Annotated in this window: 434 protein-coding genes, 10 tRNA genes, 3 pseudogenes and 2 riboswitches (2 of these 449 cut by a window edge); of the genes and pseudogenes, 265 read left to right on the top strand and 182 right to left on the bottom strand. The window is 68.2% G+C overall.

Annotation, left to right across the window (positions count from 1 at the left end; all coding sequences use genetic code 11):
* Positions 1-420 carry the 3' portion of a cytochrome b/b6 domain-containing protein gene (locus tag GBB76_RS05445; RefSeq protein WP_246669049.1) on the top strand. The gene continues 321 nt to the left of window position 1, outside the view, so the window shows 420 of its 741 coding nt (coding positions 322-741); its start codon lies off the left edge, out of view; its stop codon occupies positions 418-420.
* A gap of 66 nt (positions 421-486) precedes the next feature.
* Positions 487-1,425, top strand: a complete 939-nt coding sequence (locus tag GBB76_RS05440; RefSeq protein ID WP_246669048.1) for a DMT family transporter — start codon at positions 487-489, stop codon at positions 1,423-1,425.
* A 3-nt stretch (positions 1,426-1,428) separates the two neighbouring features.
* On the opposite strand, the gene GBB76_RS05435 is transcribed toward GBB76_RS05440, so the two are convergent.
* Positions 1,429-1,665, bottom strand: coding sequence for an Lrp/AsnC ligand binding domain-containing protein (locus GBB76_RS05435; protein WP_152302354.1), 237 nt, complete (start codon positions 1,663-1,665; stop codon positions 1,429-1,431).
* A gap of 127 nt (positions 1,666-1,792) precedes the next feature.
* A riboswitch (TPP riboswitch) is annotated at positions 1,793-1,924 on the top strand.
* A gap of 55 nt (positions 1,925-1,979) precedes the next feature.
* Here GBB76_RS05435 and thiD point away from each other — a divergent pair.
* Together thiD and GBB76_RS05425 are read left to right on the top strand one after the other, a co-directional pair.
* Complete coding sequence (gene thiD, locus GBB76_RS05430; protein WP_152302353.1) at positions 1,980-2,786, top strand: bifunctional hydroxymethylpyrimidine kinase/phosphomethylpyrimidine kinase; 807 nt, start codon at positions 1,980-1,982, stop codon at positions 2,784-2,786.
* A gap of 81 nt (positions 2,787-2,867) precedes the next feature.
* Positions 2,868-4,061 (top strand): MFS transporter, encoded by a 1,194-nt coding sequence (locus tag GBB76_RS05425; protein ID WP_152302352.1) that lies wholly within the window; start codon positions 2,868-2,870, stop codon positions 4,059-4,061.
* Here GBB76_RS05425 and dgcA read toward each other — a convergent pair.
* On the bottom strand, positions 4,031-5,008 hold the full coding sequence (dgcA, locus tag GBB76_RS05420; RefSeq protein WP_152302351.1) for an N-acetyl-D-Glu racemase DgcA: 978 nt from the start codon (positions 5,006-5,008) through the stop codon (positions 4,031-4,033). The genes GBB76_RS05425 and dgcA overlap by 31 nt on opposite strands.
* Positions 5,009-5,232: 224 nt before the next feature.
* On the opposite strand from dgcA, the gene GBB76_RS05415 reads away from it, so the two are divergent.
* Genes GBB76_RS05415 through GBB76_RS05400 form a run of 4 tightly spaced genes read left to right on the top strand, consistent with a single transcriptional unit; the run spans position 5,233 to position 8,933 of the window.
* Positions 5,233-6,381, top strand: a complete 1,149-nt coding sequence (locus GBB76_RS05415; protein WP_152302350.1) for an ABC transporter permease — start codon at positions 5,233-5,235, stop codon at positions 6,379-6,381.
* Between the two features lie 38 nt (positions 6,382-6,419).
* Positions 6,420-7,217: an ABC transporter ATP-binding protein gene (locus GBB76_RS05410; protein ID WP_152302349.1), complete on the top strand. Its 798-nt coding sequence runs from the start codon at positions 6,420-6,422 to the stop codon at positions 7,215-7,217.
* Between the two features lie 6 nt (positions 7,218-7,223).
* Entirely contained in the window at positions 7,224-8,270 is a 1,047-nt protein-coding gene (locus GBB76_RS05405) for an MlaD family protein (RefSeq protein ID WP_152302348.1), read from the top strand.
* Positions 8,271-8,312: 42 nt separating this feature from the next.
* Positions 8,313-8,933: an ABC-type transport auxiliary lipoprotein family protein gene (locus GBB76_RS05400; protein WP_246669047.1), complete on the top strand. Its 621-nt coding sequence runs from the start codon at positions 8,313-8,315 to the stop codon at positions 8,931-8,933.
* A 97-nt stretch (positions 8,934-9,030) separates the two neighbouring features.
* On the opposite strand, the gene GBB76_RS05395 is transcribed toward GBB76_RS05400, so the two are convergent.
* The 3 genes from GBB76_RS05395 to groES all read right to left on the bottom strand — a co-directional run bounded on the left by GBB76_RS05395 (position 9,031) and on the right by groES (position 12,312).
* The gene (locus GBB76_RS05395; protein ID WP_152302346.1) at positions 9,031-9,822 is read right to left on the bottom strand and encodes an outer membrane protein; all 792 of its coding nucleotides are present in this window, start codon (positions 9,820-9,822) and stop codon (positions 9,031-9,033) included.
* A 457-nt stretch (positions 9,823-10,279) separates the two neighbouring features.
* Positions 10,280-11,920: a chaperonin GroEL gene (groL, locus tag GBB76_RS05390; RefSeq protein ID WP_152302345.1), complete on the bottom strand. Its 1,641-nt coding sequence runs from the start codon at positions 11,918-11,920 to the stop codon at positions 10,280-10,282.
* Positions 11,921-11,997: 77 nt separating this feature from the next.
* On the bottom strand, positions 11,998-12,312 hold the full coding sequence (gene groES, locus GBB76_RS05385; RefSeq protein WP_152302344.1) for a co-chaperone GroES: 315 nt from the start codon (positions 12,310-12,312) through the stop codon (positions 11,998-12,000).
* Positions 12,313-12,618: 306 nt separating this feature from the next.
* On the opposite strand from groES, the gene GBB76_RS05380 reads away from it, so the two are divergent.
* The gene (locus GBB76_RS05380; RefSeq protein ID WP_152302343.1) at positions 12,619-12,933 is read left to right on the top strand and encodes an usg protein; all 315 of its coding nucleotides are present in this window, start codon (positions 12,619-12,621) and stop codon (positions 12,931-12,933) included.
* A gap of 157 nt (positions 12,934-13,090) precedes the next feature.
* Entirely contained in the window at positions 13,091-13,693 is a 603-nt protein-coding gene (locus GBB76_RS05375; protein WP_246669046.1) for an exopolysaccharide biosynthesis protein, read from the top strand.
* 42 nt (positions 13,694-13,735) lie between these two features.
* Here the strand turns inward: GBB76_RS05375 and GBB76_RS05370 are convergent, their stop codons facing one another.
* From GBB76_RS05370 to GBB76_RS05345, 6 genes are all read right to left on the bottom strand, one after another.
* Positions 13,736-14,482, bottom strand: a complete 747-nt coding sequence (locus GBB76_RS05370; RefSeq protein ID WP_152302342.1) for an SDR family oxidoreductase — start codon at positions 14,480-14,482, stop codon at positions 13,736-13,738.
* A gap of 344 nt (positions 14,483-14,826) precedes the next feature.
* Positions 14,827-15,573, bottom strand: a complete 747-nt coding sequence (locus GBB76_RS05365) for a peptidase (RefSeq protein ID WP_152302341.1) — start codon at positions 15,571-15,573, stop codon at positions 14,827-14,829.
* A gap of 105 nt (positions 15,574-15,678) precedes the next feature.
* Positions 15,679-16,515 (bottom strand): transglutaminase family protein, encoded by an 837-nt coding sequence (locus GBB76_RS05360; protein ID WP_152302340.1) that lies wholly within the window; start codon positions 16,513-16,515, stop codon positions 15,679-15,681.
* Between the two features lie 14 nt (positions 16,516-16,529).
* Entirely contained in the window at positions 16,530-17,474 is a 945-nt protein-coding gene (locus tag GBB76_RS05355; protein ID WP_152302339.1) for an alpha-E domain-containing protein, read from the bottom strand.
* 12 nt (positions 17,475-17,486) lie between these two features.
* The gene (locus GBB76_RS05350) at positions 17,487-18,110 is read right to left on the bottom strand and encodes a LysE family translocator (RefSeq protein ID WP_152302338.1); all 624 of its coding nucleotides are present in this window, start codon (positions 18,108-18,110) and stop codon (positions 17,487-17,489) included.
* Between the two features lie 130 nt (positions 18,111-18,240).
* Positions 18,241-19,662, bottom strand: a complete 1,422-nt coding sequence (locus GBB76_RS05345) for a circularly permuted type 2 ATP-grasp protein (RefSeq protein WP_152302337.1) — start codon at positions 19,660-19,662, stop codon at positions 18,241-18,243.
* 202 nt (positions 19,663-19,864) lie between these two features.
* Here GBB76_RS05345 and GBB76_RS05340 point away from each other — a divergent pair, with 202 nt between their 5' ends.
* From GBB76_RS05340 to GBB76_RS05305, 9 genes are all read left to right on the top strand, one after another.
* Entirely contained in the window at positions 19,865-20,608 is a 744-nt protein-coding gene (locus GBB76_RS05340) for a molybdopterin-binding protein (RefSeq protein WP_152302336.1), read from the top strand.
* Between the two features lie 154 nt (positions 20,609-20,762).
* Positions 20,763-21,269 carry a xanthine phosphoribosyltransferase gene (gene gpt, locus GBB76_RS05335; protein WP_152302335.1) on the top strand — a complete coding sequence of 169 codons (507 nt, stop codon included), beginning with the start codon at positions 20,763-20,765 and terminating at the stop codon, positions 21,267-21,269.
* A gap of 8 nt (positions 21,270-21,277) precedes the next feature.
* Positions 21,278-21,709: a hypothetical protein gene (locus GBB76_RS05330; protein WP_152302334.1), complete on the top strand. Its 432-nt coding sequence runs from the start codon at positions 21,278-21,280 to the stop codon at positions 21,707-21,709.
* Positions 21,710-21,808: 99 nt separating this feature from the next.
* A complete protein-coding gene (locus GBB76_RS05325; RefSeq protein ID WP_152302333.1) occupies positions 21,809-22,219 on the top strand; it encodes a DoxX family protein in 411 nt (136 codons plus the stop codon).
* Between the two features lie 27 nt (positions 22,220-22,246).
* On the top strand, positions 22,247-23,941 hold the full coding sequence (locus GBB76_RS05320; RefSeq protein WP_152302332.1) for a formate--tetrahydrofolate ligase: 1,695 nt from the start codon (positions 22,247-22,249) through the stop codon (positions 23,939-23,941).
* Between the two features lie 107 nt (positions 23,942-24,048).
* Positions 24,049-24,134: transfer RNA gene (locus GBB76_RS05315), tRNA-Leu, on the top strand.
* Positions 24,135-24,280: 146 nt separating this feature from the next.
* A complete protein-coding gene (locus GBB76_RS05310) occupies positions 24,281-24,502 on the top strand; it encodes a hypothetical protein (protein ID WP_246669045.1) in 222 nt (73 codons plus the stop codon).
* 100 nt (positions 24,503-24,602) lie between these two features.
* Complete coding sequence (locus tag GBB76_RS19020; RefSeq protein WP_371717099.1) at positions 24,603-25,124, top strand: hypothetical protein; 522 nt, start codon at positions 24,603-24,605, stop codon at positions 25,122-25,124.
* On the top strand, positions 25,099-26,076 hold the full coding sequence (locus GBB76_RS05305; protein ID WP_152302331.1) for a hypothetical protein: 978 nt from the start codon (positions 25,099-25,101) through the stop codon (positions 26,074-26,076). Before GBB76_RS19020 ends, GBB76_RS05305 begins: the two co-directional genes overlap by 26 nt.
* 53 nt (positions 26,077-26,129) lie before the next feature.
* Here the strand turns inward: GBB76_RS05305 and GBB76_RS05300 are convergent, their stop codons facing one another.
* The gene (locus GBB76_RS05300) at positions 26,130-26,654 is read right to left on the bottom strand and encodes a hypothetical protein (protein WP_152302330.1); all 525 of its coding nucleotides are present in this window, start codon (positions 26,652-26,654) and stop codon (positions 26,130-26,132) included.
* 87 nt (positions 26,655-26,741) lie between these two features.
* Positions 26,742-27,686 carry a LysR family transcriptional regulator gene (locus GBB76_RS05295; RefSeq protein WP_152302329.1) on the bottom strand — a complete coding sequence of 315 codons (945 nt, stop codon included), beginning with the start codon at positions 27,684-27,686 and terminating at the stop codon, positions 26,742-26,744.
* A gap of 113 nt (positions 27,687-27,799) precedes the next feature.
* Here GBB76_RS05295 and GBB76_RS05290 point away from each other — a divergent pair, with 113 nt between their 5' ends.
* Both GBB76_RS05290 and GBB76_RS05285 read left to right on the top strand, forming a co-directional pair.
* Positions 27,800-28,354 carry a carboxymuconolactone decarboxylase family protein gene (locus tag GBB76_RS05290; protein ID WP_152302328.1) on the top strand — a complete coding sequence of 185 codons (555 nt, stop codon included), beginning with the start codon at positions 27,800-27,802 and terminating at the stop codon, positions 28,352-28,354.
* 89 nt (positions 28,355-28,443) lie between these two features.
* The gene (locus GBB76_RS05285) at positions 28,444-29,304 is read left to right on the top strand and encodes an alpha/beta fold hydrolase (protein WP_152302327.1); all 861 of its coding nucleotides are present in this window, start codon (positions 28,444-28,446) and stop codon (positions 29,302-29,304) included.
* A gap of 428 nt (positions 29,305-29,732) precedes the next feature.
* On the opposite strand, the gene GBB76_RS05280 is transcribed toward GBB76_RS05285, so the two are convergent.
* Together GBB76_RS05280 and GBB76_RS05275 are read right to left on the bottom strand one after the other, a co-directional pair.
* Positions 29,733-31,055: a sorbosone dehydrogenase family protein gene (locus GBB76_RS05280; protein WP_152302326.1), complete on the bottom strand. Its 1,323-nt coding sequence runs from the start codon at positions 31,053-31,055 to the stop codon at positions 29,733-29,735.
* A 132-nt stretch (positions 31,056-31,187) separates the two neighbouring features.
* On the bottom strand, positions 31,188-32,300 hold the full coding sequence (locus GBB76_RS05275) for a linear amide C-N hydrolase (RefSeq protein WP_152302325.1): 1,113 nt from the start codon (positions 32,298-32,300) through the stop codon (positions 31,188-31,190).
* 438 nt (positions 32,301-32,738) lie between these two features.
* Here GBB76_RS05275 and GBB76_RS05270 point away from each other — a divergent pair, with 438 nt between their 5' ends.
* From GBB76_RS05270 to GBB76_RS05255, 4 genes are all read left to right on the top strand, one after another.
* Positions 32,739-32,999 carry a YtcA family lipoprotein gene (locus GBB76_RS05270; protein WP_152302324.1) on the top strand — a complete coding sequence of 87 codons (261 nt, stop codon included), beginning with the start codon at positions 32,739-32,741 and terminating at the stop codon, positions 32,997-32,999.
* Between the two features lie 3 nt (positions 33,000-33,002).
* A complete protein-coding gene (gene mdtN, locus GBB76_RS05265; protein WP_152302323.1) occupies positions 33,003-34,052 on the top strand; it encodes a multidrug transporter subunit MdtN in 1,050 nt (349 codons plus the stop codon).
* Complete coding sequence (locus GBB76_RS05260) at positions 34,036-35,925, top strand: FUSC family protein (RefSeq protein ID WP_152302322.1); 1,890 nt, start codon at positions 34,036-34,038, stop codon at positions 35,923-35,925. The genes mdtN and GBB76_RS05260 overlap by 17 nt, the downstream gene beginning before the upstream one ends.
* A gap of 77 nt (positions 35,926-36,002) precedes the next feature.
* Entirely contained in the window at positions 36,003-37,541 is a 1,539-nt protein-coding gene (locus tag GBB76_RS05255; protein ID WP_202911172.1) for a TolC family protein, read from the top strand.
* A gap of 22 nt (positions 37,542-37,563) precedes the next feature.
* Here the strand turns inward: GBB76_RS05255 and putA are convergent, their stop codons facing one another.
* The gene (putA, locus tag GBB76_RS05250) at positions 37,564-41,388 is read right to left on the bottom strand and encodes a trifunctional transcriptional regulator/proline dehydrogenase/L-glutamate gamma-semialdehyde dehydrogenase (protein WP_152302321.1); all 3,825 of its coding nucleotides are present in this window, start codon (positions 41,386-41,388) and stop codon (positions 37,564-37,566) included.
* 177 nt (positions 41,389-41,565) lie between these two features.
* On the opposite strand from putA, the gene GBB76_RS05245 reads away from it, so the two are divergent.
* Positions 41,566-42,594 carry an LLM class flavin-dependent oxidoreductase gene (locus tag GBB76_RS05245; RefSeq protein ID WP_152302320.1) on the top strand — a complete coding sequence of 343 codons (1,029 nt, stop codon included), beginning with the start codon at positions 41,566-41,568 and terminating at the stop codon, positions 42,592-42,594.
* A gap of 170 nt (positions 42,595-42,764) precedes the next feature.
* On the opposite strand, the gene GBB76_RS05240 is transcribed toward GBB76_RS05245, so the two are convergent.
* From GBB76_RS05240 to GBB76_RS05230, 3 genes are all read right to left on the bottom strand, one after another.
* Positions 42,765-43,694, bottom strand: a complete 930-nt coding sequence (locus GBB76_RS05240; RefSeq protein ID WP_152302319.1) for a DMT family transporter — start codon at positions 43,692-43,694, stop codon at positions 42,765-42,767.
* Positions 43,695-43,811: 117 nt separating this feature from the next.
* Positions 43,812-44,984 carry an FAD-dependent monooxygenase gene (locus GBB76_RS05235; RefSeq protein ID WP_152302318.1) on the bottom strand — a complete coding sequence of 391 codons (1,173 nt, stop codon included), beginning with the start codon at positions 44,982-44,984 and terminating at the stop codon, positions 43,812-43,814.
* A gap of 14 nt (positions 44,985-44,998) precedes the next feature.
* Positions 44,999-45,247, bottom strand: a complete 249-nt coding sequence (locus GBB76_RS05230; protein WP_152302317.1) for a zinc-finger domain-containing protein — start codon at positions 45,245-45,247, stop codon at positions 44,999-45,001.
* A 200-nt stretch (positions 45,248-45,447) separates the two neighbouring features.
* Between GBB76_RS05230 and GBB76_RS05225 the strand changes: the two genes are divergently transcribed.
* The 6 genes from GBB76_RS05225 (at position 45,448) to GBB76_RS05200 (ending at position 49,760) form a co-directional block, all read left to right on the top strand.
* Positions 45,448-46,452, top strand: coding sequence for a hypothetical protein (locus GBB76_RS05225; protein WP_246669044.1), 1,005 nt, complete (start codon positions 45,448-45,450; stop codon positions 46,450-46,452).
* A gap of 18 nt (positions 46,453-46,470) precedes the next feature.
* Entirely contained in the window at positions 46,471-46,836 is a 366-nt protein-coding gene (locus GBB76_RS05220) for a DUF4087 domain-containing protein (RefSeq protein WP_152302316.1), read from the top strand.
* 176 nt (positions 46,837-47,012) lie between these two features.
* Positions 47,013-47,765 carry an alpha/beta fold hydrolase gene (locus GBB76_RS05215; protein ID WP_152302315.1) on the top strand — a complete coding sequence of 251 codons (753 nt, stop codon included), beginning with the start codon at positions 47,013-47,015 and terminating at the stop codon, positions 47,763-47,765.
* 277 nt (positions 47,766-48,042) lie between these two features.
* Positions 48,043-48,891, top strand: a complete 849-nt coding sequence (gene cysE, locus GBB76_RS05210; RefSeq protein WP_152302314.1) for a serine O-acetyltransferase — start codon at positions 48,043-48,045, stop codon at positions 48,889-48,891.
* Positions 48,892-48,998: 107 nt separating this feature from the next.
* Positions 48,999-49,211, top strand: a complete 213-nt coding sequence (locus GBB76_RS05205; RefSeq protein ID WP_152302313.1) for a DUF3126 family protein — start codon at positions 48,999-49,001, stop codon at positions 49,209-49,211.
* A gap of 18 nt (positions 49,212-49,229) precedes the next feature.
* Positions 49,230-49,760 carry a gamma carbonic anhydrase family protein gene (locus tag GBB76_RS05200; protein ID WP_152302312.1) on the top strand — a complete coding sequence of 177 codons (531 nt, stop codon included), beginning with the start codon at positions 49,230-49,232 and terminating at the stop codon, positions 49,758-49,760.
* Positions 49,761-49,913: 153 nt separating this feature from the next.
* Here the strand turns inward: GBB76_RS05200 and GBB76_RS05195 are convergent, their stop codons facing one another.
* Positions 49,914-50,579, bottom strand: coding sequence for a transglutaminase-like cysteine peptidase (locus tag GBB76_RS05195; protein WP_152302311.1), 666 nt, complete (start codon positions 50,577-50,579; stop codon positions 49,914-49,916).
* Between the two features lie 252 nt (positions 50,580-50,831).
* Here GBB76_RS05195 and GBB76_RS05190 point away from each other — a divergent pair, with 252 nt between their 5' ends.
* Positions 50,832-51,605: a rhomboid family intramembrane serine protease gene (locus GBB76_RS05190; RefSeq protein WP_202911206.1), complete on the top strand. Its 774-nt coding sequence runs from the start codon at positions 50,832-50,834 to the stop codon at positions 51,603-51,605.
* Positions 51,606-51,765: 160 nt separating this feature from the next.
* Complete coding sequence (locus GBB76_RS05185; RefSeq protein ID WP_152302309.1) at positions 51,766-52,197, top strand: CBS domain-containing protein; 432 nt, start codon at positions 51,766-51,768, stop codon at positions 52,195-52,197.
* Positions 52,198-52,264: 67 nt separating this feature from the next.
* Here the strand turns inward: GBB76_RS05185 and hisI are convergent, their stop codons facing one another.
* Both hisI and folE read right to left on the bottom strand, forming a co-directional pair.
* A complete protein-coding gene (gene hisI, locus GBB76_RS05180) occupies positions 52,265-52,765 on the bottom strand; it encodes a phosphoribosyl-AMP cyclohydrolase (RefSeq protein WP_152302308.1) in 501 nt (166 codons plus the stop codon).
* A gap of 4 nt (positions 52,766-52,769) precedes the next feature.
* Positions 52,770-53,408, bottom strand: a complete 639-nt coding sequence (gene folE / locus GBB76_RS05175; RefSeq protein WP_152302307.1) for a GTP cyclohydrolase I FolE — start codon at positions 53,406-53,408, stop codon at positions 52,770-52,772.
* Between the two features lie 242 nt (positions 53,409-53,650).
* Between folE and GBB76_RS05170 the strand changes: the two genes are divergently transcribed.
* Positions 53,651-54,097: an iron-sulfur cluster assembly scaffold protein gene (locus GBB76_RS05170; RefSeq protein ID WP_152302306.1), complete on the top strand. Its 447-nt coding sequence runs from the start codon at positions 53,651-53,653 to the stop codon at positions 54,095-54,097.
* Between the two features lie 107 nt (positions 54,098-54,204).
* Here the strand turns inward: GBB76_RS05170 and GBB76_RS05165 are convergent, their stop codons facing one another.
* Positions 54,205-54,642 carry a hypothetical protein gene (locus GBB76_RS05165; RefSeq protein WP_246669043.1) on the bottom strand — a complete coding sequence of 146 codons (438 nt, stop codon included), beginning with the start codon at positions 54,640-54,642 and terminating at the stop codon, positions 54,205-54,207.
* A 92-nt stretch (positions 54,643-54,734) separates the two neighbouring features.
* Here GBB76_RS05165 and yidD point away from each other — a divergent pair, with 92 nt between their 5' ends.
* Positions 54,735-55,076 carry a membrane protein insertion efficiency factor YidD gene (yidD, locus tag GBB76_RS05160; RefSeq protein ID WP_152302305.1) on the top strand — a complete coding sequence of 114 codons (342 nt, stop codon included), beginning with the start codon at positions 54,735-54,737 and terminating at the stop codon, positions 55,074-55,076.
* Between the two features lie 49 nt (positions 55,077-55,125).
* Entirely contained in the window at positions 55,126-57,126 is a 2,001-nt protein-coding gene (gene thrS / locus GBB76_RS05155; RefSeq protein WP_152302304.1) for a threonine--tRNA ligase, read from the top strand.
* A 149-nt stretch (positions 57,127-57,275) separates the two neighbouring features.
* On the opposite strand, the gene GBB76_RS05150 is transcribed toward thrS, so the two are convergent.
* The gene (locus GBB76_RS05150; RefSeq protein ID WP_152302303.1) at positions 57,276-57,575 is read right to left on the bottom strand and encodes a hypothetical protein; all 300 of its coding nucleotides are present in this window, start codon (positions 57,573-57,575) and stop codon (positions 57,276-57,278) included.
* A gap of 196 nt (positions 57,576-57,771) precedes the next feature.
* On the opposite strand from GBB76_RS05150, the gene GBB76_RS05145 reads away from it, so the two are divergent.
* The 4 genes from GBB76_RS05145 (at position 57,772) to GBB76_RS05130 (ending at position 63,065) form a co-directional block, all read left to right on the top strand.
* On the top strand, positions 57,772-58,953 hold the full coding sequence (locus tag GBB76_RS05145; RefSeq protein WP_152302302.1) for a PP2C family protein-serine/threonine phosphatase: 1,182 nt from the start codon (positions 57,772-57,774) through the stop codon (positions 58,951-58,953).
* A 19-nt stretch (positions 58,954-58,972) separates the two neighbouring features.
* Complete coding sequence (locus GBB76_RS05140; RefSeq protein ID WP_152302301.1) at positions 58,973-60,916, top strand: response regulator; 1,944 nt, start codon at positions 58,973-58,975, stop codon at positions 60,914-60,916.
* Between the two features lie 10 nt (positions 60,917-60,926).
* Entirely contained in the window at positions 60,927-61,298 is a 372-nt protein-coding gene (locus tag GBB76_RS05135; protein ID WP_152302300.1) for a response regulator, read from the top strand.
* Between the two features lie 171 nt (positions 61,299-61,469).
* Positions 61,470-63,065 (top strand): Na+/Picotransporter, encoded by a 1,596-nt coding sequence (locus GBB76_RS05130; protein WP_152302299.1) that lies wholly within the window; start codon positions 61,470-61,472, stop codon positions 63,063-63,065.
* Here GBB76_RS05130 and GBB76_RS05125 read toward each other — a convergent pair whose 3' ends face one another.
* The 6 genes from GBB76_RS05125 to GBB76_RS05100 form a co-directional block, all read right to left on the bottom strand.
* Positions 63,066-63,497 carry an ATP-binding protein gene (locus GBB76_RS05125; protein WP_152302298.1) on the bottom strand — a complete coding sequence of 144 codons (432 nt, stop codon included), beginning with the start codon at positions 63,495-63,497 and terminating at the stop codon, positions 63,066-63,068.
* Positions 63,498-63,530: 33 nt separating this feature from the next.
* Positions 63,531-63,866 (bottom strand): STAS domain-containing protein, encoded by a 336-nt coding sequence (locus GBB76_RS05120; RefSeq protein ID WP_152302297.1) that lies wholly within the window; start codon positions 63,864-63,866, stop codon positions 63,531-63,533.
* A 195-nt stretch (positions 63,867-64,061) separates the two neighbouring features.
* The gene (locus tag GBB76_RS05115; protein ID WP_152302296.1) at positions 64,062-65,768 is read right to left on the bottom strand and encodes a uracil-xanthine permease family protein; all 1,707 of its coding nucleotides are present in this window, start codon (positions 65,766-65,768) and stop codon (positions 64,062-64,064) included.
* Positions 65,769-66,025: 257 nt separating this feature from the next.
* Positions 66,026-66,101, bottom strand: a tRNA-Asn gene (locus GBB76_RS05110).
* An 88-nt stretch (positions 66,102-66,189) separates the two neighbouring features.
* Complete coding sequence (locus GBB76_RS05105; RefSeq protein WP_152302295.1) at positions 66,190-67,989, bottom strand: ABC transporter ATP-binding protein; 1,800 nt, start codon at positions 67,987-67,989, stop codon at positions 66,190-66,192.
* Between the two features lie 242 nt (positions 67,990-68,231).
* Positions 68,232-68,305 (bottom strand) — tRNA-Cys (locus tag GBB76_RS05100).
* A 343-nt stretch (positions 68,306-68,648) separates the two neighbouring features.
* On the opposite strand from GBB76_RS05100, the gene GBB76_RS05095 reads away from it, so the two are divergent.
* The 5 genes from GBB76_RS05095 to GBB76_RS05075 all read left to right on the top strand — a co-directional run bounded on the left by GBB76_RS05095 (position 68,649) and on the right by GBB76_RS05075 (position 76,429).
* The gene (locus GBB76_RS05095; RefSeq protein WP_152302294.1) at positions 68,649-69,311 is read left to right on the top strand and encodes a protein-L-isoaspartate O-methyltransferase; all 663 of its coding nucleotides are present in this window, start codon (positions 68,649-68,651) and stop codon (positions 69,309-69,311) included.
* Between the two features lie 175 nt (positions 69,312-69,486).
* A complete protein-coding gene (locus GBB76_RS05090) occupies positions 69,487-70,896 on the top strand; it encodes a TolC family outer membrane protein (protein WP_152302293.1) in 1,410 nt (469 codons plus the stop codon).
* A 211-nt stretch (positions 70,897-71,107) separates the two neighbouring features.
* Complete coding sequence (locus GBB76_RS05085) at positions 71,108-72,640, top strand: DUF2497 domain-containing protein (protein ID WP_152302292.1); 1,533 nt, start codon at positions 71,108-71,110, stop codon at positions 72,638-72,640.
* A gap of 166 nt (positions 72,641-72,806) precedes the next feature.
* On the top strand, positions 72,807-75,641 hold the full coding sequence (locus GBB76_RS05080) for a valine--tRNA ligase (RefSeq protein ID WP_152302291.1): 2,835 nt from the start codon (positions 72,807-72,809) through the stop codon (positions 75,639-75,641).
* Between the two features lie 71 nt (positions 75,642-75,712).
* Positions 75,713-76,429, top strand: coding sequence for an MgtC/SapB family protein (locus GBB76_RS05075; RefSeq protein ID WP_152302290.1), 717 nt, complete (start codon positions 75,713-75,715; stop codon positions 76,427-76,429).
* A gap of 11 nt (positions 76,430-76,440) precedes the next feature.
* Here the strand turns inward: GBB76_RS05075 and GBB76_RS05070 are convergent, their stop codons facing one another.
* The gene (locus GBB76_RS05070; protein ID WP_152302289.1) at positions 76,441-76,626 is read right to left on the bottom strand and encodes a hypothetical protein; all 186 of its coding nucleotides are present in this window, start codon (positions 76,624-76,626) and stop codon (positions 76,441-76,443) included.
* Between the two features lie 337 nt (positions 76,627-76,963).
* On the opposite strand from GBB76_RS05070, the gene ilvD reads away from it, so the two are divergent.
* Together ilvD and GBB76_RS05060 are read left to right on the top strand one after the other, a co-directional pair.
* Positions 76,964-78,691 (top strand): dihydroxy-acid dehydratase, encoded by a 1,728-nt coding sequence (gene ilvD, locus GBB76_RS05065; RefSeq protein WP_152302288.1) that lies wholly within the window; start codon positions 76,964-76,966, stop codon positions 78,689-78,691.
* Complete coding sequence (locus GBB76_RS05060; RefSeq protein ID WP_202911171.1) at positions 78,678-79,523, top strand: tetratricopeptide repeat protein; 846 nt, start codon at positions 78,678-78,680, stop codon at positions 79,521-79,523. Before ilvD ends, GBB76_RS05060 begins: the two co-directional genes overlap by 14 nt.
* Before the next feature lie 27 nt (positions 79,524-79,550).
* Here the strand turns inward: GBB76_RS05060 and xth are convergent, their stop codons facing one another.
* The 4 genes from xth to erpA form a co-directional block, all read right to left on the bottom strand.
* Positions 79,551-80,339: an exodeoxyribonuclease III gene (xth, locus tag GBB76_RS05055; protein ID WP_152302287.1), complete on the bottom strand. Its 789-nt coding sequence runs from the start codon at positions 80,337-80,339 to the stop codon at positions 79,551-79,553.
* An 82-nt stretch (positions 80,340-80,421) separates the two neighbouring features.
* Positions 80,422-80,556, bottom strand: coding sequence for a hypothetical protein (locus GBB76_RS18905; RefSeq protein WP_256366649.1), 135 nt, complete (start codon positions 80,554-80,556; stop codon positions 80,422-80,424).
* 120 nt (positions 80,557-80,676) lie between these two features.
* Positions 80,677-81,423: a 5'-methylthioadenosine/adenosylhomocysteine nucleosidase gene (locus GBB76_RS05050; protein ID WP_152304751.1), complete on the bottom strand. Its 747-nt coding sequence runs from the start codon at positions 81,421-81,423 to the stop codon at positions 80,677-80,679.
* A complete protein-coding gene (gene erpA / locus GBB76_RS05045) occupies positions 81,423-81,761 on the bottom strand; it encodes an iron-sulfur cluster insertion protein ErpA (RefSeq protein WP_152302286.1) in 339 nt (112 codons plus the stop codon). Before erpA ends, GBB76_RS05050 begins: the two co-directional genes overlap by 1 nt.
* A gap of 123 nt (positions 81,762-81,884) precedes the next feature.
* Between erpA and GBB76_RS05040 the strand changes: the two genes are divergently transcribed.
* The 14 genes from GBB76_RS05040 to GBB76_RS04975 all read left to right on the top strand — a co-directional run bounded on the left by GBB76_RS05040 (position 81,885) and on the right by GBB76_RS04975 (position 97,264).
* Positions 81,885-83,057 (top strand): deoxyguanosinetriphosphate triphosphohydrolase, encoded by a 1,173-nt coding sequence (locus tag GBB76_RS05040; RefSeq protein WP_152302285.1) that lies wholly within the window; start codon positions 81,885-81,887, stop codon positions 83,055-83,057.
* A 46-nt stretch (positions 83,058-83,103) separates the two neighbouring features.
* Positions 83,104-84,870, top strand: a complete 1,767-nt coding sequence (gene argS / locus GBB76_RS05035; RefSeq protein WP_152302284.1) for an arginine--tRNA ligase — start codon at positions 83,104-83,106, stop codon at positions 84,868-84,870.
* A 93-nt stretch (positions 84,871-84,963) separates the two neighbouring features.
* Positions 84,964-86,943 carry an SPOR domain-containing protein gene (locus GBB76_RS05030; protein ID WP_152302283.1) on the top strand — a complete coding sequence of 660 codons (1,980 nt, stop codon included), beginning with the start codon at positions 84,964-84,966 and terminating at the stop codon, positions 86,941-86,943.
* 17 nt (positions 86,944-86,960) lie between these two features.
* Positions 86,961-87,989, top strand: coding sequence for a beta-N-acetylhexosaminidase (gene nagZ / locus GBB76_RS05025; protein ID WP_152302282.1), 1,029 nt, complete (start codon positions 86,961-86,963; stop codon positions 87,987-87,989).
* Positions 87,990-88,008: 19 nt separating this feature from the next.
* The gene (locus tag GBB76_RS05020) at positions 88,009-88,815 is read left to right on the top strand and encodes a ScpA family protein (protein ID WP_152302281.1); all 807 of its coding nucleotides are present in this window, start codon (positions 88,009-88,011) and stop codon (positions 88,813-88,815) included.
* Entirely contained in the window at positions 88,812-89,573 is a 762-nt protein-coding gene (gene scpB, locus GBB76_RS05015; RefSeq protein ID WP_152302280.1) for an SMC-Scp complex subunit ScpB, read from the top strand. Before GBB76_RS05020 ends, scpB begins: the two co-directional genes overlap by 4 nt.
* A gap of 34 nt (positions 89,574-89,607) precedes the next feature.
* Positions 89,608-90,687 (top strand): ABC transporter ATP-binding protein, encoded by a 1,080-nt coding sequence (locus tag GBB76_RS05010; RefSeq protein ID WP_152302279.1) that lies wholly within the window; start codon positions 89,608-89,610, stop codon positions 90,685-90,687.
* A gap of 67 nt (positions 90,688-90,754) precedes the next feature.
* Positions 90,755-90,976 (top strand): twin-arginine translocase TatA/TatE family subunit, encoded by a 222-nt coding sequence (locus GBB76_RS05005; RefSeq protein ID WP_152302278.1) that lies wholly within the window; start codon positions 90,755-90,757, stop codon positions 90,974-90,976.
* A gap of 61 nt (positions 90,977-91,037) precedes the next feature.
* Positions 91,038-91,838 (top strand): Sec-independent protein translocase protein TatB, encoded by an 801-nt coding sequence (gene tatB / locus GBB76_RS05000; protein ID WP_152302277.1) that lies wholly within the window; start codon positions 91,038-91,040, stop codon positions 91,836-91,838.
* The gene (tatC, locus tag GBB76_RS04995; protein WP_152302276.1) at positions 91,835-92,626 is read left to right on the top strand and encodes a twin-arginine translocase subunit TatC; all 792 of its coding nucleotides are present in this window, start codon (positions 91,835-91,837) and stop codon (positions 92,624-92,626) included. Before tatB ends, tatC begins: the two co-directional genes overlap by 4 nt.
* Positions 92,627-92,860: 234 nt before the next feature.
* A complete protein-coding gene (serS, locus tag GBB76_RS04990) occupies positions 92,861-94,381 on the top strand; it encodes a serine--tRNA ligase (RefSeq protein WP_152302275.1) in 1,521 nt (506 codons plus the stop codon).
* Between the two features lie 136 nt (positions 94,382-94,517).
* A complete protein-coding gene (gene surE / locus GBB76_RS04985) occupies positions 94,518-95,282 on the top strand; it encodes a 5'/3'-nucleotidase SurE (RefSeq protein WP_152304750.1) in 765 nt (254 codons plus the stop codon).
* A 22-nt stretch (positions 95,283-95,304) separates the two neighbouring features.
* Complete coding sequence (locus GBB76_RS04980; RefSeq protein ID WP_152302274.1) at positions 95,305-95,961, top strand: protein-L-isoaspartate(D-aspartate) O-methyltransferase; 657 nt, start codon at positions 95,305-95,307, stop codon at positions 95,959-95,961.
* A 106-nt stretch (positions 95,962-96,067) separates the two neighbouring features.
* A complete protein-coding gene (locus tag GBB76_RS04975) occupies positions 96,068-97,264 on the top strand; it encodes a M23 family metallopeptidase (RefSeq protein WP_152302273.1) in 1,197 nt (398 codons plus the stop codon).
* A 43-nt stretch (positions 97,265-97,307) separates the two neighbouring features.
* On the opposite strand, the gene GBB76_RS04970 is transcribed toward GBB76_RS04975, so the two are convergent.
* Complete coding sequence (locus tag GBB76_RS04970; RefSeq protein ID WP_152302272.1) at positions 97,308-98,204, bottom strand: ATP-binding protein; 897 nt, start codon at positions 98,202-98,204, stop codon at positions 97,308-97,310.
* 196 nt (positions 98,205-98,400) lie between these two features.
* Here GBB76_RS04970 and yajC point away from each other — a divergent pair, with 196 nt between their 5' ends.
* The 5 genes from yajC to GBB76_RS04945 are packed head-to-tail and all read left to right on the top strand — an operon-like array spanning position 98,401 to position 102,652.
* Positions 98,401-98,739, top strand: coding sequence for a preprotein translocase subunit YajC (gene yajC / locus GBB76_RS04965; protein WP_152302271.1), 339 nt, complete (start codon positions 98,401-98,403; stop codon positions 98,737-98,739).
* A 48-nt stretch (positions 98,740-98,787) separates the two neighbouring features.
* The gene (gene secD / locus GBB76_RS04960; protein ID WP_152302270.1) at positions 98,788-100,386 is read left to right on the top strand and encodes a protein translocase subunit SecD; all 1,599 of its coding nucleotides are present in this window, start codon (positions 98,788-98,790) and stop codon (positions 100,384-100,386) included.
* Between the two features lie 17 nt (positions 100,387-100,403).
* The gene (secF, locus tag GBB76_RS04955) at positions 100,404-101,360 is read left to right on the top strand and encodes a protein translocase subunit SecF (protein ID WP_152302269.1); all 957 of its coding nucleotides are present in this window, start codon (positions 100,404-100,406) and stop codon (positions 101,358-101,360) included.
* Positions 101,361-101,405: 45 nt separating this feature from the next.
* Complete coding sequence (locus GBB76_RS04950) at positions 101,406-101,783, top strand: Mth938-like domain-containing protein (RefSeq protein ID WP_152302268.1); 378 nt, start codon at positions 101,406-101,408, stop codon at positions 101,781-101,783.
* Positions 101,780-102,652 carry a phytoene/squalene synthase family protein gene (locus GBB76_RS04945; protein ID WP_152302267.1) on the top strand — a complete coding sequence of 291 codons (873 nt, stop codon included), beginning with the start codon at positions 101,780-101,782 and terminating at the stop codon, positions 102,650-102,652. Before GBB76_RS04950 ends, GBB76_RS04945 begins: the two co-directional genes overlap by 4 nt.
* 21 nt (positions 102,653-102,673) lie before the next feature.
* On the opposite strand, the gene kdsA is transcribed toward GBB76_RS04945, so the two are convergent.
* Positions 102,674-103,522, bottom strand: coding sequence for a 3-deoxy-8-phosphooctulonate synthase (gene kdsA, locus GBB76_RS04940; protein WP_152302266.1), 849 nt, complete (start codon positions 103,520-103,522; stop codon positions 102,674-102,676).
* A 28-nt stretch (positions 103,523-103,550) separates the two neighbouring features.
* The gene (locus tag GBB76_RS04935) at positions 103,551-104,561 is read right to left on the bottom strand and encodes an SIS domain-containing protein (RefSeq protein WP_246669097.1); all 1,011 of its coding nucleotides are present in this window, start codon (positions 104,559-104,561) and stop codon (positions 103,551-103,553) included.
* Positions 104,562-104,786: 225 nt separating this feature from the next.
* On the opposite strand from GBB76_RS04935, the gene GBB76_RS04930 reads away from it, so the two are divergent.
* The 40 genes from GBB76_RS04930 to lpxB all read left to right on the top strand — a co-directional run bounded on the left by GBB76_RS04930 (position 104,787) and on the right by lpxB (position 148,344).
* Complete coding sequence (locus GBB76_RS04930) at positions 104,787-105,896, top strand: AI-2E family transporter (protein ID WP_152302264.1); 1,110 nt, start codon at positions 104,787-104,789, stop codon at positions 105,894-105,896.
* A gap of 96 nt (positions 105,897-105,992) precedes the next feature.
* Positions 105,993-106,069: transfer RNA gene (locus GBB76_RS04925), tRNA-Asp, on the top strand.
* A gap of 241 nt (positions 106,070-106,310) precedes the next feature.
* Positions 106,311-107,729, top strand: coding sequence for a sodium:alanine symporter family protein (locus tag GBB76_RS04920; protein WP_162375481.1), 1,419 nt, complete (start codon positions 106,311-106,313; stop codon positions 107,727-107,729).
* Between the two features lie 432 nt (positions 107,730-108,161).
* A complete protein-coding gene (locus GBB76_RS04915) occupies positions 108,162-108,527 on the top strand; it encodes an NADH-quinone oxidoreductase subunit A (RefSeq protein ID WP_152302262.1) in 366 nt (121 codons plus the stop codon).
* Positions 108,518-109,096 (top strand): NADH-quinone oxidoreductase subunit B family protein, encoded by a 579-nt coding sequence (locus GBB76_RS04910; protein WP_152302261.1) that lies wholly within the window; start codon positions 108,518-108,520, stop codon positions 109,094-109,096. The genes GBB76_RS04915 and GBB76_RS04910 overlap by 10 nt, the downstream gene beginning before the upstream one ends.
* A 14-nt stretch (positions 109,097-109,110) precedes the next feature.
* Complete coding sequence (locus GBB76_RS04905; protein ID WP_152302260.1) at positions 109,111-109,725, top strand: NADH-quinone oxidoreductase subunit C; 615 nt, start codon at positions 109,111-109,113, stop codon at positions 109,723-109,725.
* A gap of 15 nt (positions 109,726-109,740) precedes the next feature.
* Positions 109,741-110,940, top strand: coding sequence for an NADH-quinone oxidoreductase subunit D (locus GBB76_RS04900; RefSeq protein WP_152302259.1), 1,200 nt, complete (start codon positions 109,741-109,743; stop codon positions 110,938-110,940).
* A 39-nt stretch (positions 110,941-110,979) separates the two neighbouring features.
* On the top strand, positions 110,980-111,846 hold the full coding sequence (gene nuoE, locus GBB76_RS04895) for an NADH-quinone oxidoreductase subunit NuoE (RefSeq protein ID WP_152302258.1): 867 nt from the start codon (positions 110,980-110,982) through the stop codon (positions 111,844-111,846).
* Positions 111,847-111,856: 10 nt separating this feature from the next.
* A complete protein-coding gene (gene nuoF, locus GBB76_RS04890; RefSeq protein WP_152302257.1) occupies positions 111,857-113,164 on the top strand; it encodes an NADH-quinone oxidoreductase subunit NuoF in 1,308 nt (435 codons plus the stop codon).
* Between the two features lie 8 nt (positions 113,165-113,172).
* A complete protein-coding gene (gene nuoG / locus GBB76_RS04885) occupies positions 113,173-115,251 on the top strand; it encodes an NADH-quinone oxidoreductase subunit NuoG (protein ID WP_152302256.1) in 2,079 nt (692 codons plus the stop codon).
* Positions 115,252-115,273: 22 nt separating this feature from the next.
* Positions 115,274-116,299 (top strand): NADH-quinone oxidoreductase subunit NuoH, encoded by a 1,026-nt coding sequence (gene nuoH, locus GBB76_RS04880; RefSeq protein WP_202911205.1) that lies wholly within the window; start codon positions 115,274-115,276, stop codon positions 116,297-116,299.
* A 1-nt stretch (position 116,300) separates the two neighbouring features.
* Positions 116,301-116,564 carry a hypothetical protein gene (locus GBB76_RS04875; RefSeq protein ID WP_152302254.1) on the top strand — a complete coding sequence of 88 codons (264 nt, stop codon included), beginning with the start codon at positions 116,301-116,303 and terminating at the stop codon, positions 116,562-116,564.
* Between the two features lie 10 nt (positions 116,565-116,574).
* Positions 116,575-117,063: an NADH-quinone oxidoreductase subunit NuoI gene (gene nuoI, locus GBB76_RS04870; protein ID WP_152302253.1), complete on the top strand. Its 489-nt coding sequence runs from the start codon at positions 116,575-116,577 to the stop codon at positions 117,061-117,063.
* A gap of 109 nt (positions 117,064-117,172) precedes the next feature.
* Positions 117,173-117,778, top strand: a complete 606-nt coding sequence (locus GBB76_RS04865) for an NADH-quinone oxidoreductase subunit J (RefSeq protein ID WP_152302252.1) — start codon at positions 117,173-117,175, stop codon at positions 117,776-117,778.
* A 1-nt stretch (position 117,779) separates the two neighbouring features.
* A complete protein-coding gene (gene nuoK, locus GBB76_RS04860) occupies positions 117,780-118,088 on the top strand; it encodes an NADH-quinone oxidoreductase subunit NuoK (protein WP_152302251.1) in 309 nt (102 codons plus the stop codon).
* 10 nt (positions 118,089-118,098) lie between these two features.
* The gene (gene nuoL / locus GBB76_RS04855; RefSeq protein ID WP_152302250.1) at positions 118,099-120,030 is read left to right on the top strand and encodes an NADH-quinone oxidoreductase subunit L; all 1,932 of its coding nucleotides are present in this window, start codon (positions 118,099-118,101) and stop codon (positions 120,028-120,030) included.
* Positions 120,030-121,544 (top strand): NADH-quinone oxidoreductase subunit M, encoded by a 1,515-nt coding sequence (locus tag GBB76_RS04850; protein WP_152302249.1) that lies wholly within the window; start codon positions 120,030-120,032, stop codon positions 121,542-121,544. The genes nuoL and GBB76_RS04850 overlap by 1 nt, the downstream gene beginning before the upstream one ends.
* A gap of 31 nt (positions 121,545-121,575) precedes the next feature.
* On the top strand, positions 121,576-123,003 hold the full coding sequence (nuoN, locus tag GBB76_RS04845; protein WP_152302248.1) for an NADH-quinone oxidoreductase subunit NuoN: 1,428 nt from the start codon (positions 121,576-121,578) through the stop codon (positions 123,001-123,003).
* Between the two features lie 2 nt (positions 123,004-123,005).
* Complete coding sequence (locus tag GBB76_RS04840) at positions 123,006-123,761, top strand: biotin--[acetyl-CoA-carboxylase] ligase (RefSeq protein ID WP_152302247.1); 756 nt, start codon at positions 123,006-123,008, stop codon at positions 123,759-123,761.
* Between the two features lie 71 nt (positions 123,762-123,832).
* Positions 123,833-125,461 carry a ribonuclease J gene (locus tag GBB76_RS04835; protein ID WP_371717111.1) on the top strand — a complete coding sequence of 543 codons (1,629 nt, stop codon included), beginning with the start codon at positions 123,833-123,835 and terminating at the stop codon, positions 125,459-125,461.
* A 100-nt stretch (positions 125,462-125,561) separates the two neighbouring features.
* Positions 125,562-125,966, top strand: a complete 405-nt coding sequence (mce, locus tag GBB76_RS04830; RefSeq protein ID WP_152302245.1) for a methylmalonyl-CoA epimerase — start codon at positions 125,562-125,564, stop codon at positions 125,964-125,966.
* Positions 125,967-125,975: 9 nt separating this feature from the next.
* Positions 125,976-126,251, top strand: coding sequence for a DUF1467 family protein (locus tag GBB76_RS04825; RefSeq protein ID WP_152302244.1), 276 nt, complete (start codon positions 125,976-125,978; stop codon positions 126,249-126,251).
* Between the two features lie 420 nt (positions 126,252-126,671).
* The gene (proS, locus tag GBB76_RS04820) at positions 126,672-127,994 is read left to right on the top strand and encodes a proline--tRNA ligase (protein WP_152302243.1); all 1,323 of its coding nucleotides are present in this window, start codon (positions 126,672-126,674) and stop codon (positions 127,992-127,994) included.
* 226 nt (positions 127,995-128,220) lie between these two features.
* Positions 128,221-129,444 carry a lipoprotein-releasing ABC transporter permease subunit gene (locus tag GBB76_RS04815; RefSeq protein WP_202911204.1) on the top strand — a complete coding sequence of 408 codons (1,224 nt, stop codon included), beginning with the start codon at positions 128,221-128,223 and terminating at the stop codon, positions 129,442-129,444.
* A gap of 10 nt (positions 129,445-129,454) precedes the next feature.
* Positions 129,455-130,150, top strand: a complete 696-nt coding sequence (locus tag GBB76_RS04810; RefSeq protein WP_152302241.1) for an ABC transporter ATP-binding protein — start codon at positions 129,455-129,457, stop codon at positions 130,148-130,150.
* A gap of 99 nt (positions 130,151-130,249) precedes the next feature.
* A complete protein-coding gene (locus GBB76_RS04805; RefSeq protein WP_152302240.1) occupies positions 130,250-130,705 on the top strand; it encodes a hypothetical protein in 456 nt (151 codons plus the stop codon).
* A gap of 352 nt (positions 130,706-131,057) precedes the next feature.
* Positions 131,058-134,492, top strand: a complete 3,435-nt coding sequence (gene dnaE, locus GBB76_RS04800; RefSeq protein ID WP_152302239.1) for a DNA polymerase III subunit alpha — start codon at positions 131,058-131,060, stop codon at positions 134,490-134,492.
* A gap of 207 nt (positions 134,493-134,699) precedes the next feature.
* The gene (locus tag GBB76_RS04795; RefSeq protein WP_152302238.1) at positions 134,700-135,698 is read left to right on the top strand and encodes a 30S ribosomal protein S2; all 999 of its coding nucleotides are present in this window, start codon (positions 134,700-134,702) and stop codon (positions 135,696-135,698) included.
* Positions 135,699-135,818: 120 nt separating this feature from the next.
* Positions 135,819-136,742 (top strand): translation elongation factor Ts, encoded by a 924-nt coding sequence (gene tsf, locus GBB76_RS04790; protein ID WP_152302237.1) that lies wholly within the window; start codon positions 135,819-135,821, stop codon positions 136,740-136,742.
* 100 nt (positions 136,743-136,842) lie between these two features.
* Complete coding sequence (gene pyrH / locus GBB76_RS04785; RefSeq protein WP_152302236.1) at positions 136,843-137,577, top strand: UMP kinase; 735 nt, start codon at positions 136,843-136,845, stop codon at positions 137,575-137,577.
* Between the two features lie 116 nt (positions 137,578-137,693).
* Positions 137,694-138,257, top strand: coding sequence for a ribosome recycling factor (gene frr, locus GBB76_RS04780; protein ID WP_152302235.1), 564 nt, complete (start codon positions 137,694-137,696; stop codon positions 138,255-138,257).
* A gap of 46 nt (positions 138,258-138,303) precedes the next feature.
* Positions 138,304-139,068, top strand: a complete 765-nt coding sequence (locus tag GBB76_RS04775) for an isoprenyl transferase (protein ID WP_152304749.1) — start codon at positions 138,304-138,306, stop codon at positions 139,066-139,068.
* Between the two features lie 4 nt (positions 139,069-139,072).
* Positions 139,073-139,894: a phosphatidate cytidylyltransferase gene (locus GBB76_RS04770; protein ID WP_152302234.1), complete on the top strand. Its 822-nt coding sequence runs from the start codon at positions 139,073-139,075 to the stop codon at positions 139,892-139,894.
* A 145-nt stretch (positions 139,895-140,039) separates the two neighbouring features.
* Positions 140,040-141,185: an RIP metalloprotease RseP gene (rseP, locus tag GBB76_RS04765; protein ID WP_152302233.1), complete on the top strand. Its 1,146-nt coding sequence runs from the start codon at positions 140,040-140,042 to the stop codon at positions 141,183-141,185.
* Positions 141,186-141,430: 245 nt separating this feature from the next.
* Complete coding sequence (bamA, locus tag GBB76_RS04760) at positions 141,431-143,779, top strand: outer membrane protein assembly factor BamA (protein WP_246669041.1); 2,349 nt, start codon at positions 141,431-141,433, stop codon at positions 143,777-143,779.
* A gap of 88 nt (positions 143,780-143,867) precedes the next feature.
* Complete coding sequence (gene lpxD / locus GBB76_RS04755) at positions 143,868-144,932, top strand: UDP-3-O-(3-hydroxymyristoyl)glucosamine N-acyltransferase (RefSeq protein WP_152302232.1); 1,065 nt, start codon at positions 143,868-143,870, stop codon at positions 144,930-144,932.
* Positions 144,933-144,937: 5 nt separating this feature from the next.
* Positions 144,938-145,429 carry a 3-hydroxyacyl-ACP dehydratase FabZ gene (gene fabZ / locus GBB76_RS04750; RefSeq protein WP_152304747.1) on the top strand — a complete coding sequence of 164 codons (492 nt, stop codon included), beginning with the start codon at positions 144,938-144,940 and terminating at the stop codon, positions 145,427-145,429.
* A complete protein-coding gene (gene lpxA / locus GBB76_RS04745; protein ID WP_152302231.1) occupies positions 145,426-146,256 on the top strand; it encodes an acyl-ACP--UDP-N-acetylglucosamine O-acyltransferase in 831 nt (276 codons plus the stop codon). The genes fabZ and lpxA overlap by 4 nt, the downstream gene beginning before the upstream one ends.
* Positions 146,231-147,139 (top strand): LpxI family protein, encoded by a 909-nt coding sequence (locus GBB76_RS04740; RefSeq protein WP_152302230.1) that lies wholly within the window; start codon positions 146,231-146,233, stop codon positions 147,137-147,139. The genes lpxA and GBB76_RS04740 overlap by 26 nt, the downstream gene beginning before the upstream one ends.
* Positions 147,136-148,344, top strand: coding sequence for a lipid-A-disaccharide synthase (gene lpxB / locus GBB76_RS04735; RefSeq protein WP_152302229.1), 1,209 nt, complete (start codon positions 147,136-147,138; stop codon positions 148,342-148,344). The genes GBB76_RS04740 and lpxB overlap by 4 nt, the downstream gene beginning before the upstream one ends.
* 200 nt (positions 148,345-148,544) lie before the next feature.
* Here the strand turns inward: lpxB and gltA are convergent, their stop codons facing one another.
* The gene (gltA, locus tag GBB76_RS04730; RefSeq protein WP_152302228.1) at positions 148,545-149,855 is read right to left on the bottom strand and encodes a citrate synthase; all 1,311 of its coding nucleotides are present in this window, start codon (positions 149,853-149,855) and stop codon (positions 148,545-148,547) included.
* 233 nt (positions 149,856-150,088) lie between these two features.
* Entirely contained in the window at positions 150,089-151,525 is a 1,437-nt protein-coding gene (gene gltX, locus GBB76_RS04725; RefSeq protein ID WP_152302227.1) for a glutamate--tRNA ligase, read from the bottom strand.
* Positions 151,526-151,742: 217 nt separating this feature from the next.
* Here gltX and GBB76_RS04720 point away from each other — a divergent pair, with 217 nt between their 5' ends.
* Complete coding sequence (locus tag GBB76_RS04720; protein WP_152302226.1) at positions 151,743-154,094, top strand: ComEC/Rec2 family competence protein; 2,352 nt, start codon at positions 151,743-151,745, stop codon at positions 154,092-154,094.
* On the opposite strand, the gene lexA is transcribed toward GBB76_RS04720, so the two are convergent.
* From lexA to GBB76_RS04670, 10 genes are all read right to left on the bottom strand, one after another.
* Positions 154,088-154,786, bottom strand: a complete 699-nt coding sequence (gene lexA, locus GBB76_RS04715; protein WP_152302225.1) for a transcriptional repressor LexA — start codon at positions 154,784-154,786, stop codon at positions 154,088-154,090. The two genes, GBB76_RS04720 and lexA, sit on opposite strands and share 7 nt — an antisense overlap.
* A 226-nt stretch (positions 154,787-155,012) precedes the next feature.
* Positions 155,013-155,711 carry a GntR family transcriptional regulator gene (locus tag GBB76_RS04710; RefSeq protein ID WP_152302224.1) on the bottom strand — a complete coding sequence of 233 codons (699 nt, stop codon included), beginning with the start codon at positions 155,709-155,711 and terminating at the stop codon, positions 155,013-155,015.
* A gap of 107 nt (positions 155,712-155,818) precedes the next feature.
* A complete protein-coding gene (gene hpxZ, locus GBB76_RS04705; protein ID WP_152302223.1) occupies positions 155,819-156,202 on the bottom strand; it encodes an oxalurate catabolism protein HpxZ in 384 nt (127 codons plus the stop codon).
* 62 nt (positions 156,203-156,264) lie between these two features.
* Complete coding sequence (gene glp / locus GBB76_RS04700) at positions 156,265-157,491, bottom strand: gephyrin-like molybdotransferase Glp (protein WP_152302222.1); 1,227 nt, start codon at positions 157,489-157,491, stop codon at positions 156,265-156,267.
* 11 nt (positions 157,492-157,502) lie between these two features.
* The gene (gene moaC / locus GBB76_RS04695) at positions 157,503-157,988 is read right to left on the bottom strand and encodes a cyclic pyranopterin monophosphate synthase MoaC (protein WP_152302221.1); all 486 of its coding nucleotides are present in this window, start codon (positions 157,986-157,988) and stop codon (positions 157,503-157,505) included.
* A gap of 11 nt (positions 157,989-157,999) precedes the next feature.
* The gene (gene trpC / locus GBB76_RS04690; RefSeq protein ID WP_152302220.1) at positions 158,000-158,815 is read right to left on the bottom strand and encodes an indole-3-glycerol phosphate synthase TrpC; all 816 of its coding nucleotides are present in this window, start codon (positions 158,813-158,815) and stop codon (positions 158,000-158,002) included.
* 14 nt (positions 158,816-158,829) lie between these two features.
* Positions 158,830-159,855, bottom strand: a complete 1,026-nt coding sequence (gene trpD, locus GBB76_RS04685; RefSeq protein WP_152302219.1) for an anthranilate phosphoribosyltransferase — start codon at positions 159,853-159,855, stop codon at positions 158,830-158,832.
* A gap of 44 nt (positions 159,856-159,899) precedes the next feature.
* A complete protein-coding gene (locus tag GBB76_RS04680; RefSeq protein WP_152302218.1) occupies positions 159,900-160,508 on the bottom strand; it encodes an aminodeoxychorismate/anthranilate synthase component II in 609 nt (202 codons plus the stop codon).
* A gap of 140 nt (positions 160,509-160,648) precedes the next feature.
* Positions 160,649-162,163 carry an anthranilate synthase component I gene (gene trpE, locus GBB76_RS04675; protein WP_152302217.1) on the bottom strand — a complete coding sequence of 505 codons (1,515 nt, stop codon included), beginning with the start codon at positions 162,161-162,163 and terminating at the stop codon, positions 160,649-160,651.
* 15 nt (positions 162,164-162,178) lie between these two features.
* Positions 162,179-164,080, bottom strand: coding sequence for a peptidylprolyl isomerase (locus GBB76_RS04670; RefSeq protein ID WP_152302216.1), 1,902 nt, complete (start codon positions 164,078-164,080; stop codon positions 162,179-162,181).
* 188 nt (positions 164,081-164,268) lie between these two features.
* Here GBB76_RS04670 and tpiA point away from each other — a divergent pair, with 188 nt between their 5' ends.
* The 4 genes from tpiA to GBB76_RS04650 all read left to right on the top strand — a co-directional run bounded on the left by tpiA (position 164,269) and on the right by GBB76_RS04650 (position 168,367).
* The gene (gene tpiA / locus GBB76_RS04665) at positions 164,269-165,024 is read left to right on the top strand and encodes a triose-phosphate isomerase (protein WP_152302215.1); all 756 of its coding nucleotides are present in this window, start codon (positions 164,269-164,271) and stop codon (positions 165,022-165,024) included.
* Positions 165,025-165,166: 142 nt separating this feature from the next.
* Complete coding sequence (secG, locus tag GBB76_RS04660; RefSeq protein WP_152302214.1) at positions 165,167-165,553, top strand: preprotein translocase subunit SecG; 387 nt, start codon at positions 165,167-165,169, stop codon at positions 165,551-165,553.
* A 122-nt stretch (positions 165,554-165,675) separates the two neighbouring features.
* The gene (locus GBB76_RS04655; RefSeq protein WP_152302213.1) at positions 165,676-167,304 is read left to right on the top strand and encodes a CTP synthase; all 1,629 of its coding nucleotides are present in this window, start codon (positions 165,676-165,678) and stop codon (positions 167,302-167,304) included.
* A gap of 193 nt (positions 167,305-167,497) precedes the next feature.
* Positions 167,498-168,367 carry a VOC family protein gene (locus GBB76_RS04650; protein WP_246669040.1) on the top strand — a complete coding sequence of 290 codons (870 nt, stop codon included), beginning with the start codon at positions 167,498-167,500 and terminating at the stop codon, positions 168,365-168,367.
* 135 nt (positions 168,368-168,502) lie between these two features.
* On the opposite strand, the gene GBB76_RS04645 is transcribed toward GBB76_RS04650, so the two are convergent.
* Both GBB76_RS04645 and GBB76_RS04640 read right to left on the bottom strand, forming a co-directional pair.
* Entirely contained in the window at positions 168,503-171,028 is a 2,526-nt protein-coding gene (locus tag GBB76_RS04645; RefSeq protein ID WP_152302211.1) for a glycosyltransferase, read from the bottom strand.
* Positions 171,029-171,398: 370 nt separating this feature from the next.
* The gene (locus tag GBB76_RS04640; RefSeq protein WP_152302210.1) at positions 171,399-171,878 is read right to left on the bottom strand and encodes a hypothetical protein; all 480 of its coding nucleotides are present in this window, start codon (positions 171,876-171,878) and stop codon (positions 171,399-171,401) included.
* 203 nt (positions 171,879-172,081) lie between these two features.
* Here GBB76_RS04640 and GBB76_RS04635 point away from each other — a divergent pair, with 203 nt between their 5' ends.
* Positions 172,082-173,707 (top strand): beta-1,6-glucan synthase, encoded by a 1,626-nt coding sequence (locus GBB76_RS04635; RefSeq protein ID WP_152302209.1) that lies wholly within the window; start codon positions 172,082-172,084, stop codon positions 173,705-173,707.
* Here the strand turns inward: GBB76_RS04635 and GBB76_RS04630 are convergent.
* Entirely contained in the window at positions 173,667-174,047 is a 381-nt protein-coding gene (locus GBB76_RS04630) for a hypothetical protein (RefSeq protein ID WP_152302208.1), read from the bottom strand. The genes GBB76_RS04635 and GBB76_RS04630 overlap by 41 nt on opposite strands.
* Before the next feature lie 73 nt (positions 174,048-174,120).
* Positions 174,121-175,074: a DMT family transporter gene (locus GBB76_RS04625; protein ID WP_162375479.1), complete on the bottom strand. Its 954-nt coding sequence runs from the start codon at positions 175,072-175,074 to the stop codon at positions 174,121-174,123.
* Positions 175,075-175,260: 186 nt separating this feature from the next.
* On the opposite strand from GBB76_RS04625, the gene glmU reads away from it, so the two are divergent.
* The 12 genes from glmU to GBB76_RS04565 all read left to right on the top strand — a co-directional run bounded on the left by glmU (position 175,261) and on the right by GBB76_RS04565 (position 188,387).
* Positions 175,261-176,610, top strand: coding sequence for a bifunctional UDP-N-acetylglucosamine diphosphorylase/glucosamine-1-phosphate N-acetyltransferase GlmU (gene glmU / locus GBB76_RS04620; RefSeq protein WP_152302206.1), 1,350 nt, complete (start codon positions 175,261-175,263; stop codon positions 176,608-176,610).
* A gap of 131 nt (positions 176,611-176,741) precedes the next feature.
* Positions 176,742-178,565, top strand: a complete 1,824-nt coding sequence (gene glmS, locus GBB76_RS04615) for a glutamine--fructose-6-phosphate transaminase (isomerizing) (RefSeq protein WP_152302205.1) — start codon at positions 176,742-176,744, stop codon at positions 178,563-178,565.
* A 151-nt stretch (positions 178,566-178,716) separates the two neighbouring features.
* A complete protein-coding gene (gene eno / locus GBB76_RS04610) occupies positions 178,717-180,000 on the top strand; it encodes a phosphopyruvate hydratase (RefSeq protein WP_152302204.1) in 1,284 nt (427 codons plus the stop codon).
* 200 nt (positions 180,001-180,200) lie between these two features.
* A complete protein-coding gene (locus tag GBB76_RS04605) occupies positions 180,201-180,533 on the top strand; it encodes a septum formation initiator family protein (RefSeq protein ID WP_152302203.1) in 333 nt (110 codons plus the stop codon).
* 303 nt (positions 180,534-180,836) lie between these two features.
* A complete protein-coding gene (gene pdhA, locus GBB76_RS04600; protein ID WP_152302202.1) occupies positions 180,837-181,853 on the top strand; it encodes a pyruvate dehydrogenase (acetyl-transferring) E1 component subunit alpha in 1,017 nt (338 codons plus the stop codon).
* 17 nt (positions 181,854-181,870) lie between these two features.
* Positions 181,871-182,167: a hypothetical protein gene (locus GBB76_RS04595; protein ID WP_152302201.1), complete on the top strand. Its 297-nt coding sequence runs from the start codon at positions 181,871-181,873 to the stop codon at positions 182,165-182,167.
* Between the two features lie 40 nt (positions 182,168-182,207).
* On the top strand, positions 182,208-183,608 hold the full coding sequence (locus GBB76_RS04590) for a pyruvate dehydrogenase complex E1 component subunit beta (RefSeq protein ID WP_152302200.1): 1,401 nt from the start codon (positions 182,208-182,210) through the stop codon (positions 183,606-183,608).
* A 15-nt stretch (positions 183,609-183,623) separates the two neighbouring features.
* A complete protein-coding gene (locus tag GBB76_RS04585; RefSeq protein ID WP_152302199.1) occupies positions 183,624-184,991 on the top strand; it encodes a pyruvate dehydrogenase complex dihydrolipoamide acetyltransferase in 1,368 nt (455 codons plus the stop codon).
* Between the two features lie 9 nt (positions 184,992-185,000).
* Entirely contained in the window at positions 185,001-186,416 is a 1,416-nt protein-coding gene (gene lpdA / locus GBB76_RS04580; protein ID WP_152302198.1) for a dihydrolipoyl dehydrogenase, read from the top strand.
* A gap of 94 nt (positions 186,417-186,510) precedes the next feature.
* Positions 186,511-186,789: a GlsB/YeaQ/YmgE family stress response membrane protein gene (locus tag GBB76_RS04575; protein ID WP_152302197.1), complete on the top strand. Its 279-nt coding sequence runs from the start codon at positions 186,511-186,513 to the stop codon at positions 186,787-186,789.
* A 134-nt stretch (positions 186,790-186,923) separates the two neighbouring features.
* Positions 186,924-187,904: a lipoyl synthase gene (lipA, locus tag GBB76_RS04570; protein WP_152302196.1), complete on the top strand. Its 981-nt coding sequence runs from the start codon at positions 186,924-186,926 to the stop codon at positions 187,902-187,904.
* A 3-nt stretch (positions 187,905-187,907) separates the two neighbouring features.
* Positions 187,908-188,387, top strand: coding sequence for a type II toxin-antitoxin system RatA family toxin (locus GBB76_RS04565; RefSeq protein ID WP_152302195.1), 480 nt, complete (start codon positions 187,908-187,910; stop codon positions 188,385-188,387).
* A gap of 117 nt (positions 188,388-188,504) precedes the next feature.
* Here the strand turns inward: GBB76_RS04565 and GBB76_RS04560 are convergent, their stop codons facing one another.
* On the bottom strand, positions 188,505-189,005 hold the full coding sequence (locus tag GBB76_RS04560; RefSeq protein WP_152302194.1) for a CinA family protein: 501 nt from the start codon (positions 189,003-189,005) through the stop codon (positions 188,505-188,507).
* Between the two features lie 24 nt (positions 189,006-189,029).
* The gene (locus GBB76_RS04555) at positions 189,030-190,208 is read right to left on the bottom strand and encodes a bifunctional 2-C-methyl-D-erythritol 4-phosphate cytidylyltransferase/2-C-methyl-D-erythritol 2,4-cyclodiphosphate synthase (RefSeq protein ID WP_152302193.1); all 1,179 of its coding nucleotides are present in this window, start codon (positions 190,206-190,208) and stop codon (positions 189,030-189,032) included.
* Between the two features lie 188 nt (positions 190,209-190,396).
* On the opposite strand from GBB76_RS04555, the gene dusB reads away from it, so the two are divergent.
* The 11 genes from dusB (at position 190,397) to GBB76_RS04500 (ending at position 204,735) form a co-directional block, all read left to right on the top strand.
* On the top strand, positions 190,397-191,428 hold the full coding sequence (gene dusB / locus GBB76_RS04550) for a tRNA dihydrouridine synthase DusB (RefSeq protein WP_152302192.1): 1,032 nt from the start codon (positions 190,397-190,399) through the stop codon (positions 191,426-191,428).
* Positions 191,425-192,555, top strand: coding sequence for a nitrogen regulation protein NR(II) (locus tag GBB76_RS04545; protein WP_152302191.1), 1,131 nt, complete (start codon positions 191,425-191,427; stop codon positions 192,553-192,555). The genes dusB and GBB76_RS04545 overlap by 4 nt, the downstream gene beginning before the upstream one ends.
* Before the next feature lie 8 nt (positions 192,556-192,563).
* Positions 192,564-194,009, top strand: a complete 1,446-nt coding sequence (ntrC, locus tag GBB76_RS04540) for a nitrogen regulation protein NR(I) (RefSeq protein WP_152302190.1) — start codon at positions 192,564-192,566, stop codon at positions 194,007-194,009.
* Positions 194,010-194,149: 140 nt separating this feature from the next.
* Positions 194,150-196,414, top strand: a complete 2,265-nt coding sequence (locus GBB76_RS04535; RefSeq protein ID WP_152302189.1) for a PAS domain-containing sensor histidine kinase — start codon at positions 194,150-194,152, stop codon at positions 196,412-196,414.
* A 14-nt stretch (positions 196,415-196,428) separates the two neighbouring features.
* Positions 196,429-197,799 (top strand): sigma-54 dependent transcriptional regulator, encoded by a 1,371-nt coding sequence (locus GBB76_RS04530; protein WP_152302188.1) that lies wholly within the window; start codon positions 196,429-196,431, stop codon positions 197,797-197,799.
* Between the two features lie 137 nt (positions 197,800-197,936).
* Positions 197,937-199,313, top strand: a complete 1,377-nt coding sequence (gene trkA / locus GBB76_RS04525) for a Trk system potassium transporter TrkA (protein ID WP_152302187.1) — start codon at positions 197,937-197,939, stop codon at positions 199,311-199,313.
* Positions 199,314-199,326: 13 nt separating this feature from the next.
* Positions 199,327-200,775, top strand: coding sequence for a TrkH family potassium uptake protein (locus GBB76_RS04520; protein ID WP_152302186.1), 1,449 nt, complete (start codon positions 199,327-199,329; stop codon positions 200,773-200,775).
* Between the two features lie 21 nt (positions 200,776-200,796).
* Positions 200,797-201,657: a D-amino-acid transaminase gene (locus GBB76_RS04515; protein ID WP_152302185.1), complete on the top strand. Its 861-nt coding sequence runs from the start codon at positions 200,797-200,799 to the stop codon at positions 201,655-201,657.
* A gap of 221 nt (positions 201,658-201,878) precedes the next feature.
* Positions 201,879-202,130: an RNA chaperone Hfq gene (gene hfq / locus GBB76_RS04510; protein WP_013166585.1), complete on the top strand. Its 252-nt coding sequence runs from the start codon at positions 201,879-201,881 to the stop codon at positions 202,128-202,130.
* Between the two features lie 24 nt (positions 202,131-202,154).
* Positions 202,155-203,495, top strand: a complete 1,341-nt coding sequence (hflX, locus tag GBB76_RS04505; RefSeq protein WP_152302184.1) for a GTPase HflX — start codon at positions 202,155-202,157, stop codon at positions 203,493-203,495.
* Positions 203,496-203,520: 25 nt separating this feature from the next.
* Positions 203,521-204,735: a glycosyl transferase gene (locus tag GBB76_RS04500; RefSeq protein ID WP_152302183.1), complete on the top strand. Its 1,215-nt coding sequence runs from the start codon at positions 203,521-203,523 to the stop codon at positions 204,733-204,735.
* A gap of 8 nt (positions 204,736-204,743) precedes the next feature.
* Here GBB76_RS04500 and mazG read toward each other — a convergent pair whose 3' ends face one another.
* The 9 genes from mazG to GBB76_RS04455 form a co-directional block, all read right to left on the bottom strand.
* On the bottom strand, positions 204,744-205,586 hold the full coding sequence (mazG, locus tag GBB76_RS04495) for a nucleoside triphosphate pyrophosphohydrolase (RefSeq protein WP_152302182.1): 843 nt from the start codon (positions 205,584-205,586) through the stop codon (positions 204,744-204,746).
* A 95-nt stretch (positions 205,587-205,681) separates the two neighbouring features.
* Complete coding sequence (locus GBB76_RS04490) at positions 205,682-206,482, bottom strand: MBL fold metallo-hydrolase (protein ID WP_152302181.1); 801 nt, start codon at positions 206,480-206,482, stop codon at positions 205,682-205,684.
* A 17-nt stretch (positions 206,483-206,499) separates the two neighbouring features.
* Positions 206,500-207,273 (bottom strand): TatD family hydrolase, encoded by a 774-nt coding sequence (locus GBB76_RS04485; protein ID WP_152302180.1) that lies wholly within the window; start codon positions 207,271-207,273, stop codon positions 206,500-206,502.
* Complete coding sequence (gene metG, locus GBB76_RS04480; protein ID WP_152302179.1) at positions 207,270-208,826, bottom strand: methionine--tRNA ligase; 1,557 nt, start codon at positions 208,824-208,826, stop codon at positions 207,270-207,272. Before metG ends, GBB76_RS04485 begins: the two co-directional genes overlap by 4 nt.
* Before the next feature lie 36 nt (positions 208,827-208,862).
* Entirely contained in the window at positions 208,863-209,897 is a 1,035-nt protein-coding gene (locus GBB76_RS04475; protein ID WP_152302178.1) for a DNA polymerase III subunit delta', read from the bottom strand.
* Complete coding sequence (gene tmk / locus GBB76_RS04470) at positions 209,894-210,571, bottom strand: dTMP kinase (protein ID WP_246669039.1); 678 nt, start codon at positions 210,569-210,571, stop codon at positions 209,894-209,896. Before tmk ends, GBB76_RS04475 begins: the two co-directional genes overlap by 4 nt.
* A 53-nt stretch (positions 210,572-210,624) precedes the next feature.
* Positions 210,625-211,869, bottom strand: a complete 1,245-nt coding sequence (locus tag GBB76_RS04465; protein ID WP_152302176.1) for a D-alanyl-D-alanine carboxypeptidase family protein — start codon at positions 211,867-211,869, stop codon at positions 210,625-210,627.
* A 125-nt stretch (positions 211,870-211,994) separates the two neighbouring features.
* Entirely contained in the window at positions 211,995-213,062 is a 1,068-nt protein-coding gene (locus tag GBB76_RS04460; protein ID WP_152302175.1) for a septal ring lytic transglycosylase RlpA family protein, read from the bottom strand.
* Between the two features lie 307 nt (positions 213,063-213,369).
* Complete coding sequence (locus tag GBB76_RS04455; protein ID WP_152302174.1) at positions 213,370-214,047, bottom strand: energy-coupling factor ABC transporter permease; 678 nt, start codon at positions 214,045-214,047, stop codon at positions 213,370-213,372.
* Between the two features lie 35 nt (positions 214,048-214,082).
* Positions 214,083-214,318, bottom strand: a riboswitch (cobalamin riboswitch).
* 215 nt (positions 214,319-214,533) lie between these two features.
* Between GBB76_RS04455 and GBB76_RS04450 the strand changes: the two genes are divergently transcribed.
* Positions 214,534-214,623, top strand: a tRNA-Ser gene (locus GBB76_RS04450).
* A gap of 270 nt (positions 214,624-214,893) precedes the next feature.
* On the opposite strand, the gene GBB76_RS04445 is transcribed toward GBB76_RS04450, so the two are convergent.
* Entirely contained in the window at positions 214,894-215,415 is a 522-nt protein-coding gene (locus GBB76_RS04445) for a hypothetical protein (RefSeq protein ID WP_152302173.1), read from the bottom strand.
* A gap of 84 nt (positions 215,416-215,499) precedes the next feature.
* A complete protein-coding gene (locus GBB76_RS04440) occupies positions 215,500-216,000 on the bottom strand; it encodes a helix-turn-helix domain-containing protein (protein WP_152302172.1) in 501 nt (166 codons plus the stop codon).
* Positions 216,001-216,239: 239 nt separating this feature from the next.
* On the opposite strand from GBB76_RS04440, the gene GBB76_RS19015 reads away from it, so the two are divergent.
* The 4 genes from GBB76_RS19015 to GBB76_RS04425 are packed head-to-tail and all read left to right on the top strand — an operon-like array spanning position 216,240 to position 217,288.
* The gene (locus GBB76_RS19015) at positions 216,240-216,542 is read left to right on the top strand and encodes a helix-turn-helix transcriptional regulator (protein ID WP_152302171.1); all 303 of its coding nucleotides are present in this window, start codon (positions 216,240-216,242) and stop codon (positions 216,540-216,542) included.
* A complete protein-coding gene (locus tag GBB76_RS18620) occupies positions 216,526-216,669 on the top strand; it encodes a hypothetical protein (RefSeq protein ID WP_162375477.1) in 144 nt (47 codons plus the stop codon). The genes GBB76_RS19015 and GBB76_RS18620 overlap by 17 nt, the downstream gene beginning before the upstream one ends.
* Positions 216,670-216,677: 8 nt before the next feature.
* Positions 216,678-217,019 carry a DDE-type integrase/transposase/recombinase gene (locus GBB76_RS04430; RefSeq protein WP_152302170.1) on the top strand — a complete coding sequence of 114 codons (342 nt, stop codon included), beginning with the start codon at positions 216,678-216,680 and terminating at the stop codon, positions 217,017-217,019.
* Positions 217,016-217,288, top strand: coding sequence for a hypothetical protein (locus tag GBB76_RS04425; protein ID WP_152302169.1), 273 nt, complete (start codon positions 217,016-217,018; stop codon positions 217,286-217,288). Before GBB76_RS04430 ends, GBB76_RS04425 begins: the two co-directional genes overlap by 4 nt.
* Positions 217,289-217,360: 72 nt before the next feature.
* Here the strand turns inward: GBB76_RS04425 and GBB76_RS04420 are convergent, their stop codons facing one another.
* Positions 217,361-217,756 carry a hypothetical protein gene (locus GBB76_RS04420; protein ID WP_152302168.1) on the bottom strand — a complete coding sequence of 132 codons (396 nt, stop codon included), beginning with the start codon at positions 217,754-217,756 and terminating at the stop codon, positions 217,361-217,363.
* Between the two features lie 178 nt (positions 217,757-217,934).
* Between GBB76_RS04420 and GBB76_RS04415 the strand changes: the two genes are divergently transcribed.
* From GBB76_RS04415 to GBB76_RS04125, 60 genes and pseudogenes are all read left to right on the top strand, one after another.
* Positions 217,935-218,141 (top strand): hypothetical protein, encoded by a 207-nt coding sequence (locus tag GBB76_RS04415; RefSeq protein WP_152302167.1) that lies wholly within the window; start codon positions 217,935-217,937, stop codon positions 218,139-218,141.
* A gap of 2 nt (positions 218,142-218,143) precedes the next feature.
* Complete coding sequence (locus GBB76_RS04410; protein WP_152302166.1) at positions 218,144-218,632, top strand: hypothetical protein; 489 nt, start codon at positions 218,144-218,146, stop codon at positions 218,630-218,632.
* A pseudogene (locus GBB76_RS19010) lies at positions 218,629-218,928 on the top strand (DNA-binding protein); the annotation flags it as partial. The gene GBB76_RS04410 and the pseudogene GBB76_RS19010, both read left to right, overlap by 4 nt.
* The gene (locus GBB76_RS04405) at positions 218,929-220,770 is read left to right on the top strand and encodes a DDE-type integrase/transposase/recombinase (RefSeq protein WP_246669038.1); all 1,842 of its coding nucleotides are present in this window, start codon (positions 218,929-218,931) and stop codon (positions 220,768-220,770) included.
* A 22-nt stretch (positions 220,771-220,792) separates the two neighbouring features.
* A complete protein-coding gene (locus GBB76_RS04400; RefSeq protein WP_152302164.1) occupies positions 220,793-221,551 on the top strand; it encodes an AAA family ATPase in 759 nt (252 codons plus the stop codon).
* Positions 221,552-221,583: 32 nt separating this feature from the next.
* The gene (locus tag GBB76_RS04395; RefSeq protein ID WP_152302163.1) at positions 221,584-222,180 is read left to right on the top strand and encodes a hypothetical protein; all 597 of its coding nucleotides are present in this window, start codon (positions 221,584-221,586) and stop codon (positions 222,178-222,180) included.
* Positions 222,180-222,560, top strand: coding sequence for a helix-turn-helix transcriptional regulator (locus tag GBB76_RS04390; protein ID WP_152302162.1), 381 nt, complete (start codon positions 222,180-222,182; stop codon positions 222,558-222,560). The genes GBB76_RS04395 and GBB76_RS04390 overlap by 1 nt, the downstream gene beginning before the upstream one ends.
* A complete protein-coding gene (locus GBB76_RS04385; RefSeq protein ID WP_152302161.1) occupies positions 222,557-222,886 on the top strand; it encodes a hypothetical protein in 330 nt (109 codons plus the stop codon). Before GBB76_RS04390 ends, GBB76_RS04385 begins: the two co-directional genes overlap by 4 nt.
* Positions 222,883-223,554 carry a DUF3164 family protein gene (locus GBB76_RS04380; protein WP_152302160.1) on the top strand — a complete coding sequence of 224 codons (672 nt, stop codon included), beginning with the start codon at positions 222,883-222,885 and terminating at the stop codon, positions 223,552-223,554. The genes GBB76_RS04385 and GBB76_RS04380 overlap by 4 nt, the downstream gene beginning before the upstream one ends.
* Positions 223,555-223,561: 7 nt before the next feature.
* Complete coding sequence (locus GBB76_RS04375) at positions 223,562-223,855, top strand: hypothetical protein (protein WP_152302159.1); 294 nt, start codon at positions 223,562-223,564, stop codon at positions 223,853-223,855.
* Positions 223,852-224,130, top strand: a complete 279-nt coding sequence (locus tag GBB76_RS04370) for a hypothetical protein (RefSeq protein WP_152302158.1) — start codon at positions 223,852-223,854, stop codon at positions 224,128-224,130. Before GBB76_RS04375 ends, GBB76_RS04370 begins: the two co-directional genes overlap by 4 nt.
* The gene (locus tag GBB76_RS04365; protein WP_152302157.1) at positions 224,127-224,450 is read left to right on the top strand and encodes a hypothetical protein; all 324 of its coding nucleotides are present in this window, start codon (positions 224,127-224,129) and stop codon (positions 224,448-224,450) included. Before GBB76_RS04370 ends, GBB76_RS04365 begins: the two co-directional genes overlap by 4 nt.
* Positions 224,447-225,193: a hypothetical protein gene (locus tag GBB76_RS04360; RefSeq protein WP_152302156.1), complete on the top strand. Its 747-nt coding sequence runs from the start codon at positions 224,447-224,449 to the stop codon at positions 225,191-225,193. The genes GBB76_RS04365 and GBB76_RS04360 overlap by 4 nt, the downstream gene beginning before the upstream one ends.
* Positions 225,190-225,384 carry a hypothetical protein gene (locus tag GBB76_RS04355; protein ID WP_152302155.1) on the top strand — a complete coding sequence of 65 codons (195 nt, stop codon included), beginning with the start codon at positions 225,190-225,192 and terminating at the stop codon, positions 225,382-225,384. The genes GBB76_RS04360 and GBB76_RS04355 overlap by 4 nt, the downstream gene beginning before the upstream one ends.
* A complete protein-coding gene (locus GBB76_RS04350; RefSeq protein WP_152302154.1) occupies positions 225,381-225,575 on the top strand; it encodes a hypothetical protein in 195 nt (64 codons plus the stop codon). The genes GBB76_RS04355 and GBB76_RS04350 overlap by 4 nt, the downstream gene beginning before the upstream one ends.
* Positions 225,572-226,243: an SAM-dependent DNA methyltransferase gene (locus GBB76_RS04345; protein ID WP_152302153.1), complete on the top strand. Its 672-nt coding sequence runs from the start codon at positions 225,572-225,574 to the stop codon at positions 226,241-226,243. Before GBB76_RS04350 ends, GBB76_RS04345 begins: the two co-directional genes overlap by 4 nt.
* A gap of 3 nt (positions 226,244-226,246) precedes the next feature.
* Positions 226,247-226,471 (top strand): hypothetical protein, encoded by a 225-nt coding sequence (locus GBB76_RS04340; RefSeq protein ID WP_152302152.1) that lies wholly within the window; start codon positions 226,247-226,249, stop codon positions 226,469-226,471.
* On the top strand, positions 226,468-227,103 hold the full coding sequence (locus GBB76_RS04335; protein WP_152302151.1) for a regulatory protein GemA: 636 nt from the start codon (positions 226,468-226,470) through the stop codon (positions 227,101-227,103). The genes GBB76_RS04340 and GBB76_RS04335 overlap by 4 nt, the downstream gene beginning before the upstream one ends.
* Positions 227,100-227,471, top strand: a complete 372-nt coding sequence (locus tag GBB76_RS04330) for a hypothetical protein (protein WP_152302150.1) — start codon at positions 227,100-227,102, stop codon at positions 227,469-227,471. The genes GBB76_RS04335 and GBB76_RS04330 overlap by 4 nt, the downstream gene beginning before the upstream one ends.
* Positions 227,468-227,695: a hypothetical protein gene (locus GBB76_RS04325; RefSeq protein ID WP_152302149.1), complete on the top strand. Its 228-nt coding sequence runs from the start codon at positions 227,468-227,470 to the stop codon at positions 227,693-227,695. Before GBB76_RS04330 ends, GBB76_RS04325 begins: the two co-directional genes overlap by 4 nt.
* Positions 227,692-228,096, top strand: coding sequence for a hypothetical protein (locus GBB76_RS04320; RefSeq protein ID WP_152302148.1), 405 nt, complete (start codon positions 227,692-227,694; stop codon positions 228,094-228,096). The genes GBB76_RS04325 and GBB76_RS04320 overlap by 4 nt, the downstream gene beginning before the upstream one ends.
* A gap of 85 nt (positions 228,097-228,181) precedes the next feature.
* Positions 228,182-228,559, top strand: a complete 378-nt coding sequence (locus GBB76_RS04315; RefSeq protein ID WP_152302147.1) for a hypothetical protein — start codon at positions 228,182-228,184, stop codon at positions 228,557-228,559.
* Between the two features lie 4 nt (positions 228,560-228,563).
* Positions 228,564-229,679 (top strand): peptidoglycan-binding protein, encoded by a 1,116-nt coding sequence (locus GBB76_RS04310; RefSeq protein WP_152302146.1) that lies wholly within the window; start codon positions 228,564-228,566, stop codon positions 229,677-229,679.
* Positions 229,676-230,011: a hypothetical protein gene (locus GBB76_RS04305; protein ID WP_152302145.1), complete on the top strand. Its 336-nt coding sequence runs from the start codon at positions 229,676-229,678 to the stop codon at positions 230,009-230,011. The genes GBB76_RS04310 and GBB76_RS04305 overlap by 4 nt, the downstream gene beginning before the upstream one ends.
* Entirely contained in the window at positions 229,965-230,159 is a 195-nt protein-coding gene (locus GBB76_RS04300) for a hypothetical protein (protein WP_152302144.1), read from the top strand. The genes GBB76_RS04305 and GBB76_RS04300 overlap by 47 nt, the downstream gene beginning before the upstream one ends.
* Complete coding sequence (locus GBB76_RS04295; RefSeq protein ID WP_152302143.1) at positions 230,159-230,527, top strand: DUF2730 family protein; 369 nt, start codon at positions 230,159-230,161, stop codon at positions 230,525-230,527. The genes GBB76_RS04300 and GBB76_RS04295 overlap by 1 nt, the downstream gene beginning before the upstream one ends.
* The gene (locus tag GBB76_RS04290; RefSeq protein ID WP_246669037.1) at positions 230,524-230,850 is read left to right on the top strand and encodes a hypothetical protein; all 327 of its coding nucleotides are present in this window, start codon (positions 230,524-230,526) and stop codon (positions 230,848-230,850) included. The genes GBB76_RS04295 and GBB76_RS04290 overlap by 4 nt, the downstream gene beginning before the upstream one ends.
* 2 nt (positions 230,851-230,852) lie before the next feature.
* On the top strand, positions 230,853-231,458 hold the full coding sequence (locus GBB76_RS04285) for a phage protein Gp27 family protein (protein ID WP_152302142.1): 606 nt from the start codon (positions 230,853-230,855) through the stop codon (positions 231,456-231,458).
* Complete coding sequence (locus GBB76_RS04280; RefSeq protein ID WP_152302141.1) at positions 231,458-233,044, top strand: terminase large subunit domain-containing protein; 1,587 nt, start codon at positions 231,458-231,460, stop codon at positions 233,042-233,044. Before GBB76_RS04285 ends, GBB76_RS04280 begins: the two co-directional genes overlap by 1 nt.
* Positions 233,038-234,678 carry a DUF935 domain-containing protein gene (locus tag GBB76_RS04275; RefSeq protein WP_152302140.1) on the top strand — a complete coding sequence of 547 codons (1,641 nt, stop codon included), beginning with the start codon at positions 233,038-233,040 and terminating at the stop codon, positions 234,676-234,678. Before GBB76_RS04280 ends, GBB76_RS04275 begins: the two co-directional genes overlap by 7 nt.
* Positions 234,665-236,032 carry a phage minor head protein gene (locus GBB76_RS04270; protein ID WP_152302139.1) on the top strand — a complete coding sequence of 456 codons (1,368 nt, stop codon included), beginning with the start codon at positions 234,665-234,667 and terminating at the stop codon, positions 236,030-236,032. The genes GBB76_RS04275 and GBB76_RS04270 overlap by 14 nt, the downstream gene beginning before the upstream one ends.
* A 357-nt stretch (positions 236,033-236,389) precedes the next feature.
* Complete coding sequence (locus GBB76_RS04265; protein WP_152302138.1) at positions 236,390-237,418, top strand: phage protease; 1,029 nt, start codon at positions 236,390-236,392, stop codon at positions 237,416-237,418.
* Positions 237,415-237,801, top strand: a complete 387-nt coding sequence (locus GBB76_RS04260) for a hypothetical protein (RefSeq protein WP_152302137.1) — start codon at positions 237,415-237,417, stop codon at positions 237,799-237,801. Before GBB76_RS04265 ends, GBB76_RS04260 begins: the two co-directional genes overlap by 4 nt.
* Before the next feature lie 52 nt (positions 237,802-237,853).
* Complete coding sequence (locus tag GBB76_RS04255) at positions 237,854-238,813, top strand: capsid protein (protein ID WP_152302136.1); 960 nt, start codon at positions 237,854-237,856, stop codon at positions 238,811-238,813.
* A 2-nt stretch (positions 238,814-238,815) separates the two neighbouring features.
* Complete coding sequence (locus tag GBB76_RS04250) at positions 238,816-239,505, top strand: hypothetical protein (protein ID WP_152302135.1); 690 nt, start codon at positions 238,816-238,818, stop codon at positions 239,503-239,505.
* A gap of 112 nt (positions 239,506-239,617) precedes the next feature.
* Positions 239,618-239,893: a cyclic nucleotide-binding protein gene (locus tag GBB76_RS04245; RefSeq protein ID WP_152302134.1), complete on the top strand. Its 276-nt coding sequence runs from the start codon at positions 239,618-239,620 to the stop codon at positions 239,891-239,893.
* 10 nt (positions 239,894-239,903) lie between these two features.
* Positions 239,904-240,194, top strand: coding sequence for a DUF2312 domain-containing protein (locus GBB76_RS04240; RefSeq protein WP_152302133.1), 291 nt, complete (start codon positions 239,904-239,906; stop codon positions 240,192-240,194).
* Positions 240,194-240,673 carry a phage protein Gp36 family protein gene (locus tag GBB76_RS04235; protein WP_152302132.1) on the top strand — a complete coding sequence of 160 codons (480 nt, stop codon included), beginning with the start codon at positions 240,194-240,196 and terminating at the stop codon, positions 240,671-240,673. The genes GBB76_RS04240 and GBB76_RS04235 overlap by 1 nt, the downstream gene beginning before the upstream one ends.
* Positions 240,673-241,176, top strand: coding sequence for a phage virion morphogenesis protein (locus tag GBB76_RS04230; RefSeq protein ID WP_152302131.1), 504 nt, complete (start codon positions 240,673-240,675; stop codon positions 241,174-241,176). The genes GBB76_RS04235 and GBB76_RS04230 overlap by 1 nt, the downstream gene beginning before the upstream one ends.
* Positions 241,173-241,763 carry a hypothetical protein gene (locus GBB76_RS04225; protein WP_152302130.1) on the top strand — a complete coding sequence of 197 codons (591 nt, stop codon included), beginning with the start codon at positions 241,173-241,175 and terminating at the stop codon, positions 241,761-241,763. Before GBB76_RS04230 ends, GBB76_RS04225 begins: the two co-directional genes overlap by 4 nt.
* A complete protein-coding gene (locus GBB76_RS04220) occupies positions 241,760-242,380 on the top strand; it encodes a hypothetical protein (protein WP_152302129.1) in 621 nt (206 codons plus the stop codon). The genes GBB76_RS04225 and GBB76_RS04220 overlap by 4 nt, the downstream gene beginning before the upstream one ends.
* Positions 242,381-242,397: 17 nt before the next feature.
* Positions 242,398-242,589 (top strand): hypothetical protein, encoded by a 192-nt coding sequence (locus GBB76_RS04215; protein ID WP_152302128.1) that lies wholly within the window; start codon positions 242,398-242,400, stop codon positions 242,587-242,589.
* Positions 242,590-242,612: 23 nt separating this feature from the next.
* Positions 242,613-243,020, top strand: a complete 408-nt coding sequence (locus tag GBB76_RS04210; protein WP_152302127.1) for an integrase — start codon at positions 242,613-242,615, stop codon at positions 243,018-243,020.
* Complete coding sequence (locus GBB76_RS04205; protein ID WP_152302126.1) at positions 243,017-243,898, top strand: baseplate J/gp47 family protein; 882 nt, start codon at positions 243,017-243,019, stop codon at positions 243,896-243,898. The genes GBB76_RS04210 and GBB76_RS04205 overlap by 4 nt, the downstream gene beginning before the upstream one ends.
* A complete protein-coding gene (locus GBB76_RS04200) occupies positions 243,895-245,007 on the top strand; it encodes a phage tail protein (protein ID WP_162375475.1) in 1,113 nt (370 codons plus the stop codon). Before GBB76_RS04205 ends, GBB76_RS04200 begins: the two co-directional genes overlap by 4 nt.
* A gap of 3 nt (positions 245,008-245,010) precedes the next feature.
* Positions 245,011-248,208, top strand: a complete 3,198-nt coding sequence (locus tag GBB76_RS04195) for a DUF4815 domain-containing protein (RefSeq protein ID WP_152302124.1) — start codon at positions 245,011-245,013, stop codon at positions 248,206-248,208.
* A gap of 10 nt (positions 248,209-248,218) precedes the next feature.
* Complete coding sequence (locus tag GBB76_RS18730) at positions 248,219-249,277, top strand: hypothetical protein (RefSeq protein ID WP_202911169.1); 1,059 nt, start codon at positions 248,219-248,221, stop codon at positions 249,275-249,277.
* A gap of 4 nt (positions 249,278-249,281) precedes the next feature.
* On the top strand, positions 249,282-249,689 hold the full coding sequence (locus tag GBB76_RS04185) for a hypothetical protein (RefSeq protein WP_152302123.1): 408 nt from the start codon (positions 249,282-249,284) through the stop codon (positions 249,687-249,689).
* Between the two features lie 11 nt (positions 249,690-249,700).
* The gene (locus GBB76_RS04180) at positions 249,701-249,952 is read left to right on the top strand and encodes a hypothetical protein (RefSeq protein WP_152302122.1); all 252 of its coding nucleotides are present in this window, start codon (positions 249,701-249,703) and stop codon (positions 249,950-249,952) included.
* Positions 249,952-251,250, top strand: a complete 1,299-nt coding sequence (locus tag GBB76_RS04175) for a hypothetical protein (protein WP_152302121.1) — start codon at positions 249,952-249,954, stop codon at positions 251,248-251,250. Before GBB76_RS04180 ends, GBB76_RS04175 begins: the two co-directional genes overlap by 1 nt.
* Positions 251,250-251,573: a hypothetical protein gene (locus GBB76_RS04170; protein WP_152302120.1), complete on the top strand. Its 324-nt coding sequence runs from the start codon at positions 251,250-251,252 to the stop codon at positions 251,571-251,573. Before GBB76_RS04175 ends, GBB76_RS04170 begins: the two co-directional genes overlap by 1 nt.
* Before the next feature lie 95 nt (positions 251,574-251,668).
* Entirely contained in the window at positions 251,669-253,138 is a 1,470-nt protein-coding gene (locus GBB76_RS04165; protein WP_152302119.1) for a phage tail sheath family protein, read from the top strand.
* A gap of 11 nt (positions 253,139-253,149) precedes the next feature.
* Entirely contained in the window at positions 253,150-253,677 is a 528-nt protein-coding gene (locus GBB76_RS04160; RefSeq protein ID WP_152302118.1) for a phage major tail tube protein, read from the top strand.
* 52 nt (positions 253,678-253,729) lie between these two features.
* Positions 253,730-254,185 (top strand): phage tail assembly protein, encoded by a 456-nt coding sequence (locus GBB76_RS04155; protein WP_152302117.1) that lies wholly within the window; start codon positions 253,730-253,732, stop codon positions 254,183-254,185.
* On the top strand, positions 254,182-254,370 hold the full coding sequence (locus tag GBB76_RS04150; protein WP_152302116.1) for a hypothetical protein: 189 nt from the start codon (positions 254,182-254,184) through the stop codon (positions 254,368-254,370). The genes GBB76_RS04155 and GBB76_RS04150 overlap by 4 nt, the downstream gene beginning before the upstream one ends.
* On the top strand, positions 254,367-256,445 hold the full coding sequence (locus GBB76_RS04145; protein WP_152302115.1) for a phage tail tape measure protein: 2,079 nt from the start codon (positions 254,367-254,369) through the stop codon (positions 256,443-256,445). The genes GBB76_RS04150 and GBB76_RS04145 overlap by 4 nt, the downstream gene beginning before the upstream one ends.
* Positions 256,446-256,448: 3 nt before the next feature.
* Positions 256,449-256,820: a phage tail protein gene (locus GBB76_RS04140; RefSeq protein ID WP_152302114.1), complete on the top strand. Its 372-nt coding sequence runs from the start codon at positions 256,449-256,451 to the stop codon at positions 256,818-256,820.
* Complete coding sequence (locus GBB76_RS04135; protein WP_152302113.1) at positions 256,817-257,047, top strand: tail protein X; 231 nt, start codon at positions 256,817-256,819, stop codon at positions 257,045-257,047. Before GBB76_RS04140 ends, GBB76_RS04135 begins: the two co-directional genes overlap by 4 nt.
* The gene (locus GBB76_RS04130; RefSeq protein ID WP_152302112.1) at positions 257,047-258,060 is read left to right on the top strand and encodes a phage late control D family protein; all 1,014 of its coding nucleotides are present in this window, start codon (positions 257,047-257,049) and stop codon (positions 258,058-258,060) included. Before GBB76_RS04135 ends, GBB76_RS04130 begins: the two co-directional genes overlap by 1 nt.
* Entirely contained in the window at positions 258,053-258,451 is a 399-nt protein-coding gene (locus GBB76_RS04125; RefSeq protein ID WP_152302111.1) for a DNA methyltransferase, read from the top strand. Before GBB76_RS04130 ends, GBB76_RS04125 begins: the two co-directional genes overlap by 8 nt.
* A gap of 285 nt (positions 258,452-258,736) precedes the next feature.
* Here the strand turns inward: GBB76_RS04125 and copD are convergent, their stop codons facing one another.
* The 3 genes from copD to GBB76_RS04110 all read right to left on the bottom strand — a co-directional run bounded on the left by copD (position 258,737) and on the right by GBB76_RS04110 (position 260,549).
* Positions 258,737-259,624 (bottom strand): copper homeostasis membrane protein CopD, encoded by an 888-nt coding sequence (gene copD / locus GBB76_RS04120; protein ID WP_162375472.1) that lies wholly within the window; start codon positions 259,622-259,624, stop codon positions 258,737-258,739.
* Complete coding sequence (copC, locus tag GBB76_RS04115) at positions 259,621-259,989, bottom strand: copper homeostasis periplasmic binding protein CopC (RefSeq protein ID WP_152302109.1); 369 nt, start codon at positions 259,987-259,989, stop codon at positions 259,621-259,623. Before copC ends, copD begins: the two co-directional genes overlap by 4 nt.
* A gap of 134 nt (positions 259,990-260,123) precedes the next feature.
* Positions 260,124-260,549 (bottom strand): nuclear transport factor 2 family protein, encoded by a 426-nt coding sequence (locus tag GBB76_RS04110; RefSeq protein WP_152302108.1) that lies wholly within the window; start codon positions 260,547-260,549, stop codon positions 260,124-260,126.
* Positions 260,550-260,758: 209 nt separating this feature from the next.
* On the opposite strand from GBB76_RS04110, the gene GBB76_RS04105 reads away from it, so the two are divergent.
* The 4 genes from GBB76_RS04105 (at position 260,759) to GBB76_RS04090 (ending at position 264,125) form a co-directional block, all read left to right on the top strand.
* Positions 260,759-261,271, top strand: a complete 513-nt coding sequence (locus tag GBB76_RS04105; protein WP_152302107.1) for a DUF305 domain-containing protein — start codon at positions 260,759-260,761, stop codon at positions 261,269-261,271.
* Between the two features lie 12 nt (positions 261,272-261,283).
* On the top strand, positions 261,284-262,741 hold the full coding sequence (locus GBB76_RS04100) for a YncE family protein (RefSeq protein ID WP_152302106.1): 1,458 nt from the start codon (positions 261,284-261,286) through the stop codon (positions 262,739-262,741).
* A 77-nt stretch (positions 262,742-262,818) separates the two neighbouring features.
* Positions 262,819-263,349, top strand: coding sequence for an RNA polymerase sigma factor (locus GBB76_RS04095; protein WP_246669036.1), 531 nt, complete (start codon positions 262,819-262,821; stop codon positions 263,347-263,349).
* Entirely contained in the window at positions 263,346-264,125 is a 780-nt protein-coding gene (locus GBB76_RS04090) for an anti-sigma factor (RefSeq protein ID WP_152302105.1), read from the top strand. The genes GBB76_RS04095 and GBB76_RS04090 overlap by 4 nt, the downstream gene beginning before the upstream one ends.
* Here GBB76_RS04090 and GBB76_RS04085 read toward each other — a convergent pair.
* From GBB76_RS04085 to GBB76_RS04075, 3 genes are read right to left on the bottom strand one after another with little or no spacing between them, the layout of a single operon-like run.
* Entirely contained in the window at positions 264,122-264,952 is an 831-nt protein-coding gene (locus tag GBB76_RS04085; protein ID WP_152302104.1) for an aldo/keto reductase, read from the bottom strand. The genes GBB76_RS04090 and GBB76_RS04085 overlap by 4 nt on opposite strands.
* 35 nt (positions 264,953-264,987) lie before the next feature.
* Positions 264,988-265,869, bottom strand: a complete 882-nt coding sequence (locus GBB76_RS04080; protein WP_152302103.1) for an NmrA family NAD(P)-binding protein — start codon at positions 265,867-265,869, stop codon at positions 264,988-264,990.
* 34 nt (positions 265,870-265,903) lie between these two features.
* Complete coding sequence (locus GBB76_RS04075; RefSeq protein ID WP_202911168.1) at positions 265,904-267,175, bottom strand: serine hydrolase; 1,272 nt, start codon at positions 267,173-267,175, stop codon at positions 265,904-265,906.
* 170 nt (positions 267,176-267,345) lie between these two features.
* On the opposite strand from GBB76_RS04075, the gene GBB76_RS04070 reads away from it, so the two are divergent.
* A complete protein-coding gene (locus tag GBB76_RS04070; protein WP_152302101.1) occupies positions 267,346-268,257 on the top strand; it encodes a LysR family transcriptional regulator in 912 nt (303 codons plus the stop codon).
* Positions 268,258-268,269: 12 nt separating this feature from the next.
* Here the strand turns inward: GBB76_RS04070 and GBB76_RS04065 are convergent, their stop codons facing one another.
* Positions 268,270-268,701 carry a helix-turn-helix domain-containing protein gene (locus GBB76_RS04065; RefSeq protein WP_152302100.1) on the bottom strand — a complete coding sequence of 144 codons (432 nt, stop codon included), beginning with the start codon at positions 268,699-268,701 and terminating at the stop codon, positions 268,270-268,272.
* Positions 268,702-268,770: 69 nt separating this feature from the next.
* On the opposite strand from GBB76_RS04065, the gene GBB76_RS04060 reads away from it, so the two are divergent.
* On the top strand, positions 268,771-270,027 hold the full coding sequence (locus GBB76_RS04060; RefSeq protein ID WP_152302099.1) for an MFS transporter: 1,257 nt from the start codon (positions 268,771-268,773) through the stop codon (positions 270,025-270,027).
* Here the strand turns inward: GBB76_RS04060 and GBB76_RS04055 are convergent.
* The 6 genes from GBB76_RS04055 to GBB76_RS04030 form a co-directional block, all read right to left on the bottom strand.
* Positions 269,982-270,749, bottom strand: coding sequence for an endonuclease/exonuclease/phosphatase family protein (locus GBB76_RS04055; protein WP_152302098.1), 768 nt, complete (start codon positions 270,747-270,749; stop codon positions 269,982-269,984). The genes GBB76_RS04060 and GBB76_RS04055 overlap by 46 nt on opposite strands.
* Entirely contained in the window at positions 270,746-272,842 is a 2,097-nt protein-coding gene (locus GBB76_RS04050; RefSeq protein ID WP_246669035.1) for a VTT domain-containing protein, read from the bottom strand. The genes GBB76_RS04055 and GBB76_RS04050 overlap by 4 nt, the downstream gene beginning before the upstream one ends.
* 182 nt (positions 272,843-273,024) lie before the next feature.
* Positions 273,025-274,713, bottom strand: a complete 1,689-nt coding sequence (gene cydC / locus GBB76_RS04045; protein WP_152302096.1) for a thiol reductant ABC exporter subunit CydC — start codon at positions 274,711-274,713, stop codon at positions 273,025-273,027.
* Positions 274,710-276,434, bottom strand: a complete 1,725-nt coding sequence (gene cydD / locus GBB76_RS04040; protein ID WP_152302095.1) for a thiol reductant ABC exporter subunit CydD — start codon at positions 276,432-276,434, stop codon at positions 274,710-274,712. The genes cydC and cydD overlap by 4 nt, the downstream gene beginning before the upstream one ends.
* Positions 276,435-276,636: 202 nt before the next feature.
* Entirely contained in the window at positions 276,637-277,440 is an 804-nt protein-coding gene (locus GBB76_RS04035) for a hypothetical protein (RefSeq protein ID WP_246669034.1), read from the bottom strand.
* A 126-nt stretch (positions 277,441-277,566) separates the two neighbouring features.
* Entirely contained in the window at positions 277,567-277,842 is a 276-nt protein-coding gene (locus GBB76_RS04030) for a hypothetical protein (protein WP_152302094.1), read from the bottom strand.
* Between the two features lie 564 nt (positions 277,843-278,406).
* Between GBB76_RS04030 and GBB76_RS04025 the strand changes: the two genes are divergently transcribed.
* The 3 genes from GBB76_RS04025 (at position 278,407) to rimO (ending at position 280,924) form a co-directional block, all read left to right on the top strand.
* Positions 278,407-278,976 (top strand): hypothetical protein, encoded by a 570-nt coding sequence (locus GBB76_RS04025; RefSeq protein WP_152302093.1) that lies wholly within the window; start codon positions 278,407-278,409, stop codon positions 278,974-278,976.
* A 147-nt stretch (positions 278,977-279,123) separates the two neighbouring features.
* Positions 279,124-279,453: an antibiotic biosynthesis monooxygenase gene (locus GBB76_RS04020; protein ID WP_152302092.1), complete on the top strand. Its 330-nt coding sequence runs from the start codon at positions 279,124-279,126 to the stop codon at positions 279,451-279,453.
* Between the two features lie 112 nt (positions 279,454-279,565).
* Entirely contained in the window at positions 279,566-280,924 is a 1,359-nt protein-coding gene (gene rimO, locus GBB76_RS04015) for a 30S ribosomal protein S12 methylthiotransferase RimO (protein WP_152302091.1), read from the top strand.
* Between the two features lie 86 nt (positions 280,925-281,010).
* On the opposite strand, the gene GBB76_RS04010 is transcribed toward rimO, so the two are convergent.
* The 8 genes from GBB76_RS04010 to GBB76_RS03975 form a co-directional block, all read right to left on the bottom strand.
* Positions 281,011-282,231 carry an ArgE/DapE family deacylase gene (locus tag GBB76_RS04010; RefSeq protein ID WP_152302090.1) on the bottom strand — a complete coding sequence of 407 codons (1,221 nt, stop codon included), beginning with the start codon at positions 282,229-282,231 and terminating at the stop codon, positions 281,011-281,013.
* Positions 282,228-283,508: an allantoate amidohydrolase gene (locus GBB76_RS04005; protein ID WP_152302089.1), complete on the bottom strand. Its 1,281-nt coding sequence runs from the start codon at positions 283,506-283,508 to the stop codon at positions 282,228-282,230. The genes GBB76_RS04010 and GBB76_RS04005 overlap by 4 nt, the downstream gene beginning before the upstream one ends.
* Positions 283,509-283,656: 148 nt before the next feature.
* Positions 283,657-284,739 (bottom strand): BMP family ABC transporter substrate-binding protein, encoded by a 1,083-nt coding sequence (locus GBB76_RS04000; RefSeq protein WP_152302088.1) that lies wholly within the window; start codon positions 284,737-284,739, stop codon positions 283,657-283,659.
* 101 nt (positions 284,740-284,840) lie between these two features.
* Positions 284,841-285,764, bottom strand: coding sequence for an ABC transporter permease (locus GBB76_RS03995; RefSeq protein WP_152302087.1), 924 nt, complete (start codon positions 285,762-285,764; stop codon positions 284,841-284,843).
* A complete protein-coding gene (locus GBB76_RS03990) occupies positions 285,757-286,833 on the bottom strand; it encodes an ABC transporter permease (protein ID WP_152302086.1) in 1,077 nt (358 codons plus the stop codon). The genes GBB76_RS03995 and GBB76_RS03990 overlap by 8 nt, the downstream gene beginning before the upstream one ends.
* Entirely contained in the window at positions 286,823-288,409 is a 1,587-nt protein-coding gene (locus GBB76_RS03985) for an ABC transporter ATP-binding protein (protein ID WP_152302085.1), read from the bottom strand. The genes GBB76_RS03990 and GBB76_RS03985 overlap by 11 nt, the downstream gene beginning before the upstream one ends.
* A 217-nt stretch (positions 288,410-288,626) precedes the next feature.
* Entirely contained in the window at positions 288,627-289,604 is a 978-nt protein-coding gene (locus GBB76_RS03980; RefSeq protein ID WP_152302084.1) for a quinone oxidoreductase, read from the bottom strand.
* Between the two features lie 23 nt (positions 289,605-289,627).
* Positions 289,628-290,362 (bottom strand): phosphatidylcholine/phosphatidylserine synthase, encoded by a 735-nt coding sequence (locus GBB76_RS03975; RefSeq protein WP_152302083.1) that lies wholly within the window; start codon positions 290,360-290,362, stop codon positions 289,628-289,630.
* Between the two features lie 164 nt (positions 290,363-290,526).
* Between GBB76_RS03975 and GBB76_RS03970 the strand changes: the two genes are divergently transcribed.
* Entirely contained in the window at positions 290,527-291,741 is a 1,215-nt protein-coding gene (locus GBB76_RS03970; protein WP_152302082.1) for a UbiH/UbiF family hydroxylase, read from the top strand.
* 4 nt (positions 291,742-291,745) lie between these two features.
* Here GBB76_RS03970 and GBB76_RS03965 read toward each other — a convergent pair whose 3' ends face one another.
* The gene (locus GBB76_RS03965; RefSeq protein ID WP_152302081.1) at positions 291,746-292,708 is read right to left on the bottom strand and encodes an AEC family transporter; all 963 of its coding nucleotides are present in this window, start codon (positions 292,706-292,708) and stop codon (positions 291,746-291,748) included.
* A 161-nt stretch (positions 292,709-292,869) separates the two neighbouring features.
* On the opposite strand from GBB76_RS03965, the gene hspQ reads away from it, so the two are divergent.
* Positions 292,870-293,202 carry a heat shock protein HspQ gene (gene hspQ, locus GBB76_RS03960; protein WP_152302080.1) on the top strand — a complete coding sequence of 111 codons (333 nt, stop codon included), beginning with the start codon at positions 292,870-292,872 and terminating at the stop codon, positions 293,200-293,202.
* A gap of 94 nt (positions 293,203-293,296) precedes the next feature.
* On the opposite strand, the gene GBB76_RS03955 is transcribed toward hspQ, so the two are convergent.
* Entirely contained in the window at positions 293,297-294,040 is a 744-nt protein-coding gene (locus GBB76_RS03955; RefSeq protein WP_152302079.1) for an invasion associated locus B family protein, read from the bottom strand.
* A 337-nt stretch (positions 294,041-294,377) separates the two neighbouring features.
* Here GBB76_RS03955 and GBB76_RS03950 point away from each other — a divergent pair, with 337 nt between their 5' ends.
* On the top strand, positions 294,378-296,078 hold the full coding sequence (locus GBB76_RS03950; RefSeq protein WP_152304743.1) for an extracellular solute-binding protein: 1,701 nt from the start codon (positions 294,378-294,380) through the stop codon (positions 296,076-296,078).
* A gap of 156 nt (positions 296,079-296,234) precedes the next feature.
* Positions 296,235-296,543: a hypothetical protein gene (locus GBB76_RS03945; protein ID WP_152302078.1), complete on the top strand. Its 309-nt coding sequence runs from the start codon at positions 296,235-296,237 to the stop codon at positions 296,541-296,543.
* 33 nt (positions 296,544-296,576) lie between these two features.
* Here GBB76_RS03945 and mfd read toward each other — a convergent pair whose 3' ends face one another.
* Positions 296,577-300,089 (bottom strand): transcription-repair coupling factor, encoded by a 3,513-nt coding sequence (gene mfd / locus GBB76_RS03940; RefSeq protein WP_152302077.1) that lies wholly within the window; start codon positions 300,087-300,089, stop codon positions 296,577-296,579.
* On the bottom strand, positions 300,086-300,382 hold the full coding sequence (locus GBB76_RS03935; RefSeq protein WP_152302076.1) for a succinate dehydrogenase assembly factor 2: 297 nt from the start codon (positions 300,380-300,382) through the stop codon (positions 300,086-300,088). Before GBB76_RS03935 ends, mfd begins: the two co-directional genes overlap by 4 nt.
* A gap of 276 nt (positions 300,383-300,658) precedes the next feature.
* Between GBB76_RS03935 and recG the strand changes: the two genes are divergently transcribed.
* The 3 genes from recG to mobA all read left to right on the top strand — a co-directional run bounded on the left by recG (position 300,659) and on the right by mobA (position 303,808).
* On the top strand, positions 300,659-302,740 hold the full coding sequence (recG, locus tag GBB76_RS03930; RefSeq protein WP_152304742.1) for an ATP-dependent DNA helicase RecG: 2,082 nt from the start codon (positions 300,659-300,661) through the stop codon (positions 302,738-302,740).
* A 103-nt stretch (positions 302,741-302,843) separates the two neighbouring features.
* On the top strand, positions 302,844-303,188 hold the full coding sequence (locus GBB76_RS03925; RefSeq protein WP_246669032.1) for a YbaN family protein: 345 nt from the start codon (positions 302,844-302,846) through the stop codon (positions 303,186-303,188).
* Positions 303,188-303,808 (top strand): molybdenum cofactor guanylyltransferase MobA, encoded by a 621-nt coding sequence (mobA, locus tag GBB76_RS03920; RefSeq protein WP_152302074.1) that lies wholly within the window; start codon positions 303,188-303,190, stop codon positions 303,806-303,808. The genes GBB76_RS03925 and mobA overlap by 1 nt, the downstream gene beginning before the upstream one ends.
* Here the strand turns inward: mobA and mobB are convergent.
* On the bottom strand, positions 303,793-304,332 hold the full coding sequence (gene mobB, locus GBB76_RS03915; RefSeq protein WP_152302073.1) for a molybdopterin-guanine dinucleotide biosynthesis protein B: 540 nt from the start codon (positions 304,330-304,332) through the stop codon (positions 303,793-303,795). The genes mobA and mobB overlap by 16 nt on opposite strands.
* Before the next feature lie 139 nt (positions 304,333-304,471).
* Here mobB and GBB76_RS18725 point away from each other — a divergent pair, with 139 nt between their 5' ends.
* Positions 304,472-304,711 (top strand): sulfurtransferase TusA family protein, encoded by a 240-nt coding sequence (locus GBB76_RS18725; protein WP_202911167.1) that lies wholly within the window; start codon positions 304,472-304,474, stop codon positions 304,709-304,711.
* 22 nt (positions 304,712-304,733) lie between these two features.
* Here the strand turns inward: GBB76_RS18725 and GBB76_RS18720 are convergent, their stop codons facing one another.
* Positions 304,734-305,024, bottom strand: coding sequence for a DUF2218 domain-containing protein (locus GBB76_RS18720; protein ID WP_202911166.1), 291 nt, complete (start codon positions 305,022-305,024; stop codon positions 304,734-304,736).
* A gap of 125 nt (positions 305,025-305,149) precedes the next feature.
* Here GBB76_RS18720 and GBB76_RS03905 point away from each other — a divergent pair, with 125 nt between their 5' ends.
* Complete coding sequence (locus tag GBB76_RS03905) at positions 305,150-305,797, top strand: alpha/beta hydrolase (protein ID WP_152302072.1); 648 nt, start codon at positions 305,150-305,152, stop codon at positions 305,795-305,797.
* Between the two features lie 210 nt (positions 305,798-306,007).
* Here the strand turns inward: GBB76_RS03905 and GBB76_RS03900 are convergent, their stop codons facing one another.
* Both GBB76_RS03900 and GBB76_RS03895 read right to left on the bottom strand, forming a co-directional pair.
* The gene (locus GBB76_RS03900) at positions 306,008-306,790 is read right to left on the bottom strand and encodes a class I SAM-dependent methyltransferase (protein ID WP_152302071.1); all 783 of its coding nucleotides are present in this window, start codon (positions 306,788-306,790) and stop codon (positions 306,008-306,010) included.
* A 44-nt stretch (positions 306,791-306,834) separates the two neighbouring features.
* A complete protein-coding gene (locus tag GBB76_RS03895) occupies positions 306,835-309,024 on the bottom strand; it encodes a bifunctional diguanylate cyclase/phosphodiesterase (RefSeq protein WP_162375470.1) in 2,190 nt (729 codons plus the stop codon).
* A gap of 295 nt (positions 309,025-309,319) precedes the next feature.
* On the opposite strand from GBB76_RS03895, the gene GBB76_RS03890 reads away from it, so the two are divergent.
* Positions 309,320-309,395 (top strand) — tRNA-Lys (locus GBB76_RS03890).
* Between the two features lie 37 nt (positions 309,396-309,432).
* On the opposite strand, the gene GBB76_RS03885 is transcribed toward GBB76_RS03890, so the two are convergent.
* Complete coding sequence (locus GBB76_RS03885; RefSeq protein ID WP_152302069.1) at positions 309,433-309,837, bottom strand: VOC family protein; 405 nt, start codon at positions 309,835-309,837, stop codon at positions 309,433-309,435.
* A gap of 272 nt (positions 309,838-310,109) precedes the next feature.
* Here GBB76_RS03885 and wrbA point away from each other — a divergent pair, with 272 nt between their 5' ends.
* A complete protein-coding gene (gene wrbA, locus GBB76_RS03880) occupies positions 310,110-310,709 on the top strand; it encodes an NAD(P)H:quinone oxidoreductase (protein WP_152302068.1) in 600 nt (199 codons plus the stop codon).
* 164 nt (positions 310,710-310,873) lie between these two features.
* On the opposite strand, the gene tgt is transcribed toward wrbA, so the two are convergent.
* The 7 genes from tgt to gyrA form a co-directional block, all read right to left on the bottom strand.
* The gene (gene tgt / locus GBB76_RS03875) at positions 310,874-312,022 is read right to left on the bottom strand and encodes a tRNA guanosine(34) transglycosylase Tgt (RefSeq protein WP_152302067.1); all 1,149 of its coding nucleotides are present in this window, start codon (positions 312,020-312,022) and stop codon (positions 310,874-310,876) included.
* Positions 312,019-313,107: a tRNA preQ1(34) S-adenosylmethionine ribosyltransferase-isomerase QueA gene (gene queA, locus GBB76_RS03870; protein ID WP_152302066.1), complete on the bottom strand. Its 1,089-nt coding sequence runs from the start codon at positions 313,105-313,107 to the stop codon at positions 312,019-312,021. The genes tgt and queA overlap by 4 nt, the downstream gene beginning before the upstream one ends.
* 125 nt (positions 313,108-313,232) lie before the next feature.
* Positions 313,233-313,694: a peptidylprolyl isomerase gene (locus GBB76_RS03865; protein WP_152302065.1), complete on the bottom strand. Its 462-nt coding sequence runs from the start codon at positions 313,692-313,694 to the stop codon at positions 313,233-313,235.
* Between the two features lie 45 nt (positions 313,695-313,739).
* Entirely contained in the window at positions 313,740-314,297 is a 558-nt protein-coding gene (locus tag GBB76_RS03860) for a peptidylprolyl isomerase (protein WP_152302064.1), read from the bottom strand.
* A gap of 42 nt (positions 314,298-314,339) precedes the next feature.
* Entirely contained in the window at positions 314,340-314,849 is a 510-nt protein-coding gene (coaD, locus tag GBB76_RS03855; protein ID WP_152302063.1) for a pantetheine-phosphate adenylyltransferase, read from the bottom strand.
* Between the two features lie 91 nt (positions 314,850-314,940).
* Positions 314,941-315,522: a TIGR00730 family Rossman fold protein gene (locus GBB76_RS03850; RefSeq protein WP_152302062.1), complete on the bottom strand. Its 582-nt coding sequence runs from the start codon at positions 315,520-315,522 to the stop codon at positions 314,941-314,943.
* A gap of 83 nt (positions 315,523-315,605) precedes the next feature.
* Positions 315,606-318,362: a DNA gyrase subunit A gene (gene gyrA / locus GBB76_RS03845; RefSeq protein WP_152302061.1), complete on the bottom strand. Its 2,757-nt coding sequence runs from the start codon at positions 318,360-318,362 to the stop codon at positions 315,606-315,608.
* Between the two features lie 377 nt (positions 318,363-318,739).
* On the opposite strand from gyrA, the gene GBB76_RS03840 reads away from it, so the two are divergent.
* Positions 318,740-319,366: a MarC family protein gene (locus GBB76_RS03840; RefSeq protein WP_152302060.1), complete on the top strand. Its 627-nt coding sequence runs from the start codon at positions 318,740-318,742 to the stop codon at positions 319,364-319,366.
* Between the two features lie 21 nt (positions 319,367-319,387).
* Here GBB76_RS03840 and GBB76_RS03835 read toward each other — a convergent pair whose 3' ends face one another.
* Both GBB76_RS03835 and ssb read right to left on the bottom strand, forming a co-directional pair.
* The gene (locus GBB76_RS03835; RefSeq protein ID WP_152302059.1) at positions 319,388-319,786 is read right to left on the bottom strand and encodes a DUF2306 domain-containing protein; all 399 of its coding nucleotides are present in this window, start codon (positions 319,784-319,786) and stop codon (positions 319,388-319,390) included.
* Between the two features lie 331 nt (positions 319,787-320,117).
* Positions 320,118-320,666, bottom strand: coding sequence for a single-stranded DNA-binding protein (gene ssb, locus GBB76_RS03830; RefSeq protein WP_152302058.1), 549 nt, complete (start codon positions 320,664-320,666; stop codon positions 320,118-320,120).
* Positions 320,667-320,927: 261 nt separating this feature from the next.
* Here ssb and GBB76_RS18715 point away from each other — a divergent pair, with 261 nt between their 5' ends.
* Both GBB76_RS18715 and uvrA read left to right on the top strand, forming a co-directional pair.
* Entirely contained in the window at positions 320,928-321,092 is a 165-nt protein-coding gene (locus GBB76_RS18715; protein ID WP_202911164.1) for a hypothetical protein, read from the top strand.
* Between the two features lie 67 nt (positions 321,093-321,159).
* On the top strand, positions 321,160-324,063 hold the full coding sequence (uvrA, locus tag GBB76_RS03825) for an excinuclease ABC subunit UvrA (RefSeq protein WP_152302057.1): 2,904 nt from the start codon (positions 321,160-321,162) through the stop codon (positions 324,061-324,063).
* 94 nt (positions 324,064-324,157) lie between these two features.
* Here the strand turns inward: uvrA and GBB76_RS03820 are convergent, their stop codons facing one another.
* Entirely contained in the window at positions 324,158-325,225 is a 1,068-nt protein-coding gene (locus GBB76_RS03820) for a COX15/CtaA family protein (protein ID WP_152302056.1), read from the bottom strand.
* A gap of 155 nt (positions 325,226-325,380) precedes the next feature.
* On the opposite strand from GBB76_RS03820, the gene GBB76_RS03815 reads away from it, so the two are divergent.
* Positions 325,381-325,623 carry a DUF2842 domain-containing protein gene (locus GBB76_RS03815; RefSeq protein WP_152302055.1) on the top strand — a complete coding sequence of 81 codons (243 nt, stop codon included), beginning with the start codon at positions 325,381-325,383 and terminating at the stop codon, positions 325,621-325,623.
* A gap of 18 nt (positions 325,624-325,641) precedes the next feature.
* On the opposite strand, the gene GBB76_RS03810 is transcribed toward GBB76_RS03815, so the two are convergent.
* The 3 genes from GBB76_RS03810 to GBB76_RS03800 all read right to left on the bottom strand — a co-directional run bounded on the left by GBB76_RS03810 (position 325,642) and on the right by GBB76_RS03800 (position 327,863).
* On the bottom strand, positions 325,642-327,129 hold the full coding sequence (locus GBB76_RS03810; protein WP_246669031.1) for a lipopolysaccharide biosynthesis protein: 1,488 nt from the start codon (positions 327,127-327,129) through the stop codon (positions 325,642-325,644).
* 107 nt (positions 327,130-327,236) lie between these two features.
* Positions 327,237-327,314: transfer RNA gene (locus GBB76_RS03805), tRNA-Pro, on the bottom strand.
* A 21-nt stretch (positions 327,315-327,335) separates the two neighbouring features.
* Positions 327,336-327,863: a GNAT family acetyltransferase gene (locus GBB76_RS03800; RefSeq protein ID WP_152302054.1), complete on the bottom strand. Its 528-nt coding sequence runs from the start codon at positions 327,861-327,863 to the stop codon at positions 327,336-327,338.
* A 149-nt stretch (positions 327,864-328,012) separates the two neighbouring features.
* Between GBB76_RS03800 and GBB76_RS03795 the strand changes: the two genes are divergently transcribed.
* Positions 328,013-328,696 (top strand): nitroreductase, encoded by a 684-nt coding sequence (locus tag GBB76_RS03795; RefSeq protein WP_371717079.1) that lies wholly within the window; start codon positions 328,013-328,015, stop codon positions 328,694-328,696.
* Here GBB76_RS03795 and GBB76_RS03790 read toward each other — a convergent pair.
* Positions 328,669-330,213 carry an aldehyde dehydrogenase family protein gene (locus tag GBB76_RS03790; RefSeq protein WP_152302053.1) on the bottom strand — a complete coding sequence of 515 codons (1,545 nt, stop codon included), beginning with the start codon at positions 330,211-330,213 and terminating at the stop codon, positions 328,669-328,671. The genes GBB76_RS03795 and GBB76_RS03790 overlap by 28 nt on opposite strands.
* A 342-nt stretch (positions 330,214-330,555) precedes the next feature.
* Here GBB76_RS03790 and GBB76_RS03785 point away from each other — a divergent pair, with 342 nt between their 5' ends.
* The gene (locus GBB76_RS03785) at positions 330,556-330,978 is read left to right on the top strand and encodes a septal ring lytic transglycosylase RlpA family protein (RefSeq protein ID WP_152302052.1); all 423 of its coding nucleotides are present in this window, start codon (positions 330,556-330,558) and stop codon (positions 330,976-330,978) included.
* An 850-nt stretch (positions 330,979-331,828) separates the two neighbouring features.
* Here the strand turns inward: GBB76_RS03785 and GBB76_RS18810 are convergent.
* The 6 genes and pseudogenes from GBB76_RS18810 to GBB76_RS03755 form a co-directional block, all read right to left on the bottom strand.
* Positions 331,829-332,069: pseudogene (locus tag GBB76_RS18810) on the bottom strand (MerR family transcriptional regulator); the annotation flags it as partial.
* A gap of 23 nt (positions 332,070-332,092) precedes the next feature.
* Positions 332,093-332,398, bottom strand: a complete 306-nt coding sequence (locus tag GBB76_RS03775) for an integration host factor subunit alpha (protein ID WP_152302050.1) — start codon at positions 332,396-332,398, stop codon at positions 332,093-332,095.
* 99 nt (positions 332,399-332,497) lie between these two features.
* Positions 332,498-333,469 (bottom strand): beta-ketoacyl-ACP synthase III, encoded by a 972-nt coding sequence (locus GBB76_RS03770; protein WP_152302049.1) that lies wholly within the window; start codon positions 333,467-333,469, stop codon positions 332,498-332,500.
* Complete coding sequence (plsX, locus tag GBB76_RS03765; RefSeq protein ID WP_152302048.1) at positions 333,466-334,545, bottom strand: phosphate acyltransferase PlsX; 1,080 nt, start codon at positions 334,543-334,545, stop codon at positions 333,466-333,468. Before plsX ends, GBB76_RS03770 begins: the two co-directional genes overlap by 4 nt.
* Positions 334,546-334,665: 120 nt before the next feature.
* Complete coding sequence (locus tag GBB76_RS03760; RefSeq protein ID WP_152302047.1) at positions 334,666-335,199, bottom strand: DUF177 domain-containing protein; 534 nt, start codon at positions 335,197-335,199, stop codon at positions 334,666-334,668.
* Positions 335,196-335,759 (bottom strand): ubiquinol-cytochrome C chaperone family protein, encoded by a 564-nt coding sequence (locus GBB76_RS03755; protein ID WP_152302046.1) that lies wholly within the window; start codon positions 335,757-335,759, stop codon positions 335,196-335,198. The genes GBB76_RS03760 and GBB76_RS03755 overlap by 4 nt, the downstream gene beginning before the upstream one ends.
* A 215-nt stretch (positions 335,760-335,974) precedes the next feature.
* Between GBB76_RS03755 and GBB76_RS03750 the strand changes: the two genes are divergently transcribed.
* Positions 335,975-336,514, top strand: a complete 540-nt coding sequence (locus GBB76_RS03750) for an outer membrane protein assembly factor BamE (protein WP_152302045.1) — start codon at positions 335,975-335,977, stop codon at positions 336,512-336,514.
* Positions 336,515-336,521: 7 nt separating this feature from the next.
* Here the strand turns inward: GBB76_RS03750 and GBB76_RS03745 are convergent, their stop codons facing one another.
* The 9 genes from GBB76_RS03745 to glyA all read right to left on the bottom strand — a co-directional run bounded on the left by GBB76_RS03745 (position 336,522) and on the right by glyA (position 344,287).
* The gene (locus GBB76_RS03745) at positions 336,522-337,760 is read right to left on the bottom strand and encodes an FAD-binding oxidoreductase (protein ID WP_152302044.1); all 1,239 of its coding nucleotides are present in this window, start codon (positions 337,758-337,760) and stop codon (positions 336,522-336,524) included.
* Between the two features lie 58 nt (positions 337,761-337,818).
* Positions 337,819-338,586 (bottom strand): ABC transporter substrate-binding protein, encoded by a 768-nt coding sequence (locus tag GBB76_RS03740; protein ID WP_152302043.1) that lies wholly within the window; start codon positions 338,584-338,586, stop codon positions 337,819-337,821.
* Positions 338,587-338,691: 105 nt separating this feature from the next.
* The gene (thiL, locus tag GBB76_RS03735) at positions 338,692-339,687 is read right to left on the bottom strand and encodes a thiamine-phosphate kinase (protein WP_152302042.1); all 996 of its coding nucleotides are present in this window, start codon (positions 339,685-339,687) and stop codon (positions 338,692-338,694) included.
* 8 nt (positions 339,688-339,695) lie between these two features.
* Complete coding sequence (nusB, locus tag GBB76_RS03730; protein ID WP_152302041.1) at positions 339,696-340,175, bottom strand: transcription antitermination factor NusB; 480 nt, start codon at positions 340,173-340,175, stop codon at positions 339,696-339,698.
* Between the two features lie 6 nt (positions 340,176-340,181).
* Complete coding sequence (ribH, locus tag GBB76_RS03725; protein WP_152302040.1) at positions 340,182-340,676, bottom strand: 6,7-dimethyl-8-ribityllumazine synthase; 495 nt, start codon at positions 340,674-340,676, stop codon at positions 340,182-340,184.
* A gap of 43 nt (positions 340,677-340,719) precedes the next feature.
* On the bottom strand, positions 340,720-341,310 hold the full coding sequence (locus GBB76_RS03720) for a riboflavin synthase (RefSeq protein WP_152302039.1): 591 nt from the start codon (positions 341,308-341,310) through the stop codon (positions 340,720-340,722).
* The gene (ribD, locus tag GBB76_RS03715; RefSeq protein ID WP_152302038.1) at positions 341,311-342,423 is read right to left on the bottom strand and encodes a bifunctional diaminohydroxyphosphoribosylaminopyrimidine deaminase/5-amino-6-(5-phosphoribosylamino)uracil reductase RibD; all 1,113 of its coding nucleotides are present in this window, start codon (positions 342,421-342,423) and stop codon (positions 341,311-341,313) included. It lies immediately after the preceding gene.
* Positions 342,424-342,455: 32 nt separating this feature from the next.
* The gene (nrdR, locus tag GBB76_RS03710; RefSeq protein WP_246669028.1) at positions 342,456-342,980 is read right to left on the bottom strand and encodes a transcriptional regulator NrdR; all 525 of its coding nucleotides are present in this window, start codon (positions 342,978-342,980) and stop codon (positions 342,456-342,458) included.
* Positions 342,981-342,988: 8 nt separating this feature from the next.
* Complete coding sequence (gene glyA, locus GBB76_RS03705) at positions 342,989-344,287, bottom strand: serine hydroxymethyltransferase (RefSeq protein WP_152302037.1); 1,299 nt, start codon at positions 344,285-344,287, stop codon at positions 342,989-342,991.
* A gap of 230 nt (positions 344,288-344,517) precedes the next feature.
* Between glyA and GBB76_RS03700 the strand changes: the two genes are divergently transcribed.
* The gene (locus GBB76_RS03700) at positions 344,518-345,546 is read left to right on the top strand and encodes a histone deacetylase family protein (protein ID WP_152302036.1); all 1,029 of its coding nucleotides are present in this window, start codon (positions 344,518-344,520) and stop codon (positions 345,544-345,546) included.
* 13 nt (positions 345,547-345,559) lie between these two features.
* Here GBB76_RS03700 and ldtR read toward each other — a convergent pair whose 3' ends face one another.
* The 4 genes from ldtR to GBB76_RS03680 all read right to left on the bottom strand — a co-directional run bounded on the left by ldtR (position 345,560) and on the right by GBB76_RS03680 (position 348,059).
* Positions 345,560-346,081: a transcriptional regulator LdtR gene (ldtR, locus tag GBB76_RS03695; protein ID WP_152302035.1), complete on the bottom strand. Its 522-nt coding sequence runs from the start codon at positions 346,079-346,081 to the stop codon at positions 345,560-345,562.
* Between the two features lie 131 nt (positions 346,082-346,212).
* Positions 346,213-346,644 carry a DUF6163 family protein gene (locus GBB76_RS03690; RefSeq protein WP_152302034.1) on the bottom strand — a complete coding sequence of 144 codons (432 nt, stop codon included), beginning with the start codon at positions 346,642-346,644 and terminating at the stop codon, positions 346,213-346,215.
* Positions 346,645-346,669: 25 nt separating this feature from the next.
* Positions 346,670-347,731 carry an enoyl-CoA hydratase/isomerase family protein gene (locus GBB76_RS03685; RefSeq protein ID WP_152302033.1) on the bottom strand — a complete coding sequence of 354 codons (1,062 nt, stop codon included), beginning with the start codon at positions 347,729-347,731 and terminating at the stop codon, positions 346,670-346,672.
* Positions 347,732-347,747: 16 nt separating this feature from the next.
* Positions 347,748-348,059 (bottom strand): antibiotic biosynthesis monooxygenase, encoded by a 312-nt coding sequence (locus GBB76_RS03680; protein WP_152302032.1) that lies wholly within the window; start codon positions 348,057-348,059, stop codon positions 347,748-347,750.
* A gap of 216 nt (positions 348,060-348,275) precedes the next feature.
* Between GBB76_RS03680 and hemB the strand changes: the two genes are divergently transcribed.
* The 6 genes from hemB to GBB76_RS03650 all read left to right on the top strand — a co-directional run bounded on the left by hemB (position 348,276) and on the right by GBB76_RS03650 (position 355,430).
* Positions 348,276-349,337, top strand: coding sequence for a porphobilinogen synthase (gene hemB, locus GBB76_RS03675; protein ID WP_152302031.1), 1,062 nt, complete (start codon positions 348,276-348,278; stop codon positions 349,335-349,337).
* A gap of 19 nt (positions 349,338-349,356) precedes the next feature.
* Positions 349,357-350,700 carry a branched-chain amino acid ABC transporter permease gene (locus GBB76_RS03670; protein WP_152302030.1) on the top strand — a complete coding sequence of 448 codons (1,344 nt, stop codon included), beginning with the start codon at positions 349,357-349,359 and terminating at the stop codon, positions 350,698-350,700.
* Positions 350,701-350,708: 8 nt separating this feature from the next.
* On the top strand, positions 350,709-351,935 hold the full coding sequence (locus tag GBB76_RS03665) for a threonine ammonia-lyase (RefSeq protein WP_152302029.1): 1,227 nt from the start codon (positions 350,709-350,711) through the stop codon (positions 351,933-351,935).
* A gap of 36 nt (positions 351,936-351,971) precedes the next feature.
* Positions 351,972-352,487 carry an RDD family protein gene (locus tag GBB76_RS03660; RefSeq protein WP_152302028.1) on the top strand — a complete coding sequence of 172 codons (516 nt, stop codon included), beginning with the start codon at positions 351,972-351,974 and terminating at the stop codon, positions 352,485-352,487.
* 85 nt (positions 352,488-352,572) lie between these two features.
* Positions 352,573-353,322: an arginyltransferase gene (locus GBB76_RS03655; protein ID WP_152302027.1), complete on the top strand. Its 750-nt coding sequence runs from the start codon at positions 352,573-352,575 to the stop codon at positions 353,320-353,322.
* Positions 353,323-353,414: 92 nt separating this feature from the next.
* Positions 353,415-355,430 carry a PhoX family phosphatase gene (locus GBB76_RS03650; protein ID WP_152302026.1) on the top strand — a complete coding sequence of 672 codons (2,016 nt, stop codon included), beginning with the start codon at positions 353,415-353,417 and terminating at the stop codon, positions 355,428-355,430.
* A 134-nt stretch (positions 355,431-355,564) separates the two neighbouring features.
* On the opposite strand, the gene parC is transcribed toward GBB76_RS03650, so the two are convergent.
* On the bottom strand, positions 355,565-357,799 hold the full coding sequence (parC, locus tag GBB76_RS03645) for a DNA topoisomerase IV subunit A (RefSeq protein ID WP_152302025.1): 2,235 nt from the start codon (positions 357,797-357,799) through the stop codon (positions 355,565-355,567).
* A 250-nt stretch (positions 357,800-358,049) separates the two neighbouring features.
* Between parC and GBB76_RS03640 the strand changes: the two genes are divergently transcribed.
* Complete coding sequence (locus tag GBB76_RS03640) at positions 358,050-358,352, top strand: hypothetical protein (RefSeq protein ID WP_152302024.1); 303 nt, start codon at positions 358,050-358,052, stop codon at positions 358,350-358,352.
* Here GBB76_RS03640 and recO read toward each other — a convergent pair.
* The 10 genes from recO to rpoZ form a co-directional block, all read right to left on the bottom strand.
* Positions 358,345-359,073 carry a DNA repair protein RecO gene (gene recO, locus GBB76_RS03635; protein ID WP_152302023.1) on the bottom strand — a complete coding sequence of 243 codons (729 nt, stop codon included), beginning with the start codon at positions 359,071-359,073 and terminating at the stop codon, positions 358,345-358,347. The two genes, GBB76_RS03640 and recO, sit on opposite strands and share 8 nt — an antisense overlap.
* A gap of 9 nt (positions 359,074-359,082) precedes the next feature.
* The gene (era, locus tag GBB76_RS03630; RefSeq protein WP_152302022.1) at positions 359,083-359,994 is read right to left on the bottom strand and encodes a GTPase Era; all 912 of its coding nucleotides are present in this window, start codon (positions 359,992-359,994) and stop codon (positions 359,083-359,085) included.
* On the bottom strand, positions 359,991-360,710 hold the full coding sequence (rnc, locus tag GBB76_RS03625; protein ID WP_152302021.1) for a ribonuclease III: 720 nt from the start codon (positions 360,708-360,710) through the stop codon (positions 359,991-359,993). The genes era and rnc overlap by 4 nt, the downstream gene beginning before the upstream one ends.
* Positions 360,707-361,462 (bottom strand): signal peptidase I, encoded by a 756-nt coding sequence (gene lepB, locus GBB76_RS03620; protein WP_152302020.1) that lies wholly within the window; start codon positions 361,460-361,462, stop codon positions 360,707-360,709. Before lepB ends, rnc begins: the two co-directional genes overlap by 4 nt.
* Positions 361,463-361,584: 122 nt before the next feature.
* Complete coding sequence (acpS, locus tag GBB76_RS03615; protein WP_152302019.1) at positions 361,585-361,995, bottom strand: holo-ACP synthase; 411 nt, start codon at positions 361,993-361,995, stop codon at positions 361,585-361,587.
* Between the two features lie 16 nt (positions 361,996-362,011).
* Positions 362,012-362,788: a pyridoxine 5'-phosphate synthase gene (locus tag GBB76_RS03610; protein ID WP_152302018.1), complete on the bottom strand. Its 777-nt coding sequence runs from the start codon at positions 362,786-362,788 to the stop codon at positions 362,012-362,014.
* 4 nt (positions 362,789-362,792) lie between these two features.
* Entirely contained in the window at positions 362,793-363,386 is a 594-nt protein-coding gene (gene pyrE / locus GBB76_RS03605) for an orotate phosphoribosyltransferase (protein ID WP_152302017.1), read from the bottom strand.
* A gap of 78 nt (positions 363,387-363,464) precedes the next feature.
* Positions 363,465-363,659: a CsbD family protein gene (locus GBB76_RS03600; RefSeq protein ID WP_152302016.1), complete on the bottom strand. Its 195-nt coding sequence runs from the start codon at positions 363,657-363,659 to the stop codon at positions 363,465-363,467.
* A 66-nt stretch (positions 363,660-363,725) separates the two neighbouring features.
* Positions 363,726-365,927, bottom strand: coding sequence for a bifunctional (p)ppGpp synthetase/guanosine-3',5'-bis(diphosphate) 3'-pyrophosphohydrolase (locus tag GBB76_RS03595; RefSeq protein WP_152302015.1), 2,202 nt, complete (start codon positions 365,925-365,927; stop codon positions 363,726-363,728).
* Positions 365,928-366,084: 157 nt separating this feature from the next.
* Complete coding sequence (rpoZ, locus tag GBB76_RS03590) at positions 366,085-366,474, bottom strand: DNA-directed RNA polymerase subunit omega (protein ID WP_152302014.1); 390 nt, start codon at positions 366,472-366,474, stop codon at positions 366,085-366,087.
* Positions 366,475-366,739: 265 nt separating this feature from the next.
* Here rpoZ and GBB76_RS03585 point away from each other — a divergent pair, with 265 nt between their 5' ends.
* Together GBB76_RS03585 and GBB76_RS03580 are read left to right on the top strand one after the other, a co-directional pair.
* The gene (locus GBB76_RS03585; protein ID WP_152302013.1) at positions 366,740-367,363 is read left to right on the top strand and encodes an NYN domain-containing protein; all 624 of its coding nucleotides are present in this window, start codon (positions 366,740-366,742) and stop codon (positions 367,361-367,363) included.
* 11 nt (positions 367,364-367,374) lie between these two features.
* Complete coding sequence (locus GBB76_RS03580) at positions 367,375-368,055, top strand: uracil-DNA glycosylase (protein ID WP_152302012.1); 681 nt, start codon at positions 367,375-367,377, stop codon at positions 368,053-368,055.
* Here GBB76_RS03580 and epmA read toward each other — a convergent pair.
* Complete coding sequence (gene epmA, locus GBB76_RS03575; protein WP_152302011.1) at positions 368,052-369,095, bottom strand: EF-P lysine aminoacylase EpmA; 1,044 nt, start codon at positions 369,093-369,095, stop codon at positions 368,052-368,054. The two genes, GBB76_RS03580 and epmA, sit on opposite strands and share 4 nt — an antisense overlap.
* 125 nt (positions 369,096-369,220) lie before the next feature.
* Between epmA and efp the strand changes: the two genes are divergently transcribed.
* On the top strand, positions 369,221-369,790 hold the full coding sequence (efp, locus tag GBB76_RS03570) for an elongation factor P (protein ID WP_152302010.1): 570 nt from the start codon (positions 369,221-369,223) through the stop codon (positions 369,788-369,790).
* 207 nt (positions 369,791-369,997) lie between these two features.
* On the opposite strand, the gene smpB is transcribed toward efp, so the two are convergent.
* Both smpB and dapA read right to left on the bottom strand, forming a co-directional pair.
* Entirely contained in the window at positions 369,998-370,471 is a 474-nt protein-coding gene (gene smpB / locus GBB76_RS03565; protein ID WP_152302009.1) for an SsrA-binding protein SmpB, read from the bottom strand.
* A gap of 40 nt (positions 370,472-370,511) precedes the next feature.
* On the bottom strand, positions 370,512-371,402 hold the full coding sequence (gene dapA, locus GBB76_RS03560) for a 4-hydroxy-tetrahydrodipicolinate synthase (protein ID WP_152302008.1): 891 nt from the start codon (positions 371,400-371,402) through the stop codon (positions 370,512-370,514).
* Between the two features lie 352 nt (positions 371,403-371,754).
* Here dapA and GBB76_RS03555 point away from each other — a divergent pair, with 352 nt between their 5' ends.
* Complete coding sequence (locus tag GBB76_RS03555) at positions 371,755-374,007, top strand: lytic transglycosylase domain-containing protein (protein WP_152302007.1); 2,253 nt, start codon at positions 371,755-371,757, stop codon at positions 374,005-374,007.
* Positions 374,008-374,166: 159 nt separating this feature from the next.
* Here the strand turns inward: GBB76_RS03555 and GBB76_RS18710 are convergent, their stop codons facing one another.
* From GBB76_RS18710 to GBB76_RS03510, 10 genes are all read right to left on the bottom strand, one after another.
* Positions 374,167-374,307, bottom strand: a complete 141-nt coding sequence (locus GBB76_RS18710) for a hypothetical protein (RefSeq protein WP_202911163.1) — start codon at positions 374,305-374,307, stop codon at positions 374,167-374,169.
* 5 nt (positions 374,308-374,312) lie between these two features.
* On the bottom strand, positions 374,313-376,418 hold the full coding sequence (locus GBB76_RS03550) for an OmpA family protein (RefSeq protein ID WP_152302006.1): 2,106 nt from the start codon (positions 376,416-376,418) through the stop codon (positions 374,313-374,315).
* Between the two features lie 106 nt (positions 376,419-376,524).
* The gene (locus GBB76_RS03545; RefSeq protein WP_152302005.1) at positions 376,525-377,784 is read right to left on the bottom strand and encodes an aminopeptidase; all 1,260 of its coding nucleotides are present in this window, start codon (positions 377,782-377,784) and stop codon (positions 376,525-376,527) included.
* 178 nt (positions 377,785-377,962) lie between these two features.
* A complete protein-coding gene (locus GBB76_RS03540) occupies positions 377,963-378,256 on the bottom strand; it encodes a hypothetical protein (protein ID WP_152302004.1) in 294 nt (97 codons plus the stop codon).
* Between the two features lie 120 nt (positions 378,257-378,376).
* A complete protein-coding gene (locus GBB76_RS03535; RefSeq protein ID WP_152302003.1) occupies positions 378,377-378,961 on the bottom strand; it encodes a nucleoside 2-deoxyribosyltransferase in 585 nt (194 codons plus the stop codon).
* A gap of 82 nt (positions 378,962-379,043) precedes the next feature.
* Entirely contained in the window at positions 379,044-380,537 is a 1,494-nt protein-coding gene (locus GBB76_RS03530; RefSeq protein ID WP_152302002.1) for an acetyl-CoA hydrolase/transferase family protein, read from the bottom strand.
* 114 nt (positions 380,538-380,651) lie between these two features.
* Positions 380,652-381,374 (bottom strand): hypothetical protein, encoded by a 723-nt coding sequence (locus GBB76_RS03525; RefSeq protein WP_152302001.1) that lies wholly within the window; start codon positions 381,372-381,374, stop codon positions 380,652-380,654.
* A 127-nt stretch (positions 381,375-381,501) separates the two neighbouring features.
* A tRNA-Arg gene (locus GBB76_RS03520) sits at positions 381,502-381,578 on the bottom strand.
* Between the two features lie 27 nt (positions 381,579-381,605).
* Entirely contained in the window at positions 381,606-381,911 is a 306-nt protein-coding gene (locus tag GBB76_RS03515) for an ETC complex I subunit (RefSeq protein ID WP_152302000.1), read from the bottom strand.
* Between the two features lie 46 nt (positions 381,912-381,957).
* Positions 381,958-382,034, bottom strand: a tRNA-Pro gene (locus GBB76_RS03510).
* A 200-nt stretch (positions 382,035-382,234) separates the two neighbouring features.
* On the opposite strand from GBB76_RS03510, the gene GBB76_RS03505 reads away from it, so the two are divergent.
* Positions 382,235-382,621 (top strand): hypothetical protein, encoded by a 387-nt coding sequence (locus GBB76_RS03505; protein ID WP_152301999.1) that lies wholly within the window; start codon positions 382,235-382,237, stop codon positions 382,619-382,621.
* A 19-nt stretch (positions 382,622-382,640) separates the two neighbouring features.
* Here the strand turns inward: GBB76_RS03505 and GBB76_RS03500 are convergent, their stop codons facing one another.
* The 3 genes from GBB76_RS03500 to GBB76_RS03490 form a co-directional block, all read right to left on the bottom strand.
* Positions 382,641-383,126 carry a DUF192 domain-containing protein gene (locus tag GBB76_RS03500; RefSeq protein WP_152301998.1) on the bottom strand — a complete coding sequence of 162 codons (486 nt, stop codon included), beginning with the start codon at positions 383,124-383,126 and terminating at the stop codon, positions 382,641-382,643.
* 49 nt (positions 383,127-383,175) lie between these two features.
* Positions 383,176-383,778: a cold-shock protein gene (locus GBB76_RS03495; RefSeq protein WP_152301997.1), complete on the bottom strand. Its 603-nt coding sequence runs from the start codon at positions 383,776-383,778 to the stop codon at positions 383,176-383,178.
* A 146-nt stretch (positions 383,779-383,924) separates the two neighbouring features.
* On the bottom strand, positions 383,925-384,692 hold the full coding sequence (locus tag GBB76_RS03490) for a Sir2 family NAD-dependent protein deacetylase (protein ID WP_152301996.1): 768 nt from the start codon (positions 384,690-384,692) through the stop codon (positions 383,925-383,927).
* Between the two features lie 54 nt (positions 384,693-384,746).
* Here GBB76_RS03490 and GBB76_RS03485 point away from each other — a divergent pair, with 54 nt between their 5' ends.
* Both GBB76_RS03485 and GBB76_RS03480 read left to right on the top strand, forming a co-directional pair.
* Positions 384,747-385,169: a VOC family protein gene (locus GBB76_RS03485; RefSeq protein WP_246669026.1), complete on the top strand. Its 423-nt coding sequence runs from the start codon at positions 384,747-384,749 to the stop codon at positions 385,167-385,169.
* A 235-nt stretch (positions 385,170-385,404) separates the two neighbouring features.
* Positions 385,405-385,479: transfer RNA gene (locus GBB76_RS03480), tRNA-Glu, on the top strand.
* A 558-nt stretch (positions 385,480-386,037) separates the two neighbouring features.
* Here the strand turns inward: GBB76_RS03480 and GBB76_RS19005 are convergent.
* Positions 386,038-387,087 (bottom strand): annotated as a pseudogene (locus tag GBB76_RS19005) (recombinase family protein); the annotation flags it as partial.
* Positions 387,088-388,071: 984 nt separating this feature from the next.
* Here GBB76_RS19005 and GBB76_RS03470 point away from each other — a divergent pair.
* Both GBB76_RS03470 and GBB76_RS03465 read left to right on the top strand, forming a co-directional pair.
* Positions 388,072-388,854, top strand: coding sequence for a hypothetical protein (locus GBB76_RS03470; RefSeq protein WP_152301994.1), 783 nt, complete (start codon positions 388,072-388,074; stop codon positions 388,852-388,854).
* Positions 388,847-390,958 (top strand): UvrD-helicase domain-containing protein, encoded by a 2,112-nt coding sequence (locus tag GBB76_RS03465; RefSeq protein ID WP_152301993.1) that lies wholly within the window; start codon positions 388,847-388,849, stop codon positions 390,956-390,958. Before GBB76_RS03470 ends, GBB76_RS03465 begins: the two co-directional genes overlap by 8 nt.
* Before the next feature lie 558 nt (positions 390,959-391,516).
* On the opposite strand, the gene GBB76_RS03460 is transcribed toward GBB76_RS03465, so the two are convergent.
* The 3 genes from GBB76_RS03460 to GBB76_RS03450 form a co-directional block, all read right to left on the bottom strand.
* Complete coding sequence (locus GBB76_RS03460; RefSeq protein WP_152301992.1) at positions 391,517-392,362, bottom strand: hypothetical protein; 846 nt, start codon at positions 392,360-392,362, stop codon at positions 391,517-391,519.
* 389 nt (positions 392,363-392,751) lie between these two features.
* Positions 392,752-395,013, bottom strand: coding sequence for a hypothetical protein (locus GBB76_RS03455; protein ID WP_152301991.1), 2,262 nt, complete (start codon positions 395,011-395,013; stop codon positions 392,752-392,754).
* A gap of 644 nt (positions 395,014-395,657) precedes the next feature.
* Positions 395,658-395,873, bottom strand: coding sequence for a helix-turn-helix transcriptional regulator (locus GBB76_RS03450; RefSeq protein WP_152301990.1), 216 nt, complete (start codon positions 395,871-395,873; stop codon positions 395,658-395,660).
* A 226-nt stretch (positions 395,874-396,099) separates the two neighbouring features.
* On the opposite strand from GBB76_RS03450, the gene GBB76_RS03445 reads away from it, so the two are divergent.
* On the top strand, positions 396,100-396,825 hold the full coding sequence (locus GBB76_RS03445) for a hypothetical protein (RefSeq protein WP_246669025.1): 726 nt from the start codon (positions 396,100-396,102) through the stop codon (positions 396,823-396,825).
* 72 nt (positions 396,826-396,897) lie between these two features.
* On the opposite strand, the gene GBB76_RS03440 is transcribed toward GBB76_RS03445, so the two are convergent.
* From GBB76_RS03440 to GBB76_RS03430, 4 genes are read right to left on the bottom strand one after another with little or no spacing between them, the layout of a single operon-like run.
* Positions 396,898-397,284 (bottom strand): very short patch repair endonuclease, encoded by a 387-nt coding sequence (locus tag GBB76_RS03440; RefSeq protein ID WP_256366648.1) that lies wholly within the window; start codon positions 397,282-397,284, stop codon positions 396,898-396,900.
* The gene (locus GBB76_RS19000) at positions 397,244-397,333 is read right to left on the bottom strand and encodes a hypothetical protein (RefSeq protein WP_371717066.1); all 90 of its coding nucleotides are present in this window, start codon (positions 397,331-397,333) and stop codon (positions 397,244-397,246) included. Before GBB76_RS19000 ends, GBB76_RS03440 begins: the two co-directional genes overlap by 41 nt.
* A 55-nt stretch (positions 397,334-397,388) precedes the next feature.
* Positions 397,389-398,618 carry a hypothetical protein gene (locus GBB76_RS03435; RefSeq protein ID WP_152301989.1) on the bottom strand — a complete coding sequence of 410 codons (1,230 nt, stop codon included), beginning with the start codon at positions 398,616-398,618 and terminating at the stop codon, positions 397,389-397,391.
* Between the two features lies 1 nt (position 398,619).
* Positions 398,620-398,865, bottom strand: coding sequence for a helix-turn-helix domain-containing protein (locus tag GBB76_RS03430; protein ID WP_152301988.1), 246 nt, complete (start codon positions 398,863-398,865; stop codon positions 398,620-398,622).
* Positions 398,866-399,008: 143 nt separating this feature from the next.
* Here GBB76_RS03430 and GBB76_RS03425 point away from each other — a divergent pair, with 143 nt between their 5' ends.
* Positions 399,009-401,402 (top strand): DNA cytosine methyltransferase, encoded by a 2,394-nt coding sequence (locus GBB76_RS03425; protein WP_152301987.1) that lies wholly within the window; start codon positions 399,009-399,011, stop codon positions 401,400-401,402.
* On the opposite strand, the gene GBB76_RS03420 is transcribed toward GBB76_RS03425, so the two are convergent.
* Positions 401,403-402,740: an McrC family protein gene (locus GBB76_RS03420; RefSeq protein WP_152301986.1), complete on the bottom strand. Its 1,338-nt coding sequence runs from the start codon at positions 402,738-402,740 to the stop codon at positions 401,403-401,405.
* Positions 402,688-404,040 carry an McrB family protein gene (locus GBB76_RS03415; protein ID WP_152301985.1) on the bottom strand — a complete coding sequence of 451 codons (1,353 nt, stop codon included), beginning with the start codon at positions 404,038-404,040 and terminating at the stop codon, positions 402,688-402,690. The genes GBB76_RS03420 and GBB76_RS03415 overlap by 53 nt, the downstream gene beginning before the upstream one ends.
* A gap of 842 nt (positions 404,041-404,882) precedes the next feature.
* Here GBB76_RS03415 and GBB76_RS03410 point away from each other — a divergent pair.
* The gene (locus tag GBB76_RS03410) at positions 404,883-405,527 is read left to right on the top strand and encodes a hypothetical protein (protein WP_152301984.1); all 645 of its coding nucleotides are present in this window, start codon (positions 404,883-404,885) and stop codon (positions 405,525-405,527) included.
* Between the two features lie 188 nt (positions 405,528-405,715).
* Here GBB76_RS03410 and ybaK read toward each other — a convergent pair whose 3' ends face one another.
* Positions 405,716-406,189 (bottom strand): Cys-tRNA(Pro) deacylase, encoded by a 474-nt coding sequence (gene ybaK / locus GBB76_RS03405; protein WP_152301983.1) that lies wholly within the window; start codon positions 406,187-406,189, stop codon positions 405,716-405,718.
* Between the two features lie 210 nt (positions 406,190-406,399).
* On the opposite strand from ybaK, the gene GBB76_RS03400 reads away from it, so the two are divergent.
* Positions 406,400-407,419, top strand: coding sequence for a murein L,D-transpeptidase family protein (locus GBB76_RS03400; protein WP_152301982.1), 1,020 nt, complete (start codon positions 406,400-406,402; stop codon positions 407,417-407,419).
* Between the two features lie 81 nt (positions 407,420-407,500).
* A complete protein-coding gene (locus GBB76_RS03395; RefSeq protein ID WP_202911160.1) occupies positions 407,501-407,887 on the top strand; it encodes a hypothetical protein in 387 nt (128 codons plus the stop codon).
* A 14-nt stretch (positions 407,888-407,901) separates the two neighbouring features.
* On the opposite strand, the gene eutC is transcribed toward GBB76_RS03395, so the two are convergent.
* Both eutC and GBB76_RS03385 read right to left on the bottom strand, forming a co-directional pair.
* Positions 407,902-408,735: an ethanolamine ammonia-lyase subunit EutC gene (gene eutC, locus GBB76_RS03390; protein WP_152301981.1), complete on the bottom strand. Its 834-nt coding sequence runs from the start codon at positions 408,733-408,735 to the stop codon at positions 407,902-407,904.
* Complete coding sequence (locus GBB76_RS03385) at positions 408,732-410,120, bottom strand: ethanolamine ammonia-lyase subunit EutB (RefSeq protein ID WP_152301980.1); 1,389 nt, start codon at positions 410,118-410,120, stop codon at positions 408,732-408,734. Before GBB76_RS03385 ends, eutC begins: the two co-directional genes overlap by 4 nt.
* Positions 410,121-410,289: 169 nt before the next feature.
* On the opposite strand from GBB76_RS03385, the gene GBB76_RS03380 reads away from it, so the two are divergent.
* From GBB76_RS03380 to GBB76_RS03370, 3 genes are all read left to right on the top strand, one after another.
* Positions 410,290-411,033, top strand: coding sequence for an alpha/beta fold hydrolase (locus tag GBB76_RS03380; protein WP_152301979.1), 744 nt, complete (start codon positions 410,290-410,292; stop codon positions 411,031-411,033).
* Between the two features lie 121 nt (positions 411,034-411,154).
* Positions 411,155-412,210 carry an agmatinase gene (gene speB, locus GBB76_RS03375; RefSeq protein WP_152301978.1) on the top strand — a complete coding sequence of 352 codons (1,056 nt, stop codon included), beginning with the start codon at positions 411,155-411,157 and terminating at the stop codon, positions 412,208-412,210.
* Complete coding sequence (locus GBB76_RS03370) at positions 412,210-413,010, top strand: carbon-nitrogen hydrolase family protein (protein WP_152301977.1); 801 nt, start codon at positions 412,210-412,212, stop codon at positions 413,008-413,010. Before speB ends, GBB76_RS03370 begins: the two co-directional genes overlap by 1 nt.
* Before the next feature lie 114 nt (positions 413,011-413,124).
* Here GBB76_RS03370 and oxlT read toward each other — a convergent pair whose 3' ends face one another.
* The gene (oxlT, locus tag GBB76_RS03365) at positions 413,125-414,435 is read right to left on the bottom strand and encodes an oxalate/formate MFS antiporter (RefSeq protein ID WP_152301976.1); all 1,311 of its coding nucleotides are present in this window, start codon (positions 414,433-414,435) and stop codon (positions 413,125-413,127) included.
* Between the two features lie 636 nt (positions 414,436-415,071).
* Between oxlT and GBB76_RS18705 the strand changes: the two genes are divergently transcribed.
* Together GBB76_RS18705 and GBB76_RS03360 are read left to right on the top strand one after the other, a co-directional pair.
* A complete protein-coding gene (locus tag GBB76_RS18705; RefSeq protein ID WP_202911159.1) occupies positions 415,072-415,215 on the top strand; it encodes a hypothetical protein in 144 nt (47 codons plus the stop codon).
* A gap of 151 nt (positions 415,216-415,366) precedes the next feature.
* A complete protein-coding gene (locus GBB76_RS03360; RefSeq protein ID WP_152301975.1) occupies positions 415,367-416,716 on the top strand; it encodes an MFS transporter in 1,350 nt (449 codons plus the stop codon).
* A 64-nt stretch (positions 416,717-416,780) separates the two neighbouring features.
* Here the strand turns inward: GBB76_RS03360 and GBB76_RS03355 are convergent, their stop codons facing one another.
* From GBB76_RS03355 to GBB76_RS03325, 7 genes are all read right to left on the bottom strand, one after another.
* A complete protein-coding gene (locus GBB76_RS03355) occupies positions 416,781-417,464 on the bottom strand; it encodes a response regulator (protein WP_152301974.1) in 684 nt (227 codons plus the stop codon).
* Positions 417,461-420,154 carry a sensor histidine kinase KdpD gene (locus tag GBB76_RS03350; protein ID WP_152301973.1) on the bottom strand — a complete coding sequence of 898 codons (2,694 nt, stop codon included), beginning with the start codon at positions 420,152-420,154 and terminating at the stop codon, positions 417,461-417,463. The genes GBB76_RS03355 and GBB76_RS03350 overlap by 4 nt, the downstream gene beginning before the upstream one ends.
* 12 nt (positions 420,155-420,166) lie before the next feature.
* Complete coding sequence (gene kdpC / locus GBB76_RS03345) at positions 420,167-420,769, bottom strand: potassium-transporting ATPase subunit KdpC (protein WP_152301972.1); 603 nt, start codon at positions 420,767-420,769, stop codon at positions 420,167-420,169.
* Between the two features lie 126 nt (positions 420,770-420,895).
* Entirely contained in the window at positions 420,896-422,962 is a 2,067-nt protein-coding gene (gene kdpB / locus GBB76_RS03340) for a potassium-transporting ATPase subunit KdpB (protein WP_152301971.1), read from the bottom strand.
* A gap of 20 nt (positions 422,963-422,982) precedes the next feature.
* Positions 422,983-424,692, bottom strand: a complete 1,710-nt coding sequence (gene kdpA / locus GBB76_RS03335; RefSeq protein WP_152301970.1) for a potassium-transporting ATPase subunit KdpA — start codon at positions 424,690-424,692, stop codon at positions 422,983-422,985.
* A 36-nt stretch (positions 424,693-424,728) separates the two neighbouring features.
* Positions 424,729-424,815, bottom strand: a complete 87-nt coding sequence (gene kdpF / locus GBB76_RS03330) for a K(+)-transporting ATPase subunit F (RefSeq protein WP_152304738.1) — start codon at positions 424,813-424,815, stop codon at positions 424,729-424,731.
* 255 nt (positions 424,816-425,070) lie between these two features.
* Positions 425,071-427,410 carry an acetamidase/formamidase family protein gene (locus GBB76_RS03325; protein ID WP_152301969.1) on the bottom strand — a complete coding sequence of 780 codons (2,340 nt, stop codon included), beginning with the start codon at positions 427,408-427,410 and terminating at the stop codon, positions 425,071-425,073.
* Between the two features lie 296 nt (positions 427,411-427,706).
* Between GBB76_RS03325 and GBB76_RS03320 the strand changes: the two genes are divergently transcribed.
* From GBB76_RS03320 to GBB76_RS03305, 4 genes are read left to right on the top strand one after another with little or no spacing between them, the layout of a single operon-like run.
* On the top strand, positions 427,707-428,801 hold the full coding sequence (locus GBB76_RS03320; protein ID WP_152301968.1) for a TRAP transporter substrate-binding protein: 1,095 nt from the start codon (positions 427,707-427,709) through the stop codon (positions 428,799-428,801).
* Positions 428,798-429,346 carry a TRAP transporter small permease subunit gene (locus tag GBB76_RS03315; protein ID WP_152301967.1) on the top strand — a complete coding sequence of 183 codons (549 nt, stop codon included), beginning with the start codon at positions 428,798-428,800 and terminating at the stop codon, positions 429,344-429,346. The genes GBB76_RS03320 and GBB76_RS03315 overlap by 4 nt, the downstream gene beginning before the upstream one ends.
* Positions 429,333-430,658, top strand: coding sequence for a TRAP transporter large permease subunit (locus GBB76_RS03310; protein ID WP_152301966.1), 1,326 nt, complete (start codon positions 429,333-429,335; stop codon positions 430,656-430,658). The genes GBB76_RS03315 and GBB76_RS03310 overlap by 14 nt, the downstream gene beginning before the upstream one ends.
* 15 nt (positions 430,659-430,673) lie before the next feature.
* Positions 430,674-432,263, top strand: a complete 1,590-nt coding sequence (locus GBB76_RS03305) for a gamma-glutamyltransferase family protein (RefSeq protein ID WP_152301965.1) — start codon at positions 430,674-430,676, stop codon at positions 432,261-432,263.
* A 24-nt stretch (positions 432,264-432,287) separates the two neighbouring features.
* On the opposite strand, the gene phnX is transcribed toward GBB76_RS03305, so the two are convergent.
* The 3 genes from phnX to GBB76_RS03290 all read right to left on the bottom strand — a co-directional run bounded on the left by phnX (position 432,288) and on the right by GBB76_RS03290 (position 435,820).
* Complete coding sequence (gene phnX / locus GBB76_RS03300; protein WP_152301964.1) at positions 432,288-433,106, bottom strand: phosphonoacetaldehyde hydrolase; 819 nt, start codon at positions 433,104-433,106, stop codon at positions 432,288-432,290.
* Between the two features lie 33 nt (positions 433,107-433,139).
* Positions 433,140-434,501 (bottom strand): aspartate aminotransferase family protein, encoded by a 1,362-nt coding sequence (locus GBB76_RS03295; RefSeq protein ID WP_152301963.1) that lies wholly within the window; start codon positions 434,499-434,501, stop codon positions 433,140-433,142.
* Between the two features lie 116 nt (positions 434,502-434,617).
* A complete protein-coding gene (locus GBB76_RS03290) occupies positions 434,618-435,820 on the bottom strand; it encodes a 2-aminoethylphosphonate--pyruvate transaminase (RefSeq protein WP_246669024.1) in 1,203 nt (400 codons plus the stop codon).
* A 146-nt stretch (positions 435,821-435,966) separates the two neighbouring features.
* Between GBB76_RS03290 and GBB76_RS03285 the strand changes: the two genes are divergently transcribed.
* The 6 genes from GBB76_RS03285 to poxB form a co-directional block, all read left to right on the top strand.
* Positions 435,967-436,842 carry a LysR substrate-binding domain-containing protein gene (locus GBB76_RS03285; RefSeq protein WP_152301962.1) on the top strand — a complete coding sequence of 292 codons (876 nt, stop codon included), beginning with the start codon at positions 435,967-435,969 and terminating at the stop codon, positions 436,840-436,842.
* Positions 436,843-436,943: 101 nt separating this feature from the next.
* Positions 436,944-437,237, top strand: coding sequence for a YciI family protein (locus tag GBB76_RS03280; RefSeq protein ID WP_246669023.1), 294 nt, complete (start codon positions 436,944-436,946; stop codon positions 437,235-437,237).
* A gap of 174 nt (positions 437,238-437,411) precedes the next feature.
* Positions 437,412-438,821 (top strand): class II fumarate hydratase, encoded by a 1,410-nt coding sequence (fumC, locus tag GBB76_RS03275; protein ID WP_152301960.1) that lies wholly within the window; start codon positions 437,412-437,414, stop codon positions 438,819-438,821.
* A gap of 115 nt (positions 438,822-438,936) precedes the next feature.
* Positions 438,937-440,556, top strand: coding sequence for an NAD-dependent malic enzyme (locus GBB76_RS03270; protein ID WP_152301959.1), 1,620 nt, complete (start codon positions 438,937-438,939; stop codon positions 440,554-440,556).
* A gap of 1 nt (position 440,557) precedes the next feature.
* Positions 440,558-441,829 carry a threonine/serine exporter family protein gene (locus GBB76_RS03265; RefSeq protein WP_152301958.1) on the top strand — a complete coding sequence of 424 codons (1,272 nt, stop codon included), beginning with the start codon at positions 440,558-440,560 and terminating at the stop codon, positions 441,827-441,829.
* 127 nt (positions 441,830-441,956) lie between these two features.
* Positions 441,957-442,279, top strand: partial view of a ubiquinone-dependent pyruvate dehydrogenase gene (gene poxB / locus GBB76_RS03260; RefSeq protein ID WP_152301957.1) — the 5' end (the start) only. The gene runs 1,411 nt beyond the window's last position; the window shows 323 of its 1,734 coding nt (coding positions 1-323); the start codon lies at positions 441,957-441,959; its stop codon lies off the right edge, out of view.

Raw genomic sequence — 442,279 nt, 5'->3', positions numbered from 1 at the left:
CCGCAGCATTTTCTCGGCCACAGCCCGCCCGGCGGCTGGATGGTGATGGCGCTGCTGGTCGTGGTCGGCGCCCAGTCGCTGACCGGCCTGTTCACCAGCGACGACATCGCCGTCTACGCGCCGATGACGGCGGTGGCGAGCGACGAGACCATCCGCAGCGCCTCGGCCTGGCACCAGTGGCTCTACCCCTGGCTGCTGGCGCTGCTCGCCCTGCATGTGACGGCCAATCTGGCCCATTCGCTGTTCGGGCGGGACAATCTGATCGGCGCCATGATCGGCGGGCGCAAGCCGGCGGGCGACTTCGTGGACCGGGCGCCGGCGACGCCGGGGGCTGTGGGGCGGGCGCTCGCCTGCCTCGCGGTGGCGATCGCGGCGGTGTTCGGCGCGATCGCGCTGGCGGGCGGCGATCCCTTCCCGTGAGGCGCGCCGGGCGGGCTTGAAATATCGGGCTCCGGCCGGCTTGCGGGCCGGTCGGGAAAGTGCTCCATGGCGCCCATCATGAATGCGCTCAAGGGCATCGCGCTGCAGGTCGCCGCGACGTTCCTCTTCACCATCATGTCGGCTCTCGTCCGCATCGTCTCGGAGCGTGTTCCGACCGGCGAAGTCGTGTTCTCGCGCTCCTTTTTCGCGCTGTTTCCGCTGCTCGCGCTGCTGGCCTGGCGCGGCGAGGTGAGCGCCGCGGTGCGCACGGCGAACCCGTTCGGGCACATTTTGCGCGGCACTGTCGGCGTCATGGCGATGAGCCTCGGCTTCGCCGCGCTGGCACGCATTCCGCTGGCCGACGCCACCGCCATCGGCTTCACCGCGCCGCTGCTCACCGTGGCGCTGGCGGCGCTGCTGCTGCGCGAGCGGGTGCAGGCCTATCGCTGGACGGCGGTGGGCGTCGGGCTCGCCGGCGTGGTGGTGATGCTGTGGCCGCACATGTCGGGGTCCTTCGACAGCGCCGACCATGTGGTCGGGGCCGCCTGCGCGCTGATCGGGGCCGGCTTCACCGCCGGGGCGATGATACAGGTGCGGCGGCTTACCCAGACCGAGACGACGGCGGCCATCGTGTTCTATTTCCAGGCGCTGGCGGCGGTCGCCGGGCTGGCCACAGCGGGCTGGGGCTGGGTGCGGCCGGGTCCCGGCGAGGCGGCGCTACTGGTGGCGACCGGGCTGATCGGCGGCGTCGGGCAGATCCTGCTGACCGAGAGCTACCGCTACGCGCCCGCCTCGGTGGTGGCGCCCTTCGCCTATTCGGCCATGCTGTGGTCGCTGCTGCTCGGCTTCATCCTGTTCGCCGAGGCGCCGCCGCTGCTGGTGGTGCTCGGCGCGTCCATCGTGATCGGGGCGGGCCTCTTCGTCATCTGGCGCGAGCGGCGCCTCGGCATCGAGCGCAACCGCGAGGACGCGGCGGCGACACCGCCCTCCGGCCCGACCGCCTGAGGCTCAAAACGCCTTGAAGGTGATGATGGTGCGGGTGTCCTGTATGCCCGGGAAGAGATGCACCTTCTCATTGACGAAATGGCCGATGTCGGTGCCCTCCGGCACGTAGAACTTCACCAGCAGGTCGAACTCGCCGGCGGTCGAGTAGATCTCCGAGGCGATCTCCGCGTCGGCGATGGCGTTCGCCACCTCGTAGGAATGGCCGAGGTGACATTTGATCTGCATGAAGAAGGGAACCATCACGGCATTCCGGCTTCGGGTCGGGAGGCCGATAAGGAACAGAAGCCCGGCCCGCGCGCAACCCCTGCCGCCGGCCGGCAGCGGCGCCCGGCTTGCGCGGGCGGGCGGCTTCGCCTATCTCGCCATGACGATCTCGTTGGGGTGCCCGCAGGGGCTGAGAGGCGAGGCGGCGTTGCCCTGAAAATCCGGGCCGCAGCCGGCGCCAACCCACGAACCTGATCCGGGTCATGCCGGCGGAGGGAACGGGTCGCGCGCGCCGGCGAGGGGACTTGCCTGCGACGACGCCCCCGGACCGCGCGGCGAGGGAGGCGAAGATGGGCGGTTCCACACCGATCGCGGTGACGATTGCGGGCTCGGATTCCGGCGGCGGCGCCGGGATACAGGCCGATCTCAAGACCTTTTCGGCGCTCGGCGTCTATGGCGCCAGCGTGATCACCGCGCTCACCGCGCAGAACACGGTCGGCGTCACCGGCATCCACGACGTGCCGCCTGCCTTCATCGGCGCGCAGATCGACGCGGTGTTCTCGGACATCGCCGTCGATGCGGTGAAGATCGGCATGCTCTCGCGCCCCGAGGCCATCGAGGCGGTGGCCGCCGGGCTGGAGCGCCACCGCCAGTCCGTCGTCGTGCTCGACCCTGTGATGATCGCGGCCTCCGGCGACCGGCTGCTGGTGCCCGAGGCGATCGACACGCTGCGCGCCCGGCTGCTGCCGCGCGCCCTGCTCATCACGCCCAATCTGCCCGAGGCCGCCGCGCTGCTCGACGAGGCGCCGGCCGGCACGCTGGCAGAGGTGCGTGCGCAGGCGGAGCGGCTGCTCGCCTTCGGCCCGCGCGCGGTGCTGATCAAGGGCGGGCATGGCGAAGGGCCGGAGAGCACCGACGTGCTGCTCGACGCCGAGGGCGTTCTCGAACTCAGCGCGCCGCGCGTCGCCACCCGCAACACCCACGGCACCGGCTGCACGCTGTCCTCCGCCATCGCCGCCGGCCTCGCGCGCGGCCTGTCGCTGCGCGAGGCGGTGACGGCGGCGAAGGACTATCTCACCCGCGCGCTGGCCCGCTCCGAGGAACTGGAGATCGGGCGTGGCCACGGTCCGGTGCACCACTTCCACGCCTGGTGGTGACGTCGCGGCCGGCGCGCCGAGGGGCCTCGCACGCGCGGCCTGGGGCTGCTATCGAGGCGCGGTCCCCGCTGGTGCCCCGTTGTGCCCGTCATCGCGCCCCGCCATGCCATCGCCGCCGTCTATGCCGGGCTGTTCTTCGGCATCGGCGTCTTCGTGCCGTTCTTTCCGGTCTGGTTGCAGCATCGCGGCTTCGACGCGGCGATGATCGCGCTGGCGCTCGCCATTCCGCAGGTGGTGCGGCTGGTGACGATGCCGCTCGGCGGGCTGCTGGCCGACCATAGCGGCCGGCCGCGCGCCACGCTGATCGGCTATTCGCTGGGCACCGCCCTGTGCTTCGTCTTCATCGCCCTGGCGCCGGGAGCCACCTTCATTCTCGTCGCCCTCGGCGTCGTCGCCGCCTTCTGGCAGCCGAGCCTGCCGGTGCTGGACGCCTATGCGGTGGCGCGCCGGCGCGAGGGGCTGGTGGATTACGGCCGGGTGCGGCTGTGGGGCTCGATGGCCTTCATCGGCGGCAATCTGGTGGCGGGCGGCCTGCTCGCCGGCCTTGCCGGCCCGGTGTCGCACGACGCGGTGATCTGGCTGATCGTGGCCGGCAGCGTCGCGGCGGCCCTGGCCGCCTCGGCCCTCAGGGAAGCCTCGCCACTGCCGCGTCCCGCGAAGGCGCCGGCGGACCGTCGCCCGCGCCGCGCCTTTGGCGGTCTCGCGCCGGTGCTGCTGGTCGGCATGGTCGCCGCGGCGCTGGTGCAAAGCTCGCACGCCGCGCTCTATGCCTTCGCCTCGATCGAGTGGCATTCAAAGGGATTGTCGGACGGCACCATCGGGCTTCTGTGGTCGCTCGGGGTGCTGGCGGAGGTGGTGCTGTTCCATTTCGGCACGCGGGTAACGCACCATCTCGGCCCGGAGCGGCTGCTCCTGCTCGGCGGCCTCGCCGGATTGCTGCGTTTCGCGGCGATGGCGCTCGATCCGCCGCTGCTGCTGCTGCTTCTGTTACAGCCGCTGCACGCGCTGACCTTCGGCTGCACCTATCTCGGCACGGTGGAACTTGTCGCGCGCCACGCGCCGCCCGGTCGCGGCGCCAGCGTGCAGGGGATCGCGGCCTGCGCGACCGCGATCGCCATGGCCGGGGCGACTCTGGTTTCCGGGCCGCTCTGGCAGAGCTTCGGCGCGCAGACCTTTCTGGTCTCGGCGGGCCTGGCCACGGCTGGCGCGCTCCTCGCGCTGGCCTGCGCCTCGATGCGGGCCGATCAGCCCCACAGCGCCGGATCGGGCGGATAGACCACGCTGCCCTCGTAGCGCAGCGCCGGCGCGCGGTCCTGCGCCAGCAGCAGTGGCCCGTCGAGATCGACGAAGCGCGCCAGCGGGGCCAGCAGCATGGCCGGGGCCATGGCGAGCGAGGTGGCGACCATGCAGCCGACCATGATGTCGAGGCCGTGCGCCTGGGCGGCGCGGGCCAGTTCGATGGCTTCGGTGAGGCCGCCGGTCTTGTCCAGCTTGATGTTGAGCGCGTCGTAGCGGCCGATGAGGTCGGGCAGGCCGTCCAGCCCATGCGCGCTTTCATCGGCGCAGATCGGCACCGGATGGGGGATGTCGGCCAGCGCGGCGTCCCGCGCCGCCGGCAGCGGCTGCTCGACCAGCTCGACACCGGCCCGCGCGCAGGCGGCGAGGTTCTCGGCGATGTTCTCGACCGTCCAGCCCTCATTGGCGTCGACGATCAGCCGGGTGCCTGGCACGGCGTCGCGCACCGCGCGCAGGCGCGCCCTGTCGCCCTCAGTGCCCAGCTTGAGCTTGAGAAGGTCATGGCCGCTGGCGCGGGCGGCCTCGGCCATGGCCTGCGGCGTGTCGAGGCTGATCGTGAAGGCGGTGAGCGCCGGCCCGGGCGCGGGGAGCCCGGCAAGCTCATGGGCGCGCACGCCGGCGCGTTTCGCGTCGAGGTCCCAGAAGGCGCAATCGAGCGCGTTGCGCGCCGCGCCGGGCGGCAGGGTGAGCTGAAGCTCGTCGCGGCGCAGGCCGGCCTCGATGCGGCCGGCGAGGGCGATGAGCGTCTCGACGACTCCGGCGACGCTCTCGCCATAGCGCGCATAGGGCACGCATTCGCCCTGGCCGACATGGGCGCCGTCGCGCAGTTCGACCCGCACCACGACGGCCTCGCTCTTCGAGCCGCGGGCGATGGTGAAGCTGCCGCGAATCGGGAAGCTCTCGGCAAGGACCTTGATGCGGGTCATGATTGGCAGACCACGGGGGCGACCGAATCGTCGACCATGGGACAGCATAGCGTTCCGGCTGCCGGCGGTGGCGTCGCCGCGAAACCACACTGGCCGCGATTAAGTGCCGATCGGGCAGCCTGGGGCGCCCATGAGGGTCCGGCTCCCTCGACGGCGCGGAGGCTTACGGCTAAGAAATACATCGCGAATTCGGCGATTGGGGAGCCACTTTTTGGGAGCCACTCTTGGGAGCCGCTGAAGCGCCGCTTCTGGCCACGGCCCGAAATGGCCGCGAACTCGTGTTCGTGGGCAATGGCAGCTGGCTGGCCGTGCAGGGGCGGGCGCTCGAGGGTAGCGTGGACGCCGCCCTGGCCGAACTCGCTGCCGCTCCTACGGAAAGCGCCCGCTTCGACCTGTCCGGCGTGCGCGGCTTCGACACGCTCGGCGCGGTGGTGCTCGACCGGATCATCCAGGCGCTCGAAAAGGATGGCGTGCGCTTCCAGATCGTCGGGCTGGAGCGCCGGTTCCGCCCGCTGCTCGACGATATCGTCAAGGGCAGCCACGAGAATCCCCCGCGTACGCGGCATGTGAACGCCGTCATCGGCAGCATCCAGCTGGTCGGCCGCACGACGGTCGCGATGGCGCAGGACGGCCTGGCGCTGCTGTCCTTCATCGGCACGGCGATGTCGGCCCTTCTGCGCGTTCTGGTCCGGCCGCACACATTCCGCTTCACCTCGATGATCTATCATCTGGAGCGCACCGGCCTGCGCGCCGTGCCGATCGTCGCGCTGATCACCTTCCTCATCGGCTGCATCATCGCGCAGCAGGGCATCTTCCATTTCCGCAAGTTCGGCGCCACGACCTATGTCGTCGACATGGTGGGCATCCTCACCCTGCGCGAACTCGGCGTGCTGATCGTCTCCATCATGGTCGCCGGCCGCTCGGGCAGCGCCTTCACCGCCGAACTCGGCTCGATGCGGATGCGCGAGGAGGTCGACGCGCTGCGCGTGATGGGCTTCGATCCCAACGAGGTGCTGGTGCTGCCGCGCCTTGTCGCGCTGATCATCGCGGTGCCGCTGCTGACCTTCATCGGCAATATGTGCGCGCTGTCCGGCGGCGGGCTGGTGGCCTGGCTCTATGGCGGCATCTCGCCGGAGATCTTCATCGCCCGGCTGAAGGAGGCCATCGCCCTCAACACTTTCGAGGTCGGCATGATCAAGGCGCCCTTCATGGCCGCCATCATCGGCCTGATCGCCTGCATGGAGGGCATGCGGGTGGGCGGCAGCGCCGAGTCGCTCGGCGCGCACACCACCGCCGCGGTGGTGAAGGCAATCTTCCTGGTGATCGTGGTGGACGGGCTGTTTGCCATGTTCTTCGCCGCGATCGACATGTGAGGCGCGCGGTGCAGGCTCAGGGCGACACTCTCCCGGACATGGCGACGCTGGATGTGGCACCCGGCGAGCCGATCATCCGCGTGCGCGACATCGTGGTCGGGTTCGGCGAGCGCGTCGTGCTCAACGGGCTGTCGCTGGACGTGATGCGCGGCGAGATCCTCGGCTTCGTCGGCGCTTCGGGCGGCGGCAAATCGGTGCTCACGCGCGCCATTCTCGGGCTGGTTCACAAGCGCTCGGGCACGGTGGAGGTGTTCGGGCAGAACATCGACACGCTCAGCTACGCGGAGCGCCGGCTGCTGGAGCGGCGCTGGGGCGTGCTGTTCCAGCAGGGCGCCCTGTTCTCCTCGCTGACCGTGCGCCAGAACATCCAGTTCCCGATGCGCGAATATCTCGACCTGTCGCCCGGCCTGATGGACGAGCTGACCATCGCCAAGCTGGAAATGGTGGGGCTGGCGCCCGACGTGGCGGAGAAGGCGCCGTCCGAGCTTTCCGGCGGCATGATCAAGCGCGTGGCGCTGGCGCGGGCGCTGGCGCTCGATCCGGAGATCCTGTTCCTCGACGAGCCGACATCGGGTCTCGACCCGATCGGCGCGGGCGAGTTCGACGAGCTTATCGCCACCTTGCAGCAGACTTTGGGGCTGACCGTATTCATGGTAACCCACGATCTGGACAGCCTTCATACGGTATGCGACCGCATCGCGGCGCTGGGGGAGGGCAAGGTAATCGCAGTCGGGCCGATCGAGACCATGCTGGCGTCGAAACATCCCTGGGTCTCCGCCTATTTCCACGGCAAGCGGGCGCGCGCCGCCGGCTTCGCGAGCGCGGAGGCGCGCTGAGGACCCATGGAAACACGCGCCAACTACACCATCATCGGCCTGTTCACCCTCGCCATCGTCGCGGCGGGCTTCGTCTTCGTCTGGTGGTTCACCGGATCGAACAGCCGCGGGCCGCGCACCTCCTATGACGTGGTGTTCTCCGGCGTCGTCAGCGGCCTGCAGACCGGCTCGTCGGTGACGTTCAACGGCATCCCGGTCGGCGAGGTGACGGGGCTGCGCCTCGACACGCAGGACCCGCGCAAGGTGGTCGCCACCATCGCCGTGCAGCCGGGCACTCCGATCAAGTCCGACACGCGGGCAACGCTCGACTCGCAGATCCTGACCGGCCTGTCGTCGGTCGGCCTCGTCGGCGGCTCGAACGAGGCAACGCCGCTGCCGGCCCCGCCCGAGGGCGAATTGCCGCGCATCGACGCCAACACCTCGGCGGTGCAGGACCTCGTGCGGACCGCCCGCGAGGTGCTGGGCCGCGTCAACGACATCGCCACGCGCGTCGACGACCTCGTGCGCGCCAACGACACCAAGATCGCCTCGGTGATCGACAATGTGGACAAGTTCACCGCCGCGCTCGGCCAGAATGCCGGCAACATCGACACTTTCCTGAAGGAGACGGGCGGGGCGGCGCAGCGCATCAGCACGCTGGCCGACAATCTCAACAAGGTCGTCGTCTCGCTCGATCCGACCAAGGTCGGCAGCACGGTGGACGACGTGGCGAAATTCTCCGCCCAGCTCGACGGCATGGCGCTGAAGTTCAACTCTATCCTCGACAATGTGGCGGCGATGACCACGAGCGAGGAAGGCAAGGGCATGTTCAACGAGATCACCAGCGCGGCGGCGGAGATCCGCAAGCTGGCGGTCAATCTCGACACCCGCACCGCCGAACTTTCCGTCAACCTGAACAAGTTCACCGGGCCCGGCCTGCGGCAATACGAGGCGCTGGCGGTCGACGGCCGGCGCACGCTTGGCGAGATCGAGCGCGTTTTCCGTAATTTCGAGCGTAATCCCCGCCAGTTCATCTTTGGCGGGTCGAACGTTCCCAACTACACTGGGCGCTAGCCGATGGGGGGTCTGGGACGTCATGGGGGCAGGGGCGAGGGCGTGAGCTTCAGCAACACCTATCGCAGGCTGGCCGGCTGCGCGGCCGCAATGGCGCTCGCCCTTGCGCTGGGCGGCTGCGGCTCGATTCTGTCGGGTGGCGACAAGGCGGTGCCGACCTTCGACCTGAGCGCGCCGGCGGATTTCAACGCGCCGCGCCGTGGCGCCGGCCTGCTCGTCATCGGCCCGCCGACCGCGCTGCAGGTGCTCGACACCGCGCGCATCGTCGTCGAGCCGGCGCCGGGCCAGATCACCTATCTCGACAATGCGCAGTGGAGCGACCGGCTGCCGGCGCTGTTCCAGGCGCGGCTGATCGAAGCTTTCGAGAACGGCAACCGGGGGCGTTCGGTTGGCCGGGCGGGCGAGGGGCTGAGCCCCGACTACATCCTGCTGTCGGACCTGCGCGCCTTCGGCCTGCGCACCTTCGACGGCGGCACCCAGGCGGTGGTCGAGGTATCGGTGAAGATCGTCGGCAACAGCTCGGGCCGCATCGTCGCGGCGCAGGTGTTCCGCGCCAGCGTGCCCGCCGCCTCGACCAGCGGCACCAATGCCACCCAGGCGCTCGACATGGCTTCCGACGAGGTGTTCGTGCAGATCGTGCGCTGGGCGTCGAGCCGGTTCTGAGCGCCGCGCCGGCGCGCCAGGGTATCGAAAACGCGAAAGCCCGGCTCGACGCCGGGCTTTGTTGTTTCTGGCGGGGTGTCGGGCGTGGCGGGAGCGCTCAGAACTTGTAGCTGATCGCCGCGCGCACGATGTTCTGCGTCACCGAGGCATCGGTGTTGATGTAGCTGCCGCCGGTGCCGGCCAGCGGCAGGGTCAGGCTGCTCGAACCGAGGTCGACATAGAGATACTCGCCGCGCAGGATCCAGTTGTCGGTCAGCGCATATTCGAGGCCGCCGCCGATGGTCCAGCCGGTCAGCACCGAGTCGTCCGAGCCCGACGTCGCGGTTTCCCAGAGCGGAATGCCGCCGGGGGCCGCCGCCACCGTGCTGCTCGCCGAGACCTTGCCATAGGCGAAGCCGCCGGTACCGTAGACCAGCAGGCGATCGAAGGCATAGCCGAGGCGGGCGCGCACCGTGCCGAACCATTCGAGCTCGCCGCTGTTCTGGAAATAGGGGCCGTTGACGGATGAGAGCAGGTCGCTGTCGTTCTCAGCGCCGGTCCACTGGAAGTCCGCCTCGACGCCGACCACCCAGTTGTTTTCAAGCTGGTAGTTGTAGCCGATCTGGCCGCCGGCCACCCAGCCGTTGAGGTCCATGCTCTGGTTCGCGCCGGGATAGAACCCGACGCCGGGCGTGTAGTCCGGGCCGGCATCGAACAGCGCGTTGTTGTCGGAGTCGGTCGTGCCCCAGCCATAGCCGGCATTGCCGCCGAGATAGAGGCCGGTCCACGAGAAGGCGGGGACCATGGCCACCATGTCGGGCGCCTTGGTGGGATAGGGCATGTCTGCGGCGTAGGTGCCGGCCGTGGTGGCGAGCAGGGCAGCGGCGCCGAGAAGCAGCGAGCGTTTCATGTGGCCTCCTGTATGTTCGTTGCAGACGTTATGACACCGATGTCACCAACTAGTTCGGTTGGAATGTACCGATTACATTGGGTCAGTCGGTGTGTTCGACGTGCAACAATTCGCAGGAGTTGGATCATCCAAGGGTAATATGATGGTCCTCGCGCGGTATTTTGTTCCGTGTCGCGAAACTCTGCTCTGCCTCAGGCGGAGGGCGCGGGCGACGACTTCACTCACGCGTGATTGAGCGGAAATGAAAAGGGCGCGGCTTGCGCCACGCCCTTCTATTCATTCTCGTTGCTTGGGTGGATTTCCCAGAAGTCCATGCCGCCGCACAAGCCGGCCTCGGCCGGCTTGTGCACTCAGCTCACCGCAGGGGCGGATGGACGTTCTCAGAAGTCCATGCCGCAACCGAAGCCGGGCTTGCCCGGCTTCGGCACCAACCAACCGCAGGGGCGGATGGACTTCCTCAGAAGTCCATGCCGCCCATGCCGCCGCCGCCCGGCATTGCCGGGGCGGCAGAGGCCTTCTTCGGCAGCTCGGCGATCATCGCCTCGGTGGTGATCAGCAGCGAGGCGACCGAGGCCGCGTTCTGCAGCGAGGAGCGCAGAACCTTGGCCGGGTCGATGACGCCCGCCTTGAACATGTCGACATACTCGCCCGACTGCGCGTTGAAGCCGAACGAATAGCTGTCCTGCTCAAGGATCTTGCCGACGATGAGCGAACCGTCCTCGCCCGCATTGGCGGCGATCTGACGGGCCGGGGCCTGAACGGCGCGGCGCACGATGTCGACGCCGGTCTTCTGGTCGGCATTGGCGGTCTTGATGCCGTCGAGCGCCTTGATGGAGCGCAGCAGGGCGACGCCGCCACCCGGCAGGATGCCTTCCTCGACCGCCGCGCGGGTGGCGTGCAGCGCGTCGTCGACGCGGTCCTTCTTCTCCTTGACCTCGACTTCCGTCGCGCCGCCGACGCGGATCACCGCGACGCCGCCGGCCAGCTTGGCCAGACGCTCCTGCAGCTTCTCGCGGTCGTAGTCCGAGGTGGTCTCCTCGATCTGCGCCTTGATCTGGGAGATGCGGGCCTCGATGTCCTTCTTGGAGCCCACGCCATCAACGATGGTGGTGTTCTCCTTCTCGATGACGACCTTCTTGGCGCGGCCGAGCATGCCCAGCGTCACCGAGTCGAGCTTGATGCCGAGATCGTCGGAGATGGCGGTGCCGCCGGTGAGGATCGCGATGTCCTGCAGCATGGCCTTGCGGCGGTCGCCGAAGCCGGGGGCCTTCACTGCCGCGACCTTGAGGCCGCCGCGCAGCTTGTTGACGACGAGGGTGGCCAGAGCCTCGCCCTCGATGTCCTCGGCGATGATCAGCAGCGGCTTGGAGGTCTGCACCACCGCCTCGAGCACCGGGAGCAGTTCCTGCAGGCCCGAGAGCTTCTTCTCGTGGATGAGGATATAGGGGTCCTCGAACTCGACCCGCATCTTCTCGGCATTGGTGATGAAGTAGGGGGAGAGGTAGCCACGATCGAACTGCATGCCCTCGACCACGTCCAGCTCGGTCTCGGCGGTCTTGGCTTCCTCGATGGTGATCACGCCCTCATTGCCGACGCGCTGCATCGCCTCGGCGAGGAACTTGCCGATCTCGGCGTCGCCATTGGCGGAGATGGTGCCGACCTGGGCGATCTCGTCGTTGGAGGTGACCTTCTTGGCGTTCTTCTTGATGTCGGCGACGATGGCCTCGACCGCGAGGTCGATGCCGCGCTTGAGGTCCATCGGGTTGATGCCGGCGGCGACCGACTTGGCGCCTTCCTTCACGATGGCCTGGGCGAGCACGGTGGCGGTGGTGGTGCCGTCGCCGGCGAGGTCGTTGGTCTTCGAGGCCACTTCGCGCACCATCTGGGCGCCCATGTTCTCAAACTTGTCCTCGAGCTCGATCTCCTTGGCGACGGTGACGCCGTCCTTGGTGATGCGCGGGGCGCCGAAGCTCTTCTCGATGACGACGTTGCGGCCCTTGGGACCGAGCGTGACCTTCACCGCATTGGCGAGAATGTCGACGCCGCGCAGCATCTTGTCGCGCGCGTCCGTCGAAAACTTAACTTCCTTGGCAGACATGTATCTCTCTCCGGTGGAGCGTGGAGGGCCGCGGGTGAGGCGGCCTCAGGCAAGCATTGCGGACGGAAGGGGCGGTCTCACGCGGCCTTCTTGGCGGAGGCGGTGTCTTCCAGCACGCCGAGGAGGTCGGACTCCTTCATGATGAGGTAGTCGACGCCGTCGATCTTGACCTCGGTGCCCGACCACTTGCCGAACAGCACCTTGTCGCCGGCCTTCACGTCGAGCGGCACCAGCTTGCCGGCCTCGTCGCGGACACCCGGACCCGCCGCGATCACTTCGCCCTGCGAGGGCTTTTCCTTGGCGGTGTCGGGAATGATGATGCCGCCCGCGGTCTTCTCTTCCGCTTCGATACGCTTGACCACGACCCGGTCATGCAGGGGACGGAACTTCATCGGTTCTCTCCAAATTCCTGAACGATCGTTTGATCCGGCAACACAGCGGCTGTGGTGCGGATCGCCCGTGCCTGCGCTGCATTGCCGTTCGGACATCTAGGCGGCAGGCAAAAGCGGCGCAAGGTGCGAACCGGAAAAAATTGGCAGTCGCGAAAGGAGAGTGCCAAGCATGGCGGGGCCAATCTGTCAGCACTCCGTCATTGATGCTGCTAGCCTATTGAATTTGCACATCAATTATAACTTACGGGCTTGCCGGCGGGCGGGCATGGCCACACAATTCGAATCGTCCACGAAAGGAGGTTCCACATGGCAGGCCATGAGGCATCGTCGAGCGAGGCGACGGCGGGCGGGCAGGTATCGGAGGATTTCCGCCGTCAGCTTTCGGGCTATGGGCTGACAACGGCCCAGATCCTCTACCGGCTGCCGGATCACCCGGCGATCCTGCAGTCCTATCTGTGGCAGTGCTACGATCTGTGCCCGCATTTTCCCGAGCTGAACCGCTTCCTCGATTTCTGGAAGCGCGAGCTGGAAGGGCCGCTGCATTCGGTGCAGGTCGCGCATGCGCGGCTCATCCGGCCGGCGGAACTGCGGGCGGTCGGCGGGCTGTACATGCTCAACTGAGCCGCCCGCCGGAGCGTGCCGGCGTGGCTGCCGCGAGGCGATCCGGGAACGACCGCCCAACGATGCCCTCTTCTTGACGCGAGTGTCGTGCTATGAGGGCGCGGATTGGGCGCCCTGTCGGCTGCCCAGCGCATGTCAGGCACCTGAGTCACGGCACGTGGATCACCGCTCGCCCCGCACATCGGAACTGCTCTCCGCCATCGTCACCGCCCATTCGGCGGAGCGTATCGGCGTGGGCGAAATCGTGCACGCGCTGCGCAACCGCGCCTTCGGCCTGTCGATCCTGCTGCTCGGCCTGCCGAACTGCCTGCCGATGCCGCCGGGCCTGCCGGTGATCTGCGGCGTATTGCTCTGCCTCGTCGGCGCACAGATGCTGATGGGCCGCGACGAATTGTGGCTGCCGCGCTGGCTCGCCAACCGCACCGTCTCGCGCGCGCTGATCGAGAAGATCATCAACGGCTCCCTGAAATGGATCCGCCGCTTCGAGGGCTATTCGCGCCCGCGGCTGCCCTATTTCTCGTCGCCCTCGGCGCGCTTCGTGCTGGGCGGCATGGTGCTGGTGCTCGGGCTGCTGCTGCTGCTGCCGATCCCGATCTTCGGCAACCTGCCGCCGGGCATCGCGGTGGTGATCCTCGGCCTCGGCCTCGTCGAGCGCGACGGCGTGTTCATCTTCGCCGGCGTGGTCGCCACGCTGCTGAGCGTCGGCGTGATGGGCTTCCTGAGCTGGATGCTGTTCCAGGGCGCGGTCGCCTATATCTGATCCGCAGGCGCGCCCGGCCGTTTCCGGCCGGGCCTTTCGCCGTCAGCCGCGCCCGACGAAGGGCGCGTTGGTCGCCATGATGGTCATGGTCAGCACATTGGCGTCGAGCGGCAGGCTCGCCATGTAGGCGACGGCACGCCCGGCATGGGCGGGGTCGAAGGTCGGCTCGACCATGATCTGGCCGTTCGCCTGCAGAATGCCGGTCTTCATCTTCACCGCCATGTCGGTGTCGGCATTGCCGATGTCGATCTGCCCGCAGGCGATGTTATGGGCGCGGCCTTCCAGCGCGACCTGCTTGGTCAGGCCGCTCACCGCGTGCTTGGTCGCCGTATAGGGGCCGGTGAGCGGGCGCGGCGCGTGGGCGGAGATCGAGCCGTTATTGATGATGCGCCCGCCCTTGGGGTCCTGCGCCTTCATCAGCCGGATGGCGGCCTGCGTGCACAGGAACACGCCGGTCAGGTTCACATTCACCACGCGCTGCCAGTCCTCGAGCGGGATATCCTCGATCGGCGTCGCTGCCGACCAGCCGCCGGCATTGTTGAACAGCACGTCGAGCCGGCCGAAGCGCTGCGCCACGGTCTCGAACAGCGCGGCGACCGAGGCGGCGTCGGCGACATCGGACGTCACGACGTGGCCGTTGCCGCCGAGCAGGGCGGCGACCGCTTCCAGCGGCTCGGCGCGGCGCCCGGTGAGAACGACGGTGAAGCCGGCCTCGCTCAGCGCGATGGCGGCGGCCTTGCCGATGCCGGTTCCGGCGCCGGTGACGAGGGCGATGCGATTGGCGTTCATTCTGGTTCCTCCCGAGGCCGGGAAGATGGACGAGAGCCGGGCGGCGGACAAGACCGCCGCGCGGGGCGGCCGGTTACGGCCCCTGCGCCGACAGTCCGCGCACGTCGCAAGGAACCACAAGGTGGTCGACGCGTTATCAGGGCGGCAGACAAGTCAATCATACGGGAGGTGAAGGATCATGCCCGCTATTCTGATGTGGCTCATCGGTATTCCGATTCCGATCATCATTCTTCTGTACCTGATCACCTGACGGTGACGGTACGCGCCCGCGATGATCGGGACGTTCCATGCAAGCGGAAAGGTCGGTCACGTCGCGCGTGGCCGGCCTTTCTTGCGTTGCCGGATCAGCGGGAGCCGCCATAGGGCGGGCGCGGGATCGAGTTATGCGCCGCGCGCAGGGCGGCCGACCAGCGTTCGCGCAGGTCGTGGAAATAGGGCTCGCCCGGCTCGATGCGGTAGTTCAGCTCGGATTCGTTGGCGTCCCGGCGGGTGACGAGGATGTCGATCGGCATGCCGACGCCGAGATTCGAGCGCATGGTCGAATCCATCGAAATGAGGCCCGACTTCAGCGCGTCGTACAGGTCCATGTCGTAGCTGATCGAGCGGTCCAGCACCGGCTTGCCGTATTTGTGCTCGCCGATCTGCAGGAAGGGCGTGTCGTTGGTGCATTCGATGAAGTTGCCGGCGGCGTAGATCATGAACAGCCGTAGCCGCCCGCCATTGACCCGCCCGCCGAACAGGAAGGAGACGTCGAAGCGGATATCCGCCTCCTTGAGCCCGGCACCGTACAGATCGTAGACGTGGCGCACGGCGGCGCCCACGAGCTGGGTGGCGCGGAACATCGAGGTGCAGGTGGAAAGCGTGTCCTTCCGGCCGGTCTCGGGGTTCTCCAGCCCCTCCTGCAGCGTCGAGATGACCGCCTGCGAGATGGAGAGATTGCCGGCGGTCGACAGCGCCAGAACGTGGCGGCCGGGCTCCTCGAAGACATGGAGCTTGCGGAAGGTCGACACGTTGTCGAGCCCGGCATTGGTACGGGTGTCGGCGATCATGACGAGACCGTCACGCACCAAAATACCACAGCAATAGGTCATGAAAGGCGCTTCCCCTGGTCCGCCGCCCATGCACGAGGCGGGCGACTTTTCCATGCGCCCTTATAGCGGGGCGCTTTCCTGCCGGGCAACCCGAGGCTTTCCGTACTACCCCTGAATCTGGCGGCTCGACTGATCGACCTTGAGGGCGACGGTGAGGTTCTCGTCGCCGCCGCCATAGCGATTGCCGCGCACAGGCGCGGCGCCGAGATAATCGAGGCCGATGGCGACGCGCACATAGGCCTCGGTCGGGCACTGCCGGTTGGCGGCATCGAAGCCGACCCAGCCGAGGCCCTCAATATGCGCCTCGGCCCAGGCATGCCCGGCCTGGTGGCCGGCGCGCAGCTCGGCCTCGGCACCGTCGCCGACCAGATAGCCGCTCACATAGCGGGCCGGGATGCCGACATGGCGGGCGCAGGCGGTGAAGATGTGCGCGAAGTCCTGGCAGACGCCGCGCTTCAGCTTGAACGCCTCGACGGCGGTGGTCGATGAATGGGTCGGGTCCGGGTCGAAGGTCATCACGTCGGCGATGGCGTCCATCAGCGTGTGCAGACGGGTGATGCGGTCGCCCTCGCCGGCGCACGCGGTTGCCGCGAAGCCGGCCAGCTCGATGTCGGGGGTGGTCAGCTCGGAGCCACGCAGGAACAGCGAGGGCGGAAACCGCTCGGTGACGCCGCGGATGACGCCGGCGGTGTCCTGCGTCTCGATCGCACCCTCGACCAGCACGCGCAGTTCGCCGATCGGCCCCTCGGCCGCGAAGGTGTGGGTGACGTTGCCGAAGGCGTCCTCGTGCGCCCGCAGGCGGCTGCCCTCCGACACGTCGATGCGCCACGAGACGACATACTGGCCGTCATGGTTGCGGGGCGTAAGGCGCAGGGTCTGGATCGCGCCGTTGGCCGGCGGGTCGTAGGTGTAGGTGGTGGCGTGGTTCACATGGATACGCATGACACGAAGCCGGATCAGAGCAGGTACTGCTCGGTGACGGTGGAGCCGAGGCGGTTGTTCTCGATGACGAAGGAATCGATGTACTCGTGCAGGCCGGTCACGAAGATGTCGTCCATCCGGCTGTTGCCCAGCTTGGTGAGGGTCGAGCGGGCGATGCGCTGGGAGCCGCCCTGCCGGCCGTAATAGGCGGCGATGTCGTCGAGATAGCGGGTGATGTTCTGGTAGCAGCTCGTCAGCGAGCGCGGCATCTGCGCGTTGAGAATGAGCAGGTCCGCCACCAGCCAGGGCTTCACGCTCTCGCGATAGACCCAGTGGAACGAGGTGAGCGCCGACACCGAGCGCAGGATCGAGGCCCACTGGAAGTAGTCCAGCGGTCCGCCGACATGCTCGGAATCGGGCAGCAGCACGTGGTACTTCACGTCGAGGATGCGCGCGGTGTTGTCGGCGCGCTCGACATACATGCCGACCCGCGAGAACCAGAACGCATCGTTGCGCAGCATGGTGCGGTAGGCGGCGCCGTCGAAGCGCAGCGAGGTTTCCTTCACGAAGGACAGGAAGCGCGCCAGTTCCTCGCGCGTCATGTTCTTGGTGGAGTAGCGCTTCAGCTCCAGCCAGGCCGAGTTGATGGTCTCCCACATCTCGATGGTCAGCGCCGTACGCACCGAGCGGGCATTGGTGCGGGCGATCTCGAAGCAGTTGCGGATGGAGGAGGGGTTCTCCGGCGCGAAGGCCAGGAAATTGACGACGTTCTGCTCGTTGGCCTCCTCGCCATGCACCTGCTTGAACAGGTCGGCGCAGCCGGCGGTCAGCAGCGCCGAGCGCCATTCATTGGTCGAGCCGCCATAGGCCGCCGGCAACTGGGCGAGGCGCTGGGTGACGTCGAGGATGCGGGCGAGGCAGTCCGCCCGCTCCATGTAGCGGGACAGCCAGTAGAGATTGTCGGCAGTACGAGAGAGCATGGGACCCGCGTTCTATTTGGCGTTGCGCCAGGCAAGCGTTGCCACGCCCGCCGCGATCAGGAGAGAGCCGCCGACCCGGTTGATGGTGGCGAAGAGCCGGGGACTGCGCACCGCGCCGCGCAGGCGGCCGGCGAGCAGCGCGTAGCCGAAGGCATTGGCGGCGGCGAGCACGAGGAAGGTGGTCTCGAAGATCGCCATCTGGGTGAGGAGGTCGCCGGCCGGGTCGAGGAATTGCGGCAGGAACGCTACGAAGAAGGTCAGGCTCTTCGGGTTCAGCGCCGTCACCAGCCACGCATGCAGGGTCATGCGCAGGGGCGACCCCGCCGTACGGGCTTCGCCGAAACTGGCCTCGCCGCCAGCCCGCCAGAGCTTGATGCCGAGCCAGATCAGGTAGCCGGCGCCGATCCATTTCAGCACGGTGAACAGCGTCGCCGAGGTGGCGAGCAGCGCGCCGAGGCCGAGCATGGAGAGCGTCATCGCGGTGAAGTCGCCGAGCGCGACGCCGAGGGCCACCGGCAGCGCCACCTTGCGCCCCTGTCCGAGCGCATAGGAGACGACGAGCAGTATGGTCGGCCCGGGTATCACCAGCAGGACCGCCGAGGCGGCGACGAAGGCCAGCCATGTCTCAATCGGCATCTGTCTACGCGCTCCCACCCTGCGTCATCCCGGCCGCCGCGAGGCGAAGAGCCGGGATCGCTCACCAATTCCGCAGACGATCCCGGATCGGCCTGCGGCCCTCCGGGATGACGATCAGATCGCAGGCTCCTCAGCTCTCCTCCAGCACCCAGGTATCCTTGGTTCCGCCGCCCTGGCTCGAATTGACCACCAGCGAGCCGGCCTCCAGCGCCACGCGAGTCAGGCCGCCCGGCACGATGCGCACGCGGTCGGAGCCGGTGAGCACGAAGGGGCGCAGATCCACGTGGCGGGGCGCGATGCCCTCGTCGACGAAGGTCGGGCAGGTGGACAGGGCAAGCGTCGGCTGGGCGATGAAATTGTTCGGGTCCTGCTTGAGCTTGGCGCGGAACAGCTCGATCTGCGCCTTGTCGGCGCGCGGTCCGATCAGCATGCCATAGCCGCCCGAGCCGTGCACTTCCTTCACCACCAGCTCGCTCAGATGCTCGAGCACGTATTTGAGATGGTCCGGCTCGCGGCAGCGCCAGGTCGGCACGTTCTTCAGCAGCGGCTCCTCGCCGAGATAGAAGCGGATGATGTCCGGCATGTAGCTGTAGACCGCCTTGTCGTCGGCGACGCCGGTGCCGACCGCATTGGTCAGCGTGACGTTGCCGGCATTGTAGGCGCTCATCAGCCCCGGCACGCCCAGCGCGCTGTCGGGCCGGAAGGTCAGCGGATCGAGGAAGTCGTCGTCGAGGCGGCGATAGATGACGTCGACCCGGCGCGGGCCCTCGGTGGTGCGCATGTAGACGACGTCGTTGCGCACGAAGAGGTCGCGGCCCTCCACCAGTTCCACGCCGAGCTTGTCGGCCAGGAAGGAGTGCTCGTAATAGGCCGAATTGTAGATGCCGGGGGTGAGGACCACCACGGCCGGATCGCTGCTGGCGCTGTGCGGGGCCACCGATTTGAGCGTGGCGAGCAACTCGTCGGTGTAGTTCTCCACCGGCGCCACGCGGTTGTCCGCGAACAACTCGGGGAAGAGCCGCATCATGATCTCGCGGTTCTCCAGCATGTAGGAGACGCCGGAGGGCGTGCGGGCATTGTCTTCCAGCACGTAGAAGGTGTCGGCGTCGACGCGCACCACGTCGATGCCGGCGATGTGCACGTAGAGGTCGTGCGGCACCTTCTGGCCGTTCATCTCCGGCCGGAAGGCCGGGTTCTGGTACACGAGGTCCTCGGGCACCACGCCGGCCTTGAGAATCTCGCGGCGGGAATAGATGTCCTTGAGGTAGAGATTCAGCGCCTTCACGCGCTGCTCCAGCCCGCGCGACATGCGGCGCCATTCGGTGCCGGTCAGGATGCGCGGGATGATGTCGAAGGGGATCAGCCGTTCCTGCGCATCGCTGTCGCCATAGACGGCGAATGTGATGCCGATGCGCCGGAAAATGAACTCGGCTTCCTTGCGACGATAGTCGAGCACGTCCGGCGGGACGTTGCTCAACCAGCGTGACAGGGCGGCATAGGCGGGGCGGATCGAGCCGTCCCCATTGGTCATCTCGTCGAAGGCGCCGCTCATTGGTGTAAATCTACTCCCCAACTTCCCCAAGTTAGCTACAAAGCCCGTGCCAGCGGAAGGGGAGGAATATCCCGCATTGCGATATTCGCAGTATTGCGTGGGGATTGCCCATTTGTAAGGCGCTGTGCCCTTGCTTGCGGCGGGCGCTGCGCTGAATTGCGGCGAATGACAGCGGCCCGGCAGGGGCGGGGAGGAGAATCGGATGACGAGCGCGGCGGAACCGGTGACGGCGGCGATCCTGGTGATCGGCGACGAGATACTTTCGGGACGGACCAAGGATCGCAACATCGGCTACATCGCCGAGTACCTCACGGCGATCGGGGTCGACGTGCGCGAGGTGCGCGTGGTGCCGGACGTGGAGGAGGAGATCGTCGCGGCGGTCAACGCGCTACGCGCCCGCGTCACCTATCTCTTCACCACCGGCGGCATCGGGCCGACGCATGACGACATCACCGCCGATTCCGTCGCCAAGGCCTTCGGCGTGCCGATCCATGTCGACCCGCGCGCCCGCGCCATGCTGCTCGAATACATCAAGCCGGAAGACCTCAACGAGGCGCGGCTGCGCATGGCGCGCATTCCGGCCGGCGCCGCGCTGGTGCCCAATCCGGTGTCGAAGGCGCCCGGCTTCTGGATCGGCAACGTCATCGTCATGGCCGGCGTGCCGGCGATCATGCAGGCGATGCTCGACCAGGTGGCGCCGAAGCTGAAGACCGGCCGGGTCATGCTCGCCGAGACGGTGCGCGCGGATGCCCGCGAGGGCGATGTCGGCGGGCCGCTGGCCGCCATCGCCAAGGCGCATCCGGGGGTGTCGATCGGCTCCTATCCCTTCGCCGACGAGCACGGCCGCCCCAATACCAATCTCGTCGTGCGCTCGCGCGAGGCGGGGCTGCTGGCCGCCGCGGTCGCCGACGTCACGGCGATGCTGACGACGCTGCCGCGTCGCTAGGCCGGCGTCTTTCCGGGGGCGGGAGGCCCGCCCGCTATGGTTAAGGCGGGGATTTCCCGGCGCGGCACTGGAGAAGGCGCCGCGCTCCCGCTAATGATCTCGGGCAGAGGCTCCGCCCAGCCCGTCCGGCGCGGGCCGTTCGGGAAATGCGTTGATGTCCGACGACCGCCAGAAGAAGGCCTTTCCGGTCTCCTGGGACCAGTTCCACCGCGACGCCCGCGCGCTTGCCTGGCGGCTCGCAGGGGCGGGCCCGTTCGTCGGCATCGTGTGCATCACGCGCGGCGGGCTGGTGCCGGCCGCCATCGTGGCGCGCGAGCTGGGCCTGCGGCTGATCGAGACGGTGTGCATCGCCAGCTATCACGACTACACCAAGCAGGGCGCCATGGAGGTGCTCAAGCCGATTGCCGACGTGGTGACGGCGGCGGCGGGCGAGGGCGGGCGCGGCCTGCTGGTGGTCGACGATCTGGTGGATACCGGCAAGACGGCGCGGCTGGTGCGCGAGATGCTGCCGCAGGCGCATTTCGCCACCGTCTACGCCAAGCCGCTCGGCCGGCCTCTGGTCGATACCTTCATCACCGAGGTAAGCCAGGATACGTGGATCTATTTCCCGTGGGACATGGGGCTGAGTTTCCAGCCGCCGATCCGCGACGGGGTGGCGTGAGGACGAACATGACCGGCGGCTATGACGACACGGACAACGAGTCCGACGATGCCTATGAGGCGGCTTTCGAGACGCATCGCGCGGCGCTTTACGACCTTCTGGTTGCCTATGCCGACGAGCACGACCTGAGCGACGGCTTCCTGGCGCTGCTCGCCTCCGACATCGGCCTCTCGCTGCGCATGATCGCCTATGCCTCCGAGACCGAGAAGCCTTCGGTCGGCGGGCTGCGGCTCGACCTCGACCGCTTCGCCCGCGAACTGGGTGAGAGCGTGCGCGATGCCAAGAAGCACGCCGCCGACTTCATCGCCGAGGCCAAGGCCGCCCGCGAGGAAGAAGAGGGCGAGGAGGACGACGACGACGACGACGAGGATCTCGGCACCGACGAGGGTGGATCGGACGAGGGCGGACCGGACGAGACGCCCGACGACCGCCGTTCGTGAAGGGTGTGCCGCGCGCGGCCGCTCGCCTTCGCCGGCTCGCCCGGCGATGGCGTGGCGCCGCCGGCGGCCGCAGAGCGAGATAGCTAGGGAACCTTACCGATGACCCCCGCGATCATTTCCGCCATTCTTCGCTGGCCGGTCACGGCTTTCCTCGCGCGTCTCCTGCTCGTCTTCATGTTCCTCGGCAGCGCCATCGACAAGATCACCAACTTCGCCGGCGCACAGGTGGAGATGGCGCATTTCGGCCTCAGCCCGCCCTGGCTGTTCGCGGTGGCGACGATCCTGACCCAGCTCATCGGCTCGGTGCTCATCCTCGCCAACCGCGCCACCTGGCTCGGCGCCGGCGCGCTGGCCGTGTTCACGCTTCTGACCATCCCGATCGCGCATCACTTCTGGACCATGGAAGGCCAGATGGCGCTGATCGAATTCTATTTCTCCGTCGAGCATCTCTCGGTGATCGGCGGCATGATCCTTGTCGCCATACTGGCCGAGCGCACGCGCGCGGCCTGACGGCGGAATGTCGAGACGGGAGTTTCCATGACGAGCGCGGCACGTACCATCGACCCCGGCAGCGACGCGGCTATCGCCGCCTCGGTGACGCCGCGCCCCATCTCAGAGGTCGCCGCCAGGCTCGGCGTGCCGGACGCCTCGCTGTTCCGCTACGGCCACGACAAGGCGAAGATCGCTCTCGACTTCGCCCGTGGCGCCGAGGCGAAAGCGGATGGAAAGCTGATCCTCGTCACCGCGATCAACCCGACGCCGGCCGGCGAGGGCAAGACCACGACCACGATCGGCCTCGGAGACGCGCTGGCGCGCGCCGGCAAGCGCGTCGCCATCGCCCTGCGCGAGCCGAGCCTCGGCCCGGTGTTCGGCTCCAAGGGCGGGGCGACCGGCGGCGGCCATTCGCAGATCATCCCGATGCAGGACATCAACCTGCATTTCACCGGCGACTTCCACGCCATCAGCGCCGCGCACAACCTGCTCGCCGCGGCCATCGACAACCACATCTACTGGGGCAACGCGCTCGACATCGACACCCGCCGCATCAATTGGCGGCGCGTCGTCGACCTCAACGACCGCGCGCTGCGCAGCGTCATCGTCGGGCTCGGCGGTCCGGGCAACGGTTTTCCGCGCGAGGACGGCTTCGACATCACCGTCGCCAGCGAGGTGATGGCGATCTTCTGCCTCGCCCGCTCGCTCGATGACCTGGAGGAGCGGCTCGGCCGCATGGTGGTGGCGCAGAACCGCGCCCGCCAGCCGATCACCGCCAGCCAGCTCAAGGTGACGGGCGCCATGACGGCGCTGCTGCGCGACGCCTTCCAGCCCAATCTCGTGCAGACATTGGAAGCCACGCCTGCAGTTGTTCACGGTGGCCCCTTCGCCAACATCGCCCATGGCTGCAATTCGGTGATGGCGACGCGCACCGCGCTCGGCCTCGCCGACTATGTGGTGACGGAAGCCGGCTTCGGCGCCGATCTCGGGGCGGAGAAGTTCCTCGACATCAAATGCCGGCAGGCCGGACTCACGCCGTCCGCCGTCGTCATCGTGGCGACGGTGCGCGCGCTGAAGATGCATGGCGGCGTGGCGCAGAAGGACCTTGGCCCGGAGAACGTGGCGGCGGTCGCCGCCGGCACCGCCAACCTCGTCCGCCATATCGAGAACATGAAGGCCTTCGGCCTGCCGGCGGTGGTGGCCATCAACCGCTTCACCAGCGACACGGCGGGCGAGATCGCCGCCATCAAGGACGCCTGCGCGGCGGTGGGCGCCAGCGTGCATCTGTGCTCGCACTGGGCGGAGGGCTCGGCCGGCGCGGTGGATCTGGCCGCCGAGGTGGTGGAACTCGCCGCCCGGCCCTCGGCCTTCAGGCCGATCTATGAGAGCGACCTGCCGCTGGTGCAGAAGATCGAGACCATCGCCCGGCGCATCTACCGCGCCGGCGCTGTCGCCATCGAGGCCGGCGCGCTGAAGAAGCTCGCCGAGTTCGAGGCGCTCGGCTATGGCGGGCTGCCGATCTGCATGGCCAAGACGCAGTACAGCTTCACCGCCGACCCGACCCGGCGCGGGGCGCCGGAGGGCTTCACCCTGCCGGTGCGCGAGGTTCGCCTCTCGGCTGGCGCTGGATTCGTGGTGGCGCTGTGCGGCGATGTCATGACCATGCCGGGCCTGCCCTCGCACCCGGCGGCGGAGGACATCTTCGTCGACGAGACCGGCTTCATCGGTGGCGTGTTCTGACAAGGATTACCCCGCCGCGCCTCCGGGGTCGGGGCGTTGGCGGGGCGCGGGAGCGGCATTAGGGTAGTGGTGTCGGCGGCCTCTTCCGCCGCCGGCATGCCGGCCCTGCGGGCGTGGCGAAACTGGTAGACGCAACGGACTTAAAATCCGTTTCTCTCTGAGAGTGCCGGTTCGAGCCCGGCCGCCCGCACCATTTCTGTTTTTCTATTTTTTACAAGTGTTTAGCTTAGTACTTGTAGTGAAATCCGGGAGAAATTACCGGGAGAAAACGGGAGGCGAAGTGGCCTCTTGTTCTTATTTTGTTCTCGTGGAATCAATGGCGCTTCATAGGAGGTCGCCATGAACGCCACGCAGATGACCGAACCGCACGCCCCGGAAGCCGCCGAGCCCGTCATTGGCGAGGCTGATATCGACGCGGCCATAGAGACGTGCGGCGGGGACGTGCGCAACACCGTCCTCTCCTTGCTGCTGGCGCTCGACAGCGCCCGGCGCGAAGCCTCTTGGGGCTATGTGCGCGGGCGTTCGTCGCGCTTTGTTGAACTGAAGGAGCGAGAGCCGTGATGCGAGGGCAAAAAACAAAGCACAACTAACGATCCCGGCTGTATGACAACCTAGACGTGACCGTGGGTGATATGCAAGGTAGGTAAGTGCTTCCGCCTACATGGTCCAGTCAATGAGCCTTGTGTCAAAGCCCGAGTTTGCGCCGTTGTTGGCGCCCGGCCGGCACCGCATGTCTATGCGCAGACTCAGCGACATTTGCGTCTCTGCCTTTCCGACGTCGACCAATCGACAACCGCTTTTTCAAGCGCTTCTTCAGCTAATCTCCGATCTCGCAACTCTCAATATTCCTTGCGAAATCTGGATAGATGGAAGCTATTTGACCGCGAAAATAGAGCCAGATGATATCGATTTATCGGTTAGGTTTGCTGTCGAAGACTTCGATCGTCTTGATCCTATGGTTCAAAATACGATTATGTCGCGCCTATCCGGCAAGACATATCACCCGCGGCTGGATACGTATGCGTTCGTTTCTGGCCCGCGAGACCATGAATACGCCGACATTTTCGCTGAGACTGAAAATTATTGGGCTGAGTGGTGGAGCGTTGCGCGAGCTGGTTGGTTAAAGGGTGTGGCCGTCGTTCGGCTAGGTGAGACTAATGTCGGACTACGCATTCTATCTTGAGCGGGTGCGTCAGGCATCCGCTCTGACATCGAAGCTGGAGGCTGCTCTTGCGACAGCTCCTAGCAACGCCGCGTTGCGTCTAAATCTGAGCTCGGCCCACAAAATGATGGAGCGCGCTGAGGCGGAGCTGCAATCGATCGCTAAGATCGAGCAAGTGGACCTTTTCAAATACCGGATCGTGAATGCAGCAGCCGAATCATACCTACTTCAACCTGTGACTGCGTCTCTTGGGTTGTTTCAAGACGTATTTTCATACATTTATGATGCATTAATATCTGGACCGAAGCAGAGAGCGCGTCTTTCTAGAGGGGTGTCTGACGAAACGGCGATGCAGTTTGGCTATTCATTCGCTGGATCGTTGGGAGTTGTTTTAATCGCTCCATCGTCAATGTCGTTATTTGGAGGAAAATTCGAACCGTCTGTTCAGGCGTTGTTTGATTTATTTGAAGTTTCAGATGATGATGAGGTAAAAGATGCCGCTAAAATTCTTGGGCGTGCTGCAATACAAAAAATCTATCAATGGTCAGAGGTGAATTTCCGAGCAGGATATGACTTAGATCTTTCTTGGGTAGCAAGTTCTGATAGGTTTCGTGGGCGCTACATTGATGCAAATCAATTCGCTCATATTGCAGATATAATTGGAAGAACGAGTGAAATAGAGACGCGCCCGATAAATATTCGAGGGGTGCTGGTAGGCATAAATACCGTTCTGCGCTCGTTCCATTTTGTGGAGCCCGAGGGCGAATCTTTTAAAGGTATTTTAGCTGACGAATTTCCCGCCAATATTGAATGGATCGTGAACCAACGCTACATTGCCGACATCGAAGAAGAGGTCGTCATTCGCTACGCGACAGGAGACGAGACACGCCGATACCGGTTGCTGCGCCTTCAGTCGTTGAAGGAGGTGCAGCTGCCAGAACCTCCCGCGCCGCCGTCGCCGCCGCCCCCATAAACCAGAATGCAAGTGCCCGGCCTCAACTGCCGGGCACTTGGTGTAGGTTGAGGCTACGCCCTCAGCACTTCCGCCGCGAGCGTGCGCACGAGACCCTCAAGCGGCATGGCACCTAACTGCGTTACCTTCCCGACAAAGTCGTTGCCTACCTTCCGGTAGACGTAGACCCTGGGATGCGTCTCGCCGCGCACCTCATATTTGGCGCCGCCAATCTCACCGCTCGCGATCTTGCGGGACGATTCCATATGGCGCATGAACTGATCGAGGTCGGTCTTGAGCTGATCGAGGTTGGCCGTGAACTTGTCGCGCTGCGTCTTGTCCTCGTCGGTCAGGTATTCATCAGGTTCCGGCCAAAGCGTAAGCGACTTCCAGGTGTGCTGCTCCACCGCGATAATCTGAGGGATGGTGAAGACACTGGCCCGAGTGCGGACGATCAGGCACATGTCGCGCATGTTGTTCCACTCCTGCATGTGATCTGGCAGACTCTGGATATGAGCGATGCCGTAAAGCAGGGCCTGATTGACGAAATAGCCATCACGCCCGGTGATGGACTTCGCTGCATTCTTGCGGCGAGACATGGTAGGGTCAGCCTTCCGAAAGGAATGGAGCGCCAGCCCCATCTGGCACCGCCTCGGGCCTGACGCTTCTTTCTCGTGGTGGGGTGATTACGGGGTTGTCGAAGTGTCCTGCCCGGTACCGTCAATGTCATGCGATATGGCTTGGAGGCGCTGCTGCAGCCGTGGCGCGACAAAATCGAGGAAGGCGCGCAATTTCAACGGCTGTTGCTGGTGCGGCGCATGGACCAGGTGCACGGGCATGGGCGGCGGTGCCTGATCCGCCAATATCGGCAAAAGCGTCCCCGCCTTGACGCTTGCCGCCGCCTGGTAGGAAAGCACCCGGCCAATTCCGACGCCAGCGACCGCGCCGCCCACGACGCCATCTGCGGTGTTGACCGAGAAGCGCGGGTTGACCGTCACGTGCTGCGCGGCATTCCCGTCGACGAACGGCCACTCCCGATAACGTCGGAGTCCTTCGAACGCGATGCAATCATGGTTGACCAACGCTGCGGGCGTTTCCGGCACGCCCCGTCGCTTGAGATAATCAGGGCTTGCGCAGACGACCCATCGGATCTCGCCGACCCTGCGCGCGACCAGCGCGCTGTCGGGCAGTCGGCCGATCCTGACCGCCACATCGACATGGTTCTCGACGATATCGACGACGCTGTCGGACAGCACGAGCCGCACCGTCACGTCGGGATAGGCGCCGAGAAAATCATGGACGATCGGCGCGACGTTGAGCGCGCCGAACGCGATCGGCGCCGTCACCAGCAACTCGCCGCGCGGCACACGATACTCGCCCGAGGCGGCGCGCTCCGCCTCCGACAGTTCCTCAAGCACCCTTCGCGCCGAGGCGACGTAGGCCGTACCCGCCTCTGTGAGCAGGAGCTTGCGGCTTGTGCGGACGACAAGCTGCGAACCGAGAAAGGACTCAAGGTCGGAAACGCGGCGGCTGACGGTGGGAAGCGGGACGTTAAGCGACCGGGAGGCCGCGGACAGGCTCCCTCCGTCGACCGCCGCGACCAGCGTGCGCATTGCCTCGAACCTGTCCATTTCCCTCTCGTTTTATGGAAGTGAGACTTTCGAACTTAGCGCCTGCTGTGCAGTTTCGGAAGGAAGTACTCCAATTGGGCGAGAGCGAAACAACCGATCCAGGAGAAAAGACCATGTCCCGCATCCCCACCCCCGCGGTCGAGCAGGCCCCCGAAAAATCGCAGCCTCTGCTTGCTGCTGTCCAGAAGCAGCTCGGCGTGGTGCCGAACCTGTTTCGTATCGTTGGCAACAGTCCGGCGGCACTGGAGGGCTATCTCGGCCTCTCCGGCGCTCTCGGCAAAGGTGCGCTCGCCGCCCCGACTCGCGAGCGGATCGCACTGGCGATCGCCGAAGTGAACGATTGCGGCTACTGCCTGTCCGCCCACACTTACATCGCCCGCAACGTCGCCAAGTTCGATGACGCGGAGATCACCGCCAACCGAAATGGCGCCTCCAACGATGTCAAGGCGGACGCGGCCGTGCGCTTCGCCGTCAAGCTGGCCCGGGGGCGGGGGCAGGCGAGCGACGCCGATATCGGAGCGCTCAAGGACTCGGGATACTCCGATGCGGAGATCGTCGAGATCATTGCCCATGTCGCGCTCAACACCTTCACCAACTACGTCAACGAAGCGCTGAAGACCGAGATCGACTTCCCCGTCGTGACAACCCGGACGGCCGCCGCGGCCTGAGCCTTCTCGCCAGCTCAGCAAGAAACGATGCGGGCGCGAAGCCGCGCCCGCGAACCCTTCCTCACGTCCTGAAATCAGGGAGCCTTCCCATGACCGTTCGTTTCAACACCGTCGATGTCGACGGCCTGAAGCTGTTCTACCGCGAAGCCGGCGATGCGAGCCGCCCGACCGTGCTGCTGCTGCACGGCTTCCCGAGCGCGAGCCACATGTTCCGCGACCTGATCCCCGAACTCGCCGAGCGCTATCATGTCGTCGCCCCGGATCTGCCCGGCTTCGGCCTGACCGAACAGCCCGCTCGCGACCAGTTCGCTTACACGTTCGAGAACATCACCAATGTCGTCGACCGCTTCACCGAGGTGCTCGGCCTGGCCAAATTCGCCATCTACGTGTTCGACTATGGCGCTCCGGTCGGTTTCCGGCTGGCGGTCAAGCACCCCGAGCGGATCACCGCGATCGTGACCCAGAACGGCAACACCTATCTCGAAGGCGTATCGGACGCCTTCGCGCCGGTGATGGCCTACTGGAAGGAGCCCAGCCAGGCCAACCGCGACGCGCTGCGCGGCCTCCTGGCGCCCGCGACGACGCTGTTCCAGTACACGCACGGCGTCGACGATCCGACGAAGGTCTCGCCCGACGGCCGCAACCTCGACGATTTCTATCTGGCCCGTCCCGGCAATGACGAAATCCAGCTCGACCTGCTGCTCGACTACCAGACCAACGTCGCGCTCTACGACACCATTCAGGCCTATCTGCGCGAGCATCAGCCGCCGGTGCTGGCGATCTGGGGCAGGAACGACCCGTTCTTCATTCCGCCGGGTGCCGAGGCGTTCAGGCGCGACGTGCCGGCGGCGGACGTCCGCTTCGTCGACAGCGGGCACTTCGCGCTCGAAACCCATGCCGTCGAGATCGGCGCCGCGATGCGGGAGTTTCTGGCCAAGCATATCGGCTGACCCGCTTGTCTGGGCGCGCCACCTGCCGCGCCCAGACTTCTCAATCAGGAGCCGGCCTCAACGCGCCCGCCCGGCACTTGAGCGGTTGGAATTCCGCAAGGCCCGCCTGCAGCGCAAGCTCACTAGTTGGCGGAACGCCGAGAAAAACGGCGCAAAGCAAACCGGCCTTCATGCGTGTCATTGCTGTCCCTCTTCGCAACCGCGTCTATGACGGAGCGAAGGGGATGATCGGCCAGTGTCCGTCCACGCGCCTCACCCGCGCGGGTGAAGGAGAGCGTTGGAAGCGTGGCTTTCCGGTCGGTGGATCGCGCCGAGCGGTTGCCGCGCGACGTGGCCGAGCCCGTCGTCGTCTCCCGTTCGCAACGGGTGAGGACGGTGAGAGGCTGGGAAGCCTCCACCCCCAGCGGGCGGTAGCGCCGCCCGCCCGCTCAGGCCGGCGTCACGCGCCAGATGCAGTCGCCGACATCGTCGACCACCACCAGGCCGCCGCGCCGGTCGACCAGCACGCCGACCGGGCGGCCGAGCGCCTTGCCGTCCACGCGGAAGCCGCCGAGGATTTCCTCCGGCGCTCCGGCGGGTACGCCGTCCGCGAAGGGGATGAAGATCACCCGGTAGCCGGCCGGCGGGTTGCGGTTCCACGAACCGTGCTGGCCGATGAACACGCCGTTTGTGAAACGCGCGCCGAAGCGTCCGTCGTCGACGAAGGTCAGGCCGAGCGAGGCGGTGTGGCAGCCGAGCGCGTAGTCCGGCTTGAGCGCCGTCGCCACCAGATCGGGGCGCTGCGGCTTCACCCGCTCGTCGACGGTCTGGCCCCAGTAGCTGTAGGGCCAGCCATAGAAGGCGCCGTCCTTCACCGAGGTCATGTAGTCCGGCACGAGGTCGTCGCCGATCTCGTCGCGCTCGTTGACGCTGGTCCACAACTCGCCGGTGACGGGGTTCCAGTCCATGCCGACCGGGTTGCGCAGGCCGCCGGCGAAAACGCGCACCGCGCCGCTGGCGATGTCGACTTCGAGGATCGCCGCGCGGTCGATCTCCTCCTGCATGCCGAACTCGGCGACGTTGGAGTTGGAGCCGACGCCGACATAGAGCTTGGTGCCCTCCTTGTTGGCGACGAGGCTCTTGGTCCAGTGATGGTTACGACCGGACGGCAGGTCGCAGATCTTCACCGGCGGCGCGTCGATGCGGGTGGCGCCCGGCACATAGGGGAAGCGCACCAGTGCGTCGGCATTGGCGACATAGAGCTGGTCGCCGACCAGCGCCATGCCGAAGGGCGAATAGAGGTTTTCGAGGAAGGGCAGCTTCACCTCGGCCACGCCGTCGCCATCGGCGTCGCGCAGCAAAGTGATGCGGTTGGCGCTCTTCACCCCCGCTCCGGCGCGGGTCATGACGAAGCCCATCGCCCACCAGCGCAGGCTGAAGATGCCGGCCGGCCAAGCCGGACCGGCCGTCTCGGCGACGAGGATGTCGCCGTTCGGCAGTTCGTAGATCCAGCGCGGATGGTCGAGGTCGACGGCGAAGGCGCCGACCTTGAAGCCCGGCGCGGGCTTCGGCGTGGCACCCTCGGGCCAACCGATGGCGGGCGCGATCTTCATGATGGGAATGAGCGTCGGCTTCGGCTTGGGCAGGTTCGGCGCGGCGCCGTAGCCCTCGTTCTCCGCCAGCGCGGGGGATTTGCGCAGCGCGGTCAGCAGATGGACCGTTCCCGTGATGCAGGCGCCAAGGAAACCGCTGATCTTCACATAGTTGGCCATGGTCGGCTCCGGCTGTCGGGAGGCGGTATCTGATCCCGGAAAGAAGCTGCAGTGCAATAGCCCAGAAGCTGCATAGCACCATCCGCTCGCCGGCCGGTGCGCATTCGCCCGCCCGCAGGCGAGGCGACCGGCTCAGGCGGCCTTCGCCGCCAGCAGGGCCTGCGTGGCGTCCGCCATTTCGGCGAGGCGCTGCACCGGCAGCACGCGCGGCTCGTTCGCCTGCGCCAGTGCCGTCAGGTCGAAGCGGGTGAAATTCAGGCTGCTGTAGTCGCGCAGGAAGAACAGCTTGCGGTCGAGGTCCGAGAGGCTGGTCCAGGAGGTGAATTCGGTCGCGTAGGGTTCCGAGCTTGGCTGATCCAGCCCCTCGACCTCGAGATGGCCGCCGCCCTGCTCGGGGTAATCGATGCTCACGCCGCGCGGGCGGTCGAAATTGTTCATGATGTGCCCGAGCGTGCGCAGGGCGAGGTCCGGGGTCTTCGCCTTCTCGGTGAAGTGCGCGTAGAAGGCGGCGCGCACGAAGCGGCCGACCGAGGTGTTCGAGGAGGGCAGTCCCGCCGTGGCGATGCCGGAATCGGGCTGCGCCACCTTGAAGCCGCCGAAGCTGCCGGTGGAGCGGTCGACATTCACGAGGTGGGTGTAGTTGTTGAGGTTGGTCAGGTGCCAGCCGAATTCGGGGCCGTTGGTCATCACGCCGACCGGGTTGTCGTGGACGCTCATCTGGCCCCGGTTGAACTCGAGCACCAGCGACGCCCCGCTGGGGTCGTGCACCACATAGTGGAAGGGCGACACCACGCCGCCGAGAATGGCGAGCGGCACCAGTTCGATCGGCTGCTGGCCGAGAGCTTCCTTAACCTGCGCCACGCTGTCGAACTGGCCGAGGCACCAGCCGCCGAGATCGGAGGCGGAGAGCACGGCGCGCGTCACCGCGACCGATTCATGTTTGCCGGCGGCGGTGGGGTAGGAGAGCAGGCTGAAGGTCAGACCCTTGTCGTTCATGCCCTCCAGCACCTTGAGATCGGACATCTGGAGCGGCGCCTCGGCGGTGGGCACGCGCGCGGGCATGGTCACGGCGAGCACGGCATTGCGGGCGGTGTAGTCGACCGGGGGATGGCCGGGAATGTCCGAACGCGTGGCGAAGCCGACCGGCAGATAGGCCATCAGATAGGGCAGATCGACGGTCAGTTCGAGCGTGCGGCCGAAATAGACCTTGCCGGCATTGTCCCGATAGATGAGCGATGTGCACATGTCCGCATTCCCTGCGCTGGCGGCCCGTCGCGGCGCCCCGCCGGGGCCGGCACGCACGGAACCGGATTGACCGCCGGCAAGGTGCATTGCCGGCTAACGTACCCTACAATTGCCGGATCTTTCCGGCGCGAGTTTCCTGCCGGATCTAGCTTGCACACTCCGTCGCGGGCGGGAAGGCGGCAGAACGATCAATCCGGCCCTCCGGGCGTCAAGGGCCGCGATCAAGGCCAAGACGCCGGAAGCGGCGCTGGTGCGCGCGGCGCGGCCAGAGGGCGGCTCTGCACGCGCGGAAATTTGATCTTCGGTCAAGGGCTTGTTACCCATTCGAGGATGCCGATACCGACTCGCGCACGCCCTGCCGGGAGGTCGCTCTTGCAGCACAAATCGATCGTCTCCGGAGGGGCGGGCAGGTGGCGTGGCCGCCGGCGGGGAGGGGGCGTGCGTGCGTGCATCGCGCTGGCGGCGGTGCTGCCGGTTGCCGGCTGCGCGCCGCTCGGGGCGCCGACCATCGCGCTGTTCGGCGCCTATTTCCCCTCATGGCTCGCCAGCGCGCTCGCCGGCATCCTCGGCGCGGTGCTGGTGCGGCTGGTCTTCGTGCGCGCCGGCATCGACGACGCGATCCCGGTGCGTCTTCCGGTCTATGTCTGCATCGCGCTGGGCCTCGGCTTTCTCTTCTCGCACCTCGGTTTCGGGAGATAGGCCGTGGAGCCGCGAAGCAGCCCCGAGGTGAAGCGCCGGCTCGGAATCGTGGTCAGCCTGCTGGCGCTGGCGGCGGCGATGGTGTTCGGCTGGCGCTATCTGCAGACGGCCGAGCTCAACCCGCTGTCGCAGGATGCGGTGCTCACGGCGGATGTGGCGTCGGTGTCGGCAGCCGTTCCGGGGCGCATCGTCACCATCGCGGTGAAGGAGAACGACGCGGTGCGCAAGGGCGACCTGCTGTTCGCCCTCGATCCCACCACCTATCGTTTGCAGGTCGAGCAGACGAGGGCCGATCTCAAGCTCGCCGAGGCGGCGCTGGCCGATAAGCAGCGCACCGTGAGCGCCGAGCGCGCCAACGCCGTGATCGCCCGCGAGCAGGTGACGCGCGCGCGCTCCAATCTCGATCTCGCCACGCAGACGCTGGGCCGGCTCGAATCGCTTCGTCCCAAGGGCTATGTGAGCCAGCAGCAGGTCGACGATGCCGCCACGGCCAAGCGCGACGCCGAGGTGAGCCTGCGGCAGGCGGTGCAGCAGGAGGAGGCCGCGACCGTGCTGGTGAGCGACACCGCCGCCGCCGTGGCGCTGGTCGAGGCGCGCCGCGCCGCGCTCGCCATCGCCGAGCGCGCGCTGGAGGACACGCAGGTGCGCGCGCCTTTCGACGGCAAGGTGGTTGGGCTGGAATCGGCACCCGGCGGCTATGTGCTGCCCGGCCAGTCCGTCTTCGTGCTGATCGACACCGGCGCCTGGTACGCCTCGGCCTCCTATGTCGAGACCGAGCTGTCCGGCATCCGGGTGGGCAATTGCGCCACGGTCTACGCGCTGGCCGACCGCGACACGCGCATCGAGGGGCGGGTGGAGGGCATCGGCTGGGGTGTCGCCTCGCAGGAGCTGATCAACCTGCCGCGCACCATGCCGATCGTGCCCAAGACGCTCGACTGGGTGCGCGTGGCCCAGCGCTTCCCGGTCCGCATTCGCCTCGTCGACCCTCCCGGATCCCTGATGCGCGCCGGCGCGTCCGCAACAGCGATCGTGCACCATGGAACGGACTGCTGACTCGCTGAGGGCGCCCTCTCCCTGGGCCGGCATCGTCCGGCAGGTCGGCCGCGACCTGCGGCCGTTCCCCGGTCGCTTCGCCATGACCTGGCGCGTGGCGCTGCTCTGTGCGCTCGTGTCCGGCGTGGCGATGCTCTACAAGGTGCCGGAATCGGCGATCAGCTGCTACCTCATCATCTTCCTGATGCGCCCGAACGGCGCCGAATGCGTCGGGCAGGCGATCGGCCTCACCCTTCTCGTGAGCGTGGTGGTGCTGGTGATGGCGCCGGTCATCCAGGCGACAGCGGACGATCCCTTCATTCGCATCGCGGTGATCGCGGCGACTTCGTTCGGCTTCCTGTTCCTGTCGTCGGCGACGCAGCTCGGCGAGATCGGCGCCATCATCGCGCTGGTCATCGCCTTCATCCTCACACTGGTCGACGACGTGCCGGCCGGCGAGGTGGTGACGCGCGGGCTGCTCTATGCGTGGCAGATGGCGGTCATGCCGATGGCGATGATGCTCGTCTTCTGCCTCGTCTTCGGGACGTCGCCGCACCGGCTGATGCGCGAGAGCGTGGCGCGCCGGCTCGCCGCTGTGGCGGCCTTCCTTGCGGGGGAGCCCGAGGCGCGGGCTCGGCTGCGCGAGGAACTGGCGCAGGGCAACGAGGCGGCGGACAAGCAGGCCATGCTCGCCCGCATTTTCCACACCGCGCCGGGCGCGACGGTCGACTGGCTCGCCGGCGCGACGGCGACCAGCTACCGGCTGATGCTGGCGGCGGCGGCGCTTCCGGCGGACCTCGCGGCCTCGGCGCGGGCGGAGCTGGCGGCCCGCAGCCGCGCGGCGGCGGAAGCGGTCGGCGCCGGGCAGCGGCCGCAGGCGGCGACGCCGGAAGGCGAGGGGGCGCCGGCGCTTCTCGCGGCACGGGAGGCCATGGCGGCGCTGGCCCGCCCCGATGGCGGTGGCGCGGTGCTGGCGAAACCGCCCTTCCTGTCGCCCGACGCCTTCACCAATCCCGATCACCAGCGTTTCGCGCTGAAGACGACGACGGCCGCGATCAGCTGCTACCTCATCTATTCGATCATCGACTGGCAGGGCATCCACACCGCCATGGTCACCTGCTACGTGGCCGCGCTCGGCACCACCGGCGAGACGGTGCACAAGCTGGCGCTGCGCATCACCGGCTGCCTGATCGGCGCGGCGATGGGGCTCGGCTCGATCCTGTTCGTCATCCCGCACCTCAGCTCGGTCGGTGGGCTGATGGCGCTGGTGTTCTGCGCCGTGCTGGTCGCCGCGTGGGTGTCGTCGGGTCCCGAGCGGATTTCCTATGGCGGGGTGCAGATCGGCCTTGCCTTCCTGCTCACCGTCCTCGACGGCTTCGCGCCCTCGACCGACATGGGGTCGGCGCGCGACCGCGTGGTCGGCATCCTGCTCGGCAATCTCGTGGTCTATGTGGTCTTCACCCAGATCTGGCCGAAGGGCGCCGCCGTCGACGTGCGCGAGCGGGTGGCGCGCGCGCTGGAGGCGCTGGCGCGGCTCGCCGCGCTCGCTCCTTCCGCGCGTTCCGGCGCGGTGGCCGAGGCGGCGCTGGTTGAGGCCGAGGTCGAGAAGGCGGGGGCGGGGCTGGACCTGCTGCCCTTCGAGCCGGCCCATCAACGCCCCCCGGCGGCCGAGGTGCGGCGGCTGAGAGGGCTGGTCGGCGAGCTGCGCGAGGCGCTGCCCGAGCTGATGTTTGCGCGCGAGGTAGCACCTGACGTGCCGGCGCGGTTGTCCCACGCCGCGAAGTCGGTGGCGATGGAGGAAGGCGTCGGTTCGCCCGTCGCCGACGAGGGGTCTCCCGCGACGACCCGGCTTGCGACGCATCTGCGGCGCATCGAACGGCTGGCGGCGGGGTGAGGGCCATGCAATGCACCCGCTCCCCCTCACAATCCCCGCGCCTGTCGCCCTACCGAATGCGGCGATGGCGTGAGCTGATGCAGCCCGGGCTGTTGCTCGCGGCGGCCTTGCTGCTCGCCGGCTGCGCCACCAGCGCGCTGAAGACCGCACCGCAGGATCCTTCGTCGCCCTGGACACCCGCCGAGGGCGAGGTCGCCATGCTGGACGATGCCGGCACTGCCGCTCCGGCCGGGGGCTCCGGCACGACATCCACCGGCGCCAAGGATTTCGGCGTCCCGGGCAATGCGGAGGCGGCGGTGCTGGTGCCGACGCCCGGCGTCGAGACGAACCGTGTCTACGACCTGCCGCAGCTTATCGACCTCGCGCAGAGCCAGAATCCGCTCACCCGGGTCGCCTGGCAACAGGCGCGGCAGGCGGCGCTGGCGACCGGGATGGTGGAGGCGACCTATCTGCCTTTCATCTCGGCCAATGTGATCGGCGGCTGGCAGGACGTGTCGGCGCCACTGCCGGTGTCGATCGGCGACACCAGCCAGGTCTCCAGCAGGATCGAAGGCGTGTCGCCGCAGATCGCGCTGCAATGGCTGCTGTTCGATTTCGGCCAGCGCGACGCGCTGCACAAGGTGGCCAGGCACAACGCCACGGCCGCCAATGTCCTGTTCAACGGCGCGCACCAGAAGATCATCTATTCGGTCACGCGGGCCTATTTCCTCTATGGCGCGGCGCGCAGCCGGGTGAGGCTCGCCGAGCAGAACCTCATCAACAGCCGCAAGATCGCGGATGCCGCCCGCGAGCGCTCGGAGAAGGGCCTCGGCACCACGGTGGAAGTGGCGCAGGCCCGCCAGCAGGTGGCGCAGGCCCAGTTCGGGCTGGTGCAGGCGCAGGGCGGCGAGCGCGATGCCTACCAGCTTCTGCTCGGCGCCGTCGGCGTGTCGCCCATGACCGCGATCAGGGTGCGCGAGGCGAGCGGCCGGCGCCTGCCCGACAGCGTCGGCGCGCCGACCGAGGAGATGATCAAGGTGGCGCTGTCCCGCCGGCCGGACGTGCTGGCGAGCTTCTCGGCGATGAAGGCGAGCCAGTCCGCCATCACGGCGGCGCAGGCCGAATTCATGCCGAAGGTCTTCCTCGGCGCGGTCGCGGCCAGCGGCGATGCCAGCTTCAGCGCCACCGGCCTGCCGACCATCGGCCAGCAGGCCTCGGCGACGGGTGTGCTGCTCGGCGTCACCATGCCGCTCTACGATGGCGGCCTGCGCGCCGCGCAGCTCAAGAACGCGGAATCGCTGGCGGCCGCCACGCAGGCGACCTTCCAGAAGACCCGCGACGATGCCGCGCGCGAGATCGTGGTGAGCGCCGACACGCTGCGCTCGGCGCTGGCGTCCTATCGCGCGGCGACGGCGCTCGCCCAGGCGGCGGCCGTGACCTACGATGCCGCGCTCGACGCCTACACGAGCGGCGTCGGCAACATCACCGTGGCGACTGCCGCCGATAGCGGCCTGCTGACCGCCCGCCAGGCGCAGGCCGACGCTCACGCCGCCTCGCTGGTGGCGGCCGCCAACCTCGCCTTCATGCTTGGCGCCATGACGTCGAGCGACCTTCCCGCCAGCCTCGCCCGTCCCTGACAGGCGAGGCCCGCCGGCCGGCTCAGCCGATGCTCATCAGGCTGGCATTGCCGCCGGCGGCGGCGGTGTTGGTGCTGACCGAGTGTTCCAGCATCAGCAGGTCGAGCGGGTAGCCCTCGCCGCGCGCAATGGCGTCGGGGGTGAGGCCGTGGACCAGCACAATCGGCCCCTCGCGCTGTGCCACCGTCTCGTTGAGCTGGCGCAGCGCGTCGCCGTCGCCCTCGAACAGAACCGCGTCGAAAGCGGCGTCCTCGAGGCCGTCGACCATGCTCACCCGGTCCTTCACCGCGTCCGGCAGCGCCGGCAGGAAGGAGCCCTCCAGCAGCACGCGATTGCCGGTGGCGAGCGCCGCGGCGATCTGCACGGCGAGGCCCTTCTCGGTGGCGGCGAGGCACAGCACGGTGCCGCGCGGCGACAGCGCATAGAGGTTGCGCTCGCCCACGGGGCCGGCGAGTTCCGCGCGATGGCCATAGGGCGAGGCCCCGACCGCGCGGCCGGCGAGGTCGCGCGTGTCCGGATCGGACTGGAAATCGACCCACAGCCGCGCCTCGCCGGGCGGCTCCGTGCCCGTGAGCAGCGCCGCCGGTCGCATTGCCAGCAGCCGGCCGAGATAGAGCGGGCCGCCCGCCTTGGGCCCGGTGCCCGAGAGCCCGTGGCCGCCGAAGGGCTGCACGCCCACCACCGCGCCGATGACGTTGCGGTTGATATAGACGTTGCCGGCCTCGATGCGCTCGCCGACACGGGCGATGGTCTCGTCGATGCGCGTGTGCAGGCCGAAGGTGAGGCCGTAGCCGGTGGCGTTGATCGCCGCGATCAGGGCGTCGAGGTCGTCGCGGCGGTAGCGCACCACATGCAGCACCGGGCCGAAGACTTCGCGCTTCAGCTCGGCGATATCGTCGATCTCGATGAGGGTCGGCGGCACGAAGGTGCCGTGGCGTGTGTCCTCGCCCAGCGCGAGTTGCTCGACGCGGTGGCCGGCTTTGCGCAGGCGCTCGACATGCGCCTCGATGCCGGCCTTCGCCTCGGCGGTGATGACCGGGCCGATATCGGTCGACAGCCGCACCGGGTTGCCGACGGACAACTCCTTCAGCGCGCCGCGCAGCATCTCCAGCGTGCGGTCGGCGACGTCCTCCTGCAGGCACAGGATACGCAGGGCCGAGCAGCGCTGGCCGGCGGAATCGAAGGCGGAGGCGAGCACGTCGGCGACCACCTGCTCGGCCAGCGCCGAGGAATCGACGATCATGGCGTTCTGCCCGCCGGTCTCGGCGATCAGCGGAATCGCGCTGCCGTCCGGGTTCAGCCGGCCGGCGATCTGGCGCTGGATGAGCCGCGCCACCTCGGTCGAGCCGGTGAACATGATCCCGCGCGTGCGGGAATCGCCCACCAGCGCCGCGCCGACATCGCCGGCGCCGGGAAGCAGCTGCACCGCGCCCGGCGGTACGCCTGCCTCGCGCAACAGGCCAACCGCCGCGAAGGCGATCAGCGGCGTCTCCTCGGCCGGCTTGGCCAGCACGGCATTGCCGGCGGCGAGCGCGGCGGCGACCTGCCCGGTGAAGATGGCCAGCGGGAAGTTCCACGGGCTGATGCAGACCACGGGCCCCAGCGGGCGGTGGGTGTCGTTGGAGAAGCCATCGCGCACCTGCGCCCCGTAATAGCGCAGGAAGTCGACCGCCTCGCGCACCTCGCCGACGGCGTTGGGGAAGGATTTTCCGGCCTCGCGCACGATGATGCCGATGAGCTGCGGCAGGCGCGCCTCCATCAGCTCGGCGGCGCGGAACAGGCAGGCGGCGCGCTCGGCGGGGGGCGTCGACTGCCAGATCGGGGCGCTCGCCTGCGCGATCTCCATGGCGCGGGCGACGGTCTCGGGCGTCGCTTCTTCCACCGTCCCGACCTGATCACGATGGTCGGCGGGGTTGAGCACCGGGCGGGCGATGCCGGCGACCGGCCCGTCGCCGACCAGCGGGGCCGCATGCAGCGGCGCGGCGCTGCCGGCCAGCAGGGCGGCGGCGAGCGAGGCGAGGCGCTGCTCGTTGGACAGATCGAGACCCGCCGAGTTGCGGCGTTCGGTGCCGAACAGATCGGCGGGGGCGGCGATGCGCGGATGCGGCGCGCCGAGCGGCTCGATGCGCAGGGCCGCTTCCACCGGGCTCTCGACCAGTTCGTCGACCGGCACGGCGGGGTCGGCGATGCGGTTCACGAAGGAGGAGTTGGCGCCGTTCTCCAGCAGGCGCCGCACCAGATAGGCGAGCAGCGTCTCATGGGTGCCGACGGGGGCGTAGATGCGGCAGGGCCGGCCGAGCTTCTCGCGGCCGACCACTTCCTCATAGAGCGGTTCGCCCATGCCGTGCAGGCACTGGAACTCATACTGGCCCGCATAGTAGTTGGCGCCCGCCATTTCCATAACGGTAGCAAGGGTTTGCGCGTTATGGGTGGCGAATTGCGGGAACACCGCGTCGGGCGCGGCCAGCAGCTTGCGGGCGCAGGCGAGGTAAGAAAGGTCTGTGTGGATCTTGCGGGTGTAGACCGGGAAGTCCTCCAGCCCGTCCACCTGCGCGCGCTTGATCTCGCTGTCCCAGTAGGCGCCCTTCACCAGACGCACCATCAGCCGGTGGCCGGAGCGGCGGGCGAGGTCGACGAGGTAGTCGATCACATAGGGGCAGCGGCGCTGATAGGCCTGAACGACGAAACCGATGCCGTTCCAGCCGCTTAGCCCCTCTTCGAAACAAAGCGATTCCAGAAGGTCGAGCGAAATCTCCAGCCGGTCGGCTTCCTCGGCGTCGATGTTCAGCCCGATGTCATAGTGCCGCGCGAGCTTCGCCAGCGTGACAACACGCGGCAGCAACTCATTGATAACGCGTGAATATTGCGCGCGGCTGTAGCGCGGGTGCAAGGCCGAGAGCTTGATCGAGATGCCCGGCCCCTCATAGATGCCGCGTCCGGCCGAGGCCTTGCCGATGGCATGGATTGCCTGCTCGTAATCGGCGAAATAACGCTGCGCGTCGGCCTCCGTGGTGGCGGCTTCGCCCAGCATGTCGAAGGAATAGCGGAAGCCCTTCGCCTCCATGCGGCGGGAATTGGCCAGCGCCTCGGAGATGGTCTGGCCGGTCACGAACTGCTCGCCCATCATCCGCATGGCGACGTCGACGCCCTTGCGGATCAGCGGCTCGCCGCCGCGACCGATGAGTCTCGTGAGAGCGCCAGTGAGTCCGGTCTCGCTCGACGTGGCGGTCAGCTTGCCGGTGAGCACCAGCCCCCAGGTGGCGGCGTTGACGAAGAGCGAGGGGCTGTGCCCGACATGGGCCTGCCAGTCGCCATGGCCGATCTTGTCGCGGATCAGCGCGTCGCGCGTCGCCCGGTCGGGAATGCGCAGCAGCGCCTCGGCGAGGCACATCAGCGCCACGCCCTCCTGGCTGGAGAGCGAATATTCGTGGATCAGCCCCTCCACCGCGCCCTTCTGCCCCTTCTCGCGCAGAGCCTCGACCAGCGCCCGGGCGCGGGCCTTCGCCGCCTCGGCCTTCGCCGGCGGCAGCGTCGCCGGGCCGAGCAGCACGGGGACGGCCTCGGTCTCCGGCACGCGATAGGCATTGGTGATGCGGGCGCGGAGCACGCTCTGGGGCTGCACGCCGCGGGCGAAGGGCAGGAAGGGGCTCTCGATGCCGTCCAGCGACGATGCCTCGGTTGCACCGCTCTCCGGCACCGGCGGCAGGCCGCGCTCGGTGCGCTCGATGGCGGAGACGAGGGCCTGCTTGACGAGGCTGTGCGGGGAGCGCCCCTCGCGCTCGGCGGCGGCCTTGAGGCGGGCGCGCAAGGCGTCGTCGATCTTCACGCCGATGGTGGTCGCGGTCATGAGGAACTCCCGGAATCTGGAAGGCGGAACGGCGAAGGTGTAACTTCAGATCGTGAAAGGTGCAACCTGATGGATCGGGTATAATCCGGTCTCGCGGTGCTGCAGGTTGCCGCCCGCGCTTCCGGTAACATGCAGGATACTCCTTGCGGCGTGCGCGGCGATGCCTACGTGCAGGCAATGACCCGTCTCTCCCGCATTCCGCTTTCCGTTCTCGACCTGTCCTTCGTCGCCTCCAACGGCACGGGGCCGCAGGCGCTGCGCGACACCATCGAACTCGCCCGCCATGTCGACGCGCTCGGCTATGAGCGCATCTGGGTGGCGGAGCACCATAATCTGCCCTCGGTGGCCTCCGGGGCGCCGGACATCATGGCCGGGCAGATCCTCGCGGCGACGCAGCGCATCCGCGCCGGCTCGGGCGGGGTGATGCTGCCCAACCATTCGCCGCTGATGGTGGCGGAGCGGTTCAAGGTGCTGGAGGGCCTCTATCCCGGCCGCGTCGATCTCGGCCTCGGCCGGGCGCCGGGCACCGACCATCTCACCTCGCACGCGCTGCGCCGCCGGCAGGACATCGACCCCGGCGACGATTTCCTCGACCGGCTGCGCGAGCTTATGGCGTGGGACACCGGCCAGTGGCCGGCCGACCACCCCTACCGCAACATCAAGGTGATGCCAGTCGACGTGAAGCTGCCGCCGCTCTGGCTGCTCGGCTCGTCCGGCTACAGCGCGCGGCTGTCGGCGCAGATCGGCGTCGGCTTCGCCTACGCGCACCACTTCGCCCAGCACGACGTGCTCGATGCCATGCTGAGCTATCGCTCGGCCTTCCAGCCCTCGGAGCGCCTTTCCCAGCCGCACGCCATACTGGCGCTGGCGGTGGTCTGCGCGCCGACGGACGAGGAGGCGGAATGGCTGGCCGGCAGCGTCGACCTCGCCCATCTGCGGCGCGCGCGCGGCGGCCATGATCCGATCCCGACGGCGGAGGAGGCGGCGGCCTATCCCTACAGCGAGGCCGACCGGGTGTTCATCCGCCGCAACCGCGAGAAAGTGCTGGTCGGTGGGCCGGAGAAGGTCGCGCAGGGGCTGGAACGCTTCCTCGACGCGACGCTGGCGGACGAGATCATGATCACCACCGCCATTCCCGACCTCGCGGCGCGCAAGCGCTCCTTCGAGCTGGTGAAGGCGCTCCAGACGGCGCCGGTGGCGGTGTGATTTTCCACCCCTGAAACAACGTCATCCCGGACGGCCGAAGGCCGATCCGGGATCGCGTGCAGCGTCGGGGAGCGATCCCGGCTCTCGCTGCGCTCGGCCGGGATGACGGGGGGCTCCCCTGGACCCCGGATCGGCGCCGCGCTGCGCGCCGCTTGTCCGGGACATGATGGCTACGCCGTCCTCCGCGCCGGCCGTGTCACCAGCCAGATGCCGAGCGCGATCGGCGCGATGCCGAGGATGTCGAGCGGCGGCACCGCCTCGCCGAGCAGGAGCCAGCCGAAGAACAGGCCGAGCGGCGGCATCAGGAAGTGGAGGCTCGATGCCGCCGTCGCCGAGGTGCGGGTGAGCAGGTAGAACCACAGCCCGAAACCGCCAATCGAGATGGCGACGACGAGGAAGGCGAGGCCGCCGAACAGGTTGGCGGTGAAGCGTATGTCGCCGACGCTCTCGGTGGCGAGGGCCACCGGAATGAGCACGAGGCCGCCGGCGAGGCACTGGATGGCGTTGCCGCTCCAGATGCCGCCGCGCGGGACGAAATACTTGAACCCCAGCGTGCCGGCCGCCAGCGCCATGACGCCGCCGCCGATCAGCAGCGTGCCTTCCAGGCTCTCATGCGCGCCGGCAAGGCGCGAGCGCAGCACGATCACCACGCCGACCAGTCCCAGCGCGATGCCCGCCCATTTGCGCGGGCTCATCCGCTCGCCGAGCAGCGGGCCGGCGCCGAGCGCCACCAGCAGCGGCAGGCAACTGGTCAGCACCGCCGTATAGGCGGAGGAGGTAAAGGTGAGCGCGGTCCAGTTGAAGCCGAGATAGACCGCGTTGTTGAGGATGCCGATGAACACCAGCGCCGCCACGTCGCGCCGGCGCATGGCCGGGCGGCCGTCAATCAGCCACGCCAGCACCAGCATGATGGCGCCGGCAATGAGCAGCCGCGCCGCCAGCAATATCAGCGGCGGGCAGTCGGCCAGCGCCAGCTTGGCGCCGGCGAAGGCCGACGACCACAGCACGCAGAACAGCACCACCAGCAGTGGCAGCGGTAGACGCACGGCCGTGCGTGGCGCGGCGGCGTGGCACGCGCCGGTGCTCGATGCGAGGGGCATCGGTCATCTCCATCGGTTGATGGCGCACAACCTAGGCGAAGTGCGATGGATCGGAAAACGAGATGTTTTTATAGGGGGTATGAGGAAATCCGATCGAAAGACCGGGCTTGGCCGCGTTCAGGGGCGCCAGCCATAGATCCAGCGGTAGCGCTCCAGCACCGTCTCGCCGGCGCGGGCACGCATGACCAGATCGCGGGCGATCCGGGCCGGGCCGGCGAGATGATAGAGGCGATCCATGCCGCGCGCGGCGCGCTGCACGCGGGCGGTGCGCGGCCGGCGCAGCGCCTCGTAGCGGCGCAGCGCGGCGGGGATGTCGCCATCGCGGGAGAGTTCGTCCGCCAGCACCACGGCGTCCTCGATGGCCTGCGCCGCGCCCTGCGCAAGGAAGGGCGGCATGGCGTGGGCGGCGTCGCCGAGCAATGTCACCGGGCCCTCGCCCCAGGCGGGGAGCGGGTCGAGGTCGAACAGCGCCCAGCGCAGCCAGCGGTCCGGCGCGGCGAGCAGGGCGTGCGCCTCGGTGCTCCAGCCGCGATAATGGAGGAGCAGGTCGCCCGGCGCGCCTTCCTCGTTCCAGCCATGCACCTCGCGCTCGTCCGGCGTGACGGCGACGAGGTTGATCGCCTCGCCGGCCTGCACCGGATAGGAGACCAGATGCGCGCCCGGGCCGAGCCAGAGCCGCGTCACCGGCTCGGCGAGGCGGTCGGGCAGGGCGCTCGCCGGGACAGTGGCCCGCCAGGCGGCGCGGTGACGGAAGGAGGGGCGGGCGTCGGGACGCAAAGCGAGGCGGACGGCCGAGCGCAGGCCGTCGGCGCCGACCAGCGCCTGCGCGCGCAGTGGCTCGGCCGCTCCGGCGAGATGCAGCGCCACACCGTCCGGCGTGGCCTCGAAGCCGGTGAGTGTCCGTCCGAGCGTGAGGGTAATCGCCGGCGTCTCGCGCACGGCGGCCAGCAGGGCGGCCTGAAGATCGGCGCGGTGGATGACGATGAACGGCCCGCCGAACGCCGCCTCGGCGGTCTCGCCCATTGGTGCGCCGGTGAGCCGGGTGCCGCGCCGGCCGTCCATCACCTCGAAGGCGCGCGGGACGACCGCACGCGCGGCGACGCGCTCATAGACGCCGAGCGACCGCAGGCAGCGCGTGGCGTTGGCGGCAAGCTGGACCCCGGCCCCGGCCTCCTCCAGTTCGCGGGCACGCTCGACCAGCGCGACCTCGAATCCGGCCTGCGCCAGCGCGAGCGCGGCGGTGAGCCCGCCAATGCCGGCCCCGGCAATGGCGATGCGGCGAGGGGCCACGGAGGTTTGCCCGTTCAGGCGGCGACGGGCGTGTCGTAGAGGCTGTCGGGCGGAATCGATTCGGTGCCGTGCAGATGCCCGTCGAACTTGTAGAGCGTCGAGCAGTAGGGGCAGATGATCTCGTCGTCCGAACCCATGTCGAGGAAGACATGCGGATGGTCATAGGGCGGCAGGGCGCCGACGCACATGAACTTCCTGGCGCCGATCGAGATGCTCTGCACCCCCGCCGAATTGTGGAAATGGGGAACGACGTGGCCCGCCATGATGTCCGCCTGTCCGCGCTCGCGTTGAAATCGGGCCGAACATAGCCGCTGGCGACCGCGTGTCCAAGGGGCTCGGTCCGCCGAATGCCGGGGCTGTGGGTCGCAGGCGGGCCCCGGCGCAGTGCGGCGGGGGGGGGGCGGCGTCCACCCCATCGCTTCGCCACAATGGAAAGGCATGAGAGGCGGCTCACGCGCCAGCCATGTCACGCTCCCGCTCCATGTACCGTTTCGTTGCCGCCTTCGGTTTTCTCCTCGCCTTTGCCGGCGCCGCCCACTGGGTCGTGCCGGCGGGACGGGAGGCGCTCGCGCTCGTCATGGCGCGCGACGACGCGGCGCGCATCGCCGACCTGCAACTGGACAAGGTGCTGACCCCGGCGCGGGCCGACGCCGAGATCGACGCCGCGCTGGCGGAAGGCGACGGCGAGCTGGCGGCGAGCTTCATCGCGCTCGCCGAGGCGCGAGGAATCCCGGTGTCGGCGGATCGGCGCGCCCGCGTCGCCCTGGCGAACGCGCCGGGGGTGAAATTCGCGCGCGGCGCCGGGCATTTCGGGCAGGGTTTCCTGACTGGCGAGGGCGAGGACCTCGCGGGACTGGCCGGGGCGGCAGCGAGCGACCTGACGGTCTGGGGCGATGTGCGCGATCTTGGGCGCGAGGCGCTGCACTGGGCGCGCGGCGAGCCGGTCGACCGGCTGATGGTCGATCTCGCCGGCGCCGGCATCGCGGTGACGGGCGCCACCTATGCCGCCTTCGGCGCGCCATTGACGCTGCGCGCGGGACTCTCCGTCCTCAAGGGCGCGCGCCGGGCGGGGGCCGTCGGCGGGCGTTTCGCCGGCGATGTGGCGGCGGCGCTGCGCGGTGGGCGCCGTGCCGAGGTGGCGACGCTGGTCGCCGATCTCGGGGCGGCCGGCTCAAAGGCCGGCACCCGGGCGACCTTCGCCGGGCTGCGCCATGTCGACGACGCGGCCGGCGCGGCGCGGCTGCGCGGCCTTGCCCAGGCGAAGGGCGGCCAGACGCTCGCCATCGTCAAGACGCTGGGGCGGGGCGCGCTGTTCGTCACCGAGGCGATGGTGCGGCTCGGAGTGTGGATCCTCGCCGCAGTCGCCAACCTGTTCGGGCTGGTGGCCTCCTTCAACGCCGCCATGGTGGCGATGCTGCGCCCGATGTGGAAGAACAGGCGCGGCCCGGCGCTACCGCAGCCGGCCTGAACGCCCGAGGAGGCGACGATGCGCAACCTGCTGCTGACGGCCGCGCCCATCCTGATGCTCATCGCCGCCGCTCCCGCGGGCGCCGCCGAGAACCGCTGCGGCTGGTACGTCAACCCGACGCCCGGCAACTGGTACCTGTCGGACAGTGAGGGCGACTGGTGGATGCGCTCGCAGGGCGGCATGGAGGCCGAGGGCTTCGACAACGCCCCCGATTTCGACATGAAGCAATATGTGAAGCTCCAGCCCAACGGCTACGGCTATGGCTGCGCCTGCCTCAGCGTCGACACCGACAAGGCGGAGCGCAACATCACCCGGATCTATTCCGGCAAGATCCTGCCGCTGTCGCGCTGCCGGAACGACAAGGCGCTCCAGCAGCCGAAATAGCCGACGCAGCGCGCCGCTTCCGGGCGCATGACCGGCATGCCGGCGCGGCGGCTTGGCAGAGCGGCTTGGCAGAGCGGCTTGGCAGAGCGGCTTGGCAGGACGGCCCGGCCTGATTAGCTTTCGGCCGCTTTGCCAACCCTTGGCCGCCCCTTCGCCGCTCGCTGCCGGAGCCTTCCATGCCGACCTTCAGCCATGACGGAATCGAATTCGCCTATCTCGACGAGGGGGAGGGCGAACCGATCGTGCTGGTGCATGGCTTCGGCTCGACCAAGGAGATCAACTGGGTCGGCCCGGGCTGGGTGTCGACGCTGACGCGTGCCGGAAGGCGGGTGATCGCGCTCGACAATCGCGGCCATGGCGCCTCCGCCAAGCTCTACCAGCCCGAACTCTACGATCCCTGGCTGATGGCGCGCGACGTGATCGGGCTGATCGACCATCTCGGCCTGAGCCGTGTCGACCTGATGGGCTACTCGATGGGCGGGCGCGTCAGCACCTGCGCGGCGCTGCTGGCGCCGGGGCGCGTGCGCAACCTCATCCTCGGCGGCATCGGCATCCATCTCGTCGAGGGGGCAGGGCTGCCGATCACCATCGCCGACGCGCTGCGCGCCCCGAGCCTCGACGATGTGAGCGACCCGATGGGGCGCATGTTCCGCGCCTTCGCCGACCAGACGAAGAGCGACCGCGAGGCGCTGGCGGCCTGCATCGTCGGCTCGCGCCGCACGCTGAGCCGCGAGGAGGTGGCACGCATCGCCGTGCCGACGCTCATCGCGGTGGGCACGCGCGACCCCATTGCCGGGCCGGCGCGCCCGCTGGCCGAGCTGATCCCCGGCGCGCGGGTGCTCGACATCCCCGACCGCGACCACATGGTGGCGGTGGGCGACAAGGTGTTCAAGGAAGCCGTGCTCGGCTTTCTTGCCGAGCCGCGCTGAGCGGGCAGGGTGCCTGCCGGCGCGGCTGCGTTCCTTGCATTTTGATTCAGGAACCGCCGAAAGGTGAATCGTCTGAATCGGTTGCAAGCGCTTGTTCGCAGGATGAATCCGCGCGTCCTCACAAACTGATTCAACGGGACGGCGGTCGGGCCAGGGGTTCGCTTCTATGCAGAATCGCAAGGTCGGCCGCGTAGGCTCACCCTGTCGCCTGTGCTAGGCTTTTGCCAACTCGGGTCATCCGCCGGCGCCCGCGCGCGACCGGCGAAGGAATAGAACAATGGCGCAGAATACGCTTCAGCGTGTCGAGTCGGCGCGCCCGCTCGACAAGGTCGATCCCGTCTGGTCCCGCATCCGTGGCGAAGCAGAGGCCATCGTGGCCAAGGAGCCGGCGCTGGCCAGCTTCATCTTCTCCACCGTGCTGTACCATGCCTCGCTTGAAGAGGCGGTCGGGCACCGTGTCTCCCAGCGGCTCGACCATGTCGACATGCCGAGCCATCTCATCCGGCAGGCCTTCCGCGAGGCGGTGGCCGAGGATCCCGAACTCGGCCTCGCCATCCGCGCCGACGTGCTCGCCGTGTGCGACCGCGACCCGGCGACCGAGCGGGCGGTGGAGCCGCTGCTCTACTACAAGGGCTTCCACGCCATCCAGACGCACCGCCTCGCCCACTGGCTGCTGAAGAGCGGGCGCAAGGATTTCGCGCTCTATCTCCAGAGCCGCGCCTCCGTCGTGTTTCAGGTCGACATCAACCCGGCCGCCCGCTTCGGCCGCGGCATCTTCTTCGACCACGCCACCGGCATCGTCGTCGGCGAGACGGCGGTGATCGAGGACAATGTGTCGATCCTGCAGGGCGTCACGCTCGGCGGCACCGGCAAGGAGCATGGCGACCGCCACCCGAAGATCCGCAGCGGCGTGCTGCTCGGTGCCGGCGCCAAGGTGCTCGGCAATATCGAGGTGGGCCGCTGTGCCCGCGTGGCGGCCGGCTCGGTGGTGCTCAAGCCCGTGCCGCCCGCCACCACGGTGGCCGGTGTGCCGGCCAAGGTGATCGGTCTCGCCGGCTGCTCCGAGCCGTCGCGCAGCATGGACCAGATGTTCGACGACCTTCCCTTCCTCGGCGAGGCCATCTGACGGCGGACGATCCGATCCGCCGGGGGTAAAGCATGGCACGCCGGTTGCGCGGGCGCGTCCGGCGTGGCAAGCCTGCGCCCCAATCCAACATCCCGGGAGCACGGACTTTGGAAAAGAAGGATCTCGAACGCGTCCAGACCTACATGCGGCGCCTGTTCACCAACACGCAGATCCGGGTCGTGGCGCGTCCGAAGAAGAAGGACTCGGCCGAGGTCTATCTGGGCGAGGAGTTCATCGGCGTCCTGTTCGAGGACAAGGAAGACGGCGACCTCTCCTACAATTTCCAGATGGCGATCCTCGATACCGACCTCGAGGACTGAGCCGGGAGAGACGCTGAGATGGCGATCTACGCTCTCGACGGGGTGGCGCCGGAACTGCCGGCGCTCGGCCGCTACTGGATCGCGCCGAATGCCGAGGTGATCGGCAATGTCGCGCTCGGCGACGAGGCGAGCGTGTGGTTCGGCACGGTGATCCGTGGCGACAATGAGCGCATCACGCTCGGCGCGCGCGTCAATATCCAGGAACTGTGCGTCCTGCACACCGACCCCACCTTTCCGATGACCATCGGCGAGGACTGCACCATCGGCCACAAGGCGATGCTGCACGGCTGCACCATCGGCGCCAACAGCCTGATCGGCATGGGCGCGACAATCCTCAACGGCGCCAAGATCGGCCGCAACTGCCTCGTCGGCGCCGGCGCCCTCGTCACCGAGGGCAAGGAATATCCCGACAACTCGCTCATCGTCGGCGCGCCCGCGAAGGTGATCCGCACGCTGGACGAGGCGTGGGAGCAGCGCATCCACGGCACCGCCGCGCATTATGTGCGCAACTGGCGGCGCTTCGCCGAGGGGCTCAAGCGCATCGACTGAGCTTCCTTCGTCGTCCCGGACGGCCGCGGGCCGATCCGGGATCGCGCGCCGCTGGGTCGACGATCCCGGCTCTCGCTGCGCGGAGCCTGCCCTTGGGCTTGCCGCAGGCACGACCCGAGGGGCCGGGATGACGATGGTCGGTGCGGTGGAGCTTCAGTTCCGGCCGACCGAGTAGGGCGCCAGCACGTCGCCGAGCGACACCCAGCCGTCCACATTCTCCTGCGACTGGCGCTTGACGAAGCGGTAGCCGGTCTCGTGCCAGAGCACGATGGCTTCCTCCTGATTGTCGAGCACCAGATCGCCACGGTCGGTGACGACGGTGAGCACGGCGTGGCCGTCGCCCTTGTGGTCGCGCACCACGGTCACAAGCAGCGTGTCCGCCGGCCAGCCGAGGTCGATCAGCGTGCGGCGCTTGGCCAGCACGTAATCCTCGCAGTCGCCATAGCCGTCGGCCGGAAAGGTCCAGCGCTCGATCTCGCCGTAATGATCGATGTCGGTCATCGGCTGGATGCGCCGGTTCGCGTCCTCATTGACCTGGCGAAGCTGCGCATAGGTCGCCTCGGTGAGGGCGACCATGCCGCCATGCCCGCGCGGCGCGCCGCATTCGGCCGGGTTCTCGGCACAGAAGCGCGCATAGCCGAGCGGCACGGTGGTGTTGACCCCGACCGCCATATTGGCGGCGAAGTTCGAGAACATCGCCACCCGTTCCTTCGCCTCGGCCGACGCGCCCGGCAGGGTCGTCGCCAGTGTCACTGCGAAGACCGTGCCCAGTACTGCCGCCCCAGTCGCGAGGAGGGCCCGTTCGAGCCTCTTTTTCATCGCGTACCCCATCCCTGTCTATGGATGAAAGCATAGCGACGATGTTTTTATTCTCGTCTAAGCGATGTCGAAGATTCGTCACAACCTCGGACATGGAATGTTAACGTGTCTTTCTATTGGTATTAACCATTCCAATAGGCAAACTGTTCATCACGCGGATTAAGCCGCTGGCAAGCCGGCGATGCCTTGCCGCAGGCGTGGAACGCCCCCGGCCGCCTTGCCGCCGCGCGCGCGGCAGCCTATTTGATCGGTGTGCTCGAACCGCCCCGCCTTGCCGCTCAAAGACGCGAACCCATACTGAACGTCCCGCCGGTGATCACCGTGCTGGCGGCGGTGATGCTGGTCATCCAGCTGGTGCGCGACTGGGTCGACCCGGATACCGGCGTCGAGATACTGGCGCTGTTCGCTTTCATTCCCGCGCGCTTCGACCCTTCCGTGCTCGCGGAGGGGGTGCTGCCGGGCGGCACGGCGGCCGACATCTGGACCTTCGTGACCTACGCCTTCCTGCATGGCGGCTGGTCGCATGTCGGCCTGAACCTTTTGTGGATGCTGGCCTTCGGCACGCCGGTGGCGCGCCGCTTCGGGGTGCTGCGGTTTCTTGCCTTCTTCGCCGCCACGGCGGCGGCCGGGGCCGGCCTGCACCTTCTCACCCATGAGGGCGAGCTGGTGCCGATGATCGGCGCCTCGGCGGCGGTGTCGGGCTGCATGGCGGCGGCGCTGCGCTTCATGTTCGCGCATGAAGGCTATGGCGTGTGGCGGCCGGACATGGCCGAGCAGGCCGCGCATTTTCCCGCCCCGCCGCTGTTCCAGGTTCTGCGCGATCGGCGGGTGATCGGCTTCGTCGCCGTGTGGTTCATCATCAACATCGCCTTCGGCATCGGCGCGCCGGCGGGGATCGTCGACGGCAGCGTCGCCTGGCAGGCGCATATTGGCGGCTTCGTCTTCGGGCTGCTGCTGTTCCCGCTGTTCGACCCGGTCGGGCGCCAGCCGGGCGACGATCCGCGCCTGCGCCGCTACGGACGCTGAGCCGCCGGCGTCATGCCGTTGCGGGAACCTATTGCCTGACACAGCGTAAAGGCGGATCATCCCTCCACAAGGCTCGCCCGACTTTTCGGGAAGAAGCTGGGACGAGCGGGCGACGGGGCGAGAACCGGCAGCACCGCCGAGGCCGGGAAGGAGTTACGCCATGACGGTTCGTAAGATTTTGGAAGAGAAGGGTTTCGACGTTCAGACGATCGGACCCCAGGAGACGCTGCGCGCGGCGACCGAACTGCTCGCCGACAAGCGAATCGGTGCCATCGTCGTCACCGACGCCGAGCGCCGCGTGGTCGGCATACTGTCGGAGCGCGACGTGGTGCGGGTGATCGGGCTCGACGGGCCCGGACGGCTCGACGATCCGATCGCTTCGGTCATGACCTCGAAGGTCGTGACCTGCGACGGCAACGAGACCGTGCACCAGATCATGGAGCACATGACGGCGGGCCGCTTCCGCCACCTGCCGGTGGTGCAGGACGGGCGCCTCGTCGGCATCATCTCCATTGGCGATGTGGTCAAGCACCGCCTTGCCGAGATGGAGAACGAGAGCCACGCCATGCGCGAATACATCATGTCCGCGTGAGCGAAATGACGGCCCGGCCCGCAGGCCGGGCCGATCGGCGGCCCTTGCCGGGCCGTGCGAACGGCACTCAGAAGCGGGGCGTGTCGGTCTTCTTCGGCGCCGCGTAGACCGCCGCCGGGTCGAACAGCTTGCCGCCATCATTGACCGAAAGCGTCAGCTCGGGCGAGGGCGGGCTGCCGAGCGGTACGGTGCGGAAGAAGCAGGAGCGGTGCCCGGTGTGGCACGAGGCGCCCGGAATTCCCGGCCCAAGCTCCGCCATCCGCACGCGCAGCACCACGGCGTCCTGATCGCAGTCGACGCGCAGCTCGACCAGCGTCTGGAGATGGCCGCTTTCCTCGCCCTTCTTCCACAGCCGCCCGCGCGAGCGGCTGAAATAGTGGGCGATGCCGGTCTCGATGGTCAGCGCCAGCGCCTGCCGGTCCATATGCGCGACCATCAGCACCGTGCCGTCATCGGCATCGACGGTGACGGCGGTGACGAAGCCGTCGGCGTCGAATTTCGGGGAGAGGCGGTCGCCTTCCTCGATCTCGGCCTTGCTGCCGCGCGCGGAAAAGGGAGCGTCGGTCACGGGATCACGGACGCATGCCGCGCAGCAGGCTCATGAAGCGAACCTGCTCCTGCGGATCGTCGCGGAACACGCCGGTGAACTGGGAGGTGACGGTGGAAGCGCCCTGCTTGCGCACGCCGCGCATCGCCATGCACATGTGCTCGGCCTCGATCAGCACCGCGACGCCGCGCGGCTTGAGAATCTCGTCCATCGCCGTGATGATCTGCGAGGTGAGGTGCTCCTGCGTCTGCAGGCGGCGCGCGAAAATGTCGACGATGCGGGCGATCTTGGACAGGCCGACCACGCGCTCGACCGGGAAATAGGCGATGTGCGCCTTGCCGACGAACGGCACCATGTGGTGCTCGCAGTGCGAGTGGAACTCGATGTCGCGCACCATCACCATATCGTCGAAATTGCCGATCTCGCCGAAGGTGCGGTCGAGAATGGCTTCCGGATCGGCGCGGTAGCCGCTGTAGAATTCCTCATAGGCGCGCACGACGCGCTTGGGGGTGTCCAGCAGGCCCTCGCGGGCGGGGTCGTCGCCGGCCCACGCGATCAGCGTGCGAACGGCCGCTTCCGCATCCTCGCGGGAGGGGCGGCGCGCGGCGGAGGCTTCGATCTCGTTCTGGGCACTACGCATGAGCGACTTGAGCACTGCATCCATGACGGACTCCGTTCGACGGCGCGATTGCTACCGGGCGCCGAGGTGTCGCCGGTTCGACTCGCCATACGCGCCATCTCCCGCCCTGGATCAGCGACGCGTCCCGAGAATAGCTTCCCTGCGAACGCACCGGAAGAGACATCCGGTTGTTGCTTTCGCAGGGCCGCCACCGCACCTATATAGGCCAGTGCGGTCAGGCCGCAATGCAGGCCGAGGCTGGATTTGCCGAAGCGAACGGACAAGGCATGCTGAACGAAATCTACAATCGGCGCATACTTGAACTGGCTGCCGAGATACCACGTCTGGGCCGGCTTGAGGCGCCCGACGCCTCGGCAACGGCGCACTCCAAGCTTTGCGGTTCCACCGTCACGGTCGATCTCGTGCTGCGCGACGGCGTGGTGGCCGATTTCGCCCATGAGGTGCGCGCCTGCGCGCTGGGGCAGGCCTCCTCCTCGGTGATGGGCGGCCTCGTCGTCGGTTCGACCGAGGCGGAACTGCGCGAGGTGCGCGAGGCGATGCGGCGCATGCTGAAAGAGAACGGCCCGCCGCCAGGTGGCCGCTGGGCGGAACTCGCCGTGCTGGAGCCGGTGCGCGACTACAAGGCGCGCCACGCCTCGACGCTGCTGACCTTCGACGCGGTGGTCGACGCGCTCGACCAGATCGCCGCGCGCGCCGCGCAGGCGGCAGAGTAGGGATGTCGGCATCCCGGACGGCCGGCAGGCCGATCCGGGATCGCGTGACATCGGTGGGCGATCCCGGCTCTGCGCTGCGCTCCGGCCGGGATGACGGTGCGGGACAATCACCGTTCGGTGAAGAACGTAAACAGCACCTCGCCGTTCTCGCCGGTGAGGCAGAGGAAGCGGTTGGCGGTATCGGAGCGGTCGCGTTGGATATAGGCCTCGCCCATGATGACGCCTTTGACGGCCGTGTCGCCGAGCTTGGCCTCGGCCTGCGCGATGGTGAGGCCGTCGACGTCGATATAGATGTCGTTGATCGAGGGCGAACGCTCCTTCAGCTTCCGCAGCGCATCGGCCTTGCAGACCGCCACGCGCTGCATGTCGGGGTCCATCTCCGGCGACCCCGCGGTGGAAGCCTCCGGCTGGGTGCCGCCGGCGGCCGGGGCCGGTTCCGTCACGGCCGGCTGCTGGGCATGGGCGGGAGCCACGAGGAGCAGGCCCAGTATCAGGGCCAGTACCAGCGGAACGCCACAGGCGGGCCGGGCGTCGGGTGCCGTCATCGTCATCTCCCCCATTCGGGACCGGCGCCGGCGCCGGTCCTTGCAAGGGGGAACGCCCGGGACGGCGACCGGTTCCGGGATAGGGGCGGGCAATGAGCGCGCCGCGTCCGTCGACGAGCGTGGCGGCGCTGGCCGCGCGCCTGCCGCGCCTGCTGCTGCGGGCGCCGATTCTCGTCTATCGCTACACCTTCTCGGCCTTCATGGGCCGGCAGTGCCGCTATCTCCCCACCTGTTCGGAATTCGCCGAGGAAGCGATCGAACGGCACGGTGCCTGGGCGGGGGGCTGGATGGCGGCGGGGCGCGTGTGCCGCTGCAATCCCTGGGGCGGCTCCGGCTACGAGGCGGTGCCGGTCGAATTGCCGCCAAAAGCGGCGTGGTATATGCCGTGGCGCTACGCGCGGGCCCCGAAACCGGAGGGCGCGCGCGACGATTGACCAACAAGCCTACCTGCGTGGTTCGCAGGAGTGGGCAGGAGAAAATGACATGTCCGAAAATCTCGTGAGTCAGAACGTTGCCGACGGGCCGGCAACTGTGAACCTCACCTTCCCCGACGGTGCCGTCCGAGCCTTCGCCTCCGGCACCACGGGCGCCGAGGTCGCCGCCTCCATCGCCAAGTCGCTGGCCAAGAAGTCGCTGGCGATGAAGCTCGACGGCGAGCTGAGCGACCTTTCCGATCCCATCACCGCCGATGCCCGCTTCGAGCTCGTCACCCGCGAGAGCCCGGAGGCGCTCGAACTCATCCGCCACGACGCCGCCCATGTGCTGGCCGAGGCGGTGCAGGAACTGTGGCCCGGCACGCAGGTGACGATCGGCCCGGTGATCGAGAACGGCTTCTACTACGACTTCTTCCGCAACGAGCCGTTCACCCCGGACGATTTCACCGCCATCGAGAAGAAGATGCGCGAGATCATCGCCCGCGACGCGCCCTTCACCAAGGAGGTCTGGGACCGCGACGCCACCAAGCGCGTCTTCGCCGAGAAGGGCGAGGCGTTCAAGGTCGAGCTGGTGGACGCGATCCCCGCCGACCAGAAGATCAAGATCTACAGGCAGGGCGAGTGGTTCGACCTCTGCCGCGGCCCGCACATGCCCTCCGTCGGCAAGGTGGGCGATGCCTTCAAGCTGATGAAGGTGGCCGGCGCCTATTGGCGCGGCGACAGCAACAACCAGATGCTGACCCGCATCTACGGCACGGCCTGGCGCACCCGCGAGGAACTCGACGCCTACATCCTCCAGCTGGAGGAGGCCGAGAAGCGCGACCACCGCCGGCTCGGCCGCGAGATGGACCTGTTCCACTTCCAGGAGGAGGGGCCGGGCGTCGTGTTCTGGCACCCGAAGGGCTGGAACCTGTTCCAGAACCTCGTTTCCTACATGCGCCGGCGCCTGGCGGCGGACTATGCCGAGGTCAACGCGCCGCAGGTGCTCGACAAGTCGCTGTGGGAGACCTCCGGTCACTGGGGCTGGTACAAGGACAACATGTTCAAGGTGCAGCCGGCCGGCGACACCGAGGACAATGACCGCGTGTACGCGCTCAAGCCGATGAACTGCCCCGGCCATGTGCAGATCTTCAAGCACGGGCTGAAGAGCTACCGCGACCTGCCCATGCGCCTCGCCGAATTCGGCAATGTGCACCGCTACGAGCCTTCCGGCGCGCTGCACGGGCTGATGCGCGTGCGCGGCTTCACCCAGGACGACGCCCATATCTTTTGCACCGAGGAGCAGATGGCGGCCGAGTGCCTGAAGATCAACGAGCTGATCCTCTCGACCTATGCCGATTTCGGCTTCGACGAGATCGTGGTGAAGCTCTCCACCCGGCCCGACAAGCGCGTCGGCTCGGACGCGGTTTGGGACCACGCCGAGGACGTGATGGGCCGGGTGCTGACCCAGATCGAGGCGGAGTCCGGCGGCAAGATCAAGACCGGCATCCTGCCGGGCGAGGGCGCGTTCTACGGGCCGAAGTTCGAGTACACGCTGCGCGACGCCATCGGGCGCGAATGGCAGTGCGGCACCACGCAGGTCGACTTCAACCTGCCGGAACGCTTCGGCGCCTTCTATGTCGACGCGGACGGGCAGAAGAAGACGCCGGTCATGATCCACCGCGCCATCTGCGGCTCGATGGAGCGTTTCACCGGCATCCTCATCGAGCACCATGCCGGCCATTTCCCGCTCTGGCTGGCGCCGGTGCAGGCGGTGGTGGCGACGATCACCTCGGAGGGCGACGACTACGCGCAGGAGATCGTCGCGCTGGCGAAGAAGCGCGGCCTGCGGGTCGAGCTGGATATTCGCAACGAGAAGATCAACTACAAGGTGCGCGAGCACTCGCTGGCCAAGGTGCCGGCGCTGATCGTCGTCGGCCGCAAAGAAGCCGCCGAGCGCACCGTCTCAATCCGCCGGCTCGGCTCGCCCAACCAGACCGCGCTGACGCTCGACGAGGCGCTCGCCTCGCTGGTGGCGGAAGCGAGCCCGCCGGATACGCTGCGGGACTGAAGCGGCCTTCCCTCCCGCAATCGTCATCCCGGACGGCCAAAGGCCGATCCGGGATCGCGTGCCCAGTGGCGAGCGATCCCGGCTCTACCGCTTCGCCTTCGGCCGGGATGACGGGGCGAAGGGGATGACGGCGTGGTGGAAGCGAGAGTCTACTCGTCCGGCGTCTCGGCCGGGCGAACGGGCGCGGGCTGCGGCTTCGGGGCGGGCGGGGCGACCGGGGGCGGGGCGGTGTAGGGCAGGGTGTCGCGCCGCAGGCTGGGATTGGCGGTGGCGCCGGGCACGTTGAGCCGGCGCTGCTGAGCCGTCCAGTTCGACGGGCCCTGCATCAGATTCTGACTGTTCGGGCGAACCGAGCCGGGACGTTGCGGCATGTAGGGCGAGCCTGTCTGCGCGAGCGCCGCTCCGGCGCCAAGCACCAGAACCAGCGTCGCCGCTGTGAGAATCTTCATCGGCACCTGTGCGCCTCCCTGCTCCCATATCTAGGGCGCCGGGGCGCCGTTCGCCACGGTGCTTTCCCGCTGTGGTCGATGCAATAATTGTCGGGGCGAGGAATTGCGGCGGCGTTGCTATGTCGGGGCATTGCGTGGATATTCCGTTGGCCCCGCGTCGGGGGCAGCCTTCTCGGAGCTTGGTGGAAGCGGGATCATGACGGACCAGAACGCGTCGATTCTGGTGGTCGACGATGTCGCCGAGAACCGGGACCTGCTGATGCGCCGCCTGCGCCGGCTGGGCTTTTCCCGCATCGACGAGGCGGCCGATGGGGTCGAGGCGCTCGCCGCCATCGGCCAGACGTCCTACGACCTCGTGCTGCTCGACATCATGATGCCGGAACTCGACGGTTTCGGCGTGCTCGACCGCCTGCGCGCCGACGGGCGCATCAACGACCTGCCGGTTATCGTCGTCTCGGCGCTCAACGAGATCGAGCCGGTGGTGCGCTGCATCGAGCTTGGCGCCGACGACTTCATCTTCAAGCCGTTCAACCCGACGCTCCTGCGCGCCCGCGTGCTCGCCACGCTGGAAAAGAAGTTCCTGCGCGACCGCACCCGCGACGAACTCAAGCGCAAGCAGATCGAGTTGACCGAGGCGCGCACGCTGCAGCTCGCGCTGGTGCCGCCGCCTTTCGCCGGCACGGTCGGCGGCCGCGCCGTGGCGATCGAGACGTTCCTGGAGCCGGCGAAGGAAGTGGGCGGCGATCTTGTCGACTATTTCCCCATCGGCGACCGCAAGATCGTCGCGGTGATCGGTGACGTCTCCGACAAGGGGGCCGGCGCGGCGCTGATGATGGCGCGCACCCATTCGATGTTCCGCGCGCTCGGCACGCGGCCGGACGCCGCCGAACTCTTCGCCGATCCGGCCCGCGCGGCGGAGCTGGTCAACGAGACGCTGGCGCGCGGCAACGCCTCCTGCATGTTCGTGACGCTGCTGCTGGCGGTGCTCGACGTGCCCAGCGGCACGCTGGCCTTCGTGCGCGCCGGCCATGTGCCGCCTTATCTGCGCGCGGTCGACGGTACCGTCTCGCGCCTGACCGCCGCCGGCGGGCCGGCGCTCGGGGTGATGGAGGATATGCCCTATCACACCGCCTCGGTGACGCTGGCGCCGGGCGAGAGGCTGCTGGTCATCACCGACGGGTTGAGCGAAGCGCACGATCCGGCCGGCGATCTCTACGGGGAAGAGCGCGTCGGCGATTTTCTCGCGGCGCTCACCTTCGAGGAGACGCGGCCCCTGCCGCGCCTCGCCGCCGCCGTGCGCGCCTTCGAAGCTGGACTGCCGGCCTTCGACGACATGGCGGCACTGCTGCTGACGCTCGATCCGCCGGGCGTCGCCTGACCATCAGAGGAAAGCCGCCATGGCCTTGGACAACCCGAAGGGCGAGACGGATCACAGCCACGAGGCGACGCTGCTGCGCGCCACGCTGGAGAACATGTCGCAGGGCGTCGCCATGTACGATTCCGGCCATCGTCTGGTGATCTGGAACCAGCTTTTCCGCGACTATCTCGACATGCCGGAAGAGTTTCTCGGCACCGAGCACACCTTCTCCGACTACATCCGCTATCTCGGCGCGCGCGGCGAGTTCGGCGATGTCGACATCGAGACGGCGCTGGCCGAGCGTCTCAAGCAGCTGGAGACGCACCACCGGTTCGAGCGCACGCGGCCGGACGGCACGATCCTCGAGGTGCGGCGCGATCCGGTGCCGGGCGGCGGCTTCATCGCGATCTACACCGACATCACCGCGCGCAAGCAGGCTGAGATGAAGCTGCGCGAGGCCAAGGAGGCGGCGGAGTCGGCCAGCCGGGTGAAGTCCGCCTTCCTCGCCAATATGAGCCATGAGCTGCGCACGCCGCTCAACGCCATCATCGGCTACAGCGAGATTCTCTCCGAGGACGCGGCCGACGAGGGCAACACCGCCATGGTGGCCGACCTCGACAAGATCCAGGCCGCCGGCAAGCACCTGCTGGGTCTCATCAACGACATCCTCGACCTCTCCAAGATCGAGGCCGGCCGGATGGACGTCTATCTTGAGCAGGTGTTCCTCAGCCGCATGGTCGAGGACGTGAAGACCATCGTCACCCCGATGATGACCAAGAACGCCAACCAGTTCGTCATCGATTGCCCGATCGACATCGGCACGCTGCGCACCGACCTCACCAAGCTGAAGCAGAGCCTGATCAACCTGCTCAGCAACGCCGCCAAGTTCACCAAGAACGGCACGGTGACGCTGCGCATCTCGCGCGGCGCGCAGGTCGATGGCTGCGGCACGGTGCGCTTCGACGTCACCGACAGCGGCATCGGCATGAGCGAGGAGCAGATGGGGCGCCTGTTTCAGGCCTTCACCCAGGCCGATTCCTCGACCACCCGCAATTTTGGCGGCACCGGGCTCGGCCTGACCATCACCAAGCACTTCGCCGCCATGCTCGGCGGCTCCATCTCGGTGGCGAGCGAGACGGGCAAGGGCTCGACCTTCACCATCGAGCTGCCGGCGGAGACAAGGATCGCCGCCACCGACCCGGCCTCGGGCGTCCTCGTCGATCCCGGCGCGCCGGCCGAGCCGGGCGCGATCACCGTGCTGGTGGTCGATGACGACCCGGCGGTGCACGAGGTGCTGGCGGCGACGCTGGGCAAGGAGGGCTACATTCTGCGCCACGCGCGCGACGGGGTGGAGGCGCTCAACATGATGCGCCACGAGCCGCCGGACATCGTGACGCTCGACGTGATGATGCCGAAGATCGACGGCTGGTCGGTGCTCGGCATCATGAAGTCCGAGCCGGCGCTGGAACACATCCCGGTCATCATGCTCACCATCGTCGACGACCGGAACCTCGGCTATTCGCTCGGCGCGTCCGAGTACATGACCAAGCCGATCGACCGGCAGCGGTTGATCGCGCTGATCCACAAATTCGCCCCCGGCAGCGAGGAGGGCGTCGTGCTGGTCGTCGACGACGACCCGCAGGTGCGGGCGCTGGTGCGCACGACCATCGAGAGTGTCGGATTAGGTGTCGCCGAGGCCGCCAATGGCGAGGAGGCGCTGGCCTGGCTCGACGAGCACCGGCTGCCCGCGCTGGTGCTGCTCGACCTGATGATGCCGGTCATGGACGGCTTCGCCTTCCTGGCCCGGGTCCGCGCGGTGCCGAAATTCGTCGAGCTGCCCATCGTCGTGCTCACCGCCAAGGAACTCACCGAGCACGAGCGCGACTTCCTGGCGCGCAATACGCTGCTCATCCTGAACAAGAGCGCGCAGCCGATCGGCACGCTCGGCGCCGCGCTGGCCCATATCGCCAGCCACACCCACTGAGGCACGCACGATGGCGAAAATCCTTCTCGTCGAGGACAACGAGATGAACCGCGACATGCTCTCGCGGCGCCTCTCGCGCAACGGCTTCGAGATGGTGATGGCGGTGAACGGGCAGGAGGGCGTCGACCTCGCCCTGTCCGAGCAGCCGGCGCTGATCCTCATGGACATGAGCCTGCCGGTGCTCGACGGCTGGGAGGCGACGCGGCAGGTGAAGGCAAATCCCGCGACCGCCGGTATCCCGGTGATCGCGCTCACCGCCCATGCCATGGCCAAGGACCGCGAGGACGCCATGGCGGCCGGCTGCGACGATTTCGACACCAAGCCGGTCGAGCTGCCGCGGCTGCTCGGCAAGATCCGGGCGCTGCTTGGCCTTCCCGAGTGAAGCCCCGATTTCGGCGAGGGGGCGGCGCAGCGTGCTGTCATCGCTTCGTCATGTGACGGCTCCACAACGGCGCCGGCTTGCCTGTGCCGTTCCCGGAACGCAGCCGAGTCCGTGAACCCGCCCCCGGCCGCCTCTCTGCCGACCGTCCGCGAAAAAGAGTAGTCGAGCGTCATGGCGACCATTGCCCTGCTGATGAGCGGTCTCGGGCTTTTCTTCATCGGCGTAAGGGGGCTTTCGGCCAATCTCGTGCCGCTGGTCGGCCGGCGGGCGCGCGCGGCCTTCGCGCGGGCGCTGCGCGGACGGGTCAGCGCCGCGTTCAACGGCACCGTGGCGGGCATGATCACACAAAGCTCCACGGCCGTGTCGTGGATCGTCGTCGCCTTCGTGCGCGGCGGCGTGCTGAACGACGGGCGCCCGCTGCTGGCGCCGACCTGGGCCAATGTCGGCACCGCGCTGCTGCCCCTCATCGTGGCCATCGACACCTCGGTCGCCGCCGGCATCGTCATCGGCGTGGTGGGCTTCGCCACCTATTTCCGGCTGGCGCGCGGCGACCGCATGCGCAACGCGCTGGAGGCGGCGCTGGGCGCCGCGCTGCTGCTCTACGGCATGCATCTCGTCTCCATCGCCGTCGGGCCGATACGCGAGGGGCTGATGCACCATCCGTGGTGGGACGCGGCGGTGGACAATCCCTGGATCCTCGCACTTCTCGGTGCCGGCTTCTCCTTCGCCGCGCAGTCCTCCTCGGTAGCGGCGGCGATCGCGGTTGCGGCGGTGGGCGGCGGGCTGCTCTCCATCGGCGAGGCGCTGCCCCTGATCGCCGGGGCGAACGCCGCCGCGATGATCAACAATGCCATGCTGATCCCCGGCGAAACCGCGCCGGGCCGCGTGGTGTTCAGCCTCCAGGTGGTGCAGAAGGCTGGCGGCTCGCTGCTGCTGCTGATCCTTGCGATGGTGGCCGCCCTGCGCCCGGACCTCGTGGAACTCGTCTTCCAGCCGGAAGGCCACGATGTCGGCGCCGAGCTGGCGCTGGCCTTTCTCGCCGCGCAGGTCGGCGGGGCGCTCATCGCCACGCTTCTCGAAATGCCGACCCGGCGCGCCATCGCCGGGCTGATGCCGATGAATGCGGCCGATACCCTCTCGCAGCCGGCCTTCCTGCTGCGGGAATCGCTGACCGACCCGGCGGCGGCGCTCGATCTGTCGAGCCGGGAACTGGCCCGCCTGAGCGGCCGGCTGCCCCTGCTGCTGGATCATGTCCGCGAGGAGGGCAATCCGGCCTCGCCGGCGGCCCCGGTCCTGCGCACAGCCGGCGCCAGCCTCGCCGCCTCGGTGAAGGCCTATCTCGCCTCGCTGCTCGACGCCCAGCCGGCCCGGCACGAGGTGGCGGTGGCGCTGCTGCTCGACGATGGCGCGACCAATGCCGGCGCCCTGCACGAGGCGGTGGCGGAATTCGCCGAAGCGGCGGCCGTCGCGCGCGGGCTGCCGACCGCGCAGCGGCTGACCGAGGCGCTCCACCTGCTGCTGAGCGCCGTCGCCGAGCATGCCGAAAGCCTAGGGGCCGACGACGCCGACGTGGTGCTGAGCCTTCTCGGCCACCGCGACCACCTCATGAAGGATCTGCGCGAGCGCCTCTCCTCGCAGAACGAGATATCGCCCGCCGAGCAGAACGCGCTGTTCCGCATGACCGTGCTGTTCGAGCGCATCGTCTGGCTGGCGCGGCGCCTGGTGAACGACTTCGCCCAGGTGCATCGGGCGCTCGGCGGTCGCTGATCAGGAAGAGGCGGCCGCGAGGCGGAACGCCAGAGTGACGACGTTGCGTCCGTTCTCGCGCCGATAGGCGAAGCTGTCGGCGAGCGTGCGTACCAGATGCACGCCGAGCCCTCCGATGCGCCGCTGCTCGATCTGCCCGTCGAGGTCCGGTGCGGGGGCCTCGAAGGGATCGAACGGGTCGCCGTCGTCGCTGAACGTCATTTCCAGCGCCTCGCCCGCCCGGCAGACATGGATGGCGATCTCGCCGGGGCGCCCGTCGGGATAGCCGTAATCCACGGCGTTGTTGAAGAATTCGTCAGCGGCAAGCAGCAAGCGGTAGGCCGGGGTGGGCGGGATGTCCTCCGCCTCGACAAAGGCCTGGAGCCGGCCGGCCAGCGTCCCAAGCTCGCCGATCTCGTTGGCGAGGCGGATATCGAGTTCGTGGTCTGCCATCGCCCGCCCCCGCCGGCTATCTGGCCCCGGTCGTCAGGCGAGCGTCGCGAGCGCCGCCTCCCGGTTCGGGTGGATCGGAATGAGCGTGGAGAAGCCGCTCACGTCGAAGACCTCGTGGACCTGCGGGATGAGGCTGCACACCGCCAGCGTGGAGCCCGTGCTGCGTGCCAGCTTGGTGGCCTTCAGCACGACACGCAGACCCGCCGAGCTGATGTAGCTCAGATCGGCGAAATCCAGCAGGATGACCCCGCCGCCGGACGGTGCCGCGGCGAGGAATTCGTCCAGCTTGGGCGAGGAACTGCTGTCGAGACGCCCCCTCACGGTGGTGACGACCACATTGCCTTCCACGAAGCGCTCAATATGTATCAAGTTTCCGACTCCGCATCTGCCCTCGCGGCAACGCGACAAGAGGCATGTGCGCTCCACGGCGCCCCCGTCTCCCATCGCGTGAGGATGGGCTAGGACTACCGGCAATGGTGCGGGCGTGCAAGGCGCGCCGCGCCGCCGGAGCCGTCGTCCGGCTCCGCCCTTCGTCCGTCTGCTTCCGGTCGATGACGGGCGGCATCAGTGCTCGAAGCGCAGCATGAGCGCCTGCCGTTCGCCCTCGCGGTCGATCACCAGCTTGTCGGCGCGCTTGCTGAGCATGTAGCCGACGAAGCGGGCCACTGCCTGCGCGTCGCCGAGCAGGTCCTCGGGGGAGGGCCGGTGCGTCGGAATCTCGATCGGGGCGCCCTTGTAGAGCAGGCTGACGTCGAAATTGTTCTCGTCGAAATGCGCGCGCATCTCCAACCCGTCCTCGGCGACGCCGGTGTCGAGCAGCATCTCGACACCCTCGGCGACGACCGGGATGGCGGAGGCGATGACATCGCGCCGGGCGCCCCAGAGGTCGCCCTGATGTTCCAGGAAGGTCGTCGTCACGGTGAACGGGTTCTCCTCCAGCGTGACCTGACGCGAGGCGACCTGACGGATGCCGATGCGGAAGAACAGGTTCAGCGCGATGGCGACGCCGGTCGACGCCGACAGCGGCGATTCGAGGATTGGCTGCATCCAGTCCGGCGTCGCGCGGACCAACTCGGGCAGCAGCGCCACGGCAAGGCCGGTGAGCACGGCGAGGCCGACGGTGAAGATGCGCCGGTCGCTGAGGCGCCGGGACAGGATGAGTTCCATGCCGGCGACGATGAGGAAGGCGGCGGCATAGATCAGGATCGCGCCGATCACCGGGCCCGGAATGATGGTGAGCGCGCCGATGAGGCGCGGCGAGAAGGCCGCCAGAACCATGATCCCGCCGGCGATGGCACCCACGCGCCACGCGGTGGTGCCGGTTGCGAAGGCGACGCCGATGGTGGCCGAGGACGAGGCGCTGGCGAAGCCGCCGGTGACGGCCGCACCCATGTCGGCGATGGTGTTGGCGCGGATGGCGCGGCCGGCCTGGTCGAGATCGGCGCGGCGCCAGTCGGCATCGTCCATGCGCTGCATGGAGACCACGGTTCCCAGCATGTCGACCGCCGAGATGACGCCGGTCAGGATGGCGGCGGGCAGCAGCGCCCATGAGAAGAAGCTGATGCCCGGGAAGCCGATATGCGGCAGGTCGATAACGGCCAGCGTCGAGAGGGCGTGCTCCGGCTCCGGGGTTACGCCGACATAGGCGGCCAGGACCCAGCCTGTCCCGGCGCCGATGGCGACCGCGAAAAGGCGCAGCATGCCGCGCGAGAAGATCGCCAGCACGATGATGATGACCAGCGTCACGAGGCTGACCATGGGGAAGCGCAGGTCGAGCGCCGGGCCGACTTCCCCCGACAGGCCGAACACGCGGCGCAGCGCCGGCTCCGCCAGCGCGACGCCCAGCATGGTGACGGCGACGCCGCAGATCTCCGGCGGGAAGACCGCGCGCAGCGCGCTCATGAAGCGGGACAGGGTGAGCTGCGAGAGGGCGGCGACAAGGCTCATGCCGGCGTAAAGCGCCGGGCCGCCGGCGGCGAGCGACTGCACGGCCAGCGGCAGGTGCGCCATGTTGGGAATCTGCACCAGCAGCATGCCGGCGCCGGGCCGGGGCAGGCATTCGACCAGCGTGGCGAGCCCCATGAAGATGATGCAGCTAGTGATGAGGATCTGCGTGTCGTCGAAGGACAGGCCGGCCTCGGCCGCCGCGACCAGCGGATAGACGATGAAGAGCAGGGCGAGCGTGGCGTGCTGGACACCGAGGATGATGAGCGTGCCGAGCGGGGGCTTTTCGTCGACCGAATAGAGGATGTTGGTAGGTTTACGCGGCATCGGGCACAGCCAACAAGGAGGACAGGGCGACGGATGCCGCCTTCCACGCGCCGCACCCGTCGGAGGACCGGGATTCGCGCCCGGTCGCGGCGACTATGGGGCGGGGTCGGTCCGTGGGCAAGTTGATGGAAGGTAGGGTCCGCGAACCGCTCCGACATGGCCCGCGCCCGCCCGCGCAGGCGGCGCCATCCGGCCATACCGAGGCGCCCGCACGCGTTTCGGCAAGGAGGTCGGATCTGTCGGGGGGATCGAGAAAGTGGCTCCCTGAGCAGGACTCGAACCTGCGACCATTCGATTAACAGTCGAACGCTCTACCAACTGAGCTATCAGGGACCGGAGACGCCGGGGCATCTCGGAGGCCGGCGATATAGCAACGCGGGACCCGTTTGTGAAGTCGGAACCCGCAACTATGTGGATATCCTCACGCGCTGAGGCGTTCCTGCTGCCCGGCGAACTGCAGCTGATGGAAGGTGAAATACCGGCCACGCTTGGCGATCAGCTCCTCGTGACGCCCGCTTTCGACCACGCGACCCTTTTCCACAACACAGATGCGGTCGGCGTTGATCACGGTCTGCAGGCGGTGCGCGATCACCAGCGTGGTGCGGTTGCGCTGCAACTCGTAGAGGGCCTTCTGCACCTCGGCCTCGGATTCGCTGTCGAGCGCGGCGGTGGCCTCGTCGAGCAGCAGGATCGGGGCGTCCTTGAGGAAGGCGCGGGCGATGGCGATTCGCTGGCGCTGGCCGCCGGAAAGCTCGGCGCCGTGCTCGCCGACGCGGCTGTTGTAGCCGTCCTTGAAGCCGGTGATGAAGTCGTGGGCGTGGGCGGCCTTGGCGGCGGCGATGATCTCGTCCTCGGTGGCCGAGGGGCGCCCGGCGGCGATGTTGTCGCGGACCGAGCCGGAGAACAGGAACACGTCCTGGCTCACGAAGCCGATGGCCTGGCGCAGCGAGCGGCGCGTGACCTGCGTGATCTTCTGGCCGTCGATGGCGATGGTGCCCGAATCGATCTCGTAGAACCGCTCGATAAGGTTCATGACGGTGCTCTTGCCGCCGCCCGAGGGGCCGACGAGGGCCGTGGTCCTGCCCGGCTCGGCGACGAAGGTGAGGCCCCGCAGCACGGGCTCCTCGGCGCGGTAGCCGAAGAAGACGTCGTCGAACTCGATCTTGCCGCCCTCGACCTTCAGGGCCGGCGTGTCCGGCTCGTCCACCTCGATCGGCGGGCGGTCGAGAAGGTCGAACAGCATGCGCGCGCCGAGAAGGTGTGTGGTGAGGTCGATGTTGAGGCGCGCCAGCCGCTTGGCGGGCTCGTAGCTCAGCAGCAGCGCGGTGATGACCGAGAAGAACTCGCCCGGTGTGCGCCCGCCATGCAGCACGCCCCAGCCGGCATACATGACGACGAGGCCGATCGCGACGCCGCCGAGCGCCTCCATCAAGGGGCCGGACTGCGACTGGGCGCGGATCATGCGGTTGGAGGCCTTCTCCAGCCGGTCGATGCGCTCATAGATCCGCGTGCGCTGGTCGTCCTCCATGGTGAAGGACTTGATGGTGCGGATGCCCTGGAACGCCTCGATCGACTCCGTCATGATCTGGATGGCGCTGTGGAACTCGCGGCTGAAGATCTTCTGCACCTTGCGGATCAGCGAGCGCACCCCGCCGACGGCGACCGGCATCACAACGAGGCCGATGCACGCCATGAACGGGTCCTGGATGATCATGACGATGGTCAGGCCGATCACCGACAGCAGGTCGCGTCCCAGGCTGGTGATGATGAGGTTCAGCACGTTGCGCGCGGCCTGCGCGCCTGTGTTGAAGCGCAGCATGATCTCGGCGGTGTGGCTGCGCGCGAAGAAGGCGACGTCCTGCGCCAGCAGCCGGTCGAGCACCTGCTTCTGGTTATCGGCCACGATGCGGTTGCCGACCTTGGCGAGCGTCACCGCCTGCCCGTAGGCGGAAAAGCCCTTCACGAGGCTCAGCACGAGGACGGCGGCGGACAGGATCCAGATCGCGGACGAGTTCTGCTGGACGAAGATGCGGTTGATGACGTCGCCCATCAGATAGGCCAGGCCGGAAGTGGTGGCGGCCATGATGCCCATGAAAATGAAGGAGAGCGTGTAGCCCTTCCAGTGCCGCCGGCCGTCGGTCATGAACAGCCGCTTGACGGTATCGCGGGTCTCGGCGCTGATCAGGTTGCGAAGGGCGTTGGCCATCTTGGCTGGCAACATAAGGCTCTTTCCTTTGCACAGAACCCGGATTTCGGCCCGGGCGTTCGCGTCCCGGCGCGCTTCGCAAAGCGGGGGAGGGCGGCGGGATCATCAACGACGAACCCGGCGAGTTGTCAAACCGACAGGCCCGCGCAGGCCTCAAAACCGTTGATGACAATGGCTTGCGAGGGGCACGGGAATGTGTCGGTTTCCAGCGACACGCGCCGCCGGCGCGAAATCCGGCCGGCGGCGCGTGCGTGAACTGGAGGCCACGCCCGGAATCGAACCGGGGTGCACGGATTTGCAGTCCGCTGCGTAACCACTCCGCCACGTGGCCGACCGGGCGGGCGTTGCATCGCCCGATGGACCGGCGGCCTCATAACAGAGCTGATGGCGATGAGCAACGCGCTGCGGCCCCCGGCGGGCGTCGCGAGGGGCGCGCGGGCGCATCGAGCTGTGGATGGCCCGTCGCGCACCGGCCCGGCGCGCCGGGGGCTCCGGCGACGGCCGGCCGGCGCGGCGCGCGGGTTGGAAATCTTCGAGACAGGACGCTCAGAACTCTTGCATTGGGCGCGCGGGTGCCGCAATTCTGCGCTCGCGTCCCGCTGCGCTCCTGCGGCGCGGTGGCCCTTGGGCGCCCGTTGGGCGCCATGCCCGTTTCGTTTCGAGGTTGTCGCCGAATGATCGATTTCGCCGAGATGCGCCGCGCCATGGTCGATGCGCAGGTGCGCGCCAACGACGTCACCGACCTGCGGATCGTGGCCGCCATGCTGGAAACCCCGCGCGAGCGCTTCGTGCCGGCGGGGCTGCGCAACTTCGCCTATATCGACGACGACCTTCTGGTGAAGGAAGGCGCGCCCGCGCGCTACCTGATGGAGCCGATGGTGCTCGCCAAGCTGTTGCAGGCGGCCGAGATCGGCCCCGACGCGCTGGTGCTCGATGTCGGCGCCGCCAGCGGCTATTCGACCGCCGTGCTGGCGAAGCTGGCCGGGCAGGTCGTGGCCCTCGAAGAAGATGCCGAGCTTGCGGCCCAGGGTTCGACCGAACTCGTCGAGCTCGGCCTGCTCAATGCCGCTTATGTCCAGGGGCCGATGGCCGCCGGCTGGCCGGCCGAGGCGCCCTATGACGTGATCATTCTCAACGGTTCGGTCGATGCGGCGCCCGAATCGCTGCTCGCGCAGCTCAAGCCCGGCGGGCGACTCGTCGCCGTCGTCGGTCGCGGGCGCGCCGGGCGTGCCACCGTGTTCACGCACACCACCGGCGGCATCGGATCGCGGGTGGTGTTCGACGCCGCAGTGCCGACCCTGCCGGGGTTCGAGGCGCGTCCGGGCTTTGTGTTCTAAGGCTTTCCGAACACCCTGTGGCTGATCTGCCGCGTGTCCGACTAAATCGGCTGCGGGATCGAACCGAACGGTTCACAGCCCCTCTCCGAACACCTATTCTGACAGCGCGTCATCAGAGACAAGAGAGTCGCGGGCAGGCGGCTCCACCCAGTGAAGCGTTCGCAGAGGTTGGACCATGTGGCTGTCGGCTACCGGGGGCAAGGTCGTCGCATTCGCGGCGGTCGCTTTTGCCATTGGAATTTCGGTTCCTGCAAAGGCGCAGACCCTCGAACAGGCCCTCGTGGCCGCGTACCGCAATAACCCCACGCTCAATTCGCAGCGCGCCGCGACGCGCGCCACGGATGAGTATGTCCCGATCGCCCTGGCAGGCTACCGGCCGCAGATCTTCGGCAGCGCCTATGCGGGCCAGCAGTGGACGGAGACCCGCATGGATCCGGGTCAGGCGTCGTTGTCGGGCGGCGGCTCGCTGACCGTCACGAAGACGTCCCCGACCGGCTTCGGCATCACCATAAGCCAGACCATCTATGATGGCCTGAGGACCGCCAATTCGGTGCGCAGCGCGGAATCGCAGGTGCGCGGCCAGCGCGAGTTGCTGCGCAACACCGAGCAGCTCGTGCTGCTCGATGCGGCCACCGCCTATATGAACGTGCTTCAGAACGCGGCGCTGCTCGACCTGCAGAAGCAGAACCTCGAGGCCCTGAAGGAAGAACTGCGCGCCGCCCGCGACCGCTTCTCCGTCGGCGAGATCACCCGCACCGACGTCGCGCAGGCCGAGGCGAGCGTCGCCAATGCCCAGAGCGAGCTGGCGCTGGCGCAGTCGAACCTCAACACCGCCAACGCCGTGTTCTTCCAGGTCATCGGCCTCAAGCCGACGAAGCTGACCCCCGGCCGGCCGATCGACCGCCTGCTGCCGAAGACGCTCAACACCGCCGTCGACACGGGCATCAGCCGCCATCCGGCGGTGAAGGCGGCCCAGTTCGCCGTGGATGCGGGCCTCGCCAATGTGAAGGTGGCGGAGGCCGCGCTCTCGCCGACGCTGAGCCTCAACGGCACCGCCTCCTCGGACTACAACAGCACCACCAATGTCGAGCGGCAGACTTCGGCGGCGGCGACGCTGAACCTTTCCGTGCCGATCTATCAGGGTGGCTCCGAATACGCGACCATCCGCCAGAGCAAGGAAACGCTGGGTCAGCTCCGCATCGAGGTCGACATCAACCGCGAGCAGGTGCGGGCGAATGTCGTGCAGTTCTGGGGCGCCCTCGAAGCCGCCAAGGCGGCCATCGAATCGGCGCAGGCCTCGGTGGCGGCGAACGAGATCGCGCTGCGCGGCGTGCGTGAGGAATGGCGCGTCGGCCAGCGCACCACGCTCGACGTGCTGAACGCGCAGACCGCGCTGTTCGACGCCCGCGCCAGCCTCGTCATCGCGCAGCGCGACCGCGTCGTCGCGTCCTATGCGGTGCTGTCCGCTAGCGGCGACCTGAACGCCAGCCGGCTCAGCCTCAAGGTTCCGGTCTACAACCCGCAGGTTCACTACAACCAGGTGCGCGACGCGTGGATCGGCGTGCGGACCCCCGGCGGCCAGTAATCGCGCCGCCGGTTCCGCGCCGGGTTAACCATAAGCACCAATCTCTGGTGGTCATCGGGATGTTACGGCTTGGCGCGCGGCGTCGGGCAGTACACACTTTACGAAGTCTTAACGCATGATTCGCGCGGCGCGGCTGCTGGAGCGGCGCCGTGTCGGCTCGATGATCGGAATCAGCGCAATGTCGGCGAATGCGAGGGCGAACGAACCGTCCATGGAGGAGATCCTGGCCTCCATCCGGCGCATCATCTCCGATGAAGTCGCGGCCGACCCGGTTCCCCCCGCACCCGCCCGTTCCGAGCCGACCCGCTCCAGCTCCGGGCGCGACGCCTATGCCGGCGCCGGGCGCGAGCTGCCGGGTCGTGATCTTCCGGTCCGCGACGCGCATCTGCGCGACACCTATTCGCGTGAGCCGGCGACCGCCCGTCCGTCCTTCACGCGGGAGCCGCTGACCAGTGCGCCGTCGCGCCCCGCGCCTGCGGCCCCGGTTTCGCGCAGCCGCCCGGCGGATTCCTTTGTTCCGGTCGCCTCCTCGGCGACGCGGCCGGTGCCGCCTTCCGCCGGTTCCACCTATGGGGGACCCTCGGGCGCCTCGCTGCGCCCGGCTTCGGCGCCGGTCAACTATGTGCCGCCGGGCCGCGCGCCGGCCGCCGACCCCTTTGCCCCGCGCCCGCGCAGCCTTTCCTCGGCAGCGGCCGCTTACGCCATGGCGATGCCCGAGCCGGTGGACGAGGCGCCGGCCGTCGAACGCCGGGCGCCCGACTTCCGCCAGCCCGAATCCCGTCCGCCTGAATCCCGTGGCTTCGAGCCGCGTCCCACGGCGGTTCCGCCGCGCGCCGCGATGCCCGACACCAGCGGGCTCGACGCGCCGCTGGCGAGCGCCTTGCTCGATCTCGCCATGGTCGAACGGGCGGTACAGGCCGAACTGGCCAATGTGCCGCTGGCCGCCACCCGCAGCGCGGCGCCGACGCCTTCGGCGGCACCCGCCGCCCGCCCGCTGTCGGCCGAGGCCCGGCCCGCCGCCGCGACATCGGTTGAGCCCGCCGCTGCCGCCCCCGTTTCTGCCGAACTCCCGTCCGCTCCGCCGACCGCCGCTGCGGACCGCGCGGTCGAGGCCGCGCCTTCCATATCTGAGCCGTCCGCTTCCGCGCTGGCGGCCGTCGCCTCGGCCCCTCCGGCTGTCGAGCCGGCGACGGTGGAGACGTCCGCTCCGGCCGCCGAGCCCGCCGCCCCGGTGGCAGAGCCGGCGTTGACCGCCGAAGCCTCAGTCCCCGAAACCACGGCTCCCGAGATTCCGGCGCCGGAAGCCCCGGCCGCCACGGCGCCGGTGTCTGCCGCGCCGATCTCGGCTGCACCGGAGAGCGTTCCGACGTCGCGTGTCGCGGCGCCGCTGTCGCGACTGGAGGCCCGCCTCGTGGAATCGCGTCTGCCTGAAGCCCGACTGTCCGAATCGCGCTCGTCCGAATCCCGCTTCGGTGCGGCGGCCCGGCTCGCCGGCGCCGATGTCCCGGCGACGGGTGCGGAGAGCGCGCGCGAGCGCCTCGTCTCGGCGCCCGCCAGCACCGCCGTCTCGGCCGCCTTCGGCTCGCTGCAGCGCTCGGTGGCCGCGCCCGCGCGCACGGTCGACGACCTCGTGTCCGAGGCGCTCAAGCCGATGCTGAAGACCTGGCTCGACGAGAACCTGCCGGCGCTGGTCGAGCGTCTGGTCCGCGCCGAGATCGAGCGAGTCGCCCGCCAGGGCCAGTGATCCCGGCGCCCGACGGCGCTTCCCTAGCCCATTCGAGGCATGGACAGTGCCGATGCGCGCGCATCGGCATACCCGCTCGGCTGCCCCCTGAACTCCTTTGCCGTTGACTCGGGCCACCGGCTCCGCTTTGTCTCGCACCCGTTCAAGAGAAGGTGCCGGAGCCAAAATGCTCGATAACAGGTTCGATCCCGCCGCCGTCGAAGACCGCATCTACCAGGCGTGGCTGGAGGCGGGCGCGTTCAAGGCCGGGCGGCCCGAGCGGGCAGGGGCCGAGCCCTATTGCATCGTCATCCCGCCGCCGAACGTGACCGGCTCGCTCCATATGGGGCACGCGCTTAACAACACGCTGCAGGACATTCTCTGCCGCTTCGAGCGCATGCGCGGCAAGGACGTGCTGTGGCAGGTCGGCACCGACCATGCGGGCATCGCGACGCAGATGGTGGTCGAGCGCCAGCTCGCCGAGCGCCAGCTTCCCGGCCGCCGCGAGATGGGCCGCGCTGCCTTCGTCGAGCGGGTGTGGGCGTGGAAGGAAGAATCCGGCGGCACCATCATCAACCAGCTGCGCAAGCTTGGCGCCTCGGCCGACTGGTCGCGTGAGCGCTTCACCATGGACGAGGGCCTGTCCCGCGCCGTCCTCAAGGTGTTCGTGCGGCTCTACAAGGACGGGCTGATCTACAAGGACAAGCGGCTGGTCAACTGGGACCCGAAGTTCCAGTCCGCCATTTCCGACCTTGAGGTGCTGCAGGTCGAGGTGAAGGGCCATCTCTGGCACCTGCGCTACCCGCTCGCCGACGGTGTGACCTATGAGCACCCGATCGCCTTCGACGAGAACGACCAGCCCTACGAGTTCGAGACCCGCGACTACATCGTCGTCGCCACCACGCGCCCCGAGACCATGCTCGGCGACACGGCCGTCGCGGTGCATCCGGAAGACCCGCGCTATCAGGGCCTTGTCGCGGCGAAGGCGAAGGTGCGCCTGCCGCTGGTCGGACGCCTCATCCCGATCGTGCCGGACGAATATTCCGACCCGACCAAGGGCACCGGCGCGGTGAAGATCACCCCGGCGCACGATTTCAACGATTTCGAGGTCGGCCGCCGGCACAACCTGCCGATGATCAACGTGCTGGATTCCGAGGCGCGGATGGCGCTCGCCGGCAATGAGGACTTCCTCGCCGGCGCGATGCCGGGTGCCGATCTCGACGCCGCGCTGGCGCTCGACGGGCTCTCCCGCGAGGCGGCGCGCAAGGCCGTGGTCGCCTTCTTCGAGGAGGGCGGTTTCCTCGACCGGATCGAGCCGCACACCCACATGGTGCCGCATGGCGACCGCTCGAATGTCGTCATCGAGCCGTGGCTGACCGACCAGTGGTATGTCGACGCCCATACCCTCGCCCAGCCGGCGCTGGCCGCCGTGCGCGAGGGGCGCACGACCTTCGTGCCGAAGAACTGGGAGAAGACCTATTTCGAATGGCTGGAGAACATCCAGCCCTGGTGCGTCTCGCGCCAGCTCTGGTGGGGCCACCAGATTCCGGCCTGGTACGGGCCGGATGGCACCATCTTCGTCGAGGAGACGGAAGAGGAGGCGGTCGCCGCCGCGCTCGCCCATTGCGTGCAGGCCGGCATCATCACCGACGCCGAGGCCCGGGAACTCGCCGTCGACGCGGAAAAGCGCGCCGCGCTGATCACTCGCGACGAGGACGTGCTCGACACCTGGTTCTCCTCGGCGCTGTGGCCGTTCTCGACGCTCGGCTGGCCGGACGAGACGCCGGAACTGGCGCGCTTCTACCCGACCTCGGTGCTGATCACCGGCTTCGACATCATCTTCTTCTGGGTCGCCCGGATGATGATGATGGGCCTGCACTTCATGCCCGACGTGCCGTTCAGGGATGTCTACATCCACGCCCTCGTCCGCGACGAGAAGGGCGCCAAGATGTCGAAGTCCAAGGGCAACGTCATCGACCCGCTCGACCTCGTGGAGAAATACGGCGCCGATGCGCTGCGCTTCACGCTGGCGGCGATGGCGGCGCAGGGCCGCGACATCAAGCTGGCGACCTCCCGCGTCGAGGGCTACCGCAACTTCGCGACCAAGCTGTGGAACGCCGCCCGCTTCGCCGAGATGAACGGGTGCGGGCGCGACCCGGCCTTCGATCCGCGCGCGGTGACGTCGACGCTGAACCGCTGGATCCTCGCCGAGACCCAGAAGGCCGGCGCGGAAATCACCGCGGCGCTGGTCGAGTACAAGTTCAACGAGGCGGCGGGCGCGGCCTATCGCTTCGTGTGGAACATCTTCTGCGACTGGTATCTGGAACTCGCCAAGCCGGTCTTCACCGGCAGCGACGAGGCCTGGAAGGCGGAGACGCGGGCCACCGCCGCCTTCGTGCTCGACGAGATCCTCAAGCTGCTGCACCCCTTCATGCCCTTCCTCACGGAAGAGTTGTGGGCGCGCATCGCCGAGACCGGCGCGCCGCGCGGGGAACTGCTGGTGCTGTCGCAGTGGCCGGCTCTGGACGGGCTGGAAGCGCCCGACGCAGAGGCCGAGATCGGCTGGCTGATCGACCTGGTGACCGAAATCCGCTCGGTCCGCGCGGAAATGAACGTCCCGGCCGGGGCGCAGATTCCGCTCGTGCTGGTGGGGGCGAGCCCTCGCACGGTGGATCGCGCCACCTTGTGGACCGACGTGCTGGTGCGGCTCGCGCGCCTGTCGCAGCTCTCCTTCGCGGTGGAGGCGCCGGCCGGCTCGGTGCAGGTCGTGGTGCGCGGCGAGACGGCGGCGCTGCCGCTGGCCGGCATCATCGACATGGAGGCCGAGGCGGCGCGTCTGTCCAAGGAATTCGGCAAGACCGCCGACGACATCGCCAAGGTCGACGCCAAGCTCGGCAATGCCGACTTCATCAAGCGGGCGCCGGAAGAGGTGATCGAGGAGCAGCGCGAGCGCCGCGAGGCGGCGGCCGCCCGTGCGGAGAAAATCCGCGAGGCGCTGGCCCGGCTCGGCAAGGTGGGCTGATCCGGCTGGCTGTCATCGAAGCGTCACGCGATCCGGGCTAGAGCCCGTCGTTTCAGGGCGGGAGAGGGCGCGTGCCGTTTATCGAGAGCTTCCACACCGGCGACTTCCTCTCGACCATGGTCAGCCTCATCGTCGCCTTCGCGATGGGGACGCTGATCGGTGCCGAGCGGCAATACCGGCAGCGCACGGCGGGGCTGCGCACCAATGTGCTGGTGGCGATCGGTGCCTGCCAGTTCGTCGACATGGCGATGCATCTGGCCGGTCCCGAGGGGGCGGTGCGGGTGGTGGCCTATGTCGTCTCCGGCATCGGCTTTCTCGGCGCCGGCGTGATCATGAAGGAAGGCACCAACATACGCGGGCTGAACACCGCGGCGACGCTCTGGTGCTCGGCGGCGGTGGGTGCCTGCGCCGGCGCCGATCTCGTCGCCCAGTCGGTGCTGCTCACCGGCTTCGTGCTGGCCGGAAACACCATGCTGCGCCCGCTGGTGACGGCGCTGGAGCGCCTGCCGCGCGACGACGAGTCGACCGAGGCCACCTATGGCGTGAGCATCGTGACCAGCCCCGCCGCCGCCGACCGGCTGCGCGCCGAGGTGGCAAAGCTGCTGGAGGCGGCGAAGTTCCCGGTCGAGGAAGTCGAGCTTCAGGATCGAATCGACGGCTCCGCCGAGCTGCACGCGACGCTGGTGAACACGTCGGTCCGCGTCGCCGAACTCGACGCGGCGGTGCTGCGGCTGCGCCACCTGCCGGGCGTCACCGCCGCGAACTGGACCCGTTCGGCGGTCGACTGAGCGGAAGTGCCTCAGGCGGGCGGCGTCGCGGCGTCCTGCGACGCCTTCAGCAGCCCCTCCAGCCGGTCAAGCTCGGCGCGCAGCCGCTCGATGACGTCGGCGGCCTCCGACAGCTCGTCCTCCACCTTGTCGCGGCGGAAGGCGTCCAGATCGGCTGCCATGGCCCTCAGGCGCTCGACGATGTTACCGCTCGACATGCTCTGCTCCCTGCTTCCTGTCCCGGAGCCGGAATGCGTACCGGTCCGGTCCTCCCTCGCACCCGCCGAATGTGTCGGGGGTGAGATTAAATGATTGTAATTCAATACGTTACGTCAGTCCCTCACGGTGTCCGGAGCGACGGAACCGGCGGGCAGAGCTATCGCAATTTTGTGACCGGACGGCAACAGTGTCACGCATTCGCAACCATAAGCCCAGCCTCCCGGGCGGGCGCCGCGATGCCGCCACAAACCGGCACGAAATCCGACTGATAGACGGGGGATAGAGGTGTACGGGCGCGGTTGCCCGAAAAACCCCCGCGCCGGGATGCGTGCAGACATGGACGTCAGGACCATCATCGACAAGCGCAACTTGCCGAGCCGCCATGTGACGGAAGGGCCGGCGCGCGCGCCGCACCGTTCGTATCTCTATGCGATGGGCCTGACCCGCGAGCAGATCCACCAGCCGCTGGTGGGTGTCGCCTCGTGCTGGAACGAGGCCGCGCCCTGCAACATCTCGCTGATGCGCCAGGCGCAGGCGGTGAAGAAGGGCGTGGCGTCCGCCGCCGGCACGCCGCGCGAGTTCTGCACCATCACCGTCACCGACGGCATCGCCATGGGCCATGAGGGCATGAAGGCGTCGCTCGCCTCCCGCGAGGTGATTGCCGATTCCGTCGAGCTGACCATGCGCGGTCATGCCTATGATGCCCTTGTCGGCCTCGCCGGCTGCGACAAGTCGCTGCCCGGCATGATGATGGCGATGCTGCGCCTCAACGTGCCGTCGATCTTCATCTATGGCGGCTCCATCCTGCCGGGTTCGTTCCGCGGCCAGCCGGTCACGGTGCAGGACCTGTTCGAGGCGGTCGGCAAATATTCCGTCGGCGGCATGTCGCTCGACGATCTCGACGAGCTTGAGCAGGTCGCCTGTCCGTCCGCCGGCGCCTGCGGCGCGCAGTTCACCGCCAACACCATGGCGACGGTTTCCGAGGCGATCGGCCTCGCTCTGCCCTATTCGGCCGGCGCGCCGGCGCCCTACGAGATCCGCGACAAGTTCTGCATGGCCGCCGGCGAGCAGGTGATGGACCTTCTGGCCCGCAACATCCGCCCGCGCGACATCGTCACCCGCAAGGCGCTGGAGAATGCCGCGACCGTGGTCGCCGCCTCGGGCGGCTCGACCAATGCGGCGCTGCACCTGCCGGCCATGGCGCATGAAGTGGGCATCGAATTCGACCTGTTCGACGTCGCCGAGATCTTCAAGCGCACGCCCTACATCGCCGACCTCAAGCCCGGCGGGCGCTATGTCGCCAAGGACATGTTCGAGGCTGGCGGCATTCCGCTGCTGATGAAGACCCTGCTCGACCACGGCTTCCTGCACGGCGACTGCATGACCGTCACGGGCCGCACCATCGCGGAGAACCTCGCTTCGGTGAAGTGGAACCCGCATCAGGACGTGGTGCGCCCGGCCAACGATCCGATCACCGTCACCGGCGGCGTGGTCGGCCTGAAGGGCAATCTCGCGCCCGACGGCGCCATCGTGAAGGTGGCGGGGCTCAAGAACCAGAAGTTCTCCGGCCCGGCACGCTGCTTCGACGGCGAGGAAGCCTGCTTCGAGGCGGTGAGCAACCGCGACTACAAGGACGGCGACGTTCTGGTGATCCGCTACGAGGGCCCCAAGGGCGGCCCCGGCATGCGGGAAATGCTGTCCACCACCGCTGCCCTCTACGGACAGGGCGCCGGCGACAAGGTGGCGCTGATCACGGACGGGCGCTTCTCGGGCGCCACGCGCGGCTTCTGCATCGGCCATGTCGGGCCGGAGGCGGCGGTCGGCGGCCCGATCGGGCTGATCCGCGACGGCGACATCATCACCATCGACGCAATCGAGGGCACGCTGGACGTGGCGCTCTCGGACGAGGAATTCGCCGCCCGCAAGGCGGAATGGAAGCCTCGTCCCTCGCCCGTCGGCTCGGGGGCCATCTGGAAGTTCGCGCAGGCTGTGGGTCCCGCCCGTCACGGGGCGGTCACCCATCCGGGCGGCGCGGCCGAGACCACGTGCTATGCGGATATTTGAACCTTCGGCCCTGAGGCCGCTCCTCCTTCTCGCCGCCGTCGTGCTGGCGCCCGCGCTGGCCCCGACGCTGGCCGTCGCCTTCGACGGCACGCCCGGCGCGACGGGGCCGTCCGGCGCCGCCGGCAAGCCGCGCACGGTCGACGAGATCGTGCGCCTGGGCACGCAGGCGCTGCGCTCGGGCGAGACCGCCAAGGGCATCGACTCGCTGCGCTACGCCGCCGATCAGGGCCATGCCGGCGCGCAGTGGAAGCTCGGCCGCATGTATGCGGAAGGCGAGGGCGTCGAGCGCAACGACATCAAGGCGTTCGAGTATTTCAGCCAGATCGCCAACATGCATGCCGACGACAACCCGGCGGCACCCGAGGCGCGTTTCGTCGCCGACGCCTTCGTGGCGCTCGGCGCCTATTATCTGGTGGGCATTCCCAACAGCAAGGTGCGCCGCGACGCGACCCGGGCGCGCGACATGTTCGCCTATGCGGCGTCCTATTTCGGCGACCCCGACGCGCAGTACAATCTCGCCCGCCTCTATATTGACGGCGACGGCGTGAACCGCGACCCGCGCTTCGCCGCGCGCTGGCTCGGGCTCGCCGCCCACAAGGGCCAGTACCAGGCGCAGGCGGCGCTGGGCGGGCTGCTGTTCAAGGGCGACGAGGGCATTCCGCGCCAGGGCGCGCGCGGCCTAATGTGGCTGACGCTGGCGCGCGACGCCGCCGCCGGCCCCGACGACAAATGGGTGGTGGACCTCTACGAGGACGCGTTCACCAACGCCTCGTCGGACGAGCGCGCCATGGCGCTGGTCTATCTCGAACAGTACATGAAGGCCGATCGCTGAGGCATCGGCGCTGTCGGGACGGGTGTGTCACGCCCCGATGGCCAGCTCGACCCACACCGGCACGTGGTCGGACGGCTTCTCCCAGCCGCGCACATGCTTGTCGATGCCCACCGCGCGAAGCCGGTCCGTGGCCTGCGGCGAGAGCAGCAGGTGGTCGATGCGGATGCCGTTGTTCCGCTGCCAGGCGCCGGCCTGATAGTCCCAGAAGCTGTAGAGTCCGGCTTCGTCGGTAGTGGCGCGCAGCGCGTCGGTCATGCCGAGATTGAGCAGTTCGCGAAAGGCGGCCCGCGTCTGCGGCAGGAACAGCGCGTCGCCGGTCCACGCCTCCGGGTGCGCGGCATCCTCCGGGGCGGGGATGACGTTGTAGTCGCCGCAGACGACGAGCGGCTCCTCATAGGCGAGGCGGTTCGCCACATGCGCCTTCAGCCGCTGCATCCAGCCGAGCTTGTAGGGGTATTTCTCGGTGTCGACCGGATTGCCGTTCGGCAGGTAGATGCCGCACACGCGGACCACGGCGCCGGGCGTCGACACCACAACCTCGATGAAGCGCGACTGCACGTCGGCCTCGTCGCCGGGCAGGCCGGTCGTCACCTCGTCGAAAGGATGGCGCGAGAGTACGGCGACGCCGTTGAAGCCCTTCTGGCCGTGGACGGCGACATTGTAGCCGAGCGCCTCGAACGCCTCACGCGGGAACGCCTCGTCGACGCACTTGATCTCTTGAAGGCACACCACGTCGGGCTTCGTCTCGGTGAGCCACGCGAGCGCGTGCTCCTGCCGCTGCTTGATCGAATTGACGTTCCAGGTGGCGATGCGCATGCGGGCGTCCGTTGTCACGAGTCGGGCGCAGCATGCCGCCTCGACCCTCCCGGCGCAAATGGCGGGCGTTGCCGCGCCAGCTTCAGCGGCGGTCGCGCGGGCGGATCTTCAGGTCGCTGACGCAGTAGCAGCCATGGCGGTAGGTGGCGTCGGTGAACTGCCGGTCGAGCCGGCGGAACAGCGCCGCCGCGGCGGTACTCAGGGTGACCAGGATCATCTTGACCTCCATCGGCCGGGATCGGCCGTGCCCTTAATCTGGGCGGCGAGGCATCAGGCTTCGAGAGGGAATGCGGAGGTGAAACGTAAGGCCGCGATAAAGATGGCAATCACGATGCCGCTACAGCACGGGCAGCAGACGGCGCACGATGAGGGCGGAGGAGAGCGACACCTCGTCGATGAACAGGCGGAAGTCGAAATGCGACTGGCTGCCGGCAAGGTCCGACAGCGCCCGCACCACCAGCCAGGGCACGCCGAAGGCGTGGCAGGCCTGCGCCATCGCGGCGCCCTCCATCTCCACCGCGGCGCCGCCGAATTCGCGGAACAGCCGCTCGCGCAGCGTCTCCGAGTTCACGAACTGGTCGCCGGTGAGCACGCGCCCGTAATGCAGCCTCGGCGCGTCGCCGCTGCCCGCCGACAGCGGCGCGAGGGTGAGGTCGGCCAGTGCCGCCCGCACGCGCTCCATCAGCGCGCCATCGGCGGCATGGCCGAGACCCTCATACGGGCTGAAGAAGGGCAGGTGGCCGGCCTGATAGACGACGAAGCCTTCCTCGGAGGTGTAGCCGGCATCGTGCTGCACCACGTCCTCGGCGATCACCACGTCGCCGACCGCCAGCTCCGGGTCGAGCCCGCCGGCGATGCCGGAGAACAGCAGCACGCGGCAGCCGAAACGCTCGATCAGCAGCGTCGCGGCGATGGCGGCGTTGACCTTGCCCATGCCGGCGCGGGCGAGCACGACCGGGTGGCCGTCGAGCCGGCCGGCATGGAAGGTCATGCCGGCGCGCTCGCTGATCTCGGGATGGACGAGATTGTCGGCGAGAAAGGCGAATTCCTGGGGAATCGCGCAGAGGATGCCGACGGGGCCCATCACAGGGCGAAGCTGGTGCCGCAGCCGCAGGCGGCGGTGGCGTGCGGGTTCTCGATGCGGAACGAGGCGCCGATCAGGTCGTCGACGAAATCGATGTTCGAGCCGGACATGTATTCCAGCGACACCGGGTCGATCACCACGGTGGCGGCACCCTCGGCGATGACGAGATCGTCCGCCTCGCGCTCGCGGGTGACGTCGAACTTGTACTGGAAGCCGGAGCATCCGCCGCCCTCGACGCTGACGCGCAGCATGCTCTGCGGCGGCTCGGCGCTGAGGATTTCGGCGATGCGCCGGGCGGCGCTGGCGGTGACGCCCACGGGATGCGAGGTTTCGATCATCTGTCGGCCTGCCGTTGAAGGCACCTGTCGGCGCCTTCGGGTTGAATATGAGTTGCCTGAATAGTTAAGTGCTGCCGGCCGCGAGTCAAAGGGGCTCGCCGACGATTGCCAGGGGAGCCGTGCATGGCGGTGGCCGGAGCGAAGCCGCGCGCGCCATGGGCGTCGAGGGCCGAGGAAAGCCGCGGGCGGCTCCATGCCGAGCCCGGCGGCGATGCGCGCAGCGCCTTCCGCCGCGACGCCGACCGCATCATCCATTCCAGCGCCTTCCGCCGGCTCGCCTACAAGACGCAGGTCTTTTCCTATCATGAGGGCGATCACTACCGGACCCGCCTGACCCATACGCTCGAAGTGGTGCAGGTGGCGCGCTCCATCGCCCGCGCGCTGGGGCTCGACGAGGATCTGAGCGAGGCGCTGGCGCTGGCGCACGATCTCGGCCATCCCCCCTTCGCCCATGCCGGCGAGCGGGTGCTGGACGCCTGCATGAGCGCCTATGGCGGCTTCGATCACAATGCGCAGTCGCTGCGTGTCGTCACCCGGCTGGAGAATCGCTATCCCGGCTTCGACGGGCTGAACCTCAGCTGGGAGGTTCACGAGGGCATCGTGAAGCATAACGGCCCGCAGCTGGCGCCGCTGCCACACGCCATCGAGGTGCATGCGGAGCGGCAGGATCTGTGGCTGTGGAGCTGGCCCTCGGCCGAGGCGCAGGTTGCCGCCATCTCAGACGACATCGCCTATGACGTGCACGACCTCGACGACGGGCTGCGCGCGGGGCTGTTCGGCATGGACGAGCTGGCCGCGCTGCCGCTGGTCGGCCCGATCATCGCCGGGATCGAGGCGCAGTGGCCGAAGCTCGACCGCGCCCGCTTCATCCACGAACTCGGCCGGCGGATGATCACGGCGCTGATCGCCGACGTGGTCGCGGAGACCGGCCGGCGGATCGACAGCGCGCGTCCCGCCGATGCCGACGCCCTACGCCGGCTGGGCGGCGCCGTCGCCGGATTCTCCGGGGACACCGCGCGGGCAGAGAAGGCCATAAAGTCGTTCCTTTTCCCGCGCATGTACCGGCATCCGCGCGTCATGCAGGAGATGGAGGCGGCCGGCGAGGTGGTGCGCGACCTGTTCGATCGCTACATGGCTGATACGCAGGCGCTGCCGGAGGAGTGGCGCCCCGGCGTGGAAGGCCGGACCGAGGCGGCGCGGGCGCGGCGCATCGCCGATTTCCTTGCCGGGCAGACCGACCGCTACGCGCTGGCCGAACATGCCCGGCTCTTTGACAGGGCACGGGAACTGCGGTAGCGGCAGCGGCCCCTTCTGGGTCTGCCGTGCCGGGAGCTTTTTGCAGATGAATCTCTTCGCGCTCTTCGCCGACCATGTCCGCGATGCCGTGGGCCAGCTCGTCGCCGAGGGGGCGGTGCCCCCGGGCATCGACACGTCGCGCGTCGTGGTGGAGCCCCCGCGCGACCCCAGCCATGGCGACCTCGCCACCAATGCGGCGATGGTGCTGGCGAAGGATGCCGGGCTGAAGCCGCGCGACCTCGCCGAGAAGCTGGTGTCCCGGCTGGCCGCCCTTCAGGGCGTCGCCCGGGTGGACGTCGCCGGGCCCGGCTTCATCAATATCGCGCTCGACGGCTCCTACTGGCCGCGCGTCGTCGCCGCCGCGCTGGCGGCCGGGAGCGACTATGGCCGCGCCGATGTCGGCGCCGGTCAGCCGATCAATGTCGAATATGTCTCCGCCAACCCGACCGGCCCGATGCATGTCGGCCATTGCCGGGGCGCGGTGTTCGGCGACTCGCTGGCCAACCTGCTCGCCTTCGCCGGCTGGAAGGTGACGCGCGAATATTACATCAACGACGCCGGCGCGCAGGTCGACGTGCTCGCCCGCTCGGCCTTCCTGCGCTACCGCGAGGCGCTGGGCGAGACGATCACCATTCCCGAGGGGCTCTACCCCGGCGACTATCTCGTGCCGGTCGGCAGGGAGCTGGTGACGAAATACGCCAACACCCTGCTCGCCAGGCCCGAGGAGGAGTGGCTGCCGCTGGTGCGCGCCATCGCCATCGACGCGATGATGGCAATGATCCGCGCCGACCTCGCCTCGCTCAACATCCACCACGCGGTGTTCTTCTCCGAGCGCACGCTGCACGCCCGCCCGGACGGCGCACCGAGCATCATCGACCGCATGCTGGAGAGCCTGCGCGCGCGCGATCTGGTCTATGAGGGCCGGCTACCGCCGCCCAAGGGCCAGCCGATCGAGGACTGGGAGGATCGCGAGCAGACGCTGTTCCGCGCCACCGGCTTCGGCGACGACGTGGACCGGCCGCTGATGAAGTCCGACGGCGCCTACACCTATTTCGCCGCCGACATCGCCTATCACAAAGACAAGTTCGACCGCGGCTTCAAGCGCATGATCGACGTGTGGGGCGCCGACCATGGCGGCTACGTCAAGCGCATGCAGGCGGCGGTGAAGGCGGCTTCCAATGGCGAGGCCAGCCTCGACGTCGAACTGTGCCAGCTCGTGCGCCTGCTGCGCAATGGCGAGCCGGTGAAGATGTCGAAGCGGGCGGGCGACTTCGTCACGCTGCGTGACGTCGTCGAGGAGGTCGGCCGCGACGCGGTGCGGTTCATGATGATCAACCGCAAGAACGACGCCGTTCTCGACTTCGATCTCGCCAAGGTGATCGAGCAGTCGCGCGACAACCCGGTCTTCTACGTGCAGTACGCCCATGCCCGGGCCAGCTCCATTCTGCGCAATGCCCGGGAGGCGTTCGCGGAACTGCCGTCCGACGCGGCGGCCTTCGCCGATGCCGAACTGTCGCGGCTGGATGACGAAGGGGAGATCGCGCTGATCAAGCTGATCGCCAGCTATCCGCGAATCGTCGAGCAGGCCGCCATCGCGCGCGAGCCGCACAGGCTCGCCTTCTACCTCTACGATCTTGCCAGTAGCCTGCATGCGCAATGGAATCGCGGCAAGGACCTGCCTCATTTACGCTTCATTATCGAAGATGATCGAAAGTCCACTTATGCGCGGCTCGCCCTTGTGCACGCGGTCGCGCTGATCATCGCTTCAGGACTTTCCATTCTTGGAGTCGATGCGCCCGAAGAAATGCGGTGAGCGCGTCGCGCGAAGCTTCGCTCGGTCCGCTCTTCCGTGGGTGCCGTCCCTTGGGCGGTGATGTCTGGTTGTACTGCGAACGGGTTCTGTGAAATGGCCAACGAGACCATGCGCAATCGGCCGGAAGTCCCCGCCGAGGATCCGCTTGCGGAACTTGCCCGCCTGATGGGTCAGGAAGACGAGTTCGCCAATCTGCTGCGCGGGCCTGCCGGCTCTGCGGGGCAGGCGGCTTCCCGTCGCCCCGCCGCTCCCCCGCAGCCGCCCGCGCCCCGCGCTCCGCAGCCGCCCCGCCCGGCGGCGCCGCGTGCCCCGGCCGAAGGCGGCAGGCCCGCGCCGGGCTCCTTCGCCGCCCTGGCGGCCGAAGTCTACAATGAGGGCGCCCGGCAGTCGGCCGCCTCCCGCGCCTCACTCGACGATGCCGCCCGCGAGGCGACCCGCGATCTCGCCCGGACGGCGCGTCCCCCGCAGCAGCGTCCCCCCGATCCGCGCATTTCCGACCCGCGTATTCCCGAGCAGCGTCTCGCCGAGGCCCGAGCGCCGGAACCCCGTGCGCCCGAGCCTCGCGCACCGGAAGCCCGCGCTCCCGAGCCGCGTGCGCCGCAGGAGCGTGCCCCGCAGGAGCGCGTCCCGATGGAGCGCGCGCCCTTCGTTCCCCCGCGTCCGCAGCCGACCGAGCCGCCGCGCCGTGCGGCTGCCCCGGCGCCGCGCGCGCCGGAGCCCGAGCGTTCCTTCGACGGTGGCGTCGATGCGGTGTCGCGCGCTCTGGCGCAGTCTTTCGATCCGCTGCCGGAGGCCCAGCGTCCCGGTGCGGCACGCCCCGGCGCGGCCCGTGCCGAGGCGCCGGTGCGCCAGCCGCAGGCGCGCATCGCCGACGATGCCGACCTGCCGCTGACCGATTCCCCGCCGCCGGCCTGGATGCAGCGCGATGCTGCCGCCGCTCGTGCGGCCGAGGCCGCATCCGCGCCGCCGTCCGCGCGCGGACCCGGTCCGGCGCCCGGCCAGCCCTTCGATCCGGACGAGGAAAGCTACGATTACGGCCGCTCGGCCGCCGACTACAATCCTGCCGACGCTTACGACACCTACGAGGTCGAGGAAGAGGCACCGGCACGGCGCGGGCGTGGCCGTCTGCTGCTCGTCGGCGGTCTGCTGCTGGTGTTCGTGGTGGCGGCCGGCGCCGGCTACATGCTGGTCGGCGGCCCGCAGGGCGTGACACGCTCCACCGGCGAGCCTCCCGTCATCCGCGCCGAGCAGGGCCCCAACAAGGTCGTGCCCGACCAGGTGGCCAAGGAGCAGGGGGCCGACGGCCAGAAGCTGATCTATGACCGCGTCGGCGGCAACGCCACGACCGGCAACGAGCAGGTGGTTTCCAGCGAGGAACAGCCGGTCGACATGTCGCAGGCGGCGCAGCCGCAGCCGCGCGTCATCCAGACCACGCCCGCCTTCTCCAATTCGTCGTCGCCGACCACGTCGGGTGCGAACTCGGCCGAGCCGAAGCGCGTGCGCACGCTGACCGTGCGGGCAGACGGCACCATCGTCGAAGACGCCCCGCCGCCGGCCCCGGTGGCGACGGCCCCTGTGCAGTCGTCGGCGCAGCCGACCGGCTCGGCGCCGATTCCGCTCAATCCGGGCACCGGCGCGCCGGTCTCGACCAACCCGACGCCGCTGGCCGCCACCCCGTCGATCGTCGACAACGTGCCGTCCCCGGCGCGCGTCGCCGCCGCACCTGCCGCGCCGACGGCGATCCATACGCCGGCTCCCGCACCGGCTCCCGCTCCCGCCGCGGCCCCGCGCCCGGCGGCGGCGACCGGCGCCACCGCGCCCGCCGGCGCCTATGTCGTCCAGATCGCCTCGGTGCGCTCGGAGGCGGAGGCGCAGGCGACGTGGCGCAGCATGCAGTCCAAATATTCGGGCCTGCTCGCCAACCAGTCCTTCGGCGTCAAGCGCGCCGATCTCGGCGATCGCGGCATCTATTACCGCGCCCAGGTCGGTTCGTTCGGCTCGCGCGAGGAAGCGGTCGGCCTCTGCGAGGCGCTGCGCGCCCAGGGCGGCGACTGCATGGTCCAGCGTAACTGACGCGGCGATCGCTTCCCATGAGTGGCACGCCGAGCCCGCGCGCGTTCATTACCGGTTGCGCCGGTATCTCGCTGACGCCTGACGAGACCGACTTCCTGCGCGAGGCGGCGCCGTGGGGCCTGATCCTGTTCCGCCGCAATGTCGACACGCCGGAACAGGTGGCCGCTCTGGTCGCCGCCTTCCGCGCGACGGTCGGCCGGGACGACGCGCCGGTGCTGATCGATCAGGAAGGCGGGCGCGTGCAGCGGCTCGGACCGCCGCACTGGCCGGTCTACCCGCCGGCGGACGTCTTCGCGCGCCGCGCCGAGGCGGGCGACATCGACGGCGCCGCCGAGGCGGCCCGGCTCGGCGGCCGGCTGATGGCAGCGGACCTCGCCGCGCTCGGTATCAATGTCGACTGCGTGCCCTGCGCGGATCTGCGCCTGCCGGAAGGCCACGGCATCATCGGTGACCGCGCCTATGGCTCGACGCCGGCTCAGGTCGCCCGGCTCGCCCGCGCGGCGGCGCAGGGGCTGATCGAGGGCGGGGTGCTCCCGGTTCTCAAGCATATTCCCGGCCATGGCCGCGCCCGCGCCGACAGCCATCTCAGCCTGCCGGTGGTGGAGACGTCGCGCGCGGAGCTGGAGGCGACGGATTTCGAGCCGTTCCGCCTGCTCGCCGACCTGCCGCTCGGCATGACCGCCCATGTCGTCTACGCGGCCATCGACGCGGAGCGTCCGGCCACCACCTCGAAGCGGGTGATTGACGAGATCATTCGCGGCCATATCGGCTTCGACGGCGCGCTGATGAGCGACGACCTCTCCATGGGTGCGCTGGCGGGCTCGCTGGCGAGCCGGGCGGAGGCCTCCTTCGCCGCCGGCTGCGACCTGGCCCTCCACTGCAACGGCCGGCTCGACGAGATGGCCGAGGTCGCCTCGCGCTCGCCGGTTCTCGCGGGCGAGGCGGCTCGGCGCTGCGCGGCGGCGCTCGGACGGCTCGGGGCGCGCGAAGAAATCGCGCAGGACGAGGCGCGGGCGCGTTTTTCCGATATGATCGCTGCGTCCTGAACGACGTTCGCGGTCCATCATGGTGCAAAGCCAGTTCCCCTTCGAAGCCGATTCCGTGCGCCAGGCGGGCGATCCCGCGCTGGTGGTGGATGTCGACGGATTCGAGGGCCCGCTGGACCTGCTGCTGGCGCTGGCGCGAACCCAGAAGGTCGACCTTGCCCGTATCTCCATCCTCGAACTCGCCGAGCAGTATCTCGGCTTCGTCGAGGCGGCGCGGCGCATCCGGCTCGAACTCGCCGCCGACTATCTCGTCATGGCGGCGTGGCTCGCCTATCTGAAATCGCGGCTGCTGCTGCCCGATCCGCCGAAGGAGGAGGGGCCGAGCGCCTCCGAGCTGGCCGCCGATCTCGCCGAGCGCCTGCGCCGGCTGGAGCGCATCCGCGCCGCCGCCGCGCATCTGGCCACCCGCGACCGCATCGGCCACGAGGTGTTCGCGCGCGGCGCGCCGGAGGCGCTGGTGCGGCAGGGGCCGGTGGTCTACGAGGCGACGCTGTACGACCTGCTCGCCGCCTATGGTGCGCAGCGCCAGAAGATGGCGCTGTCGCAGGTGCGCTTCCCGCCCCGCAACGTCATCTCCCTCGCCGATGCCCGCGAGCGGCTGGAACGGCTGATCGGCCGGCTGGCGCTGCATGGCGAGTGGGCGCGGCTCGACGGATTCCTGCTCAACTGGATCGCCGACCCCAAGATGCGCGCCACCGCGCTCGCCTCGGGCTTCTCCGCGACGCTGGAGATGGTGCGCGAGGGCTTGGTCGACATGCAGCAGGACGACGCCTTCGCGCCGATCTGGATCCGCAGCCGCGTGGCCACGCCGGGGGAGGGCGCATGAGCGCGGAAGCCGCCCGTACCGTTCCCGTCGTGCATGACGAGGCCGGCGAGATGCCACGCGCCTCCGCCCGGGCGGCCCGCGACCCGGCGCTGCGCCTGCTCGAAGCGATGCTGTTCGCCGCCGGCGAGCCGCTCGACGAGATGATCATCGCCGCCCGGCTGCCGGAGGGCTCGGACGTGCGCGCCCTGCTGGCGGAACTCTCGGCCGATTATGCCGACCGGGGCTTCAACCTCGTGCGGGTGGCCGGCAAGTGGATGCTGCGCACCGCGCCCGATCTCGGCTTCCTGCTCTCCCGCGACAAGCCGGAGCCGCGCCGCCTCTCCCGCGCGGCGCTGGAGACGCTGGCCATCATCGCCTACCACCAGCCTGTGACCCGCGCCGAGATCGAGGAGATTCGCGGCGTCTCCACCAACAGGGGCACGCTCGACGTGCTGCTGGCGGCCGGCTGGGTGCGCCTGCGCGGAAGGCGGCGCAGCCCCGGGCGGCCGGTGACCTACGGCACCACCGAGACCTTCCTCGTGCATTTCGGCCTCGACGCCATCGGCGATCTGCCGGGGCTCGACGAACTGCGCGGTACCGGGCTCATCGACGCGCGCGTCTCGGCGGGGCTGACCGTGCCGCTGCCGAGCGACGACCCCACGCTGAAGGACGACGAGGACCCGCTGGAGCCGGAGTTCGACCTCTCCTTCTCGCCCGAGTCCGGCGAAGACGAGGACTTTACCGGCGAGGCCCATCCGGGCGAAGACGACGGGCGCTGAGCGCGCGTCCGAAGGCCGGCGACAGGAGAATCCCATGTATCACGCGCCGGCCCGCACGCCCGTCTCCCTCGCGAGCCGCCTGACCCTCGAAGAGGTTCGGCACGGCTATGGCGAGGTGGAGGCGGTGCGCGGGGTCTCGCTCACGGTCGAGCCCGGGCAGATTCTGTGCCTGCTCGGCCAGTCGGGCTGCGGCAAGACCACGCTGCTGCGCCTCATCGCCGGCATCGAGCGCCCCAGCAGCGGACGCATCCTGCTCGACAAGCAGGTGATCGCCGGGCCGGGCGCCTTCGTGCCGCCGGAGAAGCGCAATATCGGCCTGGTCTTCCAGGACTACGCGCTGTTTCCGCACCTGACCAATGTGGAGAACGTCGCCTTCGGCCTGCGCGCGCTGGCGGCCGGGGATGCCCGCGACGAGGCCCTTCGGGCCCTCCAGCGGGTGCGTCTGGAGGACCACGCGCAGGACTATCCACATGCTCTTTCGGGCGGCGAGCAGCAGCGCGTGGCGCTCGCCCGCGCGCTCGTGCCGCGCCCCGGCATTCTCCTTATGGACGAGCCGTTCTCCGGGCTCGACAGTCGGCTGCGGGGAAGTGTGCGCACCGAAACGCTCAACGTTCTGCGCGACGCCCGCGCCACCTGCATCATCGTCACCCACGATCCCGAGGAGGCGATGCGCCTCGGCGACCGCATCGCGCTGATGCGCAAGGGCGTGCTGGTGCAGGTGGGCACGCCGGAGCAGCTCTACCGCCAGCCGGCCGATCTCGACGTCGCGCGTTTCTTCTGTGAAATCAACGAGGTGCCGGGCGAGGTGCGGGGCGGCCGGGTGGTCACGGCGCTGGGCAGCTTCCCGGCGCTCGGGCTTGCCGAGGGCACGGAGGCGGTGGCGGCGATCCGCCCGCAGGGCATCGACCTGATGGCGCCGGGCTCGGGCGTGCCGGGGCGAATCGTCGCCCACCGTTTCCTCGGCGAACTCGATCTCTACGAGGTCGCGGTGGAGGGGCTGGATCGTCCTTTGGTCGCACGCCGCCGCACGCGGGCCGGCCTGCTGCGTGGGCATGACGTCGGCGTGAGCATCGAGCCGGCCGAGGTTCTTGTCTTCGCCACGGCCCGGCCCTAGTGTCCGGGTTCAATTGCGATGCGCGGCCGCGAGGGGCCGGCGGCGCTTCGATAAGGGAGTTGGTGTTATGGGTTCATTGAGCATCTGGCATTGGATCATCGTGCTGGTTGTCGTTCTGCTCCTCTTCGGCCGTGGCAAGCTCTCCGAGCTGATGGGCGATGCCGCCAAGGGGATCAAGGCGTTCAAGAAGGGCATGGCGGACGAGGACGAGACGGCGAAGCCGGCCGAGCCGGTGCGCTCGCTCGATCACCAGTCCAAGGTGGAAGCCGAGCAGACCAAGGTCAGCTGATTCCAGTCCTGCGGGTCCAACGGATCGGGGAGGGTCGCGGATCGCGACCCCAAACTAACGCATGTTCGACATCGGCTGGACCGAACTACTGGTTGTCGGCGTCGTCGCCCTCGTGGTGATCGGCCCGAAAGAGCTTCCGCGCGTGCTGCGCACCGTGGGGCAAGGCGTGAACAAGCTGCGCCGCATGGCGGGCGAGTTCCAGGGACAGTTCAACGAGGCGCTGCGCGAGGCGGAACTTACCGACCTCAAAGACAGCGTGAGCGGCCTCAAGAACGACCTTTCCGGGCTTGCCAGCGACGCGCGCAGCTCGATCTCCAACGCGCTGCCCACCAATCCGCTGCAGGACATCGCCACCGACCTGAAGGCGCCGACCGGCAGTGTCGAGCGCACGGACCTGCCCGTCGCCGACGCGCTGGCTGAGCAGCTTCCCCCGCCGGGCGACCTGGAGCCGCACCCGTTCGAGACCATCGAACAGGAAGTGCGCGCCGCCACGGCTGCCATCGAGCCTTCCGCGATCGAGCCGGCCAAGGGCGAAGCGAAGCCGGCCGCCGCTTCGGCTGTCGCCGCGCCTGTCGCTGCCGCCCCGGCGGTTGCGGCTGCGGCGCCGGAAAAGCCCAAGCGCGCCCGCTCGGCCAAGCCTGCGGTTGCAGCGGAGGAAGGCGCGGCCGCCGCGCCGAAGACGCCGGCCGCCCGTCGCGCGCCGAAGGCTCCCGCCGCCGAGCCGGAAGTCGCCGCGGCGGTTGCCGCGCTCGATGAACCTGCCGTCACCGCGCCGGCGAAGCCGAAGGTGGCTGCCAAGCCCTCTGCGAAGCCGCGCATCAAGGCCAAGCCGACCTCCGGCAATGAAGGGCCGGCCGCATGAGCCAGGACGATATCGACGCCTCCAAGGCTCCGCTGCTCGAGCATCTGATCGAGCTGCGCACCCGGCTGATCAAGTCGCTGATCGCGTTCTTCATCGCCTTCTTCGCCTGCTTCATGCTGGGCAAGTTCATCTACAACATCCTGCTGTGGCCCTATGAGTTCGCGGCCGGCGGCACCGAGCACGTGAAGCTCATCTACACGGCGCCGCAGGAGTTCCTGTTCACCCAGATCAAGCTCGGCATGTTCGGGGCGGCGTTCATCTCCTTTCCCATCGTGGCGACGCAGATCTACATGTTCGTGGCGCCGGGGCTCTATAGCCACGAGAAGAACGCCTTCCGCCCCTATCTGGTGGCGACGCCGGTGTGCTTCCTGATCGGGGCGGGCTTCGTCTATTTCGTCGCCATGCCGCTGGCGATGACCTATTTCCTCTCCATGCAGCAGATGGCCGGGCCGGATACGCCCGAGATTTCGATGCTGCCGCAGGTGAGCGAGTACCTGTCGCTGATCATGACGCTGATCTTCGCCTTCGGCATCTGCTTCCAGCTTCCGGTCATCCTGACGCTGCTGGCGCAGATCGGGCTGGTCACCTCCGACCAGCTCAGAAAGGCGCGGCGCTACGCCATTGTCGGCGTCTTCGTCGCCGCTGCCGTGCTGACGCCGCCGGATGTGGTGAGCCAGTTCGCCCTCGCCATCCCGACGCTGCTTCTCTACGAGGTGTCGGTCCTGCTGGTGCGCATGGTCGAGAAGAAGAAGCGCACGGCGGAAGCAGCGGCCGACGCCGCCGTCTGAGGCAGCGCCGCCGTCATCCCGGAACGGCCGGCAGGCCGTATCCGGGACCGTGTGACCGTATGGGCGGACGATCCCGGCTCTCGCTTTGCTCGGCCGGGATGACGCCCGGGCATGACGGCTGATCGCACGCACGCGCTTTCGCGCGGGCCGCACTTGTCCCCGCCTTCCCGATTGGCTACGTCCCTGCAGTCCCGGCGCGAGGCCGGGAGCGGCGCGTTTGAAGGCGAGACTGCCATGCACGACATCAAGTGGATCCGTGAGGAGCCGAACGGGCTCGTCAATGCGCTGGTGCGGCGCGGGACGTCGGCAGACGAGGCGCAGGCGCTGGTCGACGGGCTGATCGCCCTCGATGAGACCCGCCGCTCCGGCATCGGCAGGCTGGAGGAGCTTCAGGCCCGCCGCAACGCCGCCTCGAAGGAGATCGGCGCCGCCAAGAAGGCCGGTGAGAACGACCGGGCTGAGGCGCTGATGGCCGAGGTCGGGGCGTTGAAGACCGACATTCCCGCGCTGGAGGAAGAAGTGAAGGCCGCCGAGGGCGAGCTACACGCTCGGCTTTCCGCCATCCCCAACGTGCCGCTCGCCGAGGTGCCGCTTGGCAAGGACGAGCACGACAACGTGCCCTATGACGCGCAGCCGCACCCGGAGGTGCCGGGCAGCGCGCTGGCGATGCCGGCGATCCGCGACTACGCCTTCACGCCGAAGCAGCATTTCGAGATCGGCGAGGCGCTCGGCCAGATGGATTTCGAGGCCGCCGCCAAGCTCTCCGGCGCGCGCTTCGTGGTGCTGAAGAACCGGCTGGCGCGTCTGGAGCGCGCCATCGGCCAGTTCTTCATCGACACCCACACCGAAGAACACGGCTACATGGAAGTCGCGCCGCCGATCCTCGTCAACGACGAGGCTATGTTCGGCACCGCGCAGCTGCCGAAGTTCCGCAACGACCAGTTCCGGGCCGACGCCATCGTCGATGTGAGCTATGACTGGGATTATTTTCGCGAGAAGTATCCCGGCTTCCGCGACGCTTGGCGCGAGATTCTCAATGCGCGTCTCGGCGCGGACCAGCAGAGGCTGGACGTGCTTGTCCACGGTCTGTCCGGCCATATCGCGACTGAGGATTGGGCCGCGCTGCACGACGCCATGAGCGGCCGCAATCTCTGGCTCATCCCCACCGCCGAGGTGCCGCTGACCAATCTGGTACGGGAGAGCATCCTCTCGGAAGACGAACTGCCGATGCGCCTGACCGCGCTCACGCCTTGCTTCCGCGCCGAGGCGGGGTCGGCGGGGCGCGACACGCGCGGCATGATCCGCCAGCACCAGTTCAACAAGGTGGAGATGGTCGCCATCACCACGCCGGAGAAGGCGCTGGAGGAGCAGGAGCGCATGCTCGCCTGCGCCGTGGCGGTGCTGAAGAAGCTCGGCCTGCACCATCGCGTGGTGACGCTGTGCACCGGCGACATGGGCTTCGCCTCCGCGCGCACCTTCGACATCGAGGTGTGGCTGCCGGGGCAGGGCGCCTATCGCGAGATTTCCTCGGTCTCCACCTGCTCGGACTTCCAGGCCCGGCGCATGAATGCGCGTTACCGCCCGAAGGATTCGAAGGGGCCGCGCTTCGTCAACACGCTCAACGGTTCGGGCGTCGCGGTCGGGCGCGCCATGGTGGCGATCCTCGAGAACTACCAGAACGAGGACGGCTCGGTCACGGTGCCCGACGTGCTGGTGCCCTATATGGGCGGCGTGACGAAGATCGAGAAGAACTGAGCCGGCCGCCCGGTGGCGTCATCCCGGAATCGCCGTCAGGCGATATCAGGGATCGCGTGCGGAATTGGCGAACGATCCCGGCCCTGTGGCTTCGCCTCCGGCCGGGATGACGTTGTGTGAAAGCTGAGGGGACATGATGCGCATCCTGGTGACGAATGACGACGGCATCCATGCCCCCGGCCTCGACGTCGCCGCCCGCATCGCGCGCGCTCTGTCGGACGATGTGTGGGTGGTGGCGCCGGAGACCGACCAGTCCGGCGTGTCGCACTCGCTCTCGCTGTCCGATCCGCTGCGGCTGCGGCAGGTGGAAGAACGCCGCTTCGCGGTGAAGGGCACGCCGACCGACTGCGTGATCATGGCGGTGCGGCAAATCCTCAAGGACGCAAAGCCCGATCTCGTGCTCTCCGGCGTCAATCGCGGCCAGAACGTCGCCGAGGATGTCGGCTATTCCGGCACGGTGGCGGGCGCCATGGAGGGCACGGTGCTCGGCATCCCCTCCGTCGCGCTGTCGCAGGCCTATGGCTTCGAGACCCGCAAGGCGCCGGCCTACGACGCCGCCGAGCACTGGGGCCCGAAGGTGATCCGCACCCTGCTCGACGAGGGACTGCCCGACGGGGTGCTGGTGAATGTGAACTTCCCCAACCGCCGCCCGGAGGAGATCGCCGGCATCGCGGTGACGGCGCAGGGCCGGCGCAACCAGGACCTGCTGCGCATCGACCAGCGGGCCGACGGGCGCGGCAATCCCTATTACTGGATCGCCTTCGAGAAGCGTATCTTCGAGACGGTGAACGGCTCCGACCTGCACGCGCTCGACGGCGGCTTCATCTCGGTCACGCCGCTGCGGCTGGACATGACCGACGAGCCGATGATGACCCGGCTGGCGCAGGTCTTCCGCCGCTGATCGCGCGCGAGGGAGTGTGCCGGTGAGCGCAGGCGAGAACGAGGACGCCATCGAGCGGGCGGCACTGCTGCTGGCGCTGCGCCAGCGCGGCCTGCGCGACCCGCAGGTGATGCGCGCCTTCGAGCAGGTGCCGCGCGAACTGTTCGTCGAGCCCGCCTTCCGCCGGCAGGCCTGGCGCGACCAGGCGCTCCCGGTCGATTGCGGCCAGACCATCAGCCAGCCGACCGTCGTCGCGCTGATGACCGAGGCGCTGGAGCTGAAGCCCGCGCACAGGGTGCTGGAAGTGGGTACCGGCACCGGCTACCACGCCGCGATCCTCGGCCATATCGCCGGCCATGTGGTGACGCTGGAGCGCTTCCGCACGCTGGCGGCGGCGGCGGCGCGGAGGCTCGCGGGGCTCGGCCTCTCCAATGTCGAGGTGTTCATCGCCGACGGCCTGCTGGGCTATCCCGCCGGCGCACCCTTCGACCGCATCGTGCTCAACGCGGCGGTGGCCGAGGTGCCGCCGGCCCTGTTCGGGCAACTGGCGCCGGACGGCATTCTGGTCGCGCCGGTCGGCCCGCCCGAGGGCACGCAGGTACTCACGCGCTACCGAAGGGGAATTGAAGGGCTGGAGCGGCGGGAACTCTCGCTGGTGCGTTTCGTGCCGATGCTGCCCGGAGTCGCCGCTGTGCTCTGAAATGGCCGGGAATCCGCCATTTTTCCTCGCTGTCCGCGACGGACTTAAGCCGGTGTTTACCTGTACGCCGCATTAATCCCGATGAGTCCAGCGTTCGGGTGGTGCGATGCGTAATCTTTTGTCGACGTCCGGTTCCGGCCCATTCTTGCGGCTGTCCATCGTTGCCCTCGTCGCCGGCGGTGCGGCAGCCTGCAGCTCGGATGCGAGCCGCTTCAACGACCCGAATTCCAATCCGTTCTCGGCCCAGAGCGCACCGTCCTATACGGGCTCGGTCGCCGCTGCGCCGACCGGCGCGGTGCAGGGCGGAGCGATTTCCAGCGCCCCGATCGCGCCCCCGGCCGGGCAGGCCGTTGCCGGCGCCTATCCCGGCCCCTACGGCACACCCTCTCCCTATGGCGCCCCCGCTGCTGGCGCCGCGCCCTATGGTGCGCCCCGCCAGCTCGCCTCTGCCACCCCGACCTACACGCCGCCGGCCCCGCAGCCGAGCTATGGCGGTACCCAGCCGCTCTACGGCACGCAGCCCCAGCCGCTCGCGGCGACGGCGCCCGCCCGTCCCGCGCCGCAGGTCGCCGCCGCCTCAAGCGGCGCCCATGTGGTCGCGCCCGGCGAGACGCTGAGCTCGATCGCCCGCAATTATGGCGTGACGCGCAGTGCGCTGGCCTCCGCCAACGGTCTCGATTTCAACGCGCAGGTGCGCACCGGCCAGAAGCTCGTCATGCCGGTCGCCGGCGGTCCGGCGACGCCCGCCCCGGTCGTCGCCGCCGCTCCCAAGCCGGCTCCGGCGCCCGTCCTTGCCGCCGCCAAGCCGGTGACCGCGCCCACCCCGGTCGCTACCGCCCCGGCCGCGGCCGCCGCCAAGCCGCAGACCATCGCGGCGGTGAAGCCGTCCGAGACTCCCGACGACATCCGCGCCGAGGCTTCCGGCCCGCAGTTCCGCTGGCCGGTGCGCGGGCGCGTCATCTCCGGCTTCGGGCCGAAGCCGGGCGGCCAGCAGAACGAGGGCATCAACATCTCGGTACCGGAAGGCACTTCGGTGAAGGCCGCCGAGGACGGCGTGGTCGCCTATGCCGGCAGCGAGCTGAAGGGCTACGGCAACCTCGTCCTCATCAAGCACGCCGACGGCTGGGTCACGGCCTACGCCAACAACAGCGCGCTCGACGTGAAGAAGGGCGACACGGTCAAGCGCGGCCAGGTGATCGCCAAGGCCGGCCAGACCGGCAACGTCACCTCACCGCAGCTGCACTTCGAGATCCGCAAGGGCTCGCAGCCGGTCGACCCGTCCCAGTATCTCGCCGGCCTCTAGCGGCCGGCCTCCCTCCGGCGCGACGTTCGGACCTTGGCGCCGGTCAGCGCGGGGCGGCAGGCGGTTCCGACAAGGACACCCCCAGCCGCCCCGCGACATCCTGCACATACTGCCAGGCGGTGCGGCCCGAACGGGCGCCGCGCGTGGTCGACCATTCCAGCGCCTCGCGGCGCAGCGTTTCCGTGTCGATCGGCACGCCGAAATAGGCGACATAGCCCTCGACCATGGCGAGATATTCGTCCTGGGTGCACTTGTGGAAGCCGAGCCACAGGCCGAAGCGGTCCGACAGCGACACCTTCTCCTCCACCGCCTCGCCCGGATTGATCGCGGTCGAGCGCTCGTTCTCCACCATCTCGCGCGCGAGGATGTGGCGGCGGTTCGAGGTGGCGTAGAAGATGACGTTTTCCGGCCGCCCCTCGATGCCGCCTTCCAGCACCGCCTTGAGCGACTTGTACGACGTGTCGTCGGCGTCGAAGGACAGGTCGTCGCAGAAGATGATGAAGCGGAACGGCGCCGCGCGCATCAGCGCCATCAGTGCCGGCAGCGATTCGATGTCCTCGCGGTGGATCTCCACCAGCTTCAGCGGCGGGCGGCCCTCGCCGGCGACGTCGCGGTTGACGGAAGCGTGCGAGGCCTTCACCAGCGAGCTTTTGCCCATGCCGCGCGCGCCCCACAGAAGCGCGTTGTTGGCCGGCAGGCCGCGCGCGAAGCGCAGCGTGTTGTCGACGAGCTGGTCGCGCGTGTGGTCGATTCCCTTCAGCAGCTCCATGTCGACGCGGGCGACGCGCGGCACGGGTTCGAGCCGGCGCTCCTCGGCGTGCCAGACGAAGGCGTCGGCCGCGTTGAAGTCGGCGGCGGCGGCGCGGCTCGGGGCGATGCGCTCCAGCGCCTCGGCGATGCGGGTGAGAACGGCGCCGAGATCGTCCGGTGTATGGCTCATGTTGGGCTCCTTCGTGGGCCCGGAATAGCCATAAGCGGGCGGGGCGACAAGCAGAACCGTAACGCCTGTTACTCCCTGTCGCGCCCGTGACGTCGCGTCGTGGCGAGGGCGTTTGCAATCGGCGGGCGCGTCAGTATAGTCCGCGCCGCTTCGCCGGGCCTTTCGCCCGCCTCTGATCGACGGACAAGGAACCGACATGTTCATCACGCCCGCCTTTGCGCAGACCGGCGCCCCGGGTGGCACCGACATGCTGATGTCGCTGCTGCCCTTCGTGCTGATCTTCGTCATAATGTATTTCCTCATTCTGCGCCCGCAGCAGAAGAAGGTGAAGGCGCACCAGGAACTGGTGAAGAACGTGCGCCGCGGCGATACCGTCGTGACCACGGGTGGCCTCATCGGCAAGGTGGCGCGCGTGATCGACGATTCCGAGATCGAGCTGCAGGTCGCCGAGGGCGTGAAGATCCGCCAGATGCGCGGCCTGATTTCCGAGGTCCGCGCCAAGGGCGAGCCGGCCAAGGAAGAAGGCGAATCCTGACGCTTACCTCTTGCGGCCGATCCGCCACGGGCGGCCGGAAGGAACCCCATGCTTTACTTCTCGAAATGGAAGGCCATCGCGATCGTCGCGGTCTCGGCCATCATCTGTCTGATGGTGGTTCCGAGCCTGCTGCCGACGAAGGCCTATGACCACCTGCCGGGCTTCCTTCAGCGCAAGATCGTGCTCGGTCTCGATCTGCAGGGCGGCTCCTACATCGTCCTTCAGGTCGACTCTGCCGAGGTCCGCACGGCGCGGCTGGAGCAGCTGCGCGACGATGCGCGGCGCGTCCTGCGCGATGCCAAGGTCGGCTATACCGGCCTCAACATCCAGGGCGATGCCGTGCAGGTGCGAGTGCGCGACGGCCAGGATGTCGAGGCGGCCTACACCCAGCTTCGCACGCTGGCGCAGCCCATCGGCGGCGCGATGGCCACGACCGGCCAGCTCGACACCGATGTGACGCGCGACGGCAACCTGATCTCGCTGTCGCCGACCTCGACCGGCGTGCAGGCGCGCACGATTCAGGCGGTGTCGCAGTCCATCGAGATCATCCGCAAGCGTATCGACCAGCTCGGCACCACCGAGCCCTCGATCCAGCGCCAGGGCGCCGACCGCATCCAGGTCCAGGTGCCGGGCTTGCAGGATCCCTCGCGCCTCAAGGCGCTGCTGGGCCAGACCGCCAAGCTGACCTTCCGCCTCGTCGACAACACGATGAGCCCGCAGCAGGCGCTGCAGGGCCGTCCGCCGGCTGGCACCGACGTGCTCTATTCGGACGGCAACCCGCCGGTTCCCTACCTGATCGAGCAGCGCGTGCTGGTCGCCGGCGAGGACCTGACCGACGCCCAGCCGGGCTTCGATCCCACGACGCGCGAGCCGGTCGTCACCTTCCGTTTCAACACCAACGGCGCGCGCCGTTTCGCGGAAGCAACGCAGGCCAATGTCGGCCGGCCCTTCGCCATCATCCTCGACAACAAGGTGATCTCGGCGCCGGTGATCCGCGAGCCGATCCTCGGCGGCTCGGGCCAGATCAGCGGCAATTTCTCCGTTCAGGAAGCCAACGACCTCGCCATCCTGCTGCGCGCCGGCGCCCTGCCGGTGCCGTTGCAGGTGGTGGAGGAGCGCACGGTCGGCCCCGGCCTCGGCGCCGATTCGATCCGCGCGGGCCTGATCGCCTCCATCGTCGGCGCCGTCGCCGTCGCGCTGTTCATGATCGCCACCTACGGCATCTTCGGCGTGGTGGCGGTGCTGGCGGTCGCGGTGAACGTCGGCATGATCTTCGGCGTGCTGGCCATGCTCGGCGCCACGCTGACGCTGCCCGGCATCGCCGGCGTGGTGCTCACAGTGGGCATCGCGGTCGATTCGAACGTGCTGATCTATGAGCGCATCCGCGAAGAGGCGAGGGCGGGCCGGTCGGCCATCTCCGCCATCGACGCCGGCTTCACCCGCGCGCTGGCGACCATCCTCGATTCGAACATCACCACCTTCATCGCGGCGGCGGTGCTGTTCTATGTCGGTTCGGGCCCGGTGCGCGGCTTCGCCATCACCTTCGGCATTGGCATCATGACGACCGTCTTCACCGCCTTCACCCTGACCCGCCTGATGGTGGCGCTCTGGGTCCGCTGGCGGCGCCCCCAGCGCGTGCCGATCTGAGAAAGGCGAGCACCCCCATGCGTCTGCTCCGCATCGTACCGGACGACACGACATTCGACTTCATCCGCTTCCGGCGCATCAGCTTCCCGATCTCGGCGCTGCTGTCGATCGTGGCGCTGGCGGCCTTCCTCACGCTCGGGCTGAATTTCGGCATTGACTTCAAGGGCGGCACGCTGCTCGAGGTGCGCTACCCGAACAGCACGCTGAACATCGCCGACGTGCGCTCCAAGCTGGAGGCGCTCGATCTCGGCGAGGTGCAGATCCAGGAGATCGGCAGCGACGGCGAAGTGCTGATCCGCGTCGCCCAGCAGCCGGGCGGCGAGCAAGCGCAGCAGGCCGTGGTCGGCAGGGTCCGCGCCACGCTCGGCGAGGGGGTCGAGTACCGCCGCATCGAGGTAGTCGGCCCGCGCGTCTCGCAGGAACTGCTGAGCTACGGCATCGTCGGCCTGATGCTCGCCGTGGTCGCGATCCTCATCTATCTGTGGTTCCGCTTCGAGTGGCAGTTCGCACTCGGCGCCTCGATCGCCAACTTCCACGACATCGTGCTGACCATCGGGTTCATGGCGATCTTCCGGATCGACTTCGACCTGACCAGCGTCGCGGCCCTGCTGACCATTCTCGGCTACTCGCTGAACGACACCATCGTCATCTATGACCGCATCCGCGAGATGCTGCGTCGCTACAAGAAGATGCCGACGGACGAGCTGCTGAACGCGTCGATCAACTCCACGCTCTCGCGCTCGGTGATCACCCATGTCACCGTCACGCTGGCGCTGCTGGCACTGGTGCTGTTTGGCGGCCGGGCGATCCATTCCTTCTCGGTCACGATGATGTTCGGCGTGGTGCTGGTCGGCACCTACACCTCCATCTTCATCGCCTCGCCGCTGCTGATCTATCTCGGCGTGACCACGCGCACGCTGGCCGAGCGTGCGGAGAAGGAAGCCGCGTCCAAGGTCGAGCGTCTCGCGCCCTGACGGCAGGCGCCGCCGGACAGAGCGAGAGCGGGTGAGGGAACGCCGATGGCGACAGCAGACGCCCATCTGCCGTACCAGGTGCCGATCGACGGCTATGGCCGGGGCTCGTTCCATTTCGCCGGCATGGCCTCGGACGGCTCCGTCCTCGCTTTGCCGAGCGGGATTCACGCCTGGGCGCCGCGCGCGCCCGGCGAGATCGATGCGGCAGCGCTCGCGCCCGTGCTCGCGCAGGCGGGCGTCATCGAGCTGCTGATCATCGGCACCGGGCTGGACCCGTGGCCGATTCCGGATGCGCTGCGCTGGCGGCTGCGTGACGCCGGCATCGCGGCCGATGCGATGCCGACCCGCGCGGCGGCCTCCACCTACAACGTGCTGCTGGCGGAAGGGCGCGCCGTCGCCGCCGCCTTGCTGGCGCTGCCATGAGCGCCTCCGGCCCGATGCCGGCGGCCGACTACTGCGCCGCTCTCGTCCGCGACCTCGACCGCGACCGCTACATCGCCGACCTGTTCGCCCCGGCGGACCGGCGCGGCGCGCTGTTCGCCCTGCACGCCTTCAACATCGAGGTGTCGCGGGTGCGCGAGGCCATCACCAACCCGATGGCGGGCGAGGTGCGGCTGCAATGGTGGAGCGAGGCGCTGATCGGCAACGGGCGCGGCGACGTGCGCGCCAACCCGGTCGCCGGCGCCCTGCTCGACGCGATCGACACCTACCGCCTGCCGCGCGAGACCTTCTTCGCGCTGCTCGACGCGCGCATCTTCGATCTCTACGACGACCCGATGCCGACGGTGAACGACCTTGAGGGCTATGCCGGGGAGACGTCCTCGGCCCTGATCCGGCTGGCGACGTTGATTCTCTCAGGCAGCGCCGGGGCCGCTTCCGCCGAGGCGGCCGGCCATGCCGGCGTCGCCTATGCGGTGACGGGCATGCTGCGCAGCTTTCCCATCCATGCCCGGCGCGGCCAGTGCTATGTGCCGCTGGATGTGCTGAAGGCGCATGGGCTGACGCGGGACGATGCCGTCTCGGGGCGCACGAGCCCGGCACTGGCGGCCGCGCTCGGCGATCTGCGCGCGCTGGCGCGGCGCCATTACGAGGCGGCGCTGGAGGCACTCTCCGGCGTCGCGCCGGCCGAACTGCCGGCCTTCCTGCCCCTGATGCTGGTTCCGGGCGATCTGGCGGCGCTGGAGCGGCCGCACGACCCGTTCCGCTCCGTGCCGGCGACCTCCGCGCTCGGCCGCCTGTGGCGGCTCTGGCGCGGGGCGGGGGCCCTGCGGCGGGCGGCGAAGGGCGGCTAGGCCGCCCCGGATCAGTTCAGTTCAGTTCGACGTGCCCTTGGCGACGCGGTCGAAGGCCTGAAGCCGCGCGATCAGGTCCTCGAACTGGCTGAGCGGGACCATGTTCGGCCCGTCCGACGGGGCCTTGTCCGGGTCGGGATGGGTCTCGACGAAGACGCCGGCGACGCCGACCGCCACTGCCGCCCGCGCCAGCACCGGCACGAATTCGCGCTGGCCGCCGGAGGAGGTGCCCTGCCCGCCCGGCTGCTGCACCGAATGGGTGGCGTCGAAGATCACCGGCGCGCCGGTCGTCTCCGCCATGATCGGCAGCGCCCGCATGTCGGTGACCAGCGTGTTGTAGCCGAAGGAGACCCCGCGCTCGGTGACGAGCACGTTGGAGTTGCCGCTCTCGGTGAGCTTGGCCACCACGTTCTTCATGTCCCACGGCGCCAGGAACTGGCCCTTCTTGACGTTCACCGTCCGGCCGGTGGCGGCAGCGGCGATCAGAAGGTCGGTCTGGCGGCACAGGAAGGCGGGAATCTGGAGGATGTCGACCACCTCGCCGACGGGCGCGCACTGGTCGTTCTCGTGCACGTCGGTCAGTACCGGCATGCCGTAGCGCTCGCGGATCTCGGCGAAAACGGGCAGGGCGGCTTCCATGCCCATGCCGCGCGCGCCCTTGATCGAGGTACGGTTGGCCTTGTCGAAGGATGTCTTGAACACCACGCCGATGCCGCGCCGGACCGCGATCTCCTTGATCGCGGCGGCGCATTCGAGCGCGTGCTCGCGGCTTTCCATCTGGCAGGGGCCGGCGATCAGCGCCAGCGGCAGGTCGTTGCCGAAGCGCACATTGCCGACGGACACAACGGAATTGGCGCGCTCGCCGCTCATGGGATCGTTCCTCGGGAGGGGCGCGGCGTCAGAGCACGCCGGCGCGCAGGATGTCGTGGATATGGAGGATGCCGACCGGCGCGTCCTCGGCGACCGCGAAGACGACCGTTACCGGCCGGCGGTTCATCAGCCCCAGAGCGGCGCTGGCGAGGTCGGCCGGACGCACGACGAGCGGGGCGCGCGTCATGACGTCCTCGACCGGCAGGGCGAGCAGATCGCCGCCCATGTGCCGGCGCAGGTCGCCATCGGTGACGATGCCGGCGAGCCGGCCCGCGTCGTCGACGACGCCGCAGCAGCCGAATCGCTTGCCGGTGATCTCGATCAGCACCTCGCTCATCGGCGTGCCGATCTGCACCAACGGCATCTCGGTGTCCTGGTGCATGAGGTCGGCGACCTTGAGCAGCCGCGCCCCGAGCTTGCCGCCGGGATGGAAAATGCGGAAATCCGAGGCCGAGAAGCCGCGCCGCTCCAGCAGCGCCACCGCCAGCGCGTCGCCGAGGGCGAGCTGCATCAGGGTGGAGGTGGTGGGGGCGAGACCGTTGGGGCAGGCCTCCTCGACGCGCGGCAGCACCAGCGCGACGTCGGCGGCGCGGCCCAGCGTGCTGTCGGCATTGGAGGTGATGGCGAGCAGCGGCACGGCGAAGCGGCGGGCATAATGCACCACGTCGCCAAGCTCGGCGGTCTCGCCGGACCAGGAGATGGCGAGCAGCACGTCGTCCGGCGTTACCATGCCGAGATCGCCATGGCTCGCCTCGGCGGCGTGCAGGAACAGGGCCGGGGTGCCGGTGGAGGCGAGGGTGGCGGCGAGCTTGCGGCCGATATGGCCGCTCTTGCCCATGCCGGTGACGATGACGCGCCCGCGCGCCCCTTCGATGAGGCCGGTCGCGCGCTCGATGGCATCACCCAGCTCGCCCTCGACCGATGCGCTGAGGGCGGCGAGGCCCTTGGCCTCGATGACGAGGGTGCGGCGCACGCTCTCGCGCAGCGCCTCGTCCCGGCGGGGCGCGTCGGTGACGGAAATGTTCTGCGACTGGGCCACGCCCAAGGCCATTCTCCCTTGCTTGCGGCGACCGGCCGGCGCGAACGCCCCGGTGCGCCCGTCAGGGCCACGCCCGCCGGTCAATAAGCGCCAATCGTCCGGGATGCAATGGAGAGGGGCGGGCGAGGCGCGGGCGAGGCGTGCGCGAACGCCGCGGCGGGAACCGAACACCGCCCGGCCACGTTGTGACCGGCGGCGCATGGCGCGGTCCGTCGGGGGTGGTGAATGAACATGGTGCGGAGCGTCAGGGACGCGGCAGGCGGCGCTCCGCCTCTCGGCCCGGTGGAGGGCCGCAATGAGCGCCTGTGGCGACGGGTCACGCAGGTCGCGGTCATCGCCGCCTGCGTCGTCATTCTCGCCGCCGCCCTGGTGGTGGCGCGGGCGGTGCTGATCCCGATCGTCGCGGCGGTGATCATCGGCAGCGTCATCGGCCCGGCGATCGAGGGCATGTCGCGCCGGGGCATTCCGACCGCACTCGGCGCGACGTTCATCGTGGCGGCGATGATCGGCCTTCTCTACGGCACGGCGCTGGCGCTGGCCGGCCCGCTCGCCGACTGGATCGCGCGCGGACCGGAAATCGGCGGCATCCTTCAGGATCGCTTCGCCGCGCTGAAGCCGGGTCTTCAGACCATCTCCTCCTTCGTCGGTTCGATCCAGTCCATCGGCCGCGTCGCCGAGCCGCCGATGGTGGTGGAGGTGGCCGATTCGCAGATGCTGGAGAGCGTGGTCACGCTGGTGACGCCGCTGATCGGCGAGTTCATCCTGTTCCTCGGCTCGCTGCTGTTCTTCCTGGCCGGGCGCGTGCAGATCAAGCGCCGGGTGGTGAAGGTCATGACACCCCGCACGACCCGGCTCGCCACGCTGCGGGTGTTCCGCGAGATCGAGGGGCGGCTGGGCGCCTATCTCGTCACCGCGACCTTCATCAATATCGGCCTCGGCGTCGCCACGGGCGCGATGACCTGGGCGCTCGGCCTGCCGAATCCGCTCCTGTGGGCGGTGCTGGCCTGCGTGCTCAACTACATTCCCTATGTCGGCCCGGCGGTGATGACGGTGATTCTTGCCCTGGCGGGAATCGTGACCTTCCCCGGATTGGTGCAGGCGCTGCTGCCGGCGGTCGCCTTCCTCGTCATCACCAGCATAGAGGGGCAGTTCCTCTCGCCGCTGATCGTCGGCCGGCGCGTGTCGCTCAATCCGTTCGCGGTATTCCTCTCCATGGCGCTGTGGACCTGGCTGTGGGGCCCGGCCGGCACATTCCTCTCGGTGCCGCTGCTGATCGCGGCCATGGCGCTCGTCGACGGCATGCTCGCGCGGCGGCGTCCGCAACTGCCCGGCTGATACTAATCGTGGGAAGCCGGGTGGACACGCTTGACACCCGGCGGGGGCTGCCTTAACACCCGCCGCACTCGACGCGCGGCCCAACGGCCCGTCGTTGGGGGTGTAGCTCAGTTGGTTAGAGCGCCGGCCTGTCACGCCGGAGGTCGCGGGTTCGAGCCCCGTCACTCCCGCCATTCAATTCCCCTACCTCATCCCCGCCAGACCACCGCATCGCCTGTCGGCATGTCCGCGTGCCGCCACGTCGACGGGCGCCGCTCAGCAGGCTCGAGGCCGGCGTGGGGAGGGCAGGGCAGGGTTTGCACCTTTTTTGCCCTTCATGACGCGAAATGCCTGTGCGTCATTGGCCTGACACAGTCGCGCCGCCGGCATTTCGCCCCCTATCATCGGCGTGGGGTTACCGGCGAGGGGGCAGTCATGGACACGATCATTGATTTCCTGAACACGATCTTCTGGGGCTATGTGCTGATCTACGGCCTGCTCGCCGTGGGCATCTATTTCACGGTGCGGCTCAGGCTGGTCCAGATCATCCACTTTCCTGAGATGATCCGTTCGGTGATGGGGGCGTCCGAGAGCGACCACGCCGGCATCACGCCGTTCCAGGCGCTCTGCACCAGCCTCGCCTCGCGCGTGGGCACGGGCAACATCGCCGGCGTCGCGGTGGCGCTCTATCTCGGCGGTCCCGGGGCGATCTTCTGGATGTGGATCGTCGCCGGGCTCGGCATGGCCACCGCCTTCGCCGAGAGCACGCTGGCGCAGCTCTACAAGATCAAGGACGAGGAGGGGCACTATCGTGGCGGCCCGGCCTTCTACATCGCCCGGGGGCTGAAGGCGCCGTGGGCGGGGGCGGTGTTCTCGGTCTGCCTCATCCTGTCCTTCGGCCTCGTCTTCAACGCGGTGCAGGCCAATTCGATCGCCGACGCGATGGAGGGGGCGTTCGGCATGCCGAAGCTCACCAGCGGCATGATCCTGGCGGCAATGACCGGCGTGATCATCTTCGGCGGCATCGCCACCATCGCCCGCGTGGCGGAGATCGTGGTGCCGTTCATGGCGGTGGGCTATCTCGGCGTCGCGCTGTTCGCGGTGTTCATGAACCTCAGCGAGGTTCCCGCCGTCTTCGGGCTCATCTTCGAGAGCGCGTTCGGATTCGGCTCGGCAGCCGGCGGCGTCGCCGGATCGGTGGCGGCGGCCATGCTGAACGGCGTCAAGCGCGGCCTGTTCTCGAACGAGGCCGGGATGGGTTCGGCGCCGAACATCGCCGCCGTCGCCACGCCCGATCCGCATCACCCGGTCAGCCAGGGCTTCGTGCAGTCGCTGGGCGTGTTCATCGACACCATCCTGATCTGCACGGCGACGGCGCTGCTGATCCTGCTGTCGGGTGCGCTGGTGCCGGGCTCGGGCCTGACGGGCACGCAGCTTACCCAGGCGGCGATGAGCCATCACATCGGCTGGGTCGGGCCCTATTTCGTGGCGGTGGCGATCTTCTTCTTCGCCTTCACCTCGATCATCGGCAACTACTCCTATGCCGAGAACGCGCTGGTCTATCTCGGCGTCGGCGGCCGCTCCGGCCGGGCGGTGCTGCGGCTGGCGGTGCTCGCGATGGTGGTCTGGGGCGCCTATGAATCGGTCGCGACCGTCTTCAACGCCGCCGACGCCTCCATGGGCCTGATGGCGACGGTGAACCTGATCGCCATCGTCCTGCTCTCCGGCCTCGTGGCGCGGCTCACCCGCGACTATCTCGAGCAGCGTCGGGCCGGCAAGAAGCCGCGCTTCACCGCGAGTTCGATGCCGGACCTCGCCGGGCAGATCGACCCCGACATCTGGAGCCGGCCCTGAGATACGCCCGCCGGCGGGAGATTCGCGCCGCCGGCGGGCCCTCGGCTGAAATGTCCGCTGAGCGGCCGGGCGGCTCCCGGCCGCCGACGGGCATCGCCTGCGGGAGCGCGGCGCGGTGACGCGCCCGAGCGGGGTGCCGGTGCCGCCGCGCGCGGCGTGCCGGTTTGCCCGGGCGCGGTGACGCGCGGGGCGCCAGTTTTAAGCGACGCGTTCTGTTGATTGCCTAGAATCTACACGCGTTGACAGCGAGATGCCCTCGGCGGCGCAATGCTCGCCTGCAAGCTGTGAATTCTGTATACCAGACCGACGCGATTGGCCCCGGATGCCCTTGCCTCGGTCAGAACGGTGCGATAAGCCTGCCGCGTGCTTTGAATATTTCGCAACTGCGATAGCACCATCGATGACGTATGCTGGCACGGGAGGATCCCATCCATGAGCAGCCTGCTGCAGGATTATCTGCCCGTCGTCATCTTCATCGGCGTTTCGGCGGTCATCGGTCTCGCGCTTCTCGTCGCGCCGTTCTTGGTCGCCTTCAGCCGGCCCGATCCGGAGAAGATGTCGGCCTATGAATGCGGCTTCAATGCGTTCGACGACGCGCGCATGAAGTTCGACGTCCGGTTCTATCTGGTCTCCATCCTCTTCATCATTTTCGACCTTGAAGTCGCATTCCTGTTTCCCTGGGCGATTACGTTCCGGGAGCTGGGCGGCTTCGGCTTCTGGTCGATGATGGTGTTCCTCGGCGTGCTGACCGTCGGTTTCGTTTACGAGTGGAAGAAGGGAGCGCTCGAATGGGATTGAGCGCGAATAGCCCTCTCGTCGCCCCGGCGGCCAGGGGAATCATCGACCCCAACACGGGCAGGCCGGTCGGCGCGACCGATCCGTTCTTCGTCGAGATCAATGCGGAGCTGGCCGACAAGGGCTTCCTGGTCACCGCGACGGACGAGCTCATCAACTGGGCGCGCACCGGCTCGCTGATGTGGATGACCTTCGGTCTCGCCTGCTGCGCGGTCGAGATGATGCAGACCTCGATGCCGCGCTACGACGTGGAGAGGTTCGGCTTCGCTCCCCGCGCGTCTCCGCGCCAGTCCGACGTGATGATCGTGGCCGGCACGCTGACCAACAAGATGGCCCCGGCGCTGCGCAAGGTCTACGACCAGATGCCGGAGCCGCGCTACGTCATCTCGATGGGCAGCTGCGCCAATGGCGGCGGCTACTACCACTATTCCTATTCCGTCGTGCGCGGCTGCGACCGCATCGTGCCGGTGGACATCTACATTCCCGGCTGTCCTCCGACGGCGGAGGCGCTGCTGTACGGCGTGCTGCTGCTGCAGAAGAAGATCCGCCGCACCGGAACGATCGAGCGCTGAGGGTTCGAGGCGAAATGGACGAGACGCTGAAAGAGCTGGGCGCGCATGTGCAGGAAGCCCTCCCCGGCGCGATCGAGGAGGTCGTGTTCGCACATGGCGAGCTGACGCTGGTCGCTGACGCCGCGCAGGTGATCCGCGTGCTCACCTTCCTGCGCGACGACCCGTCCAGCCGCTTCGTCAGCTTCATCGACGTGTGCGGCGTGGACTACCCCAAGCGCGACAAGCGTTTCGACGTGGTCTACCACCTGATGTCGCCCACCTTGAATGCCCGCGTGCGCATCAAGGTCGCCACCGACGAGACGACCCCGGTCGCCTCCGCCACGGCGGTGTTCCCGGGCGCCTTCTGGTTCGAGCGCGAGGCGTTCGACATGTACGGCATCCTGTTCTCGGGCCATCCCGAGCTGCGCCGGATCCTCACCGATTACGGCTTCGACGGCTATCCGCTGCGCAAGGACTTCCCGACTACCGGCTTCGTCGAGGTGCGCTATGACGACGAGCGCAAGCGCGTGGTCTACGAGCCGGTGAAGCTCGCCCAGGAGTTCCGCAACTTCGACTTCCTGTCGCCGTGGGAGGGGCCCGAATACGTGCTCCCGGGCGACGAGAAGGCAACCGCCCCGAAGGCGGGCTGAGGCGAGGTCCGAGCGATGAACGCACCCGGCAAGATCGACCCCAACGTCCGCAACTTCCAGATCAATTTCGGTCCGCAGCATCCGGCTGCGCACGGCGTGCTGCGCCTCATCCTCGAACTCGACGGCGAGATCGTCGAGCGCGTCGACCCGCATATCGGCCTGCTCCATCGCGGCACCGAGAAGCTGATCGAGGCCAAGACCTATCTTCAGGCCGTGCCCTATTTCGACCGGCTCGACTATGTCGCGCCGATGAACCAGGAGCACGCCTTCTGCCTCGCGGTGGAACGGCTGCTGGAGATCGAGGTGCCCAGGCGCGGCCAGCTCGTGCGCGTGCTCTATTCCGAGATCGGCCGCATCCTCTCCCACATGCTGAACGTGACGACGCAGGCGCTCGACGTCGGCGCGCTCACCCCGCCGCTGTGGGGCTTCGAGGAGCGCGAGAAGCTCATGGTGTTCTATGAGCGCGCCTCCGGCTCGCGCATGCATGCGGCCTATTTCCGGCCCGGCGGCGTCCATCAGGACCTGCCGCGCCAGCTCGTCGAGGACATCCTCGCCTGGACGCACACCTTCCCGGCCTTCATGGACGACCTTGAAAGGCTGCTCACCGACAACCGCATCTTCAAGCAGCGCAATGTCGATATCGGCATCGTGTCGCTGGAGGACGCGTGGGCGTGGGGCTTCTCCGGCGTGATGGTGCGCGGCTCGGGCGCCAAGTGGGACCTGCGCCGCTCGCAGCCCTACGAGTGCTATGACGAGCTCGATTTCTCGATCCCGATCGGCAAGAACTGCGACAATTACGACCGCTACTGCATCCGCATGGAAGAGATGCGGCAGTCGGCCTACATCATGCGCCAGTGTTGCGAGCGCCTGCTGAAGGAGACCGGCCCGGTCTCGGCGGTCGACAACAAGATCGTCCCGCCCAAGCGTGGCGAGATGAAGCGCTCGATGGAATCGCTGATCCATCACTTCAAGCTCTACACCGAGGGCTTCCACGTCCCCGCCGGCGATGTCTACGCCGCGGTCGAGGCGCCCAAGGGCGAGTTCGGCGTCTATCTCGTCGCCGACGGCACCAACAAGCCCTATCGCTGCAAGATCCGCGCACCCGGCTTTGCGCATCTTCAGGCGATGGATTTCCTCTGCCGCGGCTACATGCTCGCGGACGTCTCGGCGATCCTCGGGTCGCTGGACATCGTGTTCGGAGAAGTGGACCGCTGAGTCCCGCAGGGGCTGGCGGTTCGATCGGAAGGGTACGGCATGTCTGTCCGTAGGCTTGCGCCAAAGGCGGTTCAGCCCGAGAGCTTTGCTTTCACGGCTGAGAATCTCGCCTGGGCCGAGAAGACCATCGCGAAATACCCGGCCGGCCGTCAGGCCAGCGCGGTGATCCCGCTGCTCATGCGCGCGCAGGAGCAGGCGGGCGGCTGGGTTTCCGAGCCGGCGATGCGCTATGTCGGCGACATGCTCGGCATGGCACCGATCCGCGTCTACGAGATCGCCACCTTCTACACCCAGTTCCAGCTCAACCCGGTGGGCGCCAAGGCGCATATCCAGGTCTGCGGCACCACGCCCTGCATGCTGCGCGGCGCCGGCGACCTCATCAAGGTCTGCCAGCGGCGCATCCATGAGGAGCCGTTCCACGTCTCCGAGAACGGCGCGCTGTCCTGGGAAGAGGTGGAGTGCGCGGGCACCTGCGTAAACGCGCCGATGGTGCAGGTGTGGAAGGACGTCTACGAGGACCTGACTCCTGAGGATCTGGAGAAGATTCTCGACGCCTTCGAGCGCGGCGAGCACCCGACGCCCGGCCCGCAGAACGGCCGCGTCACCTCGGCGCCGGTCACCGGCCTGCGCGTGCTGACCTCGCCGGAACTGTTCGACGGCTCCATGGTCGGGCAGGGCGCGGGTCTCGCGCTCGCCCGCGAGGCGATTGCCGCGCGCGCCAACGGGGCCGCCACGCCGCCCGCGCCGCCCCCGGCCGCGGCTGCCGCTGCGCCTCCGGCCCCGCCGAAGAGCGATCCGGCTCCTGCCGCGCCGCCACCCGCCAAGGCGGTCGAGGCCGCCGGCAATGCCGATAGCGAGAAGCCGTCCAAGCCCGTCGCGCCGCCCCCGGGCGGCAAGGTGGATTGAGGAGCGAACCATGCTTGCCGACAAGGATCGCATCTTCACCAACATCTACGGCCACCATGACTGGGGGCTGCAGGGCGCGCTGAAGCGCGGCTCGTGGGATGGCACCAAGACCATTCTCGACGCCGGGCGCGACTGGATCATCGAGCACATGAAGGCCTCGGGCCTGCGCGGGCGCGGCGGCGCCGGCTTCCCGACCGGCCTCAAGTGGTCGTTCATGCCGAAGAACAATGACGGGCGCCCGCACTACCTCGTTGTCAACGCCGACGAGTCCGAGCCGGGCACCTGCAAGGATCGCGAAATCCTGCGCCACGACCCGCACCATCTGGTCGAGGGCTGCCTGATCGCCGGCTTCGCCATGGGCGCGCATGCCGCCTACATCTATGTGCGCGGCGAGTTCATCCAGGAGCGCGAGAACCTGCAGGCGGCAGTCGACCAGGCCTATGAGGCCCGGCTGATCGGCAAGAACAACGTGCATGGCTGGGACTTCGACGTCTTCGTCCACCACGGCGCCGGCGCCTATATCTGCGGCGAGGAAACCGCGCTGCTGGAGAGCCTCGAGGGCAAGAAGGGCCAGCCGCGCCTCAAGCCGCCGTTCCCGGCCAATGTGGGCCTGTATGGCTGCCCGACGACGGTCAACAACGTCGAGTCCATCGCGGTGGCGCCGACCATCCTGCGGCGCGGCGCGGCGTGGTTCTCCTCCATCGGCCGCCCGAACAATGTCGGCACCAAGCTCTATGGCATCTCCGGCCATGTGAACACGCCCTGCGTCGTCGAGGAGGCGATGGGCATTCCGTTCAAGGAGCTGATCGAGAAGCATGGCGGCGGCGTGCGAGGCGGCTGGGACAATCTGCTGGCGATCATCCCCGGCGGCGCGTCCTGCCCGATCGTCCCGGCCGACCAGTGTGCCGACCTGATCATGGACTTCGACGGCTGCCGCGCGGTGAAGTCGAGCTTCGGCACCGCCGGCGTGCTGGTGATGGACCGCTCCACCGACGTGGTGAAGGCCATCGCCCGCATCTCCTACTTCTTCCGCCATGAGAGCTGCGGCCAGTGCACGCCGTGCCGCGAGGGCACCGGCTGGATGTGGCGCGTGCTCGACCGCATGGTCGAGGGCCGCGCGCAGAAGCGCGAGATCGACCTGCTGCTTCAGGTCACGACGCAGGTCGAGGGCCACACCATCTGCGCGCTCGGCGACGCGGCGGCGTGGCCGGTGCAGGGCCTGATCCGGCATTTCCGTTCCGAGATCGAGCGGCGGATCGACCAGTATGCGGCGAACCCGCATTCCGATCCCGTCCCGGTTCCGGTCGCGGCGGAGTAGAGAGCATCATGGCCAAGATCATCGTTGACGACATCGAGCTTGATGTTCCGCCGGAGTACACGCTGCTCCAGGCGTGCGAGGCGGCTGGCGCGGAAATTCCGCGCTTCTGCTTCCACGAGCGCCTGTCGATCGCCGGCAATTGCCGCATGTGTCTTGTCGAGGTGAAGGGCGGCCCGCCCAAGCCGACCGCGAGCTGCGCCCAGAATGTGCGCGACTTGCGCCCCGGCCCGAATGGCGAGCCGCCCGTCATCCTCACCAAGTCGCCCATGGTGAAGAAGGCGCGCGAAGGGGTGATGGAGTTCCTGCTCATCAACCACCCGCTGGACTGCCCGATCTGCGACCAGGGCGGCGAGTGCGACCTGCAGGACCAGGCCATGGCCTATGGCGTGGACACCTCCCGCTATGCCGAGAACAAGCGCGCGGTCGAGGACAAGTATATCGGCCCGTTGATCAAGACCTCCATGACCCGGTGCATCCAGTGCACCCGCTGCGTGCGCTTCACCACCGAGGTGGCGGGCGTGGCCGAACTCGGCGCCATCGGGCGCGGCGAGGACATGGAGATCACCACCTATCTCGAGGCGGCGCTCTCCTCGGAACTGCAGGGCAACGTCGCCGACCTGTGCCCGGTCGGCGCGCTCACCCAGCGCCCCTACGCCTATCACGCCCGCCCGTGGGAGCTGGTGAAGACCGAATCCGTCGACGTGATGGACGCGGTCGGCTCCAACATCCGCATCGACACGCGCGGCCGCGAGGTCATGCGCGTCCTCCCGCGTCTCAATGAGGACGTGAACGAGGAGTGGATCTCCGACAAGACTCGCTACATCTGGGACGGGCTGAAGACCCAGCGCCTCGACCGCCCCTATGTGCGCGTGGGCGGCAAGCTGAAGGCGGCGAGCTGGCCCGAGGCCTTCGCCGCCATCGCCGCGAAGGTGAAGGGCGTGCCGGGCAACCGCATCGGCGGCCTCGTCGGCGATCTCGCCTCGGTCGAGGAAGCCTTCGCGCTCAAGTCGCTGCTGGCGGCCCTCGGCTCGGCCAATATCGACGCGCGCCAGGACGGCGCCAAGCTCGATCCCTCGCTCGGGCGCGCCTCCTACCTGTTCAACGCCGGCATCGCCGGCATCGAGCAGGCCGACGCACTGCTGATCATCGGTTCCAACCCGCGCCTCGAGGCGAGCGTGCTCAACGCCCGCATCCGCAAGCGCTGGCTGCAGGGCAATTTCCCCATCGGGCTGATCGGCGAACATGTCGACCTGACCTACCCCTATGACTATCTCGGCGCCGGCTCCGACACGCTGCTGGATCTCGTGGGCAGCGGGACCTTCGCAGACACGCTCAAGGGCGCCCAGCGCCCGCTCATCCTGGTCGGGCAGGGCGCTCTCGCCCGTGCGGACGGGGCGGCGGTGCTGGCGCTGGCGGCGCGGCTCGCGGTGGCGGTCGGCGCGGTCAAGGACGGCTGGAACGGCTTCAGCGTCCTGCATACCGCTGCTTCCCGCGTGGGCGCGCTCGACATCGGCGCGGTGCCGGGCGAGGGCGGGCTCGACGCGGTGGCGATGACCAATCCGGGCGGCGTCGACGTGCTGTTCTCGCTTGGCGCGGACGAGATCGACATCGCCCCCGGCGCCTTCGTGGTCTATCTCGGCACCCATGGCGACCGCGGCGCCCATCGCGCCGACGTGATCCTTCCCGGTGCGGCCTATACCGAGAAGTCCGGCACCTATGTGAACACGGAAGGGCGGGCGCAGCTCACCAATCGCGCCGCCTTCCCGCCGGGCGAGGCCCGCGAGGACTGGGCGGTGCTGCGCGCGCTCTCCGACGCGCTCGGCCAGCGCCTGCCTTTCGACAGCCTCGGCGAACTGCGTGCCGCGCTCTACAAGGCCTATCCGCACCTCGCGCGGGTCGACCATTTCGAGCCGGCCGACGCGGCGGCGGTGATCGCCCTCGCGGGCACCACCGGCACGCCGGCCAGCGGCCCGTTCAAGGCCGCCGTCACCGATTTCTACCTCACCAATCCGATTGCCCGCGCGTCCGCCGTAATGGCCGAATGTTCCGCGCTCGCGCATAGCCGCCTCGCGGCGGCGGCCGAGTGAGGGGAGGGAGAGCATGACCGAAATGAGCTGGCTCGACACCCTCATCCAGGTGATCATCATCGTCGCCCAGAGCCTCGCGCTGCTGGTCGGCCTGCTGATCGTCGTCGCCTATGTGCTGCTGGCCGACCGCAAGATCTGGGCGGCCGTGCAGCTGCGCCGGGGCCCGAACGTGGTCGGGCCGTTCGGCCTGTTCCAGTCCTTCGCCGACCTCATCAAGTTCGTCCTCAAGGAGCCGGTCATTCCGGACGGCTCCAACAAGGGCGTGTTCCTGCTGGCCCCCTTCGTCACCTGCCTGCTGGCGCTCGCCGCCTGGGCGGTGGTGCCGATCGACGCCGGCTGGGTGGTGGCGGACATCAATGTCGGCGTGCTCTACATCTTCGCCATCTCGTCGCTCGGCGTGTATGGCGTGATCATGGGCGGCTGGGCCTCGAACTCGAAGTACCCCTTCCTGTCGGCGCTGCGCGCGGCGGCGCAGATGGTGTCCTACGAAGTCTCCATCGGCTTCGTCATCGTCACCGTGCTGCTGTGCGCCGGCTCGCTGAACCTCTCCGCCATCGTCGAGGCGCAGAATTCGGAATGGGGCGTGCTGGGCTGGTACTGGCTGCCGCTGTTCCCGATGTTCGTGATCTTCTTCATCTCGGCGCTGGCCGAGACGAACCGCCCGCCCTTCGATCTTGGCGAAGCGGAATCCGAGCTGGTGGCGGGCTTCATGGTGGAGTACGGCTCCACCCCGTACATGATGTTCATGCTCGGCGAGTACGTGGCGATCATGACCATGTGCGCGCTGACGACGATCCTCTTCCTCGGCGGCTGGCTGCCGCCGGTGCCGATGGCCCCCTTCACCTGGGTGCCGGGCATCGTCTGGTTCCTGCTCAAGGTTCTGCTGGTCTTCTTCATGTTCGCCATGGTGAAGGCAATGGTCCCGCGTTACCGCTATGACCAGCTCATGCGGCTCGGCTGGAAGGTGTTCCTGCCGATCTCGCTGGCGATGGTGGTGATCGTGGCCAGCGTGCTGCACTTCGGCGGCTTTGCGGCGGCGGGAGGCTGAGATGAGCGAGGGCACCCTCCACGCCCTTATGGAAGCCTCCGCCATCGGCTGGATGGGGGCGCTCGCCGGCGGCCTGTTCGGGCTGCTGGAATGGTTCATTCTCCCGCGCGTCGTCGAGACGTCGATCCGCGGTTCCCGCGAAGCCCGCAAGCTGAACGCCGATCAGCTCGAGGGCGTGATTTCCTGGTGGAAGACGGTCATCCGCGTCTTCGCCGTTTCGATGCCGCTGGTGGGCTTTGGCCTCGCCGTCGGCATGGCCGAGTGAGGAGAGCGACATGAGGTTGGACCTGGCCGCACGCCAGCTGCTGCTCACCGAGTTCGTCTCGGCGTTCTTCCTGGCCATGCGCTATTTCTTCAAGCCGAAGGCGACGCTGAACTACCCGTTCGAGAAGGGGCCGGTCAGCCCGCGCTTCCGTGGCGAGCACGCGCTGCGCCGCTACCCGAACGGCGAGGAACGCTGCATCGCCTGCAAGCTGTGCGAGGCGATCTGCCCGGCGCAGGCCATCACCATCGAGGCCGGCCCGCGCCGCAACGACGGCACCCGCCGCACCACGCGTTACGACATCGACATGGTGAAGTGCATCTACTGCGGCTTCTGCCAGGAAGCCTGCCCGGTGGACGCCATCGTCGAGGGGCCGAACTTCGAGTTCGCCACCGAGACGCGCGAGGAACTCTATTACGACAAGGCCAAGCTGCTCGCCAACGGCGACCGCTGGGAGCGCGAGATCGCGCGCAACATCGCGCTTGACGCGCCGTACCGTTGAGCGCGCGGGGGACTGGGGACGTGACGACCGTAACGATACGGGCCGCTAAGGCTCTTCGCGCCGCGCCCGCCAGGAAGGCGCGGCTGGGGACGATCTGGGAGTGCCGGGCATGAGCCTCGCTGCGCTGTTCTTCTACCTGTTCGCGGGTGTCGCTGTCGCCTCGGCCTTCATGGTCATCGCGTCGCGCAACCCGGTGCACTCCGTCCTGTTCCTGATCCTGACCTTCGTGAACGCCTCCGGCCTGTTCATCCTGATCGGCGCCGAGTACATCGCGATGCTGCTGATCGTGGTCTATGTCGGCGCGGTCGCGGTGCTGTTCCTGTTCGTGGTGATGATGCTCGACGTCGATTTCGTCGAGCTTCGCCAGGGCTTCCTGCAGTACCTGCCGGTCGGCGCGCTGATCGGCTTCATCTTCCTCGCCGAGCTGGTGCTGGTGGTGGGGTCGTGGAGCTTCGGCGAGGGCGTCACCGGCGCGGTCGCCGCGAAGGCGCCCGAGGTTTCCAACGCGGTGCAGATCGGCCGCGTGCTCTACACGGACTATGTCTACTTCTTCCAGGCGGCCGGCTTCATCCTGCTGGTCGCCATGATCGGTGCCATCGTGCTGACCCTCCGCCACAAGGAGAACGTCAAGCGCCAGAGCATTCCGGTCCAGAATGCGCGCACCCGGGAGATGGCGATCGACGTCGTCAAGGTGCCCTCCGGAAAGGGGCTCTGAGATGGTGATCGGCCTTTCGCACTACCTGACCGTCGCCGCCATCCTGTTCACGCTGGGGACGCTGGGCATCTTCCTCAACCGGAAGAACGTCATCGTCATCCTGATGTCGGTGGAGCTGATCCTGCTGGCGGTGAACATCAACCTCGTCTCTTTCTCGGTCTTCCTCGGCAATATCATCGGCCAGGTCTTCGCCCTGTTCGTGCTGACGGTCGCCGCCGCCGAGGCCGCCATCGGCCTTGCCATCCTCGTGGTGTTCTACCGCAATCGCGGATCGATCGCCGTCGAGGACATCAACACCATGAAGGGCTGAGCGGGCAGTCATGTATCAGGCGATCGTCTTTCTCCCCCTGATCGGCTTCGTCATCGCCGGCCTGTTCGGCCGGCTGATCGGCGCGCGCGCCTCGGAGCTGATCACGACCGGGCTGCTCTTCGTCTCGGCCTTCTTCGCGTGGATCGTGTTCTTCAAGACCACCTTCGGCGGACAGGACGGCGTGGTCGAGCTGTTCACCTGGTTCTCGTCCGGCGGCGTCGACGTGACCTGGGCGATCCGGGTCGACTCGCTCACCGCGGTCATGCTGATCCTCGTGACCACCGTGTCCTCGCTCGTGCACCTCTACTCGATGGGGTACATGCACGAGGATCCGAGCCGGCCGCGCTTCTTCGCCTATCTCTCGCTCTTCACCTTCGCCATGCTGATGCTGGTGACGAGCGACAACCTCGTGCAGCTCTTCTTCGGCTGGGAGGGCGTCGGTCTCGCCTCCTACCTGCTGATCGGCTTCTGGTACGACAAGCCCTCGGCCTGCGCCGCGGCGATGAAGGCGTTCATCGTCAACCGCATCGGCGATTTCGGCTTCGCGCTCGGCATCTTCGCCGTGTTCCTGATGACCGGCTCGGTCGCCTTCGAGCAGGTCTTCGCCGCCGCGCCCTCGCTGATGGACAAGAACATCCTGTTCCTCGGCCATGAGTGGCACGCGCCGACCGTCATCTGCCTGCTGCTGTTCATCGGCGCCATGGGCAAGTCGGCCCAGCTCGGCCTGCACACCTGGCTGCCGGACGCGATGGAAGGCCCCACCCCGGTCTCCGCGCTGATCCATGCGGCGACCATGGTGACGGCCGGCGTGTTCATGGTGGCGCGGCTGTCGCCGCTGTTCGAGCTGTCGCAGACCGCGCTCAACGTCGTGCTCTTCGTCGGCGCCTCGACCGCCTTCTTCGCGGCGACGATCGGCTGCGTGCAGAACGACATCAAGCGCGTCATCGCCTACTCGACCTGCTCGCAGCTCGGCTACATGTTCGTCGGCCTCGGCACGGGCGCCTATTCGGTCGGCGTGTTCCACCTGCTCACGCACGGCTTCTTCAAGGCGCTGCTGTTCCTCGCCGCCGGCTCGGTCATCACCGCCATGCACCATGAGCAGGACATGCGCCACATGGGCGGCCTGTGGCGGAAGATCCCGTTCACCTACGCCACCATGATGATCGGCGGCCTCGCGCTCACCGGCTTCCCCTTCACCTCGGGCTATTTCTCGAAGGACGCCATCATCGAGACCGCCTTCGTCAGCCACAGCCCATTCGCGACCTATGCGTGGGTGATGACGGTGGCGGCGGCGGCGCTCACCGCCTTCTACACCTGGCGGCAGATGTTCATGACCTTCCACGGCGAGACGCGGGCGGATCACCACACCTACGACCACGCCCATGAATCGCCGCTGACCATGCTGATCCCGCTCGGCGTGCTCTCGCTCGGCGCGCTGTTCGCCGGCGGGATCCTCTTCCCCTATTTCGTCGGCCACGACGTGGATCACTTCTTCCGCGAAGCGATCTTCATGGGGCCGGAGAACAAGATCCTCGAGGAGATGCACCACATTCCCGGCTGGGCCAAATGGGCGCCGACGGTGATGATGGCGCTGGGCTTCGCGTTCGCGTACTGGATGTACATCGCCAATACGTCGGTGCCGAAGGCGCTCGCGAAGCAGAACGACGTGCTGTACCGCTTCCTGCTCAACAAGTGGTACTTCGACGAGATCTACGACTTCCTGTTCGTGCGTCCGATCAAGTGGCTCGGCAACTTCCTCTGGAAGCAGGGCGACATCCGCTTCATCGACGGCTACGGCCCCAACGGTGTCTCGGCGCGGGTGATCGACGTCACCCACCGCGTCGTGCGGCTCCAGACCGGCTATCTCTACCACTACGCGTTCGTGATGCTGGTGGGCGTCGCGGCCCTCATCACGTGGTTCATGTTCGGGGGCGCGCACTGATGTACGACTGGCCCATTCTCTCCGTCGTCACCTTCCTGCCGCTCGTCGGCGCGCTGCTCATCGTCCTGATGATCCGTGGCGACGACGAGGTGGCGCAGCGCAACGCCCGCTGGGTGGCGCTGTGGGCGACCCTCGTCACCTTCGTCATCTCGCTGCTTCTGCTGGTCGGCTTCGATGCCTCGGGCCAGGAGTTCCAGTTCGTCGAGCACAGCCCGTGGCTCGGCGAGTTCGCCGCCTACCGCATGGGCGTCGACGGCATCTCGATGCCCTTCGTGCTGCTCACCACGCTGCTGATGCCGATGTGCATCCTCGCCAGCTGGGAGTCGATCCATGTGCGCGTCAAGGAGTACATGATCTGCTTCCTGGTGCTCGAGACGCTGATGATCGGCACCTTCTCGTCGCTGGACCTGCTGCAGTTCTACTTCTTCTTCGAAGGCGGCCTGATCCCGATGTTCCTCATCATCGGCATATGGGGCGGCAAGCGGCGCATCTACGCGACGTTCAAGTTCTTCCTCTACACGCTTGCCGGCTCGGTGCTCATGATGCTCGCCATCATGGCGATGTACTGGCAGGCCGGCACCACCGATATCGCGGCGCTGCTGAAGTTCGACTTCCCGGAGGGCATGCAGACCTGGCTATGGCTGGCCTTTTTCGCCTCCTTTGCGGTGAAGATGCCGATGTGGCCGGTGCACACCTGGCTGCCCGACGCCCATGTCGAGGCGCCCACCGCCGGCTCGGTCATCCTGGCGGGCATCCTGCTCAAGATGGGCGGCTACGGCTTCCTGCGCTTCAGCCTGCCCATGTTCCCGGACGCTTCGGCCTATTTCGCGCCGTTCGTCTTCACGCTCTCGGTGATCGCGATCGTCTACACCTCGCTGGTCGCCCTGATGCAGGAGGACATCAAGAAGCTGATCGCCTATTCGTCCATCGCCCATATGGGCTACGTGACCATGGGCATCTTCACGCTGACCCAGGAAGGCATCCAGGGCGCGGTGTTCCAGATGGTGAGCCACGGCTTCGTCTCGGGTGCGCTGTTCCTCTGCGTGGGCGTGATCTACGACCGCATGCACACCCGCGAGATCGCCGCCTATGGCGGCATCGTCCACCGCATGCCGATCTACGCCACGGTGTTCATGGTGTTCACCATGGCCAATGTCGGCCTGCCGGGCACCTCGGGCTTCATCGGCGAATTCCTGACGCTGCTGGCGGTGTTCGGGCGCAACACCTGGGTCGCCTTCTTCGCCACCACCGGCGTGATCCTCTCGGCCGCCTACGCGCTCTGGCTCTATCGCCGGGTGATCTTCGGGCCGCTGGAGAAGGACAGCCTCAAGGGGCTGCTCGACGTCACCCCGCGTGAGATGGCCTCGCTCGTCCCGCTGCTGTTCTTCACCATTCTGTTCGGTGTCTGGCCGCAGCCGATCCTCGATGCCTGCGACGTGGCGGTCAGTGCGATCGTCGCGCGCGCCGACGTCGCGGCCGGCGCCGTAAAGGCCGCCGCCCTCGTGCTGCACTGAACCGACACATGACCCTCGCGGAGCCTCTTCGATGACCCTTACCCTCGCCGCGCTCGGCCCCGCGCTGCCCGAACTGCTGTTGGCCGTTTCCGCCATCCTGCTGCTTCTGTTCGGCGCCTTCGTCGGTCCGAAGTCGACGGACACCGTGAATGGCCTCGCTCTGGCGGCGCTGTTCGCGGCGCTCGTGCTGGTCATCCTCGGGCCGGCGCATGCCAGCCTGTTCAACGGCGCGTTCCAGGTCGATGAATACAGCCGCTTCCTGAAGGTGCTGACGCTGCTCGGCGCCGGCGGCGCGCTGGCCATGTCGGTCGACTGGCTGAAGATCGAGAAGCAGAGCCGCTTCGAATACGCGATCCTTGTGCTGCTCTCGACGCTCGGCATGATGATGCTGATCTCGGCCGGCGACCTGATCGCGCTCTATATGGGCCTCGAACTGATGAGCCTGGCGCTCTATGTGATCGCGGCCAACAACCGCGACTCGGTGCGCTCGACCGAGGCGGGCCTGAAGTACTTCGTGCTCGGCGCGCTCTCCTCCGGCATGTTCCTCTACGGCGCGTCGCTCATCTACGGCTTCACCGGCTCGGTGAACTTCGCCCGGATCGCCGAGGTGGCGCGCGAGCCCTCGCTCGGCCTGATCTTCGGCATCGTGTTCACCTTCGCGGGCCTGTGCTTCAAGGTCTCGGCGGTGCCGTTCCACATGTGGACGCCTGATGTCTATGAGGGCGCCCCGGCGCCGGTGACGGCGTTCTTCGCCGCCGCCCCGAAGATTGCGGCCATGGCGGTGTTCGTGCGCTTCGCGCTGGAGGCGCTGCCCAACGTGGCGCATCAGTGGCAGCAGATCGTCGTCTTCGTCTCCATCGCCTCGATGGCGCTGGGCTCGTTCGCGGCCATCGGCCAGCGCAACCTCAAGCGCCTGATGGCCTATTCCTCGATCGGCCACATGGGCTACGCGCTGGTCGGCCTCGCCGCCGGCACCGAGCAGGGCGTGCGCGGCGTGCTGATCTACCTCACCGTCTACATGGCGATGACGCTGGGCACCTTCGCCTGCATCCTGTCGATGCGCCGCAAGGACGGCGTGGTCGAGAACTATGACGAATTGGCCGGGCTTGCCCGCACCAGCCCGGTGAAGGCGTTCTTCTTCGCCGCGCTGATGTTCTCGCTCGCCGGCATTCCCCCGCTGGCCGGCTTCCTCGCCAAGTACTACGTCTTCCTCGCGGCGATCGAGGCGGGGCTCTACACGCTCGCCGTCATCGGCGTGCTCACCAGCGTGGTCGGCGCGTTCTATTATCTGCGCATCGTCAAGGTGATGTACTTCGACGAGCCGGCGCCGGCCTTCGAGCCGATGCCGTCGGAGCTGCGGGCGGTGCTGGCGGTGTCGGGCCTGTTCACCCTGCTGTTCTTCGTCTATCCGGGCCCGATCCTGTCGGCGGCGGGTGCGGCGGCACGGGCGCTCTTCTGAGAATGGCGCCTCCCTCCGGTGCGACGCCGGTCGTCCGCTTCGAGACGGTCGGCTCCACCAATGCCGAGGCGCTGGCCCGCATGGACGGGCCGTCGCCATGCTGGTTCGTCGCCGAGCGCCAGAGCGGCGGGCGGGGCCGGCGCGGGCGCCCCTGGGCATCCGAACCCGGCAATCTCTATGCCTCCCTGCTGCTGACCGACGCCGGCCCGGCCTCGCGCCAGCCGGAGCTGTGCTTCGTGGCGGCGCTGGCCCTCTACGATGCCGTGCGGGCCGTCTCGGGCATCGACCCGCTGCGCATCGGCCTGAAATGGCCCAATGACGTGATGATCGACGGCGCCAAGCTGGCGGGCATCCTGCTGGAAGGGGCGGTACGCCCCGATGGCGGCATCGCCACGGTGATCGGCTTCGGCGTCAATTGCGCGCATCACCCGGCCGATACGCCTTATCCCACGACGGACCTCGCCGCGGCGGGCTATCCTACCGAACCGCCGGCGATGCTCGCCGCGCTCGACACCGCGATGCGCGCCCGGCTGGCCGACTGGGCCGGGCAGGGCGGTTTTGCCGGGGTGCGCGAGGCGTGGCTGCTGCGGGCGACCGGCATTGGCCGTGCTGTGACGGTGCGGCTGGCCGACCGGCAGATCGAAGGTGTATTCGAGGCGCTCGACCCGTCGGGTGCTATGGTGCTGCGCCGGGCGGACGGAACGCGCGACAAGATCAGCGCCGGCGACGTGTTCCCCTCGTCGACGGCGGCAGTGTGAAAGGCATTAATGTGAGCAAGTGGCCGGACGAGCTCGTCTTCGCCCCCCTCGGTGGGGTTGGCGAGATCGGCATGAATCTCGGGCTTTACGGTCTTGGCCCGCGCAACCGGCGCAAATGGCTGGCGGTGGATCTCGGCATTGCCTTCGCGTCGCCGGAGATTCCCGGCATCGACATCATCATGCCGGACGTGTCGTTCCTCGAGGACCAGGCGGAGGCGGGCAATCTGGTCGGCCTCGTCATCACGCACGGGCACGAGGACCATATTGGCGGGCTTGTCGACCTTTGGCCGCGTCTGGGCTGCACGGTCTACACGACGCCCTTCACCCATGCGCTCGCCGAGGTCCGGCGGCTGGGCGAGCCGGGCGCGCCGAAGATTCCCTTCCACGTCGTGCCGACCGGCGGGCGGACCAAGATCGGTCCCTTCGACGTCGAGTTCCTGCCCGTCGCCCATTCCATCCCCGACAGCCATGCGCTCGCCATCCGCACGCCGCTCGGCCTCGTGGTGCATACCGGCGACTGGAAGATCGACCCGACGCCGGTCGTGGGCAACATTACCGATCCGGCGCGCTTCTCGGCGCTGGGCGACGAGGGCGTGCGCGCGGTCGTCTGCGATTCCACCAACGCCTTCCGTGATGGCATCTCGCCGTCGGAAACGGATGTGCAGCAGGTGCTGGGCGAGATGATCGCCGCCGCCCCGAACCGGGTGGCGGTGACGACCTTCGCCTCCAACGTCGCGCGCGTGCGCTCCATCGCCGAGGCGGCGATGAAGAACGGCCGCGAGGTGGTGCTGGTCGGACGCGCCATGGAGCGCGTGGTCTCGGTGGCGCGTGAGCAGCATATGCTCGACGGCCTGCCGCCGTTCCGGCCGGCCGACGCCTATGGCTTCCTGCCGCGCGACAAGGTGGTCGCCATTCTCACCGGCAGCCAGGGCGAGCCGCGCGCGGCGCTGGCGCGCATCGCCGATGACGACCATCCCGAGATCGCGCTCTCGCCGGGCGATCATGTGATCTTCTCGTCGCGCACCATTCCGGGCAATGAGCGGGCGGTGAACCGCATCATCAACGCGTTGGTGCTTCAGGGTGTGAAGATCATCACCGACCGCGACGCGCTCGTGCACGTCTCCGGCCATCCGCGCCGGGGCGAACTGGAGCAGATGTACCAGTGGCTGCGGCCGCAGGTGGCGATCCCCGTGCATGGCGAGCCGCTGCATCTGGCCGAGCATGCCGAGCTCGCCCGCCGCATGGGCGCGCGCGAGGTCGTCCGCATCGTCGACGGCGACGTGGTGCGCCTCATCAGCGCCGATCCGTCCGCCTCCGCCGAGGTGATCGAGGAACTGCCTTACGGGCGGCTCTACAAGGACGGCAACGTGCTGATCAGCTCCGCCGAGCCGGCGGTCGCCGAGCGTCGGCGCATGTCCTTTGCCGGGCTGGTCTCGGTCGCCATCGCCATGACCGGCAAGGGCGATGTGGTGGGCGATCCGATGATCGACCTGTCCGGCCTGCCGCAGCGCGGCGTCGGCGGCAAGCCGCTCGACGAGGTGGTCGAGGATGCGGTGCTGGACTGCCTGGACAGCCTGCCCAAGCCGCGCCGGCGCGACCCGGACGCGGTCGCCGAATCCGTCACCCGCGCGGTGCGCGGCTCGGTCAACGCGGCCTGGGGCAAGAAGCCGCTCTGTCATGTGCTGGTGATCACGGTATGACGTCGGGCGCCGGGGGCGCCGGCTTCCGCGAAAGTTGAATGCCTTTCGCGCGGGGAACGTGCTCCAAGGGGCGCCGGCAACGGCAGGGGAGCGTGCATCAATGATCGGTCGTCTGAACCATGTGGCCATCGCCGTGCCCGATCTCGACGCCGCCATCGCCACCTATCGCGACACGCTGGGGGGCAAGGTGTCGGCCGTCGTTCCCCAGCCCGAGCACGGCGTGAACACCGTGTTCGTCGCGCTGCCCAACACCAAGGTGGAACTGCTCGGCGCGCTCGGCGAGAATTCGCCGATCGCCAAGTTTCTCGAGCGCAACCCCGAGGGCGGCATCCACCATGTCTGCTACGAGGTGGACGACATCCTTGCGGCGCGCGAGCGCCTGCTCGCCGCCGGCGCCCGCGTCCTCGGCTCGGGAGAGCCGCGCATCGGGGCCCATGGCAAGCCCGTGCTTTTCCTCCACCCGAAGGATTTTCTCGGCACCCTTGTCGAGCTGGAACAGGCCTGACGCGTCACCATGGGCATCACGACCTATATCGCGATCTATTTCATCGTCTGGTGGGTGGTGATCTTCGCCGTCCTGCCGTTCGGCGTGCGCTCGCAGCACGAGGACGGGGCGGTCGAGGACGGCACCGAGCCGGGCGCGCCCCAGCGTCCGCTGCTGCTGCGCAAGGCGCTCATCACCACGGTGATCGCCGCCGCCATCGTGCTGACATTCGCCTGGGCGGTCGAGACCGGCCGGCTGCACGTCGACATGTTTCCGATGCCGTTCAAGGTCTACGACCTGAAGTAGGACGCCGCGCGCCCAGCCCGCAGGCACAAGGGCAAAAAAAGAGGCGGGACCTCGGTCCCGCCTGCTTTATCTGGCCGCCCGCACCCGATTCTGTGCCGTTTCGGCATCTGTCGGGGGGCTTTCTTAGCCGTCATTCCTCCCGAGACTTGGACCGTTCATCGCGCTCCATGAGAGCGATCAGCGGGCCTCTTTCTAGAGGCGGGCACCATAGATCAAGAAATGCGGCCTTGTCATCCTTGCGTCGCAATAGATCGATGGTGCGTTGCAACAGAATTGGGCTTGAATTGTGCGCTCCCGCCTGAGTTTCGGGCAGCGCGGCGGGCGTGCGGTGCGCAAGGGCTTGTCTTTTGCCGACCGATCCGGTTTCACTCCGCCAGCACCGCCGCGCCTCCGTTCCGGCCGAATCGTGAGTTTCCGCCCATGCGTCTGTCCCGCTACTTTCTTCCCATCCTCCGCGAAGTGCCGAAGGAAGCGGAAATCGTCTCGCACCGCCTGATGCTGCGCGCCGGCATGATCCGGCAGGAGAGCGCCGGCATCTATGCGTGGCTGCCGCTCGGCAAGCGCGTGCTGGACAAGATCTGCAACGTCGTCCGCCAGGAACAGAACCGCTCCGGCGCCATCGAGATCCTGATGCCGACCATCCAGTCGGCCGAGCTCTGGCGCGAAAGCGGGCGCTACGACGACTACGGCAAGGAGATGCTGCGCATCAAGGACCGGCACGAGCGCGACATGCTCTTCGGGCCGACCAATGAGGAGATGCTGACCGAGATCGTCCGCGCCTATGTGAAGTCCTACAAGGACCTGCCGCTCAACCTCTACCATATCCAGTGGAAGTTCCGCGACGAGGTGCGCCCGCGCTTCGGAGTCATGCGCTCGCGCGAATTCCTGATGAAGGACGCCTATTCGGTCGATCTCGACTTCGAAAGCGCGGTCGTCGCCTATAATCGCATGTTCGTCGCTTATCTGCGCACCTTCGAGCGGCTCGGCCTCAAGGCGATCCCGATGGTGGCGGATACCGGCCCGATCGGCGGCAATCACAGCCACGAATTCATCATCCTCGCCTCGACCGGCGAGAGCCAGGTCTTCTGCCACGCCGACTATCTTGGCAAGGCGACGCCCGGCAGCGATGTCGATTTCCGCGATCCGGCGCAGCTCCAGTCCATCGTCGACAGCTGGACCAGCCTCTACGCCGCCACCGAGGAGAAGCACGACGAGGCCGCCTTCGCGGCGATTCCGGACGGCCAGCGCCTGTCCGCGCGCGGCATCGAAGTCGGCCACATCTTCTATTTCGGCACCAAATACTCCGAGCCGATGGGCGCCAGGGTAACGGGGCCGGACGGCGTCGAGCGTCCCGTGCATATGGGCTCCTACGGCATCGGCCCCTCGCGGCTGGCTGCCGCCATCATCGAGGCCTCGCACGACGAGAACGGCATCATCTGGCCGGAGGAGATCGCGCCGTTCCGGGTCGGCCTGCTCAACCTCAAGGCCGGCGATGCCGCGACGGACGCCGCCTGCGAGGCGATCTATGCCGAGCTTGGCGCGCGCAACATCGACGTGCTGTACGACGACACCGAGGAGCGCCCCGGCTCGAAATTCGCCACCGCCGACCTGATCGGCCTGCCCTGGCAGATCATCGTCGGGCCGAAGGGACTGGCCACTGGCTCGGTCGAGCTCAAGCGCCGGGCCGACGGTTCGCGCGAGTCGCTGCCGATCTCCGAGGCCATCGCGCGGATCACGGGTTGAACAGCGGCGGGCGAATCTGCGCTAGTGCTTCCGGCCTGCCCGACTTTCGACACGGGCGGGACTACAAGTGCAGGTCCACAGACGCAGGCCGGAAAATGACCGGCATGGCGAGGCGCGCGGCGGAGCAAGCATGGCGGGACGGACCGAGGCGCGTCGGGTGAAGGCAGCGCAGGCGCACGCCGCCGACGAGCCGTCGGGCTCACGCCCCTTCAGCGCCTTCGAGTGGATGCTGTCGCTGCGCTATCTGCGCGCCCGCCGCAAGGAAGGCTTCATCTCGGTCATCGCCGGCTTCTCCTTCCTCGGCATCATGCTGGGCGTGGCGACGCTGATCATCGTCATGGCGGTCATGAACGGCTTCCGCACCGAGCTGCTGTCGAAGATCCTCGGCCTCAACGGCCACATGCTGGTGCAGCCGATCGACGGCCCGCTGACCGACTACGAGGCGGTGGCGCAGCGCATCGCCGGCGTGCCGGGCATCAAGTTCGCCGTGCCGCTGGTGGAAGGGCAGGCGCTGGCCTCCTCCGCATTCAGTGCCGGCGGCGTGCTGGTGCGCGGCCTTTCCGAGAAGGACCTGCGGGAACTGCCGGCGATCGGCTCCAATATCCGCCAGGGCACGCTCGACGGTTTCGACGAGGGCTCGGGCGTCGCCATCGGCAAGCGGCTGGCCGACCAGCTTTCGCTCCAGGCGGGCGACAATCTCACCCTCGTCGCCCCGCGCGGCGCGGTGACGCCGATGGGCACGACGCCGCGCATCAAGGTCTACAAGATCGCGGCGGTGTTCGAGATCGGCATGTCGGAATATGACAGCGCCTTCGTCTTCATGCCGCTGGCCGAGAGCCAGGCCTATTTCAACAAGGATGGCGACGTTACCGCCATCGAGGTCTACACCGACAATCCCGACGCCATCGAGAGCTACCGCTCGGCGGTGCAGGCGGCGGCCGGGCGACCGATCTACATCGTCGACTGGCGACAGCGAAACGCGACCTTCTTCAACGCGCTGCAGGTCGAGCGCAACGTGATGTTCCTGATCCTGACGCTGATCGTCGTGGTGGCGGCGTTCAACATCGTCTCCGGCCTCAACATGCTGGTGAAGGACAAGGGCCGCGACATCGGCATCCTGCGCACCATGGGCGCGACGCGCGGGGCGATCATGCGCGTCTTCCTCGTCACCGGCGCCGCCATCGGCGTGGTCGGCACGCTCGCCGGGTTCCTGCTCGGGCTGCTGGTCTGCCTGAACGTCGAGGAAATCCGCCAGTTCATCTCCTGGCTGACGGCGACCGAGCTTTTCTCGCCGGAGCTTTATTATCTCAGCCGCCTGCCGGCCGAGATGAACGCCGGCGAGACCGCGACCGTCGTGCTGATGGCGCTCGTCCTGTCCTTCCTGGCCCCGCTCTACCCGTCCTGGCGCGCCGCGCGTCTCGATCCGGTGGAAGCGCTGCGCTACGAATAGGAGGCGAGCCGTGTCCCTTTCATCCCCGCAGGCGGCGCTTCGGCTGGAGAAGGTCGAACGCGGCTACTCCCAGGGCGAGGACAGGCTCGAAATCCTGCGCGGTGCCGACTTCACCGTCATGGAGGGGCAGTCGGTGGCGCTGGTGGCGCCGTCCGGCACCGGCAAGTCGACACTGCTGCACATTGCCGGCCTGCTGGAGCATCAGGACGCCGGCGAGGTCTATATCGGCGGCAAGGCGACCGCCGGCCTGCCGGACGCCGACCGCACCCGCATCCGCCGCGTCGATGTCGGCTTCGTCTATCAGTTCCACCACCTGCTGCCGGAATTCTCGGCGCAGGAGAACGTCATGCTGCCGCAGATGATCCGCGGCCTGTCGCGCCGCGAGGCGGCGGCCCGCGCGGCCGAACTGCTGGGCTATCTCGGCCTTGCCAAGCGGCTCGACCACCGGCCCGGCGAACTCTCCGGCGGCGAACAGCAGCGCGTCGCCATCGCCCGTGCGGTGGCCAACGCGCCGCGCGTGCTGCTCGCCGACGAGCCGACCGGCAATCTCGACCCGCATACGGCCGACCACGTCTTCCACGCGCTGTCGCAACTCGTCGAGGCGACCGGGCTTGCCGCGGTGATCGCCACCCATAATCTGGAGCTGGCGGGCCGGATGCACCGGCGCGTCACGCTGCAGGAAGGGCACGTGGTCGAGCTGCGCTGAGCGCCGGCATCGCCACGGCGGACAAGTCGCCTCGCGGGACGTTCGCAGGCGGTATTATCATGTATGTTGGTTCGGTCGCGTCACGAGCGAGTCACCGCCATGCTGGATCACCTGTTCGAGGCCGATCATATGACGCTGCTTGCGGGCGGCGTCGCCGTGGCGGTGGTGCTGATGGTGCTGATGCGCTGGGTCGGCCAGCGCGTCGCGACGCAGAGCGCCGCGCCCGCCCTGTCGGGTGACGGCTCGTTCGACTACGCCATCGCCGGCACCGACGCGCACCAGCCGGCTCTGGCGCGCATCGCCGGGCGCCGCCCTACCGAGATGGGTGAGGAGCGCGTGGCCGAATTGCAGCCTTCGCTCACGCCCGCAGGCGAGCTGGTGGCGATGCTGATCCAGATCGACAATGCCCGGATCGGCGAGATCCCCACGCGCGACCTGCCGCATTTCCACGCCGCCACGGGCGGGCGGGCGGCCCGCTGCGACGCGGTGGTGCTGAAGGAAGACGACGTGCTGGTCGTGCGGCTCGACATCGTCTGGCCGCCGCGGCTGGCCTGAGGCGCGCCTGCCGCCCGGCGATTCCCCGTCCCGGCTGCGCGTCGTGCGCGTTTTCGAATCGTCAACCATGAAACGGAACGAAAGAAGAACATTGCTGGACTCTGGGGATTGCGGGGGTAATGTTCTCTCTATGTTCCAAGGGAGGTCGCCATGATCCGCATCTTCGTACAGGAAGCCGCCGCACTCGCGTCCATCGGTCTGTTCATCGCCATGATCGGCATCTGGGCCGGCGTCATCACCGGCGTCTGAGGCTTCCGGGGCCTGAGGACAGCGGGGAGGAGTCGTCCGCGCGTCTGGACGCCCCCGCGCCGAGTGCCCACCATGGCCCGGTGTGAGTCGCGGGAGAACGGACATGGCTGAGACAGACGTCGGTTTCGTTCACCTGCACGTGCATTCCTCCTTCTCGCTGCTGGAGGGCGCGCTCTCCATCGGCAAGCTGGCCGATCTCGCCAAGAAGGACCGCCAGCCCGCCATCGCGCTCACCGACACGGGCAACCTGTTCGGCGCGCTGGAATTCTCCGAGAAGATGGCCGGCAGCGGCATACAGCCCATACTCGGCTGCTCGCTGGCGGTGGACTTTCCCGGCCCGGCCCCACGCGGCCCGGCCGGTGCCGAGCGCCCGCGCCTCGTCCTGCTCGCGGCGAACGAGGAGGGCTGGAAGAACCTGATGGAGCTCGTCTCGCGCTCCTTCCTCGACACTGCGGCGGACGGCACCCCTCACATCAAGCTCGACTGGCTGACCGGCCGCGCCGACGGGCTGATCGCGCTGACCGGGGGCCCCGGCGGCCCCATCGACAGGGCGCTCGCGGCCGGCAGCCCGGATCTGGCCGAGCAGCGCCTCGCCGCGCTCTCCGGGCTGTTCGGCGACCGGCTCTATGTCGAGATCCAGCGGCACGGCGTCGCCGAGGAGCGGCGCGTCGAGCCGGCGCTGGTCGATCTGGCCTACCGCCTCGAACTGCCGCTGGTGGCCGCCAACGAGCCGTTCTTCGCCAGCCAGGACGACTATGAGGCGCATGACGCGCTGATCTGCATCGCCGAGGGCCGGCTGGTCGCCGAGCCCGACCGCCGCCAGCTCACCCCCGAGCACCGCTTCCGCACCCGCGCCGAGATGGCGACGATCTTCGCCGACCTGCCGGAGGCGCTGGCCAACACGGTGGAGATCGCCCGACGCTGCGCCTGGCGCCCGCGCACGGTGAAGCCGATCCTGCCGCGCTTCACGCTCGACCGCGACGAGGCGGAGGAGCTCCGCCTGCAGGCGGAGGAGGGGCTGCGTCATCGCCTTTCCGTGCATGGCCCGGCGCCGGAGCTGACGGAAAAGGACTATGAGGACCGGCTCGCCTTCGAGCTGTCCATCATCGAGAAGATGAAGTTTCCCGGCTATTTCCTCATCGTTTCGGACTTCATCAAATGGGCGAAGGCGCAGGGCATTCCGGTGGGGCCGGGCCGTGGCTCGGGCGCGGGTTCGCTGGTGGCCTATTCGCTCACCATCACCGATCTCGACCCGCTGCGCTTCGGGCTGCTGTTCGAGCGCTTCCTCAACCCCGAGCGCGTGTCGATGCCCGACTTCGACATCGACTTCTGCCAGGAGCGGCGCGACGAGGTGATCCGCTACGTCCAGCAGCGCTACGGGCGCGATCAGGTGGCGCAGATCATCACCTTCGGTACGTTGCAGGCACGCGGCGTGCTGCGCGACGTCGGCCGTGTGCTGGAAATGCCCTACGGCCAGGTCGACAAGCTGTGCAAGCTGGTGCCGCAGAACCCGGCCAATCCGGTCACGCTCAAGCAGGCCATCGGCGACGAACCGCGCCTGCAGGCCGAGAGCGACGCCAACCCGGTGGTCAAGCGCGCCTTCGACATCGCGACACGGCTTGAGGGGCTGAACCGCCACGCCTCGACCCATGCCGCCGGCATCGTCATCGGCGACCGGCCGCTGGCGAGGCTCGTGCCGCTGTACCGAGACCCGCGCTCGGACATGCCGGTGACGCAGTACAACATGAAATGGGTCGAGCAGGCCGGGCTGGTGAAGTTCGACTTCCTCGGCCTCAAGACCCTGACCGTCCTGCAGACGGCGGTGCGCCTCGTCGCCCAGCGCGGCATCGCGCTCGACCTGTCGACCATCCCTCTCGACGATCCCAAGACCTACGCCATGCTGACGCGCGGCGAGACGGTCGGCGTGTTCCAGGTGGAAAGCGCGGGCATGCGGCGCGCGCTGGTCGACATGAAGCCGGACCGGCTGGAAGACATCATCGCGCTGGTGGCGCTCTACCGCCCCGGCCCCATGGCAAACATCCCGGTCTATTGCGCGGTCAAGAACGGGCAGGAGAAGGCCGCCTACGCCCACCCCGCGCTGGAAGGCAGCCTGAAGGAGACCTACGGCGTCATCATCTACCAGGAACAGGTGATGCAGATCGCGCAGACGCTGTCGGGCTATTCGCTCGGCGAAGCCGACCTGCTGCGCCGCGCCATGGGCAAGAAGATCCGCGCCGAGATGGACAAGCAGCGTGAGCGCTTCGTCACCGGCGCGGTGGAACGCGACGTGCCGAAGGCCAAGGCGTCGGAGATCTTCGACCTGCTGGCCAAGTTCGCGGACTACGGCTTCAACAAGAGCCACGCGGCCGCCTATGCGCTGGTCGCCTACCAGACCGCCTATATGAAGGCGAATTACGCGACCGAGTTCCTCGCCGCGTCGATGACGCTCGACATGGGCAACACCGACAAGCTGGCGGAATTCCGCCAGGAGGCGCAGCGCCTCGGCATCGAGGTGGTGCCGCCCTCGGTCAACCATTCCGGCCGCGAATTCGCGGTGAAGGACGGGCGCATCCTCTACGCGCTCGCCGCCATCAAGGGCGTGGGCGTGCATGCGGTCGACGCCATCGTCGAGGCGCGGGGGGACCGCCCCTTCGCCAGCCTCTCGGACTTCGCCGCCCGCATCAACGCCAAGGCGCTGAACAAGCGGACGATGGAAAGCCTCGTCAATGCCGGCGCCTTCGACGTGCTGGAGAAGAACCGCGCCCGGGCGTCGGCGGCGATCGATTCTATCCTCGCCCATGCCGCCTCGGTGGGCGCCGAGGTGGCGTCGGGCCAGTGGAACATGTTCGGCGGGCCGGCCGAGGCGGCGGATCTGCCGCTTCCCAACGCCGCGCCCTGGCTGCCGGCCGAGAAGCTCCAGCGCGAATACGACGCCATCGGCTTCTTCCTGACCGGCCACCCGCTCGACGATTACGGCAAGGCGCTGGAGCGGCTGCGCGTGCAGCGCTGGACCGACTTCACCCGCTCGGTGCGCGCCGGCTCCATCGCGGGGCGCCTCGCGGCGACGGTGGTCAGCCGGCAGGAGCGGCGCACCAAGACCGGCAACAAGATGGGCATCGTCGGATTGTCGGATCCTTCCGGCCAGTTCGAGGCGGTGCTGTTCTCCGAGGCGCTGGCGCAGTTCCGCGAGCTGCTGGAGCCGGGCACCGCGCTGCTGCTTCAGGTTTCCGCCGAGATGCAGGGCGAGGATGTGCGCGCGCGCATCCAGACGGCCGAGCCGCTCGACCAGGCCGCCTCCAAGATGCAGAAGGGCATGCGCATCTTCGTGCGTTCGCCCGATCCGCTGGAGAGCGTGGCGTCGCGGCTCGGCTCGCTGTCCGGCGGGCGCGGGGACGGCGAGGTGGCGCTGGTGCTGCTGCTCGGCGCGCGCGGGGAGACCGAGGTCGAGGTGAAGCTGCCCGGCCGCTACAGCCTGTCGCCGCAGATCGCCGGGGCCATGAAGGCGGTGCCCGGCGTCGAGATGGTGGAGATGGCCTGAGCCGCCATCGTTGCCGGGCCGTTTTCGGGCCGGGCTTGTCACCAAAGGCCGCTTCCCCTATAAGCCGCGCCATTCCGCACGCGGACTCGCGGCCGGGCTCCCTTTGTCGTTTCCATGCGAAAGGCGCCCATCGGCCGCTCCGGTGCCGTGACCGAAATCCCTCGGCACGGCCATGTCCGCGGAGGCTCAACCGGACGAGAGACGACAATGGCGCTTCCTGACTACTCCATGCGCCAGCTCCTTGAAGCTGGCGTGCACTTCGGGCATCAGTCCCACCGCTGGAACCCGAAGATGGCCCCGTTCATCTTCGGCACCCGCAACAACATCCACATTCTCGACCTGGCCCAGACCGTGCCGGCGCTGCATCGCGCCCTGCAGGCGGTGTCCGACACCGTGGCCCGCGGCGGCCGCGTGCTTTTCGTCGGCACCAAGCGTCAGGCGGCCGATGCCGTGGCGGATGCCGCCAAGCGTTCGGCCCAGTACTATGTGAACTCCCGCTGGCTCGGCGGCATGCTGACCAACTGGAAGACCATTTCCCACTCCATCGCCCGCCTGAAGAAGCTCGAAGAGCTGCTCGCGGCCGGCGAGGGTGTCGGCTACACCAAGAAGGAGCGCCTGACGCTCCAGCGCGAGAAGGAAAAGCTCGATCGCGCGCTTGGCGGCATTCGCGACATGGGCGGCATTCCCGACCTGCTGTTCGTGATCGACACCAACAAGGAAGACCTGGCCGTCGCCGAGGCCCGCCGCCTTGGCATTCCGGTCGCGGCCATCCTCGACACCAATTGCGATCCGGACGGCATCGCCTTCCCGGTTCCCGGCAATGACGACGCCGGCCGCGCCATCAACCTCTATTGCGACCTCGTCGCCCGTGCCGCCATCGACGGCATCGGCCGCGCCCAGGGCGATCTCGGCATCGACGTCGGCGCCTCCGAGGCCCCGCTGGTCGAGGAACTGCCGGCCGAGACCGTGTGGACGAGCCTCGAGCCGCTGTCGGGTCCGCGCGGCATCGCCGACGACCTGAAGAAGCTCACCGGCGTGTCGCCGGCGATTGAGAAGAAGCTGACCGATCTCGGCATCTTCCACTATTCGCAGATCGCCGGCCTGAACGCCGCCGACGCGCATCGCCTCGGCGAGGAAGTCGGCCTGCCGGGCCGCGTCGACGGCTGGGTTGCCCAGGCGAAGGAACTGACCGCCGAGGTCGAGTGATCGCTCACCTTCGCGAAGGTGTCACGATGTGACACCAAGCATGGCATCGCGCGGCCGGCCCGGAACCCTCCGGCCGGCCGTGTCTTCGAATGAACTACGGGATCTTTTGAGGGATCGAACATGGCCAACATCACCGCTGCCCTGGTGAAGGAACTGCGCGACAAGACTGGCGCCGGCATGATGGACTGCAAGGCCGCGCTTAACGAGGTCGACGGCGACATCGAGGCGGCTGTCGACTGGCTGCGCAAGAAGGGCCTTGCCAAGGCCGCCAAGAAGGCCGGCCGCGTCGCCGCCGAGGGCCTGATCGGCATCGCCGTCAGCGGCGGCAAGGGCGTCGTCGTCGAGGTGAACTCCGAGACCGACTTCGTGGCCCGCAACGAGCAGTTCCAGCAGCTCGTGCGCGACATCGCCACCGTGGCTCTGGGCGCCGCGGACGACGTCGACGCGGTCAAGGCTGCGGCCTACCCGGCCGGCGCCACCGTGACCGACGCGATCAACAGCGCGGTCGCCACCATTGGCGAGCACATGAACCTGCGCCGCTCCAAGAAGCTGGAAGTGTCGACGGGCGTCATCGGCTCCTATGTGCACGGCTCGGTGGGCGAGGGCCTCGGCAAGATCGGTGTGCTGGTCGCGCTCGAGTCGACCGGCAAGGCCGACGAACTCGCCGCGCTCGGCCGCCAGATCGCCATGCATGTGGCTGCCGCCAACCCGCAGGCGCTCGACGCCGCCGGCATTGAGCCGGACGTCGTGGCCCGCGAGCGTGCCGTGCTGTCCGAGAAGGCCAAGGCTTCCGGCAAGCCGGAGAACGTGGTCGAGAAGATCGTCGAGAGCGGCCTCAAGACCTTCTACAAGGAAGTCACGCTGGTCGAGCAGGCCTTCATCCACGACCCCTCCAAGACCGTCGCCCAGGCGGTGAAGGAGAGCGAAGGCAAGGTCGGCGCGCCGGTCAAGCTGGTCGCCTTCGTGCGCTTCGGCCTGGGTGAAGGCGTCGAGAAGCAGGAAAGCGACTTCGCCGCCGAAGTCGCCGCCGCTGCTGGCGTCTGACCTTTTCCGGCGTTGATAAATCCGCGCCGGGCCGCCCGAGGGCAGCCCGGCGTGTTTTACTGTGCGCGATTGCGAATCGCGCCAAGTTCAGAGGTGCCCCATGCCGACCGCGCCCGACCGCAATGAAGTCGCCTATGGGCGCGTGCTGGTGAAGGTCTCGGGTGAGGCATTGATGGGCACCGAGCCCTTCGGCCTGCACTGGCCGACCATCGAGCGCATCGCCCAGGACCTCGTCGAGGCCAAGTCCACCGGCGCGGAGATCGCCGTTGTGGTGGGCGGCGGCAACATCCTGCGCGGCGCCAGCGTGGCGGGGCAGGGGCTCGACCGCGCCACCGCCGACCACATGGGCATGCTGGCCACCGTGATGAACGCGCTGGCGCTGGAGAAGGCGGTCGAGCAGGCCGGCAGCCCGGCGCGCACGCTCTCCGCCATTCCGATGCCGACGATCTGCGAGCCCTATGCCCGCCAGACCGCCTCGCGCCACCTGGCGCGCGGGCGCGTCGTTCTGCTGGCCGGCGGCACCGGCAATCCCTATTTCACCACCGACACCGGCGCCGTGCTGCGCGCCGCCGAGCTGGAATGTGACGCGGTGATGAAGGCGACCAATGTCGACGGCGTCTATACCGCCGATCCCAAGCTCGACCCGACTGCGCGGCGCTATGAGCGCCTGACGCATGACGAGGCACTGGCGAAGGACCTCAAGGTGATGGACGCCGCCGCCTTCGCTCTTGCGCGTGAGGCAAAGCTGCCGATCATCGTGTTCTCGATCCGCGAGGCGGGGGCAATCGCCTCGGCCATTCGCGGCGAGGGACGGGCGACCACGGTCGCCCCGTAGCGTTCCGGCGGCGGGCGTCCGGCAGGGCGCTTGCCACGGCTGCCGTTAGGTTGGATAAGCCCGGCAACGGGCGGCTTTCGGCCTCGCGCCGGGCACATAGTTGAACGAGGTTCGTCATGAGTTCTGGTCCGATCGACATTTCCGATCTCAAGCGCCGCATGCAGGGCGCCATCGCCGTCCTCAAGCAGGAGCTTTCGGGGCTGCGCACCGGGCGCGCCTCGGCGAGCCTGCTGGAGCCGATCCAGGTCGACGCCTATGGCAGCCACATGCCGCTGAACCAGGTGGCGTCGGTCAACGTGCCGGAGCCGCGCCTTCTGTCGGTGCAGGTCTGGGACCGCGGCATGGTCTCGGCCGTCGAGAAGGCGATCCGCGACTCCAATCTCGGCCTCAACCCGCAGACCGAGGGGCAGGTGCTGCGCGTGCGGATTCCCGAGCTGACGCAGGACCGCCGCCAGGAATTGGTCAAGGTTGCCCACAAATATGCGGAAGCGGCGCGCGTCTCCGTGCGCCATGTCCGTCGCGACGGCCTCGATTCGCTCAAGAAGGCGGAGAAGGATGGGGAGATGAGCTCCGACGATCTGGATCGCCTCGCCGATCAGGTGCAGAAGGCGACGGACCAGTCGATCTCGGAAATCGATCAGGTGCTGTCCAGCAAGGAAAAGGAAATCCTTGCGGTCTGACGTTCGGGCGCCGAAGGGGGGCTCCGTGAACATTGCGAGGCTTGGCGTGCCAGCCGGTGCCGCCATAAAGACCGAAGCGCGGGGGACGGCATCGCCCCTTCCGGCGCCGCGTCACGTCGCGATCATCATGGATGGAAACGGCCGCTGGGCGCAGAGCCACGGTCTTCCCCGTTTCGAGGGCCATCGGCGCGGCGCCGAGGCGGTGCGGCGCACGGTCGCCGCAGCCCAGGAACTCGGCATTGAGGCGCTGACCCTCTACAGCTTCTCCAGCGAGAACTGGTCGCGCCCGCAGAAGGAAATCGGCGAGCTGATGGGGCTGCTCAAGCGCTTCATCCGCTCCGACCTTCAGGAACTCCACGCCAAGAATGTCCGGCTGCGCATCATCGGAGAGGGGCATCCCACCGATTCAGAAGTGCAGCGCCTGCTCGACGAGGCGCAGGCGCTCACCCGCGACAATACCGGCGTGCTGCTGACCGTGGCGTTCAACTACGGTTCGCGTAACGAGATCGTCCGCGCCGCGCAGGAACTCGCCCGGCAGGTCGCCGCCGGCCTGCTGAAGCCGGAAGACATCACGCCCGAGCGGTTCGGCGAGACGCTCGACACGGCCGGGCTGCCCCCGCTCGACCTGATGATCCGCACCAGCGGCGAGCAGCGGCTGTCGAATTTCCTGCTCTGGCAGGCGGCCTATGCCGAGCTGGTGTTCCTGCCCGTCTACTGGCCCGACTTCGACCGCTCCTGGCTGGAGCGGGCTCTGGCCGAATTTGGCGGACGGGACCGTCGCTTCGGCGGTGTCGCTCCGGGCGAAAGCTGAGCTGTTGAGGATCGGAGCCGACTTCCTGCCGCGTCTCTGCTCGGCTCTGGTGATGGCGCCCATTGCCCTGCTGGCGGTGATATGGGGCGGCTGGCCCTTTACCCTGCTGGTGGCCGCCGCCGCGCTGATTCTGCTGTGGGAGTGGCTACGCATGGTCGCGGCGAAGCCGAACGCCCTGCTGCTCGCGGTCGGGGGCGCCTCGCTGTTGTTCGCACTGGCGATGCTGGCGGTCCGGCCCGCCCCTGTCGCCATCGCGATCGTCGTCCTGGGCGCCATCGCCTCGGCGTTGATCGCGCGCGGCGGGCGGGAGCGGCGGCTGTGGTCGCCGCTCGGCGTGCTCTATGCGGGTGCGCTGGCGCTTCCGGTGGCGATTCTGCGCGACGAGGCCGAACTGGGGCTCGTCGCCCTGATCTGGCTGTTCGCCGTGGTGTGGGCGACCGACATCGCCGCCTATTTCTGCGGGCGGCTGATCGGCGGGCCGAAGCTGTGGCCGCGCGTCAGCCCGAACAAGACCTGGTCCGGCGCGGTCGGCGGCACCTTCTGCGCCACCCTCGCCGGCATGGCGACGCTCCATGTCGCCGGCGTGGACACGGCGCTTCTGGCCGCGCCGGTGGCGCTGCTGGCCAGCGTGGCGAGCCAGGGGGGCGACCTTTTCGAATCCTCCATGAAGCGGCATTTCGGCGTGAAGGATTCGAGCGCGCTCATTCCCGGCCATGGCGGCTTCATGGACCGGCTCGACGGTCTGGTCGCCGCCGCCGCGCTGGCGCTGCTGATCGGGCTCGTCCGCGACCCGGAGGCGCCGGTGCGCGGTCTCCTGCTATGGTGATGCCGCCGGACGGGCAGGGGGCTGCGACCTCTTCGCCCGGTCCTTCGCCCTTGCGCTATCGTGCCGGCTTTGCCCAAGTTCGCCTTAAAGCCTGCTTATGCATCATGGGTCGCGCCGACCGGCGCTGCCGTCTGGGAACATGCTGATGGAATTTCTCGCCTCGATGGGCGGCACTGCGAGCTGGCTGCTCGGCTATGTCGTGCCGTTCCTCTTCGTGCTGACGATCGTCGTCTTCTTCCACGAGCTCGGCCATTTCTGGGTCGCGCGCCGCGCCGGCGTGAAGGTGGTGGCCTTCTCGATCGGTTTCGGCCCCGAGCTGGCGGGCTTCAACGACCGGCACGGCACGCGGTGGCGAATCTCGGCGATTCCGCTCGGCGGCTATGTGAAGTTCCTCGGCGACGAGAACGCCGCCAGCACGCCCGACCATGGTGCGCTCGACCAGATGAGCGAGACCGACCGGCGCGAGAGCTTCTTCCACAAGCCGGTGGGCGCCCGCGCCGCCATCGTCGCGGCCGGTCCCATCGCCAATTTCATTCTGGCGATCGTGATTTTCGCCGGCCTGTTCATGACGGTCGGCCGTCAGGTGACGACGCCGCAGGTGGACGCGGTGCAGGCGGGCAGCGCGGCCGAGCGCGCCGGCTTCCAGCCCAACGACGTGATTCTGTCGATCGACGGCGAGCCGATCGGTTCCTTCGGCGACATGCAGCGCGTCGTCAGCGTCAACGCCGAGCGCAAGCTCGCCGTGGAAATCGAGCGCGGCGGACAGCGACTCACCGTCGAGGCGACGCCCGACCTGCGCGAGGTGACTGACACCTTCGGCAATGTCCATCGCATCGGCGTGCTCGGCATTTCGCGCAACACCAGCGGCGGGCAGGTGCGCACCGAGCGATTCGGCCCGGTCGAGGCCGTCGGCATGGCGACTCGCGAGGTGTGGTTCATCGTCGACCGCACCTTCAACTATCTCGGCGGCGTGGTGACGGGGCGCGAATCCGCCGATCAGCTCGGCGGGCCGATCCGCATTGCGCAGGTTTCCGGCCAGGTCGCCACCTTCGGCGTGGCCGCGCTGCTGCAACTTGCCGCGGTTCTGTCGGTGTCGATCGGACTTCTTAACCTCTTTCCGGTACCGCTACTCGACGGTGGACACCTGCTTTTCTATGCCATCGAGGCCCTGCGCGGACGCCCGCTCAGCGCCCGGGCGCAGGAGGTGGGCTTCCGCATCGGTCTGGCGCTCGTTTTGATGCTGATGTTGTTTGCAACGTGGAACGATATCCTCAATATATCAAAATCTTGATCCTGAATCGGGGTGGCGTTGCCGAGGCGCCACGCCGGCAGGAAAAGGCGTTAAGTGCGGCCCGTTCGGTTTGCAGGCTCTTCAAAAGTCTGTATCAAACGGAGTGCAGGGTGAGGATCGACTCCGCGTGCGTGTCCATTGGCACGCCTTCGGGGTCTTCCCAGAACAACGGTAAGGTTGCGCACCAAATGGCTCGTTTCCGGTTCGTGAGTAAAATGGCGTCGGTCATCGGTGTGGTTACGCTGATGGCTGTCGCGGGTGTTGCCGGATCCGTTGCCGTCTCTGGGGTTGCTGTCGCGCAGTCGGCCAGTTCCATCGTCGTCGAGGGCAACCGCCGCGTCGATGCCGAGACCATCCGCTCCTATTTCCAGACCGCCCCGGGCCAGTCCTTGACCCCGGCCAAGATCGACGAGGCGCTGAAGGCGCTCTACGCGACCGGCCTGTTTTCCGACGTGACGATCAGCAGCCGGGGTGGCCGTCTGGTCGTGAACGTCGTCGAGAACGAGGTGATCAATCGCGTCGCCTTCGAGGGCAACAAGAAGGTCAAGGACGACCAGCTCTCACTCGAGGTGCAGTCCAAGGCGCGCGCGCCGCTGTCGAAGACCACCGTCCAGGCCGACACCCAGCGCATCATCGACGTCTATCATCGCGCCGGCCGCTACGATGTGCGGGTCGTGCCGAAGACCATCGATCGTGGCCAGGGTCGCGTGGACCTCGTCTTCGAGATCACCGAGGGCGAAAAGCTCGGCGTGTCTGAGATCCGTTTCGTCGGCAACAAGGCCTTCTCGGTCTACAAGCTGAAGGACGAGATCACCACGACCGAGACCAACTGGCTCTCGTGGCTCAAGAACACCGACATCTATGACGTCGACCGCATCAACACCGACCAGGAACTGCTGCGCCGCTTCTATCTGAAGAACGGCTATGCCGATTTCCGTATCGTGTCGGTGACGGCCGATCTCGACCGCAAGACCGGCGGCTTCATCCTGACCTTCTCGATCGACGAGGGTGCGCAGTACCGCGTCGGCACCGTCGACATCGCCTCCAGCATCAAGGACGTCGATGTCGGCCGCATCCGTGACGCGCTGCGCGTGTCGCCGGGCCAGGTCTACAATGCGGAGCTGGTCGAGAAGTCGGTCGAGAACGCCACCATCGAAGTCTCGAAGAGCGGTTATGCCTTCGCGCAGGTTCGTCCGCGCGGCGACCGTAATGTCGAGAACCGCACCATCTCGCTGACCTTCGCCGTCGAGGAAGGTCCGCGCGTCTACATCGAGCGCATCGATATCCGAGGCAACACCCGCACGCGCGATTGGGTCATCCGCCGCGAGTTCGATCTCGCCGAGGGCGACGCTTATAACCGCGTGCTGGTCGACCGCGCCGAGCGCCGGTTGCGCAACCTCGGCTACTTCAAGGAAGTGAAGATCACCAACGAGCCGGGCACCGCGCCCGACCGCATCATCCTGGTGGTCACCGTTGAGGATCAGCCGACCGGCGAGTTCTCGGTCTCGGGTGGTTACTCCTCGGCTGACGGCTTCATCGGCGAAGTCTCGATCTCCGAGAAGAACTTCCTCGGTCGCGGCCAGTATGTGCGCCTCTCCGGCCAGCTCGGCGAGAACGTTCAGGGCGTGGATTTCAGCTTCACCGAGCCGTACTTCCTCGACTACCGCGTCGCGGCAGGCTTCGACCTGTTCTGGAAGTCGACCAGTGCCACGAGCTACAGCCCCTACGACACGGAGACCGCTGGCGGCACGCTGCGCGTCGCCCTGCCGCTCACCGACGAGTTGACCCTCGGCCTGCGCTACACGCTGTCGCAGAAGGAGATCACCATCTCGCTCGAGGACGAGCTCACCGACGACGTGTCCTGGGCGCTACGCGAAATTAACGGCGTTTCGGCCATCACCTCGTCGGTCGGCTATACGCTGAGCTACAACCTGCTCGACAATAACCGCGACCCGACAAACGGTTATCTGCTCGAACTGAAGCAGGACTTCGCCGGCCTCGGTGGCGACGTGAACTTCGTGCGCACGACCTTCGACGCCCGCTACTACAAGCCGCTCTTCGGCGACTTCGTCCTGATGCTGCGCGGCCAGGCCGGCAACGTGGCCTCGTGGGGCGGCGAGGATCTGCGCATTCTCGATAACTTCTTCAAGGGCCCCGATCTGGTTCGCGGCTTCGCCCCGAACGGCATCGGTCCGCGCGACCTTGCCTCCGGCGATGCGTTCGACCCGGAATATGATGCCCTGGGCGGCACGCTCTACTGGGGCACCACGGCCGAAGTTCAGTTCCCGCTCACCTTCCTGCCGAAGGACGCCGGCCTTAAGTTCGCGGTGTTCGCGGATGCCGGTTCGCTTTGGGACTATCAGGGCGCGACTGAGTTCGTTGGGGCTCCGAACATAGTCTGCCCGGCGGGATCTCAGAATGGAGTTGGCGCAGTCTGCGTCGCCGATAGCGACCTGATCCGCTCCTCGGTCGGTGTCAGTCTGATCTGGCAGTCGCCCTTCGGCCCGCTGCGCTTCGACTATGCCTGGGCGCTGTCCAAGGAATCGTACGACGAAACCCAGGCCTTCCGCTTCAGCGGCGGCACGCGTTTCTGATAGACTGCCTCCATATAGGCTGCACGGCGGTCCGGTCATCCGGACCGCTTGTGCGTTTGGGAAACAGGTCGGCGGTCGGCACGCGGCGATGAGCGATCCTTTCTTTCATCCGGCCCCCGCGCCCCTGACCGTCGGCGAGATATGCACGCTCGTCGGCGCGGCGCCGGTGGGCGATGCCGATGCGGCCCGGACGGTCGGCGCAATCGCCGCGCTCGACGATGCCGGGCCGACGGACCTGTCCTTCATGGACGGCGCCCGCCACGTGCCGGATCTGACCCGCACGCGCGCTGGTGCCTGTTTCGTCATTGAGCGATATGCCTCCCATGTGCCGGCCGGCACGGTGGCCCTCAAGGTCGCCAAACCGCACGCGGCTTTCGTCGCTGTTGCCCGCCGGCTCTACGCGACCAGCCTGCGGCCCGGTTCCGTCTTCGGTCAGACCGGCGTCGCCTCGGACGCCATCGTGCATCCGCAGGCACGCCTGGAGGCGGAGGTGACGGTCGATCCCGGCGCGGTGATCGGCCCGGGCGCCGAGGTCGGCGCGGGCACGGTGATCGGGGCCGGCGCGGTGATCGGCCCGGGCGTGCGCATCGGGCGGGACTGCTCGATCGGCGCCGGCGCCTCGCTGCTGCATGCCCTCGTCGGCGACCGGGTGATCGTCCATCCGGGCGCACGCATCGGGCAGGACGGCTTCGGCTATCTCGGCGGCGCGCGCGGCCATGCGAAGGTGCCGCAGATCGGCCGGGTCGTACTTCAGGACGACGTGGAGATCGGCGCCGGCACCGCGATAGACCGCGGGGGGCTGCGCGACACGGTGATCGGCGAGGGCACCAAGATCGACAACCTCGTGCAGATCGCCCACAACGTCGTCGTCGGCCGTCACTGCATCATCGTGTCCCAGACCGGTATCGCCGGCAGCACGACTCTCGGCGATTTCGTGATGCTGGGCGGGCAGGTCGGCGTCATCGGCCATGTGCATATCGGCGACGGGGCGCGCATCGCCGCGTCGAGCAATGTGAAGGACGACGTGCCGCCGGGCGTCGAGTGGGGCGGCTCGCCCGCCAAGCCGATGCGCGACTGGTTCCGGGAGGTCATGGCCGTGCAGCGACTGGCGCGCGGCGACCGTCCGGCCGGCGGCCGACAGGAGGGGCAGTGAAGGACATGGACGTGCAGGCCGATACCATCGCGACCGAGACCGCCGCGCTCGGCTCCGCCGACATTCTCCGCATTCTGGCCGCGCTGCCGCACCGCTACCCGTTCCTCATGGTCGACAAGATCGTCGGCATCGAGGGCGACCGGAAGGCGGTCGGTATCAAGAACGTGTCGGCCAACGAACCCCATTTCCAGGGCCATTTCCCCGACAATCCTGTCATGCCGGGCGTGCTGATCCTCGAGGGCATGGCGCAGACGGCGGGCACGATCTGCCTGCTGGAGCGCCCCGGTGACGGTGCGCCCTCGCTCGTTTATTTCATGACCATCGACAAGGCGAAATTCCGTCGGCCCGTGATACCGGGCGATGTGCTGGAGTACCACATGACGCAGATGACCAAGCGCCGCAACATGTGGTGGTTCCGAGGCGAGGCCAGAGTCGACGGCCAGCTGGTGGCCGAGGCCGAGGTGGGCGCGATGATCGCCCGGGAACCGAAGAAGTGAGCGGCGGGGCAAGGATCGATCCGGCCGCACGCATCGAGGACGGCGCCAGGCTGGGCGAGGGCGTCGAGATCGGGCCCTTCTGCACCGTCGGCGCCAATGTGGTGCTGGAGGCGGGCGTGCGCCTCGTCTCGCATGTCGCCGTCGCCGGGCACACCACGCTGGGCGAAGGCACGGTGGTGTACCCGTTCGCCTCGCTGGGTTCGCAGCCGCAGTCCTACCATTACAAGGGCGAGTCGAGCCGCCTGCTGGTCGGCCGCAACTGCATCATCCGCGAGCATGTCACCATGAACACCGGCACCGCCGGCGGCCACATGGAGACGGTGGTCGGCGAGGGCGGTATGTTCATGGTCGGCAGCCACATCGCGCATGACTGCGTGGTCGGCGCGCGCGCCGTGTTCGCCAACAATGCCACGCTGGCCGGGCACGTGACGGTCGGCGAAAATGTGTTCATCGGCGGGCTTGCTGCCGTGCACCAGTTCACGCGTATCGGCGACGGCGCCATGGTCGGCGGCATGTGCGGGGTGCACTTCGACATCATCCCTTACGGCCTGATGATGGAGGGCCATCCGGGCCTGCGCTCGCTGAACTATACCGGCCTGAAGCGCCGGGGCCTCACGCTCCAGCAGCGCCGGCAGATGCAGGCCGCCTATCGCGAGTTGTTCTACGGCGGCGGCACGCTCGCCGAGCGCGCCGACCGCGTGGCGGCCGAGTTCGGTGACAACGACCATGTCCTGCAGATCGTCGCGTTCGTGCGCAGCGCCGGCAAGCGCCGCCTGACCGTACCCGCCGACGCGGCCGATCATGTCGCCGAGCCCGAAGCCGCCTGAACCCGGCCCGGCCGGGCCGCAGACGCCGGGGGCGGGCGAGCCGCTCGCCATCATCTGCGGCGGCGGCGCCTTTCCTCTCGCGGTGGCGCAGGCCGCCCGCAAGGCCGGGCGCCGGGTCATGCTCTTTCCGGTGCGCGGCTTCGCCGATTCCACCGTCGAAGCGTGGCCGCATATGTGGGTCCATATCGGCCGCTTCGGGCTGCTGACGCGCGAACTGCGCCGCCTGGGCTGCCGCGATGTGGTGTTCATCGGCAATGTGCTGCGCCCGCGCATGCGCGACATCCGGTTGGACTGGACCACGCTGACCCTGCTGCCGCGCGTGTTCGGCATGCTGCGCGGGGGCGACGATCACCTGCTGACCAGCTTTGGCCGGCTGTTCGAGGAGGCGGGCTTTCGCCTCGTCGGCGCCCATGAAATCGCCCCCGAAATCCTGCTTCCGGCCGGCACGCTCGGCGCGGTCGCGCCCGATGCCGGGCAGATGGAGGATATCGCGCTCGGGCGCCGGGTGCTGGCCGTCACCGGCCCGCTCGACATCGGGCAGGGGCTGGTGGTGATGAACCGGCATGTGGTGGCCATGGAGGCGGCGGAGGGCACCGACCTGATGCTGGCGCGGGTCGCGGAGCTGCGCGCCAATGGCCGGATCAAGATGCCGGCGCCCTGTGGCGTGCTGGTGAAGCGCCCCAAGGAGGGGCAGGACCGGCGGCTCGACCTGCCTTCGCTCGGGGTGCGCACCGTCGAGGGCGCGGCGCGCGCCGGGCTTGCGGGTATCGCCGTCGAGGCCGGGGGCGTCATCGTTTCCGATGTCGAGGCGCTGCTGCGCGCTGCGGACGCGGCCGGGCTGTTCATCCACGCTTTCGTCCGTGACGGGGCGGATGCGCCATGAGCGCCCCTTCCGGCACGGGCGCGGACGAAGCTCGCCCGCTCGACGTCTTCATCGTCGCGGGCGAGGAATCCGGCGATGCGCTCGGCGCCGAGCTGATGGCGGAGCTCAAGGGGCTGAGCCCGTCGGGTGTGCGCTTTCGCGGCGTCGGCGGCGCGCGCATGCAGGCGCAGGGGCTGGCGAGCCTGTTCCCGATGGAGGACATCACCGCCATGGGCTTCGCGCAGGTCGTCGCCGGCCTGCCGCGCATATTGCGGCGGATGCGCGAGACCGCGCGGGCGATCATCGATGCGCCGCCCGACATTCTCGTCCTGGTCGACGCCCCGGATTTCACCCATCGCGTGGCGCGCAAGGTGAGGGCGCGCCTTCCCGGCCTGCCCATCGTCAAATATGTCGCGCCGACGGTCTGGGTCTGGCGGCCGGGCCGCGCGCGGGCGATGGCGCCGGACTTCGATAAGGTATTGGCATTGCTGCCTTTCGAACCGGAGGCGATGCATGCGCTCGGCGGGCCGCCGACCACCTATGTCGGCCACCCGCTGCTTGGCGAACTGGATCGCCTGCGGCCGAATGCCGAGGAGGCACGGCGTCGCGAAGGGATGCCGCCCGTCCTTCTGGTGCTGCCGGGAAGCCGGCGCGCCGAGCTGGCGCGGCTCGGGGCGACCTTCGGCGAGGTGCTGGAGCGGGTACGCGAACGCCTGCCGGACGTCGACGTGGTGCTGCCGACGCTGCCCCGCCGGCTCGCCCAGGTCGAGGAGGTCGTGGCCGGTTGGCCGGTCAAGCCGCGCATCGTCGTCGACGAGGAAGAGAAGCGCGCCGCGTTCCGCATCGCGCGGGCGGCGCTGGCGGCCTCGGGTACGGTGACGCTGGAACTGGCGCTCTCCGGCATTCCCACGGTCGCCGCCTATCGCGTCCCGTGGCTGGAAGGGCGCATCGCGCCGTACTTCATCAAGGTGAAGACCGCGATCCTGCCGAATCTCATCCTCGGTACGCCGACGGTGCCGGAATATCTGCAATGGCATATCGATCCGCCCGCCATGGCGGCGCAGCTCGCGCAGCTCATCGAGGGCGGAGACGAGCGCGGGGCGCAGCTCGCCGCCTTCGCCCGGCTCGACGCGATGATGGGCGAGGGCGGCGAGCCGCCGAGCCGCCGGGCGGCGCGCGCCGTTCTGGAAACGCTGGCGGACGCGCGCGCAGGCGCGAAGGGCTGAGGCCGGGCGCGTGCAGTGCAAGCGTGGATGGCCGGGTCACGCCCGGCCACGACGGCAAACACCAGCCAGAAAGCAAAATCCCCGCCCTCCGGCGGGAGGACGGGGAATTCTGAAGCTCTCGTCTCAGGCGGCGGCGCGGGCGCCGCTTGTCTCGTCCGACCGCGTCGCGCCGCTACCGGCACGCCGCCGTCAGGCGCCGCTCACTTGCGGCGGGCGATCGGGATGTAGTCGCGCCCGACGGCGCCGGTGTAGAGCTGGCGCGGGCGGCCGATGCGCTGGCCCGGATCCTCGATCATTTCCTTCCACTGGCCGATCCAGCCCACGGTGCGGGCGAGAGCGAACAGCACGGTGAACATGGAGGTCGGGAAGCCGAGGGCGCGCAGGGTGATGCCCGAATAGAAGTCGATGTTCGGGTAGAGCTTGCGCTCGACGAAGTACTCGTCCTGCAGCGCGATGCGCTCCAGCTCCACCGCGATGTCGAGCAGCGGGTCGTCCTGGATGCCGAGTTCGCCGAGCACCTCGTGGCAGGTGCGCTGCATGATCTTGGCGCGCGGGTCGTAGTTCTTGTAGACGCGATGGCCGAAGCCCATCAGGCGGAACGGATCGTTCTTGTCCTTGGCGCGCTTGATGAATTCCGGGATGCGGTCCACCGAGCCGATCTCGCCGAGCATCTTGAGCGCCGCCTCGTTGGCGCCGCCATGGGCGGGCCCCCACAGGCAGGCGATGCCGGCGGCGATGCAGGCAAAGGGGTTGGCGCCCGACGAGCCGGCGAGGCGCACGGTCGAGGTCGAGGCGTTCTGCTCGTGATCGGCGTGCAGGATGAAGATGCGGTCGATCGCGCGGGAGAGGATCGGGTTGACCTTGTACTCCTCGCACGGCACCGAGAAGCACATGCGCAGGAAGTTCGAGGCGTAGTCGAGGTCGTTCTTCGGGTAAACGAAGGGCTGGCCGATCGAGTATTTGTAGGCCATGGCCGCCAGCGTCGGGATCTTCGCGATCATGCGGATCGAGGCGATCATGCGCTGCTGCGGGTCCGAAATGTCCGTGCTGTCGTGATAAAAGGCCGACAGCGCGCCGACCGAGGCCACCAGAACCGACATGGGGTGCGCGTCGCGACGGAAGCCGTGGAAGAACCGGCTCATCTGCTCATGCACCATGGTGTGGCGCGTGACGCGGTAGTCGAAATCCGCCTTCTGGGCGGCGGTGGGCAGCTCGCCGTAGAGGAGCAGGTAGCAGGTCTCGAGGAAGTCGCCGCTCTCCGCCAGCTGCTCGATCGGGTAGCCGCGATAGAGCAGAATGCCTTCGTCGCCGTCGATATAGGTGATCTGGCTTTCGCAGGAGGCGGTCGAGGTGAAGCCGGGGTCGTAGGTGAACTTGCCGGTCTGGGCGTAGAGCTTGGCGATATCGATGACGTCGGGGCCGATGGTGCCGTTCAGTATCGGCAGCTCCCAGCTTTCATCGCCAATGGTGAGGGTGGCGGATTTCGCCGAAGTGCCGCTGCTGGCGTCCATGCGGGTTCTCCCTGAGCCTGTGGAACCGAATGAAACGGATCACGTCTTGCGGGTGCAGTGCCGGGCCCGGAGGCCATGGCCGGAGACGGGGGATGTCTCGCTGCGGCCCGAGAGGCAGTCGTAGCGGTTTCGATCCGCCCTCGCAAGCGCAGCGAAATTGGTACCGCAATGCGGCCGTGCGGTGGCGGCGAAACGAATTCACCTCCACCTGCGCGCCGTGCTAGACGGAGATCTTACGCCGCCGCGAGCGAGCCGGTCTGGTCGGCGATGCGGGCCAGCGACTCCTCCCGGCCGAGCACGGCCAGAACGTCGAAGATACCGGGAGAGGTCGTCTTTCCGGTCATCGCGGCGCGCAGCGGCTGGGCGATGGCGCCGAGCTTCACGCCGAGCTCCTCGGCCGTCGCGCGCACCGCCGCCTCGGTCTCGACGGCGTTCCACTCGGCCACGCGGGCGAGCTTCTCGGCCGCTGCGGCGAGCAGGCGCCGGGCCTCCCCGGTCAGCAGCGCCTGCGCCTTCTCCTCGATCGGCAGCGGGCGAACGTTCAGAATATATGAAGCATTATCAATGAGTTCGATGAGTGTCTTCGCACGCTCCTTCAGCCCCGGCATGGCGGCCAGAAGCTGCGCCCGCCGCTCCGGGGTGAGCGCCGCGGCGATGCTCGCGCCATTGGGGATGTGCGGCAGCAGCGTGTCGATGGCCGCCAGAAGCTCCGCGTCCGGCGTCGCCCGCATATAGAGGCCGTTGATGCTCTCCAGCTTGGCGAAATCGAAGCGCGCCGCCGAGCGTCCCACCCGGTCGAGATCGAACAGGGAGGTCATTTCCTCGGTCGAGAAGATCTCCTGGTCGCCATGGCTCCAGCCGAGGCGGACGAGGTAGTTGCGCAGCGCGGCGGGCAGGTAGCCCATGGCGCGATAGGCATCGACGCCGAGCGCGCCGTGGCGCTTGGAGAGCTTGGCACCATCCGGCCCGTGGATGAGCGGGATATGCGCCATCTTCGGCACCTCCCATCCCAGCGCATGGTAGATCTGCGTCTGACGCGCGGCATTGGTCAGGTGGTCGTCGCCGCGGATGATGTGGGTGACGTTCATGTCGTGGTCGTCGACGACCACGGAGAGCATGTAGGTCGGCGTGCCGTCGGAGCGCAGCAGCACGAGGTCGTCGAGGTCCTTGTTGGGGATCACGACGCGGCCCTGCACGAGGTCGTCGATGACCGTCTCGCCCTCGGTCGGCGCCTTGAGGCGGAAGACCGGCTTGCGGTCGGTGGGGTATTCGGACGGGTCGCGGTCGCGCCAGCGCCCGTCATAGCGGGGCGGGCGGCCCTCCTTGCGGGCGGTCTCGCGCATCTCCTCCAGCTCCGCCGCCGAGGCGTAGCAGGGATAGGCGCGGCCGGCGGCGATCATCTGCTCCACCGCCTCGCGGTGCCGCTCGGCGCGGGCGAACTGGTAGATGACGTCGCCTGACCAGTCGATGCCGAGCCAGTTCAGCCCGTCGATGATCGCGTCGATGGCTTCCGGGGTGGAGCGCTGGCGGTCGGTGTCCTCGATGCGCAGCAGCATCGTGCCGCCCTTGGCGCGGGCGTAGAGCCAGTTGAACAGCGCGGTGCGCGCCCCGCCAATGTGCAGGAAGCCGGTGGGCGAAGGGGCGAAGCGGGTGACGACGGTCTCGGACATGGCTCTTTCGTCTCGCGCCGGGGAATGTCAGCGGCGTCAAAGCGTGAAGGTTGCTGCGTGGCGGGCGCGGACGGTGCGTGTACCATAGGTGCGCGACACGGGAAAAGCGCAGGATCGCCCGAGACGCCGCCGGCCCGTCACAGGCGCGTGCGCCGGGCGTGTCCGCGACCTTCATCGGGAGTGCGCAAGGGGGCGTGCGGAAGGGGGCCGTGCGGGGATGCAGGCGCCGCCGGGAGAGGACATTCCGGGCAAGGACATGCCGCGCCGCCGGGGGGCGCGGGTGGCGGTGCTCGCGGCCGCGAGGCCCGCCCTCGGCGTCACCGGACGCTGGCCGGGACTGCCGTTCGCGGCGCTACTCGGCGGCCTTTCCGCCGCTCTGGCGCGCGAACTCGACGACCGGCGCGGCTTCCTGTTCCTGCCAGTCGCCTTCGCCTTGGGATCCGCGCTCTATTTCGCCGCGCCGCAGGAACCGCTGGCCTATGCCGGCTTCGTGCCGGCCGGCGTTTTCGCCGCGCTGGCCGCATGGCGGCGGGAGCGGCCCTTCGGCTTCCATCTCTTCGCGCTGCTTGCCGTCGTCGCGCTCGGCTTCGCGGTGGCCGGGCTGCAGGTACAGCGCATGGCGCATCCGGTGCTCGGCAGCACGCTCTACGCGGCCGAACTGACCGGTTTCGTCGAGGCGGCCGAGCAGCGCCCGCGCGGCAGCCGGATCACCCTTCTCGTCACCGGCTTCGCGCGCCCGCCGGCCGAGCCGCCGCAGCGCGTGCGGGTGACGCTGACGGGACGCGACCCTCCGGCTGTGGGTAGCCATGTGCGCCTGCGCGCCACGCTCGGCCCGCCGCCCGGGCCGGCCTATCCCGGCGGATTCGATTTCGGCCGGGCGATCTGGTTCGACGGCATCGGCGCCACCGGCTTCGCGCTGGGCCGGCCGGAGGCGGCGCCGGCGCCCGGCGCGCCGCCCTGGAGCCTCAGCCTCGCCACCTGGCTTGACGGCACCCGCCGCGCCATCGCCGCGCGGATCCGGGCGACGCTGCCGGGCGCGGATGGCGGGGTCGCGGTGGCGCTCGTCACCGGGTTGCGCGACGCGGTGGGCGAGCCGATCGAGGAGAGCATGCGGATCGCCGGCCTCTCGCACATCCTCTCGATTTCCGGTCTGCACATGGCGCTGGTGGCCAGCACGGTGTTCTTTCTCGCGCGCGCCCTGCTGGCGCTGGTGCCGGAACTCGCCCTGTCGCGGCCGATCAAGGCCTGGGCGGCGCTGCCGGCCGTGGCTTCGGCGAGCTTCTACCTGCTTCTGTCCGGCGCCGAGGTGCCGACCCAGCGCGCCTATGCGATGACGCTGCTGGTGCTCTCCGGCGTCGTTCTCGGGCGGCCGGCGCTCACCCTGCGCACGCTGGCGCTCGCGGCGCTGGCGGTGATGGCGCTGACGCCCTGGGCGGTGCTCGATCCGGGCGCGCAGATGTCGTTCGCGGCGACGCTGGCGCTGGTCGCCGCCTATGAGCGGTTCGGCCGCTTCATCGCCGCGCCGCCGGGCGTGAGCGCCCCGGTGCTCGCAGTGCCGGCGCGCTACCTCGCGGCGCTGGTGCTGGGCTCGCTGGCGGCGGGACTGGCGACGGCGCCGTTCGCGGCCTTCCACTTCCAGCGGCTGGCGCCGCTCAGCCTGCTGGCCAATCTGGCGGCGATGCCGGTGGTGTCGTTCATCGTCATGCCGATGGGCCTGGTCGGCGCCCTGCTGATGCCGTTCGGATGGGACGAGCCGATATGGCGGGTGATGGGCTGGGGCATCGGCGCAATGCTTGCCATCGCCGATGCCGTCGCCGCCCTGCCGGGGGCGGATCGCGGCGTGCGGGCGATGCCGGCCGTGAGCCTTGCCCTGTTCAGCCTCGCCCTGGTGGTGCTCTGCCTCGCGCGCTCGCGTCTGGTGCTGGTGGCGCCCGCCCTGGCCGGGCTCGCTTTGTGGGCGACCGCGAGTGCGCCGCGGCCCGACCTGCTGGTGGACGCGCAGGCGCGGACGGTGGCGGTGAGGGGCGCGGACGGTGCGCTGGCGGTGATGGGCGATCGCATGAGCGGGCTCGCCGGCCGCTTCGCGGTCGAGCAATGGCTCAACGCGGATGGCGACCGCGCGCGGGTCGGCGCGACGCAGGTCACGGCCGGCGCCGCCTGCGACATGGCCGGCTGCACGCTGCCGCTTCCCGAGGGCGGCCTTGCCGCGCTGTCGCGCCAGAGGGAGTCGCTGGAGGATGATTGCCGTCTCGCGCGCGTACTGGTGACGCCCTTCGCGCCGCCCGACGATTGCGCGGCGACCGTGGTGCGGGTCGATCCCGCCCGGCCTATCGGCGGAATCGCCGGCTATCGCAATCCTGAGGGCGGCTGGCGCCTGGTGGCGGCCCGCCCGGCGGCCGGCACGCGTCCCTGGGAGCCGAAGGCGCAGACGTTACCGCCATCAAGCGGACACACGTCAAAAGCCCCCGCATCAGCGGCACTGACATCAAAGCAACCGGCGTCAAAGGAGCCGATGCGCGACGTGGAAGACGATTCAACGCCCGCCGAAGCGCCGATGGAGGTTCAGTAGCGCCGGAACAGCCCGACCAGCTTGCCCTGAATGCGCACCCGGTCGGGACCGAAAATGCGGGTCTCATAGGCCGGGTTGGCCGCCTCCAGCGCCACCGAGGCGCCCTTGCGGCGCAGGCGCTTGAGGGTGGCTTCCTCGTCGTCGATCAGCGCCACCACGATCTCGCCGGTATTGGCCGAGTCGCATTTGCGGATGAGCGCGAGATCGCCGTCGAGAATGCCGGCCTCGACCATCGAATCCCCGCGCACTTCCAGCGCGAAATGCTCGCCGCCGGACAGCATCTCAGGGGGCATGCCGATGGTGTGGTCGCGCGACTGGATGGCGGAAATGGGCGTGCCGGCGGCGATCCGGCCCATGACCGGGATCGGCACCACGCGCCGCGTCTCGTCGTCCTCGTTCGCCGGGCGCACACGGCCGAGATTGCCCTCGATGACGTTGGGCGCGAAGGGACGGGGAGCGGGCTTGGACGGCTGCGCGTCTTCCGGCAGGCGGACCACATCGAGTGCCCTCGCGCGGTTGGGAAGGCGGCGGATGAAGCCGCGCTCCTCCAGCGCCGTGATCAGCCGGTGGATGCCCGACTTCGACCTGAGGTCGAGCGCATCCTTCATCTCCTCGAAGGAGGGCGGCACGCCGTCCTTCTGGAGGCGTTCATTGATGAAGAGAAGCAGCTCATGCTGTTTGCGGGTAAGCATCCGTAGGTCCCGTCTGACGGCTGATGCCGGACTGAAACAAATCGCGAACAAATATATCCGTTCCTATTGTGTTCCACAATGGGTAAAGGCATCGCTAAGGGCCGGAAAACGCGTGTGTTCTCAAGGCGAGGGCGCCGGCGGCGCGTGGCGGGGCCCGCGCGGGAGGTATCCAGAGGTCGTGCCGAGGGGACTTGCGGGCCCCGATTCGTCGTCCGGCCGGCTGCGGTCAGACGGTCTGCGCGTATTGCTCGTAGGCGTCGTGCACGATGGCGATATGGCTGCGCATCGCGTTCGCGGCGGCGTCGCGGTCGCCGCGCAGGATGGCCGTCGTCACCCGGTCGTGCTCGGTGTGCGAGAGAGCGAGGCGGCCCAGCGCCCGGAACTGGGCACGGCGGAAGGGCGAGAGCCGCCGGCGCGTGCCGACCGTCATCTCGATCAGATAGTCGTTGTGGCTGCCGGCATAGATCGAGGTGTGGAACTGCTCGTTCGCCTCGCGATAGGCGGTGAAGTCGCCCAGCCGCATCAGCTCGCCCATGTCGGCGTGCAGCCGTTCGAGCTGCCGGCGCTCCTGCGGCGTCATGGCGAGCGCGCTCAGCCCGGCGCACAGCGCCTCCAGCTCCGCCATCACGTCGAACATGTTCTGCAGCCGGTCGACGCTCGGCCGCGCGACCACGGCGCCGCGATGGGGGCGGGCATCGACGAGCCCGGAGGCGTTCAGCTCGCGCAGCGCCTCGCGCACCGGCGTGCGGGAGACCCCGAAACGCGCCGCCAGCGCCGTCTCGTCAAGCGCGGTGCCGGGCGGCAGCGTGCCGCGCGTGATCTCGTCGGCAAGCTGCATGCGCAGTTCCTCGGCGCGCGTCACGCGGCCCCGCCGGCCGACGCCGGCGGGCGGTTCGAGCGGGAAGCGGACAGGCAGCACCGACATGCGCGAACGACGAATCTGATGAGGCGGCGAGGGAGCGGGCCGCCATTCGCATCATTAGCCGGCGCGCCCAGCTTCACCAAGCACTTCATGCGGCCGATGCCGCTGGGTCATTTGTCGTCGATGAGGCTGACATGGGCGGCGACGACCTTCCAGCCGGCCGGCGTGCGCATCCAGGTCTGCATCTGCCGGCCGACCTTGCCGGGCGTCGAGCCGCGCCGGAACAGGGTCGAGGCGACGGCGAAGTCGCGGCCATAGGTGGTGATCTGCGTGCGGTCCAGCATGCGCTCCAGCCCGGCCGGCGAGCGGGCGGCGCGGAAGGCGCGGATCTCGCCTATGCCGTAGAGATTCTCGCCGCCGCCATAGCGGATGGTGGTGGGGTCGTCCCAGAACAGGTCGTCCAGCGCGGCGACATCGTTCGCCACCAGCGCGCGCTCATAGCGGTCGAACGCCGCGCGCACCTCATCCAGCACCTCGGCAATGTTGATGTCCATGCGCCCCGTCCCCTCGCCGGCTCTCTGCCCGAGCGCGAGCACACAGGCAGCCGGGCGCCCGGTCAATCCTCGAGAGGCAGAATCTCGCACAGTTCTCCCGCTTGCGCGGCCGGCGCGTGCGGCCGGCGCACCAGCAGAACGTCGGCGCGGGAGAGATTGCGCAGCATGGAACTGTCCTGAACCGGCAGCGGGCGCACCAGCGGCACGCCGCTCTCATACCCGACGATCTCGGCGCGCTGGAAATCCATGCGCTGCTCGTTGGCCTTCACCTCGACGGCGAGGCGGGCGGGCTGGAACTGGGGGCCGGGTGGCACGGCGAGGCCCTGTAGCGCCCGGAGCAGCGGCACCAGAAAGAGGAGGGCGCAGACATGGGCGGAAACCGGGTTGCCGGGCAGGCCGAGCACCAGCGGGCCGGTGGCGCCGTCGGTGGGGCGGCCGAACATCAGCGGCTTGCCCGGCCGAAGGGCGATCCGGTGCACCGCGAGTTCAACGCCCTCGGCGGTGAGCGCGGGGGCGATGAGGTCGTGGTCGCCGACCGAGGCGCCGCCCGTCGTCACCAGCACGTCGAGCCCGGCACGAAGCGCCGCCCGCACGCCAGCGCGCGTCGCGTCCATGTCGTCGGGCAGGATGCCGAGGTCGATCGCCTCGGCACCGGCATCGCGGGCCAGCGCCGCGACGGAGTAGAGATTGGAGACGATGACCTGGTGCGCCGCCGCGCCCATGCCCGGCCGCACCAGCTCGTCGCCGGTCGACAGCAGGCCGACGCGCGGGCGGCGGGCCACGCGCAGCTCGGCGATATCGGCGGCGGCGACCAGCGCCAGGTCGCGGGCCCGCAGCCGGTGGCCGGGCTCCAGCAGCGTCTCGCCGGTGGCGAAATCGCCGCCGGCCCTGCGGATGTGCCGGCCAATCGTCGCCGCCTCGGTGACGGTGACCGCCTCGCCCGCGCGGCGCGTATCTTCCTGGATCACCACAGCGTCGGCGCCCTCAGGAAGCACCGCGCCTGTGAAGATGCGGACGGTCGTTCCCGGCGCGACATCGCCCGGGAAGGGACGGCCGGCGGCGGATTCGCCGATCAGCGCGAGCGTCGCGGGCACGTCGGCGACGTCCTGCGCCCGCACAGCATAACCGTCCATGGCCGAGACGTCGGCGCCGGGGGTGGTGCGGCGGGAAATGACCGGCGCGGCGAGCACGCGACCCTGCGCGCCGTCGAGCGGCACGGTCTCGGACTCAAGCGGACGGGCCGCCGCGAGCAGGCGCGCCAGCGCCTCGTCGACCGGCATCAGCGCCATTGCCGCCTCCGTTACTCGCCCTGCCAGTAGCCGGAGCGGCCGCCGGATTTCTCGAGGAGCCGCACGGCCTCGATGCGCATGAAGCGGTCGACCGCCTTGGCCATGTCGTAGACGGTGAGGCAAGCCACCGAGACGGCGGTGAGCGCCTCCATCTCGACGCCGGTCTGGCCGCTGGTGCGCACGGTGGCGCGCACGATCAGGCCGGGCAGGGCCGGATCGGGCTCGATGTCGACCGCGACCTTCGAGAGCAGCAGCGCGTGGCAGAGCGGGATCAGCTCATGCGTGCGCTTGGCGGCCATGATGCCGGCGAGGCGCGCGGTGCCGATCACGTCGCCCTTCTTCGCGTTGCCGGACAGAATGAGGTCGAGCGTCGCCGCCTGCATGGCGACCCGGCCCTCGGCCACAGCCACGCGGTCGGTAACGGCCTTGTCGGCGACGTCGACCATGTTGGCGGCGCCGGCAGCGTCGAGATGGGTGAGACGGGGCGCGTCGGTCATCGCCCGCCCTCTCAACCGGCCGCGCGGGCCGGCGCGGCGGGCGCCAGCAAAGCGCGCGTCGCTGCGGCGACGTCGGCCTGCCGCATCAAGCTCTCGCCGACGAGGATGGTGTCGATCCGCACCGCCGCCAGACGGGCGATGTCCGCCGGCGTGAAGATACCGCTCTCGCCGACGATGACGCGATCGGCCGGGATGCGGGGGGCGAGGCGCTCCGAGGTCTCCAGCGTCACCTCGAAATTGCGCAGATTGCGGTTGTTGATGCCGACGAGCCGCGCCGGCAGCTCCAGCGCGCGGTCCAGTTCGGCGTCGTCGTGCACTTCGACCAGCGCGTCCATGCCGAGGCCGTGGGCGGTGTCGACGAGATCGCGCGCCAGCGCGTCGTCGACGGAGGCCATGATGACGAGGATGCAGTCGGCGCCCCAGCTGCGTGCCTCGAACACCTGATAGGTGTCGTGCATGAAGTCCTTGCGCAGCGCGGGAAGCGCGCAGGCCGCCCGTGCGGCGACGAGGAATTCCGGCGCGCCCTGGAAGGAGGGCTTGTCGGTGAGAACGGACAGGCAGGCCGCGCCGCCCGCCTCATAGGCGCTCGCCAGTGCCGGCGGGTCGAAATCGGCGCGGATCAGCCCCTTGGACGGGCTCGCCTTCTTGATCTCGGCGATCAGTGCTGTGCGCCCGGCGGCGATCTTCGCCTCGATGGCTTTGAGAAAGCCGCGCGCGGGCGGCTGCGCCTCGGCGCTAGCGCGCAACTGTTCGAGCGGGCGCGCGGCCTTGGCGCTCGCGATCTCCTCGCGCTTGTAGGCGCCGATGCGTTCGAGAATATCGCCCATGTTCCCGGTTCCCCTCACTCGACCGCCGCGAGAGCGGAGACCGCAATCAGGGTCTCCAGCGCCTTCGCCGCGTGCCCGCCCTTCAGGCTGGCGCGGGCGCGTTCGAGGCCGGCGCCAAGCTCCGGAGCCTTGCCGGCAACGACCAGCGCGGCGGCGGCGTTGAGCAGGGCGACGTCGGCATAGGCGCTCGGCTCGCCGTCGAGCACGGCGCGCAGCGCCAGTGCATTGGCGGCGCCGTCGCCGCCCTTGAGGGATTCGGGCGTCGCGCGGGCGAGGCCGTACTCCTCCGGCGCGATCTCGAAGGTGCGGATGGCGCCGTCCTTCAGCTCGGCGACGGAGGTCGGGCCGGTGGTGGTGATCTCGTCCAGCCCGTCCGAGCCGTGCACGACCCATGCATGGGCCGAGCCCAGCGTGCGCAGCACTTCGGCGATCGGCTCGACCCAGGCGCGGGCGAACACGCCGACCATCTGCCGGGTGACGCCGGCCGGGTTCGACAGCGGGCCGATGAGGTTGAAGATGGTGCGGGTGCCGAGTTCCACGCGGGTCGGCCCGACATGCTTCATCGCCGGGTGGTGCGCCGGGGCGAACATGAAGCCGATGCCGGCCTCGCTTATGCAGTGGCCGATCTGCTCCGGCGTGAGGTCGATCTTCACGCCCAGCGCCATCAGCACGTCGGCGGCGCCGGACTTCGACGACAGCGCACGGTTGCCGTGCTTGGCGACCGGCACGCCCGCGCCGGCGACGATGAAGGAAGCGCAGGTCGAGATGTTGTAGGAGCCCGAGGCGTCGCCGCCGGTGCCCACCACATCCACCGCCTCGGCCGGCGCCTCGACGCGCAGCATCTTGGCGCGCATGGTCGAGACCGCGCCTGCGATCTCCTCGACATCCTCGCCGCGCACGCGCAGCGCCATGAGGATGGCGCCGATCTGCGAGGGCGTGGCCTCGCCCGACATCATCACGTCGAAGGCGGCGGCCGCCTCCGCACGCGTCAGCGTGGTGCCGGTGGCCAGCTTGCCGATGATGGGCTTGAGGTTGTCCATGTGTCCCCGCGTTGTCCCGGCGCGTCCCCGCCTGTCGTCTTGGCTTATGCCGCCTGCTTCCGGCCCGGGCCGGCGTTCCAGTCCCGCGCCAGGTCGAGGAAGTTCTTCAGAATGGTCTTGCCGTGCTCGGAGGCGATGCTCTCGGGGTGGAACTGCACGCCGTAGACCGGCAGGTTCCGGTGCGAGAGGCCCATGATGAGCCCGTCATCGGTCTCGGCGGTGATGGCGAGTTCCGCCGGCAGGGTGTCGCGCTTGACCACCAGCGAGTGGTAGCGCGTCGCCTTGAGCGGACCGTTGATGCCGCGGAACACACCTTCGCCCCTGTGGGCGATCTGAGACAGCTTGCCGTGGATCGGCTGCGGGGCGCGCACCACGTCGCCGCCGAACACCTGCCCGATGGCCTGATGGCCGAGGCAGACGCCGAACACCGGCACGCCTTCCTTCGCCGCGCGCTCGATCAGCGCGCAGGAGATGCCGGCCTCGTTCGGCGTCGCCGGACCCGGCGAGATGACGATGGCTTCCGGCTTCATGGCCATGGCCTCGTCGACGGTGAGGGTGTCGTTGCGGCGCACCTCCACCTCGGCGCCGAGTCCGCCGATATAGTGGACGAGGTTCCAGGTGAAGCTGTCGTAATTGTCGATGAGCAGGATCATCGTGCGTCCATCCGCCGGCCGCATGCCGGCTGCAAAAGCTCTAGGGGGTCATCCGGCGCGGGGTCAAGCCGCGCCGTCCGGTGGCGTGTTCTATCGCCAGCCCCGCCATCGCTCGTGACGCATGCGTCCGCCCGCCGCCATCACTGCCCCCGGCCGGAACGGGCGGCGAAGCGCACCGCTTCCTCGGCGGCGCGGAACAGGGCACTGGCCTTGTTGACGCATTCCTGCTGCTCGCTCTCCGGCACCGAGTCGTAGACGATGCCGGCGCCGGCCTGCGCGTACATGCGCCCGTCCTTCACCACGGCGGTACGCAGCACGATGCAGGTATCCATCTCGCCGTCGGCGCCGAAATAGCCGATGGCGCCGGCATAGATGCCGCGCTTGTCGCTCTCCAGCTCGTCGATGATCTCCATGGCGCGCACCTTCGGCGCCCCCGAGACCGTGCCGGCCGGGAAGCCGGCGGTGAGCGCGTCGAGCGCATCGCGGCGCGGGTCGATCTCGCCCTCGACATTGGAGACGATGTGCATGACCTGGCTGTAGCGCTCGACGAAGAAGCTGTCGGTGACATGCACCGAGCCGATCCTCGCGACGCGGCCGACATCGTTGCGGCCGAGGTCGAGCAGCATCAGGTGCTCGGCGCGCTCCTTCGGATCGGCCAGCAGTTCCTCTTCCAGCGCCTTGTCCTCATGCGGGGTGGCACCGCGCCGGCGGGTGCCGGCGATGGGACGGATGGTGACGGTGTTGTCGCGCAGCCGGACGAGGATTTCCGGCGAGGAACACACCAGCGAGAAGCCGCCGAAGTTGAAATAGACGAGGAAGGGCGCCGGGTTGATCCGCCGCAGCGCGCGGTAGAGCGAGAACGGCGGCAGCGCGAACGGTGCCTCGAAACGCTGCGACAGCACCACCTGGAAGATGTCGCCGGCGCGGATGTATTCCTTCGCCCGCTCCACCATGTCGCGATAGGCGGTGGGGGCGGTGTTGGACTGCGCCGCCACCGGCTGATGGAAGGCGTCCTCGCTCGGCAGGTTGGGCAGCGCGCTGTCGAGCGCGGCGACGACCTTCTCCAGACGCTCGCGCGCCGTCTCATAGGCGGCGTGGGCGGGGATGCCGGCCTCCGGACGCACCGGCGTGACCACGGTGATCTCGTCGCGCACGGCGTCGAACACCACCATCACGGTCGGGCGGATGAAGATGGAATCCGGTACGTCGATGACGTCGGGCTTGGCGTCCGGCAGGCGCTCCATCTGGCGCACCATGTCGTAGCCGAGATAGCCGAACACGCCCGCCGCCATGGGCGGGGCGCCCTCGGGCAGGTGGATGCGCGATTCCTCGACCAGCTTGCGCAGCGAGACCAGCGGCTTGTCGGGGCAGGGCTCGAAGGCCTGCGCATCAAGGGCGGCGCGGCGGTTGATCTCGGCCCGGTCGCCATGGCAGCGCCAGATCACGTCCGGCTCGATGCCGATCATCGAGTAGCGCCCGCGCGTGGCGCCGCCCTCGACCGATTCGAGCAGGAAGCTGTTGGCCCGCTCGCCGGCGATCTTGAGGAAGGCCGAGACGGGGGTCTCCAGGTCGGCGATCAGCGTGGTCGTGACGACCTGCGCCTCGCCGCGCTGATAGGTGGCGGCGAAGGCGTCCGCTTCGGGAATAAGGCTCATGACCCGCGTTCCGCCTCAGTTCACCGCGTCAGTGCCGACGATCTGGTCGAGCGCGGCGCGGTTGATGCGGGCGCCGAGAATGCCCTGCAGTTCGACGAGATATTCCGTCATCAGGTCGTTCTCGAGGCTCTGGCGCACGTCGGCCATCAGCTTCTCGTCCGGCGCGCCGGCGGTGGGCACGCTGACGCGCAGCACCTGGAACAAGAGGCGGCTGTCGCCGCCTTCGGCGAGGCTGCTGCCGACGCTGCCCTCGGGCGTCTCGAACACGGCGGCCATGATGTCCTGCGGCACGCCGTCGGCGGTGCGCCCACGGCGCAGGCCGTTGGCGGCACGCAGTTCGAGACCCGCCTCGTTGACGGCCTGGTCGAAGGGCGTTCCGGCGGCCACCTTGGCCTTGATCGCCTCGACCTTGGCGTCGAGCGCCTCGGCGGTCTTGTCCTGCTTCCAGCGTTCGAGCACCTGGGCGCGGGCCTCCTCGAAGGTGCGCTCGCGCGGCGGGGTGATCGATTCCACCTCGTACCAGACATAGCCGCCGGGCTGGCCGGCGTTCTGCGGCAGCGTGACGGGGTCGTTCTCGGCGCCGACATCGGAGGCGAAGGCGCCGCGCAGCACCTCGGCGCGGCCCGGCAGGTCGGCGATGGTGCTGCCGTCCGGCGCGCGGCCCTGAAGGTCGGTGTCGACGGACTGGAGCGTCAGGCCGGCCCGGCCGGCGATCTCGGCGAGCTGGGCGCCGCTGGCGCGGTCGTCCTCGACCGCATCGTACTTGGTCAGCATGGCGCGGCGCGCCGCGTCGAGCTGAAGCTGGGTGCGGATATCCCCCGCCACATCCGCCAGCGGGCGGGTGCTGCCGGGCGTGATCGCGCCGACATGGACGATGACCGGGCCGAAGCGGCCGGTGACGACGCCGCTGGTGCCATCGGCGGGCAGCGAGAAGGCGGCGTCCGCCACGGCCTTGTCGATCATGTCGCCGCGCGTCACGTCGCCGAGGTCGACGTCCCGGGGCTCCAGCTTGCGCTCGGCCACGATGTCGGCGAAGGCCGTTCCGGCCGCGATGCGGTCGGCGGCCGCCTTGGCCTCGTCCGCATTGGGGAAGACGATCTGCTGCACCACGCGCCGTTCGGGCGTGCCGTAGGAGGCGAGGTTCGCCTGATAGGCGGCCTCGACCTCGGCATCGGTGACGCTCTCGCTGCTTGCCAGCGCCTGCGGCGTCAGCACCAGAACGGCGATCTTGCGGAATTCCGGCGCGCGGAAGGCGGCCTTGCGGGCGTCGAAGAAGGCGCGCAGCTCCTCGTCCGAAGGATCGGCCGGGGCGGTGAGGGCGGCGGCGGTCAGCATCGCGTAGTTGACCGAGCGTTCCTCGCTCTCATAGCGGGCGATGGCGTCCTTCAGCGTCTGCGGCACGTCGATGCCGCCACCCAGCGACTGGATCAGCTGCTGGCGCAGCGCCAGCGAACGCTCGGCGGCGACGAAGCGCGCTTCGGTGAAGCCGTTGGAGCGCAGGAGCTGGGCGAAGTAGTTCGGGTCGAAGCTGCCGCCGGGGCCGAAGAAGGCGGGGTTCGACTGCACGCGGCGGGCGATCTCTGCGTCGGACAGGGCGAGGCCGAGCGACTTCGCCTGATCGTTGAGGGCGGCTTCCGCGAGCTGCTCGTTGAGAAGCTGGTCGGGAATGCCGAAGGCGCGCGCCTGATCGGGCGTGATGCCGCGCTTGAGCTGCTGGCTGATCTGCTGCAGGCGCTCCTGATAGATCTGGCGGAACTCCGGCACGGTGATCTCGGTGTCGCCGATCGTCGCCAGCGTCTGGGTGCCGAAGCCGCGGAACACGTCCGCTATGCCCCACACGGCAAAGCTGACGATGAGCAGGCCCATCAGGATCTTGGCGACAATTCCGGAAGCGCTCTTGCGCAGCGTCTTAAGCATCTAGGTTCTCGTCTGGCGTCGTGCGGGCGAAAGGCCCGGGAGCGCGAAAGGCGCGCATAATAGGGAGCCGCCCGGCCCGCCGCAACGGCACCGCGCACCATTTGCCGGCGCCATGACACCCTGTTAACGCCGCGGCACTCTGCTATGAGGGGTGTTGCGTGGCGTTTTTGTGAAAGGTGAGTGACGGCATGTCGAAGCGTCGTCCGCTGGTGGCCGGCAACTGGAAGATGCACGGCCTCAAGGCATCCATTGCCGAGTTCGGCCGCATCAGCGCGGGCTACGATCCCGCGCTCCGGGCGAAGGTCGATCTGCTGGTCTGTCCGCCGGCGACGCTGATGTCGGCGCTCGCCGTCGTGGCGCTCGGCACCCGCATCGGTATTGGCGGGCAGGACTGCCACACCAAGGCCGCCGGCGCCTATACCGGCGACATTTCCGCCGAGATGATCGCCGATACCGGCGCCTCGGCCGTCATTCTCGGCCATTCCGAGCGCCGCTCCGAGCATGGCGAGACCGATGCCCTGGCGCGGGCCAAGGTCGAGGCGGCCTGGCGCGCCGGCCTCGTCGCCGTTCTGTGCGTCGGCGAGACCCATGCCGAACGCGAGTCGTTCCGCGCGCTCGACGTGGTGCGCAGCCAGCTCGCCGGCTCGGTGCCGGACGGGGCCACGGCCGCCAATCTCGTCGTCGCCTATGAGCCGGTCTGGGCCATCGGCACCGGCCTGACGCCCACCGCCGCCGACATCGCCGAGATGCACGCCCTGCTGCGCAGCGAGCTGATCGCCCGCTTCGGCCATGAGGGCAGGGGCATGCGCCTGCTCTATGGCGGATCGGTCAAACCGGAGAACGCGGCGGAGATTCTGTCCATCGCGGATGTGGACGGCGCCCTCGTCGGCGGAGCCAGCCTGAAGGCGGAGTCTTTTCTCGCCATTGCGCATGCCTATCTATAGGCGTGCCGCGCGGCGTTTCGCCGATCGGTGCGGCGTATGGCGCGGCGGCTGGAAACCCCGGACGCAATCGTGTAGGAACGCGCCCAAAGATTGCGGCGGGTGCTTTGCGCTCGCCCTCGCACGAGCATTTTGAAGGCGTCAGATGCAAACCGTAATCATCGTCATCCATCTCATGGTCGTGCTGGCCCTTATCGGCGTCGTGCTGATCCAGCGTTCGGAAGGCGGCGGCCTCGGCATTGGTGGCGGCGGCGGTGGCGGCGGTGGCGGCTTCTTCAGCGCCCGCGGCACGGCCAACGTGCTGACCCGCGCGACGGCGATCCTGGCGGGGCTGTTCTTCATCACCAGCCTGTCGCTGACGATTCTCGCCGGCTGGGGTCGCGGCCCGACCACCATCTTCACCGCGCCCGCTTCCGTTCCCGGCGCTCCCTCGGCGCCCGCGCCCGGCAGTTCGGTGCTCGACCAGCTCAACGCGGCCCAGCCGGCCCCGCCCGCCGCTCCGGCGGTTCCCTCGGCGCCGCAGTCGCAGTAATCCCGGCACGGTCCCGATTTCCCCTCCGGTCCGGGCCGCGTTTCGTTTACCCACAGGCGGGAGCCCGTTCGGCAAGACGGGCTCTCGTCGAATCGCGTTTTTGCCGTTAGAAACCGAATTCCATGGCGCGCTATATTTTCATCACCGGCGGCGTCGTGTCCTCGCTTGGCAAGGGCCTCGCCTCCGCCGCTCTCGGTGCATTGCTGCAGGCCCGTGGTTACAAGACCCGGCTGCGCAAGCTGGACCCCTACCTCAATGTCGATCCGGGCACGATGAGCCCGTATCAGCACGGCGAGGTTTTCGTCACCGATGACGGCGCCGAGACCGACCTCGACCTCGGACACTACGAGCGCTTCACCGGACGTCCGGCGACCAAGCAGGACAACATCACCACCGGCCGCATCTATCAGGACATCCTGACCAAGGAGCGCCGTGGCGACTATCTCGGCGCCACGATCCAGGTGATCCCGCACGTCACCAACGCCATCAAGGAATTCGTGCTCTCGGGCAACGAGGGCTACGACTTCGTGCTGGTGGAGATCGGCGGCACGGTCGGCGACATCGAGGCGATGCCCTTCCTCGAGGCGATCCGCCAGATCGGCAACGAGCTGCCGCGCAGGCACTGCATCTACATCCACCTTACCCTGTTGCCCTTCATCCCCTCGGCCGGCGAGCTGAAGACCAAGCCGACCCAGCATTCGGTGAAGGAGCTGCGCTCCATCGGCATCGCGCCCGACATCCTGCTCTGCCGCACCGATCGCGAGATTCCGCGCGAGGAGCGCCGCAAGCTCGGCCTGTTCTGCAATGTGCGCGAGAGCGCGGTGATCGAGGCGCGCGACGCCGACAGCATCTATGCCGTGCCGTCCGCCTATCACGAGGCGGGGCTCGACGGCGAAGTGCTGGCGGCCTTCGGCATCGAGCCGGCGCCCGAGCCCGACCTGTCGCGCTGGAAGAAGGTCGAGGCGGGCGTCCGCAACCCGGAAGGGGCGGTGACGATCGCCATCGTCGGCAAGTACACGGGCATGAAGGACGCCTACAAGTCCCTCATCGAGGCGCTGACCCATGGCGGGCTCGCCAACAATGTCCGCGTCAATCTCGACTGGATCGAGAGCGAGATCTTCGAGCGCGAGGATCCCTCGCCCTTCCTCGAGCACGTGCACGGCATCCTCGTGCCGGGCGGCTTCGGCCAGCGCGGCGCCGAGGGCAAGATCCGCGCGGCGCAGTTCGCCCGCGAGCGGCGCGTGCCCTATCTCGGCATCTGCTTCGGCATGCAGATGGCGGTGATCGAGGCGACGCGGAACCTTGCCGGCGTCGCCCAGGCCAATTCCACCGAATTCGGCCCGACGCCGGAGCCGGTGGTCGGCCTGCTCACCGAATGGCTGCGCGGCAACGAGCTGGAGAAGCGCGGCCTCGGCGGCGATCTCGGCGGCACGATGCGGCTCGGCGCCTATCCCGCCAGCCTCGCCGAGGGCAGCCGGGTGGCGGGCATCTACGGCGCCAGCGACATTTCCGAGCGCCATCGCCACCGCTACGAGGTCAACATGGCCTACCGCGAGCGGCTGGAGGCCTGCGGCATGCTTTTCTCGGGCCTGTCGCCCGACGGCCTGCTGCCGGAGATCATCGAATATCCGGACCATCCGTGGTTCGTCGGCGTGCAGTTCCACCCGGAGCTGAAGTCGCGCCCCTTCGCGCCGCATCCGCTGTTCGCCTCCTTCATCGGCGCGGCGGCGGTGCAAAGCCGGCTGTTCTAGCCCGCTACCTCCCGCCGTGGCCGGACCGGCCGCGGCAGGTCGCTTCCGGCGACCGGGAAGCCTCACCCCGACCGGGAAACACGCGGGACGGGCAATCGAGGCTGGATTCCCGCGTTCGCCGCGTGCTCCAATCGCGCATGGGATGTCGGACCGGAGGCCATGCGCGTCCGGTCGTCAGGGGAGGAGTGCGCTGGTGGCTCGCGGTCTCGATCACGTCGTCCATGTCGTCCGCGATCTTGAAGCGGCGGGCGAACTCTACGACATGCTCGGCTTCACGGTCGGCACGCGCAACCGCCATCCCTGGGGCACCGACAACCGGATCGTCCAGATGCCGGGCTTCTTCGTCGAGCTTCTGGAGATCGCCCAGCCCGAGGCCATCGTGCCGCACGGCGAATCGAGCTTCTCGTTCGGCGCCTTCAACCGCGATTTTCTCGCCGAGGTCGGGCCGGGCCTGTCGATGCTGGTGCTGGAGGGCAACGAACCCGCCGCCGACAAGCTTGAATTCGACACCGCCGGCTTTGGCGGGCTCGACCTGTTCGACTTCGCCCGCCAGGGCAAGCGGCCGGACGGCTCGGAGGTCGAGGTGGCGTTCTCGCTGGCTTTCGCCCGCGAGGCGGCCTCGCCCCATGCCGGCTTCTTCACCAGCCTGCAGCGCCGTCCCGAGAATTTCTGGGCACCGGACCTTCAGCGCCACATGAACGGCACCACCGGCATTGCCGGCGTCGTGCTGACGGCACCCGAGCCGGCCGCCCATCTCGATTTCCTGTCGGTCTTCGTCGGGGTCGATTTCCGCCGGGCGGTGGATGGCTGGTACATCGCCCGGACTCCGCGCGGCGATATCGATCTGATGAGCCCCGCGCTGTTCACCGAGCGCTTCGGGGTCGCCGCGCCGGCCGGGCCAGGGCTGCGGCTGGCGGCGCTGCGCTTCGCGGTGGGCGACATTGCGCGGCTGCGGCGTCAGGTGTCGTCCACGCGCATGGCGGCCGAGGAAATCGAGGGGCTGGTCGTGGTGGGTCCGAAGGCGGCGCTCGGGGCGACGCTGGCCTTCGAGCCAGCCGCCTGAACGCCGGCAGCCGCCTGAATAGCCGATTGAAGAAAGCGAAATAACGAAAGGCCCGGAATCGCTTCCGGGCCTTTTCTCATGTGTCGGATGTACGCTGGCCGGGCTGCCGGGCCTGGGCCCGGCGCCCGGGGGCGATCAGCTGCTGACCTTCTCCGGAACCGCTTCGACCTGCGGCACGGCGCGGCCGGGCAGCAGCGCCAGCGCCCGCGTGCGCAGCGCGCTCCAGGTGGCGAAGGCGTTCAGCGGCGAGCCTTCCAGCCAGCCGATACCGGCCGCAGCCACGAAGGGCAGGCTCTGCACGGCGAGGGCGAGGGCGAACAGGTCGACCTCCACCACCGCATGCCAGTTGGTCATGCGCAGCGCGATCGCGGCGAGCAGCAGGCCGGCGCCGATGATCGCCTCCGGCAGGGCCGGGAAGGCGCGGGCGGCATCCGCCAGCCAGGAGCCCTTGGCGGTGCGGGCGAAGGCGAGGTCCTTGTAGCGGAAGCTGTCATAGACCGCCTTGGCCACGGTGAACTGCACCGCCATGGCCGCGAAGGCCGCGCCGAGCATGCGCACCGGGGTCGTCGCCACGCGCAGCCGGTAGAGCGCGATGAAGTGCAGCACATAGATGCCGAAGCAGAACAGGATCGGCACGGTGAGGATGCGCTGCGGCACGGCGATACCGAGGCCGAGGACCAGCGGCACCCACAGCAGCGACAGGATCGCCACCAGCGCGCCCACGCTCTCCGAGCCGAGCCAGCTCACCCAGCCGATGGAGAACTCGCGGCGCTGGGCCGGGGTCAGGCGGGTGCCACCGGTCGGCAGCATGCGCCGCCAGTGCTTCTTGATGATCTGCATGCCGCCATAGGCCCAGCGGTGGCGCTGCTTCTTGAACGAGGCGAAGTCGTCCGGCAGCAGGCCCCAGCCATAGCGTTCATTGGTGTAGTGGCTCTTCCAGCCGCGCTCGACGATGGCGAGGCCGAGATCGGTGTCCTCGCAGATCGTGTCGCTCGACCAGTCGCCGGCCTCGACCATGGCGGCGCGGCGCATCAGGCACATGGTGCCGTGCACGACGATGGCGTCATGCTCGTTGCGCTGGACCATGCCGATGTCGAAGAAGCCGGCATATTCGGTGTTCATCGCCTCGTGCAGCAGGCTGCGGTTGGCGTCGCGGTGGTCCTGCGGCGCCTGCACGATGCCGACGGTCGGGTCCTCGAAGGACGGGACGAGTTCCATCAGCCAGTTGGGGTCGACCACATAGTCGGCGTCGATGATGCCGATGATCTCGGCATCCGGCGCGGTCTGCAGCATGGCGGCACGCAGCGCGCCGGCCTTGAAGCCCTCGACCTTCGGCAGGTTGATGAACTTGAAGCGGTCGCCGAGTTCGCGGCAATAGGCCTCGATCGGCTCCCAATAGGCCGGGTCCGGCGTGTTGTTGATGATGACCAGGCACTCGAAGTTCGGCCAGTTGAGCCGAGCGACGCCGTCGAGCGTCTGCTTCAGCATCTCCGGCGGCTCCTTGTAGGCCGGGATATGGATCGAGACCTTGGGCGTGCGCGAGGGGGCGACGACGTCGCTCCGGCGCAGCAGGCGGCGGGGCGAGCGGCCGAAGGCGATGGTGGCGAGTTCCTCGACCCGGTAGAGCATGACCACGACCAGGGGCACCAGCAGCACGAGACTGACGACGAAGGTCACCTTGTTGCCGCCGACCACGTAATGGGTAAGCCAGTGGTCGGTCACGGTGGCGATCCACGCGCCGACCAGGTTGGCGGCGCCGATCATCACGATCGCCTGCGTCATGGTCAGCCGCGCGAAGCGGAACACCGGCAGCGAGAAGGCGATGCCGAGCAGCAGCGCGATGGCGGCGGTCGCGGTGTAGGTCGCCGGGGTGATCGGGCCGGAAAGCGGGAACTTCAGCTCGCGGTCGGCGTCGAGGACGCCCCAGTACTGGCCGACGCTGCCCTCGAAGCTCTTCCACGGGGCGTCGAACGCCTCGATCAGGTTGTATTCGATGCCGAGCGCGTCGGCGCGGGCCGCGAAGTCGCGGATGATCTTGCCCTGCTCAAGCTCGCCGGGCATCGCGCTGTCGCGGTTGTAGCCCTGGCTCGGCCAGCCGAACTCGGCGATGACGATGCGCTTGCCGGGATAGGCGGCGCGCAGGCGGTCATAGATGGAGATGACGTGGTCGACGACCCGCTCGGACGGGATGCCCTCCCAGTAGGGGAGCATGTGGGCGGCGATGTAGTCGACGGCGGAGACCAGTTCGGGATGGTCGAGCCAGACGTCCCACGTCTCGCCGGTCGTGACCGGCACGTTGGTCTCGCGCTTGACGCGGCGGATGGTCTCGATGAGCTGCTCGGGCGTGCGCTCGGCGCGCAGGATTGACTCGTTGCCGACCACGATGCCGACGACGTTGGAATTCTTCTTCGCGGCGTCGATGGCGTTGGCGATTTCGCGCTCGTTGCGCTGCTCGTCCTCGTCCAGCCAGGCGCCGACCGTGGTCTTCAGGCCCTTCTCGGCGGCGATCTTGGCCACGAGGTCGAGATTGCCGGTCGAGGCGTAGGTGCGGACCGCGCGGGTATAGGGGGCCACCGCCGCGACATCGGCGCGGATCTGCGCCTCGGTTGTCGCTTCGCCCTTGTCGGGGTTGGTATCACGCCCATAGGGCGCGAAGGACATGCTCTGGAAGCGATCGGGAACGGACGGAGCCGTTACCTCCTCGCGCAGGGCAAGCCACACAAAGGCATTTACGCACGTGACGACCGCAAGCGCAGCGGCAGCGACACGGACAGCGGGGCGCATGAGACAAACCCACGGAACGAAGGGAGGGTGACGGACGGAATATAGTACAGTTTCGACGCAGTTGCAGCATTCTCGTCGCCGCATCGCGACAGGCGCGATTTGTCTTTCGAAAATGCCGCTTCGGTGCTGAAACGCGTCGAAACGGATAATTGTTCCGCACTATGGCAAGCCCATGTCGCGCTGATGTCGGGCGCCGGGCTGTCGCGCGAATTTATTGCGCAGGACGAAGGCCCTGCGCCGGTATCGGCTACTGCGCGGGCGCCTTGGCCGGGGCCGCCGCCGGGGCCGGCGGGGGCGCGTCCGGGTTGACCCAGCAGGCATGCACGCGCTCGGACAGGCGCTCCTGCGCCTTGCTGTCGATGTTGCCCTGCCGCACGAGGCAGCGGAACGCGATCTTGAGATGCTCGGTCGGGCAGCCGAAGCGCTCGTAAAGCTCCATGTGGCGTCGGGCGGTGTCGATGTCGTCGCGCCACAGCAGCATGGCGATGCGCCGGCCGCTCCACACGCATTCGGGCAGGCCGGCATTGCCGGGCAGCTTGGCGGCTTCGGCGAATTCCTCGACCGAGCGGCGCTGGGCCTCCTCCTTCGCCTGCTCCTCCGGCGACTTCTGCTCGGCCGGCTTCTGCTCCGGCGCGGCGCTCTGCGCGTGGCCGGCGACGGGGGCCGCGGCCATCAGGATGAAGCCGCCGAACAGGGCGGCGGCGAGGGGATGTACGGAGCACAACATGGGGGAAACGTCACACGCGAGAGAGGAAACACCGGACCGACTTGGACAGTAGGAGAACCGGTGGAATTTGTCAGCATGACGGCGCTGCGGCGAGGCGTCTGTGCGCGCAAAATTCTGCCTCTTTCCAAACGCCTCTTGCCGCGGCTCGAAACCCCCGCTACCGGGCATGACCACTGGTCGTTCGCCCTTCGGAGAAATCCCGCATGCGATTGCCTCTCGCGCTTGCCGCCGTCGTCTGCGCGGCAATCGTCGCCGTCTGGGCGTGGCTCGGGCAGCCGGTTCCGGCGCCCGCCTCGCCGCTGGCAGCGGGCGAGAAGCTGCCCTGCGTCTCCTATGCGCCATTTCGTCCCGGTCAGGACCCGTTCACCCCGGCGATCGACATCACCCCGGCGCAGGTCGACGACGACCTCGCCCGGCTGGCGAAGATCACCCATTGCGTGCGCACCTATTCCTCGACGCAGGCGAGCCTCGATTCCGTGCCCGAGCTTGCGCGCAAGCACGGCTTGACCGTGCTGCAGGGGATCTGGATTGCCCGCGATCCGGTCGCCAACCGGCGCGAGATCGACGGCGCGGTGAAGCTGGCGCAGGAGAACCCTGACGTCGTGAAGGCGGTCATCGTCGGCAACGAGGTGCTGCTGCGCGGCGAGCAGTCGGCCAACGACATCGCGGTCTTCCTCAAGGAAGTGAAGGGCAAGGTGCCGGCCGGCGTCGACGTCACCTATGCCGATGTCTGGGAGTTCTGGGAACGCAACCGGGGGCTGGCGGATTCGGTCGACTTCGTCACCGTGCACATCCTGCCGTTCTGGGAGGACCTGCCGGTGGCGGCGGACGTGTCCGTCGCCCATCTCGGCGAGATCCGCGAGCATGTCGGCGAGATCTTCGCCGGCAAGGAGATCCTGATCGGCGAGACCGGCTGGCCGAGCGAGGGGCGCATGCGCGAGGGCGCGCTGCCCTCGCCCTCCAACCAGGCGCTGGTGATCCAGCAATTGCTGGCGCTCGCCAAGGAGAAGAATTACCGCCTCAACGTCATCGAGGCTTTCGACCAGCCGTGGAAGCGCCAGCTCGAAGGCACGGTGGGCGGTCACTGGGGTTTCCTCGACGCCTATACGCGCGATTTCAAGTTCGCCTGGGGCGAGGCGGTGTCCGACCATCCGGCCTGGAAGCTACAGGCGGCCATCGGCGCGCTGTTCGCCGGCCTCGTCTTCGCCGCCGCCGGACTGGCGAACCGCCGCTCGGCGGGGGGCACGCTCGCCGCGCGCGGCTGGCTAGCTGTGGCGGGCCTCGCGCTGGCGTCCGGGCTGACTTATGGCCGCATGCTCGCCAGCGTGCCGGTCGAGAGCCTGGGCGTCGGCGGCTGGGTCCGGGGCGGCGCGCTGATCGCGCTGGCGACGCTGGTTCCGCTGGCGAGCGCGTTTGCCATCGGCGCCCGTGCGCGGCTGGTGACGCTGACGCTGGCGCTCAACCCGGCCGCGACGCCGGGGGCGACGCTGCTGGAGCGCGCGCTCGCCTTCCTGCTGGCGGCCTCGCTGGTGCTGGCGGCGCAGATCGCGCTCGGGCTGGTCTTCGATCCCCGCTACAAGGACTTCCAGTTCGCCGGGCTGACCCCGATCGTCGCCGGTTTCGCCTTCCAGTCGCTGGTGGCGGCGGCGTGGTGCGAGCGCGCCGACCGGCAGGCCGAAGCCGTCGCCGCCATGGTGTTCGTCGGCAGCGGACTCTACGTCGTCTTCAACGAGACGCTGGCGAACTGGCAGGCGCTGTGGACCGGCACGCTGTTCGTGGTGCTGGGGCTTACCCTTTGGCGCCTCGCCACGGCCGGGCGAAGGATATGAGCAGCAGCCCGCCGGCGAGCCCGGCGAGGTTGTTGTTGTAGAAAACGAGCCCCATCGCAGTCGCCATCAAAGCGAGGGTGAACATCGCCAGCGAGGGCCGCAGGAACTGGATGGCGGCCGCCACCACCGCGACGATGCCGAAGGCCGACTGGCTGAACAGGGTGATGACCAGCGCCCGCGTCTCGCAGGTCGCGGTCTCGACGCCCCGGCAGGCGAGGCCGACCGCCGACTGCTCCAGCAGCGCGTAGCGCACATAGATCGCCCAGCCGAGCGCGAAGGCGCCCAGCGCGATGATGACGTTGGTGGCGCGGGCGCCGGGCAGGAAGCTGCGATTGGCCAAGGCGGCATGTCCCCGTTCGGCGGTGGTCGCGGTGGTCGGGCGCGCCATCCATCGCATGGCCAACCCGGGTCGATCAATGCGCGGGACGCGGCCGTCGTTCCGGGCGGGTCGCCAGTATCACCCCGCCGAGGATCAGCACGAAGCCGACGAGATGGTAGAGGTGCAGTTCCTCGCCGAGCACCAGCACCGCCAGCAGCACGCCATAGACCGGCATGACATAGAGGAAGGTCGCCGTTACCGGCGCGCCCGCCACCTTCACGCAGTACTGGTAGAGGCCGAAGGCCAGCACCGAGGGCGAAATGGCGAGGAAGACGATGGCGCCCCACGCCTGCCATCCGGTCGGGAAGGGGGCGCCGGAGGCCGTCTCCCACAGGGCGAAGGGCGCCAGCAGCGCGGTGCCGGCAACCGCATTGGCGGTGAAGGTCGGCAGCGGGCCCATCTGGTTCAGCGGGCCGTTGCGCAGCATCAGCGAATAGGCGGCCCAGGAGGTGGCGGCCACCAATATGCCGAGATCGCCGCTGTTGAAGTGCAGGCCGAACAGGCGGCCGTGCTCGCCATGCACGGTGATGAGCGCGATGCCGGCGAAGCCCGCCACCGTGCCGACAAGCCGGATCGCGGAAAGCCGGCGCCGGGCCAGCAGCGCGTCCAGCACTACGATCATGATGGTGGAGGTGGTGTAGATCAGCGTCGCATTGGTGGCGGTGGTGCTCTGGAGCGCGACATAGACATTGCCGCCGCACAGCACCATGCCGAGCGTGCCGAGCAGCAGGATGCGCCGCCATTCGCTGACCAGTAGCCGGCGGAAGCGGATCAGCGTCGCTGCTGTCAGCGGCAGCAGGATCGCCACGGCGATGAACCAGCGCCAGAAGGCCAGCGACCAGGGCGGCACCGCGCCGGCCACCGCCCGCCCGATGATCAGGTTGGTCGAGAAGAACAGCGGCATCAGAAGCAGCGCCGCCAGCGCCTGCGGGTCGCGGGCGAGGGAGGGCGGCGATGCGGGGAGGGGACTCGGCGCGGGATCGTCCATGGGCCGTCCTGATACACGCTTGCCCGCCGGCCGTCGCCGGGCTTTCGACACGCACTTTCGTCGATCCGCGAGGCAGGCTAGATACCACTCAGCATGCCTTCGATCCGCGATCGGGGCCGGCCGCCCGTCCGGCCCGGTCCGCCGCGTCTTCCACCGCCACTTTCCGCACGTTCCCGGAGTTCGCCGATGCGCCAGCTTCTCGTCATCGTCCTCGCGGCCGGGGAGGGTACCCGCATGCTCTCCGATATGCCGAAGGTGCTGCATCAGGTGGCCGGCCGTCCCATGGTCTCGCATGTCCTCGATGTCGCCCTGGCGGCCGGCGCGGCGCAGGTCGCCGTCGTCGTCGGGCCCGATCATGAGCGGGTGGCGGCCGAGGTCCGGCGGGTGTCGCCTTCCGCCGAGGTCTTCGTGCAGGAGCAGCGGCGCGGCACCGCCCATGCCGTGCTGAGCGCCCGGGCGGTGCTGGAGCGCGGCTATGACGACGTGGTGGTGATGTATGGCGACACGCCGCTGGTGCGGCCGGAGACCATCGACCTGCTGCGCGCCCCGCTCGCGGAGGGCGCGGCGGTCTCGGTGCTCGGCTTCCGGCCGGAAAGCCCGGCGGGCTATGGCCGGCTGCTGGTCGCCAATGGCGAACTCGTCGCCATCCGCGAGGAGAAGGACGCCAGCGAGGCCGAGCGCGCCGTCGGCCTGTGCAATGCGGGACTGATGGCGCTCGACGGCGCGGCGGCGCTCGCGATCCTCGACCGCATCGGCGATGCCAACGCCAAGCGCGAATTCTACCTGACCGACGCGGTGGAGGTCGCCCGCGCGCTGGGGCGCGCGGCGGCCGCCTGCGAGGCGGCGGCGGAGGAGGTGGTCGGCGTCAACAGCCGCGCCCAGCTCGCCGAGGCGGAAGCGATTCTCCAGCAGCGCCTGCGCCAGCGCGCGCTCGACAGCGGCGTGACGCTTGTGGCGCCGCAGACCGTGTTCCTCTCGGCGGATACCAGCTTCGGCCGCGATGTCATTGTGGAACCGAATGTGTTCTTCGGTCCGGGGGTGCGGGTCGAGGACGGCGCCACCATCCGCGCCTTCAGCCATGTCGAGGGCGCCCATGTCGGGCAAGGGGCCATTGTCGGCCCCTTCGCCCGGCTGCGGCCGGGTGCCGAGCTGGGGCAGGGCGTGCATGTCGGCAATTTCGTGGAGATCAAGGCGTCCGAGCTGGCACCGGGGGTGAAGGTCAACCACCTGTCCTATGTCGGCGATTCCAGCGTGGGGGCGAACACCAATATCGGTGCCGGTACCATCACCTGCAATTATGACGGCTTCCGCAAGCACCGCACCACCATCGGCGCCAACGCCTTTGTCGGCACCAACAGCCTGCTGGTCGCTCCGGTGACGGTCGGCGACGGTGCCTATCTCGCCACCGGCTCGGTCATCACCGACGACGTGCCGGAAGATGCGCTGGCCATCGGCCGGGCGCGGCAGGTCAACAAGCCCGGGCTGGCCTCGCGGCTACGGGCGCGGCTATCGGCGGGCCTCGCGCCCAAGAAGTGAAGGCGCCCAAGAAATAACACTTATGACGCGATACGAAGCGACATCCGATTTGATTTCGGTACGGCGGTGACGCCCGGTTAAACCCGGCGGCATAGGCTCGCGGATCGTCGTTTCACGGAAAGGCCCGGCTCATGTGTGGAATCATCGGCATCGTCGGCACGGCTCCGGTGGCGGAGCGGCTGGTCGAGTCGCTGCGGCGGCTGGAATATCGCGGCTATGATTCCGCCGGCATCGCCACGCTGGAGGGCGGGCACCTCGCCCGCCGCCGCGCCGAGGGCAAGCTGCGCAACCTTGAGGCCGTGCTGAAGGAGGCCCCGCTCACGGGTCACAGCGGCATCGGCCATACGCGGTGGGCGACGCATGGCCGCCCCAGCGTCGCCAACGCCCATCCGCACGCCACGACCGAGGTGGCGGTGGTCCATAACGGCATCATCGAGAATTTCCGCGAACTGCGCGATGAGTTGCTGGCGGGCGGCGCCAATTTCGAGAGCGAGACCGACACCGAGGTGGTCGCCCATCTAGTGACGCGGGAGCTGCGCGGCGGCTCCAGCCCGGTCGACGCGGTGGCGACGACGCTGCCGCGCCTGCGCGGCGCCTTCGCGCTCGCCTTCCTGTTCGACGGCGAAGAGAACCTGCTGATCGGCGCCCGCAAGGGCTCACCGCTGGCCATCGGCTACGGCAATGGCGAGATGTATCTCGGCTCGGACGCCATCGCCCTTGCCCCGTTCACCGACACCATCTCCTATCTCGACGATGGCGACTGGGCGGTGCTGAACCGCGACGGCGCGCAGATCCGCAATGCGGCGAACGCGCTGGTCGAGCGGGCGGCGCAGAAGACGACGGCCTCGTCTTTCCTGGTCGAGAAGGGCAGTTTCCGCCACTTCATGGCCAAGGAGATGCACGAGCAGCCGGAGGTCGTCGCCCATACGCTGGCGAACTATCTCGACATGGCCAGCGAGACGGTGCAGTTGCCCCCGCTGCCCTTCGACTTCGCCAAGCTGGACCGCATCTCCATCGCCGCTTGCGGCACTGCCTATTATGCCGGCCTCGTCGCCAAATACTGGTTCGAGCGTTATGCCCGCCTCTCGGTTGAGATCGACGTCGCCTCCGAGTTCCGCTACCGCGAGGCGCCGATGCCGGCCAACGGGCTCGCCATTGTCATCTCGCAGTCCGGCGAGACCGCCGACACGCTGGCCTCGCTGCGTTATGCCCGGGACGAGAAGCAGCATCTGCTCGCCGTGGTGAACGTGCCGACCTCGACCATCGCCCGCGAGGCGGAGGTGGTGCTACCGACGCTCGCCGGCCCCGAGATCGGCGTCGCCTCCACCAAGGCCTTCACCTGCCAGCTCGCCACGCTCGCCGCCATCGCGGTGGCGGCCGGGCGCGCGCGCGGCGTGCTCTCGGCGGAAGAGGAGCGCACCCTCGTCCACGCGCTGGTCGAGGTGCCGCGCCTGATGAACCAGGCGCTGGCACACGGCCCGGAAATCGAGCACCTCGCCCGTTCCATCGCCAAGACGCAGGATGTGCTCTATCTCGGCCGTGGCACCTCCTATCCGCTGGCGCTGGAAGGCGCGCTCAAGCTCAAGGAAATCTCCTACATCCACGCCGAGGGCTATGCGGCCGGCGAACTCAAGCACGGGCCCATCGCGTTGATCGACGAGAAGATGCCGGTGGTGGTGATCGCTCCGCACGATGCGGTGTTCGAGAAGACCATGTCCAACATGCAGGAAGTCGCCGCGCGCGGCGGGCGCATCATCCTGCTGACCGACGAGACCGGGGCGAGGAGCGCGGCGCTGGAGACCGAGGCGACGCTGGTCATGCCGGACATGAACCCCTTCGTGGCGCCGCTCGTCTACGCGATCCCCGTCCAGCTTCTGGCCTATCATACGGCGGTGGTGATGGGCACGGATGTCGACCAGCCGCGCAATCTGGCCAAGTCCGTTACCGTCGAGTAGCCGGCGCCGCTTCCCGTCCGTCACCGCGTCCGGCCCGCCGAAACGCGGGCGGCGGGGAGGGCGATATGTCGCTGGCACCTCTTTCGCATGTCACATCCGTCGAGTAGAAGCGCGCTCGACCATCGTGGCCGAGTGAGAAGTGGGGAAACGCATGACCGCCATCGTCGACATCATTGGGCGTGAAATCCTGGACAGCCGCGGCAATCCGACCGTCGAGGTCGAAGTGGTGCTGGAAGACGGCGCCAAGGGCCGCGCGGCCGTTCCCTCCGGCGCCTCCACGGGCGCGCATGAGGCCGTCGAGCTGCGCGACGGCGACAAGAGCCGCTATCTCGGCAAGGGCGTGCTGAAGGCGGTCGACGCCGTGAACGGCGAAATCTTCGATGCCATCGGCGGCATGGACGCCGAGGATCAGGCGGCGATCGACCAGATCCTGATCGAGCTCGACGGCACCCCGAACAAGGCGCGCCTGGGCGCCAACGCCATTCTCGGCGTCTCGCTGGCGCTGGCCAAGGCCGCCGCAGCCGCGCGCGACCTGCCGCTCTACCGCTATGTCGGCGGCGTCAACGCCCGCACGCTTCCGGTGCCGATGATGAACATCATCAATGGCGGCGCCCATGCCGACAATCCGATCGACTTCCAGGAATTCATGATCCTGCCCGTCGGCGCCCCCACCTTCGCGGAAGGCCTGCGCACCGGCGCGGAGATCTTCCACACGCTGAAGAAGGCGCTGAAGGATGCCGGCCACAACACCAATGTCGGCGACGAGGGCGGCTTCGCCCCGAACCTGCCCTCCGCCGACGCCGCGCTCGCCTTCGTGGTGAAGGCCATCGAGACCGCCGGCTACAAGCCGGGCGAGGACGTGTTCATCGGCCTCGACTGCGCCGCCACCGAGTTCTTCAAGAACGGCAAGTACGACTATGAGGGCGAGGGCGCGGTGCGCGATATCGAGGCGCAGGTGAAGTACCTCGCCGACCTCGTCGGCCGCTACCCGATCTGCACCGTCGAGGACGGCATGGGCGAGGACGACTGGGAGGGCTGGAAGCTGCTCACCGACACCATCGGCTCGAAGTGCCAGCTGGTGGGCGACGATCTCTTCGTCACCAACGTCACCCGCCTGTCGGCCGGCATCAAGCAGGGCGTCGCCAACTCGATCCTGGTCAAGGTCAACCAGATCGGCTCGCTGACCGAGACGCTGAACGCGGTCGAGATGGCGCACAAGGCCGGCTACACCGCCGTCATGTCGCACCGCTCGGGCGAGACCGAGGATTCGACCATCGCCGACCTCGCGGTGGCGACCAATTGCGGGCAGATCAAGACCGGCTCGCTGGCCCGCTCGGACCGCACCGCCAAGTACAACCAGCTGCTGCGCATCGAGCAGGAACTCGGCCCGCAGGCGATCTATGCCGGCCACTCGGCGATCAAGTCGCTCGGCTGACACCCTGCTGTCTATCTCCTGCGGCGGTCTGTGCCGCCGGCGTCGATCCCCGGGCCTCGTCCCGGGGATTTTCGTTTGTGGTTCACCGCCGCGCGCGGGTTGTCCGGGGCGCTGATGCAGCGGGGGCCGGGGCGAAGAAATCCGGCGGTTCGCGAATACGGTTAACGGACGCTCAACCGAGCCTCGCTAGGCTGGGCCTCATGATCATACGCACTCGCTGGCGCTCCATCCTTCAGACCGTCACCCTGCATCTCGGGGCGGCGGCGCTGATCGGCTATTTCGCCTTCCAGGGCTATAACGGCCAGTATGGCTTGCTAGCCCGGCGCTCCTTCGAGCAGCAGCACACCGATCTCACGCAGGAACGCGACAAGCTGCGCAGCCAGCGTCTGGCGCTGGAGTCGAAGGTCAGGCTGCTCTCGCCCGACCTGATCGACGCCGACATGCTCGACGAGCAGGCGCGCGCGCTGCTGAACCTCATCAACCCCAAGGATCTTGTGCTGCTGCGCGCACCTGCAGCGCCGTCCGCGCAATAAGCCGAAAAAAGTCGGTCACCCCGTGCTTCTCTGGCATGCCAGAGCCGTGCGGATAGGAAATCACGCTATTCCAGACGCTTAACTTAAAGTGAGTTAAACGTCATATTGAACTGAAAACAAGTTCAAACGCAGAAACCATTGCGCTCACAACATGTTGTGCGCCGCAGCATTGCGTTCCGCGCGTAGCGCATTGCCCCAAGGTGCGTTATGTAGCTCGACCATAAGATCCCGAGCTGAGGATGCGCCATGGTCGTTGCCGCGAAGAAACCAGCCGTCGCAAAAGCCGCTACCCCCAAAGCTCCCATGAAGGCGGCGGCCAAGAGCCCCGCGCGCCGTTCCGAGAAGACGGGGGCGGTTGCCGAGTTCTCCAAGGAGGAGGAACTCGAGGCCTATCGCCGGATGCTGGAGATTCGTCGCTTCGAGGAAAAGGCCGGCCAGCTCTACGGCATGGGCCTGATTGGCGGCTTCTGCCATCTCTATATCGGCCAGGAAGCGGTGGTCGTCGGCATGCAGGCCGCACTCCGCGAGGGTGATCAGGTCATCACCGGCTATCGCGACCATGGCCACATGCTGGCCACCGGCATGGACCCCAAGGGCGTCATGGCCGAACTCACGGGCCGCCGCGGAGGCTACTCCAAGGGCAAGGGCGGCTCGATGCACATGTTCAGCACCGACAAGGGCTTCTATGGCGGCCACGGCATCGTCGGCGCGCAGGTCTCGCTCGGCACCGGTCTCGCCTTCGCCAACCGCTACCGTGACAACGGCAATGTCTCGCTGACCTATTTTGGCGACGGTGCGGCCAATCAGGGCCAGGTTTATGAGAGCTTCAACATGGCGGAGCTCTGGAAGCTGCCCGTCGTGTTCATCATCGAGAACAACAAGTACGCGATGGGCACCGCGGTGAACCGCGCCTCGGCCCAGACCGACTTCTCCAAGCGCGGCGCCTCGTTCAACATTCCCGGCGAGCAGGTCGATGGCATGGATGTGCGGGCGGTCAAGGCGGCCGGCGCGCGCGCCGTCGAGTTCGCCCGCTCGGGCAAGGGCCCGTACATCCTCGAAATGCTCACCTACCGCTATCGCGGTCACTCCATGTCGGACCCGGCCAAGTACCGGTCCAAGGAAGAGGTGCAGAAGATGCGCACCGAGCACGACCCGATCGAGCAGGTGCGTGCCCGCCTTCTGGAGAAGAAGTGGGCCGCCGAGGACGAGCTGAAGGCTATCGACGCCGAGATCCGCGACCGGATGAACGCGGCGGCCGATTTCGCCAGCGCCGACCCGGAGCCCGACGTCTCCGAGCTCTACACCGACGTGCTGCGCTGAGCGGCGGGGCGCCGGGGATGCTCGCCGAGCTGTTCTGGGTCGCGCTTGTCGTCGGCGTCTCGTCGGCGGCGGTGCTGTGGGTTCTCGCCGCCCGGCTCGCGCTGGGCGTCGTCCGCGACCGCAGCGGCGGCTTCGGCGACGGTGTGCTGGCCATACTGTGGCCCTTCGGGGCGCGTCAGGCCGACGCTTCCGGCGCCAGGGCGATCCTGCTCAACAAGATGATGGTCGCCTTCTTCATCGCCATTCTCGTCGCCATCGCCTCGATGGCCGTCTACAGCAACCTGACTTTCGTGCTGCCCGTACGGGTGCAGTGACGCGCGATTTTCGACGCACGTTTCTTTGGGGAACGCCGCCATGCCGACCGAAGTTCTGATGCCTGCCCTGTCTCCCACCATGGAGAAGGGCAACCTCGCCAAGTGGCTCAAGAAAGAGGGCGACCAGGTCAAGTCCGGCGACGTCATCGCCGAGATCGAGACCGACAAGGCGACGATGGAAGTCGAAGCCATCGACGAGGGCACCCTCGGCAAGATCCTGGTGCCGGAAGGCACGCAGGATGTCGCGGTGAACACGCCGATTGCCGTCATCCTCGCCGATGGCGAGGATGCGAGCGCCGCTGCCGCGCCGAGCCCGAAGGCCGCCGAATCCGCGCCGCCGGTCGCTGCCGCCCCGGTCGAACCGGCCCCGGTCGCCGCTTCCGCCCCGACCGCCCCCGCCATTGTGTCCGCGCCGCAGCCGGAAGTGCTGCCGGAAGCCGACGTTCCCGAAGGTACCGAGTTCGTCAACCAGACCATGCGCGAGGCGCTGCGCGACGCCATGGCCGAGGAGATGCGCCGCGACGGCGACGTCTTCGTCATGGGCGAGGAAGTCGCCGAGTATCAGGGCGCCTACAAGATCACCCAGGGGCTGCTGCAGGAGTTCGGCGCGCGCCGCGTGATCGACACCCCGATCACCGAGCACGGCTTCGCCGGCGTCGGCATCGGCGCGGCCTTCGCGGGCCTCAAGCCCATCGTCGAGTTCATGACCTTCAACTTCGCCATGCAGGCGATTGACCAGATCATCAACTCCGCCGCCAAGACGCTCTACATGTCCGGCGGTCAGGTGCATTCCTCCATCGTGTTCCGCGGCCCGAACGGCGCGGCGGCGCGCGTGGCGGCCCAGCACAGCCAGGATTACACCTCCTGGTACAGCCACATCCCTGGCCTCAAGGTCATCGCCCCCTATACGGCGGCCGATGCCAAGGGCCTTCTCAAGTCGGCCATCCGCGACCCGAACCCGATCATCTTCCTTGAGAACGAGATCCTGTACGGGCACGCCTCGCCGGTGCCGAAGCTCGACGACTTCACCGTCCCGATCGGCAAGGCGAAGATCGCCCGGCCGGGCAAGGACGTGACCCTCGTCGCCTGGTCGATCGGCATGAACTACGCGCTGAAGGGCGCCGAGGAACTGGCCAAGCTCGGCATCGAGGCCGAGGTGATCGACCTGCGCACCATCCGTCCGCTCGACATCGAGACCGTCATCGCCTCGGTCAGGAAGACCGGTCGGGCGGTCACAGTGGAGGAGGGCTGGAGCCAGTCCGGCGTCGGCGCCGAGATCGTCGCCCAGCTTGTCGAGAAGGCGTTCGACTATCTCGACGCGCCGGTGCTGCGTGTGACCGGCAAGGATGTGCCGATGCCCTACGCCGCCAACCTCGAGAAGCTGGCCTTGCCGTCGGTGCAGGACGTCGTCGACGCCGCACGGGCCGTGACCTATCGCTGAGGCCGGAGAAGCGCCATGTCCGTCGAAATCCTGATGCCGGCCCTGTCTCCGACCATGGAGAAGGGCAATCTGGCCAAGTGGCTGAAGAAGGAGGGAGACAAGGTCGCCCCCGGCGACGTCATCGCCGAAATCGAGACCGACAAGGCGACGATGGAGGTCGAGGCCATCGACGAGGGCACGCTGGCCAAAATCCTCGTGCCGGAAGGCACTGCGGACGTGCCGGTGAACCAGATCATCGCCGTGCTCGCCACCGATGGCGAGGACGTCAAGGCGGTCGCCTCCGGCTCCAGTGCCGCCCCCGCCAAGGCCGAGGCTCCCAAGGCTGAGGCGCCGAAGGCTGAGCCCGCAAAGGCGCCCGAGCCGGCTTCCGCTCCCGCTCCCGTCGCGGTGGCTCCCGCTCCGGCTCCTGCCGCCGCCGCTTCCGCTCATGGCGAGCGCGTCTTTTCCTCGCCGCTGGCGCGCCGCCTCGCCAGGGAGAAGGGCGTCGATCTCGCCTCGGTGAAGGGCTCCGGCCCGCATGGCCGCGTCGTCGCCGCCGATGTCGAGGCGGCTCCCGCCGGTGGCGCCGCCAAGGCGCCGGCCGCGGTTCCCGCTGCGCCGGCTGCCGCTCCCGCCTCGGTTGCCGCTCCCTCCGCCAGCGCGGTGCTGGAGCAGGCGAAGGCCTTCTATGAGCCGGGCACCTATGAGGAAGTTCCGCTCGACGGCATGCGCCGCGTCATCGCCCAGCGCATGACCGAGGCCCGGCAGACCGTGCCGACCTTCTACCTCACCGTCGACTGCGACGTGGACGCGCTGCTCAAGCTCCGCGAGGAGCTGAACAAGTCGGCGCCCGAGAAGGACGGCAAGCCCGCCTACAAGCTCTCGGTCAACGACTTCGTCATCAAGGCCTATGCGCTGGCCTTCCAGCAGGTGCCGGACGCCAACATGGTGTGGGGTGGCGACCGCTACCTCAAGCTGAAGCACTCCGACATCGGTGTCGCGGTGGCCATCGACGGCGGCAAGGGCCTGCTGACCCCGATCATCCGCAAGGCCGAGACCAAGACCCTCTCCGCCATCTCCAACGAGACCCGCGACTTCGCCGCCCGCGCCCGCAACAAGAAGCTGATGCCGCACGAATATCAGGGCGGCTCCTCGGCGATCTCGAACCTCGGCATGTTCGGCATCAAGGACTTCACGGCGATCATCAACCCGCCGCACGCCACCATCCTCGCCGTCGGCACCAGCGAACAGCGCGCCGTGGTGAAGAAGGGCGAACTGGCGGTCGCCACCGTGATGACCGTCACCATCTCCTGCGACCACCGGGTGATGGACGGCGCCATGGGCGCGCAGCTCATCGGCGCCTTCAAGGCGATCATCGAAAAGCCGATGTCGATGCTGGTCTGAGGAACGATCATGGCGAACAACTACGACGTCCTCTTCATCGGCTCCGGCCCCGGCGGCTATGTCGGGGCGATCCGCGCCGCCCAGCTCGGCCTCAAGGTCGGCGTGGTCGAGCGCTCCTATGTCGGCGGCATCTGCCCGAACTGGGGCTGCATCCCGGCCAAGGCGCTGCTGCGCTCGGCCGAGATCATCCACTACATCGAGCACGCCAAGGATTACGGCCTGATCGCCGAGAAGACCGGCGTTGACATCGCCGGCGTGGTGAAGCGCTCGCGCGGCATCGCGGCGCAGATGAGCAGCGGCGTCGGCTTCCTGCTCAAGAAGAACAAGGTTGACGTGATCTGGGGGCAGGCGACGCTCACCGCCCCCGGCAAGGTCTCTGTTGCCGCCAGCGAGGGCGCGCCCAAGGGCGCGCTGCCGGCCGGCGAGTACACCGCCAAGAACATCGTCATCGCCACCGGCGCGCGCCCGCGCGCGCTGCCCGGCATCGAGCCGGACAAGAAGCTGATCTGGACCTATTTCGAGGCGCTGGCGCCGGCCAGCGTGCCGAAGTCGCTGCTCATCATGGGCTCGGGCGCCATCGGCGTCGAATTCGCCTCCTTCTACAAGGCGATGGGCTCGGATGTGACGATCATCGAGCTGCTGCCGCAGATCCTCCCTGTCGAAGACGAGGAGATCGCCGAGCACGCCCGCAAGCGCTTCGAGAAGCAGGGCATCAAGATCCTCTCCGGTGCCAAGGTCTCCAAGGTCGTGAAGGGCGCCGACAGCGTCACCGCGACCGTCGAGACGGCGGACGGCAAGAGCCAGACCCTGACCGCCGACCGGCTGATTTCCGCCGTCGGCGTCGTCGGCAACATCGAGAATCTCGGCATCGAGAAGCTCGGCGTGAAGACCGACCGCGGCTGCGTCGTCATCGACGGGCTGTGCCGCACCAACGTGCCGGGCATCTGGGCCATCGGCGACGTCGCCGGCCCGCCGATGCTGGCGCACAAGGCCGAGCATGAGGGCGTGATCGCCGCCGAGGCCATCGCCGGCAAGTACGCCCACCCGATGGACAAGCTGATGATCCCCGGCTGCACCTACTGCATGCCGCAGGTCGCCTCCGTCGGCCTGACCGAGAAGAAGGCAAAGGAAGCCGGCTTCGAGATCAAGGTCGGCCGCTTCCCCTTCATCGGCAACGGCAAGGCGGTGGCTCTGGGCGAGTCCGAGGGGCTGGTGAAGACCATCTTCGACGCCAAGACCGGCCGCCTGCTCGGCGCGCACCTTGTCGGCGCGGAAGTCACCGAACTGATCCAGGGCTTCGTTCTGGCGATGAATCTGGAAACCACCGAGGAAGAGCTGATCAACGCGGTCTTCCCGCACCCGACGGTTTCTGAGACGATGCACGAGAGCGTGCTGGCCGCCTATGGGCGGGCCATCCACATCTAGCCTTCCCGGCCGAATGGCTTCATCCGGCCGATGAGGAAAAAGCGGTAGATCGGGGCAGGGCCGCTGTGCGGCCCGCAGGGGCAGGAGCCTGACGATGGACGGAGATGTCTATTCCGCTTTGAACCAGCCCGGTGTCGGCTGGTTCACCATGATCATCATCGGCCTGCTCGCCGGCTGGATCGCCGAGCGGGTCACCGAAAGCGATCATGGGCTCTTCACCAATCTGCTCATCGGGCTTATCGGCGCCTTCGTCGGTAAGTATCTGGCGGAATGGGCGGCCATTCCGGTTTTCGGCTTCTTCCGCACGCTGCTCGCCGCTGCCGTGGGCGCCGTCCTTGTGCTGTTCCTGTGGCGGAAGCTGCGCGGCAGGTAGTGCGCCGGCCCGTCATGCGTCCGGCACGGGGCGGATGCGTGAGGGGCGCTCTTTCGCGACGCGCGGACGAGGCTTAACTGTGGGGCAACGCAATCGGCCTGCGCCCAGGGCGCAGTAAAGCCAGCGGAAAGCGAATGGTCGTCGTTCTCAATACCCTCAACCGCGCGCTCGAAAAGCCCCGCCACCCGGAAAAGGCGAAGCGGGCGGAAACGCCGGTGCTCAAGAAGCCGGACTGGATTCGCGTGCGCGCGCCCGGCACGCCCGGCTGGCAGGAGACGGCGGATATCGTCCGTGCCAACGGCCTCGTCACCGTGTGCGAGGAAGCGAGCTGCCCGAACATCGGCGAGTGCTGGCAGAAGAAGCACGCCACCTTCATGATCATGGGCGACACCTGCACGCGCGCCTGTGCCTTCTGCAACGTGCGCACCGGCATGCCCGGTCCGCTCGACATGGACGAGCCACAGAAGGTGGCGGACGCGGTGGCGAAGCTCGGGCTGGAGCATGTCGTCGTCACCTCGGTGGACCGCGACGACCTTGCCGATGGCGGCGCCGAGCATTTCGCCCGCACCATCCGCGCGATCCGCGAAACCAGCCCGAAGACCACCATCGAGATCCTGACACCCGACTTCCTGCGCAAGGACGGCGCGCTCGAAGTGGTGGTCGCGGCGCGTCCGGACGTGTTCAATCACAACCTCGAATGCGTGCCCTCGCTGTACCTGAAGGTGCGGCCCGGCGCGCGCTACTTCCATTCGCTGCGCCTGCTCCAGCGGGTGAAGGAGATGGACCCGTCCATCTTCACCAAGTCCGGCATCATGGTCGGGCTCGGCGAGGTCAGGAACGAGGTGCTCCAGCTCATGGACGACCTGCGCTCGGCGGACATCGACTTCATGACCATCGGCCAGTACCTGCAGCCGACCCGCAAGCACCATCCGGTGATGGGCTTCGTGACGCCGGAGGACTTCAAGTCCTACGAGACCATCGCCTATGCGAAGGGCTTCCTGATGGTCTCGTCGAGCCCGCTGACGCGTTCCTCCCACCATGCCGGCGAGGATTTCGCCCGCCTCCGCGCCGCCCGCGACGCCAGGCTCGGCGCGGGCGCCTTGGCGACCGCCTGAGCCATGCCGTCCTTCCGCAGCAAGCGCCGCGTCCGCCACTCGGCGTTGGAGATGTTCGAGCTGGTGGCGGATGTCGAGCGCTACCCGGAGTTCGTGCCGCTCTGCGAGAGCCTGAGCGTGCGCCGGCGCGTCGCCAGCGGGGAGGGGGTCGACATCCTCGTCGCCGACATGAGCGTCGCCTACAAGATGTTCCGCGAGAGCTTCACCAGCCGGGTGACGCTCGACCGGCCGCGGCTGTCCATCGTGGTCGAGTATCTCGACGGCCCGTTCAGCCGGCTGGAGAACCGCTGGAGCTTCCATCCTGTCGATGAACGCTCCTGCGAGGTGGAGTTCTTCATCTCCTACGAGTTCCGCTCGCGCACGCTCGGCCTGCTGATGGGGGCGATGTTCGACGCCGCCTTCCGCCGCTTCGCCGAGGCCTTCGAGGCCCGCGCCGACAAGGTGTACGGCACGGGAGAGCGCCCACTCGCGCCGGCGGGGTAGGGGGCGCCCACGCCGTCATCCCGGACGGTCGCAGGCCGATCCGGGATCGCCGTCAGAACGGAGAACGATCCCGGCTCTGCGCTGCGCTTCGGCCGGGATGACGGTAGAATGGAATGGCTACCGCGCCGCCAGTTCGGCGAGCATGGCCAGCGCGGTCAGCACGGAGAGCCGGCGCACGCCGGCGCGATCCTGTCCGGCGAAGACCTCGCGGCGCACGATGATCTTCCCCGAGGCGGTGCCAGCGGCGAAATGCACGAGGCCGACCGGCTTTTCCGCCGACCCCCCGCCCGGCCCGGCGATGCCGGTGATCGCCACGCCCAGCGACGTGCCGGCGGTGCGCAGCAGGCCCGCCACCATCGCGCGCGCCGTTTCCTCGCTCACCGCGCCATAGGCGTCGAGCGTGGCGGCCGGCACGCCGAGCATCTCGCGCTTGGCGGCATTGGAATAGGTGACGAAGCCGCGATCCACCACGTCGGAGGACCCGGCGATATCGGTCAGCGCCCCGACGACGAGGCCGCCGGTGCAGGATTCGGCTGTCGACACGGTGAGCCCGTGCACGCGGCACAGGTCCAGCACGCGGATGGCCTGAACGTCGATGGCGTCGGTCTGTTCGCTCATGCGGGCCTCCTCGTTCGCTCTTTGTCAGTCGATCCAGGGCAGGCGGACGGTGGCGGCGGCGAGCGCCGCGATGCCCTCGCGCCGGCCGGTGAAGCCGAGCCGCTCGCTGGTGGTCGCCTTCACGCTGACGCGCGCCAGCGGCAGATCGACGATCTCCGCGATCCTCGCGCGCATCGCCTCGCGGTGCGGGCCGATCTTCGGCGCCTCGCAGACCACGGTGGCGTCGAGATGGGCGATGCGCCCGCCGGCCGCGCGCACGAGGCCCGCCGCGTGGGCGAGAAAGCGGTCGGAGGAGGCGCCCTTCCATTGCGGGTCGGAGGGCGGGAAATGGAAGCCGATATCGGCGCTGCCGATGGTGCCGAGCAGCGCATCGGTCAGCGCGTGCAGCACCACGTCGGCGTCGGAATGGCCGGCGAGGCCCTGCTCGAAGGGAATCTTCACGCCACCGAGCATCACGTGGTCGCCGGGGCCGAAGGCGTGGACGTCGTAGCCGGTAGCGGTGCGCACGTCGGCGAGTTCGGCAAGCGCATGGCGTTCGGCGGTCACGAAATCCTCCGGCGTGGTCAGCTTGATGTTGGCGGGGTCGCCGGGGAAGGTGGCAACACGGTGCCCGGCGGCCTCGGCGACGGCGGCGTCGTCGGTGAGTTCGCCGCCCTCCGCCTGCGCGCGATGCGCGGCGAGAATGAGATCGTAGCGGAAGGATTGTGGCGTCTGCACGCCGCGAACGAGGTTGCGGTCCGGTCCGGTGCCGACGAAGCCCGGCGCGGTCACGGCCTTGATCGTGTCGACCAGCGCCAGCGCCGGCACCGCGGCGCCATGGGCGGCCGCGGCGGCGATGGCGTCCGCGAGGAAGCGCTCCGAGACGAAGGGGCGGGCGGCGTCGTGGATCAGCACCAAATCGGGCGGATCGCCGGCGAGCGCCTCCAGCCCCGCCCGGACCGAGGCCTGCCGGCTCGCCCCGCCGGCGACCGGCGCCAGCACGCCGGCAAGTCCTGCCAGCGCCTCGGCGCAGAGTCCGGCATGGTCGGGCGAGATCACGGGTTGCACGAAACGGATGCCGGGCTGGCCGAGGAAGCGTTGCAAAGTACGTCGCAGAACCATCTGTCCGCCGAGCGTGCGATACTGCTTGGGCAGTCCCTCGCCGGCCCGATGGCCCCGCCCTGCCGCGACCACGATCACATCCGTGCGCATCTGCGTATGCATCCGATCCTTTTGCTGACTGCCGCTTCAGCAGCGCAGGCTTGCCCCGGGGCCTCGTTTAGCGCAAAAGCGAAGGCTCATTGCAAAAGATTTGGCATAAGCCATTCAGAAGGGTTGCTGACGGTTGCGGCGTGGCTATTATATAGGCACCGCTGGTCGGGCTCATTAAATGTGCATCGAGTGATCACCGCTTGACCCTTTCGTCCGCTTCGAACGCCAACCTCCAGATCGGCTCCGTCACGGTGCCGGGAACAGTCGTGCTCGCGCCCATGGCCGGCATTACCGATGCACCGCTTCGGCGCATGGCGCTGCGCTATGGGGCGTCGCTGGCCGTCTCGGAGATGGTGGCCTCGGACGCGCTGGCGCGCGGCCATGAGGAAACGGTGCTGCGGGCGGAAGGCGAGGGTGTCGCCATTCACGCGGTGCAGCTCGCCGGCAACGAACCCGCCTCGATGGCGCGCGCGGCCAAGATGGCTGAAGCTGCTGGCGCCCGCATCATCGACATCAACATGGGCTGTCCCGCCAAGCGCGTGACCACGGGCCTTGCCGGCTCGGCGCTGCTGCGCGACCTCGACCTCGCCACCTCGATCATCGAATCGGTGGTCGGCGCCGTCGACGTGCCGGTGACGCTGAAGACCCGGCTCGGCTGGGACGATGCGGCGACCGTGGCGCCCGAACTGGCCCGCCGCGCCGAGGCGATCGGCGTGCAGCTCGTCACCATTCACGCCCGCACGCGCTGCCAGTTCTACACCGGCCGCGCCGACTGGGCGGCAATCCGCGCCGTTCGGCAGGCCGTGCGTATCCCCGTGCTCGCCAATGGCGATCTCGTCGCCGCCGAGGATGCGCCCGCCATGCTCGCCGCCTCCGGCGCGGACGGGCTGATGATCGGACGCGGCGCGCAGGGCCGACCCTGGTTCCCCGGGCAGGTGCAGGCACGCCTCGCCGGCGGGAGCACTCCCGCCGATCCGCCGCTCGACGAACAGCGCGACGTGCTGCTCGAACTCTATGAGGGCTGGCTGTCGCATTACGGGCGCGAGCTCGGCATGCGCTGCGCCCGCAAGCACATTGGCTGGTCGCTGGCCGCTGCGGCAGTGACTGCCGGGCGTCCGCCGGAAGCCGCGAGGGGCTGGCGCCAGCGCCTGCTTACCCTCGAGGAACCCGCGCAGGTAGCGCAGGGCATCCGCGACGCATTCGACGAACTCGCATGGAGAGCCGCGGCATGAAGTCGGTCCCCCCGCACAGTACTGCTGCGCCCGAAGGCGGCGCCACCGCCGAGGCTGTGGTGAACGCGCTGCCGCATCCGGTCATCACGGTGGCGGGGGACGACCGCATGGTCGATGCCAACGTCGCCGCCGAGGCCTTCTTCGAGGCGTCGCTGGCGGTGCTGATGCGTCACCGGCTTCAGGAGTTCGTGCCGTTCGGCAGCCCGATCCTGTCGCTGGTGGAACAGGTGCGCACGCGCGGCGCGGCGGTCAACGAGTACCGCGTCGACCTCGGCACGCCACGCAATGGCGGGGAGCGCATCGTCGACATCCATGTCGCGCCGCTGCCGGAAGTACCCGGCCATGTCGTCATCATGCTCCAGGAGCGCACCATCGCCGACAAGATGGATCGCCAGCTCACCCATCGCGGCGCGGCGCGCTCGGTGACGGCGCTGGCCTCCATGCTGGCGCACGAGATCAAGAACCCGCTGTCGGGCATTCGCGGTGCGGCGCAGCTTCTCGAACTCTCCGCCAGCGACGACGACCGCTCGCTGACCCGGCTGATCACCGAGGAGGCCGACCGCATCGTCAAGCTGGTCGATCGCATGGAGGTGTTCTCCGACGAGCGTCCCATAGAGCGCGAGCCGGTCAACATCCACGCCGTGCTGGAGCATGTTCGCACGCTTGCCAGTTCCGGCTTCGCGCGCAACATCCGTTTCGTCGAGGAATACGACCCCTCGCTGCCGCCGGTGCTGGCCAATCGCGACCAGCTCGTCCAGGTGTTCCTCAATCTGGTGAAGAACGCCGCCGAGGCGATCGGCGATGCGCCGGACGGCGAGATACAGCTCACCACCGCCTTCCGTCCCGGCGTGCGCCTGATGGTGCCCGGCGCGCCCGCGCGGGTGAGCCTGCCGCTGGAATTCTGCGTGAAGGACAACGGTCCCGGCGTCCCCGAGGACCTCATGCCCCATCTGTTCGATCCCTTCGTCACCACCAAGCCGACCGGCACCGGCCTCGGTCTTGCGCTGGTGGCGAAGATCGTGGGCGACCACGGCGGCATCATCGAATGCGACAGCCAGCCGCGCCGCACGACCTTCCGTGTCCTCATGCCCATGTATCGCGCCAATCGCGGTACCGAGAAGAGTTGAGAACCGCCATGCCGACGGGAAGTATCCTGGTTGCCGATGACGACGCCGCCATCCGCACCGTGCTCAATCAGGCGCTGTCGCGGGCGGGCTACGAGGTGCGCTCCTGCGGCAATGCGGCGACGCTCTGGCGCTGGGTCAGCCAAGGCGACGGCGATCTCGTCATCACCGACGTGGTGATGCCGGACGAGAACGCCTTCGACCTGCTGCCGCGCATCAAGAAGGTGCGTCCGGACCTGCCGGTCATCGTCATGAGCGCGCAGAACACCTTCATGACGGCGATCCGGGCCTCGGAGAAGGGGGCCTACGAATATCTGCCCAAGCCCTTCGACCTGAAGGAGCTGATCTCCATCGTCGGCCGCGCGCTGTCCGAGCCGAAGAAGCCGGAGAACGCGCTCAAGACGCTGGGCGAGGACGGCGACAACATTCCCCTCGTCGGCCGCTCGCCGGCCATGCAGGACATCTACCGCGTGCTGGCGCGGCTGATGCAGACCGATCTGACGGTGATGATCGCCGGCGAGAGCGGCACCGGCAAGGAACTGGTCGCCCGCGCCCTGCACGACTACGGCAAGCGCCGCAACGGGCCCTTTGTCGCCATCAACATGGCGGCGATCCCGCGCGACCTCATCGAATCCGAGCTGTTCGGCCACGAGAAGGGCGCCTTCACCGGCGCGAATGCCCGCTCGGCCGGCCGCTTCGAGCAGGCCGAGGGCGGCACGCTGTTCCTCGACGAGATCGGCGACATGCCGATGGAGGCGCAGACCCGCCTGCTGCGCGTGCTCCAGCAGGGCGAATACACCACGGTGGGCGGGCGCACCGCCATCAAGACCGATGTGCGCATCGTCGCGGCCACCAACAAGGACCTGCGCATCCTCATCCAGCAGGGCCTGTTCCGCGAGGACCTGTTCTTCCGCCTCAACGTCGTGCCGCTGCGCCTGCCGCCGCTGCGCGAGCGCACCGAGGACGTGCCGGACCTCGCCCGGCACTTCTTCCTCCAGGCCGAGCGCGAGGGCCTGCCGCGCAAGCAGATCGACGCCGCCGCGCTCGACCGGCTCAAGCGCTACCGCTGGCCGGGCAATGTGCGCGAGCTGGAAAACCTCATCCGCCGCCTCGCCGCGCTCTACCCGCAGGAGGTGATCACCGCCTCCATCATCGAGGCCGAGCTGTCGACGCCGATCGCCACCAACGCGCCGGAGGAGACCGGCCAGGACGAGACGCTGTCCTCGTCGGTGGAACGGCACCTCAACGCCTATTTCGGCGGCTTCGGCGAGAACCTGCCGCCGCCCGGCCTGTACCACCGCATCCTGAAGGACGTGGAGTACCCGCTGCTTTCCGCCGCGCTGGCGGCGACGCGGGGCAACCAGATCAAGGCGGCGGAACTGCTCGGGCTTAACCGCAACACGCTGCGCAAGAAGATCCGGGATCTGGACATCCAGATCATCCGTACCAGCCGCTGACCGGGCGCGCCGACCGGCGGGCGAAACGACGCTCCCGCGAATAATCGCGGGGGCGGCTCGCCAATGTCACATTTTTGCACCAGTGTCATATCACTGCATCAGAAGGCGCGCCGATTCCCGGGGCGTCGACACGGTGACGGATGACCGACGCTTCCACCCCCGACAATACGCGGGACGAGACAGTCGACCTCGGCGCGATGGGCTTCCGCTTCTCGCTCTGGGGTCTGGCGCCGCTTGCGGTGCTGCTCGCGATGCTCATGGCGCTGGCGAGCTTCATCATCCTGATCGGCATCACCCCGCTGGTGCCGTCGCAGGATGTCGTCATCGTCGTGCTGTGCCTCAACGGCCTGATGTCGCTGGTGCTGGTCGGCATCATCGGCCGCGAGGTCTGGCGCATCGTCAAGGCGCGGCGGCGGGGCAGGGCGGCGGCGCGGCTGCATGTGCGCATCGTCGGGCTGTTCGGCATCGTCGCGGTGGTGCCGGCGCTGCTGGTCGCGGTGCTGGCGAGCATTACGCTCGACAAGGGTCTCGACCGCTGGTTCTCGGTGCGCACGCGCTCGATCGTCGACAACGCGGTTTCGGTCGCCCAGACCTATGTGCGCGAGCACGCCTATTCGATCCGGGGCGACATTCTCGGCATGGCGCGCGATCTCCAGCGCATCCGCCCGCTCTGGGACCAGGACCGCAGCCGCTTCCGGCAGGCGATGACCGCACAGGCCGTGGTGCGCGGCCTGCCGGCAGCGATGATCATCGACCGCGATCTCAAGATCATCGACCGCTCCACCGTGCGCGTCGGGCGCGAATTCGTGGTGCCGGCCAATCTGGCGCTCAAGGACGCGACCGAGGAACAGCCGCTCATCTATCTGCCCGGCGATGCCGATTATGTCGGCGCCGTCATCCCGCTCAAGGATTTCGGCGACCTCTATCTCTACGTCGCCCGCTCGGTCGACCCGCGCGTCATCGAGTATCTCAAGGAGACGCAGGCCGCCGTCGTCGACTACCGCAATCTGGAGCAGCAGCGCGTCGGCGTGCAGGTCGCCTTCGCGGTTCTCTACGCGGTGATCTCGCTGACCGTGCTGCTGTGCGCGGTGTGGCTGGGCATCCACTTCGCCAACCGGCTGGTGGCCCCGATCCGCCGGCTGATCGGCGCCGCCGATCTTGTCGCCGCCGGCAACCTCTTCGTCGAGGTTCCGGTGCGCCGGTCCGAGGGCGACCTGTCCAGCCTCGCCGAGACCTTCAACAAGATGACGCAGGAGTTGCGCACCCAGCGCGACGATCTCGTGCAGGCGCGCGACCAGATCGACACCCGCCGCCGCTTCACCGAGGCGGTGCTGTCGGGTGTGGGCGCCGGCGTCGTGGGTCTCGATTCGCATGGCCGCATCTCGATCATCAACCGCCCGGCCGAGCGGCTGCTCGGCGTCGCCGAGGCCGATGTGCACGGCAGCGCGTTCGGGGCCGTCGTCCCGGAGGTCGCCGCGCTGCTGGCGCAGGCGATGGAGGCCGGCGAGCGCAGCGTCCAGGGCAACACCACGCTCACCCGCAACGGCCGCGACCGGGTGATCGCGGTGCGCGTCACCACCGAGCAGTCGCGCGAGGCCGAGCATGGCTGGGTGGTGACGCTCGACGACATCACCGAGCTTGTTGTCGCCCAGCGTACCTCGGCCTGGGCCGACGTGGCGCGCCGCATCGCCCATGAGATCAAGAACCCGCTGACCCCGATCCAGCTTTCCGCCGAGCGCCTGCGCCGGCGCTACGGCAAGGTGATCGAGCACGACCGCGAGGTGTTCGACCAGTGCACGGAAACGATCATCCGGCAGGTCGGCGACATCGGCCGCATGGTGGACGAGTTCTCCTCCTTCGCGCGCATGCCCAAGCCCGTCGCCGAGGCGCAGGACGTCGGCGAGACGGTCCGGCAGGTGGTTTTCCTCATGCGGGTGGGGAACCCGGACGTGGCTATCGAGTTCGAGGTGCCGGAGGCGCCGCTCGTCGCCCTGTTCGACCGGCGCCTGATCTCGCAGGCGCTGACCAACATCATCAAGAACGCCACCGAGGCGCTGGCCGCCGTTCCGCCCGAGGAGCGCGGCGAGCCGCCACGCATCCGGGTCGCGGTGAACGCGGACGAGCGGATGGTGTCCATCGACGTCATCGACAACGGCAAGGGCCTGCCGACCGAGAACCGGGCGCGGCTGCTCGAACCCTATGTCACAACCCGCGAGAAGGGCACCGGGCTCGGTCTCGCGATCGTGGGAAAGATCATGGAAGAACATGGCGGCGGCATTGAGCTGGACGATGCGCCCGATGGGCGCGGCGCCTGGATCCGCCTGCGTTTCGCGCGTGACGGCGGCCCGACCGCTACCAATGACGGCAGGGGTGGCGGCGATGCCGCGCCCCGGCGGGTCGGCTGAAGGAGAACAGAGCAATGGCGACCGATATCCTGATCGTCGACGACGAGGCCGACATTCGCGGGCTGGTGGCGGGCATCCTGGAAGATGAGGGCTACGGCGCCCGCACCGCCAAGGACAGCGACGAGGCACGCGCCGCCATCGAGGCGCGCCGCCCGCATCTCGTCTTCCTCGACATCTGGCTGGAACGCTCCAAGCTCGACGGGCTGCAACTGCTCGAGATCATCAAGCGCGACCATCCCGACGTGCCGGTGGTGATGATCTCCGGCCACGGCACCATCGAGACCGCCGTCGCCGCCATCAAGCAGGGCGCCTACGACTTCATCGAGAAGCCGTTCAATTCCGACCGGCTGATCCTGGTCGCCGAGCGGGCGCTGGAAACGCTGCGGCTGAAGCGCGAGGTGCGCGACCTCAAGCAGCGCGCGCCGGTGGCGCAGCAGCTCGTCGGCCATTCCTCGGTGATGAACCAGCTGCGGCAGGGCATCGAGCGCGTGGCGCCGACCAACAGCCGCATCATGATCGTCGGCCCCTCCGGCTCCGGCAAGGAACTGACGGCGCGCATGATCCATGCGGCCTCGGCCCGCGCCAACGGCCCCTTCGTCGTCATCAACGCCGCCGCCATCACGCCCGAGCGCATGGAAGTCGAGCTGTTCGGCGTCGAGAGCGCGGACGGGCAGGGGGGCGGTCAGGTCGGCGCGCTGGAAGAGGCCCATGGCGGCACGCTCTTCATCGACGAGATCGCCGACATGCCGCGCGAGACCCAGAACCGCATCTTGCGCGTGCTGGTGGACCAGAACTTCCTGCGGGTCGGCGGCGCCACCCGCGTCACGGTCGACGTGCGCATCATCTCCTCCACCGCGCGCAATCTGGAGAAGGAAATCACCGAGGGCCGGTTCCGCGAGGACCTGTATCACCGCCTCGGCGTGGTGCCGATCCGCGTTCCGCCGCTCGCCGAGCGGCGCGATGACGTGCCGGAGCTGGTCGAGTTCTTCCTGGAGCAGATCTCGCAGGCGACCGGCCTGACACGCCGGCGCATTGCCGACGACGCGCTCGCCGTGCTCCAGTCGCATGACTGGCCGGGCAATGTCCGCCAGCTTCGCAACAACATCGAGCGGCTGCTGATCCTCGCCTCGGGCGATGCCGACGTGCCGGTGACGGCCGACATGCTGCCGCCCGATGTCGGCTCGCTGGTGCCGAGCCTGCCGAGCGGCAATGGCGGCGAGCATCTGATGGGGCTGCCGCTGCGCGATGCCCGCGAGGTGTTCGAGCGCGAATATCTCGTCGCCCAGATTAGCCGCTTCGGCGGCAACATCTCGCGCACCGCCGAGTTCGTCGGCATGGAACGCTCGGCGCTGCATCGCAAGCTGAAGGCCCTCGGCATCGGCTGAGGCGCCCTTGCGCAGGAAGATGTGCGGGGCTGCCGGCGGGCCGTCTTCGGACGGCCGGGAACCTGATATAGAGTGAATCGGCAATGCCGATCCGGGGACTCGCGACCCCGCTTCGGGTGGGTTCGAGCGGGGTCCTCATGAAGGTCGTCATTTGCGGGGCGGGGCAGGTGGGGTTCGGCATCGCCGAGCGGCTCGCCGCCGAGCAGAACGACGTCTCCATCATCGACACGTCCCCCCGCCTCATCCAGGCCGTGACCGACACGCTCGACGTGCGCGGCTTCGTCGGCCACGGCTCGCACCCCGACGTGCTGGCCCGGGCGGGACTGGAGGCGGCGGACATGCTGATCGCCGTCACCCTGCACGACGAAGTCAACATGATCGCCTGCCAGGTCGGCCACGCGCTGTTCGACGTGCCGACCAAGATCGCCCGCGTGCGCGCCCAGAGCTACCTGCAGGGCCACTGGCGCGACCTGTTCTCGCGCGACCACCTGCCGATCGACGTGGTGATCTCGCCCGAGATCGAGGTCGGCGAAATGGTGCTCCGCCGGCTCTCGCTGCCGGGCGCGGTGGATACGGTCAGCTTTGCCGACAGCAATGTCGTGGTGGTCGGCGTGCGGTGCCAGGAGGACTGCCCGGTCCTCGACACGCCGCTGCGCCAGCTTACCGACCTGTTCCCTGACCTTCAGGCGGTCGTCGTGGCAGTGAACCGCAACGGCAAGACCTTCGTGCCGCGCTCGACGGATTCGCTGCTGGCCGGCGACCTCGCCTATTTCGTCGCCCAGAGCGATCAGGTGAGCCGCACGCTGAGCATTTTCGGCCATGACGAGCCGCCCGCCCAGCGGATCGTCATTGGCGGCGGCGGCAATATCGGCCTTTACGTCGCCCGCGAGCTGGAACTGCGCAACCCCAAGGCGCGGGTGAAGCTGATCGAGGACAATCAGGCCCGCGCCGAGGAAATCGCGCAGGAGCTGTCGCGGACCGTGGTGCTGCGCGGCAGCGCGCTCGACCGGAACATTCTGGAGGAAGCCTCGGTCCGCGACGCGGACACGGTGATCGCCGTCACCAATGACGACCGGGTGAACATCCTGTCCTGCCTGCTGTCGCGGGAACTCGGCGCCCGCCGCATGCTGTCGCTGCTCAACGATCCGGCCTATCCCGCCTTTGCACGCGGCCTCGGCATCGACGCCTATGTGAACCCGCGCCAGATCACCGTCTCGAAGATCCTGCAATATGTCCGCAAGGGCCGCATCCGCGGCGTCCATTCGCTGCTGAACGGGGCCGGCGAGGTGATCGAGGCCGAGGCGCTGGAAACCTCGCCGCTGGTCGGCAAGCCGCTCAAGCAGCTCGACCTGTTCGACGGCATGCGTATCGGCGCGGTGATCCGGGCGGGCAGGGTGCTGCTGCCGCGCGGCGACACGGTGATCCAGGCGCGCGACCGGGTCGTGCTGTTCGCGCTCGCCGACAAGGTGAAGCGGGTCGAGCAGCTCTTCCGGGTGAGCCTCGAATTCTTCTGAGGGACGGGAACAAATGATCGCGGTCGCCCGCCACAGCGCGCTCACCGCCGGGGTCATGGCGTGGTTCCTGCTGATCGCCGCGCTGGTGGCGCTGTTCCGCAACGAGCCCGGCGCCGATGTCTTCTTCGCCACCGCGCTGCTGACGGTGTTCGGCGCCGGCGCCGTTCATCTGGCCGTGCGCAACCGTGGCGGGCGGCTCGACCGGCGCGGGGCGTATGGCCTGCTGGTCGTCATCTGGCTCGGCGTGCCGACCATTGCCGCCTTTCCCATCGCCGCCACCACCTCGCTGGGGCCGATGCATGCCTGGCTTGAGGCGGTGTCCGCCTTCACCACCACCGGCCCGGTGCAGATCCACGGGATCGCCGACGTACCGCGCGCGACCCTCGGCTGGCTGCTGACGCTGCAATGGGCGGGCGGGCTGCTGACGCTGCTGGGCTTCGTCGCCGTGCTCGGCCCCGCCGGCATCGGCGGGCTGCCGGACCGCAGCGCCCGCGCCAATCTGCGCGGCGTCACCGAGCAGACCGCGCTCGACGACGCGCTGCGGCTGGTGCTGCCGGTCTACCTCGGGGCGACCCTGCTGTGCACGGCGATGCTCTTCGCCGTCGGCGTCGGCCTGTTCGACGCGCTCGGGCTGGCGGGGGCGGCGCTGTCCACCGGCGGGATGCTGCCCGACGCAGACGGCATCGCCGCCTATGGCCATTTCGCGGTGAAGGCGGTGCTGATCGTCTTCATGCTGGTCGGCGGCACCAGCATATTGTGGCACCGCATGCTGCTCTCCCGCCGCCTGCGCATGGCGCTCGGCCAGTATGAGAACATGGCGCTGCTGGCCCTGTGCCTCGTGGTCGGCATCGCGGCGGCGGCGATCGGCTTCCGCACGCCCGGCAGCGTGCTGTCGCTGCCCCTCGCGCTGGAGGACGGCATGTTCACGGCGGTCTCGCTCGTCACCACGACGGGGATCGAGCCGCATGGCGGCGCCTTCGCCAGCCTGCCGCTGGCGCTGGTCATAACGCTCGTCTTCATCGGTGGCGCCAGTTTCTCGACGGCCGGTGGCATCAAGATCTATCGCGCCGGAACCATGGCTCTGCAGAGCTATCTGGAGCTGGAGCGCCTCGTGCATCCCCATGCCGTGCATCCGCGCCGGCTCGGCCAGCAGAGCGTGACGCTGCAAATGATGAAGGCGATCTGGATCATGTTCGGCGTCGCCTGCACCGCGATCGCCGGTCTGACCGTCGCCATCGCCCCGGCGATGCCGAGCTTCGAGTCCGCCTTCGTCGCCATCGTGTCGGCGCTGAGCAATGTCGGGCCGGTCTACGCCGTCGCCTGGCAGCCGGGCGTGGCGTGGCCGGACTGGGGAGCGCTGCCGGCCTACGCCCAGCTTATACTCGCGCTGGCCATGATTCTCGGCCGGCTGGAGATCCTCGTGGTGCTGGGTCTCGCCAATTTCGCGCTGTGGCGGCGTTAAGGCCGCGGGAACGGGACGGATATGTCGCGCATCGCCTATGTGAACGGACTTTACGTGCCGCATGCCGACGCCTTCGTGCATGTCGAGGATCGCGGCTACCAGTTTGCCGACGGCGTGTACGAGGTCTGCGAGGTGCGCGGCGGGTACATGGTGGACGAGCGCCGCCACATGGAGCGTCTCGCCCGCTCGCTCGACGCCATTCACATCGCCATGCCGATGCCGCTCGCCGCGCTCGGCGTGGTGCTGCGCGAGACGATCCGGCGCAACCGCGTGCGCGACGGCTTCGTCTATCTCCAGATCACGCGCGGCGTGGCGCGCCGCGACCATTATTTCCCCGATCCGGAGGTGCCGCCGTCCATCGTCGTCACCGCCCGAGCGGTCGATCCTGCCAAGGGCGAGACCACGGCGGGGCAGGGGATCGCCATCATCACCGTTCCCGACAATCGCTGGGAGCGGGTGGACATCAAGACCACCGGCCTGCTGCCCAATGTGCTCGCCAAGGAGGCCGCGAAGCAGGCCGGCGCGCGCGAGGCGTGGTTCGTCGATGCCGCTGGCCACGTCACCGAGGGCGGCTCGACCAATGCGTGGATCGTGACGGGCGAGGGGCGGCTGGTGACGCGCCCGGCCGAGAGCGGCATCCTGCGCGGGATCACCCGTACGGTCATGCTGGAGGTAGCCGAGCAGCTTCAGCTGCGCGTCGAGGAGCGGCCCTTCACCGTCGCCGAGGCGCTGGCCGCGCGCGAGGCCTTCGTGACCTCAGCGACCAATTTCGCGACGCCGGTGGTGCGAATCGACGGCCATTCCATCGGCGACGGCACGCCCGGTCCGGTGGCGCGCGCCCTGCGCGCGAACTACCACAGGACGGCGGAGATCGCCCGCTGAGGCCCGCCCGACGGCCGGCCGCACAGACCATATCCGGATGCCCCGATGCGCGAATGCTCTTGCCAAGCCTCGGCAAGTCCGCGAAAGCATCTTGCGCGACGGGCATGGTGTGCCATGCTTACGTTGCACGTCTTCATGGATGTCGCCTCCCGGACGGAGCGCACAGGTGAAGGCGGCCGCGCCGACTACGAGCAACAACAAACAAACGGATCAAAAAAACCATGGCCGCGGAACGTTCGCAGAACCTCCAGGACACCTTTCTCAACCACGTCCGCAAGAACAAGACGCCGCTCACCATCTTTCTGGTCAACGGTGTGAAGCTCCAGGGAGTTGTCACCTGGTTCGATAATTTCTGCGTGCTGCTGCGCCGGGACGGCCATTCGCAGCTCGTCTACAAGCATGCCATTTCGACCATCATGCCCGGCCATCCGGTTCAGCTTTTCGAACCGGACGAGACCGGCGAGAAGGGCTGAGCTTGGAGCTCAAGGGTTCCCGGCGTGCGCCGGCCGGCCGGCGATGCCACCCGCGTCGTGGTGATCGTGCCGAATCTGACACGCCGCGGAGCGGGGGACGAGGCGGTCCACCGCTCGCCCGAGGCGCGTCTGGATGAGGCGGTCGGCCTCGTGCTGGCCATCGACCTGAAGGTCGTCGGCCAGCTTCTGGTCGGTCTCAGCCAGGTAAAGCCTGCCACCTATCTCGGCAGCGGCAAGGTCGAGGAGATCGCCGGCCTCGTGAAGGCGGAGGAGGCGGGGCTGGTCTTCGTCGACGCGCCGCTCAGTCCGGTGCAGCAGCGAAACCTCGAAAAAGCGTTTGACGCCAAGGTTATAGATCGAACGGCTCTCATTCTGGAAATCTTCGGTCAGCGCGCACGGACCAAGGAAGGTGTGCTTCAGGTTGAACTCGCTCACCTGAATTATCAGCGCAGCCGGCTGGTGCGGTCCTGGACCCATCTGGAGCGCCAGCGCGGCGGCTTCGGCTTCCTCGGCGGCCCCGGCGAGACACAGATCGAGGCCGACCGGCGGCTGATCGGCGAGCGCATCGTCAAGATCGAGCGCGAGCTGGAGCAGGTAAAGCGTACCCGCGCTTTGCACCGCGCCAGCCGCAAGAAGGTGCCTTATCCCGTCGTCGCGCTGGTCGGTTACACCAATGCCGGCAAGTCGACGCTGTTCAACCGGCTGACCCGGGCGCAGGTGATGGCGCAGGATCTGCTCTTCGCCACGCTCGACCCGACGCTGCGCGCCGTGCAGCTTCCCGGCGGCGAGCGGGTGATCCTGTCCGACACGGTGGGCTTCATCTCCGACCTGCCGACCCAGCTCGTCGCGGCCTTCCGGGCGACGCTGGAGGAGGTGATCGAGGCCGACCTGATCCTGCATGTGCGCGACATGTCGCACGAGGACGCGGAGGCGCAGGCGCTCGATGTCGAGCAGGTGCTGGGCGATCTCGATATCGACCCGGACGACGATCATCGCCTGATCGAGGTGTGGAACAAGATCGACCGGCTCGACGACGAGGGCAAGGCGCGCCTGTTCAACACGGCCGCCCGACGCGAGGGCGACGCCCGGCCGATCCCGGTGTCGGCGCTGACGGGCGAGGGGATGGACGTGTTGCTGGAGGCGATCGCGCGGCGCATCGCGTCCGGCCGCATCACGCTTCAGGTGAAGCTCCCGCCGGAGGACGGCGAGGGCCTCGGCTGGCTCTATCGCCATGGCGAGGTTCTGGGGCGCGACGTCTCGGAGGACGGCGTGCAGCGCATCGCGTTCCGCATCGCGCCGGAAAGGCGCGGCCTCGTGGTCCGGCGCTTCGGCGCCGGGCGGGTGACGCAGGGCGGCAATCACTGATGAACAGCCGGCCGCGCGGCCCCTGATGTCCGTTCTGAAGCACAAGAAGCTCCTCCTGCTGTCGGACATTCCTCCCTGCACCAACTACACGGGTGGTCTGGTGGTGGCGCAGCAGTGCCGTTTCCTGCCGCCCGAGCGCCTGTGCGCCTTCGTCGTGCTGAACCCGCTCCTGACCGCTCACCCCGCCCCCGATCTCGCCGGGCTCGAGACGCTGACCGTCGAGAAGCCCCGCGAAGCGGGCACCTATCTCTACGGATCGCTGCCCATCGGGACGGCGGGCGCCGCCATCGTCGCCGCGCATATGCGCCGGACGCGCGGCGCGGAAATCCTGCGCATGGCGGAACGCTTCGCGCGCGAACAGGGCGTGGACGCGATCTGGGCCATTCTGGAAGGGCAGGTGGTCACCGGCCTCGCGGCGCCGCTGGCGCAGCGGCTCGGCGTGCCGCTCTACACCCAGGTGTGGGATCCGCTGTCCTGGTGGCTCGATGCCCACAAGGTGGATCCGGTGAGCCGCTTCATCGCCCATCGCTCCTTCGACGCCGCGATGTCGAAGAGCCGGGCCTGCGCCGCCGCCTCGTGGAACATGGCGGAGGAATACCTTGCCCGCTACGGCGTGCGCAGCGTGCCGGTGATCGCCGGGCACGACATGGCGTTGGCGCAGGCGCCGGTGCCGCGCCTGCATGGCGAGGACCTCGTCATCGGCTTCGCCGGGCAGCTCTATGCGACCGATGCGTGGGAAAGCCTGATCGCCGCCTTGCACAGGGCAGGGTGGCGGATCGGCGGCCGGAACATCCGGCTCACGGCGATCGGGCAGCATTATCCCCCGGACGACCTGCCGGCCGACCGGCTGGACTATCCGGGCTGGCTGCCGCAGGCCGACACGATACGCAGGCTCGCCGAGCAGTGCGACGTGCTCTACTGCCCCTATTCCTTCGAGAAACCGCGTGAGGACGTCGCCCGGCTGAGCTTCCCCTCGAAGCTGACAAGCTATTTCGCCGCCGGGCGCCCGGTGCTGGTGCACGCGCCAGAGTTTTCATCGCCCGCGCGCTATGCCCGCGAGCACGGGGCCGGCCATGTGTGCGGCAGTCTCGACCCCGACCGGGTGATCGCCTCGCTCCACACGATCGCGGCCGACGGCGCGCTTTTCGAGCGGCTCGCCCGCAATGGGCAGACGGCGCTGCGGCGGGATTTCACGCTGGAGCGGATGCGGGAATCGTTCCTCGACGTGCTCAACACCTGACGCCCGCGTCAGGCCTCGCGCGCCGTCTTCGCTGCCTGCCAGAGCTCTTCCATCTCGTCGAGGCTCGCCTGCGCCGGCGCGCGGCCTTGTTCGGCCAGCCGGTCCTCGATATAGGCGAAGCGGCGGACGAACTTCTCGTTGGTGCCCCGCAGCGCTGCCTCGGGGTCGACGCCGAGATGGCGCGCCAGATTGGCCATGGCGAACAGCAGATCGCCCACCTCGCCGGCAGCGGCCTCGCGATCGTCGGCGGCGATCTCGGCCTCCACCTCGTCGATCTCCTCGCGGATCTTGTCCAGCACCGGGCGCACCTCCGGCCAGTCGAAGCCGACCTTGGCCGCTTTGTTCTGCAGCTTCACGGCGCGGGTGAGGGCGGGGGCGCCGACCGGCACGCCGTCCAGCGTGCGGCCCTGCTCCGGTTCCGGTGGCAGGCCGCGCCGGGCGCGGCGCTCGGCACGCTCGGCCTTCTCCTCGGCCTTGATGGCGTCCCAGGCGGCGTTCACCGCCGTAACGTCACGCCCGCGCGCGTCGCCGAAGACGTGGGGATGCCGGCGGATCATCTTGGTGGTGACGGCGAGCACGACGTCGCCGAAATCGAAGGCGCCTTGCTCGGGCGTCATCTCCTGCGCCATGCGGGCGTGGAAGACGACCTGAAGCAGCAGGTCGCCCAGCTCGTCGCGCAGATCGTCGAGATCGCCCCGCGCGATGGCGTCCGCGACCTCATAGGCTTCCTCGACGGTGTAGGGCGCTATGGACGCGAAGTCCTGCTCCAGATCCCACGGGCAGCCCGTGCCCGGCGTGCGCAGGGCGGCCATGATCTCGAGCAGGCGGGAGATGTCGCGGGAGGCCCTCATTTTCATATTCCAATGATTCGCAGAAGACATATTATGGAAAACATAGATATTCGTCCGGTCACGAGAATGCATGAGCATGCCGGCGCAACATATTGTCAGAGCGTGAATTTTAGGCCGTCAAAGGCGGCCGTGACGCCCGCCGGCAGTTCGCGCTCCAGCGTGCGGTAGTCCAGGTCGGTGTGCAGGTTCGTCAGCACAGCGCGGCGCGGCTTCAGCCGCTCGATCCAGGCCAGCGCCTCGCTGAGCGAGAAATGCGTCGGGTGCGGCGTGATGCGCAGCGCGTCGACGATCCACACGTCGAGCCCTTCGAGGTACGGCAGGCTTTCCTCCGGCAGGTCGTGCAGGTCGCTGGAGTAAGCGAGGCCGCCGATGCGGAAGCCATAGGAGATGATGCTGCCGTGGTACTGCCGGAACGCCAGCGCCTCGATCGACCCGGCCGGCCCGTCGACGCGGACGGTGTCGCCGGCATGGAAGCGATGCTCGGTGAGAATTGGCGGGTAGTCGCTGCCGGGCGGCGTCTCGAAGCAGTAGCCGAAGCGCTGGTGCAGCATGGCCGAGGTCTCGGCGTCGACATGCACGTCGATGCGCCGACGATGCATGATGGTCAGCGGGCGCAGGTCGTCGATGCCGTGGGTGTGGTCGGCATGCTCATGGGTGTAGATCACGCCGTCGAGCCGGTCGACGCCGGCGCCGATGAGCTGTTCGCGCAGGTCCGGTGAGGTGTCGATCAGCGCCCGCGTCGGCTGTTCGACGCCCGGCTCGAACCGCTCGACCAGCATGGAGCAGCGCCGGCGGCGGTTGCGGGGCTCGTTCGGGTCGCAGGCGCCCCACCCCTGCCCGACGCGCGGCACTCCGCCGGAGGAGCCGCAGCCGAGGATGGTGAAGGTGGTCGCCATGGCGGGAAGCGGAGCCTTCAGGAAGTGCGGGAGAACAGGCGGAAGAAATTCGCGGTCGTCAGCGCGGCGATCTCGTCGGGCGAAACGCCGCGCGTCTGGCCCAGTATACGGGCGGTCTCGACCACATAGGAAGGCTCGTTGCGCTTGCCGCGCCACGGATTGGGCGCGAGATAGGGCGCGTCCGTCTCCACCAGCAGCCGGTCGGCGGGCAGTTCGCGGGCGATGTCGCGCAGCGGCGCACCGGACTTGAAGGTCAGGATTCCCGAGAACGACACATAGCCGCCCAGCGCGACGGCGCGGCGGGCGAGGTCGGGCCCAGCGGTGAAGCAGTGCAGAACGAAGCCGAAGGCGCCCTTCCCGCTCTCCTCCTCCAGTATCGCCGCCACGTCGTCGTCGGCGTCGCGTGCGTGGATGACGAGCGGCAGCCCGGTGCGCCGCGCCGCCTCAATGTGCAGGCGGAATCCGGCGTGCTGCGCCTCGCGCGGGGCGGTGTCGTAATGATAGTCGAGCCCGGCTTCGCCAATGGCGACGACCTTCGGGTGATCTGCTTCCGCCAGCAGCTCGTCGAGCGTCACGTCGGCTTCCTCACCCGCATTGTGCGGATGGGTGCCGACCGAGCAGAACACGTCGTCGAAACGCTCGGCGATCGCCCTCACCTGCCCGGCGCGCCGCACGCGGGTGCCAATGGTGACGAGCCGGCCGACGCCGGCCGCACGGGCCCTCGCGACCACGTCGTCCAACTCGGCGGCGAAGTCCGGGAAGTCGAGATGGCAGTGGCTGTCGACGATCATGCCGGTGCTGACGCCTCGGGCTCGACATAGCGCGGGAACACCGCGACCGGCGCGGGCAGCGTGGTGCCGCCCTCGAGCCGGCCGGCCGCGCCGAGGCGGGCGAAGCTACGCGCGTCGGCGTCGAGCGCCAGCAGGTCGAGCAGCTTGGCCGCGCTGACCGGGATGAAAGGCTGGGCGAGGATCGCCACCTGCCGGATCACTTCGGCCGTCGTCCACAGCACGGTGCCGAAGCGCTCGGGATCGGTCTTGCGCAGTTCCCACGGCGCACTCGCGGCGAAATAGCGGTTGGCGTCGGCCACCACCGACCAGATGGCGGCGAGCGCCTGATGGATCTGCTGGATGTCCATCGCCTCGCGCACCTTCGCGCCCATAGCGTCGGCACTGGCGAGGATCGCCGCGTCGTCGTCCGAGAGCGGGCCGGGTGCGGGCAGCGTGCCACTGAGGTTCTTGGCGATCATCGAGAGCGAGCGCTGGGCGAGGTTGCCGAGGTCGTTGGCGAGGTCCGCATTGGTGCGCGCGACGATGGCGTCATGGCTGTAGGAGCCGTCCTGGCCGAACGGGATCTCGCGCAGCAGGAAGTAGCGCAGCGCGTCGACGCCATAGGCTTTGGCGAGGTCGAACGGGTCGATGACGTTGCCGACCGACTTCGACATCTTCTCCCCGCGATTATGGATGAAGCCATGCGCGAAGACGGTCTTCGGCGGCTCCAGCCCGGCGGAGAGCAGGAAGGCCGGCCAGTAAACCGCGTGGAAGCGGATGATGTCCTTGCCGATGATGTGCAGGTCCGCCGGCCAGAAGCGCTTGAACGAGGCGCTGCCGGTGTCGGGATAGCCCACGCCGGTGATGTAGTTGGTGAGCGCGTCGACCCACACATACATCACATGCGCCGGGTCGTCCGGCACCGGGATGCCCCAGGTGAAGGTGGTGCGGCTGATCGAGAGATCCTGCAGCCCGCCCTTCACGAAGCTCGTCACCTCGTTGCGGCGCACCTCGGGGCGGATGAAGTCCGGGTGGGCGTCGTAATAGTCGAGCAGCGTCTGCTGATAGGCCGAGAGGCGGAAGAAGTAGCTCTTCTCCTCGGTCCACTCGACTGGCGTGCCCTGCGGGCCGAGGCGCACGCCGTCGGGGTTCACGGTGGTCTCGTTCTCGGCGTAATAAGCCTCGTCGCGCACCGAGTACCAGCCGGAATAGGCGCCGAGATAGATGTCGCCGCTCTCGACCATCTTCCGCCAGATCGCCTGCGAGGAGACGACGTGATCTTCGTCCGTGGTGCGGATGAAGCGGTCGTAATCGACGCCGAGAAGCGCATCCATCTCCTTGAAGCGCGTGGCGTTCTTCGTCGCCCAGTCGATCGGCGCGAGTCCCTGCTTCTCCGCCGTCTGCGCCATCTTCAGCCCGTGCTCGTCGGTGCCGGTGAGGAAGAACACGTCGTAGCCGTCGAGCTTCTTGAAGCGGGCGAGGGCGTCGGAGGCGATCTTCTCATAGGCGTGGCCGATATGGGGCGAGCCGTTGGGGTAGTCGATGGCCGTCGTGATGTAGAAGGCGGGTTTCAAGGTCGTTACCTGCGGAACGGCCGGACCCCCGCGCGGTCAGGGGCGCACGGCCTCGTTGAGCGACGCGAAGATCCTGAAAACGAGGGTCTTGCGATCGAGATTATAGACATCGGCGTCGACCGCGGCGCGGCGAACCTTGTCCCACACCTCCGGCAGGCGCGCAAGGCGCACCCCGGCCGACTGGCGCCGCCCGGTGGCGTGGTCGCTGAGCCATTCCTCCACCGTGCCGACGAAGCTGTCGAGCGCCCCTCCCCGGTCGCCCTGAAGCTTTTCCCCGAGCGCATGCAAGGCTTTGGCGTCAACCTGCGGCAGCGCGTCGAGCAGCACGGCCGTCGCGTTGCGCACCGCGAGCCCGTCGCCGGCGAGAAGCGTCAGTGCCTCGCGCACGCTGCCGCCGGACGCCTGCGCCGCCTCCTCGAAACGGGTGCGGTCCAGCTCGGGCATGGCGTCGGCGAGGCCCTCCAGAGCCTCGACCACCTGCTCGCTCGCGAGCGGGCGCAGCAGCACGCTGCGGCAGCGCGAACGGATGGTCGGCAGCAACCTGCCCGGTGCGTGGCTGACCAGCAGGAACAGCGAGCGGGCCGGCGGCTCCTCCAGCGTCTTGAGCAGCGCGTTGGCACCCTGCGCGTTCATCTCGTCCAGAGTATCGACGATGCACACGCGCCAGCCGCCAAGGGCCGCGGTCGAGCCGAAGAAGCTGCGCACACGGCGCACCGTCTCGGCCGGGATCATCGCCGGCAGCTTGCCGCTGTCGTTCGGCGTGCGGCGCAGCACCAGCAGGTCGGGATGGGACAGCGCCGTGATCTGGCGCGCCGCCGGGTGATCGGGATCGACCGCGATGGAGCGGGCGGGCGCAGCGCCGCCAGCGAGCACGAAGCGGGCGATGGCGTAGGCCAGCGTTGCCTTGCCGATGCCCTCGGTGCCTCCGATCAGCAGCGCATGCGGCAGGCGGCCGGCGTCCCACGCCGTGCGCACCATGGCCTGCGCCTCCTCATGGCCGATGAGCTGCCGGGTCGCGCGCGGTGTGGGCGCGGTGCCGAAGCGGTCGCCTTCGGGCAGGCTCTCGCTCATGTCGGGCCGATCCCGGCCGGGGCCGGCGGCTGAAGGCGGTCGGCGACGGCACGCCACACTTCTTCCGCCACCGTGTCGATGTCGGCGCGGGCGTCGATCAGCACGCAACGCTCCGGCTCGCGGGCGGCGAGGTTGCGGAAGGCGTCGCGCAGGCTGCGATGGAAGCTCAGGCTCTCGCTTTCGAAGCGGTCGGCACCGGCGCCCGAGCGCGCGGCGGCGCGGGTCAGCCCCTCCTCCGCCGGGAGGTCGAGCACCAGGGTCAGGTCGGGCCGCGTCTCGCCGACGGTGACGGCTTCCAGCTCGGCGATCAGGCGTGGGTCCACATTGCCGAGCACGCCCTGATAGACGCGGGTCGAGTCGGCGAAGCGGTCGCAGATGACCCAGCTGCCGCGCTCCAGCGCCGGCCGAATGGTGGCGTCGAGGTGGTCGGCACGGGCAGCGGCGAACAGCGCGGCCTCGGCGAGCGGGCCGAGCGGCTTGGCGGCGCCGGAAAGGATGAGGTGGCGTACGATCTCGGCGCCGGTCGAGCCGCCCGGCTCGCGCGTTGCGACAGCGTCGATGCCGAGGGCGCCGAGGCGCTCGCGCAGGCGGCGCACCTGCGTCGATTTTCCCGCGCCCTCGCCACCCTCGAAGGTGATGAAACGGCCGGGCGCCGCAGGTGCTGGCTCCCGCACGACGGGCGGGTGAACCTGAGCGATCCGGCCCCGTGACCTCGCGGCGTTCATGCTCAGCCTGTCAGCTTGGCGTAGCCCTGGCGCAGCAGGCTCACCACAAGCTCATAGGCGCCGTCCATGGCGCGGCGCCACAGCGGGCCCTCCGGCACGGAGTCCGCCGCGACCAGCGGCACTTCGAGTGCGATCTGGTCGCCCCGATAGACGAACAGGCGGGCGAGTTCGGCGCCCTTCTCCACCGGGGCGGGGATCGGGCCTTCGAAGCGGATGCGGGCGACGAGCTTGTCGTCGCCATTGCGCGAGATCAGCACGCGGATCGGGTTCGGGCTGGTCAGCGGCGCGCCGCCGCGCTCGCCGCCATACAGCGTGGCCTCGCCGATGATCTGGCCGGGCTCGAACAGAAGGCGGGATTCGAAGGAGCGGAAGCCCCATTCGAGCAGCTTGCGCGCGTCCTCCGCCCTCTCCTTCTCGCTCTTCGAGCCCATGATGACGACAATCAGCCGCTGCCCGTTCTGGATCGCCGAGCCGACGAGGTTGAAGCCGCCTTCCTTCTGGTAGCCGGTGACGAAGCCGTCGGCACCCAGGCTCATGCCGAGCAGCGGGTTGCGGTTGCTCTGGCGGATCTTGTTCCAGAGGAAGTCCGGCTCGCTGTAGATGCGGTACAGCTCGGGATAGGCGCCGATGATGTGCATGGCGGTCTTGGCCATGTCGCGCGGCGTCGACTTTTGGTCGGGATCGGCAAGGCCGCTGGCATTGACGAAGGTCGAGCCGGTGAGGCCGAGCCGCTTGGCCTCGGCGTTCATCTTCACCGTGAAGGCGAGTTCATTGCCGGAAATGCCTTCCGCCAGCACGATTGCCGCGTCATTGCCCGAGGGAATGATCGCGCCGCGCAGCAGGTCGGAAACCTTGATGTGGGTGTTGACCCCGGCGAACATGGTGGCACCGCCGGAAGGCGCGCCGCCGCGCCGCCAGGCATATTCGCTGACCTTGAATTCCTGGTCCTGCGACAGGCGGCCTTCGGCGATCTCCCGGAAGACGACCGCCATGGTCATCAGCTTGGCGATGCTGGCCGGCGGGCTGGACGTATCGGCGGCGCGCTCGAACAGCACGGAGCCGCTCTCGAAGTCCATCAATATGGCCTGAGGCGCGGCGATGTCGGGCTGGGTCTGCGCGCCGAGCGGGCCGGCGGCGGGGATGAGAGCGGCAAACGCCAGGCCGGCCGCCAGCAGCACGCCGCGCAGCCGCCGATACGGCACTGCCGCAACGTCGCAATTCCGGTCCGGGCGAATGATGCGCAACATGCTCGACAACCCCTCCCCCGTCAGAGGGCAGAGTTAGCAGCCGCTGCCGATCGCGGCAATGCGCCCGTCGTCGCGGAGGCGGCGCCGGGCGTTCATATCCGCCATGATGAGGACGTCGGCAACGCTCAGTAGAGGCCGCGACCCGCGTCGAGCGAGCCTTCGGCGCCGGTCGAGGCATAGCCCATGACCGGCTGTGCGCCGACCGTCCAGCCGGTGGGGGCGCCGCCCTTGGGGGCGGGAGCCGGAGCGGCGATACGTGCCGGCGCTTGCAGGCTGGCGACCTGAACCGGCTTGGTCGGCGCGGTGCGGGCCACCGGGGCGACGGCGACCGGCTGGCGCGGCGCAGGTGCTGCTGCGGCAATGGCGGCCGGGCGCGGCTTGGTGGCGACGCGGACCGGGGCGACGATCGCTTCGGGCGCCTGCGCCACCTGCTCGCCCGGCTCGTCGCCGAGATCGTAGGGCCGGCTCGGCGGCAGCGGGGCGGCGGCCATCGTGCCGCGAACCGGACCGGCGGACGCCACCATGACGGCGGGCATCTCGGCCGGCTTGCCGTTCTGGCGCAGCGTGGAGGCGAGCTGGATGTCGTCGGAGCCTTCCAGCGGCGCGCGGCCGACATATTCCACCCGCACGCGGGCGGTGCCCCGGTGCTTGAAGCCGAGAAGGTCGGCGGCACGCTGGGAGACGTCGATCACGCGGTTGCCGTGATAGGGCCCGCGATCATTGACGCGCACGACCATGGAGCGGCCGTTGTCCACATTGGTCACGCGCACATAGGACGGCATCGGCAGCGTCGGATGAGCCGCAGCGATGGAGTGCATGTCGAAGACTTCGCCATTGGCGGTGAGGCGGCCGTGGAAGTCGTCGCCATACCAAGAGGCGAGACCCTCGGTGCGATAGTTCTTCGGCTCGGTCGGAACATAGGTCTTGCCGGCGACCACATAGGGCTTGCCGACGCGATAGGTGCCGCCGCCCTTGGGAACAGGCTGTCCGGCCTCGACGACACGCGGGCTGGCCGCGACGCCGTAGCGGGGATCGATCTTGCTGGAGAGTTTCGAGGTGCCGTTGCAGTTCGCGACGACAAGGCCGATGCTGCACAGCAGGACGACACGCCCGAGCCGGCTGGCAAGGCCCACCGCGCCGATCTCCGCGACCCGCGCAAGACCCTCACGCGCAAGAGCTGGATTCGTCCCCATGCACCCCGACCACTTCGTGAGCGCCCTGCCCTTGCCATGCCTCGAAAGCACGAATCGGAAAGAGCGCACTTCACCCAAGATCGTCGGAAACATACCGCCGATCCCACTACATGTCGTCAAAGAGGCTGTCCGAGTGAGGCGAAAATGCGGCGCATCTCTCGGCATGGTGAACGAAGCGTAAGTGACGGTGGGGAAAAGGCAATCGGGTACGCACCCGCTTTGGCCGGCGGCAAATGGCCGCGAAATCGCCGCGAGGCGCGAATGAGGCGCCGGGAAGCGCGCGCTTCCCGGCGCCCGAGGGCGATGCTCAGGCCGCGTTGTAGAGCCGGCGCTCGAACAGCGGGCTGCCCTTCAGGCCATACAGCGCCTTGGCGGCGGCCAGAACGGCGAGATCGACCAGCGGCTCGACCAGGATGACGAGCATGTAGGCGGCGCCGAAGGAGAGGATCGAGGCGGCGTTCTCGGCGGTGAAACCGTGGCCGTAGAAGGCCCAGAAGGCCACCCACACGACGATGCCCGCCTGATAGGTGGTGGAGAGCGCGAGCGCCTGACGGTACTTGAGCTGCACATAGGGCGTGTCGGGGGCGATGACCCGGTGCGCCAGCGCGGTGAGCGCGAAGAGCGGCACGAGCAGCGTGGTGACGTTCATGCCGTATTGCGGCAGGTCGAAGGGCGCGAAGAAGATGCCCTGGATGGCGAGGCCGGCCGCCAGGCCGATGGCGGCGGGCGCCACGCCGAAGATGAGGAACAGCGTCGAGCCGAGGATGAGATGCACCTCGGAAACGCCGACCGGATGATGCGGCAGCATTTCGAAGAACGCGAAGACGAGCACCGTCGTCGCGATGCTGCGGGCGACCAGCGAGACGATGCCGCGCTCGCGCACGGCGTCGGCCGCCAGCTTGAGCGCGTAGCCGCCGGCACCTGCCGCCGTCACATAGCTCAGCCAGATCTTTCCTTCGGCCACGAGGCCGGGTTCGATATGCATGTCGTGCTCCTTTGCCGTCTCACCCGACGGCGTGCGGTTGGGCCTGTGCACATGGCCGGTCTCCTGACTCGCGGGTCACGGCAAGCCTTCCGCCTTCCCGGCACCGTCCTCGCGGACCGGCGCCAGTGGCGTCGTGGAAGGCCGCTCTCCGCTTACAGTCGCGGGGGCGGTCGGGGCTTCGGGCGATGGACCTTGCGGCCGTCGCGCCCTTCCCCGTTCCCGTTTCACCCGGACAGTGGTCTGCCCGGGCACCATGTTGCGCGGCTACCACGCCCGCTCGGGCGGGGCGTGTCAAGCGAGCTGCCATACTTATCCGCCTCGCGCGTCTCGGCGGCGCCGGAGACGGCGCTTCCGTTGACGGGCGGCCGGCCTCTCCGGCAATTCCCGAAGCCCCCGGGACCGTTCCGGCAGGGCGCCCCGCACATGACCGGACGTGATCTGCTTGCCAAACGCGCCGAGTTTCGAAAAAAGGGCGCTCAGGCATCGGGAAGGGTGGCCGAGTGGTTTAAGGCAGCGGTCTTGAAAACCGCCGTGGGTGCAAGCCCACCGTGGGTTCGAATCCCACCCCTTCCGCCATAACGCGTTATTAGTGCAGCGTTATGAGTCTACGACGGTTAGACCCTGGCGACCCGCTCGGAGAGATGTTACCCGAAGGATCGGATGAGACCGTGGGGACTAGGCGGGATTAGGCGGGAACGGCCGGGAAATGCCGACACCGTAAGGGTTTGAGCGGGCGCTACTGGGAAACTCTGCACGAAGGATCGGATGAGACCGAAAACGCCCGCCGAGGCGCCGCGAAGGATCGAATGAGATCAGCATCGATGCTATCGAAGGCGCGCCGCGCCGCTAGGGCCGGTCGACCGTCACCCACAATCCTTGCTCAGGCAGCACACGCGCCTCGAAGCGCGTGTCGTGGAGGAACTCTTCGACAGGAGCCCCTGACTGACCGGCGCGAGCCAGCGACCTAACCACAATGCCGCGCTCTGTCTTGTTGGCCTTGGGGGCGTAGATCATCATCAGAACACCCAGTCCCGTGATGTATTCCAGGGCGCCAGAGGTCTTATCGGATATCGCGGCGGCGTCCAGAAATAGATTAACGCGCCGCACCGACGTTGAGCCCGCTTCCGATGATGCGAGAATAACAAGCCCATCCCCGCTGCTGAAGGCGCAGACAAGTTTTCCTTCGTCCCGGCACTTCGATTTAGCGACCCGGAGCTTCAGGCCGGCGGATGACGCGACCTTGTTGAATTGTGCGCCAAACTCGGCAGGCGTGCCGCCAAGATCTCCCGCAAGTGCTGGGGCAGCGAAAATCCAGACCGCAATAGCGCACAAGAACCTCTGCGATGCGGAGATGCGACGGTTAACCATTACCGTATCCAATCCAAAAAAACGGCTGAAGCCATGCGGCCGACCGTGCAACCATTTGGGGTGCCGTGGCAAGCAGAAGTACTTTTACGATACGGAGGCCGAGCGTTTGCCGGAGCCGGGTTTGGCCTCCTTCAGCAGGCGCCGGAGACGATTTCCGGCCAGAAGCACCTGGGCTTCGTAATCGTCCGCATCCTCGGCATCGCGCAGGATTTCCGCATAATTCTCGATAGATAGGCGCCCAAGGTCAGCCGGCGAGATGGCTGCGCCCATGTCCTTGTAAGTGCGGGCGATCATGTCCGTGACGCGCGCCATGAGATCTCGATCGATCCGCATTCCCGGCTTACCGGGATGATCGGTGCGCATGCCGCCCTTGCCCGTAAATATCCAATCCAGACTAAAGCCGAGATCGACCAGTTTCATGAGGGTGGCCCAGCTCGGCGTCCCCCCTCCCTCTTCGTAGGTTCGCCAGGCATTTACGCCAATTCCTAGGTGTTTCGACATTGCCGTAGCGTTCGGAATGTTGAGCGCCTTTCTGATATCAGCGAATCGCGATCCGAAATCGGTGTTGCCGACCTCACTCGTCATCCCTGTGCTCCATCGGGTCTGACCGAGTGCCGGCATAGGTCTGACCTCGTCAAATTGTTAGAAATGCATTTAAATATCAATCGGTTAACCTGACATTCGATGCGTCGTGCAGCCGGCGCAGGGCTGACGCTGAAATTAGATTTGCAAATCACCAATAATGGTGACATCTTCCCTCCGAACCGAAGCAAATCACCCCCTAAAAAGCCCGGCCGGTCAGGACCGGGCTTCCAAGGCCCTCCATGCGTAAACGAAGCTCGCGCGACTGGCATCCCGAGGACATCAAGGCCGCCGTCCGGAAGACCCGGTATGGCAGCCTTGTCGCCCTATCTCTTGCCTACGGCCTGCCTGTGCATGCGTGCCGTCACGCCTGCCGCACGCCCAACTTCCACGGGGAGATGGCCATCGCCGAGGCTCTCGGCCTTTCCCCCCGGCAGATCTGGCCGAGCCGCTACGAGAGCCGCCGGCCGCGCGTCATCCGTTCACCCGTTCAATCTATCTCCCGCCCTGACGGAGGTCATTGTGAAAATGACGCTGCCGCGTAGCCCCGCCGCCGGCAAAAGCCGCCGCGCGACTGTCAGATCCCGTGACGCCGCGATCATCAACGCGCTCGTCGTCGCCACCCTCGTCATCGGCATCGCGCGCATGGTCGCGCTGGCCGGCCAGTGGTGAGCGCCGTGATGAACAAGACGCCGCGCCACCACGAATGTTGGGTTGTCGACGCCGCCCCGCTCGACGCCCTGTCCAATGGCCACCGGCCGTGGATTGCCATCATCATTGACGCGGGTTCCCGCACCCCGCGCGGCCACTCCACCCGCAGTTCGCAAGATACTGCCGTTCGCTCAGCACTTTCCCTCGCCTTCGACCTTTGGGGGGCGCCGGCCCGCCTTCGCGCCGACGCCGGCTGCAATTTGCCCGAGGATCTGCTGACCGACTTCGGCGTGACGGTTGAGCGCCTGTCCACCCAACGGACGGAGACCGCAACACCCGCTGAGCGCGCCCTGCGCAAGGTGGCGCCATGATGTACGTCATCGGCCGCCCCGAGCCCGACCACCGCTCCGGCTGCATCTATTGGAGCGGCGCCGTCACCATCGATCCCGACGCGGTCGCCGGGGCCACCATGCTGATCGGCGAGGCCGTCAACCGCCACAGCGTGCTGGTGCTGACCGACGCGGACATCGCGCGCGGACTGGCGCTCTGGCTCAACACCTCACCGGCGCTCAAGCGTCCCGCTCTCGCCCCGCTGTGGCGCGCGATGCCGATCCCGGCCGAGTTCGGGAGCGCGGCATGATCGGTGTGCTTCTCCTAGACGGCGCGTTCGTCGGCGCTGTCTCTCGCGTCACGATACTGCGCGGAGGCGTCGTCATTGACGTGCCTTCATTTGCTTCCGCGCGAGTTGAGCCGTCATCCCATCTCGTATGCGACGCAAACGACGGGTGCCCATCCGAAACGTCAGTTTCGTTCCGGTCTCTGACGCTATCTGAAACACATAAGCATCAGAATCTACCTGCTCTACTAGGTGCTCGGACACGTCCACTACGTGTTCCTCGCCCGAGCCGAAAGCTGCGTGATGGCCAGACTGGGGGCACTCGATGAGAGCGCCCGTCAGTTCGTCGGCAAACTCAGGCTTCAGCAGCACGCCGAACTCCCCGCCCTCGTGCTTGAGCACCACCAAGACGGTCCCGTCATCCTGGGGAACGACCGGACCGACTTCTGTCGCCATGATGGCGTTGATCGTGCGCTCTTCTTCCTCTGCCATTTCCTCTTCCCCCGACTCGGTTTTCGCACCTCTGAGCATCGGGGAAGCGCGCCACCTGCGCCAGTGGTGGGGCGGCGGGGCTACCCGCAACCTCCCTGAGCCAAACTGCCGGGCGGGCGTGTCTCGCGTCGCCCGCCCGGCGCCTCTTTCCGTGCCCCCCAGGGGGGGGGGTAGCGCGATGACGAAGCGTCCCGTCTGGTCCTGGAAGGATGTGCGCGCGACCGCTCCGGCGACGCGCCGTGTCGTCGTGAACCTCGATATCGAGACGTTCGATCGCCTTGCCGAGATGGCCGAGGTATCGGGCCTCGGCTGCGCCGAGTGTGCCGCCTCGATCCTGCGAGAAGTGGCCGCCGACGATGCCGTGGCGCACGGGAGGGGTCGCTGAGAATGGCCCGCCGCCCCATCCACGACCCCGCGCAGGCGAATTTCTTCGACCTGCCGCAGCCTCCGGCGAGCCTCGCCGGCTTCGGCCTGCGCCTGCGCGAGGCGTTGGTGGAGACGCTGGCCGTGGCGAGGGAGGCGAAGGGGCTCGATCGCTTCGCCGTTGCCGCCGAAATGAGCCGGCTGGATCCCGACCGCGAGATCAGTAAGGCCATGCTCGATCGCTATTGCGCGCCTAGCGCCGAGGAGTGGCGGTTTCCGCTGGAATCCCTGCCGGCCCTGATCCGCGTCACCGACGACGCTCGCCTGCTCACCGTCGTGGCAGAGGCCTGCGACCATCGCGTGGTGCCCAGCGAGGCGGCGGCACTGGGCGAACTCATGATGCTGGAGCTGAAGGAAAAGCGCATCCGCGAACGCAAAGAGGCCCTCAAACGCTCATTGCCGCAGGGTGCACTGGCGTGGGCTGAGCGCGAAGCCGCGAGGCGCGGCCGATGACCGAGGTCTGGAAGACGGCAGCGGGATGGGCAGCGGAGAATTTGCCGGGGCTGCCGGGTAGCGAAAGTGGCCTTATCCGGCGAGCGAAGACCGATAAGTGGCCGCTTCGTTCGCGCGACGCTTCCGGCGGTGGGCGAGAGTACCCACTCTCGGCGCTGCCAGAGCCGGCTCGCACCGAATTCGCCCGACGCCGGATTGCGGCTGTCAACTTGCCGCACTCGTTGGCCGCCGCTGCCGCCGCCGAGCCGGAAGCGCAGCACCTTTCGTCGACTGCCGCCGAGCAGCGGGATGCGCGGTTGGCTCTGCTCGCCGCGCTCGACCGCTTCACCGCCGACAGCGGGCTTTCGGGCCGTGAGGCGGACGCCCGGTTCTGTGCAGCATATGAGGCTTCCGAGATCAACGTGGCCCCGTGGGTGCGTGCTGCGGTGAAGTCAATCTCCCGCGCTACTCTGTGCCGGTGGCGGGCTGTCCGTAAGGCCGGTGAGACGCACCGGCTTGCGGTCGACAAGGGCGCCGCGCGGCGCAATCGCGGCGTGCTCGACGTCGCCAATGGCGGCGAGGTGCGCAACACCATCCTCGCCGCGATGGCGAAGAACCCGTATCTGTCGGCCGACCACATCCGCGTGGTCATCATCGACCGCTTCGGCGCGCGCCTCGACATGGGCGACGCGTTGGCGCCGGTTCCGTCCGTCCGCACCTTTCAAATGGCGTTGAAGGGTTGGCGAGAGACCTATTCCGCCGAGCTTCTCGCGCTCACCGACCCCGACGCGTTCAAGAACAAGCTGCGGGTTTCCGGCCGGTCGGCCCATCTCGTCAGCCGCTGCAACGAACTCTGGACCATCGACGCCTCGCCGGCCGACGTGCTGACGAAGGACGGTCGCCACAGCGTCTATGTCGCCGTCGACGTGTTCTCGCGTCGGATCATCATCCTCGTCACCAAGACGCCCCTCGCCGCCGCCGTGGGCCTGCTCATGCGTCGCGCCATCCTCGAATGGGGCGTGCCGGAGCGGGTGAAGACCGACAACGGTTCCGACTTCGTCGCGAAATACACCCAGCGGGTGATGGCCAGCCTCGGCATCGAGGTGGAGCTCTCCGCGCCCTTCTCGCCCTGGCAGAAGGGCACGGTGGAACGTGCCATCGGCACCATGCAGCGCGATCTCATGCGCACGCTGCCGGGCTTCGTCGGACACTCTGTCGCCGACCGCAAGGCCATCGAGGGCCGCAAGGCGTTCGCCCAGCGGCTCGGCGCCGACGTCGACAAGGCGTTCTCGGTCGACCTGACGCCGGCGGAATTGCAGGACTATTGCGACCGCTGGGCCTCCGGCCGTTACGCCAACCGCCCGCATGACGGACTTTCCGGCGCCACGCCGTTTCAGGTGGCCAGCGCCGACCGGACGCCGATCCGCCGCGTCGATATCCGCGCCCTCGACATGCTGCTCGCGCCGATCGCCGGCCGGGATGGCCTGCGCGTGGTGGGGAAGGAAGGCGTCGCCATCGACCGCACGCTCTACATCGCTGCCGGCGTCATGCCGGGCACCGAGGTGCTGGTGCGCATGGACCCGGCCGATATGGGCCGCGCCTATCTGTTCGACCGCGCCGGAGAGACCTTCCTCGCCGAAGCCATCGCCCCCGAGCTCGCCGGCGTCGATCCGGCCGAGGCGGTGAAGCGGGCGCAGGCGGCGCAGAAGGCGTTCATGGCCGAGCGCACGGCCGAGCTTCGCAAGGTGAAATTCAAGCCGCGCGACTTCGCGGACGCGGCAATGCGGCACGGCGAGGCACAGGCGGCAACGCTGATCGCCTTCCCGAAGCGCGACGAGGCCCACACCACGCCCGCCCTTGGAGCCGCGCTGGACGCCGCGACGCCCGCCGCACCGCAACCCGTCGCCCCCTCGGTGCTCGACATGCAGCGCCAGCTGCTCGCCGAGGAGAACGTCGCCCCGTTGCGCCGCGCCGAAACCTCGCATGACCGCTGGAAGCGCGCGGAAGCCATCGCGCGGCGGATCAAGGCCGGACAGCAGGTCAATCCCGAGGACGCGCTCTGGCTCGGCGGCTACCGCGCCGGGCCGGAATATCGCGGGTTCGCTGCCACCTGGGGCGACCCGCTGGAAGAAGAAAACCCGGCCGAAGCCGGGCTTTGAAGTCGAATTGAAGGAGACCCGAATGCCTGTCGCCATTCCGCAGGTCAATGGACCGATCGCCCTCAAGAATGTCGCCTCTTTCATGGCGCTGGCAACGCGGTTGATTGACCGCTCGCCGCACCTTCCCGGCATTGGCGTCTGCCACGGCCCCTCCGGCTATGGGAAGACCTATGCCTCCATCTTCGCGCAGAACAAGACGCGCGCCGTGCGCGTTGAGGTGGGCGAGAGTTGGACGCGGGCGACCTTCCTGCGGATGGTGCTGATCGAGCTCGGCGCCGAGCCGCGCGGCACCATCTCCACCATGGCGGAGCGCGCCAAGGCGCTGCTGGGCGATAATCCGCGCCGGCCGCTCATCGTCGATGAAGCCGACAAGATCGTCGACAAGGGCTACATCGAGCTCGTACGCGAACTTCAGGAGCATTCCGGCGCGCCGGTGCTGCTGATCGGCGAAGAGAAGCTGCCGGCCAAACTGGAGCGCATCGAGCGCGTGGCGAACCGCGTTCTCGACTGGATGCCGGCGCAGCCTTGCGACATCGAGGATGTGGAGTATCTGGCCCGAGCCTTCTGCGCCGGGCTGACCATCGCACCCGACCTGCTCGACGAAATCCGCCGGCAGAGTCAGGGCCGCGCCCGGCGCATCGTGGTCAACTTGGCGCAGGTGCAGGAGATCGCCCGCAATCGCGGCATCACCACCGTGGACCGCTCCGCATGGGGGCGCGCGGAATTCTATACCTCCAAGGCGCCGCGCGCTCGCCGTGACAGCGAATTGGCGGTGGCGTGATGGCGCGGCACTCCATTCTCGCCATGGCCGAGATGGCCATCCACGTGCCGCGCGGCTACGTCGCCTATTGGGCCATCATCCGCGATCTCGACGCCGCCGGCCCGTGGTGCGTGAGCGATGTCGACGGTCAGAGCAATGCCGGCCGACGCGAGGTCCTCGCTTATGTGGCCAGCCTCGTGCGGGCGGGCATCGCGCATGTGGTGGAGCATCGGCGCAAGTCCTCTGTCCCCGTGCCCTTCTATCGCCTGCTGGACCGCCGGACGGAGGCGCCCCGACTTCGGCGTGACGGCTCCGAATGCAAGCCCACTGCCAATGAGCAAATGTGGCGGGCCATGCGCTCGCTGGTGACGTTCGATGCCAAAGAAATCGCCTTCGCCGCGTCGACTGACGCGGTGCAGGTCAATGAGGTGGCAGCGAAAGACTACATCAAGCGCCTCGCCGGCGCCGGCTACCTCGTCGCCATACAGGAGGCGAAGCATGGCCGAACCGGCCGGCCGGCCATCTGGCGGCTGAAACCCGCCATGAACACGGGGCCGCTGCCGCCACAGATCATGCGCACGAAATTCGTGTGGGACGCCAACCGGCAGGCGGTCATGGGCCCGGCCGAGCCGGCGCAGGAGGTGGTGTGATGGCTCCCGCACCCGACTTCCCCGCCAAAGCCCGCACCGCCTGGGGCGCGCCGCCCGACTGGATCATCGCGCTGGCGGAAGCCTGCCAGCGCGAGACGCAGAGCGGCGTTGCCCGCCGCCTCGGCGTCTCCGGCTCGCAGATTTCCCATGTGCTGGCCAACAACTACGCCGGCCGGCTCGACCGCATCGAGCAGCTGGTGCGCGGCGCCTATCTCGGCGCCACCGTCAATTGCCCCGTCCTGGGTGAGATCAGCCGCGACCGTTGCCTTGACGAACAGGGGCGCCCCTTCGCCGCGACGAGCAGCCTGCGCGCTTCGCTCTACCGAGCCTGCCGCGCCGGCTGCCCGCATGCCACTCACTGCAAGGGAGCGGCGGCATGAGCGAGACCGCCCCCATCGTCGTCACGCTCGACCAGGTGCGTGAGACGGCGCGCCGGATCGTCAACCACCAGAGCTCTCGCGGCGCGATCGGCGTCTCGGTGCACCACGTGATGGCGATGGCGCAGGCGCTGTGCGCGCTCGACGACATCGCCCGTCTCGCTGCCGAGAGCGCCGCCACCCGCGCCGAGATGCACCGCGCCGGTGTCTCTGGCGACGCCGCCGGCGTGCACGCTGCCGATGACCGCCTCACCGAGATCGAGGCCGAGCTCCACGCCGAGCTGATGACGCTCGGTTTCATCCCCACCGAACAGGACCCCCTGCAATGACCACGCACAGTGAAACCGTGGCGGCCGAGCCGGCCGCTGCCCTTCCGCCCGGCGCCGTCGAGCTCAATGGCAACCATTACCTCAAGAACCACAAGGGCGAGTTCGTGCCCGTTGAGAACGTCAAGGCAGAGGACCTGATCGAAGACGAAACCGTCCGCAAGATCTTCGGCTACGCCGAGCCGCTGTCGGACGAGATTGCGCGGTTCAAGGCCCATACCTTCGACGACGTGCGCGCCTATCAGGCCATTCTCGCCCAGGAGTACGGTGCCCGCGCCGGCGGCGAGAAGGGCAACGTCACGCTCATGTCGTTCGACGGCCTGCGCAAGGTCCAGGTGGCAATCGCCGACCTGATCGAGTTCGGCGCCCAGCTCCAGACCGCGAAGGTTCTCGTCGACGAGTGCCTGCGGGAATGGTCGGCCGACAGCCGCTCCGAGATCCGCGCCATCATCACCCGTGCCTTCCAGGTCGATCAGGCCGGCAAGGTGAACCGGGCGGATCTGCTCTCCCTGCTGCGTCTCGATATCGAGGACGGCCGCTGGCAGGAGGCGATGCGCGCCATCCGCGCCAGCATGAAGCCGGTCGGCACCAAGGAATATGTCCGCTTCTACCGCCGCCCCTCTCGCGAGGCGGCGTGGGAGGCGGTCACCATCGACCTCGCGTCGGCGTGAGGTCGCGATGTCGGAGCCGCTTCCCTCCCATGGACGGGTCTTCGTGCTCGCCGCCTCCGGCGTGTGGGCCGCCGCCCTGATCGCTCCGAAGGTGCGCCACGGCCGCGGTGTCGGAACGAAAGTGCGCATCAAGGGCGCGCGCCGGCCGATCACGGTCGACAGCCGGCTTGTCTTCACCGCCCGCGCGCCTGCCACGGCGCTCCGCATCAAGGCGCGGGTGCTCGCCCGCACGGCGTCCTGGTGCCACCGGACCATCCCTCAAATCGCCGTCCATCTTCTCACCGGAGGTCGCGCTCCATGATCGCAGAAGTCACCGCAGGTACCGTTCTGAAACGGGAAGAGAAGGTCACTCCGGCACAGTGCGCAGCTCTCAAGCTCCTCGTCGCTGAAGGCCCGGCGCGCCGCGTTCGCCGCGGCTGGTGCTGGAATTCCTTCGACGGCCCGTTCGTCACGACGTCGACTATGGAGGCGCTCGAAAAGCGCGGGTTGGTGCTCAAGCGTCAGGTCGGAACCTGCGCCGTCGTCACAGTCGCCGGCCGCGCGCTGCACGATGAGCTGGTGGAGGCGCGGGCATGAGCAAGCGCGTCTCCGACAACGAGCTGCTGACGCTCGTCCACTTCGTCAAGGTCCAGGTCGCTGCCCTTCCTGACATCCCGAAAGCCAACGCGGCGGTCGCGTCCGTCTTCTTTCAGGCGGTCGATGCGCATCATGCCGCCGCTCGCGCACTCGTACAGGACTTGGTGAGAGATCATGGCGCCCGCCTGACCAATCCGCTTGGCGGGTTTCGGCTGTCCATGGCCGGCGTCAGCGCCACCAGCACCAGCGGCGAAAGCGCCCTGCTTACCAATTGGATCAACGCTGCTTATCGCGAACTGGACCGGAGGCGCGCGGCATGAGGCGCGATCTCTCCAAGCTCCGGCAGCGCCTCGCTGCTCTCCGCAACATGACGACCGCGAACGGCTGCACTGAGGCTGAGGCGCTCGCGGCAGCCGAGAAGGCCGCCGAGCTGCTCGCCTCCACCGGCATGACCGACATCGAGCTCGACGCCAGCCTGATGGAGGGGCTCCCTGTCGACATCGGCGCGCGCCGCCGCCCGATCGACAGCGTCTGGATCACCGTGGCCGTCTTCGCCGAGTGCCACGGCTATCTTGAGCGGGTCGGCAACCGCTGGCGCTGGGTCTATTTCGGCGACCCCGCCAACATCCTCGTCGCCGAATATGTGCACGAGGTCGTTCGCCGCGCCGCCCGCACGGCCGCGCGGGAGTTTCGGGCCGGCGAGGTGTATCGCCGGCGCCGGACGGCGCGGACGAAAGCCCAAGTGCTCAAGGCGCTGGAGGAAGGCTTCGCCCTCGGCATCGCCCCTAAGATCATGGCCGGCCTCTGGAGGAGGAAGGGCGTATCGGGTCAACCGGCGGCAGAACGTCAGGCTCTCGTCCAGTCGATCCGGGCGCCGATCAAGAGCGAGTTGGCGCGGCGCGGCATGTCCTTCAGCCCGACGCGAGCGCTCGCGCCGGCGGCCGGCAAGTTCCGCGATGCCGCCCATTGGGACGGCTACGCCGCCGGCCGGTCGGTCGACATCGAGGCGCCGCTCGCCGGGCCGGCCGTTGCCGGGCTTCTGACCTCGGGAGAGCGGTCATGAAGAAAGCCGCCCGCCGCCAGATCGCCGAGACCATCCGCACCGTCGCCTCGTCCGTTGAGATCATGGCCGGCATGCCGACTGGTGAGCGAGAAGACGCCCTCCAACGGCTCAAGGTCATTGAGGCCGACGCACAGCGCCTCCAGCGCCTCGCTGCCATGCTGCTCTCCGGTCGCGTCGGAGCGCCGTCATGACCGCGCGCGTCGGACAGATCACGCACCGCATGGTCAAGCACCTGCGCCAGCAGGCGAAGGACACCAATGCCATAGCGAGCGCCCTCTACGAGGACGGCTATTTCGCTGCTTCGCATGAGGCGACGCAGGCCGCGCTCTACCTCGCCAGCGCCGCCCAGGCGCTGGAAGCCAAGCTCGGGAGCGCGGGATGACCGGGTTCCTCCCCTTCGGTGCGCGCGCGATCATGGCGAGCCGGCAGGAGCCGCCGGACAGCCTCAATTTCTTTCCGACACCGCCGTGGGCAACCCGCGCTTTCGTGGAGCACGTCGCGTTGCCGGTGCTCGGCGTCCGGCGCCATGAAACTGTCTGGGAGCCTGCCTGCGGCGAAGGTCACATGGCCGAGCCGCTGGCCGAAACTTTCCGTTTTGTCGCCGCTAGCGATATCCATCCCTACGGCTACGGCAAGGTCGCGGACTTTCTCGGGCCGACCGACGACGTGTGGCCCCATTGGGTGTTCACGAACCCTCCGTTCCCCACTGGTGTCGATTTTGCGCGTCGGGCGATCCTTGTTGCCGAGCGCGGCGCCGCGCTGCTCGTGCGAACTCAATGGCTTCATACCGATGAACGGTACGAGCTCTTCACCGAGCACCCGCCCTTCCTGATCGCCTACTACACCGAGCGGGTGCCGATGCACCGCGGGCGGTGGGAGCCTGAAGGCTCGACCGCCACCGATTATTGCTGGGTCTGCTGGGTGCATGGCGCCGAGCCGCGCCCGCCGATGTGGATCCCGCCCGGCCAGCGCCAGCGCCTCACCCGCCCCGACGACGCCCGCCGCTTCGGCCGACCGGCGCCGGCGCCGCTGTTCGGCGAGGGGGGCTGATCCATGCACCGCAGCGCCACCGCCCTCACGCCTCCGCCCCCGCTCGTCGCCATCGCCGAGCGCCGGCGTATCGGCGAGATGTTGCGCGAGCGGGCACTGTTGCAAGCGGACCTGCTGCGCCTGGTGCTGCGCCGCTGCCGGCGCGTCGAGACCCAGCGCCGCATCGACCAGCTCACCCGCGAGATCCTGATGGCCGAGATCGCTCTCGGCGGAAAGCACACGTCATGAGCACCGCGCCCGCATCCCGCCAGCAGATCGGCGCCATCCATGCCGCCAAGAGCCGCGCCGGGCTCGACGACGACACCTATCGCGATGTGCTACGCCGTGAGACCGGACAGGCGTCGTCGAGGTCGCTCAGCGCCGGCGAGGCCGGCCGCGTTCTCGACTATCTGCGCGCGTTGCCGGGCCGGCCGGACGCACCGTTGAAGACGGCTTCAAAGGGACGGAAAGGCGCCATCCGCATCGATGGCGCCTATGCCGGCAAGCTCAGGGCGCTCTGGATCACCGGCTACAATCTAGCCATCGTCACCGACCGCACCGACCGTGCGCTGCTCGCCTTCTGCGAGCGCCAGACCGGCATCGCGCATCCCAACTGGTGGCGTGACGACGTGCCGGCACGGCGCGCCATCGAGGGCCTCAAGGCATGGCTCGGCCGCGAGGCCGGCATCGACTGGTCGGGAGCACGCGGCACGCGGGGCATGCAGGAACTTGCCTATCACGCCCTGCGCCGCCGTCTGGAGGAGGCTGGTGTCCGCAGCTTCATGCCGGCCGACACATCACGCTTCGAATCCGCGCAGTTCATCGAGTGGATGCGGATCAGCGGCGAGAAGCTGCGCAAGGCGATGGGGGAGCGGGCATGAAAGAGCTCACCCTCGACGACCTGTCGCGCGAAGAACTCCTTACGTTTCTCAAACGCTCCGTGCTGCCGCGGTGGCTCATCGGCAGGCTCGTGCAGCAGGCCGATCTGCTGTCGATTCGCCACGAGACCTTGCAGACGATCGCGAACGCCGCTGCGGAGCGTCGGCGGACTGCCTGGGCCGCACGGGAAGCGGCATGGGACGATCAGCACCGGGCGAAGTATGGCACCCGTCAGAAGGTTGCGGCCGACCTCGCTTTCATAAAGGCCGAGAGTGCTTACAAACGGGCGGCAAAGATCGAGGAGCGAGCAAGCGCCGACGTCGAGGCCTGCTGGGCCGCGCTTGAAGCGGAATGGGAGCGCGGCCGATGAAGCGCGCCCGCAATCTCCCGGCCGACACCGTCGCAGCCGTGCTTGCCGCCGATGCGACCCTCGCCGCCGCCGATGCCGCCTGGATCGGGCGCGGCTATGTCCGCACCTCCTGCCGGCTGTGGCGCTGCCGGGATGGATCGCTAACCGCGCGCCTGGTCTGGCGGCACCGCGACCATGTCGTCGCCACCATCACCTATGTCGCGCGGGGGCTGGTGCTCCCATGAACCGCTCGGACGTCTTCGCCGAGATCGTTGGCGTCATCGGGCTTCCCGCCGCCGTGAAGCTGGCCGACGCGCGCGGCGGGACCAAGATCACCATCCCCTCCCGCGTCTCGGCCTCGCACTGGCTCGTCGAGATCATCGGCCGGGAGGCCGCAGACCAGCTGTGCGCCCATTACCGCACCCTTGCGCCCGAGGGCTGGGAGCGTGGTACGGTGCTCGACATGCCGCGCGGCCCGACCGGCACGCTGCACCAGGCGCTCGGCCGCGCCCGTCGCCAAATGGCCGAGGCGCTGGAGGCGGGACAGACAGCGGCCGATGCCGCCCGTGTCTCTGGCATGACGCGCCGCACCGCGTTTCGGATGCGCCGGCGCGAGCGGGACCGGCGCCAGCTCAAGCTGTTCTGAGTGGTCAGGGGTGACAGCTGTCACCCCCCTTCCGGGATGACGACCGGCCACGGTGAGCTCCGCACCCTCTCGGAGCCAAATCACGATGATCCCCACGGTCCTCATTGTCGCGGCCAGCATCGCGGTCGCTGCTTTTGTCACCCTTGTCGTAGGCGGAGTGCTCCGCGGCGACCAGGCGCAGCGTGTGCTTGTCGACGCCGCGTGTCGCAGCGCCGTGCTTTTCGGCTGCTTCGTCAGCGGCTACGTGCTCGGCACTGTCGGTATCTGGTCGGTCGACAAGGTGCTGATGGGCGCGTCGGCCCTCGGCGTCATGCATCTCGCGGCCGCCACGGCGATCGGGCTGGCCGTGGTCGGTGTCTACCTGTCCATGGGGCGCACCCGCTGGCGCTCGGCGCTGTGCGGCGCCGGCACCGTCGCCTGCTTCCTGACCGTGCTGGCCCTCGTTCATGGCGCGGGGGTCTGACGCCATGGCCACGCCCGTCTCCATCCTCCGCCAGCTCGCGCCGAACGCGGCGCCGGCGCTCGTTGCCGCCTTCGGCCGCTCCAGCGACCTCAACGCGGCCGGCATCAACACGCCGCTGCGGCTGGCGCATTTCATGGCGCAGATTGCCCATGAGACGCAGAATTTCACCCGGCTGCGTGAGAGCGGGCGGTATTCGGCCAAGCGCATCGTCGAGGTGTTCGGCGTCGGCCGCCATTCCGCCGCCGTCACGCCGGCGGAGGCCGCGAAGCTCGCCGGCAATGAGCGCGACCTGTTCGACCGGGTCTACGGCATCGGCAACCCGCGCAAGGCCCGGGAACTCGGCAACCTCTATGCCGGTGACGGCTATCTCTACCGGGGCGGCGGCGCGATGCATTCCACCGGACGCACCGCCTATGCCCGTCTCGGCCTCGCCGACAATCCCGACCTGATCGAGAGAGCCGATTATTGTCTGCGCGGTGCACTCGATCACTGGACGCGCACCGGCTGCAACGCGCTGGCCGACATCAACGACATCCGCACCATCACCAAGAAGGTGAACGGCGGCTACAACGGCTATGCCGAGCGTGTCGCCTGGTTCAACAAGATCTGGCCGCTGCTCCGCGATGGAGACAAGGTGCCGGAATCGTGGCGGGCGGCGCAGCCCTCCGAGGCGACCCGGCTGCTTCAGACGCAGCTGCGTCAGCTCGGTTATGAGATCAAGGCCGATGGCCTCTATGGGCCGGCGACGGCTGACGCGGTTGCGGCCTTCCAGAAGGCCAACGGCCTGAAGGCGGACGGCATCGCCGGCAAGCTGACCCTCGAAGCCCTGACCGCGCGCATCGAGGGCACGGCACCGGCGACCGGCACGGCCGTCGTCGCCGATCCGCCGCCCGTCGCGCCGCCTGTCGCTGCCGGCGTCAGCACCATCGGGCTTGCCGAGGCGGGACAGCAGATCGCGGATAAGGCCGACGTGCTCCAGGGCTACGCTGGCCTGTCGTCGTGGATCGGCTACGGCGCCGGCGCGTTGGCGGCGATCGGCGTCACCATCATCGTGGTCGGCATCGTGCGCAGCTACGTCATCCCGGCGGTCTGGCCGGCCCGCGCGCCGGTGCCGGCATGATCGACCTGTTCCTCGTTTACGGCATCGGCTGGCGGTGGTGGGCGGGGCTAGGCCTCGTGCCAATCGTGGTCGGCGTCATCCTGCTGGTGCGCGTCGTCGGCCTGACGCGCGCGCTCCAGATCGGCGCCGGCCTGCTCGCCGCCCTCGGCGCCGCCGTCATGCTGCGGCGCGCGCGCCAGCAGGGCTGGCAGGAGCGCGAGGACAAGCTCAACCGCGATACCGCCGAGGCGGTCGACGACTACAGGAAGAAACGCGATGAAGTGGCCGACCTGCCTGGTACTGAGCTTGACCGCCGCGCTCAGCGCTGGGTGCGCGACGACGAAGCCCGCTGATCCCTCGTCCTGGTGCAAGACCAACGAGCCCTGGATCGTCAGCAATACCGAGTTCGCGGCCATGTCGCCGGCGAACAAGGTCAAGCTCGTCACCCACAATGAGTACGGCGAAAAGCACTGCGGCTGGAAGCCGGTCGGGGGCGCGTGATGGAGGAGCTGCGCAACTGGGCGCCCATCATCATCGCCGTGGGGTCGCTTTTCTCGACGTGGCTGATCGCCGGACGGACGGCGAAACGCTCGGAGATCGCCGCCGACCGTGAGGCGCAGGCGAAGCAGCATGCCGAGCTCAAGGGAGAGATGCGCGTCCTGAAGGACGATGTGGACGGGCTGGAGGAGCGCACCGCGAAAGCCGAAATGGCCATCGCTCATCTTCCTGACAAGGACACCTCGCACCGGCTGGAAATGGCTATCTCACGCCTTGAGGGCCGGATGGAGGTGATGGACGAGCGGCTCAAGCCCGTGGCGGCCATGGCTGCCCGCGCGCAGGAGCGGATGTTCCAGGAGGCGGTATCGTGAGCGAGGTTGCCGATCGTCGCGCGAAGCGTGAAGCCTGGTTGCGGGAGCAGGCCCGGCTCATCATCCTGAAGGAGCTTGCCCAGGACGTCAGCGGCTCTTCCACATCCGACTGGCTGGAGAAGGTATTGCGCGACGAGTTCGGCATCCCGCGCGACCGCCCGTGGGTGCATGCCCAGCTCGACTATCTCGCCGAGATGGGGGCGGTGAGCGTGCGCGAGGCCGGCTCGGTAAAAATCGCCGTCCTGCTGCGGATGGGCAAGCGCCACGTCGACCGTGAAATCGTCATCGAGGGCGTGCAGCGTCCGTCCCTTCCCGAGGTCTAGCCATGGTGAAGGGGCGCGGCCGGCTGTCCTTCTGGGACACCTTGCCCGAATGGGCAGACCCGGTGCGGGTGTGGGCATTCGACCAGCTGAAGGAGAGCAAGCTCACCCAGCTGGAAATCCTCGACGAGACGAATGCGCGCCTTCGGGCTGCGGCGATGGCAGAGGGTGTCTTCGCCGATATTCCCCAGGCGTCCCGCTCGTCGCTCAATCGTGTCGCCATGAAGCTCGCGGCCCTCGGCCGCCGCTTGCAGGAGACACGCGAGATCGCAGCCGTGCTCGCGCCCAAGATCGACGCAGCCGCCGACGACAGCCTTACGCTCCTCGTCTCCGAGACCATCAAGACGCTGATCTCGGAGATGCTCACCAATGCCGGCGAGCTCAAGGCCGATGGAGAGACGGCCGAGATGCTGATGTTCACCTCGCGCGCCCTGAAGCACGCCGAGGAAGCGAAGAAGATCAGCACCGACCAGCGCAAGAAGATCACGGCCGAGGTGCAGGCCACCGCCGAGAAGGCGGTGGAGACCGTGGCGAAAGCCCAGGGCGGCTCGGCCGAGCAGATCGCCGCGCTGAAAGCGGCAATCGGTGCGCAGATCCGGGACCGAGGCTGATGTTCGTCGACGAGAACGGCGCCTCAGGCCGCGGCATCTCCGAGCAGCGTTGGGCCGAGCTACGCGCCAACGCCGACCCGCACGAGGCCGACGACGTCCTGCTGCGGTACCAGTCGCGACTGTTGCAGACCACGGCCACGCATGAGGTCGTCATCTGCGAAAAGTCCCGCCGCACCGGCCTGACCTGGGCGGCCGCAGCCGACGCCGTGCTCACGGCTTCAGCATCGCGCGCCGCCGGCGGCATGGACGTCCTTTACATGGGCTACAACCTCGACATGGCGCGTGAGTTCATCGACACCTGCGCGATGTGGGCAGAGAGCTTCGGCGAGGCGTTGGCCGAGGTTGGTGTCCAGCCCTTCCTGTTCGACGATGACGGCACGCCCATTCAGGCGTTCCGTGTCGCCTTCGGCTCCGGCCTTGAGGTTGTCGCCCTGTCGTCCAAGCCCCGCTCGCTGCGTGGCCGGCAGGGATATCTCATCCTCGACGAGGCGGCCTTCCATGACAGCCTCCAGGAGGTCGTGGACGCGGCCGTCCCCTTCCTCATGTGGGGCGGCAAAATCCTCATCATCTCGACCCATTTCGGCGAGGCCAATACCTTCAATCGAATGATCGAGGACGCGAAGGCGGGGCGCAAACCTTACAAGGTGCTCACCATCTCGCTCGACGACGCCCTGATGGACGGCCTGTATCGCCGCATCTGCGCAAAGGGTGGCGACGAATGGACCGCCGCCGGCGAGGCGCGCTGGCGGCAGAAGCTGATCGCGAACGCCGGCGACGCGGCCGACGAGGAATTCTTCTGCATACCGTCGCAGGGCGGCGGCGCCGTGCTCAACGGCGCGCTGATCGAAGCGCGCATGGAGCGCGACGTCCCCATTCTCCGCCTGGAAAAGGATTCCGCCTTCCTGCTGCTGGCCGAGGAGGTGCGTCGCGCCGAAATCGACCATTGGTGCGAGACGCATCTTCGGCCGCTCCTTGAGGAGATGGACCCGCATCTGCCGACAGCCTTCGGCGGGGACTTCGGGCGCGTCTCTGATCTCACCGTGTACTGGCCGCTCCAGACCCTGCGCAACATGAAGCGCCGCACGCCCTTCGTCGTCGAGCTGCGGAACATCCCGTTCGAACAGCAGTGGCAGATCGGCATGTACATCTGCGACCGGCTGCCCCGGTTCGGCGCGGCGAAGCTCGACGCCATCGGCATAGGTGCCCAGCTCTCCGAGAATTTCGCAGTCCGCTACGGCGTGCTGCGGGCCGAACGGGTCAAGCTCTCGGCCACCTGGTACGTCGAAAACGTCCCGGCCCTGCGCGCGGCCTTCGAGGACGATGCCATCGCCGTTCCGATGGATCTCGACACCAAGAAGGATCTGCAGCTGCCGATCATGCGCGCCGGCGTGCCGACCATTCCGCCGATCCGCACGACGGGCGCAGACGGCAAGAAGCGGCACGGCGACAGCTTCGTCGCGCTGCTGTTGGCCCACGCTGCTAGCCGGGCAGAGGCCACCACCTACGATTACACCCCCGTCTCCGCCCTCGATGGCGGGTCGGACAGCATCTTTGCCGAGGACAGCGGAGGCCGCGCGCTATGGTAGGTCTTGTCCACCCCTACACCGGCCAGCCGATCTCCTCGAAACAGCTCTCCGAGGAAGTGGCGGTGCCCACGATCATGGGCGTGCGCGCCACGCACATGGACGGCGTGGCCTCCGGCCTGACACCGGAGCGGCTGGCGCACATCCTGAAACAGGCCAGCTTCGGCAATGCGCGCGACTATCTCACCCTCGCGGAGGAGATGGAGGAGCGCTACCTGCACTATGCCAGCCAGGTGCAGACCCGCCGCCTCGCCATCGAGGGCGTGGCGCCGGCGGTGGAATCGCCGAAGGGAACGCCCAAGCGCATCGTCGACGCCGTGCACGAGCTGCTCGACGATCCGAACCTCCTCGATGCCATAGGCGCTCTGACGGACGGTATCGCGAAGGGTTATTCCGTGGTCGAGCCGGTGTGGGAATATGAGCGCAAGCGGCTGCGGCCTGTGGCCTTCAAATGGCGGGACCCGCGCTATTTCCAGTTCGACCGGCTGTCGCTCACCGAGCTGCGCCTCGCCGTCGACGGCAACCTCGACGGCGTGCCGATCGACAAGCCGACCTTCATTGTGCACATGCCCCGGTCCAAGACCGGCATTCCCCTGCGCCGCGGCTTCGCGCGGGCGGCCACATGGGCCTTCATCCTGCAATCCTTCGCCCTGAAGGATTGGGCGGCCTTCGCCGAGATCTACGGCATCCCCCTGCGGGTCGGTCGGTACCATGCCGGCGCCTCGGCGACCGACAAGAAGGCGTTGCTGCGCGCGGTGGCCTCCATCGCCAACGACGCCGCGGCGATCATCCCGGCCGGCATGGAAATCGAGTTCATCGAGGCGCAGGGCTCGAAGGGCGAAGCCGTGTTCGGCGGGCTGCTCGACTATCTCGACAAGCAGGTTTCAAAATTGGTTGTGGGCCAGACCATGACGGCCGACGACGGCTCCTCGCAGGCGCAGGCCAAGATCCACGATAAGGTGCGCCTGGACATCACCCAGGCCGATTGCCGCCAGCTCGCCTCGACGCTCAACCGTGACCTGATCCCCTGGTACATCTCGCTGAACTACGGGGCACAGGACGTGTACCCGAAGGTGACGCTTCCGGTCGCCGAGCCGGAGGACGTCAAGGAGCTGACGGAAGCCGTCGCGCGGCTGGTGCCGCTCGGGCTGAAAGTCGGCCAGCGCACCATGCGCGAGCGCATCGGCATCTCCGAACCCGAGGCCGACGAGGAACTGCTGGCGCCGCTGGCGGCCGCCTCGGCGCCGCCCGACCCGCAGGCGGGAAAGGTCGATGAGGAAGGGCAACCACCGGCGGCGCAAAAGCCGGGCAAGCCGGCCGAGCTCGCCGTGCATCATGGCGGGTGCCGCTGTTCCTCCTGCCGCCCGCCGCAAACCGCGTCCCTCGCGGCCGACCCCGGCGAGCTCGACACCGAGGACGAGCTCGATGACTTCGTGGCCGAGGCGCTGGCCGACTGGCAGGAGGATGCCGATCCGCTGCTCGCGCCTCTGCGGCAGGCGGTAGAGAAGGCGAGCAGCTTTGCCGAGCTGGAGGCCATGCTGCCGCAGATCGCCGGCGCCATCGATGCCGGCAAGCTCGCGATGAAACTGGCCATTGCCATGGCCAAGGCGCGCGGGCTCGGCGATGTCCGCGACTGAGGCGCTGTCGCGGCTCGATTTCCTCGCCGGGCTCATCTCGCTCGCCGCCGGCGGCCGCGTCGAGCGCGGCTTTCCCACGCCGCCCGAGGTGCTGGACTATTTCCGTGAGCGGGATCTGGCGCCCCACTTCTCGTGGCTCGACGTGTGGGGGGAGGAGCATGCCCACGCCTTCACGGTCGCCGGCGTGCTGGAGGAGCGCATCCTTGCCGAATTCCGGGCCGCCATCGACCAGGCGCTGGCGAATGGTACCGGCTTCGACACGTTCCGGGAGGAGTTGCAGCGCCGGCTGACGCCACTCGGCTGGTGGGGGCCGCGCCGCGTCCTCGATCCGGATGGCGCGAAGGTGAAGACGGTGGACTTCACCCAGCCGAAGCGGCTGCGCACCACCTTCTGGTCGAATGTGCGCGCCGCGCGCGCCGCCGGCCAGTGGGACCGCATCCAGCGGACCAAGCGGGCGCTGCCCTACATCCTCTATGTCCGCACGACGGCCGGCGACCCTCGCCCCGAGCATCTACGCTACGCCGGCATTATCCTGCCGGTCGACCATCCGTTCTGGCGGGTCCATTTTCCGCCCAACGGATGGGGCTGCAAATGCGCGGTGCGGCAGATCTCGACCGCCCAGGCGGAACGGCTGCTCGGCCGCACGCCCGGCGAGGACGGCGACGTCATCTATCGCGACACGCCGCCCGAGGAGCGCGTCAGGGTTTTCATCAACAAGCGCACTGGCGTTCGCTCCCGTGTGCCCGAGGGAATCGACCCCGGCTGGCACACCAATCCCGGCATCGGCCGCTCGCGCACGCTCGGGCGCATCCTTCAGGAGCAGCTCGACGACACGCCGGCCGAGCTCGCGGCGATCCGCGTTCAGAAGATCATCGCCGGCGACGGCTTTCTTTCTCATGTCGTTCAGGCGAAGGCGCGGGGCGCGCGACGTAAGGCGGTAGAGACGGCGCTTAGGGCCGCCAGTCGACCGCCCGAGCTGATCGACAGCATCGAGCCATGGGCTTTTGCAACCCAACCGATCGCCATACTCAATCCGGGCCTGGTGCGGGATATTGGTGCCGCGCGGCACACCGTCGTCATCGACGATCGCGCCATCGCCCACAATATGACCCACCACCTGCCCGCCGCGATGTGGCGGATCGTACAGATTGCGCTGGACGGGAACGACATCTGGCGCCGCCCTGAGGATGGGGCAACCATCGCGTTGGCCATCGTCGACGGGAGGCTGTGGTTCACGGTCCTGCGCCCCGGCCCCGGCGGTGTGCTGGAGGTGAGCACGATGTTCCAGGCACGCGGAGGGCGAGACGGGAGCTATGCGCGAAAGCAGTTGGCGCGATGCCAGCGTTTGAGGTGAGAGGCGCGGGGGGAGGCCGTCACATCCTCCTCGCCAAGGCGTACCCAGGCCGGACGTCGATTTCCCCGCATCGTGAATCTAAGCCGACGCGACTTGGTGTTCAATAGCCCTGCGTAGACCGGAGAGGTGATCGCCATAAATCGCCCATGGCGGCGATTGCGCTACCCTTGCAATCGCCTACCGCCCGAGACAGGACGGTTCCCGCCCACGGCTTTCAAAACACCTTCAAAAACGGCCCTGATCGGATAGGGTCGTGCGCATAGGCGCAGCGCGAGCGATCCGGGGCGCAAACGCGGCACGACAGGGGTGACAGCTGTCACCCCTTTTGCGTTTCGGGGCGGGCCTAGCGTGCCCTCCATGTCGCACCGCCCCACGCCCTCCTCCCAGCCCTTCGCCACCGGCGTCATCGCCGGCGAGTTCGCCGCGCTCGATGCTGGTGGCGTCCCTCCCGCCTGGATCAAGGTCACGCCCACGGGCCGCGTCACCACGCGCGACGGGCGTTCCTACGCCTTCGACCCGGCCGCGCTCGCCGTCCGCTTCGCCGCAGAGGGCATCTCGGTGCCGGTGGATCTCGACCACAGCGTCCAGCGCAAGGCCATGTTCGGCGAGGCCGGCACCGTGGTCGGCTGGGTGGCCGAGCTTCAGGCGCGGCCGGACGGGCTGTTCGCGCGCGTCGACTGGCTCGACGCCGGCAAGGCAACTCTCGCCGCCCGCACGCATCGCTACGTCAGCCCGACCTTCAGCCACGACGACGCGGGCAACGCGACGTGGCTGCATTCGGTCGCGCTCGTGCCCGCTCCCGCCCTTGCCATGCCCGCCGTCGCTTCGGCCGGCGGTTCACCCCAAGAGGATCAGCCCATGCTGAAGAAAATCGCGGTGGCGCTCGGCCTCACCGAGACCGCCGATGAAGCCGCCTGCCTGTCCGCCCTCACGACGCTGCGGGCCGAGACGGTCGCCAAGGCAGTGCACGATCAGGCCATTGCCAATCTTTCCGCCGCAACTGCGGCGCGGGATGCGGCGGAGGCCAAGCTCGCCACCCTCGCGGCCGATGCCCGCAAGGCGGAAGTGGATGCGCTGCTCGAAGGCGCGCTCACCGAAAAGAAGATCGTGCCCGCCCAGCGCGAGCAGTACGCCGCGCTCTGCGCCACGGCCGAGGGGCTCAACCAGGTGAAGGCGCTGCTCGCTGTCACGCCGAAGGGCCTCCAGGCCAGCGCCCTCGACAATCAGAACCTGCCGGCCGGCGACGAGGACCTGACCGATCCCGCCAAGCTCTCCGGCCTCGCCGCGCAGTTCGTTCGGAGGCAGGCCGAGGCCGGCATCACGATCTCGCACGCCGACGCCGTCGTCGCGGTGCGCGACGGCAAGCACAAGGAGACGAAGAAGTGAGCCGCCCCTTCATCAAGTCCTACGTCGCCACCGCCGACATCGCCCCCTATCTCATCGCCAAGGCGGCGGTTCCCGCCACCGGCACCACCGTGAGCACCGCCGCGGCCGCCACGGATTCGCTGCTCGGCGTCACCGACAGTCTCGGCGGCGTGGCCGGCAAGGCCGTCGACATCACCCTGCAGGGTCCGGCCGAGGTGCGCCTGGGCGGCAATGTCGGCTTCAACGACCCGCTGACGGCCGACGCGAACGGCAAGGCCATCGTGGCGGTCGCCGGGGCCGGCGCCAACAAGCGGATCATCGGCTACGCGCTCGCGCCCGGTGCCCTCGACGACATCATCCCGATCCGCGTCGCCCCCGGCTATCTCGCCAATCCCGCGGCCTGACGGCGCCTGACCCCATCCGCCGCGACGCCGGCGAACATCACCGAGGAACACCATGGCCAAGCGCCCCTTCGTCGTCGATCCGGCCCTTACCGCCATCGCGATCGGCTACACCAATCCCGCCGATACCCTGATCGCCGACGAGGTGCTGCCCCGCGCCGATGTCGGCCAGGAGGAGTTCGCCTGGACGGAGTACCCGCTCGCGGACGGCTTCTCCTTCCCCGAGACGCTGGTCGGCCGGCGTGGCAAGGTCAACGAGCTCGAAGTCTCCGGCCTCGAACGGACCGCGTCCGTCGAGGACCACGGCCTGGACGCGCCCGTCGTCAACTCGGACATCGAGGCGGCGCGTCGGGCGCGTGAAGCCGGGCGCTCCCTCTACGATCCGGAGGCCCGCGCCGCCGCCTCGCTGACGGGAGCGGTGCAGCTCGCCCGCGAGGTGCGGGTTTCCAGCCTGGTCTTCAATTCGGCGACCTATGCCGCCACCCGCCGCACGGTGCTCGCCGGCACGTCGCAGTTCTCCGACTTCGCGAACTCCGATCCGATCGCCGTCATCGAGGCGGCCCTGGAAGGCACTCTGGTCTTCCGGCCGAACACGCTCGTGATGGGCAAGGCGGTCTGGTCGGTGCTGCGGCGCCATCCCGTGCTGGTCAACGCCATCCGCGGCAACCTGACCGACAAGGGCCTTATCACCCGCGCCGAGTTCGCCGAGCTTTTCGAGATCAGGAAGCTGCTCATCGGCGAGAGCTACGTCAACACGGCGAAGAAGGGTCAGGACGCCGTGCTCGCCCGGTGCTGGGGCAAGCACATCGCGGCGCTCTACATCAATCCGGCGGCGACCACGCAGGAGGGCGTCACCTTCGGCCTGACCGCCCAGCTCGGCACCAAGATCGCCGGCCGCATCGAGGATCCCGATATCGGCCTCGAAGGCGGCTACCGCATCCGCTCCGGCGAGCGGATCAAGGAACTCGTCGTGGCCAAGGATGTCGGCTACTTCGTGCAGAACGCGGTGGCCTGAAGATGGCGCCCCGCACCAAGAAGGCCGGGGCGGCCGCGGTCGCCCCCACGAATGCCCCGGAGACGAATTCCCCGGAGGGGGCGCCTGGTACGGCTCGCGAGGCCCCCAGCGCCGGTAGCGGTGACGGCGCGTTGCAGGCGCCGTCCGGGACTCAGTCCGCGCCCCCGCACGTCATTCCTGCCCCCCAGCAGCCGGAGCAGAGCTCGGGGGAAAAGGCAGAGCCGGAGCCCATCGAGGGCGCCCCGGCGTCGGACAGCGCGGCCCTTGGCCAAGCGGCGCCGGCGCCGGAAACCGGCGAGGCGACGGGGAGCGGCGCGCCGGCTGGCGCCGCCCCCGATGCCGACCTCCGTACCGATGCGGGCGATGGCGTCGAGAAGACGCCCGTCACGATGCCGGGGGACGGTGGCGAGCAGGAACTGGTCGCTGAATTCGATCCCGCCGTCTTCGTGGCAGGCCTCTCCGAGGGGCAGCGCCTTCGTCTCGCAGCGTACCTGCTGGATGACGCGCTTCCCGTGGTGCCTCCCGGAACTGCGCTGCACCTCAAGGAAGAGCAGCGCTACTCCTTCGATGTGACCAGTGTCGTGCACCTCGATGGTCGGCCCTATGCGCCCGGCTCGCTCATCTCCCTGACCCGTCGCCAGCACGCCGAGCTGAAGGCCGCGCACGCGGTCGACGGCGACTGGCCGGACTGAAATCGGCCCCGCGTCGTCGCGACAGCGCGCGGGAGCCGTGCGGCCCGGACCTCCGGGCCCCTGACGGGGGCGGCCTGCTGCCCCCGTCTTCCCCTTCGAGCTGGAGCGCATCATGTCCGACCACAAGGGCCTTCCCGTCGCCGGCTATCGCCCGCAGACCGGCGCGGCTATTGACCTCGTCAACGACAACAAGGCGATGGAGGAGCGCATCCTCCGTACGCTCGACGCCCTCGCGAACTCCCCCGACATCGACAAGCGTTGGCTGGCGGTCGGCCGCACGCATATCGAGCAGGGCTTCATGGCCGTGAACCGGGCGATCTTCCGCCCCGGCCGGCTCGCGCTGCCCGGCGACCCGCTGCCGGCGCCGATCGACAGCCTCGACGTGTGAGGCCAACGCCATGTCCGACATTCCCGCCGATCAACCCGATGGCAAGTTCTCCGCCGACGCCGCCGCCGGCTTCGCCAAGGAACAACTCATGTCCTTCGTCGAGCGCATCGAGCGCCTGGAGGAGGAAAAGAAGGCCATTGCCGACGACATCATCGATGTCTTCGCCGAGGCGAAGGGCACCGGCTTCGACGTCAAGGCGCTGCGCGAGATTCTGAAGATCCGCAAACAGGATTCCGATCAGCGCGCCGAGCGCGAGGCCATCGTCGACCTGTATCTCCAGGCGCTGGGGATGGTGGGCTGATGGCCGAGATCTTCGCCACGCTTGCCGACGTACTGGGCCGCTATCCGGCCGAGGCGACCGTGCTCGCGGCCGACGAGACCACGCGCCAGCGTGACGACGCGCGCATCGAGGCGGCGCTGGTCGACGCCAGCGCCGAGATCCGGGTCTCATTGTACGGCCGCTACACCCGCGCCGAGCTGGAGCGCATCGACGACGACAGCCGCGGCTTCCTGCGGGTCTACGCCATCGACATCGCCCTGTATCGCGTCGCCCTATCCTTCGGCCGCTCCAATGAGCGGATCAAAGAGCGCCACGACCTCGCCCTAAGCCGGCTGAAGGACATCGCGTCCGGCAAGGGCGCTCTCTCGTTCGACGGGCCGGGTGGCGGCGGCACCGGCGGAGGTACGCTGCCGGGTGAACCGAATGACGTCGGCCCGGCCGAGCCTCTCGTCGTGGCGCCCGAGCGCGTCTTCACCCGCGACCGTCTGCGGGGGCTGTGATGGACGGCGTCCGCCTCGTCATCGATGTCCAGGGCGTCCTTCCCGGCGAGGTGCTGGCGAAGCTCGCCGGTGGCCTCGACGACACGCTGGAACTCATGACCCATATCGGCGGCGTGTTGGAAAACGGGATGCTCGAACGCCTGCAAACGACGAAGACGGCGCCGGATGGCACGCCATGGGCGCCGAATCGGGCCGGCACGCCCATACTGGTCGATAGCGGCTGGCTGCTCGGAAGCGTCGGCTTCATCGCCTCTCCTAATGAAGTGCAGGCCGGCGCCTCTGCCCATTACGCCCATGTCCACCAGGACGGAGCGGTCATCAAGCCGAAGTCGGCCGCCCGCCTGCATTTCATGGTCGGCAACCGCCATGTCTTCGCGCGGCAGGTGACGATCCCCGCGCGCCCCTTCGTCGGCGTCTCGGCCGAGGATGAGCGCGAGATCGAGCGGGTGACACTCGACTGGCTCTCAGACTTCATTTCCGGCCTGCCGGGAGGGCGCCAGTGATCGCGCCGCGCACGCTCGCCCAGCGGATCGAGGAGGCGCGCGTCGCCGAGCTGGTCTCGGCCGTCGTCGCCACGCTCAAGCCGCTGTATCCCGGCGTGGACGTGCGCGATCTTCCGGGCCGCATCGACATCGCCGACATCATCGCCGGCGACGTGTTCGCCCCGCCGATGATCGGCGTGACCTTCGGCCGGGTGCGCCAGCCGATCCTTGTCGGCGGCTCCTACGATCTGCCGGTTGATATGCTGGCCTACATCGTCGTTGAGGAGACGGCGATCGGTGCGCGCTCCGTACCGCGCGAGACCGTGGCGCATGCCATCGGCGCCGGACTGTTCGAGATCCTCGCCGATCTCGATGCCCCGCGCTGGGGGCTGAACAAGATCCGGTTGCCCGAGGATGCCGAGATGCGTCCGCTGGTGACGGCCAAGGCGTATGCGCAGGGCGTGGCCTACTACGCGATGTCGTGGCGACAGGTGCTGCTCGGCATGGGCACCGACCCACTGGCACGCCCGCAGTCCGTATCTTTCGAGACCGTTCTGGACGGCGTCGTCGTGCCGGTCCCCGACGATCTGTCGGAGGAGCCGGTATGAGCCACCAGGAGGAGTTCCGCTGGCGGCAGGTCGACAAGCGGCTCTCGGCATTGGAGAGCAGCAACGCCGATGCACATCAGCGCCTCGCCCGCGTGTGGATGCCGGGCAAGGTGACACAGATCCGCGAAGCCGCCGGTGACTGGCAGGTGCGGCTCGATCTCGGCCTCAGCGCCGACGAGGGCAAGGCCGTGCTGTCGCCCTGGATCCCTGTGCAGCCGGTCGGCAGCGGCCAGCTCAAGATCAAGGTCAAGCCGTCGATCGGCGAGCGGATGGGGATGCTGTCGCCCTCCGGCACGATCGGGCCGGACAGCTGGGCGATGCGGGGGCCTTTCGACCAGGACCATCCGGCGCCGGCGGGCAGCGAGGACGTCGTGCTGGAGCGCGGCACGAGCCGCCTCACCATTGAGGACGGCCGGATCATGGCGACCACCGGCGAGGCCACCATCGAGCTCGCCGGCGGCGCCGTCCGCGTCAACGGCAAGGACGTCGCCGTGGACGGCAAGATCGCCCTGACGGGCGAGACCCTCACCCACAACGACGCGAACATTTCCGCCGACCACACCCACACCAAAGTGATGCCGGGCGGCGGTCTGTCCGGCCCGCCCGCGCCCGTCTGACGCAACAGGAGATCCGCATGAGCAACGAATACCGCATCACCTCGCCCCGCCCGATCGGCGGGCGCATGCGCAAGATCGGCGAGATCGTGACGCTCGACGAGCGCCAGCACCGCGCCGAAGCGGGATGGGGCGGCCTCGAAGAGGTCACCGCGACGCCCGCCGGCAAGACGCCCGCTAATCCCCGCAAGGGCGAGAAGCCGGCCGACTGAAGGCGGCTTGAAGGAGCCTTGAAATGGCGCTCACCACGCGAACCGGAATGGATCGGGCCACCGGCCGGCTGCTGCGCGGGCGTGCCCATGCCGAACAGTCGGAACGCGACATCCTGTCGACGCGCACGTTCCAGCGCGTGATGAACCTCGATTACGGCTCCGACCTCGCCGCCTTGCGCGGCGAGAACCTCACCGCCGTGAACGTCCTCAAGGGTTATGCGGAGATCGTCCAGGCGGTGCACCGGCAGGAGCCGGGCATCCGCATCGCCCGCATGGAGCCGACCTATCTCGACGGCCGCGCCGGCGCGGTCGGCTTCGACCTCTACCAGATCTTCTACCCCTACGGGCACCTCGGCGATTACAGCGTGGCCGAGGGCTTTACCATCACACTGCCGGCGTCGGTGCTCGTGCGCGGGAGCGCCGCGGCATGACGGACGCAGTCACGGTCAAGGCTCTCGCCGGGCTGCCGCCGGCGCAGGTCATCGAGGAGCTGTCGTGGCAGGCGATCGTTGATCGCATGGTGGCGCGCTTTCAGACGCTGTGGGAGGCGGAGCGCGTCGCCAACCCGGCGCTGGCGCCCTACGACACGCTGCTGCTGGCCAGCGACCCGGCCCGCAAACTCATCGAGCTCGCCGCCTATGTCGAGATGGCCCTGCGCGGCCGGCTCAACGATGCGGCTCGCTCGAACCTGCTTTTCTACACCGATGGCACCGATGCCGATCATCTCGTGATCTTCTACGACGTCCTGCGGATGCTCGGCGAGAGCATCGAGGCGCTCAAGTCCCGCACCATCCTCGCCATTGCCGGCCGCTCGCCGGGCGGGCCGCGAGAGCGATACGAGGCCATCGCTCGCGCCGCCGATGTGCGGGTGCGCCATGCGCACGCTTACCGCGTAGGCCGCGACCCGACCATCCACGTTGCAGTCTGGTCGGCCGACAATGCCGGCGTCGCGGACGAGGCGCTCCTCGCCACGGTGCGCGCGGCGCTTGAGGACGATGGGCACGGCTTGATCAACGACACCTTTGCCGTCCGGGCGGCGGTGTTCGCGGCGGTCGATATCACCCTCGACGTCTGGCTGCTGCCCGCCGCGATGGAGTCGATCCTTGTCGCGATACCGGGCGCCGTGACGGCGGCCTGGTCGGCCGAGACCGGCATGGGGTTCGACCTTGCCGCAGAATGGGTACAGGCGCGCGCGATGATCGCCGGTGTGCAACGGGCCCGCATGACGTCTCCCGAGCTGGCGGCCGAACCCTATCAGGCGATCTCGATCCGCTCGGTGGCCATCAATTATCGCGGGAGGGCCTATTGAGCCACGACGCCGCGGCCCTGCTGCCGACCTCTGCCCACGTCTTCGAACGCACGCTGGCGCGCGCGGTCGACCCTACCGATGTACTCGGCCCGTCGATCGACGCCCTGCACGGCCTCAAGATCAACAACCCGACCGCCTCCATGCTGCCGTATCTGGTGTACGAGTACGGGCTCGGCATGCTGTCGCCCTACCTGCCCAACCTCTACGACCTGATCGGTGAGGGCGTCGATTGGGAGCGGGTGCGAGGCACACCGGCGGCCGTGCACCAGGCGCTCGGCTGGATCGGCTATTCGGCCTCGATCGAGTACGCCCCGCCGCGCCGGCGCTACTGGAACACGGCGCAGCTCCAGCTCGGGCGGCTTCGGAACGACGAGGCGGACCTTGCCGGCATCGACGGCCTGACGTGGCTGTCCATCCCGCTGCGCTCGGACCTCTGGCGCGTGTGGCACGGCCATGATGTGCGCCCGCTCGAATATGGCTGGACCTCTTGGGGCAACGGCTATTACGGCGACGATTCCGGCGTCCGGCTTGACGGCATCCGCGCCAAATTCAGCTTCGGCCGGACGGTCTACATCGACCACGAAATGACCGGCGCCGAGCTGACGGCTCTCGGCGTCTGGATCGAGCCGACCGGGACCGAGGCGCTCACCTGGGGCGATTTCAGCTGGGGCGACTTCGCCTGGGTGGACGATGCCGCGCTCGCCCGCTCGCGCTCCATGGCGGCGGCGATGCCTACCGGCACCGCCTGGGCGGTGTTCTTCGACGCCGGCGGCGACGTCATCGGCTATCGGCGTTGCCGGGCGCGGAGCGGCGTGGCGCCTCAGCCCGGCGGCCCGTACCGCGTCGGCGCCAGCTATTTCCGGCCGGCCACACCGGCGGTGCTGCTCTTCGTCGAGGTGCTCACGGACTTCGGCGACGGCTACGGGTTCACCGCAGCGGCGGTCGGCTTCGTCTTCGGCGCCGAGCCGCTGGCGCCCCACAAGCCGGGCGCCGCGTGGCTGCCCGCCGGCGGGCTCGATCCCGATCTGCCGATCGTCGCTCTCCACGAGCACACCATCGAATTCGGCCGGACGGTGCGCGAGCGCGTCGCCGCCATACTGAGGTTCTGACCCATGGCTTACGAGCACCCCTCCGCGCTTTCCGGGGCTTATGACCGCACGCCGAGCCGGCCGGACTGGTCGGAAGTCATCGCGCGCGACAGCGCGGCCAACGAACGCGGCTACTACGCCCAGGCGTCCGACATCAACGAGGTGCAGGCAATCCTGCGTCGGCGTATCGGCCGCGTCGCCGAGCTGGTCGCCCGTGACGGCGACCGGCGCGCCGGCGCCGCCATCTCCGTCGACACCGAGACCGGCACCATCTCGCTCTCCGAGGGCCAGATCTACGCGCGCGGCGACGTGCGCCTCGTGCCGGCCCGCGTCATCACCGACGTCGCGCTTGCCGGCGACGTCCTGGTCGGCATCCGGCTGCTGACCACCTATGTCACCGAGGAGGACGATCCGGCGCTCTATGGCCTGCATCCGGGCGCGGCGGCGGAGGGCGAACCGGGCTCGGCGCGCGCCATAGAGACCGCGAGCTGGGCGCTTTCCGATGACGAGGGCTCCGGCGATTTCGTCCAGGTCTATCTGGTGAAGGGCGGCACGGTCATCGATCAGACGGCGCCGCCGGCCCTGACCGGCATCACGCAGGCCCTCGCGCAGTACGATCGTGGGTCGAACGGCGGCAACTACATCACCAGCGGCTGCCGCGTCACCGCCCTCGCCATCGCCGGCGGCCAGCAGCACTTCTCCATCGAGGAGGGCGAAGCGAACATTTGGGGGTTCAAACGCACCAGGCTCACGGCGTTGCGCCATTCGGTGCCGCTGGACTGGCAGACCGAGGTGATCGCGGCCGAGCCTCACACCTTTGCCGATGGCGGCACCGGCACGGCCGTCATCCAGCTCAATCGCGGCCCGATCGACACTGTGACCTCTGTCGTCATCACCGTCGAGGTGACGGAGACGATGACGCGCGGCTTTCCGGCCAATACCTCGGACGCGCTCGGACACTCCTCGGTCTCCGAGATCGTCGCCGTCTCGCAGGGCGCCACCACCTATGTCGCTGGCACCGACTATGTGCGCGCCGGCGACCATGTGAGCTGGGCGCCCGCCGGCGCCGAGCCCGCCGGCGGATCGAGCTACGACGTCACCTATCGCTACCTCGCCTCGGTGCCGCTGGGCTCCGTCATCGTTGGCACCGACACCATTACCGCCTCGGGTGGCGTGACCGGATCGCTGGTGACGGTCGGGTATAAGTGGCGCCTGCCGCGCATCGACCTGATGTGTCTCGACCAGTCCGGGCAGGCCGTCTATGTGCCGGGCGTGCCGGCGCGCGACCGGCCCGTGCCGCCGATCGCGCCGGCGAACCTGCTCGCCCTCGCCGCGCTGCATCAGGACTGGCGCGGCCCGGCCGTGGTGGTGAACGACGGCACCCGCAATGTGCCGTACCCGCTGATGTGGCGCTATTTCAACCGTCTGGTCGACCTGCTCGACCTGGTCGCGCTGGAACGCCTCAAGAGCGACATCGACCGGCGCGAGCCGGTGGCCAAGCGCTCAGTTTTCGTGGATCCCTGCACCTCGGACTATTACCGCGACCAGGGCGAAGAACAGACGGCGGCCGTTTTCAACGGCTCCATCCAGCTCGCCATCGACCCGGAATTCCACGTCGTGGAGATGGCCGGGCCGATCATGCTGGATTACGTGCCCGAGGTGATCATCCGTCAGGAGCGCGTGACCGGCTGTGTCAAGGTCAACCCCTACGCCTCGTTCGAGCCGCTGCCGGGCGTGCTGCTTCTGACGCCGGCGCAGGACTTCTGGGTTGAAACCCGCACCGAGTGGCTGTCGCCGCAGACGGCGCGGATATCGGGCACCAGCGCGCGCACCACGGTCAACGACGTCGTTGTCGACCAGCGCGACGAGCTGCTCGACGATCTGCGGCAGATCGAGCTGGCGTTCGTCGTGCGCGGCCTCGCGCCCGGCGAGCTGCTGACCTCGCTGGTATTCGACGGCGTGGACGTGACGCCAGACCCGGTGCTCGCCGGCGATGCCCATGGCGAGGCGGCCGGCACGTTCACGATCCCGGCCGGCATCCTCGCCGGCGCTAAGTCCGTCGAGGCCACCGGCGGATCGGGCATGAAGGCGTTCGCGACGTTTGTCGGGCAGGGCTATGTCGAAACGACCGTCATGCAGCGGCTCACCGCTGTTGGCGTGACGCCCCGGCCGATGAGCAGCTTCAGCGGCGCCAATCTCGGGCTCGGCGTGAAAGACCCCCAGGGGCAAAGTTTCGCGGCAACGGAGCCCCGCCATTTGCTCGGCGTCGACGTGCGCGCCTGTGCGCTCGGCAACCCGACCAACGGGCTGCTGATCGACCTCGTGACGATCGAGGCCGGCCAGCCGAGCACCGATGTGCGGGCCTCCGCGCTCGTTTCCGTGGCCGACGTCGAGGTCGGCGACTGGATCGAGGCGCGCTGGCCGGCGCCCGCCATCGTGCGGCCGGAGCTGATGGCATTCACGGTCGGCAGCGATGACAACGTGCACTCCATCTCCTGCGCCGATGTCGGAGGATTCGACATTGCCGGCCAGCAGTACCTGGGGGCCCAGCCCTACACGGTCGGCGATAGATTTGATGGGAGCAACGGCATCACGTGGCTGCCTCATCCCGGCTCCGATCTGACCTTCCGCGTGGTGGCGTGCCGCTTCACCGCCACTACGAAAACCGCCGTGCTCGGCGAGATCGACCTCGTCGATTGCTCCGACCTGATGATCGCCGCGACCGTCGACCTGCCGACCGCCGCCTGCAGCTTCCGCTTCGAGATCGAGCGCGCCGGCGGCGAGGTGATTGTGATGCTGCCCGGTCAGGTGCGTGAGTTCGCCGAGTACATCACCGAGACCGTCGAGCTGCGGGCGGTGCTGACCGGCACGGAAACGGTCAGCCCGACGCTGTTCCCCGGCGTCATGGTGATCGCCGGCAAGCTGCGGGCCTCCGGCACCTATGTCTCGCGGGCCTTCACCTTCGGCGCCGACATCCGGCTGCCGGTGAGGTTCAAGGGCCTGTTGCCGGCGGGCTCGGCCGTCACCGTCGAATACGACCTCGCGGACGATGACTGGACGGCCATCGCCCTGACCGAGAGCGAGACCATCGACGGCGGCTGGGCCGAGCGCACGCATGAGGTTGACCACGTGACCGGCTTCGAGGGGCGCATCCGCCTGACGCTCACCGGCACGCCGGCGGCGCGGCCGTCGCTGGCAGATATCCGCGTGCCGACGATCTGAGGAGAGCGCCATGCCAATCATCGACGATCGCACGCCCGTCCGGGACTATCCGCTCCCGGCGCAGCCGAACTGGCTCTCTGACGATGTCCTGCGCCTGCGCGAGGCGCTCGGCGCCGTCGCGGTCGATGTCGCGGCGCTGCTGGAGGCGCTCGCGGGCAAGGCCCCGCTGATCCACGGGCACGGCATCAGCGCCGTCACGGGCCTTGGCGATGCGCTCGCCGGCAAGCTGCCGATCGACTGGCGGCCGGCGCTCGACGACCTGACCGATGTCAGTGTCGCGGCCGCGACGAACCGCATGGTGCTGATGCGCATCGGTGCGTCGTGGCAGGCGGCAAAGCTCCTGCTCGCCGACATCGAGGGCTGGGAAGACACGGTTGACGGTAAGGTCAGCGCAGCCGTCGCCGGCCTGGTCGCGTCGGCGCCGGGCGCACTCGACACCTTGGCCGAGCTGGCGGCCGCGCTCGGCAACGATCCGAACTATGCGAACACCATCGCGACCGCCCTCGGCTATCGCCTGCGCTTCGACGCGGCGCAGGTGCTGACCGGGCCGCAGCGGGCGCAGGGTCTCACCAACCTCGGCATCAGCGCCGCCGCCCAGGCGTTGCTGGTGCTGGCTGACGCGCCGGCGATCTTCGGGGCGATCAAACAGGTGGCGAGCGACACGGCTACCGGCGTCGTCGAGCTGGCAACCCCGGCCGAGGCCGCCGCAGGCGTCGATACCAGCCGTGCCGTTACATCCGCCGGCGTCGCCGCCGCCATCGCGGCGCTCACCACGCCGGGGCTCGGCGTCGGGCAGGCATGGTCCAACCAGGCGCGGTCAACGGGTACGGCGTACCAGAACGCCACGGGCCGGCCGATAATGGTGGTCGTCACCATGGCCACAATTTCCGGCGGCATTTTCACTCTGCAGCTGTCGGTCAACGGCACCGCGTGGGTCGATGTAGCCGGCGGCGGTGTCGCGAGCGTCAGGGGCAACTCGGCGGCCGTCGTTCCCGATGGGCATTTTTACCGCATGACCGTCAGTCCTGCCGGCGGAGCGTCGATCACGTCGTGGTCCGAGCTGAGGTAGCATCATGATCGAGATTGGCATTCTGCGGCCGGACGGTCTCTATATTCAGGCCATCGCCGCCACCAGCGAGGCGGCGCTAGCGCTGCACCCGCCGGGCACACTTCTGGTGCCCCTGCGCCCCAGCGAGCACCACGAATGGCAGGGCGACTCGTGGGCCTATGTGCCGCCCGTGCCCGGCGTACCGGCGTCGGTCACGCGGGCACAGGCGCTTGTCGCGCTCCACGAGGCCGGACTGTTGCCGGCCGTCGAGGCGGCCGTCGAGGCGCACACCTATGAGGTGCTGCGGATCTGGTGGCGCAACGCGCTCAGTTTTGAGCGCGCCAACCCCTACCTCAACGCGCTCGCCGACGAACTGGAGCTGTCGGCCGAGGATGTTGACAGCCTGTTTCTCGCCGCCGCGACGCGGCTCTAGGAGGATCGAGCATGGTGGAATATCGCGGCTATTCGCGCAGGCCGAGCGACCCCGGCGTGCGGCATAAGGTGATGACGGCCTCGCCAGCCGAGATCCCCGCGGCGGAGCGGCCGAGCGTGCTCTACGCCATCACGGATGGCTCGGTGACGATCGAGGACGAAACGGGCGTCTCCATCACCTATCCGCTGGCGGCGGGAACCCTGCTGCCCTTCTCGCCGGTCAAGCTGACCGCCGTGGTCGGCACCATCGTCGGGTGGCGGTGATGGGTGGCCCGCTGGGCGTCGGCGTCGATCTTTTGCAGCGTCGGCGCCGGCCGCTTGCATGGCTCCCCCGCGATGGAGCCGGAGCGCCCGCCGCGATGTGGCGCGACCACATCGACGGCCGTTTCTACGCCGGCGGCTCCGTTCAGCCGGACCTCGCGGCGTTCAACGTGGCATCCGGCCGGACCTTCACGCGCTCGACGACGAAGACGCGACTTGGCCCCACGGGGCTGCTGGAGAGCGTCGCGATAAACGCGGAGGCTCTGGATTTCGCCTATGGCGGCTCGCCGCTGGGGCTCTCGCTGGAGATGCCGAGGACGAACTATTGGCCGGACTCTGAGTTCTCTGGTGGCACCTCTGGTTTGTCCGCCGTGGCGAATGTCACGCCTGTGTCTGACATGGAGGGCGGACGCACGGGCCTTGCGCTCAACAACTCCGTGAGCCACGCCTTCATCCGCAGAGTAATCGCCGGCACGTCAGGAATGTGCACGATAAGCGCCTTCATCGAGACTGAGGATGGGGCGCCGCCGGTCTTTGGTAGCTCCGGCGCCACCGGAGCGGCCAACACATGCACGCTCATGCTGCGCGGGGTAATCCTTGACCCCACGACGTACCGGGTGGAGCGATATGGCGCCCGCACATGGCGTGTCTCGGGCTCCAGCGACACCGCCGGGGACAACACTTATTTTGGCGCCTACCAGTACCAGACCAACCAGCAGAGGCGCATCCGGGTGACGGGTCTTCAGTTCGAGGCCGGCGCCTTCGTCTCTTCCTATATCCCAACTGGCGGCACCTCCCTCACGCGTGGCTCCGATCTGGACCGTTCGATTGGCGCCACGGAGCCCTTTCCGGGTTACGTCCAGGGTCAAGGCGCCATGATCTGGGAGGGAGACCTCGTCTCCGATCAGAACCATCTCCTATGCCGTCTCGACAACACCGCGTCGGGAGGGCTCGACGGTATATCAATGGGGATTATCGCTGGAAACGTGGCGTATCTGATCGTGGCGATGGGAGGTGTCACGCAGGCGGGCATTTACTCCGCAGCCGGCGCCATCGCCCCCGGAACCCGGTTCCGCATGGTCGCGGCGTGGCAGACTGACCGTTTCGAGTTTTGGCTGAACGGCGCCAAGGTCGGGGCGACCGACACGTCTGGCGTCGTGCCGACGGTGCAGCGGCTCGGCCTCGGTAGAGACGCCGGCAACCTAGGCGTTGGCTCTTTCTGCCACCTCGCGCGTTTCGGCTACCTCGCGGCGCCGCCGTGGGACCGACTGGCGGCTCTCTCGCAGATCGGAGGCGTGTGATGTTGGACATCCGCGATTACAAGCTGCGCGCCACCGACGAAACGACCATGCGGGCGGCTCTGGCAGCAGCCGGCATCACCGTGCCCGAGGATGCCGCGCCCGGCGCCATCATCGAAAGCCAGTCGCCGCAGTGGGCGGTGGCGTGGCTCGGGACGCTCTACGAGCCCCTCGTGACTGACCCGGAGAACGGCGAGGCGATCAGCGGCGGCGAGGCCCTGCCGGGCTGGCGCGCGGACCTGCGCTGGATCGGCCCCGACGCGCCGGACCTGTCCGCCACCGAGGTGATGCCGGAGCCGGCGCGACCGCTGCACGGGTGGCTGTAGGGCGTTCCGGCAAGGGTGACAGCTGTCACCCCTTTGCGTCGCGGCTCGCTGCCTAGGCTCGACGGTGCTCCTCTCACCGTCAAGGCGAAACTGGCATGGCAGCCCTCACGAAGAACCACGGCGTTCGCTTTCTCGACGCGGGCGAGGACGCGCGCACCGTTCTAACTCCGGACTTTTCCACCATCACGATCGTCGCCGAGGCGCACGAGGCGAACCCCGACATTTTTCCCCTCGAAACGAACGTGCACCTTTATGGTGACGAGGCCGACAAGATCGCCCAGCTCGGCGACGCCGGCGAGATCGGAGAGACGATCGACGATCTGCTTTCCGAAGGTATCGCTGCCTCGATCCTCGTGCGCCGCGTCGAGAAGAAGTCGACCCGCAACGAGCAGATCGGCGCCATTATCGGCGACCCCTCCGACCGCACCGGGTTGTGGGGCCTGCTCGACGCCCGCGCGCAGACCGGTGTTCGGCCGGGCATCGTTATCTCGCCGGGGAAAACCAACGACATCTTCATCGGAGCGACCGATGTCACCATGACGGCGCAGGGGGCGGGCTACAGTCAGGCCACCGCCACCTTTGCCTCGGCCGGCGCGCTCGTGGTGCCGACCGGCACCTGCGTCATCGTCGGCGGCAAGGTCACCGGCATCCAGATCACCAATGCCGGCATCGGTATCGTCGCCGGCGTCACCTGCGTCATCACCGGCGATGGCGAGGGCGCCACCTGCACCGTGGCGACGGGCGCCGTCGCCAACCCGGCCGCGCTCACCATGTCGGCCGTGTGCAAGCGCCTGCTCGCTATCGGCATCCCGGACGGGCCGAATCTCACCCGCACCGAGACCGCCGCCTGGGCCGAGAAGCTGCGTCGCGACGACGGGCGCTACCTCTACGCCATCGACCCGGCGGTGCGGCGCTTCGCCGTCCTGGACGGCTCGGACGACACCATCCTGACCCGGCCTGCCTCGGCGACGGTGGCGGCGCTGTTCGCCAAGCGCGACCGCGAGCGTGGCGGGCCCTACTGGAGCCCGGAAAACCAGACGTCGAGCGGCATCGTCGGCACGGCGCGGCCGATCTCCTATTACGACGGCGAGGTCGACCACGAGGCCAATTTCCTCGTCTCCACCTGCGGGGTGAATACCTTCATCGAGGGCAAGGAGCTGTTCGGCTCCGAGACCCTCTCGAACGACACCAACTGGCGCTTCATCAACAAGGTCCGCACCGAGAACGCCATCCGCGCCTCGCTGCCGGGCGCCCTGCGCAAGTGGCGCGGCGAACTGTTCACCGCGCACAACGCGCTCATGGTCGTGAAAACGGTCGAGCAGTATCTCGACGAGCTCGTCTCGCTCGGCGTGGTGCTCGGCTACACGCGCTATTTCGACCGCGGGCTCAACCCCAACGCCAACATGCGTCAGGGCATCCTGCGCATCGAGCTGCCGCACGAGAACACGCCGATCATCAGCGACATGCAGTTCGGCATGCGGCCCTACGCGCCGGCCTTCGACGTCCTCGCGGCCGACATCCAGCGGGCGCTGCGTGGCTATGACGCCCTGACCCTCGCCGCCTGAAGGAGGCTCCCATGAAGTTCGTCCGCAAGGCCGGCAATCTCTATGTCGAAGGCTCCAACCAGTGGATGGGGCTGAAGGATTACCAGTTGCCGACGCCGCGGGTGAAGAAGGAGACCCACTCCCCCGGCGGCGGCATCATGGATGTCGAGATCCCCATCGGGGCCATCGAGCCGCTGACGTTCGCCTTCAACACCATCAACGCCGAGCCCGAGGTGCTGGGCTCCTTCGGCATGCACCTCTCGCAGCGCCGTCTCTTCACGGTCTACGAGCTGCTCCAGGACGAGGACGAGGGCACCAAGCGCGAGCGCATCATCACCATGCGCGGCGTTCTCTCGGAGACCACGCCCGAGCAGATGGCCGGGCGCGGCGTGAAGGGCTACGGCTATCAGATCAGCTCGATCCTCGACTACGAGGACGTGATCGAGGGCTACGGCATCGTCGCCCGCTTCACCTTCAAGACGAACACGTGGCGCGGCTACGGCGTCGCCGCCGGCAGCGACGAGGACAACCGCATCCTGCGGATTTCGGCGAGCGCGTAACCCCCTTCAACACACCTTCAATTCCCCCGCCAGCTTCCAACGAGGTCGCACGATGGATGCCGTAGAGCTCACCTATCCGCCGATCGACAGCACGCCGCAGATCACCCCCGTCAAGCCACCGCCGGGCTCGCCGAACGATCCGGCGCGTGCGGGCGCGCCGATGGAGGAGGCGGCAGAGGCACCGGCCCGGCCCAAGGTGGCGGGGCCGGCTGTTGCGGTGCTGGATTTCGTCGCCGGCCGGGAACACACGGTGACGTTGCGGTGGCCCTTCGTGCTGGATGGCATCACGCACAGCGAGGTGAGGATTCGCCGCCTCACGACGGAGCAGGTCCGGCAAGTCATCGGTGTCGGCGAGCAGAGCGTCGACCTTTACTCGGCATACGCGCTTATGACCGGTCTACCGCCTCAAGTACTGCGCGGCCTCGATGCCGAAGATGGTCTGGAGGTGACGGAGGTCTGCTCGGATTTTTTGCCCCAACTGCTGCGGACGGCGTTCGGGTTCGCGTGAGCCCGGCCGACTGGCGGGCTGTCGCCGGCCGCGTCAGCGCCACCTTCAGCACGCCGCTACCCGCGGTCATGGCGATGTATTGGGACGAGGTCCTGCTGTGGTTTCACGAGGCCAGAGACATCGACCGCGAGCGGTGGGCGCCCCTGCGCCTGCTGGCGGCGCGCGCGGCGGGAGATGATGCATGAGCACGCTCGACGTTGCGCTGCGCCTGCGCCTCATCAATCAGCTGACCGGCCCGGCCAACAAGGTCGAGAAGGATCTGCGTGACGTCGATCAGGCCGTGCGCCGGCTCAATGGCGCCCGAGGTGGCCAGCGGCTGGCGGGCGATCTCAACCGCGTCGCCGGCGAGGCCAACAAGGCCGATGCCGCCATGCGCAAGTTGGACCAGAGCGCCCGGCGCCTTCGAGACACGCGCGGGCGCTTTGCCGGCGGCACCGGCCTCGGCGGTGTCAGCGGAGGCGGCGTGCGGGCCGGGGCCATGGCCGGCGCCGAGGAAGCCGCTGCGGCATCGGGAGCCTCGCCGCTTCTCTACGGTCTGGCGGGGCGCGGGCTGGGCGCGGCCGGCGGCGCCGCAGCGCTCGGAGTTGCCGGTGTAGCTGCGGCGCTGGGCGGCGCGATCAAATCCGCCATGTCCTTCGAGGACGCGATGGCCGAGGTTCGCAAGGCGGTCGATCTGTCGGACACCGAATTCGCCGGACTGGAACAGACCATCCTGCGTATCAGCCGCGAGACGCCGCTCGCCAAGGAGGAGATCGCCAAGCTGGTCGCCCAGGCGGGGTTCGCCGGCCGGCCCATTCAGGATCTCGCCCGGTTCGGCACCCACGCGGCGAAGGCCGCTGTGGCGTTCGGTCTTTCGGCCGAGGAAAGCGGCGACCGTCTGGCCAAGCTGGGCAACGTGTTCCAGTTGAGCCAGGAGCGCATCGAGGCACTGGCCGACGCCGTGAACTATCTCGGTGACAACATGGCCGCGAAGGAAGCGGACATCATGGAGTTCCTCGGCCGGGTGGGCGGGCAGGCGCGCATTTTCGGCCTGTCGGAAGCACAGACGGCGGCCTTCGGGTCCGCCATCCTTTCGCTGGGTGTCTCGTCCGAGGTGGCTTCGACGGGCTTCAACGCGTTGATGACGAAGCTTGGCACCGCCAGCAAGCAGAGCAAGGCGTTTCAGGGTGGGCTGAAGGCCCTCGGCCTCTCCAGCAAGCAGCTGTCGCGGATGATCGCCGAGGGGCCGGCCGAGGCCATCGTGGAGGTGTTCCGGCGCATCAAGAAGCTGGCGCCCGAGAAGCAGATGGCGGTTCTCACCGACATGATGGGTCTGGAATATGCGGACGATGCCGCCCGCATGGCGCAGTCGCTCGATCTGATCATTCAGGCGCTCGACATGATCAATGATCCCTCGCGCAGCAAGGGGTCGGTGGACCGGGCATTCTCCATCTTCGACGAGCTCACCTCGTCCAAGCTCACCAAGGTCGGCAACCAGTTCGCTGCGTTGGGCGTCAATATCGGCAAATGGCTGACGCCAGCGATCAGAGTAGCGGCCGACGCGGCGTCCTGGTTGCTGGAGAAGATCAATGGAGCTTTCGAACGGTCGGCGGACATCGGCGAAATCGCCGCGAAGGCGATCTCGGCGGTGCAGGGGGCGATCGACGCGGCCAGCGCCGGGGCAAAGAAAGTCGCGGAAATCGTCTCGAATCTGGGGGGCTCTCCCGCCGGCCAGAAGGATCATCCGATCCTCGGGGCGGTGCAGCGCCAGCTGGCGCTGGAACGTGAACTTGCAGCGGATGAGGCCGCGGCGGGCAAGGGCGACATCGGTGCCCAGCAGCGCGTGCTCAACCTTCGCGCCCAGCTCAACCAGATCCGCAGCGAGATCGAGGCCGCGCTAAAGGTGCCGGGCGCGGCCGAGGCGGCCTCGCAGTCGATGGAGGCCGTTGCGAAAGCTATCGGCGCCGAAGGCGAGCAGGCGGTTGAGGAGGCGCGCGCGATCTCGGAGCGCATCCGCGCCCTGTTCAACTTCACCGCCACGCCGACCATCTCGCCACAGTTTGCCCCCGCCGGCGGCGCCACCCTCAAGGATGGCTCGCCCGTGCCGCTGCCGCCGAAAAAGCCCCAGCGCACCGGCGCTATTGGAGGCGACCGCAGCTTCGCCCAGGCGAACACGTTCAACATCTACGGCGACAATCCCCAGCGCACCGCGCGGGCCATCGACCGGCGCCTCGCGCGGCTGGGCTCCGGTGCCGGCGCGCTCACCGATCGGGTGGGGTAGGCCATGGCGCTGATGTGCATCGGGTCGCACGTGTTCCAGCCGGTCGGGCTCAACGGAAAGACCATGGAGTTCACCACCGAGGCGGTGCTCGCCGAATTCCCGCGCTGGGGTGCGCAGGATGGAGCGCAATGGCACGGCATGCGCCGGGACACCTTCGTGATCGCCGGCATCCTCTTTCCCGACGCCATCGGCGGGCTGTCGGACTATCAGGCGATTCGCGCCAGCCAGAATGGCGGCCTCGCATTGCCGGTGATCCAGATGGGTGCTGGTTTCATCGGCTCTGTGCTGGGTACCTTCGTCGTCGAGCGGGTGTCGGACCTGACGGAGTATGGCGGCAAAAAGCTGGGCTTCGAGGTGGAGCTGCGCTCGGTATGACGACGGTGGACCGCATCTATCGCACCACGCGCGACGGCGAACGGCTGGACCGCATCGCGCGTGCCGAGCTCGGCAGCGAGAAGGGCGGCACCGTCGAGGCCATCCTCGATCTCAATCCCGGCCTCGCGCACCTCGGGCCGCTGTTCCCTGTCGGCACCACGATCAAGCTGCCGCCCCGCGACACCCGCACGCGCGCCGCCGACGTGCCGCGTATCTGGGGCAGCTGATGTTCAAGACGCCTGTCTTTCAGCTCTACAAGGGTGACGAGGATCTGATGGCGACCAGGGCGCCCTATTTCCTTGGCGCCAGCTTCACCGACCAGGTCGGCCGGGAGAACGACGAGCTTCAGGTGTTCCTCAATGATGAGCACCGCCAGCTGCCGCTACCACGCGAGGGCGATCTTCTGTACGCCCGTGCCGGCTATCGCGAGACGGGCGTGAAGCGGCTCGGAGCCTTCAAGGTCGAGAAATACGGGCTCGGCTGGCAGCCGGGCGGCGCCGAGGCCATGGTGATGACGGCGCGGGCCGTGGCCTTTACCGGGCCGGTGAAGGCCGGTGGCACCCGGCACTTCGACGATATGACGCTGGCCGATATCCTCGGCGAAACCGCGAAGTCGGCCGGCCTGACGCTGGCCATCGACCCGGCGCTGGCACAGATCCGCATCCCCTACGCCCTGCGCTGGGAGACGAGCCCGATAGACTTCGCGACGCGGCTGGCGGCCGAGCATGGGGGCGTGGTGAAGCCCGGCGGTGAGCGGCTTGCAATCACCCGCAAGGGCTCCGGCCGCGACGCCGGGGGCAACGAGTTGCCGCGCATCCGCGTTTCGCGCTTCGGCAGCGGCGGCTGGAACATTGAGGGCGAGCCCCGGCCGCGTCAGGGCACCGTGGCGGCGGCCTACCAGGACCCGCAGACGGGACGCCGCCAGCTTGCAAGCGAGAGCACCGGACAGGACGGGCCGGTGCACAATCTGATCCATCCCCGCGCGACGAAAGCTGAGGCGGAAGCCGCCGCGGCGGCGCAGGCGCGCGACCTCAACATGCAGACCGGCGCCGGCTTCTTCGTGGTGGAGTTCGACCCTGCCTATTCCGCCGGCGCGATGGTCGAAGCGACAGGATTCGGCGAGGGCATCGACGGCACATGGCCCAGCGAACGGATCTCCACCAGCTGGGAAAAGGGTTCGCCCGTGATGTCGACCATCGACGTGACGGCTGAGGCGGAAGGAGGACGGGAGAATGAGTGACGGGGTCCGGGTGGACCCCGGCGCGGGCTGGATCTGGCGCGGCATCGTGCCGTGGGACAAGACGGAGTCCAGCCGCCCGCAGCAGGGGCGTTACCGCATACAGGCGGAATATGTCGTGTGGGGAACAAACGGGCCGCGGCCGCTCACAGGCGGTACCGCACCGGGCGTCTTCCGCATGCCCAAGCCGCGGCTGAAGCATCACATCGCCGGCAAGCCGGTGGAGTTGATGGAGGGGTTGCTCGGGCCGGTCGATGGGCCGGTGCTCGACCCGTTCATGGGCAGCGGAACGATCGGGGTCGCCTGCGCCCGGCGCGGCATCGACTATGTCGGCATTGAGGTAGAACCGGCCTACTTCGAGATCGCCAGCAAGAGGCTCAGGGAAACGGGGTGAACGGCTCCCTTCAAGCGGCCTTCAAGGCAGGCTTAAGTGGTCTCATCCGATCCTTCGCGAAGTCTCATCCGATTTTTCGCGCTACAAGAGAACGCAACGGCAGCGTAGGGCGGGCTTGTGCGAGACTCGGTGCGGAAAGTCCCGGAAAAGTCCCGAACGGCGTTCTGAGTCCATTCCCCACCCCTACAGTACCTCGCGCCGGTAGCGCCGCCCGGAGAACGAACGGGCAAAGCGGATGGCTGATGAGCGTGAACAGGCGAACCTCCCCGTCGTCCCCCTCGCCCTTCATCCGCTTGGGTCGATGAGGCCGAAGACGGCGACAAGCGCCAGTACGCCGGCGCCGAGCGCGATCTCGACAAGGGTGCCGGTGCGAATGCCGGCAACAGCCCGCTCGTGCCAGGTTTTAAGGCGCGGCACGAAATAATACCGATTGAGAACGGCAAGACCGGTCATCGCGAGCACGAGGATGATCTTTACGTCGAGCAAGCTCTGATAGGGCGAACTCGGATCGTCCGGCCATCGACCGAGGATGAGCGCGGAGTTGACGATCCCGGTCGCAATGACCAGCGCAACGGCAACGTGGCCTGCTTGCGAAAAGCGGCGTAGCGCCGTCCTCGCCTCCCCGCCAAGCACAGGATCCCGCAATCGCGCCAGGCAGGCTGGAAGCATGATGAGCGAGCCGAGCCAGAAGCCGCCCGCGAGCAGATGCAGGCCATCATTGAGAATATGGAGGGTCCGGCGTGCACCTTCGTTCATCTCGGCATGGCCGGAGAGAGCGAGGCTTGCGAGCAGCGCGGCGGCAATCATGGCCTGTCCCCGGCCCGCGCGCGGCCGAGCGATAAAAAGGGCTGCGGCCAGCAGCGCGAGACCGACGCGAACCATCCAGGCCGTGCCGATCATCGTGTGAAAGGCGAGCGCCGACAGCGTCGGGCCGTCGATGGCTGACGGCCATCCGCCGCCGATGACGGCGGCTTCGACCGGCAACCAGGAAAGACTGGCCGCGAACGAGACGACGCCGGCAATCCTGATGCCCGCGCCCGCCGCAGCGCTGATTTCCCGGCCGAGCCGCAGCGGCGCAAGGAAGGCGAAGAAGCATCCCGCGCCATACAGGACGATCGCCGCGGCCGAGAAAAGCAGCCTGCAGAGAGCCAGTCCGGTCTCCGGTGCGATCACGGATTTACGGTGAACTCGTAGGAACCGCGGGAGGTGTGGCCGTCCTTTGAGAGCACATGCCATTCGACCGTGTATTTGCCGGCGGCGAGTGGGCCGTTAAGCGGAACACTTATCTGCTTGGTGTCGCCCGGTGCGAGTGAGACCGCGCCGGTCGGGACGGGTTGGCCACCCGCTCCCTTGAGAGTGACACCGCTGAGTCCGATCTCGAGCGCCTCCGAGAAGCTGAGCGAAAGGGCGGCCGGCGACCCGGCGACGACACCGTTGGCGGGGGGCGTCTCCGCCGCCAGATGGGCATGTGCGAACGCGCCGCTTGCCGACAGGAGGCAGATGGCGAGCGCGAGCACGGGGGTGATGGAACGTTTCATGTTCTTGGTCCTCGACGACGGCAGGCTTTTGGGCGGTACCGCGAACCTGCCGTCTCGCTTTGGCGACTTCGGAAATGGGAGGCATCCGGCCGCGACGTATCGATCGCGGCCGCAGTCCCCATTGGATCGGACGCTCAGTAGGTCGCGGCGGGATTGACCTGCCAGATCTCGTCGACCAGCTTGCCATCGCGATAGAGCAGCACGTAGCGCACCTTGACCGTGTTCTTGCCGGCGAAGGCCACGTCGACGGTCACGGTGCCGCCCTTGGGGTTGGCCGCTTCTGCGGTCGTGGCGATGGTCGCCTTCTGGGCGCCCTGGGCGGCGAAGAACTTCGACCAGATTTCCTTGATCTTGCCCGGCTGGCCATAGGTGCCGTCGAGCGGACCTCCGACCCAGTGCAGGGTTGCAGCGGGGTCATAAGCGGCCGTCACAGCGGCGAGGTCGCCGCTGGCAATGGCGTCGATGCGCGACTTGGCGAGGTCCCCGATGGGGCCCGCCAGCGCGGCCGAGCCGGAAGCGGCGACGAGGACGAGGGTAGCGGCGAGAGTTGAAAGGCGCATGTGCGTGTATCTCCAAATGTGGCCTGCACACAGGAGACTCGCGCCACACCGATTTATTCCGGCCGGCGGAATTTAGATTCCGGAATTTCTCCCGCCGCTGCGAGGCGTCGGACAGGCCGATGCGAAAAATTCGCGGCGTCCCGGAATAATCGGCGCAGGTGGGAGTCCAACCTCCCGAAGGCGCCATCGCGCCGGACGGAGAAATTCCCATGCGAAAACGACACCTCGCCTGTGTCGGCGCGCTGCTTGTGGCAGGCCTCGCCAGCGCTGCGGCCGAAGCTCATGACCATGATCACGGTGCCGGCACGGCTGTGGTCACCAGTGACGAAGCGCCCTTCCTCGCCGAGAACGCCGCCGCCATGGACAAGATGATGGCGGACATGGAGGTCAAGCCGACTGGCGATATCGAAGCCGACTTCACCGCGATGATGATCCCGCATCATCAGGGCGCCATCGACATGGCGGTGGCCTATCTGCGCTACGGCAAGAATCCTCAGCTGCGGCGCCTCGCGCAGGAGATCGTCGTCGAGCAGCAGCAGGAGATCGCCGCGATGCGGCTCGCGCTCGGCCAGCCCCTGCCGCCCTCTGCACCGGCGCCGACACAGCCGGATGCCGCTCCGGACGCGGGCCAGCCTCACCTGGCCCCACCTCACCTGGCCCAGGACAACTCCTCCATGGCGCACCACGCCTTCACGATGCCGTCTGCCGCTCCGGCGAAATAGGAAACACGAACGATGAACAAGACTCTCCTGCCTGCGCTGCTCGCGGGCACCATGCTGGCGTGCACTGTTCCGGCCTTCGCCGGTGAAGCACCGTTCGCCGCCTCCGCGCCGGAAATCGCGGTAAGCAGCCATGACCGCGTCTACGCGGCGGAACAGTTCTCCAACACCATCTCGGTCACCGATCCCGCGACCAACAAGCTCCTCGGCGTCATCCGGCTCGGCGATCCGCAGCCGATGAACTTCAGCCCGCTCTACAAGGGGCAGGTGCTGGTGCACGGCATGGGCTTCTCGCCCGACAGCAAGACCATTGCGGTCGTGTCGATCGGCTCGAACTCGGTGACCTTCATCGATACCGCGACCAATAGGGTGAAGCACACCACCTATGTCGGCCGTTCGCCGCATGAGGCGTTCTTCACGCCCGACGGCAAGGAAGTGTGGATCACGGTGCGTGGAGAGAACTATATCGCCGTGCTCGATGGCGCGACCTATGAGGAAAAGACCCGCGTCATGGTGCCGAATGGCCCGGGAATGCAGATCTTCTCGCCCGACGGGAAATACGGCTATGTCTGCTCTTCCTTCATGCCCGAGACGGTGGTGATCTCGGTTGCCGACCACCAGATCGTCGGCCATGTGAAGCAGGAGAGCCCGTTCTGCCCGAACATCGCGGCGACGCCCGATGGCAAGCAGGTGTGGTTCACGCTGAAGGACATCGGCAAGACGCAGGTTTTCAATGCGCAGCCGCCCTTCGAGGCGATCAAGACGATCGATACCGGCCCGCTCACCAACCACGTCAACTTCGCCCATAACGCCCATGGCAGCTTCGCCTATGTGACCATCGGCGGGCTGAACGAGGTGAAGGTGTTCCGCACCGACGACTTCTCGCAGGTGGCGACGATTCCCGTCGGCAAGCTCCCGCACGGCATCTGGCCGTCGGGCGATGGCTCGCGGGTCTATGTCGGGCTGGAGAACGCCGATGCGCTCGCCGCCATCGACACGCTGACCAACAAGGTGATCGCCACCATCCCGGTCGGCCAGGCGCCGCAGGCCGTGAACTACGTTCCCGGTGCGGTGCCCGAAGGCGATGGCATGCAGAACCTTCAGCCGCTCGGCGTGGCGGGTCAGGCGGCGCATCTCACACTCAGCCAGGAAGGCAAGGGAGATGGGAAGGCTCAGACCAGCGTCTCGCTGTTCGATCAGGGCCTGATCCAGATCCTGCAGGCTTCCGTCTCCGGGCTGGTGCCGAAGAAGCCCTATGTGCTGGCGCTGGCCGGTGAGCCAGACGGCAAGGGCGGGCTGGAGCCTCTCTCCGCCTTCATGACCAACCCGGCCGGTTCGGCTATCGTCAACGCCGCCGGCCCCATCCGGCAGATCGTGCAGAGCGATGTGAAGGCCCAGCGGCGCTATCTCGTCATCGCCGAAGGAACGAGCGCGCAGCCCGGCGCCGTGGTGCAGCGCCAGACGCTCGACTGACGGCATCCCGTGCGGAACGAAGGCGGCCCGTCCCGCAACTGCGGGCGGCCTGCCTTCTCGCTCGACAAGGAGACGGCATGGACCACGAGATGGTGCGCCTCATCGAACCGCTCATCCCGGCGCTGAGGCGCTATGCGCGCGCGCTGATGCGCGAGCGGGCGGCGGCGGACGATCTGGTGCAGGACTGCCTGGAGCGCGCCATCAGCCGCTGGCACCAGCGCCGTCATGAGAGCGATGCGCGGGCGTGGATATTCACCATCCTGCACAATCTCGCCATGACGCGGCTGCGCCGCTCGGCGCAGCGGCCGGTACATGTCGCCCTTGACGATGCCGATGCCGCGAACCTGTCGCTCGCTGCGACGCAGGAGGATGGGCTGCGCCATCGCGAACTGCTCGCCGCGCTGGCGCAGTTGCCGGAGGAGCAGCGCACCGTGCTGCTGCTGGTCACAGTCGAGGAACTCTCTTATGCCGAGACAGCGCGGGTGCTCGACGTGCCGATCGGCACCGTGATGTCGCGGTTGTCGCGTGCCCGCGAACGCCTTGCCAGGCTGATGTCCGCCGAGCCGCGCGCGACCCTTTCGCCGCCCTATCTCCGGAGCGTGAAATGAGCTCTCGCCCTATCACCGAAGACGACCTCAACGGTTTTACAGACCGCACGCTCGATCCCGCCCGTCATGCGGAGGTAATCTCGTGGCTCGACGCTCACCCGGATGTGGCGCAGCGCGTCGCCCTCTATGGCGAGCAGGCCGACATGCTGCGCGCGGCTTTCGCGCCGGTGATCGACGAGCCGGTGCCGACGGAACTCGACCTTTCGCGCATGATCGAGGAACGCCGCCGTCCTCGGCAGACGCCGCGCTGGGCGATGGCGGCCGCTGCGGTGCTGCTGCTGTCCGTGGGCGCCGGCGGCGGCTGGTCGCTGCGCGGCATGGCGCCTCCGACCTCCGAAGGGGTGCAGGCGATCGCCCGCGAGGCGGCCGCGAGCTATGTGACCTATGCGCCCGACCAGGTGCGGCCGGTCGAGATCCGTGCAAGCGATCGCGACGTGCTCGCAGCCTGGACCGCCAAGCGCGTCGGCCGTCCGATCGGCATTCCGGACCTGACGGCGGCGGGCTACCGGCTCATGGGCGGGCGGGTGGTGCCGACCGAGCACGGACCCGCGGCGCTGTTCATGTATGACGACGACAGCGGCGCGCGGCTGGTGATGCTGGCACGCCCGATGAAGACCGAGCCGGACATGCCGATGTCCCCCCACTCGCAAGGGGACCTCAACGGCTTCGCCTGGGCCGACAACGGCCTCGGCTACAGTCTTGTCGGAGGGGTGGCGTCCGACAGGCTGCATCCGCTGGCCAACGAAGTGCGTCGCCAGATCCGCAGCGAGGCCTAGAAAGCCGTCGCGTCCCAATCCGGCGCGAAGGGCGGGCGCACGAAGCGCTGGTCCTTCGGGAGCGCGGCGATGGCGGCCCGGTCCTCGTCGTCGAGGCGGATAGCGAGCGCATCGAGATTGGCCCTCTGGCTCTCGGGCCGGGCAGCCTTTGGGATCACCGCGACCCCCGGCTGGTCCAGCAGCCAGGCGATGGCCATCTGCGCGGCGCTGCAGCCATGCCTGGCGCCGAGCGAGGCCAGCGTCGGGTCATTCGCCGCCCGCCCCTGCGCCAGCGGCGCATAGGCGGTCAGCGGAATGCCCTTCTGCCGGAGATAGGCCAGCATCGGCGCCTGCGACAGGAAGGGGTGGTATTCGAGCTGCACGCTCGCCAGCGGCGCGCCAATCTCTTCCACGGCGCGGCGAAGCATCGGCAGGTTGAAATTGCACACGCCGATCGCCCGCGTCAGGCCGCGCTCGCGCAGCGACATCAGCGCGTCCAACGTCGCCGCCATGTCCATGTCGCGCGAGGGCCAGTGGATCATGTAGAGGTCCACATGATCGAGACCGAGCTTGCGCAGGCTGGCGTCGAAGGCGTGATGCAGCGCCTCCGGGCTGAGCTGGTCGTGCCAGACCTTGGTGGTGATGAAGAGTTCGTCCCGAGCGATACCGGAAGTCGCGAGGGCGGCGCCGACGGCGGCTTCGTTCTCATACATCGCCGCCGTGTCGATGTGCCGGTAGCCGAGCGCGAGTGCGCTCTCGACCACAGGCTGGGCGTCGGCGCCCGGCATGCGAAACGTGCCGAAGCCGAGGCGGGGGATGGCGACGCCCTGCGTGGTGATGGTTTCCATGATCTTCTCCTATGGGTGCCTGCGGAGCCGGCGGCTCATGCCGCAGACTTCCCGCGACTGGCTGCCACCATTTCGGCGATGACGCTTTCAATGGTGATGGACCCCTTCCGCGCCGCCCGGCCCTGATCGGCGAAGTCGATCCAGCCTTCATTGAAGCCGTCCATCATGCGGATGCGCGGCGTCGGGTTGCGAGTGCCCTGCGCGCGGAAGATGCCCTCCCAGGTCTCGCGCCGCACGATCTCGACCGAAACCGGGTGCGCCAGCGCGGAGGCGAAGGCACGGGCGATGTCGTTCGGCGACACGCGGGCGGGACCTTCCAGCTCAACGACACGCGTTCCGCTCCAGTCCTCACGCAGAAGCATGGCGGCTGTGCGGCCGACATCCTGCGTCGCGATCATCGGGAAGAGCTTGTCGGCCGGTTGCAGGAAGCTGCGCAGCACGCCCTCGTCGCGCGCGGCTGGGACGTCCCACTGCGCATTCTCCATGAACCAGCCGGGCCGCAGGAAGGTGACCGCCAGGCCGAGCGCACCCAGCGCCTCTTCCAGCAGCGTGCGCTGGGTCAGCAGGTTTTCATGCGGTGCGTCGGCGCCGATGGTCGAGAGGCAGACGACCTTGGCGGGACGAGCTTCGCGAAGTGCCTTCGTCACGGCATCGATGACGCGACGGGCTTCGGGAAAGCCGGGCTCCGGGTCGAATTCCGATGGCGGCAGGATGAAGACGCCCTCCGCATCCCTAAAGGCGGCGGCGAGGCTTGCCGCGTCATCCATCTCTGCGATGGCAATGTCGCAACCTCTGGCGCGCCACTCGGCCGCCTTGGCCTCGTCGCGCAGCACGGCCCGCACGGGCAGGTTTTCGGCGAGCAGGTTGCGTGCGAGCGCGCCGCCGACCTTGCCGGTGATGCCGGTGATGGCAAACATGGTGGTTCTCCTGGGGATGTGGGGACCGCGCGGCTCAGGCGAGGGCGGCATAGAGCTCGCGCTCGAAGGCGCCGTAGAGCGCGACCACGCGTTCGTCGTAGAAGGGCAGGGTCTGGGTGAAGAGTGCGCCGGTGACGTGCTTCACCGGATCGATCCAGAAATAGCAGTTGAGCAGGCCGGCCCAGGAGACGCTCCCGGCGGAGCGCCCGTTCGGCCCCGGCCGCGTGTTGATGTCGAAGGACAGGCCCCATTTGTGCGGCTGGCTCGGGAACTGGTCGAAGCTGCGGGAATAGGCCGGCTGCGCCGAGCGCATCTCGTGCACGTTCAGCTCGCCGATCTGGTTCTGCATCATCAGCGCCACCGTCTCCGGTCGCAGGATGCGCGCGCCGGCCGACGCGCCGCCGTCCAGCAGCGCCTGAAGGAAGGCCATGTAGTCGCGCGGGGTCGAGAAGGCGCCGCCGCCGCCCATGAAGAATTCGGGCCGCTGCGGCATCTCGAACGGGCCGGGCTCCAGCCCGCCATCGGCGCGGCGGCTGTGGAAGGTGGCGACACGCTTCTTCTGCGCACTGCCGATCAGGAAGCCGGAATCCTTCATGCCGAGCGGGCCGAAGATGTTCTCGCGGAAATAGACCTCCAGCGACTGTTCCGAGACCGCCTCGACCAGCTTGCCGACCCAGTCCATGCTGATTCCGTATTCCCACCGCTCGCCCGGATCGAATTCCAGCGGAGCGGCGAAGGCGGCGTTCCTGCAGGTGGCGATGTCCGGCATGCCGGTGGCCTGCTCGTAGCGGGTCAGCGCCTCGCTCCAGATCGAATAGGTGAAGCCGGACGTGTGGGTCATCAGATGGCGCACGGTGATCGCCCGCTTGGCGGAGCGAAGGCGCGGCGTGCCGTCGGCGGCATAACCCTCGAGTACCTTGGGCACGGCCAGTTCCGGCAGGTACTTCGACGCCTCGTCGTCGAGGCTGATGCGCCCCTGCTCGACCAGCTGCATGCAGGCGGTCGCGGTGAAGGCCTTGGTCATCGACAGCAGCCAGAACACGGTGTCGAGGCTCATCGGCCTGCCGGTGGCGACATCGGCGGTGCCGAAGGCGCCTTCATAGACAAGACCCTTTTGCGTGGCTGCCATGGCGACGACGCCGGCAACGTCGTTCCTGGCCACGCCGCCAAGCAGAGCCGCGTCGATCCCCCTGATACGAGCCCGCTCGGGTGTGGGCGCGGCGCCAGCGATGTCGAGTTGGAACGGCAATGCCGCCGCCAGCAGCGTTCCGCTTTGCAGTAGCGATCTGCGTGACATGGCCTTCATGGTCAACTCCGTTCCGGGTCGAAGAGATTTCGATGTGGGTCGCCTCGTTGGGCGAGCCCGTTCCGCGACGGAGATGTTGTAAGCCGCCCCATGGTGTGATTCACGCGCACTAGTATCAGTGCTATGTTGACTCAAAATCACACGTGGTCCGTACGCGGAGTGCGCGAAGCATGGTGTTCGATACGCGATTGCTGACCGGGGTTGGCGTCATGGCCGCCGTCACCGACGCGGGCAATTTCGCGCGCGCCGCCGAGATTCTGGGCCTGACGCCTTCCGGGGTGAGCCGGGCCGTCGCGCGGCTGGAGGCACGGGTCGGCGTGCGGCTGTTCGACCGCAACCCGCGCGAAGTCAGCCTGACGGAAGAGGGGCGACGCTTCCACGCGCAGGTGATGCCGTTGCTCGCCGGGTTGGACGAGGCCGCGTCCGAGGCGGCCGGTGCCGCGGCGGTCGTGCGCGGACGGCTGCGCGTGTCGGTGGATCCGTGGTTCGCGCGGATGGTGCTTGCTTCAAAGCTGCAGACGTTCCTGCAGCGCCATCCGCTGCTGTCGGTGGATGTCTCGACCAGCAACTATCGTGAGGAGATGATGGCCGGTGTCGACGTGGCGGTACGCTTCGGTCCGCCGGATGCATCCTCCCTGATCGCGCGCAAAGTGCTGGACACCCGCGTGGTGACGGTGGCCGCGCCCGCCTATCTGGAGCGGCACGGGCAGCCGCGTTCGCCGCACGACCTCGTCCACCATGAGGCACTGTTGTTCCGCGATCCGCAGACCGGTCTGCCGTTTCCCTGGGAGTTCAGCCGCGACGGCGCGTTCGTCGACGTCAAGGTCACGAGCCGGCTGGTACTGGACGATCCCTCGGTCGCAATATCGGCCTGCGTGGCGGGCCAGGGGATCTTCCAGAGCCTCGCCGTGGGTCTCGCGCCCCTTCTGTCAGGGGGCGACCTCGTGCAGATCCTGCCGGAGTGGTCGGAGGAGCTTTATCCGCTCTACGCCTATCATCCCTCGCGCCACCTGCCGCCGGCAAAGGTCCGGGCCTTTCTGGACTTCGTGCGGGAGATCGCGCTGGACACAGGCGCCGCGTGACCGAGAAGGGCGTCATCCTATGACCGCCGCACGTCTTTTCGATTTCGGGGCGCGGTACTTGCCCGCCACATTCACCAGTCGCCGGAAGGTCGGGCATTCCATATGCGAGGGCGCGGGGCAGTCGGCAACGTGGCGCAGCGTGTCCCTTAGCGCCGTCAGTTCATGGATCTGCCGGTCGATCTCGTCCGCCTTCTGATGGATGGCCGCGCGCGGCAGGTCGGGCAGTCCGCCGGCGCCGAACATTCCGGCGATCTCCTGCAGCGAGAAGCCGGCCGATTTTCCCATCGAGATCAGCTTGAGCTGCAAGAGAACCTCGGGGGGAAACTGCCGGCGCAGCCCGTGCCGGGACACCGAGGCGATCAGTCCGGCGGCCTCGTAATAGCGCAGCGCGGACGGCGGCACCCCGCTCCTGGCCGACACCTCTCCAATGTCCAGAAACTTCATGCTTGACCTCAAGTCGACTTGAAGTGGCAGCCTGCTCTCGAATGGACATTCAGGCAAGAGGGCAAGGACATGGAACACGCCGGATCGATCGCATCGGAGAAGGGCTCGACGGGCATCACGATAACCCTGACGCTGGCGATGCTGCTGGCGTCGCTCGGGACCAGCATCGCCAACATCGCGCTGCCGGCGCTGGTCGAGGCCTTCTCCGCCCCGTTCGTTCATGTACAGGCCGTTGTGGTTGCCTATCTCGCCACATTGACGATCACGGTCGTGATTGCCGGCCGGCTCGGCGACCGGCACGGGCTGAAGCCCATGCTCATCGCAGGTCTCGGATTGTTCCTGGCGGCATCGCTGCTGTGCGCCGCCGCGCCGGATCTGCCGGTGCTGATCGGCGCACGGGCGGCGCAGGGAATCGGGGCCGCCTTCCTGATGACGCTCTCCATGGCGCTGATGCGCCAGCTGGCGGGCGAGGCGCGCGTCGGGCGGGCCATGGGGCTGCTGGGCACGGCGTCGGCGCTGGGGACCGCGCTCGGTCCGTCCATCGGCGGGCTGTTGATCTCGGCGATGGGATGGCGAGGCATCTTCTGGGTGCAGGTGCCGCTGGCGGCTGGCGCGCTGTGGCTTGCCGTCGCGACGCTGCCGGGTGGCTCCCGCAGGGAGACGGTGCCGACGCCGAGCCTGCTGTCCGTCCTGGACAGGAGCCTCGTGCCCAATCTCGTCATCAACCTGCTGGTGGCCGCGGTGATGATGACGACGCTGGTGGTCGGGCCGTTCTATCTCGGCCTCGGTCTCGGCATGTCGACAACGATGGTCGGCTTCCTCATGGCAATAGGCCCTGCCCTCTCCATCCTGAGCGGCGTTCCCTCCGGGCGCCTTGTCGACGGCTGGGGCTGTCGCCGCGTGCTCGTCCTCGGCCTCACGCTGCTGACTGCGGGCGCGTTCATGCTCGCCCTGCTGCCGGCCATGATCGGAGTTGCTGGCTATGTGCTCGCGGTCGTCGTCCTGACGCCGGGATACCAGCTCTTCCAGTCGGCCAACAACACGGCCGCGCTGACGGACATATCCAGTGACCGGCGCGGCACGGTGTCGGGTCTGCTCGGCCTGTCGCGCAATATCGGGCTGATTGCGGGAGCCTCCGTCATGGGGGCCGTTTTCGCCCTTGGCGTGGGGACCGGTGATGTCGCGCAGGCCGGCCCTGCGGCGATCCTTGACGGGATGCGGCTGGCCTTTCTGTCGGCCGGGGGAATGTTGATCCTCGCAATCGGCATGACGCTTGTAGGTCAGCCCCTTGGGGAAAGCGCCGTCGCGTCCGACCCCGGAGCCTGAGCGGACGACGGCAGGCGAATATCCGCGATGATCGGCAGATGATCGGAGGCGTGGCGAGCCTCGCGATCGGTGAAACTGTCGAGCAGCATGCCCCGCGCGCCGCAATAGACCCGGTCGAGCCGCAGCGTCGGCCAGCAGGCGGGGAAGCTGCGCAGCCGCGTGCGCTCGGGCAGAGCGCGCGACAGAGTCCGCCGCACCAGCCCGAACGAGAACCAGTCGTTGAAATCGCCCATCATCACGGTTGGCGCGTGCGGGTTGGCGCGGGCGAGGCCGGCGAGCGTGATCGCCTGCCGGCGCCGCTCCAGAAGCGCGAGGCCAAGATGGGCGACGACGAGGTGCAACTCCCCCACCGGCGTCGCGATGGAGGTCTCGATGGCCATGCGCGGCTCGCGGCGGCCGACCGACAGGTCGTGCAGCACGACGTCGCGCGTCGGCCAGCGTGAGAACAGCACATGGCCATAATGGCCGTCCGGCACTGCGACGGTCCGCGCCTCGGCGAGATGGCCGATGCCGAGCCCCTCCAGCGGCGCGAGACAGCCAATTCCGCGCCCGCGCGTGTCGATCTCCTGCAAAGCGAGGATGTCCGGCCGGTGGCGCGCGATGAGGGCGGCGATGCGCCCGAGGTCGAAGCGCCCGTCCGGCCCGACGCCACCATGGATGTTCCAGGTCATCAGCCGCAACGTCGTCGCCGACCGCTGGTTCGGCAGCGGCGTACCGTTCATGCCGGCCCTCGCAGGCGCGATACCAGGATCTGGAGACCGAGCGAGCCGGCGACCCAGAGCAGGATGAAGCCGATCAGCAGCGTGATCCGCAGCAGCGATGGTTCGGCGATCAGCGCGACGATCTGGTGGCCCAGCGCGCTCAGCACGATCAGTCCCGGCAGCAGACCGAGCGCGGTTCCGACCACGAAATCGAGCAGGCGCAGGCCCGCCGCCCCGGCGACCAGATTGACGAAAGTGAAGGGCGCCGCCGGCACCATTCGCATCGTCGCCACGGTGAGCACGCCCCGTGCGGCCAGCCCGCGACGGATGCGGTTGATGCGCGGGCCGATGAAGCGGCGGATCACGCCGGCCCCGAGATGACGCCCGATGAAGAAGGTCACCACCGCGCTTGCCAGCGCACCGATCCCGGCCAGCAGCGCGCCGGTCCATCCGCCATAGACGGCAACGGTGGCGACGATCAGCACCGAGACCGGGAAGACGACCAGCCCGCCCAGCACATAGACCGCCACCACCACGGCCGCGCCCCAGGGCCGTTCGGCGAGGCCATCGAGCGCGGCGACGATCCGCGCGGGGTCGGCAAAGGGCGAGTTGGCCCAGCCCACGACCAGCGCGGCCAGCACGGCAAACCCCGCCAGCAGAAAGCCGATACGCCAGCCCCTGCCCGACACCTGCGGTGAGCGATCATCATAGATCGGCTCCAGCGGATCGGCGATGGCACTGATCTGAGGCAGCGTCCGCTCGGTGGCTTCGACGGCGGGAAGGTCGACTAGCCGCCGGCCCGCATGGCTCGCCTTCGAGGCGGCCACCAGTCCGTCGCGGGCCATGATGTCCGCTATGGCCTCGGGAGCGAGCCCGACATGTTCGCCGAGGAGGCGATCGCGAATGGCGGCGATGGCTTTCCGCTTGCCCTCCCCGAGCGCCTCGACAACGAGATCGCATTCGCTGTCGAAGCCCATCGAGCGGTTGCAGATATTGGCGGAGCCGACGCGCAGCAGCCTGTCGTCGACGATGAAGATCTTCGAATGCACGAAGACCGCCGCAGTGGACGTCGCCTCGCCCGCGTCATCGTCCGGCGGGGCCTCGCTCACCTCCGGGAAGACGAGGCGGGCGCGGGCGACGAGACCGTCTTGCGCGAGGAGCGCGCGAAGTCTTTCGCGCGGAAGGGCCATGACCTGATGTTCGATCCACGACCGGTAGGCCTTGGGCGTGACGATCACGACTTCAAGCTCCGGGCGCGCCCGCATGCGCTCGACGAGGTGCCGCGTGAACCGCTCGCAGGTGACGAACTGGTTCTCGACATAGATCGTCCGCTCGGCGGCGTCGATCATGTCGAACAGCAGTGCCTCGACCTCGCGGGTGCCGCGTTCGCCGTCATGGTCCGGCAGGGTGCGGGCGATGCCGACCTCGACGTCGCGAAAGTCAGGCGCGAGGACGGAGGGCCAGCGGGCCCGCGCCCGGCGCGCCGGTGCCAGACGCTCGGAGGCGGCGCACTTCCAGCGGTGGCGGAACAGGGCGGCTAGAGCTTCCGCCGCCTCGCCGTCGACCGCCATCTGCACGTCGTGGAAGGGTTCGTAGGCGCCTCCTTGCGGATCGCGCCTCAACGGGTCGTTCGGGCGATGGGCGGGCGTATCCCACCGCCGCCCGGTAAGGTCGAGGCCTCCTGAGAAGGCGACCGCATCGTCGATCACGACGATCTTCTGGTGATGCGAGGCGCCGAGCGGCAGTGCGTCGTCGAGGCAGAGTTCGATCTGTTTCGGGGTCGCCCAGAGGAAGGAATAGATCGGCGCCAGTTCGCGCTCCAGGGCGAACATCACCGAATAGTCCCACAATAGCAGGCGGATGCGCAGGCGCGGGTTGCGCGCGACAAGGGCGGAAAGGAAAGCCGCCAGCGTTTCGGGCAATCCGTCGTCGGCGCTGCCGGTCTCGCCCACCAGCTTCATCCGGCTGTCGAGGTCCCACCCGGCGATATGGATGGTCTCGCGCGCCTCGCGCATCGCCTCGCGCAGAGCGCCGAAATAGGCGGCGCCGTCGACGAGGACGCTGGCTCTGTCGGCACGGGCGATCCGCCAGACATTGCGTCTGGGTTTCAGCACGGCGCCCTGCCCCGACGGCGGGGACGGCGTTTCGCCGCCCGGGGCCGGTTCGGCGGCCAACGGGCTTTCGATCAGATCGTGGCTAAGGGGCATGTGCCTCGGTCATGCTGGAGCGAAGGAGCCTTCGCTAACCCCATTGCCGACCTGCGGTTCCCTCGCCTGATGATGCCACCGCCCGCCGCTCAGCGTGCCCGCAGGCCCGCCAGCACAGTCGCGAATGCCGGTTCGCCGCGCGCGACGACGCGTTCCAGCCGGCCCTGCGAGAGGAGGACAAGACGGTCGGCCCCGGCCGCCTCGCGTTCCAGATGCGTTGCGATGATCACCGTCCGATCCCCCGCCCGCGCCCACAGGCAGGCCATGACCTGATCGGCGGTTGCGGCGTCGAGACCCTCGGTCGGCTCATCGAGCAGCCAGAGCGGGGCATCGCTCAGCACCAGCCGCGCAAGGGCGAGGCGTCGCGCCTGTCCGCCGGAAAGACCAAGACCGCCCTCCCCCAGCCGGGTCGCGAGGCCATCGGGAAGCCGGGCGAGCAGGTCGCGCAGACCGGCGGCATCGAGGGCGGCGATCAGCTCTTCGTCGTCCGCATCGGGACTCGCCAGCCGCAGGTTCTCGGCGAGGCTGTCCTGAAACAGCTCGGTGCGCTGGGTGAGCTGCGTCGCCGCGAGAGCCTCCAGCCGGCCCGCCGCGACGCCGATCTCCCCGGCGAGCGCGGCGATCAGGGTCGACTTGCCGGCGCCGCTGGCACCGATCAGCGCGATCCTTTCGCCGGTTCTCACCGTGAGGACGAGGCCGATCAGTGCCGGGCGCGCCGCACGCTCCGGGCGCAGGTCAACCTGTTCGAGCCGCACCGCAATTCCCGGTGACGGCGGTTCCACAGTGATGGCGGGGCCACTAGAGGCGAGGCGCGGGGCGACGCGCCGCGCAGCAATGAGCGCACGTTCCAGTTCCACCGCTCCGCGCCGGAGCAGGCCGAACGGGTCGAGCGACGCCAGCACCACCAGAAGCACCAGCGCCGCGATCGCCGGTTCCACCGCGCGGACTTCCGAGAGAGCGGCGACCGCGATGACGGCCAGCGCGAGCACCAGCCAGCCGAGTACTGAGATTGCGGCGCCCGTGCCGGCCTCGATGCGGTTGAGCGCGTCGTCGGCCTGCGCGAGCCGGGCGTCCGCTTCCGCCAGCCCGTCGCACCGGGCGCCGAGCCGGCCCGCCATCAGCAGATCGACCTGCCCGGCGACCAGATCGACCGCCCGGCTCCGCAGTACCTCGAGCGCATGGGCGCGCCGACGCGCCGGGCGCCGCGCAGCTCGAACAGCCCAGATCGGGATGCCGAAACCACCGAGAAGCACGATCACCGCGAAGGCCAGCCCAAGCCGGGGATCGACCAGGGCCAGCGCATAGGCGGAGCCCAGGGTGACGGCGAGCGCCGCCCCGGTCGGTACCAGCACGCGCAGATAGAGCGAATCCAGCGCGTCGATGTCGAGCGTGAGGCGGAACAGCAACGCCGTGGGGCGATTGACCAGCCGTCCCGCGGCACCCGGCACCGACCAGCCCCGGAACAGCCTTTCGCGCAGCTCGGCCAGTACGGCGAGCGTCGCGTCGTGCGTCACCAGCCGTTCGGCATAGCGCGTCGCCGTGCGCGCGAGCGCGAAGAACCGTATGCCCGCCGAGGGCGCGAAAAGGTCGAAGGCAAGCGCCGTTGCCGTGCTGGCCCCGGCAATCGCCGTCGCGGTGATGAACCAGCCGGCGAGGCCGAGCAGGGCGACGCCGGAGGCGATGGCCAGTGCCGAAAGCACGATGCCGGCCAGAAGCACCCCGCGCCGGCCGTTGAAGAAGAGACGGAGCACCGCCCCGAGGGCGCGCAGATCGCTCATATGGCCGCGCCCTTCCCGTCGAGCCGCACGGTGCGATCCATTCGCGCGGCCAGAGCCGGATCGTGGGTGGCGACCACCAGCGTGCGCCCGCGCGCAAGCTCCAGCAGCGCCTGCGTCACCTCGGCGGCGGTGCCTGTGTCGAGATGGGCGGTGGGCTCGTCGGCGAGGATAAGGTCCGCACCGGGCGCAATGGCCATGCGGGCGATGGCGAGCCGCAGGGCTTCGCCGCCGGAGATGCCGCGCCCGGCCTCGCCGATGGGGGCGGACCCTCTCACCGCCGCGACAGGCTCCAGCTGCGCGAGCGCCAATGCACGGGCGGGCGCCCCGGCATCGAGCCCGGGCCGGCCGAGGGTGACATTTCCCATCAGCGTGCCGGCGAAGATATGCGGCGACTGGCCGACATAGGCCATGCGGGAGCGCAGCCGCGCCGCATTGTCGTCGGTCAGGGCCTCCCCGTCGATCAGCACCCTGCCCTGCTCCGGCGCCGAAAACCCGGCGAGGAGCGCAAGCAGCGTCGACTTGCCGGCCCCGCTCGGGGCGAAGAGCGCGACATGCTCGCCCTGCGAGACCGCGAGGGTGAACCCGTCGAACACGGTGTCAGCCGCGCCGGCATGTCGAAAGGTGATCCCGTCGAAGAGCAGGGCCGGCGGCGAGGGGGAGCGGGGCGGCGTGTCCGTCGACGGCGCGTTCCGGCCGACGATGGTCTGCCCCTCCTGCGCCAGAGCGGCCAATGCCGCGAGTGCGGCCCGCCCCGCCGCGCGGTCGTGCCAGACGGCGGCGAGCTCGCGCAGCGGTTCGTAGAAGGATGGCGCGAGGAGAAGGATGAACAGGCCGTGGCCGAGCCCGAGCGGCGTTCCCCAGCTGCCGAAATCGAGGGCGCCGAGTAGATGCAGGCCAATATAGGCGGCCACCAGCGCCACGCCTGCGGCCGAGAACAGTTCCAGCACCGCCGAGGACAGGAAGGCGATGCGCAGCACCACCATGGTGCGGCGGCGCAGGCTCTCGGCATTGGTGCGCAGGCGCCGCGCCGTGGCATCGACCGCGCGATGGGTGCGGATGGTGGCGAGGCCCCGCAGCCGGTCGAGCAGGAAGGCGTTCATGCCGCCGAGCTCGACGAGCTGCTCCTCGCTCGCCGCCTGGGCGCGCCAGCCGATCAGCGCCATGAAGAAGGGAATGAAGGGGGCTGTCAGCGCGAGCACCAGCGCCGCCGCCCAGGAGAACCACAGCACGACGCCGAGCAGGGCGAGCGGCACCGTCACCGCGCGCAGGCGCGCCGGCCCGAAGCGCGAGAGATAGGGCAGGATCGCCTCGGCCTGTTCCGCAAGCGTGCTGGCCGCCAGTCCCGAGGGCGGTCGCCGGATGTCCAGGGGCGACCCGTGGGCGAGCGCCTCGGCGGCCCTGTTCCGCAACCGGGAAAGCTCCGTCCGCGCGGCGCGAAAGGCCATCCGGCTCGCGGCGGCATCGCCGAGCGCTCTCAGAACCCCGAGCAGCACGATGCCCGCAGCCGGCAGGAGCGCGGCCTGCACGCCGCCGGTTCCGTCGACGAGCCTGGCGACCACCTCGCTCAGCAGGGCGGCCTGCCCCACCCAGAGCAGCGGCGTCACGGCATGCAGGAGCGCGGCGAGGCGCAGCGGCGGCGCCGTTGCCGGAACCTCGGCGCGCCGGCCCGGGTGGCGGGTGCGACGGATCGACGAAGCCGTCGCGGTGAATTCGCCGGCCATGTCGTGGTGCCCTGCCCTCGTTCCCTCGTCGGGAATATCCCGACGCGGCGCCGGCGGACCTTACGCCCTCATTGGGCCGCGCCGTCCGGGCAACTTAAGTCCGGCACCGACCAAGCGAAACGGGACAAGGCGTCCCGGTCCGTCGTCGGCGTGCGTAAACGACAGGGAGGTGCCGAATGGGTCGGCGATATCGAGCGGCCGATCAGCCGCCCTTGCCGGTAACGCCGGGCAAGTTCCAGCTGGGCACCGACCAGTTCGGGACGCTCCAGCCGGGCAGGCTCCAGCTTTGCGAAGAAGGCGGTGCCGACGGAGCCGGCGCCGCTCGCGCGGGAGATTGCGCGGGGGGCTGTGCCGCCGTGCGGGGTGGCTTCTTTCCGGTGGGCTTCGTGTTCGCCGCCGCAGCGGAGGCCGCAGCGGCTGCGGCAAGGGCGGCCTGCCGGGCGGCCATCCAGTCGCCGGTCTCCTTCAGGATCAATTGCCGGACGGCCGGATGGGTCGGGAGCTGGGCATGGCTGGTGAAGCGCGCGCCGGAGGCCCAGGCACTGATATTGATCGCCCCGCTCACACGGGCGAATCCCGGTCCGGCGATGTTCACGCAGCGCGGCACCTTGCAGGCCGGCGGGGCCGGCGCGGCATCGACGGTGATCACCAGCGGCGCCGGATAGCCAGCGCGTGCCACGTTGCGGGCGTAGCGCAGCGCGGTCTCGCCGCCCATGGAATGGCCGATGATGATGTCGGGCACGATTCCCTGGGTTCTGACCATCAGATGCGAATCGGTACGGGTGCGGAAGCCCTGTTCCTGCAGGGGGCGCGCCAGCGCGGATACACCGATATAGTCGTTCTCGATATAGACCCCGAGGCCATCGAGAAGCAGGACCAGCGGCGGCTGCGGGGCGGCTGCCGGCTCCTCTGCCAATGCGGGGGCGGCGGGCCCTGCGGGGGCTTGCGCAACGGCGGGAGCGATGCCCGCGAGCAGCAGAACCGCTGCGATGTGAATGGTCTTCAATGCGGTAGCTCGTCCGGCGAATAACCCTGCCCCCGGCGACAGATTTACCGCAAGGTCCGCTTGCCCGCCATGGCCTTGTAGGCGGGGAGAGCCGCTTTCCCCTCCCCGCGCCTCTCGACCCGAGGGTCAGGCCGCGTGGCTCCAATGATGCTCGTCATTGCGCAGGTGGCAGGCGTCGGCCCAGGTCTCAAAGGCGACCCACGCCTTGTTCTGCTGCTCGGGCAGACGCGCCGATTCCATCTGCGTCAGGAGCATCTCGGCGAATCGGCCGAGACGGTCGTGCCGCAGGGAGCGGATGAAATCGATGGCCCCGTCGAGCGAGGCGATCTCGATGTCCTCATACCCGACGCGGACGTGGATGGGTTGAGGTTGAAAGGTGGCGCGGTCGGTCAGGTTTGTCATCATGCACCTCCCTGTGCTCGGCTTTTGTATCGGACCGACGCGGTCAAGCCGTACCCTCGCCAGTGATGCTGCCTTATGACATGGCAATTTGGCGCCGGAATGACGCAGTCAAGGAATAATGGCGAAATCAGCTCGGAAACCGACGTGAATGACTTTCAGCATGGGACACGTTTTGGTGATGTTGATGTCTTCCATGAAGAATATGGCACATCGTACATGGAATGTGGCATCCCACGGCGAAGTGGATGTTTATCGCCTCCTATGAAGCCGCGAATCTATGCTTAGTGAGGTGCGACGGCCCCTTACCGAACCCTGCGTCATATGGAACGACCTTGTTCCGCTGCAATCGGTCGTCGTTGCCGGCGATTACGTACATCGAAAAGCTTATACTGCCTGAGCCTATATATTCGTAGTACTGATTGCCTTACAATTATTTCGCTTAAGCGAATGAACTGAATTATTTATGCTGCTATGCAGCGTCGAATACCTCTTGCGGCGCCATCATTGCATCATGCTAGGGTGACGATGGACGGCGAAAAGACCGTCCGTGAGGAGGAAACGCCAATGAACATCCGCAACAGGATCGCCATGCTCGCCGCGGCCGCGAGCATTCTCGCCGCAGCTCCCGCCTTCGCGCAGGAAGAGGCGGCGCATGTGAAGCCGGCGACGGCCTATGTGCAGAAGAACATCCAGCCCTGGCTGAGCGATCCGGTGGTCATCGCCGCCGTGATCGAATCCAACAAGGCGCACAAGCGTCTCATGCAGGAAGACATCATTGCGCTGGACAAGGCGTGGATCGCCAAGGACGCGACCGTCGTCGATCCGGTTCGCAAGAACAAGCTGTCCGAATTCCTCATCGTGAAGCGGGATGCGTCCGGCGGCACGATCACGGAAGCCTTCGTGATGGACAATCGCGGCCTCAATGTCGGCCAGACCGACGGTACCTCCGACCTGTGGCAGGGCGACGAGGCCAAGTGGCAGAAGTCCTACGGCGTCGGCCCCGGCGCGATCTTCGTCGACAAGGTCGAGGAAGAGGACGGCAAGAAGATCGCCCAGGTGAGCGTGACCATCTCCGACAAGGATGTCGCCATCGGCGCCGTCACCTTCGGCATCGACGTCAGCAAGCTGAAGTAAGTACGAGACCGGACGTCTCTCCCGGATATCGGCGGGCGGCGAGAGCCGCCCCTTTTTTTGCCGGTCGCCATCGGTCACCGCATCGCATCGACCTCGCCGCCGGGTTGGGCTAAGTCTCCTTCCGCCGGGATAACGAAGGAGTTCGCCATGTTTCTTGCAATGAACCGCTTCAAGGTGAAGCTGGGGTCGGAGGCCGATTTCGAGACCGTCTGGCGCGAGCGCGACAGCTATCTCAGGACCGTTCCGGGCTTCAAATCCTTCAACCTGCTGCGCGGTCCCACCAAGGACGACCACACGCTGTACGCCTCGCATTCGGAATGGGCGTCGCGGGCGGATTTCGAGGCGTGGACGCGCTCGGAGGCGTTCCGCAAGGCTCACAGCAGCGCGGGAAGCAACAAGCCGCTTTATGTAGGCCACCCCGAGGTCGAGCTTTTCGAGAGCGTTCTCGCGCAGCAGGCGGACGATCAGGCGGCCTGACGCCCGCTCACATGGTGGCGAGGCGTCGACGGCGCGCGATCGCCGGAGTTGACGCGGGCGGCAGCGTGCCGTAACGCCTCGCGATCCTTGACATCCGGGTGCCGCACCGATCATGGCCGCTATCGCGTCGACCGACGCCTCTTCTTCCGTGCGCGGCGACGCGCCCCGCATCTCGTTCGTCTCGCTCGGCTGCCCGAAGGCACTCGTCGACAGCGAGCGCATCATCACCAGCCTGCGCTCGGAAGGCTATGAACTGTCGCGCCACCACGAGGGCGCCGACCTTGTCATCGTCAATACCTGCGGCTTCCTCGACAGCGCCAAGGCCGAGAGCCTAGCCGCCATCGGCGACGCGCTGAAGGAGAACGGCAAGGTCATCGTTACCGGCTGCATGGGCGCCGAGCCCGAGCAGATCCGCAACGTGCATCCCGGCGTGCTCGCCGTCACCGGGCCGCAGCAATATGAGAGCGTGCTTGCGGCCGTGCATCAGGCGGTGCCGCCGACGCACGATCCCTTCGTCGATCTGGTGCCGCCGCAGGGCATCAAGCTCACCCCGCGCCACTATGCGTATCTAAAGATTTCAGAGGGTTGCAACAATCGCTGCACCTTCTGCATCATCCCGAAGCTTCGCGGGGATCTGGTCAGCCGCCCGGCGGCGGACGTGCTGCGCGAGGCGGAGCGCCTGGTCGCGGCCGGCGTGAAGGAACTGCTGGTCATCTCGCAGGACACCTCGGCCTATGGCGTCGACCTGAAATATGCCGCCAGCACGTGGAAGGATCGCGAGGTCCGCGCCCGCTTCCTCGACCTGTCGCGGGAGCTCGGCTCCCTCGGGGTCTGGGTGCGGATGCACTATGTCTATCCCTACCCACATGTCGACGAGGTGATCGGGCTGATGGCCGATGGCGTCATCCTTCCCTATCTCGACATCCCGTTCCAGCACGCCTCGCCCAGCGTGCTCAAGCGCATGAAGCGCCCGGCGGCGCAGGAGAAGACCCTCGCCCGCATCCAGGCATGGCGCGCCGCCTGCCCCGATCTCACCCTGCGCTCGACCTTCATTGTCGGCTTCCCCGGCGAGACCGAGGCCGAGTTCGAGGAACTGATCGACTTCCTCGACGAAGCCGAGCTGGACCGCGTCGGCTGCTTCAAATACGAGCCGGTGGCCGGTGCCCCGGCCAACGAACTCGGCGCGGCGATTGCGGAAGAGGTCAAGGAGGAGCGCTGGAAGCGCTTCATGGAGGTGCAGCAGCGCGTCTCCGCCCGGCGCCTCAAGCGCAAGGTCGGCACCCGACAGCAGGTCATCATCGATTCCGTCGGCCCGACCGTGGCGATCGGCCGTTCCAAGGCCGATGCGCCGGAAATCGACGGCAACGTCCACATCGCCGCCCGCCGTCCGCTGCGGGTGGGCGAAATCGTGACGGTCAAGATCGAACGCGCCGACGCCTACGACCTGCACGGCACGGCGGTGGGGTTCTGAGGCTTTCCATTGGCCGTCATTCCGGACGGCCTCAGGCCGATCCGGGATGACGACGGGAGCCGGAGCGATGTGTCGGCGCCGGCCCCCTACGCCTTCAGCAGGTCCCGCAGCGAGGCCTCGATCACCTGCGTTGCCGCCTTCAGGTCGCTGATGCGGACATGCTCGTCCGCCGCGTGGGCGTTGGCTTCCAGAATGGAGCGCGGCCCGGCGCCGTAGAGCACGGTCGGCACGCCCGCCGCCGTGTAGTGGCGCGCATCGGTGTAGAGCGGCACGGCGGTCGCCGGCGGGGTCTCGCCCAGCACAGCGGCGGCATGCTTCTGGATCGTCTCCACCAGCAGTTCGGTCCCCGGCAGCGTCCGCAGCGGCTCGGCGAGGATGATGCGGCGGCACTCGATCTCGATTCCCTCGCGGCCGGCCACGGCAGCCTCGACCAGAGCGTTCAGTTCGGCCTCGACGCTGGCGCCGTCCTCCTCCGGCGTGAGCCGGCGGTCGACGCGCAGGGTGATGCGGTCGGGCACGACATTGGTGTTGATGCCGCCGGAGATGAGGCCGACCGTGATCTTCGGCGAGCCGATGCCGGGCGTGGCGCTGGTGATGCCGTAGAGGCGCCGGCGCTCGGCATAAATCGCGGTCAGGATCGCGGTTGTGGCCTCCAGCGCGTCGGCGCCGGTCTCCGGCAGCGCGGCATGGGCCTGCTTGCCGCGCACCACGATTTCGAGGTGCAGCGCGCCGTTATGGGCAATGACGATGGCGTAGGAGAAGCCGGCGGAGATGGCGAGATCGGGCTTCGAGAAGCCGTGCTCCAGCAGCCATTTCGGCCCGACAAAGCCGCCAGCCTCCTCGTCATAGGTGAAATGCAGCTCGACGGTGCCGTCGAGGCCCTCGGGATTCTCCTTCAGGCCGAGCAGGGCGAAGGTGTAGGTCGCGAAGTCCGATTTCGAGACCGCCGCGCCGCGCCCGTAGATCGCCCCGCCCTTCTCTTCCGCCCCGTAGGGATCGAAGGTCCAGCCCTCGCCCGGCGGCACCACGTCGCCATGCGCGTTGAGCGCGATCACCGGGCCCCTGCCGCTGCCGAAGGTCTCGCGCACCACGAGATTGACCACGGACTTCATGCCGTTGGCCTTCACGAAGGGCTCGGGCACCACATGGCGCTCGACCGTGAAGCCGAGCTCCTCCAGAAGCCGGCCGGCGACTTCCGCATGGGGTGCGCAATCGCCCGGCGGGTTGTCGCTCGGAACCCGCACCAGCGCCTTCAGGAAGTCGACCTCGAGGGCCAGCTTCTGCGTCTCGTCGCCTGGATTGCTCACGTCTGTGCTCCGCTTGGGCCGCCGTCGAGTTGGGGGAGCTGGAAGCGTTCGATGAAGCGGATCAAGGCCGCTGCCGCCAGTCCCATATCCTCGGGTGAGGTGTATTCCGCCGGGTTGTGGCTGATGCCGCCCCGGCAGCGCACGAACAGCATGCCGACCGGGCAGAGCTTCGACATGGCCTGCCCGTCATGGCCGGCTCCCGAGGCGAGCGAGGGGGCGCGATGTCCGAGATCGGCGACAGCGTTGCCCAGCCGGAGCTGCAGGTCGCGATAGCACGGCACCGTCGCCACCTCGTGGAAGGCCGAGATGACGACGCCGAGCCCGCGACGGTCGGCGATCCTGTGCGCCTCGCGCTCGAAGCGGGTCAGCGCCTCGCGGCGCGACATATCGGAGCCCGAGCGCAGATCGACGGTGAAGACGACGCGCGAGGGGATGACGTTGACCGAACCGGGCTCGACATGCATGCGCCCGACAGTCGCCACCATGCCGTGCCGGTCCGCCCGCGCGATGCGCTCGACCTCCAGCGCCATCTCGGCGGCACCGAGCAGCGCGTCGCGGCGCATGCGCATCGGAACGGTTCCGGCATGGCCGGCCTCGCCGGTCACGGTGACGGACAGGCGCGAGGCGCCGGCGATGGCGGTGACGACGCCAAGCGGCTGGCCCTCGGCTTCCAGCACCGGGCCCTGCTCGATATGCGCCTCGACATAGGCGATGACCCTGGAGGGATCGTAGGCGGCGGAGGGAATGTCGTCGGGGTTCTTGCCGTAGGCGATCAGCGCCTCGCGCAGGCTCACCCCGTCGGAATCGGCGCCTGCCAGGCTCGCCGGCGGGAACACGCCGGCAATGGCGGCGGAGGAGGACAGCGTGGTCGGAAAGCGGGTGCCCTCCTCGTCGCCGAAGGCCAGCACGTCGATGCCGTAAGGCGGCGTGAGCCCGGCGCGGGCGATCTCTCCGACGGCGAGGATGCCGAGGACGACGCCCATGGCGCCGTCATATCTGCCAGCGTTCGCCACCGTGTCGATATGCGAGCCGATCAGCAGGCGCGGCGCCTCCTTACCGGCGGGGTACCAGCCGCCGCGCACCGTGCCGAGCGCGTCCTCGTCCACCGCGAGGCCGGCTTCCGACATCCAGCGGGCGACGAGATCGGCGGCGCGCCGGTGCTCGGGCGTCAGGAACAGGCGGGTGAGATTGTCGGGTCGGGCGGAGATCGCGCCGAGTTCTTCGATCATCGCCGCGGCGCGGCTTCCAAGCGCGGCGATGTCCAGGGCTATTCTCATGTCGTCGACGCTGCGCCTCTCGCCCGGCGATGGGCATGGTTCGTGCCGCCGCTCGCCGTGCACGGCAATCGCATATGGGCGTGCCTTTGGCAACGATGGCGGCGCGACCGGAGCGGCGCCGCCATCGGGATTCAGCCGGCGGCCGGTGTCACTGGCCGGGCACCTTGTCGTCGATGCCCTTTACGTACCAGTTCATGGACAGGATATCCTTGTCCGGCAGCGCCTCGCCTTCCTTCACCACCAGTTCGCCCTTCTGGTTGTAGATCGGGCCCTTGAAGGGATGCAGCGCGCCGGAGGTGATGGCGGCCTGGGTCTCCTCGGCCATCTTCTTCACGTCGTCGGGCATGTTGGTATAGGGCGCCATGACGACCTCGCCCTCCTTCATGCCGGCCCAGGTGTCGGTCGACGTCCAGGTGCCGTCCAGCGCCGCCTTGACGCGCTTGACGTAATAGGGCGCCCAGTTGTCGACGATGGAGGTCAGCTGGGCCTGGGGGCCGAAGGCGATCATGTCGGACGCCTGCCCGAAGGCCTTCGCGCCGCGCGCCTCGGCGGCCTGCATGGCTGCGGGGCTGTCGGTGTGCTGGGAGATCACGTCGGCGCCCTGGTCGATCAGCGCCTTGGCGGCGTCGGCTTCCTTCGCCGGGTCGAACCAGGAATTCACCCAGACGATCTTGATCTTCATGTCCGGGTTGACCGACTGCGCGCCGAGCATCAGCGAATTGATGCCGGAGATGACTTCGGGGATCGGGAAGGAGGCGATGTAGCCGACCGTGCCGGTCTTCGACGTCTTCGCCGCGAGCTGGCCGAGGACGTAGCGGCCCTCGTGGAACTTGGCGTTGTAGGTCGAGACGTTCTTCGTGCGCTTGTAGCCGGTGGCGTGCTCGAAAAACACCTTCGGATGGCGCTTCGCCACCTTCAGCGTCGGCTCCATGTAGCCGAAGGAGGTGGTGAAGATGATCTTGTTGCCGGCGCGCACGAGCTGCTCGATCACGCGCTCGGCGTCAGGGCCCTCGGGCACGTTCTCGACATAGGTGGTCTCGACCTTGTCGCCGAACTCCTTCTCGACCGCCTTGCGGCCCTGATCGTGCTGGTAGGTCCAGCCGAAGTCGCCGACCGGGCCGATATAGACCCAGGCGGCCTTCAGCTTCTCCGCCGCCTGCGCCTCCGGCAGACCTCCGGCGAGGGCGAGCCCCGAGGCGAAGGCGACCGCCATGGAGAGAATCTTGCGCATGAACGTCTCCGCTCCATCAAACGCGGCCTCGGATTGTCACCGGCGATGCGCGGCCGCATCGCACGCCGGGAGGCCGCGAGCGCGGCCGATCGTCAGGCCCGTCAGCGATCGGGCACGAAGGGGACGCCGAGCGAGGCCGGCGCACCCTGCCCGCGCTTGAGGGCGGAGATGGCCACCAGCGCGATGATCGTCGCCAGATAGGGCAGCGACGACAGGAACTGCGAGGGGATGCCGAGCCCGAAGCCCTGAACGTGCAGTTGCAAGATCGATACCGCGCCGAAGAGGTAGGCGCCTGCCAGCAGCCAGAGCGGCCGCCACGCGGAGAACACCACCAGCGCAAGCGCGATCCAGCCCCGGCCGGCGGTCATGTCGCTCGCCCAGAAGGGCGTGTAGGCCAGCGAGAGATGGGCGCCGGCGAGCCCCGCGCAGGCGCCGCCGAACATCACCGCCAGCGTGCGGATCCGGCGCACCGGATGGCCGAGCGCATGCGCGGCGGAGTGGCTCTCGCCGACCGCCCGCAGCACCAGCCCGGCGCGGGTGCGCGCCAGCCCGTAGGTGACGGCGGCGAGCAGCAGCAGGGAGGCGTAGACGAAGGCATCCTGCCCGAACACCGCGCGACCGATGATCGGCAGGTCGGTGAGCACCGGAAGATCGAGGGCCGGCGCGGCGTCGAGCCGGGTGCCGACGAAGGACGACCCGATCAGCCCGGCGATGCCGAGGCCGAGAATGGTGGTCGCCAGCCCCGAGGCGACCTGATTGGTGGCCAGCCACACGGAGAGGCCAGCGAACACCAGCGACAGCGCGGTGCCGGCTAGCACGGCGGCCAGCGTGCCGAGCAGCAGACTGCCGGACGAATAGGCCGTCGCGTAGCCGACCGCCGCGCCGACGATCATCATCCCCTCGACGCCGAGATTGAGGGTGCCGGCCCGCTCGGCCACCAGCTCGCCGAGCGAGGCGAGCAGCAGCGTCGTCGCCGCCGCGACGACGCTGGCGAACACCGCCCCGATGATCGCGGCATCAAGCATGGCTCGTCCCCTCCACCCGGCGGATGCGGTAGCGCACCAGCACGTCCGCCGCGAGGATGGCGATCAGCAGCGTGCCCTGGAAGACGCGGGTGACGTCGAAGGGCATGCGCATGCTGATCTGCGCCGCCTCGCCGCCGATATAGGTCAGCGCCAGCACGAGGCTCGCCACCAATATGCCGACCGGGTGCAGCCGGCCGAGCATGGCGGCGATGATCGCGGTGAAGCCGTAGCCGGGCGAGATGGTCGGCTGCATCTGGCCGATGGGGCCGGCCACCTCGATGATGCCGGCGATGCCGGCCAGCGCGCCGGAGACGGCGAAGACGCCATAGGTCACGCGCCGCTCGTCGAAGCCGGCGAAGGCAGCGGCGCGCGGGGCCGAGCCGCCGAGTTCGATGGAGAAGCCGACCAGCGTGCGCCCGAGCACGAAGGTCGCCGCCGCCACCGCCACCAGCGCGACGATGATGCCGCCATGCAGGCGCCCTTCCTCGAACAGCAGCGGCATCAGCGCCACGTCGTCGAAGGTCACGCTCTGCGGAAAGTTGAAGCCGGCGGGATCGCGCCACGGGCCGCGCACCAGATAATCGAGCCCGTACTGCGCGACATAGACCAGCATCAGGCTGGTGAGGATCTCGCTGGAGCCGAAGCGCACGCGCAGGAAAGCCGGAATGAGCCCCCAAAGCGCGCCGCCAATGGCGCCCAGCACCAGCATGGCGGGCAGCACCCACGGACCGGCCTCGGTGCCGTGCGTCGCCAGCGCCAGCCAGGAGCCGAGCAGGGCGCCGGCGACATACTGGCCCTCGGCGCCGATGTTCCAGCGGTTGGCGCGGTAGCAGAAGGCGAGGCCGATGCCGATCAGCAGCAGCGGGCAGGCCTTGACCACCAGTTCCTGCAGCGTCCACGGGTCGCCCAGCGGCTCGATGAAATAGATGGTGAAGGCCCGGATCGGGTCGTGGCCGAGCAGGACGAACATCACCGCCCCGACCACCAGCGTGACGAGCAGCGCCACCAGCGGCGCCGCCGCGAGGCGCAGGGTGGAGACGTTCTCCTGCCGTTCGAGCTTAAGAGGCATGGGCGCCCTCCCCGCCGGCGTCGTGCGCGCCCGCGCCGTGGGCGTCATGGGCCCCGCCCATGGCGAGACCGATCGCCTCGCGCGAGGTCTCGGCGACCGGGACCGGCACGGTGAGATGGCCCTCGCTCATCACCGCGATGCGGTCGGCGAATTCCAGCAACTCGTCGAGGTCCTGGCTGATCACTAGTACGGCGCAGCCTTCCGCTGCCTTCTCGCGCAGCGTGGTGCGGATGAAAGCCGCCGCCGCCGCGTCGACGCCCCAGGTCGGCTGGTCGACGACGATCAGTACCGGCTGGCGCAATACTTCGCGGCCGATGACGAACTTCTGCAGATTGCCGCCGGACAGGCGCCGCGCCTTCGGGTCCTTGCCGCCGAAGCGCACGTCGAAGCCCTTCACGATGCGCTGGAAATAGTCCTTCACCGCCGCGTGGCGGATCACGCCGAAGCTGACGATTCCGGGGTCGCCATGGGTGGTGAGCAGCACGTTGTCGGACAGCGGCAGGTCGGGTGCGGCGGCATGGCCGAGCCGCTCTTCCGGCACGAAGCCGGCCCGCAGCGCGCGGCGTTCGGTCGGGCCGAGGGCGCCGGCCGGCACCTTGTCGATGACGATGCTCTCCGGGTCCTCGGCCAGCTTCTCGCCGGAGAGCACCTCGAACAGCGTCGTCTGGCCGTTGCCGGCGACGCCGGCGATGCCGACGATCTCGCCGGCGCGGATTTCCAGTTCGATGTCGTGCAGCGCGGAGCCGCGACTGCCGTCGCCGGTAACGCTGAGCTTATGCACCAGCAGGCGGGGCTCGCCGACCTCGTGGGTGACGATGCGCGGCGTGCGCGGCACGTCGGCGCCCACCATCAGGCGGGCGAGGCTGGCGGAGGATTCCTGCTTGGGATCGACCTCGGCGATGAACTTGCCGCCGCGCAGCACGGTGGCGCGGTGGCACAGGCGGCGCACCTCGTCGAGCTTGTGGCTGATGAACAGCACCGCCCGCCCCTCGCCGGTGAGCAGGTCGACGGTGCGGAAGAGGTTTTCGGATTCGTCGGGTGTGAGCACCGAGGTCGGCTCGTCGAGGATCAGCACGCGCGGGTCGCCGAGCAGACAGCGCACGATCTCGACACGCTGGCGCTCGCCGACCGAAAGCTCACCGACACGGCGCCAGGGCTCCACCGCGAGACCGTAGCGGTGCACGCAGTCGTCGATGCGCGCCGCCAGCAAGGTCAGAGGCTCGTGGCCCGGCAGGCCGAGCGCGACGTTCTCCACCACGGTCAGCGCGTCGAACAGGGCGAAATGCTGGAACACGACGCCGACGCCGCGGGCGCGGGAACTGGCCGGGTCGGGGAAGAAGATGGGCGCGCCGTCATAGAGCAGCTCGCCCGAATCGGGCTGAAGCAGCCCGCACATCATCTTGACCAGCGTCGACTTTCCGGCGCCGTTCTCGCCCAGCAGGGCATGCGTCTCGCCGCCCCGGATCGCCAGGCTGACATGGTCGTTGGCCACCAGCGCGCCGAAGCGCTTGGTCAGGCCGACGGCCTCGAGAAGTGACGCTGGAGGGGTTCCCGCTTCGCTCACGCCTGCCGCCATGTGGCTACCCGCGCGGGCGCCGAGGGAAATCGGCGCAGGCGAGGCGTTCGCATGGGGGGCGGGGTTCAGGCTGCGTTTCGCGGGTCATTCGCGCTTCGAATGTGACGGAAGGTTGGCCGTCAGCATGGCATGCCGGTTGAGTGGAGCAAGCCTAAAGTCTGGTCCATCCGGTCCGTATTCTGATGCGTTTCGCGCCAGAGTCGCGGTGGCTCCCCGCTCAGGGCAGCAGCACGGTCGAGCCCGTCGTGCGGCGCCCCTCGAGGTCGCGATGCGCCTCGGCCGCATCCGCCAGACGGTAACGCTGGTTGACCGGAATCCGCACGATGCCGGAGCCGACGACGTCGAACAGGTCGTTCGCGTTCTCGAGCAGGGCGTCCCGCGTCGCCACATGGGTGAACAGGGTCGGGCGGGTCGCGTAGAGCGAGCCCTTCTGCGAGAGGGCCATCAGGCTGAAGTTCTGGATGGCGCCGGAGGCGTTGCCGAAGCTCACGAACAGGCCGCGCGGCTTGAGCGTGTCGAGCGAGGCCGGGTAGGTCGCCTGCCCCACCCCGTCATAAACGACGTCGCACATCGCGCCTTCGGTGATGTCGCGCACCCGCTCGACGAAGTTTTCCTCATTGTAGTTGATGGCGTAGGCCACGCCGTTGGCGCGAGCCAGCTCCGCCTTCTCGGACGAGCCGACGGTGCCGATCACGGTGGCGCCGAGATGCGTCGCCCATTGCGAGAGGATCAGCCCGACGCCGCCGGCGGCCGCGTGGACGAGGATGGTATCGCCGGCCTTCAACTTGTGGGTCTGGCGCAGCAGGTAGCGGGCCGTCATGCCCTTCAGCATCATGGCGGCGGCGGTCTCGTCGCGGATGGTGTCGGGCAGCTTGACCAGCGGCGCCGTCGCCATGACGCGCTCGGTGGCGTAGGCGCCCAGCGACGAGCCATAGGCGACGCGGTCGCCGGGCCGGAACTCGCTCACGCCCGCGCCGACCTCGACGATGATTCCGGCCGCCTCGTTGCCGGGGATGAAGGGCAGGCCCTGCGGCGACGGGTAGAGGCCGCTGCGGAAATAGGTGTCGAGGAAATTGAGGCCGATCGCGGTATGGCGCAGCCGGACCTCGCCGGGGCCGGGCGAGCCGACGGCGATCTCCTCGTAGCGCAGAACCTCGGGACCACCGATCTCGTGAACACGAACCGCCGACGCCATGCCTCAACTCTCCTGCTGAACGCTCAGACCGGGGTGCCGCCGGCCCGCCGCGAGGGGATGAGGCCGAACACGCTGAAATAGGCGGCGCACAGGCACAGGCTGACCGTGACCCACAGGTCCGGCTTCATGCCGTCGATCACCGCGAGAACCGCCAGCACGGCCCAGACGGCCAGAAGGGCGATGGTGAGAAGGCGCAGCCGCACCACCCGGAACGGATGCACGAACTTGATCGGCAGGAAGGTGCCGACCGAGAGCAGAATCACGATGCCGAAGATGACCCAGGGATTGAGCGGCACGAGGAAGAAATAGAACACTACGAGGTTCCACACCGCCGGGAAGCCCTGGAAATACAGGTCCTCGGTCTTCATCGAGGTGTCGGCGAAATAGAGCGCGCTGGTCACCAGAATGGCGACGCTGGCCGGCACCGCCATCCAGAAGGGCATCATGCCGCTGGAGGCCACTGCGAAGGCGGGCACGAGGCAATAGGTGAGGTAGTCGACGACGAGATCGAGCGTCTCGCCCGACCAGCGCGGCAGCACTTCGACCACGCGGGCACGGCGGGCCATGCTGCCGTCGATGCCGTCGACGAACAGGGCGGCGCCCAGCCAGGCGAACATGATGGCCCAGTGGCCCTCGACTGCCGCCATCAGCGCCATGAGGCCGCACACCGCGCCGGAGGCGGTGAAGATGTGGACCGCAAAAGCGAGCGTGCGCCGGCTGGCCGGACGCTCACTGAGCGACTTGGATGTGATCGCCAACGGATCTTCTCCCCCGACTGCCGGATCGGACCGGTCGCCGCCTGCTTCTTCGTTACGCATATAGCATTTGCCCGCATTGATCTGCATTGCCAGACCACGCTGTGCTGCTTATCCCACACTCGCGGGCAGGCTGACAGTCCCGCCGATGCCGTATGGAGGACCAGATGTCATCGAACTCCCGGTTGCCGCCGCCGACCGTCGCCGTCATCGGGGGCGGTGCCAGCGGCCTCGTCGCCGCTCTCGCCCTCGCTTCGGGCGGCCTTCAGGTGAGGCTCGCCGCCCCGCCGCGCGCGCCCGACCCGCGCACCACGGCGCTCATGGATGGTTCTGTGCGTGCCCTTGAGGCGCTCGGCCTGTGGGAGCGGCTGCGCCCGGATGCCGCGCCACTGCGGATCATGCGGTTGATCGACGATACCGGCAGGCTGCTGCGCGCGCCGGAGGTGGAATTCCGCTCAAGTGAGCTTGGGCTCGAAGGGTTCGCCTGGAATCTCGAGAACGAGGTGCTGCTGGCGGCGCTCGACGAGGCGGTTGCCGCCGATGCCCGAATCACGCGGTTGCGCGCCGCCGTCCGGCAGGTCGAGGACGGGCCCGAGGCCGTTGCCATCACGCTGGACGACGGCACCGTCTTCGAGGCAGCCCTCGTCGCCGCGGCCGACGGGCGCAATTCACCGAGCCGGCGCGCCGCCGGCATCGACATGCGCGTGCGCGAATACCCGCAGGTCGCCGTCACCGCGACGCTGGCGCATGGCCGGCCGCATCGCGACGTCTCCACCGAGTTCCACACGCGCACCGGCCCCTTCACGCTGGTGCCGCTGCCGGGGGATCGGTCGAGCGTGGTCTGCGTGGTTTCCCCTGATGAGGCCGAGCAGCTTGGCGCGCTGACGCCGGAAGCGTTCGCCGCCGCCATGGAGCGCAAGGCCCATTCCATCCTCGGCCGGATGCACCTTCTCTCGCCGCGCGGCAGCTTTCCGCTGAGCCAGCGCACCGCCGCGCATTTCGCGCGCGGGCGCATCGCGCTGATCGGCGAGGCGGCGCATATCATTCCGCCGATCGGCGCGCAGGGGCTCAATCTCGGCATACGCGACGCGGCGACGCTGGCGGAGTTGGCGAGCGACGCCGCGCGGGCGGGCGCCGATGTCGGGGGCGCAGACGTCACCGAAACCTATGAGCGCCGCCGCCGCGCCGACGTCGCCAGCCGGGGCTTCGCGGTCGACCTGTTCAACCGCTCGCTGCTGTCGGATCTGCTGCCGGTGGCGGGGATGCGCGGTTTCGGGATCTGGATGCTCGGGCAGTCCGCCGGCCTGCGGCGCGCGGTGATGCGCGAGGGTGTCGGACCGACACGCGACGTGCCGCGTCTTCTCGCCGGCACCCGGCTCTAGCCGGTCACTGGAGCAGTCCGTGCGGCAGCATGTCGTGCTGCACGGCGTAGAGCATGGCGGTGACGGTGGCGACCGAGACCACCGTGCCGATCAGCACGCCGCCCGAGGCGCCGGCGACGTAGGTGTCGTACTGCTTCGCCATGATGAAGGCGTTGAGCGCCGGTGGCAGGCTCGCCATCAGCACGGCGGTGGCGATCCACACCGGATCGAAGCCGCCGACCGTGGTGAGCACCAGCCACACCAGCGCCGGGTGCACCACCAGCTTGATCAGGAGCAGCCAGGGCACCTCGCCCTGCATCCGCTCCATCGGCCGCAGCGCCACCGAGACGCCGAGGGTGAACAGGGCGCAGGGCGCGGCGGCGTTGCGCAGGAATTCCAGCGTCTTCTCGACCGCGACCGGCGGATGGAACTCGAAATAGGCGGCCGCGACGCCGAGGAAGGTCGCGACGTTGAACGGGTGCGTCATCACCCGGCGCGCGACCAGCAGCAGCGTCGCGCTGAAGCGCCGCCGGTCCCGCCCGGAAACTGCCATCAGGATCGGTACGGCGGTGAAGAAGAACAGGCTGTCGAAGACGAAGATCAGCGCCGTCGGCACCGAGGCCCCTGCCCCGAGCGCGCCGAGCGTCAGGCCGGGACCCATATAGCCGACATTGGAATAGGAGCCGATGATCGCGGCGATGGTGGCTTCCGGCAGGTTGCCATGCCGCAGCCAGAGGCCGACCAGCAGCGAAAGCGCGAAGCAGGCGGCCGTCGTCAGCGTCGTCGCGGCGATGAAGGTTCCGTTGGTCAGCTCATGGAAGGGCGTGCGCGCCACCAGCGAGAAGAACAGCGGCGGCAGCGCCACATAGATGATGAAGAAGCTGAGCCATGCGAGGCCGCTCTCGGGGATGCGCGCCAGCCGGCCGCAACCCAGCCCGAGGAAGATCACACCGAAGAAGGGAAGCGCCAGCGCCAGGACCTCGGACATATGCGCTGGCTATCGGCTCGCCGCGTGCCGGTCAATCGGCATTAGGAAGGACCGGAGCGTTCCCCTGTGGCCGCGGCGGAGGCACGTTCGTTGCATCGGGAAAGTTGACATATGGCGGCGTCGACCGTTACGGGTCGCCGTTCAGGCAGGCGTGCGGATTCATGATGAAAGAGCGGAACGCCAAATACCGCATCGGGCAGATCGTGCGTCATCGCTACTACCCGTTCCGCGGCGTGGTCTTCGACGTCGATCCCGAATTCTCCAACACGGACGAATGGTGGGAATCGATCCCCGAGCACATCCGGCCGACCAAGGACCAGCCCTTCTACCATCTGCTCGCCGAGAACGCGGAGACGGAATACGTCGCCTATGTCTCCGAGCAGAATCTGGAGCCGGACGTGTCGGGTGAGCCGGTGCGCCACCCGCAGGTCGAGGAGATGCTGTCGGCGGATGGCGACGGCGGATGGCGGGTGCGCAGCGAGAGGCTGCAATAAGAGGCGGCCGGCTGCCTACCCCCTCGCGTTTCCTCTAAAACGAAAACGCCCGGCTCTCGCCGGGCGTTCTGAACGGGTCAGGGGCTGTCCGCGACTACTGGGCGGGCTGGGCGTTCTTGAGCTTCTCGGCGCCGAGCTTCTCAAGGCCGGCCTTGGTCTGCTGCTCGCGCTGGGCGGCTTCGGACTTCAGCTGCTCCTGGCGGGCCTTGACCTGCTCCTGAATCTTCTTGAGCTGCTCGTCGAAGACCTTCGGGTCGGTCGGGGCGCCGTCATAGACCTTGGCGAAGTCGCCGAGGCCGATCGGGTAGCTGATGATGCGGCCGACGGCATTGGCCACCTGGAGGGTGAGGCCCGGGGCCTTCTTCATGCGGTCGATGAACGCCTGGTCGACCTGCAGGTCGCCGCGGCAGACGCGCTCGTCGCACATGACGAAGGTGCCGAGGATCGGCTGCTCGTTGGCGAGCGCCACGCGGAAGCCGTTGCGCAGCAGCAGGCCGGTCGGGAAGGCGACCGTGAACGCCTTCTTCGGATCGTCCTTCACCTCGAACACGCCGAAACGCACGAGGAACTGCCCGGTGTCGGTGATGATGGACTGCTCCAGCTCACAGACTTCCTTGTTGATGCTCGGGTCCTGCCGGCACTGCTTGACCCACGGGAGCGGGATCGCCGGAATCTGGTGGGACTGCTGCCCACCGGCGGGCGCCTGCTGCGGGGCGTTGGCCGCAGGCTTGGCGGCCGGCTTGGCCGGCTGCGACTGGGCGAACACCGCGCCGCCGGAAAGGGTGAGCACCAGGGCCGCACCGGCAAGGCTGCGCGCGAGAGTGGAGCGTTTGATCATATCGTGTTCCTGTCGTGCGAACCGCAACGTGAGCGAAGGCAGCAGACGCCTCGGCGCCATTCGGGATCGAAAGGCTGTCTCCCGTTCAAATGAGGCGAGACAGTGACCCCACGGAATTTCAGTGTCCCGTTCATGCTAGAACTCACGCGAGAGTACCAGCCGAATCTTTGACGATGGGAGCCGAAGCGTGACCGATATCACCCGGCGCGTCCTCGGGCGCAATGTCTTAATCGCCGCGGGCAGTGCGGCAGCGGGATACCTGCGCCTTCCGTCGGCGCTCGCGCAGGCCGATCCCGGCGCAACGGGCGCCGGCCCGGTGCCCCAGCACGGTCTGGCGATGCATGGCGAGCCGCTCCACCCGGCCGGTTTCGCCCATTATCGCAGCGTAAATCCTGACGCTCCCAAGGGCGGGCGGCTTGCGCAGGCCGCCGTCGGTACCTTCGACAGCCTGAACCCGTTCATCGTGCGCGGAACGGCACCGCCTTTCATCCGCTGGAACGTCGTCGAGAGCCTGATGGCGCGCAGCCCTGACGAGGCGTTCACCTGCTACGGGCTGCTGGCACAGACGGTGGAGACCGACGACGCCCGCACCTATGTCGCGTTCACGATCGACCCGCGCGCGCGTTTCGCCGACGGTGCCCCGGTGACGGCCGAGGATGTGCTGTTCTCCTTCGAACTGTTGCGCAGCAGGGGCCGGCCGAACCATCGCAGCTACTATGGCAAGGTGGCGAAGGCGGAAGTGACGGGTGAGCGCACGATCCGCTTCACCTTCGGCGTGGTGGATCGGGAACTGCCGCTGATCCTCGCGTTGATGCCGGTGCTGGCGAAGCATGCGGTAGACCCGGAGACCTTCGAGCAGACGAGCTTCACGGCGCCGCTCGGCTCGGGTCCCTATGCCGTTACCGAGGTGAAGCCGGGAGAGATGGTCGTGCTCACGCGCCGGGCCGGCTATTGGGGCAACGCGCTGCCGGTCAATCGCGGCAACTACAATTTCGACAGCCTGCGCTACGACTTCTACCGGGACGTGAATTCCCAGTTCGAGGCCTTCAAGCGCGGGCTTTACGACATACGCTTCGAGACCGATCCGGGCCGCTGGAAGACCGGCTACGACATTCCCGCCGTGCGGGAGGGGCGCATCCTTACCGAACAGATCGAGACCGGAACGCCCAAGCCCTATTCCGCGCTCATCTTCAACATGCGCCGGCCGATCTTCGCCGATGCGCGGGTGCGCCAGGCCATGGTCGAGTTGTTCGACTTCGAATGGGCGAATGAGAACCTCTATTTCGGACTCTACCGGCGCAATGGCAGTTTCTACGACGGCTCGGAACTCTCCAGCCTCGGCCGGCCGGCGGATGCGCGCGAGCGCAGCCTGCTGTCCGCCTTCCCGGACGCCGTGCTGCCGGAGGTGATGGAGGGCACGTGGCGGGCGCCGGGCTCGGACGGCTCGGGCCGCGATCGCGAGACCTTGCGCCGCGCGCTCGACCTGTTCGCCGCCGCCGGCTGGGAACTGAAGGGCGGCGCCCTCGTCTCCCGGGCGGGCGGCACTCGCTTCGCCCCGGAACTGATCGTCGGCACCAAGGATCAGGAGCGCCTCGCCCTCGCCTACCAGAACATGCTGCGCCGCGCCGGCGTCACCCTCAACATCCGGCTCGTCGACAACGTGCAGTTCGAGGCGCGCAAGCAGACCTATGACTACGACATGGTGCCCTATATCTGGGACCAGTCGCTGTCCCCAGGCAACGAGCAGGCGTTCTATTTCGGCTCGGCGGCGGCCGACACGCCAGGGACGCGCAATTTCATGGGTCTCAAGAGTCCGGCGGTCGACGCGATGATCGAGGCGCTGCTGGCGGCGCGCGAGCGCGGGGAGTTCGTCTCCTGCGTGCGGGCCCTCGACCGCGTGCTGATTTCCGCGCGCTTTTCGCTTCCGCTCTTCTACACGCCGGGCCAGTGGGTGGCGCGGTGGCGGCAGGTCCAGCGGCCTGAGCAACTCGCCCTGTCGGGGACGCTGGCGGAAAGCTGGTGGCAGGGGCCGGGGTGAAACGCCACCGACTTTCGGTGGCGGGATTTCGTTCCCCGTGACGGCACGAAGGTCTGGACACGGCCGCCGGAACGCGGTCCTTAGGGGAAGAGGCGCCGTCCGGCGTCGCGCGAAAGCACGGCCGGGCGGTGGGAGTGAATGTCCTGGAGTTGGACCATGCGTTACGCCGCCGTTTCCCTTGCCGCGATACTGCTTGCGGGCGTGCTTCCCGCCGGCGCGCAGCAGTCGATCACCATCCGGCCCAAGGTGCAGCCGGATGGAGGGCTTGAGATCAGCATCCCCCCGGTCAACAACCCGAACTACCTCGACTACGGCCCGCTGCCCGACAAGCCGGGCTCCGACCACAGCATGGACTACATGAACCAGGCGGGCGGCGACTATATGGACCTGAGCGGTCCGGGTTCGAACGTCGATTCCGACGTCATGCCGGACAGCGACGGCGCCTACACCACCCCGCTCGAATGAGAGGCGGCCGCCAGCCCGGCGGCCCCCTTTGCCTCAGGCCGCCCGGGCTCCCTGCTCGGCGATCTTGGCAAGCTCCTTCAGGATGCCCGCGCTGCCCCTGAGCCGCGCCGTGGCATCCGGCCAGTCCTCCGAGAACACCACCTTGCCGTCGGGGCGCATCTTCGCCACGACGTGCGGCTTGCCGACATAGGCGATGAAGCCGGCCGGGTTGGGGAAGCGCCCGTCGCGGAAGGTGAGCACCATGCCGCGCGGGCCGGCGTCGACCTTCTCCACATTGGCGCGCCGGCACAGCGCCTTGATCGACACCAGCTTGAGAAGCTGCTCCACCTCTTCCGGCAGCGGGCCGAAGCGGTCGACCAGCTCGGCGCCGATGGACTCGATCTCCGCGTCGGTCTCCAGATCGGCGAGACGGCGATAGAGGGTGAGGCGGACATGCAGGTCCGCGACGTAATCCTCCGGAATCAGCACCGGCGTACCGATGGAGATGGTCGGCGACCATTTGTCGGCGACCGGCGCGGTGATGCCGGCCTTGAGGTTGGCGATCGCCTCCTCCAGCATCTCCTGGTAGAGCTCGTAGCCGACTTCCTTGATGTGGCCGGACTGCTCGTCGCCCAGCAGGTTGCCGGCGCCGCGAATGTCGAGGTCGTGGCTGGCGAGCTGGAAGCCCGCCCCCAGCGTATCCAGCGACTGCAACACCTTGAGGCGGCGGTCGGCCTGCGCGGTGATTGTCTTCTGCGCCGGCAGGGTGAAGATGGCATAGGCGCGGGTCTTCGAACGTCCGACGCGGCCGCGAAGCTGGTAGAGCTGGGCGAGGCCGAACATGTCGGCGCGGTGCACGATCAGCGTGTTGGCGGTCGGGATATCGAGGCCGGATTCGACGATGGTGGTCGACAGCAGCACGTCGAACTGTCCGTCATAGAAGGCGGACATGATGTCTTCGAGCTGCGTCGCCGCCATCTGGCCATGCGCCACTGCGACCCGCACCTCGGACACGTTCTTGTCGAGGAAGTCCTTCACCTCGGCAAGGTCCTCGATGCGCGGCACGACATAGAAACTCTGGCCGCCACGGTAGCGTTCGCGCAGCAGCGCCTCGCGCACGATCAGCGGGTCGAACGGCGTCACGAAACTGCGCACCGCGAGGCGGTCAACCGGCGGCGAGGCGATGATGGAGAGTTCGCGCACCCCGGTCATGGCGAGCTGCAGCGTGCGCGGAATCGGCGTGGCCGTGAGGGTCAGCACATGCACCTCGGCGCGCATCTGCTTCAGCCGCTCCTTGTGGCCGACGCCGAAATGCTGCTCCTCGTCGACGATGACAAGGCCGAGATCCTTGAACGCGATCGCCTTGCCGAGCAGCGCATGGGTTCCGACCACGATATCGACCGTGCCGTCGGCAAGGCCCTTCTTGGTCTCTGAAAGCTCCTTGCCAGTGACGAGGCGCGAGGCCTGACGCACGATGACCGGCAGGCCCTTGAACCGCTCGGTGAAGGTCTTGAAATGCTGGCGGGCCAGCAGCGTTGTCGGCACCACCACCGCCACCTGCTTGCCGTTGAGTGCGACGGCGAAGGCGGCGCGCAACGCCACCTCGGTCTTGCCGAAGCCGACATCGCCGCACACCAGCCGGTCCATCGGATGGCCGGAGCCGAGATCGTCGAACACCGCCTCGATGGCGGCTTCCTGATCCTCGGTTTCCTCATAGGGGAAGCGGGCGCGGAATTCGTCATAGAGGCCGGCGGCCGGGACGAGGCGCGGCGCTTCCTGCGTCTGGCGCTGCGCGGCGACCTTGATGAGCTCGGCCGCCATCTCGCGGATGCGGCTCTTCATGCGCGCCTTGCGCGCCTGCCATCCGCCGCCGCCCAGCCGGTCGAGCTGCGCCTCGGTGTCCTCGGAACCGTAGCGCGAGAGCAGTTCGAGGTTCTCCACCGGCAGGAACAGCTTGGAGCCTTCCGCGTAGTGGATTTCCAGGCAGTCGTGCGGGGCGCCCATCGCCTCGATGGTCTTGAGCCCGATGAAGCGGCCGATGCCGTGGTCGACATGCACCACGAGATCGCCGGCGGTCAGCGAAGTCAGTTCGGCGATCACGTCCTGCGGGCGGCGCGCCTTGCGCTTGGGCCGCACCAGACGGTCGCCGAGAATGTCCTGCTCGCCGATGACGACGAGCTGATCCGTCTCGAAGCCGGTCTCGATGCCGAGCACGGCGAGGGCGATGGTCCCCTTGGGCAGCGTGTCGGCGGCATCGCGCGAGCCCACCGTCTGCGTGCCCTTGAGGCCGTGATCGGCGAGCACGGTAGACAGTCGGTCGCGCGAGCCGTCCGACCAGGCGGCGAGAATGGTGCGCTTCGTCTTCGCGGTTTCGCGCAGATACTCCGCGGCGACGTCGAAGAGCGGCGCCTCCGGGTCGGCGCGCTCGGGCGCGAAGGAGCGGGCCGGCCGACCGCCGAGATCGAGCACATCCTTCGATTCCGGCAGGGCGAAGCCGGTGATGGCGATGATGCGCGCCGCCCGCTCGCGGGCCTCCCACTCCTCGGCGGTGAGGTAGAGCGCGTCGGGCGGCAGCGGCTTGTAGGGCGCGCCGCCGCCATGCTCCATCCCGTGCCGGCGGGCGTCGAAATAGTCGGCGATCTGGTCGAGCCGCGAAGTTGCCGCCTCGTTGCCCTGCGCCTCCATCACGACCGGCGCGTTGGGGGCGTAGTCGAACAGGGTGTCGAGCCCGTCATGGAACAGCGGCAGCCAGTGTTCCATGCCCGGATAGCGCCGACCTTCGCTCACTGCCTCATAGAGCAGATCGCCCCGCTGGGCGGCGCCGAAGGCGGCAACATAGGCCATGCGGAAGCGGCGCATCGATTCCGTGGTGAGCTGCAATTCGCTCATCGGCACGAGGTCGAGCGCGCGCATCTGCGCGGCCGTGCGCTGGGTCTCGGGATCGAAGGAGCGGATGGATTCCAGCGTGTCGCCGAAGAAGTCGAGCCGCACCGGCGCCGGAAGTCCCGGCGGGAACAGGTCGACGATGCCGCCGCGCACTGCATATTCGCCGGTGTCGCGCACGGTGGAGGTGCGCTGGAAGCCGTTGATCTCGGCCCAACCGACCACCTCGTCGAGCGACAGCGCATTGCCCGGCGCCGCCGAGAACGACTGTGTGGCCACGAGGGCGCGCTTCGGCACGCGCTGGAGCACCGAATTGACCGTGGTCAGCACGATGCTGCCAGCCTCGCGCCCCTTCACCCGGGCGAGGCGCGCCAGCGTCGTCATGCGGCGCGCGATGACGGCGGCGTTAGGCGAGGCGCGGTCATAGGGCAGGCAGTCCCACGCCGGGAACGGCAGCACCTCGACGCCCGGCGCGAAGAAGCCGAGCGCGCGCTCCAGCTCCGCCATGCGCTCGGTGTCGCGGCAGATGACGACCAGCGTCGGCCAGGGGGCGTCGTCCTGCGCCGCCAGCGCGCGGGCGAGGTCGGCGACCACCAGCCCTTCCATGCCGGAGGGCACATTGGCGAGCGTCAGCGTCCGGCCCGGGGCAAGGCGGGTGGCGAGGGCGGAAAGCGGGGTCTTCATATCTCGGGTACGCCCTCACCCGACAGGTGGAACTGCCGGAAGCGGTGGAAAATGGGGGTGTCGAATTCCGGGGCCGGTGTGCCGGAGTTGATCCAGCCGAACAGGTCGGGATCCTCGACCTCGATCAGCAGCTCGAAATCGGCCACGTCCTGTTCGCTCAGATCGCCGATATGGGCATCGGCGAAACGGCCCATCAGCAGGTCCATCTCGCGGGTGCCGCGATGCCAGGCGCGGTAGAGGATGCGGCGGCGGCGGGCGTCGAGACCCGCGCTCGAACGCGTGGTTCCGGTCATGTCTAGGCCTCGGTGTCGCGGGCGCGCGCACGGCGCGGCCCGGAGAAGGCGGAGTGTTTAGCGCGCCCGGCGCCCGCTGTCAGGTAGGCATTGGGCGAGGGCGCACCGTGCTCTTCATGGAACAAGCCGAAGAGCCGTCGTCATGTCCCGGACAAGCTGCACGACGTGCAGCGCCGATCCGGGACCCAGCGCAGACTCTTCCTCCGCAATCCATCCCCCGCCGACCGCGCCCGCCGCATTGCGCGCCGCGCCGCCTTCGTCCACCTTTCCGCCATCATGCGGCCCGACATCCTCAACCCCTATTTCGCCGAGATCACCGGCCTGCAAGGCATCGGCCCGAAGCTCGCCCGACCGTTCAACCGGCTGCTCGGCCGGGAGGACGGCGCGCGGGTGCTCGATCTGCTGATGCACCTGCCCTCCTCCACCATCGACCGGCGCGCCCGTCCCACGCTCTCGCAGGTCGTGCCGGACTCGGTGGTGACGCTGGAAATCGTCGTCGACCGGCATGTGCCCACCCCGCGCGGCTCGCGGGCGCCCTACCGCGTCTATGCCCATGACGAGACGGGCGACATCGTGCTGGCCTTCTTCAAGGCCGAGCGGAGCTGGATGGAACGGCTGCTGCCCGTCGGCGAGACGCGCTGGGTGTCGGGCACCGTCACGCTCTATGACGGCATGCACCAGATGACGCATCCGGACCGCGTGGTGGACGCCGCCGGCCTTGCGAAGCTGCCGCCCATCGAGCCGGTCTACCCGCTGGTGGAGGGGCTCGGCCAGGGCCATCTGCGCCGCGCCGTCGAGGCGGCGCTGAACGAGACGCCGGAACTGCCGGAATGGCAGGCCGAGCCGCCCGCCATCGGTTTCCACGCCGCGCTGCGCACGGTTCACCAGCCACGCGAAACGCTGGATGCGAGCCCGCTCGGCCCGGCGTGGCAGCGGCTCGCCCATGACGAATTGCTGGCCGGCCAGCTCGCGCTGGCGCTGCTGCGGGCGCGAACCATCGAGGAGACCGGACGGTCGAGCCTCGGCGACGGCGCCCTCTCGGATCGCATCCTCGCCGCCCTGCCCTTCGCGCTAACCGGCTCGCAGGTCGGGGCGCTTGAGGCGATCCGGGCCGATCTGGCCTCGGCCAACCGCATGCTGCGGCTGCTGCAGGGCGATGTCGGCTCGGGCAAGACGGTGGTGGCGCTGCTGGCGGCAGCCACCGTCGTCGAGGCCGGCCGGCAGGCGGCGCTGATGGCGCCGACCGAAATTCTCGCCCGCCAGCACCTCAAGACCATCGAACCGCTGGCGCAGGCCGCCGGCCTTCGGGTGGCGCTGCTGACCGGGCGCGAGAAGGGCCGCGCGCGGGCAGACGTTCTGGCCGGGCTGGCGGCGGGGGTGATCGATCTCGTCATCGGCACCCATGCGCTGTTCCAGGAGGGCGTCACCTTCCACGATCTCGCCCTCGCCATCGTCGACGAGCAGCACCGCTTCGGTGTCCATCAGCGCCTTGCGCTGGCCTCCAAGGGCGAGGCGGTCGATGTGCTGGTGATGACGGCGACGCCGATCCCGCGCACGCTGGTGCTGACCTATTTCGGCGACATGGATTCCAGCGAGCTGCGCGAGAAGCCCGCCGGCCGCAAGCCGATCGACACCCGCGCGGTGCCGTCCGACCGCATCGACGACGTCGTCTCCAGCCTCGGGCGGGCGCTGGCGGAAGGCCGACGGGCCTACTGGATCTGCCCGCTGGTGGAGGAATCGGAGAATTCCGACCTTGCCGCCGCCGAAGCGCGCTTCGAGGATCTGCGCCACTGGTTCGGCGACAGGGTCGGACTGGTCCACGGCAAGATGAAGGGAGCGGAGAAGGACGCCGCCATGGCCGCCTTCGCGGCCGGGCAGACGCAACTCCTCGTCGCCACCACCGTCGTCGAGGTTGGCGTCGATGTGCCGGAAGCCAGCATCATCGTCATCGAGCACGCCGAGCGCTTCGGCCTCGCCCAGCTTCACCAGCTGCGCGGGCGGGTCGGGCGCGGCGATGTCGCCTCGACCTGCCTGCTGCTCTATCGCCGTCCGCTGGGCGAGGTCGCGCGCCAGCGTCTGGAGGCGCTGCGGGCCTCGGAGGACGGGTTCTTCCTGGCCGAGGAGGATCTGCGCCTGCGCGGCGAGGGCGACCTGCTCGGAACGCGGCAGAGCGGATTCCCCGGATTCCGGCTGGCGCGGCTCGATGTGCATGGCGATCTTTTGGCTAGGGCGCGTGCGGAAGCGACAGCATTGGTCAAGAGCGATCCCGATCTGTCGGGCCCGCGCGGGGCGGCCCTGCGTCTGCTCCTGCATATTTTTGAACGCGACGTGGCCGTGAAGCTCCTAAAGGCGGGCTGAACATCCTATGATCTTGGTCGAACGACTTCACGCAGCGACTATGCGAACCCGGATGACGGAGCGGCGGCCGATTCTTTCTTCCCTAACGGCACCCACGCGCTGGGTGTTGTTTGCGCTCGGCTGGGTGTGCGTGGCGCTGGGCGTTGTCGGCATCGTCACCCCGGTCATGCCGGGAACGGTGTTTCTCATTCTGGCGGCGTGGCTGTTCGCGCGGTCCTCGCCCCGCTTCGAGAACTGGCTGCTGACGCATCCCCGGCTTGGCCCGTCCGTCGTCGCCTGGCGCGCCTCGGGCGTGGTCCCGCGCTGGGCGCAGCTGGTGGCGACCGGCAGCATGGCGTGCAGCTTCGCGCTGCTGGTCTTCCTCGGCCTCTCCGTGCCGGTGCTGGCGATCATCGGCGTCATTTTCGCCGGGGTCAGCCTCTATCTGCTCACCCGCCCGGTGGCCTGATGGCGGCAAGCGGCGCGCCTGTCGGGATGATCCTCGCCGGTGGCCTGTCGCGGCGGCTCGGCGGCGGCGACAAGGCGCTGCGCCGGATCGGCGGCGAAACCCTTCTCGCGCGGATCGCCCGCCGCCTGACGCCGCAGGTGAGCGTGCTGCTGCTCAACGCCAACGGCCCGGCCGAACGCTTCGGCCTCCCCCTGCCGGTGGTGCCGGATGAATTGCCCGACACACCCGGACCGCTGGCCGGTATCCTCGCCGGGCTCGACCATGTGGCACGCGCATTTCCCGGCAAGCCTTTCCTGCTCACCGTGCCCGCCGACTGCCCCTTTCTCCCGAACGATCTCGCCGCGCGCCTCGCGGGCGCCGCCGGGACGGCGGGCGCAGCCTATGCCGCCTCCGGTGGGCGGTCTCATCCGGTGGTGGGGCTGTGGCGGGTCGAGGCGCGGGAGGACCTGCGCGCCCTGCTGGTCGCGGAAGGCGAGCGGCGGGTGGAGCGCTGGATCGAACGCTGCGGCGCCGTGCCGGTGGAATGGCCGGCCGCGCCCTTCGACCCGTTCTTCAACGTCAACACGCCGGACGACCTCGCCGAAGCCGAGCGGCTGGCCGAAGCCTATCCCGCGCTCTGACCGGACGGCGGGCGCCAGGCGATGCCGTCGAGCGGGGCGGCATGCTGGTCGACGAAATCGGCAATGGCCTCGATGTCGCCGAGGTCGATGACCGGCAGCGGCGACTCCGGCAAGGCATGGTCGGAGGCGATGCCGACGATGTAGGGATCGTCCGGATGAAGGAACGGCTTGCCGACCTCCGCCCGGTGGATCTCGAGCTTGGGGTGATGGTCGCGCTTGAAGCCCTCGACGAGCACCAGATCGACCGGCGACAGATGGGCCACGAGTTCCGGCAGGTCGGGCTCGGGCGTCCCGCGCAGCTCGTGCATCAGCGCCCAGCGATTGGCCGAGGAGACCAGAACCTCGTTGGCGCCGACGACGCGATGGGTGTGCGAATCCTTGCCGGGCTTGTCGACGTCGAATTCGTGATGGGCGTGCTTGATGGTGGAGACGCGGTGCCCGCGCCCCACCAGCACGGGGATGAGGCGCGCCAGTAGCGTCGTCTTGCCCGATCCGCTCCAGCCGGCAAAGCCGATCAGCCGCATGCTCGCCTCCTCTTGCGCTGTCTCCCCGTCAGAGTTCGGGCTTGGGCCTGCCGGCGTCAAGGCGTCGAGGGAGACCGCGCACGCTTTCCCCTTGCCCGCCGCGCGGGCGCGTCCTACTGCGGCGGGGGAGTTGCGTGCGATGGATGAAGCGAACAGTCCGCTCAGGCTCGATCTCAAGGGGCTGAAATGTCCCCTGCCCGCGCTGCACACGCGGCGCGCGCTGGAGCGTGCGGCGGCGGGTGGGGTGATCGTGGTCGAATGTACCGATCCGATGGCGGTGATCGACATCCCCCATCTCGTCCGCCAGACCGGAAACAGCCTCGAAGGGCAGACGTCGGAAGACGGTGTACTCGCCTTCCGCATCCGGAAGACGGCCTGAGGGCGCCTCAGGCGGTTCAGCCTCAGGCGTCGTGCCAGTCGAAGGGGAGCGGCGCCTCGCGGAAGGCGAAGCGATCGAGATGGCGGGCCACCACGCCCTTCATCGTCTCCAGCGTCCCGGCATCGCCGGCCTCGATGCGCACGTCGAGGGCGTCGGGCCCGGCGTCCATGGTCGCCAGCGCGCCGTCGGGCAGCTTCACCTCGCCGTGCCGCGGGTCGAAGGCGACTTCCAGCTTGTGCGCCCAGTGCTTGCAGAGCTGCTGCAGGTAGCGGCTGGCATGGGCGGTGGGGACATGGGCATGGGTGGAGGCCATCTCTTCCTTCCTCATGGTTTCAAAATACCACGGGCCGGCAATCCCAAACCGTGGACGAATCGCGTGCCGCGCGGCCTTATGGACGTCGCTCCGGTGGCGTCCCGCGAGCGAACTGGGAGACGTCCATGCGACTGCCGCGTCTTTTCCTCGTCGTTGCGGCGCTGGCCGCCGTGCTGGGTCTCGCCGGCGCCGCGAACGCGCAGACATCGCCGCGTCCGCCATGGGCTGCGGCGCCCATAACGGCCAAGCCGGGAAAGCCGCTGCCGACGCGCGCCGACACCCATGTCTATCTGCTTCGGGGCCTTTTCGGGGTCTTCTCGCAGGGAATTGATGCCCTGGCCGCCGAACTCGTCAGCCTCGGCTACACCTCGGAAGTCTATGGCTGGGACGAGTCGCAGAAGGTGATCGACCAGATCGGCGCCCGCTTCGCCGCCGGCCATACCGGACCTGTGGTGGTGATCGGCCATTCGCTCGGCGCCAATGCGACCATCGCGGTAGCGGCCGCCGTCGCGCCGCAGGACATCCCCGTTGATCTCGCAGTGACCTTCGACGCCACCGATCCCGGACTGGTGCCGGAGAATGTCGCAGTCTTCATCAATTTCTGGGCTGAAGACGGCTTCGGCAAGCCGGTCTCCGCCGTGCCCGGCTACACGGGCCAGCTTGAGAATTTCGACCTGTCCGGCGAGCCAGGCATCGACCATACCAGCATCGACACGCGCGAGCGCTTCCACCAGTTCGTCATCACCACGCTCGAAAGCATGACCGGAAACTGAGTCCGGCTTCCGCCGTCTGTTTCCCGGCGTACTCCATTTGGGAGCTTCGCGGCCTTCTCGCGGGTGCGATGTTGCATTGCCGAATGCGACCTCGCTGAGGCGATCCTTCCTTCCCCGGCGCCGCCCGTCCCCGCGAATGAGTGTGCGGGCGGTGCCGGGACCCTTTTTGAGAGCGCCTTCGGCCGATGACGGGCCGTGCGGCGGATCGCGTCACCGGGTCCACCGTTTCAGGCGCGTGAGCAGCGGGGCAGCAGCGGCCAGTTCCAGCGCGTCGATCCGGGCCGCGAGTTGCGCGATCTCATCGCGGGCGGCGTCCAACTCCCGCTCGCGGTCCTGCAGCAGCGCCTCCAGCCCGGCCGCGCGGCGGGTATCCCAGGTGTCGCGCGTCTCGAATTCCAACCGCGCCGGCGCCTCGATGTCATAGGCGTTGAGCGCCTCCAAATGGTGCGCGATCCGCCCCGTCCGCCGCTGGGGAGCGTCCGACGCCTTGCGGAAGACCGCGACGAAATCCGCCCAGCCATCACCACCCGGTCGGCCGATGAAGGATTCGACGAGTTCCGCCGGGAGGCCGTTGCGTTGCGCCCAGATCGCGAGCGCGTGCCCGGCATCAGGATAGAAGCGCCAGCAGTCGACGGGGTAGCGGTGGAAATGGTGGTTGCTCGGCGCGTTGACATAGACGAGGCCGCCCGGCCGCAGCACCCGCACAAGCTCAAGGAAGGTCTGCCAGAAGCAGGGATCGTGCTCGAAGGCGGAACTGGTCACGGCGACATCGACGCTCGCATCGGCGAGCGGCAGCGGCTGCCCGGGTGCGACGACGAGATCGACCCCGTTGCCCGGCTCAAGGTCGATCCCGACATAATGGGCGCCCGGCGGGCAGTGGTCGCGCAGCGTGCCGTTGACGTTCTGGCTCCCGAGTTCGATCACCGTGCGAAACCCGGGCTGCCAGTAGAGGCCGAAGAACAGGCGTGCGGTCGCATAGGCGGTGTCGTGCATGATAGTCTCCGGCGGTTCGGCCCGCCCTTCCGGATGGACCGACGTCAGGCGCCGTCCGGGCCGGGAGGAGCGATCAGCGCCAGCGCATTGTCCAGCGGCATCGGCCGCCCGGTCAGGAAGCCCTGGACGAAATCGCAGCCGAGCCCTTCGACGGCATCCAGCGTTTCCGCCGTCTCGATGCCCTCGGCGACAACGGACATGCCGAGTGCGTGGGCCAGTTCCACCATGACGGCGACGATCTTGCGCGCCCGCTCGTCCTGCTCGAAGTCGCGCACGAAGGAGCGGTCGATCTTCAGCACGTCCGCCGGCAATTGCTGGAGGTAGCTGAAGCTGGAATAGCCGGTGCCGAAATCGTCGATGGCGACCGTGCAGCCCAGCGCCTTGAGCTGCTGGATGACGTTCGAGGCCGTTGCCGGTTGCAGCATGAGCATGCTCTCGGTGATCTCGATGCGCAGCGCGGCACCAGACAGATCATGGCGCGCCAGCAGCGCGGTGATGCGCGCGACCAGATCCGGTGCGGCCACCTGCGGCGCGGCGAGATTCACCGAGACATAGAGCGGAGTCTCATCCGCGGCGCGGCCGGCGTTCCAGCTCGCGCAGGCCCGCGCCGCCTGTTCGAGGATGATGTCGCCGAGAGGGTCCATCAGCCCGACGGCCTCGGCGAGCGGGATGAAATCGCTGGGCGGCAGCGGTCCGAGGCGCGGATGGGTCCAGCGCGCCAGCGCCTCGAAGCCCGCGACCGCGCGGGTGCGGCAGTCGACGATGGGCTGGAACACCGCGAAGATCTCGTCCGTGCCCGACATCACCGCCTCGCGCAGCGCGATCTCCAGCGCCAGCCTCTGCTGGTGGTCGGCGCGCAGCGATTCGTCGAAGACGCGCCAGCGCCCGGCGCGCCCGGCGCGCGAGGCCATCTCGGCGTCGCGCAGGGTCTGCTCGATGGCGCCGGTCCCGGTCGCGAAGCCGATGCTGGTGTCGAGATAGAAGCGCCGGCCCTCCACCTCGATCGGCGTATGGAACGGCACTTCCAGTTCCGCCGCGAGCGCCTCGGGAACGGTCAGGCGGTCGAGAATGACGGCGAACTCGCTCTCCGAGGTGCGGGCCAGCAGGGTTTCCGGCTGCAGGCACCCACGCAGCCTTTCCGCGACGGCGACGACGAGGGGCCGGATGAATTCCTCGCCGAGGCTGGCCGACAGGATGCCGAGATCGGGCAGCCGCAGCACCAGCGCCCCTCTCGGCATGTCGGCGCGGGCCTGCACCTCGCGCACCACGCCGGCGCGGTTGGGAAGCGACGTCACCGTGTCGGTATAGGCCAGCCGCTCCAGCGCCTCCTTGGCCCGGATGCGGTCGGAGATGTCGCGGATATAGGCCGTGAAAAGCCGGCGCTGGTCGGTGCGGATCTCGGTGACGGTCAGTTCGATCGGGAAGATCCGCCCGTCGCTGGCGCAGCCTTCGATCTCGATGCGGCGTCCGAGAATGCTCGGGTGCGCGCCGGTGAGGTAACGGCTCATGCCGGCTTCATGCGCCTGCCGGTGGCGCGCCGGCACGATGGTGTCGCCGAGCAGGCGCCCGAGGATCGCGGTGCGCGTACGGCCGAACATCGCCTCGGCGGCGGGGTTGAAGTCGACGATCTGGCCGGCTTCGTCGATGGTGACGATGGCGTCGAGCGCAGCGACGAGCATGGCGAGCCGCGTCGCCTCGCTGAGCGCGCGCCCCGCCCGCGAGCGCTCCACCGCGAGCGCGCAGAGTTCGGCCAGCGCCTGGAACGCCGCTCGCTCCTCGGGGCTCCAGACCTTCTCCAGGTCGTCGGAGGCGACGCAGAAATGGCCCCACCAGCGCCCGTCCACCATTACCGGCACGGTATAGAAGCTGACGATGTCGGCGGCATGGAAATAGGCGCGGAGATAGCCTTGGAGGTCGCGCGTGCGACCCTCGATCACCTCGCCGCGTGTGCGGCGCTCGGCCCATTCGCGCTGGAGCGCATCGGCCTCGGCGACCCGGACCGGGGGATGGCAGTTGTCGGCCAGCGACGACAGGCCCGGCCGTGCCCAGTCGATCCGGCAGGTGACGAAAAGCCCCGGCGTGTGGGCATTGTGGACTTCGAAGAGAGCCACGCGGCTGAGCTTCAGCTCGGTGCCGAGACGGGCAAACGAGGCGGCAATGTCGCGCGGCCAGTCGCCATGCCCGCTCATGCCGGCGATGAAGGAACTCATCACCGACAGCAGACGGCTCGACACTCCGTTGTCCTGCATCACCTCACGCATACCTCCGCCCGCTCACCCTGCCGGGAGGAGAAACGAAGGCCCTGCCTCGGCTCCAGCCCTGCCCACCAGCGCCGCAGGGCTGGCGGCCGCCAAGCGCGAGGCGGACGTCCTGTGTTTCCTTGCGTATAGGAGTACCCGGTTTCCCGTTGGACCGGAAGCTGGAATCCCGCGGCCGCGTCGGCACATCCGCGCCCGGGTCCGCGCGGTGGAGCAAGCCGGGCGACCGGCTTGCCATCGGAGAGCGAAACCCTTAAGCCCCGTCCCGTGGGAGCCCGTAGCTCAGCCGGTAGAGCACGTGACTTTTAATCATGGGGTCCTGGGTTCGAGTCCCAGCGGGCTCACCACGAATTCGGCCGGTATCCGATGCTGCGCCGCCTTCCGTCAGCTATAGGACGAGACCTCGATCAGGTTGCCGTCGGGGTCGCGCACATAGACCGACTGGATGTCGCCCTGCGCGCCCGGCTTGACGACCGGGCCGAGTTCGATGGCGACGCCGCATCGCCCGAAATGGGCGAAGACCTCCTCCGGGCCGATGTCGGTCAGGAAGCAGATGTCGTCGCTTCCCGGCTGCGGGCTCAGCCCGGTGAACCAGACCTCCGGCGAAACGGAGATGGGGCGCAGATTGATCTTGTTGCGCCCGAACATCATGCTGGTCCGCACGGGCCCGCCCTGCTTCGGCACGCTGTCGAGTCGTGTCATCCCCAGCACCCGGGCGTACCATTCCGCCGCCACCTCGACGTCGCGGACATTGAGGACGAGGTGATCGAACGCGTTGACCTTCAGCATGGCGGGGCTCTCTGTTTCCTTGGGCGGCATTGTTCTGGGAGACCCGGCGCGCCGAAGGCGACGTGCCGGCCGGTCTCATGATTTCCGCATCTTAGCCGCGGATGCGTGCCCGTATCCATCCGTGCCAAGGCGTCGCTTAGGCGAATTGCAATTTCGCAAGAACACCCTGTCGATCATACCGCTTCCGATGCACGGGAACGGCTACTAGCTTCCCCGACAACATTCATGCGGACCGCTGCCGCGTCCCGCAAGCCGTTGAAGGAGTTGCCGTCATGGCCAAAGTTCTCGTGCTCTACCATTCCGCCTATGGCCACATCGAAGCCATGGCCAATGCCGTCGCCGAAGGTGCCCGCGAGGCCGGCGCCACGGTCGACGTCAAGCGCGTGCCCGAGACGGTGCCGGAAGAGGTCGCCCGCGCCAATCACTTCAAGCTCGATCAGGCGGCGCCCGTCGCCACCGTCGACGAACTGAAGAATTACGACGCCATCATCTTCGGCGCCGGCACCCGCTTCGGCACGGTCGCCTCGCAGATGCGCAGCTTCATCGACCAGACCGGCGGCCTGTGGTTCACCGGCGCTCTGGTCGGCAAGGTCGGCTCGGTGTTCACCTCGTCCGCCACCCAGCATGGCGGCCAGGAGTCCACCATTCTCGGCTTCATCCCGACGCTGCTCCATCACGGCATGGTGGTGGTCGGCCTGCCCTACGCCTTCCAGGGCCAGACCGGCGTCGACGAGATCAAGGGCGGCTCGCCCTACGGTGCTTCGACCATCACCGACGGCGACGGCTCGCGCCAGCCCTCCAAGGTCGAGCTGGACGGCGCCCGTTTCCAGGGCAAGCACGTGGCGACCATCGCCGGCAAGCTGGCTGTGTGATTATGGAAGACGGCTGCGCCCGGTCTGGTGCCGGGCGCAGCTGTTTCAGGCGTCATCCCGGCCGAAGCGAAGCGCAGAGCCGGGATCGTCCGCGGCCGGGCGCATCTCCTTCGGCATGCGATCCCGGATCGCGCCCTTGGCGCGTCCGGGATGACGCTTTTCCCTCACCGCGCCGGGATATCCCCGCGCGCCCAGCCTTCCTTGACCTCGGCCTTGAACGCGTCGAAACGCCCCTCGGCGATGGCGGCGCGGATGCCGGCCATCAGGCTCTGGTAATAGGCAAGGTTCACCCAGGTCAGCAGCATCGAGCCCAGCATCTCGTCGCAGCGCACGAGGTGGTGGAGATAGGCGCGCGAATAGTCCCGCGCCGCCGGGCAGTCGCTTTCCTCGTCGAGCGGGCGCGGGTCGTCGGCGTGGCGGGCGTTCTTCAGGTTGATCTTGCCGAAGCGGGTGAAGGCCTGCGCGTGGCGGCCGGCCCGCGTCGGCATCACGCAATCGAACATGTCGACACCGCGTGCCACGCTCTCGATGATGTCGTCGGGGGTGCCGACGCCCATGAGGTAGCGCGGCTTGTCCACCGGGAGGATCGGCGTCACCACTTCCAGCATGGCCAGCATCACCGCCTGCGGCTCGCCGACCGCGAGGCCGCCGATGGAATAGCCGGGGAAGTCGATATCGACGAGCCCGCGCGCGGATTCCTCGCGCAGCGCCGCGTCGTCGCCGCCCTGCACGATGCCGAACAGCGCCCTGCCCTTCGGTTGCGCCTCGAACGCCTTCTTCGAGCGCTTGGCCCAGCGCAGCGAGAGGTTCAGCGCGCGGGCGATCTCCTCCTTTGAGGCCGGCAGGCGCACGCACTCATCCAGTTGCATCTGGATGTCGGAGCCGAGCAGGCCCTGTATCTCGACCGAACGCTCCGGGGTCAGTTCGTAGTAGGCGCCGTCAATATGCGAGCGGAAGGTCACGCCCTTCTCGCTCATCTTGCGGAGCGCCGCGAGCGACATGACCTGGAAGCCGCCGGAATCGGTCAGGATCGGGTGCGGCCAGCGCATCAGCGCGTGCAGCCCGCCGAGCCGGTCTACCCGTTCCGCGCCGGGACGCAGCATCAGATGATAGGTGTTGCCGAGCAGGATATCGGCGCCGAGGTCGCGCACCTGCTCGGGATACATGCCCTTGACCGTGCCGGCGGTCCCGACCGGCATGAAGGCGGGCGTGCGCACCACGCCGCGCGGGGTGACGACCTCGCCGAGGCGGGCGGCCCCGTCGGTGGCGTTCAGGCGGTAATGGAAGTCGCGGGGATGCAGTTCGTCGGTCATGCCGGGGCTTTTGGCAGCAAAAGGCAGGCGTCGCCATAGGAATAGAAACGGTAGCCGCTGGCGATCGCGTGAGCGTAGGCGCGCTTCTGCGTCTCGTGCCCGACAAAGGCCGCTACCAGCATGACCAGCGTCGAGCGCGGCAGGTGGAAATTGGTGAGCATGCCGCCGATGAAGCGGAAACGCGTGCCGGGCGTGATGAAGATGTCGGTCTCGCCGCGCCAGGCCGCCAGCCGGCCGTCCTCCGACGCCGCGCTCTCGATGAGCCGCGTCGCCGTCGTGCCGATGGTGACAACGCGCCCGCCGCGCGCCTTCACCGCGTTCAGCGCCGCCGCGGTGTCGGCGGACACCTCGCCCCATTCCGCATGCATGCGGTGATCGGCGGTGTCGTCGGCCTTCACCGGCAGGAAGGTGCCGGCGCCGACATGCAGCGTCACGCGATGGGTCTCGATGCCGCGCGCGGCGAGGCGCTCGATCAGGCCGGGCGTGAAGTGCAGCCCCGCCGTCGGTGCGGCGACCGATCCCTCATGGGCGGCGAACATGGTCTGGTAATCGGCGCGGTCGCGCGCGTCCTCGGTCCGCTTGGCGGCGATGTAGGGCGGCAGCGGGACATGGCCGATGGCAGCGATGGCGGCGTCGAGATCGGCGCCGGCGAGGTCGAAGCGCAGAGTGACCTCCCCGCCCTCGCCCTTCCCCTCGACGCGGGCGGCAAGCCGGGGGGCTCCGGCCTCGGAACCCGCGAACTCGACCGTGTCGCCGGTGGCGAGGCGCTTGCCCGGCCGCGCGAAGGCAAGCCAGAGATCGGGGCCGACGCGCTTGTGCAGCATGGCCTCGACCTGCACGCCCCCGCCCTGCGAGGAGACGCGCCGGCGCACCCCGTCGAGCCGGGCCGGCACGACGCGGGTGTCGTTCACCACCAGCGCGTCGCCGGGCTGGAGAAGCTCCGGCAGGTCGCGCACATGGGCGTCGGCAAGCTCGGGCGTACCCTCCGGCCGCACGACGAGCATGCGGGCGGCATCGCGCGGCGAGACCGGCCGCAGCGCGATGCACTCGGGCGGAAGCTCGAAATCGAACAGGTCGACACGCATGGTCTTTCGCCGTCATCCCGGGCGCCGCGCGGCGGCGCACCGGGATCGGGCTCCCCTTTATAAGACGATCCCGGAGACGGCCTCGCGGCCGTTCCGGGATGACGCCACGTCTACAGGAAAGTCGATCAGGCGGCGGAGACGCTCGCCTTGACGATCTTGTCGGGGTTCGACACCGGCTCGCCGCGCTTGATCTTGTCGACATTCTCCATGCCTTCCACGACCTCGCCCCACACGGTGTACTGGCCGTCGAGGAAGGAGGCGTCGCCGAAGCAGATGAAGAACTGGCTGTCGCCGGAATCGGGGTGCTGGGCGCGGGCCATCGAGGCGGTACCGCGCACGTGGCGGCCCTTGTTGAACTCGGCCTTCAGCTTCTTGCCGGAGCCGCCGGTGCCGTTGCCGAACTGGCCGTCGCCGGTCTGGGCCATGAAGCCCTCGATGACGCGGTGGAACGGCACGTTGTTGTAGAAGCCCTCGGTCGCCAGTTCGGCGATGCGCGCGACGTGGTTCGGCGCGAGGTCGGAGCGGAAGCGGATCTTGACCGGGCCCTGCGTCGTCTCGAGCAGCAGGAAATTGGCGGTATCGGACATTGTGGTCTCCTTCAAAAATTCACGAAAGGGCGTGGCGGGTGCCGGTCACTTCACGTCGGAGGCGACCTTCATCGAGAGGATCTTGTCCGGGTTCTGGACAGGTTCGCCGCGCTTGATCTTGTCGACATTCTCCATGCCGGAAACGACCTGACCGATGACGGTGTACTGGCCGTTCAGGAAGGAGGCGTCGCCGAAGGTGATGAAAAACTGCGAGTTGGCGCTGTTCGGGGCCGAGGAGCGGGCCATGCCCACCGTGCCACGCTTGAAGGGAACGCTCGAGAACTCGGCCGGCAGGTTCGGGTAGCGGGAGCCGCCGGTGCCGTTGCCGTACTGGCCGTCGCCGGTCTGGGCCATGAAGCCCTCGATGACGCGATGGAACGGCACGTTGTCGTAATAGCCCTCGCGCGCGAGCGTCTTGATGCGCTCGGCATGCTGCGGGGCGAGATCGGTGCGCAGCACGAACACCACCGGGCCCTTGGTGGTCTGCATGATGATGGCGTTCTGCGGATCGACGTTCGGCGGCAGCTTGGGGGCCTGCTGGGCCGCCGCGGGCAGCACCAGCGCGCCCATGAGGGCGAAGGCGGCGATCAGGGTTCGGATCATCGAATGGAACTCCGTTGAGCGATGGCGGGTCGCGGCCCGCCGCTAGCCGTTGCGTCCGAACCGGCCCCGCAGGCGGGCGAGCACGGCGGGCGGAACGAAGGCGGAAACGTCGCCGCCCATGGCGGCGATCTGCCTGACCAGAGTGGCGGTGATGGGGCGGGCGATGGGCGAGGCCGGCAGAAAAACCGTCTGCACACGGGGCTTCAGCACCGCGTTCATGCCGGCCATCTGCATCTCGTAGTCGAGGTCGGTGCCGTCGCGCAGGCCCCGGATCAGCAGGCTGGCGCCCTGCGCCTCGGCGGCATCGACCACCAGATTGTCGAAGGTCACGCAGGCGAGCGCGGCACCCTCCGCGCGGGCGATCGGCTCGAACACCTCGCGCAGCATGTCGAGCCGCTCGGCGGCGGGAAACAGCGGCGTCTTGCCGGGATGGACGCCCACCCCCACCACCAGCCGGTCGACCAGCCGCGCGGCCGCGCGCGCGACCTCGACATGGCCGTTGGTCGGCGGATCGAACGAGCCGGGATAGAAGGCGGTGCGCGTTGCGCTCATGCGGTGCCTCTCGATGCGGGGCAAGCGTTAGCGACCTCCCGCCGTCGACGCAAGCGCAACGGGCGGCCCATGCCTCCCGCGACGTCATCGGCTACCGCTCGGCGCGGTCGATCCATTTCGTCACCTGCGGCGCGCGATAGTCCCTAAGCCCGGCAAGCAGCGCCTCGGGGTCATCCGCCACCAGCAGCATGTCGCGGTGGGCGGCGCGCATGAAGCCCTCTTCCACCGCATGGTCGACGAAGCGCAGCAGCGGGCGGTAGTAGCCGGCGACGTCGAGAACGGCGCAGGGCTTCTCATGGCTGCCGAGCTGCGCCCAGGTCCACACCTCGAACAGTTCCTCCAGCGTGCCGATGCCGCCCGGCAGGGCGACGAAGGCGTCGGCGAGGCTCGCCATCAGCGCCTTGCGCTCGTGCATGGAGCCGACCACGCGCAAATCCGACAGGCCGAGATGGGCGACCTCCTTGTCGACAAGGCGCTGCGGAATGACGCCGATCACCTCGCCGCCGGCGGCGAGCGCGGCGTCGGCCAGCGCGCCCATCAGCCCGACCGAGGCGCCGCCATAGACGAGGCCGATGCGCTCACGGGCCAGCAGCCGGCCGAAATCGAGCGCGGCCTGGCGGTATTCCGGCCGGCGGCCGGCATTGGAGCCGAGAAAGACGCAGATACGTCGCATGTTTCACCTCGCTGGCGGGCGGCATGAAAACGGCGCCGTCACCGGCGCCGTTCATTCGCGGGGGAAGGAGCGGGGGCGGCGGATCAGTCCGCCGCTTCCTCTCCGCCGTCCTCGCCGTCTTCCTCGGTGACGCGCTCGACCGAGACGACCTTCTCGTCATCGGCGGTGTCGAACACGATCACACCCTGGCTGCCGCGGCCGACGATGCGGATGCCGTTGACCGGGCAGCGGATAAGCTGGCCGCCATCGGTGACGAGCATGATCTGGTCGGCTTCCTCCACCGGGAAGGAGGCGATCAGCGGTCCGTTGCGCTCGTTCACCGCCATGGCGACGATGCCCTTTCCGCCGCGCCGCGTGGTGCGGTACTCGAAGGACGAGGTGCGCTTGCCGTAGCCGTTCTCCGACAGGGTGAGGATGAACTGCTCGGCGGCGCTCATGGCGACGTAGCGGGACTGGTCGAAGGCCGTCGCCGGCACGCCGGCCTCGACCTCCTCGATCACGTCCTCGACCTCCATGTCGGTGACGTCCTCTCCCTCGCCGCCGCCCTGGGCGCGGCGGACGGCATTGGCGCGCTTGATGTATTCGGTGCGCTCGCCGGAGGTGGCGTCGAGATGGCGGATGATCGCCATCGAGATCAGCTTGTCGCCATCCTCGAGCTGGATGCCGCGCACGCCCATCGAATCGCGGCCCTTGAAGACGCGGACCTCGGTGACGGGGAAGCGGATGCACTGGCCGTTGGCACTGGTCAGCAGGACGTCGTCGCTCTCGGTGCAGAGCTGGACATCGGCGATGGACTCGCCCTCCTCCAGCTTCATCGCGATCTTGCCGTTCCGGTTCACATTGGTGAAGTCGGAAAGCTCGTTGCGCCGCACCGTGCCGCCGGTGGTGGCGAACATGATCTGTAGCCGGCTCCACGTCTCCTCGTCCGGCAGCGCCATGATGGAGGTTATGCGCTCGCCCTCGGTCAGCGGCAGGATGTTGACCAGCGCCTTGCCGCGCGATTGCGGGGCGGCCATCGGCAGGCGCCAGACCTTGAGCTTGTAGACCTGCCCCTTGGAGGAGAAGAACAGCACCGGGGCATGGGTGGAGGCGACGAACAGGCGGGTGACGAAATCCTCGTCCTTGGTCTGCATCGCCGAGCGGCCCTTGCCGCCGCGTCGCTGCGCCCGGTAGGTGGAGAGCGGAACGCGCTTCACATAGCCGGTGTGGGACACGGTCACGACCATGTCTTCGCGGGCGATCAGGTCCTCATCCTCGAAATCGCCCTCGGCCTCGGCGATCTCGGTCTTGCGCGGCGTGCCGAACTCGGCCTTCACCGCCAGCAGCTCGTCCTTGACGATAGTGCGGATGCGCTCGCGGCTGGCGAGGATGTCGAGATACTCGCGGATCTCGACCGCGATCTTGTCGAGTTCGTCGGCCACCTCGTCGCGGCCCAGTGCTGTGAGGCGCTGTAGGCGCAGGTCGAGGATGGCGCGGGCCTGTTCCAGCGACAGCCGGTAGGTGTCGTCCGGCCCGAGCAGATGGCGCGGATCGTCGATCAGCGCGATCAGCGGGGCGACGTCCAGCGCCGGCCAGTGCCGCGTCATCAGCGCGTCGCGCGCGGTCGCGGGGTCTGGCGACGTGCGGATGGTGTGGATCACCTCGTCAATGTTCGCCACCGCGATGGCGAGGCCGACCAGGACATGGGCACGGTCGCGCGCCTTGCGCAGCAGGAATTTGGTGCGCCGGCTAACAACCTCCTCGCGGAAGGCGACGAAGGCCGTCAGCAGGTCGAGAAGCGTCATCAGCGCCGGCTTGCCGCCGTTGAGCGCCACCATGTTGGCGCCGAAGGAGGTCTGCAGCGCCGTCATGCGGTAGAGGTTGTTCAGCACGACGTCGGCCTGGGAATCGCGCTTGATCTCGAAGACCACGCGCATGCCCTCGCGCGAGCTTTCGTCGCGGATCTCGGCGATGCCCTCGAGGCGCTTCTCGCGCACCAGCTCGGCGATGCGCTCGATCATCGTCGCCTTGTTCACCTGATAGGGAATCTCGGTGACGATGATGGCGTCGCGGTCCTTGCGGATCTCCTCGATGACCGCGCGCGAGCGCATGACGATGGAGCCGCGCCCGGTGAGGTAGGCCTGGCGGATGCCGCTGCGGCCGAGGATGAGCGCGCCGGTCGGGAAATCGGGGCCGTGGATGTAGTCGAGCAGCCGCTCGACATCGAGCGCCGGGTCGTCGATCAGCGCGACGCAGGCATCCACCACCTCGCCGAGATTGTGCGGCGGGATGTTGGTCGCCATGCCGACCGCGATGCCGCCGGCGCCGTTGACCAGCAGGTTCGGGAAGCGGGCGGGGAGAACCGTCGGCTCCTGCTCGCGCCCGTCATAATTGTCCTGGAAGTCGACCGTGTCCTTGTCGAGATCGTCCAGCAGATTCATCGCCGGCTTGGCGAGGCGGACTTCGGTGTAGCGCTCGGCCGCCGGAGGGTCGCCGTCGACGGAGCCGAAATTGCCCTGCCCGTCGATCAGCGGCAGGCGCATGGAGAAGTCCTGCGCCAGACGCACCAGCGCGTCGTAGATCGCCTGGTTGCCGTGCGGATGGTACTTGCCCATCGTGTCGCCGGTGACGCGGGCGGATTTGTTGTAGGGCCGGTCAGGCGTGTAATTGTTCTCGCGCATCGAGAACAGGATGCGGCGATGCACCGGCTTGAGGCCGTCGCGCACGTCGGGCAGAGCGCGCGAGACGATCACGCTCATCGCGTAGTCGAGATAGCTGCGCGACAATTCTTCGGTAATCGAGACGGGCCGGATGTCCGAAGGACCGCCGCCCTCCGGCTTTAACGTATCGGAATCGGACAAGGATTCGACTTTCCGTGGTTGCGGAACAGGTGCTCCTGTGTAGCCGATTCCGGTTTGCGACGCCAGTTCGGCCGCGTTTTGACGGTCGCGAAAAGACTAGCAATAACAAAGTATTACAGCCACGTTTCCACAAGCGTCGCGGATCGTGGCGGAAGCGTGGCGCAAAGGACCCCGATGCCGGTGCGGAACAGGCCTCGGCACGGCCCGGAACCGCCCTTCCGGGCGGAAGACGGCCGGCCCCTCTCGCACTGCGGGCATCTGCATAACGTGACGTCGGGGTGCCGCTTGGCAGTTCCGGCGGCGCGCGGTCTTATAGGCGGATGGGGCGGCCCTCCCGGCCGCGACGGGACGCGCAAGGCGCGCGATGGGGCTGGAACGTGCTCGACTACCTGTTCTCCGCCGTGGTGACGATGGCGGTCGTCATCGATCCGATCGGTCTCGCGCCGCTGTTCCTCGCCGTCACCACCGACCTGACCGCGCAGGAGCGCCGGCTCGTCGCCCTGCGCTCGGCCGGCATCGCGCTGGCGATCCTCGTGGTGTTCGGGCTGGTGGGGGCGCCGCTGCTCGCCGCGCTCGGCATCACCCTGCCCGCCTTCCGCATCGCGGGCGGGCTGCTGCTGTTCACCATTTCCTTCGAGATGGTGTTCGGCCGCCGCACCGAGCGCAAGTTCGACGCCTCCGAGGTCGCCCAGCGCGAGAAGCTGCTGCGCACGCTGGCCGTCTTCCCGCTGGCGATTCCGCTGATGGCGGGACCGGGCGCGATCACCGCCATGCTGCTGCTGGCCGGCGAGGCACATGGCGATCCGGCGCGGCTGGCGCTGCTGTTCCTCATCACCGTGCTGGTGATCGGGAGCTGCCTCGGCGTCTTCCTGCTGGCGGAGCGCACCGACAAGCTGCTCGGCGTCACCGGCAACGTCATCCTGTCGCGCCTGCTTGGCATCGTGCTGGCGGCGCTGGCGGTGCAGTTCGTCATCGACGGGATCAGGGCGTCGTTTCTCGGCTGAGGGACCGCCGCTCATGCCGGCTCAGTTGCCGAACACGACCTGATGCAGGATCCGGCCGGGCCAGAGCGTGAACAGCCCGGCCAGCACCAGCCCGCCGTAGAACAGGCCGGTCATCCCCTTAGCATGGAGCCTCGCCTCGTGGCGATGGGCGCGCCACAGCGCCATGGGCAGCGCCCAGAGCACGAAGAGCGAGAGCAGGTGGATGGGGCCGAACGGGCCGATCCAGCGCATCCCGTGGATCCAGAAGGACGAGACCGCCACCGCCGCCATCAGCGCCGCCCAGATCCAGCCGAGGGAGCGATGCGGCAGCGTGCCCTTGGGCGCGGCGAACTGGACGGCCCCCAGGGCCAGAGCGGCGACGGCGACGAAGGTGTGGAGCCGGATGGCGGGCGAGGCGTCGAGCAGGGGTGCAAGGTTCATCCACGGCATCCTTCGCCGACCCGGCGCGGAGTGGCGACATACCCGGACTCTCCGGCGGGGCGCTCGCCGACAGACCCAAGGGCACGAAGCGCACCGCTCAAGAAGCCAGCGGTTCCACGCTCGAGGAAGCCTCTCCGCCGGCCAGTTCCCACGGCACGATCCGGTCCGAACCGTCGCCCGGCCCCGGCGCGCGCCCACCCGAGGCGTCGACGGCCGGACGGTTACCCGATCCTGCCGATCCCTGCCCGATCCCGGGGAGCCGTCGCACCTTGCACCGGCTGGGGCTCCCGAAGCCATCAGGCCGGCGGCGCGGCCGCCGCCGATGCCTGCGTCAGAACGGGATCTCGTCGTCGAGGTCCCCGCCCCCGAACTTGCCACCGCCACCACCACCGCTCGCGGGGGCAGGCTTGCGCTCGCCGCCCGAGGCGCGCGAGGCCGAGCCGCCGCCGAAGCTGCTGCCGGAGCCGGAGCCGAAATCGCTGCCCGCGCTGTAGTCGTCGCCGCCGCCACCGCCCTCGGAGCCGCCGCTGCGGCTGTCGAGAATGGTCAGCTCGCCCCGGAACGGGCGCAGCACGACCTCGGTGAAATAGCGCTCGCCGCCATTCTGGTCGGTAGCCTTGCGGGTCTCGATCTGGCCCTCGATGTAGACCTTGGTGCCCTTGCGCAGATACTGCTCGGCCACGCGCAGCAGGTTCTCGTTGAAGATCACCACGCTGTGCCACTCGGTGCGCTCCTTGCGCTCGCCGGTGGCCTTGTCGCGCCAGGTTTCCGAGGTGGCGATGCGCAGATTGCACACCCGCCCGCCATTCTGGAAGGTACGCACCTCGGGGTCGCGCCCGAGATTGCCGATCAGGATAACCTTGTTGACGCTGCCCGCCATATTGTCCTCCGATAAGGGACGCCCGCGGCGGCGCGCGCGCGTCGTTCAAGCCGCTATCTTAGCCCAGGCGCCGGCGCCATGCGCCCCCACCGGCCCGCCTGTCCACATTTAGGCGGGGGCGCCGGGTCATGCCATGCAAGATCGTTCTTGTTATGTTCCTAACATTATGGCTAGTTTGACGCAAGACGATGAGTCGCTCGTTGCAGTGGCGGAGACCAGCACTATGTTAACGCTGTGAATGCCGCAGGGAGTGTTCCCGTCATGAATGATCCGCGTAACCGCCGGCGCGCCCGCGCCACCGCCATTGCCCTGCGTGCCGAGGATGCGCGCCAGGCGCTGATCCGGCGCGCCCTGCTCGCCGTAACCGGCGGCATGATCGCGGCCGCCGCGCTCGCCGCCCTCGCGCTGAAGGGCGCCGGCATCTGAGTTTCGTCGGGACGGGCGGCCGCCCCCGCGATATGTTTCTGGCACAGCCCGTCAAGATGAGACCGGAATGAAGGACCGCGTGGACCCGCCGCGCCGCGATGCCCGTTCGATTACGATACGCGGCGCCCGCGAGCACAATCTCAAGAATGTCGATCTCGAAATCCCGCGCGACAGCCTCGTCGTGTTCACGGGCCTGTCGGGTTCGGGCAAGTCGTCGCTTGCCTTCGACACCATCTATGCCGAGGGCCAGCGGCGCTATGTCGAGAGCCTTTCGGCCTATGCGCGCCAGTTCCTGGAGATGATGCAGAAGCCGGACGTCGACCAGATCGACGGCCTGTCGCCGGCCATCTCCATCGAGCAGAAGACCACCTCGAAGAATCCGCGCTCGACGGTCGGCACCGTCACCGAGATCTACGACTATATGCGCCTGCTGTGGGCGCGCGTGGGCATCCCCTACTCGCCCGCCACCGGCCTGCCGATCGAGAGCCAGACGGTCAGCCAGATGGTCGACCGCGTGCTCGCCCTGCCGGAAAAGACCCGCCTCTATCTGCTCGCCCCCGTGGTGCGCGGGCGCAAGGGCGAGTACCGCAAGGAACTTGCCGAGTTTCAGAAGAAGGGCTTCCAGCGCGTCAAGGTGGACGGCGAGTTCCACGAGATCGCCGAGGCGCCCGCGCTCGACAAGAAGTTCAAGCACGACATCGACGTGGTGGTGGACCGCCTCGTCGTGCGGCCCGACATCGCCAGCCGGCTGGCGGATTCCTTCGAGACCGCGCTCGGCCTTGCCGACGGCATCGCGGTGATCGAGTTCGCCGACGAGAAGGACGAGGACGGCGAGGCGCGCCGCATCGTGTTCTCGGAGAAGTTCGCCTGTCCGGTCTCCGGCTTCACCATCGCCGAGATCGAACCGCGCCTGTTCTCCTTCAACAACCCGTTCGGCGCCTGCCCGACCTGCGACGGGCTCGGCCATGAGAGCAAGATCGACCCGAACCTCATCGTGCCGGACAAGTCCCGCACGCTGAAGCAGGGCGCCATCGCGCCCTGGGCGAAGTCGACCTCGCCCTATTACGGCCAGACGCTGGACGCCATCGCCCGCCATTACGGCGTCAAGCTCACCGTGCCGTGGGCCGACCTGCCGGAAAAGGTGCAGGACGTCATCCTCAACGGCTCCAAGGCGGAGACGATCCGCTTCGTCTATGACGACGGCATGCGCGCCTATGAGACGGTGAAGACCTTCGAAGGCATCGTCACCAATCTGGAGCGCCGCTGGCGCGAGACCGAGAGCGACTGGGCCCGCGAGGAGATCGGCAAGTATTTCTCCGCCGTTCCCTGCGCCGCCTGCCACGGCTATCGGCTCAAGCCCGAGGCGCTGGCGGTGAAGATCGCCGGCAGCCATATCGGGCTAGCCGCGCAGCTTTCCGTGCGCACGGCGCTGGACTGGTTCGCGCAGCTTCCCGCCCAGCTCACCGACAAGCAGAACGAGATCGCCGCGCGCATCCTCAAGGAGATCCGCGAGCGCCTCGCCTTCCTGCTCGATGTCGGGCTCGACTATCTCACGCTGGCGCGCTCCTCCGGCACGCTGTCGGGCGGTGAGAGTCAGCGCATCCGCCTCGCCTCGCAGATCGGTTCGGGGCTGACCGGCGTGCTCTACGTGCTGGACGAGCCCTCCATCGGCCTGCACCAGCGCGACAATGAGCGCCTGCTCGGGACGCTGCGGCGGCTGCGCGACCTCGGCAACACGGTGATCGTGGTCGAGCACGATGAGGACGCGATCCTCGCCGCCGACTATGTGGTGGATGTCGGCCCCGGCGCCGGCGTGCATGGCGGGCGCATCGTCGCCCAGGGCACCCCGCGCGAGATCCTCGCCAACCCGAACTCGCTCACCGGCAAGTACCTCACCGGCGAGCTGACCGTGCCGGTGCCCAAGCGCCGCAAGCCGGACCGCAAGCGCCTGCTGCGCGTCGTCAACGCGCGCGCCAACAACCTGAAGAACGTCACGGCGGAAATCCCGCTCGGCCTGTTCACCGCCGTCACCGGCGTCTCGGGCGGCGGCAAGTCGACCCTGCTGGTCGATACGCTGTACCGCGCCGTAGCGCGCCGGCTCAACGGCGCCTCCGATCCCCCGCTCGCCTATGACGGGCTGGAGGGGCTGGAGCACCTCGACAAGGTGATCGACATCGACCAGTCGCCGATCGGGCGCACGCCGCGCTCGAACCCGGCGACCTATACCGGCGCCTTCACGCCGATCCGCGAATGGTTCTCCGGCCTGCCGGAGGCCAAGGCGCGCGGCTACGGGCCGGGGCGCTTCTCGTTCAACGTCAAGGGCGGGCGCTGCGAGGCGTGCCAGGGCGACGGCGTCATCAAGATCGAGATGCACTTCCTGCCCGACGTCTACGTCACCTGCGACGTCTGCAAGGGCAAGCGCTACAACCGCGAGACGCTGGAAGTCGCCTTCAAGGGCAAGTCGATCGCCGACGTGCTCGACATGACGGTCGAGGAAGGCGCCGAGTTCTTCAAGGCGGTGCCGGCGGTGCGCGAGAAGCTGGAGACGCTCTCGCGTGTCGGGCTCGACTACATCAAGGTTGGCCAGCAGGCCAACACGCTGTCGGGCGGCGAGGCGCAGCGGGTGAAGCTCTCCAAGGAACTGTCGCGCCGGGCCACCGGGCGCACTCTCTACATCCTCGACGAGCCAACCACCGGCCTGCATTTCGCCGACGTCGCCAAGCTGCTCGAAGTCCTGCACGAACTGGTCGAGCAGGGCAATACGGTGGTGGTCATCGAGCATAATCTCGAAGTCATCAAGACCGCCGACTGGGTGATCGACCTCGGCCCCGAGGGCGGCGACGGCGGCGGCGAAATCGTCGCGGCCGGGCCGCCGGAGGTGATCGCCAAGAGCGAGCGCAGCCACACCGGCCGCTTCCTCGCCGAAGTGCTGGCGCGCCGCCCGCTCAAGCCGCGCAGCGCGGCCGAATAGGCAGGCGCGGTCGGCTCGACCCGTCCGGGGGAGGGTCGTCCCGGACGGTCCTCAGGACCGATCCGGGATCGTCGCCCGCAGGATAGGCGCCGCGTCAGGCGTCCTCGTGCAGCCGCACAAGGTTCACCGTCACCGCGATCAGCACCAGCGTCGCGCCGAACTGGTGCGCCAGCGCGATGTCGATCGGCACCTGGTGAACCAGCGTCCAGACGCCGAGAAAGGCCTGCGCCCACACCAGCCCGAGGATCAGCGTCGCCCGCCGGCGAACCGCCCCGCCGACGCGCCGCGCGCTCAGCCAGTGGCCGAGCGCCAGCGCCAGCAGCAGATAGGCCACGAGCCGGTGGTTGAACTGCACGGTGAGCACGTTCTCGAAGAAGTTCCGCCAGACCGGCTGCTGCACGAAGAGATCGGCCGCTGGCGGGATGATGTGCCCGTCCATCAGCGGCCAGGTCGTGTAGGTCAGCCCCGCGTCGAGCCCGGCCACCAGCCCGCCGAGGAATATCTGCAGAGCCACGACCGCGAACAGGATTCGCGCATAGCCCCGCAGCCAGTCCGGTGAGGGGCGCCGCTCGGCCGGGGCCTTGAGCGAGACCGCGACCGCCACGGTGGCGGCGAGGATGAAGCAGGCGAGCGTGAGATGGGTGGCGAGCCGGTACTGGCTCACATCGACCCGGTTCACCAGCCCCGAGGCGACCATCCACCAGCCGACCGCCCCCTGCATTCCGCCGAGCACGAACAGCCCGGACAGCTTCCAGCCGAGTGCGCGGTCGATCAGTCCGCGCCAGAGGAAGAACAGGAAGGGCAGCAGGAAGACGAAGCCGATCAGCCGGCCCAGCAGCCGGTGGCCCCATTCCCACCAGAAGATGTACTTGAACTCGTCGAGGCTCATGCCCCGGTTGACCTGCTGGTATTGCGGAATCTGCCGGTACTTGTCGAACTCGGCCTGCCACGCCGCGTCGGAGAGCGGCGGCAGCGTGCCGGCGACGGGCTTCCATTCGGTGATGGAGAGGCCGGATTCGGTGAGTCGGGTCGCCCCGCCGACCACGACCATCAGCACGATCATCGCCGCGACGGCATAGAGCCACAGGCGTACCGGGCGCAGACGGTCGGCGGTGGAGGACACGACGTCGGCCGGCGGCGTCGCGGGTAGATCGAGGGCCATTGCGTTGCGCTCCCTGCACTGGCGGCCGCCAGCCCCACCGGCCGTCCCGCGCCGGGCGGCTTCCGCCCGGGCGCGGCGAGCGATATAGAGGCGGGCGCCCGCGCGCAACGAGACTCTTTGTCCCGCGCGCCGGGGGAGTCCAGCCGGAGCCCGACATGAACGACAACCGCCCCGCCCCCACCGGCCGCCTGCGCAAATTCGTCGGCACGCTGGCGCTCGTCGTTCTGGTGGTGTTCTGGGCGCTCGGCGCCATGGCGCTGGCGCAGGGCCGCGTCACCACCCTGCCCGCCTTCTGGCAGTTCGTGGCCTATGTGATCCTCGGCACAGGCTGGATCGTGCCCGCCGCCTGGATCATCCGCTGGATGCTGAAATACGACCGCCGCCCGGAGACGCTGTAGGGCGCGGGGCGCCGGCCCTCACGCCGCGCGCGACAGGGTGCCGGCGGGAGCCTCGGGCGTGAACGTCACCATGGCAATGTCGCCGAAGCCCTGCGCCGCCAGCCCATCGAAGGCCTGTACCGCGTCGGTCGCCAGCCCGCCCGGGCGCGTCACCAGAATGGTGGTCGGGGTGAGCGCGGCGATGCGGCCGGCACCTTCGACGCCATCGAGCGGCGGCGCCGCGACGATAACGTGGTCGTAGGTCTGGGTCAGCGCCGTGAGAATCAGCGGCAGACGGTCGGCGGCGACCAGCCCGGCCGCCTCGCGCGCGCCGCGACCGGGCGGGATCACATGGCAGCGCGAGGCGCTCTCGCGGTGAATGGCGTCGGAGAAGCTCGCCACGCCGAACAGCAGGTCGGTCAGGCCCGGCGCACGCGGATCGCCGGCGAGGCCGTCCAGCGTCGGCGAGCTCATTTCGAGGCAGACGAGGACGATGCGCCGGTCGGCGGTCGCCGCCAGCGAGCGGCCGAGCGCCACCGCGCAGCGGGCGATTCCCTCATCGCTGACCGGGCCGGTCACCAGCACCAGCCGCGCGGCCGCCCCGCGCACTTCGACGAGCCGCGAGAGGTCGGCGAGTTCGCGCTCGCGCGCCGGCATGCGGCGGGCCAGCGTGCCCTTCTGATGCGGGTCGTCGCTCTCCGCGCCGATCCACGGCAGGTGCTGCATCGCATGGGCCGGCACTTCCGGCATGGGCACGGCGCCGAATTCCTGTCCGGCGGTGCGGGTCCGGCGGCGGGCGAAGGCCTGGAAGCCCATGACGAGCAGGAAGGTGCCGAGGCCGGCGGTCAGGCTCGAAACAAGCGGAGTCGGCCAGCGCGGCGTCATGGCCGGCGCGGCCGAGGCGAGCATGCGCGCCGGCGCCGGCGGGGAGGCGTTCGCGTCCATGCTGAACGGCCCGCGGCTCTCGCGCAGTTCCAGATAGTTGGTGGCGAAGGCATTGGCGACGTCGGCCGAAAGGCGCGGGTCGGGCGAGATGAAATCGATGGCGATCTGGCCGGCGCCGGTCTCGCGGACGGACAGGCCGCGCTCGACGGTGCGCAGCGCCAGCGACTGCCGCGATTCCTGCCCGGGCGGCGGGCTGGCCGAGAAGCCGGCGACGCGGAGCGCGGCGCCGGACAGGGCGGCCGTGACGCCACCCAGCGGCGCCGCCAGCCGCGTCGTGAGGCGGTTCTGCTCGATCACATGGCGGGCGAAGTCGCGCGAGGTCAGGACCTGCACGCCGTCACGGCCGGCGGCGAAACTGCGGCTGTCGGTCCAGATGCGCGCCTGCGACTGATAGCGCGGGGTGCTGACCAGGCTGACGATTCCCCCAACGAGAAGCCCGGCAAAGAGAGGCGCGAGAAGATAGCGGCGCAGGCGGCGGGCGGCGCTGTCCGGCGGAATCGTCCCGGCCTGCGGCGTTCCCTCATCGGGCAACGGCGCGGCGCTCGGGGCAAGGATCTCGCTCGGCTCCATCATGGTGCCCATTAGGCACCGTCATGGTTTCCACCGTGTTAAAGACCCGCCGAATGATGGGGAGCCGCACGCCGTCGCGGCGCTTGCGGAAATGGCCGGTGGGATGATCGGCGGAAAAATGGTCGGAGCGAGAGGATTTGAACCTCCGACCCCTAGTCCCCCAGACTAGTGCGCTAACCAGGCTGCGCTACGCTCCGACGCCGTGAGGCGTCGCCTGTCTAGCCATTTGCCGGCCGCGATGCAAGCCGGGCGGCATCGTCTGCGGTGCCCTCTCCACCTTCCTGCGCCTCGGGCTCGGGGCCGACCTCCCGCTCGGTCGCCGCGCTCAGGCGCTGGAACACGCCGAGCGAGACCAGCGTCAGGCAGCCGGCCCCCAGCAGCAGCGCGGCGTAGACCACATTCGAAATGTCTTCCCGCGCGGTTTCGAACACCAGAACCAGCGCCTCGAGAAAGATGGCGATGACGATGGTGGAGATGAACTTGGTCAGCCCGCGCCGGGCGTCGGCGGCGGTGCGCTTCTCGCGGCCCGCCGGCACTTCCTCCTCGAAGAAATACTTGGCCACATCGAACAGGGCGATGGCGACGATGAGGTAGCCGACCACGGACAGCAGCGAGCCGTGCAGCGGGTCCTGCCCGGCCAGCGCGTCGCGGATCGCCGCATAGGGCGCGTAGACGAGAAGGATGGCAGCCACGCCCATCAGGGCGCAGGCGGCGATGGCGAAGACGACGCGGATGAGAAGGCTCATGTGAGAAAGCTCATGCGGGTTCCCCTATCGGAATGCCGTTCCAGCTAGAGCGGCGCGCGGCGGCGGCAAGGCCCCGTGCCTTCGGGGGTGCCGGACGGGACGGAATGCGCCATATGATGGAGCACCGGATCAGCAACGGAACCGCCGCCGTGAACCATCACAGCCAAGGCCACACGCACGGCCCGGATGCCCCGGCGCCGGGCGGGGATGCCGGGCCAGCACAGGACATCGCGCCCCTGCCCGACATGCTGGCGCGGCTGGGGGCGCGACGCTCCGCCCCGCTGCGCGGCCTCGTCGAGCCCGGACCGACGCCGGACGAGCTGGACGCCATGCTGGTGCTGGCTGCCCGCGTGCCCGATCACGGCCGGCTGGTGCCCTGGCGCTTCATCGTCGTGGCGGGCGAGGCGCGCCGGACGCTGGGGGAGCGGCTCGACGCGCTCTACGCCCGCCAGAACCCGGAGCTTCCCGCCGCCAAGGCGGACATGTGGACGCTCTACCTGTCCCGCGCGCCGGTGACGGTGGTGCTGGTCAGCCGTCCGGACCGCGCAGCAAAGGTGCCGGAATGGAATCAGGTGCTCTCGGCCGGCGCGGCGGGCATGGCGCTGACGGTCGCCGCCAGCGCGCTCGGCTTCGCCACCCAATGGCTGCTCAAATGGCCGGGCCGCGATGCCGAGGCGGCCGCCCTGCTGGGCGTGGGGCCGCAGGAGAAGGTCGCCGGTTTCATCCATATCGGCCGGCCGGCGCGTGTGAACGAGGACCGGCCGCGACCGGCCCTCGACACGGTGGTCAGCGTCTGGTCGCCCGATCAGTCGATATCGAACGACACGCCCTGAGCCAGCGGCAGGGCGCGCGAGTAGTTGATGGTGTTGGTGGCGCGCCGCATATAGGCCTTCCACGCATCCGAACCGGACTCGCGCCCGCCGCCGGTCTCCTTCTCGCCGCCGAAGGCGCCGCCGATCTCGGCACCCGAGGGGCCGATATTCACATTGGCAATGCCGCAGTCGGAGCCCTCCACCGAGAGGAAGGCCTCCGCCTCGCGCAGATCGTTGGTGAAGATCGACGAGGACAGGCCCTGCGGCACGCCATTGTGCAGGGCGATGGCCTCTTCGAGGCTGGAGGTGCGCAGCACGTAGAGGATCGGCGCGAAGGTCTCGCGCTTCACGATCTCGGTCTGCTCGTCGATCTCGACCAACGCGGGGCGCACGTAATAGGCGTCCGGATGCTCGCTCGCGAAGACGCGCTCGCCGCCATGAACGCGCGCTCCAGTGGCGCGGGCGGCCTCGAGCGCCGCCTGCATGCCCTCATACGCCGCCTTGTCGATGAGCGGGCCGATCAGCGTGTTGGCTTCGCGCGGATCGCCGATGGCGACCGAGCCATAGGCCCGGGCGAGGCGCGGGACCAGCGTATCGTAGACGCCCGCATCGACGATCAGCCGGCGCAGCGTGGTGCAGCGCTGGCCGGCCGTGCCCATGGCGGCGAAGGCGATGCCGCGCAAGGCAAGGTCGAGATCGGCCGAGGGGCGGATGATGGCGGCATTGTTGCCGCCGAGTTCAAGGATGGACCGGCCGAAGCGGCGCGCGACGCGCTCGCCGACGATGCGGCCCATGCGGGTCGAGCCGGTGGCGGAGACGAGCGGCACGCGCGGGTCGTCGGTCAGCACCGCGCCGATGTCGCCGCCGCCGATGAGAAGCTGCGACAGCCCTTCGGGGGCGCTGCCGAAGGCGCTCGCCGCGCGCTCGAACAGCGCCTGCACGGCCAGCGCGGTCAGCGGGGTCTTCTCCGACGGCTTCCAGATCACGCTGTCGCCGGCGACCAGCGCCAGCGCGGCGTTCCACGACCAGACCGCCACGGGGAAGTTGAACGCCGTGATGATGCCGACCGGCCCGATGGGGTGCCACGTCTCCATCATCCGGTGGCCGGGGCGCTCGGAGGCGATGGTAAGGCCGTAGAGCTGGCGCGACAGGCCAACGGCGAAGTCGCAGATATCGATCATCTCCTGCACTTCGCCGAGACCCTCGGAGACGATCTTGCCGGCTTCCAGCGTGACGAGGCGGCCCAGCTCGGTCTTGTGGGCACGCAGTTCCTCGCCGAGCAGGCGGACAAGCTCGCCGCGGCGCGGCGCCGGCACCGTGCGCCACGCCTCGAAGGCGGTGACGGCGCGGCCGACGGCGCGGGTGGCGTCCTCGGCGGTGGCCTCGGGAACCTCGCCGATAACCTCGCCGGTGATCGGCGAGCGCACCGTCCGGGTGCCGTTGCGCCAGCTCGAATCCGGTACGCCGAGGGCACGCAGGAGCTGCGCCACTTCCTCGCCGGCCGGCCGCTGACCCTTGCCCGTTTCCTTCGTCGCCATGTCACGCTCCTCGTCGCACGACCAACCCGGCCCGCGGCGCTCCCATAGCACCGGGACGGCCGGTAAATCCATCGCGGCTTTCGGCCGACATACCGGCCACGCCGCTTGCCGCAACAACGCTTATCCGCTCTCGCAGCGATCCGTCCGGCACGCCAAATCAAGCACTTAAGAGGCAGGCTACAGCTTGGCGCGCGCGATTGAATTGCTCGCGTTCATCTTGGGGACAACGCCAAGTCTAGAGTGCCATCCCCTCAGATATTTCTTATGCTGCATGTCACGACATAGATGTGCCTTTCCCACTATAGCCACAATGTCGTGATGCCCTGGCCATAATTCCTTTCCATGCACGACTCTGTCTGCAACAGGAGAAGGACGAGGGTATTGACGGCTTGGGGAACGGGACGGGTCGCCAGCGCGGCGTTCGCGGCGGGGATCATCTTTATCACCGGCGGCAATGCTGCCCTTGCTGACCAGAAGAGCAAAATATCGACGTCCGGAATGGCGTCGTATTACGGGTATGGTGGCCGCACGGCGAATGGCGAGCGGCACAGCGCGAGTGCCATGACGGCCGCGCATCGCAGCCTGCCCTTCAACACGAAGGTCCGCGTCACGAACAAGGCCAATGGCCGTTCGGTGGTGGTGCGGATCAACGATCGCGGCCCCTTCGTGAAGGGCCGCATCATCGACGTCTCGACCGCCGTCGCCGATGAACTCGGCTTCCGCAGCCGGGGCGTCGCCAGGGTCGACATCGCCGTCGTCGACTGAGGTCCGAGAAAGACGCCAGACCGGACGCGTCAGCCGTCCCGGTCGCGTGCGGCGTCGAGTATGCGGCGACAGTCCTGAAGCTCGTACAGCGCGGCTTGCAGCCGCTGGACGTCGTCGCGGCTCAGCTTCGCCCGGGCGGGGAACTCGTTCTCCTGTACCCCGCCCGCGCGCAGCGGTGCCTGTGCCGGCGCCTGAGTCACCGGCGTCGGGGCAACCGGCAGCGGCGGCATGGCCTGCGCCGGACGATGGCGCTCCGGCACGTAATCAATGTCCTGACGGGGCTCGTCGACCACGGGCTCGACGGCGACGGGACGGAAGGCGAAAGCCGGCCGGCTCTCAGGCGCGCGCGTCTCCGCGGCCGGCGGTTCCACCGGGCGCGGATCGAAGGGGCGCGGCTCAAAGTCCGCCGCCTCGTCAGCGTCGGGATAGGAAGGCGTCGACGGCGCCGGCGCGAACCGGCCGCCCTCGCCTTCCGGCGCCACGGGCGGCAGCGGCGCCATCGGGCGCGGCGTCGCCTCGGCCCGGCCCAGCGGCGGCTCGACGCGCGGCGGGCGCACCTGCGGCGCCAGGTCCGGCAGCAGCGGCAGTTCCAGCAGATCGGGATCGGCCTCCGGCCGGCGCTTGGCACGGCGCGCGGGCGGCTCCTCCGCCGGCTCGCGCTGGCGCATCGGCAGAAGGTTCAGAATGCCGCTCAGCGGGCCCGCACGCGGCGGTTCCTCGGCACGGTCGCGTCCGGGATGCCCGGCATCGACCGTCGCGGCGCGCACGGCACGCTCCTCGCGCGCGTCGAGCTCGGCGATCTGCTCGGCTTCCGCCTCGGCGTCGCGCCAGATGGCCTGGACATAGCGCGGGCCTTCGTCCTTCAGGATGCGCTGCACGCCGCGGATCGTGTAGCCTTCCCCGTAGAGGAGATGGCGGATGCCGCGCAGCAGCTCGACATCGTCCGGGCGGTAATAGCGCCGTCCGCCGCCGCGCTTGAGCGGGCGGATCTGTGGAAAGCGCGTTTCCCAGAAGCGCAGCACGTGCTGCGGCAGGTCGAGATCCTCCGCGACCTCGCTGATCGTGCGGAAGGCGTCGGGCCCCTTCTCCACGCTCGGCTGCTCCTGTCGGACACTCACGATTCGGGCGCGGCGGCGTTGATCTGCTGTTTGAGGATGTTGGACGGCTTGAACACCATGACGCGGCGGGGCGCGATCGGCACCTCCTCGCCGGTCTTCGGGTTGCGGCCGACGCGCTCGCCCTTCTGGCGGACGACGAAGGAGCCGAAGGAGGACAGCTTCACGGTCTCGCCGCGCGCCACGCAGTCGGCGATCTCGGTCAGCACCGTCTCGACGAGAGCCGCCGACTCGGTGCGCGAGAGCCCGACGCGCTGGTAAACCGCCTCGCACAGATCGGCGCGCGTAATGGTACGACCGGCCATTGTCGTCTTCCCCGTTCCGTCGAAACCGTTGTTGTCGAACGTTGAAACTAGGCGCCGTCGCCGTCGCCGGTCAACGGTGCGTCGCGCCCGATACGCCGATTACCAGCGAACCAGCGCTGAACCCCAGGTGAAGCCCCCGCCCATTGCCTCCAGCAGCACCAGATCGCCCCGCTTGATGCGTCCGTCGGCATGGGCGGCCGCCAGTGCGAGCGGGATGGATGCCGCCGAAGTGTTGCCATGCTGGTCGACGGTGATCACGACCTTCTCGGGCGCGATGCCAAGCTTGACCGCGCTGGCGTCGATGATGCGCCGGTTCGCCTGATGCGGCACGAACCAGTCGATCGTCTCGGCGTTCTCGCCCGTGGTCTCGAAGGCATCGACGATGACGTCGGTGATCATGCCGACGGCATGGCGGAACACCTCGCGGCCCTCCATGCGGAGATAGCCGACGCTGCGGGTGGAGGACACGCCGCCATCGACGAACAGCTTGTTCTTGAAGCGGCCGTCCGAGCGCAGATGGGTGGTGAGCACGCCGCGCCCCTCCGCCTCGTCGCGCACGGCCTCCAGCACCATCGCGCCGGCACCGTCGCCGAACAGCACGCAGGTCGTGCGGTCCGACCAGTCGAGGATGCGCGAGAAGGTCTCCGCCCCGATGACGAGGCAGCGGCGGTAGCTGCCGGACTTCAGGAAATTGTCGGCCGTGGCCAGCGCGTAGACGAAGCCCGAGCACACCGCCTGCAGGTCGAAGGCGGCGCCGTGGGTGATGCCGAGGCCCGCCTGCACGCTCACCGCCGTCGCCGGGAAGGTGTTGTCGGGCGTGGAGGTCGCCAGCACGATCAGGTCGATGTCGGCCGCCTCAAGGCCGGCATCGGCGAGTGCCGCCCGGGCCGCGGCGAGCGCGAGATCCGACGTCACCTCCCCCTCGGCGGCGATGTGGCGGGTGCGGATGCCCGTGCGCTGGACAATCCATTCGTCCGAGGTGTCGACCATCTGCGCGAGGTCGGCATTGGTCAGACAGCGGGCCGGCAGATAGGAGCCGACCCCGCGCACAACGGAACGGATTGCACTCACGATGAAACCTGTAACTCGTCTGAAACCGTGGCATCCGCGCCGGCGCGGGCGCCGACCTGCGGACGATCATTCATTCCCGCCTCGATGCGGGACAGCAGTTCGTAGCGCACCATGTCGTAGCCGATATCGACCGCCGAGGCGAAGCCCTCGGCGTCGGTTCCGCCATGACTCTTGATGACGACGCCATTGAGGCCGAGGAACACGCCGCCATTCGACTTGCGCGGATCGAGCTTCTCGCGCAGCGCGTTGAAGGCGCCGCGGGCCAGCACATAGCCGATCCGGGCGAGAAAACTGCGCTGGATGGCGCCGCGCAGGAACTCGGCGACCTGCTTGGCGGTGCCTTCGGCGGTCTTGAGCGCGATATTGCCGGAGAAGCCCTCCGTCACCACCACGTCGACCGTGCCGCGCCCGATGTCGTCGCCCTCGACGAACCCCTTATAGGCGAGGCCCGGATGGTTCGACTCGCGCAGCGCGATGGCGGCCTCCTTGACCTCCTCGACGCCCTTGATCTCCTCGACGCCGACATTGAGCAGGCCGACGGTCGGGCGCTCTATGTCGAAGACGATGCGCGCCATGGCCGCGCCCATCACCGCCATGTCGACGAGATGCTGGGCGGAAGCGCCGATGGAGGCGCCGACGTCGAGCACCACGCTCTCGCCGCGCATGGTCGGCCACAGGCAGGCGATGGCGGGACGGCTGATGCCGGCCATGGTCTTGAGATTGACCTTCGCCATGGCCATCAGCGCGCCGGTATTGCCGGCGGAGACGGCGCAATCGGCCTCGCCGAGGCGCACCGCGTCGATCGCCCGCCACATGGAAGACACCCGGCGGCCACGGCGCAGCGCCTGGCTCGGCTTGTCCTCCATCTGCACGACGACATCGGTGTGGATGACGCGGCTGGCGGCGGCGAGGCGCGGATGGCGGGCCAGTATCTCGTTGATGCGGGCGGAATCGCCGAACAGCAGGAAGCTGATATCCGGGTGCCGCGTCAGGGCGATCTCCGCGCCGGGCAGAACGACGCCGGGCCCGTGGTCGCCGCCCATGACATCGAGCGCTATTCGGACGGTCGAGGTCATCTCGCGGCGTGGTCTCGTTGGTCGTGGGGGCGGCGGCTGAATGCCGGAGCGGCGCAGACGGCATGCCCCAGATGCGGGGCCATGACAATAGCGTCGTGCGTTTTTGCCGCTCGCGGGGCCCTAATTGGTGCCGTCGTCCTTGTGCAACCGCGCCAGCGTGGCGAAGGGCGAGGCTTCCTCCGGCGCGGGCTCGGCCGGGCCGGCGAAGGCCGCGCCGGGCTTGCGCGGATGGGGATCGAGGCCGAGGGCGAGGAACTCCGCCACCACCGCGCCGACGTCGATCGTGCCGTCGATCAGCGGGTCCGGCAGGTCAAGCTCGGTCACGTCGATCTCGGCGCCGGGGCGGACCGGGGGAATCTGCGACTCCGGCGCGAAGCGCATGTCGATGTCTTCCGACACGCGGGTGTCGAAATTCTCCAGCGAGACGACGCAGGTCTGCGTCACCACCGCATCGAGATGCCCGGTCACGCGGACCCGCCCGGCGCGCTCGGGCTTGAGCTTCACCTCCGCCGTCAGTGAGGGAATGCCGGGAATGCCGAAATCCTCGGCAAGCGCGGCGCGCGCGGGCGCGTCGGGGGCGAATTTCAGGGTGAGCCCGTCGTCGGGCAGGCTTGCCACGAGAACGGGACGGGCAAGGGGCGATGCGTCCGTCATGACGGGGTGGTCTCCGTGAAGCTGATCTGCGCCGGCTCGGGCAGCGGGAACTGGCCGTCGGCGAAAGTGTCGTAGGGCGTCGCCTTCAGCGCGTCGGCCGCCTTGATCATATACGCCGCAAGCGCCGCCGCCTGAAGGGTCCGCTCGGAATCCGAACCGTAGACGTTGCGCAGAACGGCTTCGGCGAGGGCGCCGGTGTCGCCGGCATCGACGGGGCCCTCATAGACGCTCACGCGGCCATAGAAGGATTCCGTCACCCGCTTCATCTTCTTCGGCACGGTGAGGTCGCCCACGCCCATCTCGCGCAGATTGGCGTCCATGTCGGTGCAGAACACGTCGAAGACGCGCTGGCCGAGCTGGCGGTGCTCCTCGCTTTCGCCCCTGAGCCGGTGGAACAGCAGGAAGGCGTGCACGAGGATCATCTCGAAGCGACCCTCGACGCTGTCGGGAACCTTGTAATCGAGATAGAATACCGGATCGCGCGATCGCGCCACGATCGCGCCATAGAGCCGCTGAATGGTCTCGCCTCCGTCATCCCGACGGAAGAAACGCAGAATCATGGACGGCTCCTGCCGCGTTCACGCCCCCGCCCCGCTGTGGCGGATGCGGTGTTGCGCGGGGTAGCGCGGACGGGTGACGCTGGCAACCCCGGCACGATCACGCCGCCGCGACGCGTCCCGGCGGGTTGCCTTGGGGACCCGCCCTGTGCTTTCTGCCAAATGGCGCCGCGCGGGACCCTGCGTCCCGACGGCGAATAAGGTCTGGAGTTGAGTGAATGGCATCGACGCGCGTGACGCACAAGGGGGCTTCCCGCACCCGGCTCGCCCGCCTTGCAGCCCTGGCGACCGCCGGTGTGGCGGCGCTCGGCCTGCCTGCCTGTTCCTCGGACAATCTGCCCGTGGCGACATCGGCCCTTGGGCTTCCGCGCCAGCCCACCAACTTCGTTTCCGAGCAGCAGCGCGGCTATGTGGTGGCCGAGGGCGCGCTCGAACAGATCCCGGTCGGGTCGAGCCAGGAGCAGGTGCTGCTGGTGCTCGGCACCCCCTCCACCGTCGCCACGGTGGACGGCGAGGTGTTCTATTACATTTCGCAGAAGGCCAAGAAGGTCATGTTCCTGCGGCCGGAGATCATCGACCAGCGCGTCGTCGCGGTCTATTTCGATCCCAAGGACAAGCGGGTGACGCGCGTCGCGGACTACGGGCTGAAGGACGGCAAGGTGTTCGACTTCATCAGCCGCAGCACGCCGACCGGCGGTCAGGAAGTCTCGCTCCTCGGCCAGATCTTCGACGCCACCACGTTCACGCCGGGCATCTGATCGCGTCTCAGAACCGCTCCGGCGAGAACGGGGCGGGATCGGCGCAGGGCGCCTCGCCGCTCATCATCTCGGCGAGCAGCCGCCCGGTGATCGGGCCGAGCGTGAAGCCGAGATGCTGGTGGCCGATGGCGAGCCACATCCCCTTCTGTCCCGGCGCCCTGCCAATGGCGGGCAGCATATCCGGGAAGGCCGGCCGGCAGCCGAGCCACGGCTCGGGCTCGGCGCGCGGCCCCAGCGGAAACAGGCCCCGCGCCAGCACCTCCGTCTTGTCGAGCTGCACCGGGGTCTTGGGCGCATCGCGCCGGGCGAACTCGACGCCCGTGGTCAGGCGGATGCCGCCGACCATCGGTGTGATGACATAGCCGCCCTCCTCGTCCAGTACCGGACGCGAGAGGCTGGCGCCGCCTTCGGCATGATAGTGCATGTGATAGCCGCGCTTGACCTCCAGCGGCAGCCGCACGCCGAAGGGACGCAGCACGTCCATCGCCCACGGGCCGAGCGCCACCACGACCTCGGGCGCCTCGACGCTGCCTTCCTCGGTATTGACCGCCCAGCCCGAGCCGAGCCGGGCGAGGGTGCGCGCGTCGCCCCGGCGCACCTGCCCGCCGAGAGCACCGAACTGCGCCGCATAGGCCTGCGTCACGCCGCCGGGGCTCGACACCGAATGCGGATCGGACCAGATCACCGCGCCGCGGAACACCGGGCGCAGCGAGGGCTCCATGTCGAGCGCCTCGTCGACGCCGATCTCGCGGGCGGAGAGGCCATACTGGCGCGCCAGAGGAAATTCGCGACGCTCATTGGCCAGCCCTGCCTCGGTGCGGTAGAGCTTGAGCCAGCCGCCCTCGCGGAAAAAATGCTGCGCGGCGCTCGCCCGGGCGAGGCGGTCGTGCTCCTCGATGCTGCGCGCGAGCAGCGTCTCGATGGAGCGCGCATAAGCCAGGATGCGGTCGGGCGCCGAGGACCGCCAATAGGCATACATCCACGGCAGCAGGCGCGGCAGCGCGTTCCAGTGATAGTTGGCGGCCGGATTGCGACCGAGCGCGACGTCGATCAGCGCGGAAAGCTGGCGCGGGAAGGCGACCGGGTAGATCGACGCCCTCTCGACCAGCCCGGCATTGCCGTAGGAGGTCTCCTCGCCGGGTCCCCGGCGGTCGACGAGGACCACCGAACGGCCCCGCTGCGCGAGATTCAGGGCGATGCAGGTGCCGACGATGCCGGCACCGAGCACGATCGTGTCGGTCTTCATGGAGCGCGCTTTCCGGGAGGGAGGACGGCGGAGGCGTGGCCCCCGCCGCCGGATCGTATCAGTTGATCGGGAAGGGGAAGTACTTGGCGTTGATCTTCGCGTAGGTACCGTCCGCCTGGATCTCCTTGATCGCCTTGTTCAGCGCCTCGCGCAGTTCGTTGTCGTCCTTGCGGACCGCGATGCCGGTGCCGTCAGGGTTCACGTCGGCGAGGTCGGCGCCGATGAACTTGCAGCACTTGCCGTCCGTCGACTTCTCCAGCCATTCGTACAGCACGAACTTGTCGGCCAGCACCGCGTCGAGGCGGCCGGCGGCGAGGTCGGCATTGGCCTCGTCCTGGGTCGGGTAGAGCTTGATGTCGGAACCCTTGTACTTGTCCTCGAGATAGGTCGCGCCGGTGGTCGAGGACTGGGCGCCGATGGTCTTGCCCTTCAGCGCCTCGGGCGTGATGGCGGTCAGCTTGGTGTCCTTCGGGGCGATGAAGCTGCCCGGGGTCAGGTAGTACGGGATGGTGAAGGACACCTTCTCCTTGCGCTCGTCGGTGATCGACATGGAGGCGAGGATCACGTCGTACTTCTTGGCGAGCAGCGCCGGGATGATGCCGTCCCAGTCCTGCGCGACGAAGGTGCATTCGGCCTTCATCTTGGCGCACAGCGCCTCGCCGATCTCGATGTCGAAGCCGACCAGCTTGCCGGACGAGTCGACCGAGTTGAAGGGCGGATAGGCGCCTTCGGTGCCGATGCGGATCTTCTTGATCTCGGCCTGCGCGGCACCGGCGCCGACGGCGAGCACGGCAGCGGCGGCCAGCAGAATCTTGGCGATTTTCATGTGACTGTTCCCGATAGCGGTCCGGGTTCTCCGGATCCTGCCCTGAGGCTAGGTCGGGCAGCGGGCGCAGGCAATCGGGGAATCGACCAACCTTTGCGGGGCTTGTCAGAAGTGGCTGAAGCTGCCTCGCGGGAACGCCATCGGCGCGCCGGTGCCATCGCGCACGACGAGCCCCTCCCCGGAGCCGGTGCGCCCGATCACCGTCACACCGATGCCGGCCGCCGTGGCGAAGGTGTTGAAGGCGCCCAGCTCATCGTCGGGCATGACCGCGAGAATCTCGTAATCGTCGCCGCCGGTCAGCGCGACCTCCAGCAAGGCGGGCTCGGCCCGGATGGCGGCCCGTGCCGCCGCGCTCAGCGGCACCCGGTCGGCCGCGATCTCGCCGGCGATGCCGGAGGCGGCCAGCAGTTTCGCGAGATCGCCCACCAGCCCGTCGGAAATGTCCATCGCGGCGCTGGCGCGGCCCCGCATCGGGCGGGCCAGCGCCAGCCGCGGGCGCGGATGCAGGTAGCGGTCCTTCAGATGATCGAGAAGCGCGGCGTCGAGGCCGGCGAAGCCCGGGCGATCCGGATCGAGCCGCAGGGCAAGGCCGAGAGCGCCGTCGCCGATGGTGCCGCTGACCACGATGGCCTCGCCGGGGCGGGCCGTGGCGCGGCGGACCATCTGGCCGGCCGGCACGGCACCGAGGGCGGTGATGGAGACGGTGAAGGGACCGGGCGTGCGGACGGTGTCGCCCCCGAGCAGCGGCGCGCCATAGAGCGCCGCGTCGCCGCCAATGCCGCCGGCGAAGGCTTCCAGCGCCGCCGCGTCCATGTCGGGCGGGATGGCGAAGGCCAGCAGCACGCCGAGCGGATCGGCCCCTTTGGCGGCAAGGTCGGAGAGGTTCACCCGCATCGCCTTGCGCGCGATGGAGGCCGGCGGATCCTCGGGGAAGAAATGCACGCCGGCGACCAGCGCGTCCTTGGTGAGAACCAGTTCGTGGCCGGCCGGCACCGCCAGCAGCGCGGCGTCGTCCTTCAGGCCGAGCGCGCCGGGATGGGTCGCCACCGACCCGAACAACCGGGCGATCAGCTTGTCTTCGCCTGAACCGCCCGCCGCCATGGAGCCCCCTAGCCGGTGAACTCGGCCGGGCGCTGCTCGCGCGCGATCCCGTCGAGCACGGCATTGACCATTCCGGTCTCCTCGCGGTCGAGGAAGGCGGCGGCGACGTTCACATATTCGGCCACCACGACCCGCGCCGGGACGTCGCGGCGCTCGGCAAGCTCATAGGCGCCGGCGCGCAGCACCGCCCGCAGCACCGCCTCGATGCGCTTGAGGGGCCAGCCGTTCACCAGCGAGGCGTCGAGCACGGGGTCGATGCTGCGCTGCTCGCGCACCACGCCGCCCACGATGTCGCGGAACAGGTTGACGTCGGCGCCGGCGATCTCCTCGCCCTCGATCTCCTGGCCGATCCAGTGGCTCTCGAACTGGGCGAGAATCTCGGTCAGCGGCGTCGCCGCGAGGTCCATCTGGTAGAGCGCCTGAACGGCGTTGAGCCGCGCCGCGCTTTTGCGCACCGGCTTGTGATTCACGGGTTTGGCGGTCGTCATGATGGCCTACCCTGCCCGGCGCTTGAGGCGCAGCACCGCGAACGCCGCCTCGACCGCGCCGCCGCCCTTGTTGCCGTCGGAAACGCGGGCGCGCACCCAGGCCTGCTCGTCCGTCTCGACGGTGAGGATGCCGTTGCCCAACGCCAGCTTGCGGGCGACCGAGAGGTCCATCAGCGCGCGCGAGGATTCGCCCGCCACGATCTCGAAATGATAGGTCTCGCCGCGCACCACGCAGCCGAGCGCCACCACGGCGTCATAGGGCGTGCCGGCGGCCTCGGCGTCGTCGAGCGCGACGACGATAGCGGCCGGGATCTCCAGCGCGCCGGGCACGGTCACGATGTCCGCCGTTGCGCCGGCTGCCGCGACGGCGGCGCGGGCGCCGGCGAGCAGTTCGTCGGCGATGTCGTCATAGAAGCGCGCCTCGACGATGAGGACGCGGGCCCCGGTCAGCGGGATGGCAGCGGCGGCATCGGATGCGCGCGGCGGGCGGGGGCTCGCCATGGATGAACCTCATGAAACTGGTCGGGTCGACGACGTACAGGCGTCAACGGAACTCCGCAAGCCGCGCAGCATAGCGGGCCATCATGTCGACTTCGATATTGACAGCGTCGCCGGCCTGAACGTCACCCCAGGTCGTGTGGGTCAGCGTATGGGGAATGAGCAGGCAGGTGAAGCGCGGGCCGTCCACCGTGTTGACGGTCAGCGAGGTGCCGTCGAGCGTGATCGAGCCCTTGGTGGCGATGAAGCGGGCGAGATCGGCCGGCGCCTCGAAGGTGAAGCGCGTGGTCTCGCCGAGATCCTCGCGGGCGATCACGCGGGCAATGCCGTCGGCATGGCCCTGCACGATGTGGCCGCCGAGCTCGTCGCCGATCTTCAGCGCGCGCTCCAGATTGAGCCGCCGGCCCTCGGTCCAGCCGCTCGCCGTCGTCACCGCCAGCGTCTCCGGCGCCGCCTCGACCTCGAAAGCGTCGGACTGCGTCGCCACCACGGTCAGGCACACGCCCGCGCAGGCGATGGAGGCGCCGAGTTCGATGCCGGACGTGTCGTAGCGGCTGGCGATGGTCAGCCGCCGCACGTCGTTGCGCGGCGCGACGGTGCGGACTGTGCCGATGTCGGTGACGATGCCGGTGAACATTTAGCGACGCCTCATGATGCGCAGGCTGTCGGAGCCGTACGCTTCGGTCCCTGCATCGACCAGATAGTCATCCAGAGTCGAAAGCGGCAGTCCCTCCAGCGCGTCGAGCGCCCCGGCGCCGAGCACGAGCGGCGCCCGGAAAACGTTCGCCTCGTCGACCAGCCGCTCGCGCAGGAACGCGGCCGCGATGCGCGGGCCGGCCTCCACCATGAGCCGGGTGATACCGCGCAGCGCCAGCAGCTTCAGCGTCTCATTGAGGTCCAGCGCCCCATCCGGGCGGCGCCGCACCCGCATCACCTCGATGCCCATGGCGGTGAGCATCGTCTCGGGCGCATCGGGCGCGTCCTCGGCTGCCACCACCCAGAGCGGGGCGAAGGCCAGGCTGCGGGCGAGCGCGCTGGTCGGCGGCAGGCGCAGCGCGGCGTCGAGCACCACGCGCAGCGGCGAGCGGTCCAGCATGCCGGGAAGCCGGCAGGTCAGCTGCGGGTCGTCGGCGAGCACCGTTCCGATGCCGGTGAGCACGGCGTCGTGGGTGGCGCGCATCATGTGGACGCGCCCGCGCGCCGTTTCGCCGGTGATGGCCGTCGGCCGGCGGCCGGCCAGCCCGACCTTGCCGTCGGCCGAAACCGCGAGCTTCAGCATCACCTGCGGACGCCCCTCGGTGACGCGGCGGATGTGGCCGGCGTGGGCGAGGCGCGCGGCGGCGGCGCCCGTGCCGACCTCCACCCGGATGCCGGCCTCGCGCAGGATCGAGAAACCCCGGCCGGCGACGCGGAAGTCGGGGTCCTCGATGGCGGCGACCACACGCTCGATGCCGGCGGCGCGCACGGCGTCGACGCAGGGCGGGGTCTGGCCGTGATGCGAACAGGGCTCCAGCGTCACGTAGAGCGTGGCGCCGCGCGCGGCCTCGCCGGCCTGGGCGAGCGCCTGCGGCTCGGCGTGCGGGCGCCCGCCCCTCGCCGTCCAGCCGCGCCCCAGCACGAGCGGACCCTGCGGCGTCTCGCGTACCACGAGCGCGCCGACGGCGGGGTTGGGCCAGGTATGGCCGAGTTCGCGGCTGCCGACGCTGAGCGCGGCCGCCATCAGGGCTTCATCTCGGGATTTGCACGTCATGGCTGTCACTGGCGCCGCCGGGAGCGGCGGCATCATTCGTCGGGCCCGGTGGCGCCGGCCGGACGCAGGAGCTTTGCCCCCTCGCCCTCGCCTACCCCGTCCGTCGGACGTGGTTCCAACTCGCCGAGCACGGCCTCGAAATCCTTGGCCTCACGGAAATTGCGGTAGACCGAGGCGAAGCGGACATAGGCGATGTCGTCGAGCTGCTTGAGGCTCTCCATCACCCGCTCGCCGATCGTCTCGGACGTGATCTCGCTCTCGCCCATGCTTTCCAGCCGGCGCACGAGGCCCGACACGAGGCGCTCGACCCGCTCCGGATCGACGGGGCGCTTCCTCAGCGCTACCTCGATGGAGCGGGCGAGCTTGTCGCGGTCGAACGGTACCCGCCGGCCCGAACGCTTGAGCACCGTCAACTCGCGAAGCTGCACACGCTCGAAGGTGGTGAAGCGGCCGCCGCAATCGGGACAGATGCGGCGGCGGCGTATGGCGGCGCTGTCCTCCGTCGGACGGGAATCCTTGACCTGCGTGTCGAGGCTTCCGCAATAGGGACAGCGCATCGTCTTCCTCAGCCGTAGATCGGGTAGCGGGCCAGAAGCGCGGCGACCTTGCCGCGCACCGCCGCCTCGACGAGGCTATCCTCCTCCGTGCCCTTCTGCGAGAGCACGTCGAGCACTTCCGCGATCATATCGCCGATCTGCTGGAATTCGGCGACGCCGAAGCCGCGCGTGGTGCCCGCCGGCGTGCCGAGGCGCACGCCCGAGGTGACGAAGGGCTTCTCGGGATCGAACGGGATGCCGTTCTTGTTGGTGGTGATGTGGGCACGGCCGAGCGCGATCTCGGAGACCTTGCCGGTGAGCTTCTTCGGCCGCAGATCGACCAGCATCAGGTGCGTGTCGGTGCCGCCGGAGACGATCTCGAAGCCGTGGCCCTTGAGGTTTTCCGCAAGCGCCTTCGCGTTTTCCACGACGTTCTTCGCGTAGACCTTGAACTCCGGCTGAAGCGCCTCGCCGAAAGCGACCGCCTTCGCGGCGATGACGTGCATCAGCGGGCCGCCCTGGATGCCGGGGAAGATCGCCGAATTGATCTTCTTCGACAGTTCCTCGTCATTGGTCAGGATCAGGCCGCCGCGCGGGCCGCGCAGGGTCTTGTGGGTGGTCGAGGTCACGACATGGGCGTGAGGCACCGGATTGGGGTGCACGCCACCCGCCACGAGGCCGGCGAAATGGGCCATGTCGACCATCAGCTTCGCGCCGACCGAATCGGCAATGGCGCGGAACCTGGCGAAGTCGATGTGGCGCGGATAGGCCGAGCCGCCGGCCACGATGACCTTCGGCTTGTGCTCGTCGGCGAGCTTGGCCACCTCTTCATAGTCGATGCGCTGGTCGTCGCGGCGCACATTGTAGGGCACCGGCTTGAACCACTTGCCCGACAGGCTGACTGGCGCGCCATGGGTCAGATGACCGCCGGCGGCGAGGTTGAGGCCGAGGAAGGTATCGCCCGGCTGCATCAGCGCGAAGAACACCGCCGTGTTCGCCTGCGCGCCCGAATGGGCCTGCACATTGGCGAAGCTGGCGCCGAAGAGCTGCTTGGCGCGGTCGATGGCGAGCTGCTCGGCAACGTCCACATACTGGCAGCCGCCATAATAGCGCCGGCCCGGATAGCCCTCGGCATATTTGTTGGTGAGGACCGAGCCCTGCGCCTCCAGCACGGCGCGCGAGACGATGTTCTCCGAGGCGATCAGCTCGATCTCGTCGCGCTGGCGGCCGAGCTCAGCGGTGATCGCGCCGGCGAGCTCGGGATCGGTCTCGGCGAGCGTGGCGGAGAAGAAGCGATTGGTGGAAGAAGCGTGAGCTTCGGACGACATGGACCAGCCTCCCTGGGCGGTGGCGACGCCTCCGGGCCGACCTCGTGCCGGCCGCGAAATCGAGGCGGGTCGCTTAGCACAGCACCCGGGCTGTTTCAAAGCATGCCGGGCGCAGGGTAGCCTTGCACCGAGGCGGCAGCGGGTGGTGAGCCCGGCGACACGGATGGATGACAGAGGCCGGGAGGCTCGCCTATCGTCACGGCCTCCTCCACGCGTTTCCGGATTCCCCCATGAAGATCATCCACTCGCCGCGCCATCTCGGCCATTCCGGCCATGTCGAGCTCATGAACGGACAGGTCGTGCCGGCCTTCGAGAAGCCGGAGCGGGTGGCGATGATCCTCAAGGCGATCGGCGAACGTTCTTTCGGCCCGCTGATCGAGCCAGCCGCGCATGGGCTCGCCCCGATCCTGAAGGTGCACGACGCGGACTATATCCGCTTCCTGTCGCAGGCCTGGGCGCTGTGGACCGAGGACGGCCGCGACTTCCCTGCCCTGCCGAGCTTCTGGGGGGCGCCGGGGATGCGCTATGTCGAGCCGGAGAACATCGACGGCAAGCTGGGGCATTTCTCCTTCGACGCCGGCTGCTGCATCGTCGCGGGTACCTGGGACGCGGTGCAGGCGGGCGCCGACATCGCGCTGACCGGCGTCGATCTGGTCGCCGGCGGCGAGGCTTCCGCCTTCGCCCTGTGCCGCCCCCCTGGCCATCACGCGCATCAGGCGACGATGGGCGGCTACTGCTTCGTCAACAACGCCGCCGTGGCGGCGCAGTCCTTCCGCGATCGCGGGGCGGCGCGCGTGGCCGTGCTCGACGTCGACTATCACCACGGCAACGGCACGCAGGCGATCTTCTACGACCGCCCGGACGTGCTGGTGTGCAACATCCACGCGGACCCGTTGCAGGAGTTCCCCTATTTCCTCGGCTTCGCCGACGAGACCGGCGCCGGCGCCGGCGAGGGCTTCAACGCCAATTTTCCGCTGCGCTGGGGCGCCGACTATTCCGGCTGGGGCGCCGCGCTGGACGCGGCCTGCGACCGCATCGCGGCCTATGGCGCCGATGTCGTCATCGTCTCGCTGGGCGTCGACACCTACAAGGACGACCCGATTTCCCAGTTCAAACTGGACAGCCCGGACTATCTGAAGATCGGCCAGCGCATCGCCGGGCTCGGCAAGCCGACGCTGTTCGTCATGGAGGGCGGCTACGCCGTCGAGGCCATCGGCGTCAACGTCGCGAACGTGCTGGAAGGCTACGCGCAGGGCTGAGGCGGCGGGCGGCTCACAGCCGATACAGGATCTGGTCGGTCCAGAAGCGTTCCAGCCGGTTCAGCGCTCGGTTGAGCAGCTGGAACTCCTTCGGGCCGATGCCGCCGATCTGCTCGATGGTGGCGATGTGCTTGGCGTGGAGCGACTCCACGATCTCACGCACTTCCTCGCCCTTTTCGGTGAGCCGGATGCGCACCGAGCGGCGGTCGATGCGCGAGCGCCGGTGGTCGAGATAGCCGGTATCGACCAGCTTCTTCAGATTGTAGGAGACGTTGGCGCCGAGATAATAGCCGCGCGTGCGCAGCTCGGCCGCCGTCAGCTCGGAATCGCCGATATTGAACAGCAGCAGCGCCTGCACGGCGTTGACGTCGTCGCGCCCACGCCGGTCGAACTCGTCCTTCACCACGTCGAGCAGGCGCCGGTGCAGGCGCTCCACCAGCGTCACCGCCTCGCGGTACAGCGGCAGCAGCTCGCTGCGACCCTCGTCCTGTTCTTCGGCAAACGCCACGACCTTGGTGGCCTGACCTGCAAACATCGTTCACACCCCGGTCTCGAATGGGGGATTGCGTCCCTCTGATTGACCGGGAGTGTGGGCGGGTGCCGCTAAGATCGGTTTAAGCGACAGGCTGAATCCTTCGTCACCGCAATGGCTTAACGAAAGATGAATCAGCCCTCGCTCTCGCGCGCCGCCTTGAAGGTGAGGAAGGCGTAGCCGGCGACCAGCACCGTTTCGATGGCGGCGACGATCATCAGCCGGCCGACGCCTTCCGGCGCCGAGGCGTTGATGAGGATCTGCACCATGGCCGTGACCAGCCACAGCACCACGCCCCAGGAGGCACCGAGCCAGAGGCCGACCGCCGCCACCGGATTCATGATCGCGGCCCAGATCACGGCCGCCTGCGCAGCCGTGGAGAGCATCTCGAAGCGGCTGGTATCGCCGTCCCACACGCCGCAGATCAGCGTCCAGCTGTAGACGGTCTTCACCATCAGGAAGCCGGCGAGGCAGCGCAGGTAGAGGAGAACCCGCACCTGCCAGAGCGGCAGTTGCGCGCCGGCCGGGCCGAGCGTGGCGTCGATGGGATCGTAAGGCGAACTCATGCCGCTTCCATACCGCAAAACGCGCTCAGGCAAGCAGCAATTCGTCGGGAAGCGGTTCGTCGAACAGGGCGGCGATGGCGACGGGGTCGACGTCTTCCAGCCGCGCCGGGCGCCAGGCCGGCTTCTGGTCCTTGTCGACGAGCAGCGCCCGCACGCCCTCGTAGAAATCGTTCTGGTCGAGGAGGCGCGTGACGAGCCGGAATTCCAGCCCGAGGCAGCCGGCGAGATCGGCCCCGAGGCCGCGCTGCATCTGCTGGAAGGCGATGTGCACGCTGGTCGGCGAGGCGCGCCGGATGGTGTCGAGCTGGCCACGGGCGAACTCCGCCGCCGGCCCCTCGCTCGCCCCAACTTTCTCCAGCGCGATGACGATGGCGTCGACCGATCCGCCGGCGAAGATGCGGTCGATGTCCGGATAGAGCGACTGGAGCGCCGGCGCCGGCGGGCGCATAGCCAGGCGGGCGAGCGCCGCATCCGCCGGCTCGCCCCCGGCCAGCGCCGCGAGCAGCCCGGGCCACCGCGCCACCGGCACGTGATGGGTGTAGAGCCCGAGCGCCACCGCGTCCGACATGCCGATGCGCGCGCCGGTCATCGCCAGCCACGTGCCACTCCAGCCCGGCAGGCGCGGCAGCACGAAGGTGCCGCCGACATCGGGAAACAGGCCGATGGCGACCTCCGGCATGGCGAAGCCGAGGCCCTCGCCGGCGACGCGGTAGCGGCTGTGGCCGGTGAGGCCGAAGCCGCCGCCGAAGCACAGGCCGTCGACCAGCGAGACGAAGGGCTTGGGATAGCGCGAGATCAGGTGGTCGAGGGCGTATTCGTCCCGCCAGTACTGGCGGGCCTCCTCCTTGCGGCCGGCACGGCCCAGCGCCGCCATGGCCCGCACGTCGCCGCCGACGCAGAAGGCGCGCTCATGCGCCGAACGCAGCACCACCTGCGCGATGCGCGGATTGTCGAGCCAGCCATCGAGGGCTTCGCGCATCGCCAGCACCATGGCGTGGTCGAGCGCGTTGAGCGCGCGGGGGCGGTCCAGCGTCACGATGCCGAGCGCCCCGCGCTCCTCGAAGCGGATACCGATATCGCTGCTCACGCTTGCTCCCTGCGCCTCATCGCGCTCCGTCCTGCCGAGGCTCGAAGCGCCGGACAACTTCGTACAGGCCGGGATCGAATTTGGCGATGGAGAGGGCTTCCTCGAAATAGCGCAAAGGTGCCGGATCGCGGCGCATCGCCTCGTAATCGTCGAGGCTCGCCCATTCCGCCCGCATGGTGACGCGGGTGCCGTCAAGGCTGCGATGGAGCGTCGCCCCGCGAAAACCCTTCGCGCGGTCAACGGTGCCTTCCGTCGCGGCGCTCAGGATGTCGAGCAGCCGTGACTGATTGGCGGGCTCGACGGTGAAGACGTTGATGACGGCGATCATGACCGGTCACTCCGAAGCTGGCGTCCGCCGCAGAGGATGGATTCCGGCAGCGCCGCGTCAACATGCCCCGCGACCCGTTGTCGGGCATCTACGCAATCACCCGGCTCAACGGGTCGCGCTCGCGGGCATATGAAGCTATAAACATTCGAAAGTGCCGCATCAGAATCCCGCATCTGAAATCCCTCGTGGCCGTCCCGGCCTCTTGCGAGCGTGCCCATGACCATTCCCTTCGCCCGTCCGCGCCCTGTCCATCCCGAGCCCGCCGGCCGGCCGGACCTGTCGTCGAAGCTCGATCTGGTTCAGCGCCCCCGGCGCAACCGAAAGTCCGAATGGGCGCGCCAGCTGCTGCGCGAGAACACGCTCACCGTCTCCGACCTGATCTGGCCGATCTTCGTCATGGACGGCGAGGCCACCCGCACGCCGGTCGGCTCCATGCCCGGCGTCGAGCGCCTGACCGTCGACGAGGCGGTGCGCGAGGCGGAGCGGGCGGCGCGTCTGGGCATTCCGGCCCTCGCTTTGTTCCCCTATACCGACCCTTCGCTGCGCACCGTCGACGGGCGCGAGGCGCTCAACCGCGACAATCTCGTCTGCCGCGCGCTGCGGGCGATCAAGGACGCGGTGCCCGAGATCGGCCTCATTACCGACGTCGCGCTCGACCCCTACACCAGCCATGGTCATGACGGGCTGCTGGACACCGAGGGCCGCATCCTCAACGACGAGACCGTCGCCGTGCTGGTCGAGCAGTCGCTGGTGCAGGCCGATGCCGGCGCCGACGTCATCGCCCCGTCCGACATGATGGACGGGCGCGTCGGCGCCATCCGCCGCGCGCTCGACGCGAGCGGCCATCTCGACGCGCAGATCCTCGCCTACAGCGCCAAATACGCCTCGGCCTTCTACGGTCCGTTCCGCGACGCGGTCGGCTCGTCCGGCTGCCTCAAGGGCGACAAGCGCACCTACCAGATGGACCCGGCCAACGGCATCGAAGCGCTGCGCGAGGCTGCGCTCGACATCGAGGAGGGCGCGGACATGCTGATGGTGAAGCCGGGCCTTCCCTATCTCGACATCGTCTATCGGCTGAAGGAGACCTTCGGCCTGCCGACCTTCGCCTATCAGGTCTCCGGCGAGTACGCGATGATCGAGGCCGCCGCCCGCAACGGCTGGCTGGACGGCGAGAAGGCGATGATGGAAAGCCTGATGGCGTTCAAGCGGGCGGGCGCCGACGGCGTGCTGACCTATTTCGCCCCACGCGTCGCCGAAAAGCTCGCGCGGGAGGCCTGAGCGGCCGCCGGGCGCGCCCATGCCCGCAGGAGCGCCGGTTCCCCTCTCACGCCGCCTCGCGCCGTTCCTCGTCTTCGTCCTGCTGCTGCTACCCGGCTGCGGCTCGGTCATCGATGCGGATCAGGCGCGGCTGTGCCGCGCCGTCGCACCAGCCCTGCATGACGAAGACACCGAGATCACCGAGACGGTGCTGCGCCCGGTGCCCGGCGCCGACAACACGCTCCACTACAGCTACCGCACGCGAGGCCCGCTCGGCAGCGGTCCGCACTGGCTGGCCTGCCGTTTCGCCGCGCGCACCGGCGCCGGACGCTTCGAGATCGTGGCCGTCGATACCGACCGCGGCCCGCTTGGCGAGGTGAAGCTCTACATCCTCAATCGCTGGTGGCTGCCGGAGGCCACCGAAGCGGCCCGCCCGCCGCTGTTCCGGCTCGGCCCCCGTAGCGCCTACTGGCTTCAGCAGGCGCTCGGCGGGCTGGTGCTGGCCGGCATCTACGGGCTCATCGCCACCGGCTTCGCCCTCGTCCACGGCCTGTATGGGCGCATCAACCTCGCCTTTGGCGAGATCGCGGTGGCGGGCGGCGCCTTTATGCTGGTCGCCGTCGGCGCTTTCAGCGCGGGGGGACGGCTCGGGCCCGGCACGCTGGGGCTCGCGGTGATGCTGGGCATCGGCGCGGCGGCCCTGCTGAGCTGGGTGGTGGGACGCGTCGTGTTCGTGCCGATCGCCGAGCAGTCGCGCTCGGCGCAGCCGGTTCTGATTGCCACCGTCGCCGTCGCCCTCGTGCTGGCGGAAACGCTGCGCCTGACCGCGCCGTTCCGCGAGAACTGGCTGCCCGCCCTGCTCAACCGTCCGCTCTACATCGCCGGACAGGACGGCTTCGTGGCGACGGCGACCCCGGCGCAGTTTCTCGCCGCCGGGCTGGCGCTGACCGGCCTGTCGGTCCTGCTCGGGCTGGTCCGCTTCACCTCCTACGGGCGCTCCTGGCGCGCCTATGCCGACGATCCGAAGATGGCGGCGCTGCTCGGCGTGCGGGTTCCGCTTCTGGTGGGCGGCACCTTTGCCCTCGCCGGAGCCTGTGCCGGGCTCGCGGGCGCCTGCGTCGTGATAGCCTATGGTACGATCGCGCCGGGCGACGGGCTGGCAATTACGCTCAAAGCCTTGATTTCGGCTATTATTGGCGGCATTGGCTCGGTGCCGGGCGCTTTTCTCGGCGCGGCTCTTGTCGCCGGCGTCGAAATCGTGTGGTCCACGGCCTTCGATATCGCGTATCGCGACGTGGTGATCTATTCCCTGCTCGCCGGCTTCCTCGTGTTGCGGCCGGGCGGGCTCCTCAATCGTGCGGCGCCGACGCCGCGAGAATTCTGAGTGGTTCGATGACCCTGCCCGTCTCTCCCGCCGACGTTGCCGCCGCACGCTTGCTGCTGGACGGCGCGGTGCTGCGCACGCCCACGCTGCCGGCGCCGCGCCTCTCGGCGATTACGGGCGCCCATGTCTATGTGAAGTACGAGAACCTCCAGGTCACGGCGAGCTTCAAGGAGCGCGGTGCGCTGGTGAAGCTTTCCAGCCTGTCGCCGCAGGAGCGCGCCGCCGGCGTCGTGGCGATGTCGGCCGGCAATCACGCGCAGGCGGTCGCCTACCACGCCGCCCGGCTCGGCATCCGCGCCACCATCGTCATGCCAAAGCACACGCCGATCGTGAAGGTGGCGGCGACCGAGGCGCATGGCGCCCGCGTCGTGCTGCACGGCGAGTCGGTCGGCGACGCCTCCGAGGAGGCCGACCGCATCGCCCAGCAGGAGCACCTCGTCTGGGTGCATCCCTATGACGACGCCCATGTCATCGCCGGACAGGGTTCCATCGCCGCCGAGATGCTGGAGGACGCGCCCGACCTCGACGCGCTGCTGGTGCCGGTCGGCGGCGGCGGCATGATCTCCGGAATGGCGGTCGCCGCGCGCGACATGCGGCCCGACATCGAGATCGTCGGCGTCGAGACGCGCCTGTATCCCTGCATGTGGAACGCGCTGCACCAGCAGAACCTGCCCTGCGAGGGCGCCACGCTGGCCGAGGGCATCGCGGTCAAGCAGGCCGGCGTGCTCACCCGCGAACTGGTCTCCGCCCTCGTCTCCGACGTGGTGCTGGTGGACGAGCCCACCATCGAGCGCGCGGTGAACCTGTTCCTGACGCAGCAGAAGACGCTGGCCGAGGGCGCCGGCGCCGCCGGGCTCGCCGCCCTGCTCGCCGATCCCGACCGCTATCGCGGGCGCAAGGTCGGGCTGGTGGTCTCGGGCGGCAATATCGACCCGCGCATCGTGGCCTCGATCATGATGCGCGAGCTGGAGCGCGAGGAACGAATCGTCTCGTTCCGCTTTTCCATGCTCGACCGGCCGGGCGAGCTCGGCATCATCTCGACGCTGCTCGGCGATCTCGGCGCGAACATCCTCGAAGTGGAGCACAAGCGCCACTTCCTCGACGTGCACGCCAAGGGCGCCCGTCTCGACGTGACGGTCGAGACCCGCGACCGCGCCCATGCCGACGAGGTGCACCGGGCGCTGATCGAGAACGGCATGGATGTGACGCGCATCGACTGGCACGCGGGCGGCTGACGCCGTGCGCGCAAACCGAAAGGCAGAGGACCCGGCATGAGCGAGGCGCCCTATTCCCGTGAGCCGAGGCCCTATGCCTTCGATCCGGTCTCCGAACCGGAATATTTCCACGGCGTTCTCTCCCGCCGCTTCGTCGCCTTCCTGCTCGACGCGGTCATCGTCTCGGTGCCGATCGCCATGGCCGGGCTGGTGATCTTCGTGTTCGGCTTCCTCACCCTCGGGCTGGGCTGGTTCCTGTTCAGCCTCGTCGGCCCGACCTCGGTCGTGTGGGCGCTCATCTATGCCGGCCTCACCCTCGGCGGCCGGCAGAGCGCGACGCTCGGCATGCGCGCCATGGGCGTCGAGATGCGCCAGCTCGACGGCGCGCCGATGACCCCGACCCTCGCCGTGGTCAGCGTCGTGCTGTTCTGGGTCGCGACCAGCGTGTTCACCCCGCTGGTCGCCATCGTCGCGCTCTTCAACGGCCGCAAACGCCTGCTGCACGACTTCATCATCGGCACCGTCGTGGTCAACAACGAGGCGCGGATCCTCGAACTGAGCCGCTATCGCTGACACGAAAGCGCGACCGGTGAAATTGGGGCTTTGACGTCCGGGCCGGGGCGCGCAATCCTTGGCGCATCCCCTGCGTGAAGAACCCGTGACCGAACACCCGCGCGACACACCGCAATTCTACCTCACCGCCCCCTCGCCCTGCCCGTATCTGCCGGGCCGGTCGGAGCGGAAGGTCTTCACGCATCTCGTCGGCGAGCGGGCGACGCAGCTCAACGACGTGCTGACGCATGGCGGATTCCGGCGCAGCCAGTCCATCGCCTACCGGCCGGCCTGCGAGCAGTGCCGGGCCTGCGTCTCGGTGCGGGTCTGCGTCGACGATTTCCGCGAGACGCGCAGCTTCCGCCGGGTCCGCCAGGCCAATGAGGACCTGATCGGCGACATCCGCGCCGCCGTGCCGACCGCCGAGCAGTATTCGTTGTTCCGCGCCTATCTCGACAGCCGGCATTCCGATGGCGGCATGGCCGACATGACCGTGCTCGACTACGCCATGATGGTGGAGGACAGCCATGTCCGCACCCGCCTCATCGAGTATCGCCGGCGCGGGCCGGGCACGGCGGTGCACGGGCGCGGACAGGGCGCGCTGCATGGCGTGGCGCTGACCGACGTGCTCGCCGACGGCCTGTCCATGGTCTACTCGTTCTACGAGCCGGAAGCGCCCGGCCGTTCGCTCGGCACCTTCATGATCCTCGACCACATCGCCAAGGCGAAGGCGATGGGCCTGCCCTATGTCTATCTCGGCTACTGGGTCGAAGGGTCCGACAAGATGAACTACAAGCGCCGCTTCGTGCCGCAGGAGCGCCTCGCCCCGGCCGGCTGGGTGCGCTACGACGAGTAGACCTGCCGCCGGTGTCATGCCCCTGTGATCGGCCCGGCCTAGCAGATTGGAACGTCTCCAGACCGGAGCGGGTCAACCTGCCGGAGCCCCCCATGACCGACGAAACCCGTGATCACGACGCTCAGAAGTCGCCCTTCCGCACCAGCCTTCTCGAAGAGGCCGAGGGCGCGGGCAGCAATCCGACCGTCAACCCGACGATGGGCGAACTCATCTCCATCCGCTTCTCGCGACGCGGCCTGCTGAAGGGCTCGCTCGCCGTCTCCGCCATTGCCTCCACCGTCGGCCCGATGGCGCTGCTGTCCGCCGAGAAGGCGAATGCGGCCGGCAATGTCGCCGGCAACTCGGCCTTCACCTTCGTCGAGGTCGAGGCGGGCGTCGACCAGACCCACCACGTGGCCGAAGGCTACGACGCCGACGTGCTGCTGCGCTGGGGCGATGCCCTGTTCCCCGATTCGCCGGCCTTCGACCCGAAGAACCAGAGCGCCGAGGCCCAGCGCCGCCAGTTCGGCTACAATAACGACTATGTCGGCTTCATCCCGCTCGACGGCTCGGCCGAGCACGGCCTGCTGGTGGTGAATCACGAATACACCAACGAACACCTGATGTTCCCCGGCATCGTCAATGTGTCGGAAGGCAAGCTCAAGGTGGCCCCGGCCGACCGGAAGCGCGTCGACATCGAGATGGCCGCGCATGGCGGCAGCATCGTCGAGATCCGCAAGGTCGACGGCAAGTGGCAGGTCGTGCGCGAGGGCAAGCTCAACCGCCGCATCACCTCCACCACGCCGATGCAGATCACCGGCCCGGCTGCCGGCAGCGACCGCCTGAAGACGGCGGAAGACGCGACCGGCACCAAGGTGATCGGCACGCTGAACAACTGCGCCGGCGGTGTCACCCCCTGGGGCACCTATGTGATGGCCGAGGAGAATTTCCACGGCTATTTCCTCGGCAAGCTGCCCGAGGGCCACAAGGAGGCCGCCAACTACAAGCGCTACGGCGTGCCGGAAGGCGCCTATGAGTGGGGCAACATCTATCCCCGCTTCGACCTCGCCAAGGAGCCGAACGAGCCGAACCGCTTCGGCTGGATCGTCGAAGTGGACGTGAACGACCCGAATTCGGTGCCGAAGAAGCGCACCGCGCTGGGCCGCTTCAAGCATGAGGGCGCCGAGTCGATCGTGGCGAAGGACGGCCGGGTGGTGTTCTACCTCGGCGACGACGAGCGCTTCGACTACGTCTACAAGTTCGTGACTGCCGGCACGTTCAACCCGAACGACCGCGCCGCCAATGTCGACCTGCTCGATTCCGGCACGCTCTACGTCGCCAAGTTCGACGCCGACGGCGCGCTGGCCTGGATGCCGCTGGTCTTCGGCGAGGGCCCGCTCACCGCCGCCAACGGCTTCGCCAGCCAGGCCGATGTGCTGATCGAAACCCGCCGCGCCGCCGACCTGCTCGGCGCCACCAAGATGGACCGGCCCGAGGACATCCAGCCGAACGGTGTCAACGGCAAGGTCTATGTCATGCTGACCAACAACACCAAGCGCAAGGACGACCAGGTCGACGCCGCCAACCCGCGCGCCAAGAACGCCTTCGGCCACATCATCGAGCTAACCGAGGCCGATGGAGACTTCGCCGCCACCAAGGGCACGTGGGAAGTGCTGCTGAAGTGCGGCGATCCCTCCGTGGCGGCGGTCGGCGCCTCCTTCTCCACCGACACCACGCGCAATGGCTGGTTCGGCATGCCCGACAACTGCGCGGTCGATTCGGCCGGGCGGCTGTGGGTGGCGACCGACGGCAACAGCCCGAAGGAGACCGGCCGCACGGACGGGCTCTGGGCGGTGGATGTCGAGGGCGGCGCCCGGGCGACGTCGAAGCTGTTCTTCCGCGTCCCGGTCGGCGCCGAGCTGTGCGGCCCGCTGTTCTCGCCGGACGACCGCGCCGCCTTCGTCGCCGTGCAGCACCCCGGCGACGGCGGCACCGACTGGGCGCCCTTCGGCCGCCCGTCCTACTACGAGGACCTTTCCACCCGCTGGCCGGACTTCAAGGACGACATGCCGGTGCGCCCGGCGGTCGTGGTCATCACCAAGAAGGACGGCGGCAAGATCGGCATCTGAGACCGTTTTCTACCGGCCGGTCCTCGTAAGGGGCCGGCCGGACGTCGCGTTGCGAGAGTGAGGCCCCCTACCGCGTTCCCCAACCGGACCGACGAAAAAACTTGGCCGCCGGCTCCCTCGGGCCGGCGGCTTTTTCAGGCGAACCTGTTGGTGCGCGGGAAGCCCTTGGGCGGCAGCCGGCCGGCGCCGGCGCGCTCGCCGCGCCATTCGGTGAGGTCGGTAACGGTCCAGGTGCGGTCCGACGTGTCGGTCCAGGTCAGGCCGTCGGCGGCGGCGAAGACCTTCACGTCGCTCATCGCGCCGTCCTTGTAGCGCTGGAGACGCACACCGCGCCCGCGCACCATCTCGGGTATCTGTGCCAGCGGGAACACCAGCAGCTTCCGGTTCTCGCCGATCACTGCCACCGTATCGCCGACCGCTGGCACCACCTTCACCGCATCCTGCCCGTCGACGCCCAGCACCTGCTTGCCCTTGCGGGTATTGGCGAGGCACTCATCCTCGGAAACGAGGAAGCCGCGCCCTTCCTTGGCCGCCACCAGCAGCCTGCGCCCGCCCTGATAGGGCAGCACGTCCACGATGTCGGCTTCCTGCTCGAGATCAATCGACAGACGCAGCGGTTCGCCATGGCCGCGCCCGCCCGGCAGCTTGGAAGCCTCCAGCGTGTAGAAGCGTCCATTGGTGGCGAAGACCAGCAGCTTGGCCGTCGTCTCAGTGAAGAAGCGCAGCTTGAGCTTGTCGTCACCCTTGAAGGCCAGCGTGGCGAGGTCGGCCACATGGCCCTTGAGGGCGCGGATCCAGCCCTTTTCGGAGACAACGACGGTGATCGGCTCGCGCTCCACCAGCGCCTCGATCACCGCGCCCGCATCGTGCGCGGCGGCCTGACCAAAGGTGGTCCGGCGGCGGCCGAGTGTCGTCTCGGGCGCGAACATCTTGCGCGTCTCGCCGAGCTGCCAGGCCACGGTCTTCCACTGCTTCGCCTCGGAGGCGAGCAACGCTTCGATGCCCTCCTTCTCCTTGGAGAGCGCGTCGTGTTCCTTGCGGATCTCGAATTCCTCGAGCTTGCGCAGGCTGCGCAGGCGCATGTTGAGGATCGCCTCGGCCTGCACGTCGGTCAGTTCGAACGTCCTGATCAGCGTCGGCTTGGGCTCGTCCTCCTCGCGGATGATGCGGATCACCTCGTCGAGGTTGAGATAGGCGATCAGGTAGCCGGCCAGCACTTCCAGCCGGCGCTCGATCTCGGCGAGGCGGTGGCGCGAGCGGCGCAGCAGCACCTCGCGGCGATGGTCGACCCATTCGCGCAGCGCCTCGCCGAGGCTCACCACCTTCGGCACCTGTCCGCCGACGAGAACGTTCATGTTGAGCGGGAAGCGCGTTTCCAGCTCGGTGAGCCGGAACAGGCTTTCCATCAGCAGCTCGGCATCGACGTTTCGCGCCCGCGGCTCCAGCACGAGGCGCACATCCTCGGCGCTCTCGTCGCGCACATCGGCGAGCAGCGGCAGCTTTTTCTCGTTGAGCAGGTCGGCGATCTTCTCCACGAGGCGCGACTTCGGCACGCCGTAGGGAATCTCGGTGACGACGATCACATAGGTGCCGCGCCCGGTCTCTTCCTTCTCCCAGCGCGCCCGCAGCCGAAAGCCGCCGCGCCCGGTAGCGTAGGCATCGGCGATGGAGGACGGCGATTCGATGATGACGCCGCCGGTCGGGAAATCGGGGCCCTGTACGAATTTCAGCAGGTCGTCGGTGGTCGCCTGCCGGTTTTCGATCAGATGCAGGCTGGCGTCGATCAGCTCGGCCGCGTTGTGCGGCGGGATCGAAGTCGCCATGCCGACGGCGATTCCGGTGGAGCCGTTGGCGAGCAGGTTGGGGAACGCCCCCGGCATGACCACGGGTTCTTCCGTGGTGCCGTCATAGTTCGGGCGGAAGTCGACCGCGTCCTCGTCGATGCCGTCGAGGATCAGGCGCGCGACCTCGGTCAGGCGTGCCTCGGTGTAGCGTTCGGCGGCGGCGTTGTCGCCGTCGATATTGCCGAAATTGCCCTGCCCGTCGACGAGCGGGTAGCGCTGCGAGAAATCCTGCGCCAGACGCACCATGGCGTCGTAGATCGCCATGTTGCCGTGCGGATGGAACGAGCCCATCACGTCGCCGACGATCTTGGCGCTCTTGCGGAAGCCGCCGCCGGGATCGAGCCGCAGCAGCCGCATGCCGTAGAGAATGCGCCGGTGCACCGGCTTCAGCCCGTCGCGGGCGTCCGGCAGGGCGCGGTGCATGATAGTGGAAAGCGCATAGGCGAGGTAGCGCTCCTCGAGCGCCGCCTTGAGCCCGATCGGTTCGATCGTGCCGTCGTCGGTCGGAATCGGTGGCTCACCCATGTCTTCTGCTAACCCGAAGCGGCGGCAGGAACAAGACGCGAACGCGGGTCCGGCCCGGCCGAGCCGGTTCCAACCGCTGCACTATCCCCAGCCAAGTGGATTCAAGGCGCCTCGGGCCCGAAGGCGGCCACCGTCGGCGCGCGTCTGCACAGGACATGTTCGATCTTGGTTTGAAAATCGAACTAAACTCTTTTCACTCTATCCCTATCGGAGTAGTCTTGCTCGTCTACGCGAAGCGGGGGCTTCCGGTATGAAGATCATTCTTGCGGCCTTGGCCGCGCTCACGATCACGACGGCCATCGCGGCGCCGGCAGCGGCCGCCAGTCCGCCGACCTATGTCTATCTGGGTCTGCGCGAGCAGGCCCCGCCGCAGACATCGGGATCGACAGGCTGGGTGAATGTCTGCCGCGAGCGGCAGGTGGCACGGCGCGATCCGCGCGGGCGGACCGTCTATATCCGTGTGCCCATGTGCAACACGGTCTGGGTCGGCCAGCGCTTCTTCTACAACGGCCGCTACTACGCCGATTCGACCTTCACCACGCCGCTCAACTAGCCGTCCGCCGCAGCGACGCCAGCAGCGACGCGCGGGCATCCGGCAGAGCGAGCCCGCGCGGTTCGAAGACCCGGCGCGCCAGGAAGTAGCCGGTAAGGTCGAAAGCGGCCTCCACGTCGTCGCGCGAGGGCGGCTCGGCCACTTCGCTGATCAGGAAGAAGGGCAGCTGCAGCAGCTGGGCCCGCCAGGGCTCGCCGGCATCGCGGCTCACCGCGCGTCCCGATTTCGGCGACACGTAGAGCAGGTCGTTGCGCCCGCCGGTCGCCGCGCAGCTTTCCAGATCGAGGCCGAAGCCGAGCTCCGCCAGCATCATCAGTTCCAGCCGGGCGATGATCATGCCGGTCAGGCGCGCCTCGTCGAGATGCCCGACCACGGCCTCCAGCGCCGCATGCAGGGCGGGATGGGGATCGCGTTCCGGCAGAAGCCGCAGCAGGCTGCCGATATGGCTCAGCGCGAAGGCGGAATGGGCGTGGGCCATCAGCCGGGCGGCGCGCGGCGTGGTGACTTCCAGCGCGAAGGCGCCGAGATGCTCGTCGAGCCGCGCCCGCCAGACCACGCTGACGCCGTTGCCGGGCTGGAGCGCCGCCGCCTGCCGGCGCGAGCCGCCGCCCCGCACGAGGCCGAGATGGCGGCCATGGGCAGCGGTCATCAGTTCGACGATGGCATTGGCCTCGCCGTGGCGGCGCAGGCCGAGGATGATGCCCTCGTCGGACCACTCCATCGGAGCGCCTCACTCGTGCGGGAAATCGAGCCCCATCTCGCGGTAGCGCTCGGGGTCGTCGGCCCAGTTCTCGCGCACCTTCACGAACAGGAACAGGTGAACCGGCGACTCGACGATCTCGGTCAGCTCCTTGCGGGCCGCCATGGAGATCGCCTTGATCGTCTCGCCGGACTTGCCGAGCACGATCTTCCGCTGGCTCTCGCGCTCGACGAAGATGGTCTGCTCGATGCGCACGGAGCCGTCCTTGCGCTCCTGCCAGGAGTCGGTTTCCACCGTCGAGCGGTAGGGCAGTTCCTCGTGCAGGCGATGGAACAGCTTCTCGCGGGTGATTTCGGCCGCCAGCATGCGCATCGGCGCGTCGGAGATCTGGTCCTCGGGATAGAGCCACGGGCCGAGCGGCAGGGTCTGGGCGAGCCATTCGCGCAGTTCCACGAGGCCGTCGCCGGAGAGCGCCGAGACCATGAACAGCCGGTCGAAAGTGATCAGCTCGGCCACCTTGGCGGCGAGTTCGAGCAGGGTATCGCGCTTCACCAGGTCGATCTTGTTGAGCAGGATCGCGCGCGGACGCTTCACGTCGACTAGCCCGCGGATGATCGCCTGCACATCCTCGGTGAGGCCGGCGCGCGCGTCGACCAGCAGCACCACGGCGTCGGCATCGCCCGCCCCGGTCCAGGCTGAGCGCACCATCGCCTTTTCCAGCCGGCGCTTCGGCGCGAAGATGCCGGGCGTGTCGACGAGGATGATCTGCGTCACCCCGTCGAGGGCGATGCCGCGCACCAGCGAGCGCGTGGTCTGCACCTTATGCGAGACGATCGACACCTTGGTGCCGACCAGCGCATTGGTAAGCGTCGACTTGCCCGCGTTCGGCGCCCCGATCAGGGCAACGAATCCGCAGCGCGTCTGTTCGGTCGACTCGTTCATTCGGTAACCTGTTCGAGGAACGCCGCAGCGGCGGATTTCTGCGCGTTCTGCTTGGACGGACCGGTCGCCTCGACCGGCGTATAGCCGGGCACCTCGACGGCGATCCGGAATTCGGGATTATGATCGGGACCGGAACGCTCGACCAGCCGGTAATACGGCGGCGGCAGACCGCGCCCCTGCGCCCATTCCTGCAGCGCCGTCTTGGCGTCGCGGGCGGAACTGCCGGGTGTCGACAGGCGCGGGCGCCAGAACCGCTCCACCGTCGCCTCGGCGGCCGCAAATCCGGCATCGAGATAGACCGCCGCCAGCACGGCCTCGGCGACGTCCGCCAGAATGGCCGGCCGCTCGCGCCCGCCGGTGCGGTCCTCGCCGGAACCCAGCCGCAGATGCGGCCCGAGGCCCATGGCGCGCGCCACGTCGGCGCAGGCGTCCTCGCAGACGAGATCGGCGAGGCGGCGCGAGAGCTCGCCCTCCTCCGCCTGCGGATAGGCCCGGAAGAGCATGTCGGACACCACGAGGCCGAGCACGTGGTCGCCGAGGAATTCCAGGCGCTGATAGGAGCGCACGCGCGCCTTCGTGCCCTGCAGGCCAGTGATCGAGCTGATGTGGGTCAGGGCGAGGCGCAGATGCGCGCGATCCCGGAAGCGGTGCCCGAGCGTCGCCTCAAGCACGTCAAGACCGGCGTCGTCGTCCGCGCGCGAGGGGCTGCGCGTCATCGCACGAAGGAGAAGATGCGGTCCCAGCGTACCGTCCAGGGCCACTTCCAGAACTGCCAGGCGGCGTCGCCTTCCTTCACCGAGAAGAAGATCATCTGGGCGCGCCCGATGAGGTTCTCGTAGGGGACGTAGCCGACCTGGCTGAGCACGCGGCTGTCGGTGGAATTGTCGCGGTTGTCGCCCATCATGAAGTAATGGTTGGGCGGCACCTTGTAGACCTGGGTGTTGTCGTAGAAGCCGTTGTCGACCAGATCGAGCGTGTAGTAGCTGACGCCGTTCGGCAGGGTCTCGGTCCAGCGCTTGACGCGCTCGACGCGCCCGCCGCCCTCGTCGTCCATCCAGTAGCCGGCATCCACGCGCTGCACCGGCACGCCGTTGATGTTGAGCACGCCGTTGATCATCTGGATCTCGTCGCCCGGCAGGCCGATCACGCGTTTGATGTAGTCGGTGCTCTCGTCGCGCGGCAGCTTGAACACCACGACGTCGCCGCGGTTCGGCGTCGAGCCGAGCAGGCGTCCGTCGAAAAGCGGCGGCGAGAAGGGCAGCGAGAAGCGCGAATAGCCGTAGCTGAACTTGGAGACGAACAGGTAGTCGCCGACCAGCAGCGTCTCCTTCATCGATCCGGACGGAATGTTGAAGGGCTGGAAGAGGAAGGTACGGATCAGGATGGCGATGAGAAAGGCCTGAAGGATGACCTTGATGGTCTCGCCGAGGCCGCCTTCCTTCTTCTTCTGTTCGCTCGTCGCTGTCATGTCGCTTTCCGGTGCACGTGCCGCACGGCGTGCGCCGCCGGCGGCGGCCGTCGCGCTCCTATAGCCGCTCGCAGACGAAGCGGCAACGCGCGCAAGTCACGTTCGCACGAGGTGACGGGAGGTCATCCCCCGTGCGATCCGGGAACCGCGCTGATGATAACGAAAGCCTGCGCCAGCGGCCCGTCATCGGTAATGGTGAGGTCAATGCGCGCCTCGAAGCCTGCCGGCGTGATGGCGTCCAGCCGGGCGCGGGCGCCGCCGGTCAGCTCCATGGTCGGGCGGCCGGAGGGAAGGTTCACCACGCCCATGTCGCGCCAGAACACGCCCTGCGCCAGCCCGGTGCCGAGCGCCTTGGCGCAGGCCTCCTTGGCCGCGAAGCGCTTGGCGTAGCTCTCGGCGCGGCGGGTGCGCCGGTCGGACCTGGCGCGCTCGACCGGCGTAAACACCCGGTCGAGGAAACGCTCGCCGTGGCGCTCCAGCACCTCGGCGACGCGCCGCGCATCCGTGATGTCCGATCCGATGCCGATGATCACGCGCCCTGCCCCGCTCTCACGCCGCCTGCGACGCGCCGAGGCGCGCACGCCCGCGCGCCATGGCGACGCGCATGTGGCGGACCGCCGCCTCCAGCCCGACGAAGATGGCCTCGCCGATGAGGAAGTGGCCGATGTTCAGTTCCCGCACCGGCTCCAGCGCGGCGATGGTTTCGGCGCTGGCATAGTCGAGGCCGTGGCCGGCATGGATTTCCAGTCCGAATGCGGCGCCCTGCACGGCGGCGCGACGCAGGCGGGCGAATTCCTCCTCCGCCTCGGCGGCCCGGCCCTCGGCGAGAAGATCGCACCAGGCGCCGGTATGCAGCTCGACCACGGCGGCGCCAATGTCGGCGGCACGGGCGATCTGGTCCTCGTCGGGCGCGACGAAGAGCGACACGCGGATGCCGGCATGGGCGAGCTTCTCGACCTTGTGGGCCAGTTCGATGCCGCCGCCGATCACATCGAGCCCGCCCTCGGTGGTGCGCTCCTCGCGCCGCTCCGGCACGAGGCAGGCGGCATGGGGCAGGTGTTCGAGGGCGATGGCGACCATTTCGTCGGTCGCCGCCATTTCGAAGTTCAGCGGCACGGTGAGGTGCTCGCGCAGGCGGCGCATGTCGGTGTCGCGGATATGGCGACGGTCCTCGCGCAGATGCGCGGTGATGCCGTCGGCTCCGGCGGCGCAGGCAAGCTGGGCCGCGCGCACGGGATCCGGCAGCGCGCCACCACGCGCGTTACGCACGGTGGCCACATGGTCGATGTTGACGCCCAGGCGGAGGGGAGAAACGACGCGGGTCATCGTCTCAGCCCTTCGCGCCCTGGATGCCGCGCGAGCCGGGCTTGACCGGCGGCAGTGCCGCCAGTTCCGGCGGCAGCGCGTCGGCGGGATAGGCCGGAATGTCGAGCCGCGCCAGCGCCACGAGAGGCACGCCCAGATCGGCCTTGCCGTTCGAGCGGTCGATCAGGCAGGCGGCGCCGACGACATTGGCCGTGTGCTCGGCGATGGAGGCGAGGCATTCGCGCGAGGACAGGCCCGTCGTCACGATGTCCTCGACCATCAGCACCCTGGCCTCCGGGGGAATGGTGAAGCCGCGACGAAGCTGGAAGCGGCCGTCCTCGCGCTCGACGAAGACCGCCTTGGCGCCGAGCTGGCGGGCGGTCTCGTAGCCGGGGACGATGCCGCCGACGGCGGGCGAGACCACATAGTCGATCTTGCCGAAGGCCGCCTCGGCCTTCTGCGCCAGCGCCTTGCACAGCCGCTCGGTGCGGACCGGGTCCTGAAAGATGAACATCTTTTGCAGGAAGACGGGGCTGCGCAGGCCCGACGACAGGATGAAATGGCCCTCAAGCAGCGCGCCGGCCGCACGGAACTCGGCCACGACCTCGTCTTGTGTCATTTTCAATGCCCGGAGGAAGTTTCAGAACGGGTGCGGTGATAGCCCATCCGGCCCGCCGCGTCACCCGTGCCGGCTCCCTCACGCCCCCGTCGGAGGCAACTCCCGGGCGAGGCCGTGCCGGCGGGCCCGCACGCAGGCGAGCGCGGCTTCTCCGGCGACCTGTTCGAGACGACCGCTCGCCGCCATCAGATGGTCGCCGGCCATCCGGCCCCAGAACTGACGGGCGGCGCCCGAGACGATGCGGAAACTGGCCAGGATCTGATCGTTCGCCATCGCGCGCTCCTCCGGTCGTGTCACGGCACTGCCGGGGCAACGCGGAGGTGGCCGTCCGGTTCCCGGTCAGCCGTTGACGCGCTCGACCGACGACACCACCGGACGCGCCCGCAGATCGGTGATGATGCCGTTGAGGTGGCGCAGGTCGTACACGCCGATGTCGATCACCATGCGGGTGAAATCGGCGGAGCGGGACGACATGCGCAGATTCTCGATGTTGCCGTCGCGCTCGCCGATCACCTGCGCCACCTGCGCCAGCGAGCCGGGCTCGTTGGTGGCGACGACGATGATCTGCACCGGGAAGCGCTGCGGGTCGTCCTCCTCGACGTCCCAGCGCACGTCCAGCCAGCGTTCGGGCTCTTCCTCGAACTCCTGCAGCGCCGGCGACTGGATCGGGTAGACGGTGATGCCCTCGCCCGGCGACAGGATGCCGACGATGCGGTCGCCCGGCACGGCGCCGCCATTCGGAGCAAAGCGCACCGGCAGTTCGCGGTTGATGCCGCGAATGGGAATGGCGGTCTTGGGATCGGGGTCGCTCTCGATACCGGGGATCTTGAATTTGAGGCTCTGGCCCTGCTCCAGCTCGAACCAGCCCTCGCCCTTGAGCGCGGCGCGATCCTCGGCGCGCGGGGCGGTCCATTCGGGATAGATCGCCTTCACCACGTCGTCCGAGCGCATCTCGCCGCGCCCGACCGCCGCGTAGACATCCTCCAGCGACTGGCGCGCGAGGCGGCCGACCGAGCCGGCGAGCTTCTCCTCGGAGAACACCTTGCCGGCGCGCACGATGGCCCGCTCGACGATCTTCTTGCCGAGCCCGGCATATTGTGCGCGCACCGCGGCGCGCGTGGCGCGGCGGATGGCGGCGCGCGCCTTGCCGGTGACGACGATGGATTCCCACGCCGCCGGCGGTGTCTGGCCGGAGGCGGTGATGATCTCCACCTCGTCGCCGTTCTGCAACTCGGACACCAGCGGGGAAATCTTGCCGTTGATCTTGGCGCCGACCGCCCGGTCGCCGACGCCCGTATGCACCGCATAGGCGAAGTCGATCGGCGTGGCCCGGCGCGGCAGGGTGATGAGCCGCCCCTTCGGGGTGAAGCAGAACACCTGGTCGTGGAACAGTTCGAGCTTGGTATGCTCGAGGAATTCCTCTGGGCTCGAGCCCTCGGCCAGCAGCTCGATGGTCCGCCGCAGCCAGGCATAGGCGCCGGATTCGCGGGTCAGCGGGTCGGAGGCGCCGTTGTCCTTGTAGAGCGCGTGCGCCGCGATGCCGTATTCGGCGATCTCGTGCATCTGCCGGGTGCGGATCTGCAGTTCGACGCGCTGGCGGCCCGGCCCGACCACCGTGGTGTGGATGGAGCGGTAGTCGTTCTGCTTCGGCGTCGAGATGTAGTCCTTGAAGCGGCCGGGAACGAGCGGCCATTTGGTATGGACCACGCCGAGCGCCGCGTAGCATTCCTCGATCCGCTCGACGAGGATGCGGAAGCCGTAAATGTCGGAAAGCTGCTCGAAGGCGACCGACTTCTGCTCCATCTTGCGCCAGATCGAATAGGGCCGCTTCTCGCGCCCCTTCACCGTCGCCGACAGGTCCTTCTGGGCGATGGCGTCGGACAGCTCGCGCTCAATGGAGGCGACCAGCTCGCCATTGTTCTCCTTCAGCGCCTGCAGGCGGTTGAGGATGGAATCATAGGCTTCCGGCGAAAGCTGGCGGAAGGACAGGTCCTCCAGCTCCTCGCGCATGTCGTGCATGCCCATGCGGCCGGCGAGCGGGGCGTAGATGTCGAGCGTCTCCTGCGCGACGCGGGAACGCTTTTCCTCCGGCACCCATTTCAGCGTGCGCATGTTGTGCAGCCGGTCGGCCAGCTTCACCAGCAGCACGCGCACATCGTCGGCGATGGCAAGGAGCAGCTTGCGCAGGTTTTCCGCCTGCTTGGCCTGCTTGGACACGAGGTCCAGCTTCTTGATCTTGGTGAGGCCTTCCACCAGCGCGCCGATCTGCGGGCTGAAGATCCTGTCGATCTCCTCGCGGGTGGCGTCGGTGTCCTCGATGGTGTCGTGCAGCAGCGCCGCGACGATGGTCGCGTCGTCCAGCTTCAGGTCCGTCAGGATCGCGGCGACTTCGAGCGGATGCGAGAAATAAGGATCGCCGGAAGCGCGCTTCTGCGTGCCGTGGGCACGCATCGCATAGACGTAAGCGCGATCGAGCAGCGCTTCGTCGGTATTGGGATTGTACCGGCGTACGCGCTCGACGAGCTCGTACTGCCGCATCATGACAGGGACTCGCGAGAATGGCCGGCCGGAATGGCCGATAGGCTAGATATCGTCCGGGCGCCGCAGAGTCGCAAGTCGCTTGTGCCTGCGCGGACGCCCAAAAACGCGAACGGCCCGGCACTGGGCCGGGCCGTCGCAGGTTCCGGAACGGGTCCGGTCAGCCTTCGTCGTCGTCGCTCGGCTCCGGCGGCACGAGGCCCTGGAGACCGGCCAGAAGCTCTTCCTCGGTCATGCGGTCGAGCATGATGTCGGAATCGTCGGCGCCCTCGGAGCCGGCCGACGCGATCATCGGCACGGTCTCGGGCTCCGGCTCGTCCACCTCGGTGAACTTCTGGAGCGAGTGGATCAGTTCCTCGCGCAGATCGTCCGGCGAGATCGTCTCGTCGGCAATCTCGCGCAGGGCGACGACGGGGTTCTTGTCGTTGTCGCGGTCGACGGTGATCGGCGAGCCCGACGCGATCACGCGCGCGCGATGGCCGGCAAGCAGAACCAGCTCGAAGCGATTGTCGACCTTGTCGATGCAGTCCTCGACGGTGACGCGAGCCATGCTTCGGCACTCCTGGCGGTGTAAGGGAAGCGGCCTCATTAAACCAATGAGGCTGATGGAGCAAGGGTCATACGGCACGCCCGGGCGAGCGAGGGCCGCGCCCCGCCCTCCCCGCCGGAACGGCCATCCACTGCAAAAGACCCGGCAACTCCACGCCGCCGTCTCGCGGTCGCCACAAATGCGCTATGTCTATGCGGGGGCAGACGCGCCGCTCTCCAGCAGCGGCGCAAGGCGTTGCAATCTTACGAGTTCGGTATTTCCGAGTATGGTTCAAAGTATGGAAAAGATCGCCCTTTTCATTGATGGCGCCAATCTCTATTCGGCAACAAAGTCCCTTGGCTTCGATATCGACTACAAGCGACTCCTGAAGGACTTTCAGGGCCGTGGCTATGTGTTGCGGGCATTCTATTACACCACTCTGGTCGAGGATACGGAGTATTCCTCGATCCGCCCGCTGCTCGACTGGCTCGACTACAATGGCTATTCGGTCGTCACCAAGCCGGCGCGGGAATTCACCGACAGCCAGGGCCGCCGGCGCGTGCGCGGCAACATGGATATCGAGCTGGCCGTGGCCGCCATGGAACTCGCCTCCCATGTCGACCACATCGTGATCTTCTCCGGCGACGGCGATTTCCGCTCGCTGGTCGAGGCGATCCAGCGCAAGGGCGTGCGCGTCACCGTGGTCTCCAGCATCCACACCCAGCCGCCGATGATCGCCGACGAGCTGCGCCGTCAGGCCGATGTGTTCCTCGATCTCGTCGACCTCCAGGCCCGCATCGGACGCGACCCGGCCGACCGCTCGGGCCGCATGCAGGAGACGCCGCGCTTCCTCGAGCGACGGACCGCGCCGCCGCCGGCGGATGAGAGCGACGACGCCTCGGACTCCTGAGGGAACGGCGCGTGGCATCCCGGGGCGCTTTCGCTGCCGAATCGCTCGCGCCGGCGCCGGCCGAGCCCGCGCGCGACTGCCCGTTCTGCCCGCGCCTCGTCGCCTTCCGCGAGCACTGGCGCGGCGAGGAGCCGGGCTGGCACAATGCGCCGGTGCCCTCCTTCGGGCCGGTCGACGGGCGGCTGCTCATCGTCGGGCTGGCGCCGGGCCTGCGCGGAGCGAACCGGACGGGGCGCCCCTTCACCGGCGACTATGCCGGCGACCTGCTCTACTCGACCCTGATCGCCTACGGCTTCGCCACCGGCACCTTCGAGGCGCGGCCGGACGATTCGCTGCGGCTGGTCGATGCCCGCCTCACCAATGCGGTGCGTTGCGTGCCGCCGGAGAACAAGCCGACCACCGACGAGATGAAGGCGTGCCGACCCTTCCTCGCAGCCACCATCGGCCTGCTGCCGGGACTGAGCGCCATCGTCGCATTGGGCAAGATCGCCCATGACCAGGTGCTGGCGGCGCATGGCGAGCGGCTCTCGCACCACAAATTCGCCCATGGCGCGGTGCATCGCCTCGGCAATGTGGTGCTCTTCGACAGCTATCACTGCTCCCGCTACAACACGAACACCGGCGTGCTGACGCCCGCCATGTTCCACGCCGTCTTCGCCAGGGTGCGCGCCCATATCGACGCGCTGGGTTAGGGCGCGACCGGCGCCCAGAGCACGTCCTCGATCCGCCGCGCCCCGGCCGCCAGCATCACCAGCCGGTCGAAGCCGAGCGCGATGCCGGACGCCTCGGGCATCACGGCGAGGGCTTCGAGGAAATCCTCGTCGACGGGATAGCGATCCCCGTAAAGACGTTCCTTCTCGTCCATCCAGGCGATGAAGCGGCGGCGCTGCTCGACCGGATCGGTCAGCTCGCCGAAGCCGTTGGCCAGCTCCACCGCGCAGACATAGAGCTCGAACCGCTCGGCGACGCGCGGGTCCTCGGGCTTCGGCCGGGCCAGCGCGGCTTCCGAGATCGGGTATTCGCACAGAATGGTCGGCCGGCCGATGCCGAGCCGGGGCTCGATCTTCTCGACCATCACGCGGGTGAACACGTCGGCCCATGTGTCGTCGGGCGCCACCCTGATGCCGGCGGCATGGGCCGCCTGCCAGAGCCGCTCGCGGTCATTGTCTTCCCGGCCGACCGTCGCCATCAGGTCGATGCCGGCGAAACGCGTGAAGGCCTCGGCCACGGTCAGCCGCTCGGCGGAGAGGCTGACGTCGCAGACATGCCCGCCGAAATGAAACTGGCGCACGCCGACCGTCTCCGCCGTCGCCGCCAGCAGGGCGGTGCAGTCGCGCATCAGCGCCTCGTAGCCCTCCCCCGCACGGTACCATTCCAGCATGGTGAACTCGGGGTGGTGCAGCGCGGTGCGCTCGCCATTGCGGAACACCCGCGCCAGCGTGAACAGCCGGGTCTCTCCGGCGGCCAGCAGCTTCTTGGCGGTGAACTCCGGCGAGGTGTGCAGGTAGCGCGGCGCCGTTGAGCCGTCGGGCCGCTCAAGCGCGGTGGCGAAGGCGCGCAGATGCACCTCGTTGCCCGGCGAGACCTGAAGGATCGGCGTCTCGACCTCGATGAAGCCGCGCGCGCCGAAGAAGGCACGCAGCGCCGCCTGCACGCGCTGGCGGGCCAGCAGGAAGGGCCGGCGGTCGGCATGCACGGAAGGCGACCACCATGGCGAGGCTTCGGCTGACATGGGGACTCCCGTGAGGTTGTGTCGCCGGGGTTGGCGGATAGCGGGCGCGCTTGTATAGGAGGCCCCCAAAGGAATCCCCCGGTGCCTCCGCGCGACGCGGCGCACCCAACAGCCAGAGGACCTCTATGGTCAAGGTCATCGCCAGCACGCTGCGCAAGGGCAATGTGGTCGACATCGACGGCAAGCTCTATGTCGTTCTGACTGCCGACAACATTCATCCCGGCAAGGGCACCCCGGTGACCCAGCTCGACATGCGCCGCATCTCCGATGGCGTTAAGATCTCCGAGCGCTACCGCACCACCGAGCAGGTCGAGCGCGCCCATGTCGAGGACCGGCCCTTCACCTTCCTGTATTCGGATGGCGAGGGCTATCACTTCATGAACCCCGAGAATTACGATCAGGTCGCGGTGCATCCCGACGTGGTCGGCGATCAGGCCGCCTATCTTCAGGAAAGCATGCAGGTCATGCTGAAGATGCACGACGGCGTCGGCATCGCCATCGAGCTGCCTCAGCGCGTGGTGCTCGAAGTGGTCGACACCGAGCCGGCGATGAAGGGCCAGACGGCCTCCTCCTCCTACAAGCCGGCGGTGCTGTCGAATGGCGTGCGCTCGGCCGTCCCGCCGCATATCGGCGTCGGCACCCGCATCGTGGTGATGACCGCCGACGGCTCCTATGTCGAGCGCGCCAAGGACTGAGCGGCGCTGACAGACCGAATCAAAAAGCCCGGCCAAGTGCCGGGCTTTTCTTTTGTTTCAGCTCGGAGTTCGTGATTGCGGCGCGGCTTCCACTCTGAGCGACGTCATCCCCGGGCTTGGCCCGGGGATCCACGACTTAATGCTCGGCGCGGATCAAGACGTGGATGGCCGGGCCAAGCCCGGCCATGACGGCCGGACAGACGATCTCTACCCCCGGTCGCGCATCAGGCGCTGCTTGTCGCGGGCCCAGTCCTTTTCCTTCAGCGCCTCGCGCTTGTCGTGCGCCTTGCGCCCGCGGGCGATGGCGATCTCCACCTTGGCCCGGCCCTGCTCGTTGAAGAAGATGCGCAGCGGCACCACCGTCATGCCCTCGCGCTCGACCGCCTGCCAGATCTTGGCGATCTCGCGCTTGTGCAGCAGCAGCTTGCGCGGGCGGCGCGGCTCGTGGTTGAAGCGGTTCGCCTGCAGGTATTCCGGTATGAAGGTGTTGTAGATGATCGCCTCGCCGGTCTTCGCCGAGACGTAGCTCTCCGCCACCGTCGCCCGGCCGTTCCGCAGGCTTTTCACCTCGGTTCCGGAAAGCGCGATTCCGGCTTCGAACACCTCGCCGATGTCGAAGTCGAACCGCGCCCGCCGGTTATCGGCGACGACCTTGCGTGCCTGGACTTTCTTTTCGGCCATCGCTCTCGCTCCGTAACGGAGCGCTTGCCCCGCTACATCTTCAGTTGATCAGTCCGGCGTGGCGCATGGCGTCGCGGACGATACCCTTGGTCTTCTCGCTCACCGGCACCATCGGCAGGCGCGCCTCGTCGACGATCTTGCCGAGCAGGCTCAGTGCATATTTGGTGGGGCTCGGGTTGGTTTCAACGAACAGGGCCTGGAACAGCGGGAACAGCCGGTCCTGAAACTCCAGCGCCTTGACATAGTCGCCGGCGATGCAGGCGTCGATGAGCTGGGCGCAGAGCTTCGGCGCCACGTTGGAGGCGACCGAGATGCAGCCGTCGCCACCATGCGCCATGAAGGCCAGCGCCGTCGCGTCCTCGCCGGAAAGCTGGTTGAAGGCCGGGCCCATCGCCTGGCGCTGCTGGCTCACCCGCGCGAGGTTGGCGGTCGCGTCCTTCACGCCGGCGATGTTCGGCAGTTCGTACAGCCGGGCCATCGTCTCCACCGACATGTCGATCACCGACCGGCCGGGGATGTTGTAGATGTAGATCGGGATGCCGATCGCATCGTTGATGGCCTTGTAGTGCTGGTACAGCCCTTCCGGACCGGGCTTGTTGTAATAGGGCGTCACCACCAGCACGGCGTCGGCACCGGCGCTCTCCGCGTGGCGCGCGAGGTCGATCGCCTCGATCGTGTTGTTCGAGCCCGCGCCGGCGATCACAGGCACGCGGCCGCGCGACTGCTGCACGGTCCACTCGACGACAGCCTTGTGCTCCTCATGGGAGACGGTGGGGCTCTCGCCGGTGGTGCCGACGGGCACAAGGCCGTGAATGCCTTCCTCGATCTGCCAGTCGACGAGATCCCGGAACGCTTTCTCGTCCAGCGCGCCGTCGCGGAACGGCGTCACGAGTGCCGTAAAGGATCCACGGAAGGGCAGCGAGTGAGGCATGGCGCGCTCCTGAGGTCTTTCTCGTCGTTGTCGCGCATCGTGCCGGGCACGGGCGCGAGAGGCCTTCATTGTCGGGGGGCATGAGATATCGCGTCGGCGCGGCCGAAGGAAGCGCATTGTTTGCGGCCGCTTGGCAAAGCCGGTCCGCTGCGGCACCCTGCCCCGGTTTCGCCCGCTTGACCGGCTATGGCGAGACATCTGGCGGCGCGGCCGGGGGTGGGCTAGGCCCGCCACGACACCGGCGCGGGGGATGTGGTTAGCAATTCGTCAATAAGATCGCGGGACAACAGACGTGCACGAGGCGTTCCGGCGCCGTGCCGTTAGCGTCGGTTGGACGGGAGTGTCAAAGCCCATGGGCGAGTCGGTGAACGAATTTCGGGTCGACCGTCCCTCTCTCGCCGTCGCGGGCCGCCGCACGGCGCGCCCTGCCGCGTTCCTTCAGGTCACGGCGGCGCTGCTGCTCGGCTCGGCCGCCATCGTCTCGCCCGGCCTGATCGCCCGTGCCGAGGCCGCGACGCCGACCCCCACGCCGCCCCCTAAGCCGGCCAAGAAGTCCGCTACGGCGCCGAAGCCTCCGGCCAAGCCGTCTGCCAAGCCGTCGACCAAGAGCGCCACCAAGGAAAAGCCGGCCAAGGGCAAGCCCGCCAAGGCGACGGCGGCCGCTGCGGGAGCGGCGGCGGCGACGCTTCCCGCGCCCGTCCTGTCCGGCGCCATGAGCGATCTGCAGCAGGCGGTGAAGCTCATCGAGGCCGGCAACAGCGCGCAGGCGCTCGCCATGGCCGACGCGATGCGCGACCCCGGCTCGCAGGCGCTGGTGCGCTGGCTCGCCCTGCGCGTCACCGCGCGGGATGTCGGCTATGACCGCGCCGTGGCGATCCTGCGCGCGCACCCGACCTTGCCGACCCCGACCGTGCTGCGGCGCCGGCTCGAATTCCTTCTCTATGCCGAGAACCGCGATCCCCAGACGATTCTCGATTTCTTCGCCGAACAGGCGCCGCTCTCCGGCGAGGGCAAGGTCGCCCTTGCCCGGGCCCTGTTCGCCGCCGGCGACCAAAAGGCCGGCGCCGCCTGGCTGCGCAACGCCTGGCAGGAGGACCCGCTCTCCTCGGAGGCGGAATCGACCGTGATGGTCGAGTTCGGCGGCCTGCTGACCCGCACGGACCACAAATACCGGGCCGACAAGCTGCTCTATGCCGAGGACGCCGACCGTGGCCTGCGGGCCGCGCAGCGGGCCGGCGACGATGTCGCCGCCCTCGCCCGCGCCCGCATCGCCATGTCCTCGGGCAAGGGCGATGTCGGCAAGCTGCTGGCGGCCGTGCCGGCCTCGATGAAGTCGGACCCGGCCTATATCTACACGCTCGCCAAGATGCAGCGCCGCAATGGCGACCACGCGGCGGCGGCGGCCACCCTCGCCCGCGCGCCGAGGGATGCCGGCTTGCTGGTCGATCCCGACGAATGGTGGATCGAGCGCCGGCTGGTGGCGCGCGGCCTGCTCGACAAGGGTGACAGCCGCACCGCCTACAAGGTGGCGCGCGAGGCGGCGACGCCCGACGACGAGCACATGCGCGCCGAGCAGCAGTTCACCTCGGGCTGGATCGCGCTGCGCTTCCTCAACGATCCGAAGACCGCCCTCCAGCACTTCGCCAAGGTGCCGGAGAACCAGACCCACCCGGCCACCGTCTCGCGCGGCTATTACTGGCAGGGGCGCGCCTATGAGGCGCTCGGCTCCACCGGCAATGCCCGCACCCAGTATCAGGCGGCGGCCGAGTACGGCACCGCCTATTACGGCCAGCTTGCCAGCGCCCGGCTCGGCATCGACCGCGTGAAGATCAAGACGGCGCCGGCCGCCAGTGCCAGCCAGCGCGCCACCTTCGCCCGCGACGAGGGCGTGATGATCTTCAAGGTGCTGGAACGGCTCGACAAGTCGACCCTGTCGATCGCGCTCGCCTACGACCTCGCCGAGCGCCTGCCCGACGCCGCGCAGCTTGGCCTGCTGGCCGAACTCGCCAAGTCGCAGGGCGACGCGCGCACCATGACCACCATCGGCAAGGTCGCGCTGAACCGCGGCATTCCGCTCGAGGCCGAGGCCTACCCGACCATCGGCATGCCGAGCTATCGGCCGATCACCGAGGATGTCGACCGCGCGCTCGTCTACGCCATCGCCCGGCAGGAGAGCATGTTCAATCCCTCGGCGATCTCGCGCGCCGGCGCCACCGGGCTCATGCAGGTGATGCCGGCGACCGGCCGCACCATCGCCAAGCGCACCGGCGTGACGCTGGATCCCCGGCGCCTCGCCGAACCGGCGGTCAACGTGCAGTTCGGCGCCGCCGAGCTGCGCAGCCTGCTCGACAACTACCAGAACAACTATGTCCTGACCTTCGCCGGCTACAATGCCGGCCGGGGCAATGTGGCGAAGTGGATCGCCCAGTATGGCGACCCGCGCGACCCCTCGGTCGATCCCATCGACTGGGTCGAGCGCATCCCCTTCTCCGAGACGCGCAACTATGTGCAGCGCGTGATGGAGAACACGCAGGTCTACAAGTCCCGCTTCGGCTCGCGCGACACGTTGCAAATCGAGGCGGATCTGCGCGGCTCGCGCCTCTGACCACGCCGCACCGCGTCTGACCGGCGACAGGCGGAGCCCGCGTGAGGCTGCGTCAACCCGCCCGGCGGCGCGTGCAGAGCCGCCGCAACCAGCAACCGCCGACACAGCCGACGACATAGGCCGCCAGCAGCAGAAGCGCGACCTCAAGGGCGAAGGGCGTCATGACGTGGCCTCGCCGTTCTCGCCAGACGCGTCGGCGGCGCGACGTGACGGACCGCAGCCGCTCAGCCAGCCGGTGACCAGCCCGATGCCGAGCGCGGCAAGAAGATAGGGCCACAGTTCGAGGGCCAGGAACCACATCGCCGTCACCTCACGATCAACTGGATGCCGGCCGCGTCGGCGCCGCCAGTGCTCGGGCCCTGCGCCGCGACGTCAGCGGAGGCGCCGGTGAGAAGACGGTCGGGCGCGATGCCGGCGGCGGCGAGATACTGCGTCAGCGCCTGCGCCCGCGCGGTCGACACGGCGTTGCCGGCCTCCGGCTGGCGCACCCGGATGTCGATGGAAGCGTCGGGGCAGCTTGCCGCGACGGCCGCCACCTGGTCGAGAACGCCGAAGCTCGCCGGATCGATCGCGGCCCCCTCCCCGGCGAAGACGATGGCGCCCTTGGCGAGCAGATCGTCGATCACCTTCTGGCAGGCAGCGCGGTCGAGTGGGGGACGCGGCGGGGCGACGTCGAGACCGATATCGAGGGTAATGCCCTCGGGCAGCGCCTCGGCCAGCGTGGAACGTATGGAGGCGATGGCGGCGGGATAGAGGGCGGTACCCGTCAGCTTCAGCTTCGCGTCGTCGAAGCGGGCCTCGCCGGCCTCCAGCCGCGAGAGCTGGCGCATGGCCGCCATGGCAGCGGCGGTGAAGCCCTGCGGGGCGCCCTGCGCCACGGCCGACACGTCGTTGACCGGCGCCCCGAGGAACTGCGTCTTCGCGGCGGCGATCAGCCGCTCATGCTCGGTCGGCGACGGGAAGAAGCCGGAAACGGTCAGCCCGTCGACATCCTTTCGCAGGCTGAACACATAGGGCGAGACGACCGGCGGGCGGACATCGGCCCGCAGCATGAAGCCTTTCGGCGGCGACTGGTCGATAGCCGCCAGAACGGTGGTGAAGGCCGCCGAGTCCTGCGCCTCGCCGGAGATCGACAGGGTGGAGCCGTTGCCGCGCACCGCGCCGGCCAGCAGCTTCGAGAGCTGGTCGACGCCGAAGCTGGTGGCCGCGACCCATCCCTCGGCACCGGGTCCGCCCGAGGCGATCCGCATCTCGTCGCTCACCGGCACGCCGGGAAAGTCGCCGCGCACGGCATCGAGGATCAGGCGCTTGGCCTCTTCCGAAGGTGCGAAGCCGGTGAGCCGCAGCCCTCCGGCGTTGCGCTGCACGCCCCAGACGAAGGGATTTGCCGCCGGCGGCTCGACCGCGAAGCGGGTGAGCGTGTAGCCCTCGGGCACCGTGCGCCGCGCGCCTGCCAGCGAATCATAGGCGGCGAAGTCCGGCGCCGTGCCCTCGATGGCAATCGTCGTGCCCGACAGCGTGACCTTGCCGTTCGGCAGCCGCCCGAGCTGGTTCAGCGCGAAGGACACCGCCTTGAGCCAGCCATCCGTCGGCGGCGCGCCATCCGCCAGCCGCAGCCGGTCGGAAATGGCGGCGCCCGGCACCGCCGCGCGCACCATGTCGAGCAGCGAGCGGCGCGCATCGCCGAGCGGGATATAGCCCGACAGCGTCACGCCGTCCGGCTCGCGCGTCGCCGACCAGATGAAGGGCGAGACGGCCGGCGGCAGGACTGCGAAGCGGGCCAGCTTGAAGTCGCCCGGCAGTTCGCTGCGCACCGTCACTTCCAGCGCGTCATAGGTGGCGAAATCGGGCGCGCGGCCCTCGATGGAGAAAGAATCGTCCGAGATGGTGACGCGACCCGCCGGCATCTTCGCCAGTTGCTGGATGCCGAAGGCCACCACGCCGATGAAGTCGCCGGCGGGCACGCCGCGCGCCCGGACCAGCTCCTTTTCGCCCGTCACCACGACACCGGGTGCCATCTCCTGCGCGGCGGCGGCGATGCGGCGGCGTGCATAGGCGGAGGGCACGTAGCCCTCCAGATGCAACTTGCTGCCGTCACGTATCGCCGAGAAGGTGAAGGGCCGGCGCTCGGGCAGCAGCGTCGTGCGGTCGTCGACCAGCCGCACGCCGAAGAGCTGGCCGAGTTCGTTGCGGACCTTGATGCGCGCTTCCTCGGAGAGCGCCTCGCCCTCGAGCACCGCGCTGCGGCCCTCGAAGCGGGCATGCGCCCAGGATTCGCCGATCTCCGACAGCAGGGATTCGGCCCGGGTGGTGAGGTGCTCCTCGACGGGCCCGCGCGCGAAGACCACGGCGAGGCCGACCAGCGCGGCAAGGGCCGGCAGACCTTTCCACCAGGCACGCCAACGACACATCAATCCCGTCTCCCGTCCTGAAGCCGGATTCGACCGGCCGCGAGGCGGGGGGACTTCATCATAGATCGGCGGCATCAGGAAGCCGCCCGTTCCCGCCCGATGGCCATCAGGCCCATTCGCCCTTGCGCATCACCGGCTCCGCCTCGCCCGAGGCGGTGATGCCGTCGACGTCCACCTCACCCGAGCCGATCATCCAGTCGATATGGATCAGGCTTGAATTGGCGCCGCGCGCGGCCAGTTCGTCCGGCGTCAGCGTGGCGCCGTTGATGAAGCATTTGGAATAGGACTGGCCGAGCGCGATATGGCTGGCGGCGTTCTCGTCATAGAGCGTGTTGTAGAACAGCAGGCCGCTCTTGGAGATCGGCGAGGAGTGCGGCACCAGCGCCACCTCGCCGAGCCGGCGCGCGCCCTCGTCGGTCTCCAGCACCTTGCCCAGCACATCGGCGCCGGTGCGGGCCGTGGCCTCGACGATGCGACCGCCCTCGAACCTGACCGCGATGTCCTGGATCAAGGTGCCCTGATAGGAGAGCGGCTTGGTGCTGGCGACATAGCCGTCCACGCGGTCCTTGTGCGGCGTGGTGAAGACTTCCTCGGTGGGGATGTTGGCGTTGCAGACGATGCCGTTCTTGGCGATGGAAGCGCCACCCGCCCATTCGTGCTCGTCCGCCAGACCCACGGTCAGGTCGGTGCCCGGGCCACGGAAACGCAGCGCCGAATAGCGCTTGCCGTTGAGACGCGCCGTGCTGGCGTGCAGCTCGGCATTGTGGGCGTCCCACGCCGCGACCGGATCGGGCGTGTCCACGCGCGAGGCAGCGAAGATGGCATGCCAGAGCTTGGCGACCGCGATGTCCTCCGGATCGTCCGGGAACATGGCCTTGGCCCAGGACGGCGAGGCATGGGACACGATGGTCCAGTTGATGTCGAAGCCGGCGATCAGCGAAAGCGCCGGCATATAGGCCTTCGAGCGGGCGCGGTTGGCGCGCGAGACCTTTTCGGGATCCTCATTGGCCAGCAGCGAGGGATTCTCGCCCGAGATGGCGAGGCGCGCGGCGCCGGCCTTGAAGGCGTGGGCCATGCCCTCATAGAGCCAGGCGCTGGCCGAATCGAAGCTGTCGTCGGGCGCGTGGCGGAAACGCGCCAGCGTCGCCTCCTCGTCGCTGAACAGGGTGGTGACGAGGCTCGCCCCGGCCTTGTAGGCATGCTCGGTGATCCGCCGCACCAGCGGCAGCGCGTCGATCGAGGCGGTCATCACCAGTTCCTGCCCGGGACGCAGGCCGAGGCCGACATGCACGGCCACCTGCCCAAGCCGGTCCAGCCGCTCCTCGTGGGAAAGCGTATCGGTGGGAATGCCGCTGTGCTTGGTCATGTCGGTCTCCGAAATGGGGGCGCCGCGCGGCGCCGCTCCCGGCGCAGATGCGTCGCCGGAAGCGCCCATTCAAGAGACCCCCGGCGCCGGGCGTCAAGCGCGGCGGTCCGGGTTCGCGTGATGACAGACGAAAAGGGCGGGCCGATGGCCCGCCCTCAAAGCGCTGGTTCCAATGACGTCAGCGGCTGCTGCGGTCGTTGGCGCGCTCCTGGTTGATGATCGCCTGATCGCCGGGCTGGTACCACGAGTCGCCATAGGTCGGCTCGTAGCCATAGGCGGGGCCCATGGGGCGCACCGTCCGGACATAGCCGTCGGAATAGACCACCGGGCCGCGCGGCTCGACATAGACGTTGCGGCCTTCATAGACACCCGGTCCATAATAGGGGCCGCGATATTCCGGGGTCGCGTTGGCCACGCCGGCGGTCGCACCGAGAATACCCGCAGCAGCGGTGGCAAGAATGAGCGTGCGCATGATGATGTCTCCATCTCGCAGTCAGGACAACGGCCGGTAGAGCAACTCCGGCTCGACTGCGGATACAACGGCGCACGGCGGATTTTGTTCCGCGCTTGCTTCGGTACCAGGGTATCGGCGCTACCAGCCGACAATCCGGTTGACGATGGCGCCGGCAGCGAGCGCGACGCCGAGGCTGGCCAGGAAGGCGAGTGTGACGAGGAATCGCGTCAGGCGCTTTAGCTCGCGATTCTTGACCGAGAAGCCGAGCATGCCGGTCGCCTCGGCGATCGCCTCCTGCGCTGTCGGCCACACGGTTCGCCCGTCCGGCACGATCATCAGGTTCTCCGGCTTGCCCCAGTCCTCGACGAGGTGCCCATCGGCATCGCGCCCCTCGGCCACCGGAGGGACGCGCTGGATTAGCGTGCGCATGTCGTCCGACCACAGGAACACCGGCTTGCCGCGCGCCTCGGCATAGCCGATCTCGAACGCCGTGCCGGGGTCCATATGCGCGCCGCGAAACGGCGTGATGTTGGCGACGAGGGCGTCGGCGTCGTCGATCATGTCGATGCAGGCCTGCCTTATGTCGACGCCCTCCGCGTGAAGCGGGAACAGGCCCTCCGCGCCCGCCTCCTCGCACAGCGCGCGCAGTCGCGCGCCCTCGGCGGCGGCGTCGGGACGGAACACCTCGGGTCCGGCGAGATAGAGGCGAAGACGTCGGGGCATGGGCGGCTCGGGGGCGCTGGCGACTCGGGACGCTGGGCTCGCCCGAGGCTTAGTGCCTTTTGCGCCCGCAAGGAAACCCGGCCTAACCCGGAAGCATGGTCCCGCGCTCGCGCAGCGCCGCGTGCCAGGACAGCGCCTCCTCGATGAGATGCGGGGTGTGCCCGCCCCGGGCGAGCGCGCGCCGGTGATAATCGGCCAGCGCTTCGCGGTAGGACGGGTGGGCGCAATTGGCGATGATGAGCGGCGCCCTCTCGCGCGGGGCGAGATTGCGCAGGTCCGCCAGCCCCTGCTCGGTGACGACGATATCGACGTCGTGCTCGGTGTGGTCGACATGGCCGACCATCGGCACCAGGCTCGAAATGGCGCCGTTCTTGGCGGTCGACTTAGTGACGAAGACGGAGAGATAGGCATTGCGGGCAAAGTCCCCGGAGCCGCCAATGCCGTTCATCATATGGGTGCCGCCGACATGGGTGGAGTTGATGTTGCCGTAGATGTCGAACTCCAGCGCCGTGTTGATGGCGATGACGCCGAGCCGGCGGATCACTTCCGGGTGGTTGCTGATCTCCTGCGGGCGCAGCACCAGCTTCGGCTTGTAGCGCGCCAGCTCCGGCAGCACCGCCTCGTACTTGGCCTTCGACAGGGTGATCGAGGAGCCGGAGGCGAAGTCGAGCTTGTCGGCGTCGAACAGGTCGAAGGTGGAGTCCTGAAGCACCTCGGAATACATGGTGAGGTTGTGGAACGGGCTGTCGATCAGCCCGTGCATCACCGCATTGGCGATGGTGCCGATGCCCGCCTGCAACGGCTGCAGCGTGTTGGTCAGGCGCCCCATCGCCACCTCGTGGCGGAACAGCTCGGTCAGATGCCCGGCAATGGCCCGCGTCTCGGCGTCCGGCGGCAGCACGGTGGAGGACGAGTCCAGCTTGGAGGTGACGACGATGGCGGCGATCTTCTCCGGGTCGATCGGGATGAAGGGCAGGCCGACGCGGTTCTCCGGCGCCACGATGGGAATGGGGTGGCGCACCGGCCGGCGCGTCGGGATGTAGATGTCGTGCAGACCTTCCAGCAGCGTCGGCTGCGAAAGGTTGATCTCGACGATCACCTTGTCGGCGAGGATGGCGAAGCTGGCCGAATTGCCGACCGAGGTGGTCGGGATGATGCCGCCCTGCTCGGTGATCGCCACCGCCTCGATCACCGCGACGTCGATCGGCCCGAGCTGGCGCGTGCGCAGAAGCTCCACCGTCTCCGACAAATGCTGGTCGACGAACATCACCTCGCCGGCATTGATCGCCTTGCGCAGCGCCGGGTCGGACTGGAACGGGATGCGCCGCGAGAGCACGTGGGCCTCGGCGAGCTGCTTGTCGAGGTCGTTGCCGAGCGAGGCGCCGGTAATGAGGGTGATCTTCAGCGGCTCGGTCTTCGCCCGCGCGGCCAGCGCCATCGGCACCGCTTTGGCCTCGCCGGCCCGGGTGAAGCCGCTCATGCCGACCGTCATGCCGTCGCGAATATAAGCGGCCGCCTCCTCCGCGCTGACGATCTTCTCCCACAGCGAGGGCTGGCGGATACGTTCACGATGCATGGCGAGACCCGAAACGGAGGAAGGCCGGCTCCGATAACGCGGACGTGCCGGCGTCGCGATTCGACTTTCGTGACCCTGGCATGTCGCTATGCGTGCCGCGCAGGGCTGGGCGCCTTAGCGGACGATGTAGGAGCTTTCCGAATCGCCCGGGCCGGACACGGGCTGCTCGAAGGTCACGGTCATCTCGTTGCCGGTGGTACTCTTGACCTCGCCGCTGGCACCCAGAGTGACTGGCGCGAGCGTAACGCCGATCTTTCCGTCGACCGAGACGGTGACCTGAAGCCCGAGCTTGTAAGTTCCCGCCTCCGACGCCGGCCGCTGGGGGGTGTTCGTGTGCCAGCACGGGCCCGGCGCCTGCGCCGCGACGATCATCGCGTCACGCAGCGCGAGCAGTTGCGCGGCGATGGGCGCAGCCGCCGCCGTGTCGACCTCCGACAGGCGCGGCTTGGTCTTCTGCGGGAAGAGAAACACCACAAGTTCCTGCGAGCCTTCGGCGCCGTAGCCGGCTCCCACGCCCACCGAGACGGGCGAGACACCGAGCGTTCCCGCCGCCGACAGCTTGGCGGACGCCGATGTCTTGGTCAGCAGCGCAAGCCGGATCTTTCTGACATCGAAGCGAATGTCGCCATTGCCGCAATTGAAGGCGCGCGGTGGCGCCGAAGGGTCGGTCTCGCTGCTCAGCCGGCCGGGCGCCAGCGTCGCGACGCGAATCGCATAGACTTGGAGCTGGCGCTTGATCTCGACCAGAACATCGGCGATGTCCCGCGCCGCAATGGGTTGCGGAGTGGCCATCCGATGGTCGGCGCACCCTGCCAGCACCAGAGCCAGAAGCACCACGCCGGATCGCCAAAGCATGCCCCATCCCCCAATGAGAACGGCATGATTGCACGACAGGGTCGCGCTGGCGATCAAATACAACCGCGCGCCCGAGTGGCGCAGATCGGGAAATCAGAGGGGAGGAAACTGGCGACCGCGGCTGGGCTCGAACCAGCGACCTGCCGCTTAGAAGGCGGCTGCTCTATCCAGCTGAGCTACGCGGTCCGTGCCCGGTCGGCACCGCCGGCGCGGTCAGTGGGTCCACTGGCCGATGCGGCGGAAGCTGAAATTGTCGGCATAGGCGATCTTGCGCCGCGACGGTTCCTTGGGCTCCTGCACCTGATAGGCGATGCCGTGCCGCTCGGCATAGGCGACCGCCTCTTCCTTGCTGTCGAAGCGCAGGCGCAGCTGGCTGTTCATGTCGCCGGAGCTGGTATAGCCCATCAGCGGCTCGACCTGGCGCGGCTGCTCGGGCTCATAGTCGAGCACCCAGAGCTTGGTCTTCGCGGAGCCGGACTGCATCGCGTTGCGGGTCGGCTTGTAGATGCGTGCCACCATGTCCTTCGCTCCCTTAACCCTGGCTCCCCAGCCTCGCACGTCCGAATGGTCGGGGCAGCAGGATTCGAACCTGCGACCTGAAGTTCCCAAAACTTCCGCGCTACCGGGCTGCGCTATGCCCCGATCCATCGAAACCGTTGCGAATGCACGGCTTGCCCGAGCCTGTCGGCTGTGGGCGCTCTGGAATGGCACAGAGCGCCCGCGCATGGCAAGGCTCGTGGCGACGCCCGGCCCCAAAGTTCGGCGGAAGGCGACGGACTCGACACCCGGGGATCGCCTGTTACCTTCCGCACATTCGGGTCCGTGCCGCAGGAGTATCGGGAGTGAAGCCCTCCGCCATCGCCGCGCTGGTTGTCGTCAGCATCGCCGCCTCCGCCTGCGCCACCACGCAGAACCCGCCGCCGGATAAGGGCAACATGCTCTCCGCCGCCGGCTTCAAGATGCGGATGGCCGACAGCCCGGCGCGAATCGCCTCGCTCAAGAGCCTGCCGCCCAACGAATTCACGGTGAAGAGCCAGAACGGCCAGCCGGTGTTCATCTATGCCGACCCGACCGTGTGCGGGTGCCTGTATGTCGGCAACCAGGATGCCTTCTCCGCCTACCAGCAGATGGTCTTCCAGCAGAAGCTGGTAAAGGAGCAGGAGATGACGGCCATGATGAACGAGCAGGCCTCGTTCGACCTCGGCCCCTGGGGCCCGCCCTTCTACTGAGCGCCGGGCGCCGCGACGGCTAGCGGACGCCGAACAGCCGGTGCTCGACCCGGTCGCCGACCGCGATGCCGAGCGCCTTTGCGGTGCCCGCCGGCAGCTCCAGCACCGCCTTGACCGGCACACCCGACGAGATCGTCGCCGTCGACAGCGGCACCGTGTCGGTGGCGATGCTCGCCACCCGGCCATCCGCGCGGATGAACACCATGTCGAGCGAGATGTAGGTGTTCTTCATCCACATATAGACCGGCTGCTCGACGCCGAAATCGAACAGCATGCCGGAACCGGCCGCCAGCTCGGTACGGTACATCAGCCCCTTCGCCCGTTCCGCCGGCGTCACGGCCAGCTCGATCTGCACCGGGACCGGGCCCGAGCGGGTGAGGATGGTGAGCTTCTCGAAACTCGCCGCCTGTGCCGACACGGCGGCGAGAAGCACGAAAAGGAGGATTCCGGCGATCAGCCGCACGGTGCGCGCGCCCGGGCGTGGCGCGGTGGAAACGAGGATCATGCTGCACGGGCGCCCGCGGGCGCCCTCCCTGGTGACAAGACGGCGTGCCCTAATGCGAGGACGGCGTCTCCGCACCATCGGGGCGCACTTCGGCGGCCATCAGCCCCTTGGGGCCCGGCCCGAAGCGCACCAGCACCATCTGTCCGGGCCGCAGCTCGGTCAAGCCGTGGCGGCGCAGAGTCTCCATATGGACGAAGATGTCCTCGGTGCCATCGCCGCGCGAGAGGAAGCCGAAACCGCGCAGGCGGTTGAACCATTTCACCCAGGCGCGCTCGAAACCGCCGACCGGCTGCACCGTCACATGGGTGCGGGCCTGCGGAAGCTGCGAATGGTGCAGGGCCGTCGAGGCGTCCATCGAGATGACGCGCAGCGCCTGATAGCCGCGCTCGCGGGCGATCGCCTCGCACACGACGCGCGCGCCTTCCTGCGCGGTATTGAAGCCGCCACGGCGCAGGCAGGTCACGTGCAGCAGAACATCGCGGCCGCCACCGTCGGGAACGACGAAGCCGTAACCCTTGGAAACATCGAACCATTTGATGGTCCCGGCGATCTGGACGACGTCGCCGTCCGCGCGTTCGGCCGCATCGGCGTCCCGGTCCAGCGCATCGCGCGCATCCGGACCCGGCCGTGGCAGAGAACCGTCGGATACCATCGGCTGCCTACCTCCAGGAACGCTATGACCCGGGAGGATTGGCCGGGCCGTTTGATTCTGATTTTGAAGCATAGCACCCGGGCGCGCCACGAAAACACCCAAATTGATTCGTGGTGCGCGATTGACCGCTATCGCGCCCGGCGCCCTCACCCGCCTGTCGCCGCCTCCAGCACGTCGCCGATATCGGCGCGGATCACCAGTTCGGCGAGTTCGTCCAGTTCGGTCGGCTCGCGGTTGATGATGACGAGGCGCGCTCCGTGGCGGCGGGCCTGCACCGGAAACCCGGCGGCCGGCCACACCACGAGCGAGGAGCCGATGGCCAGGAACACGTCGCAGGCGGCGGTCAGTTCGGCCGCCCGCGCCATGGCCGGCGCCGGCATGGGCTGGCCGAAGGAGATGGTGGCCGACTTGATGGGGCCGTCGCAACCGGGACAGTCCGGCGCCGCCTCGCCGGCCGCCTCGAAGCGGGCGCGCACCCAGCCGAGTTCGTAGCGCTCGCCGCAATCGAGGCAGGTCGCGTAGGTGGTGTTGCCGTGCAGTTCGACAATCCGCTCCGGCGGTACGCCGGAAGCCTGGTGCAGCCCGTCTATGTTCTGCGTGACGATGCCGGCGAGCCGCCCCTGCCCCATGAGCCGGGCCAGCGCGCGATGGCCGCGCCCCGGCCGCGCCGCGCCGAATGCCGCCTCCATCGCGAAGCGGCGCCGCCAGGCTTCCGCGCGCATGTCGGGCCGGGTCCGGAACGCCTCGTAGTCGATCGGCCGGTTGCGGGTCCACAGGCCGCCGGGCGAGCGGAAATCGGGAATGCCGCATTCGGTGGAGATGCCCGCCCCGGTGAACGCCACACCGCGCGTCATGGTCGCCAGCAGGGCACCGAGCGCGTCGCAGGCAGCCTTGATGTCGTCGTCCATCGTCATATGTTGCGCTCACCCGACATGCGGCCACGCCGCCGACGCCAGAAAGAGAACCCCATGAAGTTTCTTCACACCATGGTGCGCGTCACCGACATCAAGGCCTCGCTCGACTTCTACTGCACCAAGCTGGGCCTGGTGGAAGTTCGCCGCAAGGAGGTGCCACAGGGGCGCTTCACGCTCATCTTCCTCGCCGCGCCGGGGCAGGAAGGCGTCGCCGAGATCGAGCTGACCCACAATTGGGACCCGGAAGCCTATGGCGAGGGCCGCAATTTCGGCCACCTCGCCTTCGAGGTCGACGACATCTACGCCACCTGCGAGAAGCTGCAGGCCGGCGGCGTCACCATAAACCGCCCGCCCCGCGACGGGCGCATGGCCTTCGTCCGCTCGCCCGACAACATCTCCATCGAGCTGTTGCAGAAGGGCGCCGCCCTGCCGGCGCAGGAGCCCTGGGCCTCGGCGCCCAATATCGGCAAGTGGTGAGTGGTGAACCCCGAATCGTAAACCCGGGGGCGTGAACTCCAAAGGGTGAACTCCACATGAGGCACCCGGAGTAAGGTTCCCCGAGAAGCGAGCGACCGACGCTCGGCCGGAGGGGCCGCCCCGCCCGCGCGGCGGCCCTGCCGGGCGACGCACCCGCTCTCGACGGAGCTGTGGACGACATGTCCCGCGACGTCTTGTGCGCGGCTTCGCTCGCCCCTATAAGGGCCCCGCCTGCGCGCCCTTCGTCTATCGGTTAGGACGCCACCCTTTCACGGTGGAGAGAGGGGTTCGACTCCCCTAGGGCGCGCCATTTCCGTACAAAACCGCGAACACCCGGCTGGGTGGCGCGGTCGGCGAGTACGGCCCTTTCCAGCACCGACCTTGACCCGTGGATGCGCACGACGTGTTGGTCGACTTCGATCGCGTCGATAAGCGACCGCAGATAGGCTTTGCGGAACGGCACCTCACCCTCTGTGATGTTTGACCGCATGAGTTGCCCGAAGCGGGCAAGCTTGTCCGGATCAAGCCGGCTGGCGGCTGCTCCCTGATTCTCGATCCGCTTCAGGGCCGAATGCGCCCGATCCCGGTCTACCTTGAGCTTCGCAATCTGCTCCTTGAGCATATTGTCGGGTTCCGCGATGCCGTCGGCGACAAGCTGGTAGAGCCGCCGGAGCTTGTCTTCCGCTGTCGTCCTTTCGCGAGCGAGTTCATCGATCCGCGCCTGAACCTCGGCATCTGCTTTCACCCGCCGGTCGACGACGGACTGCAGCAGCGCCTCCAGCCGTTCGGGCATCAGGACCCGTTCGGCCACATGGCGTGTGACCAGATGGTCGAGCTTCTCCATCGGCACCGTTCGCCCTTTGCAGGCGGATTTGCCGACCCGGCCAGAGGTGGAGCAGCTGTAATAGCGATAGACCCTGCCGCTCTTCGATGTGCCGGTGCGCAGCGTCATGGAGCTGCCGCAGCAGGCGCAATAGGCAAGCCCAGTCAGCAGGATCGGACCTGAGATGACCCGTGGCGGGCTGTTGTGCGGGCTCTTCGCCCTGAGCGCCTTCTGCACCTTGTCGAAAGTGCGGCGCTCGAGGATGGCCGGCTCCGAGATCGGGATAACCTCGTGCTGCGGCTTCACCTGGCCGGTCTTCGAGCTTCGCTTGTTGAAGCTCCATTCCCCGACATAAACGGGATTGGTCAGGATCCCGTGGATGGTGCCGACACCGTAGCGGGCTCCAAGACGGGTGCGGTAGCCCTTGGCGTTGAGATGCTTGGTTATCTCCTTGATGCCCATGGGACCCGATGTGCCATCTCCCTGCAGGTAGAGATCGAACATCAGCCGCACCAGCTCGGCCTCAACCGGATCAACGACGATTCGCTTCTTCGTGCGATGGCCGCGCTTCTCCACCTCTTCGAGGGCGAAGCCGAGCGGCAGGCGGGAGCCGTTATAGAAGCCCTGCCGGGCATTCTCCTTCATGGCCCGCAGCACATACTTGGCGTTCTCGCGGGACTGGTACTCGTCGAACAAGGCGATGACCTGCCGCATCATGACCTGAGCTGGATCATCCCCGAGCTCCTGGGTGATGGAGACGAGCCGCACGCCGTGCTTCGCGAGGCGTCGGATGTACATCTCCAACCCGAAGGCATCGCGGAAGAACCGGCTGAAGCTATGGACGACGATGACATCGAATGGGCGATCGTCATCGGATGCCCGTTCGATCATCCGCTGGAACTCGTGCCGGCTGTCGTCCATCGCCGACGCACCCGGCTCCACATACTCCGCCACAACGGACCAGCCCTGCCGCTCGCAATAGGCGGCGGTCTGGAGGCGCTGGTCTGGGATGGACAGGTCAACGTCGGCCTGCCGCGTGGTCGAGACGCGGAGATAGAGGGCGGCCCGGCTGGTGATCGGCAAGGTTACATTCATAGCCCAATCGCCTCCGTCAGGTTCATTCGGCAGCACCGTCACCTCAGCAGCGCATCAATCTCCCGCCTGAGGAAGGCTTCGACAACATCGACCTCGTCAGGTGTGATCGGAACGTTCGACGGCCAGTCGTCGGTGACATGCACGACCTTGGAATCATGCTCGACGGAGTCAGCGGGCGCAAGGTTTTGCTCAGCATCTCGAATGATGCGCGCATCACGGTGCGGGATCTTTGAGAGTGGTGCGCCAGCCAAGCTCGAAGCTGGCGATGGAGCATCGCTGCCCGCACTGGATATTTTCTTCGGAAGAAACGGACGCGAGTGGCGCATGCGCGGAGGATCAAGGGCATCCCCCCACTGGCCAAGGGGCCGTTTCTACGCCGCAGAACAACCACGTGCAGCAGCGCAAAAATACTTGTCAGATGCGGCGCGCGAGTCTTTCCCGGGATACGTTTGGTGGAGCAGTCTGGCGGCAACGACCCATACCTGGCGTTCGACTGCCCGTGTAGCGACGTCTGTTTCGCGCCGCCATTTCGGTCATTCCCTCTTACGTTGACCGCGCCTAGGCGGTCCTTCGTTCAAATGGCTTCAAAAACTGATTGATGAAAATGGAACGGTCACCTTCACGCATCCAAGTACCTTTAGCCAAATATCATTCCCGCCACCAGGGCGCCGCTTCGGCTGCTCTCAGGGTCGCGCCTGCTCTACTTTTGACGTGTAGAGAACCTCTATTGGTGTCGGAACGGCTGATGGTGCGGACCGCGTCCAAATATTTGAGAAACTTCAATTGAAGCTGCAAGCTGCGGGGTGTGGAACCTAAGCGTGTCCTTTAAGATCTTCGTGAACGCACACCGTCCGCCGGTCGTCTCAATGTGAATGGCCACCACAACGCCGGCTCGACCAACCCCGCGAATTACGGTTAGATTTTCGAATCGAATCGGTCGAGGTTAGATTGTGCCTCACTGCGGCATAGTCGTGGAGGGGGACGTTGGCGAGTTCAGACCTGCAGGATGATGTCCCAGGGTGGCTACTGGACGACACTGTCGGCCCCGACGCTAAACTGCGCCAAGGCGATCTGATTGTCTTCGAACGGTCCGAAAGTCCCCTCCGCAAGGTAGGAATAATCGTCACCGCCGATTGCGATCTCGAGCTGAGAAAGCATGCCCGCCTCGTTACGCTCGTCCCGGTCGTCGATGCGCGAACCGTTCTCGAGCGGTATCTGTTGTTCGAGGACTGCGAGCGGAAGCGCGACATAATCGAGACATATCTGTTCAAAGCATATTCGATCAACGTGAGCCAAGAGCGCGCAACAAAGCTCACCATTTTGCGGCAAACCTGCGCACTGTCCGATCTAGACGGGAATGATTCGCGGAAAGTGGCGGCGGACTTTGTCTTCGGCGCCTCGGATTCCATCCCAGTCGAAGGCTACGTTAAGCTGATGAGGGACATCGGCAGCGGACCCAAAGGGAAGAACGCGCTCCGAGACCAGATCCGCGGCCGCGGCGATCTGCTAATGCTCCCCAGTACTCAAAAATTGGGGATCGCTGGCCACATAGCGTGGTTGAGGCACATCTGGCAGGTTGGTCTGGATGACATCGCACTTCGGACCTCAGAGGTTGGCGCTCGCCCAGGCGAGCGACTCGGACGCTTGGATTCGCCGTTCCGATACCGGTTGACGCAGCTGATGGCGCAGGTGTTCTCGGACATCGGCTTACCAAACATTCCAGACGGGATTGATGAGGCCATAGAGGAGGCATTCGGCGATGCCTGAGCAGATCTTAATTAGTGAGTCCGCCCTCGACGCAGCGCTGGCCACCGGTGCGTTCGACCCAGGATCGATGTTTCCGAAGGAGGAGAACGGCATACATCGATTCTTCATCGGCCACTCTACTGTCGCATATCGGCTCGCCAATGAGCCACCCGGGCAATTTCTGGCCCTGGTTGGGACGAAATGGCTCGCATTCCTGAAAGACGACGGCGGTGCCCCCAGTGAAGTTTTTCGCAGGGTGGCTCGGGTCGTCAAAGGCATGAAGTCGCCGCCGGTCCATCTGCCGCGACATTGGTTGGAATACCACCACAAGAACCTGCTGGCCTTCTTCGCGTTGCCGCGTGAGGTCTCAAGCCGTCGGTGGGTGGTCGAAATCAACAGCGAAATCAGGTGCGTGAAGTTCGACTATCTGTCTTCCCAAGGGTCGGAAGTGGACATCGCGAACTTTGCACCGAGAGCCTGGCCAGACGACATGGTGGGCGTCGTTGCCCAGTTCGCCGCCAAAGAGATCACGGAACAGGAAACGTCCTCTTTCGCCGCGATCGCGCAGGAGTTCGACCTTGAGACCATCGGAAGCCGCTCGGTGGTCGAGGGACGATCCTACGAGGAGTGGCTGAACTTGCTCTCTGACTCCCAGAAGAACATACTCCAGCAACACATCAATGCGTCGGTACGGATCCTCGGTCCCGCCGGTTCGGGAAAGACGCTGGCGTTGTGTATGCGAGCGATACAAATTTCGCGTGACAAAGATGTCCGGGCCCAGGGTAGACGGCTACTCGTTGCCACGCATAGCTGGGCCATGTCCGAGCGGATCGACGGCGTGCTCAACACCCTGAACGGGGGAATCTCCCCCGATGCAATCACCGTCTTTCCTCTACTTTCGCTGCTGGAGCTCCATGCGGGGCATATCGGTCAGCAGCGTACAAACGTAATAGGCGATGATTCCTCCGAAGGTCGCCTCAAGTCGATCGAAATCATCGGCGAGACGATATCAAAGCTCGAACTCACGAACCACCCTGGCGTCGCGGACTGGATAGGCGACGCGGTGTCGGCCGCCAAGGACAGCCGGCAGCGGCTCGACCTCACGCTGGATCTCTACGACGAGATTTCGGGCGTACTGACCGCGTCTGGAGTCTCGCCCGACGACCCGGAATCGATTCAAGAATACCTAGGGTCATCCCGCGAAGACTGGATGCCACCGTTCGTGACAATCGCCGACAGGGGGTTCGTGATTGCGGTGTATCGCTCCTTTATGCAGGAGTTGGTCGACCGGTCCGCGATCACCACCGATCAGTTCATACTCGATGCAATTAGGGTTCTGGAAACGTTTACTTGGAGGATGAGGAAGGAAACTGAAGGCTACGACTATATACTTGTGGATGAGCTGCAGGTTTTCGACCCGCAAGAGCGGACCGCGCTGCAGCTGCTCGGGCGGTCCCGGCGGGGTGTTCCCTTCGTCACCGCTGAAGATCCGGCGCAAGGAGTGTTCTCGTCGCTTAATGCACGGCGCGCCACAGTCGAAAACGTCCCGGTATACTTGGAGGTCGTCCATCGCTTCAACGAGCAGATATTCGCGTTCATCAGCTTCATATATCAGCAATTTCCCCTCAATGCCCTTCCGCTTCGCATTCACGATACCCGCGGTGCCGGCACGCACCGTCCGTCGATGTTCTCCTTTGCGAGTGAGGAGGAGGCTATGGTGGCGGCATCCGAGTTGGTCGCCGACATCAACGCCAGTGCTGGACCTTCCGATCGGATATGCGTCGTGACTCTGGGCGACATCGACGCGGAGATTTCTGGGCGGATGGCCGAGCTGGGCCTCAACACGATCAGGCTTGAGAGCTTTGACGACATCGAGCGATTGGCTTATAGCAAGCGATCCGTCGTCGTGTCTCCTTGGCAGTTCGTGGGCGGGACGCAGTTCTCGCACGTCGTGGTCTTGGCCTTGAGGATCTCCGCTCCCACTTCACAGTTCGGTCATCTCCGCGAGATGGTTTCCGTATATCTTTCGTGCAGCAGGGCCACGGAATCGCTCAACATTTATTGCGCTAGGTATGTCCCGCTTGTATTAGCGAGCGCCGCCGACGAAAAACTACTAGCCGTATAGCGATCTGACCACCGTAGGAAATCCACCTCGAAGACATTGTCTCGACTGGCACCCAAAAGTGAGACGGCCACGAAACGTTCTGGGCGACGCCCATTTATCTATCAATTTAATCGGATCGGACGTATTCGGAAGAACGTATGTCAAGCGGAGAAGAGATTAGCTCTCGCGCGCATTGCCGAGCCTGTTGGGAGGTTAGGACCTCGGAGTCGACTTATCAAAGCAATGAACGCGAGGAAAGCTGTTAGCGAACTTTGTGAAGGTTGAGTAGCCTATCATTTTTCTAGTAACGAATGGAATATTCCGACGGCCCGAAAAGGGCGGCCGGATGTACGGCTTAGGGTTCTGGCCTTTCAACTGCTCGATGAGCAAGTGTCCCTCTGCTGAGATCGGCTGTCCATAACCTGCCATTCCGCTCCCGGCCCTGATTGCGCTGTTGTGTTGGCGATGAGGATCTCCCGGGGCCATGACCGGCTGGGTTGGAATGCTGACAGTTCGATTGGCAGCCGTCACAGGGTAAGTGGAAATTTACCCTCAGGCTCCGGTGGGTTTGGAAGATGATTAGCTCTTCGGCACCTTGGGTTTGCGCTGGCCTTTGCCAACCACCACGATCGGGGACCAATTCAGATCAGCGCCGACACTGGTGAATTCGGCTTCGATTTCTTTTGGATTTACAATGGTGTCTGTCGTATAAATGACCGCATAAAACGTGCGCCAATCGTAGTGACCACTATATCCTTTCATGTCGGTGTATATTTCGTCGAGCGACTTCCGCACCTCAGCAAGTCCGTCTGCAAACTTGTACTCTGCAGCAGCCATGAGAGATCGAATCCCGAAGTCAGGTTTGTAGTGTTTAAACACATGACTGATCGACGGTTCTCGTTCGACATCTGGAAAGGCGATCCTAAGTACTTTCATCACCGCCTTCTGGACATCGGACTCCTTTTTGGGATCGGTCTCAGTCAACTCGACGATAGCGGGGGTGTTCTCCAAAATGGTGCGGAACACGTCCAGCCCAGTGACCTCGGTGCCGTGGATCATTGTTGCCAGGGTCTCAAAGTGGCCCCTGATACGGTTTAGGTGTGGGCTCACTAGGCCAACATCGAAGTTGCTCGGCCTTACATCGTTAATGCTCTTGATGGCATCGAATTCGGCGGCGATGCGCTCTGCCATACGTGGCACTTGCATCCGTTCCGCCAGCACTCCGACATCGCGATAAAGCTTGGTGATGTACCACTCCAAAAGCTCGTCGGCCTCATCCATTTCAGGATTAACCGTGTTGATACACTCCACGGTATTGCCTTCGATGATGTATGTTATTTTGTCGACAATCTTATTTGCTTCATAAAAACTATCTCGAATCGAGTTCGCCAACAGCTGTTCTTCCTTCGCCATCACTTTCACCATTTTTCAATCGTTGTCGCAGCCAAGATAATTGATGGCAGGGATTAGTAAAGGCAAGACGAAACGTCTAGTCTTTGGATAGAACAGCTGAACGCGGCCAGTCCGCTCCAGCCCTATCACGCCGATAATCGGTCCAAGAATGGACGGCAGGTTTGGGCATTGGCTACGACGAGTTGAACGGCCCTCAATGGGGTCGGCTGCAGAACGGCAGCCAAAACCGGCCAGTCCGTTCCTGGCCCTGATCGCACCGTTCCTCTCCCGAATGAGCGGCTTTTCAGTCTGCCCATCTGGGCGCTGTCCGCTCTGCCCTGCTGCGGAAGCGGATTGCCCATGCGGGAACGCACCATCGCGCAGAGCGGGCGGCGAGAGAGCCGCACGTGCACCCTCTCCCCTCACGCCGCCTCCCACACCTTGTTGAGAATTTGCGCTGCCAGAGCGGCCTTGTCCTGGGGCAGGAAGCGCCCGTAGTGCTTGGCGACCATCTCGGGAGTGTCCTGGATGGCGTAGCTCGCCTGCTCATAGGAGCCGGTCTTCTTCAGGATGTGGGTCGCGAGCACGTCCCGGACATTGTGCGGCCCGTGCGGCAGCAGGCCCTTGATGGCTCCACGGCCGGTGTAGGGGTTGTGGATGCCATAGCGCTGGATCGCCAGACGCCAGGCCTCATAGAAGGTGTTCTGGCAGTACCCGGCATCCTTGCTGGTGAGCTTCACCGTCTTCACGAACAGCGTGCCGGGATCAGCCGCGTGCTTCAGCAGCACCCGGCGGTGGCGGTCGATATAGGCCTCGAGATAGTGATAGAGCCCGCCGAGGTCCGGTAGGATCAGCCGGAACGGCTTGCTGCCGAAGAAAGACGAGTTCGCGTTCTTGAAGGCGACGGAGGGGATGAGCACCTCCCATCCCTGGTCGCGCTCGCTCCAGCGCAACTCGCCACGCTTCATCTCCGCGAGGCGGCGCTCCGAGGTGGGTAGCCGGCCGCGCGGACAGACGAGGAGTTGACGCAGGTTCTTCTGGCGTAGCCCGAGATGCAGACCGAGCCGCAGCATGAGGAAGGCCCGTACCGCCTCGGCGGCCGCGCGCGGATAGCGCTTCTCGTCCGGCATCAGCCGCAGGATCTCCTCGGTGATCTTGCGATACTCGGCGACCGGCCTCTCCGCTTCCAGCACCGCGATGATCGGCTCGAAGGGATCACGATGGATGCGGGCTACGCGCTGCACCTCCCGTGCGCGGGCGAGGCCGTGGCGATGCATCTGCTCGCAAGCTGCGTCCCAGTCCGCGCGGGCAGCGGCAACGTCGCGCTCGGTGATCAGATTGGGAATGGGGCGGATGCGTTCGGCCAACTGCGGGTTCTGCCGCAGCCAGCCTGTCTCGGCGCGGGTGAGCGCGGCGGCGATCCGCAGCATGTCGACTTCCCACGCGGTGTAGAAGCCGCGCCGACGCTCCCGCCATTGAATGTACCAGTCCCACACGATCGGGAAGACCAGCAGACTGAAGCTCAGATTCTCTAGCGGCACGCCGAAGCCATGGACCGCGCCGCTGGGTGAGGCCGCCAGCGCACCGAACATCAGACCGAGATGTTCGACCTTCTGGGATGCCGTCTCCTCGCCCCAGACACCGTTGCGCTGATAGCCGAAGGCCGTCAGCGTCGCCGTCTTGAATCGGACGAGATCGGCCATCTCCTCGGCCAGCTGGGGCGGCGCATCAAGCGCCGCACTTGCGAGATCCGGATCCGGCAGCGATCCATCCTCCTCCCGGCAAAACCGGTACAGCCCGCGCGGCCGGGAGGATTGGTCGAGCAGGCCGGGAAAGCGGATCGAATAGCGCTGCTTCATGGCGGCAGCCTGGAAGCGGCGATAGTCGGTCGTCCCCGTGATCACCACGCGCTGCACCCACTCAAGGATCTCCTCCCTCTCCCTCAATGGGCGCCGATCAAAATCATGCGGCAGGTGCCAGGCGAGGCGTCGTCGCTCGGCTCGACTGATGCCGGCAATGGTCCCCGCCGAGGTGCAGCGGTCTCCGTTCGGCAGCTTCGAGCGGAAATAGCCCGGCGGGAGACGGTAGCGCCGCTCGATGAGCTCCAGCGCCGCGAGGCTTCGCGAGGCGCGCGGCACCTTCACGCCGCGGCGCCACAGATTGAGTGCCGTGGCATCGACCTGGGTCGCGCTCGCCTCAAGGACACGGGCGAGATGCTTCGCGGTGTCGCCATGGCGGCGCATGTGAAGATCGAGCGCATCGGCGAATGAGGGCGGGTCGGTCCAGGGCCGCCCGTCGCTTTCGGGGAACTCTATGATGGGCTTCGCCCGAGGGCCGCGTCGGCGCGGCATAGCTTCCGGCTCGTCCGCGCCACGATGGGGTGTGCCCCGCTCCGATCTCGGCGGTGTGCGGCGCGCCGCGCCCCGCTCCACCGTGACGTGGCCGCGGCGCGCCAGTTCACGGCGCAGCGCATCAAGGCTGGGTGCAAGTATGGAGCCGGCACGCTTCAGATCGGCGTGATCGACATCACAGGCGTGAGCGATCGCATGCCAGTCATAGTCGCGCTCGGTTAGAGGCGGTGGCACGCGCGCAGCTAGGAGATCGAGAAGCCAGTTCTGGAACAGATCGGCGTCGCGAGGCGACAGGACGGTCGTGGCGCGCTGCTGGCAGAACTTCACCAACATGCGCGCGAAGCTCGTACGGGGCATCGGCGGTCAGTGCAGGCACGTTGTGGAGAGGCGACTCGCCTCGGTCAGGGGCGGCGTTTCTGCCGAGAAGCCCTTCTCTCCGCCACGATCCAGAAGTGGCAGGCACCGCGATCCGAAACCGAGGGGTGATGGCCTTCACGTGGTCATCAGACGATGACAATGTGCGGCTGAGCGTTCAGCCAACAATCTTTCCGAAAGGCACACACATTTCTCTTGAGCGGCGCAATGTGTCTAGGTTTAGAAAATATCCTGCAAAAACAACCATCCGACCGCCGCGCAATGTGCGCGCTTTTATCCTGCCCTCAAGCTGTCTCGCTTCCCCGGGCCCAAATGAGATCACGCCACATCGCTGATATACTATGACAGAGCGGCAGAAAACGCGCCGTGGGCGCCGAGCGCTACCGGCTGTTCGTCAGACCCGCCGGAAATGCGATGCCAAACTGGTGCAGGCGCCGCCACGTGGGCAGCGACGTCGCCATTCAGCGCCTTGCCTGAAGCGAAGCGGCTATCGGTGCCCCGCTCAAGACTGGCAGTCGCGGTGCGGAAAAGCTGCAAAGGAACTGCCGCCGAACCGCACTGAAGTCGCAGCGATCTTGCGCAGGAGCCGCGGTCGCTGAGGCCTAGGCCGGCGCTGACGGCTTGCGGAAGCGCACACCGGCGCCGCCGCCATTCTCTGGAATAAACTCGATGCCGGCGGCTTCGAGAGCCGCTTGAATACGCTCAACCGTTGCCGCTTTTAATGTCTCACCGCGCTCGAAACGGGTCACGGTTTGTGTGGAAACGGCAGCCTGGTTCGCCAAATCGCGCACGCCCAAACCGAGAGCGGCGCGGGCCATTTTGCATTGCGCAGCACTCATATGAATCACGACACTGTAGTGATTTTTGATTGCCGTTGCTTCATGTCGTCGCTATCCTTCTGCGCCTAGGCGGCCGGACACGTGTTTGCCCCACGTATCCGGCCTGACCACAACCAAGCTGCGTGGAGCTCGGATCATGGCTGATTCTGAGACTAGCACGAGTCTGTCCCGGCCATCCCGGAGGGACGTTCTCTCTGCCGCCCTGATGACGATCGGCGGCACTTCCTTCAACAGTTCGGCTGCGGCCGAACCGCAGGATCATCGCGCAACGGATGCGGCTGTCCTTGCATGGAAAGCGTGGCGCGCCGCGCATCGGCGCACGCTCGCTCTTTGCCAGAAACAGCAGCGATTGGAATCCGAACTGGCGCGGACGGTTGGGTTTCCGCAGGCGGTTCTTGCTGCAGACGAATTGCCGTTACCAATGCGGATCGCCTCCCTGCGGCAGTTCGATGAGCTTGCGGCCGATCTGCCATCGCTTTGCGCGCGCCGTGACGAAGTGGTCGCCGCGCTGCGCACGCATCAACGGCTCTGGGACGACGCGGACCGCGCCATTGGCTACACCGCCACCAGACAGCAAGAGGCGGCGGCATCCGTCGATGAAGAGCGACTGATCGCGAGGCTCTTTGCGGCAGACGCCACGTCTCTGCGCGGTCTCTCCGCAAAGCTCGACTCGCTGATTGCCCTCGGCGCTGATGGCGCCGAGCGGCGGCATTTCCCGTGGCCGGAGCTGCGGCGCATTCGTAGGGATGTTGCGCGACTTGCGCGCCTTCCGCGAATGAAGTCCGGTGACGGCCTGCCCAGAACAATGGCCGAATTACCTATGAGGGAAACGCAAGGTTGCTCGGTGGAGCAATACGACAATTCGTGCGCGTACCCATACCCATCTGAAAGTTCGTCCGAAAACTCCCGTCTGCAACCGGACACCGACTGATATCTGGGGTCTGGTCACCGACTCCAGCTCGCGGCCGCTGCCGCTGGTCTCAAAGCACCACGATCGCGGAACCTACTCCGTGATTTCCGGAACTCTCTGACTGCAAATCGTCGCTGTACTTCCCCCGAAGCAGAGGAAGTCGGCCACTGCTCCGGCCACCTCCTCCGGCCGTCGCCTGCCCACACCCCGGAACGAGCACTCCCATACCGTAAGGACTCGCCATCCAAGTTCGAGAAGCTGGTTCTTGGTGTTGCGGTCTCGGGCTTGATTTCGTTCGATCTTTTCTAACCAGAAGGCGGTATTCGTGGCTGGTGTCACTCCGTAGCGACAGTCGTGGCCGTGCCAAAAGCACCCATGGAAGAAGACGGCGGCGTGATATCGCGGTAAAACTAAATCAGGTGTGCCGGGTAGGCGTCGTTCATGAAGCCGATACCTGAAGTCCGCGCGCGTGTAGCGCACGACGCAGGACCATTTCGGGCCCTGTATCTCGGCCGCGAATCATCGACATATTGTGTGACCGCTGCGCCAGCGTAAGCGGATCAGGTCGCGTCGCAACGCGACTCTCACGCGGTGGGTGACTCATCCAACTTCCACTTGGCCAGTGAGATTTCGGTGTCGCCCGTCACTAGGACAAAGCGGTCGTCCACCAGTCGGACGAGAAGATGCCAGTAGGTCCGATCCGCCTCCCGGTTTGTCACGTTCATCCGGTCCAGATGCCGAGCAATCTCGGCAGCTGGTACAAGATAGAGGTCGCCGCAGTCTGCGGCGCAGAGGGCGATCCAAGCGTTCTGCGCCTCCTCCAGCCACGCCTTCTGAGTGTCATAATAGGCGTACCAGTAGGCTTGATAGCTGCGCGCGTAGCGCTTGGAGACGGCCACGACCACCCGCGCAGAGCCGTCGGCAGTCTCGAACAGAGAACGACGGCGGCGCACAAGGCGCACTCCGAGGCGACGGGAGATCCGCTCGGCGGCGGCCTCGCGAAATGATTCGGTCGACGGCGCCGGAAGCCCGGAAGCCTGCCGTCGTGACTCACGTCGCCCGGAGGAGGTGGCGTCTTCAAGCAGCTCAGCCTCTGAGGTCGCTTCCTCCACGTCCTGTCGGACGCGGAATACAAGATCGACTATACCGTCCAAACGGGTGTACTCTACAGGTCTGAGCAGCGCGCGGATCTGGGCGGCGACAGCAGCAGCCTCGGCGTTCACTTTGACTTCCAAGAGTCGCACCAAAGCCGCAATGCCGATCATACGCATGGTCCAAGCGTGGCGCGAGCCGCGGATCTGAGCCTCGAGTGCCCCAGTTTCCTTGCGTCCCACGACGAAGAGTATGGAGGCCTGTTCGGACACGCGTCCGGCATCGATCAGCCTTTGGCGGTAAGCCTCAATCACGTTCAGATCTATGCTGTAGGCCTCAGTGGTCTTGACTTCGACCACCAAATCCCCGCCCTGCCCATCTCGCCATATGCCATCATAGCCGATCGCGTCGCGCCTGCCCTGGTAGAGGCCATCCTCCACATTGAAGTCGAGGCGCCGGCCGATCTCGTTGACTACGTCTTGGAGGGCTAGACCGCTGCCGTCGAAGCCGTTGCGTGACCGTCGACCGCCAGCTTCCTCAATACATTCGGCTACGTAACGAGCAAGCATGTCGGCGTCTGCGTCGGCCAGGAAGGCCCGAAATTCCCGGGCGCATTCGGAGCCGTCTCTCAGCCGCCCGTCTCCAGCAGCAGAGACGACCTGCTCCAAGGAGAGTGTGCGAACCTCCTCAGGGCGGGCGTTCCAGAAAGCTAGCAGCGCCATGTTAAGAGCCCTCGGCGCAGGGCCCGGCCCCGACCCCGGCAAACAGCTCGCCGATAGTAAGTTCGAGCGCCCGGGCGAGGCTGAAGAGCGTTGTCAAGCTGGCATTGCGTTCGCCGCGCTCAAGGAACCCGACATAGTTGCGGTGGAGCCCGGCCCGTTCGGCGAGTTGCTCCTGACTTAGACCGAGCACCATACGTCGGCGACGAATCGCCTGCCCGGCCTCGAGGAGATCAGTATGTTGGGTCACGGATTGATCTTGCTAAAATGCGACATTTCTTCTACACACTGACAGTGTGCATTTGACATGATCGTGGTACCTTCATTCCGCGACCGGACCTGAAGTCGACAAACCCCAAGGCGAAACTGCCCGACCTGAGTATTATCCTTCTGATGACCGCCATGACGAATCATAATCCGACGCCTCCTGCCTCCGGCTCCCTTATGTCCAGGGTGCGAACTGCCATCGAGACGCGGGGTTTTACCCTTTCAGCCGCCGCCCGGGCCATTGGCGTCGGTATGGGAACGTTACAGAACCACCTCGCCGGCGAGCACGTCCGCAGTGACTCCGCTCGAAAATACGAAAACTGGCTGGCCGGCCGCCAAGATGGGACCAATGTCTTCGTTCTGCCCGAGCGGACGGAAGAACACATAGTGGACGCACTGGTTCCGGCGCCGGTGCCGCCCGCGCGGCCGCGTTATGTAGTGGACATCTTTTCGGGCTGCGGTGGGCTAAGTCTCGGCTTCGACCTTTATGACGGTGGCCGGCAGTTCCGAACCGTGCTGGCCATCGATAACCAGGCGGCGCCCGTAGCTGTTTTGAACAGCAACGTTCGCACCATGGGACGCGGCAACCGCGACGTCGGTCGACAGATGGATTTGACAGAGTTCTTGAACGAAGCGGAGTTCCTCGCTTTTTACGTCCAGCATGCCTCCGACGTGTTGGGCGACGCCGCTCTGGCCGCCGCTCTTGCGGCCCTATCAAATGGCGCCTTTCCAACATTTCTGGCCCGGATTGCTGCGGCGGATCACGCTTTTCTCGAATCGCTCAATGAGATCCGTATCGGAGCAGCTTGGCGTGAGGCCAGCGACGGCCTCGATCGCCAGGCGCTAAGCCAAACTTCAGTGATCGGTTTTCATGAGAAACTAAAGCTGCCGCGCACCTCAAGCCGAGACGCATCACTATCACTTGTACTATGGGCGGGTGCTGAACGTCTCCCGGTGCGCGGCTCCCGTGTCCGCCCTGTAGCGGACGAGATTAACGCGGCCCGTGCGGAATGGGACCGAGAAGTCGCGGTAATATCTGAGAAACAGGCGGCGACCGGCCGAGGCCAATTGACAGCCTCTGCGCGACGAGTCGGGGCTTTTGTAGCCTTCCTGGGGACTCCAGCTATGGCGAAAGTTCGAGACGCGTGGGTCCGTTGGAGGGCTGAGCGCCTAACTTTACGCGCCGGCCTGTTCGAAGATGCTGGTTTCGCCGAAGCGTTGGGGCGACTCTACGCTGAAAGCTGCCCGGTGTCGGTTCTGGTCGGTGGACCGCCGTGCCAGGGCTTCAGTCGCATAGGTCGGGGCAAGATTCGGAGCTTACGCGACGCGCGGGTCCAAGTTCATGGCAGTGCCGAAGCAGGAGATGCGCGCAACCTATTGTTCCAGAGGTATGTGATGGTTCTCGGCGCCCTGCGCCCGGACACCTTTCTTTTCGAGAACGTACAGCATTTTCAGTCGACGGTGAAAGCTGACGGCGTAGAGTTTCAAGCTACAGAAGTTCTGGCCGAGGCAATTGCGGCCATGTCCGAGGGCGAAGTGACCTACGCCGTGTCATCTCGTGTGCTCGACGCCTCCCGTCACGGCGTGCCACAGGCGCGCCAACGCTACTTCATGTCGGGCGTCCGAACGGATCGGCCAACCGCCGAAGTGGACGCCCGAACATGTCTGGACCTCCGCCGTTTGCCGGAGGCGCGGCTGGGGCAGGCCTTGGCGGGACTCGGCTCGCCTGTGGCGGTCGGTGGAGAATCTTCAGCAGACGCCATGTCCAAGCCGGCTACGGCAGCGACGGCGGGCGCCGATCCTTTCACCACTTGGATTCGCCAACCCCGTCCCGGAACCGCTATCGCCCCGGAGACTGTCGACAGCCATGCAGTGCGTGCGCCGCGGGCCGACGACGCGGCATTTTTCGCCTTGATGGGGCCAGGCCGTCGTTGGATGGACTATCGCGCCGACGATGCGGAGACGGTAGATGCTCTGGCGTGCGTGCTTGACGCCCTGCTGGCGATACCCGCCTCCGTACTGGACGCCACTACCCGAGCGGCCTGGAAAGCTGGTCAGGAACTACCACATCGTGAGGCGCTAGCAGACCTCCGAGCGCGGATCGACGGCTCGCTCCCGCTACGCCTTCTCCTTGAACAAGCCGGCGAGAAACTGGGCGCGCAACATCACTTGCTGACTGAAAGCTATTTGTCCAAAAGAGAAGGCAATCATGGCGACTGGGTCGCCCGCATGGATGCGACGCGACCATCTAAGACGATAGTCAGTCATATGGGAAAGGACACCTACGCCTATGTCCATCCCTATGAAGCGCGCACAATTTCGGTTCGGGAGGCAGCTCGCGTTCAGAGCTTTCCCGATTGGTTCACCTTCGATAGCGCATCGCTGACGGACGCTTTCAAGATGGTCGGTAACGCCGTGCCGCCCTTGCTGAGCCATAACATCGCCGAACGACTTGCTCGTATCCTATCGGCCCGTGAAGGGGCCACAAAGGCGCGCGGTGAACGCCGCCGCCTGGGGTAATTAGCCCACCGCTGGCCAAGAGAGATCGCACAGCGTCCGGCAGAGCGCGGTGCGCAGGGTCAAAGCTGCCGTGTTCGTGCCGATTAGAACCGGCAGCCGCACGCCAAGAATGTCCACCTGCCGCTCCAATCCGCGCAGCCTATAGGTGGCTTGGCGCAGTGCCGGACCTGGCCCCTCAGATAGAGGGGCCACAATAAAGCCGGCCTTTGCCTCGAATGCCGCAACATATGCCGTCAGCTGATAGACGTCGCGTTCCGTCGGCTGCGGTGCGCCATCGCCGTTGAATATTCTTTTCCATTTCGCGTCTCCGACCACAACAGGAGTGTGATCCCGATTGAGAAGGAAGTCTGGTCGCAGATCGACTAGTCCTCCCGACGCATCGCTGCGCAGTAGTGCACCGCCCGCGCGCGTTAGTCTCAGGCCATGTAGCGCCAGACCGTCCCGCAGGACCCGCCGTACCGCAGCTTCAAAAAGACCGTGCAAAGGCACGAGGACCGCGATAGCCGCCACGGCCCCGCCGCGCGTGGGATCGGGATGCCCCTGTAAGAGGAAAAGTCGGGCCAGCGCTAGCAGAGGCGCCCAGGCTACTTCGGAGGGTGTCGGAACCAGACCGTCTAAGTCACGTAGATTGGGCATGACCGCCTCCACTCCGCCCAATCGGTCCAAGAGCTGGAGGCAGCGTCCGCGAGTCGCCATGCTACCGGTGCGTTCACTGAGGGTCGCGATGAGCCAACGGATGATCCGACTAACCGGGTTGTTGCGGGACAATGGTGCGTGCCGGACAGTGAGTTCGAAGGCACGTCCTGGCCGCTGCCGCACGAGATGGCGCAACTCCACGCGGCCGCGCACGGCCGAGGAAGACTCCTCTTGCACTGTGTAGCGGCGCGGCGGTCCCTCCTCCAGCAACTTTGCTGCCAGACGGCTGGCCCACGTGAAGACTATCTCAAGCAGATCGCCACCTTCCTTCGCTACGCCGGCCTCGGACAGGCCGAGATCGTTGGGCGCGCCGACATAGCGGAACAGCGCGCCGAGGAAGGCAACATCGTCGCCGCGGGCCGCACCGTCATTGGTCTTGGGCAGAATCTCAACGACAACCTCGCCGATATCAACCACTCCGACTACCCCGAGCGCATGCAGGCGACGCCCACGCGTCTCGAACCCCGATACGCCTACGCGCAGAGCCGCTGCTGTCAGCCGCTCGCGGATGCGGGGCGTATCTAAGTTCTGAGGTAAAGGCACCGGAGCGAACTCGCGCGCGGTGACAACGGGGATTGGCCGTCGCAAGTCATACTCCGCTAGCCGGTACGGAAGGGAATCGCGCCGCGAAACGCGCACCATCCCAATCGGGTTCGCGCGGATGCCACCATGCTGCAGGCCTGGTTACTGGGTCAGGATCAAACCGTCCCAGCGCCTGTAGCGCTTCGGCGAGATCGTCCATTGGCTCTTCCACAAATAGATCGTTCCCGGCAACAAAACGGACCAAACGCCCGTCGCCGCGGAACAGATCTACAAGGAAGGGAATGGTCTTCATGCGCAAAACATGAGCCACAGCCCGCAACCTGCCGTCTTCATCATCGCCATAACCCTCTCGGATGCGAAGTTCTTCGAGTTTATTCGACATATAATCCGCATGACCCACAAGGTTTTCAGGTCCATTAACCGCGGTGATGCGTCGATTTAGGTCGGAAAATAGCGATCGCAGGTCCAACCCAGCCCATTGGTCGGGCGTAAGCAAGGGCTCGGGCGGCACCGCCACGAAATCGAAGCGTCGGCGCAGCGCCAGGTCCACCGTCGACAATGACTTGTCCGCCGTATTCATTGTTCCTATGACCGATAGGCTCGCCGGCACACCCAACGGTTTGCCAGAATAGGTCAAGGTTACGCGGCGCTCCTCGCTAGCACCCTGCCGCTTGTCGAACTCCAGCAACGTGATGAGTTCGCCGAACACCCGACTTAAGTCTGCCCGATTAATCTCGTCGATCACCAACACGACGGGGGTGGGCTCGATTACGGTTCCGTCCCTCTGGAGCGCCTCATAGACAGCCGCATGACGGCCTGCATTGTTGAAAAAGGTACTGGGTACGCCGAGCTCCCGGGCCACTTGCTTCTTTCGGTCGTTCTCCTTGCCTGGGATTCGGAAGTCCTTAACGGGGCGCCCCTGGTCAGCAAACTTCTTAAGCGTCCAAAAATCCACGAAACCTTGGGCAGGCTCGTCCTCCTCCCCCGCCACTGCGTCGCCACGGGTGTTAGCGACCGTGGCTAGCACCAAGCCGCCGGCCTCGACATGTGTCACTCGATATCTGTCGTTCGGTCCGAGAAGCTGTCCCACGGCGAACCGATTAGCGCTGACAGCCGCACTCGCTGTTCTGCACGCCAGCAGGAATGGCCCCTGCGCAATTGAATAGATCACATTGCCTGTCGGTGTTTCCTCTGGACGAAAACCCTCGACAAAATCTTCGTAGGAATAGCTCGGATGGAACGTAACCCACACGATCCTTCCTTCCTCCACCAGTTGCTGATGGACAGCCTGCACGTTGTCTGATGCAGTCCCCGGGCGAAGAATGTCGACCGCCGCGCGCGCCGCGCGCCAGGTCTTCCCGGTACCGGGCGGCCCGGTAAACACCTTCATAACGGCCATGACGTCTCCGATTCTTTCATGCTTAGCATGGAGGCGGACATGATCCGTGTCACTCACGAGATCGACCACAGGTGCAGCTGTGCTGCGGCGGCAGTGGGCAATTAGGCGCGCCTAATGCTGAAGTCGCGAGATGAGCCTTCAGCGCCCGATCTGCGCGGCACTTTAAGAGCTGGCTCGAGAAATTTGGACAGCGGGGTTGGTGGATTCTCGCGTTCCGCGCGTTCCGCGTCGATGCGCAATTGACTGGTCAGGATGCCTCCCATTTTAGCGAGCGATGCCGCAAGCGGACCGCGAAGGAGTGCAACCATCATCGACATCGGCTCAACGCTGCTAGGGCGCCCTCTTCGACGCCGACCGAAGTCCCGATCAACGCCTAGTTATAAGGCTGCGTCATCCCACGGAGTGGGCCAGTTCGCATCTTTGCCACTCGCGGTCCACCTAGTCTATGTCTGGCAAGCTCCGAGGTGGAGCATGCGGGATTCGATCTCGGGTGATACGCACGTGCCGCGCGGATTTGTTTATTGACGTGCATGCCGGCACCCTAACTCGACACGTCGCTTAAGCCCATTCAACGGCGCCTTCTAAACTAATGCAATTTCAACGACATAGGTGTTCGCAGTTTCACTTTGGTCGGCGCGCCAGGCTTTTCAATGGGTCGCAACCCCATTGGTCAAAACCGTCTAATATTCGTCGAATAAAACTCGGCGGCTCCGCATAAACGGCGGTGAACATTGGCGGATGCACAGCAGCCCGACGAATCGCGTACTTGTTTGACAAGCTGCAATTCGAGCGCGGAAGCGATGCGAGACCAACACGGACATCACCTTTCTTGCCTCGCCGTGATGCTGCTTGCTGCAGCCGTGATCGTCACCACAGCGCTTAACGGTCCAATCTTCGATTTCTCGGCGACAAAATCAGGCGATGTTGCCGCATGGCTTCAATTCTTGGGCGCCATGGGTGCCATCTGGTTTGCGTGGAACCGAGCAAGCCAAGACGGCTTAGAGCGTGAACGGGAGAAGGCGCAGGCCACAAAGGCCGCAGATCGCCAGAAATTAATCAATTATCAGATCGCAGAAGACATGCATCGTCGATGTGTGGAAGTCCTTTTCCTATTTGCTCGAAACATAAAACTCGGCAGCCCAAAACTTTTCTTAGCTGGCGACGCTATTTCGGAGATAGATAAGATCATTGAAATAATTGATTCAATACTTATCTCACCACTTCCTTCACGAAATGCAGCCATTGATACTCCGGTCATGAGACAACACGCATTCGCAATAAGAAATGTTTACGGACGTGCTGTCGAACACATATCGAATTCGAAAGACGAAGAAGCGTTCGCTGAAATAGCAGAAGCAATACCTCTTCTAGTTAAATACGCTTATACCGACCGCAATGAGCATGGGCCAGTAGACATAGATAGCTTAAAGATTTTCAAACGATGGCGCGGAGCCTCTCGACCAAATCTGGAAGAGATTGGGCTCTGAGCTGCTAATTACGCGTCCGATGGACACCCCCGGCCGGAACCGGGGGCGGCGTGAGCGGCGTGGAGATCACCGCGACGGCGCGGATAGGGGAGAACCACTTCCCGCCGTCAGGCCTCGATCGCAGCGCCTAAGCAGTTCCGCGGCGCGCTGCTCTCTTTCGGACCGGCCTAGCCCGCGCATCCGCGCCCCTACGCCACGATCGGCGCGGCCACGGCGCCCAGCGCAGCCTGCGCGTCGCGCGGGTTGAGGCGCAGTTGCAGGCCGCGCTGCCCGCCATTCATGTAGACCTGATCGTGCTCCAGCGCCGCCGCCTCGATGACGGCGGGGACCTTGCGCATCTGGCCGAAAGGGCTGATGCCGCCGACCTTGTAGCCGGTCGCGCGCTCGGCCTCGGCCGGCTTCATCATCTGCGCTGACTTGCCCCCCAGCGCGGCCGCCAGCTTCTTCATCGACACTTCCCGGTCGGACGGCACGATCACGCAGGCCGGCCTGCCGTCGACCAGCGTCATCAGCGTCTTGAGCACGCGCGCCGGCGGCTCGCCGAGCGCGGCGGCGGCCTGCAGGCCGATATGGTCGGCGTCCGGGTCGTAGTCGTAGGCGTGCACGGTGAAGGCGATTCCCTCCTGTTCCAGTGCCTTGGTGGCGCGCGTCGCCTTCGACAATGCGGTCTCCCGATAGGTTACGGCGCGCGGCCGGCGGGTAACGCTTTGGATACCATAATCGCGCTACCTGTCGGCAAATGCCGCTCCGGCTCCGGCGGCGCCACCTCCACGCCCACTTTCCTCGTCACGGAAGAAGCGGCGGGGTGTTCGGGATGATCGGTCGGTTCGCCGTGATCGTCCACCCCGGTTGTGAGACCCAGGGCGCCTTCGATGAAGCTGTTGCGTACCGCCATCCTTGTCTGCCTTGCCGCCCTGCTCGCCGGCTGCGCCGGGGGGGACTATGACGACCGCGGCTCGCTGCCGATTCCGCCCAAGCTGATGCAGGAGATGGCGGCCAAGGGCATGAGCCCCGACGACCCCATCATGGTGCGCATCTACAAGAAGGAGAGCGAGCTGGAAGTGTGGAAGCGCACCAGTTCGGGCCGCTACGCGCTACTGAAGACCTATCCGCTCTGCCGCTGGTCCGGCAAGCTCGGCCCCAAGACCCGCGAGGGCGACCGGCAGGCGCCGGAGGGCTTCTACACCGTGTCGCGCGGGCTGATGAATCCGCGCTCGCAATTCTACCTCTCCTTCAATCTCGGCTATCCGAACCAGCTCGAGCGCGCGCTGGGCTATGGCGGCAGCGCGCTGATGGTGCACGGCGCCTGCACCTCGGCCGGCTGCTACGCCATGACTAATGACGGCGTGGGCGAGGTCTATGCGGTGGCGCGCGAGGCACTCGCCGCCGGCCAGCCGGGCTTCCAGGTGCAGTCCCTGCCCTTCCGCATGACTCCCGCCAATTTCGCCGAGCACCGCGCCGATCCGAACATGCCGTTCTGGCGCAACCTGAAGGAAGGCACCGACCTGTTCGCGGTGACGAGGGTGCCGCCCAACGTCTCGGCCTGCGGCGGGCGCTACCGCTTCACGCCCGGCAACGAGGCGGCGCCGCCCGCCGGCGATCCGCTGGCGCCCTGCCCGATGGCGGCGCCCGATCCCGCCGTCGAGGCGGTGGCCAGCAAGCAGGCGCATGACGAGCAGACCATCGCCCTGATTTCCGCCTCGCGCGGACCGGCGACCTGGACCTATGTCGACGGCGGCATGCACCCGAGCTTCCGCGAGATCCTGCGCCGCGCCGGCCCGCAGAAGCTGGCGGCGATGACCTCCGCCGACAAGGTGCCGGTCAGCACACCGGAGGCCGCGCTCGCCGACCCCTACAAGGGCGACGAGCCGCCGGAGACCGATATCCAGTAGCCGGTTTCCCGCTGCGGGGGGCTTTTCCCCGGAAGCCGCATGCGGCACATAGGCCCGCGAGGAAACGAGAGGCGGGAGACGATGGCCCCACGCGTAAGTCTGAGAGAGATGCAGGCGGAAGTCGCCCGCCTGCAGCGGCTGCCCTTCACCGCCGAGGAACTCGGCGTCATCCGGCAGGCGACGCCGATCGTGGCGCCGAAGCTCTCGGCCAAGTTCGAGCCGGATGACGGCTTCTGCTATCTCGCCGCGCCCAAGCTGCACATGGAATTCGCGGTGGTGAAGTCGGTGCGCCTGCGCCTTCCCTTCGGCATCGTGCTGCCGCGCTACACGATCTATATGGGTTTCGAGCACGGCGAGATCTGGGAGAAGGGCCCCACGGTCAACCGCCTGCGCGCCGTGGCCTTCGTGTTCCAGCGCCTCGCGGTCACCGACCGCTGGCTCGACGAGGAATACGGCCGGAAGCACTGAGGGGTTACCCCCCCTCAGCCGATGCGCGGCACGGGCGGCTGGCCGGCGACGAGGAGCAGGTCGCTCTCGTCCTTCAGGTTCACACCCGTCAGCCGGCGCGCCAGCGCCTCCTTGAGCAGCCAGGCCAGCTTGAAGGCGGCATGGGCGTGGGAGAGGCCCTCGCCGCGCACATTCGAGATGCAGTTGCGCTCGGCATCCGAGCGGCCGACGCGGGGCGCGAAGGTGAGGTAGAGGCCGAGGCTGTCCGGCGAGGACAGGCCCGGCCGCTCGCCGATCAGCACCACCACGGCCTGCGCCCGGAGCCGTTCGCCCACCTCGTCGCCCATCGCCACCCGCGCCTGGCTGGCGACGACGACGGGGGCGAGGCTCCAGCCCTCCTCCGCCACACGCTCCCGGAACGCGGTCAGGAACGGCACCGCCTGCGCGTGGATCGCGGTCGAGGACAGCCCGTCCGCGACCACGATGGCGATGTCGACCGCATCGCCCGCCCGCGCGCGCAGCAGGGCGCGGCTTTCGTCCGACAGCCGCCGGCCGAGATCGGGACGGCGCAGATAGGCGTCGCGCGCCGGCGCGGCCGAGGCGACCTCGACGGTCTCGAAGCCGAGCGCGGCGATGTCGGCGGCGGTGCGGGCGGAATCGAAGGGGGTGTGCACCGCGTCGCGCGCCTGCGCATGGGCGAGCGCGAAACGCAGCACCTCGCGGGTCGGCAGGCCGGTACCCGCGCGCCCGAGCGCGATGCGCGCCGGGGTGATGGCGGCCAGCTTTTCCCACACATCGTGGATCACGTAATCGACCGGCACAGCGCCGTCGTCTGCTCTTTTATTAGCCGGCTTCTGTTCGTTGCTCATGTCGCCCGCTCCGGCGCGACCGCCAGCAGCGGATGATTGCCGCGATGCGCCTTCAGGCGCCCGTCCGGCCCGGTGATGCCCATGCGCTGGAGCCACGCCTCGAACTCCGGCGCGCGCTTCAGGCCGAGCACCTCGCGCAGATAGAGCTGGTCGTGGAACGAGGTGGACTGGTAGTTCAGCATCACGTCGTCGGAGCCGGGAATGCCCATGATGTAGGTCACGCCGGCCGCCCCCAGCAGCGTCATCAGCGTGTCCATGTCGTCCTGGTCGGCCTCGGCGTGGTTGGTGTAGCAGACGTCGCAGCCGAGCGGCACGCCCATCAGCTTGCCGCAGAAATGGTCTTCCAGCCCGGCGCGGATGATCTGCTTGCCGTCATAGAGATATTCCGGCCCGATGAAGCCAACCACGGTGTTGACCAGCAGCGGCTCGAACGGCCGGCACACCGCATAGGCGCGCGCTTCCAGCGTCTGCTGGTCGACGCCGTGATGGGCGTTGGCGGAGAGTGCCGAGCCCTGCCCGGTCTCGAAATACATCACATTGTCGCCGAGCGTGCCGCGCTTGAGCGACAGCGCCGCCTCGCGCCCCTCCTTGAGGATCGCGAGGTCGATGCCGAAGGAGGTATTGGCCGCCTGCGTGCCCGCCACCGACTGGAACACGAGATCGACCGGAACGCCCCGGTTGATAACCTCCGTCGAGGTGGTGACATGGGTCAGGACGCAGGCCTGCGTCGGGATGTCGAAGCGCTGGATGATGTCGTCGGTCAGCTTCAGCAGTTCGCTCAGCGCGGGAATGCTGTCGGAAGCCGGGTTGATGCCGATCACCGCGTCGCCGCAGCCATAGAGCAGCCCGTCGAGGATGGAGGCGGTGATGCCGGCCGCGTCGTCGGTCGGATGGTTCGGCTGCAGGCGCACCGCCATCGTGCCCGGCAGGCCGATCGTGTTGCGGAACTTCGTCACCACCCGGCACTTGCGGGCGACCGCGATCAGGTCCTGATTGCGCATCAGCTTCGACACCGCCGCTGCCATTTCCGGCGTCACGCCCGGGGCCAGCGCCGCCAGCACCTCGGAGGTGGCGAAGGCGGAGAGCAGGAAGTCGCGAAAATCGCCGACCGTCATATGCGCAATCGGCCGGAAGGCGGCGGCGTCGTGCGTGTCGATGATCAGCCGCGTCACCTCGTCGGTCTCGTAGGGCACCAGCACGTCGCTGAGGAAGACCGACAGCGGCACCTCGGCGAGGCACATGCGGGCAGCGACGTTCTCTTCCGCCGAAGCCGCCGCGACGCCCGCCAGCATGTCGCCGGAGCGGAGCGGCGTCGCCTTGGCCATCAGGTCCTTCAGATCGGCGAAGGCGTAAGTCTGCGGCCCGACGACGTGGCGATACGACATGATGGACACCCTCTCGCGCCGTGTTCTGCTTGTTTCGGCGTCATGGCCAAAATGTATCCCGGCCGATGGGCGGCGGGAAGCGCGACGTGAGGTGGTCGACCCCATGCCAGCGCTGGACGGACGGCGCGCCAGCGGCTAGGACGCGCTCAAATCGCAGGGGAGATGCGCCATGGCCACCTACATCCTCATTCACGGCTCCTGGCACTGGGGCGGCTGCTTCCAGAAGGTGGCGAACATCCTCGGCGCCGCCGGCCATGCGGTGATCGCGCCGGACCTCGCCAGCCACGGCTTCGACACCACGCCGACCGCCGCCGTCACCGACATCTCCATCTATGCCGCCCCTGTGCGCGCGGCGCTGGAAGGGGTCGACGGCAAGGCGATCCTGGTCGGGCATTCGGTCGGCGGGGCGACCTGCACCTGGCTCGGCGAGGAGATGCCGGAGCGCATCGAGGCGCTGGTCTACCTCACCGGCTTCATGGCCCCGGCCGGCCGCTCGGCGCGCGATTTCGTCATGACGCCGACCTATCTCAAGGACCCCGCCATCGTGGAGACGCAGGGCATGCTGCGGCTCGGCAAGGAGGGGCTGGGCCTCGACCTGTCGCGGCGCGACCTGATCGCCCGCTCGCTCTATTCCGACTGCACCGAGCACGACATCGAGCGCGCTTTGCCGAACCTCGTGCGCGTCACCCCGCACGCGCCCTTCGCCGCCGTCTCGGCCATCACGCCGCATCGCTTCGGCCGGCTGCGCCGGCACTATGTCGAATGCTTGCAGGATCGCGGCCTGCCGCTCGCCGTGCAGCGCGAGATGCAGGCGGCGGTACCGGGGGCGCATCTGCACCAGCTCGACACCGGCCATTCGCCTTTCCTCAGCGCGCCGGAAGCGGTGGCGGAGATCCTGTTGAACATCCGCTGAGCCCGCGGCGCCACACCTTGCCGCATCCGACGAAGGGAGGGCGTGTGCCCCCTCCCCGGCCGCGCCGGCACCGGCTAGCCTGAGCGCACATCCAGAGCCATCAGGCCAGCACGAGGCACGAATGTCCGATCACGAGAAGCTCGACAGGCTGCGGGCCAAATATGCCGGCGTCGGCGGCGGGGTGGTGTACGACCCCACCTTTAAGCGCGTCGCCGAACTTCAGTTCAAGGATGGCGAGAAGCGCGTCTGGCCGTGGGCCGGCGCCGCCACGCTGCTCGATGCGCCCTACCGTCCCGACGTGCAGGAACTGGCCGATTTCGGCGGCCTCGACATGGTGCTGGTCGGCGTGCCGATGGACCTCGGCGTCACCAACCGCGCCGGCGCCCGCCTCGGCCCGCGCGCGGTGCGCGCCATCGAGCGGATCGGACCCTACGAGCACGTGCTGGGCATGGTGCCCGCCGCCGAGGTGAAGGCGGCCGACATCGGCGACGTGCCGTTCCGCTCGCGATTCAGCCTCGATAGCTGCCACGAGGACATCGAGGCCTTCTACAAGAAGATCGTCGCGGCCGGCGTCATCCCGCTATCGGTCGGCGGCGATCATTCGATCACCGGCTCGATCCTGCGCGCGGTCGGCGAGAAGCGGCCCGTCGGCATGCTGCACATCGACGCCCATTGCGACACGTCGGGCACCTATGAGGGCGCCAAGTTCCACCATGGCGGCCCGTTCCGCAACGCGGTGCTCGACGGCGTGCTCGACCCCGAACGCACCATCCAGATCGGCATTCGCGGCGGCGCCGAGTTCCTGTGGGAATTCTCCTATGAGAGCGGCATGACGGTGATTCACGCCGAGGAAGTGACCGGCCTCGGCATCCCCGCCATCATCGACAGGGCGAGGCAGGTGCTCGGCGACGGCCCGGTCTATGTCTCCTTCGACGTCGACAGTCTCGATCCCGCCTTCGCCCCGGGCACCGGCACGCCGGAGATCGGCGGGCTGACCTCGCGCGAGGTTCTGGAGATCATCCGCGGCCTGAACGGCATCGACGTGATCGGCGGCGACGTGGTGGAGATCGCGCCCCAGTACGACGCGACGTCCAACACCGCCCATGCGGCGGCGCAGGTTCTGTTCGAGATCTTCTGCCTCTCGGTGACGGCGCTCAAGGCGCGGCGGGGCCTGTGATGCGCCTCGCTTTGCTCCAGACGGCGGGCGACCCCGCCAATGACCCCGCCGCCAATCTCGACCGGCTGGAGGCGGCCGCCGCCCGCGCGGCGGCGGGTGGCGCCGACCTGCTGCTGGCGCCGGAGATGTTCCTGTCCGGCTACAATATCGGCCGCGAGGCGGCGCTCGCCGTCGCCGAGCCGACGGATGGCCCCGCCGCGCAGCGCGCCGGCGCCATCGCGCGCGCCCACAATATCGGCCTGTGCTACGGCTATCCCGAGCTTGGCGAGGGCGGCACGCTCTATAATTCCTGCCTGCTGATCGGCCGCGACGGCACGACCCTGCTCAACTTCCGCAAGACCCATCTGTTCGCCGCGCTCGACCGCGCCATGTTCGCGCCCGGCGAGGGCTCGGCGGCGCTGGCCGAGGTGGAGGGTTTCAAGGTCGGCATGCTGATCTGCTACGACGTCGAATTCCCCGAGGCGGTACGTGCGCTCGCTTTGGCCGGAGCCGACCTCGTGCTGGTGCCGACCGCCAACATGAAGCCCTATGACGCGGTGTCCCACTTCGTGGTGCCGTCGCGCGCCTTCGAGAACGAGCTGTTCGTCGCCTACGCCAATCGCTGCGGGCAGGAGGGCGAGTTGGACTATATGGGGCTGAGCTGCGTCGGCGATCCCAATGGCGGCAATCTGGTGCTGGCCGGCGAAGGCGAGGAACTGCTGTTCGCCGATCTTCTGCCCGAGCGGTTGGAGGCGGCGCGGGCGATCAACACCCATGTCCCCGACCGCCGGCCGGAAGTGTATGCCCGGCTGAGCCTCTAGGTGTCATCCCGGCCGACGGCGAAGCCGTAGAGCCGGGATCGCTCTCCATTCACGCAACGATCCCGGATCGGCCTTTCGGCCGTCCGGGATGACGTCCGTCACTGTCTGTCGTCTTCAGTGCGCGGGCGACTCGCGGCCCGTGGGCGCCGCCACCATGCCGTCCGCCTCCGCCGCCGTGCGCGCGATGAAGCGGGCGCGCAGCGGCTTGAGCACGAACAGGGCGAGCAGCGCCGCCGTGGCGTTCAGGCCGACCGCGATGGCGAACACCGCGTACCAGCCATAGATCGCCGCCACGACGCTCGCGATCGGCACCAGCAGCGCCGCCGTGCCCTTGGCGGTGTAGAGCATGCCGGCATTGGTCGCGGCGAACTTGGAGCCGAATGTGTCGCCGCAGGTGGCCGGGAACAGCGAGTAGATCTCGCCGAACACGCCGAAGAAGCCGGCCGTCGCCAGCACGAACACCAGCGGGTTCGAGCCGTGGAACACCATCACCAGCAGCATCACCGCCGCCGTGCCGAAGGCGATGAACATGGTGTTCTCGCGGCCGATCCGGTCGGAGACATAGCCGAAGATCGGGCGGCCGAAGCCGTCGAAGATGCGGTCGAGCGAGATGGCGAGGGTCAGCGCGGCGGCGGAGATGCCGAAGATGCTGACCGGCGTGTCGGCGACGCCGAGGTCGTGGGCGATCGGGCCGATCTGCGCCGCCGCCATCAGGCCGCCGGAGGCGACCATGACGAACATCAGATAGAGCAGCCAGAACACCGGCTTGGTCAGGGTCTGCGAGGGCTGGTAGTCGACCTTGCTCTGCGGCAGGCCCAGCGCCTTCTTCGGTGGGGCGATCTTGAACTTCGGCGGGTAGAGGAACTGCGCCGCGATCAGGACGATGACGCCCTGGCCGATGCCGAACCAGAAAAACGCGGTCTGGTAGCCATGCGCCGCGATGGTGTTGGCGATCGGCACCACGGTGAGCGCCGCGCCGGCGCCGAAGCCGGCGGCGGTGGCGCCCGCCGCGAGGCCGCGACGGTAGGGGAACCATTTCAGCGCGTTGCCGACGCAGGTTCCGTAGACCGAACCGGCGCCGATGCCGCCGAACACCGCGCCGGCATAGAGCATGGGCAGCGAGCCGGCATAGGAATTGATGATCCAGGACAGCGCGATCATCACCGCGCCGAAGGACAGCACGACGCGCGGGCCGTAGCGGTCGACGAACCACGCCTCGACCGGCACGAGCCAGGTCTCGGTCAGCACGAAGATGGTGAAGGCGGTCTGGATCGCCGCGCGGCCCCAGCCATGCGCCTGATCGATCGGATCGACGAACAGCGTCCAGCCATATTGAAGATTGGCGATCATCGCCATGCAGAGAATGCCGCAGCCGAGCTGGAACCAGGGTTCCCAGGCGCGGGTGCTCGTTGTGCTCGTTTCCATTGACGTTTCCTCGACCTGTTGGGTTCCGCGCAGGCTCTTGCCGGCCGCTTCGGACATCACGTTCCGCACCGGGGCGCGGCAGAAATGGCTTCCGCGGAATCACGAAGAACGAGGCAAAAACCCAGATCTTCAAATTACCGAACGTCATCAACTGCCGTTCGGTAAGTTACGCGCTTCCGCAAATACACAACATCGACTTTGATATGACAGATAACAGCTTCATCGAACGATTCAATATGAAATATACCAATGGATGCTTACGCAGCGAAAGATATGATTCACGTTCAACATGGGAGGTATTTTAAACTGATGAAGTCACCAGCCTGACAGTAGGCCCGCGCCTTCCTCAATTCTTTCGCATTCGACCGGACAGGACCGACGCAACGGTCACCGCCGGCTGCCGCAGCGGCGGGCCGGGTTGAAGCCCGTGCAAAGCCGGAATATCCCGGTGCGACGAAAGGCAGGGCGCGCCGATGCGTGCCCTGTTCCCTGCGTCAGCCGCAAGGTAAGTCGCGGCGGCCGGGCGGCGCGGCAGGGAACCGGCGGGCCTCCCCGGCGTTATGCTACCGCTCGCGGTCGCGCCGGCCCGCTCCGGGTGTCGCGGCCGGGGGAGAACCGAATGCAGGAGAAAGCTTCATGAGTCGCACAATGCTCGCCGTCGCCGTGCTGGTGCTGGCCGGCGTCGCCGCCGTCTTCGCCTATCAGGCCTATGAGCGCGACAGGAACTCGCTGCAGATCGAGGTCGGCCCGCAGGGCGTGAAGGTCGATCCGCCGGGCTGACCCGGCGCCCGCTACCGGGCGCGTTCGCGCCCTTCTGTTCGAAAGTATGAGGCCGGCGGGCTGCTTTTGCCGGCCTCGCGGTCTAAAAGGGCCTCCACTTCCGCCGCCCCGCGCCGCTGCGCCCGGCCGGCCGACCGTCCCGGAGCCCCCGATGACCTCCACTCTCGCTGCCGCACCTGCCGGCGCCGTTGCCAATCCCCGCTCCCGCGTCATCCTCGCGAGCCTGATCGGCACCACCATCGAATTCTACGATTTCTACGTTTACGCCACCGCTGCGGTGCTGGTGTTCCCGCACCTGTTCTTCCCGGCCGGCAACGACACGGCGGCGCTGCTCGCCTCCTTCGCCATTTTCGGCGCCGCCATGGTGGCGCGCCCGCTGGGGGCGATCTTCTTCGGCCATCTCGGCGACCGCAGCGGGCGCAAGGTGACGCTGGTCGGCGCGCTGCTCACCATGGGCATCGCGACCTTCCTCATCGGCGCATTGCCGACCTTCCATCAGGTGGGCTGGCTGGCGCCGGCGCTGCTGGTGGTGATGCGGCTCGCGCAGGGCTTCGCGCTCGGCGGCGAGTGGAGCGGCGCCGCGCTGGTGGCGACCGAGAACGCCCCACCCGGCAAGCGCGCCGTGTTCGGCACCTTCCCGCAGCTCGGCGCCCCGCTCGGCTTCATCCTCGCCAACGGTCTGTTCCTCGTCATTGCCGCTCTGATGCCGTCGGAGGATCCGAGCCGGCCGTCGGACGCCTTCCTGAACTGGGGCTGGCGCATCCCCTTCCTGTTCTCGATCGTGATGGTCGCCATCGGCCTGTGGGTGCGGCTCAACCTCGTCGAGAGCGCGGCTTTCGAGAAGACCGTGAAGGCCGGCAAGGTGCGCAAGCTGCCGCTGGCCGCAGTGTTCCACACCCATGGTCGGGAACTGGTGCTTGGCACGTTCTACATGCTGGCGACCTATGTGCTGTTCTACCTGATGACCACCTTCTCGCTCAGCTACGGCCGCGCCGCCGTGGCCGCGAAGCTGCCGGGGCTGGGCTACGACTACACGACCTTCGTGCTGATGATGATCATCGGCGTGGTGTTCTTCGGCATCTTCACCATGCTCTCGGGACCGTGGGCGGACCGCTGGGGCCGCCGGCGCACGCTGATCTCAGTGACGCTCGCCATCATTGCCTTCGGCCTCGTCTGGGTGCCGATGCTCGCCGCCGGCCCGGTCGGCGTGATGGCGTGGCTGATCCTCGGATTCAGCCTGATGGGCATGACCTTCGGGCCGATGGGCGCGCTGCTGCCGGAACTGTTCCCGGCCAATGTGCGCTACACCGGCTCGGGCATCGCCTACAACGTCTCCTCGATCCTCGGCGCCGCCGTCGCCCCGTTCATCGCCGTGGCACTGTGGAGCTACGGCGCCGGCAGCCCGTTCTGGGTCGGCGTGTACCTGTCATCCATGGCGGTGCTGACGCTGATCGCCCTTCTGCTGGGCCACGAGACCCGCGACGTCGACATCGACGCGTGAACGAGCGGACGCGTGAACGAACGCACGCGCAACCGCACGCCGGGCCGGATGAAACTCCGGCCCGCTAGACTCCGGCCCGGTAGCCGATGCCCGGCTCGGTGACGATGAGCGCGGGATTGGCTGGGTCCGCCTCGAGCTTGGTGCGCAACTGGCCGACATAGACGCGCAGATACTGCGTGTCGTGCTCATGCGCCGGGCCCCAGACATCGCGCAGAATCTGGCGGTGGGTCAGCACCTTGCCGGCATGGCGGGCGAGAAAGGCCAGCAGGTCGAATTCCTTCGGCGTCAGCTTGATCTCGGCCCCCTCGCGCAGCACGCGGTGGCGGGGAATGTCGATCTCGATGGCGCCGAGACGCAGCACCGGCGTCTCGCCCTTCTCCTGCATGCGGTGGCGCAGCGCCGCGCGCAGCCGCGCCATCAGCTCGCCGATACCGAAGGGCTTGTTGACGAAATCGTCGGCGCCGAGGTCGAGCGCCTCGATCTTCTCGATCTCGCGGTCGCGCGCCGAGAGCACCACGACCGGAATCTCCGACCATTCGCGCAGGCGCCGGAGCACCTCCTTGCCGTCCATGTCGGGCAGGCCGAGGTCCAGCACGATGATGTCCGGCCGCCGGTTCACCGCCAGCGCGAGCGCCTCCGTGCCGGTATCGGCCCGCAGGGCCGTATAGCCGTTGGCGGCAAGCGCCGGCGCCATGAAGCGGTGGATGGCCGGTTCGTCGTCGACGACGAGAACGCTGATGCCGGTCATGCCTCCCCCTCCGCCTTCGGCAGCGGCGCCAGCGGCAGCCGCAGCGCGATCCGCGCGCCGTTGCGCTGGCCGGGCGCGGGGCTGCGTGCCGAGACGCTGCCGCCATGGGCCTCGACGATTCCGCGGGTGATGGCAAGGCCGAGGCCGGAACCGTCGCCGCCATCCCCACTCCCCCGCGAGGCGCGCACGAACTTCTCGAACACGTGCGGCAGCGCCTCGGCGGGGATACCGGGGCCGTCATCGGTGACGGCGATCACAAGCTGTCCGTCGATGACGGTGGCGGACAGGCCGATGCGGGCATCGCGGCCGGCATAGCGCACGGCATTGGCGACGACATTGCCGAGCGCCTGATCCATCAGGCTCTGGTCGGCCTTCACCAGCGGAAGATCGGGCGCCGCCGTCACCACGAAACGTTGCGTCGCCCCGCGCCGGCGCACAGCCGAGACCGCTCGGTTCATCAGCTCCACCGCGTCCATCCAGTCCCGGTGGAGTTCGAGCGCGCCGGCCTCCAGCCGCGTCATGGAGAGCAGGTTGCGCACCATCTGGTCGAGATTCTCGGCCTCCTCGCGCATCTGCGAGAGCAGGTCGCGGCGGGTCTCCGCCGGAATGTCCGGCCCATAGTCGATCAGGCTGGTCGCGGCGCCGAGGATGGAGGCCAGCGGCGTGCGGAAATCATGGCTGATCGAGGCGAGCAATATGTTGCGCACGCGCTCGGTCTCGGCGGCGGTGCGGGCCCGCGTCACCTCGGCCGAGAGCATGGTGCGCACCAGCGCCGCCCCCGTCTGCTCGCAGAGCGATCCGACGATGCGCTCGCTTTCCGCGTCGAGCAGCGGGCTGTCCGGGCTGCGCTCGACGCCGACCACGCCGATGCGCGCGCCGCCGTCGGTGCCGCCCAGCGGGCGGAACAGCCAGGCGACGCTCGGCAGGGTGCCGGTGCCCGCCCCGGCCGCCTCGCCATGATCGAACGCCCAGGCGGCCGCCGTCATCGAGGCGGTGTCGAGCCGGTCCTCCGGCGGCCACGCGGCGCCGATGGAAAGCGTCCCCTGCTCTGCCAGCAGGATCACGCTCGGGCGCCCCAGCGTGGCGTGCAGCTCGACGACGGCGGCTTCCGCCACCGAAGCCCGGTCGGCGAGCGAGGAGAGCTTGCGGGAGAACTCGTAAAGCCGGCGCGTCGCCCGCATGCGCTGCGCGGCGATGCGGGTCTGCTCGCGCGCCCTCCCCGCCAGCGCCGAGATGATGACCGCGACGATCAGGAACACCAGCAGCGCCAGCAATTCGTGCGGGCGGGCGATGGTGAAGGTCTCGACCGGATCGATGAAGAAGAAGTTGTAGGCGAGGAAGGACAGGCCCGAGGCCAGGATCGCCGGCCAGACGCCATACAGCAGCGCCGGCAGCAGCACGGCGAGCAGATAGAGCATCGAGACATTGGGCAGCGCCACGAAGCGCGACAGGAACAGGCCGACGCTCGTCGCCACCGCGACCGCGAACGTCGCCGCCACGTAGCCGGGCAGCGGCCCCAGCGGCGGAAGCTGGAAGCGCCGGCGCGCCACGCCCTCGGCCTCGGCAGTGACGACATGCACCGCCACACCGTCCGCCGCCTTTACCAGCGCGTCGGCGAGCGAGCCGCGCAGCCAGGCGGCGGGACGGCGCCGGCGCGCCTTGCCGATGATGATCTGGGTGACGTTCTCGAAACGCGAGAAGCGCAGCAGCTCGGCGACGACATCGGGCGCGACCAGCGAACGGGTCTCGGCGCCCAGCGTCTCGGCGAGCCGCATGCCGGCCTCCAGCCGCTTGCGGTCCGGCCCCGACATGACATGACCGGGTCGCTCGACCGTCACCGCGAACCAGGTCGCGCCCATCAGGTCGGCGAGCCGCTTGGCTTCCCGCACCACGCGTTCGGCGGCGATATCGGGGCCGACGCACACCAGCAGCCGCTCGCCCGCCGCCCACGGCCCCTTGATGGCGGAGCCCTGCATGCGCTCGACGAGATCGCTGTCGACGCGGGCCGCCACCCGCCGCAGCGCCAGCTCGCGCAGCGCGGTGAGGTTGGAGGGCTTGAAGAAGCTCTGCACCGCCCGCGTCGCGGTGTCCTCGATATAGACCTTGCCGTCGGCCAGCCGCTTGATCAGCTCGTCGGAGGGCAGGTCGACGAGGATCATCTCGTCGGCCTTCTGCAACGCCGTGTCGGGCACCGTCTCGCGCACCCGCACGCCGGTGATGCGCTGCACGACGTCGTTGAGGCTTTCCACATGCTGGATGTTGAGCGTGGTCCACACGTCGATGCCGGCGGCGAGCAGTTCCTGAACGTCCTGCCACCGCTTGGGGTGCCGGCTGCCGTCGACATTGGAATGGGCGTATTCGTCGACCAGCAGCAGCCCGGGGCGCCGGACGAGCGCCGCCTCGAGGTCGAATTCCGGCACCAGCCGGCCGCGATAGGGCACGCCCTTGCGCGGCAGCACCTCGATGTCCGCGACCAGCGCCTCGGTCTCGGCGCGTCCGTGCGTCTCGACGATGCCGGCAACGACGTCGCCGCCCGCAGCCTTTGCGGCGCGGGCGGCGGAGAGCATCGCATAGGTCTTGCCGACCCCGGGGGCGGCGCCGAGATAGATCCGCAGCTTGCCGCGCGTCTCCCGTTCCGCTGCGGCCAGCAGCGCCTCGGGGTCGGCGCGCGAGGGGTCTTCCACGCTCATCGCGCCATCCCGTCAGGAACCGGGCGCCGGCGCGACGGCGGGAGCGGCCACCGGGGCGGCCGCGTCGAGGGCGAGATTGAGGGCCAGGACATTGACACGCGGATCGCCGAAAACGCCGAGTTGGGCCCGCTTTATGTGCGCCCCGACGAGGTCGCGTACAAGAGCCTCGTCCACGCCCCGGGCGCGGGCCACGCGCACCACCTGCGCGAGAGCGTTCGCCGGCGAAATATCCGGGTCGAGGCCGCTTCCCGAGGTGGTGATCGCGTCGACCGGGATCGGCCCCGCGACGCCCGCCGAGCGCAACGCCGCCGCGTCGGTCTTCAGCCGATCCGCCAGCTTGGCGCTGGTGGGGCCGAGATTGGTGCCGGAGGAAGCGGCAGCGTCGTAGCCGGCGCCGGCCGCCGACGGGCGCGGATGGAAATAGCGCGCGGCGGTGAAGTTCTGGCCGATGAGCGCCGAGCCGATGACCTGCCCGCCGCGCTCGACGAGCGAGCCGCGCGCCTGCGCGGGAAACACCGCCTGCGCCAGCTCGGTCATGGCCAGCGGATAGGCGATGCCGGTGATCAGGGTGAAGGCGATGAGCAACGTCAGCGCCGGGCGAAGAAAGGTGAGCATGGGTCGGTTCCTTGAGTTCATCTCGTCATCCCGGACGGCCGCAGGTCGATCCGGGATCGCGCGGGATCGGAAAGCGATCCCGGCTCTCCGGCTGCGCCTGCGGCCGGGATGACGGTCACGGGATCATCACGCCAGCCCCATCGCCGCGATGGCGATGTCGATCAGCTTGATGCCGACGAAGGGCAGCACGATGCCGCCGCCGCCATAGATCAGCAGGTTGCGGGCGAGCACCGTCCCCGCCTCCTGCGCGCGATAGGGCACGCCGCGCAGCGCCAGCGGGATCAGCGCGATGATGATCAGCGCGTTGAAGATGACCGCCGAGAGGATGGCGCTCTGCGGCGAGTGCAGCCCCATGACGTTCAGCAGGCCCAGTTCGGGTATGGCGGCGATGAACAGCGCGGGAATGATCGCGAAGTACTTCGCCACGTCGTTGGCGATGGAGAAGGTGGTGAGCGCGCCGCGCGTCATCAGCAGCTGCTTGCCGATGCCCACGATCTCGATGAGCTTGGTCGGGTCGCTGTCGAGGTCGACCATGTTGCCGGCCTCGCGCGCCGCCTGGGTGCCGGACTGCATGGCGACGCCGACATCGGCCTGCGCGAGCGCGGGCGCGTCGTTGGTGCCGTCGCCGCACATGGCGACCAGCCGTCCGTGCCGCTGCTCGGTGCGGATATAGGCGAGCTTGTCCTGCGGCGTGGCCTCGGCGATGAAGTCGTCGACGCCGGCTTCCGAGGCGATGGCTGCAGCCGTGACCGGGTTGTCGCCCGTCACCATCACCGTGCGGATGCCCATGCGGCGCAGCTCGGCGAAACGCTCCTTGATGTCGGGCTTCACGACGTCCTTGAGGTGGATGACGCCGAGCAGCCTTCCGTTCTCGGCGAGGCCGAGCGGCGTGCCGCCGGAACGGGCGATCTTCTCCACCGCCGCGTCGAAGGCGGCGATGCCGGTGCTGGCGTTGGGATCGACCGAATGGACGAAGCGCTTCACCGCGTCCACGGCACCCTTGCGGATGCGTCGGCCGGCGGCATCCACGCCCGACAGGCGCGTGGCGGCCGAGAACGGGACGAAGCTCGCCCCCTCCAGCGCCGCCCGCTCGGTGGTGATGCCGAACCGCCCGCGCGCCAGCGCCAGGATCGAGCGGCCCTCGGCGGTCTCGTCCGCGAGGCTCGCCTGCACGGCGATCAGCGCCGCCTCGTGCTCGGTGATGCCGGGCACCGGGATGATCTCACTGGCCATGCGGTTGCCGAAGGTGATGGTGCCGGTCTTGTCGAGCAGCAGCGTGTCGACATCGCCGGCCGCCTCCACCGCGCGGCCCGACATGGCGAGCACGTTGTGGCGGATGAGACGGTCCATGCCGGCGATGCCGATGGCCGAGAGCAGGCCGCCGATGGTGGTCGGGATCAGCGTGACCAGCAGCGCGACGAGGATCGGCACCGGCACGTCGGCGGCCGAGTAGCGGCCGAGACCGGCCAGCGAGACGACGGCGATCAGGAAGATCAGCGTCATGCCGACCAGCAGCACCGAAAGCGCCATCTCGTTCGGCGTCTTCTGCCGCTCGGCCCCTTCCACCAGCGCGATCATGCGGTCGAGGAAGGAGGAGCCCGGCGCGGCGGTGATACGCACCACCAGCCAGTCGGAAATCACCGTGGTGCCGCCCGTGACGGCCGAACGGTCGCCGCCGCTTTCGCGGATGACGGGCGCGCTCTCGCCGGTGATCGCCGCCTCGTTCACCGAGGCGATGCCCTCGACGATCTCGCCGTCGCCGGGGATGAGGTCACCGGCCTCGACCAGCACGTGGTCGCCGAGCTTGAGATCGAGCGCCGACACCCGGTCGAAACGCTGGCGCGCGGCCGGGTCCTTCAGGCGCTTGGCCACCGTGTCGGTGCGCGCCTTGCGCAGGGAATCCGCCTGCGCCCTGCCCCGGCCCTCCGCCACCGCCTCGGCGAAGTTGGCGAACAGCACGGTGAACCAGAGCCAGGCCATGATCTGGCCGGTGAAGGCCAGCGGATGGCCGACGAGGAAGTCGCGCACGAACAGCACGGTGACGAGCGCCGCCACCATCTCGGTGACGAAGATCACCGGGTTGCGCATCAGCGCGACCGGGTTGAGCTTGACGAAGGCGTCGCGGATCGCCCGCCCGATCAGATCGGGCGAGACGAAGCCGGACGCGTTCTTCGCAGGGGTGTGCGTGGACATTTCGGGTCTCCCGTGCGCGATCAGAAGGTCTTGCCGGCCAGCATCTGCACCTGCTCGGCGATGGGGCCGAGGGCGAGAGCGGGGAAGAACTGCAGACCGCCGAGGATGAGGATGACGCCGACCAGCAGGCCGACGAAGAGCAGCCCATGGGTCGGGAAGGTGCCGGAGGAGGCGGTGAGCCGCGTCTTTCCGGCGAGCGAGCCGGCGATCGCCATCATCGGAACGATGTAGGCGAAGCGCCCACACAGCATGGCGAGGCCAAGCGTGGTGTTCCACCAGGGCGAGTTGGCCGAGAGGCCGCCAAAGGCCGAGCCGTTATTCCCTGCCGCCGACGAATAGGCGTAGAGGATCTCGGACAGACCGTGCGGGCCGGCATTGCCGAGCCCGGCCAGCGCGTCCGGCAGCACCGCCGCCACCGCCGAGAAGCCGAGGATCGCCGTCGGCAGGATCAGCACGGCGAGGATCGCCATCTTCACCTCCGCGACCTCGATCTTCTTGCCGAGATATTCCGGCGTGCGTCCGACCATCAGGCCGGCGACGAAGACGGCGATGATCGCCATCACCAGCAGGCCGTAGAGGCCGGAGCCGTTGCCGCCCGGCAGGATTTCGCCGAGCTGGATGAGGAACATCGGCGCCAGCCCGCCCAGCGGCGTGAAGGAGCCGTGCATGGCGTTCACACCGCCATCCGACAGGCCGGTCGTCACCGCCGCGAACATGGAGGAGGCGGCGAGGCCGAAGCGGACTTCCTTACCCTCCATGTTGCCGCCCGCCGGGTCGATGCCGGCGGCCAGCAGCGAGGGCGTGCCCGCCGCCTCGGCCCAGTAGGTGATGGCGATACCGGCCACCAGGATGACGGCGATGGCGGCCAGCAGCGCGCGGGCCTGCCGGCGGTCGCCGATCAGCCGGCCGAAGGCGAAGACCAGCGCGGTCGAGATGACCAGCATCTGCCAGATTTCCAGCGCGTTGGAGAGCGGGCTGGGGTTCTCGAACGGGTGGGCGGCATTGACGTTGAAGAAGCCGCCGCCATTGGTGCCGAGCTGCTTGATCGCCATCTGCGTCGCCACCGGACCCATAGCGATGGTCTGGGACGCACCTTCCAGCGTGGTCGCGGAAACGGTGGCGTCCAGCGTCTGCGGCACGCCCATCCACACCTGCACCAGCGCGGTGAGAATGGCGAGCGGCAGCAGCACGTAGAGAACCGAGCGCGTCATATCGACGAAGAAATTGCCGACCGTGACTGCGTTCGAGCGGGCGAAGGCCCGCACCAGCGCCACGGCGAGGGCGAGGCCGGTCGCGGCGGAGAGGAAGTTCTGCACCGTGAGCCCGGCCATCTGGCTGAACAGGCTCATGGTGGTCTCGCCGCCATAGGACTGCCAGTTGGTGTTGGAGACGAAGCTCACCGCCGTGTTGAAGGCGAGGTCCGGACTGAGGCCGGCGAAGCCCAGCGGGTTGTAGGGCAGCAGCCCCTGCAGCCGCAGGATCGCATAGAGCAGCACGACGCCGGCGAGATTGAAGGCGAGCATGCCGAGCGTGTAGGCGAGCGCGCCCTGCTCGCGCGCCGGGTCGATGCCGGCCACGCGGTAGAGGCCCCGCTCCACCGGCCCGAGAAGGGCCGAGAGCACGGTGCGCTCGCCGGAATAGACGCGCGCCATATACGCGCCGAGGGGCACGGCCGCGGCGACGACGAGCGCGAGGATGATGGCTATCTGGAGCCAGCCGATGACGGTCATGGCGAAAGGACTTTCACGAGCGAGGGGAACGGCGCGTCAGAACTTCTCGGGCCGCAGCAGGGCGGTCACGAGATAGACGGCGAGGGCCAGCGCGACGGCGCTGCCGAGGACGAGGTCGAACATGTCCCTCACCCCTTCGACACGGCGCGGGCATAGAAGGCCATCAGCACGAAGAAGCCGATGGCGATGGCGAGGTAGAGAAAATCGAGCATGATCCGGCTCCTGTTTCCTGCATGGCGAGGATGTAGGGCCGGGCCGATAAGGGTTCGATCCGGAATGCCGGCGCCGCACATAAGGGGGCCATAAAGACGCCGGAACGATCAGCCGGCCTCCGCGCGGCGGCGAGGGCGCGGCGGCTGGCGCGCGGACGAGGCCGGGCTATCCCCGCCCCTCGGCCGGTCTCTCGAAGATCGCCTTCGCGATCCGGGCATGGACGCCCCAGTTGCCGTCCGCCACCTGCGTCACGCCGAAATCGACCGCCACCGACATCAGCGAGATCGCCTCGTCCTCGTCGAGCCCGTAGCGTTCCATCAGGAATTTGCGGGTCGCGCGGAAGGCGCTGCGCAGCGCCCGGCTCAGCGAGGAACGCTTGAACACCTCGGACTGCGCGTTGCGGCCGAGTTCGCGCAGATAGTTGGTGTAGCTGAAGCCGTGCAGCAGCCAGGCGTCGGGCGTCTCGATCAGCGGCGCCCCGAGCCCGTTCAGGAACGCCTTGTTCGTCTCGCCGCGCTTGTGCAGCACGAGGCGGATATCTCCGGTCAACGAGCATTCCAGCGCCGTGCCGCTGATCTCGCCGTCGCCCTGCGCCAGATGCGGGTCGCCGATGGACAGCAGCGCGCCGGGCACCGCGACCGGCAGATAAACCGCCGCGCCCTTGCCGGCGCGCCAATTGTCGATATTGCCGCCGAAATAGCCCGGCGGCACCGAATCCACCATGTCGGTCTCGCGCGGGGCGACCGCGATGAAGCCGAAATGCGGCCGCACAGGAATGCGCGCGCCCGTCAGCACGCCTTCGCGCTTCTCGATCCGCGCGTGGTCGACCGGAACGCCGGGATAGTCGATGGTTTCATGCATCACGCCGAACGGGTCGGTCTGCGGCGCCCAGCGATAGGAATAGACCGCCTCGGCAAAGCCGCTCTCTCCGGCCGCATCGGTGCGGTAGATGGTGATGACCTCGCGCTTGCGCGGTTCGTCGAGAATGTCGTCATGGTGGAAGCCCCACGCGGCGGCCGCGTTGGAGCCGAAGGCGAAGCCGGCATGGGCCGGGTTGGCGCAGGGGCGCGGCTTCAGGTCGAGAATCTCGACCTCGAGCACGTCGCCCGGCTCGGCGCCATGGACGAAGATCGGCCCGGTGCAGATATGCACGCCGAACCCCTCGCCCGCCCCGCGCCCGAAAATGGAGGCGTTCACCGGCCCGGCGCCGCGCCGGTCCACCGCCTTGTAGTCGCGCGTCCAGCGGAACACGTTCTCCGCACCGGCATCGCCGGAAATCATCCGCTCATGGTCGTCATAGGCGTGCTGGGTCAGCGTCTCGATGGTGACGCGCGCCCCGGAGCGGACCCGCAGCACGGGCGGGATGGTGCGCGAGAGATAGCCCCAGTGAACGCTATCGCGCGATACCGACAGATGGTGATGGCCGGGCTCGCCCACCTCGGCCGGCGGGGCGGCGGGCGAGGCTTCCTCAGGAGTGGAGGCCGGCGCCGCGACCGGCGCCGGCCGCGCCGCCCGGGCGCCGGAATGCATCGGCCTCCCGCGCGTCCAGCGGGTCTCCTCGGTCGTTCCGGCCGATTTGCGGTAGTCGCGCGGCGAAATGGCATAGGCGGCGCTGAACACCCGGCTGAAATGCGCCTGGTCGGAAAAGCCCCAGCGGAAGCCGATCTCGGCGATGGAGCGGTCGGCGTGCTGCGGATTGACGAGTTCGAGCCGGCACTGCTCCAGCCGGCGATGGCGCACATAGTCGGAGAAGGAGCGGTCCTGCCCTTCGAACAGGCGCTGGATGTAGCGGGCGGAGAGCCCTTCCGCCTGCGCGATGTCGGCCACCGACAGGTCCGGCTCGCGCAGCCGCGCCTCGATCTGTGCGCAGACACGGGCGAAATGGGCCGACTGCACCTGCGTGGCGCTGTCCTCCTCCGGCCGCGCCTCGGCCAGCAGGGCCGACAGCACGAGGCCGGTCACGGCCGGCTCGGCGGCCATCACGTCGCCGTCCTCCATCATCGCGAAACTGGCCGCCAGCGCCCGCATCATCGGGCGGGCGGCGGAGGCGGAGACCGATTCCCCCAGCACCAGCGTCGGCACCGTCGGCGCCCGCCCGAAGCGCCCCACCAGCCGTTCGCGCGGCAGGCGCAGGAGCAGCAGTTCGAAGTCGTTGCGGAACTGGATCGAGAACGGCGCCGCCGGATCGCAGACCCACAGGTCGCCATCGGCGAATTCGGCGGCCCGCCGGCCGGAATCGGTGAGGTGCCCGCGCCCGTAATTCACGAAGCCGATCAGGATCTGGGGCTCGCCCTTCGGCAGCGCCGTCAGGTCCTGCGCGCTGGAGCGCAGCAGGGCGAAGGTCGCCAGCGTCGGCGAGCGCTTGATCGACACCTCGCCGAAATGGAACGCCGCGTCCTTCGGCAACCGGCCGGCCAAAGCGAGGCTAGCCAGCGTCTCGCGCCAGGCCGCTTCCTGCTGGCTCGCGGGGAAGGCGTTGATCGAGATGGGAACGGCTCGGTTCATGATGGCGTCGCTTTTGCGCGGGGGAAGCGAGGAACGCCAGTGAAGCACTTTGACGAACGGCGCACAAAAACTTGTCGCGGCCGCCCCGGCCGGTACCGCACAATTTCGCGTCAAAGCCACTCAATATATTGATATCATGATTATTTTATTCGTTTTTTTGACTGTGCCGGCGGGGCCGCATCGCCCTCCCTGCCTCCTATGGGGCATTGCCGTTCGCGTAGCGCGGCGGGATACCTAGCCTCGATCCGGGCGCGCCGAAGCCAGTTCGCGGCCCATTTTGAAGCAAGGGGAACAGCATGGACCGCCGTGGATTTCTGGGAGCCGGCCTCGCCGGTACCGCCGCTGCCGCCACGCTGGCCGCGCCGAGTGTCGCGCGCGCCCAGCAGACTTTCAGCTGGAAGATGACCAATGCCTATGGTCCCGGTGCGCCCTTCTATGTCGCCGGTCCGGGCAGCCCGACCTATTTCTGCGAGCTGGTCGGCAAGATGTCGGGCGGCCGCCTCAAGATCCAGCATTTCGCGGCCGGCGAGCTGATCCCGGCGCTGGAGGGCTTCGACGCCGTCTCGTCCGGCACGGTCGAGATGAACGCCGCCAACTCCTATTTCTGGGCCGGCAAGGTGCCGGCGGCGCAGTTCTTCACCTGCGTGCCGTTCGGCCTCAACTTCCAGGGCCAGAACGCCTGGATCTACCACGGCGGCGGCCTCCAGCTGTGGGAAGAGCTGTACGACCCCTTCAACCTCGTGCCGATGCCGCTGGGCAATACCGGCGTGCAGATGTCCGGCTGGTTCCGCAAGCCGATCGAGAAGGTCGAGGACTTCAAGGGCCTCAAGATGCGCATCCCCGGCCTTGCCGGAAAGGTCTACGCGCAGCTTGGCGTCGACGTGAAGCTGCTGCCCGGCGGCGAGATCTTCCCGGCGCTGGAGCGCGGCGTGATCGACGCGGCCGAGTTCGTCGGCCCCTATCAGGACCGCCGCCTCGGCCTGCAGAAGGCGGCCAAGTATTATTACACCACCGGCTGGCACGAGCCCAACAACGTGACCGAGCTGATCGTCAACAAGACCGCGTGGAACTCGCTCCCCGACGACCTCAAGGAGATCGTCCGCACCGCCGCCATGGCCTGCAACGTGCTCAGCCACACCTGGTGCGAGGCGACCAATGGTGAGGCCATGGTCGACCTCGTGAAGAACCAGGGCGTCATCGCCGGCCCCTATCCGACGGCCGTGGTGGACAAGCTGCGCGAGGTCACCGGCACCACGTTGCAGCAGCTCGCCGACTCCGACCCGAAGATCAAGAAGGTCTATGACAGCTTCACCGCCTTCGCGGCCAAGCACAGCGAATGGGCCGGCCTGTCCGAGGCGGTGTACCAGACCCAGATCCGCAGGGGATCATGACCGTCCTGTTCGAGAAATGGGCCCGCGGCCTCGACGCAATCGTCGAGGCCTGCGGCTGGGTGGCGGCGTGGACGGGCCTTGCGCTCGTCCTCGTCATGGCCGGCAACGTGCTGCTGCGCTACCTGTTCCACACCGGCTCGGTGGCCATGCAGGAGCTTGAATGGCACCTGATGAGCCCGCTGACGCTGCTGTGCATCGCCTACACGATCAAGCATGAAGGCCATGTGCGGGTGGACATTCTCTACGCGCACCTGCCGCCCCGGCTGCGGCAGGCCATCGACCTGTTCTCGGCGCTGAGCGTGGTCGCCCTCGCGGTGATCGTGATCGTGCTGTCCTGGCCCTATGTGATGCAGTCCTACCGGATCAGCGAAGGCTCGCCCGATCCCGGCGGCCTGCCCTACCGCTTCATCCTCAAGGCCATGATCCCCGCCGGCTTCGTCCTGCTGCTCCTCCAGAGCCTTTCCGCGACGCTGCGCGCGCTGATCCCCTTCCTTGGCGGCGCGGCCGAACCGTCCGCCCGAGTGAGCGCCGATGCCCCTCAATGAAATACTGGCGATCGCCTGCATCGCCTCCTTCTTCGTCATGCTGTTCATCGGCGTGCCGGTGGCGCTCACGCTGGCGATCAGCGGGTTCTTCTTCGGCTGGCTCGGCTTCGGCACGACGCTGTTCGGCCTGCTGCCGGCGCGCATCTACGGCGTCACCGCGAACTATACGCTGATCGCCATCCCGCTCTTCGTGTTCATGGGCGTGATGCTGGAGAAGTCGCGCCTCGCCGACGAGCTGATGGAGGTGATCGGCCATCTGTCGGGCAGCCTGAAGGGCGGCATGGGGCTCGGCATCATCCTTGTCGGCATGCTCATGGGCGCGACGACGGGCATCGTCGGCGCCACCATCGTCACGCTCGGCCTGCTCACCCTGCCGACCCTGCTGCGGCGCGGCTATGACCGGAGCCTGTCCTGCGGCGCCATCTGCGCCTCGGGCACGCTCGGCCAGCTCATTCCGCCCTCGACGATCCTCATCCTGCTGGCCGACATTCTCGGCGAGTCGGTGGGCACGCTCTTCGCGGCGGCGCTGATGCCGGGCCTGCTGCTGACCGCCATCTTCTGCATCTACATGCTCCTCGTCGGCGTCATCTGGCCGGAGAAGGTGCCGGCCATCCCGCTCGCCGAGCGTCAGGCGATGCCGCGCCGGGAGCTGTGGCTCAAGGCGCTCAAGGTCGGGCTGCCGCCGATCGGGCTGGTGCTCGCCGTGCTCGGCTCGATCATCGGCGGCATCGCCGCGCCGACCGAGGCCGCCAGCATGGGCGCGCTCGGCTCCATCCTCGTCGCCGCCATCGCCGGGCGCTTCACCCTGAAGACCCTCGTCGACACGGTGCAGTCCACCGCGCGCATCACCGCCATGATGTTCTTCGTGCTGATCTGCTCGCAGGTCTTCGCCCTCGCCTTCCGCGGGCTGGGCGGCGAGCGGCTGGTGCACGACGCCTTCGCGCTCGTCCCGGGCGGCACCGACGGCATCCTCATCTTCATGCTGCTGATCATCTTCGTGCTCGGCTTCTTCATCGAATGGATCGAGATCAGCTACATCGTGGTGCCGATGTTCCTGCCGCTGATGATCAACGCCAATGTCGACCTGGTCTGGGCGGCGGCGCTGATCGCCACGGTGCTGCAGACCTCCTTCCTGACGCCGCCCTTCGGCTGGGCGCTGTTCTACCTGCGCGGCGTCGCGCCTCCCGAGGTCCGGACCGCCGACATCTACCGCGGCGTCCTTCCCTTCATCGCGCTTCAGCTCGCCGCTGTCGCCGTGGTCTTCAGTTTCCCCTCGGTGGCGACCTGGCTGCCGAAGGCGATCGGCTGGTAGCCGGAGTACCCTGACATGCTGAACACGGTTCGTGCCCGCCGGGGCATGGCGACCTCGCCGCACCACCTCGCCACCGAGGCGGGCCTGCGGGTGCTGCGCGAGGGCGGCAACGCCGTCGAGGCGACAGTGGCGATGGCCGCGACGCTCGCCGTCGTCTACCCGCACATGACCGCCATCGGCGGCGACGGCTTCTGGCTCATCGGCGGGCCGGGCAAGGAACCCGTCGCCATCGACGCCTGCAGCCGGGCTGCCGCCGCGGCGACGCCGGAGCTGTATTTCCGCGCCGGCCTCGACGCGGTGCCCCAGCGCGGGCCGCTGGCTGCCAACACCACCGCCGCCACCGTCGCCGGCTGGGGCGAGGCGCTGGCGGTGAGCGCGGAGCGGGGCGGCAGGCTGCCCCTCGCGCGGCTGCTCGAGGACGCGGTCTGGCACGCGCGCAACGGCTTCGCCGTCACGGCGAGCCAGCATGAGCTGACGACGCAGAAGCTGCCCGAACTGGCGCACGTCTCCGGCTTCGCCGAGACCTTCCTCTATGGCGGCAGGCCGCCGGCCACGGGGGCGTCCATGGCGCTGCCGGCGCTCGGCGAGACGCTGCACCGGCTTGGCATCGAGGGCACCGAGAGCTTCTATCGCGGCGCGCTCGCCCGCGAGATCGCGCACGATCTGGCCGCCGCCGGCGCGCCGGTGACGCTCGACGACCTCGCCGCCTGCCGGGCGCAGCGTGTCGCCCCACTGACGGTGAGGCTGCCGGGGTCGCGCCTGTTCAACTTCCCCCCGCCGACGCAGGGGCTGTCCTCGCTGATGATCCTTGCCTTGTTCAGCCGCCTCGGCGTGCGCGAAGCGGAAGGATTCGACCATCTCCACGGGCTGATCGAAGCGACCAAGCAGGCGTTTCTGGTGCGCGACCGCATTATCGGCGACCCCGACGCCATGACCGACGATCCCCGCGACTGGCTGACCGAAGCTGCGCTCGACCGCCTCGCCAGCCGCATCGACCCGGCGCGGGCGCTCGCCTGGCCGGCGCCGCCTTCGGCGGGCGATACGGTCTGGCTGGGCGCGATCGACGGCAACGGGCTGGCCGCCAGCTTCATCCAGAGCATCTATTTCGAGTTCGGTTCCGGTGTGGTGCTGCCGCAGACCGGCATCGTCTGGCAGAACCGGGGCTCCAGCTTCCATCTTCGCGGCGACGGCCCGCGCCTGCTGGCGCCCGGCCGCAAGCCCTTCCACACGCTCAACCCCGCCATGGCCACCTTCGACGACGGCCGCCACATGGTCTACGGCACCATGGGCGGCGAGGGCCAGCCGCAGACGCAGGCCGCTCTCTTCTCGCGCTACGCCCTGTTCGGGCAGGAGTTGCAGGCCGCCGTCACCGCCCCACGCTGGCTGCTCGGGCGCACCTGGGGCGCCGACACGGTGACACTGAAGCTGGAGGACCGTTTCCCGCCGGCGCTCGTCGCGGCGCTGCGGGCGGCCGGTCACGATGTCGAGACGGTGGCGCCGTTCGACGCCATGATGGGCCATGCCGGCGCCATCGTCCGCCACGCCGACGGACGGCTGGAGGGCGCCGGCGATCCGCGCTCGGACGGATGCGCGGCCGGCTTCTAGCTACCGCCCTCCACCTGTCCGCCGTTACGGGCGCTCGCCGCGCGCGAGGCGCCCGTTGATGGCGGCGAGCACCGGAAGCAGGTCGGCAACGCCGTCGATCACGTAATGGGCGCCCGCCGCCGCCAGCTTCTCGGCCGCGCGACGGCGGCGCTGGGCGAAGACCTCCGCCGGCAGAGCGGCGGTGTCCGCGCGCGACAGGCCGAACACATTGCCGGTGACGGCAACGCCCACCGTCCAGGCGCCGCCGTTCAGCCCCTCGCCGATGCCGACCTCGGTGTCGTCCACCTTCACCGCCGACCAGGCCGGATGGACCTGCAATTCGGTCAGCACCTTCCACATGAGGAAGGGCGTCGGGCGCCCGTCCGGCACGTCGCCGGTGCAGGCCATGGCGTCGGCGGTGAAACCCTGCGCGGCCGCGACCGGCGTGATCTTCGCCATGATCTCGCGGGTATAGCCGGTGGTGCTGCCGATCTTCAGACCCGCCGCGCGGATGGCGGCAGCGGTTTCCGCCGCGCCGGGAATGAGGTCGGCGAAGCTCGCCGCCACGGCGATGTTCTTCGGCACGAACACGTCATACACCGCGTCGATGTCGGCCTCGGTCGGCGCGTGGCCGTGCACGCGCTGCCATTCGGCGGCGATGCGCGGCATGGCGAACAGCGCGGCGACATGGGGACGCTTGGCCATGCCCATCGGCACGCGGGCCTCGTCGATGGTGATCGCCACATCGAAGGCCGCGAAGGCCTCGACGAAGGCTCCCATCGGCGCCAGCGAGCCGAAATCGACGACGGTGCCGGCCCAGTCGAACACGACGGCCTTGAGGTGAGACAGCGACATGGCATTCATCCGGTTGAGGTCGGCAGAGAGGTGAAGGCGGCTTCAGGCGGCGAGGACGGCGGCTTCGACGATGTCGAGCGCCCGGTCCAGATCCTCGCGGGAGATGACGAGAGGCGGCGAGAGGGTGAGCACGTTGCCCTGGCTGATCTTGAAGCTGAGCCCCGCATCCAGGCAGCGATAATAGACCGTCTCGGCCAGTGCCCGGTCGGGTTGGCGCCCGGCCTTGTCGACCACCATCTCGACCCCCAGCAGCAGTCCGCGCCCGCGCACGTCGCCGACATGGGGCGAGCGCGCCATCAGCTCGCGCAGCCGGCCCATCGCGTGCGCGCCCAGTTCGGCGGCGCGCTCGGAGAGGCCCTCCTCGCGGATGATGGCGAGCGTGGTCAGCGCCGCGCGGGCGGTGACCGGGTTCTTCTCATGCGTGTAATGGCCGATGGCGTAATCGCCGGCGACGTCGAGGTCGTGCCGGGCGATCACCGCCGCGATCGGCAGGATGCCGCCGCCCAGCGCCTTGCCGAGCACGATCATGTCCGGCGTCACCCCGTCGTGCTCGCTGGCGAAGAGGCGCCCGGTCTTGCCGAGGCCGGTCGGGATTTCGTCGAAGATCAGCAGCGTGCCGTGGCGGTCGCAGGCCTCGCGCACGGCCTTCCAGAAGCCCGGCGCCGGCACCAGCGGCGTCGCCCTCATCGGCTCGGCGATGAAGGCGGCGATGTCGCCCTCGCGGCCGAGCACATAGGCGATCATGCTGGCGCAGGCGCGGGCCGAATCCTCCAGATTGTCATGGCCATAGGCGCAGCCATGCGGCGCCCAGGGCGCGACATGCTCGGCGCCTGGCAGCAGCGGGCCGGCGATGCCGGAGCGGAACGTCGCCTCCCCGCCCACGCTCGCCGCGCCGAAGCCGGCGCCGTGGAAGGCGTCCCAGAAGGAAAGCGTCTTGAAGCGGCCGGTGGCGGCGCGCGCCAGCTTCAGCGCCACTTCCACCGCATCCGAACCGCCGGTGGTGAACAGCACCTTGTCGAGCGTGCCCGGCGCCAGCCGGCCGAGCGTCTCCGCCAGTTCCACCGCGCGTTCGCAGGTGAAGCGGCGCGGGGCGAAGCACAGTTCGTCCATCTGCGCCGCGATCGCCGCCTTCAGGCGCGGATGGCCATAGCCGATGTGATGGACGCTGTTGCCATGGAAATCCATATAACGGCGGCCGGTGGTGTCCTCGATCCAGATGCCCTCGGCCTTCACGATGGCGCTGACGCAGGGGCTGGACAGGCTCTGGTGGAGGAAGGCGTCGGCATCGCGCCGGAGCAGTTCCGTCGTGACGCGATCCTGCTGGCGCGCCGCCCATTCGGCACGCGCCGGGGAGGTGTTGGACTCGCCCTCGGTATGAACCAGCGAAAGCGGCGAAGCGGACATGGCTGTCTCCCGGCAAGGCGCGCGGCGCGGCCTCGGCAATGCACGTATGTTCCAACGGGCCGATGACAGCGCGGCACGACCGGGGCGGAAGGCCCGGCCCGGCCGAGCGCCGCGCCTCAGGCGACCAGCTTGGCGCGCTCCCCGAGCACATGGGGCGCTGGCGCAGCGGAAGCGACCTTCATGTCGGCCAGCGACTGCGCGGCCGCCGAGACGACGCTGCGCATCACATTCGCGTCGAGATGGCCGATACAGCCGATGCGGAAGCTCTCCACCGCCGTCAGCTTGCCGGGATAGATCAGGAACCCCTTCTCCTTCATCAGCTCGTAGAAGCGCGGGAAGGAGAAACCCGGATCGTTCGGGCAGAAGAAGGTGACGATGATCGGCGACAGCCAGCGGTCGGCCAGCAGCGTCTCGAAGCCCACCGCGCGCATGCCGGCGACCAGCACGTCGCGATTGTTCGCGTAGCGCGCGCCGCGACCGGCGACGCCGCCCTCGACAGCATGCTGAAGCAGCGCCTCGATGAAGGCCGCCACCACATGGGTCGGCGGGGTGAAGCGCCACTGGCCGGTCTTCTCCATCACCGCCCACTGGTCGTGCAGGTCGAGGCTCAGCGAATGGCTGTTGCCCTTCGCCGCCTCCAGTTCGCTCTTCCGGGCGATGACGAAGCCGAAGCCCGGCACACCCTCGATGCACTTGTTGGCCGAGGAGACGATGGCCTCGTAGCGCAGGGTCTCCACATCCGCCGGCACGGCGCCGAAGGCGCTCATCGAGTCGATCAGCAGCTTGCGGCCGCGCGCATAGACCGCCTGCGAGATTTCCTCGACCGGGTTGAGGATTCCCGAGCTGGTCTCGCAATGGATGGCCAGCACATGGGTGATGGCCGGGTCGGCATCGAGCGCGGCGCCGACTTCCTCGCCGCGCGGGGGCAGGTAGTCGCCCTTGTCAATCAGCGTATGCGCCCGACCGAGAACGCGCAGGATCTGCGCCGCCCGCAGCCCGTAGGCGCCGTTGGCGAGCACCAGCACCTTGCCGTCGCGCGGCACCAGCGTTCCCAGCATCGCCTCGACGCAGGAGGTGCCGCTGCCCTGCATGGGCACGCAGTCGAACGCCCCTTCGGTGTCGCCGATCATCGCCAGCAGCCGGCGGCGCAGTTCCGCGGTCAGGGCGCGGAAGTCGCCGTCCCACGACCCCCAGTCGCGCAGCATCGCCTGCTTGGTGGTCATCGAGGTGGTGAGCGGTCCCGGCGTGAGCAGGTAGGGCTCCCCGAGCATCGGAGGCTCGAACGCCGCGACGGCGTCCTCATTCTGGCGAAGAGGCATGGCGGCCCTCAAAAGCGGTCCCGTGGTGCGGGCGCATATGGCACGCGGCCCCGCCATCTGTGAAATCGTTCTTTTGTATTTTCATATAAGCTGGATCGATACATAAGAGCCGACGTCGACCGAGCGTCGTCAGGGACCGCCACGCCATGCGCTATGTGCAGCTTCGTGCGTTTCATCACGTCGCCATTTCCGGCGGCTTCTCGCGCGCGGCGGCGGAGCTTTATCTCACGCAGCCGGCGATCTCCGATCAGGTGCGCAAGCTCGAGTCCGAGTACGACGTCCTGCTCTTCAACCGCGAGCGCCGGCAGGTCACGCTGACCCCCGCCGGCGAGGAGCTTCTGGCCATCACCCGCCGCCTGTTCGACGCCGAGGGTCAGGCGCTGGAGCTTCTGTCGGAATCGCGCGCCCTGCGATCGGGCCGGCTGCGCATCGTCGCGGACGCCGCCCACCACATCGTCCACGTGCTGCGCGTCTTCCGCGAGCGCTATCCCGGCGTGATGGTCTCGGTGCGCTCGGGCAATACCGAGACGGTGGTGGAGAACCTGCTCGCCTACGAGGCCGATATCGGCGTGCTCGGCGACCTGAACCCCAGCCGCGACTTCGATATCATCCGGCTGAACGCGACCCCGATCACCGCCTTCACCAGCCGTGACAACCCGCTCGCGGGCACCTCGTCGCTGTCGCTCACCGAACTCGCGGCGCTCCCGCTGGTCGGCCGGGAAGTGGGCTCCAAGACCCGGCGCCGGCTGGAGGAGGCAGCGGCGAAAACAGGGGTCGAGCTGAAATTCGCCATCGAGGCCGAGGGCCGCGAGGCGGTGCGCGAGATCGTGGCCTCCGGCCTCGGCATCGGCTTCGTCTCCGAGGCCGAATTCGGGCTCGATCCCCGGCTGGTCAAGATCACGATCCGAGGCGAGCCGGTGCTGATGGACGAGGCACTGATCTGCCTCAGCGAGCGCAGCCAGGCGAAAACGATCCGGGCCTTCCTCGACCTTGCCCGGTCCATGAGCCCGGACATGTCCTGAGGCGCCGCGCGATGCGCCTTGCCATCCGATAAAGGATGCGACCGACTTTCGGACATCCTACCTTCCCCCTCACCCCTTCCACCAGCCAAGGAGTTCCTTCCGTGCAATTCGTCCTGACCGCCCATGACCGCCCCGGCGCCCTCCCACTGCGTCTTGAGACCCGCCCGGCGCATCTCGACTACCTGCGCGCCATCGCCGGAAGCCTCGTCTTCGCGGGCCCGATGCTCGACGAGGAAGGCAAGCCCTGCGGCTCGGTCATGGTCTATGAGGCGGAAGACCGCGCGGCGGCCGAGAAGCTCATGGCGGAAGACCCGTACAGCAAGGCCGGATTGTTCGCGAAGACCGAACTGATGGGGTACCGGGTGGTGGTCAAGGACGGCGTCGTGGGGTCCTAGCGCCGCCCGCGAGGACCGGCCCGGCCGGCCGATTCACCATGCTGCGAACCGACGGCAGCGCGAGCCGGGCCGGAGCACACAATCACCTTGCGTCGCCCGTCACTAAGGGATTGCATGCTCTCAATATAGACGGACCGCGAACGCGGCGTTCGTCCTGCCTGGGGAGGCTCCTTGATGACTGAAATGCGCACGGAAACCGACAGCCTCGGCGAAGTCCAGGTTCCCGCGGACAAGCTGTGGGGCGCGCAGACCCAGCGTTCGCTGGAGCATTTCAGCATCGGCAAGGACCTGATCCCCCGGGAGATGATCACCGCCTATGCGACCCTCAAAAAGGGGGCGGCAGCGGCGAACCACAAGGGCGGCCGCCTGCCCGACCAGCAGTTCGGCCTCATCTCCGCCGTCTGCGACGAGATCCTCGCCGGCCAGCACCACGACATGTTCCCGCTGCATGTATGGATGACCGGCAGCGGCACCCAGTTCAACATGAACGTGAACGAGGTTGTCTCGAACCGCTGCTGCCAGATCGCGGGCAGCCCGCTGGGGTCCAAGGCGCCGGTCCATCCCAACGACCACGTCAACATGTCCCAGTCGTCGAACGACTCCTTCCCCTCGGCGATGCACATCGCGGTCGGCGTCAACGCCACCACCCGCCTCATCCCGGCGGTGGCCGGCCTGCGCGATGCCATCTCCGCCAAGGCGGAGGAGTGGAAGGACATCGTGAAGATCGGCCGCACCCACATGCAGGATGCGACCCCGCTCACGCTGGGCCAGGAATGGTCCGGCTATGCCGGCATGCTGACCGACGATCTGGAGCGCATCGACGACGCACTGAAGGGCGTCTATCGCCTCGCCCTCGGCGGCACGGCGGTCGGCACCGGCATCAATGCGGCGCCGGGCTTCGCGGAGGCCGTCGCCACCGAAATCGCCGCTCTCACCGGCCTGCCCTATGTGACCGCGCCCAACAAGTTCACGGTCCAGGGCGCCCATGACGCGCTGGTGCAGTTCTCTGGCACGCTGCGCACGCTGGCCGCCTCGCTTTACAAGATCGGCAACGACATCCGGCTGATGTCGTGCGGGCCGCGCGCTGGCTTCGCCGAACTCATCATCCCGGAGAACGAGCCCGGCTCCTCCATCATGCCCGGCAAGGTGAACCCGACGCAGGCCGAGGCACTGACTATGCTGGCCGTGCAGATGATGGGCAACGACGTGGCGGTGGGCTTCGGCGGCGCCAGCGGCTATCTCGAAATGAACGTCTACAAGCCGCTGATCATCTTCAACATCTGCCACTCGATCACGCTCGCCACCGACGGCTGCACCAATTTCCGCCGCTTCCTGGTGGAAGGCACCAAGCCCAACCTGAAGAAGATCGGCGAGTATGTGGACCGCTCGCTGATGCTGGTGACGGCGCTGGCGCCGGTGATCGGCTACGACAAGGCATCCAAGATCGCCCACCACGCGATGGACAACGACCTGTCGCTCAAGGAGGCGGCGCTCGATCTGGCCTTCGTGACGGAGGAAGAGTTCAACCGCGTGGTCGATCCCGCCAAGATGGTGAAGCCCTACGTGGCTCACGAGAACGGCTGACGCTCCGCCCGCCGTCGCAAGTCCCTGTCGCGCACGTCCCTGTCGCCGCACGTCCCTGCCGCACCTCCTTGCCGCCCGCCCATGCGGGCCCGTCGCACACTCCGGAGTACGTCACATGGCCATCGTCGGTCCGACCCTGCTTCACGATCCGGTCCACAACCGCGGCAGCGCTTTCGCGCTGGAGGACCGGCCCCGGCTCGGCCTCGAAGGGCTGCTTCCGCCCGGCGTCGACACGCTGGAGACCCAGATCGCCCGCGTGCATCTGCAACTGGGCACGCTCGACAGCGACCTGCAGAAATATCTCCTGCTGAGCGACCTGCAAGCCCGCAACGAGACGCTCTATTACGCCACGCTGATGTCCGATCCGGCGACCTTCATGCCGCTGGTCTATACGCCGACCGTGGGCGAGGCCTGCCAGAAATACGACCACATCCTGCGGGCGACGCGCGGCCTCTATCTGCCCATCACCGCCAAGGGCCGGCTGAAGTCCCTCATCGCCAACTGGCCGGAGAAGGACATCCGCTTCATCGTCGTGACCGATGGCGAGCGCATTCTCGGCCTCGGCGATCTCGGGGTGAACGGCATGGGCATCCCGGTGGGCAAGCTCGCGCTCTACACCGTCTGCGCCGGCGTGCCGCCGGAGATGACGCTGCCGATCACGCTGGATGTCGGCACCAACAACCAGACCTATCTGGACGATCCGCTCTATCTCGGCCTGCGCCAGCCGCGCGTGCGGGGGGCGGAATACGACGCCTTCATCGAGGAGTTCGTCTCGACCATCAACGAGATGTTCCCGAAGTGCTGCATCCAGTGGGAGGACTTCGCCAACATCAACGCGGTGCCGATCCTGGAGCGCTACAAGGACCGCACCTGCACCTATAATGACGACATTCAGGGTACCGCCGCCGTCGCCGTCGCCGGCATCTATGGCGCGCTGCGCATCTCGAAGCAGAAGCTGACCGACCAGACCTTCCTGTTCCTCGGCGGCGGCTCGGCGGCGACCGGCATCGCCGAACTCATCAGCCAGGCCATGGTACTGGAAGGGCTGACCATCGAGGAGGCCCGCGCGCGCAACTGGCTGTTCGACGTCAACGGCCTGATGGTGAACTCGCGCACCGACATCGCCGGTTTCCAGAAGCCGTTCACCCACGACCACGCCGCCGTGGCGTCCTTCGTCGACGCCATCGAGCAGATCAAGCCGACCGGCATCGTCGGCGTCAGCACGGTGCCGAAGCTGTTCAATCAGGCGGTCATCGAAGCCATGGCCCGCATCAACGAGCGGCCCATCATCTTCCCCTATTCCAATCCCACCTCGCGCTCCGAATGCACCGCCGAGGAAGCCTATAAATGGTCCGAGGGCCGGGCGATCTTCGCGTCTGGCAGCCCGTTCCAGCCGGTCCGGCTCGGCGACAAGACCTTCATTCCCGGCCAGGGCAACAACGTCTACATCTTCCCGGCCATGGGCATGGCGGTGCTGGCGACGCAGGCATCCCGCGTCACCGAGGACATGTTCATCGTCGCCGCGCAGGCGGTAGCGGAACTGGTGACGCAGGAGGAACTGGACAGCGGCCTCATCTATCCGCCCCAGCACGACATCCGCGCCGCCTCGCTGCACGTGGCCGCGCGCATCGCCCAACGGATCTTCGACAACGGCCTCGCCGGCGTCGAGCGTCCGGCCGACATCGCCGCCCAGATCGAGGCGATGGCCTACCAACCCGTCTACCCGAAGGTCTGACATGGCGCAGACCACCCCGGCGGGCGAGGAGCAGGCCATCGCGCTTCTGCGCGCCTGCGCGGGCCTGCTGTTCAGCAACGGGCAGACGACGGAACGCACGGTGGTCAGCGTCTCGCGCCTCGCCACGCATCTCGGGCTGACGGTTTCCGTCGGCGCGCGATGGGGCGAGGTGGCGCTGCGCTTCGCCCTGCCGGAGGGAGGCGAGCGGCTGGAGATCGTCCCGGCGACGCCCGCCGGCGTCGAGATGCACAAGGTCACCGAAACGCTGAGGATCATGGATGGCGTGCGCGACGGGCGGCTCGATCTGTCGAACGCGCTGGCGCAGCTCCAGGCGGTCGCCCATCTGCCCCCGGTTTCGCTGCTGCGCTTCGCCAGCCTCGCGGGGGCGGGCGCGGCAGCGCTGGCCGTCATCTTCGGCACCACGGACAGCATGATCCTCCTGTTGGTGTTCGCCAGCGCCTTCGCGGGCGCCTGTCTGCGGCGCGGGCTGGCGCATCGGTTCGCCAATCCCCTGCCGCAGCCGCTCGGCGCGGCGCTGCTGGCCGGGCTGGTCGCCGTGGCGGCGGCGCATCTCATGCCGGCGGCGTCGGTGTCCATGATCGCTCTTTGTCCCTGCATGGTCCTCGTCCCCGGCCCGCACCTCCTCAACGGCGCGCTCGACCTCTCCCGCCTGCGGCTGCCGTTGGCGATCGAGCGCCTGTCCTATGCAGGGCTGCTCGTGCTGCTGATCACGGTAGGCCTGATCACCGGCCTCTACATGGGTGGGCAGAGCATTCCGCTCGGCAGCGGCGGCGTGAGCGTGCCGCTCGGCGTCGACGTTGGGGCGGCCGGCATCGCCATCGCGGCCTACGGCACCTTCTTCTCCATGCCCTGGCGGATGCTTCCGATTCCGATGGCGGTGGGGATGGGGGGGCATGCGCTGCATTGGGCGGTGTTGGCGATGGGGGGCGGCGCGGCCTCCTCCTCCTTCGTCGCCTGCCTGTTCGTCGGCGCGGCGGTGACGCCGATCAGCAACCGGCTGCACACGCCCTTCGCCGCCTTCGCCTTCGCCTCGGTGGTCTCGCTGATCCCCGGCTCCTACGTGTTCCGCATGGCCGACGCCCTGATCGGCCTTACCAACGGGGGATCCGACGCTTCCCCGCAACTGCTGACGGCGGCGGTGATGGACGGCACCACGGCCATCGCCGTCATGATCGCCATGGCCTTCGGGCTGATCCTGCCCAAGATGCTCATCGAGGAGTTCACCGCCTTCGGCGCCCCCGAGACCGCTTAGGGGCTCTGCGAACGCGACGACCTCTTGCCCGCCGTGGCCGGCGCAGCGCGCGGACGAGACATGAAACCGGGCCGACGGACGCCCCCGCCGACCCCATCGCCCATCAGATACTGGCGGAGACAGACGCATGTCACGGAATGTCGCGGAACTCATGGTCGACACGCTCGATCGGGCGGGTGTCGAACGAATCTATGGCGTCGTCGGCGACAGCCTCAACGGCCTGACCGAAGCCCTGCGGAGTTCGCCCCACATCAAATGGGTGCATCTGCGCCATGAGGAATCGGCGGCCTTCGCCGCGGCCGGGGAATCGCAGATCACCGGCAAGCTCGCCGTGTGCGCGGGCTCCTGCGGGCCGGGCAATCTGCACCTGATCAACGGCCTGTTCGATGCCCAGCGCACGCGCACCCCCGTGCTCGCGATCGCCGCCCAGATTCCGTCCTCGGAAATCGG

Source organism: Ancylobacter sp. TS-1 (genome assembly GCF_009223885.1).
In the GTDB taxonomy this organism is placed as follows: Bacteria; Pseudomonadota; Alphaproteobacteria; order Rhizobiales; family Xanthobacteraceae; genus Ancylobacter.
Note: the sequence above shows the minus strand (reverse complement) of the source record. Positions and strands in the feature narration are given on the sequence as shown.

What these genes read in the sequence shown, in the direction of transcription:
- GBB76_RS05440 (WP_246669048.1), top strand. Translation starts at nt 487, where the DNA reads ATGGCGCCCATCATGAATGCGCTCAAGGGCATCGCGCTGCAGGTCGCC.
- GBB76_RS05435 (WP_152302354.1), bottom strand. Translation starts at nt 1,665, where the DNA reads ATGGTTCCCTTCTTCATGCAGATCAAATGTCACCTCGGCCATTCCTAC.
- thiD (WP_152302353.1), top strand. Translation starts at nt 1,980, where the DNA reads ATGGGCGGTTCCACACCGATCGCGGTGACGATTGCGGGCTCGGATTCC.
- dgcA (WP_152302351.1), bottom strand. Translation starts at nt 5,008, where the DNA reads ATGACCCGCATCAAGGTCCTTGCCGAGAGCTTCCCGATTCGCGGCAGC.
- GBB76_RS05410 (WP_152302349.1), top strand. Translation starts at nt 6,420, where the DNA reads ATGGCGACGCTGGATGTGGCACCCGGCGAGCCGATCATCCGCGTGCGC.
- GBB76_RS05405 (WP_152302348.1), top strand. Translation starts at nt 7,224, where the DNA reads ATGGAAACACGCGCCAACTACACCATCATCGGCCTGTTCACCCTCGCC.
- GBB76_RS05395 (WP_152302346.1), bottom strand. Translation starts at nt 9,822, where the DNA reads ATGAAACGCTCGCTGCTTCTCGGCGCCGCTGCCCTGCTCGCCACCACG.
- groL (WP_152302345.1), bottom strand. Translation starts at nt 11,920, where the DNA reads ATGTCTGCCAAGGAAGTTAAGTTTTCGACGGACGCGCGCGACAAGATG.
- groES (WP_152302344.1), bottom strand. Translation starts at nt 12,312, where the DNA reads ATGAAGTTCCGTCCCCTGCATGACCGGGTCGTGGTCAAGCGTATCGAA.
- GBB76_RS05380 (WP_152302343.1), top strand. Translation starts at nt 12,619, where the DNA reads ATGGCAGGCCATGAGGCATCGTCGAGCGAGGCGACGGCGGGCGGGCAG.
- GBB76_RS05370 (WP_152302342.1), bottom strand. Translation starts at nt 14,482, where the DNA reads ATGAACGCCAATCGCATCGCCCTCGTCACCGGCGCCGGAACCGGCATC.
- GBB76_RS05365 (WP_152302341.1), bottom strand. Translation starts at nt 15,573, where the DNA reads ATGACCTATTGCTGTGGTATTTTGGTGCGTGACGGTCTCGTCATGATC.
- GBB76_RS05360 (WP_152302340.1), bottom strand. Translation starts at nt 16,515, where the DNA reads ATGCGTATCCATGTGAACCACGCCACCACCTACACCTACGACCCGCCG.
- GBB76_RS05355 (WP_152302339.1), bottom strand. Translation starts at nt 17,474, where the DNA reads ATGCTCTCTCGTACTGCCGACAATCTCTACTGGCTGTCCCGCTACATG.
- GBB76_RS05350 (WP_152302338.1), bottom strand. Translation starts at nt 18,110, where the DNA reads ATGCCGATTGAGACATGGCTGGCCTTCGTCGCCGCCTCGGCGGTCCTG.
- GBB76_RS05345 (WP_152302337.1), bottom strand. Translation starts at nt 19,662, where the DNA reads ATGAGCGGCGCCTTCGACGAGATGACCAATGGGGACGGCTCGATCCGC.
- GBB76_RS05340 (WP_152302336.1), top strand. Translation starts at nt 19,865, where the DNA reads ATGACGAGCGCGGCGGAACCGGTGACGGCGGCGATCCTGGTGATCGGC.
- gpt (WP_152302335.1), top strand. Translation starts at nt 20,763, where the DNA reads ATGTCCGACGACCGCCAGAAGAAGGCCTTTCCGGTCTCCTGGGACCAG.
- GBB76_RS05330 (WP_152302334.1), top strand. Translation starts at nt 21,278, where the DNA reads ATGACCGGCGGCTATGACGACACGGACAACGAGTCCGACGATGCCTAT.
- GBB76_RS05325 (WP_152302333.1), top strand. Translation starts at nt 21,809, where the DNA reads ATGACCCCCGCGATCATTTCCGCCATTCTTCGCTGGCCGGTCACGGCT.
- GBB76_RS05320 (WP_152302332.1), top strand. Translation starts at nt 22,247, where the DNA reads ATGACGAGCGCGGCACGTACCATCGACCCCGGCAGCGACGCGGCTATC.
- GBB76_RS05310 (WP_246669045.1), top strand. Translation starts at nt 24,281, where the DNA reads ATGAACGCCACGCAGATGACCGAACCGCACGCCCCGGAAGCCGCCGAG.
- GBB76_RS19020 (WP_371717099.1), top strand. Translation starts at nt 24,603, where the DNA reads ATGGTCCAGTCAATGAGCCTTGTGTCAAAGCCCGAGTTTGCGCCGTTG.
- GBB76_RS05305 (WP_152302331.1), top strand. Translation starts at nt 25,099, where the DNA reads ATGTCGGACTACGCATTCTATCTTGAGCGGGTGCGTCAGGCATCCGCT.
- GBB76_RS05300 (WP_152302330.1), bottom strand. Translation starts at nt 26,654, where the DNA reads ATGTCTCGCCGCAAGAATGCAGCGAAGTCCATCACCGGGCGTGATGGC.
- GBB76_RS05295 (WP_152302329.1), bottom strand. Translation starts at nt 27,686, where the DNA reads ATGGACAGGTTCGAGGCAATGCGCACGCTGGTCGCGGCGGTCGACGGA.
- GBB76_RS05290 (WP_152302328.1), top strand. Translation starts at nt 27,800, where the DNA reads ATGTCCCGCATCCCCACCCCCGCGGTCGAGCAGGCCCCCGAAAAATCG.
- GBB76_RS05285 (WP_152302327.1), top strand. Translation starts at nt 28,444, where the DNA reads ATGACCGTTCGTTTCAACACCGTCGATGTCGACGGCCTGAAGCTGTTC.
- GBB76_RS05280 (WP_152302326.1), bottom strand. Translation starts at nt 31,055, where the DNA reads ATGGCCAACTATGTGAAGATCAGCGGTTTCCTTGGCGCCTGCATCACG.
- GBB76_RS05275 (WP_152302325.1), bottom strand. Translation starts at nt 32,300, where the DNA reads ATGTGCACATCGCTCATCTATCGGGACAATGCCGGCAAGGTCTATTTC.
- GBB76_RS05260 (WP_152302322.1), top strand. Translation starts at nt 34,036, where the DNA reads ATGGAACGGACTGCTGACTCGCTGAGGGCGCCCTCTCCCTGGGCCGGC.
- GBB76_RS05255 (WP_202911172.1), top strand. Translation starts at nt 36,003, where the DNA reads ATGCAGCCCGGGCTGTTGCTCGCGGCGGCCTTGCTGCTCGCCGGCTGC.
- putA (WP_152302321.1), bottom strand. Translation starts at nt 41,388, where the DNA reads ATGACCGCGACCACCATCGGCGTGAAGATCGACGACGCCTTGCGCGCC.
- GBB76_RS05245 (WP_152302320.1), top strand. Translation starts at nt 41,566, where the DNA reads ATGACCCGTCTCTCCCGCATTCCGCTTTCCGTTCTCGACCTGTCCTTC.
- GBB76_RS05240 (WP_152302319.1), bottom strand. Translation starts at nt 43,694, where the DNA reads ATGCCCCTCGCATCGAGCACCGGCGCGTGCCACGCCGCCGCGCCACGC.
- GBB76_RS05230 (WP_152302317.1), bottom strand. Translation starts at nt 45,247, where the DNA reads ATGGCGGGCCACGTCGTTCCCCATTTCCACAATTCGGCGGGGGTGCAG.
- GBB76_RS05225 (WP_246669044.1), top strand. Translation starts at nt 45,448, where the DNA reads ATGTCACGCTCCCGCTCCATGTACCGTTTCGTTGCCGCCTTCGGTTTT.
- GBB76_RS05220 (WP_152302316.1), top strand. Translation starts at nt 46,471, where the DNA reads ATGCGCAACCTGCTGCTGACGGCCGCGCCCATCCTGATGCTCATCGCC.
- GBB76_RS05215 (WP_152302315.1), top strand. Translation starts at nt 47,013, where the DNA reads ATGCCGACCTTCAGCCATGACGGAATCGAATTCGCCTATCTCGACGAG.
- cysE (WP_152302314.1), top strand. Translation starts at nt 48,043, where the DNA reads ATGGCGCAGAATACGCTTCAGCGTGTCGAGTCGGCGCGCCCGCTCGAC.
- GBB76_RS05200 (WP_152302312.1), top strand. Translation starts at nt 49,230, where the DNA reads ATGGCGATCTACGCTCTCGACGGGGTGGCGCCGGAACTGCCGGCGCTC.
- GBB76_RS05195 (WP_152302311.1), bottom strand. Translation starts at nt 50,579, where the DNA reads ATGAAAAAGAGGCTCGAACGGGCCCTCCTCGCGACTGGGGCGGCAGTA.
- GBB76_RS05185 (WP_152302309.1), top strand. Translation starts at nt 51,766, where the DNA reads ATGACGGTTCGTAAGATTTTGGAAGAGAAGGGTTTCGACGTTCAGACG.
- folE (WP_152302307.1), bottom strand. Translation starts at nt 53,408, where the DNA reads ATGGATGCAGTGCTCAAGTCGCTCATGCGTAGTGCCCAGAACGAGATC.
- GBB76_RS05170 (WP_152302306.1), top strand. Translation starts at nt 53,651, where the DNA reads ATGCTGAACGAAATCTACAATCGGCGCATACTTGAACTGGCTGCCGAG.
- GBB76_RS05165 (WP_246669043.1), bottom strand. Translation starts at nt 54,642, where the DNA reads ATGACGGCACCCGACGCCCGGCCCGCCTGTGGCGTTCCGCTGGTACTG.
- yidD (WP_152302305.1), top strand. Translation starts at nt 54,735, where the DNA reads ATGAGCGCGCCGCGTCCGTCGACGAGCGTGGCGGCGCTGGCCGCGCGC.
- thrS (WP_152302304.1), top strand. Translation starts at nt 55,126, where the DNA reads ATGTCCGAAAATCTCGTGAGTCAGAACGTTGCCGACGGGCCGGCAACT.
- GBB76_RS05150 (WP_152302303.1), bottom strand. Translation starts at nt 57,575, where the DNA reads ATGAAGATTCTCACAGCGGCGACGCTGGTTCTGGTGCTTGGCGCCGGA.
- GBB76_RS05145 (WP_152302302.1), top strand. Translation starts at nt 57,772, where the DNA reads ATGACGGACCAGAACGCGTCGATTCTGGTGGTCGACGATGTCGCCGAG.
- GBB76_RS05140 (WP_152302301.1), top strand. Translation starts at nt 58,973, where the DNA reads ATGGCCTTGGACAACCCGAAGGGCGAGACGGATCACAGCCACGAGGCG.
- GBB76_RS05135 (WP_152302300.1), top strand. Translation starts at nt 60,927, where the DNA reads ATGGCGAAAATCCTTCTCGTCGAGGACAACGAGATGAACCGCGACATG.
- GBB76_RS05130 (WP_152302299.1), top strand. Translation starts at nt 61,470, where the DNA reads ATGGCGACCATTGCCCTGCTGATGAGCGGTCTCGGGCTTTTCTTCATC.
- GBB76_RS05125 (WP_152302298.1), bottom strand. Translation starts at nt 63,497, where the DNA reads ATGGCAGACCACGAACTCGATATCCGCCTCGCCAACGAGATCGGCGAG.
- GBB76_RS05115 (WP_152302296.1), bottom strand. Translation starts at nt 65,768, where the DNA reads ATGCCGCGTAAACCTACCAACATCCTCTATTCGGTCGACGAAAAGCCC.
- GBB76_RS05105 (WP_152302295.1), bottom strand. Translation starts at nt 67,989, where the DNA reads ATGTTGCCAGCCAAGATGGCCAACGCCCTTCGCAACCTGATCAGCGCC.
- GBB76_RS05095 (WP_152302294.1), top strand. Translation starts at nt 68,649, where the DNA reads ATGATCGATTTCGCCGAGATGCGCCGCGCCATGGTCGATGCGCAGGTG.
- GBB76_RS05090 (WP_152302293.1), top strand. Translation starts at nt 69,487, where the DNA reads ATGTGGCTGTCGGCTACCGGGGGCAAGGTCGTCGCATTCGCGGCGGTC.
- GBB76_RS05085 (WP_152302292.1), top strand. Translation starts at nt 71,108, where the DNA reads ATGGAGGAGATCCTGGCCTCCATCCGGCGCATCATCTCCGATGAAGTC.
- GBB76_RS05080 (WP_152302291.1), top strand. Translation starts at nt 72,807, where the DNA reads ATGCTCGATAACAGGTTCGATCCCGCCGCCGTCGAAGACCGCATCTAC.
- GBB76_RS05070 (WP_152302289.1), bottom strand. Translation starts at nt 76,626, where the DNA reads ATGTCGAGCGGTAACATCGTCGAGCGCCTGAGGGCCATGGCAGCCGAT.
- ilvD (WP_152302288.1), top strand. Translation starts at nt 76,964, where the DNA reads ATGGACGTCAGGACCATCATCGACAAGCGCAACTTGCCGAGCCGCCAT.
- GBB76_RS05060 (WP_202911171.1), top strand. Translation starts at nt 78,678, where the DNA reads ATGCGGATATTTGAACCTTCGGCCCTGAGGCCGCTCCTCCTTCTCGCC.
- xth (WP_152302287.1), bottom strand. Translation starts at nt 80,339, where the DNA reads ATGCGCATCGCCACCTGGAACGTCAATTCGATCAAGCAGCGGCAGGAG.
- GBB76_RS18905 (WP_256366649.1), bottom strand. Translation starts at nt 80,556, where the DNA reads ATGATCCTGGTCACCCTGAGTACCGCCGCGGCGGCGCTGTTCCGCCGG.
- GBB76_RS05050 (WP_152304751.1), bottom strand. Translation starts at nt 81,423, where the DNA reads ATGGGCCCCGTCGGCATCCTCTGCGCGATTCCCCAGGAATTCGCCTTT.
- erpA (WP_152302286.1), bottom strand. Translation starts at nt 81,761, where the DNA reads ATGATCGAAACCTCGCATCCCGTGGGCGTCACCGCCAGCGCCGCCCGG.
- GBB76_RS05040 (WP_152302285.1), top strand. Translation starts at nt 81,885, where the DNA reads ATGGCGGTGGCCGGAGCGAAGCCGCGCGCGCCATGGGCGTCGAGGGCC.
- argS (WP_152302284.1), top strand. Translation starts at nt 83,104, where the DNA reads ATGAATCTCTTCGCGCTCTTCGCCGACCATGTCCGCGATGCCGTGGGC.
- GBB76_RS05030 (WP_152302283.1), top strand. Translation starts at nt 84,964, where the DNA reads ATGGCCAACGAGACCATGCGCAATCGGCCGGAAGTCCCCGCCGAGGAT.
- nagZ (WP_152302282.1), top strand. Translation starts at nt 86,961, where the DNA reads ATGAGTGGCACGCCGAGCCCGCGCGCGTTCATTACCGGTTGCGCCGGT.
- GBB76_RS05020 (WP_152302281.1), top strand. Translation starts at nt 88,009, where the DNA reads ATGGTGCAAAGCCAGTTCCCCTTCGAAGCCGATTCCGTGCGCCAGGCG.
- scpB (WP_152302280.1), top strand. Translation starts at nt 88,812, where the DNA reads ATGAGCGCGGAAGCCGCCCGTACCGTTCCCGTCGTGCATGACGAGGCC.
- GBB76_RS05010 (WP_152302279.1), top strand. Translation starts at nt 89,608, where the DNA reads ATGTATCACGCGCCGGCCCGCACGCCCGTCTCCCTCGCGAGCCGCCTG.
- GBB76_RS05005 (WP_152302278.1), top strand. Translation starts at nt 90,755, where the DNA reads ATGGGTTCATTGAGCATCTGGCATTGGATCATCGTGCTGGTTGTCGTT.
- tatB (WP_152302277.1), top strand. Translation starts at nt 91,038, where the DNA reads ATGTTCGACATCGGCTGGACCGAACTACTGGTTGTCGGCGTCGTCGCC.
- tatC (WP_152302276.1), top strand. Translation starts at nt 91,835, where the DNA reads ATGAGCCAGGACGATATCGACGCCTCCAAGGCTCCGCTGCTCGAGCAT.
- serS (WP_152302275.1), top strand. Translation starts at nt 92,861, where the DNA reads ATGCACGACATCAAGTGGATCCGTGAGGAGCCGAACGGGCTCGTCAAT.
- surE (WP_152304750.1), top strand. Translation starts at nt 94,518, where the DNA reads ATGCGCATCCTGGTGACGAATGACGACGGCATCCATGCCCCCGGCCTC.
- GBB76_RS04975 (WP_152302273.1), top strand. Translation starts at nt 96,068, where the DNA reads ATGCGTAATCTTTTGTCGACGTCCGGTTCCGGCCCATTCTTGCGGCTG.
- GBB76_RS04970 (WP_152302272.1), bottom strand. Translation starts at nt 98,204, where the DNA reads ATGAGCCATACACCGGACGATCTCGGCGCCGTTCTCACCCGCATCGCC.
- yajC (WP_152302271.1), top strand. Translation starts at nt 98,401, where the DNA reads ATGTTCATCACGCCCGCCTTTGCGCAGACCGGCGCCCCGGGTGGCACC.
- secD (WP_152302270.1), top strand. Translation starts at nt 98,788, where the DNA reads ATGCTTTACTTCTCGAAATGGAAGGCCATCGCGATCGTCGCGGTCTCG.
- secF (WP_152302269.1), top strand. Translation starts at nt 100,404, where the DNA reads ATGCGTCTGCTCCGCATCGTACCGGACGACACGACATTCGACTTCATC.
- GBB76_RS04950 (WP_152302268.1), top strand. Translation starts at nt 101,406, where the DNA reads ATGGCGACAGCAGACGCCCATCTGCCGTACCAGGTGCCGATCGACGGC.
- GBB76_RS04945 (WP_152302267.1), top strand. Translation starts at nt 101,780, where the DNA reads ATGAGCGCCTCCGGCCCGATGCCGGCGGCCGACTACTGCGCCGCTCTC.
- kdsA (WP_152302266.1), bottom strand. Translation starts at nt 103,522, where the DNA reads ATGAGCGGCGAGCGCGCCAATTCCGTTGTGTCCGTCGGCAATGTGCGC.
- GBB76_RS04930 (WP_152302264.1), top strand. Translation starts at nt 104,787, where the DNA reads ATGAACATGGTGCGGAGCGTCAGGGACGCGGCAGGCGGCGCTCCGCCT.
- GBB76_RS04920 (WP_162375481.1), top strand. Translation starts at nt 106,311, where the DNA reads ATGGACACGATCATTGATTTCCTGAACACGATCTTCTGGGGCTATGTG.
- GBB76_RS04915 (WP_152302262.1), top strand. Translation starts at nt 108,162, where the DNA reads ATGAGCAGCCTGCTGCAGGATTATCTGCCCGTCGTCATCTTCATCGGC.
- GBB76_RS04910 (WP_152302261.1), top strand. Translation starts at nt 108,518, where the DNA reads ATGGGATTGAGCGCGAATAGCCCTCTCGTCGCCCCGGCGGCCAGGGGA.
- GBB76_RS04905 (WP_152302260.1), top strand. Translation starts at nt 109,111, where the DNA reads ATGGACGAGACGCTGAAAGAGCTGGGCGCGCATGTGCAGGAAGCCCTC.
- GBB76_RS04900 (WP_152302259.1), top strand. Translation starts at nt 109,741, where the DNA reads ATGAACGCACCCGGCAAGATCGACCCCAACGTCCGCAACTTCCAGATC.
- nuoE (WP_152302258.1), top strand. Translation starts at nt 110,980, where the DNA reads ATGTCTGTCCGTAGGCTTGCGCCAAAGGCGGTTCAGCCCGAGAGCTTT.
- nuoF (WP_152302257.1), top strand. Translation starts at nt 111,857, where the DNA reads ATGCTTGCCGACAAGGATCGCATCTTCACCAACATCTACGGCCACCAT.
- nuoG (WP_152302256.1), top strand. Translation starts at nt 113,173, where the DNA reads ATGGCCAAGATCATCGTTGACGACATCGAGCTTGATGTTCCGCCGGAG.
- nuoH (WP_202911205.1), top strand. Translation starts at nt 115,274, where the DNA reads ATGAGCTGGCTCGACACCCTCATCCAGGTGATCATCATCGTCGCCCAG.
- GBB76_RS04875 (WP_152302254.1), top strand. Translation starts at nt 116,301, where the DNA reads ATGAGCGAGGGCACCCTCCACGCCCTTATGGAAGCCTCCGCCATCGGC.
- nuoI (WP_152302253.1), top strand. Translation starts at nt 116,575, where the DNA reads ATGAGGTTGGACCTGGCCGCACGCCAGCTGCTGCTCACCGAGTTCGTC.
- GBB76_RS04865 (WP_152302252.1), top strand. Translation starts at nt 117,173, where the DNA reads ATGAGCCTCGCTGCGCTGTTCTTCTACCTGTTCGCGGGTGTCGCTGTC.
- nuoK (WP_152302251.1), top strand. Translation starts at nt 117,780, where the DNA reads ATGGTGATCGGCCTTTCGCACTACCTGACCGTCGCCGCCATCCTGTTC.
- nuoL (WP_152302250.1), top strand. Translation starts at nt 118,099, where the DNA reads ATGTATCAGGCGATCGTCTTTCTCCCCCTGATCGGCTTCGTCATCGCC.
- GBB76_RS04850 (WP_152302249.1), top strand. Translation starts at nt 120,030, where the DNA reads ATGTACGACTGGCCCATTCTCTCCGTCGTCACCTTCCTGCCGCTCGTC.
- nuoN (WP_152302248.1), top strand. Translation starts at nt 121,576, where the DNA reads ATGACCCTTACCCTCGCCGCGCTCGGCCCCGCGCTGCCCGAACTGCTG.
- GBB76_RS04840 (WP_152302247.1), top strand. Translation starts at nt 123,006, where the DNA reads ATGGCGCCTCCCTCCGGTGCGACGCCGGTCGTCCGCTTCGAGACGGTC.
- GBB76_RS04835 (WP_371717111.1), top strand. Translation starts at nt 123,833, where the DNA reads ATGAATCTCGGGCTTTACGGTCTTGGCCCGCGCAACCGGCGCAAATGG.
- mce (WP_152302245.1), top strand. Translation starts at nt 125,562, where the DNA reads ATGATCGGTCGTCTGAACCATGTGGCCATCGCCGTGCCCGATCTCGAC.
- GBB76_RS04825 (WP_152302244.1), top strand. Translation starts at nt 125,976, where the DNA reads ATGGGCATCACGACCTATATCGCGATCTATTTCATCGTCTGGTGGGTG.
- proS (WP_152302243.1), top strand. Translation starts at nt 126,672, where the DNA reads ATGCGTCTGTCCCGCTACTTTCTTCCCATCCTCCGCGAAGTGCCGAAG.
- GBB76_RS04815 (WP_202911204.1), top strand. Translation starts at nt 128,221, where the DNA reads ATGCTGTCGCTGCGCTATCTGCGCGCCCGCCGCAAGGAAGGCTTCATC.
- GBB76_RS04805 (WP_152302240.1), top strand. Translation starts at nt 130,250, where the DNA reads ATGCTGGATCACCTGTTCGAGGCCGATCATATGACGCTGCTTGCGGGC.
- dnaE (WP_152302239.1), top strand. Translation starts at nt 131,058, where the DNA reads ATGGCTGAGACAGACGTCGGTTTCGTTCACCTGCACGTGCATTCCTCC.
- GBB76_RS04795 (WP_152302238.1), top strand. Translation starts at nt 134,700, where the DNA reads ATGGCGCTTCCTGACTACTCCATGCGCCAGCTCCTTGAAGCTGGCGTG.
- tsf (WP_152302237.1), top strand. Translation starts at nt 135,819, where the DNA reads ATGGCCAACATCACCGCTGCCCTGGTGAAGGAACTGCGCGACAAGACT.
- pyrH (WP_152302236.1), top strand. Translation starts at nt 136,843, where the DNA reads ATGCCGACCGCGCCCGACCGCAATGAAGTCGCCTATGGGCGCGTGCTG.
- frr (WP_152302235.1), top strand. Translation starts at nt 137,694, where the DNA reads ATGAGTTCTGGTCCGATCGACATTTCCGATCTCAAGCGCCGCATGCAG.
- rseP (WP_152302233.1), top strand. Translation starts at nt 140,040, where the DNA reads ATGGAATTTCTCGCCTCGATGGGCGGCACTGCGAGCTGGCTGCTCGGC.
- bamA (WP_246669041.1), top strand. Translation starts at nt 141,431, where the DNA reads ATGGCTGTCGCGGGTGTTGCCGGATCCGTTGCCGTCTCTGGGGTTGCT.
- lpxD (WP_152302232.1), top strand. Translation starts at nt 143,868, where the DNA reads ATGAGCGATCCTTTCTTTCATCCGGCCCCCGCGCCCCTGACCGTCGGC.
- fabZ (WP_152304747.1), top strand. Translation starts at nt 144,938, where the DNA reads ATGGACGTGCAGGCCGATACCATCGCGACCGAGACCGCCGCGCTCGGC.
- GBB76_RS04740 (WP_152302230.1), top strand. Translation starts at nt 146,231, where the DNA reads ATGTCGCCGAGCCCGAAGCCGCCTGAACCCGGCCCGGCCGGGCCGCAG.
- lpxB (WP_152302229.1), top strand. Translation starts at nt 147,136, where the DNA reads ATGAGCGCCCCTTCCGGCACGGGCGCGGACGAAGCTCGCCCGCTCGAC.
- gltA (WP_152302228.1), bottom strand. Translation starts at nt 149,855, where the DNA reads ATGGACGCCAGCAGCGGCACTTCGGCGAAATCCGCCACCCTCACCATT.
- gltX (WP_152302227.1), bottom strand. Translation starts at nt 151,525, where the DNA reads ATGTCCGAGACCGTCGTCACCCGCTTCGCCCCTTCGCCCACCGGCTTC.
- GBB76_RS04720 (WP_152302226.1), top strand. Translation starts at nt 151,743, where the DNA reads ATGCAGGCGCCGCCGGGAGAGGACATTCCGGGCAAGGACATGCCGCGC.
- lexA (WP_152302225.1), bottom strand. Translation starts at nt 154,786, where the DNA reads ATGCTTACCCGCAAACAGCATGAGCTGCTTCTCTTCATCAATGAACGC.
- GBB76_RS04710 (WP_152302224.1), bottom strand. Translation starts at nt 155,711, where the DNA reads ATGTCGGTGCTGCCTGTCCGCTTCCCGCTCGAACCGCCCGCCGGCGTC.
- hpxZ (WP_152302223.1), bottom strand. Translation starts at nt 156,202, where the DNA reads ATGGACATCAACATTGCCGAGGTGCTGGATGAGGTGCGCGCGGCGTTC.
- glp (WP_152302222.1), bottom strand. Translation starts at nt 157,491, where the DNA reads ATGGCGCTGATGCCGGTCGACGAGGCGCTGGCGCGCCTGCTCGCGGCG.
- moaC (WP_152302221.1), bottom strand. Translation starts at nt 157,988, where the DNA reads ATGACCGACGCGCCCCGTCTCACCCATCTCGACGCTGCCGGCGCCGCC.
- trpC (WP_152302220.1), bottom strand. Translation starts at nt 158,815, where the DNA reads ATGGGCGATATTCTCGAACGCATCGGCGCCTACAAGCGCGAGGAGATC.
- trpD (WP_152302219.1), bottom strand. Translation starts at nt 159,855, where the DNA reads ATGGACAACCTCAAGCCCATCATCGGCAAGCTGGCCACCGGCACCACG.
- GBB76_RS04680 (WP_152302218.1), bottom strand. Translation starts at nt 160,508, where the DNA reads ATGATCCTGCTCATCGACAATTACGACAGCTTCACCTGGAACCTCGTC.
- trpE (WP_152302217.1), bottom strand. Translation starts at nt 162,163, where the DNA reads ATGAGCCTTATTCCCGAAGCGGACGCCTTCGCCGCCACCTATCAGCGC.
- GBB76_RS04670 (WP_152302216.1), bottom strand. Translation starts at nt 164,080, where the DNA reads ATGCTTAAGACGCTGCGCAAGAGCGCTTCCGGAATTGTCGCCAAGATC.
- tpiA (WP_152302215.1), top strand. Translation starts at nt 164,269, where the DNA reads ATGTCGAAGCGTCGTCCGCTGGTGGCCGGCAACTGGAAGATGCACGGC.
- secG (WP_152302214.1), top strand. Translation starts at nt 165,167, where the DNA reads ATGCAAACCGTAATCATCGTCATCCATCTCATGGTCGTGCTGGCCCTT.
- GBB76_RS04655 (WP_152302213.1), top strand. Translation starts at nt 165,676, where the DNA reads ATGGCGCGCTATATTTTCATCACCGGCGGCGTCGTGTCCTCGCTTGGC.
- GBB76_RS04645 (WP_152302211.1), bottom strand. Translation starts at nt 171,028, where the DNA reads ATGTCCTTCGCGCCCTATGGGCGTGATACCAACCCCGACAAGGGCGAA.
- GBB76_RS04640 (WP_152302210.1), bottom strand. Translation starts at nt 171,878, where the DNA reads ATGTTGTGCTCCGTACATCCCCTCGCCGCCGCCCTGTTCGGCGGCTTC.
- GBB76_RS04635 (WP_152302209.1), top strand. Translation starts at nt 172,082, where the DNA reads ATGCGATTGCCTCTCGCGCTTGCCGCCGTCGTCTGCGCGGCAATCGTC.
- GBB76_RS04625 (WP_162375479.1), bottom strand. Translation starts at nt 175,074, where the DNA reads ATGGACGATCCCGCGCCGAGTCCCCTCCCCGCATCGCCGCCCTCCCTC.
- glmU (WP_152302206.1), top strand. Translation starts at nt 175,261, where the DNA reads ATGCGCCAGCTTCTCGTCATCGTCCTCGCGGCCGGGGAGGGTACCCGC.
- glmS (WP_152302205.1), top strand. Translation starts at nt 176,742, where the DNA reads ATGTGTGGAATCATCGGCATCGTCGGCACGGCTCCGGTGGCGGAGCGG.
- eno (WP_152302204.1), top strand. Translation starts at nt 178,717, where the DNA reads ATGACCGCCATCGTCGACATCATTGGGCGTGAAATCCTGGACAGCCGC.
- GBB76_RS04605 (WP_152302203.1), top strand. Translation starts at nt 180,201, where the DNA reads ATGATCATACGCACTCGCTGGCGCTCCATCCTTCAGACCGTCACCCTG.
- pdhA (WP_152302202.1), top strand. Translation starts at nt 180,837, where the DNA reads ATGAAGGCGGCGGCCAAGAGCCCCGCGCGCCGTTCCGAGAAGACGGGG.
- GBB76_RS04595 (WP_152302201.1), top strand. Translation starts at nt 181,871, where the DNA reads ATGCTCGCCGAGCTGTTCTGGGTCGCGCTTGTCGTCGGCGTCTCGTCG.
- GBB76_RS04590 (WP_152302200.1), top strand. Translation starts at nt 182,208, where the DNA reads ATGCCGACCGAAGTTCTGATGCCTGCCCTGTCTCCCACCATGGAGAAG.
- GBB76_RS04585 (WP_152302199.1), top strand. Translation starts at nt 183,624, where the DNA reads ATGTCCGTCGAAATCCTGATGCCGGCCCTGTCTCCGACCATGGAGAAG.
- lpdA (WP_152302198.1), top strand. Translation starts at nt 185,001, where the DNA reads ATGGCGAACAACTACGACGTCCTCTTCATCGGCTCCGGCCCCGGCGGC.
- GBB76_RS04575 (WP_152302197.1), top strand. Translation starts at nt 186,511, where the DNA reads ATGGACGGAGATGTCTATTCCGCTTTGAACCAGCCCGGTGTCGGCTGG.
- lipA (WP_152302196.1), top strand. Translation starts at nt 186,924, where the DNA reads ATGGTCGTCGTTCTCAATACCCTCAACCGCGCGCTCGAAAAGCCCCGC.
- GBB76_RS04565 (WP_152302195.1), top strand. Translation starts at nt 187,908, where the DNA reads ATGCCGTCCTTCCGCAGCAAGCGCCGCGTCCGCCACTCGGCGTTGGAG.
- GBB76_RS04560 (WP_152302194.1), bottom strand. Translation starts at nt 189,005, where the DNA reads ATGAGCGAACAGACCGACGCCATCGACGTTCAGGCCATCCGCGTGCTG.
- GBB76_RS04555 (WP_152302193.1), bottom strand. Translation starts at nt 190,208, where the DNA reads ATGCATACGCAGATGCGCACGGATGTGATCGTGGTCGCGGCAGGGCGG.
- GBB76_RS04545 (WP_152302191.1), top strand. Translation starts at nt 191,425, where the DNA reads ATGAAGTCGGTCCCCCCGCACAGTACTGCTGCGCCCGAAGGCGGCGCC.
- ntrC (WP_152302190.1), top strand. Translation starts at nt 192,564, where the DNA reads ATGCCGACGGGAAGTATCCTGGTTGCCGATGACGACGCCGCCATCCGC.
- GBB76_RS04535 (WP_152302189.1), top strand. Translation starts at nt 194,150, where the DNA reads ATGACCGACGCTTCCACCCCCGACAATACGCGGGACGAGACAGTCGAC.
- GBB76_RS04530 (WP_152302188.1), top strand. Translation starts at nt 196,429, where the DNA reads ATGGCGACCGATATCCTGATCGTCGACGACGAGGCCGACATTCGCGGG.
- trkA (WP_152302187.1), top strand. Translation starts at nt 197,937, where the DNA reads ATGAAGGTCGTCATTTGCGGGGCGGGGCAGGTGGGGTTCGGCATCGCC.
- GBB76_RS04520 (WP_152302186.1), top strand. Translation starts at nt 199,327, where the DNA reads ATGATCGCGGTCGCCCGCCACAGCGCGCTCACCGCCGGGGTCATGGCG.
- GBB76_RS04515 (WP_152302185.1), top strand. Translation starts at nt 200,797, where the DNA reads ATGTCGCGCATCGCCTATGTGAACGGACTTTACGTGCCGCATGCCGAC.
- hfq (WP_013166585.1), top strand. Translation starts at nt 201,879, where the DNA reads ATGGCCGCGGAACGTTCGCAGAACCTCCAGGACACCTTTCTCAACCAC.
- GBB76_RS04500 (WP_152302183.1), top strand. Translation starts at nt 203,521, where the DNA reads ATGTCCGTTCTGAAGCACAAGAAGCTCCTCCTGCTGTCGGACATTCCT.
- mazG (WP_152302182.1), bottom strand. Translation starts at nt 205,586, where the DNA reads ATGAGGGCCTCCCGCGACATCTCCCGCCTGCTCGAGATCATGGCCGCC.
- GBB76_RS04490 (WP_152302181.1), bottom strand. Translation starts at nt 206,482, where the DNA reads ATGGCGACCACCTTCACCATCCTCGGCTGCGGCTCCTCCGGCGGAGTG.
- GBB76_RS04485 (WP_152302180.1), bottom strand. Translation starts at nt 207,273, where the DNA reads ATGATCGTCGACAGCCACTGCCATCTCGACTTCCCGGACTTCGCCGCC.
- GBB76_RS04475 (WP_152302178.1), bottom strand. Translation starts at nt 209,897, where the DNA reads ATGAGCGAGAGCCTGCCCGAAGGCGACCGCTTCGGCACCGCGCCCACA.
- GBB76_RS04465 (WP_152302176.1), bottom strand. Translation starts at nt 211,869, where the DNA reads ATGTTGCGCATCATTCGCCCGGACCGGAATTGCGACGTTGCGGCAGTG.
- GBB76_RS04460 (WP_152302175.1), bottom strand. Translation starts at nt 213,062, where the DNA reads ATGGGGACGAATCCAGCTCTTGCGCGTGAGGGTCTTGCGCGGGTCGCG.
- GBB76_RS04455 (WP_152302174.1), bottom strand. Translation starts at nt 214,047, where the DNA reads ATGCATATCGAACCCGGCCTCGTGGCCGAAGGAAAGATCTGGCTGAGC.
- GBB76_RS04445 (WP_152302173.1), bottom strand. Translation starts at nt 215,415, where the DNA reads ATGGTTAACCGTCGCATCTCCGCATCGCAGAGGTTCTTGTGCGCTATT.
- GBB76_RS04440 (WP_152302172.1), bottom strand. Translation starts at nt 216,000, where the DNA reads ATGACGAGTGAGGTCGGCAACACCGATTTCGGATCGCGATTCGCTGAT.
- GBB76_RS19015 (WP_152302171.1), top strand. Translation starts at nt 216,240, where the DNA reads ATGCGTAAACGAAGCTCGCGCGACTGGCATCCCGAGGACATCAAGGCC.
- GBB76_RS18620 (WP_162375477.1), top strand. Translation starts at nt 216,526, where the DNA reads ATGACGCTGCCGCGTAGCCCCGCCGCCGGCAAAAGCCGCCGCGCGACT.
- GBB76_RS04430 (WP_152302170.1), top strand. Translation starts at nt 216,678, where the DNA reads ATGAACAAGACGCCGCGCCACCACGAATGTTGGGTTGTCGACGCCGCC.
- GBB76_RS04425 (WP_152302169.1), top strand. Translation starts at nt 217,016, where the DNA reads ATGATGTACGTCATCGGCCGCCCCGAGCCCGACCACCGCTCCGGCTGC.
- GBB76_RS04420 (WP_152302168.1), bottom strand. Translation starts at nt 217,756, where the DNA reads ATGGCAGAGGAAGAAGAGCGCACGATCAACGCCATCATGGCGACAGAA.
- GBB76_RS04415 (WP_152302167.1), top strand. Translation starts at nt 217,935, where the DNA reads ATGACGAAGCGTCCCGTCTGGTCCTGGAAGGATGTGCGCGCGACCGCT.
- GBB76_RS04410 (WP_152302166.1), top strand. Translation starts at nt 218,144, where the DNA reads ATGGCCCGCCGCCCCATCCACGACCCCGCGCAGGCGAATTTCTTCGAC.
- GBB76_RS04400 (WP_152302164.1), top strand. Translation starts at nt 220,793, where the DNA reads ATGCCTGTCGCCATTCCGCAGGTCAATGGACCGATCGCCCTCAAGAAT.
- GBB76_RS04395 (WP_152302163.1), top strand. Translation starts at nt 221,584, where the DNA reads ATGGCCATCCACGTGCCGCGCGGCTACGTCGCCTATTGGGCCATCATC.
- GBB76_RS04390 (WP_152302162.1), top strand. Translation starts at nt 222,180, where the DNA reads ATGGCTCCCGCACCCGACTTCCCCGCCAAAGCCCGCACCGCCTGGGGC.
- GBB76_RS04385 (WP_152302161.1), top strand. Translation starts at nt 222,557, where the DNA reads ATGAGCGAGACCGCCCCCATCGTCGTCACGCTCGACCAGGTGCGTGAG.
- GBB76_RS04380 (WP_152302160.1), top strand. Translation starts at nt 222,883, where the DNA reads ATGACCACGCACAGTGAAACCGTGGCGGCCGAGCCGGCCGCTGCCCTT.
- GBB76_RS04375 (WP_152302159.1), top strand. Translation starts at nt 223,562, where the DNA reads ATGTCGGAGCCGCTTCCCTCCCATGGACGGGTCTTCGTGCTCGCCGCC.
- GBB76_RS04370 (WP_152302158.1), top strand. Translation starts at nt 223,852, where the DNA reads ATGATCGCAGAAGTCACCGCAGGTACCGTTCTGAAACGGGAAGAGAAG.
- GBB76_RS04365 (WP_152302157.1), top strand. Translation starts at nt 224,127, where the DNA reads ATGAGCAAGCGCGTCTCCGACAACGAGCTGCTGACGCTCGTCCACTTC.
- GBB76_RS04360 (WP_152302156.1), top strand. Translation starts at nt 224,447, where the DNA reads ATGAGGCGCGATCTCTCCAAGCTCCGGCAGCGCCTCGCTGCTCTCCGC.
- GBB76_RS04355 (WP_152302155.1), top strand. Translation starts at nt 225,190, where the DNA reads ATGAAGAAAGCCGCCCGCCGCCAGATCGCCGAGACCATCCGCACCGTC.
- GBB76_RS04350 (WP_152302154.1), top strand. Translation starts at nt 225,381, where the DNA reads ATGACCGCGCGCGTCGGACAGATCACGCACCGCATGGTCAAGCACCTG.
- GBB76_RS04345 (WP_152302153.1), top strand. Translation starts at nt 225,572, where the DNA reads ATGACCGGGTTCCTCCCCTTCGGTGCGCGCGCGATCATGGCGAGCCGG.
- GBB76_RS04340 (WP_152302152.1), top strand. Translation starts at nt 226,247, where the DNA reads ATGCACCGCAGCGCCACCGCCCTCACGCCTCCGCCCCCGCTCGTCGCC.
- GBB76_RS04335 (WP_152302151.1), top strand. Translation starts at nt 226,468, where the DNA reads ATGAGCACCGCGCCCGCATCCCGCCAGCAGATCGGCGCCATCCATGCC.
- GBB76_RS04330 (WP_152302150.1), top strand. Translation starts at nt 227,100, where the DNA reads ATGAAAGAGCTCACCCTCGACGACCTGTCGCGCGAAGAACTCCTTACG.
- GBB76_RS04325 (WP_152302149.1), top strand. Translation starts at nt 227,468, where the DNA reads ATGAAGCGCGCCCGCAATCTCCCGGCCGACACCGTCGCAGCCGTGCTT.
- GBB76_RS04320 (WP_152302148.1), top strand. Translation starts at nt 227,692, where the DNA reads ATGAACCGCTCGGACGTCTTCGCCGAGATCGTTGGCGTCATCGGGCTT.
- GBB76_RS04315 (WP_152302147.1), top strand. Translation starts at nt 228,182, where the DNA reads ATGATCCCCACGGTCCTCATTGTCGCGGCCAGCATCGCGGTCGCTGCT.
- GBB76_RS04310 (WP_152302146.1), top strand. Translation starts at nt 228,564, where the DNA reads ATGGCCACGCCCGTCTCCATCCTCCGCCAGCTCGCGCCGAACGCGGCG.
- GBB76_RS04305 (WP_152302145.1), top strand. Translation starts at nt 229,676, where the DNA reads ATGATCGACCTGTTCCTCGTTTACGGCATCGGCTGGCGGTGGTGGGCG.
- GBB76_RS04295 (WP_152302143.1), top strand. Translation starts at nt 230,159, where the DNA reads ATGGAGGAGCTGCGCAACTGGGCGCCCATCATCATCGCCGTGGGGTCG.
- GBB76_RS04285 (WP_152302142.1), top strand. Translation starts at nt 230,853, where the DNA reads ATGGTGAAGGGGCGCGGCCGGCTGTCCTTCTGGGACACCTTGCCCGAA.
- GBB76_RS04280 (WP_152302141.1), top strand. Translation starts at nt 231,458, where the DNA reads ATGTTCGTCGACGAGAACGGCGCCTCAGGCCGCGGCATCTCCGAGCAG.
- GBB76_RS04275 (WP_152302140.1), top strand. Translation starts at nt 233,038, where the DNA reads ATGGTAGGTCTTGTCCACCCCTACACCGGCCAGCCGATCTCCTCGAAA.
- GBB76_RS04270 (WP_152302139.1), top strand. Translation starts at nt 234,665, where the DNA reads ATGTCCGCGACTGAGGCGCTGTCGCGGCTCGATTTCCTCGCCGGGCTC.
- GBB76_RS04265 (WP_152302138.1), top strand. Translation starts at nt 236,390, where the DNA reads ATGTCGCACCGCCCCACGCCCTCCTCCCAGCCCTTCGCCACCGGCGTC.
- GBB76_RS04255 (WP_152302136.1), top strand. Translation starts at nt 237,854, where the DNA reads ATGGCCAAGCGCCCCTTCGTCGTCGATCCGGCCCTTACCGCCATCGCG.
- GBB76_RS04250 (WP_152302135.1), top strand. Translation starts at nt 238,816, where the DNA reads ATGGCGCCCCGCACCAAGAAGGCCGGGGCGGCCGCGGTCGCCCCCACG.
- GBB76_RS04245 (WP_152302134.1), top strand. Translation starts at nt 239,618, where the DNA reads ATGTCCGACCACAAGGGCCTTCCCGTCGCCGGCTATCGCCCGCAGACC.
- GBB76_RS04240 (WP_152302133.1), top strand. Translation starts at nt 239,904, where the DNA reads ATGTCCGACATTCCCGCCGATCAACCCGATGGCAAGTTCTCCGCCGAC.
- GBB76_RS04235 (WP_152302132.1), top strand. Translation starts at nt 240,194, where the DNA reads ATGGCCGAGATCTTCGCCACGCTTGCCGACGTACTGGGCCGCTATCCG.
- GBB76_RS04230 (WP_152302131.1), top strand. Translation starts at nt 240,673, where the DNA reads ATGGACGGCGTCCGCCTCGTCATCGATGTCCAGGGCGTCCTTCCCGGC.
- GBB76_RS04220 (WP_152302129.1), top strand. Translation starts at nt 241,760, where the DNA reads ATGAGCCACCAGGAGGAGTTCCGCTGGCGGCAGGTCGACAAGCGGCTC.
- GBB76_RS04215 (WP_152302128.1), top strand. Translation starts at nt 242,398, where the DNA reads ATGAGCAACGAATACCGCATCACCTCGCCCCGCCCGATCGGCGGGCGC.
- GBB76_RS04210 (WP_152302127.1), top strand. Translation starts at nt 242,613, where the DNA reads ATGGCGCTCACCACGCGAACCGGAATGGATCGGGCCACCGGCCGGCTG.
- GBB76_RS04205 (WP_152302126.1), top strand. Translation starts at nt 243,017, where the DNA reads ATGACGGACGCAGTCACGGTCAAGGCTCTCGCCGGGCTGCCGCCGGCG.
- GBB76_RS04195 (WP_152302124.1), top strand. Translation starts at nt 245,011, where the DNA reads ATGGCTTACGAGCACCCCTCCGCGCTTTCCGGGGCTTATGACCGCACG.
- GBB76_RS18730 (WP_202911169.1), top strand. Translation starts at nt 248,219, where the DNA reads ATGCCAATCATCGACGATCGCACGCCCGTCCGGGACTATCCGCTCCCG.
- GBB76_RS04185 (WP_152302123.1), top strand. Translation starts at nt 249,282, where the DNA reads ATGATCGAGATTGGCATTCTGCGGCCGGACGGTCTCTATATTCAGGCC.
- GBB76_RS04180 (WP_152302122.1), top strand. Translation starts at nt 249,701, where the DNA reads ATGGTGGAATATCGCGGCTATTCGCGCAGGCCGAGCGACCCCGGCGTG.
- GBB76_RS04175 (WP_152302121.1), top strand. Translation starts at nt 249,952, where the DNA reads ATGGGTGGCCCGCTGGGCGTCGGCGTCGATCTTTTGCAGCGTCGGCGC.
- GBB76_RS04170 (WP_152302120.1), top strand. Translation starts at nt 251,250, where the DNA reads ATGTTGGACATCCGCGATTACAAGCTGCGCGCCACCGACGAAACGACC.
- GBB76_RS04165 (WP_152302119.1), top strand. Translation starts at nt 251,669, where the DNA reads ATGGCAGCCCTCACGAAGAACCACGGCGTTCGCTTTCTCGACGCGGGC.
- GBB76_RS04160 (WP_152302118.1), top strand. Translation starts at nt 253,150, where the DNA reads ATGAAGTTCGTCCGCAAGGCCGGCAATCTCTATGTCGAAGGCTCCAAC.
- GBB76_RS04155 (WP_152302117.1), top strand. Translation starts at nt 253,730, where the DNA reads ATGGATGCCGTAGAGCTCACCTATCCGCCGATCGACAGCACGCCGCAG.
- GBB76_RS04145 (WP_152302115.1), top strand. Translation starts at nt 254,367, where the DNA reads ATGAGCACGCTCGACGTTGCGCTGCGCCTGCGCCTCATCAATCAGCTG.
- GBB76_RS04140 (WP_152302114.1), top strand. Translation starts at nt 256,449, where the DNA reads ATGGCGCTGATGTGCATCGGGTCGCACGTGTTCCAGCCGGTCGGGCTC.
- GBB76_RS04135 (WP_152302113.1), top strand. Translation starts at nt 256,817, where the DNA reads ATGACGACGGTGGACCGCATCTATCGCACCACGCGCGACGGCGAACGG.
- GBB76_RS04130 (WP_152302112.1), top strand. Translation starts at nt 257,047, where the DNA reads ATGTTCAAGACGCCTGTCTTTCAGCTCTACAAGGGTGACGAGGATCTG.
- GBB76_RS04125 (WP_152302111.1), top strand. Translation starts at nt 258,053, where the DNA reads ATGAGTGACGGGGTCCGGGTGGACCCCGGCGCGGGCTGGATCTGGCGC.
- copC (WP_152302109.1), bottom strand. Translation starts at nt 259,989, where the DNA reads ATGAAACGTTCCATCACCCCCGTGCTCGCGCTCGCCATCTGCCTCCTG.
- GBB76_RS04110 (WP_152302108.1), bottom strand. Translation starts at nt 260,549, where the DNA reads ATGCGCCTTTCAACTCTCGCCGCTACCCTCGTCCTCGTCGCCGCTTCC.
- GBB76_RS04105 (WP_152302107.1), top strand. Translation starts at nt 260,759, where the DNA reads ATGCGAAAACGACACCTCGCCTGTGTCGGCGCGCTGCTTGTGGCAGGC.
- GBB76_RS04100 (WP_152302106.1), top strand. Translation starts at nt 261,284, where the DNA reads ATGAACAAGACTCTCCTGCCTGCGCTGCTCGCGGGCACCATGCTGGCG.
- GBB76_RS04095 (WP_246669036.1), top strand. Translation starts at nt 262,819, where the DNA reads ATGGACCACGAGATGGTGCGCCTCATCGAACCGCTCATCCCGGCGCTG.
- GBB76_RS04090 (WP_152302105.1), top strand. Translation starts at nt 263,346, where the DNA reads ATGAGCTCTCGCCCTATCACCGAAGACGACCTCAACGGTTTTACAGAC.
- GBB76_RS04085 (WP_152302104.1), bottom strand. Translation starts at nt 264,952, where the DNA reads ATGGAAACCATCACCACGCAGGGCGTCGCCATCCCCCGCCTCGGCTTC.
- GBB76_RS04080 (WP_152302103.1), bottom strand. Translation starts at nt 265,869, where the DNA reads ATGTTTGCCATCACCGGCATCACCGGCAAGGTCGGCGGCGCGCTCGCA.
- GBB76_RS04075 (WP_202911168.1), bottom strand. Translation starts at nt 267,175, where the DNA reads ATGAAGGCCATGTCACGCAGATCGCTACTGCAAAGCGGAACGCTGCTG.
- GBB76_RS04070 (WP_152302101.1), top strand. Translation starts at nt 267,346, where the DNA reads ATGGTGTTCGATACGCGATTGCTGACCGGGGTTGGCGTCATGGCCGCC.
- GBB76_RS04065 (WP_152302100.1), bottom strand. Translation starts at nt 268,701, where the DNA reads ATGAAGTTTCTGGACATTGGAGAGGTGTCGGCCAGGAGCGGGGTGCCG.
- GBB76_RS04060 (WP_152302099.1), top strand. Translation starts at nt 268,771, where the DNA reads ATGGAACACGCCGGATCGATCGCATCGGAGAAGGGCTCGACGGGCATC.
- GBB76_RS04055 (WP_152302098.1), bottom strand. Translation starts at nt 270,749, where the DNA reads ATGAACGGTACGCCGCTGCCGAACCAGCGGTCGGCGACGACGTTGCGG.
- cydC (WP_152302096.1), bottom strand. Translation starts at nt 274,713, where the DNA reads ATGAGCGATCTGCGCGCCCTCGGGGCGGTGCTCCGTCTCTTCTTCAAC.
- cydD (WP_152302095.1), bottom strand. Translation starts at nt 276,434, where the DNA reads ATGGCCGGCGAATTCACCGCGACGGCTTCGTCGATCCGTCGCACCCGC.
- GBB76_RS04030 (WP_152302094.1), bottom strand. Translation starts at nt 277,842, where the DNA reads ATGACAAACCTGACCGACCGCGCCACCTTTCAACCTCAACCCATCCAC.
- GBB76_RS04025 (WP_152302093.1), top strand. Translation starts at nt 278,407, where the DNA reads ATGAACATCCGCAACAGGATCGCCATGCTCGCCGCGGCCGCGAGCATT.
- GBB76_RS04020 (WP_152302092.1), top strand. Translation starts at nt 279,124, where the DNA reads ATGTTTCTTGCAATGAACCGCTTCAAGGTGAAGCTGGGGTCGGAGGCC.
- rimO (WP_152302091.1), top strand. Translation starts at nt 279,566, where the DNA reads ATGGCCGCTATCGCGTCGACCGACGCCTCTTCTTCCGTGCGCGGCGAC.
- GBB76_RS04005 (WP_152302089.1), bottom strand. Translation starts at nt 283,508, where the DNA reads ATGAGAATAGCCCTGGACATCGCCGCGCTTGGAAGCCGCGCCGCGGCG.
- GBB76_RS04000 (WP_152302088.1), bottom strand. Translation starts at nt 284,739, where the DNA reads ATGCGCAAGATTCTCTCCATGGCGGTCGCCTTCGCCTCGGGGCTCGCC.
- GBB76_RS03995 (WP_152302087.1), bottom strand. Translation starts at nt 285,764, where the DNA reads ATGCTTGATGCCGCGATCATCGGGGCGGTGTTCGCCAGCGTCGTCGCG.
- GBB76_RS03990 (WP_152302086.1), bottom strand. Translation starts at nt 286,833, where the DNA reads ATGCCTCTTAAGCTCGAACGGCAGGAGAACGTCTCCACCCTGCGCCTC.
- GBB76_RS03985 (WP_152302085.1), bottom strand. Translation starts at nt 288,409, where the DNA reads ATGGCGGCAGGCGTGAGCGAAGCGGGAACCCCTCCAGCGTCACTTCTC.
- GBB76_RS03980 (WP_152302084.1), bottom strand. Translation starts at nt 289,604, where the DNA reads ATGGCGTCGGCGGTTCGTGTTCACGAGATCGGTGGTCCCGAGGTTCTG.
- GBB76_RS03970 (WP_152302082.1), top strand. Translation starts at nt 290,527, where the DNA reads ATGTCATCGAACTCCCGGTTGCCGCCGCCGACCGTCGCCGTCATCGGG.
- GBB76_RS03965 (WP_152302081.1), bottom strand. Translation starts at nt 292,708, where the DNA reads ATGTCCGAGGTCCTGGCGCTGGCGCTTCCCTTCTTCGGTGTGATCTTC.
- hspQ (WP_152302080.1), top strand. Translation starts at nt 292,870, where the DNA reads ATGATGAAAGAGCGGAACGCCAAATACCGCATCGGGCAGATCGTGCGT.
- GBB76_RS03955 (WP_152302079.1), bottom strand. Translation starts at nt 294,040, where the DNA reads ATGATCAAACGCTCCACTCTCGCGCGCAGCCTTGCCGGTGCGGCCCTG.
- GBB76_RS03950 (WP_152304743.1), top strand. Translation starts at nt 294,378, where the DNA reads ATGCATGGCGAGCCGCTCCACCCGGCCGGTTTCGCCCATTATCGCAGC.
- GBB76_RS03945 (WP_152302078.1), top strand. Translation starts at nt 296,235, where the DNA reads ATGCGTTACGCCGCCGTTTCCCTTGCCGCGATACTGCTTGCGGGCGTG.
- mfd (WP_152302077.1), bottom strand. Translation starts at nt 300,089, where the DNA reads ATGAAGACCCCGCTTTCCGCCCTCGCCACCCGCCTTGCCCCGGGCCGG.
- GBB76_RS03935 (WP_152302076.1), bottom strand. Translation starts at nt 300,382, where the DNA reads ATGACCGGAACCACGCGTTCGAGCGCGGGTCTCGACGCCCGCCGCCGC.
- recG (WP_152304742.1), top strand. Translation starts at nt 300,659, where the DNA reads ATGCGGCCCGACATCCTCAACCCCTATTTCGCCGAGATCACCGGCCTG.
- mobA (WP_152302074.1), top strand. Translation starts at nt 303,188, where the DNA reads ATGGCGGCAAGCGGCGCGCCTGTCGGGATGATCCTCGCCGGTGGCCTG.
- mobB (WP_152302073.1), bottom strand. Translation starts at nt 304,332, where the DNA reads ATGCGGCTGATCGGCTTTGCCGGCTGGAGCGGATCGGGCAAGACGACG.
- GBB76_RS18725 (WP_202911167.1), top strand. Translation starts at nt 304,472, where the DNA reads ATGGATGAAGCGAACAGTCCGCTCAGGCTCGATCTCAAGGGGCTGAAA.
- GBB76_RS18720 (WP_202911166.1), bottom strand. Translation starts at nt 305,024, where the DNA reads ATGGCCTCCACCCATGCCCATGTCCCCACCGCCCATGCCAGCCGCTAC.
- GBB76_RS03905 (WP_152302072.1), top strand. Translation starts at nt 305,150, where the DNA reads ATGCGACTGCCGCGTCTTTTCCTCGTCGTTGCGGCGCTGGCCGCCGTG.
- GBB76_RS03900 (WP_152302071.1), bottom strand. Translation starts at nt 306,790, where the DNA reads ATGCACGACACCGCCTATGCGACCGCACGCCTGTTCTTCGGCCTCTAC.
- GBB76_RS03885 (WP_152302069.1), bottom strand. Translation starts at nt 309,837, where the DNA reads ATGCTGAAGGTCAACGCGTTCGATCACCTCGTCCTCAATGTCCGCGAC.
- wrbA (WP_152302068.1), top strand. Translation starts at nt 310,110, where the DNA reads ATGGCCAAAGTTCTCGTGCTCTACCATTCCGCCTATGGCCACATCGAA.
- tgt (WP_152302067.1), bottom strand. Translation starts at nt 312,022, where the DNA reads ATGACCGACGAACTGCATCCCCGCGACTTCCATTACCGCCTGAACGCC.
- queA (WP_152302066.1), bottom strand. Translation starts at nt 313,107, where the DNA reads ATGCGTGTCGACCTGTTCGATTTCGAGCTTCCGCCCGAGTGCATCGCG.
- GBB76_RS03865 (WP_152302065.1), bottom strand. Translation starts at nt 313,694, where the DNA reads ATGTCCGATACCGCCAATTTCCTGCTGCTCGAGACGACGCAGGGCCCG.
- GBB76_RS03860 (WP_152302064.1), bottom strand. Translation starts at nt 314,297, where the DNA reads ATGATCCGAACCCTGATCGCCGCCTTCGCCCTCATGGGCGCGCTGGTG.
- coaD (WP_152302063.1), bottom strand. Translation starts at nt 314,849, where the DNA reads ATGAGCGCAACGCGCACCGCCTTCTATCCCGGCTCGTTCGATCCGCCG.
- GBB76_RS03850 (WP_152302062.1), bottom strand. Translation starts at nt 315,522, where the DNA reads ATGCGACGTATCTGCGTCTTTCTCGGCTCCAATGCCGGCCGCCGGCCG.
- GBB76_RS03835 (WP_152302059.1), bottom strand. Translation starts at nt 319,786, where the DNA reads ATGAACCTTGCACCCCTGCTCGACGCCTCGCCCGCCATCCGGCTCCAC.
- ssb (WP_152302058.1), bottom strand. Translation starts at nt 320,666, where the DNA reads ATGGCGGGCAGCGTCAACAAGGTTATCCTGATCGGCAATCTCGGGCGC.
- GBB76_RS18715 (WP_202911164.1), top strand. Translation starts at nt 320,928, where the DNA reads ATGAATGATCCGCGTAACCGCCGGCGCGCCCGCGCCACCGCCATTGCC.
- uvrA (WP_152302057.1), top strand. Translation starts at nt 321,160, where the DNA reads ATGAAGGACCGCGTGGACCCGCCGCGCCGCGATGCCCGTTCGATTACG.
- GBB76_RS03820 (WP_152302056.1), bottom strand. Translation starts at nt 325,225, where the DNA reads ATGGCCCTCGATCTACCCGCGACGCCGCCGGCCGACGTCGTGTCCTCC.
- GBB76_RS03815 (WP_152302055.1), top strand. Translation starts at nt 325,381, where the DNA reads ATGAACGACAACCGCCCCGCCCCCACCGGCCGCCTGCGCAAATTCGTC.
- GBB76_RS03810 (WP_246669031.1), bottom strand. Translation starts at nt 327,129, where the DNA reads ATGGGCACCATGATGGAGCCGAGCGAGATCCTTGCCCCGAGCGCCGCG.
- GBB76_RS03800 (WP_152302054.1), bottom strand. Translation starts at nt 327,863, where the DNA reads ATGAGCCTTCTCATCCGCGTCGTCTTCGCCATCGCCGCCTGCGCCCTG.
- GBB76_RS03790 (WP_152302053.1), bottom strand. Translation starts at nt 330,213, where the DNA reads ATGGCGACGAAGGAAACGGGCAAGGGTCAGCGGCCGGCCGGCGAGGAA.
- GBB76_RS03785 (WP_152302052.1), top strand. Translation starts at nt 330,556, where the DNA reads ATGCACGACTCTGTCTGCAACAGGAGAAGGACGAGGGTATTGACGGCT.
- GBB76_RS03775 (WP_152302050.1), bottom strand. Translation starts at nt 332,398, where the DNA reads ATGGCCGGTCGTACCATTACGCGCGCCGATCTGTGCGAGGCGGTTTAC.
- plsX (WP_152302048.1), bottom strand. Translation starts at nt 334,545, where the DNA reads ATGACCTCGACCGTCCGAATAGCGCTCGATGTCATGGGCGGCGACCAC.
- GBB76_RS03760 (WP_152302047.1), bottom strand. Translation starts at nt 335,199, where the DNA reads ATGACGGACGCATCGCCCCTTGCCCGTCCCGTTCTCGTGGCAAGCCTG.
- GBB76_RS03755 (WP_152302046.1), bottom strand. Translation starts at nt 335,759, where the DNA reads ATGATTCTGCGTTTCTTCCGTCGGGATGACGGAGGCGAGACCATTCAG.
- GBB76_RS03750 (WP_152302045.1), top strand. Translation starts at nt 335,975, where the DNA reads ATGGCATCGACGCGCGTGACGCACAAGGGGGCTTCCCGCACCCGGCTC.
- GBB76_RS03745 (WP_152302044.1), bottom strand. Translation starts at nt 337,760, where the DNA reads ATGAAGACCGACACGATCGTGCTCGGTGCCGGCATCGTCGGCACCTGC.
- GBB76_RS03740 (WP_152302043.1), bottom strand. Translation starts at nt 338,586, where the DNA reads ATGAAAATCGCCAAGATTCTGCTGGCCGCCGCTGCCGTGCTCGCCGTC.
- thiL (WP_152302042.1), bottom strand. Translation starts at nt 339,687, where the DNA reads ATGGCGGCGGGCGGTTCAGGCGAAGACAAGCTGATCGCCCGGTTGTTC.
- nusB (WP_152302041.1), bottom strand. Translation starts at nt 340,175, where the DNA reads ATGACGACCGCCAAACCCGTGAATCACAAGCCGGTGCGCAAAAGCGCG.
- ribH (WP_152302040.1), bottom strand. Translation starts at nt 340,676, where the DNA reads ATGGCGAGCCCCCGCCCGCCGCGCGCATCCGATGCCGCCGCTGCCATC.
- GBB76_RS03720 (WP_152302039.1), bottom strand. Translation starts at nt 341,310, where the DNA reads ATGTTCACCGGCATCGTCACCGACATCGGCACAGTCCGCACCGTCGCG.
- ribD (WP_152302038.1), bottom strand. Translation starts at nt 342,423, where the DNA reads ATGACGTGCAAATCCCGAGATGAAGCCCTGATGGCGGCCGCGCTCAGC.
- nrdR (WP_246669028.1), bottom strand. Translation starts at nt 342,980, where the DNA reads ATGCGCTGTCCCTATTGCGGAAGCCTCGACACGCAGGTCAAGGATTCC.
- glyA (WP_152302037.1), bottom strand. Translation starts at nt 344,287, where the DNA reads ATGTCGTCCGAAGCTCACGCTTCTTCCACCAATCGCTTCTTCTCCGCC.
- GBB76_RS03700 (WP_152302036.1), top strand. Translation starts at nt 344,518, where the DNA reads ATGAAGATCATCCACTCGCCGCGCCATCTCGGCCATTCCGGCCATGTC.
- ldtR (WP_152302035.1), bottom strand. Translation starts at nt 346,081, where the DNA reads ATGTTTGCAGGTCAGGCCACCAAGGTCGTGGCGTTTGCCGAAGAACAG.
- GBB76_RS03690 (WP_152302034.1), bottom strand. Translation starts at nt 346,644, where the DNA reads ATGAGTTCGCCTTACGATCCCATCGACGCCACGCTCGGCCCGGCCGGC.
- GBB76_RS03680 (WP_152302032.1), bottom strand. Translation starts at nt 348,059, where the DNA reads ATGATCGCCGTCATCAACGTCTTCACCGTCGAGCCCGCCAATCAGTCA.
- hemB (WP_152302031.1), top strand. Translation starts at nt 348,276, where the DNA reads ATGACCATTCCCTTCGCCCGTCCGCGCCCTGTCCATCCCGAGCCCGCC.
- GBB76_RS03670 (WP_152302030.1), top strand. Translation starts at nt 349,357, where the DNA reads ATGCCCGCAGGAGCGCCGGTTCCCCTCTCACGCCGCCTCGCGCCGTTC.
- GBB76_RS03665 (WP_152302029.1), top strand. Translation starts at nt 350,709, where the DNA reads ATGACCCTGCCCGTCTCTCCCGCCGACGTTGCCGCCGCACGCTTGCTG.
- GBB76_RS03660 (WP_152302028.1), top strand. Translation starts at nt 351,972, where the DNA reads ATGAGCGAGGCGCCCTATTCCCGTGAGCCGAGGCCCTATGCCTTCGAT.
- GBB76_RS03650 (WP_152302026.1), top strand. Translation starts at nt 353,415, where the DNA reads ATGACCGACGAAACCCGTGATCACGACGCTCAGAAGTCGCCCTTCCGC.
- parC (WP_152302025.1), bottom strand. Translation starts at nt 357,799, where the DNA reads ATGGGTGAGCCACCGATTCCGACCGACGACGGCACGATCGAACCGATC.
- GBB76_RS03640 (WP_152302024.1), top strand. Translation starts at nt 358,050, where the DNA reads ATGAAGATCATTCTTGCGGCCTTGGCCGCGCTCACGATCACGACGGCC.
- recO (WP_152302023.1), bottom strand. Translation starts at nt 359,073, where the DNA reads ATGGAGTGGTCCGACGAGGGCATCATCCTCGGCCTGCGCCGCCACGGC.
- era (WP_152302022.1), bottom strand. Translation starts at nt 359,994, where the DNA reads ATGAACGAGTCGACCGAACAGACGCGCTGCGGATTCGTTGCCCTGATC.
- rnc (WP_152302021.1), bottom strand. Translation starts at nt 360,710, where the DNA reads ATGACGCGCAGCCCCTCGCGCGCGGACGACGACGCCGGTCTTGACGTG.
- lepB (WP_152302020.1), bottom strand. Translation starts at nt 361,462, where the DNA reads ATGACAGCGACGAGCGAACAGAAGAAGAAGGAAGGCGGCCTCGGCGAG.
- GBB76_RS03610 (WP_152302018.1), bottom strand. Translation starts at nt 362,788, where the DNA reads ATGACCCGCGTCGTTTCTCCCCTCCGCCTGGGCGTCAACATCGACCAT.
- pyrE (WP_152302017.1), bottom strand. Translation starts at nt 363,386, where the DNA reads ATGACACAAGACGAGGTCGTGGCCGAGTTCCGTGCGGCCGGCGCGCTG.
- GBB76_RS03600 (WP_152302016.1), bottom strand. Translation starts at nt 363,659, where the DNA reads ATGGCGAACGATCAGATCCTGGCCAGTTTCCGCATCGTCTCGGGCGCC.
- GBB76_RS03595 (WP_152302015.1), bottom strand. Translation starts at nt 365,927, where the DNA reads ATGATGCGGCAGTACGAGCTCGTCGAGCGCGTACGCCGGTACAATCCC.
- rpoZ (WP_152302014.1), bottom strand. Translation starts at nt 366,474, where the DNA reads ATGGCTCGCGTCACCGTCGAGGACTGCATCGACAAGGTCGACAATCGC.
- GBB76_RS03585 (WP_152302013.1), top strand. Translation starts at nt 366,740, where the DNA reads ATGGTTCAAAGTATGGAAAAGATCGCCCTTTTCATTGATGGCGCCAAT.
- epmA (WP_152302011.1), bottom strand. Translation starts at nt 369,095, where the DNA reads ATGTCAGCCGAAGCCTCGCCATGGTGGTCGCCTTCCGTGCATGCCGAC.
- efp (WP_152302010.1), top strand. Translation starts at nt 369,221, where the DNA reads ATGGTCAAGGTCATCGCCAGCACGCTGCGCAAGGGCAATGTGGTCGAC.
- smpB (WP_152302009.1), bottom strand. Translation starts at nt 370,471, where the DNA reads ATGGCCGAAAAGAAAGTCCAGGCACGCAAGGTCGTCGCCGATAACCGG.
- dapA (WP_152302008.1), bottom strand. Translation starts at nt 371,402, where the DNA reads ATGCCTCACTCGCTGCCCTTCCGTGGATCCTTTACGGCACTCGTGACG.
- GBB76_RS03555 (WP_152302007.1), top strand. Translation starts at nt 371,755, where the DNA reads ATGGGCGAGTCGGTGAACGAATTTCGGGTCGACCGTCCCTCTCTCGCC.
- GBB76_RS18710 (WP_202911163.1), bottom strand. Translation starts at nt 374,307, where the DNA reads ATGTGGTTCCTGGCCCTCGAACTGTGGCCCTATCTTCTTGCCGCGCTC.
- GBB76_RS03550 (WP_152302006.1), bottom strand. Translation starts at nt 376,418, where the DNA reads ATGTGTCGTTGGCGTGCCTGGTGGAAAGGTCTGCCGGCCCTTGCCGCG.
- GBB76_RS03545 (WP_152302005.1), bottom strand. Translation starts at nt 377,784, where the DNA reads ATGACCAAGCACAGCGGCATTCCCACCGATACGCTTTCCCACGAGGAG.
- GBB76_RS03540 (WP_152302004.1), bottom strand. Translation starts at nt 378,256, where the DNA reads ATGCGCACGCTCATTCTTGCCACCGCTGCTGCGGGTATTCTCGGTGCG.
- GBB76_RS03535 (WP_152302003.1), bottom strand. Translation starts at nt 378,961, where the DNA reads ATGCCCCGACGTCTTCGCCTCTATCTCGCCGGACCCGAGGTGTTCCGT.
- GBB76_RS03530 (WP_152302002.1), bottom strand. Translation starts at nt 380,537, where the DNA reads ATGCATCGTGAACGTATCCGCCAGCCCTCGCTGTGGGAGAAGATCGTC.
- GBB76_RS03515 (WP_152302000.1), bottom strand. Translation starts at nt 381,911, where the DNA reads ATGGTGGCACGCATCTACAAGCCGACCCGCAACGCGATGCAGTCCGGC.
- GBB76_RS03500 (WP_152301998.1), bottom strand. Translation starts at nt 383,126, where the DNA reads ATGATCCTCGTTTCCACCGCGCCACGCCCGGGCGCGCGCACCGTGCGG.
- GBB76_RS03495 (WP_152301997.1), bottom strand. Translation starts at nt 383,778, where the DNA reads ATGGTATCCGACGGTTCTCTGCCACGGCCGGGTCCGGATGCGCGCGAT.
- GBB76_RS03490 (WP_152301996.1), bottom strand. Translation starts at nt 384,692, where the DNA reads ATGACGATGGACGACGACATCAAGGCTGCCTGCGACGCGCTCGGTGCC.
- GBB76_RS03485 (WP_246669026.1), top strand. Translation starts at nt 384,747, where the DNA reads ATGAAGTTTCTTCACACCATGGTGCGCGTCACCGACATCAAGGCCTCG.
- GBB76_RS03465 (WP_152301993.1), top strand. Translation starts at nt 388,847, where the DNA reads ATGCCTGAGCAGATCTTAATTAGTGAGTCCGCCCTCGACGCAGCGCTG.
- GBB76_RS03460 (WP_152301992.1), bottom strand. Translation starts at nt 392,362, where the DNA reads ATGGTGAAAGTGATGGCGAAGGAAGAACAGCTGTTGGCGAACTCGATT.
- GBB76_RS03455 (WP_152301991.1), bottom strand. Translation starts at nt 395,013, where the DNA reads ATGTTGGTGAAGTTCTGCCAGCAGCGCGCCACGACCGTCCTGTCGCCT.
- GBB76_RS03450 (WP_152301990.1), bottom strand. Translation starts at nt 395,873, where the DNA reads ATGGCCCGCGCCGCTCTCGGTTTGGGCGTGCGCGATTTGGCGAACCAG.
- GBB76_RS03445 (WP_246669025.1), top strand. Translation starts at nt 396,100, where the DNA reads ATGACGATCGGCGGCACTTCCTTCAACAGTTCGGCTGCGGCCGAACCG.
- GBB76_RS19000 (WP_371717066.1), bottom strand. Translation starts at nt 397,333, where the DNA reads ATGTCGATGATTCGCGGCCGAGATACAGGGCCCGAAATGGTCCTGCGT.
- GBB76_RS03435 (WP_152301989.1), bottom strand. Translation starts at nt 398,618, where the DNA reads ATGGCGCTGCTAGCTTTCTGGAACGCCCGCCCTGAGGAGGTTCGCACA.
- GBB76_RS03425 (WP_152301987.1), top strand. Translation starts at nt 399,009, where the DNA reads ATGACCGCCATGACGAATCATAATCCGACGCCTCCTGCCTCCGGCTCC.
- GBB76_RS03420 (WP_152301986.1), bottom strand. Translation starts at nt 402,740, where the DNA reads ATGGTGCGCGTTTCGCGGCGCGATTCCCTTCCGTACCGGCTAGCGGAG.
- GBB76_RS03415 (WP_152301985.1), bottom strand. Translation starts at nt 404,040, where the DNA reads ATGGCCGTTATGAAGGTGTTTACCGGGCCGCCCGGTACCGGGAAGACC.
- GBB76_RS03410 (WP_152301984.1), top strand. Translation starts at nt 404,883, where the DNA reads ATGCTGCTTGCTGCAGCCGTGATCGTCACCACAGCGCTTAACGGTCCA.
- GBB76_RS03400 (WP_152301982.1), top strand. Translation starts at nt 406,400, where the DNA reads ATGAAGCTGTTGCGTACCGCCATCCTTGTCTGCCTTGCCGCCCTGCTC.
- GBB76_RS03395 (WP_202911160.1), top strand. Translation starts at nt 407,501, where the DNA reads ATGGCCCCACGCGTAAGTCTGAGAGAGATGCAGGCGGAAGTCGCCCGC.
- eutC (WP_152301981.1), bottom strand. Translation starts at nt 408,735, where the DNA reads ATGAGCAACGAACAGAAGCCGGCTAATAAAAGAGCAGACGACGGCGCT.
- GBB76_RS03385 (WP_152301980.1), bottom strand. Translation starts at nt 410,120, where the DNA reads ATGTCGTATCGCCACGTCGTCGGGCCGCAGACTTACGCCTTCGCCGAT.
- GBB76_RS03380 (WP_152301979.1), top strand. Translation starts at nt 410,290, where the DNA reads ATGGCCACCTACATCCTCATTCACGGCTCCTGGCACTGGGGCGGCTGC.
- speB (WP_152301978.1), top strand. Translation starts at nt 411,155, where the DNA reads ATGTCCGATCACGAGAAGCTCGACAGGCTGCGGGCCAAATATGCCGGC.
- GBB76_RS03370 (WP_152301977.1), top strand. Translation starts at nt 412,210, where the DNA reads ATGCGCCTCGCTTTGCTCCAGACGGCGGGCGACCCCGCCAATGACCCC.
- oxlT (WP_152301976.1), bottom strand. Translation starts at nt 414,435, where the DNA reads ATGGAAACGAGCACAACGAGCACCCGCGCCTGGGAACCCTGGTTCCAG.
- GBB76_RS18705 (WP_202911159.1), top strand. Translation starts at nt 415,072, where the DNA reads ATGAGTCGCACAATGCTCGCCGTCGCCGTGCTGGTGCTGGCCGGCGTC.
- GBB76_RS03360 (WP_152301975.1), top strand. Translation starts at nt 415,367, where the DNA reads ATGACCTCCACTCTCGCTGCCGCACCTGCCGGCGCCGTTGCCAATCCC.
- GBB76_RS03355 (WP_152301974.1), bottom strand. Translation starts at nt 417,464, where the DNA reads ATGACCGGCATCAGCGTTCTCGTCGTCGACGACGAACCGGCCATCCAC.
- GBB76_RS03350 (WP_152301973.1), bottom strand. Translation starts at nt 420,154, where the DNA reads ATGAGCGTGGAAGACCCCTCGCGCGCCGACCCCGAGGCGCTGCTGGCC.
- kdpC (WP_152301972.1), bottom strand. Translation starts at nt 420,769, where the DNA reads ATGCTCACCTTTCTTCGCCCGGCGCTGACGTTGCTCATCGCCTTCACC.
- kdpB (WP_152301971.1), bottom strand. Translation starts at nt 422,962, where the DNA reads ATGTCCACGCACACCCCTGCGAAGAACGCGTCCGGCTTCGTCTCGCCC.
- kdpA (WP_152301970.1), bottom strand. Translation starts at nt 424,692, where the DNA reads ATGACCGTCATCGGCTGGCTCCAGATAGCCATCATCCTCGCGCTCGTC.
- kdpF (WP_152304738.1), bottom strand. Translation starts at nt 424,815, where the DNA reads ATGTTCGACCTCGTCCTCGGCAGCGCCGTCGCGCTGGCCCTCGCCGTC.
- GBB76_RS03325 (WP_152301969.1), bottom strand. Translation starts at nt 427,410, where the DNA reads ATGAACCGAGCCGTTCCCATCTCGATCAACGCCTTCCCCGCGAGCCAG.
- GBB76_RS03320 (WP_152301968.1), top strand. Translation starts at nt 427,707, where the DNA reads ATGGACCGCCGTGGATTTCTGGGAGCCGGCCTCGCCGGTACCGCCGCT.
- GBB76_RS03315 (WP_152301967.1), top strand. Translation starts at nt 428,798, where the DNA reads ATGACCGTCCTGTTCGAGAAATGGGCCCGCGGCCTCGACGCAATCGTC.
- GBB76_RS03310 (WP_152301966.1), top strand. Translation starts at nt 429,333, where the DNA reads ATGCCCCTCAATGAAATACTGGCGATCGCCTGCATCGCCTCCTTCTTC.
- GBB76_RS03305 (WP_152301965.1), top strand. Translation starts at nt 430,674, where the DNA reads ATGCTGAACACGGTTCGTGCCCGCCGGGGCATGGCGACCTCGCCGCAC.
- phnX (WP_152301964.1), bottom strand. Translation starts at nt 433,106, where the DNA reads ATGAATGCCATGTCGCTGTCTCACCTCAAGGCCGTCGTGTTCGACTGG.
- GBB76_RS03295 (WP_152301963.1), bottom strand. Translation starts at nt 434,501, where the DNA reads ATGTCCGCTTCGCCGCTTTCGCTGGTTCATACCGAGGGCGAGTCCAAC.
- GBB76_RS03290 (WP_246669024.1), bottom strand. Translation starts at nt 435,820, where the DNA reads ATGCCTCTTCGCCAGAATGAGGACGCCGTCGCGGCGTTCGAGCCTCCG.
- GBB76_RS03285 (WP_152301962.1), top strand. Translation starts at nt 435,967, where the DNA reads ATGCGCTATGTGCAGCTTCGTGCGTTTCATCACGTCGCCATTTCCGGC.
- fumC (WP_152301960.1), top strand. Translation starts at nt 437,412, where the DNA reads ATGACTGAAATGCGCACGGAAACCGACAGCCTCGGCGAAGTCCAGGTT.
- GBB76_RS03270 (WP_152301959.1), top strand. Translation starts at nt 438,937, where the DNA reads ATGGCCATCGTCGGTCCGACCCTGCTTCACGATCCGGTCCACAACCGC.
- GBB76_RS03265 (WP_152301958.1), top strand. Translation starts at nt 440,558, where the DNA reads ATGGCGCAGACCACCCCGGCGGGCGAGGAGCAGGCCATCGCGCTTCTG.